Below are 448,696 nucleotides of genomic sequence, written 5' to 3' on the forward strand. Positions count from 1 at the left end.
GCGCCGCGGCACAAGGCGACGACACGCTGGAAGATTTGTTCGCCGAGGCCGAAGCGGCGGAGGAGGGCGGCGACCACGAAGGTGCTGCCGCACTTTACCAGCGCTGCCTCGCCATCGACCCCAGCGACGCCATCGCCGCCTTCAACCGCGCCAACTGCCTGCGCGCCGGCGGCCACGCGGCGGATGCCGCGCATGACTATGCCAGGGCGATAAAGCTCGATCCGGCCTTTGTCGAGGCCTGGTTCAACCTCGCCGGGCTGATGAGCGAGCAAGGCCGCGATGCTTCCGCGCGACGGCATTTGCAGAGGGCGATCGCGCTCGACAGGAGCTATGCCGATCCGGTGTTCAACCTGGCCAGGCTGGAATTCGACGCCGGCAATCTGCCCGAGGCGCGGCGGCTGTGGGTGCGGTATCTGGAGCTCGACGCGGAGTCCGAATGGGCCGGGGTGGCTGCCAAAGGCGTGCAGTTCGTGGATATGCAGCTGGCACGGACGGCGGGGTGAGGGGGATCAATGGTCGCGCTTGAACACCCCCTTCTGTCCTGCCGGACATCTCCCCCGCAAGGGGGGAGATTGCGCGCTCACCCGCTTTCGCCAATCTCCAGCGCTGCAAAGGTGGGCCGGGCGTGCGAGTTGCCGATCTCCCCCCTCGCGGGGGAGATGGCCGGCAGGCCAGAGGGGGGGTGTGACGGAACGCGGCCTTTCCGGGAAGACCGCCCCATGACCAGCTTCCTCTTCGATGGCTTCGACACCGCTCCCGTCACCATCCTGCTCGCCCATGGCGCCGGCGCTTCGATGGATTCCCCCTCGGTGACCGCCACCGCCAAGGCGCTGGCCGTCGCCGGCTTCCAGGTCGCGCGCTTCGAATTCCACTATATGGCTGCGCGCCGCTACGGCCAGCGCAAGCCGCCGCCGCGTGCCGAGACGGTCAACCCGGAATATATCAAGGCGATCGCTGATCTCAGGGCCAAGGGCGTGACCGGGAAGCTTATCATCGGCGGCAAGTCGATGGGCGGGCGCGTCGCTTCGATGGTCGCGGACGAGATGTTTGCCAAGGGCGAGATTTCAGGGCTGGTCTGTCTCGGATATCCCTTCCATCCGCCCGGAAAACCCGACCAGCTGCGCACCAAGCATTTGACCGGGCTGAAGACGCCGACGCTGATTTTTCAGGGCACGCGCGACGAGTTCGGCACGCGCGACGAGGTGGCGGGTTATGGGCTGTCCGATGCGATCGAGGTGATCTGGCTCGAGGATGGCGACCATGATCTCAAGCCGCGCAAGAGTGTGTCGGGATTCTCGACGTCCGATCATCTGAAGACCATGGCGGAGACGGTGAAGGCTTGGGCAGGCCGGATCGCCTCCTGATCCAACCATGAAACTCGCCACCTTCAACATCAACAACATCAACAGCCGGCTGGAAAACCTGCTGGCATGGCTGGCGGTGGCGAAGCCCGATGTCGTCTGCCTGCAGGAACTCAAGGCGCGCGACATGCAGTTTCCGCGCACCGCGCTTGCCGATGCCGGTTTTGGCGCGGTGTGGAAGGGTGAGCCGACATGGAACGGCGTCGCCATCCTGGCGCGTGGCGCCGAGCCGGTGCTGACCCGCGATGCCTTGCCCGGCGACGATGCCGACCGGCAGAGCCGCTATATCGAGGCGGCGGTCGACGGCATCGTCATTGCCTGCCTCTATGCGCCGAACGGCAATCCGCAGCCGGGGCCGAAATTCCAGTACAAGCTTGCCTGGCACAAGCGGCTGGAGGCGCATGCGGCGCAACTCCTCGACACCGGCCTGCCGGTCGTGCTGGCCGGCGACTACAACATCGTGCCGGAGCCGCGCGACATCTATGCCACGCGCTCCTATGACGACAACGCGCTGGTGCAGCCGGAAAGCCGCGCCGCATTCGCCGCCCTCATCGAGCAGGGCTGGGTCGACGCGTTGCGCAAGGTCTATCCGAAGGAGACGCTCTACACCTTCTGGGATTACCGCAGGAACCGCTGGCCGCGCGATGCGGGCTTAAGGCTGGACCACATCTTGCTGTCGAAGACGCTCGCCCGCCGACTGAAGGGGGCGGGTATCGACCGCGACGTGCGCGGCGAGGATGGCGCCAGCGATCATGCGCCTGTCTGGGTGGAGTTGAAGTAGCTCGCCTTGGTCATCTCCCGGCAAGCGGCGACGCCCCGGAGTATTCGCGCTTCAGCAGGCTCATGATTTGGGCGTCGACAGGCTCGTTACCGTCCTGCCGGCCAGCACCGGTTTGGTCGCCTGTGTCATGGACGCTCCCTTGATTGGCCCAGCCTTGTTTCGAACGAAGCACGGAATGTCCAGCCATTTCCGTGCGTTCGCGCCCACGCGGCATTCGCTCCGGCGGCCACTCGACTCCGCCGCGGCCTTGCGTAAGATCGGTCGCGGCGAGGGAATTCGATGCGACCACAGCCTGCCAATATCGAGGCCGATGCCGTCATTGGCGGCATCATGAGCCTTGCGCCATGACCAGGGGTGCCGACAGGTTGATGGCGGTGCTGCTGATGGCGCTGGCCGCGGCTTGCCTTGTCCATCTCTATCTCTTGCCGGGCGGCAAGGGTTTCGGCCTGACGGTCATGCATGAGCCTTGGGCGACGCAGCTGGTGGCCTTCTCGCTGCTGGCGTTCGCCTGCCTCGTCGGCGCGGTGCTGTTCTGGGCCGGGCTATTGCCGGGGCGGCCGACGCATCTGGCCGGGACACCGCTGTTCGGCCGCGCGGCCGAGGCGAAGGAGACCGGCAGGCCCGGCCTGCGCAAGATCTTTCTCGCGTTGCCGTTGATCGTGCTCGCAGCACTGGCCGTCGACCGCTTCGGCCCGTGGGGCGGCGGCGAGGTGGCCAGCCTGCCGAACGAACCGCCGAATGAACCGAAGACGGCCGAACCCAAGCCCAGTGAACCCAAGCCCAGTGAACCCAAGCCCGATGAACCCAAACTTGCCGAGCCCAAACCCGCCGAGCCGAAGGGCCAGGATGTCGCCAGCGCACCACCGGCACCTGAGCCTGCCCCTGCGCCAGCCCCGCAACCAGCTCCGCCACCGATAGCCGCCAACCCGCCGCCGGCATCCGCGCCGCAGGCGCCGGCCGCTCCGCCGGAGGTCGCGGTCGTTCCGCCGCCCACCGTGGCGCCGTTGCCGCCACCACCGCCGGCGGCGCCGACGCAGCCGGACGGCCATCGCGACGCGGTCGTCTGGCTTTCGGTAGCGCCGGACGGCCGATCGATCATGAGCGCCAGCACCGATCGTGTGATCAAGCTGTGGGACATTGGCGGCAAGCACCTCATCCGCAACCTCGGCGTCCACAAGGACATGGCGCGCACCGCGCTCTATATGCCCGACGGCGTCAGCGCGCTGACGGGCGGCGACGATGGCGAGATCGTGCTGCGCAAACTTGCCGACGGCACTGTGCTGCATGTCTTCCAGGCCGGCCAGAATGGCGGCGTCAACAAGCTGGCGATCAGCCCGGACGGCAAGCGTGCCGTCAGCGGGCATGACACCGGCAATGTCATCGTCTGGGATCTCGTCAACAATTCCGTGCTGCATGTGCTGACCGGACACGACTGGTCGATCAGCGCGGTCGCCGTCTCGCCCGACGGCAAGCAGGCGCTCAGCGGCAGCATCGACGGCACGCTGAAACTCTGGGACATCGAGAGCGGCAAGCAATTGCGCAGCTGGCACGGCCACGAGCAAGGCACCTATGGCGCGGTGTTCACCGCCGACGGGCACCATCTGATCACCGGCAGCGGCGACCTGACGATCAAGGTCTGGGATCTCGACAACGGCCGCGAGGTGAAGCGCTTCGAAGGCCATGAAGGCACGGTCTACACGCTGGCGCTGTCGGCCGACGGCAAGCGCCTGCTGTCGGGCTCGCTCGACGGCACGGCACGGCTGTGGGACATGGAGACCGGCAACCAGATCGCCCTGTTCGACAGCCAGACCGGGCCGATCTACGCCGTGGCCTTCGCCCCCGACGGCACGGTGCTGACCGGCGGCTACGACCGAACCATCAGGGATTGGCCAGCGGCTGGAGGGGATGGTGTGGTGCTGTTTGCCGGCGCCCCGGGTTGAGGGTCTGGTGAGGCTGGTTCTTCTTGTTGGGCAAGTTCTTGATCGCCTTCCCCGCCATGCTATGTAAAAATCATGTCAGCACCCAGCCTCATGGCCAAAGCGCCACTCGTCGTGATCGATCTTCAGACCGGCATGTTCGACGGCCGGCACGAGCCGCCGATACACGACGCACCTGCCATTGCCGAGCGCGCCCGGGCGGTGATCGACTGGGCAAGGCGCGGTGGACGCAAGGTCGCTTTCGTCAGGCATGATGGACCCGAAGGCGATCCGCTGGCGCCGGGCGAACCGGGTTGGCCGGTGTGGCCAGCCCTTGGCCAGGCCGACGATGAGCCGACCTTCGCCAAATCCGTGCGCGATGCTTTCAGCAATCCGGCCTTTGGCGACTGGGTCGCCGGGCAGGGAGACGGGGGCGTCGTGATCCTCGGCGCACAGAGCGATTTTTGCGTCGCGGCAACCGTCAGGGGCGCGATCGCCAGGGGGCTCGGTGTCACCGTGGTTTCCGATGCCCACAGCACGCTGGACAGCGCCAGCGAGAGCGCTGAGCAGATCATCGCCCGGCACAATGACGAATTCGCCGAGGCCGGCGTCAATCTGGTGACGACGAAGGTGCTGGTTGGCGGCTGAAGCGGCAGTCATAGCAGGCCTGCCCGCCGGACGGATCACAGTGCCAAGCCATGGCCGACGCGGGCGGGGGGGCGCATTGTTGGGATGGCTGGGCGCCCGCGTCAACCAGGGCGGCTCGTACCGCCGCGATAACACAATGGCACATTGCCGGGCCGCCGAAACTTCCGCGAAAGCGGAATAGGCAAGAGCCGCGGTGCGGATTCGCGCTCTGCCTCGCCGGAACATTCGCCAAGGGCAATTTCGTGAAACAGTTTTTCGCCGCCGCCGCATTGACCCGCGGCGGGCGGGCGGCGAGGACTGGCGCTTTCAGGAGAGAGGCGCCCATGAGCGAGCGGACGATTTTGAGCGAACAGACGATTTTCCGCAACGCGAAGCTGGCCGATGGGTCGCTGGCGGATTTCTTCATCACCGGCGGCCGCTTTAGCGCCATCGCGCCAGCCGGCAAGGCGCCGCCGGCTGATTTCGCCGCCGTTGCCCCCGGCACCGTCGACCCCGCCATCATCGACCTTGATGGCCAGCTTGTCGTGCCGGCCTTCGTCGAGGGCCACATCCATCTCGACACCTCGTTTTATGGCGATGCCTGGCGCCCGCACATTCCCTGCACCAACGGGTTCGACGTGCGCGAGCGTGTCGCCTTCCAGGCGCGAAACCTTGCCGGCGCCGCGCCGATGGCGGAGCGCGCGAAGAACCAGCTCGAGCTCTGCGTCGGCAATGGCAGCCTGGTCATGCGCAGCCATGTCATGGTCGACGCCTCGGTCGGGCTCAGCCATGTCGAAACCATCCTGGCCGTGCGCGAAAAATACCGCGACCTCATCGACATCCAGCTCGTTGCCTTCCCGCAAAGCGGCATCCTGTCCTCGCCTGGCACGGCGGAACTGCTCGACGAGGCGCTGAAGCTCGGCTGCGACCTTGTCGGCGGGCTCGACCCCGCCAGCTTCGACCGCGACGTGAACGGCCATCTCGATGTGGTGTTCACCCTGGCGCAGAAGCATGGCGCCGGCGTCGACATCCACCTGCATGATGGCGGCGCGCTCGGCCTGTTCCAGGTCGAGGAGATCGCCGCGCGGACAAAGGCGCTCGGCATGGCGGGCCATGTCGCCGTCAGCCATGCCTATGGCCTTGGCGACATCCCCGCCGACGCCGTGGCGAAGGCCGGCGCGATGCTGGCGGCCGCCGGCGTGGCGATCATGACCAACGCGCCCGGCAACCATGCCTTCCCGCCGGTGGCGGCCCTGCGGCAGGCTGGCGTCACCGTGTTCAGCGGTTCCGACAACATCCGCGATTCCTGGTGGCCCTACGGCGATGGCGACATGCTGAACCGGGCCAACATGATCGGCTATCGCTCCGGCTTCTACGAGGACCGCGAGCTCGAGGCGGCGTTCGATGTGGTGACCCGTGCCGGCGCCAGCGCGTTGGGGCTGGGGGACTATGGCATCGTTGTCGGCGCCAGCGCCGACTTCGTCGCCATGGCGGCCCAGCACGTTCCCGAGGCGGTGGTCGCCGTGCCAAAGGACCGCACGGTCTATCGCCGGGGCAGGGCGGTAGCGAAGGATGGCAAGATGGGGTGAGGGTGTTGGCCAGCAGCCTCCCCCCGACAGGGGAAACAAGCGTTGATTACGGGGAGCCGCCGCCGACCTTGTTTCTCTTGCCAGAATTTATGTTCCACTTCGAAATCTTTGAGCCGTAGGCGTTCGACTGAATGTTCCATCCGCTTGAGCTTGCACCAAGAGAATTTGCGACCCTTAGATACTGGTAAACGTTTCCAGTTATGTTTCCAAAATTTGCCGCGCTGTCGACAATGACGCCAGAGCCACTGCTTTTACCGAATGGATTGAAGATGTTGTTCTCTGCAATTACGAATTGATCGCCACCGCCATTAATATGGATCCCGCTTCCGGATTTTGGTATCTCAATCGTATTGTGTGTTACATATAGACCGACAATCGGGGAAAAAGTGGCAATAGTATCGCCCTTAACGTCAAATGAACTATCAGAGATGTTGATCTGATCAACCTCCGATTCGGCCGCTGGAACGACAATTCCAGCTTCACCATTGAGGAAATTGCTCTGAGTCACAAAAAGTCCCTGAAACAATGTTCCAAGCGAAATACCATTCGCAGTATTAATAAAATTGCTCTTCGAGACCATCATGTTAAAAGCGTAGCAGTGACTGGTCGCGTTGCCCGTAGCAAAAATTCCCTGCATGCTGGAGCCGTTCTCTCCAAAGAAGTCGACGCTATCAACATCAACAAACGATAGATTGTTAAGGGTTAACCCTCGACCCCAGTGATTTCTAAAGGGAAAACTTCCCGTGCCTTCAATCGTCAGATTGCTGAAACGCGACGATTGTTTTGACCCTCCGCAATCAGAGCTGGTGACAGCGATCGCATCATGATCGTTCGCCGTCGCCGATAGAACAGCCATATTGTCCATTTGGATGGCTTCCTCGTTCGACAACGTGAAATTGAATCCTGCCGTCGTTCCAGTGAAGACGATCTTGGTCACGTTGGGGCCAGCGCCATGGACCGCAATGCTCGAACCCACGCCAGGTTTCGCCGTGGCCGGACCGCTGAATCTGTAGGTCCCAAGCCCGAACGATATGCAGATCGGCCGATTGCCAAAATGGCTTATGGCGGAATTCCAAGCCGCAAGATTGTCGGTCGAGCCGTTGCCGTTGCCACCGTATGCCTCAATCGCGACGCAGCCTGATATCACGTCGTCTGGCTTCGGGGGGATGGGCTGTGCAAAAGCCAACGATTGGAGCGACAACCAGGCGACCATCAATGAAAGGCAGCGAAACATGGAAACCTTTCTCCCTATATCGGGACATAGTTCGGTGCTGCCGATGGGCATGCTAATTGTGGCTTGACGGTGGAGGAGTCAGTTACATTTCAGTAAGATTCCCCCTATGAGGCCGTCATTTCGGAGGGCGGCCGCGCGGCATGCAAGCTGATCAGTTTGCCGCACTGCGATCGGTAGCCTGAAACGATCGGGCGGGTGGGGAAGACAGCGCGCGTTGATCCGACGGCTCATCCTTGAGGTAGAGCAAGCCGCCCAGGACGAGGAATACAATTCCCACCGCCACAAGTCGGACCATCAACACGGCGACCGCTGTAGCCGGGCCGTGGCCTGTTCTGGTGATGATGGACCGATGGTGCATCGCTCTTCCTCGAAATTGGATCCGGTCCGCAAACTTGGCGGTTAACGATGGCAAAGGCGGGATGTTCCCGATGACGGGCCGTATCGGTCTTTTGCGTTTCCTTTTGGGACCAAGGTCTTAGGTGCCTGAAGCAAAGGTCCGGCGGGTCCTGTTCGGTTCCGGCAATGTCCATTGGATGTTCCGCTGTTTTAGCCAATTCATATATAATGCCTTTACCCTACCGGAGGCAAAAGCGGGCGTCGGACAGGGCAGAATATCGGCCGACCGCCATGTGACGATAGTGTGCTACCTTCCACATCTATCGGACAAAAGGCCTTCCTCCAGGCAGATCAAGTGGAACCTCGTTCAGCCGGGACGGCGAGGCAAACAGGCTCCTGCCGATGTTCAGGAATTCGAACTTGCAGACCTCGCGCCGGCTTTGCGGCGCTGCCATGTCGCGGTTGCGCACCGGCATGGTGAAGCCGAATTCGCCGCCTTGCCGGCCGCCGCCGATCGATCCAGTACCGGGGCGGGGTTAGCCCTGAGGATTACGCCGACATTGGGAAGCGTGCGTTGTGTCCCTGAAGCTAGCCCAGCCACCACCACAGCGCCGCAAACACCACCAGCGCGGCCGCTACCGCCAGACCCAGCATGATGTAGGAGCCCTTGATGATGTCGCGGATGATCTTCTTGATTGTCTCGCGGTCGTTGAGGTTGGGGAAGGCTCGTTGGGCAGCGCAACGCCGAGGAAATCGCAGAGCGGGCCCCAGCCTTCGGTCACTTTGTAGACCAGCAGCCTGTGCGGCGGCACCGCAGCCTTCACCTCGTCGATATAGGTGTTGTAGCGGGCAACCGCCTTGGCGCGGTCGTTCATCACGCCGTCCAGCGTGCGGCCCCATATCAGCTTGCGCGACATGTCGCCGAATTTCCAGGCGAAGGGCGTCAGCCATTCCAGGATCTTGAACTGCCAGACATTCTCGGTGAAGTAGATTGTGTCGGCGCCGCGCGGATGCAGGGTCAAAAGCACCTTAGCGTCGGGGTAGGCGGCCAGCAATTCTTTCCACACGCAGCAGCCGGGATTGTCGACTGTCGCCGTACAGTTGGCGAAGACGCGGTTCCAGTCGTGCTGGCTGCCGGGTGGGCTGTTGGCCACCTTGCGCCAGAAATCGAGATGGCCCTTGTTGGCCTTGTTCATGATCACTTCCTGCATGTGATAGCAGGGCAAGCCGAGCCTGTTCAGCGCGGCAAAAGTCGACCACGTGCCGGTGCGGCCGAAACCGGCTCCAATCAGTTCGAGCGTCATTTCCCCATCCCCCGGACTTATTTTCTGCGCTACCCGCAGTCCTTGAGCATCGAATTGCTCCCGACCAGGTCAACGCGCAACAAATTTCGAGGGTGGGCTAAGGTCGGACGATCACATAGTTGCGTAGTTGCTAAAATAATGGAACTTTGTCCGCGGGCATTGGGAATTCGGGCAGGGAGTCGTGCGAAACCGCGTGGTTTCGGCGATGTGGGATCGATGTATTTTGGGCAGTTTCTCGTGGGGATGTCAGCCACGACCATTGTCGTCGCGGGCTGGGCTTACATGGCCACCGGGTCGTTCTGGAAGGCGCTGGGCTGGACGATAGCCGTGCTGGTCCTCCTCCAGGTCGGCTATTTCGTGCTCGTCATGCGGCTGATCTACAGGCGCGCCCGCAAGGCGGCAGATCAGGGCGAGGTCGACGCCGTTCCGCCGCTGCATCGCGACGGTGTCTCGCTGTGAGGCAGACGCTTGTGAAGCCGGACAGTTGTGAGGCCGGATACTGGGGATAGCAGTGGATGACCCGCTACCAGCCCATCCATTCGCGCGTGCGCCAGGCAAGGCCGACAAAAGGAGCCATCAGCGCTATAAAGACAAGCATCAGCGTGAAGGGATGCTTGGTCACGGAGGGACGGGGAGCCATGGCGCGATCATCCTTGCTGGAGATTAATGCGTCGAACAACGTCATGACGGTCACATGGTTGCATCTGAATGGGCCACGTTATCCGCGCTGGAACCGGATGCGGGCGCTGGCGTTTTCCCGATGTGACCGGTGAGGCTGCCACCTCCGCCGGCACGGTTTGAGGCTCGCCTTGCTCCCGGCCGGGCGAGCCTTTTTCATGTCTTCGACAACAGTATCTGGAACGACATCGTGCGCTCTACGTTAGCTGTCGCTAAGGCAACAGGCGGATCGCATTCTTTCGAAAGGGCACCTCGGATGCATCTTCCGAGGAAAGTGTATTTCACGAGATATCCCTAAAAAATATAATAATCACGGATTTTTGAAGCCTTGATTATGTGTTTTCGCCTGTTTCCGAAAATAATCAAAATAGGCATTTGTTGGGCGTGCCGCATTTATTCCACAAATTGCGATGGAACCTCGTGGCAGTGGTCGAGTTTTCCTACAGGGCGGGAAGCCCGGGCAATTGATATGGAGGTTGTTATGAAACATTATCTTTCGAGTGTGGCAGCCGCGATCGTCCTGATGGGCGGCATCGGTGCGGCTGTGGCGGACACAATCGTCGTTCAGCCGGAGCAGGAGACGGTGGTTCGCGAATACGTCAAGAAGCAGCCGCTGGCGTCGGTCAATCTGTTGGGCCTCGAGCTCAAGCTCGGCTCGCCGGTGCCTGACAAGGTCGAACTGCGCGAAGTGCCCAATGTCAAGTATCGCGTTGCCGTTATCAACGACCAGACAGTTCTGGTCGACCCCGACACACGTCAGATCGTCGAGGTGCTGCACTGATCCATGGCTCGGCCATGACAGTGGGTGCGACGCCAGCATAGCTTGGGAAAAGCCCGCCACGGTTCGTGGCGGGCTTTCTTGTGAAGTTGGCTTTGCGGCCGCCTATTCGGCGGCCAGCTTGTCCTGCGTGTTGGTGTCGAAATCGCCGGCGTCGTGGCGCTCATGCAGCTGCATAGCCGGTTCGCCGAAGGCGCGGTTGACCATGCGGCCGCGCTTGACAGCCGGGCGAGCGTCGATGGCCTTCGCCCAGCGCTGGACGTGCTTGTATTCCTGCACGGACAGGAACTCGCCGGAATCATTGTACATGCGCCCGAGCGCCAGCCCGCCATACCAGGGCCACACCGCCATGTCGGCGATCGTGTAATCCTTGCCGCCGAGATATTCCGTTTCGGCCAGCCGGCGGTCGAGCACATCGAGCTGCCGCTTGGTTTCCATGGCGAAGCGGTCGATGGCGTATTCGAATTTCTGCGGCGCGTAGGCATAGAAATGGCCGAAGCCGCCGCCCAGATACGGCGCCGAACCCATCTGCCAGAACAGCCAGGACAGAACTTCCGCGCGCGCCGGCTGCTCGGTGGGCAGGAATTCGCCGAACTTTTCGGCGAGATAGACCAGGATCGACCCGGATTCGAAGACGCGCACCGGCGTGGCGCCGCTGCGGTCCATCATGGCCGGGATCTTGGAGTTGGGGTTGATCTCGACGAAGCCGCTGCCGAACTGGTCGCCATCGTTGATCCTGATGAGCCAGGCGTCGTATTCGGCGCCCTTGTGGCCGCGCGCCAGAAGCTCCTCCAGCATCACGGTGACCTTGACGCCATTCGGCGTCGCCAGTGAATAGAGCTGCAGCGGATGCTTGCCGACGGGCAATTCCTTGTCATGCGTCGGCCCGGCGATCGGCCGGTTGATGCTGGCAAAGGCGCCGCCATTTGCCTTGTTCCAGGTCCATACCTTCGGCGGAGTGTAGTCTGTCATGTCGGGCCTCGTGGGGAAGGGAAGGACGGGAATGGGCGGATCGATCTACAGCTAGGGCTGCGGGGGCGAAAGTTCAACTTGCGTTGAACTATTGTTTATGTGGGAAAAGCGCTTCTTCCTTCTCCCCTTGTGGGAGAAGGCAAGAACTATCGATGCGCACCTTGCACCATCCCCTCCGAGGCATACCTATAAGAGAAGCCGCCAAGCATTTGCATCGCAGGACAAAATCATGGCCATCAATCCCAATCCGCGTTCCGTCGTTGCCGTGCGCGCGACCGTTCCCGAAGATGCCTTCACGGCCGGCGCGCTGGGCACGCTCAGGGAAGGCAGCGGCGTCATCATCCGCAATGACGGGCTGGTGCTGACCATCGGCTATCTCATCACCGAGGCCGAGGAGGTCTGGCTGACCGCGCATGATGGCCGTGTCATCCCGGCGCATGCGCTGGCCTATGATCAGGAATCCGGCTTCGGCCTGGTCCAGGCACTGGCGCCAACCGGTCTGCCGGCGGTGGCGCTGGGCGATGCCGGCAAGGCCAGGATCGGCGACGCGGTGGTGCTTGCCGACGGCATCGGCCGGGCGGTCGAGGCCAAGATCGTCACCAAGCAGGAATTCGCCGGCTATTGGGAGTATCTGCTCGACGAGGCGATCTTCATCGCGCCGGCGCATCCATCCTGGGGCGGGGCGCCGCTGTTCGGCGCCGATGGCGCGCTGCTCGGCATCGGTTCGCTGCGCCTGCAGATGAGCCGCGCCGGCGAGGTCGCCGATATCAACATGGTGGTGCCGATCGACCTGTTGCCGCCGATCCTCGATGATCTGCTGACGCGCGGCCAGGTGGCCAAGCCGCCGCGTCCGTGGCTCGGCGCCCTGTCGGCCGAAAGCGACGGCAAGGTGGTGGTGATGAGCGTGACGGAGGGCGGCCCGGCGGCCAAGGCCGGACTGCGCCAGGGCGACGTTATCTCCGAGGTGCGCGACGGCGCGGTCGACGGTCTCGCCGATTTCTATCGCAAGCTGTGGGACAGCGGCTCGGCCGGCGCCGAGATCCCGATGCGCGTGGTGCGCGACGGCCGCGAAACCTGGCTGCGCGTCAAATCCGCCGACCGCGGCAGTTTCTTGAAGAAGCCGCAGCTGCAATAGGCCTGATGTCGGCCGGGCGATGCATCCCAGACTGCTCAAGACCTTTCTCGCTGTGGCGCGCAGCCGCAACATCACGCGCGCCGCCGAGGCGGTTCACCTCGCGCAATCGAGCGTCAGCGACCAGATCCAGTCTCTCGAGGCCGAACTGGGCGCTGCCCTGTTCACACGCTCGAAGTCCGGCTTGGAGCTGACGCCGGCGGGGCTGGCGCTGAAGCCTATCGCCGAAGAGCTGCTGCGGCTCGACGGCGATGCGCGCGCGGCGGTGCTGGCGGCCGCTGGGCGCACCAGCGGGGCACTGACCATCGGTGCGCTGGAGACGATCGCCTCGGCCCGTCTGGCGCCCTGGCTGCCAGGATTCCAGGCGGGCCATCCCGATATCACCGTGCGGATGAAGGTGGCCGACAGCGGCACGCTGCGACATTTGCTGGAGGACGGCGACATCGACGTCGCTTTCTGCTTCGAGCGTCAGGACGGTGCGAAGGGCGCGGCCGACGGACGCCTGGCCAGGCGCGCGATAGGGGCCGAACCGCTGGTTCTGGTCGCGGCTCAGGGACAAGGCACCGCGCCGCGCGACCTGGCAGACCTTGCCGCGCTGCGCTTCGTGGCGACGGAGCCCGGATGCGTCTACCGGCATATGTTCGACACCGCCTTTGCCGAGGCGGATATGGCGCCGCCCAAACCAGCGGCCGAAGTCGGCAGCATCGGCGCCATTGCCCGGCTGGTGGCGAGGGGTGCCGGGCTCGGCCTCATTCCCCGTCTCGCCGTCAGCGATGCGCTGGCGCGCGGCGATCTCAGGGAATTGCCATGGCCCGGCCGAATGCAGGCGGCACCGCTGACGATGATCTGGCGACGCCGGCGCGTCCAGCCGCCGGCGCTCAGGCAATTGCTCGCCGCCGCGCGGGACACGCTGGCGCCGGAACGCCTCGAGACGGGTTCAGAACTTGAATCGGCTGATAGCTCCAAAGCACTGTTTCCAAACAACTCCCTGGCGAAGACTGCCGCCAGCTAAACCAGCCGGTGCCCGCCTTCGACATGCAACGTCGTGCCGGTGGTAAATCCGTTGCCGATGAGGAAGAAAATGGCGTCGGCGATGTCTTCGGGCTGGCCGACCCTGCCGACCGGCAGCCGCTCGGCCATCGCCGCCAGCATCTCGGCCTTGCGGTCGCCGGCGACCAGAGCCCAGATCGTGGTGTCGATCCAGCCGGGCGAAACGGCGTTGACGCGGATCGGCGCGAGTTCGACGGCAAGCGCCCGCACCAGCCCTTCGAGCGCGGCGTTGACGGCGGCGACGACCGAGCCGCGCGCGGCCGGCCGATACGCGGCGATGCCGGAGATGAAGCTCATAGAGCCGTTCGCGGCAAGCCGTGGCGCGCCGTGATTGGCAAGCAGCAGCGGGCCGAAGAGCTTGCTGTCGACCATGCGTTGCGCCGCCTTCAGGTCAAGCTCCGGCAGCAGCCTGTAGGCGCCCTCGATGTCGGCCGCCGTGCTGACGATGTGGTCGAGCCCACCGATCTCGGCGAACAACGCCGCGACCTGGTCTTCCCGGGCGATGTCGACGACGGCTACCTCCAGGCCGGAGGGATTGCCAAACGCCTCGCGTGCCTGTCGCAGCCTTGCTTCGCTGCGCCCGGCGATGATGACTGTGGCACCAGCCTCGACGCAACGCCTGGCAAGCGCCAGGCCCATGCCGGAGCCGCCGCCGACGATCAGGATTTTCTGGTTTGAAAGGTTCATTTCGCTCTGCCTTTGCTTTGACGGGACAAGGGCAGGGAATTGGCAGGTCGGTGTGCCGAGAAGGAAACGGAAGAAACCGATAGCGCCATCGGAAATGCCGATGATGCCGCACATGAATGCGGTTCCGGTCAGCGCACCAGTGGGCTGTCCCAGACGGCGAACAGCAGCGCTTTGAGCTGGTCGAAGCGCTCCGGCCCAAGCTCGGTGCGCCACTCCTCCTCGATGTCGCGCAATATGTCGACCATCTTCCAGAAGGCGGCGTGGCCGCGTTCGGTGGCGTGAACCACGCGCGCGCTGCCTTCGCCGTCGGAGCGGACAATATAGCCGTAGCCTTCGAGGCTGCTGAGTAGCTGGTTGATCGCCTGTTTGCTCATGCCGGCACGTTCGGCGATGGTGCCGGGGCGCGCGCCGTCCGGGCCGGGAAACTGCAGCACGGCCATGTGCGGCAGACGCAATTCGTCGAAACCGGCAGCGTTGAGCTCCTTGATCAGCCGGCGCTGGATGGCCTGCGCCGGCACGCGCAGCAGGGCGCCGATCAAAAGGTCAGTGGTCTTGGTCTGCAGGACTTCGGCTGAGGTGGCCATTGACGATCCGGTAAATTGAGTTTACAGATAACTAGTAAATGTAATTTACCGGAGGGGTTTGCGCAATGTCAGCCATCGATCTTCAGGTGAACCCAGCCAACGAGACCATCGGCACCAAGGGGTTGTCGGTCCGTTTCCTGGTGTCGGGCGAAAATTCGAACGGCAGCGTCGCCACCTTCGAACTGATGGTGCCGGGCGCGCAGCGCCTGCCCGCGCCGGCGCACAGCCACGATCATTACGAGGAAACGATCTACGGCATTGACGGAGTTTTGACCTGGACCGTGAACGGCAAGCCAATCGAAGTTGGGCCGGGGGAGGCGCTGTGCATCCCACGCGGCGCCGTCCATCGCTTCGACAATAATGGCACAAGGGATGCCAAGGCGCTGTGCGTCATTACGCCGGCGGCAATTGGTCCCGACTATTTCCGCGAGGCATTCGGCTTGCTCAACGCCGCTGCCGGCGGGCCGCCTGACAAGGCTGGGATGATGGAGATCATGCGCCGCCACGGGCTGACACCGGCAATGCCGCCACCGGCCTGAAGCCGGCCGAGGGACAGGGCGCGCCCCTTATTCCTGGCAAGCGGCGAAAGCGTCGCCCGCGTTCCAGTCCCGGAATGCGACGGTCCGGCCTTCAGTCGACACGGTCTCGTGCTTGGTGCTGCCGTCCGGCTGCTGCTTCGAGCTGGTGCCCTTGCCGGTCAGCACATTGTAGTCGCAGGCGCTGGCGGCATTCTCCTGCAGGTAATCATCGGAATCATAGGCGAAGCCGGCAACGATGAAGGCGCCGTCGCGGTAGGCGATGGTCAGCGTCTGGTTGGTGCGCTCGCTGCCGATCTCCGGCGCCGGCAGATAGAATTTGATCGAGCCGTTGGGCAGCATCGTCAGCTCCGGCTCGGTGTCGGAGTTCTCATAGCCCGGCTGGTCGTAACCGTTCCACTCGCCACCGATCTGTTCGCGCACGATTTCGACGGGCTTGAGGTAATTGTGCTCCTTGTCCCCGAGGAAGAAATGGATGTCCATCGGGTCGGTCGGCCCGGTCTCGACCACCATGGCAAGGTCGGGAGCGCCGTCGCCGTTGAAGTCGCCGGTCAGCGCGGTGATGATCTTGCGGGTTTCGACCGGTTCGGCCAGCGCCACGCCCGGCAGCAGCAAGGCAAGGCCGAAGAGCAGAGATTTCATTGTGGCATGTCCCCCAAGCCTGGCATTTGTGGTCCTATAGCACGGTGGCGACGTGTCGCGCTCCTCCATCGGGTCGGTTGCGCTCCAGCCGCAACACGGCGATGTATAGTGCGTTCCCTATTTCGCGGCACCGTGCCTCACTGCTGACGGGAATTGACGGTGGGCGATGCCATGATGCCGGGAATCGCAGGATGACGGAGGCAAGATGACAGGGACGCCAGCGACAATGACTCTGAACCGGCAGGCCCGCTGATGGCGCCGGTCAAGGTCGATCCGGACAAGGTCCGGGAATTCCCCGACGCGGCAAGTTTTTATGCCTGGCTCGGCCAGCACCACGCCTCCGAAAGCGAAGTGTGGATCAAGGTGCACAAGGTCGGGTCGGGACTGAAGTCGATCGCGCCGAAGGAGGCCATCGACGTCGTGCTGTGCTTCGGCTGGATCGACGCGGTGCGCAAGGGGCTGGACGAGAACAGTTTTCTCCAGCGCTACACGCCGCGCGGCAAGAAGAGCATCTGGAGCAAGATCAACATCGACAATGTCGCGCGGCTGGTCGAGGAGGGCCGCATGACCGGGCATGGGCTGAAACAGGTCGAAGCCGCCAAGGCCGACGGGCGCTGGGCGCGCGCTTATGGCGGCAGCAAGGAGATGAAAATCCCCGACGATTTGCAGGCGGCCATCGATGCCGAACCGGCGGCGAAGGCGATGCTGGAAAAACTCAGCGCGCAGAACCGCTTCTCGCTCGCCTTCCGCACCCACAACATGAAGACCGAGGCCGGCCGCAAGAAGAAGATCGAGACCTTCGTGGCGATGCTGAAGCGTGGCGAGACGATCTATCCGCAGGGCAAAAAGTAGTTCTCAACCGCCCGAATGCGGGTCGATGCTGTAGGGATGGATCGGATAGCCTTGGCCGACGGCGTCGCGCACGCGGCCGGTCCAGGCGAGGAATGCCGGGTAGTCCGCCGGCGAGAAGCCGCAATCGCCGGCACGATGGCTGTAGGCATAGATGGCGATGTCGGCGATGGTGAGGTCGTTTCCGGTGAGGAACGGCGTCTCGCCAAGGCTGCGATCCAGGGCGGCCAGCGTGCGGGCGCCGGCCTCGCGCTTGCCGGCAACCATGGCGTGGTTGCGTTCGAGCCGTCCGGTCAAGGTCCAGAAGCGCAGTGAGCCGATGACGGGCTCGACATTGTACTGTTCGAAGAACAGCCACTGCATCACCTTGGTGCGCCGGAAGCGGTCCGCCGGCAGCAGAGGCGTGCCTTCGGCGAGATAGGTGAGGATCGCATTGGACTCGGCGATGGCGCTGCCATTTTCGAGCTGGAGCACAGGAACCGCGCCGGCCGGGTTGAGGGCAAGGAAGGCATCGGTGTGGCTCTCGCCCTCGAAAATCGAGACGAGGCGGGTCTCGCAAGGGATCTTCAGCAGGCCGAGCAGGACCCGGACTTTCCAGCCATTTTGCGATGGCAGATAATCGTGAAGCGTGAGCATGGCCGATCCTCGTGATGGGTGGACGATCGCATGGCGAGACGTCTGGCGACACCCGATTCCCGCTCGGGCATGAGGTTTGGGAAGGGCAAATTGCGGAAACCTCGGCGCTTGAACACCCCCCTCTGTCCTGCCGGACATCTCCCCCGCAAGGGGGGAGATCGGCAGCTTCAATCGCGCTGCTCTATCCTGCAACGTCGATGATTGGCGAAGGCGGAGCCAACATCCAATCTCCCCCCTTGCGGGGGGAGATGTCCGGCAGGACAGAGGGGGGCGTGACGGAACGCGACGTCGGACAGCTCGATCATTCATGCGCTTGATCGCACAATGACTGCGATCTCCGCTGCCTAACAAACCAATTCGGCCTGTGCCATCTTTCCCCGACACGACAAACAGAGGCATCCGAGAATGACCACGCATCCCAAAAAACTTGCCCTCATCACCGGCGCCAATCGCGGCATCGGGTTGGAGACCGGCCGCCAGTTGGCGAAACTTGGCTTCACCGTGCTGCTCGGCGTGCGCGATCTGGCCAAGGGCGAGGCCGCGGCGAAAGGGCTCGACGGCCACGTCGAGGCCATCGCGCTCGATGTCGCGGCACCCGACGCGGCTGCAAGGGCAGCCGATGAGGTCGAGCGCCGGTTCGGACGGCTCGATGTGCTGATCAACAATGCCGCCATCCACTACGACACCGGCTCGCGCGCCTTGCGGCCGGACTGGACGGTCATCCGCGAGGCGTTCGAGACCAATGTCTTCGGCGCCTGGCGGGTGGCGGCCGCCTTCGCGCCGCTGCTCAAGGCCGGCGGCCACGGCAGGCTGGTCAATGTGTCGTCCGAAGGCGGTTCGCTGGCCTCGATGGGGGCTGGCGCGCCGGCCTATTCGACATCGAAGGCGACGCTCAATGCGCTGACCCGTGTGCTGGCGGCAGAACTGCGCGGCTCCGGCGTGCTGGTCAATGCCATCTGCCCCGGTTGGGTCGCCACCGACATGGGCGGGCCGGGCGGACGCCCGGTGGCGCAAGGGGCGGCCGGCATCATCTGGGCCGCGACCTTGCCGGACGACGGCCCGACCGGCGGCTTCTTCCGCGACGGCAAAGGACTGCCGTGGTGAGCGAACAGGAGGCGAAGATGAGAATCGGAGTTCTGGGCGCCGGCATGATCGGCGGCACGGTAGGGCGGCTGTGGGCGCAGGCTGGACATGAGGTGAGCTTTGGCGTGCGGCATCCCGAGCGGCTGCGCTCGATGCTTTCCGGCCTTGGCGGCAAGGCCACGGCCGGCTCGGCGCTCGATGCCGTTGCCGGCGCGGATGTCGTGCTGGCCGCCATCCCGTTTCGGGCCTGGCCCGGTGTCGCGGCCGAAATCGGTGCAGCTCTCGGCGACAAAGTGCTGCTCGACGCCACGGTGCCCGACCCGCCGCGCGACGGCGCTTTCGGCGACGCCGCACTTGCCCGCAAGGACGGCGTGGCTTTCGCCGTCGCGCTGCTGCTGCCGCGCGCGAAGCTGGTTCGCGCCTTCAGCACGGTCATGTGGACAACGCTGCAATCGCAGGCGCACCGCGCCGGCGACAGGATCGGCATTCCGCTCGCCGGCGATGACGAACAGGCCGTTGCCCTTGCCGTGCGGCTGGCGAGCGACGCCGGTTTCGACCCGGTCGTGGTCGGACCGCTGTCGCAAGCCCGGCGCTTCGATCCCGGCACGGCCGTCTTCGATAGCGGCATGAGCGGACCGCAGGTTCGGGCCGCACTCGGGGTGGCTTGAGGCGGTTCACGATCTGAATCGTGGAATTGCCGTAAGCGCCTGTTTAGACGCACTTTCAGCGGATCTGACTGCCTTGTTGCGCACAAGAAAAAGCCGCCCTCGCTTTTCAGCGAATGGCGGCCTTTTCCCGGGAGGAAGTCAGAAAGAAAGCTGGCGATCAAGCCGCCTTGGCGTGGCCGTGCTTCTTGTGGGTACGCCTGTGGGTGTGCTTCTTGGCGACGTGCTTGTGGCCGTGCTTCCTCACATGCCGGTGGTGCTTCTTGCCGTGCCTGACATGCTTCTTGACGTGCTTGTGCGCGGCAGCCTGGGCCGGCTTGGCCGTGGCAGCGGGAGCCGTAGTCGACGCAGCGGCGGCGGGAGCCGTGGTCGACGTGGCGGGAGCCGGAGCCGTGGTCGGCGCAGCGGCGGTGGTGGCGGCCGCGTTGGCCGTGCTGGTGCCGACAACCGGCATGGCCAGGCCGAGCGCGATGGCGAGACCCAGGGCGGAGAGGAGGGGCTTGTTCATGATAGGCTTTCCTTCGGATTGATGGTTGCTGTCACTGGTCGAGGTTGACCGGTGTCACTCCAAGAAGTTTCAGGGCGTTGGCGTAGGTCCGGATGCCTTGCGCCTCCTTACGCTCGGCACAAAACCGGTTGGCCTTGTCCTGGAGTGCCTCTGCCGTGGCGATCTGGCTGGCGCTGGCACCGGGTTCGGCTTTGGTCCGGATGGCTCCGTCGAGTTGAGAACCGAGCCGGCTGCAATATTCGCTCCGGGTAACCGCCGCCTGCGCACCCGATTGCGCGACCGCAAGCATGGCGAGCGAAATGCCTGCGAGGGCACCCATCCATCCGGTCGAACGTCGTTGCATTGTCGGGACCATCCCTTTGCGTTGTGTGGCGACCGCTGTCCGGTGGCTACGAGGGTGGTTATCGCAGACGATGTTTTCTTCAGTTTTTCCCGCATGTTGAATCTTGTTTCTGAAGTGTGTCTGGCTCTCACCCTCCCCCTCGTTGGGAGGGTCGCTCCGCGCAGCGGAGCGGGGTGGGGGTCTTTTTAAGTCGGCGCCGCACCCCCACCCCGTCCCACCGACCTTGCTTCGCAATGCCGGTGTGCCGACCCTCCCCACAAGGGGGAGGGTGAAGCGCTGCGGCGCTTGCGCCTCTTCCTTTGCCGCCGTCCTTCGCGTAAGGCGCCGGGCAAATCCTTTCAGCGCAGGCATAGTCCGGAAACCGCATGATCAGACTTGAAAGCATCAGCAAGCAGAACGGCCGTCAGCTTGTCTTCATCGAGGCGTCGGCTTCCCTGCAGAAGGGCGAGAAAATTGGCCTTGTCGGGCCGAATGGCGCCGGCAAGACGACCCTGTTCCGCATGATCACCGGCCAGGAGCAGCCCGACGAGGGCCAGGTGCAGGTCGATCGCGGCGTCACGATCGGCTATTTCAGCCAGGATGTCGGCGACATGGAAGGCCACAGCGCAGTCGCCGAAGTGATGAACGGCGCCGGGCCGGTGAGCGACGTGGCGGCCGAGATGGCGGAACTGGAAGCGGCGATGGCCGATCCCGACCAGGCCGACCGGATGGACGAGATCATCGAGAAATATGGCGAGGCGCAGCATCGCTTCGAGGAGCTCGACGGCTATGCGCTGGACGGCCGCGCCCGTGAGGTGCTCGACGGTCTGGGCTTTTCGCAGGAGATGATGGACGGCGATGTCGGCAAGCTGTCGGGCGGCTGGAAGATGCGCGTGGCGCTGGCGCGCATCCTTCTGATGCGGCCCGATGTCATGCTGCTCGACGAACCGTCCAACCATCTGGACCTGGAAAGCCTGATCTGGCTGGAGCAATTCCTGAAGGGCTATGACGGCGCGCTGCTGATGACATCGCACGACCGCGAGTTCATGAACCGCATCGTCAACAAGATCGTCGAGATCGATGCCGGCTCGCTAACCGCCTACTCTGGCAATTACGAATTCTACCAGCAGCAGCGGGCGATCGCCGACAAGCAGCAGCAGGCGCAGTTCGAGCGCCAGCAGGCGATGCTGGCCAAGGAGATCGCTTTCATCGAGCGCTTCAAGGCGCGCGCGTCGCATGCCGCGCAGGTGCAGAGCCGGGTGAAGAAGCTCGACAAGATCGACCGCGTCGAGCCGCCCAAGCGCCGCCAGATCGTCAATTTCGAATTCCAGCCGGCACCGCGCTGCGGCGAGGATGTCGTCACCTTGAAGAACGTCCACAAGGCCTATGGCAGCCGCAGCATCTATGAGGGGCTCGACTTCCAGGTCCGCCGCCGCGAGCGCTGGTGCATCATGGGCGTCAACGGCGCCGGCAAGTCGACGCTGCTCAAGCTGGTGGCAGGCGCTTCCGACCCCGACACCGGCACGGTGGCGCGCGGGCCGAGCGTGAAAATGGGCTATTTCGCCCAGCACGCGATGGAGCTGCTCGAAGGCGAGCGCACCGTGTTCCAGACGCTGGAAGACAATTTCCCGCAGGCCGGCCAGGCGCCGCTTCGCGCGCTCGCCGGCTGCTTCGGCTTTTCCGGCGACGAGATCGAGAAGAAATGCCGCGTGCTGTCAGGCGGCGAGAAGGCGCGGCTGGTGATGGCGCTGATGCTGTTCGACCCGCCCAATCTGCTGGTGCTGGACGAGCCGACCAACCACCTCGACATCGCCACCAAGCAGATGCTGATCGAGGCGCTATCGCAATATGAGGGCACCATGCTGTTTGTCTCGCACGACCGGCATTTTCTGGCAGCACTTTCGAACCGCGTGCTGGAACTGACGCCCGAAGGCGTCCACACCTATGGTGGCGGCTATACCGAATATGTCGAGCGCACGGGGCAGGAAGCGCCAGGATTGAGAAGTTGAGGGCGAGCCCAGATCACTGGGTGCCATGCCGCTTCGATCTGTGTTGATCGCTCAGCCGGTCAGTCTAATCCGGCGATGCGCAGCCCCTCGATATAGCGCGCGCGATCCTTTTCGTGGACGATCGGGTGGTACCTCTCGACCCAGTCCACGGACACGGATGGATGCAGGCGCCGCGTCTGCGCCAGCGCATGGGCGGCGGCGGCGCGATCGCCCGCCATGCCTGCCGAGGCGGCGTATGTGCGCCAGGCCGTTCCAAAATTCTGCCTGAGATCGACCGCACGCCGTTCGAACTCGGCAGCCTCGGCATAACGCCCGGCCATGAAATGACAGAGGCCAATGACGGAAAGGCTGCCCGCCTGCGTGAAGTCGCGCGGGCTCAGCCGGTCGGCCAGCGCGACATGGTGCAGGCCGTCGTCGGGCATGCCCGCATAGGCATAGGTCGACCCAAGGATCATATGCGCATAGGCCAGGCTTGGATTGAGAGTAATCGCCTCGGACAAAGCTCTCACGGCTGGATCGAAACGGCGCGAGGCCATGTGCACGAAGCCCGTTGCGAAGTGCGTCCAGGGGTCCTCCGGGTCGCTGCGGATCGCCCGTTGCGCCATGTCGTGTGCGGTCGGCAAGGCCGCTTCCGCATCGGCCAGTCCAAGCATCGCCTTTGCCGCTAGGCCCCAGGCGATCAGGCAATTGGCGCGCGGATAATCGGGATCGATGTCGATGGCTTTCTTGAGCAGCCGCTCTGCGATCTCGAAATCCGGCAGCGAGGCCCATGTCCAGACATAGGGCATTGCCTTCATCACGAAGCCCCATGCGTCGAGACTGCCCGGCGACCGGCTCTGGAAACGCTCCTGCTCGGCCACGTAGAGCCTGGGCTCGATGGCGCCGATGACGCTCTCGGCTATCTCGTCCTGAAGCGCGAAGAAATCGGCGATTTGGGCATCATAGCGTTCCGCCCAGATCTGGCGACCGGTGTCGGCGTCGCTGACTCTGGCGTTGATCCGCAAACGCTGTCCGGAGCGGCGCACGCTCCCGTCGAGCACATAGCGCACGCCAAGCTCGCGCCCGATCTGCTTCACGTCGACCGCCTTGCCGCCATAGGTGAAAGACGAGTTGCGGGCCGAGACAAAGAGCCAGCGCAGCCGCGCCAGGCGGGTGATGATGTCTTCCGCGAGGCCATCGCCGAAATATTGCTGCTCGGCGTCGTCGCTGAGGTTGGCAAAGGGCAGCACGGCGATCGAGGGTCCGGCCTCGGCGCTATCGGCAACGGCCGCGGCCGCGTCGAGGCAATCCACCGTACCACCGAAGCGATAGCCGATCCGGGGGATGGTCGCGATCCATTCGGCGTCGTCAGGCCCCGGCCCAAGCAGTTTGCGGAGCAAGGCGATCTGGACGGACAGGTTGCTTTCCTCGACCGCCGCGCGCGGCCATGCCGCGTCCATCAGCGTCGCCTTGGACAGGACTTCGCCCGGCCGTTCCACCAGTGCCGCCAAGAGCAGCACGCCGCGATATCCGACCGGAACGGGAACGCCCTGCCGGAGCAGTGTTCCCGCCTCCGGATTAAGCTCGAACGGACCGAATGCGAACCGTTTCCCCACCATAGCGCAAAAATAGCATCTTTTCGGAGCTTTTCGGAACTATTCGGTCGTGTGACCCGGACGAAATCCGCCCGCAGGGGTCATCCTGTCACCATGTTTCGTGACAGGAGAGCCGAAAATGACCGCACTTGTTTTTGACCGTATCGGGTTTGAGACCGAGGCCAGCCAAACGATTCCAACGAGCAGCAAGTGTCCGCGCGAGGAAGAATTCCGCGCCGCTCTCGACCGCTATATGGCGGACTACATCGCCTGCCAGAAGCGCCGCGAATGCCAAGGCGCCCGGACCGACCTGACTAGTTCAGCACCCGCTCGTCGACTTCGTCGATGCTTGTCGTGCCTGTCAGCGCCATGGTGACGGACAATTCCTTGCGAAGGATGTCGATGGCGGTCGCCACGCCGGCCTCTCCGCCGGCACCGAGGCCGTAAATATAGGCTCGACCGACCAGGCAGCCCCTGGCGCCAAGAGCGAGCGCGCGCATGACATCCTGGCCTGACCGCACGCCGCCATCGAACAGCACCTCGGTTTGTGATCCCACCGCTTCAACAATCTTCGGCAGCCTGGAGATCGTCGATGGCGCGCCATCCAGCTGCCGGCCGCCATGATTGGAAACGACGATGGCGGTTGCACCGGCCTTGCTGGCGATGCGCGCATCCTCCACGTCGAGAATACCCTTGATGATCAGCTTGCCCGGCCAGATGCTCCTGACCCACTCGATGTCATTCCAGTTCAGCGCGGGATCGAACTGATGCGACACCCAGTCCGCGACTTCCCTGACGCCTTGCTGGCCTTTTACATGGCCGGCGAGATTACCGAACGTCCAGCGTTTGGCAGCCAGCATTCGCCGGGTCCAGCCGGGCTTGGTCGCCATGTCGAGTAGATTTCGCAGTTTCAGCGCCGGCGGAACCGAAAGCCCATTTTTGACGTCGACGTGCCGCTGTCCCAGCACCTGCAGGTCGACGGTGAGCACCAGCGCGCTGCAACGGGCAGCGAGCGCCCGCTCGACGAGCGAGCGCACGAAGCCACGGTCTTTCATCACATAGAGCTGGAACCAGAACGGCTTCTCGACCGCCTCGGCAACGTCCTCGATCGAGCAGATCGCCATCGTTGCCAGCGTATAGGGGACGCCGGCCGCCTGCGCGGCGCGACAGGCATGGATCTCGCCGTTGGCCCATTGCATCCCGCCAAGGCCGATCGGCGCCAGCGCTATTGGCAATGAAACCTTCTCGCCAAGGATCGTTGTTGCGGTATCCCGTTGCGAAACGTCGACCAGCACGCGCTGGCGAAAAGTGAGGCGCTCCAGGTCGGCTCTGTTGGCGCGCAAGGTTTGTTCCGAGTAGGCGCCTGCCTCGACGTAGTCGAAAAAGGCCCGGGGAACGCGGCGGCGGGCAGCCTGCCGCAGATCCTCTATGCAGGTCATGGTCTTCAGCGGCAAGGCGGCCGGTCGCGCCTTGGACCGGTCGCGAAGCGCTGCAGCTTCACTGATTTGTCCAAGATCAGGGACTGCCGTGATCAGCCTGTCCATCGTCGCCTCCCATTGAATATTAGGTATATCTGATGCATTGAATGCCGGGTGCACGCGGATGTAAACTCACTAGCGAGTATACATTCGTCGGCTTCAGCCCCGTGCCCAGATCGTCCGACCAAACCCGACCAGACATATTGCAGGCGGCTTACAAGCTCTTTCGCCGCCGGGGATTCTTTCGCGTCGGCATGGACGAGATCGCGCGCACCGCTGGCGTCACCAAGCGCACGCTCTACTATCATTTCGACAGCAAGGACGCGTTGCTGACCGCGGTGCTTGCATCACAGCACGAGCGGGCGTTCGGCGCGTTCCAGACCTACGGCATCGACCTGTCGGGCGGTCCGGAGCAACTGATCGACAAGCTGTTCGGCGGACTGGCGAGGTGGTCGGCCAAACCGCGCTGGGCGGGATCGGGATTTACCCGGCTGGCAATCGAACTTGCCGATCTCTCGGGGCATCCCGCACGCTCGATGGCACACCAGCACAAGGCCTTGATGGAACAGCAACTGGCAACCCTTCTCGCCAAAGCGAACGTGGCAGCGCCGCGCGAGCGGGCGCGTGAGCTGGTCCTGCTGGTAGAGGGTGCGATGGTCATGCTGCTGATCCATGGCGACCGAGACTATTGCACCGCCGCGGTCGAGGCAGCCAAACGGCTGGTCGTGGATAGACCGGCTGTTTGAAGCGGATGTTCGGTCTTCGTCGGCCAAGTGCCGCCCTCTGCTCTAGCCAAGCAGTTCAGGCTGCTGCCTGAGGATGCGGTCGTGCAGCGGTTGGCATTGAAACCAGCCGGCATGGGGCGTGCCGTTCACCGCCCGGGCGGCTTTGGCGTTTTCCGGGTCGACCTGCAGGGGTATCCCCACACTTTCGGCGAGGAATTGTGCCTGGCAACACCGTTCCATCGAGATGAACCACCAGACGGCCTCGTCGACGGTCTGGCCAACCGCCAGCAAGCCATGGTTGCGCAGGATTGCCGCCTTGTGTCCGCCGAGGCACTCGGCAATCCGCGCCGCCTCGCTCGCCTCGGTGACCAGCACCCGCGTGTCGTCGAAGAAGACGTGATTAGAAGGCGCAGGCGTCCTGCGTAATGGGATCGAGCAACCGGCCGACCGCCGACCAGGCCTTGCCATAGATGGAATGGGCGTGCGCTGCCGCCACCACATCCGGCCGTGCCGCGTGGATCTGGTGATGAATGGCGAATGCGGCGACATTGACCGGCATCGTGCCCTCGACCACGGCGCCGGCGCCGTCGACCCGAATAAGATCCGAGACGGTAATGTGCGCAAAATGCATGCCGAACGGATTGACCCAGAATGTATCGGTAAATTCCGGGTCGCGGGCCGTGATATGCCCGGCAACGCCTTCACTGAAGCCCAATGCCGCGAATATACGGAAGCCGGCGGCAAGCCTTTCCTTTCGGTGCTGCCGCTCCTGTTCGAGGTTCTCGAAGCTGGGTGGCCCGCGCAGCTTGAAAAGCGGCCCATAGGCTGCCCGCTTGCTTGCGGCCAGATCGCTTTCGGTGTCTGGAATTGATGTGACGATGTCCATGACGCTCTCCCTGGGGCTGCACCGTCGGCATGACGGCTGGCCTCAGATTGGCGAAGCTGGGGATCGGCGTATCAAGGTCTCCGTAAATTGTTCCGAATTCTTCCGAATAGGCGCAAACTATTCGTTGTCGTGGCAATGATCGGCCCAACCTGTTGGTGCTGGGCGAGCGGACCAACCACTTCGACATCGCCAGGACGTTTTGTGACGCCCGCCGGCATTGGTCGCTCTTGGCCATTGTCGTCTTGGTGCGCTCAGCCGAGTTCCTGGGCGAGGCCGATGAGAAGGTCTCCGGGTCCGCGAATGTAGCAGAGCCGGTACACGTCCTTGTACTGAACGACCTCGCCTGCGAGCCGCGCACCGTGCTTGCGAAGCCTTTCAAGCGTATCGTCGATGTCGTCCACGGTGAACATGACGCGCAGGTAGCCCAGAGCGTTGACCGGGGCGTTGCGGTGATCCGCGACGACGGGCGGCGTGAGGAAACGGGACAGTTCGAGCCGGCTGTGGCCGTCCGGCGTGCGCATCATGGCAATCTCGACGTGCTGATCGCCCAGTCCGGTGACTCGTCCGGCCCATTCGCCTTCGATCGTGGCCCGCCCTTCGAGCTCGAGGCCGAGCTCGCGAAAGAAATCAATCGTCTCTTCGAGGTCATCGACGACGATTCCGACATTGTCCATCCGTTTGAGCGCCATTACGTCCAACCTCGTGTCTGGATCAAAAGCGTGTCCGTCTCAGGGAAAAGGCGGCTGTCGGGCCGACGCCGCCTTCTGGATTTTCCGTCCGACCTCTTAGCGTCGAAGGAATGGGTCCCTTACCTCAACGAGATAGCCAAGCCGCTGAGATCGGCGTTGACCTGCAGCCCGACCTGCTTGCCGGAGAGTTCGAGCTGGGCACCCCTGTCATTGGTCATGACGATCACCTGGGCGCCTTTGCCGAGCGTGCCGCCGCCGCCCGCCGCACCGTAGACCCCCGTCACATCGCGGACGCGCCTGATGTGCCGCACGGTGCCGCGGAAATAGGTCTTTGAAACGCCGAAGGCCAGGCCGCCCGAGACGCCGCCGATCGAGATGGGATAGGTTTTGCCGTGGAAGGTGAACGTGCCTTCGCCGCCGGAGCCGCCGACGAAGAAGGCCGCCTTGTAGACGGCAAAGCGGATCGTGCCGCTATCGGCATGCGCGGAGCTGGCAAAGCCGATGCCCGCGGTGGCGATGGCGGCAACCGCGATTCTACGAAATCCGGACGAAATGTTCATGATGAAAGCTCCTCAAAGTCGCCGCTTGCCCAACCGGCCGGGCGCGCCAGCGCTGTGTTAAAGTTACAACGGAACAGTCTCGCCCGTCATTTGGTTCCAGGCACGCGGCCTGAATCTGGCCGCGGGAAGATCGACATGAAGCGAGGCCTATGGCAAGCGCTGCGGCGAGACATCGCGTACACGTGATTGGCGCGGACGCGACGCCTGCGAGTTCTGCGGAAAGCGAGAAAGGCTTCGGGATGAGAATTGCGATGCGAATTGCAGTGTCCGTCGCACTGGCCGCGACGGTGGCCGGATGTGCGACCTCTCCGGTCGACTATGGCGCGTCGCTTTCGCCGCAGGATCCGAAATGGGCCTCGCCGGATTGCCAGCAGGCGCGGGCGGCGGCTGCGGCCTACGAGGTTCGCGAAAAACAGCACCCGGGCTGGGAATTCGCGGCCCTTGGCCCGTACGGCTTAGGCATCATCGCGGCCACAAAGGAGGCCGAGCAGAAGCAACGGAAGCTTCACGCCCGCGACGTGCACCTGCAATGCTCGAGCCTGCCCTTGCCGAAGGAGTTGCAGGGCGATCTAGGCCCGGGCGCAAAGGCGAAATATCCGTAGCCGTCGTGAGTCCTCGAAGCGCTTAACTCGAGCTTTATGTCACCAGCCTTTGGAACGTAAATTCATTCGCCAAGTTCTTAGCGTCAGGACAAGCGAAGGGACATCGACACATGCTGACCGCCGTTCGAGCCATGATTGGCCAAGCCCGCTTCACCACCGCGAAGAGCGAACCCGAAGCGCAGAGCACCCGGCACACGCCGATCTCGAAGGAACTCGAGACCCTGGCCGCGATCCGCTTGACTGACATGGCCGGCCTGGGAGCCTGGTCTCCGGACCGCTGATTGGTTTCGACACGGGTCGGACCGCATCGCGACGGTTTGCTGTGGTCGAACGCTCGGTGATATTCCGACTTCCAGCCTGCTGCCGGCTGAGGCTTTATGATACGGCGTTGATCGCAAGTTGCGCAGCGAAGGCCCTGGCATAAGCGGGCCGGGCTTCCCCGCGCGCCACATAGGCAGCCAGGTTTTGATATTCGTCCAGAATGCCTGACATGCGTAGCCGAAGCAGCACCGACACCATCAGCAGATCGCCAGCGCTGAACGCACTATCGAGCCACTCGGCGGCGCCCAGATAGACCGAGAGCTGGTCCAGCCGCGCACGAACACGGTCCTTGACCAGCGGCAGGCGCTCCTCGCTCCAGGACCTGTCGGCTTCGAATATTCTTGCCGTCACCAATTCGAGGATGGGCAGCTCGACGGTGTTGAGGGCGGCAAACATCCAGGTGATCGCACGGGCGCGGGCATCGCGATCCCTGGGCAGCAGGCCCGCATGCCGTTCGGCAAGATGAAAGACGATCGAGCCGGTCTCGAACAGACGCAGAGATCCTTCCTCATAGGTCGGGATCTGGCCGAACGGATGGATGGCCAGATGGTCCGGCGCCTTCATCCCGGCGAAGGAAACGAGACGAACCTCATAGGGCTGCCCCACTTCTTCGAGCGCCCAGCGCACGCGCGTATCGCGCGCCAGTCCCTTGCCGCCATCGGGCGATCGTTCAAAGGCGGTGATGGTGGGGATCATGAGAGGCTCCGAAGGGTTAGTGTCCAGGTCTTGCGCTTGCACACAGAGGACGAACGACCGGGGCTGTTCCCGACAAGCTGCCTCGTTTTTAGCGCAGCAGGCCTTCCGCCTCGAATGTGTCCCAGCCCTCGAGCTTTGGCGGTGGAGCGTCGTCCTTTCCCAAACTCCTGGCGCTGCGAGCCTTGGGCTCCCGCTTTCCCGCGCGCGTCAGTGCGGCCTTGCCGGCGCCGCGCCGCCTGTTCTCGGTGACTTCCCGCGCATCTTCCTCCCGCCAGGCGCTCGCCAAGTCGCGATCGAGAATGTCCTCGATGTGGCGTGGATCGAAGACGTGGAAGGTGACGGCCTTGGACCGCCCGCGCATCTTGACGGTGCGGGTGCCGATGCTCTTCAGGCGGCCGTCCTTCAGCCACTTGTGACGCTCGCGGGCCGAGATGGCGAGAATGTCTTCTGCCTCGCGCGGAAGCACGGGCAGGGCTTCGATCCCCTCCAGTGTCCTGGAGATGGTTGCCGAGGCCGCCTGGAACGCATCCGCGTCGGTTTTCAACATGCGCAAGACGATGCGGCCCGTCTCGGCCTTGGCAAACTTCCTCACCACCCATGGCAGGCGGGCTCGAACTTCACGTTCGATTCCCTTGAGGCGCATGGAGGAGCCAAGCGTTGCCGATGGCGGCAGCGGCCATTCGGCGACCACTGACTCTTTAGGGGTGTCGCGCTCGGATGTGCGATCAGAAGCGGTGGCAATTGCGGCAACGATGCCGCTCACGATCTTTCGCAGGGAACCACGCTTCTTGTCTGTCATGTTTCATGTTCGCTCATCAGCTGCCTTCGTGGAACGGCAGTTCGTACAGCAGACAACCGAAATCAGGCTCAAACAGTTCCTTTAGGATACGCAGCCACCTGTCCGGGTTCGCCGAACCATCGCGACGCGGCCTGAGCGGCGCACTCCAGATCAGGCTCACCATCAGCGGCCCAGGCGACAAAGCCACCGGGCGCGCGAGCACGGCGCTCAGGCCCAGGCGCTCCGTGGCATCCCCGGCGACATAGGCGATCCGCCTGCTCCATCTAGCCCGCGGCCAGCCATTTGCGCGACTGGGCGAAGGCCTTGAAGGCCTTGGCCTCCATCGGGCGGCCAAAAAGGTAGCCCTGCAGGATGTCGCAGCCTAGTTCCTTGAGGATGCGCGCATGCTCCATCGTCTCGACGCCCTCGGCGACCACTTCGATGCCGAGCGATTTGCCGATCTCAATGATCGACGCCACAAGGTGCCGTTGCGCCACTGAGCCGGTGATGGGTGTGATCAGTTGGCGGTCGATCTTGAGGCGGCGCGGACGCAATTTGAGCAGCGAGACGATCGAGGCGTGGCCGGTGCCGAAATCGTCGATCTCGATGTCTATGCCGAGCTCCTTGATGTGGTCGATATTCCACGTGACCAGGTCGTCGTTTTCATCGAGGAAAATGGACTCCACCAGTTCGAACGACACCGTTCCCGCCTTGATGGCGAGCTTGCGCAGACCTTCGATCAGGTCCCTGTCCTCCAGCCGCCTGGCCGAGACGTTGACCGACACGCGCGGGATGTTGAGATGGCTGCGCGACCAACGCTCGAAATTCTCCAGCGCGTGTTTGAGGACTATGCGGTCGATCAGCGCCACGACATTGAGTTCTTCGGCCACCTTGAGATAGGCGTCGGGGGCCAGGATGCCGCGTCGCGGGTGCTTCCATCGCGACAACGCCTCGACGCCGACGATCTCGAGCGTGCTGGCGTCGAACTGCGGCTGATAGTAGGCGACGAATTCGTTCCGCTCCAACCCGCCCAGGATCTCGTCGGCGATCTGCTTGGTCCGCACGATCTCGCTCTGCAGCTCCTCGTTGAAGAACTCGTAACGGTTGCGGCCACGGCTTTTGGCCCGATAGAGCGCGAGATCGGCGTTGACCAGCAACTGTTTCACGTCGACGCCGTCGTTGGCGGCAATGCCGATGCTGACCCCGAAACGGCACGGATGACCGCGATAATCGACAGGCTGGCGCATGTCCTCGATGATGCGGTGGGCAAGTGCCGACAGTCCGTCATCGTCAAGCCCATGGCTCACCACGACGAACTCGTCGCCGCCGATGCGCGCAACGAAATCGTCACCGCCCGCATTGGCCTGGATGACCTTGGAGGCATGCACCAGCATGGCATCGCCGGCTGCGTGGCCGAGTGTGTCGTTGATCTGCTTGAAGCGGTCGAGGTCGAGATGCAGCAGTGCCGTGCGCCGGTCCGGTTCGCCGATCTCGGCCAGAAGTTCATCGAGATAGCGGCGGTTGGGAAGGCCGGTCAGCGAATCGTGCAGCGCCGCATACTCGATATGTGCCTTGGCGAGATTGAGCTCGGCGTTCTTCGATTCCGTCAACTGGCGTTCGCGAATGAGGTTTTCGTTGAGCAGCACGTCGCTGGTCACGTCCCATTCGGCGCCGATCAGCTTGGGCGTTCCGCCGATGTCCTGGAAGTAGGTCGCGCGCGTGCGCACATGGCGGACGGTGCCGTCGGGGCGCAGCAGCCGGTATTGTGAGGAATAGGGGCCTTGTTTGGCCGCGGCGAGATCGAAGTCCTGTCTCGCCCGCGCGAGATCTTCAGGATGGATCGCCTGCGCCCAGTCATCATAGCCGCGCGGCTTGCCGTCGGCTGACTTGCCGTAGATCTCGTTGACGCGGTCATCCCACACCATTTCGTTGGTGGTGAGATCGTGTTCCCAAACGCCGATACCAGAGGCTTCCAGCGCCAGCTCCAGGCGCCCGGACAGGCGCCTCAACTCGGCGTAGTTTTTCTGCCTTTCGCCGAACAGCCGACCGGCCACCATGATCGGCAGCACCACCAGCGCTCCGGCGAGCAACATGAGCGACCGCAAGGCCCACTCGTTTTTCGGAGCCGCCGGCCAGCCGGCCTTGGGTATGGCGGAAATCTGCCAGGAGCCCGACGGCAGCTGCACATCGGCCGATACGGGATTTCCGGCTATGACATTGCCGCCGCCGAAAAAGCGTTCGCCGCCACCGCCCAGCGCATCCTTGCCGGTGAGCGCGACATCGATGTCGAGATCAGGGTCGGTCAACCCACTCGCCGCGTAGAGTCGGTCGACATCGACGACCGCCGAGACGATGCCCCAGAAACGGTCGCCGCCGCCCGCCGTCGGCACGAACACCGGAATGCGGCCGATGAAGCCGCGCCCGCCCTGGGCGAGGTCGACCGGACCGGCAAACACCAGGACCCGCTGGTCGCGCGCCCGCAGCGCCGCCATGCGCTGCGCCTCGTTCTTGCGGTAATCGAGCCCGATCGCCTTCTCGTTGCCTTCCATGGGGTACATCAGCGAGATGACCAGGCCGGGCGCGCCGGCAATGTTGCGCAATTGCGATTTCTGCTGGAACAGATTTCCGGCAAGCGAGGCAAATCGCTGCTGGCCCATATAAGGTTCGGTATCGATGGCCGAGACCAATCCCTGAACAAGCTGAAGATTGCCGTTAATGTTGCCTTCGAGCTTGGCGCGGATGATGTTGACCTTGGCCAGCACATCGGCGCGCGCCAGTTGGTCGGAGACCCTCCTGTTCTGCTGGTCGGCAACGATGGAGCAGACCAGAAGGACGACAAAAGCTATCGCCGCCGGCAAGTTGGCGGAAGAAAAAACGGCCCGTCTCACGCGGCCGAGGCTGAATCCAGTGATGGCCAATTCGACCCGGATACCTTTCCTGAACTGTAGCTCATCGAACGACTGTAGTAGAAAACGCTTAAATTTGCCCTTCCAGGCTGGTGGTAAGTTGCGGCATCGGCTAAGGCGGGCGAACGAGTTGCGGAAGTATAATGGCAAGGCGGTTTGCGTTTCTCCTGGTGCGCGACTTCACGCTGTCGCCGCTGTCGCTGTTCATCGACACGCTGCGGCTGGCGGGTGACGAGGGCGACCGCAGCCGCAGGATCGAGTTCGACTGGGAGATCGTCGGCGAACGCGGCCTGCCGATCCGGGCAAGCTGCGGTGTCGAATTGCTGCCGACCAAGGGGATCGGCAATCCTGAGGATTTCGACAATATCGTGGTGGTCGGCGGCCTGCTCGACACCAACCGCACCCTGAGTTCCGACAAGGAGGCCTTCCTGTTGCGCGCCGCCGAAAAGGGGGTGCCGCTGACGGCGCTTTGCACCGGAAGCTTCGTGCTGGCGCGTTACGGCCTGCTCGATGGCTACGCCGCCGCTGTCAGCTGGTTCCACATCAAGGATTTCCGCAACCAGTTCCCTGACGTGAACGCGCATGCCGACAGCCTGTTTTCCGTCGACCGTGGCCGCTCGACTTGCGCCGGCGGCACGGGTGCGGCCGACCTTGCCGGCTATTTCGTGTCCCAGTTCATCGGCCAGAAGGCGGCGGAAAAGGCCGCCAAGATCCTGGTGCTCGACCGCATCAGGAGCAGCCGCGACGTGCAGCCCGTCGGTGACCTGTTTCCGGCAGCGTCGAGCCGCGCTGTCAAGCGGGCTTTGCTGTTGATGGAGAGCAACCTGCAGGAGACGCTGTCGATCGGCGAGATCGCAACCCGCCTGAATTGCTCACGGCGCCAGCTTGAACGACTTTTCGGGACGGAACTGGGCATCGGTCCGATGGCGGCTTATCTGGCACTCAGGGTGCATCATGCGAAGTCGCTGCTGGAAGGCAGCGACCTGCAGATCGGCGACATCGCCTATCGCTGCGGCTTCACCAATGCCGGTCATTTCAGCCGGGTGTTCCGCCAGCAGACAGGCATCACGCCGACCCATCTGAGGCATCCCAACCGCCTGGCGGGCGTCGCGGCGGGGCAATGAGCCGGCCGCATGGCGCCACCTCAGCTGCGCCTGAACCACTCTCGCTTTCGCGCATGCCAAGGCAAGCCGCTTCAAAGGCGAGCTGGGGTGCACCAAGACAAAGGCCAGGCCTTTCGAGACCGAGACGACTTGGCTTACAAAGCCCAGGATCGGAAGCGGAACCGCAGGTTTAGTCTAGGCTTACACAAACACGATCGGGTTACGCTCCTGCCGCGCCGCGCCGATCAGTGCGCGCAATGCACCGACAAATCCCCTGAGGTGTTCGTCGGGACTGATTTCAAGGAGATCCAGTTCCTCCTCGATCTCGCCGAATCCCGTTTCCTCAATTACGTCTCCGGCATGGCTGCCAGAGTAGAGAACAAGCCGCTCAAGCGCCGATGCCTTGCCGAGATGTCGAGCAATCCTGCCCCGAAGGACGCCGATATGAGAGATGTTGCCGAGGAGTCGCTCACACGCTTTGGCGGCATCCCAGGAGACGCGCGCGCCATCTGGATAAACGACCTCGCATTCTCCCGAGATCGGCTCACGCTCAAAGCGATATCCGGGAAACTCCTGTTCCAGGGCCAACATAGCTTTGTAAACGACCGCTGAAAGGCTCATCTCAATCAATTTGCAAGTCAGAAGTGTTCAAGGCCTTCCTGCCAACTATCCGCATCACGAAATGCGCTGACCGTCCTCGTCGAGCAGAACGCAGCCTTCGGGATCGAAGCCGAGGTCGATCGCCTCGCCTTCGCTAAGGACGCGGCCGGTGATCGGCGCGTTGGCGCGGATGCTGGTCTTGCCGCCGATGTCGATCTCGTAGATGGCGCTGCCGCCGAGATACGAGGCCGAGACGACACGGCCGGACAGCCTGTTGGCGCTTGCCGCCGCGCCGACCGACAGTTTCTGCGGCCGCAGCACGACAGTGACCTTGCTGCCCTGCGCAAGCGGCCTTGGACAGGCCACCTCGACCGTCTGGCCGGTGGCAAGCACCACCGCCATTGCCTGGCCGGCCCGGCTCACGGTCCCGGCCAGCATGTTGGCCTTGCCGAGGAAGTCGGCGACGAAGGCCGTGGCGGGCGTTTCATAGACCTCCTGCGGGGTTCCGATCTGCTCCACCGCGCCGGCGTTCATCACCACGATGCTATCCGACATGGAGAGCGCTTCCTCCTGGTCGTGGGTGACGAAGATGGCGGTGATGCCGGTTTCCTTCTGGATCTTCTTGATCTCGACGCGCATCTCCTCGCGCATGTTCGCGTCCAGCGCCGACAGCGGCTCGTCGAGCAGCAGCACCTGCGGCTCGAAGACGATGGCGCGGGCGAGCGCGATGCGCTGCTGCTGCCCGCCCGACAGCTGCGACGGCAGCTTCTTCTCGCTGCCCGGCAGCCGCACCATTTCGAGCGCCTGGCCGACCTTGCGGGCGATCTCCGGCTTCGGCACGTTGCGGTACTTCAGGCCGAAGGCGACATTGTCGAAGACGTTCTTGTGCGGGAACAGCGCATAGCTCTGGAAGACCAGACCGATATTGCGCTTGTAGATCGGCACGTCGTCGACCCGGCGCCCGTCGATCATGATCTGGCCGCCCGAAATGTCGACCAGGCCGGCGATGGAGCGCAGGATCGTGGTCTTGCCGCAGCCCGAAGGCCCGAGCAAGGTGACGAAGCTGCCCTTGGCGATCGACAGCGAGAAATCGCGTACGGCGACGAACTTGCCATAGGCAATGTCGATGTCGCGGAACTCGACCGCCGCCTGGCCGGCCCTGGCGCTGCCGCCCGGAGCGGGTGCGCCCGCGCCGGGCCTTGCCACCCCGGCCGCTTCCGGCCGGGGCACTTCTGAAAGGTGGTTTCTGTCAGGCACCTTTCGAGATCCTGTTCCACTGCTTGGTCCAGGCGTCCTCGTTGGTCGCCCAGTAGACCGGGTCGGCGAAGGTCAGCGACTTCATCGTGCCGGTCTTGTCGAAGGCCGGCAGCTTCTCGATCTTCTCGGTGAGCTTGACCTTCGTCGGATCGAGCGACGGCGGATAGCTCTGGCCTTCGGCCACCGCGATGGCGGTCGCCGGGTCGAGCATGAAGTTGACCAACTCCTCGCATTCGGCCATCGGCGAGCCTTTCAGGATCAGCATGTCCTCCATCCAGGCATAGGAACCGGCCGGGTCGAGATAGCCGATCGGATGGCCCTGGTCCTGCAAGGCGGCGACGCGGCCCGACCAGGCGTCGGTCACCACGATCTCGCCCTTGGAAAGCAGGTCCATCAGCTCCGCGCCGGAACTCCAGAACTTCTTGGCGAGGTCGCGTGTCTCGCGCACCTTGGCCCAGATCGCGTCCATGTCCTTGAGGTTGTTGGGATCCTGTCCGGTGGCGAGCGCGGCGTACCAGACGCGCGTGGTCATGTCGGAGTAGCCGCCGACCTTGCCGGCATATTTCTTGTCGAGCAAAAGGGCGGCGCCCTTTTCCTTGGCTTCATCGGGCGAGATCACCTTGGTGTTGTACGCGATGCCGGTCGTGCCGTAGTCGTAAGGCACGGCCGAGAGTTTCGGCGTCAGCTTGCGGAACGGATCGATCATCGGCTGCAACACATTGGCCATGTTGGGAATGTTGGCCTCGTTGATCTCCGAGGTCAGGCCGCCGTTCACATATTTGATGTAGTAGTTGACGCCGGAGGAATGGATGACCTGGTAGTCTCCGGGCTTGGCGGTCTTGATCTTGGTGATGATCTCGTCCTCGTCGCCGAACGTGCCCTGGACCACCTTGATCTTGGTCTTGGCCGTGTAGGGCTTGAAGGCATATTTGTCGATCGCGTCCTGCACCGTGCCGCCCCAGCCGTCGAAGCGAACTTCCTCGACCGCGGCGAGCGCCTGCCGCATCCAGGGCATGTCGAGACCGACCGCGGCCGCTGCGGCGGCGGTCAGCGTCAGGAAAGTGCGGCGGCTGAGATCGCCGTTTTGATACCTATCGTGCAGCCGTTCAAGCCGCTTGCCGTTGGACAATTTCATCGTGCTTCCTCCTTTGGTTCGTCGCGTCGTTTCAATCTGGTCAGGCTTTGCAGGATCAGGCCGCCGAGCAGCGGGATGCCGACGGTCACCAGGATCATCACGGTGCCGAGCGCATTGATTTCCGGGCTGATCGAGATCTTGAGCATCGACAGGATCTGGGTGGGCATGGTCTCGACGCCCGCCGGCCGCCAGAACAGGCTGGCCGAGGTGTTGTCGAACGAGATGGTGAAGGCGAGCAGCGCGCCGCCGACGACGGCAGGGATAAGCAGCGGCAGCGTGATCTCGCGGAAGGACGAGAAGCGCGAGGCGCCGAGCGAGAGCGCCGCCTCCTCATAGACGCGGCGGATGCCGACCATGCGCGCCTGGGTGATCAGCACCACATAGGGCACGGCGAGCAGGATGTGGCCGAGCACCAGCAGAAGCATGGTCCGCGGCTGGTCGACCGCCTTGATCAGCACCAGGAGGCCGACGCCCAGAATGGTCTCCGGCACCAGCGCCGGCAGGATCACCAGCGTGCTCAGCGCCTGCTTGCCGCGGAATTCGAAGCGCACCAGCGCAAACGACGTGACGACGCCGATGGCCGTGGTGACGGCTGATGTGACCAGCGCGATCCACAGCGAGGTGCGGAAGGCGGCCAGCACCGGCTCGTTGGCCATCAGCTTGCCGTACCATTGCAGGCTGAAGCCGGTCATCGGGAAGCCGCCGAACATCGAGGCGTTGAACGACAGGATCACCGTCGCCACGATCGGCGCGAACATGAAGATGTAGACGCAGACCGTGACGAGGCCGGTCAACCGCCAGGCCCATCTGCCTTCCTCTTTGCGCCGCGCCTTCATCCGCCCAACCCTTTGACGATCTGCGACATGCCCATGAAGCGCGTGTAGATGGCGGCGAAGAAGCCGAGCACGAGGAACAGCACGATCGAAAGCGTGGCGCCCATCGGCCAGTTCAGCTCGCTCATGATGGTGTCGTAGATCAGATTGCCGAACAGTGCGTCGCGGCCGGAGCCGAGCAGCTGTGGCGTGACATAGCTGCCGGCGGCGAGCACGAAGCAGAGCAGCAGGCCCGCCGCGAGGCCCGGCAGCGAAAGCGGAAGCGTGACCTCGCGGAACGCCTGCGCGCTGGTGCAGCCCATCGAGCGGGCCGCCGAAATCAGGGTGCGGTCGATACCCTCGAGGCTGACATAGACGTTGAGGATCATGTAGGGCAGCAGGAAGTGCAGCATGCCGAGGATGACCGCGCCCTCATTGTAGAGCATCGGCAGCGGCTCGCTGATGATGCCCAGCTTCAGCAGCGCGACATTGATGACGCCCTGTTCGCCCAGGATGTTGATCCAGGAAAAGGTGCGGATGGTGAAGCTGATCCAGAACGGCACGATGAGCAAAAGCAGCAACAGCCACTTGTGCTTGAAGGTCGTCGCCCAGATGAAATAGGCCGGGAAATAACCCAGCACCCCGCAGAGCAGCGCCGTGATGGCGCCGACCCGCAGCGTCTTCAAGAGGAAGCCGGCATAATAGCTGTCGGTCAGGAATTCGTGCCAGTTCGCCGTCGTCAGTGCGCTGGTTTCCACGCCGGCGGTGACGAAAGTGAAGAAGGTGTAGGCCGCCATCACTGCGATCGGCAGCACCAGGAAGAAGATCAGCAGCAGCAGCACCGGCGCGACCAGAAGCCATGCCAGCCGTGGATCATACAATGTCCATCGTCGTTTCATGAGCACCCGGTGCGCTTTCTTTGAAGCGCCTGTCTTGTTCCCGGGCCAAGATTGGGTGATTGATCGCCCGATGTCTACACCAGGCGATTGAGCCAGCGGACATCGGGCGCGTCGCCGGCTGCGATCGCCGCCGGAAACACTGTCGGCGGACGGCATCGCAGCGGCTTCGGTAGGCGAAGCTCAGCCCTTCGCGATGCCGCGTGCGATCAGCCGTGCCAGGCGCTCGGAGAATGCCCTGGCGTCGGCCGGCTTGTCGCCGTCGAGCACGCGCGCCTCGTCGTAGAGAAGATGGGCCGCGTCGTCCTTGAAGGCCTGGTCCTCGTCGCCGAGGCCGGCCAGCGCCAGCACGCGCTCATGGCGTGGATTGATCTCCAGGATGGGCTTGGCCGCCTTGTCGAGGCGGCCGGCGGCGTTCATCAGCCGCTCGAACTGCCGGTCGGGACCATGCTCCGGAGCGACCAGGCAGACGGCGCTCTCGGTCAGGCGGTCGGAGGCCTTCACATCCGAGACGGCATCGCCAAGCGCCGATTTGACGAAGGCGAGGAAGCCGTCGACCTCGGGCGCTGCCGTCACATCCGGCTTCTTGGCGTCGTCGAGCAGCGGGATGTCGGACAGTTCGGCGACGCCTTGCGTCACCGACTTGAACGGCTTGCCGTCGAAGTCCGGCGCCATCGTCACCCAGAAACTGTCGACGGGGTCGGTCAAGAGCAGCACCTCGATGCCGCGTGCCTTGAAGCCTTCGAGCTGCGGCGAGGCTTCGAGCCGGGCGCGGTCGTCGCCGGCCATGAAGAAGATCGCCTTCTGGCCTTCCTTCATCGCCGCGACATAGTCGGCAAGGCCGCGCCAGCCTTCGCCCGAGGCGGTCGAATGGAAGCGGGCGAGCTTCAGCAATTGCTCGCGCCGCTCGTAATCCTCGTAGAGCCCTTCCTTCAGGACGACGCCGAAATTCTCCCAAATCTTGGCATAGGCCTCGGCCTCGTTCTCGGCCAGCTTGGCGAGGTCGCCGAGCACGCGGTTGGTCAGGCCCTTGCGGATGGAGGCCAGCAGCGGGCTTTCCTGGATCATCTCGCGCGAGACGTTGAGCGGCAGGTCGGCGGAATCGACCAGCCCACGCACGAAGCGCAGATAGCGCGGCAGAAGGTCGGCATCGTCGGTGATGAAGACGCGGCGCACATAGAGCTTCATGCGGCCCTTGCGGTCCTGGTCGAACAGATCGAACGGCCGCGAGCCCGGCACGAAGGCGAGCACCGAGTATTCCTGCCGGCCCTCGGCGCGGAAATGGATGGTGGCGGCCGGCTCGTCATACTGGCCGGCGACGCTGCGGTAGAAATCGGTGTATTCCTCTGGCTTGATCTCGCTCTTCGGCCGCACCCAGAGAGCCGTGCCATCGGCGATGTCGCGCGCCTCGGCGCCGGGCTTTTCGACGAGCGTGATCGGCACCGGCACATGGCCCGATTGCGACTTGGCCAGCTGCTCCAGCCGGTAGGAGCCGGTGTAGGATACGGCGTCGTCCATCAGATGCAGCACGACGCGGGTGCCTCGCTTCGGTGCGGCTTCAAGAGGGGCCGGCGCGATCTCATACGAACCCTTGCCGTCGGACGACCAGCGCCAGGCTTCCTCGCTTCCGGCGAGGCGGCTGATGACATCGACGCGGTCGGCCACCATGAAGGCGGAATAGAAGCCGACGCCGAACTGGCCGATGAGTTGCGTGTCCTCCGTGCCTGAGCCGACGCGCTCGATGAAGGCGCGCGTGCCCGAGCGGGCGATCGTGCCCAGCGCCTCGGCCATGTCGTCGCGGCTCATGCCGATGCCATTGTCCTCGACGGTGATCTCTTTGTTGTCCGGATCGGCCGAAATCGAAATGCGCGGCTTGGGATCGTCGCCCAGCAATTCGGGGTGGCTGACGGCCTCGAAACGCAGCTTCTCGCAAGCGTCGGCGGCGTTGGAGATCAGCTCGCGCAGGAATACGTCCTTGTCGGAATAGACCGAGTGCACCATCATGTGCAGCAGCCGCGAAACATCCGCCTCGAATGCCCTGGTTTCCGTCGCTTTCGTGTCCGTCGTCATTCAGATTTTCCCACGCTGTTCATCCGCCCGCCGCGCCGGGCGCGTTCGGGACTTTCCTTTCAACCATTTTTTGCGGTGCTGGCAACTGCGTTCAGTGTGCCAGCGCGCCGACGATATGGTGGTGGGATGCGAAGGCGACAAGAGGGCGCCTGCGGGCGAGACTATCGATCTCCCCCCTCGCGGGGGAGATGGCCGGCAGGCCAGAGGGGGGCGTGAAGGAACTCGGCCTTGCCTATTTGCTGGGCTCAGCGGTGACCGCATCTTCCAAAGGGTACAGCAATCCAACGCTATGAGACGTCGGCGGGTCAGCGCCCCCCTCTGCCCCGCCGGGCATCTCCCCCACGAGGGGGGAGATCGGCAGCGTCAGCGTCGCGCCTACTTCCCCGCCATGTGATCCGCCAGCGCCTGCGCCTGCGCAAGTAGCGCCGGGTAGGCCGGGGTATCCGGCAGGCTCTTGCCCATGCAGGCGCGGAAGTCGTTGTCGCCTTTCGTCCAGGCGGCGTTGGCGGCGTCGGATGTGTTTTCGTCGCTGTCGTCGGTGGCCTGCTTGGCGAGTTTCTGGGCGGCGGCGTCGGCGGCGGTCCACGCCGCGTCGCAGGCCGCGATCTTCGGGACGGGCGGTGTCGCGGGCGCTTCGGCGATCAGGACGCTGTTGCCCTTGACGACTGTGACGACGACCTCCTGGTCGGAGTTCGGTCCGATATCCTGTGCCCAACCGCCGAGGCGGGCGATCGCCATGTCGGCGCCGTCAGGCTTCTTGAGCGCGAAGTCGAGCGTGCCGGTGAAGGCGGCGTCGCTGCCGATGGCCTGGGTGTAGAAGGCATCGAGCTTCAGCGCCGCGTCGAAGCTGGTGGGCAGTTTGAGATCGGCGTCCGTCTCGGCGGCGCGCGACTTAAGCCAGTGCTCGACCAGCCCGCGCGTCGAGGCTACGATGCTGGGACCATCCTCGGTGCCGTGGCGCAGCCCGTCCAGCATGCCGAAGCCGACATCGGAGGAACTGAGGCTTTCGATGTTGATCTTGCCGGCGGCCGGAAAATCCTTGACCGTGAAAGGCCCGAGCAGGGCGGAAAGCCGCTTTTCGAGATCGGCGCGGGCCTTTTCATTGGCCGCATCGAGCGTCTCCACCGGTGCGTTCGTGCTCTCCATCGCCGCGATGTCGGCAATCGCCTTGTCGCGCGCGGCTATATAATCGTCCTCGGGCGAGGCGGCGAAGGCAGCACTGCTCGCAAGGGCACACATGACCGTCCAGACCAACCGCATGACAGAACCTTTCTTCGTGGCGGATCAACAGGCCAGGCAGCCATCGGGCAGCTTTGCGGCTATTGCGCGGCAGAAAACGCCGAGGCGAAACATCCTGAACGGGGAGGCATGGCAAGCGCTGCCATTAACCATCGATTAACTATCCGGTCGCCTTTGAATCAAATTTGTTGGATACTGTTTTTAGGCCAAACGAGGCTGCTCAAGAGGCCGGGGAAGACAGTAATTGCAAGCTTGGCGCGCCACTTTCGGTCGCGCGGCAGGCTGAAATCAAAGAAGAAGCGACGGACCACCGTCGCCTTGCGGGGAGGCGTCAGCATCATTCTTGATGAGGATCGCCAGAATGAAGATCGAAGACGCAGTGACCGCTGTAACAGCCGAGGCCAACGCGCTCATGTCCTGCCTCGGCCAGCCCGTGGTCGCCTATCACGTGACGGAAATCATGCGAGAGGCCAATCTGGAACACGCCAGGCGGATGCAACTCGCCCTGATGCAGCGAAGCATCGAGGCGCTGGTCGATGACGGGCTGGAGGATGTCGCCGCGGAGCGGTATGTTTCGCAGTTCCACGGTCATCTAGGCTCGACGTGGAGGCTGCTGCACGCTTCGGATGGCGTGGCGCATTGAAGGAATGGCTTACGGACCAGATCGTAGGGATACGGCTTGGCTCACGCCTTCTGCCTGGTCAGCCGCTCCAGCGCATCCACGATCAGGTCGCAAAACTTCGCGTGGTCCAGCTTCATCGCCACGGTGTGGCGGAAGTCGGTCTGCTCGCTCGCCGTGCCGCCGAAATGGCGCATGCCGCCCATTTTCTCGAAATTGCAGACCGTCATGCCCTTGGTCCAGCGGCCGGCGATTTCGACGCGGATGTCGGCCCTCTCGGTGATGAAGATGGTCGGGTCGATCATGGCCGCGACGCAGCAGGCGTCATGGATGGCGGGATACTCGATCTGCAGCAGGCCGCCATGCGTGGTCGCTATGAACGCCCAGATATCGAGGATGAACCTTGCCATCGGGCCGCCTATGGCGCGCACGCGGTCCTGCAGGTCCGGTGTGGCCAGTGCCTGGTGCGTGAGGTCGAGCCCGACCATGGTGACGTCCCAATCGGCGCGGAACACCACGTCGGCGGCCTCCGGGTCGGCATAGACGTTGAACTCCGCCGCGGGCGTGATGTTGCCCCGCGTAAAACTGCCGCCCATCGCGACGACCCGCTTCACCCGTTCGACGATGCGCGGGTCCTTGCGCACGGCGAGCGCGATGTTGGTGTAGGGACCGACCGGCACCAGCGTCACCGTCTTCGGCTCATGCGCCATGACCGTGTCGATGATGAAGTCGACGGCATGCCGCTTGTCGAGCTCGAACGAGGCGGGCGGCAGCACCGGGCCGTCGAGCCCGGTATCTCCGTGGATCTCGACGGCCAGCACCTGATCGATGATGAGCGGGCCGGGAGAGCCCTTCGCCACAGGCACCTTGATGCCATAGGCGGTGCACACGGAAAGCGCGTTACGCGTGGTGTTGTCGACATTGTGGTTGCCCGAAACGGTGGTGATGCCGAGGAGATCGATCTTGGGGTTTCCGGCCGCGAGCAGGATGGCGATCGCGTCATCATGCCCGGGGTCGCAGTCCAGGATGATCTTTTCCATGGTGGGCACCTCCCTTGTCGGCCGAACCTGTGGGCACAAGAGGCTGGCGCGCGCGCGCAGTCAAGGTTTTGCGCTCGACCACTCCAGAGTTCGTTTGCTCCCCGCGCGGGTCCGGACGGCCAAGCCTCTTTTGGAGACCGCCCGCCGGTGCATCGCCGTTGCTGATTCAGACAGAGCCGTCTTTGCCGCATGGAGCAGGGGAAAGCTTCATTCGTTCGTTCGAATGACAACAAGCAGGGAAATAGGAGGTAGCGTCCAGGTGACGCGGCATCCCAGCGCCGTGGCTCGAACTAAGTGGAGAATACGATCGCGGTGAGGGTCGCGCCAGGTGGAGTCAAGTGATGAATCATTTGCAGGGTACCAGGTCCAAATGTCTGCGCTTTGACTTCACCTTTACCGAACGACCGCCTTCGATTTTGCTTCACGGGATATGTGGCAGCGGGCGTAACGCCGTGCTGCCCCTCGTTTCGTCACTCCTCATTTTGCTGTTTGCGTCTCCGGCAAACAGCCAGCTGGCGCCCGATGCGTCCGCAACTGCCGCGGCCAATGGCCGTTCGCCGGTCGCGGTTTCGAACCGCACCGATATCGCGAAAGACGAGGGTGAGCAGGCCTTGCGCCGCGAACTGGCCGCGGCTCGGGCCGAGTTGGCCAGGCAAGCGCAGGCCCTGAAAGCGCAACAGCAGACGGACGCAGCGCTCACGCTCAATCTGGAGACGGCGCAGCGTGCCATCGAAGATTTCAGGGCGGAAGCCAGCCTCTGGGACAGCAAGAAAGCCTCTATGCCTGAAGCGCCTCCCTCCGGGGATGGCTCCCAGGCTGCCACGAAGCAGGCGCTTGATGAGCAAAGCCATAAGGTCGGGCTGCTGGAACAGGAACTCGCCACGGCTCGTCAGACGATCGATGCTCTCAAGACAGCGGCAAATCTGTCTGTGGCGCAGCAGGCCGAGGCCGTGAAAGACCGGCAACAGGCCGACGCCGCCGCGAAGCAGGCGCTGGATGAGGAGCGCCATAAGGTCGGGCTTATGGAACAGGAACTCGCCACGGCCCGTCAGACGATCGATGCGCTCAAGGCAGGCGCAAATCTGGCCGTTGTGGACCAGGCCAAGGCCGTGAAGGACCGACAACAGGCCGATGCCTCTTCAAACCAGGCTCGCAAAGCGCTCGAACTGGAACGTCAGCGAGCAGATTCAGCCATGCGTGACCTCGACATCGCCCGCAAGGAACGCGACACCCTGAAGCAGAGCTCGATGGATTTGAGCGCGGCGCTCGAACAGGAGCGCGAAAGAGCCAACGGCCTGGCACGCAGTCTCAGCGCCGCGCGCGAGGAAATCGACAGCGCCAAGATCGACAGTATGAAGGAAAAACGTCGGACCGCGGCCGCGGTGCGTGCGCCTAAAGCAGGTGCCTCCAAGACCGCGCTCGCAAGTTCACCGTCGCGCCCGGTTGCAGCCCGTAAGCCGGGCGTGCTGAAAAAACGCAAGGTGAAGGGTCCAAAGCCGCCGCAGCCTGTCATGATGGCAACCTTCGCTCTTCCCCCCGCATTGCTGCCAACCCGACCACTTTCGCAGTGAAAGACAGGTGAGCGAAATGCACGGCGCAGGGAGGATGACATTGAAAAAATACTTCGTGGCCGCGTTGACGATCGGCATCGCGATCGGGCCTGCCTCGGCTCTCGATGCGGGTTTAGGCGGTAAAGTCGGCGGCGTCGGGATAGGCGCCGGAGTGAGCGCCGGTTCGCAAGGCGCATCCGTAGGGGTGGGCGCGAGCGTAGGCGGTGTCGGCGGAGCAAATGTCGGCGCTTCGGTCGGCGCAGGCAACGTAGGCGTCAGTGCCAGCGGTAACGTTGGCTCCGCAAGCGTCAGTGCCGGCGGTAACGTTGGCTCCACAGGCGGAGGCCTTTCGACAGGTGTCGGCCTGGGCGCCGATCCATCCGCCGAAAACGGATCGGCGGCCGCTGCCAGCGGTTCGGCCGCCACGGCAGCCAGTTGTTCTGCCGCGACGGGCACGGGTTCTGCCGCGACGGGCACTGGATCTGCCGCGACGGCCACTGCCACGACCGCCACTGCCAGGACCTCCAGGCCATCGATCGCCCTGCCGCCCGTCCTCAGGCCTTCCAGAGCCGGCCAGGGCGACCTCACCAGGGGATATCCCTTTGCACCCCTGGAAGCACTGAAAGCGAAACCCGGCACGCCAGTCGCGGTCGTGCAAGCCTGTCGCGCGGCGATCCTGTCCGCCGCCAAGCCGCTTGGCGCCGTCCGTGTCCGCGCGGTCAGCGCAGGTGCCTTGCGTCGACGTGGGGGGGCGCTGACGGCGCCGATCCAAGTGCGAATAGACTATGCGGGACGCGGTGGCATCGAAATCCGGCAAGCGCAAGTCGGCTGTCGCCTCGATGCGGCGGGCAGGGTGATAGCGGTAAAATAGACCCGATCTGCAACAGGGCACGCGGCGCTCCGCCGGCGTCGCCCGAGTTGGGCCGGCATATGCGGCCCCGCTACCCCTTCCGCTTCTCCACCTCAGCCTTCCGCAGCAGGAACCGCTGGATCTTGCCGCTCGGCGTCTTCGGCAATTCCGCGACGAAATCGATTTCGCGCGGATAGGCGTGGGCCGAAAGCCGCTTGCGGACATGTTGCGCCAGTTCCTCGGCCAGTTCCGGGCTACCCTGATAGGCGGGCGCTAGGATGACGAAGGCCTTGACGATCTCGGTGCGCTGCGGGTCGGGCACGCCGACCACCGCCGCCTCGTTGACCGCGGGATGTTCGATGAGCGCGCTTTCGACGTCGAAGGGGCCGATGCGATAGCCCGACGAGGTGATGACATCATCGGCGCGGCCGATGAAGGAGATCGAGCCGTCCGGCTCATATTCCACCGTGTCGCCGGTGCGGTAATAGCCGCCTGCGATCGCCGGCGTCTCGGCCTGGTGGTAGCCGTCGAACCAGCGCAGCGGCGAGTTGGCGATGTCGACGGCGAGGATGCCGGGCTGGTTGGGGCCGAGCTCGTTGCCTTCATCGTCCAGCACCACCATGCGATAGCCAGGCATGGCAAAGCCGGCAGAGCCCGCGCGCACGGAATGCGAAAGCCCATGGTGGTTGTTGACCATCATGCCGTTTTCGGTCTGGCCGTAATGGTCGTGGATAGGGGCGGCGAGATGGGCGTCGAACCAGCGGATCACTTCCGGGTTGAGCGGCTCGCCGGCGCTGCTCACCACCCGCAGCCGTCCCTTGATGGGGGCGGCAGCTACAGGCCCTTCGGCGAGCAGCAGGCGGAAGGCGGTGGGCGAGCCGGCAAGGCTGGTGACGCCGAGCCGCTCGATGATTTCATAGGTGCTTCCGGCGGCGAAGGCGCCTTCATTGAAGGTGGTGGCGATGCCGAGCAGCAGCGGGCCTGTAATGGCGTAGTAAAGGCCATAGGCCCAGCCGGGATCGGCGATGTTCCAGAAGACGTCGTCGGGGCGCAGTCCGATCGCATCGCGCATGTAGGCGCCGAAGGCCAGCAGCGCGCTGAGCGGCACCGGCACGCCCTTGGGCAGGCCCGTCGTGCCTGATGTCGACATCATCATGAACAGGTCGTCCCCCTTGCGCATGACGGGTTTGCAATCGGGGGAGGCAGAGGCAAGCGCGGCGCGGAAGTCGATGTCGCCCTGGGGCAAGGCATCGCCAGCACCAAGAATGGTGGCGATCGGCGGGCAGTTCTCGATCTCGTCGAGCTTGCCGCGATTGGCCGGATTGGTCACCACCAGCTTGGCGCCGCTGTAGCCGAGGCGGTGCTCGATCGCCTTCGGGCCGAAGGCGGTGAACAAGGGCTGGTAGACGGCGCCGATGCGCCAGGTGCCGAGGATGAGCGCGACGAGTTCGGGAATGCGCGGCAGCATGCCGGCGACGACATCGCCGGGACCCACGCCTGCATCCTTGAGCAGGTTGGCGACGCGGCCCGACATATCGGCGAGGTCGTCGAAGCTGAACAGCCGGAGTTCGCCACCGGCCGAGATCGCGCGCAGCGCCAGCCGGTTCTCACCGGTATGGCGGCCGCAGCATTCGACATAGGCGTTGATGCCGGTCGCCGGGTCGCCGTCAAGCCTGGCGATCTCATCCTCGATGCGAAAGCGCGCGACGGCGTCCTCGTAGCGTGGCAAGCCGGTCATGTCAGTCCTCCCTGGCGGCGCTCCATCTCCCCATGGCGCGCCTTCATCAGTCAGATTGCCTGAAATCGTGGTGATGGTCGATTGCGACGAAGGTGGACCGTGAGGCGGCAGGCATTGGCCTCGGTTGCACCGGCCTGTATCATAGCCAGGTGAATGCAGGAGAGGAGGCTCGGACGTGCGGCTGGAACGGAACCTCTGCCACTGGCGAATCTGGCTCTGCATCGCCGTGCTGGCGCTTTGGCCGCGTGCTGCGTCGGCCGACGCCATTACGCCGGAGCGCATCGCTGTCGCCTTGTCGAAGCTCGAAGCGCTCGCCCAAGGCGCTGTCGCGGGCGGCGGGGTGCCCGGTCTCGCCATCGCGGTGGTGCACGACGATGACGTGATCCTCCTGAAGGGTTTCGGCCATCGCCAGGCCGGCAAGCCGGAGGCGGTCGACGCCGACACGGTGTTCCAGATCGCCTCGCTTTCCAAGCCGGTCTCAGCCACCGTCGTGGCGGCGCTGGTCAGCGACGGGATCGTGTCCTGGGATTCGAAGATCGCTGACCTCGATCCGGCCTTCCGGCTGGCCGATCCCTATCCGACCAGCCAACTCACCGTCCGCGACCTGTTTTCGCACCGCAGCGGACTGCCCGGAACCGCCGGAGACGACCTCGAGGACATAGGCTACGACCGCGCCGAAATCCTGCATCGCCTGCGGTTCGTGCCGCCATCGTCGAGCTTCCGTGCCGGCTACTCCTACAGCAATTTCGGATTGACCGAGGGCGCCGTCGCGGCCGCCATGCCGACAGGCAAGTCCTGGGAGGAGGTCGCCGAGGAGAAGCTCTACCGACCGCTTGGCATGGCCTCGACCAGTTCCCGTCATTCGGACTTCGTCAAGCACGCCGATCGTGCCGCGCTGCACATCAAGGTCGATGGCGCCTGGGCCGCCAAGATAGAGCGCAATCCGGATGCGCAGGCGCCCGCGGGCGGCGTCAGCTCGACCGCGCGCGATCTTTCGCAATGGGTGCGCCTCATCCTCGGCAACGGGGTCTATGCCGGCAAGACGCTGATAGCGGCCGATGCGCTTGATCAGACGCATGTGCCGCTGATGACGCGCGGCAAGAACCCTGTCTCCGGTGGCGCGTCCTTCTACGGCCTCGGCTGGAATGTCGAATTCGGCCGGCATGGCTTGAGCTGGGGCCATGCGGGTGCCTTCAGCGTCGGCGCACGCACGCTGGTGACGATCTTCCCGCAGGAGAAGCTTGGCATCGTCATCGTCGCCAACGCCTTCCCGACAGGCGTGCCGGAAGGGCTGTCCGACAGTTTTGCGGACCTGGTCTTCGAGGGTTCGGTCCAGAAGGACTGGGTCAAGGCATGGGACGATATCTATGCCGGAATGTTCGGCCCGGCGGTCGCGGCGGCCAAGGCCACCTATGCCGCGCCGCCATCTCCGGCAAGGCCAGCCAGGCCGGCAAGTGCCTATGCCGGCCGCTACGCCAACGACTTCTTCGGCAATGCTGTCGTGGCGAGTGCCGGAGACGGCCTTGTGCTCAAGGTCGGCCCGGCCGGCGCCCGGTCCTATTCCCTGGCGCATTACGACGGTGATCTTTTTCTGACCTTCCCCGATGCCGAGACACCGGACAGGCCAACCAGCGTGAGCTTCGTCCTCGGCCCCGACGGCAAGGCGTCGGCCATCACTATAGGCTTCCTCGACGACAATCATCTGGGCACGCTGCGGCGTGTGGGTGACTAGGGGCTGACAGGGGCAACGAGCGGCGCCCGGTCGCAGATCTTGTGCCGCAGCTCATCGTTCCAGATATACTTGCGCGATGTCGGATCGTCGCAAAGATTGATGCGATGGTTCACCGCACCGTACTGCCACAACACGATCGCGATGGACGATAGTGCCAGCGCTGGAAGCAGTCCCCACCTGACAAGCGATCGGATTTTTCTCACGGCGCATTACTGAGGTAGACTTTACGAAAACGAAAACGACGTCCACTTTGCGCCTGCATTGCGGACGCTACGCGGAGCTCGATTGCATTCCCATCTGCAGACATTGGGGCCTTGGGTGCCGGTCCGAATAGGTTTGAAATGTCCGCTACCGGTCTACAATCGTATCACGCGGAGCGGCACATCATGGACCACTTGAATCTGCTGCAAAAATCGCTGCGTGTGGCAGGCTAATTGGCTGGGGCAACAGCGATCTAACCGAGACTCTCGGCTCTGCACTGCGCCGGGTTGCTCCAGAAGGCTCCGGCATAGCGACCCATCGCGCCAAGTTGCGCGGCGAGCATGTGATATCCTTGGTGAACGGTGGCTCCTTGGTCTTTAGCGATCTGCAGGAGTTCTGTTTCGGCCGGGTTCATCATTGCTTCATTGTCGCCTCTGACAGGCATTGTCTAATTTTGCTTGATGCCATGCGGACGACTGCTTTTGCCATTCAATAGCAGACCGACCGCTTCCAGCCCATTTCAGACATTCGGTCTCAAGCGCACAGCTCCAACGGCCGACGGATTCCAACTGCCGGTGGCGCTATAGTTTGGCTAATTGGTCATGCCGCAGGCAAATCTTGCCGCGGATGGTCAATCATCCGGGTTCTTCGACATACGGTTGGTTCATCTCGGTCAGATGATGCGGAAGAAGGAGCCGTCATGCCGACATGAGCGATTCAATCTACCTGTCGCTACACCGAAATGTGGCTCGACCTTCGGCCCACTCACCTGGAATCAGTTCGGCATCCCGATTATAGCGCGCACAATGGGTTTGCGCCTTTCCGGCGACGGCCTGCATCCCGTCTGCCGTGACGTTCAGATAAGTGATGCTACGCGGAGTGGCTGCCAACTCCTTTGTTTGGCAACCACTAAGGCAAAGCCAACAACAACGAACCATGCCAATTGTTGGGTGCGAGCGCCTGTCTCCGTTTCGGTTTCAAGGATGTGCATTGGATCGTTTCTGCTGTTGTAAGCGTCGACCACGCGCTCAGCGCTGCGCTCACAGTGTGAGCGGCGGCAGCGCTCCATGGGCAAACTCGCAATCGAGGTTCCAAATCCCGGCGTTCTGGCGTACGCGCAAAAATGTCGCGCCGTCGCCAGCGGGTGGCGGTATCGCGTTGACGACGCACTTGTAGGTGGATGCGCCGTCCACGATATCGAACGTCTCGCTCATGACGATGTCCGCGTCGATACTGTTTGCAAACGGAAAGGGAGCGTATAGCGCGGCGGTGTGTACGGAATGCACGCGGGTGATTGAGTTGCCGGAGGCATCAAGCAGGTCCACGGTGGCGACATAGCCCCGATGTTCGTCGCCCGACAGAAACACTACGTGATCAATTTTGTTGACGGCGATATGAGCGAGCACCTCGCGCAGCGTGTTCGGATATCCGTCCCAGCCGTCGGAATGTATCGCACTCAGATTTGAGGGGTCGAGGCGTTCATCACGTTGCACCGCGCGCCGATGACGCGGGAGCAGCATGGCCGACGACACGACGAACTTCGGCAGGAAATGGGACCCAGACTTTCGCAGCAGCCAACGTTTGAGTTCGCGCATGGTCCCCGGTGCAAACAACTCGGCACTCGCCAGACTCCCGACCCTGCGATGGGACCGTTCCGTACGTGTGTCGAGCATGAAGAAGTCAAAGCCATCGAATTTGAAGGTCCTTCTCCTGAACATTCCACGCTGGTATTTCCAATACGCCTTTAGGCCTAATGTTTTCTTCTCTTTGTTCTCGTTGTCGTCGGGGATCGCCTCCCAGTTGTCGTCGATCTCGTGGTCGTCGAGCAACATGAACGACGGAATCCGGCGCAATGCGTTGCGCACGTTCCGGTTTCGCAACCACGCCTCATAAGGCAGACGATATCGATCATCATGCGAACGCGGATCGTAGAGCCCAGCGGTCGGGTCGACATACACCTGGTCGCCTGCGAATACGGCAAACCGCGGCTTGATCCCCCCGCTCGCCTCGAGCCGCGCGACTATCTCGCCATAGGAACGGTATGCCACAGGCTCATCGATGAACCCAGCGGGATACTGGCACGATGCGAGCAAGAAACTTGTCCCGCCCGGTACGGGGGTTGGAGGCGGATACTGCGGCGGATCGTATGGGATAACGCCGTCCATGAGGTCGCGATCCTGCTCTATCAAGCGTGGGAGTGCGGCCACCCCGGTCGGCGTCTTCACCTCGAACCGCAGTGACGTCATAGTCCCGGGCGTGACCCCCGGCTGCAACGTAACGTCACGAGTGCCGTTGTTCTTGGAGTAGCCTTTCGACCGTGCGCTGAGTGGCTCGAGCAGCCGCGATGCGGCGTCCGCGATTATCTTGAATTGCGCGAACGTCTCCTTGCCTCCGACTATCCCGTCCTCAACAAATTTCTTCGGATCGAGCCGAAGGACAGTTTCGTCCACCGCGATGGCTCGGAAGTAACCGTCTGGTAACCCAACCTCGAGGGGCGGCAATACCTTGGGGTCGGGATAGGCGAGCAGCACGAGAAGCGCGTTGCCGGGATGAGCCGCGTCGTAGTTCGGCATCAGGGTCGGCAACGGAACTTCGAACGCGGCCCATCTATTAGCCGCTAGCTTCGGCGACTTGTAGACCACTATATGGTTGACGATGTAATTCTGTTCCCAGGGTGCGACCGGGTTATCTGGCCGCAGAATTTGGCCGCCGACAAGTTGGATGCGCAGCATCAGTGCAGCCTCGGGTGCTCGAAGCGACGGCATCGCCCCGACCCGCACCACGAGCGCCGGCGTTTGCGGCCGCTCCTCGGTGATGATTGGCCCTATCCACGGGGGATATGCCGTCATCTCCGTGTCAGGTTGGACCTGGCGAGCGGGGCTAGGGTCGTCCAGGAATTGCTCGATCTCCCGGAACGTGGCGTGCCTTGTCGTGCCGACCAGCGCATCCTGATGCCCGGCCCCCGGATTGATCCACGACCGGCGGTAGTCGCGCCCGGCGTCATCGAGGATCTGCGACATGCGGTCCAACGTCGATACGTGCGACAACCCGTTCTCCGCACCGTGCACGCTAAATGTCGGAAAATTCCAGTGCTCAACAAATGTCTCGCGTGAGACGAGCTGGTTCTGGCCTCTGAAATTCGTCATCATCGAGTAGCGCGCGAAATGCAGTGCCGTCGACACGGTCCTCAAGCTTAGCGCGCCGAAATGCTCATCGATGTAGCGCAGCATCTCTGGTTCCATGTTGGCTACGTTGAAGTCCCGGCCGTAAAGCGCGTCCATGCGATGCCGCGTCCGAGTCCAAGGTGTACGTTTCCACGGCCAGAGTGGATTCTCGATTTCGAACTCCCCGACGGGATAGGGCATCGTTGAGAGCACCCGATCCAAGAGGTCATCGGCAAGCGTCGGATTCTTGGGATTGAATTCATAAGTGTCAGGAAGGAAATCGATCAGATACCGTACCACATAGGCGCGGAAGACGTTTGCCGGTGAGAAGACGACGAGCGGCCCGACCTGCGTGAACGCTGCTCGATGAACCAGATTATCGATCTTGCCTCCGAGCACAGCGATGCTGAACACGATGGTCCCCATGCAGTGCGCGACGACGTCGACCTTGTGGTCGAAAGACTCGCCGGCTGCCTTCACTATCACTTTCCGTACGTCTTGGTTGCCTATCTGGTCGAAGCTCCACGCGTCCTTTGCGGTGCGATGGACAGGGCTGGTCCTGAGATCGGCGACCCATACGTCGCGTCCACTTTTCCAAAGATGGCTCGCAAAATTCGGGTTCACCGCGTGATGAGCAAATGTGGTGCCCCCGGCGCTGTAGCCATGCAGCATCACGACCGGCCTTTTTTTGGTGCCGGGATGCGGATAACGCGTGACCAGCACTTTGCCCCGAGTAGGCTTGCCACCGATGTCCGGCTTCCTTGACCCGATCGGTATATCGATGATCTGCGCCTGGACTGAGCCAACCCCCGGGAGTTGCAGATTGGTGGGCGGCCGGAAATCGACGACGTCGTTTGCTGGGTCGACGTCCTTGTCGGGCGATCGAAAGCTCCAGATATGCTGGCCAAGCAGCAATCGCACGAAGTAACCTAGGAAAGCGGCAAGCTCGCCGATTGTGGCGACGCCGTCGCGCTGTCGCGTTACCCGAAACAGCGGCACGCCGATGCGGGCGAGATAACCCACGTCGAGTTTCAGCACGCAGTCGGCGGTGCTGCTCAGCCCAGGGAAACGTTCCAGCGAGACCTCCATGAGCTGGCGCCACGGATTGCAGCACCTCTCATAGGTGAAGGTTTTGGTGCCGACGATACGGTCGCCGGACAGTAGCAATTTGGCGTGCGCATCTGGTGGGCCGATCCTGAGATCGTACACGAGTGCTCGGATCTCGCCGGAACGGCTGGCGATCGCAAGGCCCGACTTAACGCGACTGAATAATCCTGGGCGGGATCCTGGGCCGACGTCATCGCCGACAATTGCCTGGTAGATATCGCGCAGGCCTCGATTCAGAACCCATGCCTTGCCCGCGCGCCACATGCGACCCAACACCCAGGTCTTCTGGCGCTCAAGCACCTTCAGGGTGCCCGTGAGTGGCGCGCTGAATTCAGCGATAGCTTCGAGTTTCTGTTCCCTTAGGCCTGCCGGATCCCAGCTCTTCTCGAGCAGATCCCAATCGGTTTGCGGGAACATGCGTATCATGCTGCGGGACAACAGCTCCGACTGGTCCGTGGCAACGTTCAACGTGGGGTCACCGCCATTGCTCGGCGTCAGATCGGCGAGCGCCGTGGGCCCAAAGCGCAGCGTCAATTCGACTACATACTCACGGTTTTCCCCATTTTTCAGCTTCACGCGCAAAGGGCCAACAAGCCGCTCGACGATTTCGACTTCCGTCCGGGGTGGTAGCGCCGGAGCATCGGTCGAGCGAAACACCGGTCGGGTCAGCGGAGCGCCGGCTACGGCGCGTCGTCCCAAGTCGTAGCCCCAGTCTTTGGCGAGCTTCTCAGCGGCGCGCAACGCAATCGCTGAGATGGTAAGTGCGGGATTCGTTCCGAGCGCGGTAGGGACGATCGAACCGTCAAGCACCACCAGACCGTCGTGGACGGCGCTTGTATTGTTCGTCGAGAACACCCGGCCGAGATGATCTACGACGCCCATCGCCCCAGTGTCGGCCATGGTGCAGCCGCCGAGCGGATGAACGGTTGTCAACGGCCCTCGTTTTTCCTGGAGAAGCCAAGTATGTTTTGACGGCAGTAGCTTCCAGAGAGGGTTCGCTATGACGCGTCCGCCCGAGTTCTTGGTGAGACCGGCGATCACCTCGATCTGCTTGTCGAAGACGGGCAGGTTCGGCAGCGTGCTCCAACGCATTCGCGCGATGCCGTCGCGGTCGCGGTCGGCAGGCGCCGCACCGTCCCTGTCGGCAATCCGAGCAGGCTCGAGTTCGATCGTACCAGCCGCTCCGTCGTCGGACATCACGGCGTAGAGCGCGGAACGCTCGATGCGTTGGTCCGACACGACATAGGCATCGTCTTTTGGGAAGCCTTGCTGGTGGGTTGACCAGTCGATCTCGTCGAGGGTGTGCAAGGTATTGACCGTCGCAAAAATTTCCGCGAATGCGATGCGAAGGGACGCCGGGACTGACATCTCCTCGATGAGAACGCCCGCTTCCTCGCGCAGGTCGATGATGCCCGTGATCGTCGGGCCGATCGCACGTCTGGATGGCTGGGTGGCATCGTTGGCTACGGTGTTGACGGATGCCCTGGTGCCATAGTCGGCGATCAGCATGTCACCGTTGGTCGAGCATCGCTTGCCGAGTTGTGCGCTCGAGAGCGGCAGGCCGATGATCTGCGATCGAAGCATTATCTCGGTGGATCCCAGCGTGCCTGCCGCCAACACCACCTTACCTGCCCGAACCCGCAATACGTCGCCGTCACGAGCACGAAGCGCGGCGTTGGTATGGACGCTGTTGACGATCCAGCCGGTCGTGCCGTCCTTCTCGATGCTTAGCACCGTCGCGCCGCTAAATATTTCTGCGCCTCTCTGCTGGGCACGCACGAGCAGATTGACATCGAGCGAGTTCTTTGCGCCGAAATTGCAGCCCGTTGCACAATCACCGCAACGCAGGCATTGGCTGAGTTTGACGTTGCCCGAGCTTTTAGTGTTGTTAGCCATCGCGACGGTGATCGCCGCTGGTCGGAAATTGTTGCGCGGCGCAATATCTCTGATTGATGTAAATTTTTGCGGCGCACCATCGACGTGGCTCTCGATTGTGTTCCGTGCACCATTTATGCTCCCGCCAAGCATGTCCGCCGCGCGCTTGAAGAATGACTTCCAGTCGGGCAAGCTCGCAAGTTGGCTCGGCCACCCCGTCTGGAATACCTTCTGCAAGGGGATTTCCATCACACCGGCATTGATCAGCGAGCCGCCGCCGATTCCACTGGCAACGACCGTTGTCACCTCAGGTCCAAGCCTGACGTCGAAGAGACCTTCCTTGTTTTTCTCGTGCCGAATGTGGCCTGGCAGTTCACCCAGACCGGTGGGGAACGAACCCGGCAAGTATTCCTTGCCGCGCTCCAGCACGCCCACGGTAACTGGTACTCCGTTCTTACGGCGGCCTGCAAATGTGGCCGCAGCGATCGCACCGCCGTAACCGCTGCCAATGATCAGGACGTCGAAGTGCTGGACCGCAGGGGTCTTTCGGACGCGATCGATGAGATGCTCAAAACCCTGAGAGATCCAAGCCGTTCGCGAGTTCGTGTCGAGCCCCGCGTCCCTCATCACAATCTCCCGGCGGCTATGTGCGAGCCATCACGAAGCGGTGAGAGGTTGAAGAAGCCTGCGTCCCCTATCTGCGGGAGGTCATCCGCCAATAAGTCGAAGTGGCACGAAACCCAGACCATTGCACACCCGACGGGTGCGAGAAAGTCGATCGGCATGGACGTTTGCCCCCTCAACGACCGCCAAATCATATATGAAAATTGGTGTATTGGCAGGAGGTAAAGTGGCGTATCGTAAATACGAGTTGGTTTGCTATTTGCGTCGAGGTATTCGGCGTCCGTGTCAAATTTGTCTGTACAACTATAGGTAGGAGGTCATGGGGGGTAGTTGTGAGCTACTTGGGAGTTTGCTGCCATTAAAGCTCCTTGCTAGAATTCACGGCACGTCTGGAGATCGCCCTGCCGCCATTGAATTTCCAGCTGTCGTGATGTTTGTTGATGTATCCCGATATACGGCCTTTGGTCGAACAGCTGGCACGGCGCGGACAAGAAGGACTTGAAAAAATCCCGAGGCTGCTGAGCCTATCCTATGCCCGATGCGCTGAGCAAATCCTCGATCGTGGCGGTGAAGTGCTTTACTTTGCGGGGGACTCTCTCCTGGCATATTGGGCGGCTGACTCCGACAACCTTGGAGCTGCCGCCCAGGCCGCAGCCGCCTGCGCCGAAGCAATCTGCCGTGATCGCAACGACCGGCCAGACATCTCGACGAGCCAAATTGCTCCGGCCCTACACGTTGGCGTGGGCGCCGGCACACTCTGGGCTGCTTCGTTGGGTGGCCAGCCGGTCTGGAATCTGGTCGCCGGCGGTGATGCCGTCGCTCTGGCTGCAAAATCACAAGCGCTTGCGGGCCGCTGGGAATACGTGCTCTCTGAAAGCGCAATGAAAGCGATCGTTGACGGGGTTGCGGGTCACCAGCAAGTCGGCTTGAAAGCGTCATCGGACCTGCTACGTCCCCAATGGTTGGCGGAGTTCCTGCCTCCACAATTGCAAGATGTGTTGCTTGTTCACGAGCAAAGCGCGAGAATCGCGCTTAACGTTTCTGCGATAGAGATCGATGAAGATCGCCGTTTGGACGCCCGTTTGGATGCACTGGCAGAGATCAGACCCGTTTCCGTACTTTTCGCCCGCATAGTAGGGCTAGATCATCACGATCCGCTTGCGTTGTCCCGTCATCAGACGCTGTGTGTATCACTCCAAGAGATCCTGAGAGGGCGAGGCGGACCGCCTGGTGAGTTGCTTTTCGACGACAAAGGCCTGGTATTCATGGCCGCATTCGGTGCGCGGGGTGCGTTTCACCGTGACGACCCACAGCGTGCCGTCGATGCCGCCCGCGCCATAAGCGTCACCGTTTCGCGATTGGGACTCTCCGTCTCGGTCGGCGTGGCGACAGGCGATGCGTTGTTTCGCGTCGTGGGCAGCTTGCGAAGGCGGCAACTTATGGTCTTCGGCCCGCCGGTCAATCGCGCGGCGCGACTGATGACGGCGGTCTTTGGGGATGTCCTCTGCGACGCACCGACCGAACGGGCGAGCAGGGCGACATTCTCTTTCGAGAAGCGTGGTGCGTTTCAGTTGGAGGGACTTGGGGATATGGCGCCCGTGTTCCGTCCATTGGAGCCCCATTTGCCGGCGCTACTTCCTACGACGCTCATTGGCCGCCACAGTGAACTGGAATTTCTTAGGAGTGCGTTCGAAGAAGCACGCGCCGGCACGACCCGTCTGGTGGCGGTGGTTGGTGAGCCAGGCATCGGGAAAAGCGCACTGGTGAGTGCGTGGTCCGATGAATTGCGTTCGACCGGCACTATGGTTTCGGTGGCACGCGCCGAGCGGGATGATCGACGTACCTCTCTGCTGACGTGGCGGCGTGTACTGGAATCCGTTCTTGGCTTGCCTGCCGACAGCAGTGGCGTCGATGTGCTTGAGAGCCTCATCGCAAGTGTCCAAGGTAATTCGTCAATTCTTGGGCGAGTGCCCTTGCTCGGGGACATGTTGGCCGTCGAGATCGCCCAGAATGAAGGAACTCGGCACCTAGAGGGCGCTCATCGTGCTGATGCTACGATGCGCCTCTTGGGCGATATCATAGGCGAATTGGCGCCACGCCCCTTGGCATTGGTGCTTGAGGATAGTCAGTGGCTCGATTCTGCGTCGTGGCGACTCGTTGAGTGGGTTCTCGGATCACTATCTTCATTGCTTATTATCCTATGCCTGCGCGCCGAGGAGGTTCCGGAGGAGTTCAAAAATCTGCACCGACGGACCCAGGCGGCGCGGAAGAGCGCAACTAGATCGGGAGCCGACGATCCCTCACTCTTCTGTCGCATTCTGGAACTTGAGGAACTCAGTGAAGGATCGATCTCCCAGTTGGCTGCTCGTACATTGGGGGCCGTGCCCCCAGACGAGGAGCTGGCGCGACGGGTCTCGGCGCTGGCCAGCGGCAACCCTTTTTTCGCTGAGGAAATCGCGCTGACATTGAAGAGCGAGGGACTGATCGCCATGCGCGATGGTTTCTGGCGTCCGATCCGTCCACTCGACGGCCTTCGATATTTCGAGGGTGTCGAACGGGTCATACGAGAGCGCGTCGATCGCTTGGATACTGTTGGCCAGGACGTAATCAAGGCCGCAGCGGTAGTAGGGCGTTCGTTCACCAGCGAGGCACTCGAGGTATTGCTTAAGGATGTCTTGCGTCCCGACGCCGTGGGTGCTGCCGTTGAATCTCTTGTGGCCGCGCATTTGGTGCGCCGGGGGAATGTGGAAGGGAACTACGAATTTCGGCACGATCAGACCAGAGACGTCGTCTATGGTTCGATCCCAGGCGATCTGCGGCACAAGCTGCACGGAGCCTTGGCTAGCTGGATCGAATCAAGTCCGGGAGATTCCCTAGGAGCGGACACTGCAGTTCTCGTTCAACACTTTGAGGCCGCCGGCAATGACGAGAAGGCAGTCAAATATGCCGATTTGGCAGCAACGAAGGCGTTACAGACTGGTGCGTTTCGAGAGGTGGCCGCATTTCTTGACATCTGCTTGGCACACGAACCAAAGCAGCCGACTTGGAGCGTTGAACAGAAACTACAGGCGGTACGTTGGCGTAGGCAACTCGCCGAGGCGCATTATAGCCGTGGCGACATTCACGCTCAGGGGATTGCTGTAAGGCGCGCGCTCCGAGTGGCAGGTGAGCCGGTTCTTCGGTCACCTACAACGATTTTGATCCGTCTGCTCTGGCGTGGCTTGCGGCTCGCCTTCCAACAAGCCTACCCCCCATCGCCAAGATGGGTCCAGCGGGATGATCTGCGCTTTTGGGAGCGAGAACTGGCTCGATGCTTGAACCAAGCGGCGATGGTCGACTATTTCGAGCTTCGCTTTTCGCTGGGGATGTACAATCTCGTTGGGGCTGTAACACACGCGGAGCGCACCGGGTTCTCCGTAGAGATGGCAGTCGCGTCCGCGCAACTAGCGTGTGGGCTCGGCATTTTGGGTTGGCGGAACGCGTGCGAACACTTCATGGAAAGGGCAGAACGGGTCGCGCTCGCGCTCGCCGATCCAGCAGTCCATGCCCATGTTTGCAACCTCGACGCGCTCTGGCACCTTGGGCGCTGTGAATGGTCGGTGGTCGATCGCCGCCTCGATCAGTCGCAAGAGTTGTGTCTAAGGGCCGGAGATCAACTGAGTTGGTGCAACGCACAAGGAATGCGCTTCTGGTCATTGTATTATCGCGGCGATCGGAGTGCATTGGAGCATACCTCCCTTGCGCTACTATCGCGCGCGCAGAACGCCGGAAACATCCAGCAAGAAATCTGGGCGCTCCGATGCAAGGCGCTGTGCGTGCTCCATATGGATAACCCTCGTGAAGCGATCGACATCCTTCGACTAATAACGTCCGCGATGCTCGGCTCGGTCGATCTCGCCGCGCAGATCTCGACCAAAGGAGCACTTGCACTTGCCCTCGCGCGTGCCGGTCTGCATGCCGAAAGTATCCAGGCCGCGGTCGAAACACTGCGCTTGTTGCGCGTGATGCGTCGACCGTCTTCCCACAGCACATTGGTCGGCATTTCAGGAGTTTCCGAACTGCTTTTACGTGGCCGTGAAGCTGGGCTCTCGCGCGAGTACGACCAATGGAGCGAATGGGAATGCCAAGCGCTGCATGAGCTCAAACGCTACAGTCGTGTATTTCCAGTCGGCGTTCCACAATACGGTCTTTGGACCGGCGTCGCGCAGTGGTTGGATGGCCGCCACGCCCTCGCCGTCTCTACTTGGAAACAAGCACTGGCAGCGGCTGGGCGGTTGTCCCTACGACAAGACGAATCGATGATTGCCGCAGAGTTGAGACGCCGGCAATAGTGAGGCGAGCTCAAAGGCACACATCCATCATTGTGGCAAATTCTCGCGGACTTGCTCCTGACCAGAAAGGGCGTAGCGGGTCTCTTGAGCCCCCAGCGTGGTTGGATTGCCCGGAGTGCGAGCAAACGGCGCTCCGACATTCAGTCAGCGTATCCTTTGCCCATTGGTTGGCAGCTTTAATGTGAAGGCGGACATCGCTGGCGCCGACCCCATGCGCGGCATCGCGGCATAACGATATTGCAGATTACATTTGTCAGGGTGGAGAGTTGGTCAGTGTCACAGCGGTCCTGTAGGTCAGCAAGCGCTTTCGGATCCAGAGAGCCGTTTGCGATTACCAGTCGTGTCGGCGGTCGCAGTCAGTGGCCTTGATCCGACAGTCGGGGGCAGCAACAGCAATGCTGACGCCGAAACGTTTCCGAAAACTTCCGAAAAGTCTAGTATGCCCAAATGCAGGGGACTCGCATCGCTTTCGGTCCGTTCGTACTCGATCCCGACATCGGTACGCTTCTTAGAGAAGAAACCCCGATAGCTGTTGGGCATCGTGGGCTGACCCTGCTTGCTGCGCTTACGGCACGGCCCGGAGAGATACTGACCAAGGCCGAACTGATGGATGCTGCCTGGCCAGGCACCGCCGTTGAGGAAGGCAACCTTACCGTTCAAATCGCGACACTCAGAAAGGCCCTCGGTCCGGCTGATAACGGCGGCGAGTGGATCGCCACGGTGCCTCGCGTCGGCTACCGCTTCACCGGGACCGTCGAGCCGGTGGCGAGCTCATTCCGCAGGCCTACACCACCGTCCGGCAAGCCGTCGATTGCGGTGCTGCCTTTTGCCAACTTGAGTGGCGATCAGGACCAGCAGTATCTCAGCGACGGCATAACCGAGGACATAATTACGGAGCTGGCCAGGTTCCGGTCCCTACTCGTCATCGCGCGCAATTCATCCTTTCAGTTTCGCCATCCGACATTGGACGTTGCCGAAGTCCATCGCAAACTAGGCGTTCGTTACCTCGTCGAAGGCAGCATACGAAAGCTCGGTGATCGCATTCGGATCACCACACAGTTGATTGATGCCGCCGCCGGCACTCACCTGTGGGCTCAACGGTACGATCGGGCCCTCGACGACATCTTCGCATTGCAAGACGAGCTTGCGGCTCTCATCGCCTCGATGGTCGAAGGCCAAGCGGAGGCCGATTCTGCGAGCCGGACGAGACGCAAGCCTCCGGCCGATTGGGATGCGTACGACTACTACCTGCAGGGGCGCGCACACTTCTACCGATATGAATTGGATAAGTCCGAGCCTCTCTTCGTCCGGTGCATCGAGCTAGATTCGACGTTCGCTCAAGGCCATGCCTTCCTCGCGCAAGCCCTCGTCGGCAGATTTTGGTACGACAACGATCCCCGGACGCTACAGAAGGCCTGGGACTCGGCACAAACGGCGCTCGCTCTCGACAGGAGCGATGGCGTCTGTCACCAGAGCATGGGGCTGGTGCTTATACACATGCGCCAACATGGCGATGCGGGAGTGCATTTCGAGCGCGCGCGCTCGTTGAATCCGTTAGACGTGAACATAGCAGGGGACTACGCAAGCTGGCTCAACTACGGCGGACAGGCCGAGACGGCGCTGAGCGTGCTCGAAGCTGCGCTCCTGCGCGACCCGTTACCTCCGATATGGTTCTGGGAGGTGAAGGGCAGCTCCCTGTTCCTGCTAGGACGGTATTCGGAAGCCGTCGGTTCGTATCAGAAGGCCGGTGACCAATTCTTCATTCACGCCTTCCTCGCGGCGTCGTACGCACATTTGGGCGAGATGGAGAAGGCGCGCGCTGAAGTCGAGAGCGCACTAACGAGGAAATACGACCTGACTGTCCGGCTGATGTCAGGTCTCCCGTTCGCCGACCAAGTCGCCCTCGAGCTGTTCATGTCAGGCTTCAGAAAAGCTGGTCTTCCCGGGTGAAGGCACCAGCTAGCCGAGGCGACGGATTTGACCACAAATGGCCTACTTCACTGGTGGGGCCGTGATCGGCGATGCGCCTCATCCTTGCCGTTCCCGGGCGCCGGCCGAAGGTGTTCGTCTTTCTATTCCAGATACGGGGTCAGCACATCTTCGATCCATTTCATGAATGCGCGGACTCGACGTGACAGGTTGCTGCGATGTGCCACGACGAGGGACACGGCGAGCGCCCGGCGGCGAAAATCGGGTATGATCTCCACCAGCGCTCCACTCTCCACTTATTGGCCAACCCCCAAGAGTGGAGCCTGAATCGGGCCAAGGCCGGCGAGGGCGGCGGCTTCGTAGGTCTGAGCGCTGTTGACGTGTAGCGCACCTGGCAACTGAAGCGTCGCGTAGCTGTCGCCGTCCGGATACTCCCATCCATGGGGTCTTGCGCCCAGCATCGTCGAAAAATGAATTGTCCGATGTTCCTGACGCTGGAGATCCTCCAGCGATCGAGGGACGCCATAGCGCGCCAGATAGGCGGGACTGGCAGCGTTGACCATGCGCAACAGGCCCAGTGGGCGGGCAATCAGCGTCTCGTCCCGTATAGGGCCGGAAGCGTTCGAGCAATTCGGCATCCCGAAGGGCCGCTCCGGACCTGCCGAAGAAATGTTTGGGGCCGTGAATGCAGGTTGGATGGACCTCGGCATTGCGGGTACGGAGCACGTAGCGGGGACGACCTCTGCGCGCGATGTATTCGAGGCTGCACGGAACGCCGCGAAGGCGTAAGCCCGGGATGGATCAGGCATGACACGGAGACTTCCCGCGCCTGCGTCGGACGCGTCGCGGGAAGCGCTCAACAGTCAAGCTAGCGCGAGGCGGCTCCCATTCCCGCCTGCCTCCCACAATGCGCCGCATTTCGCGGCCCTCAAGAATGCCTAGCGATCGGGGTCTCTCTCGTCCGCTTCGCACAATCGATGTAGTCAGGATGCCTAAACGTCCACTTCTGACTATTCCCAGCGTAAAGCTGCCAGACCGCATCCGGTCCAAACAGAACGCTCTGTTTCTTCTACATCCGGCTTGAGATTTTTCCCCTAGGTATCGACGGCGCACGGGGCTAGCATAGGGATCACTGGGGGTGTGCGATGACAGCTGTCTCGATACGCCGGGCGGACTTCATGATGGTCCTGGCTTATGCCTCGGACCTCGCCACTGGCCATTCTCGCGACTTCGCGCTGAAATCCTGCGTGCTTGCAATGCGGATCGCCGACCTCGCGGGTGTTTCCAATGAGGTTCGGCGCAACGCCTACCATCAGTCGATGCTGCGCTATGTCGGCTGCAATGCCGACACGGACCTTCTGTCGGCCACGTTCGGCGACGAGATCGCCCTGCGCCAGGATCTTGTCGGTCTCGACATGGGCAATCGTGCGGAACTGGGCAGGGTCTTCGTGCAGGCCTTCAAGCGGTTCTACTACGATCTCGAGCCTGACGCGCAGGGCAGGGCGATCGAGGCCGCGATGTCGCAGGCGCTCGCGGTGGCGCGCCCGGTGCTCACCGCGCATTGCGAGGTCGCGCAACGGATCGGCGAGCGGCTCGGCCTGTCCGACGAGATCCGGCGCAATCTCGGGCAGATCTACGAACGCTGGGACGGCAAGGGCCTGCCGCGCGGGCTGAGTGGCGAGGATGTCCTGCCCGCCGTGCGCCTGATCACATTGGCGCAGGATGCGATTGCGCTCAGCGATGCCGTCGGCATCGACGGGATGGCCGAAACCGTCGCCAGCCGCGGCGATGGTCCATACGAAGCGGATCTGGCCCGGCTCGTCTCGGCCAACGCGGCGGTCCTGATGGAGGGCATCGGCGCGACGGTCGACCGCGAAACCATCCTGGCGCTCGAGCCGGATCCGCCGGTGACGCTGGACGAGGGGGCTTGCGATGAGGCGTTCCTGGCCATAGCCGACATGATCGACATGCGCATGCCGTTTACGCAGGGCCATTCGAGGATGGTGTCGGAACTGGCCATGGGTGCGGGCAAACGGATCGGGCTGCCCGACCTTGACGTTCGCGCGCTGCGCTGGTCGGGCTGCATCCACGACATTGGCGAACTGGTGGTGCCGGTGGCGACCTGGATGCGCAACGGTCCGCTGTCGGTGCGCGAACGCGACGCCGCACAACTGCACGCCTATTACGGCGAGCGGGCCCTGGCCTCGTTCGGTCGCGAGGGCGAGGCGATGGCCGCGCTCGTGCTTCGCCATCACGAGCGCCTGGATGGCTCCGGCTATCACCGCAAGGTCGGCGGCTCGGACCTGTCCCCGGCGGCAAGGATCCTGGCCGCTGCCGAAGCCTTCCAGACGTCGCGAGAAGAACGTCCGCACCGCAAGGCGCTGTCCAGCGAGGCGGCCGCCGCCCAGCTGCGCGCCGCCGTGCGTGACGGCTGTATCTGCCCCGACGCCGCCGAGGCCGTATTGTCCTTCGCCGGGCAGCCATCGCGGCGAGCCGTGCCGCAAGCGCTGGCCGGCATGACGCCGCGCGAGATCGAGGTGCTGCGCCTGATCGCCGCCGGGCTCACGGCGAAGGAAGTGGCCAAAAAGTTGGATATCTCGCCCAAGACCGCGGACCACCATATTCAAAGCGTCTATTCCAAGATCGGCGTGACCACCCGTGCCGCGGCCGCGCTCTACGCGGTCGAGCACGGCCTTGTCCGACCAGGCGAAACGCAAGCATAGGGAATCCACCCCATGTGCGCCCGCTCCGGGGCGCGCATCGTAGTCCTGTCGACGGTTCAATGGTGACCGCGACCGACAGGAGGAAATCAGATGCTTCTCGCAACCACCAAAGTGGCTGATATCGACCACTTCATCCGTATCTTTTCGACCAAGGGCGCAGACAAGCGCCGGCTGCACGGCTCGAACGGCGCGACCGTCTTCCGCGACCCCAGCGAGCCCGACCGCGTCTGGGCGATCTTCGACTGGGACGCCGAGGGCTGGAAGAATTTCGTGTCCGATCCGGAGGTGCCAGCGATCCTGCAGGAAGCCGGCCATGTCGGCAAGCCGCAGGCGGCGCTGCTGCTCGGCCACTACGAGGCCTGAAGCCCCGCATTGAGCGCCGCCTGCCGCTCGGCGGCGGCGCGTGCCCGACGAACCCCAGATTTGGAGAAATCAAATGGATCCGAAACCCATCAAGATCGGTCTTATCGCCGAACTCACCGGCCCATTGTCTTTCATGGGCGTTGCAAATGCGAACCTCACCACCATGCTTGTCGACGACATCAACGCCAAAGGCGGCCTCCTCGGCCGGCCAGTGGAACTCGTCATCGAGGATGGCGAGACCACAGACAGCGTTGCCAAGGCAAAGGCCGCGAAACTCGTCGACGTCGACAAGGTCGACGTGGTCGTCGGCGGCATCTACAGTTCGACCCGCCTGGCCATCAAGAGCGAGGCGGTCACCCGGGGCAGGACGCTCTACATCTACACCGAGCAGTATGAGGGACAGGAAAACGATCCCCTGATCTTCTGCACCGGGCCTGTGCCCGCCCAGCAGGTCGAGCCGCTGATACCATGGCTCATGAACAGCACCGGCGCGAAACGGTTCTATTTGCCGTCGGCCGATTACATCTGGCCCCATTTGCTGAACAAGGCGGCGAGCCGGGCGGTGCGCGCCAATGGCGGCGAGATCGTCAGCGAGGAGTATTTTCCGCTGGACACCGTCGATTTCCGGCGGACGGTGCGGCAGATCATGGCGAGCGGCACCGACGTGGTCTTCAACACCATCGTCCCGCCGGGCCTGACGCCGTTCCTCGAAGAACTGCACAAGGCCGGTTTCGGCAAACGCGGCGGCAAGATCGTCTGCACCTACTTCGACGAGAACTTCTTCAATCTGGTGCCGTCCGATCAGATCGAAGGCCTCTACAGCTGCCTCGACTACTACCAGGAACTCGACGAACCGTTCGGTCGCGCGCTGTTGCGCCGCTACGGTGAGCGGTTCCCTGGTGGGGCTACCCTGACCGCGGGCAGCGGATGCACCGGGCACTACCGGGCGATCAAGATGTGGGAAGCGGCGGTGAAGGAAGCGGGCAGTGCCGAGCGGGACGCGGTCATCCGGGCTCTCGATCACGCCCGCATCAGCCAGGGACCGGGTGGTCCGGCCGAAATGGTCCCCGGCCAGCATCATGTTCGCATGAACATGTACATAGCGCAGGCGCAGGGCGGTCGATTCCGGGTTGTGAAGAATTTGGGTTCGATCGATCCCAACGAGCGCGCGCTTAGCGACGAACTAAGCAACGCGGGGTAACCGGCGGCGTCGGAAACGGACAGTCCGCTTCCGGCGCTAACCCGGTGTTTGAAGGTGTTTGGCGCTGTCACCAGAGCAGCGGACCTTGCCCGCTGGTTCACACCTCACGACCCCTGGCCGTAGCGGAGCAGTTTGAAGCAGTCGCCGCTGCCCGACTTCGACTGTGATAGCACCGATCTTGAGCGGTCGAGCCATTCCTGGTGCGACCTGGCATCGGCCTCGATCGCATTGACGGGGGCCGCGCCGACGAAGCCGCGCCCTTGGCTGAACAGCCAGCACGCGCGGGCCAGATGCTGCCTGGAGCGCTGGCGCAGCAGATCGGCATCGTAGAAGATGTCGAGCACCTCCTGCTTGACCCGGCGCTCCTTTTCCGGGTCGGCGACCGCTGCCTCCGCCGGATCGCCGCCGATCGTGTCCCGCAGGTCCTTGTAGTCGAGGGCGAGCTGGGTGGTGGCGTATTTGATCTCGCTCTCGTCGCGCACGATGTCGAACCACAGCCTGGAATCGAGCTCGTTGACGACAAAAGAGGATTCGAAATCGCGCGACAGGTTCAGCACCTCGAAGTCCGCGAGATCGACGTCGCGCTCGACCAGCAGGATCCTGGCCGCCTGTTTGCCGAGCTCTGTCCCGTGAAGACTGACCGCGGTGTTCTTGCCGCCGAGTTGAGGGCTGAGATAAGGCCCGCCTTCATCCAGCAACTCGTCGAATTCCTCCAGCGACTGCATGACCGGCGCGCCGCGGGCAATGCGCGCGGCGAGTTTGGCGAGAACCTGCTGCAGTTCCGTCTCGCGTCGGCGCTGGTCCTGATAGTTCTGCTGGAAGAAGAAGATGAACAGCGACACGCCGATACCGATCAGGATCACGCCCAGCTGCGAAAAGATGTTGCGATAATATTCGAGCAGCTTTTCGCGATGGCGCACGTCGTGGCGCACGCTGTGGGCGACGCGAAGATTGACGATCAGCGACAGGATGAGCAGCCCGGCGCCGACCAGGATGAGGCCGCCGATGAGGAGGTAGCCATGGCCCGTGCTGAAATCCATCCCTTTGCCCCAAGACCCCAGACTGCGCAGAATACTGCCATTTTGCTTCAATACCTACGGTTTCGTCGCGATGGGGTCGATGGCGGCGAGATTCCTACAGGTTCGCCTCGGCGAAGATGCGCGCGGCCCAGTCGAGGAAGACGCGCAGGCGCGGCGAGAGCTGGCGGTTCTGCGGGTAGAGCGCCGACAGCGGTGTCGGCGAGGGCGGGTAGTCGGCCAGCACTTCGACCAGCATGCCCTGAGCAAGATCCTTCTCGAAGCGATAGCGCGGCGCCTGGATGAGGCCGAGGCCGAGCCGCGCCAGGTCGGCGGCGGTGTCGGAATTGTTGGCGGCGACGCGGCCCGGCAGCCTGATCTCGCGGGTCTTGCCGCCGACGGTGAATTCGAAGGGCAGCACCTCGCCGGTGCGCGACGAGACGAAGCCCACCGCCTGATGGCTGTCGAGCGCGTCGGGGGAGGCCGGTGTGCCGTGGCGAGAGAGATAGGCGGGACTGGCGCAGGTCATCTCGCGGATCATCCCCAGCCGGCGCATGATCATGCCGCTGTCGGGCGGCTCGCCCACACGGATGACGCAATCGACGCCTTCGCGCACGAGGTCGACCAGCCGGTCGCTCTGGCCGATCTGCAGGTCGATGCGGGGGTAGCGTGCAAGAAACTCCGGCAGGCGCGGCAACAGGAAGGTGCGGGTGAGCAGCGTGCTGGCGTCGATGCGCAGCAGGCCGAAGGGTTCGGCCTTGCGGAAGGCGGCTTCCGCATCCTCGATCTCGGCCAGGATCGACAGGCAGCGCCGGTAATAGGCCCCGCCGTCCTGCGTGGCGTTCACCTGCCGCGTCGTCCGCTCCAATAGCCGCGCGCCGAGATGTTCTTCGAGCCGGCGGATCGCTTCCGTCGCGGTTGAGCGCGGCAGGCCGAGATCGGCGGCGGCAGCGGTGAAACTGCGCCGCTCAAGCACGCGAACGAAGAGCCGCATCGTGTCCAGGCGATCCATGCTCTTTGTTCGCAATTTCCGAATAGTGATGTCAAGAGACGGCTGATTATCCGGCAAATGGCTGTGTCTATATCCGTGTCACCAGCAATACGGAGAGACGTCCATGACAAACCAGCAGACAAGTGCGGGCCAGCAGACAGGTACGGGCCAGCAGACAAGTACGGGCCAGCAGACAAGTTCGGGCAACCCAATCAGAACCGCGATCGTGACCGGCGCTTCCAAGGGCATTGGCGCGGCGATCGGGCGGCGGCTTGCCCGCGACGGCTTCGCCGTCGTCGTCAATTATGCACGGGGCCGCGCCGAGGCCGAAGCGGTCGTCGGCGCGATCGAAGCCGAAGGCGGCAAGGCGATCGCCGTGCAGGCCGACATCGCCGATCCCACGGGCATCGCCACCCTTTTCGATGCCGGCGAGAAGGTGTTCGGCGGCGTCGATATCCTTGTCAACAATGCCGGCATCATGAAGCTGTCGCCGATCGCGCAGACCGACGATGCGTCCTTCGACGCGCAGATCACGGTCAATCTCGGCGGAGTGTTCCGGGGCATGCGCGAGGGCGCGAAACGCCTGCGCGAGGGCGGCCGCATCGTTAATTTCTCGAGCAGCGTCGTCGGCCTCTACCAGCCGGGCTACAGCGTCTATGCCGCCACCAAGGCGGCGGTCGAAGCGATGACGCATGTCCTGGCCAAGGAGCTCGGCGCGCGGCGCGTCACCGTCAACGCCGTGGCGCCCGGCCCTGTCGAGACCGCGCTGTTCATGGACGGCAAGAGCGCGGCGCAGGTCGAGGCTACGGCCAAGATGATCCCGCTCGGCCGGCTCGGCCAGCCCGACGACATTGCCGGCGTCGTGTCGTTCCTGGCCGGGCCGGACAGTGGCTGGGTCAACGGACAAATCATACGTGCCAATGGCGGCGCGATCTGAGGGGCAGTCGCCGGTGTCTTCAGCGACCCGCTCCACCCCAAAGCCTGAAACCCAATCCGCACCAGAAAAGGAAACGATGATGCCATTCGCTAACATCAAGATCCCGCAGGCCGCGCTCTCCAGAGCGCAGAAGAAAGACCTCATCCACCGGACCACCGCCATGTTCGTCGACTTTTTCGGCGAAGGCGTGCGGCCCACCACGATGGTGCTGGTCGAGGAGGTCGCCGACGGCGGCTATGGCCGGGCCGACGAGGTGTTCGTCATACCGGAAGCCTATCGCGCCAAGGAGTAGGGGCGGCCCTGGTCGGCAGGCCTCATATGACGACTGGTTGCCGCTGATACCAACGTCCGCTCTGTGCGCGGGGGCCTTCAATGCATGTCGGTTCCCTGAAAATCGATGCCCCCCTTTCGGGCGGCATGCATCAGGCCCGAGACAGGTGGACAGTCCCGAGCTGTCCACCTGTCCTGGGCCCCTGCCTCTCCTGATTTTTCAAGATACCAGGCTCAGCGACCGCGCTTCGGCGTCACCCGACCGTTCGGCTTTCCCCGCGGTTCGATACCGCTTGGGCGCGGTGCCGGTGGCGCGCTTGAAGGCATTGCTGAAGGCGCTTTCCGAGGTGTAGCCAAGGGAGCGGGCAAGCACCGCCACCGGGGTATCTTCCTCGCGCAAGGCGCGCTCGGCCAAATGCATGCGCCATTGCGTCAGGTAGGTCAGCGGCGCGACACCGGCGGTCTGCTTGAAATGGAAGGCAAAACTGGTGCGCGACATGGCGGCGGCCCTGGCGAGTTCCTCCAGATGCCAGTCGCGACCGGGGTCGCCATGCATCAGCCGCAGCGCCGGCGCCAGGCGCGGATCGGCGAGTGCGCGCAGCCAGCCGGCGGGCATCAGGCTCGACGTCTGCAGATGCGCCCGCAGCACCTGGATGAACAGAAGTTGCGCCAGCTGCGCCGAGGCAAGGCTGGCGCCCGGCTGGCCATCCGCCTGCTCGCGCACCAGCTGGTCAAGGATCCAGCGCAGGATTGTCGCTTGCGGCGACGAGGCGTGGATGTGGATCCACGGCGGCAAGACGTCGGCCAGCAGCCGCCCGCTCGCCTGGTCGAGCAGCACATGGCCGCCAATATGCGTAAAATCCTTGCCGTCGCCGAGTTGGGCGATCTTGCAACCGGAGAACACCGCCATCGCGTCGAGCGGCGGCACGGACAGGTCGCTGGCGAGGATGAAGGAGCGCCGCGATGCCAAAAGCAGCACGTCTCCTGTTTGTGCATGCACCGGCTCGTCCTCGCCCTCGAGGCGGATCCAGCAACTGCCCTTCACCACGGCGAAGAATTTGATTTTTTCGGGCGCCGGAAAGCGCAGCGCCCATGCTCCGCCGGCAGTGAAGCCGCCTGTCACCATGGTTTGCGCGCTGGTGAATTTGAGGATGTCGGAGAAGGGGTCACCGGTCATTTTCGTACTTTCGCGCAATTTATGCGGATTTTCAAGCATTCACAATCCGATCCGGTGCGCCTAGCTGATGGCCAATGAACATCAGGAGACTGACATGAACGACGAACTGGTGCTGGTGACCGGGGGCTCTGGCTTCATTGCATCGCACTGCATGCTGAAGCTGCTCGACGCCGGTTATCGCGTGCGCACGACGGTGCGTTCGCTCGAGCGCGAAGCCGAGGTGCGCGCGATGCTCAGGGAAGGCGGCGCCGAGCCCGGCGATCGGCTGTCCTTCGTCGCCGCCGACCTGACCGGGGACGCTGGCTGGGCGGAGGCCGTCGCCGGCTGCGCCTATGTCATGCATGGCGCATCGCCGACGCCCTCCGGCAGCCAGACGCGCGAGGAGGATTGGGTGAGGCCCGCCGTCGACGGCGTGCTGCGGGTGCTCAAGGCCGCGCGCGATGCCGGCATAAAACGCGTGGTGCTGACCTCGGCCATCGGTGCTGTCGCCATGGGCCATGCGCCGCAGACACGGCCGTTCAACGAGACCGACTGGTCCGACCTCAGCGGCGCCGTCGCGCCCTACCAGAGATCGAAGACGCTGTCGGAGCGCGCCGCCTGGGATTTCATCGCTCGCGAGGGCGGCGGCCTCGAACTCTCCGTCGTCAATCCGGTCGCTGTGCTCGGCCCGGTGCTCGCCGCCGATTTCTCGCATTCGATCGGGCTGATCAAGCGGCTGATGGACGGCATGCCCGGTTGTCCTCGGGTCAACTCAGGCTATGTCGACGTGCGCGACCTGGCCGATCTGCATCTGCTGGCGATGACCAGTCCTGCGGCCAAGGGCGAGCGCTTCATCGGTATTTCGGGCCACAGCCTGTGGATGGCGGATGTTGCGAAAGTGCTGCGGCGCAGGATGGGCGCGGCAGCAGCCAAGGTGCCGACCAGGGAGATTCCCAATTGGATGATCCGCCTGCTGGCGCTGCGTGGCGATCCCACGACGAAGATGCTGGCCAGGCATCTCGGGGTGATGATGGACGCCACCAGCGAAAAGGCGACGCGCCTGCTTGGCTGGACGCCGCGCCCGGCCGAGGAGGCGATCGTCGCCACGGCCGAGAGTTTGTTGCGGCTGGGGTTGGTGGGTGGGTCAAAAGCGTAGGCGGGTCTTTCGCCTCAATCCCTCCGAGACATCCCGACCCAGTCAGCCGCCACCTCGGCGAACAGCCAGTCGCGGAACGCCTTGATCTTCTTCTGCCGCAGCGCGCCGTCGGGATAGACAAGGTAGTAGCTGGCCGCCGATTTCAGCGCGAGGTCGAAGGGCCGCACCAGTCGCCCTGCCGCGAGGTCGGCCGAGACCAGCGCGCTGCGGCCGAGCAGCACGCCTTCGCCATGCACGGCAGCCTCGACGGCGAAGGTGGCGGAATCGAAGCGCACGCCGCGCTTGGGGTCGATGCCATCGACTCCGGCCTGCTGCAGCCATGTCGCCCAGTCGATGCGAAAGGCGTCATGGATCAATTTGTGGTGCCTGAGGTCCTCGGGCCGGCGCAGCGGATGTTCGCCTTGCAGCAATTCCGGGCTGCAGACCGGGAAGACCTCTTCGTCAGCGAGAAATTCCGCCGTCACGCCGGTGTAGCCGCCCTTGCCGTAGCGGATGGCGACGTCGATGCCGTCGCTGACGAAATCGGCCAGCACGCCCGAGGTCGCCAGCCGCACGTCGATATCGGCATTGGCGCGGTGGAAGCGATGCAGCCTCGGCACCAGCCAGCGGCCGGCGAAGCCGTCCGACGTCGAGACGTTCAGGATGCGCGTCGAGCGGTCGGGCGTGGCGGCGATGGTGGCGGCGGCGATCTGGTCGAGCGCCTTGCCGACCTCGACCGCATAGGCCGCACCGACGGCGGTCAGGCGCACGGATCGCGTTCCCCGATCGAAAAGCTGGATGCCGAGCCTGTCCTCGATGTTGCGGATGGCGCGGCTGACCGCGCCATGGGTGAGGTTGAGCTCTTCCGCCGCCCTGGAGAAGCTCAGATGCCTTGCCGCGGCGTCGAAAGCGGGCAGGGCGGTGAGGGGCGGCAATCTGCGCGGCATGGCCTCGACCTGTGAGTGTTGCTCACAAATCCTGCACAAAGAGTCGTTTGTCGTCCAGCCCGAAAATGCACAATATCGCTGCGTACCGCGCATCGATATCGACCTCTCCGGTTCTCCGATGCGTTGAAAGACCAACGAAATATGTGAGCGATCGTCATGCTCGCCCGATGGGCGGCACGAGCACGCTTGCGCCCTGACGAACGTAGGAGACAGACAATGACCTTGACCCTTGGATCCATTGGCGCCGCGATGAGCGGCCTCGCCATGCGCAGCACGGCAGCCTTCGAGCGCCGCCGCGTGCGACGCCGGATTTCCCGGTTTTCCGACCGCCGCTTGCGCGACATTGGCCTGGAGCGCGACTGGGACGGTTCCATCCTGCGCAATGGGAGGGGGATATGACCAGCACCCTGATCATCGGCGCGACGGGGCTCCTGGGCAGCGAAATGGCCAAGGCCAGCGCGCGCAATGGCGACAGCCTGCATGTCCTGGTTCGGCCAGCAACCTCAGCCAATGAAGAGCGGATGCGGCTGCTCAAGGCGTTGGGCGCCACGGTGCATGTCGGCGATCTCGACGATTATGGCAGCCTCGTGCGCGCCGTCGGCAAGGTCGACCGCGTCATCAGCTCGGTGCATGTGGGTTCGGCCAGCGAGATGACGCTGGTGCGCGCAGTGAAAGATGTCGGGGTCTCCCGCTTCGTGCCCTCCGCCGGCTTCGGCCTCGACTTTGCCGCCGCCGCCCCCGGCACGATCGCACCGCTCGACATCAAGAGGGCCGTGTTCGACGCGGTCAGGGAAGCTGATCTGCCCTATACGATCATCTATACCAACGGCTTCTTCTCGACCTGGGTGGCGACGCTGGGCGATTTGACGCGCTTCGGTTCGGCCGTGCTGCCGCCGGATGAGGTGACGCTCTATGGCGACGGCACCGTTCCGGCGACCTTCGTCAGCGAGAAGGATATCGCCGCCGTCACCATGCGGGCGCTGGAGGATCCCGCCGCAGTCCGCACGGAAATCCGCATCGCGCGGAACAGGATCACGCAGGGCCAGATGATCGACCTCTGGCGCCGCGTCAGCGGCCGCTCGCCGCGCGTCGTGAATATGAGCGCTGAGGAGTTGGAGGCGTTGATCGCCGCTGTGCCCGGCCTTGGTCTGTTGCGGGCGTTCTGGATCCGCGGCGAGACTGCGCTGGAGACGGATACTGTGGAGGCGGGTGTGCTTTATCCGGAGCTGAGGTTTGAGAGCATTGAGAGTGCATTTGTAGCGATGGCCGAGAGGGGTGGAAGGACTGGGTGAAGGGGGCGCTGAGCGGCAAGGGCCGGCGTTCTGTCGCGCCCCCTCTGTCCTGCCGGACAGAGGGGGCGCCGTAGAGTGTGACGGGCATGGTTGGCGTTGCGACAGTGGTTGACCGAACCGTCCATCCGGCCGATAGGTCCGCGCGACCACTCCGAGACCTGCTATGACCGACCTCAAAGATGTAACCCGCCCCCCCGACTGGCAGGACGATGTCCGCCAGGGCGTGCGCCACGTGCGCGACCTTGCCGCCCTGCCGCTGTCGCCGGCCGAGCGCGCCGCCGCGCAGGAGGCCGCCAGCCGCCACAAGGTGCGTGCGCCGAAAGCCTATCTCGACCTGATCGACTGGAACGACCCGGCCGATCCGATCCGCGCGCAAGTTATCCCGTCACTGGGCGAACTGGAGGAGACGGAGGGCGAGCTTGGCGATCCGATCGCCGACCATGAGTTCAGCCCGGTGCCGCGACTGACGCACCGCCATGCCGACCGGGTGCTGCTGTTCCCGACCTATCAATGCGCGGTCTATTGCCGGTTCTGCTTCCGCAAGGAATCGCTGACCTCGATCGGCCGCGGCTATACGCGCGAGGCGCTGGAGCCGGCGCTGGCCTATATCGCGGATCATTCCGAAATCCGCGAAGTGATCCTGACCGGCGGCGATCCGCTGTCGCTGCCCGACAAGGCCCTGGCCGAAATCTTCGCGCGCATCGAGGCGATCCCGCATGTGCGGCTGCTGCGCATCCACACGCGCGTGCCGGTGGCGCTGCCATCGCGCATTACATCAGGGCTGGTCGCTGCGCTGCAGGGCCGGCTGATGATCACCGTCGTCACGCATTTCAACCACGCGCGCGAGATCACGCCCGCGACCGAAATGGCATGCCGCACGATGCGGCAGGCCGGCTTCGTGCTGCTCAACCAGAGCGTTCTTCTCAAAGGCGTCAACGATACGGTCGAGGCGCTGGAGGAGCTCTGCCGCGAACTGATGTACCGGCTGGGGGTAAAACCCTATTACCTGCACCATGGCGACCTGGCGCGCGGCATGGCGCACCGACGCACCACGATCGCGCAGGGCCAGGCGCTGGTGGAAGCGCTGCGGGCGCGCCTGTCGGGCATCTGCAATCCCGTCTATGTGCTCGACCTGCCGGAAGGCGGCGGCAAGGTGCCGCTCGGGCCATGTCCTATCGAGGGCCGCGACGGGGAGAGCTGGCGGATACGCGGCCAGGACGGCGCGGTGAGGGATTATCGGGAGATCGTGGGCGAATAGGGCGGCGCTATTCCCCGACAAACGCCAACACGACCACGCGTGGGGCGATGCAGTAGGCGAGGCTGACCTTGCGGCCGGTCTTCGTCGTCGCGCGGCCGGCATCGAGGTCCACGGCGATATCCTCGTAGCCCAGCACCTCGCGATCGAGCGGAAAGGCCGCCTTGTAGACCGCTTCCTTAGCGCAAAACAGGATGCGGCCGGCAAGGCGCGCGTCCGCCGCGCCTATGCGATCCGCGCCGGTTGCAACGATCGCGAAAATGTCGTCCGGCAAGGGTTCGGCGGGCTCGACGTCAATGCCGAGCGAGACGATACCGCCGACAGGTGCGACCGCCGCCACGGCCATGTCGTCGTCGTGGGCGAGCGAGCCAATTATTCCGTCCGGCCAGACCGGGGCACCGGATGGCGCGCGCATGATGGCGACATCCGTGATGCCGATATCGGCCAGCAGCCGGTGCGCGATCCAGCGGGCGGCACCGCTGGCGAGCCGCATGGCCGGCTGGCGCGCGGGGATGGAACGCGCTTCCTCGGGCAGCAAGTGGGCCTCATCCGCGTCGCCTATCACCCGGCATCCGGTCCGGACATTTCGGGGCGCGATTGCCGCCATCGCCTCGGCCAACGCGGCTTCAGGGGAGTGTGGCCGCGTCAAAGGGTCATCCCCTCGGCAGGACGAGATCGGCGATCATTTCTCCATCCTCGTCGAGCCCTTCTTCCACGAAACCGGCGGTGCGATAGAGCTGGCGTGCCGCTTCATTCTCGGGTTCGTAACAGATCGAGACGTGCCTGACGTGACCGAGCCCGCCGATCTCGTGCAGCACCGCGCGCAACGCGGCCTTGCCGTAGCCTCTGCCCTGGCTGGCGCGGTCGATCATGAAGCGGTAGATGCGCGCCTCGTCGTCATCTTCCGGCGCGTCGTACATCAGGAAACCGACGATGCGATCCCCGGCCATGATTGCGCGGGGTCGCGCGTCCTCGTCGGTTTCGGCCTCTTCCAGCGACGCCGCGTTGCCAGCGACAAGATCCATCTGCTCCGGCGCCAGTTCCAGCGACGCGACCAAGGCCCGATTGGCCTTGGTCACCGGAGCGAGGCGGATGTCTCCGGCCTTCAAGCCGACGCCTTGGCGCCGTCGTTCGTGACCGGGATCACGAAGCGATGCAGCTTGGCCGGGTTGCCGCGCCAGATCGAGTAGGGCTCAAGCTCCTCGCCCTTCATCACGAAGGAATCGGTGTCGGCCACCGATCCTTCGCCCATCACGACGCCGTAATGGACAAAGGCGGACGGTCCGAGCGTGCAGCCCTTGCCGATGCGGATGTAGTCGGACTTGAACGCGCCTTCCTCCAGCGAGTGAGCCTGGATGACGCAGCCTTCGTTGAGTGTGGCGTCATCGCCGATCTCGACCAGGGAACGTTCGGTGAGGTTGGCTCCGCCATCATAGACGCGGCTGCCGACCTTGACGCCCAGCAGGCGCAGGATCACCGGCCGGAAGGGCGTGCCGGCGAACAGGCGCACGATCGGAGAATCGGCAAGCTTCCAGTGGCGTTCGTGGCGCCAGAAGGCGACGTCGTAGATCGTCGTCATCTGCGGCTTCAACCGGCCGAAGCCAAGGCTTGCCCGCTCGACAAAGATGTAGAACGGAATGGTGATCGCCGAGGTCAGGAGAACGGCGACGAAGAGAGCGACCTCCGCCCATTCCGTGTAGTAGTTCAGCGCCCGGTCCCAGATCGCCAGCGTGGCGAACAGCATGACCCATTGCGTGGCCATGAACAGGAGGATCGTCACCGCATTGTGCAGGTTCTTGTGCGGAATACGCTGGCGTCGGTCCGCCTCGTCGACGCCGGCGATGAGTTCCTTGTCGCGATTGACCATGCGCGGGATTTCAAAGGCAGGCGAACCGAGGAGCCCGACATTCTCGCGCACCGGCCCATCGATGGGGATCATCACCTTGGTGCCGAGCAGGACGTTGTCGCCCGTGCGTCCATCCGGCGGGTAATAGATGTTGTTGCCGAGATAGTTGCGTTCGCCGATGCGCGTCCGCTCGAGCCGGAACGCCGAGGCGGATTTGTGCATGTTGATCATGAACAGGCCGTCCGACACCATGGTCTCGGTGCCGATCTCGCACAGAAGCGGGTTTTCGTGCTGCTGGTTGGAGCCGAAATTGGAGCCGGTCTGCACCACCTTGTTGAGGTTCCAGCCGATGGCGCGCATGTAATAGACGATCGCCGAACTGTCGCCGAACAGCAGCCCCAGCACACGGGAATTGCTGGTGAACTCGGTGGCGGTCTGCAGCCAGTAGCGGAAGCCGTAAAGCGTGTAGGTGCGGCCGGGTTTCAGGATCACGCTGAGCAGGCGCGGCAGCACCGTCGCGGCGAGAAAAGCCGCGGCGATATAGCCGAAAAGCGTGACCGTGGTGCCGACGGCGACCACGCCGATCGTCTCCTGATAGTCGTCGCCGACATTTTCCCAATAGCTGTGGAACAGCAGCGGCAGCGGGATGACAATGGCAAACAGCCCGATCAGTTGGACCGCTTCGAAGAGGAAGCGCCGGATGTCGGAAGGGTTCTCGTTGCGCACCTTGCAATAGTCCGCCGCGGTCGGCACGGCCGGCGAGCCATGCCAGTGTTCGCCATCCGGGATGCTTTGCCCGCGCTGCAGCGAGGACGAATGGCCGAGCTGGGCGCCGTCGCCGATCGAGGTGTCGATGTCGAGCGTCGAACCCACGCCGACGAAGGCATCGCGGCCGATGGTCAGCGGTCCCATGTGGATGTAGCCGGACTGCGCCCGAAAGCCGAGGATCAGCGATTCCTTGCGCAGGATGCTGTTGGCGCCGATCGAAATCAGGTCCGTACAGACCGGCACGGATTTGGATTCGATGACCGCGTTCTTGCCGATCCTGGTTCCCAGCATCTGCAGATAGAAGCTGTAGAGCGGGCTGCCGCGGAACAGCACGACTGGGGCGGTGCGGATCAAGGTCTTGACCACCCAGAAGCGGTAGTAGCGCAGGCCCCAGATTGGGAAGGCTTCCGCCTTCCAGCGGCCGACGAGTACCCATTTCGCCAGGACGGCAAAGCCCGTCATGCCGAAGAACACGCCGGCCGAGAGCGCGACGCACCTGATATAGAGCTGCAGCGGATCGTCGAGCGTGTCATACATCCAGTTGAGGCCGATGTTGAGCGCCCACAGGCCCGCATAGCTGTAGACCCCGTAAAACAGCAACTGCGCCATTCCGCAGGTCCAGTAGGCAAAATTCGATGCCTGGCGGGTGAGAACAGGCTCGTTGGTGGCGGTCGTCACCTCTTCCGAGACGCTCAGGTGCTTGGCCAGGCGCGCCACCGTCGGATGGAGATAAATGTCGCGCATGGACGTCGTCGCCCATTCCTTGCGGGTGCGCACACGGGCGCAGAAATGCGCCATCAGCAGCGAGTTGGCGCCGAGATCGTCGAAGAAATTGTCCTCGACCGAGACCTCGTCGAATTTAAGCACCGCGGCCAGCGCCTCGGCCAGGAAGCGTTCGTCGTCATTGCCGGGCGCAACCATCTCGCGGTCGGCGGAAAGCCGCACGCTGGTCGGCTTCGGCAGCTGGCGAAGGTCCACCTTGTTGGAGACCGTCATCGGGATCGCCGGCAGCTCCTCGAGATAGGAAGGCACCATGTAGTCCGGCAGGCGACGCTTCATCGTCTGGGCGAGATCGGCGCGCGAGAGCGCCGGCTGGCCGGCCTTGGGCGCGTAATAGGCGACGAGTTCGACGCGGCCGGGCTCGATCTCCCAGGTGGTGACGGCAGCCTGCGCGATCTCGGGCTGGTCCAGCAGTACCGCCTCGATCTCGCCGAGCTCGATGCGATAGCCGCGGATCTTCACCTGGGTGTCGATGCGCCCGGCATATTCGATCTCGCCGTCGCCGTTGATCCGGCCAAGGTCGCCCGTGCGGTAGATGCGCTGCGAGGGGTTGTTCGGCAGGCCGATGAAATCGGCGATGAACTTCTGTTCCGTCAGGTCTTGCCTGTTGAGGTAGCCGACCGCGAGCCCGATGCCGGCAATGCCGATCTCGCCCAGTTCGCTGGGCTCGGCCAGTTCCGGCAGCGACGGGTCGAGGATGACGATGGAATAGGTGGGCAGCGGCGCGCCGATGGTGACGGGCTTGTCCGGCGTCAGCGCACCCATCGTTGCGGTGACGGTCGCTTCCGTCGGGCCATAGGTGTTGAGGATCTGCCGCCCCGACTTCGACCAGCGCACAACCAGATTGTGCGGGCAGGCCTCGCCGCCGACCAGGAGCGTGCGCAGGCTGGGCACATCCGATGTCATCGACGACAGCAGTGTCGGGCTGCAGGCCATGCAGGTGATTTCATGATGGCGCAGGAAATCCGCCAGTTCCTCGCCGACGAGCGGCATCTGGCCGGGCGCTGGTACCACGGTCGCGCCGGCGACGAACGGCACCCAGATCTCCTCGGAGGAAAAGTCGAAGGCAATCGTCATGCCCTGGTAGACGCGATCGCCCGGCCTGTAGCCGTAGGATGCGGCGGCGACGCGGATGAAGTTGACGAAGCTCTGATGCCGGATGGCCACGCCCTTCGGCCTGCCGGTCGTGCCCGACGTGTACAGGATGTAGCAGATGTCTTCCGCCGGCGCCTCTTGCGGCTTCAGCGGCGCGCTGGACTGTTTGGCGATCTCGGCGGCGGCGCCGTCGATCAGCACGTGGGGAACCGGCAGTTGGTCGGCCCGCGACGCATAGGTGGCGATGGTGACGATCAGGCTGACGCTGGCGTCTTCGATGATGAGCGCCATGCGCTCCTGTGGAAAGGCGGTGGCCAGCGGCACGAAGGCAGCGCCTGCCTTCACCACGGCGAGCAAGGCGACATAGGTCTCCGCCGAGCGGTCGAGAATGAGCCCGACCCGGTGGCCCGGCCGCACACCGCGCTTGATCAGCACACGGGCGAACTGGTTGGCGCGGCTGTCCAGCTCCTGATAGGTCCAGGCACGTCCGTCGGAGATCACTGCCGGCAAGGTGGCGAACGTTGCGGCGAGCTCTTCGAAGACCGTGTCGAGCCGCTCGCCGGGTTGGCCCGCCCGCGCGAAATCGGCGCCGGTCAGAATCTGGCCATGCGCGGCCAGGGTCCGCTGAGCGCCCCTTACAAGGGTATCGACGCCTGCCAGCCCATTCTGGGCCAGCCCAGTTTCGGGCTGCGCGCCTGGTCTTGCCGTGTCCCTGTCCAGGGCAGCAATGTCGATACCGTAATCCATTTCCATACTTTCTCGTCCTGGCCGCGTATCGCCCGGCTGTTCATGCCGCTGTTCGAGCAGGCATTTTCGGCTGTGCCGCTGCTGCAATTTGACCCTTGTCGATGGCGGACCGAAGCTTCCGAAAAGGAAATCCGCGCAGTCCCCCGCGGGATGGTTATGCCATGCGATCTTTTCGCCAGTTTTTCCGAATTGTTGAAACTTGTTTCTGAATTGTGTCTGGGCGCTCCTCCTGCCTTGCCCCTGATGGTCTTTTCCGGAGGTGATGCCGCCGCCTTTCACCCAGGCTCTGCCAGGCCGCGATCCCTCAAATCCGCCCCTTCCAAAAAATCTCACTGCCCTCGGGAATAAAGCACCGCCTTGCCGGGTCTTCCCTTCAGCGGGGCCAATCCGGCCCGCGACGCGAAGAAACGAAACAAGGATTTACCTGAAATGACCAAGCTCGCTCTCAGCGTGGCTGCGATGTTGCTTGCCTCGAGTGCTGCCTTTGCCGGCAGCGACCATGGTGCCAACAACTCCAACCAGCCTGTCGCTTCCGTCGACACCAATGCCACCGCCTCGATCCCTTACACGGCCTATGTCGATGCCAAGACGACCGGACCGAGCCGGCCGGCGACCAAAACTGATGCGGACGAACCCGGCCAGGGCATCTGGGGCCGCTGAGTTCAGGGGCGGGACAGCCTCGAGGTCCCGACCCGATCCGCGATCAGGACGGGGGGCCATGTGGCGTGGCCCTCCGTCGCTCCTACCGCGATCTTTTGCCGCCACCGCAACCCACAGGAGACCACAATGTTCAGCATGACACGCCGCACAGTGCTTCAATCCGCCGCCGCCGCTGCCGCTTTCGGCCTTGCCGGCAAGCTTGAATTCACCCGCCCCGCTTTCGCCGAGACGCCCATGGAGCCGACCGTCGGCTTCTACAAATACACGGTCGGCGACATCGAGGTCACCGCCATCTATGACGGCATCTGGAAGAAGCCGCATGACCCTGCCTTCATCAAGAATGTTTCCGTCGACGACACCAAGGCGGCGCTTGCCAAGGCAGGGCTGACCACCGACTTCATGCCCATCCCGCTCACCGTCGTCGTGCTCAAGATGGGCGGCAAGCTGATCATGATGGATGCGGGCTCCGGCGTCGGCCAGTGGCAGGCCAACGCCACGCATCTGCCGGCCAACATGGCCGCCGCCGGCATCGACTACAAGGCGATCGACACCATCATGATCTCGCATTTCCACCCCGACCATGTCTGGGGCTTGATGGAGAAGGGCACCAACACGCCGGTGTTCCCCAATTCCGAGCTGATCGTCAACGCCACGGAATACAATTGGTGGACCGATCCGAGCCGGCTGGCCAAGCTGCCCGAAGGTCGCAAGCCGGCGGGCAAGCGCATCGCCGAGAACTTCCCGAAATGGAAGAACTGGAAGCTGGTCGAGGACGGCGCGGAAGTGGCGCCCGGCATCCAGATCATCGCCGCCCCCGGCCACACGCCGGGACATTCGGTGTACCTCGCCAATTCCGGCAAGGAGCAGCTGATGATCTCGGCCGACACCATGTATGTGCCGGCCCTTCTGGCGCCGCATCCGGAATGGCAGGGCAGCTACGACCAGGATGGGCCGACCGCGATCACCACGCGCCACAAGATCATCGACCGGGTGATCGCGGACAATATCCGCATTTCCGGTTCGCACTTCCCGTTCCCCGGTACCGGCGTCTTCGTCAAGGACGGCAGTGCCTATGGCTTCACGCCCGTTCAGATATGAGACCGTTTGGAAACTCTACTCTGGCGGCCATCTGAAGGCGTTTTCCGCGCTTCCCCGCTCTACTGCGTCGACGCAGTAGAGCTGAGCTCACGGACCCGAACGTCCGCTGCGCTCCGGTTCTCGAAACCACCATCCTATGACTCGCCAGAGCGAATTTCGAAACGGTCTCTCAACGCTAGCGCACAAACCAAGCGAGAAAGACAATGAAACAGCTTCTTTTGGGCAGAAACGCCCTGTTCGGTCTGCTCGGCGCCATCGCCGTGCTGACCGTCGTTCCCGTCGCAACGATCATGCCCGCCTATGCGGTGGATGATATCGAGGGCGCCGACGCACCCGATCTCACCGCCGTCCAGGCCAAGATCGCCGCCAAGGATTACAAGGGCGCGCTGGCCGATCTGCGCGACCTCGCGCAGGACAACCAGCAGGCAGATGTCTACAATCTGCTCGGCTTCACGCTGCGCAAGACCGGCGACGTCACCACCGCGCTGACCTATTACAACAAGGCGCTGGAGCTGAAGCCCGACCACAAGGCCGCCCGCGAATATCTGGGCGAGCTCTATGTCGAGACCGGCGACATGAACAAGGCCAAGGAGCAGCTGGCCTCGCTGCAGAAACTCTGCCCCGCCGGCTGCGAGGAGCTTTCCGACCTGCAAAAGGCCATCGACACCAAGGTGACGCAGTAAGCGGTGACCCGTTCCAACTCCCCCACGGACGTGGCTACGGCTTGAGCTTGGCCGTGCATTGGGGGAACCACGGGGGAGAGGAGGCCGCCAAGCGGCCCGAGTTGGGGACTGGCACTGACCGATCCAGTCCCCACCACAGTTTGGGCGCTCGTGGCTGGCGCCCATTGCCGGAGCCGGCGCCTCTCCCTCGAGCCGGCTCCGGCCTTTTCGAACATCACATCCGGCAGGCGCCGTTTTCGCGCGTCGCACGGCGCGCGGCGCTTGCCTGTGCTCAAAGATTGGAGGCTGACCATGACACCGAACGAATTCGCCGCGAAGCTCACCGGCCTCGCCACGAAATACCACATCAGGGACGTGACCCTGCTTGCCGGCCGCCTGCTCATGTCCTTCATCTTCCTGCATGAGGGCGTGACGCTGGCCACCCATTTCGACGGCGCCGCCAAGGCGATGGCCGCGCAAGGTGTCGGGCTGCCGTTGTTCGTCGCCACCATCGCGCTGCAACTGGGGGCAGGGCTATCGGTGGCTTCAGGGCTGCTGACGCGGCTGGGCGGCATCGGGCTCGGCCTGTTCTGCCTGGCCACGGCCTTGCTGTTCCACGTCAACTTCGCCAGCCAGAACGAGCTGCTCCATTTCGAAAAGGACCTGGCCATATCAGGCGGCATGTTCGTGCTGGCCGCCGTCGGCGCCGGCCGGATCTCGCTGGACTGGCTGCTGGCCCGCCACCTGCAAAAGCGCCAGCGCGACAGGGAAATGGTCAAGGCATTGCTGGCCGTGGAGAGCGAGTTCTCCATGGACGTGCGGCTGCCGGTTTGAGGCAGCAAGGGCTGCCGCCTTGCGCCTCGCCAGCCGCTTCAGTGCCGACCCCTGCAACACGCTCGCCCGCTGGAACCAGTCCCGGTGCTCCGCATTCTATTAGCGGGGACGCAAGGAGTGTGTGATGAAAGCGGTTTTGGCACTGGTCGCAGGCTTCGTCCTCACCCTTGCGGTCTTCGCCAGCGGGCTGGCTTTCGCCGCCTGGCTGATTCTGGCCAAGCCCGTGCATCAGGCTCGGCCCACCGACAGTGTCTCGCAACTGTGGACCAAGGACGCACAGCCCGTGGACAAGGCCGCGCCGGGCCTGGAGCGCGTGGCCGCCGCGCAGCCTCCCGCACCCGACGCCGCCGCCAGGGTGCAGTCGGTCGACCCGACCAAGACAGCCGCGGTGGCGCCCGGGGCAGGAGAGCAGCAGGCCAGGCTGCCGGCTGCCCATGTCAGCTGGTGCGCGGACCGCTACCGCTCCTACAACCCCGACGACAACAGCTACATGTCCTACAGCGGACAGCAGCGCCCCTGCGTCTCGCCCTATCTCGACACCAGTGCCGACGCCGGCCAGCCCGCGCAGCAGCCCGACGAAGTCAGCTATGACGAGGGCGGCGCGGCGCCGCTGGTCGCGACAGCGGACCTTTCGGACGACCACGTCCAATCCTGCTTCAGCCGCTACCGCTCGTATCGTCCCGAGGACAACAGCTACCAGCCCTATTCCGGTGGTCCGAGGCGCCAGTGCGAATAGGCGACGCGCGCCGCTTGCCATGGAAAGTGCGGGCAGAACTTCGCTTCACGGTTAGGCGGAGGCTCCCGATTTAGGGCGCGCAGCGCTTTGCGGCCGCATTCCACGCAAAATTCCACTCTTTGAGCGGTTCTTACCACGCCCTTTCCCACGCCCGCACAAACACCACACCCCTACAAGACGCCCCAACAGCGCAACAATGAACCGAGTGCGCTGAAACCTGCAGCCGCAGGGATCCTGTGGGGGTCGCGGTTGGCCGGTTTCGCCCGAGACCATGAACACACAGCCTCACGAACGCGATGCGGGCGGCGCGTCGAGGCCGATGTCAACTTGTAGAGATGGAGACTTGAAATGAAGAAGATCATTCTGACTGCTGCTGCGTTCCTGTTCGCCTCCGGCATGGCTTTCGCCGGCTCCGACCATTTCGGCTCGGACTTCGTCCCGGCCGCCGGCAGCTACCCGACCACCCATTCGATGATGTCCTCCAAGGCGGTCGACCCGAGCGTCACCAAGAGCATCACCGGCAGCGCGGCGGGACAGTCGATCCTCGACATGCCGGCCGAATACGGCCAGGGCATCTGGGGCCACTGATATCAAGGCTGCCCAGTACGGCCTGTATCCAGGTGGCGGGCTTGCCCCGCCGCCTGGATCATTTTGCGTCCTGTCCGGCGCCTCGCGCCCTCCCACCGATCCGGCAGTTCCACCCGGACCGGCGATCACGCAGATTTTTTGGATCAATCCCATCACCGCGGCGTTCATCCCTGACACGAAGGAGGAACGACAATGGGCGACGAAAGGCACGAGAAGATCCAGAAGCGCGCATACCAGATCTGGGAGCGTGAAGGCGGCGGCGATCCCGAGCATCATTGGCACCGCGCCGAGGCCGAGATCGACAGGGAAGCGGCTCTGCCGCTGACGGCCGACGACGCCTTGCCGCAGACCCGTGAGATAGCCAGCACCGACGTTCTGGAGGTCGAGGAACTGGCCATGCGCACCGGCATATCCGGCGACGAGGCGCAGGCGCTGCTCGACCGCCTCGGCACCGACCGCGCCGCAATCGAGCAGGCGGCGCGCGGGCTGAAGGCCAGGAAGGGCGCCAAATCCTGATCGGGGAGGCTGAGATGATCCGCAAACTCAAGGATGGCAAATACCGGCTCTATTCACGCAAGAAGGACGAGAAGACCGGCAAGCGGCGGAACTTGGGGACATTCGAGACGCGCCAGGCGGCGCAGAAGCATGAAAAGGAGGTGCAGTATTTCAAGCGGCATTGAGGGGGCGCTGGCCTCTGCAGCGCCGGGTGTCCACCTCATCCCTTGGCCGGCTCTTCGTAGATGCCAATGATGAGGAGCCATGCGCCTGAAATCAGGAAGGCGAACAGGACGATGGTTCCAAGGGCCGCGATGTAAAGGCCCACGCCGCGCCCGAGAATGAGGAAAATCGCGCCTGCAACCTCGGCCAGGTAACACATCGTGCCGCCCGCCAACCGCGGCCCGGTCAACCCGATGGTGCTCATCCCCGCCTTGATCGCCACGACATATCCCCTGACGAAGATGAATGTCGCTATGCCCCAGAGCAAAAGCCATTCGAGGCCGAGTGCCGGAAGATATTGACCACCCAGAAGCGCAAGGCTGCATGCCATGAAAATCGCGCTGAAGCCCGACAGCATGTTGATTGCCCGGTTCTTGTGCGTCGTGTTGCGGACAATGCGTTCGGGATTGATCGAGATCGCAACGAAGATCAACCCGGCAAGCCCCGCCGCGCCGCCGCCCACCATGACGAAGAAATCAGTCCATTGATCCAACATGACTTGCCCCCCGAGCTTCAGCTGGCTCGATGGAGGCTAGCATGGCTGCGTTCTCGAACTCCACGGGGCGGGATAACTGATCGCGGGGTTTGTCGTTCCCACGTTCGGACCGGCGCGGCGTTCATCCCGACGGAGCAGGCAGCGCTCGGGCTGAAGGCCAGGACGGGCGCCAAATCCTGATCAGGGAGAGCGAGATGATCCGCCAACTCAAGGACGGCAAATGCCGGCTTTATTCACGCAAGACGGATGAGAAGACCGGCAAGCGGCGGAACCTGGGGGCGTTTGAGACGTGTGAGGCGGCGGAGAAGCATGAGCGGGAGGTGCAGTATTCAAGCGGCATTGAGGGAGGGCTGTTCGGTGCGTACCTCTGGCGACCGCGATGGCGACACGTTGCAAGCTTGCGTGACCGATTTACTCTTAATTCCGCTAAGCACACGGCAGCTTTGCGCCTCATGTCGTCATTCGGGCCGACTTGGCGCTTGTCTGGACATAGGGATCGATGTGAAAGCGAGACGGGCGCATGCATGTATCGCGTCGAGCGCTGCCATCGGATTGGGCATGCCAATCATTGAACTGGCCGCGGACGAAGCGGAATCGCTCCGCCCGTCACGCCAGATTACGTCAGCTCATAGTAGAAATCACAAATCAGGTCCGCGACCTTGACGGCCTCGAAATCCGTCATGTGTGCGGCGGTCTCAACAGCGACCGTTTCCATATCGTCTTGATCGATAGCAAGCAGATCCAGTATTTTCGCAAACTTGAACTTGAGTTCCGGGTCACCATCGAACTCATCGATCGTAACGTCCAGAATGTTCGTATTTGCGTCGATCAGGCGCGTTTGAACACTGTCGGAAGAGGCTGCTAGCGTCCTGATCGCCGCAAAAAAGTGCTCGCGCGCGTTGGCATATTTGTCGTCCATTTTTGATACCTTTATGGGTGAAGCGCTGCGCCTTGGACGTGAGACGCGCACCGCGACTTACGCTTTTGGCATGGCCTGAGTCAACGACACAGACGCGGCCCGTCGCGCGCCGATATCCGTGAGCGGCCGGACTGCAGGCGACCATTCAGACAACGCTTCACCGCATGTTCGAGCTTCAAAGGACGGCAAGCGCCTCGACCAAAACTGGATTGCAAAGACTGGGGACAGTGCTGATGGAGATGCCGGACGATGATGAAGACACACGGCCGTGCATTGCAGCCGGAACGCTGGGCACTTCAGGAAATAGGCGGCGTTTGCAGGGCCATCTTCAAAAGCAGGGCGGAAGGCCTGCGTTTGCGAACCCGCTGCGAACCGCGCAGCGGGTTGCTATGTGCCTTTTCGCTAACGAGCGCTCAGTCAGGCATAGGCCGGCTCGCGATTGGCCATCACATACGCGCCACTTTGCCCGCCACCTGGCACGCGCGGCGCGACGGCGGCGGGGCAAGGCGGCGGATCATCATCATCGTCCCTGCCGGTAAAGCGCCGTCTGCGCGGCGATCCATTGATGCGCCGGTCATGGCGATCGAACGCCACGGTCCACGGCATTGCCCGACGCGAAAGAACCTTGCCGGCGGGGCCGACTTGATTCAGCGCCTTCAGGCATCGCAAGATATCGTCGACGGGGACGATCTTGCCATTGTCCAGTTTGCGTAGGGTGGGGCGATTTTCGACGGCATGCGCATCCGATGCCCATGATGCGAGCAAGGCGCGCTTTTCGTCCAAGGTCATGCGTGGATGCTTGAGCACATCGCCCGGGCTGTCGAGAAGGCAAAAAAGACCCTCGAAACGCCCGGTGCGCCGGGTTGGGGCGCGGAATGTTTCAGTCTGCTGATTCATCTCCAATCTCCGCAATCGAGGCCTCCCGACCGAAGCTGGGAGGCGACCGCAGTGTTCGTGTTGAAATATCGGCGTCAGGCAACCTTACGCGGTTTCTCGACGTCCTGGCTGATCTGCTTGTTGACCGCCATAGCGTCGCCAGAGCCGATGTTGATGCGGCGAGGTTTCAGTTCCTCGGGGATTTCCCGCACGATCTCGACGCTGAGCAGGCCATTCTCCAGGGTCGCAGCGACGACCTTCATGTGGTCGGCCAGCTTGAACACGTGTCTGAAGTTGCGCAAGGCAAGGCCCTGGTGCAGCACCTGACGCCCCTCCGTGTCGGTGGATTTCTGGCCGACAACCACAAGTTCCGGGCCATTCTGCGTCAACTCCACCTCTTCGGAACTGAAGCCGGCAATAGCCATGGCGATACGGTAGGCGTTTTCACCGGTCTTCTCGATATTGTAAGGCGGCCAGTCGGTCCTGGCGTTGTTTTCGAGCATGTCGAAAAGACGATCGAATCCGACGGTGGTTCGATAAAGCGAGTCAAAGGTTCTCATAGCCACATTCTCCTTGAAGCAACATGGGTACAAGGTGCGCCGCCCAACGGCGCCGCCCGTCGTCGAGCCATACAGCCTCGACGGCGAACGATTTGGGAAGCGCCGAAAAACGCTTCAAGGCCCCTGCGCAAAAAAATTTGAGCCTCTAGATGGTACGAAAAACCGCTGCCGGGAGGAGAGCGGCGAGACGACCTCGCCAGCTTGACCATATGCCTTCTTCAGCAGCATCGCACGACCTCACATCCACGCGAGGGTACTGCCTCATGTGGTCCGGAGAATCGCTCAAACCAGCGATTCAAATCTTGCAGCGTCGACCGGTCGACCGAACAGAAATCCCTGCCCGAAATCACAGTCCATGTCGCGCAACAGCGTGCGTTCCACCTCTGTCTCTATTCCCTCGGCGACGACATGAAAGCCGAGTTCCCTGGAAATCCTGATGATGGACTCGATGATGACCCGCTTGGAACGGCTTTGCGCTAGTCCTTTGACAAAACCGCGATCGATCTTGATCTCCGTAAGGGGGAAATCTTCGAGGTAGCGCAGATTGGCGTAGCCGGTTCCGAAGTCGTCGATGGACAGGCCGACGCCCAGTTCGCGCAGATGTCTCATGATCAACAGCATTTCCGCGGAACTTTCGACCATCAAGCTCTCGGTGAGCTCTAGCTTGATCCATGCAGCATCGGCGCCGCTGGCGGTGAGCACATCGGAGACAAATTTCGGCATGTCGCGAAGCTTGAACTCGAGCGGCGAGACATTGAACGAGAAGACTATCGGCACTTGTCGGCCCCGGTTCACGCGCGCGGCAAAGTCCGCGACGGTGCGAAGTCCTCGGGCGCCGATATCGAGTATAAGACCCGTATCTTCGGCATGGCCGATGAACTTGTCCGGCGACTGCATCCCAAACAGCCCATGGTGCCATCGCAACAGGGCTTCAGCACCGACAACCGTTCCCGTGGCGAGGTCGACCTGCGGCTGGTAGTGAAAATCGAACTCGTCATGTTCCAAGGCCTGCTGCATTTCGCTGGTCATGCGCAGTCGGTTTCGCGCACGCTTATCGTCCTCGGAACTGAATGCGCAGATATCGAGGAACGCCGACGACTTCGACCGATGCAAAGCGGCACCGGCACGACGAACCAGCGTTATGGCGTCCGTCGTCTGGTTGCCAACGACATAGCCCATCGCGAAACGGATCCCTATCGTTGCGCCCGCAACGAGATAGCGCGGCGCCAGGGACTGCCGGATCATTTCGATTGCCGCTTGGGCCTCGTCGGCATGGCCAAGCGGCTGAGCGAGCGCAAACTCATTGGATCCCGTGCGGCAGATCAGTGCAGCGCCTGTGTTGGTCAGGCGTCGCGCAATCTGCATCAGCACCTGGTCGCCAACGTCATATCCGTACCCTTCGTTGATGTCATGGAAACGAGCCATGTCGATCTTGACAAGCAAGATCCGCCGTTCCCCTTGACGCAGCAGGATGTCGACGTCCTCGACGAAGGCGTATCTGTTGAGAACACCGGTGAGCATGTCGGCGCGGGTGCTCTGGGCAATTTGCGCGGCGGCGACCCTGCTCGCCGTCACGTCCCGCATCAGTCCGATATAGTGCGTCGGCTCGCCACCAGCGATGCTCATAGGTGCGAGGCGAAGTTCGTTCCAGAACCAGCTACCGTCCTTGCGGTAGTTCTTCAGCGTGACGGCAACATCCTCACGCCGGGCGATGGCTTCACGAATGGACTGGATTTCGGGTTGAAGGCGATCACTGCCTTGCAGGAAGCGGCAGTTTCTCCCGATCAGTTCGTCGCTGGAATAGCCGGTGATGTCCTGGAACGCGCGGTTCACGTAGACCAGCGCCATACCCTTTTCACGCAGATCGCTGATGGCCAAACCATCCCTCGATAGATCGGGCAGCCGGGCCGCGATCTCTTGCGGCACGCCATAGCGGCGCGGGTTCGCGACCGCAGTACTGCGGATCAGATTGCCGAACCCGGCCTTGAAAATCTCTGTCATGTTGGGGCGACGGCTGATAGTGTCCGGAGATGCATGCCCCCATAGATGGCCAGCTATCGCGCGTATTCTACTGGCACGATCAACAGGTTCCGTAGCGGAATGGCCGACGTGGCGTGGGCCGCCGTCGGCTGCGACTGATTTAGCGGCTCAGTGACGTACTCGTGCACCGGAAAGCGGCATCGACATGAACGATGAGCCTGCCCACGCGCTCCGCAAGTCCGGCATCCGCGTCATGGGCGAGATGTGCTGGGGCACACACATCTGCGTCTTCTACGAAGCGGAACAGGACCTGCTTGCTACAAACGCTTCCTATTTCGCGGCCGGGCTGGAGAACAACGAGTTCTGCATCTGGGCGGTCTCCGATCCGATCGACGCAGAGACGGCGAAGGATGCGCTACGGCAATCCATCCCCGACATCGATGCGCGCCTGATGGCCGGCCAGATGGAAATCATTGCTGCTACGGACTGGTACCTACCTGGCGGCGAGTTCGACATACAGCGCATCACCGGCGGCTGGAACGAGAAGCTGCGCGCAGCGTTGGAACGGGGGTATGCCGGGATCAGAATCAGCGGCAACGCATTCTGGATCGGGACCAGCCACTGGCAGGAGTTTTGCCAATACGAGCATGAACTCGACCACTCGCTGGCGGGTCAGAAGATGCTCGTTTTGTGCACTTATTCCCTGTCGGAAAGCAGGGCCGTGGACCTGCTCGATGTCGCACGAGCACATCAATTCACCATCACCCGGCGAAACGGAGAATGGGAATTTCTCGAGACGCCGGAGCTCCAGGCTGCTAAGCAGGAAATCAGGAAGCTGAATGGCGCATTGAATATCCTGGCGGACACCAGCCGCGCCACTTTCACGGCTCGCGAGCGTATCGTGCTCGCCCAAATCGTCAGGGGCTATTCGAGCAAGGAGATTGCTCGCACCTTGAAAATTGCCCCACGAACGGTCGAGTTCCATAGAGCCAACCTTCTCAAGAAAACCAACGCGCGGAGCACGGTCCAACTCTTGCACATGGTTCTTGGCGAGTAGCACAAGTCCGGGGTTGCTTCTGCGATGGAAGCTGGACCGGAGCCTGCGCTCCAACGCGGCCTGCGAGTGCTGTTTTGCCCGGTGATGAAAACTGCGATATGCGATGCGTTTCCGGGCAGGCTCTGCGGGTCTAACGTCCGCTGTCACTTCTCGGCAGCCACAAGTCGCCAGCCGCTTCCGGCCCCTATCAAGACATTCAGGGTGTTGGGGGTAGCGGCCGCAACTGGCGTTTAGCCCGACCTTCCAATTTCTCGAAGACTGCCAAGTCGCACCCCCTCGTTAACCATTCGTTAACCATTCCCTCGCTAGCGTTTACCTCTCAGTAAGGATTCGCCAGCCGTGACCTTTGCCGCTCCCCTCGAGGCCAAATCCATTCGCTTTCGTGCCCGTTCTTTCGTCGCTTTCACATTGACCCCGGAAGCGCCCATGGTGGAGTGGCTGCAGGGGCTGGATCACTGGATCGGCAACTCGCCGGGCTATTTTGCCGGGCGGCCGGTGCTGCTCGATCTGAACAGTTTGAAGCCCGCGCCGAGCGAGATCGCGGCACTTGTGGCGGAGCTGGGGACGCGCGGCATCCGCATCTATGCCATCGAATTGGAAGGGGCCGCGCTCGGGCCCGACCTGCCGCCTCTGCTGGTCGGCGCCAAGGAGGCGACGACGGAGGGGCTGCTGCCTGGCCGCAAGGGCGGGCAAGAGGCTTCCGGCAAGGAAGGCAAGGCCGCCGAGGGCAGGGCGCCGGACCACGGCGTCGATGCTGGCGGCGTTGCCAAGGGAAAGGCTGGCGCAAGCAAGACTGAGGAAAGCGTGCCGCAGGTTTCGCATTACGATTCGGGCACGCTGATGATCAAGACGCCGATCCGTTCTGGCCAGGCGATCATGCATGCGCATGGCGATGTCATCGTGCTGGGCTCGGTCGCGTCCGGTTCGGAGATCGTCGCCGCCGGCTCGATCCATGTCTACGGCACGCTGCGCGGGCGCGCTTCGGCGGGCGCGTTGGGCAACACCGCCGCGCGCATCTTCTGCCGCCGCAACGAGGCCGAGCTTCTGTCGGTCGACGGCTGGTACATCACCGCCGAGGAGATGGAAGGGGTGTCGCGCGGCAAGCCGGTGCAGGCCTTCCTCGACGGCGACGGTCTGCGCGTCGAGACACTGAGCTGAGAACGGTCGTCAGGGCGGCTGGGATAAAACGAACAACAACGGAGGCTTTTTTCATGGGCAAGGTAGTGGTGGTCACATCGGGCAAGGGGGGCGTCGGCAAGACCACCTCGACGGCGGCGCTCGGTGCCGCCGTGGCCAAGACCGGCAAGAAGGTGGCGCTCGTCGATTTCGACGTCGGCCTGCGCAATCTCGACCTGATCATGGGCGCCGAACGCCGCGTGGTGTTCGACCTCGTCAACGTCATCCAGGGCACGGCCAAGCTGTCGCAGGCGCTGATCCGCGACAAGCGGGTCGACACGCTGTTCCTGCTGCCGGCTTCGCAGACGCGCGACAAGGACGCGCTGACGGAAGAGGGCGTCGGCGAGGTTATCGACAAGCTGCGCTCGGTGTTCGACTATGTCTTCTGCGACAGCCCGGCCGGCATCGAGCGCGGCGCGCAGCTCGCCATGCGCTTTGCCGACGAGGCGGTCATCGTCACCAATCCGGAAGTGTCGTCGGTGCGCGATTCCGACCGTATCATCGGCCTGCTCGACGCCCGCACCATGCGCGCCGAACAGGGCGAGCAGATCGCCAAGCACGTGCTGGTCACCCGCTATGACGCGGGGCGGGCCGCACGGGGTGAAATGCTCAGCATCGACGATGTGCTGGAAATCCTGTCGGTGCCGCTGCTCGGCATCATCCCGGAGAGCCAGGACGTGCTGCGCGCCTCCAACCTCGGTGCGCCGGTGACGCTGTCGGAGCCGCTCAACACCGCGGCCAAGGCCTATATCGACGCCGCAAGGCGGCTGGAAGGCGAGGATCTGCCGGTCGTCGTCCCCTTCGAGCGCAAAGGTTTCCTCGACCGTCTGTTGGGAAGGAGGGCGGCATGATGAACGTGTTCGACCTTTTCAAGCGGCGCTCCAGCGCGCCGGTGGCGCGCGAGCGGCTGCAAGTGCTGCTCGCCTATGAGCGCCGCAACCGCAGCCAACCCGACCTGGTCTCCATCCTGCGCGAGGAGATCATGGCGGTGATCGCCAAGCACGTGCAGATCGACCAGGACTACCTGCAGGTCTCGATGGACCGCGGCGAGACCATGTCGACGCTGGAGATCGACATCCAGATCCCCAACAAGAGCGCCGTGCCGATGGCGATCGCGGGATAGCGCCGACGCCATTTCCTCGCCCCCGCAAAGCGGGGGGTCCGAAGGACGGGCGAGACCCGTGGCTCGCCCCGGCAAGGTGGCCGCGAAGCGGTCGGAGAGGGGGCAGCGCGGCGCTCGCCGGTGCCCCCTGAATTCATTGAGGCCGAGCCATTCCCCCGCTCCGTCTCGGGCTTCGCCCGAGCCACCTCTCCCCCACATTCGTGGGGGCGAGGAACCCAGATTCTGCGAGGCCAGCGCAGCCCCGCACCCTCACGCCGCCGTCTGCGCGAGGCAGCGGATGACCAGAGCGAGGGGAGGCCGGCGCCGCATCTGGAGAGTAAGCGATGGGCACCGGCCCGGGCGGATCGACAGGTCCGCCGCGAAGGAACGGTAGCGAGTCCGGGCACCGCATGGCATTGGTGCGATCGCGCAGGGTGCCAGCGGCACGTCATGGGCCCTTGATTCGGATGGCCGAGCGGCGCACCAGGAATCGCGGTCCCGGCCCTTGTCAGTCCTGCGGTTCATGCTGGTAGAGCTCGTCCATCGAGAGTGATGCCAGGGCGCCGAAGGGGGCCTGCTTCTTCACCCGGCCGCCGCTCAGGATCACCACGTCGTCGCAGAACGAGATGGTGCTGTAATGGTGGCTGATGACGATGGTCGTGCGCCGTCCCGCTCTCGACTTCAGCGTCTCGACGATGGCCGCTTCCGACAGTCCGTCGACCGCATTGGTGGCTTCGTCGAGGATGAGCAGATCGGGGTCGCGCACCAGCGCCCTGGCCAGTGCGATCCGCTGCCTCTGTCCCGCCGACAGATTGACGCCCCTGTAGCCGACGAGCGTCTCGTAGCCCTGAGGCAGCCGTTCGATGAACTCATGCGCCTCGGCCAGCCTCGCGGCGCGCTCGGCGTCTGCGAGTGTCGCCGCGTCCTGCCCGTAGCTTATGTTCTCGAAAATGGTGCCGTCGACCAGCTCCAGCTCCTGGCTGGCCAGCGCGATGTGGCGCCGCCACTGGTTGGCGTCGATGCGGTCCAGTGGCGATCCATCGACGAGGATCCTGCCCGTGTCCGGTTCCACGAAGCGGCACAGAAGATTGACGATCGTCGTCTTGCCGGCGCCGGAGCGGCCGATCAGCGCCGTCGAGCGGCCGCTGTTGATTTCGAACGTCGCGGCATGCAGCACCACTTCACGCTGGTCCGTGCCGGAATAGGTGAACGTCACGTCATCGAACTTGATGCCCCTGCGCAAACCGTGGAACGGCCCATCGCCTTGCGGCGGCTTGGGCTTGCCCGTGGGATCCAGCATCCATGTCACCTCTTCCAGCGATCCGCTCAGGCCCTGCAGCTGGCTCCACGATCCCTGCAGGGCCCGCATATGCGGCTGCAGCCTGTAGAGCAGGATGACGAAGGCGATGATCAGCGGGAAACTCACCTGCGCCAGCCAGGCGCCGATCACCACCGCCAGGAACAGCATGGCGTGGAGAACCTCCGTCAGCGGCGGCAATGCGCCCTGGCGGACCTGCAGGACGAAGGAGGCGCGGCGAACCGCATCGGACGCGGTGTCGAAGATCGCCTTCTCCCGGCCCTCCTGGCCGAAGATGCGGATCAGCCGACCGGCATGCACCAGATGCAGCATCTGCGAGGCGAGGTGGCTGTTGCGCGAAGCGACGCTGCGGCTGGGCTCCTTCAGATTGGCCGAGAGGATGGCGTGCGCGATCTGGACGAGCGCCAGGCCGAGCGTGACCAGCAGCGTCATGCGCCAGGACAAGAGCAGCAGGAAGGCCAGCAGGATGATGGCGGCCGATGCGCTGACGACCGACGACAGCATGATCTGGATGGCGTCCGATGCCCGCCAGGATTCGTTCGAGATGATGTTGAGCAGCCGTCCGGGGCTCTGCCGCAGGAAGAAGGGATAGCCGACCCGCAGCAGCTGCTCCGACAGTGCGCTGCGGATCGAATGGCTGGCCTTGCCGGAGATGAAGGTCGTCAGCAGCGTGTTGGCGAAGCCGAAGATGTTCTTCAGGACGATCGAGCCGAGGATGGCGGCCGAAATGACGACGAGCCGGTCGCGATCGCTGAAGCCCGATCCGACTTGCTGGAGAACAGCGGAGAAGCCCGCCATTCCCGTCGCATCGCCATGTCCCATGATGATGCCCAGCAGGGGGATGATCAGGCCGATGCCGAACCCTTCGAGGGCAGCGCCGACCAGGCCGAGGACGACCACGGCCGGAACCAGGCGCAGTTGCCGCGTCCCGAAGGCGCGGAACAGCATCGGCAGGCTAGGCGGGAGCAATGGCATCAGGCCTCGGCATTGGCTTGTTGGTCCTGCCGCACCGGCTCGGCCTGCGGTCGTCTCGCCAGCAGTGCGTATCTGGCCGCGCCGAGCACATTCATGCCGACGATCGGCCAATGCGACAGATCGAGTTCGCGATCGAAGGCAGGCCCGCCCGCCAATTCCCGCAGGGCGCCTCTCACGGCCCAGTAGAAATGGCGAAGCAGCCAGGGCGCATGGCGGGCATGTTTCAGGCAGAGCCCGCCATTGCCCAGGCTGTAGTCGCGGTGGAGCTTTTCGATGGCTTTGCGATCGCGCCGGCCATGGTGGTGGAATATCGTCATGTCGGGCACATACTCGACCGGGATGCCGAGCAGCACCGCCCGCACGAGGTAGTCGGTATCCTCCGCCGACCGCAACGGCCCGCCCGCGCCGAAGCGCTCGTCGAAATCGCCGATGCGGGCCGCGACGTCGCGGTGCATGGTCATGTTGCAGCCCAACACGAAGCCGCCGGGATGAATATCGGGCGTCAGCCGCTCGCGCACCCGCGATCGCTTGATCGTGAAAGGCAGGTCCCTGGGATCGCCAAGCTCGACACGGCCTCCCCGGATGAGCCCCTGTTCCCCGGAAGAATAATGTCGCTCCAGATCGCGCAGATAGTCGCAATGCACGGCGCAATCATCATCGACGAAGACCAGCACGCGCCCCCTGGCGCGCCTCAACCCGGCGTTACGGGCCGCCGCCAGCCCGGGGCGTGGCTCGTTAACGGGCGTGAATGGAATGTCCGACTTGGCGGCGATGCTGGCCAGCCGTTCCGCCGTGCGGTCGCTCGAGCCATTGTCGACGACCACGAGCTCGGCCGCGAAGCCGGCATGCGCACGGCACGCGGCCTGCACCGACTTGATGCAAGCCTCGAGCACCGCGACGCGGTTGCGCGTACAGATGATGAAGCTGACTTCCGGCGCCGATCGGTCCGGGCGCGGTCCGGCCGGGGCGCCGCCAAGCGCCGTCGATCGCTCGCGCCGCAGAGGCTGGTGGGCTTTGATCGTCATTCCTCTAGCCCACCTGATGAGATGCCAGAACCGCCGCGGCGGGCGCGGATTTGAAGAAATATTCCACGGCGTCCGCTTGCTTGCCGGCCGACAGCGAGGCGAGGCTCAGCCAGGGTGCCAAGGCGCCCGGCCGCAGCGCATATTTCTCGCGCCGCCGGATGGCGTTCCACTTCGCGGTCCGCGTCAGCAATTCATGCGTCAGGGGCGGCTGCCTTTCGTCGGTCACGAGCTGGTAGAGGAAATAGAACAGGTTGAGCGCGCCGGCCTCGAAGCTCGGCCGCGTCTCGGCCGGCAGGGAGCGGATCTGCTGCTCCAGCGCGACTATGAAGTCGGCCGCGCGGGTGACCGTGTCGAAGCTGACCGCTTCGCCGATGTCGCGCAGGTCCCACGTGGCTTCCGCGAGGCCCTCACGCTCGAGGTTCTCGGCCACGATGCGCAAATGCGTCCTGCGCATCTCCTTGCTGTGCCGGCTGGTCACGCTTGCCTGATGGACGCGGTAGACGAGCAGGTTCTCGGGCATCATGGCCGCCGGGTAGCGAGCGGCCAGCCGCCTGAAGAGATCGAAATCCTCGGCGTGCCTGTAGGTCGGGTCGTAGTGGAGAGCGGCGTCTTCGATGACCTTCCTGTTGTAGACGACCGTCGGGTGCATGAAGATGGTGAAGAACATCGCCAATATGGGCATGCGGCCGAACCGGAACACCGGATCGGGCTTGCCCCTGGCGATGCGGCCGCGGATCAGCATGTCGACGCCGGCGCCGCAGAAGCCGAGCTCGGGCCGCTGCTCGAAAAGCGCCACCTGGCGCGCCAGGCGCCAGGGATAGGCGACGTCGTCGGCGTCCATCCGCGCGACCAGCTCGCCGCTGGCGACCGCCAGCCCTTCGTTGAGCGTCGCGACGAGGCCGCGGTTTTCGCGCGAGATGATCGAGACGCGGCTGTCGGCCTGCCGGTATCGCTCGAGGATCTCGAGCGAATTGTCGCTCGAGCCGTCGTCGATCGCGACGACCTCCAGGCGGCGGTAGTCTTGCCGCAGGATGCTTCCAAGTGCTGCGGCAAGGTAGGGGCCGGCATTGTAGACCGGCAGCAGGACGGAAACGAGCGGCGCGGCGGTCATGGTCTTGCATCCGTCCGCGGGAGGTCGAGAGATGGCGCGCGGCCGTCGGGCGATCCGCCGGGATAGGCCTCCACCGGCCTCGCAAACCAGCCGGCACGGCCTGCCTGGGCTCGCCGGACATAGGGGAAGTGGGGCTTGAGGCTGTTGAGCGGCCTTTCGAAAACCAGCCAGGAAATCGCGGCCACGACAATCGTGGCAATGCTTGCAACCAGGAACCGTCCTGACCCTTGCTCCGAGACATTAAGTGGAATCCAGGGCTGCGACTTGACGGCGAGCGACAGCAATATCGGATGATAGAGATAGACGCCGTAGCTGATACGGCCGAGGGCGAGCAGCGGCGGCAGCTCCGCAAACCTGCCGGGGATGCCGCCAAGGCTGCGCGAACAGGCGGCGACGATGGCCATCAGCGGCACCAGGGGCAGGACTTGCAGCAGCAGCCAGCGGGCCCACTCCAGCGTTGGATCGGGAGGTGCCGGGACAAACCACTCGATCATCAGGAACGCGGCCGCGAAGGCAGGCCAGCCCAGCCGCATCCATTGCGGCAAGCCGGCGCCCCTCGACCGCCAGCAGGCAAGCAGCGCGCCCGACGCCAGCGCGTCCATGGATGCCGGCGGCAGCAGGTCGCGCGCCAGCGCCGGAGTGGCGGTGACCGGCCAGTAGAAGCGATAGGCCAAGGATAGCGCGATGACGCCGATGCAGATCTGTTCGAAGCGCCGGTATGGGGCCAGCAGGACCACAAGCGGCCAGGCAATATAGAACTGCTCCTCGATGCTCAGGCTCCAGAAATGGCAGAGAACCCAGGGGTTCCAGTCATTGCGCAGCGCATACCACAAATTCGACAGGTAAAGCGCATGCCAGACCAGCGATCCCCTGGACTGCTCCAGATCGAACAGCCAGACGAAACCCAGCACGGCAAAATAGGGAGGGAATATCCGCAGCGCCCGCCTGATGTAGAAGGACCGCAGCGCGGGGCCGGCTTCAAACGCGGCGGCCGAACGCGCTTCCAGGAGCAGGCGGGTGATCAGGAAGCCGCTCAGAACGAAGAAAAGCCGCACGCCGATATGGCCCCAGAACGAAGATCCTCCCGCCGCGTAGAAATGGGAATACATCACCATCGTCACGGCGATGGCCCTGAGCGCGTCCAGCTGGATGTCGCGGGCGTTTGCCATCAGCGGGGGGCCCGATGTCCGCGATGAGGCTGGCAGAGTGCCGTTTCGAGCGGCAGACCAATGCACGCGAAATTCGCCGGGGCGCCATCAAACCCGCGCTGTGCGAGCCTGCCTGGGTCGATCTCGCAATCGACGGACGGACGGCTCAAGTCGGTCAACCCGGCGGAATCCTTCACGGCGTATGTCCAGTCGCAAAACGAGTCCCCCAGCGGATGGTTCGGTCACCGCATTGTGCAGCGCAACACAAAAAATTTAGCGACCTGAAATACTTATGTGAGCAAGGCCAAAAATTGGCAAAAATCCGCAATTTTTTCGGATTCTGGAAATTCCCCATAGCTTTTCAACTTTTTGGTTGGAGTTGTATTGGCTTGCTCGCCCTAGTTGATCAGAAACATTTCTGCTCGAGCAGATAGGAAGCATCGGAATTTTCGTTAAAAAAACCTCGAGATTTAAGAATCTACATTTTACCTATTTTGGTTCATTCGGAATCATCCGGCGAATGAACTGGAATCGTTAGCTTTTTGCGATGCAGCATAGTAGCCTTCTTTCGTTGGCTTACCACGCGGCTTGCTTCCCTCAAAAGCAGGCATCCGGCCAAGCTGCAGGTTGCTGGAAAGGCCTTTCATACGGCAAAACCATGGCTCGCCAGCGCCTCACAGCGCCGCGAGTTGACCTCCAACTTGCGATATATGTTTTTGATACGGCGCACGGCGTCGTGAACAAAATGTGTAACCAAAATCGGGGGCCGTCCGTTTATGATGCGACGGAGGCCATGCGATGTCGCGCACCTACGATCTTGCATCCGATGTTATCCGGCGTGTCTATGAAAGGCGCATAGACGCGCCGGCGATCCTCGATACCGCCAGCGAATTTCCCAACGCGGCGAAGTTCACCGGCGCCTGGCGCGACATCCGTGATGAAGCGCTTGGCGTGCGTGTGGGCAAGATCCCGCGCTTCCACGACATCATGCCGGAGCAGGCCGATATCTCGGCCAATGACGGTCTCGACTGGCGCATGTTCGTGCTCAAGGCCTATGACATGGGGGTGCCGGAGAATCTGGCGCGGATGCCGGTTCTCAGCCGCTTGCTTGCCGAATGCCCGGAAGTCAAATCGGCGGCTATCTCGTTCCTGGCGCCGCGCAAGCACATACCCAGCCATCGCGGGCCGTTCCGCGGCATCATGCGGTTTCACCTAGGCCTGGTCATGCCGCGCCAGGCCGATGGCCGCCCGGCAACCATCATGATGATCGACCATCAGGAAAAACGGATCACCGACGGCGAAGGCATGCTGTGGGACGACACCTATCCGCACGAGGTGATCAACAACGCCGATGAAGCGCGCATCGCCCTGCTGCTGGATGTCTGGCGCCCGGGCATGCCCTGGGACATGGAAATGCTGTCCCGGATGATCGTGCGCGGCGTGCAGGCGGGCATGCGCCGCCGGGGCGTGTCGTTCAGTGGCTGAATCGGCGAGGGCGCCAGCGCGCCTCGACATCCTGTCTTGACCCTATCGAGCTGTCAGCGCTGCCTCACGACAGGCAAGCCGGTTCGGCCTATCCCGTGCTGCCGCGTCTGCATATCGCGGCAGGGAAGGACAAAACCAAAGTGACATCGATGCCGGTTGCCAGTCGCGAAGCGGCGCCCTTGCCTGTCGCGGCGCTGATGGGGGCCATGGTGTCGATCCAGATCGGCGCCACCTTCGCCAAAACCCTGTTCCCGCAGATCGGCGCGCAAGGCACGACGACGCTGCGGCTGGTCATCGGCGCGCTGATGCTGATCGCGGTGCTGCGGCCCTGGCAGATGCGGCCGACGCGCGCCACCTTGCCGTGGCTGGTCGCCTATGGCGTGACGCTCTGCGCGCTCAACCTGCTGTTCTATGCAGCCCTTGCCAGGATCCCGCTCGGCGTCGCCGTGGCGCTGGAATTTTCCGGGCCGCTGCTGGTGGCGACGCTGACCTCGCGGCGCGCCAGCGACTTCGCCTGGATCGCGCTTGCCCTGGCCGGCATCATCCTGTTGTCGCCCTTCATCCACTCCTTGCAGCCGCTCGATCCGACCGGGGTGATGCTGGCGCTGGCGGCCGGCGGCTTCTGGGCGCTCTATATCGTGCTGGCGCAGAAAGCGGGTGCGGAGCTTGGCACCCGCACCACCGCCTATGGGATGGCGATCGCCGCCGTGCTGGTGCTGCCCTTCGGCGTGGCGCAGGCGGGAATGGGGCTGCTGGCGCCGTCAATCCTGGTCAGCGCGCTGCTCGTCGGCCTGTTTTCCAGCGCGCTGCCATTCTTCCTGGAGATGGTGGCGCTGACCCGCATGCCGGCCCGCATCTACGGCACGCTGACGTGCCTGGAGCCGGGACTCGGCGCGCTGGCCGGCTTCCTGTTCCTGCACGAAAGCCTGACCCCGCCGCAACTGGCCGGCATCGCCGCCGTCATTGTCGCTGCCGCCGGGACGGCGCTGACCTCGAAGCCGCCGGTGCCGTCGCCGGAATAAAGGTGGACGCTAGGACCGCCCGGCGACGTCAATTTTGGCGCGAGCCGGCGCCCTGTTGTCGTCAGAACTTGACGCTGCGGTTGGAGCCCGGTCGCACAGTCGTCGCAAAATCGCCGCTCTTGCCGGGAATCGTACGGCTGGCAGCTGCGTGGCACGCGGGGGAGAAGCCATGATGAGACTACCGATCATGGCGGGCCTCGTTCTGGCAGGTTCTCCGGCGTGGGCAGGCGACATACCCTATGCGCCCTCGGCCAATGTCCCCGACTATGTCGCGACGATGACGGTGCAACCATCGGGAAATTCGGCCGGATCCCATACGAGGATCGTCACACATCATGACGGCTGGGTCCGTGTGGACGAACTCGGAACTGTCATCTACGGAAATCCGGCAAAGCAAATAACGGTCTCGTTCCTTAGGGATTCAAACTATTCCTCTGTTTCGGTAAACCGTCGGACGTCGACGTCCTACGAACGAATTCGCGCAGTAACGGAAACCGGCCAGACCGAGACGCATGCCGGCGAGCGATGCGACGTGCGGGACGTCGTGCGGCGCGATCCAGACAAGCAGGTTCCTAAACTGCAATGGCTGAGTTGCCTGACGGCTGATGGTATCGAGATCGCCACGAGGGTGTTTGTGAACGGCTCGCTGTTTCAATCGACGGCGATTGTCAGACTTGATCGGCGCCCCGTGTCCGCCGAGAAGGTCGAGCTGCCTGCCAATTTGCTGGAGGTTGCCCAATGGCTGCACTTCGACCATCCGCCACCCCAAGCTGCAACCGCTGTCAAGCGCCCACCGGATTTTGCCATGCACATGCAATGGCAAGGTGCGGTCAGGGCATTGCGGCGGCACGATCCATGGACCTACGATGAAACATCGTATCCCGATGGACGGCGAACCCTAAATATCCGCAACGACCAAACGGGGCAGGCACTATCCTTCGGGGCCGCCAAGGGCGGTGCGTTTGAGCGTCTCTCCATATGCGAGAAATGTCAGTTGGCAGATTCGCCGGCTATTCACCTCGGCCGCAATGTCATCCCGGAGAGCATGGGCCGCATGGACAGTGTTCTCGGCGAGGCGTGCGACTGGTTCGACATGGCTCCGGGTACGTTTGACATAAACCTTTCGCAATGTCTGACGCAGGACAAAATCCCGCTAAAAATCGGCAGTGGTGGAGCGTGGGGGCCACGTGAGGAATTTGTCGCCGATGAGGTTCAGCGCCGAGAACTCAAGCCCGAAGAGATTCTTCCACCCAGCGATGTCCTGAACCGGTCGAACTGGGATTTTCCAGGATAGGCGGGGAGATAAACCGGATGACGGCACTTCATTGCCGCCAGGGCGGCACCGGCGCGAAGCGCTTGCTGATCCAGTCGGCGAAGGCGCGGGTCTTGGCGGCCTGTCCCTTGGCTGAGGGCACGACGACATAGACCGCGCCTTCGTCGGCCAGCGTCCACTCCTCCAGGACAGGTACAAGGCGTCCGTCGCCGAGCTCGCGGCCGATCAGCCAGTCGGTGCTCATCATCAGGCCGAGGCCCTGCACGGCGGCCTCCACCAGCACCTCGGCATCGTCGCTGACCAACGGTCCGGAAACCTCGACGCGTGCGCGCCGGCCCTCGCGGTCGGTCATCTCCCAGGCCGGAAAGGTCTGGAAGCCGCTGAAGCCCAGGCAGGAATGCTCGAGCAGCGCCTGCGGCGTCCGCGGCCTGCCTCTTCGGGCGAGATAGGCGGGGGCGGCGCAAAGCAGCCGGCGCCGCGTCGCCACCTTGCGCGCCACCAGGCGCGAATCCTCCAGCGCGCCGAGCCGCACGGCGACGTCAAAATTCTCGGCGACCAGATCGGCGAAGCGGTTGGAGAATTCGGCCTCGATGCGGATATCGGGATATTCGGCAAGGAATTGCGGCAGCAGCGGTCCGATCCACATGCGCCCGAACGTGCCGGGCAGCGCCAGCCTGAGCAGGCCGCGCGGGCTGCCGTCGGCATGGGCCGACGCGGCGGCCTCTGCCTCGTCGACGGAGGCGAGGATGGCGCGCACGCGTACCAGGAATTCGGCACCGGCTTCGGTCAGCGACACGCTGCGTGTCGTGCGGGAGAGCAGCCTGACCCCCAGCCGCTCCTCCAGCGATTGCAGGCGCCGCGACAGGATGGTCGCGTCGCGCCCGACACGCACTGCTGCCCTGGTGAAGGAGCGCGCCTCGGCGATGGCAGCGAAGGCCGCCATTTCGGCAAGGGCCGCCGGTTCGTGAGATTGCTGCATTTTCCGCATTACTCAAATGCAAAATGAAACGATTATATAGGAATAGCGCAGCAGATAGGTTCACTCAACCGTCAATCGTCCCACCGGAGTGAAAACCATGAAAGCCATCGAACTGAGCCAACCCCGGCTCGACGCCTTCCGCGCCGCCACCGTCGCCACCCCCGAACCGCAGCGCGGCGAGGTGCTGATCCGCCAGCGTGCGGCAAGCCTCAATTTCGTCGATGTCGCGGTGGCGAGCGGCAATTATCCCGGACCGAGCTTTCCGCTCATCCCGGTCGCCGACGGCGCCGGCGAGATCGTGGCGCTGGGCGAGGGCGTTACGAGTTTCAGCACGGGCGATCGCGTCGTCGCCCATGCCAAGCCGCGCTGGATCGGCGGAAGGCCGCGGCCCTACGAAATGACGCAGATGCGCGGCATCTCGTTGCCGGGGTCGCTGGCCGAATATGTCGCGCTGCCGGCCAATTCGCTTGTGCCGGTCCCGGCGCATCTCTCCTTCGAGGCGGCGTCGACGTTGCCGATCGCCGGCACCACGGCATGGAACGCGCTGCGCACCGCCAATGTCGGGCCGGGTTCGGTCGTCGTGCTGCTCGGCACCGGCGGCGTCTCGATCTTCACCCTGCAGCTTGCCAAGGCGGCCGGCGCCACCGTCATCATCACCTCGTCGTCGGACGAGAAGCTGGAGCGGGCGAAGGCGCTGGGCGCCGATCACCTCATCAACTACCGTGCGACGCCGGACTGGGACGGCAAGGTGCTGGAACTGACCGGCGGCCTTGGCGCCGACCTCGTCGTCGAGACCGGCGGCACCGCCACCTTCGCCCGCGCCATCAACGCCACGGCGCCCGGCGGCACGCTGTTCACCATCGGTTTCGTCACCGGCGCCGAGGCCACGATCAACCTGCTGCCGGTCATCATCAAGGCCTTGAAAGTGATCGGCAACAACACCGGGTCGGTGTCCGACCTTCGCGACGCCGCCCGCGCCATCGGCGCCGCCGGGATCAAGCCGGTCGTCGACAAGGTGTTTTCACCTGGTGACGCGGCCGAAGCCTACGCCCACATGGCTGCCGGCGGCCTGCATTTCGGCAAGCTGGCGTTCGGGTTGGAGTGGTAGGGGCGAAAGCGGACGGGCGCGTAATCTCCAGCGCAAAGGGAGATTACGCGCTCCACCCTCAGATCAGCTTCTCCAGCGTGATCGGCAAATCCCGCACCCTCTTTCCCGTCGCGTGGAACACTGCATTGGCGATCGCGGGCGCGACACCGACGATGCCAAGTTCTCCGACGCCCTTGCCGCCGAGCGCCGAGGAGTGCGGGTCGGGTATGCCGACCGAGATCACCTCGATATCCGGGATGTCGGCATTGGTCGGCACCAGGTAGTCGGCGAGGTTGTTGTTGACGATGCGGCCATGGCGACGATCCATGATGCCTTCTTCCAGCAGCGCCTGGCCGATGCCCATGATGATGCCGCCCTTCCATTGGCTTTCGGCGAGCTTGGGGTTGTAGAGCCGGCCGGAATCCAGCGCGGACACCACGCGCGACACGCGCACCGTGCCGAAATCCTCGTCGACGCGCACCTCGATGAAATGCGCGCACCAGGAGTAGCGCGAATAATCGCCCTCGGTGTGCGGCAGCGCCATGGCGATGGTGGTGTAGTTCTTGTAGCGGTCTTCCGCCGTCGAGTTGGCCGGCATGGTGTCGCCGGTCGCCTCGATGCGGTCGCGGCCGACGCTCTTGAGCAGTTCGGCGATCGAGACATCGGGGCCGTCGCCGCGCGGCGAGCCGATGCGGCCATTGGCGACGACCAGAGTGTTGGCCTGCAGCGCGTGGAAGGGCGAGCGCGGATCGCTGATCGCCAGGCCCACCAGTTGATCGAGCGCCGAGGTCGCGGCCTTGTGGACCGCCCCCGTCATCACGCCAGCCAGCCGCGAGCCGCCGCTGACGCCGGCGCGGGCAAAGCGGGAGTCGCCGAGCTTCACCACAACATCGTCGGCCGGCACGCCGACCGTCTCGGCGGCGGTCTGCGCCAGGATGGTGTAGGTGCCCTGGCCCATGTCGATCGAGGAGCTTTCGACCTCGACCGAGCCGTCGGCCAGGATGCGCACGAGAGCCTCGCCGTAGGCGCGCCGCACCGGATAGGTGCCGGCGGCGACGCCCCAGCCGATCAGCTGGTTGCCGTCGCGCATCGAGCGCGGTTTCGACGAGCGCCTGGACCAGCCGAAGCGCTCGGCGCCCGCGGCAAAAGCCTCTCGCAACTGCCTGGTCGACCAGGCTTTTCTGGCGTGCGGATCCTGCTCGGCATAGTTTCTGAGCCGAATCTCCAGTGGGTCGATGCCGACCTCATAGGCGAGCTCGTCGATGGCGCTTTCGATGCCGAAGGCCGACGGATTTTCGCCCGGCGCCCGCATGGCGCCCGGCACCACGGAATTGACCCGCACGACATTCTGCTTCGAGGAGAAATTCGGCGTCGCGTACATGATCGAGGTGACCGAGCCCAGCGGCTCGACCCACATGCCGTCGATGGAGGTTTCGTTGACGCCGCGATGCACGATCGACTGGATCATGCCGTCGTGGTTGGCGCCGATCGTCACCGTCTGGCGCGTCGCGGCGCGGCCGCCATAGCCGGTAAAGGTCTGCAGCCGCGTCATCACCAGCTTCACCGGCCGTCCCAGCATTTTGGCGGCACTTGCCGCCACCGCGCCATGGCTCAGCGCCAGCGCCTTGGAGCCGAAGCCACCGCCAATATAGGGCGAGACCAGCCGCACATTCTCGAACGGCACTTCGAACCATTCGGCGTAGGTGCGGGCCATGCCGTCCAACCACTGGCTCGGCTCCCAGACGGTCAGATGATCGCCCTCCCAGCGCGCGATCAGGCCATGCGGCTCCATCGGCGCCTGGTATTCGCGCGGCGTGTTGTAGGCGGCGCAGATGCGCACCGGCGCGGCGGCGAAGGCTGCGGGCGCATCGCCCCATTCCTTGGTCATGGCGTCGATCGGTATGCCGTCGCCGGCCTTGCCGTCGCTGAGATCGACGATGGAAGGCGTCTCGTCATAGCTGACCTTGACCAGGGCTGCCGCGGCGACCGCCTGTTCGAAGGTTTCGGCGACAACTGCCGCGATATGCTGGCCGGAGAAGGTAATGTCGCGCGCCAGCGGGCAATAGGGCTTGTCCGGCGGCGGCGTGCCGAACCAGTCGGATGCGGTCCTCAGGCTGATGATGGAGTCCGGCGTCAGCACCTGCAGTACACCGGGCGAGGCTTCAGCGGTTGCCGTGTCGATCGTGCGCACCTTGCCCGAGGCAATCGTGCTTTCGACCAGCACGGCATAGGCGAGGTGCTCGAGCTGCTGCTCGACGGCGTATTTGGCGGCACCGGTGATCTTGGCCGGGCCGTCGACGCGCGACAGCCGGCCGCCGACGGCTTCCGCCAGTGCGCCGTCGGAGGCGTCGCCCCGTCTCGATTCACCAACTCTGATGTTGTGAACGGTCATGCCGTCTCTCCCAATTTGAGGATGGCGCGCGCGACAACGCGCGGCGCGAGTTCGATCTTGTAATGGTTGGCGCCTTGGTCGACGGCGCCTTCGACGGCGAGCAGGCTGGCGGCGCGGACGGTTTCCGGCTCCAGCACCTTGCCCTTCAGGGCGTCTTCCACGGCACGGACACGCCACGGCTTGGTCGCGACGCCGCCGAGCGCGACGCGCAGGTCGCGGATAGTGCGGCCATCGGCTTCGAATTCGATGCCGACCGCCGCACTTGCGGCGGCGAATTCATAGGACTGCCGGTCGCGGATCTTCAGATAGGTCGAGCGCCGGGCGGCGGCGGAGCCGGGAATTTCGATGGCGGTGATCATCTCGCCCGGCTCGATCGCATGTTCCCTGTCGGGCGTGGCGCCGGGCAGCAGGAAGAAGTCATCCACCAGAAGCTTGCGCTCGCCGAGATGAACTGTTGCGTCGAAGGCGACCAAAGCGGTGGCGAGGTCGCCGGGATACATGGCGATACAGGCCTCGCTGGTGCCGAGCACGGCATGTCCGCGGGTGACGCCGCCGATCGCCGAACAGCCGCTGCCGGGATCACGCTTGTTGCAGGCGGAAAAGTTGGAGGGGTCGCGGAAATAGGGGCAGCGCGTGCGCTGCATCAAATTGCCGCCGATGGTCGCCATGTTGCGGATCTGCGCCGACGCCGCCTGCCACAGTGCTTCGGAGATGGCGGGGAAGCGGCTCTTGACGTCGGCGTGGTCGGCGACATGGCCCATTTTGGCGAGCGCGCCGATGGTGGCGCCGCGTTCGTTCACGTCGATCCGGTCCAGCCCCTTGAGGTGGGTGATGTCGACCAGCATGTCGGGCTCGGCGACGCCGCATTTGGCGAGGTCGATCAGCGTGGTGCCGCCGGCGAGCAGCATGGCGCCGGGCAGGGCAGCCGCCTGGCGGGCGGCGTCAGCCGAACTGGCGCGCAGGTAGGAAAAATCCCTCATGATGCGAACTCCTGTGCTGCCTGGCGGACGGCGGCGACGATGTGCGGATAGGCGCCGCAGCGGCAGAGATTGCCGGCCATGTATTCGCGGATTTCTTCGTCCGAGCCGGCATGGCCCTCGCGGATGCAGGCCACCGCCGACATGATCTGGCCCGGCGTGCAATAGCCGCACTGGAAGGCGTCCTGTTCGAGGAAGGCAGCCTGCACGGGATGCAATTCGCCCTCCCGTGCAAGCCCCTCAATGGTGGTGATGGCGCGGCCTTCGGCTTGCGCGGCCAGCGTCAGGCAAGCCAGCACGCGCTCGCCGTCTATGTGCATGGTGCAGGCGCCGCACTGGCCATGGTCGCAGCCCTTCTTGGTGCCGGTCAGGCCGAGCCGCTCGCGCAAGGCATCGAGCAGCGTGACGCGCGGTTCGAGCTGCAACTCGTGGTGCTGGCCGTTGATATCGAGATGGACGGGGATTTTCGTCATGGGCGTCTGGCTCCAGTTGCTTGACGCTGAGGGGAAGGAATTGGTGTCGAGGCGGGCAAGGGCAAGGGGGGCGGACGGCTAGGTGTTGGCGGAAGCGCTGGTGACAGCCAATCTCCGCCCGCGAGGGGAGATCGGCAGCCTGGCCGCCTTCGCCAATCTCCAGCGGGCAAAGACGGCTTTACCTTGCAGGTTCGAATTGCGTGACATACGGGGTTCCCTGCCTATATGATGAAAGCACTCCACTTAAAGCGGAGGTGCCTCCGTTTGTTACGTGGGGGCTGGCCCGGCTGGGTTCAAGTCCCGATATTTTGTCCGTGGAGAAAAAATTGGCCGAAGCCGTCATCGCTGAAGACACCGCCGCGGAAACCAAGCCGCTGCGCGCCGATGCCCAGCGCAACCGCGACCGGCTGGTCGAGGTGGCGGCTTCGGTATTTGCCGAGCGCGGCATCGATGCCTCGCTGGAGGAGATCGCGCGCCGTGCCGGCGTCGGCATCGGCACGCTCTACCGGCATTTCCCGACGCGCGAGCATCTGGTCGAGGTGGTCTACCGCCGCGAGGTCGAGGCGCTGTGCGCCGCCGCCGGCGAGCTTGCGGCAAGGCATCCGTCCGATGTCGCGCTGGAGGAGTGGATGCGGCGCTTCGTCGATTACATCGCCACCAAGCGCGGCCTGGCGACCAGCCTGCGCATCCTGCTCACCACCAATTCGACGCTGTTTTCCGACACGTCGGGGCGGGTCTCGCAGGCCTTGCGGCAACTGGTCGAGGCGGCGGTGGCCGACGGCACCATCCGCGGCGATGTCGATGCCTCCGATGTGCTGCACGCCCTGTCGGGCATCTATTCCGCGCCCGATACGCCGGAGTGGCGTGACCGTTCGCGGCGGCTGGTCAAGCTGTTGATGGATGGCTTGCGGTTCGGGGCGGGGAACCCCGCCAAGGCCTGACGGTCTCCAAGACCGGTCTCAGCGAAGCAAAAACCTCGTAAACAAGCGCCTCCGTTAGCCATGGCAGGCCAAGCCCGTGCGCCGCACTTGCATATGAATGCGAGCGGTTGTTAAAATCCTCACATTCAGGTGACCAACAGGCCCACGCATGACAGCTCGCAAGGCGCAAAGGACGGCACGGTTGATAGATCTGCTGTCGCAGCGGCGGGTCATCCATCTCAGCGAAGCGGCGGCGCTGCTTGGCGTCTCCGAGATGACGGTGCGGCGCGACATCGCCACCAACCAGGGGCAGATCGCCTATCTCGGCGGACACATATTGGCGGCGGCCGAGATCGAGGCCGATATCCCCTATGAACTGGCGACCGCGGCCGACAGCCATGCGGTGGCCAAGCGCGAAGCCTGCGCGCATGCGGTGCGCAAGATACGGCCCGACGAGACGATCTTCATCGACTGCGGCACGACGCTGATCCATCTGATCGATCTCATTCCCGAAAATTATCAAATAACGGCAATATGTTACGCCATGAATGTCGCGGAGCGGCTGAGCCGCAGGCCCAATGTCACCATCATCATGCTGGGCGGCGTCTATCATCCAGCGTCGGCGTCATTCTCGGGCACGCATGATTTCGACATTTTGAACAGCGTCGGCATCAACGCGGCCTTCCTGTCGGCCGCCGGCGTCGATGCCAAGCGCGGTGCCACCTGCGAGCATTTCCACGAGGCGGTGGTGAAGCAGAAGGTGATGAGCCTGGCGCGCGAAAATTACCTGGTCATCGACTCGAGCAAGATCGGCAAGCTCAAGCGCGCCTTCTTCTCAGCCATGGACGGCTTCGACGCCATCATTACCGAGCACGGCGAGGTCGGGCCGGATTCATTCCTGCCGCAGGCCTGACTCCGTTTGACATTTCACTGGTCTGATGGAAAAGTCACAAAAAAAGTAAGAGAAGTCCCAAAAGGGCTCGACAAGGGTAGGGGACGCGTCAACGGGAGGAAGTGCGGGCGTCATGATCGAACAGGGTTCGATTGCGCCATTTTCCGGGACGCCCTTGCTGCGCGTCGAGGGCGTCAGGAAGCGGTTCGGCGGCGTCAATGCGCTGCGCGGCGTCAGTCTCGAAATCCGCGCCGGTGAAGTGCACGCACTGCTCGGTGAAAACGGCGCCGGCAAGTCGACGCTGATCAAGATCCTGAGCGGCGTGCATGTGCATGATGGCGGCTCGATCGAAATCGACGGCAAGCCTGTCTCGTTTTCTTCGCCGGCCCAGTCGCGCGATGCCGGCGTGGCCGTCGTCTATCAGGATCTGAGCCTGGTCGAGTCGCTGTCGGTCGCCGACAATCTGCTTCTGGGGCGAGAGCCGAAGACGCGGCTCGGCTTCCTGAAAAAACGCCAGCTGGTGGCGCAGGCCGAGGCTTTCCTCAAATCGCAGAACATCCCGCTCGATGCCCGTGCCATGGTCGGCTCGCTGCCCTTCGCCTATCGCCAGATGACCGAGATCGCCAAGGCGCTGATGGGCGATGTCCGCCTGCTCATTTTGGACGAGCCGACCTCGGCGCTGACCGATGATGAGGAGAAGATCCTGTTCGAGGCGATCCGGGCGGTCGCGGCGCGGGGCGTCGGGGTGATCTATGTCACGCATCGCCTCAACGAAGTGTTCCGCATTTCCAACCGGGTGACCGTCTTCCGCGACGGGCAGAACGCCGGCACCTTCTTCACGGCGCAAACCAATATGCGGCAATTGGTCGGCGCGATCGTCGGGCCGGATCACGCTGTGCTGAAAGCAGATGGCGATGCACCTGGGCAAGACACGGCGTCATCGGCCGGTTCATCTGAAAAGCCCGTGCTCGAATTGAAAGGTGTCAGCAATGACCGGCTCGACGGGGCCAGTCTCGAATTGCGCGCCGGCGAAATCCATGGCCTTGCAGGGCTGATCGGCAGCGGACGCACCGAAATCCTGCAGACCATCTTCGGCCTGCGATCCGTTCAATCGGGCGAGGCCAGCCTGGACGGTGTCTCGCTGAAGGGCACAGACCCGGCAGCGGCGATCGGGCTGGGCATCGCGCTTGTGCCGGAGGACCGGCACGTCCAGGGCCTGGTCCTCGAACATTCGATCGAGCGCAATCTGACCTTGCCCCGCCTGCCTTATTTCTCGCGCCTTGGCTGGCTGCAGCGGCGGCCGGCGAGCGAACATGCCAATGCGGCGATGCGCCGGCTGGCCGTGAAGGCGCCGAGCGCGTCGACCATGGTGAAGAACCTGTCGGGCGGCAACCAGCAGAAAGTGGTGTTCGGCAAATGGAACGAACCACGGCCGCGCGTGCTGCTGCTCGACGAGCCGACGGTCGGGGTCGATGTCGGCGCGCGCGAGGAGATTTACGGCGTCATTCGCGCCGCGGCAGCGGCCGGCAGCGGCGTGCTGCTGGTGTCTTCGGACCTCTCCGAACTGCTGCAGCTTTGCGACCGCATCTCCATCGTCGTCGATGGCCGGATCACCAGGACGATCGCGCGGCCGGACTTCGGCAGCGCCGAGGATCTTCATCACCTCATTCAACTTTCGCAGCCATCGGAAGAGCACGCGGCATGACCGACATCCAAAGCCCAGCGAAAGCCGCAGCCAGCCAGCCAGGTGGTCGCTCGGCCTTGCAGCATCTGCTCCAGGGCGACCGGCCCTACATGCTCTACGTGGCCTTCGCCATCATGCTGATCGTGTTCAGCCTGGCGTCGCCCTGGTTCCTGTCGATCGACAATTTTCTCAACATCGGTCGCCAGACGACACTGGTCTCGATCATCGCGGTGGGCATGACATTCGTCATCATCTCCAGGCAGATCGACCTGTCCGTCGCCTCGACGCTGGCACTTTCGGGCATGAGCGCATCGCTGGCCATGGCCTTTGTCGCCAACAGCTGGGTCGTCGGCGCCGTGGCGGGGCTGGGCACCGGGGCGCTGATCGGGCTGCTCAACGGTGTCTTGACCACGCGCCTGGAAATCCCGTCCTTCCTGGTGACGCTGGGCACGCTGAGCGGCGCGCGCGGCCTGGCGCTGATGGTCACCAACACCAAGCCGGTCATCATCACCAACGAGTATTATTTCGCGATCTTCGGCGAAGGCTCGGTGCTCGGCATACCGGCGCCGATCCTGTGGACGCTCGGCGTCACCATCGCCGGCATCTTGCTGCTGCACTACAGCGTCTATGGGCGGCGGGTTTACGCGGCGGGCGGCAACCCGACGGCCGCGCTCTATTCCGGCGTCCATATCAAGCAGGTCACGACGCTCGCCTTCGTGCTGACCGGCACGCTCGCCGGGCTGGCGTCGCTCATCCTGTCGGCGCGCTCGCACGCGGCGCGGCCCGATGTGGTGCAAGGCATGGAGCTCGACGTCATCGCCTCGGTCATCCTTGGCGGCTGCAGCCTGTTCGGCGGCCGCGGCTTCGTGCTCGGCACGCTGCTCGGCAGCCTGATCATCGGCACGCTCAACAACGGACTGGTGCTGCTCGGCGTCAGCTCGTCACTGCAACTTGTCATCAAGGGAGCAATCATCGTCGCCGCGGTCGCGTTCACGAGGAGGTAAGGCGCACGCGGAAATCAGCAGAAGCCGCCGACTCCAAACGGCAAAACAAATATCAACAATCAACGGAGGAAGTCATGAAATCGGTTCACTCGCTTTTCTGCACATTGAGCCTCGCCGCCAGCGCCTTCGCGCTGTCGACGTCCCTGAGCGTGGCGCAGACGCCGGACACTTGCGTTACCGGCGTCGACATGGCGACACTCGGTCCCAAGGGCATTGTCGGCCAAGGCCCGCATGGCGAGAAGGCAGCCTCGCCCGACGAGCTGAAATTGACCGACGAAGAGGCCGCCAAGGTCAAGGCCGGCAAGTTCAAGGTCGGCATTTCCATGCAGACGGTGAACCTCGACTGGTCGCAATTGCAGGTGCAAGGCATCAGCGAAACGCTGGCAAAATATGGCGTCACCGTCACCGGCGTGGCGTCGGCCGAGTATCAGGTCGACAAGCAGATCGCCGATATCGAGAACACCATCCAGCAGCATCCGGACGGCATCATCTCCATTCCCGTCGATTTCACCGCGACGGCGCCGACCTACAAGAAGGTGGGCGAGGCCGGCATCAAGCTGGTGTTCATGGACAGCATCCCCGTTGGCCTCTCATCTCCCAAGGATTTTGCCTCGATGATCTCGGCCGACAGCCAGGGCAACGGCCAGATCGCGGCGCAGATCCTGGCGTCCTGCATGCCCAAGGGCGGCACGATCGGCCTGGTCAATTTCGGCGTCGACTATTTCAGCACCAATGAGCGCACCAAGGGCGTCGGTGAGTGGATGAAAAAGAACCGTCCCGACATCGTCATGAAGCAGGTCGACTTCACCGATCCCTCGAAGGTCTCGCAGATCTCCGGCGACTTCCTCACCGGCAATCCCGATGTGAAGGGGCTGTTCGCGGTATGGGACCAGCCGGCGCTGGACACGCTGTCCTCGATGCGCGCGCAAGGCATTGACATTCCGATCACCACCGTCGATCTCGGTCTGCAGTCGGCGATCGAGATCGCCAAGGGCGGACCGCTCAAGGCAACCGGCTCGCAGCGCCCCTATGACCAGGGCGTCGCCGAGGCGCTGGCGATGATGAAGGCGCTGATCGGGCAACCCACGCCCGCTTGGGTCGGCGTGCAGTCGCTGCCGGTGGTGCAGTCCAACGTGCTGGAATCCTTCAAGACTGTCTTCCATAAGGATCCGCCGGCCGAACTCGTCGACGCCTGCAACAGCGCCAAGCCGAAGTGCAATTGAGATAGCGGCATGGGCGCGGGAGAGATCCCGCGCCCACAATAGCCGGAACGGCCATTCATCCCGGGCGTGGGGCATGCTAGGCGTCAATAGCTTGATTTGCCTGTTATCCACGTTTTCGAGGGCATGCGATGTATGTAGGCCGTTCCTACAAACTGATCGATTTCGCGCTGTGGTCGCGGCGCAGCGTCATCTACATGGTGGTGGTGAGCGGACTGGCCGTCGCGGCCTACCGTCTTCCGGGCATTGCCGGGTTCTCGGTGCCATGGTCTGTCGTGCTCGTGCTCGGCACCACCGTGTCTCTCGTCGCCGGCTTCAAGAATTCGCAGGTGCTGACCCGCAGCGGCGAGGCGCTGCAGGCCTTCACGCAAATCATCGCCAGCAGCCGGATGTGGTCCAATTTCTGCCGGGACTTCCTCGACGCGCCGACGGCGAGGCAGCTCATCTACCGTCATATCGCCTGGATGACGGCACTGCGCTTTTCGCTGCGGCGGCCGATGCCCTGGGAATCGATGGGGAAGGCGGCCAATATCGAGTATATGCGGCGCTACCGCATCAGCGAGGACAAGGGCTCGCTCGCCGAGGAATTGCCGCCGCTGCTGGCCGAACAGGCCGACAAGGTGCTGAGATCGCCGCAGCCGGCGCTGGCCCTGCTCGAAATGCAATCGGTCCAGGTCAACGCGCTGTTCAAGGACGCCAAGCTCCCCCCGCAGATATACGTCGAACTGACGAAGCTGATCCGCGACTTCCACGATCAGCAGGCGCGCTGCGACCGCATCAAGAACAATCCCTATCCGCGCCAATACGCCATCGTCAGTTCCATGTTCGTGATGATCTTCTGCACGCTGCTGCCGTTCGGCGTCGTTCCGGTCTTCGCGGAGATGGGCAAGCTGGGCGGTGCGCTCGGCACATTCGGCATCTGGCTGACGATCCCGTTCAGCACGCTGCTGGGCTGGGCCTACATGTCTCTCGACCAGGTCGGCGAAAGCAGCGCCAACCCGTTCGAGGGCAATGCCAACGACGTTCCGATCTCGCAGATCTGCCGCGACATCGAGATCGAGCTGCGCGCGGGCCTTGGCGAGGCTGACCTGCCGAAGCCCTTGCTGCCCGTCAACGATATCGCGACCTGAAGTGCCTGATCTGGCGCGGCTACGCTTTCGCTTCGACGAGGATCACCAGCGATTCCGGCACCACGCCATCATGCGCCATGGCGTCGGCGGCCGCCTTGCTCTGCATTAGCGCGGCCATCTTATCCATATCCGGCACGTCCATCATCACGGTCACCCGTTTCGGGTTCTGCGGATCGACGAAGGTGCGGATGTTGGTGATCCCCAGCGAGCCGAAAAGCTCCTTGCGCTTGGGTGAACTGAGCCAGTGCTTGCTGTCTTTCGAGATGTTGTGATGGCCGATTACGGTTGGCATGGCATCCTCCCCAGGGTGACGCCGGCGGTCGATATCGCCCGCCTGATGCTGCGATCCACCTGTACGGGCCAGTGAGCGCCGTTTCCCGTAGACTGTCAATTAGCTGTTGCTGATGGAGCTGTCGCGACGTGGAGTCACCGACAGATCAGGGCTGCGAACGATGTGGCGTGCGTTCCACCCGTGCCTGGAGTTATGAATTGTAAGCCATTGCTGCCGGTTGAGGATATCGAAACCTAGGCGGGACTGACGCCTATTCCGAGATTGCTCGATTGCCGATCGCGACGCCACCCCAGTCCTCAGGCGCGACGTCGGCGATCGACTGAGAGAACGTCCAGTGGTGGCCGGCGAAGTCGCGACAGGAATATTGCCGCTCGCCATAGGGGAAGCTGACCGGCGGGCTCAGGATCACGGCACCGTGGCGCACAGCTCGCTTGTGATGGGCATCGACATCCATGACACGCACCATCACCGCTAACGGCGCGCCGGCCTGCTCCGGTATCGGTTCGCCCTTCTTCGATCCGGCGACAATCAACGCTCCCTCACCGAAGTCGAGTTGGTGGCGGTGGTTGCCGATGATTAGCCTCTGTTCGAACCCGAAGACGTGGCAGAGCCAGCGGCTGGCCGTCTCGACATCGGGATAGGCGAGCACTGGTATAATCGTGCTCGCGGGCATCGACCGATTGGTGATCATGTCATCTCCCGTCGCGTTTGGTGCAAGGGCATGAAGGCTGTGCGCGAAGCGCCCAGCGCCTCAACTATAGGGCGACCAGCACTGCTGGCGGGGTCCGCTATAAGGCTGATAGCTGTTGTCCCAGGCGCGGTAGGAAACGTAGCGCTCATGGCACCAGCGTACGTGCGCCGCTTCCAGACGCACCGCGGGACGCGGCAATGGCGCGACAGTCGCCGCCGCGACACCGGCGGCAAAGGCGGCGGCGGGGAACCAGTAGCCGTTGTAGTAGCGGTAGCCCGGCCGCACGCGGACATAGCCGCGATAGCCGTTATAGTAGTAGCCGCCGCCGACGACGTAGAAGCCGCGCCGGAACCACACCGGCGTCGGCGCTGTGGTGGCCGATGCCGGGGCAGAGGCCGGCACGACCGGCAGGGCCTGAGCCGGCGAGGCCAGCACCGAGGCGCCAATCATCAAACCGCAAAATGCCGCAAGCGTCCGTTTCATCATGTCTCTCCTGTGGGATGGGTTGTCTAGGGGATCACTGGCGCCGGAGCGCCCGCAGTTCGGAGATGGAAAGCGCACCGTCGCCATTCGTGTCCGCCCGCAGCAACCGGTCGGGAATGAAGGCGGCAAACTCGTCGCGCGAAATCTTGCCATCGCCATTGCGGTCGATGCGGCTGGCCTGTGCTCGGAAGTCGGCGAATTGCGCGGCCTGGAAGTCTCGCTTCGACTTCACCTGCTCGACGGCAGTGCGCACTTCGCCCGCGTCGAGCAGACCATTGTGGTTGGCATCCATCCGGTCGAACATCCGCGCCCGCGCGGCCTGGATTTCGCTGAACTCCAGCTTTCGGTCGCCGTTGGTGTCGATACGCCGGAAGAGTTCCCTGGCGCCGCTGCCGTCCGCCGCACAGGCGCTGCCAGCGCCAAGCAGCAGGCCGGCAAGGGCTACGACGATCTTGTTCATGCTGGTCTCCGCATTGGGTCGGATGGTCCGCCGCGGACCGTCCTTGCAGAGCCTTCTACGCAGGCCCTTTTGTGCTCCTACGCGCGATCGGGAGATTTTTCTCGAGATGCTGCGGGCGCAACTGCCGAGCGATGCCGCGACGCAGATTGGCGCGTTCGAAAAGAATCTCCCGTGTCGAGCGTAGGGTCCGGCCCGGTGCTGCGTATCGGTCAGCAGTCGCCCCCCGCGACCCGACCACGAAAGGATCATCATCATGAAACGTTCAGCACTCATTGCGGCCTTGCTTGTCGGACTTGTGCCGCTCCGTGCGGCGCAGGCACAAGACATGCCGGGCCAGCGCATCCTGCAACGCATCGATACCAATGGCGACGGCGCCATCTCCAAGGACGAGATGACGGCCGCCCGCGAGCGGCTGTTCAGGCGGCTCGACCGCAATGGCGACGGCGTCATCGACGAGAAGGAGATCGACAGCGCCCGCCAGGCGATCGAGGATCGCGCCGAGGTGGCGCAGGCGCGGCTCGGCAATCGCTGGCGCCGCCTCGACACGAATGGCGACGGCAAGGTGTCGCAACAGGAATTTGCCAGCAGCATGCCGTTGTTCGACCTCATTGATCGCAACGGTGACGGCAGGCTTTCCGCGGACGAGATCGCAACCATCCGCAAGCTGATAGCCGAGCGTGCCAACTAATCGGCAGCGATCATTCCCTTTACAAAACAAGGAGTACGACATGTTGTTTTCAGTAAAGATTCCGGCGCTCTGTATCGGCGCGGTGCTTGCCTGGTCGGCCGCTTCGCCGGCCTCGGCCGAGGAGTGGCGGCGTCCGACCGCGCATGGCGGCGAGATCAGCCGCAGCGTGACCCGGGACGGCAATGTCTATACCGGCTCGACCACCCGCACCGGGGCCAATGGCGGTGCCTACACATCGAGCTCCAAATGCATTGGTGGCGTTGTTGATCGCTGCGCCAGAAGCTATTCTGGCACCGGCCCGAATGGGCAGACCTTCTCCGGCAAGCGTGTATCGGCGGCGGGGCCGTTTCGAGGCCGTTCGGCAGGTAGCTTCACCGGTCCTAACGGCAAGACCGTCTACGGCATTCGCCGCTGGCGCCGCTGACATCTGGTGATGGATTTGAGCCCGAAATTCGTTTCTGCGCCGATCCGGATCGATGCGAGGTTCGGACTCGCCATCGAAGTCTTGCCAACCGGTGGCCGCCACCGTGCAGCATGACGAGCCCAGAGGCGACGACGAGCTTCTGGCCCGCATCGCCGGGGGCAACCAAAGCGCGCTGTCCGAGCTCATCGCTCGCCATGGCCCCGGGTTGCGAATGTTCGCGGCGCGTTATCTCGGCAATGCCGGCGACGCCGAGGATGTGGTGCAGGAGGTGTTCGTGACCGTCTGGAAACAGGCCGCGCGGTTTGATCCGGCCAAGGGGCGGGCTTCGACCTGGCTCTACCGGATCACCGCCAACCGATGCATTGACCAGCGTCGACGCAGGGCGCTACGCAGCTTCATCGGGCTGGACGACATAAGGGATGAGGTCGCCGCGCCGGAGGCGGACGCCGAGGCGACGACCGCGGCGCGGCAGGAACTGGCGATCGTCCGCGACGGGCTCTCGCGCCTGCCGGAACGGCAGCGCATGGCGGTACTGCTGAGAGCCGTCGGCGACCTCGACATCGCGGCGATCGCCGAGGTGATGGGCGGCAGCATCGGCTCGGCCGAGCAATTGCTGGTGCGCGGACGGCGTGCGCTCAGGGATCATTTGGCAATGGCGGCCGTGAGCCGCGAAAGGGAGTCCTCATGACACGGGACGAATTCGAACGACACAGCCTGCGCTTTGGCGCTGCGGTCGAGACATGGCCGGCGCCTTTCCGCCAGCAGGCGCTGGCGCTGCTGGCGGCCGAGCGCAAGGACGACCCGGATGCCGCGCTCGATCGTCTCGTGCTCGAAGCGGCGCTGACCGATGGCGACGACCAGGCACTGGCGCGCAAGGTGCTGGCCCGTATCGAAGCCGGCTCGGCACGCCCGTCTCTCTTGCCGCGCCTGCTCTTCAGTCCGGCCGGGTTCGCGGCCTGCGTCGCTGCCGTGCTGGTGGCGGCAACGTTGGCAGGCTACCAGGTGGCGCGGCTACAGGATGATCCGTCCGATACGGAGCTTCTGGCGCTGGCGTCCGGTTCGTCGCTGGCCGATGGCGGTATCGCGGCCGACGCGGAAGGGGAGGGCTCGCTTTGAAGCGTCCCTGGATATGGACGGCGACGCTGGTGCTGCTCGCCCTTTCGCTCGCCGTCAACTTCTTCCTGGTCGGTTATGCCATGCACGGGTTGCGCCAGGGCGCGGCGGCGCGCGTACTGTTGTCGGAAATTGCCAGCAGCTATCCGCCCGAGGTGAGGAAGGAGTTCCGCGGCATTCTGCGCGACAACCGCTCGCGCACCTTCCAGGCGTTGCGCGACTTGCGCAGTGCTCGCGCCAATCTGGCGGCGGCACAAACCGCCAAACCCTTTGATGAAGCGGCGGTGAAGGACGCGATGGCGGCGGTGCGCAGCGCAACGACCAACCTTCAGGCGACCATGCAGGATTATCTCCTGACCGCGCTGAAGAACGTTAACGCCAAGCCCGCCGCGGGAGGCTAAGCCGCGACGGCCCTACTGGCGGCACAATCGTCGCCGACCTATGTCGATGTCCAACCGGCTTGCGATCGCAAAGATGGAACAATGCGGCACGACAGGCTTGTCCTGACCCTGATTTGGCGCGAGCTCTCGGCTGGCCTGCGCTCGATGCGCCGACGCGATCTCGTTTGGATCGTCGCTGGCGGTGGGGCGTTGCTCGCCTACGCCATTGCCGACATCGTCGTCGCCTTGCATGCGGTATCCGCCACCCTGCGTCAGGCGCAGGCGCTGTGGGCGGTCGGCTTGCCGGGGGTGCTTCTTTGCCTTGGCGGCTTCGCCGGCAGCGCGATCGCAAGACTTTGCCTGTCGCGCGCCTTCGCGCCGTTCCTGAAAGCATTGCCTCTTTCACTCATGGAGCGCCGGCGCGTGGCGGCCGTGGCGGCATGTGCGCTGGGCGTTCCCCTTGCCTTCATCGCGGCGGCGGCCGTGGGCCTTGGGTGTTTCGTCATCGCAAAACCACTGGCGCCGGCCTGGGGTCTCGGTGCCGTGATGCTGTTTGGCGCCGGCTTTGGCGCGGCGGCGGTGCTGCGCCTGCGGAGCGCTCGCGACCTGGTCCTCAGCGATAGTGCCGATCCGGTGAGCGATCCGGGCGGGCGCAAGCCTTGGCTCGGCGCCTTCGATCGTTCGACGCCGGCCTGGCTCTCGAGCTGGGCCTGGGGCCTGCCCGCCGGGCGCGTAAGGCTTTCATGGCGGCTGGCGGGGGCAGCCATCCTGTTTGGCCTGGCGGCGATCGTTGCCGGCTCCATCAGCCTTGCCCGCCATGATGCCGTGCCGGCGGCGATGGCCGGGCTGACCGGCGGCCTTCTGGTGTTCATGTTGAGCGCGCGGTTCCATCCACTCGGCTCGCCAGTGCTGCGCACGGCTCCGCTCGGCTTCGTCAGGGCCTGGCTGCGCCTGGCGCGGCTGCCGCTGCAATTGTCGCTCGCCTTCTTCCTCCTGCCGGCGGGAGTCGCCCTGGCGGCGGAACCGTCGGCCTGGGCGATGCCGCTCGCCAGCGGCTTCTGGCTGCTGGCGCTGAACGGCGCCTATGCGGTGTTTGCCGCCTATTTCATGACCGCGCCGTTCGTCGCGGCGCTGAGCTTCCTCAGCGCCATCGCCTACGCCAGCTACGAGACGCTCGAATATGGGCGCACGGTGCTGATCGGTTTTGCCGCCCTTGTGCTGTTTCTGTGGCACCAGGCGCAACGGAGATATCGCCATGGATAGCAGCATCGATCCTGCCGAAATCCTCGCGGTTCGCGGGCTCAGCGCCGGCTATGCTGGCCGCGCGGTCGTCAGCGGCATCGACCTGTCGCTCGACAGGGGCGACATCCTCGGCCTGCTCGGCGCCAACGGTTCGGGCAAGTCCACCTTGCTCAGGGCCATGACCGGCCAGATCCGGCCGCTCGGGGGGACCGTGGCGATCGATGGCGCCGACCTTGCGAGGGCACCGGAACGCGCCAAGTCAGGCTTCGGCCTTGCCGTGGATCCATTCGACCTGCCGGCGGCGCTGAGCGGGCGGCAATATCTCCAACTCGTCGCCTCGATCCGCGGCTGCGCCGAAGACGACTGGCCTGGCGTCGATGTCACTGATCGGCTTGGGCTCAATCGCTGGATCGAACGGCCGATAGCCGAATATTCGCTCGGCACGCGGGCCAAGATCGCCATTGCCGCGGCCCTGCTCGGCGCGCCACCGCTGCTGATCCTCGATGAGTCCCTGAACGGCCTCGATCCGCTTGCCGCCTTCGAGGTGAAGCGCATCATCCTGGCCCTGGCTTCCAATGGCCGCCATGCCGTCATCATCTCCACCCATGTCGTGGAAGCAGTGCCGGGCCTGTGCAACCGCGCCATCCTCCTGGCCGATGGCCGCATGGCACGCGCGTGGCACGCAAGCCAACTGGCCGAGGCCGGCCAGATGCCCGGCGCCTTCGAAGCCGAAGTCATGCAGGCGCTGACGGTCCAGGCGGCCGATGGGTGATGGCACGTCGCGCCTGGACGGCTGAAACCCAGCCGTTTCGCAACGGCTGCGGTCACGCAGGGCTCAAACCTCCAGGCAGACCTTGCCGAAATGCTTCCGCGCTGCGTAGTGCGTGAAGGCGGCGGCTATCTCGCGCAGCGGGAAGCGACGGTCGATGACGGGCTTGATGCGATTGACGTCTATGGCGCGGATCATGTCCTCCTGGTCCGCCCGGCTGCCGATGGAAATGCCGCTGATGCGGATCTGGTTCGAGAATACGGCCGGGATCGAGACATCGGCCGCAAAGCCGGTCAACACGCCGATCAGGGCGATGTGGCCGCCTGTGCGGCAGGCGGCTATGGACTGCGCCAGCGTGGCGGGGCCGCCGACTTCGATCACGTGATCGACGCCGCGGCCATCCGTCAGCTCCCGAACCTTGCGGCTCCAGTCCTGCACGGCCTTGTAGTTGATGACGGCGTCGGCGCCGAGGCGGCTCAGCCGCTCCAGCTTTTCCTCGTCGGAGGAGGTGGCGATGACCCGGGCGCCGGCGGCCTTGGCGAATTGCAGCGCAAACAACGACACGCTGCCGGTGCCCAGAACCAGCACCGTGTCGCCGGGCCTGACCTTGCCGGATACGACCAGGCCTCGCCAGGCGGTGACGCCGGTACAGGTCAGCGCCGCGGCTTCCGCGTGCGTATAGCCCGCGGGAGCTTTGGTGAAGGCCTGCGCGGGCATGCAGACATATTCGCTGGCGAAGCCGTCGAAACTCTCTCCTGGAATGTCGCGCCTGGTGGCGGGCGTCATGTCGCCGTCCAGCCACCAAGGATAGAAGACACTGACGACGCTGTCGCCGGGCTTGAGCACGTCGACATTGCCGCCGACAGCGATCACTTCACCGGCACCGTCGGACAGCGGCACGCGGCGGTCGGCCAGCTTTGTCTTGCCTTGCACCGCGAAATCGTCGCGCATATTCAACGAGCAGGCGCGGATCCTGACCATCACGTCACCAGGGCTCGGCTGCGGCGGATCTTCCTCGACCAGGTCGAGCCTGTCCAAGCCACCCGGCGCTCTCAGCCTGACCAGCCTCATTGTCTTCTCCGAAATGTGGGATGTTTGATGCAGGCGCGCCGGCGCTATCGGATGTGACGGCCGGAAATCACCCGCAGCCAGGGTGCGAGATGAAAGGCGCTCATCAAGAGATACATGGCCGGCATCCCGGTTAAAGACGGGCCGGTGAGCGGGGAGGCGCCCATGCACAGCATGGCCGCGTCGCCGCCTTGAAGGCAGGAAAGCAGGGCCATCAGGGCAAAGGTGGGCGCCGCGCCGAGGCAGAGCCAGTCGGCGACACCAAGGGTGGTGGTGCTTTCACGGGTCGCGCTGGCGGTATTTATGTGGGTATCGCTCATGATCTTAATTCCTTGATGGTCGCGGTCCTTCAGGATTTGGTCTCCTCTCCCTCGCCAAGAGCGAGGGAGAGGAGCGCTTTCCTGTCCAGTCCCTGCTTACTCACCCTTATCCCTGAAGGCGGCTTCGCCGGCGGCGGCCACTTCGGCCCATTTCTTGTCCGCCCCGGCTTCGTAATTGTCGTGCCAGTTCCACCAGCTGTAGAGCGGGGTCTGGGGATAGCCTTCGGGCGAATCCTCCCAGATCTCCTGGCGGCCGAGCGGGGTAGCGTCGAGATAGCTCCAGACCGTGCCCATCTGCTCGTCGCCGCGGCTGTTGATGAGATAGGTGCGGAAGACGCGGTCGCCGTCGTGGATGAAGACGTTGTGGCCGTGCCATTCGTCGACGCCGAAATCCTTGTCGAAGCTGTCGGTGATCGTGTACCAGGGCATCTCCCAGCCCATCCGCGCCTTCAGCCTGACAATGTCGGCCTGCGGCGCGCGCGAGGCGTAGGCCAGCGTGGTGTTGCGGGCGTTGAGATGGGCGAGGTGGCCGACCTGGTCGGCGCCGAGCGAGCAGCCGCGGCAGGCATGATCGGGCCAGCCATAGACGCCCGGCTCGAAAAAGGCGCGGTAGATGATCAGCTGGCGGCGGCCTTCGAACAGGTCGAGCAGGCTTGCCTTGCCATTGGGGCCTTCGAACACATAGGCCTTGTCCACCTCCATCCACGGCATGCGCCGGCGTTCGGCGGCGAGCGCGTCCTTGGCGCGCAGCGTCGCCTTCTCCTTCACCAGCATCTTTTCGCGGGCGGCGTCCCATTCCTGCCGCGAAACGATCGGTGGGGTCTTCATCGTCATGTGCTTGGTCATTGGTCTTCTCCTTTGTCAGTCATGGTGCCGTCGCGGGTCGTGATCGCCTTGGGATCCAGGCTAGAGCGATGAGGCTGGGTGAGGTGAGTTACATCTGCGACGGGATTTGAATCATCCGGCCCGGCGCAGCAGGGGTGGCGGGGCCGTGCGGTGTGTTCGAGATTGTCGGTTGCAGGCATTTTCAACTATCCCTAATGAGATGCTTACTATGAATACCTGAGATGCTCAGGCTAACGAGTGCCGGAATTGGCGTCAACGGTGCCGATGGCGGCCTCAGCCACATGGCTAGGTCTCCATCGGGCCAACGCCGCTTGCTGACCGGCGGTGGTGATTTAAGTTAGGGCGCAAACGTGCCGGGGTGGGAGTTACAAGTGTGACGGGATTTGAATGGACTCGCTGATCACCGCGGCGGCGCTGGCGCTGGCGGCGGGCGATCCGCTCGGCGCGCTCGACCGCGTCGCCTTGCGCGAGGACGCGCCGGCGCTGGCGCTGCGTGGCATCGCCATGGCGCAGCTCGGCGATTTCGATCGCGCCAAGCTTCTGTTGCGGCGGGCGGCGCGCGCCTTCAGCCCGAAAGAGGCTGTCGCGCGCGCCAGATGCGTCGTCGCCGAGGCCGAGATCGCGCTGGTCTCGCGTGATCTGGGCTGGCCGGCCAAGGCGCTCGACGCGGCGCGCACGACGCTGGAAAAGCATGGCGACCGGCTGAACGCGGCGCATGCCGGCCACCTCAAGGTGCGGCGCCTGCTGCTGATCGGCCGGCTCGACGAGGCCGAGCACGTGCTGGCCGGGCTCGACCCGACGCCGCTGCCACCGGCCGCGCGGGCCGCGCATGAGCTCGCCGTCGCCGGCATCGCCATGCGGCGGCTCAGAACCCGGCCGGCGCGCGCGGCGCTGGAATGGGCGCGCAACGCCGCCCGCCAGGCGGGGATTCCAGGCCTCATAGCCGAGGTCGCCACCGCATCGCTCGCGCTGGAAACACCGGCGGCGCGGCTGATCACGCAAGGCACGGAGCGGCCGCTGCTGCTCGAAGAGGTCGAGGCGCTGCAGGCATCGCCGGCGCTGGTCGTCGATGCCTTTCGCTACACCGTGCACGCCGGGGACAGGACGGTTTCGCTGGCGAGCCGCCCGGTGCTGTTCGCGCTGGCGCGCGCACTCGCTGAAGCCTGGCCCGGGGATGTGTCGCGAGAGGAGCTCGTGGCGCGGGCCTTTGGCGGCAAGCATGCCGATGAATCGCACCGCGCCCGGCTGCGTGTCGAGATCGGCCGGCTGCGCGCCGAGCTTGCGGCACTTGCCGACATCAGCGCCACCAAGCGCGGTTTCACGTTGGCGCCGCGCCTGGCGCGCGCGGTGATGGTGCTGGCGCGGCCGATCGAGGAACGCCACGCCGCCGTGCTGGCCTTGCTCGCCGACGGCGAAGCCTGGTCGAGCTCGGCGCTGGCGATGGCGCTCGGAACCGGCCAGCGCAGCGTGCAGCGGGCGCTCGAGCCGCTCGCCGAGGCCGGCAAGGTGCAGTCTTTCGGCCATGGCCGGGCGCGCCGCTGGATGACGCCGCCGGTGGCCGGATTCACGACCACCTTGTTACTCCCGGCGCCGCTGCCAAACGGCTAAGGTGTTGCGATATTCAGGTGAGGCCGGTCTGCAAACGGCGGCTTCCTGCGCTTCCGGTGCTCACGTACGAAAAGTACGCTCCGCTCCGGTTCTCGGAAGCCACCATTTTCGACTCGGCCTGACCTGAATCTCGACACACCTAAATCCCGTAACGTAGATCAGCGGATGACGACCACGAGGATCAAGACATGAAGCATTCACCGGCCGAAATCCTGCGCGAATACGGACCCTTTCCCGGCGTGGAGCGGATACATGGGGTGAGCTTCGACGGCGAGAACGTCTGGTTTGCCTCGGGCGACAGGCTGAACGCCTTCGATCCGCAAAGCGGGCAGACGCTGCGTTCGATCGATGTCGCCGCACACGCCGGCACCGCCTTTGACGGCCGGCATTTCTTCCAGCTCGCCAATGATCGCATCCAGAAGATCGATCCCGATACGGGCGCGGTGCTCGCCACGATCCCGGCGCCCGGCGGCGGCCGTGACTCCGGGCTGACCTGGGCCGAAGGCACGCTGTGGGTGGGGCAGTACCGCGAGCGCAAGATCCACCAGATCGACCCCGAGACCGGAAAAATCCTGCGCAGCATCGAATCCAGCCGCTTCGTCACCGGTGTGACCTGGGTGGATGGCGAATTGTGGCACGCCACCTGGGAGGGCGACGAGAGCGATCTGCGCCGCGTCGACCCGAGAACCGGCAAGCTTCTGGAGAGGCTCGACATGCCGGCCGGCATGAGCGTCTCGGGGCTGGAATCCGACGGCGCCGACCGCCTGTTCTGCGGCAGCACATCCACTCCGGTGGTGCGGGCGGTGCGCCGGCCGAAATGAGCCGGTTCCCCTGACGAAGACATCAAGTCTGTGAAGTCGCCGGCGAATTTGTCCGCCGGCGACTGGTCGTCGTCCCGGCACGTGCCTAGATAGGCTGGGTCGGGCGACCGCCCGGACATTTCTTCGCAAAGGATCCGACCATGCCAGAACAGATGACGTTGAACGACGGCACCGCCATTCCCCAGCTAGGCCTTGGCGTGTGGCAGGTCGATCACGGCATCACCGCCGATGTGGTGGGCTGGGCGATCAAGGCCGGCTACCGGCTGATCGACACCGCGCAGGGCTACCGGAACGAGGAAGGCGTCGGCGAGGCGATCCGCGCCGCCGATGTGCCGAGAAGCGAGCTGTACATCACCTCGAAGCTGCGCAACGGCGCGCATGAGCGCGACGCGGCGCTGCGCGCTTTCGACGACACGATGGAAAAACTCGGCATCGAGCAGCTTGACCTGTTCCTGATCCACTGGCCGGTGCCCAGCCGCGACAAATATGTCGAGGCCTGGAAGACCCTGATCGAGCTGAAGCAGGCCGGCCGCATCAAGTCGATCGGCGTTTCGAATTTCAACAGGGATCATCTGGAACGCATCATCGGCGAGACCGGCGTTGTGCCGGTGGCCAACCAGATCGAGCTGCATCCGCGCTTCCAGCAGCGCGCGCTCAGGGAATTTCATGCCGGGCATGACATCCAAACGGAGAGCTGGAGCCCGCTCGGCAGCGGCCGGCTGCTCGGCGACCCGACGATCGCGGGCATTGCAGCGAAGCATGGCAAGTCCGCCGCGCAGACGATCATCCGCTGGCATCTCCAGCAAGGGCTGATCGTCATCCCCAAATCGATCCGCCAGGACCGCATCGCGGCCAATTTCGACGTCTTCGACTTCGAACTGGACGCGCAGGACCTGAAGACGATCGCGGGCATGGATTCGGCCGACGGACGGGATGGACCGAACCCGGCGACGGCGGCGTTTTTGTTTTGAGGTCAGGCTCTTGCCAAAGCAGCAGTGCTAATAAGGGCGCGCCGACGGCAAAACTGCCGATCTCCCCCTTGTGGGGGAGATGCCCGGCAGGGCAGAGGGGGGGGGCGCTGGCCCGCCGGCCTCTCAGGATCTGGTTCCTCGCCCCCGCGAAGCGGGGGAGAGGTGGTCGCGAAGCGGTCGGAGAGGGGGCCTTCGTAAGGCGCTGGCACTCCTGCCGGAGCATTCCAGCACAGGTCAGCGCCATTCCCCTCTCCGTCTCGGCTTCGCCGAGCCACCTCTCCCCACTTCGTGGGGCGAGGAACCCAAGCTGGACTTCTGTCCTGCCGGACGTTCGTCGTTCAGAAAGCCAAGCGATTGGCTTTCTGTCCGCTACGCGGACCACTCCTCAACCCCCACGAGGGGGAGATCGGCGGCTTCACCGTCCGCGCTCGCTAAATTCCGACCCATCCTAGGGCCGCTTACGCCTTTGCGCTAAATCCCAGACCCGTCCAGTTGTTGCGCGTCGTCGCCTTCCCAGGGGGCGGGCATCGAGCCGCCGCGGCTGAGGTTGGCCGAGGGCATGGGCATCCAGCATTTCAGCTCGGGTTCGGCATATTCGACGACGCGGCCGGGCGAGGAATCCGATGCGCGCCAGCCTTCACCGGCGAACTGGTCGCCGCGCGACCAGTAGGCGAGGTCGACTTCCGCCGGCCCCTGTTCGGAGGGTCGGACCGTGACCAGGATCCGGCTGCCGTCCTTGGGTGCCGTCGACATGTGGCGCCACCGTTCGGGCTCGTCCATCGCAATTCCTCCTGCCTTGGTGCGAGATGAAGTGTCGCCTTGCCATCGATGGTGGTCAACCCACACTTTGTCGGATTGCACCTGCCGGGCGCGTCCTTGGTCTGGCATGTTCGCCAGGACCAGGAGTGACACTCATGAATGACAAGGTCGAGCCGAAGCCGGGCGGAATGAAACTCTATTTCAGCCGCAACCCCAATCCGCGCCTGGCGGTCGCGGTGGCGCGTCATCTCAAGGCGCAGGTGACTTTCGAATTCGCCTCACCCTTTGCGCCGGGGCAAGCGGAGCGATTCAGGCCGCTCAATCCCAATCTCTCCATTCCCATCCTGGCATGGCCTGGCGGCAGCCTGTGGGAGGCCGACGCCATCGCCTGCCGGCTGTCGCGCGCGGCGCGTTCCGATTTCTGGCGCACCGGCGAGGACGAGCCCGAGATGATTCGCTGGCTGAGCTGGGGCAAGGAGAATTTCATGCGGGCCTGCGACACCGTGCATTTCGAGCGCGGCACCAAGCAGCGCTATGGCATCGGGCCGATCGATGAAGGCAAGGTCAAAGAGGGGCTGCGTGACTTCCACCAGGGAGCCGCGATCCTGGAGGCGGAACTGGCCGACCGGCAATGGCTGGTCGGAACGTCGCTTTCCTATGCCGATTTCCGCATGGCGGCCTTCCTGCCCTTCAACGATGTCGCCGGCCTGCCGCTCGGCGACTATCCCGCGCTCATCAGCTGGTATCGCCGGCTCGAAGCCATCGAGGCCTGGCGCGACCCGTTCAAGGGGCTGGATGCACCGCCCCTGGCACCGGTGCCGAGGCAAGCTGCGGCCCTGTAACGGGTAGGCTGACGACCGGCGCATACAGAAACGAAACTTGAAGACGCCGGCCGCCATTTGGGGCGTTGGGGTGCATCTCGTTGGGGCGCGATGCAAGGTCAGGCTAAACGGATGGCCGGCCTCCGCAACCGCAACGCCGGCCCATGGTGAACAGCTGGTTACTATCCACAGGGGCGGCTGATGGCGGCCGTTCCTGCCGACCCTTCCCTCACATCTGTGCGCAACACCGGGCTGCCGGCCATCGGTGCTCGACGGGCCGCGCCTGGGTTGCTAAGCCCCATGCCGCGCAGGAGACCTTTTTGAGTCGAGACATGACCGTTGCGATCGAGATGGGACACACCACGGCGGGCGCCCCAGCGAACCTCGATCTCGAGGAACTGCTGGCGACCCGCCTTCTGGTGCAGGGCAATTCGGGCTCCGGCAAGTCGCATCTGTTGCGCCGCCTGCTCGAGCAGAGCGCGCCCTGGGTGCAGCAGACCATCGTCGATCCCGAAGGCGACTTCGTCTCGCTCGGCGAGCGCTACGGCCATCTGGTGATCGATGCCGAGGAGCACACCGAGCGCGGCCTGCAGGCGGCCGGCGAGCGGGCGCGCATCCACCGTGTCTCCACCGTGCTCAACCTCGAAGGGCTCGACGCCGAAAACCAGATGCGGCGCGCCGCCGCCTTCCTCGGCGGGCTGTTCGAGGTTGCCCGCGACCACTGGTACCCGATGCTGGTGGTGGTCGACGAGGCGCAGCTGTTCGCGCCGGCGGTGGCCGGCGAGGTTTCCGACGAGGCGCGCAAGCTCTCGCTCGGCGCCATGACCAACCTGATGTGCCGCGGCCGCAAACGCGGGCTCGCCGGCATCATCGCCACGCAGCGTCTGGCCAAGCTCGCCAAGAATGTCGCGGCCGAAGCCTCCAATTTCCTCATGGGCCGCACCTTCCTCGACATCGACATGGCGCGTGCCGCCGACCTCTTGGGCATGGAGCGGCGCCAGGCGGAAGCCTTCCGCGATCTGGAGCGCGGGCAGTTCATGGCGCTGGGGCCGGCGCTGTCGCGGCGGCCGCTCGGCCTGCGCATCGGCCCGACCGACACCAGCCCGCGCAACGGCACGCCGCGGCTGATGGCGATGCCGGAGGCGGCGCTCGAGGATGCCCGCGCGATCATCCTGGCGGCGCCGCCGCCCGAGACGGTGCGCACGCCGCGCCGGGTGGCGTCACCCGACCTGCTCGACCAGCTGATGGCGGCAAAGTCGGCGGCGCTGGAAATCCGCCCCGAACCGGCGGAACCGCAAATCAGCGCCGAGGACCTGGCGGAGCGGCGCGAGCGGGTCGACCGCGTGCTGCGCGCCATCCTGGCGCAGCCCGATGCGGGTTTTCGCGTCATTGGCGTGCTCTACCAGGAATTCGTGGTGCGCTGCCGCATCGAGGGCCTTGCCTCGGTGGTGCCGGACCTCGCCGAATTCCGCCGCATGCTGACGCGCGCCCGCGCCGGGCTCGGTTCCGAGACGACGCAGGACGATGCGTGGCGGGACGTTTCCGTGCGCGCCTCGCTGCTGCCCGACGACATGCAGGGCGTGTTCATGATGATCGCGCGCGCGGCCAAGGAGGGCTGGCCGTGCCCGAGCGACGCCGCGATCGCGCGCGCCTATGGTTCGCACTCGCTGCGCCGCGCCCGCCGCCTGCTGACCTATATCGAGGAGCAGGGCCTGATCGTCTGCCAGCTCGACGGCACGGGAAGGCGCACCGTGACGCTGGTCGAACTCGCCTGGGCCACGGCCCCCGGCGACCCCAATGCCGAGGAGGCGCAGCAGGGGAGCCTGGCGCTGTGAGGGCGGCTGTGGCGCGTGCGACTCCCGGCGCGACATCGATGCACGGGGCAAGACAAGGCTGACCGGTCAGCCCGCCGCCGCAATGCCGGCGTGGTGGCTGCCCAGCTGCCATAGGGGCAGGGGGAAGCGGCCGTGCTGCACTTCGAGCAGGCGGAATCCGGCCCCGCCGATCAGGCGCAGCGGATCGCGGTTGAGGTGGCAGCCGCCGGCGATCGATCCCCACAGCCGGTTCAGCCGCTGCTGCCAGCGGCGGCAGCGCGGTCCCTCGGCCTGGCCGTGCTCGATGAAGATCAGCCGGCCCGTCGGCTTCAGGACGCGGCGGATTTCGCTCAGCGCCGCCTGAGGGTCCGGAATGGTGCAGAAGGCATAGGTGACGACCACCGTGTCGGCGATGCCGTCGGCCAAAGGCAGGCTTTCGCCTCCGGCGCGGATGCATTCGACGGCGAAGGGCATGGCGCGGCTCTTGGGTGCTGCGAGGCCAAGCATGGTGCCGTCGGGGTCGACGCCGACCAGCCGCTCCACCTTGGCGGCGTCGTAATAGGGCAGGTTGAGGCCCGAGCCGAAGCCGACCTCGACGACGACACCTTCGGCCCTCGGTATGACGCGCCTGCGCATTTGCGTGAATGCGCCGGCCGAACAGCCGATATGGACGAAATAGGGCGCGACGCAGCGCGCGTACCAGGAGAGGCAGGTCTGGCACATGGCTCAGCCTCCATGTCTGGTGTTGGCGCCTAAGGTAAGCCGTTCTGGCGTGTGATGGCTTGATGTATTGACCGGTGACATTTCTCGCTCCAAGGGAGTTGATCGGGCCGGATCGGCGCGATTTCGCGGGGATGGATAGAAGGCCGGCGTCCCCTCAACGTCCTCTCCTTGCGCGGCCGCGTGCGGATCGATGGAGCTGATACAACTCAGGCTTCTGGGTTTTCCGGAGTTCCGGCTGGACGGGCGGCGGATAGAGCTCGCCTTGCGCAAGGCGGCCGCGCTCGTCATCTACCTGGCCGAGGCCGGCGGACCGGTGGCGCGCGACGTCGCCGCCACGCTGCTGTGGCCCGAGGCCGACGCGGAAGCCGCACGCGCGCGCCTGCGGCGCACGCTCTACAAGATCCGCGTCGCCTTCGGCGAGGAGATCATATCAGCCAGCGCGGCATCACTCAGCCTGCGCCCGGCAGTCGAGGCCGACGCCATCGCCTTCGACCATGCCTGCGACGCCGGGCGTCTCGACGAGGCCGCCGGCCTCTACAGCGGCGACTACCTCGCCGGCTTTTCGCTGCCGGATTGTCCCGAATTCGAGGAATGGGTGTTTTTTCGCCGCGAGGCCTTGCGGAGCCGGCTGGTGCAGGCGCTGGAGCGGCTGGTGGAAGCCAGGATCGCCGGCGGCGCTGCGCGGACTGCCGTGCTGCACGCGACGCGCCTCGCCGCCCTCGACCCTTTGAGCGAAAGCGCGCACCGCCATTTGATCCGCGCCCATCTGGCCGCCGGCGACCGGGCGGCGGCCGAGCGCCAGGGCGAGGCCTGCGTGCGGCTGCTGCGCGACGAACTCGGCGTGGCGCCGGACCCGGCCACGCTGGCTCTGCTGCACGCCAGCGATGCCGAACCGAAGATGCCCAGAACCCGCTATGTCGCCGTGGACGGCATCCATATCGCCTACCAGACCATAGGCAGCGGCCCTGCCGATATCGTGCTGGTTCCCGGCTTCATCTCGCATGTCGAGCGCATTTGGGAAGACAGGAGCTGCCGCGCCTGGCTCAGCGCCGTGTCACGGCTCGGCCGGCTGATCCTGTTCGACCGGCGCGGCATGGGCCTGTCCGACCGCGTCGGCGCCCGCCCGACCGTCGAGGCGACCGCGCGCGACATATTGGCTGTCATGGATGCGGCCGGCAGCCGCAAAGCCGTGCTGGTCGGCGCCTCGGAGGGCGGGCCGGGCTGCATCCGCTTTGCCGTCGACCACCCCGACCGCCTGACCGGCCTGGTCCTGTGGGGCTCGCTCGCCAAGGGCAGCCGCGCGCCCGACTACCCCTTCGCGCTCACCTCGGCGCAGTACGACCTCTGGCAACAGCGCCTGCTTGCCGGCTGGGGCGGCCCGGCGGAAATCGAAACCTTCGCGCCGAGCGTCGCCCAAGACCGCCAGGCGCGCGCCTGGTGGGCCGGCCTGCTCCGGGCCGCCTCCAGCCCCGGCGCCGTCGCCGGCCTGCTGCAGGCGCTGCGCGACGCCGACGTGCGCCCGCTGTTGTCAAAAGTCAGGGCGCCGACGCTGGTGCTGCACCGCAGGGGTGACCGGGCGGTGCGGGTCGAGGCCGGGCGGTACCTAGCGGGAAGGATTGCGGGGGCACGATTTGTCGAGGTGGAGGGGGAGGATCACTGGTTCTGGGTGGGGGAGCAGGGGGTGTTGCTGGAGAGGATTGGGGGGATGGTAAGGGGTGGGTGAGGGGGCGACGAGGCGATGTAAAAGTGCACTGTCACCGTAATTCGCCAATGATGGGTGTTGCCGGCGATGACGCCCGCCGCCGAGGGCAGCACCAGGGGTTCGGCGAGTGACAGGGACGGGCCTTGATCAGGCCGATAGGAGCAGTCCGCCGTCGAGCAGGCTCGAGGTGACGTGGAGCGCCGTGACGGCCTGCCAGTATTTCACGCCGGACGGCGGGTCTCGTGCTCAACGCCGGGGAAGCCGCCGACGCGCGGCGTTCAGAATGCCTTGAACGTATCCCTGGAGGTCAACATCACTTGGCCGTTGAATGAGATCGAGAAATCACCAAGCTGGTACTGGCCCTGGCCGTTCTTGACCAGAATGGCGCCATCGACCTTGTTGGAGCCGCTCTCGACGCTTCTGACGATCCTGTCGACGTAGCGAAGGCTGCTCCTGGCGGAAAGCATGTCGTTCTTGGCCACCTGTTGCGCCAGACGTTGCAGCTTCGGGTCGTCGCCGACACTTTGCATGCGCTCCTCAACTGCCTTGGGGGTCAGACGCGCGAGCGTGTCGTTCAGAGCCGGCAACGCCTTTTGCAGGCTAAACAAGGCATCGGATGCCATCCTGGTGGCGTCGCCATAGTTCAGGCCCTGGTTGGCAATCGTCTTGTTGCCCTGCGCCTGCGGGCTGCGGTCGGCGGCGGCCTCCATCTCGTCCTGGACGGCCCACATATAGGCATGTTCGTCCATGGCCATCACCGTCTCCCGCGTCTCGCCGGCAGGGATGAAGTGGCGCTCGACGGTGGAGTCCTTATGCTGGCGGTCCGCCTCGACCATCGAGGCGATGAAGCGCGTATACTCGGCATAGAGCTCGCCATAATTGGCCTTGCCGGCATGCATGTAGGGGTCGTCCGCCGTGGTGGTGGAGGCAGACGAAGCCGCCGGCACATCGGGGGCCTGGCCGAAGCTGCCGAACAGATCGTATTCGGTGCCATCCTCGTCGCCGGTCGCGCCCGGATGAATGACCGGGGCCTCGGTCCGCAACGCCGTGCCCGCTTTGGCGAATGTCTGCTGGCTGGTGCCAACAAGGCCGCTCCTGGCCGACAGCAGCTTCTGTATCGTAACGGTGAGGTCGGAACTGATCTGCATCGAGCAATCCTTGAATGCCTTGCCTGCGATTCGCAGAATGAAGCATGGCCGTTAAGCAAGGGTTGAAAGTGAGTGCCCGAAGGAAATAGTTATTCTGACACCAGTAGCGCTCGCCAAATATAATTCAACGACAACTAATATAATTGGCAAATCCGCTGAAGCGACGATTTTCTGGAAGCTGATTGTATTGCGACGAGATCTGGACGCGCGCAGGCGATAAATTCATGGCCTGCCGCTCAAAGTTCCTGTCACCGCTCCTCCACGATCCGCAGATACGCCGCCGTCACGAACAGCACGATCAGCCCGAACAGGATGCGCCTTGCCCCCTCCGGCATCTGCAGGATCGTCAGCAGCGTCGTCAGCACGGTCAGGATCAGGGCGCCGACGATGGTGCCGGTGTAGCCGCCGCGGCCGCCGAAGATGGAGGTGCCGCCGATGACGGCGGCGGCGACCGAGGGCAGGACGAGCGGTTCGGCGAGTGAGAGGGACGGGGCCTTGATCAGGCCGATATAGAGCAAGCCGGTTATGCCGGCGAGCAGGCTGGAAGTGACGTAGAGCGCCGTGATGACCTGCCAGTATTGCACACCCGAGAGGCGCGTCGCGTGCTCATTGTCGCCGACGGCGTAGAGCAGGCGGCCGAAGCCGGTGCGGGCCAGCGTGAAGACGATCAGCGCCGCCAGCGGCACGAACAGCAGCAGGGCGTTGGGAAAGCCTGATGTGACGCCGGTACCGAGCCAGGCGAGGAAGTCGGGGATTTTCGCGCCCGACGCGATCACCGTGCGCTGGTAGACCTGCAGGCAGCCTGTGCCGATCAGGCTGGTGCCCAGCGTCATGATCAGCGGGTGGACGCGGAAGACGCCGACGCCGATGCCGTTGACCAGGCCGATCAGCACCGCCGGCATCATCGCCAGCAGGAAGGCGACAGCCGGGTCCTGGTTGACGATTTGCGTGGCCATGATGAAGGCGCTCATCGTCGCCACCGTGCCGACCGACAGGTCGATGCCGCCGGTCAGCATGGTCATGGTCTGGCAGCCGGCGAGGATCGCCAGCGGAATGGCGAATTTGATGGTGTTGGCGATCCAGCGCTCGTTGACGATGCCGGGGCGCAGGATCTGCAGGATCACCACCAGGATGACGAGCAGGATGATCAGCGGGACGAGCGGCCGGTCGGCCAAGAAGCGTTTTATGCGGCGGCCGAGGGGGACGGGGGGAGGCGTAATCGCGGTGGTGCTCATGGGGTGGGTCCGGTTCGCGATGGGGTGATGTTCTGCGAGGCTAGCGCCCTACGGCGCCCCCCTCTGGCATGCCGGCCATCTCCCCCACGGGTGGGGAGATCGGCTGTTGTCGCGGCTTTCGCCAATCTCCAACGTTGCTGAGAAGAGTGGGGCGCCAAAGCTGCTGATCTCCCCCCTCGTGGGGGAGATGTCCGGCAGGACAGAGGGGTGCGTCGTAGGGCGCAGCGCTTCATTTCATACCCACTCCTCATTGCCGCCCCCGCATCGTAATAAACGCCCCGAACATCACCACGGCCACCATGATGGCGCCTTCGATGATGGCGGTGACGTTGGGGTCGATGGCGAGCAGGGTGAGGTCGGTGCGCACCAGGCGCAGCACGAAGACGGCGACGATGGGGCCGAGCAGGCCGCCCTTGCCGCCGCCGAGCGCCACGCCGCCCAGCACCACGGCGGCAACGCTGGCCAGGAGATAGGGGCCGGGGATGGGCGCGCCGATGCCGGTGCTCATGGTCAGCGCCAGGCCGCCAAAGGCGGCGAACAGGCCCGACAGCGCATAGGCGATGATGCGGGTGCGCTTGACCGGCACGCCTGAGCGGAACGCCGCCAGCTCGCTCGAGCCGATGGCATAGATGGACAGGCCAAGGCGCGAGCGCCTGAGCGGTATCCATATCACGCAGAGGCAGACGATCAGCACCAGCAGCGCCTTCGGGACCCAGGCGTCGATGGCGTCGGGCAGGCCCGGGATCGGCACGGTGCCCGAGATCAGCGCCTTCAGCCATTCGGCGGCGCCGCCGCCCGGCGCGTCGAGCACCAGCAGGGCGGCGCCCTGCAGCACGAACAGCATGGCGAGCGTGACGACGATGTCGGGCACGCGGGTGACGACGATCAAGAGGCCGTTGAGCGCGCCGAGGACGAGACCCATGGCGAGCACGAAGGGCACCACGAACAGCGCGTATTCCTCGCCAGCGCCCGCCATCATCGAGGCGGCGGTGACGCTGGTCAGCGCCATCATGGCGGCGACCGACAGGTCGATGCCGCCGGCGATGACCACCACCGTCTGCGCCGCGACGGCGAAGGCATAGGGCAGCACGGCCCGCGCCAGCGAGCCGAAATCGCCGCTGCCATAGCCGGGCTGGATGATCCTGGTGGCGATGAACAGCACGATGAGCAGGGCGAACAGGCCGATGACCCAGCCCTGGCGGCGTAGGAAATGGCTCATGGCGCCGTCCCCGAAGACGGGGACTGGGGATCGGCCAATATACCGATATCGGCCTTGGCGCCGCGCGGCAGGCCGTAGGCGGCGCGCATCAGTGCCGGCTCGTCGGCCTCCTCCACGGCGAAAATGTCGACGAGACGGCCGCCGAAGATGACGATGACGCGGTCGCAGACGCGCTGCACCTCTTCCAGTTCCGAGGTGTAGAACAGCACCGACTTGCCGTGGCCGGCGAGCTCGCGCAGCAGCTTGTAGATCTCCTGCTTGGTGCCGACATCGATGCCGCGCGTCGGGTCGAAGCACAGGATGGTGCGGGCGTCCGCCGCGATCCAGCGGGCGATGGTCACCTTCTGCTGGTTGCCGCCCGACAGGCGCTGCACCTCGCCCTGGGCGCGGGTGTCGATCTGCAGCCGCTCGATGGCGCTGAGCACCTTTGCGCGCTCGCGGCGCATGGGGATAGGTCCCCAGTTGCGCAGCGCCGCACTGAAGGGCAGCGCGATGTTTTCACGCACCGAGCGCTGCATGGCGAGCGCCTCGGACCGGTCGCCCGGCACATAGGCGATGCCCGAGCGGATGGCGTCGATCGGGTGCGAAAACTTCACTGGGCTGCCATCGACCTCGATCGTGCCGCCCGAGGGGCGGATCGAGCCGGCAAGGGCTGCGAACAATTCGTCCTGGCCCTGGCCTTCCAGCGCCACGACGCCGGCGACTTCGCCATCCCTGAGATCGAAGGAGACGTCGTTGAGCTTGGCGCCGACGCGCAGATTGTGCACGGAGAGCCGCGGCCGGGCAGGGGTGGGTGCCGCCTTCTCGGCGGCGCTGCGCGCGGCGACATGGGTTTTCACGATGCGGGTGCCGAGCATCAGCTCGACGATCTTTTCCTCCACGCCCGGCACGATGTCGACGACGCCGACGGTCTCGCCGTCGCGCAGCACGGTGGCGCGGTCGCACAGCGCCGAGATCTCGACGAAGCGGTGCGAGATGAAGATGACGGCGCGACCGGCATCGCCCTGGCGGCGCACCACTTCCAGCACTTTTTCGGCAAGGTTGGCGGGCAGCGCGGCCGTCATCTCGTCGAGCAGCAGCACATCGGGCTCGACGGCCAGGGCGCGCGCGAGGTCGAGCACGCGCAGCACGGCCAGCGGGATGTCGCGCGCGGTGTCGCGCAGGTCGAGGTCCGCAATGCCGAGTTCGCGCACCCAGGCGCGGAACGGCTCGACCGGCGTGCCGGTCAGCCGCAGATTGGACAGGACGTCGAGATCGGGGATCAGCGACGGCTCCTGGTAGACGGGCAGCAGGCCCGCGCGGCGGGCGGCGGCGGGCGAGCGTATGTCGCGCGCCTCGCCCCGGATCAGGATGCGTCCGGCATTGGCCGATATCGCGCCGGTCAGGATCTTCACCAGCGTCGACTTGCCGGCGCCATTGGCGCCCATCAGCGCATGCACTTCGCCCGGCAGGACGGAGAGCGACGCGTTGCGAAGGGCGGCAACCGCGCCGTAGTTCTTGGCGACGCCAGTGGCGTCGAGGAGGGGGCTTTGCGGCAACGGGTTTGTTGTCAAAATGTGTTGTTCTCGATCTCTGCGGCGGTGCGGCAAGTCGGCCGAAGGCGGCGACTTTCCTTCCCCCCTTGTGGGGGAAGGTGGATCGGCGCGTAGCGCCGAGACGGATGAGGGGTGTTCCAGCGGAGTGAGACGTCGGCATTGCCTGGAGCACCCGTCATCCGACCTCGCTTCGCGAGGCCACCTTCTCCCACAAGGGGAGAAGGAAGAAGCGCGTCCTTACTCGCCCGGCCCCTTGCAGGCGACGATCTGGTCCTTCGTATACGTCGTCCAGTCCGGGATCGAGATCGAGACCGGCCATTCGGGGCTGAGCGACGGGTCGGCGGCGGCTTTCAGCTTGGCCTTGCCTTCCTCGGTGGCGTTTTCCCAGAGCTGCGGCTGCACCAGAACGGTCTGCTGTGCCGGCTTCTTGCCGTCGAGGATCTGCAGCGCCAGCGTCACGCCCGCGCCGCCGATCGAGCCGGGGTTGGTGACGGCAGCGCCGACGAGGCCCTTTACCGAGCTCAGCTGGCCGACGAAGCCGGCATTGTCGGCACCGACGATCGGCACCAGCGGCGCCTGCGATTCCACCAGCGCGTCGACGATGACGTTGTCGATGCCGGAGGTCCAGATGCCGTTGATCGGCGTTCCCGTCGACAGGAAGGAGAGGATCTGCTGCTTGGCCTGGTCTTGCTGCCAGCCGGTGAAGACTTCCTGCGCCACCTTCACGTCGGGGAATTCGGCCAGCGCCTTCTTGAAGCCTTTGTCGCGGTCGGAGTCAGCCGAAGCGCCGGCGGCGCCGCGCATGTAAAACACCTCGCCCTTGCCGCCCATCTGCTGGAACAGCCATTTGGCGCCGAGATAGGCATATTCCTCCTGGTTGTTGGAGATGATGTAGGCCGACGGCTCGGTGACCGCCTGGTCGACGGCAACGACGACGATGCCGGCCTTGGTGGCTTCCTCCAGGCCCGCCTTGATGCCGGCCGGATCGGCCGGGTTGACGACGATGGCGTCGACCTTGGCGCTGATCAGGTTGCGGATGTCTTCCAACTGGCCGGCGGCATCGGTGTTGCGGTGGGCGATGTTGAGTTTCGCCACTTCGCCGGAAGCCAGCGCCTGCGCCTTCATGGCGCACACCATCTCCTCGCGCCAGCCATTGCCCTGCACAGTGTTGGAAATGCCGATCGTGTATTTGCCGGCGGCCGACGAGACGCCCATTGAGGCCAGCAAGGCAGCGCCCGCAAGGAGCGGGACCATGGTCAGGATTTTCTTCATTTCAGACTTCCTCCACATTGTTTTTCAGTTTCAGTTCCAAGTCGTTGAGGCATGCCGTTCAGAAAGAGAGTCAGGCGGCTCAACTCGTTGTTCTCCGCATGTCGTTACCGGCATGCTTTTCACTTGACGTAGGGCCGCAGAACGTCGCGGGCGAGCAGAAAACCCCGCTTCACCTGCTCGTCGCTGCCTTCAAACCGCCTGTCCTCATGTTCGATGATGACCGATCCGTCATAGCCGGCGCGGTAGAGGCCGGAGAAGAAGCCGCTCCAGTCGACATCGCCCAGCCCCGGCATGCGCGGCACCTGCCAGCCTATCCCGGCCGAGAGGATTCCGCGCTCGTACAAACCATCATGATCAATCATCAAATCCTTGGCGTGGACATGCAGCATGTAGGGGCCGAATTCCCTGATGAAGCGGGCCTGGTCGATCATCTGCCAGACCAGGTGCGAGGGGTCGAAATTCATGCCGATATCGCCGCCCCAGGTCTCCAGGATGCGGCGCCAGACCTGCGGCGAATAGGCGATGTTGTGCCCGCCCGGCCATTCGTCATAGCTGAAGATCATCGGGCAGTTCTCGAGGGCAAGCTTGATGCCATGGCCGCGCGCAAAAGCGACGATTTCGGGCCAGACTTTCAGCGCGTCCTGCCAGTTGTCGTCGACGGTCTTGGACGCATCGCCGCCGCAGAAGGTGTTGACCACGGGCACGCCCATATTGGCGGCCAGCACGATCACCTTCTTCAGATGGCCGATCACCGCCTCGCGATGCGCGGCATCCGGATGCAGCGGGTTGGGATAATAGCCGAGGCCGGAGATGGTCAGGTGCTTTTCCGCCAGCGAGGCGGTAATTTCTTTCGCCTTTGCGGGCGAGGTGGAGGCCGCGTCGATATGGCTGGTACCGGCATAGCGCCGCGTCGCACCGGAGGTTTTCGGCCAGCAGGCGATTTCCAGCGCCTCGAAGCCGGCAGAGCTGGCCCAGGCGGCGACATCGGCAAGCGGCGTCTCCGCGAAGGGTGCGGTGAGCAGTCCAAGTTTCATAGTGCCTCCCCTGGCCGTGTCTTCACGGTCGATGTTTATAATGCCTATTGTTTGGATCGTTTCAACCTTGCGGCCTCATCATGTTCGAGACTGTGCCGGACAGCCGCCGTCGGATCGTCCGAAAGCAGCTCGCCCAGCGCCGAAGTCACGGCCGCGCGAAACGCAGCGTTCGCGGCAAGGCCAGGGTCGAAGATCGTGTCGATGGCAAGGATGGCCGAAGCCAGAGCCGGTGCATCGCGGCCAGTGGCGTCGGCGATCTTGGCGACTTTGCCGGCATAGGGATCCGACACCGGCCAGCGTTTGCCGAAGCGGTCCGAGGCCTGGATCAGATAGGCCATCCAGCCGGCGACCGGCACCGACAGCAAGCCGATGGAGGCGCCCTGGCGCAGCCGGTCGCGGATCGGGTTGAGCAGGCGTTGCACGATCTTCTGCGAGCCATCGGTGGCGATCTGGTGGTTGCGGTGGCGGATCGCCGTGTTCTTCAGCCGGCCGAGGCTCTGCTCGACATAGGCCGGTGGATTCATGCCGGGCACCGGCATCAGCGTCGGCAGCGTCTGCTCGACCAGCATGCGCCTGATGAAGGCCGACAGCAGCGGGTCGGCGATGGCATCCGATGTATGCTCCAGCCCGGCCAGCACGCCGAGCGTGGCGAGCGTCGTCTGGGCGCCGTTCAGCACCCGCATCTTGAGATGCTCGAACGGCGTGACGTCGTCGACGAAGGTCGCGCCGACCAGGTCCCAGCGCGGCACGCGGCCGGCGAATTTCTGCTCGATCACCCATTGCCGGAACGGCTCGCCGACGGCGACGGCGGCGTCGCGGTAGCCGAACCATTGCTCGACACTGTCGAGATCATCCTGCGTCACCGCCGGCGCGATGCGGTCGACCATGGCCGACGGGAAGGCGGCATTGGCCGCGATCCAGTCGGCAAGGCCATTGCCGCGCCGTTCGGCAAAGCTCCGCACGACGGTTTCCAGGATGACGCCGTTGGCCGGGATGTTGTCGCAGGAGAGCAGCGTCAGGGGCCGGCCATGCGTGGCCCGCCGCAGCTCCAGCGCCCGCGCGAGGATGCCGGGCACGCTGCGCGGCGCATGAGGGTTGGCGAGATCATGGACGATGTCGGGATGATCGAGATCGAGCGCGCCGCTCGACGGGATGTGGCAATAGCCTTTCTCCGTCACGGTCATCGTCACCAGTTCGATATCGCGCGAGGACAGCACCGTGAGTGCCGGTGCGGCACTTGCCTGGCTGTCCACCACCTTCACGATGCTGCCGATGACGCGAGCCTCGATATGGCTGTTTTCGCGAATCAGCCTTGTGTAGAGCCCGCTCTGCCGGCCGAGCGTGTCGGCAAGGGTGGGCGGACGGATATTGATGCCGACAACGCCCCAGCGGTCGAACTGGCGCGCCAGCAAATCATCGGTGTATTCGGCCTGGTGGCAGCGGTGGAACGCGCCGACGCCGAGATGCGCCATGCCAGGCGCAAGAGTTGCCCGGTCATATCCAGGCGTCCGGACAGCGGCCGGAAGCTGATCCAGCAAGGCCGGCCCGAGCGTTTCCGGCGCTGTCGAAGTGGCGTTCACCGGTTCGCCCCGATCACCGACTGCTCCTGGTCGATCACGGCGCCGGTCATCGGCCCGGCCGCGTCGGAAAGCAGGAAGACGGCAAGGTTGGCGATATCGTCCGGCTTGAGCAGCCTGCCGAAAGGCTGCGCGGCATTGGCGGCGTCGAGCCAGCCCGGACCGTGGCCCAGCGTCTCGGACTGCATCACGCGTTCGGCCGGCGTGTCGGTCCAGCCGACATTGATGCCGTTGACGCGGATGCGGTCGAAACGGTGGGCGTTGGCGGCGTTCTTGGTCAGCGTCGCAAGCGCACCCTTGGTGGCGGAATAGACGGCGAGTTCGGGGGAGCCGCAATGGGCGTTGATCGACAGGATGTTGACGATGGCGCCGGGCTCCCCGCGCTTCCTCATGTCGGCAATCGCCGCCTGCATCAGGAAGAACGGCGCGCGCGCATTGACGGCGAACAGCGAAGCCCAGTCGTCGAGGCTGGCATCGAGGAAGGAAGCGCGGTCGGTCAGGCCGGCGGCGTTGACGAGGCCATCGATGCGGCCGAAGCGGTCGATGCAGGCCTGCGCCAGCAGGACAGGGGCCTGCGGGTCTCCAAGGTCGGCGGCGACGAAGACGGTCGGCGTCCCGATGGCCGACAGTTCTGCCGCCACGGCGTCGCCGCGCTTGCCGTCGCGTCCGGTGATCAGCAGCCCGCCGGCGCCGGCGTGCGCCAGCGCCTCGGCGATGGCGCGGCCGATGCCTTGCGTCGCGCCGGTGACCAGCACGACCTTACCTTGGAGATGAAGCTCCATTCCTCCTCCCGGAACAAAGTTTCTATTTTTTAAAATATGGAACGGCAATTCCCGATAGTCAATTGTGCCAGCAGCGCCTCATGCGCCGCGTTTTGCCGCGACGCCTTGGACCAGCGCCATGCCGACCGCCAGAGACGCCGCCAGCGAGCGGAAGCCGGCGAAGTCGGATTCCACGACTTCCAGCCAACTGTCCGACAAAGCGATCAGCGGGCTGAAGGTGCTGTCGGTGATGGTGACGATGCGGGCCTTGCGTTCATGCGCCACCGCGACAAGGTCGGGCGTGATCGAATTGTAGGGGCTGAAGGAAACGGCCAGCACGGCATCTCGGCCGCCGATGCAGCCGACCTGGTCGAGCGCGGAGGAGCCGACATTGTCGACCAGCACATTGCGCACGCCTTGCTGCGACAAGGTCAGCGACAGATAGGCGGTGACCGGGAAGGCGCGCTTGGAGCCGATGACATAGATCAGCTCGGCCGCCGCCAGCAGCGTCACCATCTTCTCGAAGCTCTCGACGTCGAAGCCGGTCTCGATGCGGCCGAGCGAGGCCTGCGAGGCGCCGACCATGCCGCGCAGGAAATGCATGGCGGCGTTGGGTTCGACCTCGGCGCGCGGCTCGCCGCGCGCTTCCGGCCAGGAGCCCTTTACGTGTTCCTTGAACAGGCCCTGGAAATCGGAAAAGCCGGAATAGCCGAAGATCTGGGCAAAGCGCACCAGCGTCGAGGGCTGCACGCCCGCCTGTGCCGCCACCTGGGCGATGGTGCCGAGTGCGACATCGCTCGGATGCTGCCACATGAAGATCGCCACCTGGCGCAGCCGCTTGGGAAAATGCACGGTGCCGGAGGAGAGCACGGCGCGCAGTTCCTCATAGGTCTGCGGCTTGATGTAGCCCAACGCCGCCAGCGAGCGCCCGCGCTTGCGCGTCGCCGCCTCGTCGGCATGAGATCGTCCCGAAGATTTGCCCGCCCCACTCATGATCGCAGGCTAGCGTGGCACAATCGTATTACAATACGGAAATTGGAAATTGTGTTCGAAAGTGTTAGGCCTCACCGTCGTCATCCTAGGGCGAAGCAGGAGCGAAGCTCCGTCGCGGAGACCCTAGGATCCATGCCGTTACGGAAGGGAAAATTCCGCACCGTCGCAACGCCTTGAAGTCACGGCATGGATCCTGGGGTCTGCGCCGCGTCGCTGCGCTCCTTGCTCCGCCCCAGGATGACGAAGTGATAGGTGGAGGAGAAAACATGGTCTACGCAACATCGGATGGGTCGGCGGGCAAGCGCCTGAGGGTCGGCATGGTCGGCGGCGGCCGCAATGCCTTCATCGGCGCCGTGCATCGGCTGGCCATGCGCCTCGACGACCAGATCGTGCTGGTGGCCGGTGCGCTGTCCTCCGACCCGGAGAACGCCGCCGCCTCGGCCGCCGAGATCGGCATCGCGCCGGAGCGCAGCTATGCCGATTATCACGCCATGGCGCTGGCGGAAGCCGGGCGCCCTGATGGCATTGAGGCGGTCGTCATCGTCACGCCCAACCATCTGCACGCACCGATTGCCACCGCCTTCCTCGAGGCGGGCATCGATGTGATCTGCGACAAGCCGCTGTCGACGACGCTCAGCGACGCCGAGGCGCTGGTGACGCTGGCGCGCGCCAAAAAACGCCGCTTCGTCGTGACGCTGAACAACACCGGCTACGCCATGGTCCGGCAGGCGCGCGAAATGGTGATGGCGGGCGAACTCGGGCGGATCGTGTCGGTGCATGGCGCCTACATCCAGGACTGGCTGACCAAGCCGATCGACGCCGAGGGCCAGAAGCAGGCGGAATGGCGCACCGATCCGGCGCGAGCAGGGCAGTCGGCGGTGCTGGCCGATATCGGCGTGCATGCCTTCAATCTGGCGAGCTATATTTCGGGTCGTGAGGCCGAGGCGGTGTCGGCGGACCTGTTCACCGCGGTGCCCGGACGCCGGCTCGACGACAATGCGCATGTCATGGTGCGCTGGGCTGATGGAGCACGCGGCACGATCCTGGCCAGCCAGACATCGCCCGGCCACTACAATGATCTGTCCGTGCGCATCTATGGCGACAAAGCCGGGCTCGAATGGTGGGGCGGGCGGCCGGAGGAACTGCGCTTCTCGCGCTATGGCGAGGAAACCCGCACGCTGGTGCGCGGCGGCCATGGTTCGACCGAAGAAAGCCGGCGCGTCTCGCGCATGCCGGCGGCGCATCCGGAAGGCTATATCGAGGCCTTCGCCAATTTCTACCGCGACGCCGCCGACATCATCCGCGCGCATCGCTCCGGTGGCGTGCTCGATGCCGCGCGTGCGGCGCGGGTGCCGGACGTTGTCGATGGCGCGCGTGGCGTGAAGTTCGTCGCGGCGGCGGTGGAGTCGAATGCGACGGGTGGCGCGTGGACTGCGGCGCGGTTTGCGGGGTGACAGCCGATCTCCCCTACGAAGGGAGATTGGCAGCTTTGCCGCCGGCAATCACCCGATCCCCAGCCGCTTCGCCAGATCCGACAGCATCGGGCGCTGGCCCTGCAGAAGTTTTACCTCCGCCTCCGGCAGGCTGAACCAGCCGGCCCTGTCGACCTCCGGAAATTCTTTCATCGACCCAGATCGCGGCGGCCATTCCATGGTGAAGCTGTTGCTCTTGATCGTGGCGACATCGATCTCGGTGCTAGCCTCGACCGACCAGGCAATGACGATCTTGCCGCCCGGTTGCTTGTAGTCGCCGAGGCGCGCGAAGGGGCCGTCGATTGTGATGCCGAGCTCTTCCCCGGTCTCGCGTTGCGCTGCCGCCAGTTCGTCCTCGTCCTCGTCGACGAGGCCTTTCGGGATCGACCAGGCGCCGTCGTCCTTCTTTGCCCAGAACGGGCCGCCCGGGTGAACCAGAAGCACCTGGATATCCCCATCGTTTCGACGATAAATCAGCAGGCCCGCACTGCGTTTTGCCATTTTTGCATGTCCGTTTGCGGCGCCGGTGCGAGGCCCGCCGATTCTTGAGTCGATCATGCGTGCTGAACTTGCACCGGGAAATTGCGACGCTATGTCAGATGCATCTGCATTGCACCTCATCCGCGAGTTCGGCAATCTGATAGCATCGATTCTGGGGCGGCGTCGAAATCAGTTGGGGCGTCCGGAATGCAACTCGGTCTGATCGGCTACTACAGCGATTTCGTGGTCTATCCGCTGGTGATCGCCCTTCTGGGCGTGGCCGGGCTGATCGAGGCCGGGGAGGAGAGTGCGCCGGACTGGATCGGCACGGTGGTGATCTGTCTCGGCCTTTGGACGTTGATCGAATACGTCCTGCACCGCTTCGTCCTGCATCATGTTCCCTACATCAGGGATCTGCACGACCGTCATCACGTCGAAGAGCGCAGTCCGGTGGGCACGCCGACCTGGCTCAGCCTGGGCGTGCATGCGTTGATCGCGCTGCCCATCTGGTTGCTCTCGGATTTCGCGACCGCCAGCGCGGTCGGCTGCGGGCTGATGCTGGGCTATCTCTGGTACATCAGCGTCCACCACATGATCCACCACTGGCATCCCGCCCATCCCAGCTATCTCTACACGCTCAAGCGCCGCCACGCGGTGCATCACCATATCGACGACAACGCCAATTTCGGCGTGACGTCGCTTTTCTGGGATCGGGTTTTCGGCACGGCCCGGCTTTGAGGGCAGTAGGGCAGCCGTTCAACGTCGCTTGCCGCGGCCGGCGGGTGACTTGGCGCCGCGAGGTCCCGTCTGAACCGGCGTGTTGTTCTGGTTTTCGTCGGACAGTTTGCGCCAGCGGGCCAGGCGCTCCGGATCGAGCGTGCCGGCCTTCGACGCTGCCTGCACCGCGCAGCCCGGCTCGTGCATATGCGTGCAGTCGCGGAACTTGCACAGCGGCGCCAACTCGGTGATTTCGGCGAACAGCGTGTCGATGCCGTAGGCGACGTCGCTGACCTGCAGCGTGCGCATGCCCGGCGTGTCGATCACCCAGCCGCCACCGGCAATGGCATGCAGCGACCGCGCCGTGGTGGTGTGGCGTCCCTTGGCGTCGTGTTCGCGAATGGCGCCGGTCTGCTGCGGTGATTGCTGCGCGGATCCGGCCAACGTGTTGACCAGTGTCGATTTGCCGACGCCGGAGGAACCGATCAGCGCCACCGTCTGCCCCGCGCCGCACCAGGCCGCGAGTGCGCCCGCGGCGTCCGCGATGCGCGGGTTCAGCGTCACCACGGCCAATCCGCGCTGCAGCGCGGCGGCCTGGCTTTGGTACGCCTCGGCGTCCTCGGCCGTATCGGCCTTGGTCAACAGGATCACGGGTGTCGTTCCGGCCTCGTTGGCCAGCGCCAGATAGCGTTCGAGCCGGGCGATGTTGAAGTCGGCATTGCAGGACGTGACGATGAACAGCGTGTCGACATTGGCCGCTGCCAGCTGTGGCCCCCTGCCGCCCTGGACGCGGCGCTCCAGAACCGTCTTGCGGGTCAGGCGACGCCGCAGAAGGTGACTGTGCGGCTCGACCAGCACCCAGTCGCCGACGGCGTAGTCGCCGGTGGTGGCCTGCGGCGCCAGGGACAGGTCGGTTTGTCCCGTCTGCGACAGGCCGCTCAGCCGGTCTCGATGGACCATGGCAATGCGGGTCGGAATGAGGTCTGCATCGCCCGGTTCAAGCTGGTCGCCGAAAAATTCCGACCATCCAAGGCCGGCAAGGGAGGGGGAAGAGGCCGTCACGGCTTCGACCAAGGGCACGGCGTCGCTGACATCGGACAGTGTTCCCGGCAGGATGGGAGAGGCGCGGACCTCTCGGGATGGGCGATCCGCCCGTCCCGCTGTATGGGCGGCACGGCGGGGTTTGGCAAGCGTTGCCGGTTGTCGCAACAGCCCGGTGAAGATAGATTTGTGTCGGGGTCTGAAGCAGGGGCGCGCCGGGAATGCTTCTGCCATTCTTGCATTGGCCTGCAACTCGTCGCCACGGCAGGCTGAAATATCTGGCTCTTTTCGCGCCGTTCATCCTCTTGTCCGGCTACATCGCCTATGGCTTTGTCGGCATCCAGATTGACTCGCCGCTCGCCGCCTTAAGGCACTTTGCCGCGCTCCCCAACTGTGCGGCCGCCCGCGCCGTCGGGCTTGCCCCCGCGCGCAGGGGACAGCCGGGCTATTGGCCGACGCATGATTCCGACAAGGACGGGATCGCCTGTGAGCCTTGGCATGGGGGAAGCGGCAGCGGCGTCGGCGTGCATCGCTATTGGCGGACCGGCGGATAGCTCACAGTTCCTTTTCCGCCAGTTCCCTGAATTCGTCAGGCACGGAGCGCGCCGCTTCCAGCGCCACCGTGCCGTAGCCGACGGCCTGCTTGCCGAAGCGTTCGCGGATCTTGTCGATGGCGCGGTCGGCGCCGAAGCGGGCGAGGCCTTTTTTGCTGCCGGGCCGGCGCTTCTCGTCGGCGAGGCCAAGCGGCAGGTCGAGCTGCAGTTCCGCGCTTTCCTCCAGATGCGAGACCGAGATCGCCAGCAGCGAGATGGTCTTTTCGTGTGAATGGTCGGCGAGCACGCCGCGCACAAGGTCGCCGGCGATCTCGGCCAGCATGGTGGTCGCCGAGATAGGCTGATCCAGCGTGATCGAACGCGTGACGGCGCTGAGATCGGCAAAGCGCACGCGCACCGTCACCGTGCGGCCCGGCCGCGCCTTGGCGCGCAGCCGGCTGGCGACGCGGTCGGCCAGATGCAGCAGCGTCGGCACGATCACCTGCGCCACGGCAGGCTTTTGCCCAAGCGCCGATTGCGCGCCGGCCGAGTGTGCCCGGCGCCCGGTCTCCAGTTTCCGCGGATCGCGGTTCCATGCGAGAGCGGCGAGCTTTTCGCCGGCGGCGGGACCGAGCAGCCGCGTCAGCGCGCCGCTATGCGTCCTGGCCAGCTCGCCGATGGTCTCGATGCCGATTTCGGCCAGCCGCGCCTTGGTCGCCGGACCGACGCCCCACATCAACGAGACCGGCAAATCGTGCAGGAAGGCCAGTTCGTTGCCGGGGTCGACCACCACCAGCCCGTCGGGCTTGGCGACCTGCGAGGCGATCTTGGCCAGATGCTTGGTGCGGGCGACGCCGATCGAGATCGGCAGGCCGAGTTCGGCCCGCACGCGGCGGCGGATCGCCGTGGCGATCTCTTGCGGCTGCCCGAACAGATGCGTGCAGCCGGCGACATCGGCGAAGGCCTCGTCGATGGAAATGCGCTCGACCACCGGCGTGAAATCGTCGAGCACCTTGATCGCCGCGTCGCCCAGCCGCTGGTAGTGGCTGAAATTGCCGCCAACGAAGATCAGTTGCGGGCAAAGCTCGCGCGCCTTGCGCCCCGGCATGCCGCCGCGCACGCCGAAGGCGCGCGCTTCATAGGAGGCGGCGAGCACCACGCCGCCGCCGACCGCGATCGGCTTGCCGCGTAGCGACGGGTCGAGCAGCTGCTCGACCGAGGCATAGAAGGCATCGAGATCGGCATGCAGGATGGTGGCTGTCGTTTCCATCCGGCTGCATATCCGCGGTTGCTGATGGATCGGAACGAATAGAGAACATAACATGTACATCTGTCAAGCGGCATGTCCGCGTCCGGCTGTATCGCCTGCTCTCTTCCCGCGAAAATTGCGCGGCCCATGTCGGATCGCGGTTTTCAACAACGTCTTCAAGACGGGCAACGAGGCTGTCAGCATGCCTGAATGCGGAAGGAGCACGACATGACCGACCACATCATCGCGCCTTACTCGGACTGGTTTGAGGCGCACAAATCGCATCTCGCAAAGGAGAAGGCGTTGACCCGACAGCGTCAACAACTCGCGGCGGAGCGGCGCGCGCTGCCGTGGCTGCGCATCGACAAGCTCTACGAGTTCGATACGACCCAGGGCAGGAAATCGCTGGCCGATCTCTTCGGGGGTCGCAGCCAGTTGATCATTTATCACTTCATGTTTCCGCCCAATGCGGACTATCGCTGCACCGGCTGTTCATTCCTTTGCGACCACATCGACGCCGCCAACCAGCATCTCAGGCATCACGACGTCTCCCTGGTCGTCTGCGCGCGCGCTCCCCTGGCCGAGCTCATGGATTTCAAGGCGCGGATGAATTGGCAGTTCGATTGGGTTTCGTCATTCGGCAGCGATTTCAATTTCGACTTCCAGGTGTCGTTCACCGAGGACCAGATCAAGTCGGGCAAGGTGCTGTTCAATTTCGAAGAGGTCGCGATGAAAGGCAGGGATCGCGGCGGCGCGACCGTTTTCTACAGGGATGACGATGGCACGATCTACTGCACTTTCCAGGTGCGGAGCCGGGGCGGCGAGAACCTGATCGGGACCTATAGCTATCTCGACCTCACTCCCATCGGCCGCAATGAAAACGGGCCATCGCATACGCTGGGCGATTGGGTTCGCCTTCACGACGAGTATGATGGCTGACGATCCGTCATCGCCGCGCGGTTGGGGCGCCTCGGCCTCGCGGCATCCTTCAAGAGTTTCGGCGATCATGTGTTCGCCAGATGTTCGGCCCGCAGCGCCGCCTTCATCCGTTCCAGCGCCGGCTCGCCGCCGGCCGCCAGTTCGTCGGCGGTGCGGGCGAGCTGATCGTCGGCCTTGCGGTGCTTGCTGCCCCAGGCGCCGAGCGTGGCCAGCACCGGCAACAGGTCGATGCCGGCTTCCGTCAGCCGGTAGATCGCCTTCAGCCCGTGGCTCGGATCGTCGCTGCGGGTGAGGATGCCTTCGTCCTGCAGGGTCTGCAGCCGCTCGGCCAGCGTGCGCGAGGAGATGCCTTCATCCGATTGCAGGAATTCGCGAAAATGCGTTTTCCCGGCGAAGACCAGATCGCGGATGATGAGCAGCGTCCAACGGTCGCCGAGCAGTTCCAGCGACAGGCTGATCGGGCAGCCGGACCTTTCGCGCGTCGACATGTCTATGGTTCCATTTTTAAATCACTTTACTCTTGACACCATTTTTGCCTTGCGTCAACGGTTCCAAAAGTAAAGCAATTTTCTTTGAGCCGGACAGACGAGGAGACGACGATGAAGAAGCTTATCTTGCAGATGCAGATGTCGGTCGACGGTTTTGTCGGCGCCAATGACGACCATCGCTGGCAGCTCTGGGAATGGGGCGACGACATCGGCTGGGACGAGGAGCTGAAGCAGGATTTCAACACAGTCTTCGCCGGCATCGACACCATCCTGCTCAGCCGCAAGATGGCCGAGGAGGGCTATCTCGGCCATTGGGGCAATGCGGCGAAGAAGTTTCCACGCGATCCGTTCTACGCCTTCGCCCGGCGCGTCGTGGAGGTCCGGAAGGTGGTGCCGAGCGACAGGTTGAAAACTTCGCGCTGGGAGCACACGGCGGTGGTGAGCGGCGACCTGCCGCGCCAAGTCGAGGCGCTGAAGGGAGGCGAGGGCGGCGACATCATCGTCTTCGGCGGCGCCGGCTTTGCCTCGTCGCTGATCGCGGCCGGACTGGTCGACGAGTTCCAGCTGTTCATCAATCCGGCCGTGCTGGGTGCCGGCCGCCGCATCTTCGACCAGGGCGGTTTTCGTAACCTCCGGCTGCTCGGCTCGAAAGCCTATGCCTGCGGCATGGTGGTCAACCGCTACGCCCCGGCGCGGTGAGGGGGCACGGCGAAGGTTCCCGTCAAAAAACTGTGTGGGCAGAATCCTTTGCCCTCGTCTCTTCGTCTTCAAGGCGCGGTCGCCGGTGGGGCGGCCGCCTCACTGCAGACGGAGAGATGACGATGATCCTGGTGACGGGTGCCACGGGGCTGAACGGCAAGGCGATCGTGCACGAGTTCGCGCGGCAGGGGCATGAGGTGAGGGCGCTGGTGCGCGATGCGGACCGGGCGTCAGTGGCGGGGCTCGGCGGCCTTGTCGGCGTCGAACTGGTCGAGGGCGACATGCGCCTGGCGGACACACTTGGCGCGGCACTCGACGGCATCGACCGCGTGCTGATGATTTCGACCGCCGCCGACGACATGACGGAAACGCAGTGCCGTTTCATCGATGCCTGCGGCCGGGCCGGCGTCGCGCATGTGGTGAAGTTCTCCGGCGCCGAATCCAACATCGGCTACGATGCGAAGAGGTTCCGCTTCACCCGCATGCATGAGTAGGTCGAACGCTATCTGGAGGGGGCCGGCATGGCATGGACGCATCTGCGCCCCAGCCAGTTCATGCAGGTGTACCTGCGCGATGCACCGACCATTGCCGCCGAGGGCGCCTTCTATCTCGCGCTCGGCGAGACCGAACTGTCGCCGGTCGATGTCGAGGATATCGCCAAGGTGGCCTTCCGGCTGCTGCGCGATGGCGGCCATGAAGGCGAGAGTCTCGATATGACCGGGCCGCAGGCGCTGACGATGAGCGATATCGCCGCACTGATATCGCAGGCGATCGGCAAGCCGGTTCGCTATATCGATGTCAGCCCCGCAGAGCGGCGGCGCAACCTGCTGGCCAGCGGCGTCCCGGCCGGCTTTGCCGATGCGCTGGACGAACAACTGGCCGAGCGGCTGCGACGGCCGAAATCGCGGGTGCATCTGGTGACGCACGACATGTTCGGTGTGCGGCCGACGCCGTTCGTCGAATTCGCCCAACGCCACGCCGCGATGTTTCGGGGTGAGGGCTAGCCGGGGCGGAAAATCGTCCGCGGCGACGTATCCTTTTTGTCGGCCCATCCGTCTCTGCTGCTCGAAAGGTCGCGCGGTCCGCGATCCGTAACCCAGGAGAGCATCATGGCGAGCATCGAGAGCGAAGCAAACAGGAACCACTACGCGGCGATCGGCGCCAATGCCGGCAAAATGAGCCCGCAGGCGTTCGTCGAGTTCAACGATGCCAGTTGGACGGCGCTGACCGGCGAACCCGGCGGCGTCGACTATGTCGAGGTGGATGCCGGCGGCGTGCCTGCGCTATGGGTCGTGCCGAAGGGCGCGGACGAGCGGCGGGTGCTGTTTTATGCGCATGGCGGCGGCTTCGTCGGCGGCTCGATCTACACCCATCGCAAGCTGGTCGGCCATCTGGCCAAGGCCGTCGGCTGCCGGGCCTTGCTCTATGGCTATCCGCTGGCCGACCAGGCCAAGTATCCGGCCCAGCTCGAGGCGGCGATGACAGCCTGGGACTGGCTCATCGACCAGGACTTCGACACCAGGCGGATCGCGCTTGCCGCGGATTCCTGCGGCGCGGTGCTGACCTATGGCGTCCTGCAGCGGCTGCGCGCGCGGGAGCGGCCGCTGCCGGCCGCCACGCTGATCATCTCCGGCTGGTTCGACATGGCGCTGACCGCCACCAGTTACGAAACCAACCGTGAAAAGGATCCCTTCTTCGCCAAGGGAGGCGTCGACTGGCTGGTGACCAACTTCATCGGCGACTACGATCGGCTCGATCCGGAGGTCAGCCCGCTCTATGCCGATTTGAGTGGCTTTCCGCCGGTCTTCCTGCAGGCCGGCGCCGACGAGACGCTGGTCGACGAAAGCCGCATGTTCGCCGAGCGCGCGCGGCAGGCTGGCGTCGAGACGCGCCTCGACGTCTTCGACGACATGCTGCACTCCTTCCAGATGATGGCCGGCCGGGCGCCGGAGGCCGACGACGCGATCGGCCGCCTCGCCGCCTGGGTGCGGCCGAGGCTCGGGCTGCCGGATGCCGGTGACAATGCCGTCAGCGGCAAGGTCGCCGGCGGCAAGGCGGCGTAGGCATGAGAGGGCCGATCGGGTCGCACTTCGGGCTTGTGGATGCGCAGCGCTTGCGCAATGCTGCGGTGACGCTGAGCGACGTGCCGCGATGAACCAGCAGATCCGCAATTCCCCTGAGACGAGGCAAGGCATCGAGCCGCGCCTCGACCCCGAAGGCCTGTTCGACCTGCGCTACAGGGCGTTCCTGGAGACGGTCTCGCATTTGCGCGTCCGTCTGCACCGCTATTGCGCGCGCATGACCGGCTCGGCCCTCGATGGCGAGGACATCATGCAGGAGGCGCTGTTCGAGGCCTATCGCAAGATCGGGCTGCTCGACGACACACAGGCGCTGCGGCCGTGGCTGTTCCGCATCGCACATAACAAGTGCATCGACTTCATCCGCACCCGCCGCACGCGGCTCAAGGCCGAAGCTGGCTATGCCAGCGATGAGATCGTGCTGCCGGTCGAACCCGCCGGTGCGGGCGCCGGCCGCGCCATCGAAAGGCTGGTGGTGCACCTGCCGCCGAAGGAGCGCGCCTGCGTGCTGCTCAAGGATGTCTTCGACCATTCGCTGGAGGAGATTGCCGGCTTGGTCGGTTCGACATCGGGGGGCGTCAAGTCGGCACTCAATCGCGGCCGGGCCAAGCTCGCCGCCTTGCCGGCGCAACCGGTCGCGGCGCCGGCGCACGATCCCGAACTGGAGCGGCTGCTTGGCCGCTATGTCGAGCTCTTCAATGCCAGGGACTGGGACGGGGTGCGGGCGCTGACCAGCGCCGACGCCCAGTTGCGGGTTTCGGACTGCTACAACGGCCTGCTCTCCGACTCGCCCTATTTCGTCGAGTATGAGCGCGGCGAGCCCTGGCGCATGCGGCCAGACACGATCGAAGGGGAGGCCGTGCTGGTCGTCGACAGGCTGCATGGCGAGGTCTGGCGGCCAGCCTATTTCGTGCGCGTCCACGCCGACGGCGGCGTCATCGACCGCATTGCCGACTATTATGCCTGTCCGTGGATCCTGGAGATGGTCTTCGGCGACGCGGAACGAGGCGGCGCTTTCCCTTCTCCACAAGGGGGGAAGGTAAGAAACGCTCACTTCGCATCGTGAAAAATGATGCCGACCGTGTGGCGCATGCCTGAGCGCAGGCGGCTGACGCCGTGGCGCAGGTTGACGCGGTAGTTGCCCTTCGTTCCCTGCACCGGCCGGTTGTGGACGGCGAAGGCCACGGCGTCACCCTGGCGCAAGGGCACCACCTCGACCCGGCTCTGCATGCGCGGCCGCTGTTCGGTCAGCACGAATTCGCCGCCGGTGAAATCCTTGCCCGGCTCGGAGAGCAGGATCGCCACCTGCAGGGGAAAGGCGAGGTCGCCATAGAGATCCTGGTGCAGGCAGTTGAAGTCGCCGGGGACATATTGCAGCAAAAGCGGCGTCGGCCTGACCTGGCCCGCGGCGTGGCACTGGTCGAGAAATTCGGCATGCGTGGCGGGGTAGCGCAGGGGGATCGCCATGCGCTCGTTCCAGCGGTTGGCGACCTCGGCCAGCCTGGGATAGAGCGCGCTGCGCAGGCCGCCGACGAGGTCGGGCAAGGGATAGCGGAAGTAGCGGTATTCGCCCTTGCCGAAACCGTGCCTGGCCATGTGGATGTGGCTGCGGAAATGCTCTTCCTTGATGTAGAGGCCGGCGATCTGCCGGCACTCCTCAGGCGAGAGCAGTTTTTGCATCACCGCGCAGCCGAAGCCGTCGAGCTCGGCGGCCAGCGCTGGCCAGTCGTAAATGGCGACGCGTGTTTCGGCGGCTTCCACCGCCGCTGTGGCAACCTTGGCATGGGCGTTCATATCGCGGCCTCCTTGTCGAGCAGAGCGCGCTTGCGTTCGATGCCCCAGCGGTAGCCCGACAGCGTGCCGTCGGCGCGGACCACGCGGTGGCAGGGAATGCCGAGCGCGATGGCGTTGGCGGCGCAGGCGGTCGCCACGGCGCGCGCGCCGTACGGCTGGCCAAGGCGCCGGGCAAGCGCGGTGTAGGTGATGGTGGCGCCGCAAGGGATGGCGCGCAGCACCTCCCACACCCTTTGCTGGAATGGCGTGCCGTGGCCTATGTCGAACGGCAGGTCGAGGCCGGCGCCCGGCGTTTCGATGAAGCGGGCAATCGCGGCGAGATCATCGTGGAGGGCACCCTTGTCTTCGACCAGCACCTTGCCGGGAAAGCGGTCGGCGAGGTCCTGCTCCAGCGCGTCGGCGTCCGAGCCGATCAGGATGGCGCAGACGCCGATCGCGCTGCGCGCCGCGAGGATCTTGCCGATCGCGGATTGGCCGACGGCGTAGGCGATGGCGTCGAGGGTGGCAGCGTTGCTGGTTGTCGCGGGCATGTGGGTTTGCATCGGGTTCATTGTCTTCACTCCTGTGTCTGTGGCTGAACCCTAGCTGTGTGCCTTGCGTCCCTCACTCCGATGCTTGCTTTCAAATTCAAATCTCGGGTTTTAGCCAGAATGGTGCAGAGGTAAGCACCCTACGGCGCCCCCCCTCTGTCCTGCCGGACATCTCCCCCACGGGTGGGGAGATTGGCAGCTTTGGCGCCACGCTCCTTGCTGCAACGTTGAAAATTGGCGAAGCCGTGATCACAGCCGATCTCCCCCCTCGTGGGGTAGATGTCCGGCAGGACAGAGGGGGGGGCGCCGTAGAGCGCTGATTTGGACTATTTCGCATTTCGCCGAGAATGTCAGGCAACGCGCGTGACGGACACCTCACCCAGCAGGAACACCTCCCCACTCAACAACCGCAGCTCAACCTCGCCACTCGCAGTGCGGCTCCATACTGCCTTACCATCATCGACCAGTTCGCCGATGGCGGCCAAGACCTGTGTCTTCGCGTCTATGGCAGCACCGTTGGCGATCTCGATGTTCGCACCGGCGGCGGAAGGCCTTGCCATCGTGCGCATCGCCGGTCGTCACGCCCGCGAAGACCGGTAGGCCCTGTCGGCGGCCTTCGCCGACCCGTGGGCCTCGCGGTCGAGCAGCGCGCGCTTGCGCTCGGCGCCCCAGGCGTAGCCGGACAGCGCGCCGTCCTTGCGGATCACGCGGTGGCAGGGAATCGCGACCGCATGGGCGTTGGCGGCGCAGGCGGCGGCGATGGCGCGGGTTGCCTTGGGAGCGCCGATGCGCTCGGCGATCTCTGCATAGGAAACCGTGTTGCCGACCGGTATGTCCTGCAAGGCCTGCCAGACGCGCTGCTGGAAGGCGGTGCCGCGCACGTCGAGCGGCAGGTCGAGGCCGAGCTGTGGGGCCTCGACGAAGCCGACGACGCGGGCGACCAGCGCCTCGTAGTCTTGGTCGCCGCCGATCAGCCGCGCCTTGGGGAAACGGTCCTGCAGGTCGCGCACCAGCGTGTCCGGATCGTCGCCGAGCAGGATCGAGGCGACGCCCTTGCGGCTCGACGCGACCAGTATGGCGCCGAGCGAGGTCTCGCCGACGGCAAAGCGTATGTCCTCATTGGCGCCGCCCGCACGATAGCGCGTCGGCGTCATGCCGAGCATGCCGGTGGATTTCTCGTAGAAGCGCCCGCTCGAATTGAAGCCGGCATCGTAGATCGCCACTGTGACGCTGGCGCCGTCTTCCAGGCCCTGGCGGACCCGGGCGGCACGGTGTGCGGCGGCATAGTCCTTCGGCGTCAGCCCGGTGATTGCCTTGAATACGCGGTGGAAATAGCCGGCGCTGCGGCCGGCGGCATCAGCCAGTTCAACGAGCGAGGGCTCTTCCTCGCTCTGTTCGATCCTGCGGCAGGCATCGGCGACCATCGCGGCATTGCCGGCCTCCAGCGAAGGGCCATCCGGGTTGCAGCGCCGGCAGGCGCGAAAGCCGGTCGCCTTCGCCTGAGCCAGCGTGTCGTGCAGTTGCACGTTGGCAGGGTTGGCGCGCCGCGACGGGCAGGAGGGCCGGCAGTAGACGCCGGTCGTCGCCACCGAATACCAGAATTGTCCGTCCGCCGATTTGTCGCGCGCCACGATGCGCGCCCAGCGCGGGTCGTCGGTGACCGGCAGCGGCGTGGATTTCAGGTCTTTGGCGAGAGTGATGAACATGCCGCATTGGAGCCGCTGGAAGCCGGCCCCGCCACCCGTTTCCTGCCAACAAAGAATATGACAAGATCGACCCGGAGGAGGTGCGATGGAAAACATTCGATCCCTTAAGACCGAAGCCGATTACGATTGGGCGATCGTCGAAATCACAAGATATTTCGATAACGAGCCGGAGGTCGGCTCGCTCGATGGTGACCGCTTCGATGTTCTCGCGACCCTGATCGAGACATATGAGAACAAGCGCTACCTGATTGAGGCATCCGATCCCGATGACGGGTCGCGTCCAGCCGGATTCAAAGACTCGCTGTAAGCCTTTGTTTTCGCGGCATGGACCGGTTCTCCTACGCTGCCCGCTTGGGCTCCACCGCGAACGGGCTGAGCCCGAGCCAGGTCTGCATTTTCTTGCCGATAGCCTGGTCGCCGGTCAGGGAAACCTTCGCGCCGGCCTTCTCGACGGTCAGCAACCCCATCCAGATTGCCGTCATCGTGTGCAGGTCCGTCGCGACGTAAAGGTCGACATCAAAGCCCGGATCGTACCAGCACAAATCGACCTCGCCGTGCTTTTCGACGATCAGCCACCATGAGCGTTTGGACGCCGGCAGATCCTGATACAGAAATTGTATCACCGTGCGTCCTTCAGGGAGCGGCGAGGGGTTCAGATTGCGCCGCATGTCCCACATCAGCAGCGACGGATCGAGGTTCTTGAGCGACAGCCGGGACTCGACCCATTTCTGCCCCCAGAACCCCATTGCTTCGACGACGGGGCGCAAATCGCGGCCCGCCTCGGTCAGCCGGTAGTCGAAGATGCCTTTCTCGCCCGGCACCTCCTTGCGCTCGACGATCCCCGCCAACTCGAGCTCCTTCAACCGTTGCGACAGAAGGGTCGGCGACATTTTGGGGACACCGCGGCGCAAATCGTTGAAGCGGGTCGAACCCGCCACCAATTCGCGCATCAGCACCATCGTCCAGCGGGTGCACAGCACCTCGGCGGCCATCGATAGCGGGCAGAACTGCTTGTATCCGTGCTGGGTCATGATCAGTGCTCCTCCCTCGAAGCTGGGCCGAACATTAGGCCCTCATGAATGAAGCGGCCAGTACGGAAACTGTACCACCCCAGTACAGATCGCGGACTGGTTGACGACTGCCATGCCATGCGAGCCCTTTGACCGGTTGCACGGGATACCCCTGTGCGCCGCAACCAGGAGACGACCATGACTGCCTACGTTATCGCGGACATCAAGATGAACGATCCGAAATGGGTGCCGGCCTACGCGGCCTCGGTGCACGACATCGTCCATAAGCATGGCGGCAAATATCTGTCGCGCAGCGGCAATGTGAAGACGCTTGAAGGCAAGCCGCTCGAGACCACGCTGATCGCCCTGATGGCGTTCCCGTCGGAAGCGGCGGCGCGCGCCTTCACCAACGATCCGGCCTATGCGCCTTTCGTTTCGGCGCGCCGGGGCGGCAGCGACAGCCGCTTCCAGCTGATCGACGATACCGATCTGGCCGGAACGATCCCGTATCTGCCGAAGGGATGATCCTCCCCGGCATTCCTCTCAGCGATTTCGGGATCTCCAAGCAACAACAGCCACAGCGCTTGCCTGCCGGGCCTCCGTATTTCCGGCGGCCGGCCAGCTGTGCTTTTTCAAGAAGAATGGAATGGACATGATGTCAAATCTTCGCAACAGGCTCGTCATGGCGGGGGCCATGCTGGCAGTCTGCGCCACCTTCGCACAGGCGCATCAGGAAGCGGCCAGCACCGAGACGGGTTCGAATCCGCTGGCCGAGAAGGTACGGGCGGCCAACAGCCGGTTCCTCGACGTCAAGGCGGCGACGGCCGAGGGCTACGCGCCCATTCCCTGCGCCAGCGGCATCAGCGGCGGCGCCATGGGCATCCACTACGTCAACGGCAAGTATCTGAAGGACGACAAGATCGACATCGCCCGTCCCGAGGCCGTGATGTACGAGCCGATGGCCGATGGTACGCTGACGCTGGTGGCGGTCGAATACATCACCTCGAAGGGGCCGGCGTCACTGGAAGGCCAGCTGTTCAACTTCAACAGCGCCCCCAATCGCTATGGCCTGGGTGAATTCTACGAGCTGCATGTCTGGGCCTGGAAGGGCAACCCGACCGGCACGTTCGCCGACATGAACCCGAAAGTGTCGTGCGAACACACGATGGCGCCGAGCCAGTAGCCGGCAAGGTCAGGCGGCGCCAATGCCGTCTGGCCTTCCGAAAGGCGGTGGGGTTGTTCGCCCGGCCTCAGCCAGGCCCGGTCATTGCGGCGCCGGTTCGGGCAGAGGCAGGCGCATCCCGATGGTGTCGCGGCTCGTCCGCGGCAGAACGAAACGGCCGGTCAGGTACCAGATCACGGACACGACAAGGATCGAAAGGTAGCCGTCCACGGCATAATGCCAGCCTGTGTAGACCGAGCCGAACAGGATGAGCGCCGCGAAAGACCAGCCGGCGACGGCCCAGCGGCGGCCGAAACCGCTCAGGAAGAACGCGTTGAGCGTGACGAAGGCGACATGCATGCTTGGCATGGCGGAGATGCCGCCGCCCAGATCGGGGCGGCCGCTTGTGTAGGCTGTGAGCAGATAGCTGGCATACATACGGACCGGCGCGGCGTAGCCGTTCCGCGCCAGGGCGGTCCGCAATCCGGCGAACCGGTCGCCGCCGTAGAACTGGTCGTGAAATATCGGGCCGGCGGAAGACAGCGCCATGGCCAGAACGGTGCCGCACAGGATCGTGGTCAGCGCGAGCGCCCAGAGATAACGCAGACGCGCTGCCGGGCTGTTCCAGAAGGCGACGAACAGCAAGGTGCCGAACCATTGCACGTGCCAGCCATATCCGTAGCCGATGAAGATGACAGCCGAAATGGATTCGGGAACGACGCGATGCGCCCATGTCCAGGGATCGGCGCCATGCAGCCCAACATCGAGCTCCACCAGCATGCGGTCGGCATAGAATGGCACGATGTCGGGGATGGCGATCTTGAAGGCGGTAAAGGCGGTTATGCCGAGAAAGGACAGGAGGATCACCGGTGCGGCGCCAAGCCAGCGCTGCCTGAGCATGTCGAGCATGAACCGTGTCGGGCTATGCCTGGCAAATGTCAGCGCCATGACGCCGAGGCCGGCGGCAAGAAGCGTCGGCAGGAAGAAGACGAATGGCTCCGCGTAGGATTGCGCCAGGTGCATATAGCGGCCCGGCTGCAGGCAAAGCGCGGCCAGGGAATAGGCCAGGCACAATGCGGTCAGCAGCCAGCCGCTCCTGGTCGCGGCGATGTCCAGGTCAAAAACGCCAAGCGGGCGGCGTTCGCCGTTCCGCTGCGCGGTGTGCGCACTCATTGAGGAAACCCGCCAACTGCCCAAGCATTAACAGGGGTATTTCGTCGATGAAGTATTACTATTCGATTACACTTTGGGGTGGATAAAAAATACAAATATTGAATGCCTATATTTCTTCCCTTTCCGTCAAGGATTCGTTGACGAAGATGTCATCGTTGAATGCAGAAGTAGTGTCTGCGCCGGAGCGGTTTCCAAACCCGAAAGGTTGTCGGGCTTCGGCCGCAGTCGAAGCGGGCCATCGCCTGGTCGGCGATGGCCCTGCGGATCAGGCGGCCCTGATCAGGCCGAGCTGGGTCAGCGCCGCGACGCCGTCGTCGAGGCCGATCTCCTCTACGATCCTGCCGTCGATCACCTTCAGCACCGTGGTGCCGGTGAAGCGCATGGCGCGGCCGGTGGCGGCGGGCAGCGAACCGGCGAGGAAATCGCCGAAAGCCGGGCCGGTATGCGTGCCGCCGCCCTCCCACTGGCCGACGACAAAATCGCCCTCGGCGATGAGATCGGCGGTGGCCCAGAAGTTGAGATCCGGGAAGGCGGCGCGGAAATCGGTCATGAAGGCCTTGATGTCGTCGCGGCCCCGGCGCGGCTCATGCAGCGAATATTTGAGCAGCATGTCGGGCGCGGCGATGTCGTCGACGACGGACAGATCGCAGGTTTCACCCCAGAAGTCGGTGAACCATCTGACGACGACGGCCTTGTTGTCTTCCTGTTTGGTCATTGGGAGCGTCCTTTCGTGTTTTGCTGGGGTCATCCGCGTACCAGTGTCGCTGATGACCTGAGCCATCCCTAGGACCATCGGGGGAGCGCAAAACTCCGGTTCTTGCCGGCCAATCGAAAGACGAGGCGCCACGAAATATTGCAAACGGGAAGGCATGCCTGCCGCGTCCCGGTAACTGTTTCTTCTCTGGTTTTGTCGCAGATTGCCCGCGGGTGGAGCAGGCGAAAACAGACGATGGCGCGTCAGGGCAAGAAAAGTCGCAATGGAGCGTTCTGGGCCAAGGCCCTGGAGCGGGCCCATCTTGGCGTCTGGGATTGGGATCTTCGCACCGGCGACTGCTTCTATTCGCTGACCTGGGCGCGAATGCTGGGCTACGAGGAAGATGAACTCGCCAACACCAGCGATCTGTGGCTGCAGCTCACCCATCCCGACGACCGCGAGCGGGCGCTGGCCAGCGGCGACCGCCACATTGCCGGGCTGACCGATGCCATCGAGACCGAACTTCGGCTGAAGCACAAGCAGGGCCACTGGGTGTCGGTGCTCGACCGCGGCGGCATCGTCGAACGCGGCGCCGATGGGCGGCCGCTGCGGCTGATGGGCGTGCAGACCGATATTTCGAAGCAGAAGGCGGCCGAGGCCGCGCTCGAACAGGTCACCATGCGCTTCCGCCTGGCACTCGCCGCCAGCGGCACCGGAATCTGGCACCACGACATCGCCACCCACAAGAGCTATTGGGATGCCCGCACCAGGGACATATTCGGGCTCGTTGCCGACACCGACGAGGTGACGGCCGACCTTTGGCACAGCTTTCTGCACCCCGACGACAAGGAAGCCACCGAGCAGGCGCATTTGCCGCCTCCGGGCTCGGACGCGGTCACCGCCTGGCAATACCGCATCATCAAGCGTGACGGTGAGATCCGCCATGTCGAATCGCTGGTGCGCTTCGTCGCAGCCGCGGGTGCCGCCGGCCAGGTCCTCGGCACGGTGCGCGACATCACCGAGGACAAGCTGCGCGAACAGGAGCTTGCGTTTGCCGCCCGCCACGATGCGCTGACCGGCCTGTGGAACCGCGCCGCCTTCGACAGGCTGCTGGCCGACCACATCGCCGCGGGCGTGCCGCTGGCGGTGTTCTACGTCGATCTCGACTACTTCAAGGCGCTCAACGACTTCGCCGGCCACGCCGCAGGCGATCTGGCGCTGAAGAGCGTGTCGGCGGGGATCAGCCGCTGCCTGCCGCCATCGGCGCATGCGGCGCGGCTCGGCGGCGACGAGTTCGCCCTGCTGGTGCCCCATTGCGACGCGGCGCAGGCCGAGCAACTGGCGGGGGCCATACTGGCGGCGGTCCGCGGCGCCGATCTCGGCCTTGCCGCGACCGCGCGGCGGCTCGCGGCAAGCATCGGCATCGCCATCGTCAACGACCGGGCGACGACGGTCGCCGACGCGCTGGCCTGCGCCGACGATGCCTGCTACGCGGCCAAGGCCGCCGGGCGCGATCGCTTCGCGGTGTTTTCGGCCGAGGCCGCCACCGGCGGCCTCAACGCGGCGCGGCTCGCCGCCGACACGGTCGACGCCATGGAGGACGGCCGGCTGAAACTGTTCGGCCAGGAGATCCACCGGCTGGGCCGGCCTTGGCAGGAGACCCGCCATGTCGAGGTGCTGGCGCGGCTCGCCGGACGCGGCGGCAAACTCATCCCGCCCAGCGAATTTATCCCGGCGGCGGAGCGCTTCGGCATCGCCGCCAGGCTCGATCGCTGGATCATCCGCACCGCGCTGTCGCGGCATGGCGCGGCGATGAAGTCCGGCGCGATCACGCTCGGCTTCAACCTGTCGGCGCAGACGCTGAGCGATCCCGGACTGTGGGATTTCGTCGACAGCATCATCGAGGAGACCGGGGCGCCGCATTCCGGCATCGGCTTCGAGATCACCGAAACCGCCGCCGTCACCAATTTCGACGCTGCCGAGACGTTCGTGCGCAAGGCGCGCGAGCGGCGCTGCAAGGTCAGCCTCGACGATTTCGGCGCCGGCATGAGCTCGTTCGAATATCTCAGGCGCTTTCCGGTCGATGCCATCAAGATCGACGGTTCCTTCATCGAGCACATCGCCGAGAGCCGCTTCGACCGCGAGATCGTCTCGGCCATATCAGGCATTGCCCGCAGCGTCGGCTGCGCCGTCGTGGCCGAGAAGATCGAGCAAGCCGAGACGCTCGACATCCTGCAGGCGATGGGCGTCGATTTCGGCCAGGGTTTCCTGCTGCACCGGCCCGAGCCGCTGGAGCAGATCGTCGCGCGCGCCACCGGGCCGGCAAGCGCGGCGCCGGCCCGCAAGGCGTCCTAGTCAGATTTGCCGCACCATCGCTTGCGGAAATTCCAGCACGCCGGTCTCGGGCCGCCTATGCTGGGCTTCCGCCACCGTCTCGATCAGGAGGTCGAGGGCCTCGCATGCCGAGCGGCTCGTCTCATCATTGCCGCGCAGATAATGATAAGCGCGTTCGAGATGGATGCGGGCGGCTGAAAAATCGCTGGTCAATGGTTCCCTCCATGATCCCGCCCTAATTTATCTTGGCCGCCCCGGCGGAATGTGGGGTAAATATCCACAGGCGGGTTTTATTCAAATACCGAGGAATCATGGCCGCGCTGTCAGGAGAGACAGCGCGCAACGCTTTGCCCTGCCTTGTCGTGCGTCTAGACTGCGGCCTCCCTTGTCCGAAGTGACATTGATGATCGTCCAGGCCTGCATCAACGGCGCGCGTCCGCGCGACTTTCACCCGAAGCTGCCGCTGACGGCGCAGGCCATGGCCAGCGATGCCGCTGCCTGCGTCGCGGCCGGTGCCGCCGAGCTGCACATCCATCCGCGCGGCGCCGATGGGCGTGAAAGCCTGACCGCCGTCGATGCGACGGTGCTGGCCGTGCGCCGGGCCTGCCCGGGCACGCTGGTCGGCGTGTCGACCGGCGCCTGGATCGAGAACGATGTCGCGCGCACCCGCGCGGCGGTCGCCGGCTGGCGCGAGTTGCCCGACTACGCCTCGGTCAATCTCTCCGAGGCCGACGCGCCCGCCGTGATGGATCTGCTGCGCCAGCGCGGCGTCGGCATCGAGGCCGGGCTCGCCACGATGGAAGACGCCGAGCGGTTCGTGGCGCTCACCGACCACGACCGGGTGCTGCGCATCCTGATCGAGATCGACATGCCGGACCTCGCCGCAGCACTTGACGAGGCAAGCGGCATCGCCGCCGTGCTCGAACGCGCCGAAATGCGGCGGCCGATCCTGCTGCATGGCGTCGACGCCACCGTCTGGCCGTTCGTCGAACTGGCGCGCCAAAAGCGCTGGTCGACGAGGGTCGGGCTGGAAGACGGCAAGACGCTGGCCGATGGAACCGTGGCCAAGGACAATGCGGAAATCGTCGCGGCTGCGGTGGCGGTTTGCCGCTCCGCGTCCGCCGGCTGAACCGCGGTCTGCCTCAGCTCTGCCGGTGGACCGGTGCTGTCCACGCGCGCAAGATGTGCTTCTGGATCTTGCCGGATGCGGTGCGCGGCAGCGTATCGGTGAGCAGGAACTCTTTCGGCACCTTGAAGCGGGCGATACGGGCGCCGCAATGGTTTGCCAGATCGGCCGGGTCGACCACGCATCCGGGTTTCACCACGATGAAGGCGCGCCCGACTTCGCCCCAGCGCGCGTCGGCGATGCCGATCACGGCGGCTTCGGCGATGCCGGGATGGTCGAGCAAGACGGTTTCGATTTCGACGGGATAGACGTTCTCGCCGCCCGAAATGAACATGTCCTTGCGGCGGTCGACGAGGGTGACGAAGCCTTCCTCGTCACGCCGCGCGATGTCGCCGGTGCGGAACCAGCCATCGGCGGCGAAGGCGCGCTCCGTCTCTTCCGGGCGGTTCCAGTAGCCGGGCGTGATCGAGGGGCCGGACAGCCATATCTCGCCGGGCTCGCCGGCCGCGACGTCGCGGCCATCGTCGTCGACGAGGCGCAGGCCGATCGTCGGCGCCGGCAGGCCGGCCGAGCCTGCCTTGCCGGCGATGCGGTCGGCCTCGACCGGCATGCCAAGCACCGTGCCTGCCTCGGTCATGCCGAAGCCGTCGGCCATGCGCACACCCTGGGCCAGCCACCAGCGGATGTCCGTGGCCGGATTTGGCGCGCCGCCGGTGAAAATGGCGGTGAGCGAGGTCCAGCGCGCCGGCGTGAAGTCGGGGTGTTCACGCAGCATCCTGGCCATCTGCGGCACGCAGAAATAATGGGTGACGCCAAGGGTGGGATCGGCGAGGCGGCGATTGGTGGCGCCGGCATCGAAGCCGGGCGAGATCAGCACGGCGCCACCCTGAAGCAGCGTCGGACGCAGGCTGGTGAGGAGGCCGATGACATGGAACATCGGCGCGTCGCAGAGGAAGATGCTGGCATTGCCGACCCGGCCCAGCACGCCGAAATTGACCGCCGTGGCAAAGGCATTGCGCTCGGTGACGATGACGCCCTTTGGCCGGCCCGACGTGCCCGATGTGTAGAGGATGATCGAGGGCGCATCGTCGGCGGGCAGGGGACGGCGCGGCGCCGGCGCCGCTGCCTCGACCGCCACCGCGAAGGCGGCGACATCGACAGGGATGCAGCGCCCGGGCAATGCCGCCTGCGGGACGGCGTCATGCAACAGCAGCGCCGGATCGCAATCGGCAAGGATCGCCTGCTGTTCGGCACTTGCAAGGCGCCAGTTGACCGGCACGAAGATGGCGCCGAGCCGCATTGAGGCCTGCTGCAGGATCAGGAGGTCGGCGCTGTTGCGGGCCAGCGTGGCGATCCGTTGCCCGGGCTTGACGCCGTAGCCGGTTTCGAGAACGCGCACAGTGCGCTGGATGGCCTCGTCAAGCGCGGCATAGGTCCAGCGCCGGCCGGAGGCCAGGTCGACGCAGCCAACACGGTTTGGCTGCGCGCCGGCATGCAGGGCCACCGGGTCTGAAGTCGTCAAGGCCGGCATGCGCATCTCCTCCCAGATTGCGTCGATGGCTCGCGTCGTTGGCTTGTCGCGTCATCTGGCCTTGTCGTAAGTGCCGAGGCCCGGCTTGTAGCTCTTCTCGTCGATGAACTGGCGGATGCCTTCCTTGCGGCCCTCATTGTCGTGCGAGTTGGCCGCCTCCTGGGCGCGGACCAGATAGTCCTCGGCATTGTCATAGGTCATTTCACCGACGCGGCGGATGGCGTCCTTGGTGGCCTTCAGCGCGATCGGGTTCTTCTTCAGAAGGATGTTGGCGACCTCGGTGACCCGCGCCTTCAACCGCGCCAGCGGCAGGCTTTCATTGACCAGCTTCCAGGCGGCGGCCTTCCTGCCATCGATGAGTTCGCCGGTCAGCGCGTGGTACATGGCATCGCGCATCGACAGCAGGTCGACCACCACCTTGGTGGCGCCGCCGCCGGGCAGGATGCCCCAGTTGATCTCGGACAGAGCGAACTGCGCCTGGTCGGCGGCAAAGGCGAGGTCGCAGGCGAAGAGCGGGCCATAGCCGCCGCCAAAACACCAGCCATTGACCATGGCGATGGTCGGCTTGCCGTACCAGCGCAGGCGCCGCCACCAGCCATAGGCTTCGGATTGCGCCTTGCGGATGGCGCCGAGCCCCTTGGCTTCGGTCTCGCGGAAATACTCCTTGAGGTCCATGCCCGCCGACCAGGCGCTGCCTTCGCCCGACAGCACGAGCACACCGACATCGGCGCGATACTCGAGTTCGTCGAGAACCTCCATCATGCGTCGGTTGAGCGCCGGGTTCATGCAATTGCGCTTGTCCGGTCGGTTGAAGCGCACCCAGGCGATGCCGTTCTCGACGTCAAAGGCCACGGTTTCGTCGGTCATGGTCGGTCTCCTCCCGCTCCATCACAGTCATGGGCAATTGCTATAGTCATGGAAATTGCTATGGAGCATAGCGATCTCAATTGCTATGTCGCATAGTCTTTTTCGCTTGACAAGAGCCGACGTCGCGGCGATCGGTTGGCATGGACGAAACCCAGCCTCACACCGGGCCAGAAATGATGCCCGACGACGCGCTCGATGCGCAGATCGGCTACAATCTCAAGCGGGCCTCTGCTTTCGCGCTCAATGATTTCGCGGTCGAACTGACCGAAGCGGGCCTGCGCCCGGTCACCTACGGCATGCTGGCGCTGATCGACGAGCGGCCTGGCATCCGCGCCGCGGAACTGTGCCGTCTTCTCGGCATGAAGAGTGCCAACATGGCGCCGCTGCTTGCCGAACTGGAAGAGCGCGGGCTGGTCGAGCGCGACGACCATGCCGAGGACAGGCGCGTGCGGATGCTGACCCTGACGCCGGCGGCCAGACAGGCCATGCCTGGCTGGCGGCGACAGGTTCGCCGGCACGAGGACAGGTTCCTGCAAAGGCTGACGAAGAAGGAGCGGGCGACGCTGCTGCGCCTGCTGCGCCTGATCTGGACGGAGGAAGGGTGAGGGCTAGTTGGCTTCCTCGTCCGGCGCGGAAAGCCGCAGCATCAGGGCGAGCAGTGCGATCACCGGCGGAACGATAAAACACCATACATTGGCGTAGGCATAGCCGAGGGCGGCGGCCGCGCAGCCGGCGGCGAAGACGGCGACCGCCGCCGCCATGCGCCGCAGGCGGGCAATGAGCGCCGGGCGAGCCTCCGGGGCCGTGCCGCCGACGAGGTCGGCGAGATCGATCATGATCTGGGTGGTGGTGCCGGTCATCAGCGTCGAGGGCGGGGCGGCCGCCAGGTGGACCCGGTGCACCGCGTTCTGGATCGCCATGGCGGCGACCAGCACCATGCCGGTTACGATGGCGGCCGCGCTGTCGCCGCTGGCAAAGGGGCCAAAGCGGATCGCCAACGCGGCGCCGATGACAAGCAGCGCCAGTTTGGTTCCTAACAGGACCCCGAGCGCCTGATGTCCGCGCCGGCGCAAATGCTCGCCGGCCAGCCGGGTCAGGATGACGACGATGCAGAACACCGGCAGCGCCAGCAGCTTTGCCAGAACGCCCGAAATGCCGAGCACAAGGGAAGCGCCGAGGGTGACGAAATTCCCCGTCACATGCGCGGTGAACAGGCCCTGCAGCGCCAGGAAGCCGGCCGTGTCGACATAGCCGCCATTGAGGCTCAGCAGCAGCGGCAGTGTGGGCTTCATGGCGCCGTCGCCGGAACCAGGAAGCGGTCGGGCGCCAGCGCCGCGGCGGTGACGCCGAGTGCCGTGACATCCTCCGGCAGGGGCTGGCCGCGCATCAGAGCCGCGCTCAGCCTGGCCAGGGTCAGCGACACCTGGAAACCATAGCCGCCCTGGCCGCCGAGCCAGAAGAAGCCGGGCAGGCGCGGGTCGAAGCCGGCGACCGGCGTGCGGTCCGGCGCGAAGGTGCGCAGGCCCGCCCATGGCGTCGACGGACGGCCGATGCGCATCGTCGTCGCCTGCTCGATGCGGTCGACGGCGATGGCGACATCGATATCTTCCGGCCAGGCGTCGCAAGGCTCGGAATCGGTCTCGTCGGCGAGCGAGCCGATCAGCCTGCCGGCGTCGGGCTTGAAGTAGAATTGTTCGTGCAAGTCGACCACCAGCGGCCAACTGGCGATGTCGGTGCCGGCGGGCGGATCGAACAGGAAGGCGGTGCGTCGCTTGGGCTGGAAGCCGAGGCCGGAAAGCCCCGCCAGGCCAGCGACGACATCGACCCAGGCGCCGGCGGCGTTGACGACGATGTCGGCTGGATAGACACCGGCGCTCGTTTCCACGCGCAGGCCGCCGCCGTCTTGCGAAATGGCGCGCACCTCCTCGCTGGTGCGGATTGTGCCGCCGCCGGCCTTCAGCGCCGAGGCGCAGGCCGCCAGCATCTTGCCGGTGTCGATATCCACGGCGTCCGGCTCATAGGCGCCGCCGCAAGTGGCTTCGGCGGCAATGGCGGGAACCAGCGCGTGGAGTTCGGCCGACGACAGGCGGCGCACGCTGGGCACCAGTGCCTGCAATTCATCGGCCAGCTTGTCGATCGCGGCGCCGTCGCCTTTCCAGCCGACATGCAGCGCGCCGCGCCGATGGGCGATGAAGCCGCCTTCGACGATTGCCTGCCGGCTGGCCAGCGTCAGCGCGCGCACCAGCCGGTTGCCGTAGGTCTCGGTGAACAAAGCGGCGGAGCGGCCGCTGGCGTGATAGCCAAGATGCGGCTCGCGCTCGAGGACGGTGACTTCAGCCCAATCCCGCAAGGCCGCCGCAAGCGACAGGCCGGCAATGCCACCACCGATGACGACGATTTTTTGGGGAGGATTCGACTGCATCCAGCAGTCGTAAAAATGATTTCGTATCCAGTCAAACGGCGCGACCTTCCCTCGGTCGTTTGCGCAGCCATTTCTTCCCGTTCCAAGGGGAGAATGGCCGGCAGGGCAGTGAGGGCAGCGCTGGCTCCGCTGATCGGCAACGTCCTCTACAAGGCCACAGCCCGCCCCAATCCTCGACGAACCGCCTCGCGATAAGCAAGGTCGGCCGCCACCAGGTCCTCCATGGCAACACCCATGGCCTTGTAGACGGTGATCTGGTCGGCGCTGGTCCTTCCCGGCCGCAGCCCAAGCAGCATCTCGCCAAGCTCGGTTCCGGTTTGCGGATCGATGCCATCGAGTTCGCAAGAGCCGACCGGGGTAGGGGCGAAGGCGTCCCTGGTCTCGACGAACAGGCTGGCCCGGCCGACAAGCTCGACCGGCAGTTCGCCCCCGGGCGGGGCGACGCCCACCGACGAGACATGCGTGCCGGGCCGCAGCCATTCGGTGGCGATCACCGGCTGGTAGGAATGCGTGGCCAGGCACACGACATCCGACGAGCGCACCGCGGCCTCCAGATCGCTGACGGCGACGACGCCCGGATGCAGCGCTGCCAGTGCCTGCGCGTCCGCGAACTCCTTCGAGGCGACGCGGATTTCGGCAAAATCCCGCACCAGCGGCAGAAGGTGCAAATGCTGACGGGCCTGCACGCCGGCGCCGACCACCGTCGCCACCCTGGCGTCGCGGCGGGCCAGTTCCCGCACCGAGAGCACGGCCGAGCCGGAGGTGCGCACGGCGGTGATATAGGTGCCGTCCATGACGCAGACCGGCATGCCCGTTTGCGGGTCGAACAGGTGGATGGTGGCGAGATGGCTGGGGATCGCGCGGGCGATGTTGCCTTCGAAGACGTTGACGATCTTCACCGTCAGATGCATGCCCGCCATCCAGGCCGGCATCGCCAGCGAATAGCCGGCTTGCGGAATGTCGAGCTGTGGCCGCGCCGGATTGACGATCTCGCCGCGGGACAATGCCTTGAAGCCCTCCGCCAACGCATCGAGAAGCCGGCGCAGGTCGATGCATGTTTTCACCTCGCCTTCGCTCAGGATGAGCACAGCTGTGTCGTCCTTGGTCTGAGCACTGCGGGTGGTCGGTGTGGCTGATATCATGGGATTTGCCTTTGGTCGGGTTGCGTTGCCCGCCAATGGTATTGCCACTCGACAGCGTGATGAAATATGCTGTTTTCGCGATTTTTGCGTGATAATCGCGCTATCCGTGGCCGGAAAGTGTGAATTCAAAAAATGGACGATCTCGACCGTATCGACCGCTCGCTGTTGCGCTTGCTGCAGGAGGATGGCCGTCGCACGACGCTCGATCTGGCCCGCCGCGTCGGCCTGTCGCCGACCGGGGCGGCGCAACGCATCAAGCGGCTGTTCGCCGAAGGCTTCATCCGGGCGGTGCGGGCCGTTCTCGACCCGGCCCGGATCGGGCAGGCACAACTCGTCTTCATCGAGGTGCGGCTCGATCACACGGCGCCGCATGTCTTCGACCGCTTCGCCGAGGCGGTTGTGCGGGCGCCCGAGATCATCGAATGCCACATGGTGGTCGGCGGCTTCGACTATCTGGTCAAGGCGCGCATCGCCGATATGGCGATGTTCCAGGATTTCCTGCAGCGGGTGATCCTGCCGCTGCCCGGCGTCAGGGAGACGCATACCTACGCCTCGATCGCCAATGTGAAGCCGGACGCGCTGCTTCCGATCTAGGACGCGGACTCGCTAGCGCCGAGCCGTAGCCTGGACGCTAGACGCCCGAAAGCAGACGTACCGAATTTGGTCCAGCCGGCGGCGCGCGACCTCACAGCTCAGATGGCCAGCCCGATCGCTCGGCTCGACGCAAAGACGATTTTACGATCAGGCGATGGAAAGGCGCAATTCCCGCGATATAGGCCCGCCCTCCCAAATGATTGAAGGTCACGACCGTTGTTGCGACAAGTCGACGGCGCAAAGCGGACTCTTCAACCAAAACGGACAAACGGAAGTCGAGATGGCGATCGTCCTCGCCAAGAATAATCTCGTGACGCCGCCGATCGTAGACCCGAAAGAAATCGATCCTGTCGGTCGCAACGTCATCGCGCAACGCAGACGATGTCTTGAGACCAAACCCCGCAACCAAAGTGTCCCTTAGAGCTATTAGCCAGCCAACCCACCGCGCCTGACCCATAAGCATGTGGGCGGCGAGGCGCTCGGCGTCGCCGGTCGCATTGCTTGGCAGATCGATCGCGAATGCGTCAGCGAAGCCTGCCTCGGCGTAGAGCGGCCTAAGCGCGGAATGTTGCGGCAAATCGACTCGAGCAACGCGCGTCAAAGATGTTCCGCCCCGGACTGAATGGAAGCGAAGAGGTGGTGCGTTCCAATAGCACGAAAGGGCTCTCCATCAAACGTGTCGAGGAACTTCTGCTGATGACCCTTCCGCGACCTCGGGCAACGTCCGCTCTTCCGCAGCTTGGGGGTGAGCGGACATAAGTCGGCAAGCCGCTTGATGAGTACACGCCCTAGACCAGCGGCCGTTCCCCCGCATCCAGCAGCCATTGCCGCACGGCCTGTGTCGGTTCGGGATGGCGCTGCTTTCTCGGCATGACGACATAAAAATCCTGCGTGCCGCGCATATCGCCGCTGACCGGCTGGACCAGGCGGCCGGCGGCGAGATCGGCTGCGACGAGGAAGCGGCTGGCCAGCGCTATGCCCTGGCCGGCGATGGCCGCGTCGATGGCGAGGCTGGTCTGGTTGAAGCGCATGCGCTTGAGCTCGGCCGTCATCTTCAGGCCGACCGCCTTTTCCATGAATTCCGGCCACAGATTGTGCGCGTCGTGCAGCAGCACGTGATGCTGGATTTCGGCCGCCGGGATTTCGGCGGTCCCGATAGGCAGCAGAGCCGGGCTGCAGATTGCGATGATCTGCTGGGGAAACAACAGGTCGACGATCAGGCCGGCGCCGAAGGGCGGGCGGCCTTGCCGCACCGCGACGTCGACGCCGTCGGCCTGGAAGCTCGACAGGCTCTCGCTGGCCAGCACGCGCAGGTCGACCAGCGGATTGTCGGCCATGAAATCCTGCAGCCTGGGGATCAGCCATTTGGTGGCGAAACTCGGCGTCACGCTGATCGTCAGACGTGCCGGTTCGGGGCGCAACAGCTGGGTTGCCTCCGAGATCAGGTCGAAGGCGCGGCGGATGTTGGGCACATAGGCGCGGCCCTGATCGGTCAGCGCCAGGCCGCGCGGCAGCCGCTCGAACAGTTTCGTGCCGAGATGGGTCTCCAGGCCGCGAATGTGCTGGGCTACCGCACCTTGCGTGACGTTCAACTCCTCGGCGGCGATGCGGAAGTTGAGATGGCGCGCCGAGGCCTCGAAGGCGCGCAGCGCATTCAGCGGCGGCAGGCTGAGGAAGGCTTCGGGCATGCAGGAGTTTTTCTACTGGTTGATTTCAGGCATTCTGGTTCGAACCGGGTGACAAAACCAGTTATATCACCGTCCAAATACCGAAAACACCGGTTGCGGTGCCTGCCAACCCTGAGAGGAAAATCCGATGAGTGTAGAAAAAGTGGCTGTTGTCGTGGCCGGCGGCAGCGGCATGGGGGCTGCGGCGGCCAAGCGCCTGGCGGCGGATGGGTTCAAGATCGCCATTCTCTCCTCCTCGGGCAAGGGCGAGGCCCTGGCCAAGGAGTTGGGCGGGCTCGGCGTCACCGGCTCCAACCAGTCGAATGACGATCTGCAGCGCCTCGCCGACCTGACGCTGGAGCGCTTTGGCCGCATCGACGTGCTGGTCAACAGCGGCGGCCATGGGCCGCGCGCGCCGATCCTGGAGATCACGGACGAGCAGTGGCGCACCGGCATGGATGTCTATCTGATGAACGTCATCCGGCCGGTGCGCATCATGGCGCCGCACATGATCAAGCAGAAGGGCGGCGCCATCATCAACATCTCGACGGCCTGGGTGGCCGAGCCGAACGCGATGTTCCCGACGTCCGCCGTTTTCCGCGCCGGAGTGACCGCCTACACCAAGATCTTCGCCAACACTTACGCACCGGACAATGTGCGCATGAACAATGTGCTGCCGGGCTGGATCGACAGCCTGCCGGCCACCGAAGAACGCCGCGACAACGTGCCGATGCAGCGCTACGGCACATCAGAGGAGGTCGCCGCGACGATTGCGTTCCTGGCTTCGGAGGGGGCGGGCTATATCACCGGCCAGAACATCCGCGTGGATGGGGGTGTTATCCGGGCGCTGTGAAGCTTCGGAGCTCGCCACTCTCGCGGCCCATGCGCAATTCTTTCAATCATTTCTTGAAATCGGTACCAGCCATTTCATGGTTTGATGCTTCCTGCCAAGAGGGGAGACGTCATTGACCGACTTCATCGGATTGCCGAAAGCCGAAGTGCACATCCACATCGAGGGCTGCTTCGAGGCCGACGATGTGATCGCGAACTGCCAGCAAGCCGGCATTCCGCTACGCGCGCCGCGCGACAGGCTGTTCGAAGCCCATGACCTCAAGAGCTTCCTCGAAATGCTCGACTGGTTGTGCGGGACTTTTCGTACCCGCGAGCAGCTCGCCACCACGGCCTACAAGTTCGCGCAGCGCATGGGCCGGAGCGGCGTGCGCTACGCCGACGTCATCGTCAACCCGACGCACTGGCCGCACTGGCATAAGGACATTGCGGGGATGATCGACGCGTTCGATGCGGGTTTCGCGGCCGCCGAACAGGATGGTCACCCGCCGGTCGGGCTTTGCGTCAGCCTGCTGCGCACCCAGTCGGCGGCGGAATCACTCGAGCTGGTGGCGTTGCTGAGCAGGATCAGGCACAGGCGCGTCGTCGCCCTGTCGATCGACGGCAACGAAGCGGCCGCCGGCCGCACCGGCCCGCGCTTCGCCGAGGCGTTTCGCCGTGCCGGCGCGGCGGGTTTGCGGCGCACCGTTCATGCCGGCGAGTCGAGCGGCCCGGAAGGGGTTCGCGACGCCATCGAATTGCTGGGCGCCGACCGCATCGACCATGGGGTGCGGGCGATCGAGGACCCGGAACTCGTCGACTTGCTGGCGCGCAAACAGATCCCCCTGGGCATCTGTCCGGTCTCCAATCTGGCGCTCGGCGTCTACCCCTCGCTTGCACAACATCCGATCGATGCCTTACGCAAGGCCGGCGTCCCGGTTTCGATCAACACCGACGACCCGTCGCTGCTCGACACCACGCTCGAAGCCTCCTACGCCGCCTGCGCCGAGACCTTCGGCTGGGACGACGAAACGATCCGCCATCTCGCCGCGACATCGGTGCAGGCGAGCTACGCCGATCCGGCGCTGAAGGCGCGGATCCTGACCGATCTGGCGGCCTGGCGGAGGTAGCGGCCGCTGCCGATTTTCGCCATCATGCCGTCTGGCTGATTACGCGGTCAGGGCTTCCGGCTGGTCGAATAGCGCATGAAGCTCGGACACCGGCATAGGGCGGCCAAAATACCAGCCCTGGACATCCGTGCAGCCATTCTCCTTGACCAGCCTGTACTGGTCCTCTGTCTCGACGCCTTCGGCGGTCGTCGTCATGCCAAGCGTGGTGCCGAGTTCGGCGACGGCCTTGACGATCGCCCGGCTTTCGCTGCTCTCGCACATCAGGCTGACGAAGCTGCGGTCGATCTTGATGCGGTTGAACGGGAACGACCTGAGATAGCTCAGCGAGGAGTAGCCGGTGCCGAAATCGTCCATGGCTATGGAGATGCCGAGGTCGCGCAGACTGTACAGCGTGTTCAGCGTGTTTTCGTTGTTCGCCAACAGCACCGACTCGGTGATCTCCAGTTCGAGCCGTGACGGCAGCAGGCCTGAAGCCGCGAGCGCCGCGGCAACCTGAAGCGACAGCCCCTGCTGCTTGAACTGGGCCGGCGAAAGATTGACCGCGACCTTGACGGGCAGGGGCCATTTCACGGCGTCGGCGCAGGCACGCCGCATGATCCACTCGCCAAGCGCGTCGATGGCGCCTGTCTCCTCGGCCAATTGGATGAACTCCGACGGCGGCAGCAGGCCGAGGCGCGGATGGTTCCATCTTACCAGCGCTTCGAAGCCGGTGAGCTGCGAGGTCTTTGCGTCGTGCAGCGGTTGATAATGCAGGACGAACTGTTCTTTCTTCACGCCGAGCGCCAGTTCGGACTCGAGTTGGCGCCGCTCCTGCAGCCTTGCGTCCATTCCCGGCTCGAACGACCTGCAGGTCCCGCGCCCCTCCATCTTGGCCTTGTACAAGGCAAGGTCGGCATTGCGGATAAGGGTTTCCGAACTTTGCCCGTCGTCGGGGAAGACGGCGATGCCGATGCTGCCGCCGATGTTGATCTTGTGGCCCTGGATGGAGAATTCGTCGGACAAGGCATGAATGACACGGCTTGCCAGCACGCCGGCCTCGTCGTCGCCGTCGAGCAGGAGCTGAAGGATGACGAACTCGTCCCCGCCAATTCTGGCGACCATGGCGGTTTCGCCGGCATGGTGTTTCAACCGCTTCGCCACCGCGCCGAGAAGCTCATCGCCGACCGGATGGCCGAGCGTGTCGTTGACCGGCTTGAAACGGTCGAGATCGACGCAATGGACGGCCAGCTTCTCGTCGTCCCTGAGGCTTCGCAATGCCTCGTCCATCGTGTCGGCCAGGAGGCCTCGGTTGGGCAGGCCGGTGAGAATGTCATGCGTGGCCAGGTGCTGGATCTGGGCGGTGCGCTGCTCGACCCGACGCTCAAGGGTCTCGGCGGCCTCGACCTGCATCGTCATCGTGCGCCCGATAGCGTACCAGCATGCCAGCGCCAGCAGCGTGACCAACGCGACGGCCGCATAACCGGCCAGTTCGAATTCCCGTACGGACTGGACGTCCATGTTGTTGTCGAACCGGCTGTTGGGGAAACCGGCCCAAAGACGCCACGCGCTCCTGGGATCGTTGAGCGAGAGCGGGATGACTTCGGAATAGATCAGATTGGGGTCGGCCGCCGTGAAGGCCCGTGAATCCGCCGCCAGGGCCGTCGACATCTTGTGCTGGTCGGATTCAAAACCGTAGCCTGAATTGACGATGACGTAGTCGCTGCCAGGCAACAGTTTCCGCAGCGCCGAGGTGAGCATGATCGCCGAGACGGAGCCGCGCAGGCTGCCATCCTGGCCGAAGACCGGGACCGAAAGGATGAAGCCTGAGCGATCGGCGTCATTGCCGGTATGGATGAAATCGGTGTTGTCGCAGGTGATGAGCTCCTTCGTGCCGATGATCGGCACGTTCAACCCGTCGATGGCGCTCGAATTCGGATAGTTCGTCTTTAGCCAGGCGAGCTGTTTGGCCAGCTCATGGTATTCGTAGGTCTCGATCTCCTCCGGCGGGCGGGTCAGTGCATTCTCGTTCAGCTTCGCCTGTTTGTCGCTGCCGGCGGCATCGGATCTCGCCTTGGCGTTCACGATCAACTGGTCGAACTGGAGGATCGGCTCCTCGAGCTTGCCGGTCGCGGCATCGAAGCGGTCCGGGCTGAAATCCACCGGCAGGAAGTAAACCTCGGAAATGGAGACGTTGTTGGCGAGGTTGTTGTAGATCTGCTGGATCGTCGCGCGGCCCTCATCGCCAAGGTTCGTGCCATGCCGGTCGAGGTTGCGCACGCTCGGCAGATAGCTCAAGGTGCGCACATTCTCGTAGACGGCCCGCAAGGCGTCTTCGACGGTCTTGGCCGTCGCTCTGGAAGCTGCCTGGGAGTTCTCGACATAGCGCTCCTTGGCCAGCGCGAAGTTTCGCTGGGCATCGATATGCAACGCCGCCAGCGTCGCCGCCCCGGTCAACAGGATCACAACAAATCCGGCCGCTCGCCTGAATGCGTTCATCTGCGTCCCACCATCGAGTGACGAGGAATACCGCAAGGCGGTTTAGGAAGCGCTAATGGGATGTGTCTTTCTTTACCGGTCCCAGGCGTTGCGGCGCATCGGATCCGGTAGATCGAGGCACCTTCTTTTCACCGGCGAACAGGCCAAACCGGTTAGGGCGGTTCAGTTCGCTGGCCCCGCCTGCTGGTCGGCGTCGGTAAGCGTGCCCAGGAAGGCGACGATGTCGTCGATTTCGGCGTCGTTGAGCGCCGGTTTGTCGCCGGGCTTTTTGCCGTTGAAGGGTGGATCCTGATTCAAGTTTCCCCAGTAAGCCTTTGGCAGGTCGTCATATTTCCTGACCGTGCCGTCGGCATTCCTGGGATACCAATGGCCCGGATCGGTGTCGCGGCTGGCATAGAAGGCGACCGCGTCGCGCAGCGTGTGCAAGGCGCCATTGTGGAAGAAGCTCTTGCGCAGCGCGACGTTGCGCAGGGTCGGCGTCTTGAACAGGCCGCAATACTCAGTCCGTCCCTTGAAATCGGTGCGCAGCGGGCCGCACAGGCCGAGATCGGCATAGGCGGGGTCGGCATTGGCGGGAAGCGCCGCGTTGCGCGGCACGGCGATAGCGATCAGGCCGAAATCGGTGAATTGCGGCGGCTCGCCGTCATTGGCCGGTTCGCTCAAGTGGCAACTGGCGCAATTGCCCTTGGTCTCGTCCTCGAACAGCGCGCGGCCGCGCAATTCCTGCGCCGTCAGCTCAGCCTTGCCGGCGAGGAAGGCGTCGTAGCGGCTGGAATAGGGGTAGAAGTCAGCAGCGCTCTGCTCGAACGTGCCGAGCGCCTCGGCGGCGGCGTCGAAGGCATCGCTCGCGTGGTCGAACACGTCGTCGCCGAAGGCCGCCTTGAACTCATCGGCATAGGCGGCCTTGCGCAAGGCGGCGGCGACGGCGGCCTCATCCTTGTTAGCCATCTCGAAGGGCGAGAGCAGGGGGATTTTCGCCTGGTCCTTGCCATGGTCGGCGCGGCCGTCCCAGGTCAGGCCGCCGGTCGGACCATTGTCGACGCTCTCGTCGCCCTCGTCCTCGGAATCGTAGAAATGCTCGGTGAAAGAGGGCGCCGCCTGGAGATAGCGCAGCGACGGCACGGCGCGCACGCCCGGTCGGTCGAGGTTTAGACCGCCCATCTCGACCGGATCTGCCGACGCCGGACCGAAGGCGTGGCGCGGGTCATGACAGGACGAGCAGGCCTGCTTGCCCGAAGCCGAGAGAGCGGGATCGAAGAACATTTTGCGGCCAAGGGCGGTCAGCGCTTGCGCCCGGGCAAAAGCGTCGGCGCGCGATAGGGGGCCGGGTTGGACGCTGCCGGTTCCGGCGCGAACAAGAGTTGCCGGCAAAGCGATGGCAAAGCCGAACAACGATGCGGCAGCGGCCGCGATCATCAGGCGTTTGCCTCGTCCTGTCGTCATGCGTTCCAGGTCCATTTCGCTCAGCAGTTAGGTTCGCACTGCGACGGATTGATGACTGGTTCGGCGCTTACGAAACCGTGTTCGCGCGGATCAGTTCGCGGCCGATCGGCTTCGGCGTCTCGCTGCGCAGCACCAGTGCCGTGGTGACCGCGCCATGGCGCGCGACGGCGTCGACGATGGTTTCAAGGTGGGCGGGCGAGGGCACGACCACTTTCAGGATGAAGCAATCCTCGCCGGTCAGCCGGTGCACCTCGGTAATCTCGGGCATTTCGGCGAACTGCTTCAGGCAAGGGCGGATGTGCTCATGCGTGGTGCGCACGCGGATGATGGCCATCATGCCGAGGCCAAGGGCGGCCGGGTCGATCACCGCGGTGTAGCCGGCAATGACGCCGCGCTCCTCCAGCCGCTTGACCCGCTCGGAGGTGGCCGGCTGCGACAGGCCGACCCGCCGGCCGAGTTCCGATATGCCGATGCGGCCATTCTCCTGCATGGCCTCGATGATGGCGATGTCGGTCGGGTCGAGCGGCGCGCGCTCATCGCTGGTCCTCATGGTGTCACTTTGAATCCATCGGTAAGGACATGATTTTTCCGATGATTTCCCATTCCCGGTGCCAGCGCAAGAGGTCACCATGCACCGATGATCGATAGGAGCAAGGCGACATGCCGCATTTCATCATCCTGCCGGGGAGCGGCGGTTCCGGCCCGGCGCATTGGCAATCGCGGTGGGAAGACGCCAATCCGGCGATGCGGCGCTTCCGGCCCTCAAGCTGGGCCCTGCCCGATTTCACCGACTGGCTGGCGGCTCTGGAGGCCGCGGTGATCGCCGCGCCCGAGCCGCCGGTGCTGGTCGCGCACAGCCTGTCCTGCCTGCTTATCGCGCACTGGCAGAAGATTTCGCAAAGGCCCGTGAAGGCGGCCTTGCTGGTCGGCGTTCCCGATCCGGCGTCGGCGGTCTTTCCCGAATACGGTATGGCTTTCGCCAAACTTCCCGAGGGCAAGCTGCGCTTTGCCTCGCTTGTGGTGACCAGCACCAACGACCCCTATGGTTCGGCGGAGTATGCCGAGGCGCGGGCGACGCAATGGGGCAGCCGCCTGGCCGTGATCGGGCCGTTCGGCCACATCAATGCCGAAAGCGGCCTGGGCGACTGGCCGGAAGGTTTTGCGCTTCTCGACGGGCTGGTGTCCTAGGCTTGAAGGTGGTGGCTCAGCCGCCATTCACCAAAGCGAGGATAAGCTTCTGCAGATTGCCGCCCGGGCCGAGTTCGACGCGGTCGAAATCGCGGCTGGCCTGGCGCTGCGCCTGCGAGAGTGCGGACAGGCGCTTGGTCATCTCGCTCCGGATCTTGCTGCATTTGGGGTCGTCGGCAACCGTCAGGCCGACGGTCGCCGCCTCGATCTTGCGCACCATGTCGACAATGGTGGCGCCATGCACCTTTTCATGGGCACTGACGCCGGCGAGAAAAACCTCCCAGTTCTTCTGGATGGCCGGCGGCAGCGGCGCGGAGGGGCTGGGCAAGGTGTAGGTGATGATCAATTTCGGCTTCGCCGACACCAGCACGCAGGCGCCGGCCCGTGCCTGATAGTCCCTGGTCCAGGTCAGCTTGAAATTGGTGTGGGCGATGGCGCGGGCGACGCCGACATTCGGCCCGTTCTCGCCGATCGAGCGATAGAGTTCCGGCCCGGACTGACCCGAAATGGCGTAGGTTTCGACCTTCTCGACCGGCTTCCATTGTGCGTGGGCGGTGACAGGCAAGGCCACCAGGGCGGCCAGCAGAAGACACAGACGAACTCTCGACACAACGCTCTCCAAACCCGGACCACACGACCTTGCCGCAACGGGCAATGTCACGGGATCGCTTTTCCTATATGCTGGTTGCGGGTGCCGCAATTGTCAGGGGGAAGTCATGAAAGCTGGATATCTTGTCGTCGCCGGTGCCGTGGCCGCATTGCAGGCCGCGCAGCCGGCGTTTGCCGCGTCGTGCAGCGGCTGGAGCGCGAAGATGGAGGAAGACGAGGGCGGCAGCGTGCTGACCGCTTCGGTCTGCGGCGGCCCGAAGGGCGACGCGTATCTGATGCTGGCCTGTTTCGACAAGCCGGTGCTGAGCTACGACCTCGGTACCAGCGGCCAGCAGATGGAGCCCGGCCTCAGCGGCGCGTTCGATTTCAAGGCTGACGGCAAGACGGTGACCAAGACCCTGCAACTGGAGGCAATGTACAATTACTTCGTGGTGGACCTGGAGAAAGCCGATCCGCTGCTCGATCTGTTGCGTGGGAAGGGCGATGTGTCTGTCGGTTCGGCCAAGTATGGTTCGAACAGTTTTGCGCTAAAGGGTTCGAAGGGGGCCATCGGCAAGGTGCTGGCGCAGTGCGGGAAGGCGAAGCCTGCCGCTGATGCGGATTGAGCGGCTACCGCATCACCCCGCCCAACCTTACCGCCGCCGCCCTCAATTCCTCATCCGAAAACCCGGAAAAGCCCAGCACCAGCCCGTGCTTCGGCGCGCCGTCGATGAACATCGCGGACAATGCCCGTGCGCCAACGCCCACCGCCTTTGCTGCTTCGACAATGGCCGTGTCCGGCCCGTTGCCCCTTAACATCGCCATCAGATGCAGCCCTTGCTCGGGCGCCGTCACATCGAGCCTGTCGCCGCAATGCGCCTGCAGGCCCGCGGCCAGCACGTCGCGCGCGGCTTGCACGCGGCGGCGCACGCGCCTGAGATGGGCGGCGAAGTGGCCTTCGTTCAACAGGTCGGTCAGCGCGCCCTCGGCCAGCGTCGAGGGGTAACGGTCGGAGCGCGCCCTGATCGCCATGACCGCATCGAGCAACGGCTCCGGCACCACGACATAGCCGATGCGCAGGCCGGGGAAGAGCACTTTGGAGAAGGTCCCGAGATAGGCGACGCGGTTCGCGCCATCCATGCCTTGCAGCGAGGTCAGCGGCGGGCCGGCATAGCGGAACTCGCTGTCGTAATCGTCCTCGATGATCCAGGCCTCGTTGCGCCGCGCCCAGTCGAGCAAGGCAAGCCGCCGGCGCATCGTCATCGTCACGCCGAGCGGATATTGATGCGAGGGCGTGACATAGGCCGCGCGCGCCTTTGGGCAGAGACGTTCGCCGATCTCGGGATCGAGCCCTTCGCTATCGACCGGCACGGCGACAATCCTGGCGCCGCTGCCGGCCAGCACTGCGTGCGCCATGGGATAGCAGGGATTTTCCAGCCACACGGCGTCGCCGGGGCGAAGTGCCGCGCGCGCCAGGAGGTCGAGCCCCTGTTGCGTGCCCGAGGTCAGCAGGATCTGGCCGGCGTCGCAGCGCACGCCGCGCGCGGTTCGTAGATACGTGGCAATCGCGGTTCGCAGCGGCAGGCCGCCGCGCGGATCGCCGTAGCGGAAATGCTCGGGGCCGGGGCGGGCGAGGTGGCGCGACAGCAGGATGCGGAACACATCAAGCGTGCGCGGGTCGGACACCGCCACGCCAAGGCCGCAAGGCAGCGAGATGGCGGCGTCGATCTCCGGCGGGCGCGCCTTGACCAGCGTTGTCGGCAAATACGGCACGTCGGGAGCGACGAAGGTGCCGGCGCCGACCTTGGCCACGGCAAAGCCTTCCGAGATCAGCATCTCGAAACAGGCGACCGCCGCCGAACGCGACAGGCCGAAGCGCTTTGCAAGGTCGCGGGTGGTCGGCAGCTTTGCGCCGGCAGCCAGCGCGCCGGTCTCGATCAGCCGCCTGAGCGCGGCGTAAAGCTCGCGGCTGCGCGGTCCGTCCCCGGGCAGAACCGGGATCAGCGCCGACCAATCCGGCGGATTGGTCTGATTTTTGTTGCTGTGATTGGTTCTTTTCTCGACCAATTCCATGGCGCATGGTTGGCAGACAACAGCCGAGGATGCAAGCCGTGAACGACGTTGCCGCCAGCTTTCCGACCACCAGCCGCAACCGGGTCAAGCGCCTGCATGAGCGCGGCAGCTACGACCATGCGGCCGTCTTCGCGGTGCTGGATGCCGGGCTGCTGTGCCACGTCGCGTACACCTTCGACGGCCAGCCCTATTGCACGCCGACCATCCACTGGCGCGAGGGTGACATGCTCTATTGGCACGGCTCGTCGGTCAGCCGCATGCTGCGCCAATTGCGCGGCGGTACGCCGGCCTGTCTCACCGTGTCGCATCTCGACGGGCTGGTGCTGGCGCGCACCGGCTTCAACCATTCGGCCAACTACCGCTCGGCGATGTGCTTCGGCACCGCGCGGATTGTTGATGAGCCGGAAGAGAAGATGAAGGCGCTGGCCGGCGTTGTCGACCGCTTCTACCCCGGCCGCAGCGAAACCTTGCGGCCCATCTCGGCGCAGGAAGCCAAGGCGACCATGGTCATCGGCATGCGCATCGAGGAGGCATCGGCCAAAGTGCGCGCCAAGGGCGTCGCCGACGACGAGGAGGATTATGGTCACCCGGTGTGGGCCGGGGTCATCCCGGTGCGGACCGTGATCGGCGCGGCCGAGCCGTGTCCGAGGCTGCTGCCCGGCATCGAGCGGCCGGGGAATCTGGCTGGGTATGCAGAAGGGGAAGGGCTGGACGCGGCGTTGATGCAGGCGCAGGCGGTGTATGAGGGCGAGGTTAGTTAGCACCTCTCCCTTCTCCCCTTGTGGGGGAAGGTGGATCGGCGCGCAGCGCCGAGACGGATGAGGGGTGTTCCAGCGGAGTGAGGCGTCGGCGTTCCCTGGAGCACCCCTCATCCGACCTCGCTTCGCTCGGCCACCTTCTCCCACAAGGGGAGAAGGGAGAGCTCACTTGCCGCCGCCACCGCCTCGCGCTATCCCGGCGCCATGATCACCTTCCGCAAGGCGCAAGCTTCCGACCTGCCGGCAATCGTCGCGATGCTCGCCGACGATCCACTGGGCGCTGCTCGCGAGGATGCCTCCTTGCCGCTGGCCCAGGGCTATCTCAATGCTTTTGCCGCGATCGATGCCGACCCCAACCAACTGCTGGCGGTGGCAGTGGACGGGGCCGAGGTGATCGGTACGTTGCAGATCACCTTTCTTGCCGGGCTGTCGCGCAAGGGCGCCTGGCGCGGGCAGATCGAGGCGGTTCGTGTCGCCAGCCATCGGCGCTCGGGCGGCATCGGCCGGCTGATGCTCGAATGGGCGATCGATCAGTGTCGGTCGCGCGGCTGCAGCCTTGTGCAGCTCACAACCGACAAGGGGCGGGCGGACGCGCACCGTTTCTATGAAAACCTTGGCTTCACCGCCAGCCATATTGGTTACAAGAAGAGCCTCTAGATGCAACTCCGTTCCGCCCCGGCGGCGACTGGCGTATAGCGGCAGGCTTTCAGGCACTATTCAAATTGCCTGACAAAGCGGATATAGGTCAGCTACATTGACCTATATGAAAATCGTCTGGGGAGGCGTGACTTGACCCTTTTGAACCTGTTGGCTTCGCGCTCGTCGCGCATGAAGGCCTCCGAAATCCGCGAGCTGCTGAAGCTGCTCGACCAGCCCGACATCATCTCCTTCGCCGGCGGCATTCCCGATCCGGCGCTGTTTCCGGCCGATGCCATCCGCGATGCCTATGCCGAGGTGCTGGGCGGCGCGGAGGCAGGGGCGGCGCTGCAATACCAGGTGTCGGAAGGTTATTTGCCGCTGCGGCGCTGGATCGCCGGGCAGATGGGCAAGCTCGGCGTCGCCTGCGACGAGGCCAACATCTTCATCACCTCCGGCTCGCAGCAGGCGCTGGATTATCTGGGCAAGCTGTTCCTGTCGCCGGGCGACACCGCGCTGGTGACATGGCCGACCTATCTCGGCGCGCTGCAGGCCTTCAACGCCTATGAGCCGCGCTATGACCGTCTGCGGCCGGAAGGCGGCAACATGACGCCGGACGCCTATCGCGCGGCGGCCGCCGCCCCCACCGGTTCTTCAAGAGGGGGCGGCAAAGTCAAGTTCGCCTATCTGGTGCCCGACTTCGCCAACCCGACCGGCAATACACTCGATCGAAAGCAGCGCGAGGCGGTGCTCGACCTCGCTGGCGAACTCGACATCGCCATGATCGAGGACGCCGCCTATCGCGCGCTGCGCTATGATGGCGAGGGCGTGCCGCCGATCCTGGCGCTCGATTGCGCGCGCTCTGGCTCTATCGACAAGGCGCGCACGCTCTATTGCGGCTCGTTCTCGAAGATCCTGTCGCCGGGCATGCGCGTCGGCTGGGTGTGCGCGCCGCGTCATGTGGTGGAAAAGCTGGTGCTGATGAAGCAGGCTTCCGACCTGCACAGCCCGTCGATCAACCAGCTGGTCATGCACCGCGTCGCCGAATCCGTGTTCGACGGCCAGGTCGACAAACTCATCGGCGCCTATCGCCAGCGCCGCGACGGCCTGCTCGGCGCGCTCGAAGCCAACATGCCGAAGGGCGTGACCTGGAGCCGGCCGGAAGGCGGCATGTTCGTCTGGGCGACGCTGCCGGAAGGGTCGGACGCCACCGAGCTTTTGGCTCGGTCGGTGAAGGAGGCGCGCGTCGCCTTCGTGCCCGGCAACGCTTTTTACGCCGACGGCACCGGACGCAACACGCTGCGGCTGTCCTTCACGCTGGCCGACCAGCGCGCCGTGGCCGAGGGCATTCCAAGGCTGGCGGCGCTGCTGAAGGGGTAGGCCGGTCAGAGAAGGCGGCATTTCTATGCCGTCACGGTGACCAGATGCTTGAGTATCGCAAGCCTGGTGCGCGCCAGTCTGCGGAGCGGTTTTTCAAAGCGTTCCTCGCCGGCCTCGACGACGAAGATCAATGTCATGAAGTCGAGCATGAACTCGTCTATTGCCGTGTCGACCGCCTGCGACTTGCCCTTGAAGCGTCGCAGCAAGGCGTTTGCTTCCTCGACGTCGCCAACCCCAGCGCTGTCGATAAGCGCTTCCAGTCTCTGAAAACAGTCCAATCGATGTCCCTCCCGCCGCGCCACGAAACTCCGGTTTGATCGGAAAGTTCCCGTCAGGAGAATTTCTCCTGAAAAGAGGTCTGCGTGGAACCTCTTTAGCCGACAGGTGTTCCTAGGTGTCTGACCCCCCGCAGACATCCGAAGGCCTTGTCAACGAGGCTTTCCAAAGCCCGCCGGTTTCCCCCTCTCCGGCGGGCTTTTCATTTGCAAAGGACCGAAGGGCGGGATTTTCGGCGACGACGCCGGAAGGCAGCGCCTGTCAGTAGCCTGCGCCCGCCCGCATTGACGGCGCCCCAAGCGAATTTAGATTTGGAACATTGCGAGGAGGAATTTTCGTGGAAACCCAGGAACTGCATCGCGGCCGGCTCATCGACCACATCCAGCTGGTGGTGAGGGATCTCGCCGCCAGCCGGCGTTTCTACGAGGCGGTCTTGCAGGTGCTCGGCGTGCCGATCGGCGGGACCGGCGAGGATTATTTCTGGTCCGATGAGCTGTTCATCTCCAGCGCCGACAGCCGGGCAGCACTGGGAAAGCTCACCGGCCGTCACCATCTGGCCTTCCAGGCCAGGGACCACGCGATGGTCGATGCCTTCTACAAGGCCGGGCTGGCGGCCGGCGGCACGGACAATGGCGCGCCGGGCGAGCGGCCCTATCATCCCGGCTATTACGCCGCCTTCCTGCTCGACCCCGACGGCAATAACATCGAGGCCGTCCATCACGGTGCGCACGCGCGCAGTGCCGCTTCGGTGAAGATCACCTTCTAGAGACGGTGCACGAACGGCGCGGCTCGCGAAGCATCGTCATTCCCGCAGGGCACGCATTTCCGTTTCAATCCGTCGAGCCGCACGGCGGTTCAGGATGATGACCAAAACAAGGAAGGCAAAGGTCGACCCGCCTCCGACCAGCGCGAAGATCGGGCGCGCGGGATTTGTCGCCCATGATCCGAGATAGATCATGACGAACCCCGGCACTATTGGCCCGACATACCAAAGCCAGGCGGATCTCAGCAGGTCGCGCTCATGAGCCAAGCGCTGTTGCAGATGGCCCATTCCACTTGTCGCAAGATCGAATCCGGCACGTGTGCTCTTGCGGAAGATATTCAAGCCCACCAACAGGAGGCCGAGCACCAGCGTTGCAAATCCTGACGCCATGATCCATTCCGCCGACGAGTCGGCTGCCAAGAATGTCACTGCACTGGTGACGAGCAGAAAGGCGGCGGCCATGCCTGCGGAGACATATTCCAAAGTGTTGCGGCGCTTGGTGGTTCGGCTCAAAGCGGCATGTCGCGCCTTGATGTCTTCGAGATTTATGGCCGAGGTCATAACAGGTTGTTCCTTCCAGGAAGATTGTGACCGGTTAATCATCGTACTGCCTCCAGAACGACCTGGCCGGCCAGAACGCGCTTGATGCGGCTGATACGCGTCGCCACCGCGCCGGCCGAGAGACCGGAAACCTCCGCGATGGTCGCGGCATCCTCCTCCTCCAGGTAGAGGATCATCACCTGCCGATCGATCGGCTGCAGGCGGTGGAGCATTGCGTGGATCCGGGCCAGCGCAAGCCGGTCGGATACCTCCGTCTCCGGGGAGGGATTCGGGTCAGCGGCGATCTCCGCCGCCGGGTGATCGAGGCCGATCATTCCTTTCAGGCGTCGGGCTCGCCCGATATGATCGGCAGCGACATTGTGTGCCACACGGTAGACCCAGGTGCGCAGCGAGCAGCGCTCATCGAAAGACGTCAGGCTGCGCCAGACCTGCAGATGGATATCCTGCAACAGGTCCTGCCGCTCGATAGGGTTTGCTTCGTATCCAACTGCCAGACGAGCCAACGCGGGACCTAGCTGATCCACCGCCTGGATGTAGAGCCGGTCGACATCCGGTGGCGCGGCCGCTTCGGCACCGCCCCTCTCGTTTTGGTAAAGCATGGTCATGTCAAGGTAGTCGTACCCAAACGAAATTTCTTACAGACCAACCGAAGACTGCGCCGAACCTTCGACGCACTGGCGCACCAGCACCAATTCGAAGCACTGACCAGGTGGCCTTCCTTTTGTCCGACATCCTCGATACGAGATGGAAACCCAGCCGCGGAGTTCCATGGATACATCGCCCGAAACCGTGCCGTTTTTCAGCCAGTGGGAAACGCCTGACATGACGCTGGCCGTGCTCGCCGATGGCGCTGATGTGGCGCTGCGGCGCGATCCGCTGTGGCGGGGGTCGGGAGCGGAAACACCAGACGAATATGCGGTCTGGGCCGCCAACATCTGCGGCATGGCGTGCCTGAAAATGATCCTGGCCACGCGCGGCGAGATCGTGCCGACGATCGACTTGGCGAGACGCTGCACCCGATATGGCGGCTATGTCGTCAACGAAGGCTCGATCAGGGGCCTGATCTACGCGCCCTTCGTCACTTTCGTGAAGGCGGAGTTCGGCCTGGAGGCGCAGGTGATGACCAATGTCGCGACGTCGGACATTCCGGCGATCCTCGCCCGCTCACGCTTCTTCATCGCCTCGGTCAGCAGTTCGATCCGCTGGCCCGAGCGCGAGCCGCCGTCGAAGGGCGGCCATCTGGTGCTGGTGACGGCGGCGTCGGATGATGGTTTTCGCTTCCACAACCCATCCGGCCATACCAGCGCCACACAGGCCAACGCAGTGTTATCGCCAGCCGATTTCGATCGTTTCTTTGCCAATCGCGGCATTGCCGTCACCATTTGATTTCTAAGGGGTTTCAATGACTAAAAAGACCAGGGTCGCCATCCTCTATGGCGGGCGCTCGGCCGAGCATGACGTGTCGCGGCTGTCGGCGGCCAATGTGCTGAAGGCGATCGACCGGACGCGCTACCAGGTGGTGCCGATCGCCATTTCCAGGGATGGCAGATGGCGGCTGCAGCCTTCGTCCGAGGCCGGCGCCGACGGGGCAGGGGCTCCGGTGTCTGAGGATGGCGTGGAGGTAGCCCTGCTGCCAGGCGGCAAGGGCCGGCTGGTGGCTCTCACCGAGAGCGGCGAACAGCCTGACCCTGTCGATGTCGTCTTTCCCGTGCTGCATGGGCCGTTCGGCGAGGACGGTTCGGTGCAAGGCTATGCCGAGGTTGCCGATGTCGCCTATGTCGGCTGCGGCGTCCTGGCTTCCGCCGCCGCCATGGACAAGGATGTCGCCAAGCGGCTGCTACGCGAGGCAGGGCTTGCCGTTGCCCGCTCGGTCACCGTGCTGAGAGGCGAGGTCGGTCCGTTCCAGGAGATTGCCGGGGCGCTTGGGCTGCCCTTCTTCGCCAAGCCGGCGCGCCAGGGCTCGTCCTTCGGGGTGAGCAAGGTGCATGACAGGGATGGCTTCGAACAGGCCGTCGAAACGGCTTTGCGCTATGACAGCAAGGCGCTGATCGAGGAGTTCGTCGACGGCCGCGAGCTCGAGTGTTCGGTGCTGGAGCGGGCCGACGGTTCGCTGACGGTTTCGCCGCCCGGCGAGATCATTCCGGCCGACAAGCATGGGTTCTACACCTATGAAGCGAAGTATTTCGACGCCGACGGCGCGCTGGTCAAGGTGCCCGCCGATGTCCCGGCGGATGTCGTTGCCAGGACGAGCGAGATGGCCGCGCGGGCTTTTCGGGCGCTCGGCTGCGAGGCCATGGCGCGCGTCGACTTCTTCCTGCGCGCCGACGGTTCGCTGCTGGTCAACGAGGTTAACACGCTGCCCGGCTTCACCGACATCTCGATGTACGCCAAGGCGCTGGCGGCGATCGGCATCGGCTACAGCCAGGTGATCGACGTGCTGATCGAGCACGCGCTGGCCAGGCATGCGGCGCGCTGATCGGCTCTGTTCAGCGTCACGCCACGCTTGCCGCCGGCCTTGGCCCGAGCATCCCGATGGGCGGATAAAGGCACTTCTCTCCATTGTCTCGGCCGTAGGGAACATACTGACCCGCCCGGAATTGAAGGGTAACCAGCGGTCTGCCGGCAAATGTTGCACGCCGGCTCAATATGTCAGACCATGGCCGCTGGCAGGGGGAGAGACATCAAGTGGCGGCCAATCGTCGAAACGGGACGGCGTCCGAGGCGCATGGGCTGGACGATATTCTTGCGGCTGCCGCGCCCCATCCGCGAACCGCGTTGCCCAATGTGGCCACCACCGTCACAACGGTGGCGGCGCTGTATTTCGGCCGCGAGGTGTTTCTGCCGATCGCGATCGCCCTGCTTTTGACGTTCGCGCTGGCGCCGTTTGTCTCGGCGCTCAAACGGGTCGGCATTCCCCGCATCGCCGCCGTCATCGCCAGCGTGCTCAGCGCCTTCGCGGCACTTGCCTTGTTCAGCTTCGTCGTCGCCACGCAGGTCAGCGAACTGGCGCAGAACATTCCGGTCTACCAGACCAACATCCTGGCCAAGATCCGCTCGCTCAAGGAAACCGGCGTCGGCGGCGGTATCATCGCCAGATTGAGCAGCGTGGTCGAGCGTGTCGGCCAGGAGATCGACCGGCAGGACGCCACATTGCCGGCCGCCACCGCGGACAAGCCGCCGCGCGAGCCGGTGCCGGTCGAGATCGTGGCGCGCGAAAGGCCGCTCGAAGTCCTGCAGAACATCGTCGGCCCGCTGATCAGTCCGCTCGGATCGGCGGGTCTGATCATCGTCGTCGTCATCTTCATGCTGCTCGAACGGGAGGATTTGCGCGACCGCTTCATCAGGCTTGTCGGCTATGGTGACCTTCACCGCACCACCGAGGCGCTTCAGGATGCAGCCAAGCGGGTGGGCCGCTACCTGCTCATGCAACTGGTCGTCAACATCGTCTACGCCATACCGATTGCGATCGGGCTGTGGATCCTCGGCATTCCCAATGCGCTGTTGTGGGGGATGCTGGCGCTGGCATTGCGGTTCGTTCCCTATATCGGTCCGGCCATCGGCATGCTTTTGCCGCTGTTCCTGGCGCTGGCCGTGGCGCCCGGCTGGTCGCTGGTGTTGTGGACTGCTGCCCTGTTCGTGGTGATGGAACTGGTCACCGGCAATGTAGTCGAGCCCTGGCTGTACGGCTCGCGAACCGGACTGTCGCCGTTGGCGATCATCGTTGCTGCCATCTTCTGGACGTGGCTGTGGGGGCCGCTCGGCCTCGTTCTGTCGACGCCGCTCACCGTCTGCCTCGTGGTGCTGGGCAGGCACGTGCCGCAGTTTGAATTCCTCGACGTGCTGTTCGGCAACGAGCCGGTGCTGGAACCGCATGCTCGGCTCTACCAGCGGCTGCTGGCCGGCGACCCGGACGAAGCCACCGATCATGCCGAGGAAATGCTCGAGGAGAAATATCTGGTCGAATTCTACGACAAGGTGGCCATTCCGGCCCTGCTGCTGGGTGAGCGCGACCGAGTGCGCGGCGTCATGGGCGACCTGCAGCGACGGCAGGTGGCGGCCAGTGCGCTCGCGCTGGTGGCCAATCTCGAAGACGATGCCAAGGAGGAAGCGGCCGAGGACGAAAGCCCGGAAGCGGGCGAGCCCGGCGATGCCGCCGACGAGGACGAGGCCGAACTGCCCGACGGCACCGGCATGTCGCTGCTTTGCGCCGGCGGGCGCGGCGAGCTCGACGATGCCGCCGCGGCGATGCTGGCGCAGGTGCTGGAGGTCCAGGGGGCGACCGCGTCGAAGGCGGGATTTGCCGACATGGAACCTGCCAGCATTCGCCGCCTCGAGCTCGAAACCATCGACACAGTGGTGGTCGGCTTCCTCAACCGCGATTCCGTCAAGCACGCCCGCTTCCTGGTCCGCCGGCTGAAGCGCGCGAAGGCGGCACTACGGGTGGGCATCGTGTTCTGGTCGGAGACCGGCAACGGAGACAAGGAAGCCGCCGACAAGCTCGCCCAGGACATCAACGCGGATTTCGTCGCCCACGGCATGGTCGACGCGGTGACCGGCGCGCTGTCGAACGAGCCGCCGGTGGCGCTGAAGCTCGTCGCCAAACGGCGCATGCGCCGGCCGCGCGCCGCGCCAAGGAAGGTGCCGGCCGCGGCGGCAAGCTAGGGGTGAAAACCGATAGTTGCGAGCGCGCTGGTTCGGCCCAGGCGGACCCTGCCGGCAAAGACGCTCACGACGGCTTTGCGCGGCATCCCGTCGCCCAGCGGATCATATTCCGGCGATCGGCAGCTCGACCGTGACATTCGGCCGGCGCAACGACCTTTCGCAGCCGCGTATCGGGATGCCTTTCACCGAAAACGTACGCCGCAAGGTCCCGTCCGACTTCAGAAGCCGATATTCCGATCTCAGTTGCGCATCGCGGCTGAAGCCAAGCGGACTGCTCGGGTCCGGCTTGACGATACTGCGAGTTTCATCCTGGTAGTCGGCGATCCCTTCAAGGAGCGCCTTGATTGTCGCGGCAATCTCCGTGCGATCCTCGGGGCGCTCGATCACGGCATCCAGCAGTTCGCCAAGCTTGCGCAACGGCACCTGACGGTCCTGGTTCGCATCGCCATTGCGATAGGCAATCTCGACATCGACCAGGCTGAGAACGGAAACGAACTCTTCCTTGAGCAGGAAAATTCCGACATTCACAGGCTGCGCCGTCGGGTTATGCGCCGTCTTTTCCCTGACGCTCTCGGTTTGCTCGTCAGTCTGGGTGTCCTCTCTCCCGGTTTCTATGCTCTGCTTGCGGGAACGGTTCGTCTCGGACACTTGGGAATCGATGGCGGATGTGGTCGATTCCGCAAAATCCTGTCGAACCTCATTGGTCGATCCGCGCGCATGAACCCGGGCGTCCGCGCTGCCTCCGCCGATTTCGACCGAAGCCTCCCCATGGAAACTCCCTTCGAATCCATAATCATAGTTGTTCGTGCCGGACCTTTTGTCGGCGGTATCCTTGAGCTGCTTGTTGAAATTATCTTTCGCTTCCCGGTCCTGACTGTCCAACACGGTGGAGGTCAGCTCGTTGCTCGTCGATGTTCTCTTCTTGATGATCACCTTGTAGGTCATCGAGCCGCCGGGCGACAGGCTGATGGAGTCGACCAGATCATCCCGTGCCAGGTCTCCGCGAAAGCTAGCAAGCTGATATTGCTCGACCAGGAAGAGCTGTGGCCGAAGGTCCTCCGGCGCGGGTATGCCGCCCTGCGTAAACGGAACACGCGCCTCCCTGAGCTTCGCCTGAAGCGGAGCCAGCGACATTTGAAAGAAATTGGCCTGGAGAGCCATGTAATTCTGAATCATGCCCGGCTTGATCACTGGAGGTTGTTGGCCAATGACAGCCGGAGGCATGGGGACATTGAGGCCGGGCAGGTCGACGGTTTCTCTGAACGCGGCTGAAGCGCGGAAGATTGCTGGCATCGAAAACCCGAATGGGGTTGTGTCCGGGCCCGGTTCGAATCCGAGCAGCAGGAAGGCCTTCAGCAGTCCGTTCTCGGTCTTCAGGTCTACCGGCGGGATGCCCATCGGATCGGGATTCGGTGCCGCGTTACCGCCCGAGAATCCCACGAAAACATCTCGTTTCAGGCCGAGCGAGATGAACACCGGCTCCGGCCGGAAAGGTACGGAATCCTCGGGGTTGACTTGCACCGATACACTCGGGCCGAGTTGCGTTTCGGCTGCGCCTGGGTCAATTGTCGTTTGCTCGTTTGGCATGGTCCGTCGCCCCTCCTGTTAACGGGATTCACAAAGCTGCAAAGTTAAATAAACTCGAACATATCTTGTGGGCATATCGATGCGCCTCTGAGACAATATGCCGTGGACTCTTTATACTATATCAGCTGCATTCTTGTCGCCTGTTTCCTCCGAGTGACCTGCTGGCGATGATAGAAGGGCGATTGGAATCTGATCGACACCTGCTTCAACCTTGACGTCAGCTACTGTAGGTCGGTGCTTTTGCCCTTGATGCCGAGCTCGGCAGGATGAGAACTCATGATGCATGACGATCAGGTGGATATCGACATCGATATCGCCCGCCAGATGATCCGCGATCAGTTTCCCCAGTATCGTCATGACGACGTCACCTCGGTCGGATCGTCGGGAACCGTCAACGCCATCTTCCGCATTGGCTCAAAGAGCGCTGCGCGGTTCCCGCTGCGGGCGATGAAGCCGACCGAATGCGCCGATATGCTTCGATCGGAGGCCGCCGCCATGGTCGAGATTGGACAGCATTGCCTGTTTCCTACGCCGCAACCGATTGGGCTCGGCCAGCCCGGTCCTCGATATCCAATGCCATGGGCAGTGCAAACGTGGATCGAAGGCGAGGTTGCCACGCCGAACGGGCTCAGTGGATCGGCGATTTTCGCCCTCGACCTTGCAAGCCTCGTGGCGTCGTTGCGCCAGGCGGACACACGGGGCCGACGCTTCGACGGGCAAGGGCGTGGCGGACATCTCCCCGATCATGACGATTGGATGGCTGTCTGCTTTGAAAACAGCGAGGGCCTTCTCGATGTGGCTCGACTGCGCGATCTGTGGGCCCGGTTGCGGGAGTTGCCCGCCGCTGAGCCCGTCGTGATGAGCCACAAGGACCTTATCCCGCCAAACCTTGTCGTGCAGGGCGAGCGTCTTGTCGGCGTGCTTGATGGTGGCAGTTTCGGGCCGACCGATCCGTCGCTGGATCTGGCGGTCGCGTGGCATCTTCTCGACCGCGAGCGAAGGGCGACCTTTCGGAGCGGCCTTCAAGTCGAGGACCTCTTATGGAAGCGCGGTGCTGCCTGGGCGTTCCAGCAGGCCATGGGCCTCGTCTGGTATTACCGTCGCACCAACCCCGCCATGAGTGCGCTGGGGCGCAGCACGCTGTCTCGCATTCTCGACGATCCTGACATCTGAACTCTGGCTGCCGGCGCGCGCCGGGCACGCCGCGGCGATGCTGGCGCAGTCGCTGGAGGTCCAGGGGGCGACCGCGTCGAAGGCTGGCTTGGTTTCAAGAGTGCCGTTCCTCGGTGCAGCCCTACATCAGCTGTCCTTGGTGATGTCCCAGTCAGTTCGGACCATCCTGGCATGGTCTTCGATATAGTTCGCGATGACGTCAGCGCCGTTGGTCCAGGGGACCGCCTCGCAGCGCGCCGCCATTCCTTCGCGCTCGGTGGGATCGAGCAGCTGTTCGATGAAGCGGTCGACATGAGGAAGGTCATGGTCGCGGCGCATCAGCAGGCCAAAACCGCCAAGCTCTGCCCAGCGGGCGCGGTTGAGCTGCAGGTCCATCTCGTCGCTCTCGTTGGGCACGAACAAGGTCGGCACCGCGCCAAGGATGTTCTCATGGAACGTGTTGTAGCCAGGCGCGACGACCGCGGCGTCGAATGCGCGGCTGTAGTTGAAACTCGGGAACAGCTCGACGATGCGATGCCTCGGCCCGACCGGCTCGTCCGACTCGAAATCGGCGCGGATCGGCGAGCGGATGTCCAGCACCAGCGTATCGGGACGGTCAAGCACGGCCTTGAGAACGCCGTTGCGGACGCCGCGCATGTCGAAATTGCTGCCGGAGCCGAGTTGCAGGGCGACGACGGTCATGCCATCGGATATTTCGAGGAAGTTGCGCGCGGCGGCCCTGTCCAGGCGCTGATTTGGCTCCAGCAACAACACTGGCGGAACCAACAGAACCTTATCGCGCACTTCCGACGTGGGGCCGTGATCGAATTCATCGGCCAGTTCGCCGGGCTCTATAACAGCGTCGAAAGCGTCCGCCATCTCAAGGAACGGGCGGTGCGATTCCCGCCACATCGGTCGACGGACCCAGATCGAGAACAGGTTGGGGTCCATGGCCAGGGCTGCGACGACACCGTCGAAGACAGCTGTGGCGTCATAGGCAAATACCGCTGGACGCAGATGACTGATCAGGTCGAACAGTTCTTCGGCAAGCACGTCGTTCCAGTCCACGGGCGCGGCATCGATGCCGCGGTGATGGGTCAGGAAGTGAGCGTGATAACCCTCCTCGGCTGCAATTTTCATGGCGTAGGACATTGTCGCAAAAACGGGCTTCAGCCCTCGCGACAGTCGCTGCGCGACAGCCAGCTGCTGCGCGAGATGCCCCATTCCGATGCCGTTGGACGATGCAAACAGCACCTGACGTATCGGCAAAGGCTGGATCGTCGACGCCCGCACGGCCGCCGCATCCCGCGGTTTGGAAATGTTGAACAGCCTCTCAAGGCGTTGCGGGAAGAGCTCGGCGGAATGGTGCCGGGCAACGAACTCCCTGGCCAACGCCGATTGCCGCGCGTAGGCATCCGCGTCGGTGATGAATTTGCCGATGACGCCCTCGACATCTCTCGGCGCCGCATAGACTGCCGCGTCACCGAACAATGGCTGGAAGTGCGCGGGGAGAATCGTGACGAGACCTACCGCGAGCGCTTCGAGGATCGTGCGGCCAAAAGCCTCCGACCAGGAATCGCTGTGGTAGTAGACATAGAAATCGAGCCCTTGGAGAAACCCGGCAATGCCGGTCCATGCAAAGGGCAGTATTTCCCAGTTTGCCGGCAGCGGACCATAGAGTTCCCTAAGGAAGGGACCGCCGCCCAGGATCCTGATGCTGTAGCGGGCTGCGTCGGCAGGATAGATACGCAGCGCGTCGGCGGGTCTGCTCGGCCATTTCAATTTGTCCGGGCGGGCATGGCGGCCGATGATGACCGGATTGTGCGGCGGGCCGTCCGGCCTGCGAGGCCAGTCGTCGAGATCGATCAGATTGGTCCAGTTTTCAGGCAGGAGTTCCGCGCCCGCAGGCAAATGACGGGGCAAGGCATCGCGAACGACGGCGCTGACGGTGGCGAGCCAAACCTTGACGCCAAACGCCCAACGGCAATTGCTTACGATGCGCGCGAGGTCGTACTGCAGCTTGCCCCGCCGGTCGACCATGGGATGATGGAGAACCATGACCATGCGTTCGGTCCGGATGCCGGTCCGCCTGGTGAAGCGGTTGGACATTATCGCCGGATGGTGCACCAGGACGAGGTCGGCGTCGACCTTCGTGTCCGGGTCGATCCGTTCTGTCGCGCCGCCATCAATCAGTGCCCGCAAGTCGGGATGCATAGGGTAGGGGTTACGCAGCAATGGTCCCTTCACGGCCAGCAAGCCTGTCTTGAAACCCGCGCGGGCGGCCGCTCGGATTTCCACGGCGAGCGCGGTGGAGGTGCCGCCTTCGAAGCGGACATCAGCGACAAACAGAATGTCCAGCCTCATGATCTGGGCATGTCCGGGGCGTTGCGGACGGATGCCGTCGGTGCCGCCGCCAGGAAACTATCGATAGTCGTGCCGTAAGCCAGGACACGGCGAGGCCGCCATTTTGCAAGAAGGAGCCCCCAGTGCTCCCGCAAATAAGCCTGCCAGGGCATGTCGGCTGCGTGCAGCCGTTGCTCAACCAATGGAGGCAGATACTCGAAAATCACACCGTGACGGCGGAATATCGTGAAGTCCGAATTGTCGGTCAGATAGATGAGCCGGTCGCTCTTTCCTGAGAGCTTGCGCTTGGTCGTAACAATGATTTCTTCGAGAAGGTCAGGATCGACACCTAAAGTCGTAACGATAATTGCCGAAATTTCCTCTTTGGATTTGTATACATAAATATTCCCCGGACCTTCATCTCCCGGATCCTGCTTATCCTTTCGAAGGAAGAGTTCCTTGAGCTTTCTCATCTGGATGGCGCTCACATGAGGGATGCAGGAATCTACCAATGGCGATTTGTACGTGTCAAACGTTCAGGTCGATGCGCCGCGCCGTGTGATGCCGACGCATTGTCGTTGAGCTGCAACCTGCACGGCCATGGCGAGAAAGCCCCGCAACGGCGGCACACTCCGGTTACATGCCGTCGTCAAACTCGGTGGGCAGTCCGTCAGTAAGCAGGACTGGCACACTCGCCTGCGTTCCCCTTGACTATAGGGCAGTAGGCGTATTTTCTTGTTACGGCGTGACGTTGAAAGTCCTGATGCGATGCCGCGGCCGTTTTGGTCGAGGCTGGAGCGACGCAAATGGCAAGATTGCTGCTGGCAAAGATGGCTTCGGCCGCCGCCTTGGTTTCGACCTCAGTCATGCTGAGCGGATGCTGGACGATTGCAGGAAGGCCCATCCTCTGCGATTTCGGTTTTTCGCTGAAGGATGGACGGTGCGCCAAGGTCACCAAGGTCACCAAGGTCACCAAGGTCACCAAGGTAAGTACGCCTCAACCCGACAAATCGAGTTCGAAGCGTGGCGATTCCCACTATTGATCCGCCGCCTTGTTCGCCACCAACTCTTTGGTTTCTGATAGCGCAATCATCTCGAATATCGCGCAATGTTGATCACGCGTTACGGACCATTCTGTTTGATATATAGTTCAACTTCTCCGTCTATTTCCTTTCGCGTTGCGGGGTCTATTTTCTTGGCTATCTCCGCCTTCGCCTGTTCTCCCTGATCGGCCCGAAGCCTCGCGGCGAGGGAGGCGTCGAAGTAGGCTCGTCGCAGGTCAGGCTTGCCGGTGAATAGCCCGTCGCGATGCCCCCAGGCGAGACGGACGTAGGCGTACTCATTTCCCCGGTTTGCGGAAAGCTCAAGGAGGGTCAAGGCGCGGCGAGGATCGGCAGCCAGCTTGCGGTCGCCTTTCAGATACAGCTGCGCCATAAAATACGGTGCGTACCTGTTGCCCATGTCGTTTGCGCGCTGCAACAGTTCGAGTCCTCGTGGCACGTCCTTTTTCACGCCTTCGCCCGCGAGATACGCCTGTCCCAGATTTGCCATCGCATCGATCTGGCCGGTATCGGCCGCTGCTGAATACAAGGAGGCCGCCTGGACATAGTCTTGCTTCACACCAGTGCCGAGGCGGTAAGCGTCGCCGAGCGCCGTGATCGCATTCGCCCAGCCACTTGACGCGGCCAGGCGATACCAAAGAACGCCTTCCTGCGGCAGCTTTGGTACGCCTTGGCCAGCAATATAGGCGGAGCCGATGTCGGTCCTGGCTCTGAGATTGCCAAGCGCAGCGGCCCGAACGTAAAAGTCGAACGCGCGGCCGTAGTCGATCTCGCGCCCCATGCCGACGCGCGCCATGTAGCCCATGTTGATCAACGCGGCGCTGTATTGCTGATTGCCGGCCAATTCGTAGAAATGCTCGGCCCAGCTATAGCGCCTGGCAATTTCCAGAACACGGCCGAACTGGAACTGCAGGCGCGGGTTGTTGATGTCGGCCGCCAGTGCAAAAGCGCAAGCGCGCAACGCGTCCCGAACATTGACGAGCCCGTTGGTGACACCAGGCACGGCGCGCTGTGGATCGTTGGGATCGGCGGCGTAGAGATCGCAATCCGTCACCATCGTCCGCATGCCGCGCTGCGTGTCGGGCAGGTTGCTCGGCCAAATACGAAAGGTCTCGCTGACGGCGCGCTCGCCGGCCTGCTGGAACACGAACTCCTCGCTCAACGCCTTGTCACTCGCCTCGACCGGCGCCACCGCCGCGATCGAGCTGGAGACCAGATTGCCGTTGACGTAGAGTCCGCGCTTGGTCAACGCAGCCACCTTGAAGCGGCTCTTCTCCGTCGCCTCGGCCGCGTAGCGGCTATTGGGAAAGACCTTCACAAAGCGCTCGAAGTCCTCCGGATTCTGGCTGTCGCTGATGAAGGACCATAACACCTCATCGATGGTCAGGCCGCCATTCGCTTCGGCGGCGTGCTCGGCTTGCGCAACCTGCTTGCCGGCGTCGCCCTGCCGGAAGACGAATTTCGTTTCGATCGAGCCGGTGATCCAGGGAATTTGTGAGCCGGCTGTCGCCTGGCGAACGTCGCCCCGCACCGTGCGGAACGTGTCGTACACATCGAGATTGGGCATGAGCAGGGCGTTGGCGAGCGCCGACGAATAGGGGCTGTTGATGCCCGTCCCGTCATAGGCGACCTCGCCGGCGCCGGTGGCAAAGGCGAGCAGCACCTGGCCGCTTCCGGCCTCCGTGTAGGCGAGGCCTTGCTGCAACCCCTTCTCCTTGGCCACCGGATTGTTGCGGCAAGCGTCGAGGATGAAGACTTTCACGCCGACCGGATCGTTCTTTACGATGTCGATCAGGTCGTTGAGCTTCATGGCGTCGGCCGCGACGTCCTTGGCCGACGAGATCCGGGTATCGACGGGGAGCAGCAGGTTCTGGCCGTTATACTGCAAGGCATGGCCGGCGTAATAGAAGACCGCCATGTCGGCGCCTATGAGATGCGCGCGTATCGCGTCGTTCAGGTCTTTCTCCGCCGATTTCTTGACATCATAAAAGAGCAGGACGTCGAATTTGAGCTCGGTCAAGGTATTGGCGATGAGCTTGGCGTCGTTGCGGGGATTGGTCAGCGGGGCAAACGGATATTCGCTGTTGCCGACGACAATGGCCGCACGCCGCTCGGCGTGGGCCTGGGCGAGCCAGAGCGTGCTGAACGTGGCCAGGAACGCGAGCAGGAGGCCCTGCCTCAAATAGCTGGAAAAGCTCTTTCGCAACATGCCTTCACCGCCATTTCCAGAGGGAAGCATCCGGCTGATCATAACCCAAGCAACGGAAAAATTCCAACGGCCACAGGCGCTGCGCATCGTCGGCGTCAGAACCTCATGTACAGCGAGGGCTTCAGATCAGGCGGGAAAAACCCATCGGCGCTGATGTCGGCGAGGCGCGCCGGGCCGAAAATGTTCCGATATTCGGAAGTGAGTTTGACGATCGACGGCAAGCGCTCGCCCATGACATCAGCGCGGATTTTGTCGCGCATGGCATGGTGGACGCCGTGACGGGCGCACGCCGAACGAGCCGTCGTTGGCGCTGAAGTTCGTCGCCAACGGCGCCGGACGCAGCGGTGGGGCAGGGTTAATTCGTGCCCGCCGGAACACAATGTTCAGCCAACGCGTTTCACGATCCAGGAAGGGACATTCTTATTGGAGGCTGAACATGCGCAGCTTCGAACTGGTCGATCTGCTTTACGTGGTCGAGGCCTGCAAGCACGATCGCGTGGTCGGAAATTTTGTCTCGATGGCTGAAGGGGTGGAAGAGTTGCGGGTTCTGACCGGCGATTTCGTGTCGCCGGACGACGTGGTGGCAAACGCCCTTTCCACTGTAGCGCTTGCACGAGGCTGCTCAGTCGTGTTCGATGAACAGGCAGGGGCTGAAATCCAGCTTTGATGTCCTGACGGCCAAATCCTGGCGGCATTGCCCAGCTCTGCTTGCATGACGCTGAAACCCATTCTGCAGTCGTTCGGCCACGGTCGATTCATCGGCAGGTTTCATAGAACGCCCGCCACCTGGATGTGGCGGGCGTTTCAGAGCGAGCGCCCAAGTCAGGTCAGGATAAGGACGATCTTCAACGTATCCGGATCGACGATGACGATCCGACCGTCGGCCAATACGAAATACTCGTAGCTTTCGTAGGCTGGTACGATCTTGACGATGCGCGCCGGCAGACGATGCAGCCGGATCTTGTGCCGGGGAACCTCGACGCCGACAGTAATGTCGAAATCGATATTGGAGACCGGCTCGACCCGGGTCTCCTTGATGACCTGGGTGATCTGGGTTTTCTGTTCGACAGTCACATTGCTGATGGAAGCAGTCGACCCCTGATCAGTCTGTGTCGAGGCCTTGCCCTGGGCCTGCTGATCGGTGGTAGCATTTGCCTTGCCTTCGGCCTGCTGATCCGTCTGGACCTTGGCCTTGCCCTGGGCCTGCTGATCGGTGGTCGCGTTTGCCTTGCCCTGGGCCTGCTGGTCCGTCTGGACCTTTGCTTTGCCCTGAGCCTGCTGATCGGTGGTCGCGTTTGCCTTGCCCTGGGCCTGCTGGTCCGTCTGGACCTTGGCTTTGCCCTGGGCCTGCTGATCGGTGGTCGTGTTTGCCTTGCCCTCGGCCTGCTGGTCCGTCTGGACCTTGGCTTTGCCTTGAGCCTGCTCGTCGGTCTTGAGCTTGGGCTTGCCCTGGGCCTGCTGGTCAGTCTGGACCTTGGCCTTGCCCTGGGCCTGCTCGCCCATCTTCATCTTCGAGCCTTTTTGACAGTTGGCCGCAGCGGCCGCGCAATTGGCGTCACCGCCCGACTGGGTTTCAGCCGGCTGTGTCTGAGCAATCGCGGCACCGCATCCGATGCCGAGCGCGAGCATGCTGGTGATCAGAATTTGCTTCATGGGAGATCTCCTCGAAAGCATCAGTCCCTTCGCGGGGTAAACCTCAACGAAAAAACTTCGTTCCCGGCGAATTGGCAAAATCGACAGGCGGAAATCTCGGGAGACAGGCGGGGACAATCACATTCAGGGATGCTGTCGATGAGATCCTTTTCGCGGAACTGCTTACGGAGCGGCCGTGCATGGACGGCTGGCAATCGTCCGCATCGGCCGATCCGGTAATGATTGCCGCCGGGCCTTCGCCGCGCGATCGAGACGAGCTATCGATCGACCATCGCCATGCCGCGCTCGCCGTAGCGCGGGCCGGAGATTTTTCCTGGCGCCAGCGCCTCGTCCAGCGCGGCCATTTCGGCGGCGTCGAGTTTCAGCGAGGTGGCGGCGACGTTCTCCTCCAGATATTTTCTGCGCTTGGTGCCGGGGATCGGCACGATATCGACAGCGAAATCGCTGCCTTTGCCGAGCAGCCAGGCCAGCGCGATCTGTCCTGGCTTGACGCCCCGGGCGGCCGCGATGTCGCGCACCGTGCCGGCCGCCTCGACATTGGCGTCGTAGTTCTCGCCCTGGTAGCGCGGGTCGTTGCGGCGATAGTCGCCTTCCGGATAATCCTCGGCGCGCCTGACATCACCGGTGAGGAAGCCGCGGCCGAGCGGCGAGAAGGGTACCAGGCCAATGCCGAGTTCCTTGAGCAGCGGGATGATCTCCGGCTCCAGATTGCGCTCCCACAGCGAATATTCACTCTGCAGCGCCGAGACGGGAAAGACGGCATGCGCCCGGCGGATGTTGGCGCTACCGGCCTCCGACAGGCCGAAAAAGCGCACCTTGCCCTCGGCCACAAGCTTGCCGACTGCGCCGGCGACATCCTCCATCGGCACATCAGGGTCGACGCGGTGCTGGTAGAGCAGGTCGATATGGTCGGTGGCGAGCCGGCCGAGCGAGGCTTCCACAACCTCGCGGATATGCTCGGGCCGGCTGTCGACGCCGCTGAGCTGCTTGCCGTTTTCGATGCGGAAGCCGAATTTGGTGGCGATCGTCACCTGGTCGCGCTTGCCCTTCAGCGCCCGGCCGAGCAATGCCTCGTTGGTGTGCGGGCCATAGACCTCGGCGGTATCCAGGAAGGTGCAGCCAAGTTCGATGGCGCGGTGCAGCGTGGCGATGGACTCGGCCTCGTCGGCCGGGCCGTAGGACTGGCTCATGCCCATGCAGCCGAGGCCGATGGCCGAGACCTTCAATCCCTGGCTGCCGAGTTTTCGTGTCGCGAGGATCATGGCTGCGCTGCTCCGTTTGGGGTTTGCAGCACCATATAGAGCGTGTGCTCAGTTGCCATAGGTGTCCAGCGCCACCTCAACCGACTGTGATCAAGGGTGCCAGGCACCGTGCAGGCTCGGACCGGAGCCATCCGTTCACATGTTGGAAGCGACGCCACGACCGGAGGGCGCCGCGTCGGAGCGGCATCACTGGATCGAGGCTGGCTGCGAAAGGATGAGGGGGCTGATCACTGGTTCATCACCCTCGACGCCGTTTCCAGACAGCACCAACCCGCTGCCCAACGTGTCGAATTCGATTGCCGCTCCAAGCATTTGGGCAGCCTGCAAAACCAGGTATTCAACATCCTCGAGCGCGACATTCTCGGCCAGATTCATGACCCTGACCTGCTCGGCCGTCACCGTAATGTTGACGATGCCGGCCGTCTTGAACGCCTTCTCGACCGCTGAATTGACGTCATCGCGCAGGCGCATGGAGTAATCGTACCGCATCGAAACCTCCCAAAGGGAACGGTTTTCTGTTCAGATTGGAGCATGCGCCCGGGGTGTCGGCCTGGCAAGTAAAATCTGTGAAATATACAAATAAAATCAGTTAGTTAGTGAAATTACAGGAATGCGTATCAGACGTTCGATGAGCATCATGCGTTTGATGTGCGGAGGGCTCACTGGCCGGCCTTGACGCGTAATGGGTGTTACCATAATTAGAAGCTGAATGAGTTAGATACTAACTCACCGTATTTTTAGTCCTGAGCGAGGAGCGCGCACATGGCTGAACTGGAACGCCCGGAACGGCTGCAGATCATGCTCACCACGGACGAACTGGCGGCGCTGGAAAACTGGCGCTTCGAAAAGCGCATGCCGAGCCGCTCGGCAGCGGTCCGGGAGCTGCTGCGGCGCGGTCTTTCCTCGGACGGGTTCCTGACGGCCGAGCAGGGCGTCAAGTCGCAGGAATTCGGCGTGCTGCCCGAAGGCGACGGCAAGACAAGCGATCGGCCTTCGGAGTGAAGCTTGCTTCATCCGTGGCGCGCCGCCTATGTGAATTGCGTCCGGGGAGATTGTCTTGATCCGCTTGCGCGCTACCTCATGCCAATGAGCGAAATCGTGGCGGCGACGGCAACAAACAACGAAAAACAGAGCGCGACCGCCGACGCACGCCTCGCGGCCATCGTCGATTCCTCTTTCGATGCCATCATCAGCAAGGATTTGACCAGCATCATCACGAGCTGGAACCTGGCGGCTGAACGCATGTTCGGCTACACCGCCGAGGAAGCCGTCGGTCAGTCGATCCTGATGCTCATTCCCGATCACCTCAAGAGCGAGGAGACCGAGATCATCAGCAGGGTTCGCGGTGGCCACCGCGTGGCGAGTTATGAGACGACGCGAAGGCGCAAGGACGGCGCGCTTATCTCCGTCTCGCTCACGGTTTCGCCGATCAAGAACGCCAATGGCGAGATCGTCGGCGCCTCCAAGATCGCCCGCGACATTTCCGCCGCAAAGGAGAGCGAGCGCCGCATCAGGCTTTTGATGCGGGAGGTCAACCATCGCGTCAAGAACCAGTTCGCGGTCATCCTGTCGATGGTCAGGGAGACGAGCAAGCGCTCGAGCGACCCGCGGGAGTTCGAGGAACTGATCCGCGCCCGCATCATGGCGCTGTCGCGTTCGCATGATCTGCTCGTCACCTCGGAGTGGGCCGGCGCCAGCCTGTTCGACCTGATCCAGGAACATCTGAAGCCTTTCGGCCGCGAGGAGCAGATCCTGCTCTCCGGCCCGGTCCTGACGCTGCAGTCGAATGCGGTACAGAATCTCGGCATGGCTTTCCACGAGCTTGGCACGAATTCCTCCAAATATGGCGCGCTGGGCAGTGAAGACGGCCAGGTCGAGATCACCTGGACAATAGGCTCAAGCGCCCAAGGCTCCGGCACCCAGGACTTGGGTGCCAAGGACTTAGGTGCCAAGGACTTGGGCAGGAGTGTCGGCGCATCGGGCGGACGCGACTTCCAGCTGCTCTGGACCGAGACTTCCACGCCTCGCCCGGACGACAAGGGGGACGAGAGTGCGCGCAAGGGGTTCGGCACCGTCGTCCTGCAGCGGGTGGCGCCGCAGTCGCTGGGCGGTTCGGCTCAACTGGAGCGCTCGCCCGGCCGTCTCAGCTGGCGCCTCAGTGCACCGCTGGCATCGATCATCGTGCCGCAAGCCGGCATCGAAGGCGACGACGGCGCCGCGCTGGGCTTCGGCATCTGAACGTCCCGTATGCCCCGTAAAAAGAGATTGGCGTCGTTTCTCCGTCCGGCAACGGTTGGATTTTGATTGCCACTGCAATCGCGGCACTGTTCAAGACCAGCGATAATCAGGCGATGGACACAGCCAGCCAAGGGCGTCGTGTCCAACCGGGGCGGCAGGTTTTCCGCCGCCCCGGCTTGCCGGTCACCGGTGATGCGGGAGATGCCTTTCGGCGTCGACTTCCCCAACGGTGAAGCTCTGGAAGCCCGGCATGAGCTGCCATATGGCTGCAAGGCCTATGATCAGATAGGCCAGGCGGGCCAGCATGGCGCCCCCAAGGACCGTGCCGATTACGTCATAGCCGGTCACACCCATGGACAGCCAGTTGAGACCGCCGAGGATGATGAGGGCGAGCGTGACGAGGTTCATGATGCGCATAAACGCCTCCTGATGTTGCCTGACAAAAAGACGCCTGCAAAAAAACGCCTGCCGTTTCAAACGGTTCCCTCGATCACGAAACTGTGAACGAGGGTTGCGATCCGTGAATGGGGCGCGGGCTACTCGACCAGTATATGCGCCTCGCGCGCGGCCTCGATCAGAGCCTCCCTGGCGATATCGGGAGGCACGTCGCCGCTTGTCGCTTGGCGGCAGGCGCGCAGCGCGGACTGATGTTTCAGGCTGCCGGCGTCGCGCCAATGTGTCGTCAGCAATTCAATGGCCTGCTGTGTATTGGACAGGTGGCGGGTGGCGCCGGCCACGCCGACCGAAACCACCACCGGCTTGGAGAACCATGCAGGTTGCATTGGAACCTCGACAAGGTTGCCGGCGAAAAACGCGCATGTCGGCGCAAGGTTTCACCGGTTCCAATCACTGTCGCGTGAGGCTGGGCACTGCTGTGGCGACATCTTCGAATGTTGGCTCGGGGATACGCACGAGGCGCGAGACCTGAAGGTCCTGCGGGCTTTCTCGATCGAAGCGGAACGCGTTCCCCGATCCGTTGGCACTGCCTGGAAAATGGCGTCGTTAGCGCACTGGAAAGCACGCGTGGTAACTGTTGATTCAACCATTGCTGGTATTTTATATGGGTGTGGTGGCGGCTCCGGCAGTGCAACGGGGGCCGGGTTGCCGGAGCCGCCTACGCGGTCCGGTTGGGGTTTGACCGCGCTGTTCCAAAATAGGACAGCGCGGTCAACGATTCGTTAAAATCCAAAATAGCTAATTAAGTCCCTGCTAATTGAGTGGCGATTTTGCCGCGACGGGAAACCGGCATTCGATCGAAGATGAATGACGGGCTGATGGAACATTAGTCGTTTCTAATTGTTTGTGTTTGTCGGCAGGGCGGGGGCATCTCTGCCGAAGATCGGGCTTCCGATCGGCCCGCGCGCCTCTGGCCGAGAGCGCGGGCTTTCATCCTTAGGGCGGCCCGGTACACCTCTGGTTGGGGAAAGCAGCGCACCGGGCCTAACCGGCTTGGGGCGGCTGCCGGCTGGCCATATATGCGGCACGTCCAATTCAACTGAAGCATTCAAATGAAGGAGATGTATATCGCGATTGGATAAAGTAACGGAACGTCCAATGGACGATACCGGAACCAAAGCGGTTACATCAGACCTTTGCGCGAGAGCCATTGGTCCCCATGGGAAAAGCCCGCCACGGGAGCGACCCGCAGCGGGCTTTCGCAGTGGCTACATCCCGAAGGAATCGACCGCTTGTGATTGCACTGTGAACCACGTGGCCGCGTTAGCCTATGGTGTGATCGCGGAAGGTAGGCTTGGGGCTCGGTTGCAAACACGGTGGGATGTGCCCGCTCGATTGCCGCCGAGACACCGGGGAAGGCGGCTTTGCGTTCTTGTCCGGGGCCATGTCCTGAACATCCCTCATGCGGTGGATGTTCGACAGAAGGAAGGTCCAGAAGCCAGCGATCTGATTGTGGCTGGTTCCCGCTCATGGGCTCGAACCACGATTCACGCCTTCAAAGGGCGCTGTCCTACCATTAGACGAAGCGGGAGAAGCTCGGATGCTTATGCCGTCAGGACGGCGAGGCGTCAATTCGGGAAGTTGTCGACCGGCTCTTCGCAGCGATAGACCGGGCAGTGCCCGTCGCGCGCCGGGATATAGGCCGACATCGGCACTTCCGGCCAATCGCATTCATTGCCGAACTGCCTGACATAGCGGTCATAGGTGTTCGGTCCCGTGGTCAGCACCACGGCGCGACGGCTCTGGATCATGGCCCGGATCTCGGCACAACTCATGCCTCGGCTGTCGGGGCGGGCCTCGGCTGCAGCGGTCGCCGCGAGCACGGCGCCCAAGGACATCAACAGGACAGGAAGGCGAGCGGGCATGACGGCTTCTCTTTGGTTCAGGATGCTGCATTGTCCCATAAAACCCGGGATGTGTCCGCCGGTTCCGCGACGGGCCGCGCATTGCGCGGGCAAGACGCGGTGGCCGCCCACGCAACCAAATCGGGCATCGCGCATTGCTGGTCATGGATGGCAGGAAGCCTTACGAAACGCCGCAATGGTGGCCCGGAAACGAGGGCCGCGAAGCCATGTGCTGTTCCTTCTGCGGCGGCCGAGACCACCGCTTCGAGGAGTGCCCGCAAAGGGCCGATCCGCCTGGCACGCAGCATCAGGACGATAGCGGCCACTCTCGGCCTTCCCGACGCGGCTAGAACTTTTCCGTCAGTCAAACCTACCGCACGATGCAATGCAGGCCGCACCGCGGGCGCGACCTGCGCTGTCGGAGCTACATTCTGACCTTGCCGCTATCGCCAATCTCCGGACGGCTGTCGCTGACTGCCGCCGCCAGCATCTTCACATAACTGACCACTGTGCCGGGACTGTCCCAGTACTGAGCATCCTTTGGGGTGATCTTGAGCACGCGGATCGCCGGATCGTCAGCGCTGTCCCACCAGGCCTTGGCCGGTGTCGACCACAATTCCTTGATCTTGGCGCGGTCATTGGAGACTTCCGCCTGTCCGCTGACGGAGACGTATTTCTGTCCACCGGAATCGGCAAAGGCCAAGGCGACATTAGGCTCCGCCTCGATCTCATCATCCTTGTGGCTATCGACGTCGGTGAGGAAGTAAACGGCGTTCTCACCCCGCACGACATGCGCCGCCATCGGTCGCGAGCGGATGTCGTCGCCTTCGCGGGTGGCCAACATGCAGAAGCCTATCTTATCCATCAGCTTCCAGACACGGTCGAGGTCGTTTTTCTCAATGGCCATCAGTTTCCTCCTGGTTCAAAGGTCGAGAACGCAACTCCGTCCGCTTGGCAAGGTTCCCTGTCGCGCATCGGAGACGGCAGGTTCCACCCGCTCGCCTCGTGGACGGAACTCCCGCACGTCGTCCACGTTGTGCACTCCAGATATTCAGAGGGAATCATGGAACAACTCGTCGAGGAATTCGGCCATCCGAGCTACACCTCGTTCCCGGTCATTGCCGCGCGTTTGCTGCTCGCGGCGCTTTACGGCGCGGTGATCGGCTTCGAGCGCGAATGGCGCAACCGTCCCGCCGGGCTGCGCACCCACATCCTGATCTGCGTGGCCGCTGCCACCTTCGGCATCCTCACCATCGAGATTGTCCATGCGCCAATGTTCGCGCAGGACTCCGTCAAGGTCGATCCGATCCGCGTGGTCGAGGCGGTGACTGCCGGCGTTGCCTTTCTCGCCGCCGGGTCAATCCTGTTTTCGCGTGGAGAGGTGCACGGGCTGACTACAGGCGCCGGGATGTGGCTCGCCGGCGCGATCGGCGTCGCATGCGGTCTCGGCCTGTGGCAAGTGGCCGGTCTTGCCACGCTGATCGTGCTGGTCGTCGCGGGGCTGGTCTATCGGCTCGGTCCCCACCCGCAAGACATAAAAGGGGATCGCGGTGCGCCGTCTCCTCGCTCGGGCGATAGTGCAGGCAAGGTCGACCACTAGGCGCGATCTGGTTCGCCGAAGAAATTCGCCAATGCCCGGGCGGTTTTTTGCCACGCCTCCTCGGGGAAGAAATGGCCGCCGGGCATGGCTTGGCCGCGGACATCATCGGCCCAGCCTCGCCAAAGAGCCAGCGGCCCGCCTTCGCCCGCGTACCAGTCGGCAAGCGCGCCTTGCCCGCTCCACAGCGCCAGCACCGGACAGCGGATACGCCGGCCGGCGGCCTTGTCGGCATGGTCGTGCTCGCGGTCGAGCGTCGCCGCCGCGCGGTATTCCTCGCAGATGGCGTGGATGTGGGCGGGATCGCGCAAGGCATCGACATAGGCCTGGCGCACCTCGGGCGGAAATGCCGACGGCGACGATCCCCAGCCGCCGAGCGCGTTGTCGACGACCGCCTCGGCGGCTCCCGCCAGCATCAATTCCGGCAAGGGCTCGGGCTGCGCCAGCAGCGACCAGGGCCAGTAGCCCTGCGCCAATCTGGCGTCGGCCCGATCCCAGGCGTCGGCCGTTGCGACGATGTCCAGCACCGCGAGCTTTTCAACGCGGCCGGGATGATCGAGTGCCATGCGGTAGGCGACCCGCCCACCGCGATCATGGCCGGCGACCATGAAGCTGCCGAAGCCGAGTTTGGCCATCAGGGCAGCCATGTCGGCGGCCATGGCCCGTTTGGCGTAAGGGGCATGAGCGCTGTCGGACGAAGGGCACGCGCTGGCGCCGTAGCCGCGCAGGTCGGCGCAGATGACGGTAAACCGCTCGGCCAATTCAGGCGCCACGTCGCGCCACATCAGATGGGTCTGCGGAAAACCGTGCAGGAGCAGCAGCGCCGGACCGTTGCCCGCACGGCGGATAAATATGCCGGCTTCGCCGGTATCGATTTCCATCGACTGAAACTTACCGAACATGGTGGTGCCTCCTTGCCGGCAACGGCCGGAGGCCGGATTTGGTTGCGGGCGGTCGCTCGGTGTCCACCTTTGTTCGCCAACCTTTCGCGCGGTTGGGCGTTGTCCCTGCGAGGAAGGCTGCCGCGGGCGGCCGTCAAAGTAAGAAAAAGCAAAAGGAGGCTCGGATGAAACCTCTGGTTATCGCGTCGCTGATGCTGGCCCTGGCCGCGCCGGCGGCTGCACAGACGGATCAGCAGCAGGGCACCGACAACCCGGCCCCACAGGCCGACAAATGCCGGGTCCAGCCCGATCAAGGCAAGCAGCAGCCAGGTGGCGGAAATCTGAGCGAAAAGCTCAATGATTGCGGCGGGGTGCTGAAGCCGCCGGCCACCGGCGACCAGGGCATGGCCACGCCGGCGCCCGACGTAGGCAAGACACCGGTGATCAAGCCGGGCGAAGTGCCGGCCCAGCCGCCCGCCAAGTAGAAAGCTTGGCTGGTGGCGTTATCTCCGCAAGACGGAACCTCGTATCCGACGAAACGTTTCTTTCAGGAATTCAATTTGAAAGGACGGGGCATTGAGAGATATTGCCAGCACAGCCACGTTTATTGCCTCTATCGCCATCGTCATCGTCCTGATGCTGATGGCGCCGAAGAGTTTTGGGTTCGAGACCTCTCATCCGATCGTGGATGGCGATCTGCCCACGCAAAAATAGGGATCGGCATCAACAGAGAAGCAGGCGAGGGGCATCGCCTGCTTTCTTGGGTTAGCGGACCAGCACGCCGGCATGATCGCACAGCGCCGTGAAGGCTTCCTGCGCCTGTGCCGCGCCGTCCTTGTCTTCCAGGGCCGCCTCGATCTTTTCGCGCGCGGCCTGGTAGAAAGGACCGCGGCTGGCATGCGGCCAGTCGATCAGGATTTCACTGGCGTCCTGCAGGGTCGCCACCTCACGGATCGTGTCCGAGCCGTGCGGCTTGATCCGCACCGGTGTCGACAGCATCATTTCGGCCATTGTTTTCCCACCTCCGGTTTTCCCGCTATTATTGGAGGATGCGGGCTTCGCGCGCGGCGTCGATCATCGCCCGCATCGCCTTTTCCGGCGGCGTCCAGCCGTCCAGCGCGTCGCGGCAGGAGCGCAGCGCCGCCCGGTATCGCCGGCCCTGGCCGGCCGGCCAGTCACCGAGGCATTCCAGGCCCTCCCAGGCGCTACGCACGACGCGTTCACGCTCGGGGGAGAATTTCAGGCGGATTGGTCGGGGGAACATCTTGTCGTTCAACTGAAGTCTCCGTGCATGTCGCCCGACAGTGACCGCGGATGTGGGACAACGGTACTTTGAGGGGCGCCGGATAACGCCGTCGACAAGGGAGGGTTCCAGGCCCGAAAGATCAATTTTCAGTCGTGCGCGACGGCGTCGGACAAAGGTCGCGGTGGCGGCGGAGCGGCGTCTTCCGGCGCTGGCCCATCAAGGGGCCGGTCGTGCTCGAACTGTTCGGTGCCGGGCAAGGCATGCAGCCAGGTCTCGCGGCGGCTGATCCACAATTCATATTGCGGCTCCAGGTCGGTCGGCGCGACGTCGAGGCTGCCGAGCATCACCTCGACTTCATCGTCGCCGATCCAGGCGACGCGGCCCCCGCAGGTCGGGCAGAAGCTGCGCGTGCCGTAAGAGGCGACTTCGCCCGATGTCTCGAAGGCGTCGCGCGGCCAGATGGCGAAGGCCGAATAGGCCGAGCCGCTGGCCTTGCGGCAGTCCTTGCAGTGGCAAAGGCCGACGCGTGTTGGCTGGCCGGTGACGACGAAATGCACGCCGCCGCACAGGCAACTGCCGGTTCTGCGTGTGGTGTCGGACATGATCGCGGCCCTCCCTCGGTCTGGCTTTCGTCAGTCTGGCACGCCGGGGGCCGGGCAGAACAGATGCTCGCCATTTCGTTGGTCAGAAACCGGGAAAAAATCCGGTTCATCGTACCGCCGAACAGGTTGGTGCTACCAACCCGTTCGATGTGGCCCGCAGCATCCTTCAACGCAATGCCGGCGAAATGGTTGCGGCTCGCTGCCTAGCCGCGCGCGGCCATGTGGTTGTCGAGCTTCTTGCGCGACGGGCCGTAGCGCTTGATGATGGTCTGGGCTTCGCTCTGCGGGATGCCGTATTTGCGCGCGAAGGCGGCGACCTCATAGGTCTCCTCGCTCGAAACCAGCTTGCGGTCCTGCTTGATCTTCGTTTTGTCGTCGGGCATTGCGTGCCTCGCTTTCTGTCAGCCGCACGGTCGCGGAACACCAGTATATAGGATGCCGCGATCAGACATAACAGCGATCGGCGCTGCTGGTTCCATGGCAGACGGCGGACAGAAGCCTGCCGGACGCGGATCGCAGGCTGTCAGGCCGGGGCGGGGCCAGCGGCGTGGGGATCCCCTCGCCGCATTCGGCGCAAGGCGCGCTGGCGCCGGGACAGCCGCGCTGATGCGTGCCGGCGGGACAGCAAAGCCCGTTGGAGCTTGTCCAGCGTGGGCATTGGAAAACCTGCCCGGTGCCGCCACAGCCGCTACACTCGAGGACCGGTGACCGGACCAGATAGGACCCCGTCCTGAACCTGACGCTCGCGCCCAAAACTTACCCCCCAAATGGATGCACCGGACATGCCTGTACATTAGCCATGTCTACAATATCACTTTGCCGGTTACGGACAAGTTTCAGGATCGCAAATTGTTGTTGAACGTTGGCGCCAAGGGCCTGGCGCGTCGGCCTCGGTCAGCGTTCAGTCTGGCGGCGAGACGCGGCCTTGCCGCGATCCCAGCCGGCGGCCTCGACCTTGTCGAGCAGCGGGTCGACATGGGGACGAGCATCTCCCGCCAATCCTGGCAGCAACCATCGCCGGATGCCGCCGCGCGGCGATAGTCATCGCTTTTGGCCATGGTCGATTCCCCCCTGGCCGGGGAGGATGATGCTATCAGCTGGCAACCGAAAATAATCCGATTTTACTGGCGCGGACGGCCGCGGCACTCCACATCTCAGCAATCTTGCCGGCATGATTCCGTGCAATCCTGGGATCGGGCAATGACAACGGGGGTTGCCAATGACTGACACGCAAGGGAATTCGAACCGTGCCCAACTGCACGGTGCCGTCGGGTCGCGCTCGATCGGCAGCGGCATTGTCGCACTGGCCATCGTGTTGGCGCTGGTCGGTGCCGTCATGGGGTCCTGGTACACGATCGACCAGGGCGACCGCGGCGTGCTGTTGACCAATGGCGCATTGAGTTCGGTCGTCGATCCCGGCCTGCATTTCAAACTGCCCTGGCTACAGCGGGTCGAGAAGATCAGCCTGCGCCAGCAGGTGTTGAAATGGGGCTGCGAGAACCAGAGCGATTGCGGCAATTTGCCGGCCATGCAGGCTTATTCGCGTGACCAGCAGCCGGCCGACATGCGCGTCACCGTCAATTTCCACGTGCCGGAGGCGGAGGTCTCCAACGTCTACACCAATTACGGGTCGATCGAAGCGCTGGCCGACCGGGTCATCGCCCGCAAGGCACCGCAGGAGATCAAGACGGTGTTCGGCCAGTACGACGCCGTGTCGGTGATCCAGAACCGCGCCAAGTTCAACAAGGATGTCGCCGACGCCATCTCGTCTGTGACCGACGGCCCGGTGATGATCGACAGCGTCCAGGTCGAAAACATCGACTTTTCAGACGCCTATGAGCAGGCGGTCGAGGCAAGGATGACGGCGCAGGTGGAAGTGCAGAAGCAGGAACAGAACCTGCAGCAGGAAAAGATCAAGGCCGACATCGCGGTCACCCAGGCCAAGGGCCGTGCCGACAGCGTGAAGGCGGAAGCCGAGGCCAGCGCCTACAAGACAAAGATCGAAGGCGAGGCGACCGCCGAAGCGATCAAGGCGCGCGCCGCCGCCCTCGCCAACAATCCACTGCTGGTCGAATTGACCAAGGCCGAGAAGTGGGACGGGCAGTTACCGAAGTCGATGATCCCCGGATCGACGGTGCCGTTCCTCGAACTCAGCACGCCGGCGCCGGTGGCGAACTAGGTCCAGGCGAGGCAACGAAGGGCCAAATGATCATCCCGCGGGCTTCGGGAGGGAATCATGCCCTTGGTTCAAAAAGCTCGACCACGTTGCCGGACGGGTCCTCGCAAAGGATCTGGCGGCCGCCGGGGCCGTCGACGATCTCGTTGCGGAACGGCACGCCGGCATCGCGCATCCGGGCGGAGAGCGCCGGCAGGTCCTGCACCTCGATCACGATGCGGTTCCAGCCGCCCGGCTGCGGCGTACGGCCATCGGGCATCGGTCTTGCCGCCGACGCCATCGGGCCGGCGAGCCAGAACGTCAGGTCGTCGCGCTTGAGGATGGCCATCGCCGGACCGAACTGCTGCCGCAGCGCGAACCCCAGATGGCTGGTGTAGAATTCTATCGCCAACTCGACATCGCTGACGAGATACCGGACCGTCGCCATTGCTGGCTCTCCTCGCAAACTGATCAAGCCCCCCTGTTGAGGGTAGCTTTCGAGGCAGACCGCGGCAAGGTTGCAGCCCGGCGACGGCGTCCTGTCGGCAAGCGCCGGACCGGTGCCGACGTCCGTCGCGGCAGCGTTTGCGAACAAAAAATTCCGGGCCGGTGTCGGAACTGCACGGTGTCGCTCGTCCTTGGGTCGATATCCATTGCAACCCTGGAGAGACAGCATGTCGGACTTCACCCAATCGCCGTGGCAGACCGCGGCCCTTCTCATTGCCCGCCTGATCTTCGCCGCCGTCTTCCTGATGGCGGTGACCTTCAAATTCATGGGCATGGGTGCCACCGCAGGCTTCATCGCAGCCGCCGGCTTTCCGTTTCCGCTGTTCCTGGCGTGGTGCGCGGCGATCCTCGAGGTGGCGCTGGTGCTGTGCTTCCTGAGCGGCGCCTTCTTTACACAGGCAGCGCTGATAGCCGCCGCCTATGTGCTGTTCCTCGGCTTCGCCTTCCACGGGCCCAGCCACTGGGCCGGCAACCAGGCCGAGTTCGGCTTCTTCGTCGACCATTTTTCGTTCATGGCCGGACTGCTGTTTGCCGCCGTGCATGGCCCGGGCAGGGTACTGGCGCTGAACCTGGGCTGGCCAGGCAGGGCATGAGCAGGCCTGGCCTCACAGCTTGTCGTTGTTTGTCAGGTTCGAAAGGACAGCAAGGACTTATCCGCCATCCGGCGTGCAGCCGGTTGTGCCCTGAGGTACGAGCGTGACAAAACGACTGATGTCATCACGATTTGATAGGCGCCGATCATGGCGCCTATGACAGGCAGGATAAAAGACGCGGGGCTTGAATCCTTTGGATCGATGCCCAGCAGAGAGGCCAGCAACATCAATATCGCTACGAACAATACCGTAAGCAAGCCGAACGAGATCAGCAGACGCGGGAACGCATAGCCGAACACTTTGGAGCCGCGTTGGCCGGCAACTGCAAGCGTTTGGTCATCATCGGCAATGACCGCAGGCAACATGGTGCCCCATTTCGCGAACGCGGCGATGCCGGAAAGAACCCAGACCAGGAGCGCTGCCAGCATGGCGACGGATGGACGGATGCCGCCGATGACCATGACGATCCCAAACGCAAGTGGACCTATCGCGCCGAGGAAGCCGAGCAACAGGCAACGCTTCACGAAAGTGAAGAATGCCTTGGGCCGTTCCTTCAGCCAATCGGATACCTGGTCGGGATCAAGCTGTGTCAGAACGGCGATGTGAGCAGGAATCGCCAAGAAGCTCGAAACCATTACACCGACGAAGATTGAAGCTCCGGAGTTGATGTGTATGAACCTGTTGAGCAACGCTAGTCCACCGGCCAAGAAGACGTATCCGACAACCCATTTCCAGTTGCGGATATAAACTTCGAGCGAAGCCGCCCAAATATTGTCCTCGACCAACACCCCGTCTCCCATCTTCGCCCGACTTGCAATCAGTATCGCTGCCGCGTTGCGGTTTTCTTAATTGCATAGGGCCAATTTTCATCTTATCGACGTCGAGATCGCCAAAGAATTCGGCACTAAAATTGGGGAGAGTCAAAGCGTGCCGCAGGCGCGCAACGAATATGATCGGCGCTCTAAAATAGTGTGTGAAACAGCGGGAGCACAATTCTTGCAACGCAAATAGCGTAACTATTTCAATCGCCCCTGCGTGATGTCATCACATCTGATCGTTGTAGGGTTCCTTCATCTGGCCGACCATGCGGGCCAGTTTCGAGAAGGACGGCATGTCGGCTTCCGGCTGGCACTGGTTGGCGAGTTCCAGCAGCCGGATCGGAAAATTGACGGCGTCGCGGCTCGACGCCGACATGCCGTTGGACCGCTCCTCGCCGGTTTCGCTGGCCTCGGCCTTGCGCAGCGCGATATCGATCTCCTCCGAAGTCAGCACCCCCTTGCGAACCAGGACGTGGTTGATCGAGGCGACGGCCATCAGCAGGCCTTCGAGTTGCAGATTGGCGACGTTCATGGTGTTCCCTCCATTGACCAAAGAGGAAACGCGCCAGCGGCGTTTCCGATCCGAAGCCAGGCGCGGAGCCCGTTTCAACCGGGATGCCGGCAGGCGCTGGCTCGTGCTACCGGCCTATTCCTGCGTCAGGCGCTCGCCATATTCGCGCCACACCGCCTTGACCTCGAGGCTGCCGAGGCGCGGGATCGACGGATCGCCGCAGGTGATGGCGACGGCGCTGATGTCGTAGTTGGGGTAGGCGTTGGCGACGAAGCGGATCGCGTCGCCAAGCGAGTTCACGCGGATCATCGGATCAGCCTGGCCCTGACCGGTGCTGCGCACACCGGAAACCGTGGCTGGAGCATGCCGCATCCTGAAGACGGATGCCATGGCTGGCCTGTCCATCGTCCTCTCCTACAAGGCCGTACGACGCGAATCATTCCATGAGCTTCTTCTGATGGTCCCACAGCTGCCGGCTGATGAAAAGCCGGCTAGCCAATGCGGGCATCAGTGGCGCAGAGCTTGACCGAGAAGGAGGGTTTTTGATGATATAGGAATTTTTTCCTTGACCGGGTGAGGGCAGCCATGCTACATATTTGTCCATGGTGCTGATTTGCGCCAACGACCCGCCCGCCGAGGCGGGTTTTGTGTTTCTGCCCCCCTTTCTGTGACGGCGCTGTGGCTGCCTATTTGAACGCTGGCGGGCCGTAGAGCGCGACCTTTGCGAGCAATCCAATGACCCAACGCTACGCCACGATCATCACCGACGATGACGGCCGCGAAATCGTCAGCGCCATCGGCGCGTTTGAGGGTGCGGCGCCACGCCCGCGTCTGGGCCGGATCGAGCCGGTGGCATCCGGCGTGCTGATCGGCATGGTGCGGGATGCTGGCGGCGGCTTTTCTTTCGAGCTACCGGGCGCCGGCGCCAACGCGGTGTCGCTTGCCATGGCGCGGCTCAAAGCCCGGGCCGCCGCGCCAAAACCTTCCGCGATCGCAAAATCCAAGCGGACAAAGCGGATGAAGAAGAAAGCCGTCCGATCGAGGAATCCGGCCGGATCAATGCCGAAGACAAGCAAGGCGGCCAACAATGCCGCTGCGAAGGCGATGGGTCAGGCCGATGGCTGACGAAGCCGATGCCAGGCCGGTGCGCCGCATGACAAAGCCGGCAAGGCGCAAGCCCAGCCGCGCGGCGGTTGCGCAAAAACCCCGCGCGAAGCGGACGAAAAAGACGCTGGGCGGTGATTTTCTCGCCGCCGTGCGGGCCGATTTCCGCGCGCATGGCGCCGGCGTCATCGCCGAGGTGCGGGCCGACAAGCCTGACCAGTATCTGAAGATCGTGCTGTCGGTGTTGCCCAGGGATTTCGATGCCGCCGTCAACCATCTGGACGCTTTGAGCGATGAAGAGATCCGCAGCCGTATCCGCAGCCTCGAAACCGTCCTCAGGCCGTTCCTCGCAGAACCCGCCGATATCAGCGAAGACCGAGTATCTGGCGCTGCTGGCGGAGCTTGACCGCCGCAGACGCGGCAATCAGCTGGCGGCGTACAAGCCGTATCGGCGCCAGGCCGAATTTCACGCGGCAGGGGCGCTGAACCGCGAAAGGCTGTTCATGGCCGGCAACCAGCTCGGCAAGACGAGGGCTGGTGGCGCCGAATGGGCGATGCACCTGACCGGCCGTTATCCCGCGTGGTGGCAAGGCAAGGTTTTCGACACGCCCGTGCGGCTGTGGGCCGCCGGCGTGACCGGCGAAGGCACGCGCGACAACCCGCAGCGCGTGCTGGTCGGCCCGCCGCAGCAGCAGGCGGCCTGGGGCACCGGCATGATCCCGGCGGACGCTATTCGTCAGACCGTCATGGGCCGCGGCGCGCCGGGCGCGCTCGACAGCGTCGTGGTGCGCCATGGCGGCGGCGGCGATGTCCAGGCCGGTGAGAGCGTGCTGTCGTTCAAGAGTTTCGAGAAAGGCCGCGAGAAATGGCAGGGCGAGACGCTGCACGGCGTCTGGTTCGACGAGGAGCCGCCGCTCGACATCTATTCCGAAGGCCTGACCCGCACCAACGCGACCAGCGGGATCACCATCGTCACCTTCACGCCGCTGCTTGGCATGAGCGACGTGGTGTTGTTGTTCCTGTCGGCGGGGGAGGTGGAGAGGATGGGGAAGGGGTGAGAAGCGGTCCGCGCAGGCCTTCCCTTCTCCCACAAGGGGAGAAGGAACGAGCCGCCGCGTGTCGCCCGAAAATCTCGCCTTAACAAAGTGATACGATTGACATCTCGCCGATTGATTCAGGCCGCCTCATGTCCCGTCACGTCACCTTCATGACCATCGACGATGCCTCCCATTATTCGCCCGACGAGCGCGCGGCGATCGTTGCCGCCTTTCGGATATCCTGTTCGAGGTGTTCATGCGGAAGTTCAAGCCGGCGACGGAAGACTGAAAGGCGGCAGAAGCGGGCTTTCGTATTTGCGATGATTGCTTCGTTATCTTCCCGGCCGGCTACACGGCGCGAACAAGCTGATGGCCGTGGCGGCCTCAGGCCCCGATATATGTGCTTCTCAATGGAATCTGGTTTTGAAGACGCGAAAGACTTCACACCAGAGGCGGAAATCGGCCAGTCGCCCGGCGAAGTGTGCTTCCATGGCGCAGTAGGCCGCTGCGGTCTGCGCTTCAGGCCCATAGAGCTCGATTGCGGCAATGACTGCATCGTTAGGATCGGCAAAATCTGAAAGCCTGAGCGCCGCGCCATTGTCTGTCCGGAGCATCGAGCAACACCTTCTGTTCAGCGCCTTCAAGCCGCATATGTGGCGCAAATCATGCCTGCGGCCCAGCGGCTTGGTTGCTAGTGGGACTGGCAGCGGAAGGCCACTGGGCCTGACCGGCAGGGCCTTAAGGATGGCAGCGCCGACTGGCAAAGATGTATGCACCCCCGCCCATATCAGCGAAACATGCGAACGAAGGAAGGGCAGGGCGCGCTGGCTCCGGCCGGCGGGCTTTTCGACAGCTGCTCGATCCTTGAAAACAGCGATTCAATCAGCCTCCGCTGAAATTGCTCCCAAAACGCCTTTGTTGGGCGGAATGGAGCACCAATCGAATGATGCGCTGGCCTCCCGTATCGTTGCAAAATACATGGCCGGCATCGTTGGGGAAGCCGAACTGAATTCGCTCCCATGCGGCCACGTTAAGCCAATCGCTCGTGGATCGCATGTCGCCGGTATTCGGAACGGAAACAGGCTTCGCAGCTTCTATCTGAGCGAAGCTTGTTGAGGCAGGGCCTAATGTTCAGTGACAGGGAAACCCGATTATTAGAAGCAGGGCTGTTCATGGCGGTGCCGCTCTCGATCCTGATCGCGGTCTTGGTGGTTAGCCTTACGTTTGGCTGGTTTGGGTGACAGATTGCACGCGGCGGGGCGCGGTCCAGGAATAGCTCCAGGCCTTGCCCTGCGTCCGAGAATTCGCGCCTGACGGCTCGATCGAGCCAATGCCCGCCTCGGCTCACGCCGGGGCGGGCTTTTTTGCGTTTGTGGCGCCCGCCCGGCCACTGCTATATCGCGGTGCAAGGTTGCCGGACGCGCGGCGGCGTTGATCCAGCCCGGGGTTACGGATGCAGATTGAACGATATGACGGGAACCGCGAAATATTGCTGCCGCTGTTTGCCCTTGCCGACGATTCCCCCATGCAGGTTTCCAGCTATATCGATGAGGGCGAAGTGCTGGTCGCGCGGGAGGGCAACAGGATCATCGGCCACGTGCAACTCATCGAGACAGGCGAGGGCGGTGTCTTCGAGATCAAGAGCCTGGCCGTTCGTCCGGCAAGGCAGAGCGAGGGCTTGGGGCGCGCCCTTGTCGCGGCGGCAGTCACCCGCTGCCGCGAGCGCCACGGCCGGCGCCTGATCGTGGCGACCGCGGCGGCCGATATCGGCAATTTGCGGTTTTACCAGAGACAGGGCTTTCGAATGTCTCGCATCGTGCAGGATGCGTTCGGGCCATCGACCGGTTACCCCGAAGGCTCGGCTGTGAACGGCATTCCGCTGCGCGACCAGGTGGTCTTCGAACGCGACCTCGGCGCGGATTGAGGTGAGGATCGTCCACCCCGCGCTCCAGCTTCGGGACCGTCGCAAACCATCCAATAGCCCGCTCCGGTTCGCCGGGCGGGCTATTTTGCGTTTCTGGGCTTAGGCGAGGATGTTGACGGCGCGGGCGGCGACCAGTGCGATCGTCAGCAGCGATATCATCGACTCGGCCATCATCAAAAGCTTGGCCCGCTGCGACAGCGGCAAGGTGTCGGTCGGCGAAAACGCCGTCGCATTGGTGAAGGCGAGGAAGAAATAGTCGACGAAGCCAGGCAGCCAGTCGCGGATCTCGCGGTCGTTCAAGGTCATTTGCGGGAACAGGAAGTCGGAATGGGCGCGATTGACGAGGCCGCAGGTCGGCGGCCCGCCGCGGTCCGTGCTCCAGAACCACAAGGCAAAGACGATGACATTGGTGACCCAGATGTTGAGCGCGTCGATCAGCAGCGTCTGGCCGGTGGAGCCGGCATGGCCCGCCAGCAAGGCGCGCACCAGGAAGACCAGCGAACCGCAATTCATGATGCTGACGACGCCGGTCATCACCAGCGCGGTCCTGCGGATGATGACGCGAAACCGGCCGACCAGATACCAGTGCTCCTCCTCGACCGCTTTCTGGCTGGCGACCTGTGTCCAGGCGGTGGCGACGGACAGGGGCACGAGCAGGGCGGCCTCCAGCGCCGGCGCCAGCCAGCGCGGGCCGAACGAAAGATCGTTGATCACTAGGAGCTGCAAACAAATGATGACGAGGACCGCCGCGCGTGCCAGCCAGAAGTCGAGCGCGCGATGGTGGATGACGGCATGCTGGTGACGCATCGAATATCCGGGATGTTCAGACAGGATCAAATGGGCGGCTGTTCTGCCGGGGGAGGGCAACGTAGCGCCGAAATTCCTGCCCAATCTTGGTCTTGCAATGGCCTGCAAGTATACTTTTTCGTAAGCTTTGACGTTGGGGCTGTTCGGCAAACCAGACGATGTGGTTTAAGCGCCGCATGGTGGGAATAGACGACTCCATGGATGGTTGGGAGCCGGCGGGGCTGACTGCCGCCGGCCTTGACTCGTCATCTGTATGGCCCGGCCTGCTCCGCCATCCCTGGTATTTGTTGGCGCTTTTGTGCCTGGTGCAGATCCTGTGCTGGACGGTGGTGCCGGCACTGATCGATCCCGCCCCGCCCGGCGATGTGGTGGAAGGTTTCATGTGGGGCCGCGAATGGGTGCTGTTGACCTACAAGCACCCGCAGCTTCCAGGCTGGCTGCTAGAAACCAGCCATCTTCTGACCGGATCGTTCCGCTGGCCACAATATATGCTTGCCCAGCTGACGATCTCGTCGACCTTCATCCTGGTCTATCTGCTGGCCCGCGACATGCTCGGGCAAAGCCGTGCGCTGGCCGCCGTGCTTTTGATGCCGTCGGTCTATTTCTTCGGCTGGCCGACCCCGCAATTCAATCATGACTACGCGCAGATGCCGTTCTGGGCGGCCATTTGCTGGTTGCTCTGGCGCGCCGGCCGTGGCGGCGGGCCGGGCTGGTGGCTGGCGCTCGGACTGGTGTCGGGCGTCGGGCTCTATGCCAAGTTCTCCACCGGCCTGCTGCTTGCCTTCGGCGCGCTCTGGCTGTTGTATGACGCACGCGCGCGCAGCCGGCTGGCGACGCCCTGGCCATGGCTCGGCCTTGCCGTCTTTCTCGCCGTTGCCGCGCCGCTGGCCATCGCGCTCTACCGCATCGATTTCCTGCCGCTGACCTATTTCGCAGCCCGCGACCAATGGGTGACCGAAAACCGGGCGCGTCTCTACTACATCGGCGTCCAGATGGCCGGGCTCTCCGGCTTTCTTCTGGTGCTGACGATATCCGGGTTGTTGCGGCGCTCGCCGGCCCCAGAAGCGCCGGTCGAGCGCGGCATTCTGGTCTATCTCGTGTGGATGGGGCTCGGCCCGGCGACCCTGATCATGGTGGCCTCGTTGTTCACCGGCACCGGCGAGTCCTGGGGCGCGCCGATGTACAATCTTGTCGGCGTCACGGTGCTCGCCTTTCTCGGCCACCGGCTCGGCGCCATCGAGATGCGAAGGCTGGCGATCTGCGCGTTCCTCTGCATCCTCACCATGTCGGGTGCCTATGCGGCGCTGCGCTGGACGGGCTGCAATGTGCGGGGTCGCCTGGACGCCGTCTGCTGGCCGGCACAGCCGATCGCGGACGAGGCCGAGGCGGTCTGGCACGCGGCGGCGCCCGGCCGGCTCGACATTGTCGGCGGCGATACCCAGGTGGCTATGCTGGCGGGCCTCAATGCCTATGACAAGCCGTCGATCTTCACCGATCTCGATACGCGGTTCGCGCCCTGGATCACCAGGCAGCGCTTGCACGACCACGGCATGCTGATGGTTTGGCCAGGGCATGACGTTCCGCCGCAGTTGCAGACATGGCTGGGCAACCTCCCGGTCAAGACGGTTCTTTTCAATTGGTCGCGCACGGCGCCGCCGGTGGCAATCAGCTTTGCCGCCATTCCGCCCGGCACGCTGTATCCGCCGCTTGCCGTCGACAGCCGGACCCTGCATCCGGGCAACTGAAACGGTTCGATCCCCGACCGCGTCGTGATATCGTTCGCTCATGGCCGCGTTGTTTCCACGCGACTGGACGAAGCGGACGACAATGCCCATCTATTGGGAAATCCAATTTTGTCCGCGCAATTCCGGGCGGGAAACCGCTACATGAGCTGGAATTGCCTTTTGAGGAGACGTGACATGGCGACTTCGACCGAACGCGCAGTGCTTGCCGGTGGCTGTTTCTGGGGCATGCAGGATCTGATACGGCGCTATCCCGGCGTCATCTCCACGCGTGTCGGCTATAGCGGCGGGGATGTAGCCAACGCCACCTATCGCAACCACGGCACCCATGCCGAAGCCATCGAGATCAATTTCGATCCGGCCGTGATCAGCTATCGCACGCTACTGGAGCGCTTTTTCCAGATCCACGATCCGACGACGCGCAACCGCCAGGGCAACGATGTCGGGATGAGCTACCGTTCGGCGATCTACTATACGAGCGACGAGCAGAAACGCGTCGCCGAAGACACCATCGCCGATGTCGATGCTTCCGGCCTGTGGCCTGGCAAGGTCGTCACGGAAGTCGCGCCGGCCGGCGCCTTCTGGGAAGCCGAGCCCGAGCACCAGGATTATCTGGAGAAATATCCAAACGGCTACACCTGCCACTTCGTCAGGCCGGGCTGGAAACTGCCGGTTCGCGAAAAGGCCGCATCCTAACGGTTGGCACAAAGCATCGTTGGAAGTGATATCGAAAAGCCGCCGGATGTCCGGCGGCTTTTTTGTTTTTGGACAATCACTTACTTGCCACAGTTGTTGTCGTTCACGGTGGGCGCCGTCAAATTGCCGTTGGCATCGGACTGCGCACCTTGTGGGTTGGTCGGGCAATTCCGATCCGCATTGGAGTTCATGTCGCCCGGCGCGATGGTGGTGCTGTTGGTAATTGCCGGATCGACCGTATTGGGCGAAGCCGGCGTGCTCGGGTCTACAGTCACTGAGTGGCCGCTGCCGCCTGACCCATCCATGCCGTTTGCGGTGTTGCTTTGCGCCATCGCGGAAGTGGCAAGCGCAACGGTGAACGCCGAAGCTGCGAGGATTTTCATGAACATGGTTTTGCCTCCATTTCTGTGAACTCGCCGCGTTGCGACTGGTGGGACAACCTCTCGGCTTGGCGAAGGTTCCCCATAAAATTCCGACTGCGCGGCGTCGCCAGCGTCCACGCAACGGCCAGAGTTGGTGCAACGCTTTTGGCCCGGTGCGCTGAAAAAACGGCTTCCCCTTCCGTTCGAATGGTGCTTTAACGCGTCCATCCACAGGGGTGCTCCGTACGGTCGGGGCTGAGACGGGGGCGGCAAGCCCACAGACCCTAGAAGCTGATCTGGGTAATACCAGCGGAGCGAGGCGGGCTATGTTTTCAGGCGCACAGATTTCCCTATATCCCATGGCCGACGATTTCGTCGGCGTCATCCTGGGCGCGCTCGGCGCGCTCGATCCCTACCGGGACAGGCTCCGGATCGAAACCGACGACATCTCGACCTTGCTGGTCGGGCCGCCCGAAGTGTTGTTCCCGGCGCTGCGCGACCTGTTCGTGGCGGCGGCGCAGAGCGGCAAGCATTGCGTGCTGTCGGCCGCCATTTCGCGCGGCTGTCCTGGCGAGCCGGACGATCCGATCTGCCGCTCCGACGCGTTTGGCGGGCCTGTCGGGCCGCTCGGGCCGCGCAAGGAAGCCGCCATCGCCGCCGTGCGCAGTGCTGCTGCCACCGGCCAGCCGGCGGCGGCGCAGTTCTCGCTCTATGTGATGGGCACCGGCGACCACATGGATGAGATCTATGGCTGCATCGATTTCCTGAAACAGTCCGGCGTCTACGATCGCTCCAAGAATTTTTGCACCAAACTGCGCGGCGATACCGGCGCGATCTTTTCGGCGCTGAACGAAGCCTTCTGCCGCTTCGGACCGGGCGCGGGCCACGTAACCCTTCACGTCACGGTTTCCGCCAACAGCCCCACCGCTGTCTGAGTCTGAAACACCCGCTTGCTCTACGCGCGGTCAAGGTTGTCCTCTCGTGGTCTCATTGTCGTCAAGCCGCCCGCGGCAGCTCGCGGGTCTCTTCGCCAGGGCGGCACCGGCCGTGATGTCGGTCGGGTTGCTGCTCGTGGCCTGGGAACTCTACGCAAATTATTCCGGCATCAAGCCGACGATCCTGCCGGCGCCGTCGCGCGTCTTCGAACAGGCGATGCTCAATCGCGAGGCGCTGATCGACAACGCCGTTCCCACCATCCGCGCCACGCTGATCGGCTTTGCCTGCTCGCTCGGCGCCGCTTTCGCGCTGTCGATGCTGGTCGACTTCTTCCAGCCGCTGCGGCGCGCGCTGTTTCCTGTCTTCATCGTCAGCCAGACCTTGCCGCTGGTGGCCATCGCGCCGCTGGTGGTGCTGTGGTTCGGCTTCGGTCTGACGCCAAAGATCATGCTGGTGGCGCTGGTCACCTTTTTCCCGATGCTGGTGGCTCTGGTGCAGGGCTACGAGGCGACCGAGGTGGAGATCGGCCAGATGCTGCGCGCCATGGGGGCAGGGCGCTGGCGTGTCTTCGTTCTGGCGCGGCTGCCTTCGGCACTGCCCTATTTCTTCGCCGGCCTGCGGATCTCCATCACCTATGCCGTGGTCGGCGCCATCTTCGCCGAATATGCCGGTGCGGCCAAGGGACTGGGCATCTACATGCTCAACGCCAAGAACAATTTCCGCCCCGATCTGGTGCTGGCCGCGGTCGGCGTGAGTGCCGCGCTCACGCTGATCCTGTTCGGGCTGACGGCGCTCTTGCAGCGCCTCGCCATGCCCTGGGAACGGATCGGCCGTCAGCCGGCAGGGAAGGGGCCGGGGCGATGAGCCGGCTCGAATTGCGGCATGTGCGCAAGGCGTTTGGCGGGCTCGACGTGCTCGCCGACATTTCGCTCAGCGTCGGTGCCGGCGAATTCGTCTCGATCCTTGGGCCTTCGGGCGCCGGCAAGTCGACGCTGTTCCAGCTTCTGACGGGTGCCGAGCATGGCGAAGGCGAGATGTTGTTCGACGGCATGCCGCTCGACGACCATGGCCGGCATTTCGCATTCATGCCGCAGCGCGACGCCCTGATGCCGTGGCGGCGCATCCTCGACAACACGACACTCGGGCTTGAAGTGCAAGGCGTCAGACGCCAGGTGGCGCGGGCGCGGGTCGTGCCGCTGCTTGCAGAGTTCGGCCTTGCCGGCTTCGAGCGGCATTTTCCGGCACAGCTTTCCGGCGGCATGCGCCAGCGCGCGGCGCTTTTGCGCACGGTGGTGCAGGAGCGCGACATGCTTTTGCTCGACGAACCGTTCGGCGCGCTCGACGCATTGACCCGTGCGGCCATGCAGCGCTGGCTTGAGCAGATGTGGCGTCACCATCGCTGGACGGCGCTGCTGATCACCCACGATGTGCGCGAGGCGGTGTTCCTGTCCGACCGCATCTATGTGCTGTCGGCGCGTCCGGCCCGTGTGTTGCGTGAGATCACGGTGCCCTTGCCGCGTCCGCGAGATCCGACTGGCGCCGCCGCGCAGCAGGCCGGCGCACTCGAGGCCGAGATCCTCGACATCTTGCTCAACCCTCAACCATCCAAAGGACATGACCATGACTGATATGACACGCCGGCAGGCCCTGCTGCTCACCCTTGCCAGCGGTCTTCCGCTGATCGCTGGAGCGAGCCGCGTCTTCGCCGCGACGCAAAAAGTCACCGTCGCGCTGGACTGGACTGTCAACACCAACCACATCGGGCTGTTCGTCGCCCGCGACAAGGGATTTTACCGCGAGGCCGGCCTCGAGGTCGACATTTTACCCTATAGTGACACCGGCGCCGGCACGCTGGTCGCCAACCGCGTTGCAGACTTCGGCATCAACGGCACCATCAGCCTGTTCAGCCAGAAGACCGGCGGGGCCGACTTGAAGGCCGTCTACGCCGTGGTGCAGTCCGAAACCGGCCGCGTGGTCTTCAATGCGGCGCGCAGCGAGATCAAAAGTCCCAGGGATCTTGACGGCCTGACCTATGGCGGTTTCGGCAGCGCCTGGGAAAACGCACTGATCTCGACCATCATCCGCCACGACGGCGGCAAGGGCAATTTCGAAACGGTGACGCTTGGCACTTCCGCCTATGAAGCGCTGGCCAATGGCTCAGTCGACTTCACGCTCGAGGTCTCGACCTGGGAGGGCGTCGAGGCCGAACTCAAGGGCGTCAAGCAGCGGAGCTTCGTCTATGCCGACTACGGCGTGCCGGACGAGCACACGACGCTGATCTCGTCGAGCGAAGCCTATCTCAAGGCAAACCCGGCATTAGCGTCGGCCTTTATCCAGGCAACGCGGCGCGGCTATCAGTTCACCGTCGATCATCCGGCCGAAGCCGCCGCGCTGCTGATCGCCGGCAACAAGGACGCCTTGACCAATCCGGCATTGATCGAAGCATCGCTCAAGGCGTTGATCGACGGACACTATCTGCGCGCGGAGAACGGCGCCATCGGTACGATGGATCCGGCCAAGATGGACGCCATCGGCGACTATCTCTTCAAAGCGGGCATTTTGCGCGACGCGGATGGTAAGGTTCTGACGCAGCGCCCTGATTTTGCAGGGTATTTCAGCAATTCAGCTCTGGGGTAAGGTGCGTCGGTCTGCCTTTCGCGCCTCGAGGGAATGGCTGGCTAGCCAAAGGCGCTCGGTTGGCGTGAAAGCTTCCCATCGTTCAAAGCTTTTCAACGCGTCATCTGGCAGCGTTCTCGAACCTTACTTCGCGCCAAGGCTCAGCGCCTTCTTGCGGTCGGCCTCGGCGCGCTTGTGGTTGCCCTTGGCTTCCCACGCCTGGCTTCGCGCGTTGTAGGCGGTGGCGAAATCCGGTTGGAGCTTTATCGCGTGGCTCAAATCGGCGATGGCGCCGTCATAGTCCGCCCTGCTGGTCCGGATCACGCCTCGGCCCAAATAAGCAAAGGGGTTTCCGTGATCGAGGCTGAGTGCCTTTTCGAAATCGCGCAACGCAGCGACGTCCTCATGCCTGCCCATCCATATGAGTCCCCGATTGGCATAGACCCTTGCGTCCGAGGTGTTGAGACTGATGGCCATGTTGTAGTCCGCGAGCGCCCCGTCGTAATCGCCTTGGAAACCGAGGTTCTGGCCGCGGTCGTAATAGGTCTCGGCAAGATTCGGATTGAGCGTAATCGCCTGGCTGTAATCGGCGACCGCATGCGCGTAATCGCTCTTGGCCTCCCAGGCCACTGCTCGGGCTAGATAGGCGTCGTGGAATGCAGGAAAGAATGAAATCGCCTTGCCATACAGGGCTATGGCGCCGTCATAGTCGTCCTTGCCATACAGCGCTTGACCCTTGTTGAAGGTCTGTGCGGCCAGCGAAGTCCAACTCGGCCTGGTCGCTTGCTCGCCAGCCCGGCCAACGGCTTGGCCCGGCATGTTCGATGCGTTGGCTTCGTCCCTTGCAAGCATCGCCAATTCGCGACCCTTGCGGGCGAGGGCCATCTTTGGATCGAGCTTCAGCGCTTGGTCCAGGTCGGCAATCGCCGGGTCGTAGTCGCCCTTGGTGAACCAGACAGTGCCACGTGCAAAATAAGCCGGCGCATATTGCGGGTTGAGTTCGATCACGCGGCTGTAGTCGGCGATGGCACGATCCAGTTCGTTCTTGTTTGTCCACGCGACGGCGCGGCCGATGTAGGCGTCTGAATGGCCGGGATAGAGTTTGATCACCTCGCCGAAGTCGGTGATGGCTGCGTCGTACATGCCCTTCTCGACAAACGACAGACCGCGGCCGACATAGGCCGAGGCCTTTCTTGGATCGAGCGCAATCGCCTCGCTGTATTCGGCGATGGCGCGATCGAATTTGCCTTTGTCGTAGAAGGCGTCGCCGCGGTCGATGAAAGCCTTGAGGTCCTTTGGGGCCGGGCCTACGGCGTCCGGCGCGGCGCCACCCTCTGCCAGCGCAGCCACCGTCGCTTTGCGCGCAACCGTATAGTCTGGATTGCTAGGGCTGAGCTTTATGGCTTGATCGAAGTCGTCAATCGCCTTCGAATAGTCCTTGCCGTCGGCCCACGCCATGCCGCGCCCGTAATAGCTGGCATCATCCTTCGGATCGATCCCGATCGCCACCGAATAAGCAGCGATTGCGCTTCCTGCGTCGCCCTTGGCATGCTGAGCCATGCCTTTGCAGTAAAATGCGTCGCGCGCCTTTGGATCGAGCGCGGCGGCTCGGTCGCAATCGGCGAGAGCACCATCGATGTCCCCAAGGGTGATCTTAGCGAGGCCTCGGCGAAAATGCGCCGCGGCAAAATTGGGGGCGCGTTCGATGGCCTGGCCGTAGTCGGCGATCGCCTGCTGGTAGGCGCGTTTGGCAGCCCAGGCCTTGCCGCGGCCGAAATAGGCGAACCGGTTGTCCGGGTCGAGCGCGATCGCGTGGTTGTAGGCGCCGATGGCCTGATCGTACTTGCCCATGTCCAGGAAGGCATCGCCGCCAAGGATCGCTTCCAGGGCCCGCGGGTCGTTCGCCTCCAGGGCCTTCGCGGCCAGCGTGTCCTGCGTGGCCGTTACATCGGCAACGACGGCTCGCGGCGTCGGCTGTCGGGTGTCCGGCAATGGTGGCGGTTCGCTGTGGTTACCCGCAACCTGTTCACTGCAGCCTCCCGTCCATTTTGGATCGAGTTCGGCGGCGCGACGGCAATCCGCCGCTGCACCGACCATATCGCCCTTCAGTGTCCTGGCACCGGCCCGGCTGAAATACGCTTCGGCGCTCTCGGGATCCAGGTTGATCGCCTTGTCGAGATCGAGAAGTGCGCCTTCGATGCCATATTTTGCAAGCCGCGCCTCGGCGCGCTCGAGCAGGATTTTTGCGGCTGCCGGGTCCTTCCCTGTGGCAACCGACGGAGCTGTTTCGCCTGGGGCGTGTTCGCTGCAAGAGCCTGCGCGCTTCGGGTCGAGTTCGATGGCGCGCCGGCAGTCCGTGGCGGCAATGGCGTAATTTCCCTGGGATGCCTCGGCAAGCGCCCGGTCGTAAAAGGCCTCGGCGTTGTAAGGATCCAGCTGGATCGCAAAGCTGAATGAGTCTACCGCGCCTCCGACGTCGCCTTGCACCTGCTGCTCCAGCCCCCGTTTGAGATTCCAGGCAACGAGTTCGGAATGATCCTCTTTGGGGTATAGTTGCAGCGGCTCGTAAACCGGGGACGCGGCAGGCTTGGGTGTCTGTGGCACAGCCGGCGCCTTCGCGCCCACCGGCCCTGTGTCGCAGCCACCTGCCTTTTTCGGATCGAGCTCGATGGCCTTTCGGCAATCGGCGGCACCGCCGGTGGCGTCGCCGCTGCGGGTGCGCACCAGGGAGCGACCGAAATAGGCCCTGGCATAGTCTGCATCAAGAGCGATCGCTCTGTCGAAATCGGCTATGGCGCGATCGTTGTTGCCCTTGCTTGCCCACGCGACGGCTCGGTAATAGTAACCGTCGATACCAGCGGCATCGAGTTCGACTGCCTTGCTGGTGTCGGAAATCGCGCGAATCCAATCGTTCTTGCCAAGCCAGGCGGCACCGCGGTTGGCATAGGCGTCGGCGTTCTCGGGATCGAGGCCCAGCGCCACGTCATAATCGGCGATGGCGGGATCGAATTCACCCTTGGCGGCGCGGGCAATGCCGCGGTTGATGTAGACGATCGCGTCCTGCGGATCGATGCGGATCGCCTCGTCATATTCGGCGACGGCGCGCACCAGGTCATTCTTCCTGTCCCAGGCGATCCCGAGGCCGGCATGCGCCTTGCCGTTGCTGGGATCGGCCTCGATCGCCTGCTGAAAATCGAGAATGGCCGCGTCGGTCTTGCCTTTGCGCAGGAAGGCAGCGCCGCGGCTGGAATAAGCATCGCTGGACGACGGCTCCAGGCTGATGGCGGCGTTGAAATCCGCGATAGCCCGGTCGTTGTCTCCCTTGTCGTACCAATCGGCTCCGCGGTTGAAGTATGGCGAGGCCTGTTTTGGATCGAGCGCAATCGCCTCACTGTAGTCCGCGATCGCCCGATCTTGATCCTGCCTGTCGTCCCAGGCGATGCCTCGATAGAAGTAGGCCACGACGCGGATGCGCGTCACCTCCGTGGTGTCCTTGGCAATCGGGGTGCAGGCGGCGATGCGCTTGTCCGGCTCGATGTCCTTGCCGATGCAGGTAGCATAATCCTTCTCTGCCGCGAGCGCCGATACGTTCAGCGCAAGAACGACAGCAAGCCCAGCCAATAGCCGGCTGGGCGAAAGCTTCATCGGCACACGCAATCCGATCGCGGCTGCGGACAATCCCACACCTTTCCAGCTCGTCATATTGCTGGTCCTCCCCCGAAAAACCTTGGTCCGCCTCAACGGTTAATCCATGTATTGTTCCTTATTTGTTCCAAAAATGCAAGCATAAATTGTAGGCCCGCGCCGACACTGCCTGAACCTGATCTCGCGCCTGACGCGAACCCGATTTGATGCCGATCCGATCTTCCCGGTTAACCGCCCGGCAATGGTTGCGTGCAATGGTCCCTTCGAGGGATCATTGGGGTGTTTGCGTTGCTCACGTCAAAAAGTGAAGCGTTTTCGCATAGTAATGAGGGCGGATTTTTCTCCGCCGCGCGAAGGCGTGACATACTGGTCGACCTGCGCGAAGGCTTCTTTCGCCTCTGTGCCCTGGCCTGCGCGGGGCTGTTCGTCTATCGCGGCGTGTCCCAGCTCGTGGAGGACCCGACCCGGCTCAACGCCGCGCTGGTGGCGATTTCCGAGATACTCACGTTCACCTGGCTGCTTCTGTCGCGGCGTCCGGTGACGCGTGATTGGAATCCGCTTACGGTCATCGTCTCCGTGACCGCCAGTTTCGGGGTTGCGCTGATCAGCCTCCAGCCCGGCATAGCGCTTGTTCCGGTCTATTTCGCCGCGCCGCTGCAGTTCGTTGCGCTGTTGTTTGTCATCTGGGGCAAGATATCGCTTGGCCGTTCCTTTGCCATCCTGCCTGCCAATCGCGGCGTGATGACGGGCGGTGCCTACCGGATTGTGCGGCACCCGATCTATGCCGGCTACCTTGCCGGCCATGTGCTCTATCTGCTGTCGGCCTTTTCCTTCCACAACCTCGCGGTCTATGCGGTCATCACCTACATGCAGCTGTATCGTATCCTGCGCGAGGAGGCTCTGCTGGCCGCCGAGCCGGAGTATCGCGCTTACATGGAACGTGTGCGCTACAGGCTGTTCTACCGCCTATTCTGAGGGCAGACTGTCGAAAGGCCGAGTGGCGTTTGGCTTGTGGCCTGCCGCGTATGTTAATAGCTGTTCGCCGTTTCTCAGAAACGCCAACCTGCCCATCTCGTGTTTTTGGCAAGTTCCCAAGGGAAGCGCTACGCGCCTTTCCCGCGAAAACCGGTTCCTGGAACTGCCTCAAGCCTGTTGACGGCCTGGTTTTCCAACACCGCCCGCTGGGTTCTGCGAGCACAGCCATCGTGGCCGATGTCCAATCGTCACGATATGCGCTAGGCGTCAGCAATATGAATCGATTTTCTTTCCGCGCGATAAAGGTATATCGACGATTATCGTTCTCGATTTGGAATATTTTTTACATATGTATTATAGTTTTATCACTCTTATAATATATGCATTTCATCAATAAATACCATCATCTGCGTAAGTATGCGCCGAATGAAACTGAATCTCACCTGCGGCGTAGCTGAATGTGCAGTCGGCTGTGCGCCGGCTGTCATAGGGCAACGACAACAGGAGAGTGTTATGGCTTTCACCATCAAGACAGTCGCCAGTGTGTTGGCGGGTAGTGCAATGGTCCTCGTCCTTTCCATGCCCGCAAGCGCGGCTGGGCTCGGCGTCGGCGCCTCGGTGGGCGGCAGTGGCGGTATCAATGCCGGCGTCGGCGCCTCGGTCGGTGGTAGCGGTGGCGTCAACGCCGGCGTCGGCGCTTCTGTCGGTGGCGGCGGTGGCATCAATGCCGGAGCCGGTGCCAATGTCGGCGGCTCTAACGGCGCCAGTGCCGGGCTCGGTGCTTCCGTCGGGGGCAGCAACGGCATCAATGCCGGAGCGGGTGCCAATGTTGGCGGCACGGGCGGCGTCACCGCCGGGCTGGGCACTAATGTCGGTGGCGCTGGCGGCGTCACCGCCGGCCTCGGCGCCAATGTCGGTGGCACCAGCGGCGTCGGCGTCGGCTTGGGTATTGGTGGCGGAACCAATCCCAGCAATCCCTCGAACCCCAGCAATCCCAGCAATCCCAGCCATCCGAGCCTGCCGGGTGTCGTGGCGCAGATGTCCAGCAGCCAGGTTGCGCGCATGAAGAAGCGCTGTGTCGACGTGCTCGGCAGCGAAGGCACCTATGATCGCGACCTGCGTCAGCTTTGCCTGTTGATCGCCCGTCGCTGAAGCCAATGCTGCCAGGGATGGAGCCGTGAGGCTTGGCGCCCTGGCCTCCGGCCGGTCGGAAGCCCGCCATTCAGGCGGGCTTCCTGCGTATCGGGCCTTTCAATTCCGACCCTGTATCTATCGGGACAATCGGGTCCTTTCGTTCGCCGGTGGACATTGGGGGCGGAACGGTAAGGCGGCTCGAGCGTTCTCGTCTTCGAAACACCGTATCAGGCGGTGCTCAAACCGGCGCATCAGCGCCCAAGGGAGCGGGAAAAATGAGCTTAGGCACGATACTCATCATCATTCTTGTCATTGCGCTGCTTGGCGGCTTCAGCGGGCTTGGCGGCGGGCCGTTCTATGGAACGGGCTACTACGGCGGCGGCGGGCTCGGGCTTGTCTTGCTTATCATCATCATCCTTGTCGTGCTGGGGCGCATCTAGCTGCCTGCAAGCAGGATGATCGCAATCTCGTGACCGCGCCGAGGCCGAGGCGCACCGGATTGTGATGCAAGCAAGCCGGCTTGTGATCCGAAATTCCGCGGGACTCGCGTATGGTGATTTCGGTCCACACCCCCCGTGGAAACAAGAGGAGAGGGTCCCACCCCTTCATCCTCCTCCAAGGCCCGCCCCGGTATCCCGGAGCGGGCTTTTGCGTTGAACCCGTGGGAACCGGCTGGCGTCGAGACAGTTGAGTTTGCGTTAGGCCCGCAACGCTCAGAACGACACTCTGCGAAACTCGCGATGATCTTCACGTCCTGTGGCGGCTCGCGGCCATATCGAGACCTCCACAGCATAGACGCGCTGATCGGCATCGCGAAAGCAGAGGCTATCAAGGTGATACGCCACATCGATCGCGCGGCCTGAACAGGAAGAAGGATTGGATGAACATCAAGGAGATGACGCGACAGGATTGCGTCGCCCTTTTGAAGGCGCAACGCCTTGGTCGCCTAGCCTGCGTGCGTGACCATAAACCCTATGTGGTGCCGGTCCATTTCGCCTTCGGCGAGAATTCCATTTTTAGTTTCTCGCTTCCCGGCCGGAAAGTCGACTGGATGCGGGCCAACCCCCATGTCTGCCTTCAGGTCGACGATGTCGGGGGTGTCGATGGCTGGAGGAGCGTCGTGGTGGAAGGCGTGTTCGAGGAATTGCCCAAAGCGCCTGATCCGGATGCCGGCTTGACGAGCGCCGAAAGGATGACCGCTCCCGTCGATGGCGACCGCCAGCTTGCCTGGTCGCTTCTTGCCACGCATGCGAATTGGTGGGAGCCGGGAGCACTGAAGCCCGGCGATGCCCTGGCGCCCTCGGGCAGCCATCTCTTTTATCAGATCAGGATCGAGGTGCTGTCGGGAAGGCAGGCCTCGTGGTAACGGTTCTTACGCCGCGCGCGGCACCCGTGAGGTGAACGTTGCCCGGGTGACCGAGACGCTGGTGCCGTCGTTGTCGCCGATGACTTCCACCTTGGCCTCGAGCTGTTTCACCAGCGCCTCCACGATGGCTGTTCCAAGGCCGGTGGCCGGCACGTCGTTGGCGATCTTGCCGACGCCATTGTCCGAAACCGTCAGTTTCCAGTCACTGCCGGCGGTCTCGTAGCTCACCTGGATCCGAGCGCCGTCCTTTTCCTTGGGGAAGGCATATTTGATGGCGTTAAGCACCAGTTCGGTGACGATCAGTCCGAGGCTGACTGCCTTTTGCGAGTCCATCCTGCCGCCTTCGGTCGTTACGGTGACTTCGATCGGCTGGGCCTCGCCAACCATCGAAGTGGCGAGGCTTCCGCACAGCTTCGAAAGGTAGGAGCCGACATCGATCTCGTCGACGCCGACCGAGGTGTGGAGATGGCGCTGCACCTCGGCCACGGACAGCACGCGCTGATGGGCGTCCTTGAGGTGTTGGCGTGTCTCCTCCGACGTGACAGAGCGCGCCTTCAGCAACAGGATGCTGGCGATGATCTGCAGGCTGTTGGCAACCCGGTGCTCCATTTCGCGCAGCAGCACGTCCTTCTGCCGGAGCAGATCCTCGGTGCGGCGCAGCAGCTCTTCCTTTTCGCGCTCGATGACACGGCGGGCGGTGATGTCATTGAAGGCAAGAAGGATAGTGACGGCCGGACTGTGGTCGTAAAGCACCTTGCGGGCGTTAAGCAGCATGGTGCGGCGGCCGATCCGCGGGAAATCATGCTCGACCTCGAAACCGTCCATGGCGGTCTTCTCGGGAATGATCGTCTCCAGAAGCAGGCGAAGCGCGGGAATGTCCCACTGACCGTCGCCAAGGGCGTAGAGCAGCGTACCTTGCGTCTGTGCGGGGTCGACCTCGAATGTCTTGTAGAAAGAGCGGCTGGCGGCCAGCACACGAAACCGCTCGTCAAGCACCAGGAATGGCTCGGTGATCGTGTTGACAATCGCCTGCGCCAGCGTTTGCGCATCCTCGATATTCGCAATGGGTTGAAACATGGGCAAAAGCCAAGCGAGCGGCGTCCTGCCGCTCCAAGGATTGAAGCTATACCTTTGCAGGACCGTTGTCGCGAATTGAATCCGCCAGCGGCTGCGTCGCGGGCGTATCGCCGAAAGGAAAAGACGGGCACTGGGCCCGCCTTATCCAAATGGTCAATCGGGCCTGCGCCCAATCGCGGTGCGTCAGTTCGCGCCGCCGAGCTGCTTGGTCATCTTGCAGAAATTGTCGTGCGACTTGCCGATGACACTGTCGCCGCAATCCTTCGTCATCGAGGTGCGGTCTTCGTCCTTCATAGCCATCCAGGCTGCCTTGAACTCCTTCTCGGACTTCATGGTTTTCATGCCGGAGTCTGTGTAGAAGGGCGCCATCTTTGCCGGATCGTCCAGCGCGGAGGTGTGGGTGGCGGCGAGCGCCGAGCCGGTCATCATTGCAAGCGCCATCGCGCCCATGGTCAGCATCTTGAAGTTCATCTGGAAATTCCTCTCTATCGAGGTCATTGGAATAAACGACCTGCAGATAAACGGTGTCGAGAGAAAACGGTTCCTCTATATCGGTAAATATTAAAACCAGATTTTATTTTTACCGAGTCTACAGCGGGGCGTCGCCGCTACTCCATGTCGGGCACGTCGCCGCTAACAAACAGCGTGGTCGGCGGGCCGTAGTCGCCAAGTGTCGGGTCGGCATCGCGGCTCCAGGCGATGACGCCGACATGTTTTGCCGCCAGACCTCGGGCGGTGCGTATGGCGCGGTCTTCGCTCTGCTGGTCGGCGGGGCCGAAGGCGGGAAACAATTCACCGTCCTCGCCGCGGTCGAACGCGACCACGACGATCAGTTTGGGATTCTTATGCTCTGTTGATTGGGACATGTTGCTCCTTCGACCTGGAACCTACCACACTACCGGGAACAAGGGCGGTCCGTTTGACCTGTCTCGGCATCGCATTGACAGGAGGTTTACAGCCATGTATTGAACAGGACTATACAGGTTCACTGAACAGGTATGCATATGAAGCGGCGCGCGGTTCAACTGTCTCCCGGCACGGGCAAGCCCGAGCAGATCGCGACCGTTCTGGAGCATGAAATCCGCTCCGGCGTGCTCGGCTTCGGCGACCGCCTGCAAAGCGAAAACGAACTCGTCCAGCGCTTCTCCGTCAGCCGCAACACGGTCCGCAAGGGTCTCGAGGAACTGTCCAGCCGCGGGCTGATCACCACCAAGGTCGGCATCGGTTCCTTCGTCACCTTTGATGGCAAGCCGGTCGACGACGCCATCGGCTGGTCGCGGGCGCTCGCCAATGCCGGCGCCAATGCCGAGACGAGGACGTTGCGGCTGGAGGTCATCGAGGACGCCGATCTCGCCGCCTTGCTGGAAATCGAAAGCCCCTTCTTCATCGCCGTCGACCGGGTGCGCACCAATGCCAGCGACGGCCACGCGATCTCCATCGAGCGCAGCCGCCTGCCGCTGTCGCCGGAGCTTGAGGATGTGCCGCTGCGCGGCCTGCGCGAAGGCTCGCTGCACCAGACGCTGCGCGATGCCGGCCTCATCCCCGACCATGGCGAGGAATGGGTCGGCATCGAGATGCTCAATGCTGAGGATGCGGCGATCCTCGGTTGCCCGCAAGGCACGCCCTTCCTGCGCGGCCGCCGGCTGACACGCGCGGCCGATGACCGGCCGATCGAATATGTCACCAGCCTGCTCAACCCGGCGCATTTCGCGCTGCATATGAGGTTCTGAGCGATGGCGGATAACATTATTCTCGATCGTGCCATGGGCGCGCTTGTCGGCGGGGCGCTGGGAGACGCGCTCGGCATGCCGACGCAGCTCTTGTCGCCGGCGCGTATTGCCGAACTCTACGGCCATGTCGACGATTTCGTCGCGCCCTTCGCCGATCATCCGGTGTCGAAGGGATTGTTGGCCGGCACCATCACCGACGATACGGAACAGGCGCTGCTGCTCGGTCGCATTCTCGTCGAGTCAGGCGACCGTTTCGATCATACACGCTGGGTCAACGCGCTGCTCGACTGGGAGCGCGAGGTCAAGGCGCGTGGCAGCTACGATCTTTTGGGTCCGTCGACCAAGCGCGCCATCGATGCCATCAACAATGGCGTGCCGGCCGAGGAAGCGGGGCGCAGTGGCGACACCAATGGGGCGGCCATGCGCATCGCGCCGGTCGGCATCATGATGCCGCTGGAGCCGCTCGACGCATTCGTCGCTAAGGTGGCCGAGACCTGCCGCGCCACGCACAACACCTCGATCGCCGTTGCCTCTGCCGCAGCGGTCGCGGCCGCCGTCAGCCGCGGCGTTTCCGGCGGTGACTGGCGCGCCGCCTCCGATAGTGCCGTCGCGGCGGCGCGGCGAGGGGTGACGCTTGGCCATTGGGTGACCGGCGGCGACATCGCCGCGCGTATCGTCTGGGCGCAGGATCTGGTGCGTGGCAAGGTGACGGGGGATGCAATCCGGCTGATCACCGACCTGGTCGGCACCAGCGTCGCCAGCCAGGAATCTGTTCCGGCCGCCTTCGCCGTGCTGGAGGTCGCCGGCGGCGATCCCTGGCAAGCGGCTGTGATCAGCGCCAATCTTGGCGGCGACACCGACACGATTGGCGCCATCGCGGCCGGCATGGCCGGCGCCTGCACCGGCCTTTCGCGGTTGCCGCAGCAGCATATTGCCCGGCTTGTCGGCATCGACATGTCAGAGGTGCGCGCGCTTGCCGCCGATCTCGTGGCGGCAAGGGTGGCGAAGACCGGCAAGGATGCGGCGGCATGAGCGGGCGCCTCGTCCATATCGGCAGCGCGGTGGTCGACTATGTCTACCGCATCGACGCCTTGCCGGCGCCGGGCACGGAGAAGACGGCATCGAGCTTCGCCCGGGTCGCCGGCGGCGGCTTCAACATGATGGTCGCGGCCAGCCGCACCGGCATGACGGTGGTGTTCGGTGGGCAACTCGGCAGCGGGCCGAACGGCGATTTCCTGCGCTCCGCCTTCGCCGCCGAAGGCATCGAGACGCTGACGCCGCCATCGCCGGATATGGACAGCGGCAATTGCGTTGCCATGATCTCGAGCGATGCCGAGCGCACCTTCGTCTCCTGGCCTGGTGCGGAGAGCATTCTCACCCTCGACATGATGGCGCCGGTATCGGTGGCGCCCGGTGATTGGGCGTTCACCTCGGGCTATACGCTGAGTTATCCCGGCAGCCGCGACGCGCTCACCGGTTGGATCGAGGCGCTGCCTGCGCAAACGCCGTTCGTCTTCGACCCGACGCCGGTCATTTCAGACATTCCGCGTCCCATCCTGTCGCGCGTGCTTTCCCGCACCACATGGCTGAGCTGCAACGCGACGGAGGCGGCCGAGATTGCCGGCCCAGGTGATGTCGAGAGCCTGGCGGCGCGGCTGCTTGCCGACCATTGCCCCCGGGCCGCCGGTGTCGTCATCCGTTCGGCCGCCAAGGGCTGCCATGTCAGGCTGGCCGACGGCACGGCGCAGACCATTGCCGGCTTCAAGGTCACGGCGGTCGACACCAACGGCGCCGGCGACAGCCATATCGGCGCTTTCGTCAGTGCGCTGGCGCGTGGTGTGCCGCCCTTCGAGGCGGCGCGCTACGCCAATGCGGCAGCCGCCATTTCGGTCACCCGCCATGGCGGGTCATCGGCGCCGACCGACACGGAAATCCAGACTTTCCTGAGCCAGGCCGCCGCGACCGGCGCGCCGGGCCAGAACCAGAAGGCCCATCAGACAGCCTGACAAGCCCCGCCAAGCGGGCAAACAAAGAGAGGAACCAACATGCGCATGCCAAGACTGACTGCTCTCTTGACGGCGACCGCCGTCTTCACCACCGCACTCACGCTGGCCGCCAGTGCCGCCGAAGTGCATGTGCTCAACTGGAAAGGCTACGGCGCCGACGAACCCTGGGCGGTCGCCGCCTTCGAGAAGGCGACCGGCAACAAGGTCGTCAACGACTTCTTCAATTCCGAACAGGAAATGCTGACCAAGATCCGGACCAATCCGGGGCTTTACGACGTGGTCATGATCAACGCCGCCTTCAACGACCAGGCGATGGCGGAAAAACTCATCCAGCCGATCGATACCTCGAAGCTGCCGAACTATGCCGACATCAGCAAGGACAAAGCCGGTTCGCCGATGCTCGACCATGACGGCAAGGTCTATGGCGTGCCATGGGTGTGGGGCCTGACGGCGCTCGCCATCAATGAAAAATCCTTCGACAAGCCGCCGACGTCGATCGCCGAAATGTGGGATCCCAAGCACAAGGGTCGCGTCGTCATTCGCGACGACGCCGTCGAGGCGGTGCAGTTCGGCGCTATCGCCACCCGCCAGAACATCAACGACATCAAGGATATGGATGCGGTCAGGACGAAGCTCACCTCGCTGATGCCGCAGATCAAGACCTTCTGGAGCTCGGAGAACGACTGGAACCAGATGGTCGCCTCCAACCAGATCGACATCGGCACCTATTGGAGCGGCTCGGCCGACCGTGCCAAGACGCATTTCAAGCTGCCGGTTTCGCTGGTCATTCCGCAGGAAGGCGCCGTCGCCTGGCTGGATGCCTTCTCCATTCCGGTCGGCTCCAAGAATGTCGAAGGCGCGCAGGCCTTCATCAACTGGATGATCGACCCGAAATTCTACGTCGAATGGGTCACCAAGGTCGGCGCGCCTGTCTCGGCAAACACCAAGGCGGTGGAGGCGCTGCCGCAGGATGCCTTCAACCGCAAGGTGATGGGCGATCCAGAGGTAGCCAAGCGCATCCAGTTCCAGGCGCCGATCACCGATGCCCAGCGCGAGGCCTATCTGGCGCTCTGGCAGCAGCTCAAGGTCGACGTGAAATAAAACCCACGTCCGGGCCAGCCGGCGGTTCGCGCCGGCTGGTTCTTCCAATCCTGGGGAGGAGGGTCTTATGGCAGTACAGGGAGCGGTCGCGTCGCGCAGCGGGTTGAGATCGGCTCTGCCGTTGCTGGCGCCGGCCTATCTCTGGCTGACGGTGGCGATCTTCCTGCCGCTGTCGGCCATGGTTTTCTTCTCTTTCATGACCGACCTGCCGCTGTCGGGAAAGCCCTGGGCCTTCACGCTTGGCAATTATGCCGCCTTCTTCTCGCAGAGCCTTTATCTCACGCTGCTGCTCGCCTCGCTGCGCCTCGGCCTCGAAGTGACCCTGTGGTGCATCGTGATCGGCTATCCCGCCGCTTACGTGCTGGCCAAGGTGCTGAAGGGCCGCAGCCGCGAAGCGATCTTCCTGCTGGTCATCCTGCCGTTCTGGTCGAACGGGCTGGTGCGCATCTTCTCCTGGGCGATGGTTCTGCGCGAAGGCGGCATACTCGATACGGCGCTGAACGCCGTGCTGCCGTTCAAGATCAACATCGATCTGATGTATTCCTATCCGGCCGTCATCATCGGGCTGGTGCACTCCTACGTGCCCTACATGGTGCTGACCTGTTATCTCACCTTGCAGGCGATCGACGACTCGCTGATCGAGGCCGGGCGCTCGCTCGGCGCTTCGCGGCTGCAGGTGCTGAAGCGGGTGATCATCCCGCTGTCGATGCCGGGTCTTGTGGCGGGGGCGGCGCTGATCTTCGTGCCGGTTGTCGGCTCGTTCATGGAGCCGCGCATCCTCGGCGGCCGCACCGGCACCTTCTACGGCACGGTGATCGAGGACCAGTTCGTCGCCGTGTTCAACTGGCCGCTGGGAGCGGCATTGTCCTTCATCCTGCTCGCCGTCGTGCTGGTCATTCTGGCGATCGCCTCGCCGGTGCTGCGGAGGGCTGCGTGATGGCGACCACCCGAATCCTCGAAGGACTTGGCCGCCTCTACATCTTCCTGCTGCTCGCCTTCCTGTATCTGCCCATCATCATCATGGCGCTGATGTCGTTCAACGTCTCACCCTTCTACCAATTGCCGTTCGAGTGGACGACCGAATGGTACGCCTCGCTGTGGCAGAACGACCAGCTGATCGCGGCCACCTGGAACAGCCTCGAGATCGCAATCATCACCACGCTGATCAGCGTGGTGCTCGGCTCGGCGGCGTCGCTGGCGCTCTACCGCTACGAATTTCGCGGCAAGAAGGTGCTGCAGGCGCTGCTGTTTCCGCCGATCGCCATTCCGTGGCTGATCACCGGCACGGCGATGCTGATCTTCTTCTTCGGCGTCGGCATCGGGCGCGGCCTGTTTGCCATCCTGCTCGGCCATGTCGCCTTGGCGCTGCCCTATGTCATCGTCGTCGTCTCGGCGCGGCTGCAGACCTTCGCGCCGGAGCTGGAAGAGGCGGCGCGCTCGCTCGGCGCCAACCAGTGGCAGGTCACAATGCGCGTGACGCTGCCGTGGATCATGCCGGGCGTCATTGCCGGCGGGCTGTTTGCCTTCGCCGTGTCGTTCGACCAGTTCGTCGTCTCCTACTTCCTGTCGACGCCCGGCCAGACGACGCTGCCGGTCGAGATCTACGCCGCGATCCGCAAGGGTTTCACGCCCGAGATCAATGCGGTCTCGACCATCATCATTGTCGTGTCGATGGCGCTGATGCTGCTGACGGCACGCTTCTTCAAATTCGGCGGAGAGAAATAATGGCCGGCGTGCAGGTATCGAGTGTCTCGCGCAGCTTTGGCGCACACAAGGCGCTGGACGATGTCTCCATCGATTTCGCCGATGGCGGCTTCTATGCGCTGCTCGGACCGTCGGGCAGCGGCAAGACCACGCTGCTGCGCCAGATCGCCGGCTTCGATTTTCCCGATACCGGCCGCATTTCCATCGGCGGCGAAAGCGTCGAGCGTGTGCCGGTCGAGAAAAGGCGCATCGGCATGGTGTTCCAGAACTATGCGCTGTTTCCCAATATGAGCGTCGCCGACAATGTCGCCTTCGGCCTTTCGGTGCGCGGCGAGGCCAAGGCGGTGATTGCCACGGAAGTGCAGCGCGCGCTCGATCTCGTCCAGCTCGGCAAGCTCGGTGGTCGGCGTCCGCACCAGCTCTCCGGCGGCCAGCGGCAGCGCGTGGCGCTGGCGCGCGCCATCGTCACCAAGCCGCGCGTGCTCCTGCTCGACGAGCCGCTCGGCGCGCTCGACAAGGCGCTGCGCGTCGACATGCAGATCGAGTTGAAGCGCATCCAGCGCGAGATCGGCATCACCACCATTTTCGTCACCCATGATCAGGAAGAAGCGCTGACGATGAGCGACCGCGTCGGCATCCTGCGTGACGGCAGGCTGGTGCAGGAAGGGCCGCCGGAGGAGATCTATGACCGGCCGAAAAGCGAATTCGCCGCCACCTTCCTCGGCGACGCCAATATCTTTCGCGGCGATACGACCGGCAACGGCATCCGCCTGCCGGACGGCACGGCGATTACGGCGGGAGTAGGGGCAACTCTTGCCACCGGCGCCAAGGCCAGCTGCGCCGTGCGGCCCGAGCGCATTCGGATCGGCACCGATGCAGGGGCTTTGGATGGCGATGCCAACATGCTGAAGGGGCAGGTTTCCAAACGCATCTTCGCCGGCAACAACAGCACCTATTTCGTCGAGCGTGACGGCCAGACGCTGAAGGTCATCGTGCAGAACACCGGCGCCGACCGGCTGGCGGAGGGGCAGGACGTGGTGCTGCGCTGGTCGCCGGAGAGCACGGTGTTGATTGCGTCCAATTAGGCCTAAATGGGGGAGGCTGGCGCCCGTCACCCCCCTCTGCCCTGCCGGCCATCTCCCCCGCAAGGGGGGAGATCGGCAGCTTTGGCGCTGCTGCTCTTCCGGCAAAGCTGAAAATTTGCGAAAGCAGAGATGACGGCCAATCTCCCCCCTTGCGGGGGAGATGCCCGGCAGGGCAGAGGGGGGTGCTTCCCACCATCCTGTCAGGCATAAGCCCGGAGCATTCCGATGACGCTAGAACTGACCGCACAGGACCAATCCATGCTCGACGGCGAGCAAGGCCCGTCGGCCGCCGCCGCCATGAAAATCCTGGTCGCCTTCTCCAACGCGATCGGCGCGCGCGGCCTGCTCGACATCAGCGGCGCCCATATCGATGGCTGCCTCTATCACGGCAAGGCCGGGCTCGATTTCGTCGAACGGCTGGTCGAGGGCGGCGGGCGGGTGCAGGTGCCGACGACGCTCAATGTCGGCTCGTTCGACCTCATCCATCCCGGCATGGTGAAGATGCCGGCGGCGGAAGAGGTGCCGGCGCGGCGGCTGATGAAGGCGCATCTGGAGCTTGGCTGCCAGGCGACCTTTACTTGCGCGCCTTACCAGACGCGGTTCCGGCCTGAATTCGGCCAGCAGGTCGCCTGGGGCGAATCCAACGCCATCGTCTTTGCCAATTCGGTGATCGGCGCGCGCACCAACCGCTATGGCGACTTCATCGATTTGTGCTGCGCCATGACCGGGCGCGCGCCGGCCTGGGGCCTGCATCTGAGCGAAAACCGGCGTGGCCGCATCCTGTTCGAACTGGACATCGCCGAGGCCGAACCAAGCGACAGCCTGTTCGTCGGCGTCGGGCTGATCATCGGACAAGCCAGTGGCGACCGCATTCCGGTCATATCAGGCCTGCCGCAGCCGCGCGACGAGGATCAGCTGAAGGCGCTTGGCGCGGCGGCCGCGACGACCGGTGCCGTGGCACTGTTCCATGCGGTCGGCATCACACCGGAGGCCAACACACCAGACGAAGCGTTTCATGGCCACGCGCCGGATGAGACGATCCGCATCACCCCAGCAGACATCGATCATGCGCTGTCCAGATTGTCCGGCGTGGCCGATGGGGCGCCGCTCGCCGCCGTATCGCTGGGCACGCCGCATTTCTCGCACGAGGAATGGACGCGCCTGTTGCCGATGCTGCGCGAGGCAGCGCCGGGCAGGGGCATCCCGATCTATGTCAACACCGGTCGCGCGACGCTGACGCGGCTGCAGGAGGAGGGCGCGCTGACCGGCATGGAGGCGTTCGGCCTGATCCCGGTCGCCGACACCTGCACCTATGTCACCTCCATCCTCGAGCGGCTCGACGGCGTGGTGATGACCAATTCCGGCAAATGGGCGCATTACGCACCGGGCAATATCGGCGTGACCGTCGCTTTCGCCGAGATGGCGGATTGCATCCGCTCCGCCGCTGCCGGACATGTCGTGCGAGGTGCCTCATGACGCAACCCGTTGCAAAGGACGCCGTCGATCGGCTGGGCACTTTTCAACTCGCCGGTGAGGCCGATGGCCCGGCTTTGGTGTTCTCGCAGCCGCTCAGTTTCTGGGGCGGCATCGATGCCGAGACGGGGGACATCATCGACCATTCGCATCCTGGGCTGGGCAAGAACGTTGCCGGCAGGATCCTGGTCATGCCAAGCGGGCGAGGCTCATCCTCCTCGTCCTCTGTCCTGGCCGAAGCGATCCGCCGGGGCACCGCGCCGGCCGGCATTCTTCTGGAGCGGCCTGACCCGATCCTGGCGGTGGGAGCGATCGTCGCCGAGTTTCTCTACGACGTCCATATGCCGCTGGTGGTCTGCGACATTGCGGGGATCGTTTCGGGCGACCGGATCGCGGTGCGTGTCGGTGAGCAGGGCGGGGCGGTCATCCGTAAAGCCCAATAAACGCTGCCCCCGGTGATTGGTGTCGCTGATGGGAAATGATGGTGCCGGCCTTGGCTGACCGGCAAGCCCTGGCGCTATATGCTGTCCTCTAGGGAGGAATGGATGGCAGGCACGGATTTCGAACCGGATGTGAAGGTTCGCACCAGGGAATACCGGATCGGCTGCGTCGGTGCGGGCATGATCATGGCCGAATGCCATCTGGCCGCCTATGCGCAAGCCGGCTTCCCGGTGGTTGCGATCGCCTCGCGGACGAAGGCCAGCGCCGAAAAGGTGGCGAAGCGCTGGGATATTCCGATCGTTCACGCCACGCCCTTCCTGCTGCCGCTTTTGTTCCAGCTCGGCTTCGGCCTCTCGCCCGTCGATGCCGGCTTGATGATCCTGGCCTATTTCCTTGGCAATCTCGGCATGAAGACGGTGACGACGCCAACGCTGCGGCGTTTCGGTTTCCGTTCTGTGATGGTGGTCAACGGCATCATCGCCTCGGCCTCGATCATGGCTTGCGGGGTGATCTCGCCGCAGACGCCGCAGGCACTGGTGGTGGCGCTGATGCTGATCGCCGGCCTGTCGCGCTCGATGCAGTTCACCGCGCTCAACACGCTGGCCTTCGCCGATATCGAAGCCGCGCAGCGCAGCTCGGCGGCGACGTTGTCCTCGATGCTGCAGCAGGTGGCGATGCTGTTCGGCGTCGCCGTGGCGGCGGCGATTCTCAATTTGTCGCAGATTGCCAGGGCGCAGCCGGCGCTCGACCTCGTCGATTTTCGAATAGCCTTTTTCGTGATCGGCGCCATCGGGCTGGTCGCGGCGCTGCGTTTTGTCGTCCTGCCGCCCGGCGCTGGCGCCGAGGTTTCCGGCCACGCGCCGAGGAATTGAGAATCGGATTTTCTCGCCTGAAGCGGAGATAAATTCCGCCTCATCCTTTCGCCTTGATGCCGCACTTTCGCGAATGGCTGCGATGGCGCAATCGATTGCCAAAAATGCAGGATTTTCCGGGCATTGCACCAGTTTTGGCAATCGATGCGTCCACTCGGCGAATATCGGCATATGGCCACGTTCTGAACTCGGATTCATTTGACGAACCGGCGCAGAGCCGATTAGCTTTTGCTTTCGGGATGGCAGCGCTGCCATCGGGGCAAATGCAGACATGAATGCGATCGGCTGGCTAAATCTCAGGAGCCTGAATCAGGAAGGCATTGTCTTTGCCATCGCGGTGGTGCTGTTCGTTGCCGCTGCCATCGGCCTGCCAGGCTTCATCGACCCCAACAACCTCGTCGCTATCGTCAGATCCGTGTCGGTGCTGGGCATTCTGGCGCTCGGTATGCGCCATGCACACGCCGTTGGTGTAGCGGTAGCCGTCGAGGAGCGTCTTGGTCGAGCCGTCCCTGGGGTCATAGACCAGCAGCCGGCCGGTGGCGCGGTTTTCGATCGAATCCAGCGCCCAGTCATGCGCGTCGTAGCGCTTGGTCGAGTCGGTGAAATAGATGCGGCCGTCCGGCGCGATGTCGCAATCGTTGGGATCGCGCAGCCGGGCATCATCGACGATCGAGGTCCAGGAGCGCGCGGTCTCGGCCGTCAGGCGTTTTACCTCCCGCTGCGGCGAGACGGAATAGAGCCCCATGGCGCCGACGCAGCTGATCAGATTGCCTGTCTTGTCAAAGGCCAGGCCCAGCGGGAAGCCGCCAATATGGGCAAACACTTCCGACTTCACATAGTCGGGCGCGAAGAAGCGGACGATCTCGCCATGGCGGGTGCCGCAATAGAGATGGTCGTCGCAGTCGAGGATGACGTCCTCCGCAGCCGGAGCCGAGCCCAAGGTGATCGACACCTTTCCGTCGCCCATCACGGCGCTGGCGCTGTCGCCATCGGGCGACCTGACGGTAGCGCTCGAAAGCGGCAAGCTGCTGATATCAGGCATGGACGTTTTGCTGCCGGCGGATCTCAGCTGCATAACCGCGCTCGCTTATGCCGAGGACGGCACGTTGTGGCTGGCCAATGGTTCGGCCGCGCATGCGCCGTCGCAATGGGCGGCCGATCTGATGAAGAAGGGGGCGTCCGGTTCGCTTTGGAAGCGGGACGCCACGGGCGGCGCGTTCCGCAAGGTGGCCGGCGATCTCGCTTTCCCCTATGGGCTCCATCCAATCGGCGGGGACGTGCTGGTCAGCGAGAGCTGGCGCCATCAGCTCATCCGCTTCGATGGCGCCACCGGCAACCGTTCGACGGTGCTGACGCATCTGCCCGGCTATCCCGCGCGGCTTGCGCCGGCCGGCGATGGCGGCGCCTGGCTGGCGCTGTTTGCGCCGCGCAACCGGCTGATCGAATTCGTTCTGCAGGAAACGCATTATCGTCAGGACATGATCGGCCAGGTGCCGCCGGCCTACTGGATCGCGCCGGCGCTGGCCTCCAACCGCAGCTTCCTCGAGCCGCTGCAATGCGGCGGCATCCGCACCATGGGCATCCACAAGCCGTGGTCGCCGAGCCGTTCCTACGGGCTGGTGGTCCGGCTCGACGCGAAGATGCAGCCGCAGTTCAGCCTGCACAGCCGCGCCAACGGCACACGCCATGGCATCTGCAGCGTGGCGGAAAAGGACGGACGGCTGTTTATCGCCTGCAAGGGCGGCGATTGCGTGCTGGCCGTCGACCTCGTTTCGGGAGGTTTTTGATGGAACCGATCGTCCGCCTCGAAAACGTCACCAAAAACTATCGTGGCGTGCCCGCCGTCAAGAATGTCAGCTTCGACTTGCGCAAGGGCGAGATCCACGCCCTGCTCGGCGAGAACGGCGCCGGCAAGTCGACGCTGACCAAGATCATAGCCGGCGTGGTCGACGCCACGTCGGGCAAGATGTTTCACAAGGGCCGTGAGATCGCCTACGCCTCGCCGCATGCCGCCCTCGAGGCCGGCATTGCCATGGTGTTCCAGGAAACCAGCCTGGTGCCGTCGATGACGGTGGCGCAGAACCTCTATCTCGGCACTGAAAAATTCCTCAACCGGCTGCGCGGCACGTATATTTCAGCACAGCAATTCCTGCAGTCGCTGAATTTCCCGGTCGATCCGAACGCCATGGTGGCGACGCTGGGCGCCGCCAAGCGGCAGATGGTTGAGATCGCGCGCGCCGTGCACCACAATGCCGAGATCATCATCTTCGACGAGCCGACGGCGACGCTGACGCCGGAAGAAAAGCGCCACTTCTTCGCGCTGATCCGCCGGCTGAAGGCGAGCGGCGTCTCCATCGTCTTCATCAGCCACGCGCTGGAAGAGGCGCTGATGATTGCCGACCGCATCACCATCCTGCGCGACGGCGAACTGGTCATCACCGACGACACGTCGGCCTTCGACCGCGACAAGATCGTCGCCGCCATGGTCGGGCGCACACTGTCAGGCCAGATCTACCGCCAGCGCGACGAGGCCAAGCTGCGCAAGGCCGGCAAGAAAGTGCTGTCGGTGCAGGACATTTCGATGAGCAATGTCGTGCGCAACAATTCCTTCTCGATCTTCGAGGGCCAGATCACCGGCGTGTTCGGGCTGATCGGCTCCGGGCGAACCGAGACCTTCAAGATCGTCTCGGGCATCTACAAGCGCGATTTTCTGCGCGGCGGCGCGATCGAGCTCGACGACAGGCCCGTGCGCTATCTCGTGCCGAGCGAGGCTGTGGCCGACGGCATCGTCTACGTCACCGAGGACCGCAAGAGCGAAGGCATTTTCGAGACGATGGGCATTGCCGAAAACCTGTTCGGCGGGCTGCTCGCTGCGGGCCGCGAAAAGGCCTGGGTGATCAACCAGCAGGAGATGCGGCAGCTTTCCGCCGAATGGACGAAGACGCTCAACATCAAGGCGATCAACGACAATGCCCGCGTCGTCGAACTGTCCGGCGGCAACCAGCAGAAGGTGGTGATCGGCAAGGGGCTGGTGCAGCAGCCGCGCATCGTCATCTTCGACGAACCGACGCGCGGCGTCGACGTCGGCGCCATCGCCGAGATCCACCAGATCATCAACCGGCTGGCGGATGAGGGTCTGGCCGTCGTGGTGATCTCGTCCTATTTGCCGGAGATCATGAACCTGTCGGACCGGATACTGGTCTGCCGACAGGGGCGTATCGTCGAGGAGTTTTCGCCGGCTGAGGCCACGGAGGAGAAGATCATGTACGCGGCCGTGCATTAGATTCAGGTGAGGCCGGCCTGCAAATGGCGGCTTCCTGCGCTTCCGGTGCTCACGTACTTCAGTACGCTCCGCTCCGGTTCTCGAAAGCCACCATTTTCGACTCGGCCTGACCTGAATCTCGACGCCGGCGCTGGGAAAGTGAATTGAGCCAATCGATTGGGCGGATCTGCTCAGAATCTGATTCAAAACGAAGGGAACCCCTCCATGGCCACGACAAAACTCCTCAACGATGCCGAGGTCGAAAACATCCCGGCGGTGAAGGCCGTGTTCGATGACATCAGGGCGACGCGCAAATCGGACTTCGTCAACAATTTCTGGCGCGGGCTGGCCAATGATCCGGTGTCGCTGAAGCGGGTGTGGGAGCAGCTCAAGGCGGTGATGGTGGCGGACAGCGCCATCGATCCGTTGACCAAGGAGATGATCTACATTGCCGTCTCGACCGCCAATGGGTGCTCCTACTGCGTCCATTCGCATACGGCCGCGGCGCGGGCCAAGGGCATGACCGAGGCGCAGCATGGCGAGCTGGTGTCGATCATCGGGCTCGCCGGCCAGACCAACCATCTGGTGACGGCAATGCAGATCCCGGTCGATCCGCAATTCGAGGTGAAGTAAGGGCTGCGCCAGAATCGGAATTTTCATGGACAAGACGACCAGATTTCCAATTTCGCTCTCCGGCTACGAGATTGAAGGGCTGGTCGGAAACGATGCTCCACGGTTGGCGCCGCTATACCAGGCCTGCTCGGACTATGTTGAGCTGGAGCGCGGCGAGCCGCCCAATGCCAACAGCGCGAGGGAGGAATTCGAAAGCTTTCCGCCCAACCGCACGGATGCCGACAAGTTCGTATTTGGATTGAAAGCCATCGATGGCGAATTTGTCGGCTTGCTGGCCTGCGACCGCGATTATCCGCAAGCTGGGTGTTGGTGGATTGCATTGCTCATGGTCGATCAAGCCCTTCGCGGACAAGGGGTGGGACGAGCCCTGTGCGACGACTTTTTCAGGTGGCTGAAATCGCAGCGGGTCACTCGCGTCGAGCTCGGCGTACTCACGGAAAATGAGCAGGCGCTTCGCTTTTGGCAGGGGCAAGGTTTTGGCCCGGTACGGATGGCGGGACCCGTCAGCATCGGCTCCAAGCGGCATATGGTCGAGGTTTTAGGCCGACCGTTGTGAACAAATCGGTTGCGCGTCCCGGAGGACGCGACCCATCCAGCACGCTTGCGTGTCTGGAATAATGCATATTGGCGGCCGCCGCTGAGGCTCCCACCGGCGCTAGTCCACAGTTTGCCCAGCCGCTGTTAAGGAAGTGACATGGAACGGCACTAAGGAAGCCCCCATGCGATGCCGCTTGCCTGGGGGCGCGGCTCGCATGGTGGAGCCGGCATGAAAATCGTTCAGATCACAGACACACATTTCAGTCCGACCAAGCCGCACTTCAACGGCAATTGGGCGCCGCTCGCCGCCTGGATCGAGCAGAGCTGCGCCGATCTTGTCATCCACACCGGCGACCTCAGCGTCGACGGTGCCGACAAGGATGACGACATCGCCTTCTGCATGGATCTGATGCGGGAAGTCTCCGCGCCGATGCTACTGGTGCCCGGCAATCACGATGTCGGTCATCTGCCGGGCTCGCTGCAGCCGGTCAATGCCGGACGCCTCGAGCGCTGGCGCCGGCTGGTCGGCCCCGATTACTGGATGGAGGACGCCGGGAGCTGGCGTCTCATCGGGCTCGACAGCCTGCTGATGGGCTTTGACGATGCCGAGGACGAGGCGCAGTTCGAATGGCTGCGCAGCGCGCTGGAAAGCCGCGGCGGCCGGCGCGTTGCGCTGTTCGCCCACAAGCCGCTGTTCGTCGATGCGCCCGGCGAGGGCGATACCGGCTACTGGAGCGTCAGGCCGGCGGAGCGCCAGCGCCTCTACGACCTGATCGCCGCGCACGATGTCGCGCTGTTCGCAAGCGGCCACCTGCACCGGGCATGGCAAGGCCGGTATGAAAACACGTCGCTGGTCTGGGGTCCGTCGGCGGCCTTCGTCGTCGGCCACATGGAGCGCGACATGCCGGGCGAGCGGCTGCTTGGCGCCGTCATCCATCAGTTCGGGCACCAATTCGGCGATACGGTCGCCAGCGAGATCGTCGCCATCCCCGGCATGACGGCTTTTGTCCTCGATGATGTGGTGGCCGAGGTCTATCCGCACGAGGCGCACAAGGTTCGAAAGCGGGTCGCGTCATGAGCGCGCTATCGCTTCGCGGCCTGAAGAAATCCTTCGGCGGCAATGCCATTCTGAATGGCGTGAGCCTCGATGTCGAAGCCGGCGAATTCATCGCGCTGGTCGGCCCCTCGGGATGCGGCAAGAGCACCTTGCTGCGCATCCTGGCCGGGCTCGACCATGCCGACAGCGGCGAGATCTTCGTCAGCGGCAGGGACATGTCGCCGGTTGCCGCGGCCGACCGCAACATCGCCATGGTGTTCCAATCCTACGCGCTCTATCCGCATCTGACGGCGGGACAAAACATTGCCGTTCCGCTGGCCATGAAGCGGCTGAGCCGGTCGCAGCGCCTGCCGCTGGTCGGCTCCCTGCTGCCCGGCCAGAAGGAGATCCGCACCGGCATTGCGCACGATGTCCGCGAGATGGCGGGTCTGCTCAAGATCGACCATTTGCTCGACCGCAAGCCGGGGCAGATGTCGGGTGGCCAGCGGCAGCGCGTGGCGCTGGCGCGCGCCATGGTGCGCCACCCCAGCATCTTCCTGATGGACGAGCCGCTGTCCAACCTCGATGCCAATCTGCGCGTCCATGCCCGCGGCGAGATCGTCGAACTGCACCGCCGCGCTGGCGTGCCGACGCTCTATGTGACGCACGACCAGGCCGAGGCGCTTTCGATGGCCGACCGGGTGGCGGTGATGATCGGCGGCAATCTGCTGCAGCTCGCCGCGCCCGATGTGATCTACAACGATCCCGCCCATATCGAGGTCGCGCGCTTCGTCGGCCAGCCGAGGATCAACATTATCCCGGCGCTTGCCGAAAACGGCCGTGTCGGCTTCGAAGGCATCCGGCCGGCTTTGCTGGAGAAGGTGGCAAACGGCCCGGTCAGCCTCGGCATCCGGCCGGAATTCGTCAAACTGTCCCCAAGCGGGCGCAGCGGCCTTGCCGGGCGGATCGAGCGTCTCGAATTCCTCGGCTCGGAAGTCATTGCCCATTGCCGCCTCGATGCCTCGGGCGACAGCGTCGTCGCCAAGCTGGCGCCTCAGGAGGCGAGGGACTTGATCGCCGGAATGAAGGTGGGTGTCGTCCTGGCCCCTGAACAGGCGATGGTCTTCGGGCCGGAGGGAAAGCGGCTGCGCATCGCGGCGGGTGCGCGGCAGGAGCCGGCCTATGTCTAGCGTCGCGCTGGCGGGCAATGTCGCGAGCGCCGCGGCACTGCGCGCGCGCAGCGAGGACCGGACCGCCTGGCTGCTGGCGGCGCCGGCCATCGTGCTGTTGCTGCTGTTCGTGCTGTTGCCGGTGGCTGCCGTCATCTTCCTCGGCTTCACCGATTTCGAGCTCGGCTACGGCAAATTTCGCTTCGTCGGCTTCGAGAATTATGCGCATCTCCTGAACGACCGCACCTTCCGCCGGTCGCTGTGGAACACCTCGGTCTATACGGCGATCGTCGCGCCGGTCTCGATCATGCTTGGCCTGGGGGTTGCGCTGCTGATCGAAGGCGAGGGACGGGCGCGCGGCTTTTTCCGCACCGTCTATTTTCTGCCCGTCGCCTCGCTGATCGTCGCCATGGCGACGGTCTGGCAATACATCTTCCACCCGACGATCGGGCCGCTCAACGCTTTACTCTCGCTCGCCGGCATTCCCGGCCCGAACTGGCTCGGCGCGTCGAGCACCGTGCTCTACAGCCTGTCGATCATCGGCATCTGGCAGTCGGTCGGCTTCAACATGGTGCTGTTCCTGGCGGGGCTGACGGCGATCCCGCGCGAGCTCTATGCCGCCGCCCATGTCGACGGCGCGAAATCGGCGCTCGATCGGTTTTTCCTCATCACCTGGCCGATGCTCGGGCCGACGACGCTGTTCGTCGTCACCATCAGCATCACCAATGCGGTGAAGGTCTTCGAGACGGTGAAGATGCTGACCGACGGTGGGCCCAACAAGGCCTCCGAAGTACTGCTTTTCACCATCTACCACGAGGGCTTCGTCTATCTGCGTGTCGGCTACGCCTCGGCGATGACGGTCGTCTTCCTGGCGATCCTGGTCGTGCTGATGCTTCTGCAATACCGCGTGCTCGACCGGCGGGTGCATTACACATGAACAGCATCCCGGCCGGCCGCATCATCCGCTTCGCGCTGCTTTCGCTCGGTGCGCTGATGATCCTTGCGCCCTACATCTTCATGATCTCGACGGCGGGCAAGACGCAGAGCGACATTTTCACCTCGTCGCTGTCGCTGATCCCGCAGCGTTTCTACTTCGCCGAGAATCTCGCCAAGGCGTTTGCCAAGGTGCCGATGGCGACGCTGCTGTGGAACGGCGTCGTCGTGTGCGGCCTGATCTTCTTCTTCCAGGTCGTGGTGGCGATCCCTTGTGCCTACGCGATGGCCAAGCTGAAGTTCCGCGCCGCACGGCTGATGATGGTGCTGGTCATGCTCGGCCTGCTGGTGCCGATCCACGCGACGGCGCTGCCGCTCTACGTCGCCTTCGACCGGATGTCGCTGCTCAACAGCTACACCTCGCTGGTCGCGCCCTTTACCATATCGGTGTTCGCGATCTTCATGTTCCTGCAGTTCTTCCGCGCCATGCCCGACGACTTGCTGCACGCGGCACGGCTCGACGGCATGTCCGAACTCGGCATCGTCGCGCGCGTCATCGTGCCCAATGCCTGGCCGGCTGTGACCGCCTTCGCGATCTTTTCCGTCGTCGCGCACTGGAACGATCTCTACTGGCCGCTGATCGTCGTCAGCAAACAGGCCTACGCCACGCCACCGCTCGGCCTGATGTATTTCCGCGCCGCCGAGGCCGGCGACGACTACGGCGCGCTGATGGCCGCCACGCTGATCATCACCCTTCCTCTCGTCGCCGCCTTCCTGCTTGCGCAGAAGCGCTTCGTCGAGGGCATCACCATGACCGGTCTCAAAGGCTGACCGGGCCAACAAGGAGCACGAACGATGAAGCATATTTCCAGGATCTTCGCCGCCGCGGCGGTGTCGCTGGCGGCGGCCCTTCCGGCCTATGCCGAGACGACGCTGACGGTTCACTACCCGATGCCCGGCTTCTTCAAGAACGTGATGGACACGATCTCGAAGAAGTTCATGGAGGAAAATCCCGACATCAAGATCCAGTTCGCCAGCCCGTCGGCGACCTACGAAGAAGGCATCCAGACCATTCTTCGCCAGGCCGGCACCGACGAGATGCCCGACATCACCTTCATCGGCCTCAACCGCCTGCGCATGCTCAATGAGCGTAACGTTGCCGTCGATCTCGGCCCGCTGGTCAAGAAGGAAGGCAATATGGCGGAGCTCGGCTTTTCCGACACGATCCTGAAGCTGGCGCAGGTCAACGGCAAGCAGGTTGGCCTCGCCTTCGCCACCTCCAACCCGATCATGTATTACAATGCCGACCTGGTGAAGGCGGCCGGCGGCGATCCGGACAATCCGCCCAAGACCTGGGATGAGGTCATCGCGCTCGGCGGCAAGATCAAGGCTCTCGGCAATGGCGTCAACGGCATCGACTTCCGCTGGCAGGGCGACGACTGGATGTTCTCGGCGCTGCTGTTCGGCGCCGGCGGCAAGATGCTGAACGAGGACGAAAGCAAGGTCGCCTTCAACGGGCCGGAAGGCGAGAAGGCGGTGGAGATCCTCGAGCGGATGGTGAAGGAGGGCGGCATGCCGGTCTTCACCAAGCCGGCGGGCGAGCAGGCGTTCGCGGCCGGCAAGGTCGGGTTCGAATTCCAGACCACCGGTGCGCTGGTCAACACGATCAAGAATGTCGGCGACAAGTTCACGTTGCGCACCGCCAAGATCCCGCTGATCGATCCGGTCAACGGTCATCTGCCGACCGGCGGCAATGCCGTGGTCATCCTGACCAAGGACGCAGCCAAGCAGGAGGCGGCCTGGAAGTTCGCGAAATTCGCCGCCGGCCCCTATGGCGCTTCCGTCGTCGTGCCGGGCACCGGCTATGTCCCCAACAACGAGCTGGCTGCGAAGTCTCCCGAGTATCTCGGCGATTTCTACAAGAAGAACCCGCTGTTCCAGGCCGGGCTCAGCCAGATGCCGCGGATGGTTCCGTGGTATGCCTTCCCGGGCACCAATGGGGTCAAGGTGACGCAGACGATCGTCGACAACCTGTCGCGCATCGTCGACCAGTCGGCGACACCGAAGGAAGCGCTCGACGACGCGGCCGGTGACGTCGAAGGCATGCTGCCGACGCAGTAAGGTGTCTCACTGTCAGTCTTCCCTTCTCCCCTTGCGGGAGAAGGTGGCCTCGCGAAGCGAGGTCGGATGAGGGGTGTTCCAGGGAACGCCAACGCCTCACTCCGCTGGAACCATCCGTCTCGGCGCTGCGCGCCGATCCACCTTCCCCCACAAGGGGGAAGGAAGAAACTGTGCTATACCGGCCGATACACGCGCTCCGCCGTGTTCCAGAAGATATCGGCCTCGGCTTCTGCGCCGTGCCCCGCCACCGCATCGCGGTGCACCTTGATCAGTTCGGCGTGGCTGGTCCAGAGCTTCTCGATCGGGAAGTTCGAGCCGAACATCAGATGATCCGCGCCCAGGATGTCGATGGCGTTGTCGACGATGTAGGTGATGACAGCCGGGTCGTTGCGGTGGACGAAGGTGCCGAGACCGGACAGCTTGGCATAGAGATTGGGTGCGGCCGACAGCGTGCGCAGGCCAGCCTTCCAGGCCTCGGTGGTTTCCTCACCCATGCCGGTCAGCATGCCGGCATGGGTGAGGATGAAGTTGGTCTCAGGGTTCTCGCCGACCAGCGTCAGCCCGTCCTTCATCTGGGCGGGGAAGAGCTGCAGGTCGAAGGACAGGCCGTAATCCTTCAGCCGCGCGACATTAGCCCGCACCTTGGGGTCGATGACCTGATCGGCCGAAGCGGCGAAGCGGAAGGCCGGCGTCTCGTGCCAGTGCAATTGCATGCGCACCCCGCGCAGCAGCCTGTATTTCATCAGCCGGTCAATCTGCGGCCGGACATCATCGACCGTCATGTCGGCATAGCCGACAATAGCGTGCGGCCAGCCGGTCTCGTCAGCGGTCTTCTGCAGGAAGGCGACTTCCTTCTCGAAATCCTGCTTCGCCCAGTTGGTCTGGACATAGACGGCTTTCTCGACGCCTGACCCCTCCTGGTCCTCGAGGAATTCGCCGATCGGATAGTCGCGGCGGATCGGCTCGTAGGGGCCGAAGATGCGCGGCACCATCGGCCCGACCAGCCAGGGCTGGTCCTTCTGGCGCCAGATGTGGAAATGCGCGTCGATGGCTTTCTGCATCACGATACCCTTTTCCAGATTGTCGATGCGGCAGGGGCAGGGCGGGCGAGCGACAGGATGAATTCGGCGAGGCTGGTCAGCGACGAGCCGTCGATGAGATCGTCGAGGTCAGGCAGGATGGCGCGCAGCGCCGCCGTTGCCGGGTGGAAGCGCGGGTCGCCGGCCAAAGGCGTGGCCAGCGACAGCCGGAAGGCGCGGGCGCTCAGCCTTCGCATCGCGGTCTCCAGCTCGGCATGATCGCCGCGCTCCAGCGCGTCGGACAGGATGAGCACCGCCGCACCGCGCGCGAAGGACGAGAAGCGCGGCACGGAGAGAAAGGCGAGCAGCGTCGGCCCCATGCGGGTGCCGCCGTCCCAGTCGTCGACCTGCGCCACCGCACGCGCCAGCGCCTGGTCGCGGTCGCGGATGCGCAGCGCCGAGGTGATGCGGGTCAGCCGCGTGCCGAAGGTGAAGATCTCGGCGCGGTCCGCACCTTGCACGGCGGCATGCGCCAGCTTGAGATAGTCCGCCGTGTGCAGCTTCATCGAGCCGGAGACGTCGATCAAGAGCAGCAGCTTGCGCGGCACGGTCTGGCGGCGGCGCAGCAGCGGCGAGGGCACGTCGCCGTCGGCGCTGACGATTTCCCTGAGCGAGCGGCGCAGATCAAGCTTGCCGCGCGAAGCGGTGCGAACGGTGCGGAAGGAGCGGCGGGCGGGCAAAGCGGAGGAGAGCTTGCGGCGGAAGGCGGTCAGGCTGTCGTCGTCGCGCTGGAAATCGCGCGTGCTCAACTGCTCGAGTGCCGAAGATAGCTCGCCGCCTTCCTGGCTGCGCTCGGCCTCGATCCGCTCGTTATCGGCGCCGCCATCATCCTTGATGCGGGTTTCCTCCTCCGCTTCGCCTTCGACCACGGCTGAAGTGTTCCCATAGAAATGGCTCTGGAAATGGGCTTCGAATTCGTCGCGGCGATCGGGTGGGGGTGCCAGCGTGGCGAGGGCCGCCTCGCGAATGTCGGCCATTGAGCGCGGGCCAAGTAATGTCACCGCTTGCATGAAGCCGGAGATTTGCTCCGGTGCGACGGCGAAGCCGTAGCGGCGCAACAGCCGGCCGAAGCTGAGGAAGGGTTGGGCGGCGGGAGGTAGGCTCTCCTCCCCCCGTTTACGGGGGTCCGCAGGACGGGTCGAGACAGGCGGCTCGACCCCCGATGCCGGCAGGCAGGTGAGGGGCAGCGCCATCTTCTGCCCATGATGGCGCTGCCCCTCATCCGCCCCTTCGGGGCACCTTCTCCCCGTAAACGGGGAGAAGGGATTGTTGAGGTCGCGGCTCACCCCAGTGCCTCCTCAACAATCCGGCCAAGCTCAGGCGCGATGTAGGAGAGGTCCTCCTCGTCCTTGATCAATACGCCGATGGCGCGGCGGAAGGCTTCCGGCCAGGGGCTGCCGCCTTTTTCGAGGATGGTCGCGGCATTGGCCCATTCCACGGCCTCGGCGATACCGGGCGGCTTGGCCAGCGGCCGGGCACGGATAGTCTGCACGGCTGCCGCCACGGCGCGCGCGGTTGCCTCGGCGACGTCGCCGGCGCGCAGCATGATAATGGCGGCCTCGCGCCCGGCATCGGGATAGCCGATCCAGTGGTAGACGCAGCGGCGGCGCAACGCCTCGGCGAGCTCGCGGGTGCGGTTCGAGGTCAGGATGACAATCGGCTGGGCTGCGGCGCGGACGGTGCCGCGCTCGGGAATGCTGATCTGGAAATCGGAGAGGAATTCCAGCAGCAGCGCCTCGAATTCATGGTCGGAACGGTCGATCTCGTCGACCAGCAGCACGCGCTGCTCCGGCGCCTTCAGCACCTGCAGCAGCGGGCGGGCGATCAAAAAACGGTCGTCATAGATGTCGATCTCATGCTCGCCGGCATGGCGGATGGCGAGCAGCTGGCGCTGGTAATTCCATTCGTAAAGCGCATGCGCGGCATCGATGCCTTCATAGCATTGCAACCGCACCAGATCGCGGCCGAGCAGCTCGGCGATCGCTTTGGCCGCTTCCGTCTTGCCGACGCCTGGCGCGCCTTCGAGCAGCAGCGGCTTGCCCAGGCGTATCGCCAGGAAGATGGCCGTGGCCAGGCTGTCGTCGGCCAGATAGCGCGAGGCGGCAAGGTGCTGCGTCACCGCCTCCGGCGAGGTCGCGACGGACTCGGCTTTCACCTTGGGCATGTCAGTTCGCCGCTTGCGCCTTGAGCGCGCGCAAAATGCGCTCCGGCGTGATCGGCAGCGTGTCGATGCGCACGCCGACGGCGTCGAAGACGGCATTGGCGACCGCCGGTATCTGCGGATTGGCGCACATTTCGCCCGGTCCCTTGGCACCGTAAGGACCATCCGCCGAAGGCCGCTCCAGGACGATGATCTCGGTTTGCGCGAGGTCGCCAGGACCGGGCATCAGATATTGGTTGAAGTCGGTGCCGCCATGGTCGCGGTTGGGATAATAGGGCTCGGTGGTTTCGTAGAGCGCGTGGCTGATGCCCATCCAGGAGCCGCCGACCAGCTGCTGCTCGACCATTTTCGGGTTCAGCGCACGGCCGATCTCGAAGACGTTCTTGACCGTTAGAACCGTGACCTCGCCGGTCTCGTCGTCAACCTCGACTTCGGCCACGGTGCAGGCGTGGGCGTAGCAGGTCGACGGCTTCATCGCGCCGGTTTCCTTCTCCGGATAGGAGCGCGGGATCAGGAACATGCCGCGGCCCGATATGGACCGGCCGCGCTTGAAATGCGCCGACAGCGCGACATCGAAGATCGAGATCGATTTCTGCGGCGCGCCCTTGACCAGTATGTTGCCCTGGCCGTCGGTCTCAAGATCGGAAGCATTCACTTCCAATTCCTCGGCCGCCACTTCCAGCATCACCTGGCGGGCTTCCCTGGCCGCCTGGATGACGGCATTGCCGGCGCGGTGCGTGCCGCGCGAGGCGAAGGTGCCCATGCAGTGCGGACCGGTGTCGGTGTCGGCGGTGTCGACGACGACGCGGTCGGTGGGCACGCCGATCGTCTCGGCGCAGATCTGCGCCATGATCTGCTTCATGCCTTGGCCGAGATCGACGGAGGACAGCGTCACCATGAAATTGCCGGTCGGTGTCGAATGCACCAGCGCCTGGGTCGGGTCGCCGCCGAGGTTCATGCCGGTGGGATAGTTGATCGCGGCGACGCCGCGTCCACGCCGGATCGCCATGTCAGGCTCCCTTCCTGTAGGAGGACATCGCCATATATTTCTCCGCCACCGGCCAGTTGGCGGCGCGCGAGGCTTCCTGCATACACTCGATGAGTGCTGCCCCTTCCGTCGGCTGGCGGTGTGCCTTCATGTCGCCGTCGCGATAGGCGTTGATGAAGCGGAATTCGAGCGGGTCCATGCCGATCAGCCGCGCCAGCTTGTCCATCTGGACCTCCAGCGCGAAATCGCCGATGGTGACGCCGAAGCCGCGCATGGCCGAGGACGGCGTGCGGTTGGTGTAGACGCAATAGGTGTCGATCCAGACATTGGGGATGGTGTAGGGGCCGGGATAGTGCCCGGCACCTTTCTGCGCGCCATAGGGCGAGTGGCGTGAATAGGCGCCGGCATCGGTGTAGCCTGTGACCTTGCGCGCGACGATGCGGCCATCCTTCATCACGCCATCCTTGATGACCACCTTTTCGGCGGCGCGGGGCGAGGAGATCTGCATCTCCTCCTCACGGCTGTAGACAAAGGAGACCGGCCGGCCCGTGAGCTTGGCGCCGAGGATGGCGATAGGCTCGACGATGACGTCGACCTTGCCGCCAAAGCCGCCGCCGACGGTGCCGCCGACGAAATGCAGCTTCGAGCCCGGCATCTGCAGGATGATCGAGGTGTTGTCGAGGGTGAAGAACATCGCCTGCGTGTTGGTGTAGCAGGTGAAGCGGTCATTGCCTTCGGGCGCCACCACGCAACCGGTGGTCTCGGTCGGCGCATGCTCGATCGGCGAGGATTGGTAGCTCTGCTCCAGGATGTGGTCGGCGCTGGCGAACCCCGCCTCGACATCGCCGAAGCGGACCTTGCGGCACTCGCCGCTGTCATAGAGATAATAGTTCTGGCCGTGATATTCGTTGACCAGCGGCGCGCCGGGCTTCAGCGCTTCCTCCATGTCGAAGACGGCCGGCAGCACTTCGTAGTCGATCTTGACCTTGGCGGCGGCCTCCTGCGCGGCGCGCTCGGTCTCGGCCAGCACCGCCACCACGGCCTCGCCCTTCCAGCGCACCTTGCCGTCGGCCAGCACCGTCTCGTCCTCAGGGCCGATCTGGATGAGGATCAGGATGGTGTAGACATTGTGCGGCACATCCCTGGCGGTGAGGATTTTCACCACGCCGGGATGCTTCTCGGCCTCCGAGGTATCGATGCTGCGGATGCGGGCATGGTGGTGCGGGCTGCGCACCATCTTCAGGTGCAGCATGCCGGGAAAGCTGCGGTCGGCGAAAAAGGCAGTCTTGCCGGTGACATGGCCGGGTGAATCCGAACGGGGCCGGGGCTGGCCGATTTCGTGCAGATCGTCCTTGCGGACATCGGCGAAGTAGTTCTTGCGCAGTTCCATCTTTGCTTCCCCTCAGAGCATGATGCCGAAAAGTGTGAAGCGGTTTTCGGACGACATCATGCTCTATCTCTTTGATTTAGAGCCGGATTCGGATTTCAGGTCGAACAGACCTGAAATCATCCGGCTCTAGGCCGCGTTCTGCGAATTGGCGCGGGCCGCGGTGAGCACCGCCTGGATGATCGGCTCGTAGCCCGTGCAGCGGCAGATATTGCCCGACAGCGCCTCGACAACCTCGTCGCGGCTGGGGTTGGGCGTGTGGTCGAGCAACACCTTGGCGGCCATGATCATTCCCGGCGTGCAGAAGCCGCATTGCGTGGCGAAGGTGTCGAGGAAGGCGCGCTGCAGTGGATGCAGCACGCCGCCTTCGGCAAGGCCGGATGTCGTGGTGATGGCAGCGCCATTGCAGGTTTCGGCTAATGTCAGGCAGGACAGCCTGAGTTCGCCGTCGATGATGACCGAGCAGGCGCCGCATGTGCCCTGGTGGCAGCCGCCTTTCGGCGAAGTGTCGCCGATCTTGTCGCGCAAAGCGTTGAGTAGCGTCGTGCCGCTGTCGATGAATTCGGCTTTCTCGGAGCCGTTGAGCGTGAATTGAACCGGGACCTTCGCCATGTTTCCTCCTTGCGCGCCTGCCCGACGGATCGGACAGACGCGCGCCCCCCAACGGTGATTTCAGGCCAGCAGCAGCCGGCCGAGATGGACCGGCAGGACTTCAGCGCGGTACCAGGCGCTGGCGATCGGATCTGTGATCGGCGCAATGCCCTCGGTGGCGGCGGCCAGTGCTGCCGCGATGCCGTTCTGGTCGAGTTTCTTTCCCTTGAGCGCCTTTTCCGCCGCCTTAGCCCGCATTGGCCGGTCGGCCATGCAGCCAAGCGCGATCCGCGCCGAGGACACGGTGCCGTCGGCAGCCTGTTCCAGAACGGCCGCGATGCTGAGCACCGAAACGCCTTTGGGCTTGACCCGCGACACTTTCAGAAAGCGAAAGCCGTCGGCCTTCGGCAGCGTGAAGCTCACTGACGTGACGATGGAGCGGCTGCCGTCCCGCCTGACTAGAAAAGTCTCGATCGGCAATTCGCCATCCTCGGTGCCGACCGCGGCGTCGAGCGCCAGCAAGGCCACGGCGAAATCGCCATAGGGCGCCGGCGCGAACAGATTGCCGCCGACGGTCGCCATGTTGCGGATCGCCGGACCCCCGACGGCGCGTGCGGCCTTTGCGAGCGGGCCAAGGTCGGGATGACGAGCGATCGCCGCCATGATCACCGAAGCGCCGATGCGGACCTTGCCGCCGGCGGCCGCGATGGCCGACAGGGCCGGGTCGGTCGACATGACAAGGCCGGAGACCGAAACATCGCCTTCACTGGCCGCGCGGACCACGAGGGTACCGCCGCCGAGGTAGCGGGTGCCGGCCGTCTTCAGCGCCGCATTGGCGTCCTTAACGGTCGGGAAAGTCTGGAGGGCAAGCGCCATGGAACGCTCCTGTTATCAGTCCTGGCCGGCAAAATGGCTCTTCAGGGCGTTGAAACCGCCCTGGAAGACGTTGGCGCCCATGCCGGCGGCGATCTTGTCGGCTTCTTCGGGCGCTGCGTCGAAGCTGGCGGTCCATTCGGCATAGGTCCGGTCGCCATCGGTGACGCGCCTGAGTTGCAACGTCGCCTTGTGGTTGGTCAGCGGCTGCGGCGTTTCCAGGATGGAATAGCTGACGAGGTAGTTCTCATCGGAAAAGTCGAGCAGTTTTTCGCGCAGTCGCGCGCCGGTGATCAGCTCGAAATTGCGCACGCAGCCGATCGTCGAGGCGTTCTTGCCGTCCTCGATATGGCTTTCGACCATGCGCGGATGCCAGCCCGGCAGTCCGTTGAAATCGCGTATGCGCGCCCAGACCTTTTCGACCGGCGCGTCGATGACACTGGAGATGGTGACTTTTGCCATAGGACGTTCCCTTGCGAATGCGACAGTCGGGCAAGGGTAGGGCGCCTTTCACGGCGGCACTTATCAAAGCGTCTTGCGCGCGTATCAAGGAGTCTGAAAAAGCAGGCTCAGGCGGTTGCCCGCGCGGCCTCGCGGTAGAGCGTCGGCGGCACGCCGACATGGTCGCGGAAGAAGCGCGAGAAATTGCCCTGCGTGGTGAAGCCGAGATTGCAGGCAACCGAGATCAGCGGCTCTTGCGACCACTGCAACTGCCGCACCGCTTCCTCCATGCGCAGCGTGTTCCAGTAGACATTGGGCGTCAGATTGGTCTGTTCCTTGAACAGGGCGAAGAAATGCGGCCGCGACAGGCCGACGCTTCGCGCCACATCGTCGAAGGAAATGCGCTCGCAGACATTGGCTTTCATCAGCTGGATGGCCTTGCGGACGCGGAAATCCTGCATGGTGTTGATGCGGGTGCGCGCCTCCTGCGGCGCAGACGCATCGGCGGCATCGAGCACCGAATCGATGAAGCGCTCGATCTCGTAATTGGCGACGTCGTCGACGCTCTCATTGTCGGTCAGATGGTCGAGCAGGCTGGCGGCGGCCTGGTGCAGCCATGGCTCGAGCGTGATCTTCGCCTGGGCAAACAGCGGCGCGGAGGAGGGCAGGTCGCGGCGGCGGCGCGCCCAGTCGGGATCGATGTAGAAGGCGAGAAACAGACCTGGCATCCCGTTTTGCGACAGGACGTGGCTGTGCGGCTGGAAGGAATTGATGCCGGCGGCGGTGCGGGGGCCGAGCCGCACCGTCTCGCGGCCGATGGTCATCTCGCCGGCGGTGCCTTCGAGCCAGATGATCAGATGTGCCTCGACATGGGCATGGGTGACGAAGTCGCTCGCGACATTCAGGACAGAAACATGTCCGAACCGGCCCCAGTAGAGCCTGATCGCTTCCGTCATGGGTATATCCTCCCGCAGACGACTGGCCTCCCTTCGTCTGCATCGAGGATTGTGCGGCCGGTTTCCAGCTTCCGTCAAGGCATCGGCCGTTGGCCGATAGGCAGGGCGAGCCGCTTCAGGCGATTTTCAGACTGAGCGATAGGAGGTGAAACGAATAACGCCCGGCACTTTCCTTCTCCCACCAGGGAGAAGGAAAGGCGCTTGAATCAGTCGCTGCGCCTGAAATTGCGGATGCGGTCGAACAGCACCGCCAGCAGGATGGCGCCGCCGATGAAGGTGCCTTGCCAGAAAGCATTGATGCCGAGCAGGCCAAGGCTATTGCGGATGACCTCGATGAGGGCGGCGCCGACAATGGCGCCGAAGGCGGTGCCGACGCCGCCGGCCAGGTTGGCGCCGCCGATGACCGTGGCGGCGATCACCTGCAGCTCCATGCCGGTACCGAGATTGGTGGTGACGGCGCCGAGCCATCCGGTCTGGATGATGCCGGCAATGCCCGCCGACAGTGCCGAGATCATGTAGACGGCGACCTTGATCTGCTTCACCGGGACGCCGGTCAGCGTCGCCGCGTGCTCGTTGCCGCCAATGGCGAAGATGTGCCGGCCGAACTTGGTCCAGCGCAGGATGAAGCCGGTGATCAGCGCCAAAAGGATCATGTAGAGCACCGGATTGGCGATGCCGAACACCCAGGCGCCGCCGCCGAGCGCCAGCAGCTTGTCGTGGTCCGGCCCGAACTGGAAGACGACGGTGTTGTTGGAGGCGACCATCGCCAGGCTGCGGGCAATCGACAGCATGCCGAGCGTCACCACGAAAGGTGGAAAGCCGAGATAGGCGGTCAGGATGCCGTTGAAGGCACCGATGGCGAGCGCGGTGGCGATCGAGGCAAGGATGCCGATCTCGATTGAATAGCCGGCATGCATGGTGACGGCCAGCACCATCGACGACAGGCACAGAACCGAGCCGACCGAAAGGTCGATGCCGCCGGTGATGATGACGAAGGTCATGCCGAGCGCGACGATGGCGACGAAGGTGATGTTGCGGGTGATGTTGTAGAGGTTCTTCGACGTTGCGAAGGCGTCGGTGGCGAACGACAGGAAGATGCAGGCGAGGATGACGGCGATCACCACCCAGAAGGTCTGGGTGGAGAACAGCCGCGACAGGAAAGTGTGCTGCTTCTGCGCGATCGTCTGATCAAGGGTGACTGCCATTATCGACCTTTCCTGCCGGCGGCGATGCACGCCAGCCTGGTGAAATCCGGATTAGCCGCGCTCACGAGACCTGCTCGATGGCGCCAGTGATGAGCCCGGTGACCTCCTCGGGCGAGCTCGACGCGATTGCCTTGTCGGCGACCTTGCGTCCGCGCCGCATGACGATGACGCGGTCGGCGACGTCGAACACGTCGGGCATGCGGTGGCTGATCAGCACCACCGCTATGCCCTGGTCGCGCAGATGGCGGATCAGGTTGAGCACTTCGGCGACTTGCCTGACCGAGATCGCCGCCGTCGGTTCGTCCATCAGCACGATTTTGGCCTGCGACAGCATGGTGCGGGCGATCGCCACCGCCTGGCGCTGGCCGCCCGACATCTGCTTGACGAGATCGCGCGGGCGGGTCTCGGACTTCAGCTCGGCGAAGAGCTGGCCGGCGCGCTTGTACATCGCGGCATAGTCGAGGATGCGGAATGGACCGACGCCGCGCCGCAGCTCGCGGCCGAGATAAACATTGGCGGCGGCCGTCAGATTGTTGCAGAGTGCAAGATCCTGATGGACAATCTCGATGCCGTGCTGGCGGGCCTCCGCCGGCTTGTTCAGGATCAATTCCTTGTCGTCCATGCGCATGGTGCCATGGCTCGGATGGAAATTGCCGGCGATCATCTTGACCAGCGTCGATTTGCCGGCGCCATTGTCGCCCATCAGGCCGACGACCTGGCCGGGTTCGATCGACAGCGACACGTCGTTGACAGCCTGGATGGCGCCAAAATGCTTCGAGATGTTGGTGAGTTCGAGAACCGCCACCAGCCTGTTGCCTCCCATGTCTTGCTGCATGCCTTTTCCAGGTCGCAGCTCCGATATCGTGCTCCCCATTCCTCCCGGAAGCAACGATCTTCGGCATTTACGCGAATGCCTACTCGGGCGTCAATTGTCGAAATTGGCTATTTGTCAGACGAATAGTGACATGTGCTTCTGAAAAATCCGTTTTGTAGGACAAATAGCAATTGACGTTGGCGCCGCGCCGTTATTAGTTGATGGTCGGAGAAAGTTTTCCGGTCCCAGGCCTTTGTCGCGACGGGACCGGTGGGAGGTTATCGGCCGGTCCGGCACGTTGCCGGTCCGGTCGCATCTGAAAATGCTTATCGGCCTTGCCCGGCGGCACGAGCGTTGGCTCTGCCATCTCGCATCAAGTCGATTTGTATGGCGGGCACGCCGTGTCCGTCTGTTTCCAAGGGAGGACTGACATGAGGAAAACAGTATTGCTCGCCGCCGTCGCCGCCATGGCGCTGGGCGCCGGGCCGGCTTTGGCCAAGAAGCAGCTCGTCATCGTGGTGAAAGGTCTCGACAACCCGTTCTTCGAAGCCATCCATCAGGGCTGCGAGAAATGGAACAAGGAGAATGCCAGCTCGGAATATGAGTGCTTCTACACCGGTCCGGCGTCGACTTCCGACGAGGCCGGCGAGGCACAGATCGTCCAGGATATGCTGAGCAAGCCCGACACCGTGGCGATGGCGATTTCGCCGTCCAACGCGCCGCTGATCGCGCAGACGATCAAGAGCGCCAATCCGTCGATCCCGATCATGACCGTCGACGCCGACCTTGCCAAGGAAGACGCAGCCCTTCGCAAGACCTATCTCGGCACCGACAACTACCTGATGGGCAAGAAGATCGGCGAGTACATCAAGAAGGCCAAGCCGAAGGGCGGCACGATCTGCACGATCGAAGGCAATCCGGCTGCCGACAACATCCTGCGCCGCGCACAAGGCATGCGCGACGCTCTGACGGGCAAGGAAGGTCTCGCGACACTTGCCGGTGAAGGCGGATGGACGGAAGTCGCCGGCTGCCCGGTGTTCACCAATGACGACGGCGCCAAGGGCGTTCAGGCGATGACCGACATCCTCGCCGCCAACCCCAAGCTCGACGCCTTCGGCATCATGGGCGGCTGGCCGCTGTTCGGCGCGCCGCAGCCTTATCGTGACCTGGTTGGACCGCTGAAGGACCGGCTGGCCAAGAACGACTTCGTCATCGGCGCCGCCGACACGATCGGCGACGAAGTGGCGATCGCCAAGGATGGTTTGGTCACCGCGCTGGTCGGCCAGCGGCCTTTTGAAATGGGCTACAAGGCGCCGTCGGTGATGATCGACCTGATCGAGGGCAAGAAGGTCGACGATCCGGTCTTCACCGGCCTCGACGAATGCACCAAGGATACGGTCGACACCTGCATCCAGAAATAGGTCTTTCGATCCGGGGGCGCTCGGCAACGGGCGCCCCGTCAATTCCTGAGCGAGACGCCGTGACAAGGGGCAACAGGCTCCGGCCTTGACGCGTCCGTGGTTTGGATTTTTCGGTGACGGGATCGGCGCGCCAAAGGGTTCGGAGTATCTCCGGGCGACAGGCGGCCGACCTATTGGAACGTGGATGCCCCAGGACAAGGCAAAGAGACAAGCCAGCCGGGCCAAGGCGCAAGCCAGCCGCGATCCGGCGGTCGTGCGCAGGGCGGATGCGGCGCACTTTCCCGGGTCCAGTGTTCATGCCTCGCTCGCCAGCGAGATTGGGCTGCGGATCGTGCGCGGCGACTATCCGCCCGGCAGCATCCTGCCCAACGAGGCCAAATGGGCGGAGACGTTCAATGTCAGCCGCTCGGCGGTGCGCGAGGCGATCAAGATGCTGATGGCCAAGAGCCTTCTGGCATCACGTCCCAAGATCGGCAGCTGGGTCGAACCGAAGGAGCGCTGGAACCTGCTCGACCGCGACGTGCTTGCCTGGTACGCGACCGCACCCGACCGTGAAACCTTCCTGCGCACCGTGCAGGAGTTCCGCCATATCATCGAGCCGCAAGCATCCGCCTTCGCCGCCATGCGGCGCAGCGACGAGCAGATGGCCGAGATCAGCCTGGCCTGCCGCGAGATGGGGGAGGCTGCGAACCTGCCGGAACGCATCCGTGCCGACACGCGCTTCCACCTCGCCATCCTGCGGGCCTCGGGCAACGACCTGCTGGTGCCGCTCGGCGTGCTGATCGAGTCCGCACTAGACCATCTCTTCGTTTTCACGACACGCCAGGTCAGCGACCAGAACCGGGCGCAGAAACTGCACGAGGCGATCGAGAAGAACATCCGCCTGCAACGGCCGGCGGCGGCGCGCAATGCCGTGCACAAGCTGCTCGCCGACACCGATGAGGGGATCGGCAGCCGGCGGCGGTAGCCGTCCGGCCGTTAGAGCAATTCCCGGGAAAGCGCGTAGCGCTCTCCCTAGGGAGTTGCGTCAAAACAAAGAGTTAGAGCCTTAAATCGTCTGCTTCTTACCATCCTTGGTCGGCATCAGGTCGACGCCGTTGACCTTGCCGATATGCGTCGCCAGCATCGGCACGAACTGCTCGGCCGGGCCGGTGGCATGGGCGCCGGCGAAGGAGTTCTTGGTGGCGTTGCCGAGCGGGTTGGCGATGCCGGCGGCACCCGCCATCGATTCCAGATAGGTCAGGTCCTTGAAGGCGTTGGCGATGGTGAATTTGTGGGCGTCGCGGTCGCCTTCCAACGTCCAGCGCATGAAGGTCTGGTAGAAGCCGCAATCCATGCGCCCGTTGCGGATGACGCTGTCGAAACGCGGCGGCGAGATGCCGACCTTTTCGGCCAGGGCCAGCGCCTCGGAATAGATGGCGGCGTAGCCCAGCGAAATGAAATTGTTGAGCAGCTTCATGCGGTGGCCATCGCCGGTGTCGCCAATGTGGACGATGCGGCCGGCCCAGGTCTCGATCACCGGCTTGACCCTGGCAAAGACGGCGTCGGGTGCGCCGACCATGGCGTCGAGCGTGCCTTCCCAGGCTTCCTTCGGCGTGCGGCTCAGCGGCGCGTCGACATAGTCGATATCAAGCGCCTTGAGTTCGGCCGCAAGCGCCATGGTCGAGACCGGGTCCGAGGTCGAACAATCGACGACGACCGAGCCTTTCTTCAAGCCTTCCTTGAGGCCGCCGGGGCCGCGGATGATGGCTTCCACTTCGCGCGAACCGGTGACGCAGATGAAGACGATATCGGACGCTGCCGCGACATCGCGCGAGGTCGACGCCTCCTTGGCGCCGCGGCCGAGGAGGTCCTCCGCGGGTTTGCGGTTCTTGCGGCCAAGGAATGTCAGGGGATAGCCCTTGTCGACGATATTCTTGGCAATGCCGTGCCCCATCAGTCCAAGGCCGATGAAGCCGATCTTTTCGCGCGCGGTGGTGGTGTTCATGTCGTCGTCCTATCCCAGATTATCGATAATTGCGCCGCTGTTTTAGCCATATGCGGTTGCAGAAAGCAATATTGTCTGACAATAGACGGTAATTCCAGAGCCTGTCATGGAGACCAGAATGACGAAGCGGATCATGTTCACCGGCGGCAGCGGCAAGGCTGGGCGCCATGTCGTGCAATATCTTGTCGAACAGGGCTGCCAGGTGCTCAACATCGACACCAAGCCGCTCGACAATCCCAAGGTGCGCACGCTGATCACCGACATCACCGATGGCGGGCAGGTGTTCAACGCGCTGTCGAGTTATATGGGCCTGCACGAATTCGACCCCTCGCTGCGCCCGCAGCCGGTGGATGCGGTGGTGCATTTCGCTGCCATCCCGCGCATCATGATCACGCCGGACAATGAAGTGTTCCGCATCAATGCGATGGGCACCTACAATGTCATCGAGGCCGCGGTTAAGCTCGGCATCCGCAAGGTGATCGTCGCCTCCTCGGAGACGACCTACGGCCTGGTTTTCGCCAACGAGCCGCGCGACCCCAAATATTTCCCGCTCGACGAGGAGTATGACGTCGACCCGATGGACAGTTATGCGCTGTCCAAGATCGTCAACGAAAAGACCGCGCGTGCCTTCGCGCAGCGCAACGGCACCGACATCTATGCCTTGCGCATCGGCAATGTCATCGAGCCGCATGAATATTCGCTGTTCCCGAAATGGTTCGCCGATCCCGGTTTCCGCAAGCGCATCGCCTGGAGCTATGTCGACGCGCGCGATCTCGGCCAGATCACGCTGCGCGCCATCGAAAAGGACGGGCTCGGCTACCAGGTGTTCAACGCCGCCAATGACGACACCTCGTCCGACCTGCCGACGGCCGAACTCCTGAAGCGATTCTATCCCAACGTGCCGGTCAAGGCCGAACTCGGTGAGTACGAGACGCTGCTGTCGAACCGCAAGGCGCGCGATATGCTGGGCTTCCGTCCGGAGCATAGCTGGCGCAAATACGTCAAAACCGCCTGAGCAAGCAGGCAAAACGGGGTTGGGCTGTGCATAGCGGCGCGCTTTGCGCCCCAACCGCCCGGTGGTGCTTGACAGCTTCCGCAAACCGGCCTTTCTGAAGTCCATGCGGGACGCAAAGCCGAACAAGGAAAAATCGCCGAAAAAGCCGGCATCCGCCGAACGCCCCTCCGGTGTTCGCCGGCCCGACGCGGCACGCATTCCCGGCGCCAGCGTGCACACGTCGCTGGCCAGCGAAATTGGCCTGCGGATCGTGCGCGGCGATTATCCGCCCGGTACCATCCTGCCCAATGAGGCGAAATGGTCGGAAACCTTCAGCGTCAGTCGCTCGGCGGTGCGCGAGGCGATCAAGATGCTGATGGCCAAGAGCTTGCTTGCTTCACGCCCCAAGATCGGCAGCTGGGTCGAGCCCAGGGAACGCTGGAACCTGCTCGACCGTGACGTGCTCGCCTGGTACGCGACCTCGCCCGACCGCGAGGTGTTTCTGAAGACGGTGCAGGAATTCCGCCACATCATCGAGCCGGAAGCCACCGCCTTCGCCGCCATGCGGCGGACCGACGAGCAGATGGCCGAGATCAGCCAGGCCTGCCGCGAGATGGGTGAGGCGGCCAGCCTGCAGGAACGCACGCGCGCCGACACACGCTTCCACCTGGCCATCCTGCGCGCATCCGGCAATGATCTTCTGGTGCCGCTCGGAGTACTGATCGAATCCGCGTTCGACCATCTCTTCACCTTTACGACACGGGCGGTCGACGATCTCAATCACGTGCAGAAGCTGCATGAGGCGATCGAGAAGAACATCCGGCTGCAACGCCCGGACGCAGCGCGCGCCGCGGTGCGCAAGTTGCTCGCCAACACCGATCACGTGATCAAGTCGCGCTAGGGTGTGTTGATATTCAGGTGATGCCGGCCTGCGAACGGCAGTTTTCTGCGCTTCCGGTGCTCACGTACCCAAACGTACGCTGCGCGCCGGTTCTCGAAAACCACCATTCTCGGCTCGGCCTGACCTGAATCTCAATACACCCGAGGCTGGAGCTAACCTTCCTTCGCGCGGCCGAACGCTACGCGCAATTCGTCCTTGGCGTGCTCGAGCACTCGCCTGCGCGTGGCGGGCAGGTTCTTGCCGGCGCGGTTGATATAGAAATTCAGCATCGACATGGCGGATTGAAAAGGTTCGGCCTTGCGGCGGTGGCTGTGTTCGGCCGACCGTTTGAGCGAGGCGGCGATCTTCCTGGCATCGTCGGACTCGAAGATGTGATCCTCGAGATCCATGGCGTCGCTCTGCTCGGTCACCTCGGCCGACCATTTCTGCCTGGCAGCGGTCATGGCTGGGACTCCTTTGCGGTTTGATGGTCGGAAAACTCCAGACATTGGCGTCGGTTCCCGCCTTCTGTCCGCTCTGGAGCCACGGATTTGCCTGCTGTGGCGCTGCTGCACGCAGAGAATGCGCCGATAGTGGTGCAAACGGCGGCCGGTTTTCGAGACCGCCGACAGGAAACGCCTTTGACCCGAACCGACTTGAACCGGCCCAGTCCCGGCATAGACAGTTCCTACGCTTGGGTGCGCCTGGCCATATCGATGGTGCTGGCGACGATCGGTGGGGTCGGCATGTGGGCTGTCGTCGTGGTGCTGCCCGCGGTGCAGGCGGAGTTCGGCGTCGACCGCGCCGCGGCATCCATGCCCTACACCGCGACCATGGTGGGCTTCGCCGCCGGCAATGTGTTGGTCGGCCGCGCCATCGATCGCATGGGGTATTGGATCCCGGCGCTGATTTCCTCCGTGGCACTCTCGGCCGGCCTGCTGCTTGCCGCACTTTCGACCTCGATCCTGCAATTCACCCTTGCGCAAGGGTTGCTTATCGGTGTCGGCACGTCGGTGATCTTCGGGCCGCTCATCGCCGACATCTCGCACTGGTTCAACCGCCGGCGTGGCGTCGCCGTCACGGCGGCGGCGGCCGGTAATTACCTCGCCGGAACGCTCTGGCCGACCATCATGCCGACGCTGATCAAGGCGGAAGGCTGGCGCTTCACCTATGCCGCGATCGGCATCTTCTGCCTGGTCACCATGGTGCCGTTGGTGCTGATGCTGCGGCGCGGCGCTCCTGAGGCTACCGCCGCCGGCTCACCGGGAAGCCGGTCTGTGCAGCCGATTCCCATGTCGCCGGCGGCGCTGCAGGCGCTGCTGGTTGTCGCCGGCCTTGGCTGCTGCGTGGCGATGTCGATGCCGCAGGTGCATATCGTCGCCTATTGCATGGATCTTGGCTACGGCATTGCGCATGGCGCCGACATGCTGTCGATCATGATGGCGGCGGGCGTCGTCAGCCGGCTCGCTTCGGGCTTCATCGCCGATCGCATCGGCGGTGCGAAGACCCTGGTCATCGGCTCGGTGCTGCAATGCCTGTCGCTGCTGTTTTACATTCCGTTCGACGGGCTCGCCTCGCTCTACGTCGTGTCGTTGGTGTTCGGCCTGTCGCAAGGCGGCATCGTGCCCTGCTATGCGATCATCGTGCGCGAATACCTGCCGGCCAAGGAGGCCGGCCAGCGTATCGGCATCGTCATGATGGCGACGATCTTCGGCATGGCGATCGGCGGTTGGATGTCGGGCTGGATCTACGACCTGACCGGATCCTACGCCGTAGCCTTCCTCAATGGCATCGCCTGGAATTTGCTGAACATAGTGGCGATCGGGCTGTTCATGTGGAAGGCAAGGCAAAGGGCCGTCATGGCAGCCTGAGGCGCGCCTCGGCTTGACAATAGGCAGGCACTGCGCGACCCCAGACATCAAGGGTTGCGGCGATAGGCCGGTGAGATGGCGGCAGCTGAGATGATCGTACTGCGGATGTGTGCAAGCGGACCTCGGCCTTGATCAAGCCGCGCTCGCGCCGCGGCGGCGGCCGCCCGACCATAGCGGATGTCGCGCGCAAGGCCGGCGTCGGCGCCATCACCGTGTCGCGGGCGCTGCGCGAGCCGGAGCGCGTCTCGGAAGAATTGCGCCGTCAGATCCAGGCCGCCGTCGACGAGCTCGGCTATGTGCCGGACCCCAATGCGCGCGCGCTGGCCTCGGCGCGCGCCGAGGTGTTCGGCGTGCTGGTGCCATCGCTCACCAACAACGTCTTCGCCGAGGTGGTGCGCGGCATCTATGACAGCCTGTCGGACAGCCCGTTCCGCATCCAGCTTGGCAACACGCACTATTCCGGGCTCGAGGAGGAGCGGCTCTTGCAGCTGTTCGGCTCGCAGCGGCCGGCAGCGCTGATCGTCGCCGGCATCGACCAGACGCCTACCTCGCGAAAACTGCTCGAAAATGCCGGCTGCCCCGTGGTGCAGGTGATGGAGACCGGGCCCGATCCCGTCGACATGATGGTCGGCTTCTCGCATTTCGACGGCGGCAGGACGGCGACCGAGCACCTGATCGAGGCAGGGTATCGCCGCATCGGCTTCATCGGCGCGCGCATGGACCCGCGTTCGCAGCGGCGCCTCGCCGGCTACCGCGCGGCGATGGAGAAGGCCGGGCTGTTTGATCCGCGCCTGGTCACCACCACGCCGGTGCTGTCTAGCGTGCCGCTTGGGCGAGAACTGTTCCGCGATGCCCTGGCCAAGATGCCGACGCTCGACGGCGTGTTCTGCAACAATGACGACATCGCGCTCGGTGTGCTGTTCGAATGCCACCGCGCCGCGATCGATGTGCCCAAGACCATCGGCATCGTCGGTTTCAACGATCTCGACATGATGCAGGTGGCGTTTCCCTCGATCACCAGCATCCGCACCTACCGCTACGAAATCGGCAGGCGTGCCGTGGCCATGGCACTGGCGGCGATCGCCGGTGACCGGCCGCAGGAGCGGGTCGTCGATCTCGGCTTCGAGCTCAAGCGCCGCGAGAGTACAGCCCGCTGAACCCGCTTTCTAGAAGACGCTCAAATGGTGCTTTACACAACGTTATGGTAGCGCTACCATTTTTCTGAACGAGCCTCGCCTCTGAAGTGCTGGGTTTGTTTATTATACATAAGCAACAGCTCATGCTTGTTTATTATGTATAATATGATAGTTTTTCTTCGATCGACGGGGACGGCAAAGGGGAGGTGGCGCAAAGGTCGTTGGCACCTGGGTAGGCGTGACTGGGCAAGGCGGGAGGGCCTGCCGGAAACGCGAGAATTGCATGAAACTGAAGCAACAAATCAGAACTGCAATCGGGAGGATTATCGATGATCAAGTCAATCGTCGGTGGCATCGTTGCCGCCACTGCATTCGTTATGTTGAGCTCGTCGGCGATTGCCGCGGGTCCCGAAATCGTCAAAGGTCCGGCTGCCGAGCCTGACTGTTTCGCGCCCTGGGCCGCTGACACCCAATTCTTCAAGTTCCCCAAGAAGGCTGGGCCGTACCGCATCGCGCTCGCCAATGGCTATATCGCCAATACGTGGCGCATCCAGATGGTGCAGACCGCGAAGGCCTATGCGGCGCAGAAGGACGTCGCCGCGAAGCTGAAGGAATTCAAGGTCGTCTCGACCGGCGAAGATGTGCCGGCGCAGATTTCGGCGATCAACAACTTCATCGATTCCGGTTATGACGCGATCGTCGTCAACGCGCAGAACCCGACCGCATTCGGGCCAGTGATCAAGCGCGCCAAGGAAGCCGGCGTCGTGCTGGTTGCCTTCGACAACATTCTCGACACCAAGGACGCCATCAACGTCAATGTCGACCAGAAGGGTCTTGGCGAGCTGTGGGGCAAATGGTTGGTCTCCCATGTGCCGAATGGCGGCAAGGTGCTCGAGGTGCGCGGCGTTGCCGGCACGTCGGTCGACACTGACCGCCACACTGGCATCCACGAGGTTCTCGATGCCTCCGGCAAGAAATGGGCCGTCACCGAGGTCGTCGGCAAGTGGGACGACGGCGTTGCGCAAAAGGCTTCGGCCGATGCGATCGCCACCAACGGCCCCTTCGACGGCGTCACCGGGCAGGGCGGCGACACCGGCATCGTGCAGGCGATGATCGATGCCAAGCATCCCTTCGTGCCGTTCGGCGGCGAGACCGAGAACGGCTTCCGCAAATTCTGCGCGGCCCATGCGGCCGACGGGTTGAAGTGCTCGTCGGCCGGTACTGGCCCGGCGCAGGTGGCGGTTGCCATCAAGACGGCGATCGCGGCGCTTGAAGGCAATGTCGTCCCGCAATCGGTCAAGCTGCCGCTGGCGATCGTCGAGGATCCAAACTTCAAGGCTGGTCAGGATTTCTTCCCCGACCAGTCCGACAATTTCTTCGTCGGCAATTCCTTCCCGACCTGCGGCATCAATTTCACCGCACAGGAAATCATGGGGCAGACCAAGGCGGACCAGTAGGCTGCACTCCCGGCGCCGTGGGATCTCCCGCGGCGCCGGTCAATTGATACGCTCAAAGCGCCCCGGGGAGGGCCGATGGACAGTGCGGTTCCGCTCTTTCAGATGGAAGGCATATCCAAGCGCTATGGTGGCGTGCGAGCTCTGGAAAAGGCGGAGCTTGTCGTCACATCCGGCAGCATCCACGCTATCCTTGGCGAAAACGGCGCCGGCAAGTCGACGCTGATCAAGGTCATGGCCGGTGTCGTGGCGCCCGATGAGGGCCGCATGACGCTGGATGGCCGTGAGGTGACCTTCCTGTCGCCAGCCGCCGCCAACCAGGCAGGCATCGTCTGCATCTTCCAGGAGCTGTCGCTGGTTCCAGATCTCAGCGTCGCCGACAACATCGTCATTTCCGATCCGCCCAAACGCTTCGGCATGATCGACCGCAAGGCGCAACGTCGCGTCGCAGAGGAAGCCCTTGCGCGCGCTGGCGCGGCCGACATCCATCCGCTGGCGCTGGTCAAGGACCTTCCCCTTTCAAGAAGGCAGATGGTCGAGATCGCCAAGGCGCTGGCCAGAAAGCCACGCATTCTCATCCTCGACGAGGCGACATCGGCGCTCACGGCGGCGGATGTCTCGAAGATTTTTGGCGTCCTGAAACGGCTGCGCTCGGAAGGGCTGGCGTTGCTATATATCTCGCACCGCATGAACGAGATCGCCGAACTTGCCGATCAGTGCACGGTGTTCCGCAATGGCCGCAATGTCGCCAGCTACAAGGCCGGCTCGAAGAGCGACAATGAGGTGGTCGAATTGATGATCGGCCGCGAATACAGTCACATCTTCCCGCCCAAACCGGCGACCGTGCCAGCTACAGCCGCACCCAGGCTTGAAGCCCGCAAGCTTTCCTGGGCAGACCGGCTGCACGACATCTCGCTGACCGTCAGGGCAGGCGAGGTGGTCGGCCTCGGCGGTCTCGACGGCCAGGGCCAGCGCGAATTGCTGCTTGCCTTCTTCGGCGTGCTGCGCGGCCTTTCCGGCGAGGTGCTGATCGACGGCAAGCCGGTGGCGATCAGCAGTCCCGCGGCGGCCCGCGAGGACGGCATCGGCATGGCGCTGATCCCCGAGGACCGCAAGACCGAAGGCTTGATGCTGCCGATGACGGTGCGCGAGAATCTGTCCTTCGCCGCGCTCGATCGCTTGTCCAAGGGCGGCATCATCGACCGCGCCGCCGAACAGCGGCTGATCGACGATATGGTCGGCCTGCTCGCGATCAAGACGGCGGGCCTCGATATTCCGGTCGGCGCGCTGTCGGGCGGCAACCAGCAGAAGGTGGTCATCGCCAAATGGCTGATGCGCCAGCCGCGCATCATCCTGCTCAACGACCCGACGCGGGGCATCGATGTCGGCACCAAGCAGGAGCTCTATCAGCTGATGCGCAAGCTGGCGGACGCCGGGGCCGCGATCCTGTTCTATTCGACCGACTATGACGAGCTGATCGGCTGCTGCGACCGCGTGCTGGTGCTCTACGACGGCGCGGTCAAGCGCGAACTGGTCGGCGCCGAGATCACCGAGCGGGCGCTGATAGCGAGCGCGCTCAACATCCATGGCGAGGAGAGCCCGGTGGGCCTGGGAGCAAGTGCGTGAAAGATTGGCGCTACTGGCTGGCAGAGCAGCGCGGAACGCTGCTGGCGCTCGGCATCTTCATCGTCATGTTCATCATCTACACCTCGAACCACCCGGCCGGCTTCACCGCCAATGTGGTGCAGACGGCGGCGAACAAGGGCGTGCTGCTCGCCTTCGTCGCCATGGCGCAGACGCTGGTGGTGATCACCGCCGGCATCGACCTGTCCGTCGGCATGATCTTTCTGCTTACCAACTGCCTGGCCTCCTGGCTGGTGGTGGGCACGCCCATGCAGACGACGCTCGGCGTCATCGCCGTGCTGGCGGTCGGTCTTCTGTGCGGCGCCATCAACGGCGCCATCGTCATCTACGGCCGGCTGCAGCCGATCGTCGCCACCATCGCCACCGGCGCCGTCTTTTACGGCATCGGCCTTCTGCTGCGGCCCTTTCCAGGCGGCTCGGTCAATGAGGACCTGGCCGATGCGATGACCGGACGCGTCTTCGATGTGGTGCCGGCGAGCCTCGTCGTGCTGTTCGCCATCGTGTTGTTGATCTGGGTGCCGTTCAGCCGCTCGGTGCTTGGCCGTGCTGCCTATGCGGCGGGATCGTCGGAGACGGCGGCCTATATGTCGGGCGTTCCGATCAGGCGCGGCAAGTTCGCCGCCTACACGCTGGCCGGGCTGCTGGCCGCGATCGGCGGGCTGTTCCTGACCTTCTTCACCTATACGGGCGACGCTGCCTATGCCAGCGGCAACGCCTACACGCTGTTCTCGATCGCCGCCGTGGTGCTGGGCGGTGTCTCGCTGTTCGGCGGCAAGGGCAGCGCCATCGGCGCCATCTTCGGCGCGCTGGCCTTCCGCACCATCGGCGATCTGTTGTTCGTGTTCGATTTCGATCCGCTCTGGCAGCCGCTGTTCCAGGGGGTTATCCTGCTGATCGCGGTCAGCCTCGGCGCCTTCGCCCTGTTTCGGGTCCGCAACCGGCTGGAGTGGTTCCTGTGAGCGAAACGACATTGGGCGGCATTGCCGGCCGCATGCCGAAATTCATCCGCCGCGCCGATCCGGCTGTGCTGACGGCATTCGCCTGCATCGTGCTGTTGCTGTTCCTCGGCAGCCTTTATTCCAGAAGCTTCCTGTCACCTGAATATCTGCTGCAGCAGTTGAAGGTGGCCTCGTTCCTCGGCGTCATCGCCACCGGCATGATGCTGGTCATCCTGCTCGGCCAGATCGACCTGTCGGTGCCGTGGTCGGTGGCCGCGGGCGCCATGATGGCCTGCGCGGCGGCCGCCTACGGCCCGGTCGGCGTGGTGCTGGCCATTCCGTTCGGCATCTTCTGCGGCGTGCTGATCGGCGTCGTCAACGGCATCGGCGTCGCCTATCTGCGCATTCCCTCGATGATCATCACGCTTGCCACCAATGCCGTCGCGCAAGGGCTGATGGTGGTCTATACCGGCGGTTTCTCGCCCCAGGATTCGGCCACGGGCGCGATGCGCTACCTCGCCACCGGCTTTGCCGTTCCAGGCGTGCCCAATGCGGTCATCATCTGGGCGCTGATCGGGGCGGCGATGGTCTTCGTGCTGACTCGCACCGGCTTTGGCCGCACCGTCTACGGCATCGGCAACCGCGAGCGCGCTGCCTATCTATCCGGCATCGACACAAGGCGCGTGGTGATGATTGCCTTCGCCGTCTCCGGGGGACTCTCGGCCTTTGGCGGCGTGTTGCTGGCCGGTTATGCCTCGAAGGCGGCGCAGTCGATGGGCGATGCGTATTTGCTGCCGTCGATCGCCGCAGTGGTGCTCGGCGGCACCTCGATCCTCGGTGGGCGCGGGTCCTATCTCGGCACCGTCGCCGGCGTCATCCTGATCACGCTTCTGCAATCCATCCTGTCGGTCATGCAGATGCCGGAGGCGGGGCGGCAGATCATCTATGGCGTCGTCATTGTCGCCATGCTGCTGCTCTACGGCCGCGCGCCGGCAAGCCGCTAGAGCCGGATGATTTCAGGCCGGATCGACCTGAAATCTGAATCCGCCTCTAAATCAAGGAGATAGAGCATGATGTCGTCCGAAAACCGCTTCACACTTTTCGGCATCATGTTCTAGCCGTGGACGAAGAAGCAGCGCAGGCGCGGGCGGGCGCTCCCGGTTCGGTGCCTCCGGCGATTGTGGTGATGGGCGTCGCCGGATGCGGCAAGTCGGCTGTCGGCATTGCGCTGGCGGCCGCGCTGGGGGCCGTCTTCATCGAAGGCGACAGGCTGCATCCGCCGGAGAATGTGGCGCGCATGGCAAGCGGCGAGCCACTTACCGACCAGTTGCGTGAGGGCTGGCTCGACGCCATCGGCGAGCGCATCGCGGCGTCGGTCGGCGAAGGGCAGGGCGTGGTCGCGGCCTGCTCGGCGCTGAAGCGCGGCTATCGCGAGCGCCTGCGCGGTTTTTGCCCCGACATCGTCTTCCTCTATCTGGAGATCGATCCGGCGACGGCAAGGCAGCGGGTCGCCAGCCGCAAGGGCCATTTCATGCCGGCAAGCCTGGTCGACAGCCAGTTCGCCATTCTCGAGCCGCCGGGGAGCGATGAGCGGGCGCTGACAATCGACGCGACGCGTCCCGTCGCCGATGCCGTTGCGGACGCGATGCGTCTGCTGGCCAATTCGTAAGCCGGTACCGTCGCCTGTCATGGCATCGCCATGGGCGATCATGGAACCTTGCTATGACAAACGCCGCCCCCAGCCGTCGATCTAGACTAAATCTGCGAGGACAGCTCGACCGGGAAATCGTCGTTATCGGCATCGCGCATGGCGGCGAGGCTTCTGTTATCGAGCACCTCGGCAATTGCCTGGCGCACCTCCAGCATCATGTGCCGGACCTGGCAGGTCGCCTCGTCGCAATCCTCGCAGCGCTGGTACTGCGTGCGGCTGGCGCAGGGTATCGGCGCCAGCGGGCCGTCCAACACACGCACGACATGGCCGATCTTGATCTCGGAAGCCGGGCGAGCGAGGCGATAGCCACCTTCCTTGCCCTTGCGGCTCTGGACAAAGCCGGCATTGCGCAATTCGCCCAGAATGGCATCGAGGAATTTCTTCGGGATGTTGTTGGCGACAGCAATGTCGTTGACGAAGGCCAGTTGGCCCGCCGGCAGGCCAGACAGATGCACGAGGGCCTTTAGGCCGTATTTGCCTTTTTTTGTCAGCATGCCCGAGTCAACCCGTTGAAGCCCCAACCACCCCGCATCTGGCGGCTGTTTGTGTGCAAATAATGACGGTTTCGCTGTGCGATGATATTTCGCGAAAACAAGACGCCGAATAGCACGTTAGGCACAAACGCGTTGATTCTTTGTAACGTTTTGCCGGGATGATGCCGTATTCGTCCTGGCTGATGGCAAAAACGAAGAAAGCCGGCTCATTGCCGGCTTTCCTCATCTGTTCAATCCATGCCGCAACCGTCAGCGGCTGCCATAGGCCTGGTCGAGCAGGCCGCCGGCGGCAAAGTGCTCTTTCTGGATCTTGTCCCAGCCGCCGAAGACGTCTTCCACCGTCAGCAGGCGCACGTCCGGGAAATCGGCCTTGTATTTGGCGGCGACGGCTGCATCACGCACCCGGTTGCCGTTCTGGGCGAGGATGTCCTGGCCCTCGGGCGTGTAGAGGAAATCGAGATAGGTCTTGGCCAGTTCGCGCGTGCCGTGCTGGTCGGCGACCTTGTCGACGATCGCCACCGGGAATTCGGCGAGCAGGCTGACCGAAGGCGCGACCTGCTCGAACTTGTCGTCGCCATACTCCTTGCGAATGCCGCGCGTCTCGGATTCGAAGGTGATCAGCACGTCGCCGATCTCACGCTGCACGAAGGTGGTGGTCGCGGCGCGGCCACCCGTGTCGAAGATCGGCACATTGTTGAACAGCTTGGTGATGAACTCCTTCACCTTGGCATCGTCGCCCTTGAAGGCTTCCTTGGCGTAGGCGGTGGCCGCCAGATAGGTGTAGCGCGCATTGCCCGATGTCTTCGGGTTGGGGAAGATCACCTGCACGTCGTCGCGCACCAGATCGTTCCAGTCCTTGATGTGCTTGGGATTGCCGGCACGCACAAGGAATGAAGGCAGCGAATAGAAGGGCGAGGCGTTGTTGGGGAAGTCCTTCTGCCAGTCGGCGGAGACGAGCCCTTTCTTGACCAGGAAATCGACATCGGTGACCTGGTTGAAGGTGACGACATCGGCGCCAAGCCCTTCGGCAATGGCGCGGGCCTGCGCCGAGGTGCCGGCATGCGACTGGTCGACTGTCACGCCCGGATGCCCGGCGACGAAGGCCTTGTTGACCTGGACGAACAGTTCGCGGCCGACGTCATAGGAGGCGTTGAGCAGCTTGTCGGCCGACCAAGCTTGGGAGGATGCGAGGAACAGGCCGGCAACGGTGGCAACGCCAAGGAAAAATCGCTTCATGAAAAGGCTCCGGATGCAATGCGTTATGGCTTGACCATAGCCGTGGCGCAGGGGGCGGGGCGAGGCATGGGTAATGGCTCCGCGACCTTGCCGCGAGAAAAGATATGACCAGCACAATGGTTCCTTAGAATTCTGTTTCAGACGACACACGCTTCGGCCTGCGTCTTTCTGTTGCTTGCCTAGGACTGCTTTTTGGCATATACATATGGCATATACAAATGGAGGCGACCATGCCCCAGCATCGCAGCACAACAACGCCGCCACCGAAGGAGGCGAAACTGTTCCGCAACAACCGCAGCCAGGCGGTGCGCATTCCTGTCGAATTCGAGCTTCCCGGCGACAAGGTTCTGATCAGCCGCGAAGGCGACCGCCTTGTCATTGAGCCGCTTCGCAAACCTGGGCTTACCGCGCTGCTCGCCCAATGGGCGAAAGAGGCGCCGCTTGGTCCTGAGGACGACTTTCCGGAGATCAACGATGCGCCTGTCGAAGCCGAAGACATTTTTTGATGCGGTTCATGCTGGATACCAACATCATCAGTGACATGATCCGGAACCCGGCCGGCAAGGCCGCCAATGCAATGGTGCGCGAGGGAGACGCCGCCGTGTGCACCAGCATCGTCGTTGCCTCTGAATTGCGATATGGCTGCTTCAGGAAGGGATCGACCAAGCTGCTCAAGAAGGTCGAGGACCTGCTGGCTGAGATCCCCGTCCTGCCGCTCGACGTGCCGGTGGATGTCGAGTACGGCGCACTTCGCGCCGAGCTGGAGGCTGTTGGCCAACCCATTGGCCACAATGACCTTTTTATTGTCGCTCACGCCTGCGTGTTGGGCACCACGCTGGTGACGGCCAACATCGGGGAGTTCACCCGGATACGGAAGCTGAAGGTCGAGAACTGGCTGGAGTAGCGCTGGCCTGGAGATCAGGCCGCGGGAAACAGCTTCCAACGCCCCGGACGGAACGCCACCCGGCTCTTCTGCGCCGCGGGATGTCCGACGGGCAGTTCGATCTCGACCCGCTGGCGTTCGCCGCCGATCTCGAGTTCGACGCGCCGGGTGCCGGCGACGCGGCGGCTGGCGGCGACCGTGCCGGCGATGCAGCCGCTGCAGCCATCGAGCAGTTCGACGTCGTGCGGGCGGAAATAGAGCGTCGCCTCGCCCTCGGGCGCGTGCGGCGCCGACAGCCCGATCGGGCGATCAGCGAGCCAGATCTCGCCATTCTCGACCTTGACGGGAAGCGAGCTCGATTCGCCGATAAAGCCGTAGACGAAGGGTGAGTTCGGCGTGTCATAGATATCGTCGGCGGTGCCGACCTGCTCGATGCGGCCCTGGCTCATCACCACGACGCGGTCGGCAAGTTCCAGCGCCTCTTCCTGGTCGTGGGTGACGAAGACGGTGGTGTGGCCGGTGCGGTCATGGATCTCGCGCAACCAACGGCGCAACTCGCGGCGCACCTGCGCATCGAGCGCGCCGAACGGCTCGTCGAGCAAAAGCACCTTGGGTTCGATCGCCATGGCACGCGCCAGCGCGACACGCTGGCGCTGGCCGCCGGAGAGCTGTGCCGGATAGCGCTTCTCCAGCCCTGAAAGCTGGACGAGGTCGAGAAGCTCGGAAGCGCGACGGCGGATTTCTGCTGCCGGCGGCCGCGAGGCCCTGTGCCGGACCTTCAGGCCGAAGCCGATATTGTCGGCCACCGTCATGTGCCGGAACAGCGCATAGTGCTGGAAGACGAAGCCGACATTGCGCTCTTGGATCGACTTCTGCGAAGCATCCTCGTCGCCGAAGAAGATCTTGCCGCGCGTCGGCCGTTCCAGCCCGGCGATCAGCCTGAGCAGCGTCGTCTTGCCGGAGCCTGACGGCCCCAGCAAAGCGATCAGTTCGCCCGACTTGATGTCGAGCGACACGTCATGGAGCGCTGGAAACCGCTCGAACTCCTTGCGCACGTTGGCAACGCGAACTTCCATTTACAAAACCTTTTTTGGTGGATGCATGTCGTTGTCCCAAAACCGGTAGCCACTTTTGGGCGACATGCATCAATGTCCGCGCGTCGCGGCGAGTTCGGCGCCGTAGCGCATCTCGAGCAGTGTTTTCAAGACCAGCGTGACGAGCGCCAGCCCGGCAAGCAGTGAAGCGACGGCAAAGGCACCGACGGCATTGTACTCGTTGTAGAGGATTTCGACATGCAGCGGCATGGTGTTGGTCAGGCCGCGTATATGGCCCGACACCACCGACACCGCGCCGAATTCGCCCATGGCGCGCGCGTTGCACAGCAGCACGCCGTAGAGCAGGCCCCATTTGACGTTGGGCAGCGTCACATACCAGAAGGTCTGCCAGCCATTGGCGCCAAGCGAAAGGGCGGCTTCCTCATCGCCATTGCCCTGTTCCTGCATCAGCGGGATCAGTTCGCGGGCGACGAAGGGGAAGGTGACGAAGACGGTGGCCAGCACAATGCCGGGCACGGCGAACAGGATTTGGATACCGTGTGCCTTCAGCCACTCGCCGAGCAGCCCCTGCGCCCCGAACAGCAGCACATAGACCAGGCCCGAGATGACCGGCGAGACCGAGAAGGGCAGGTCGATCAGCGTGGTGAGAAACGCCTTGCCCTTGAACTCGAACTTGGCGATCGCCCAGGCGGCGGAGATGCCGAAAACGACATTGAGCGGCACCGAGATAGCGGCGACAAGCAGTGTCAGATGGATGGCCGAGCGTGCGTCCGGCTCGCCCAATGCCTGCGTATAGGCGCCGACGCCTTTTGCCAGCGCCTCGTGGAAGACGATGATCAGCGGCAAAAGCAGGAAGACGCCGAGGAAGATAAAAGCGATCGCCATCAGCACGGCCTGTGCCGGACGGCTCTCGGTCACCGCCGCCGAGCGGCTCTCATGGTAGGGTTCGTAGGATTTGATTTCGGGATCAGCCATAGCGCTTGCGGCTCCATGTCTGCACGAGATTGACGACCAGAAGCATGACGAACGACAGGGCCAGCATGATCGCAGCGATCGCGGTCGCCGCCGGGTAATTATATTCCTCCAGCCGGATGACGATCAGCAGCGGTGCGATCTCGGATTTGTAGGGCAGGTTGCCGGCGATGAAGATGACCGAGCCGTATTCGCCGACGCCGCGCGCGAAGGCCAGCGAGAAGCCGGTGATGATGGCCGGCGCCAGGCCCGGAAATAGCACGCGGGTGATGATCTGGAAGCGGCTGGCGCCAAGCGTGGCGGCGGCTTCCTCCACCTCCTTATCGATCTCTTCCATGATCGGCTGCACGGTGCGCACGACGAAGGGCAGGCCGATGAAGACCAGTGCCACGACGATGCCGAGCGGCGTATAGGCGACCTTGATGCCGAGCGGCATCAGCAATTTGCCGATCCAGCCGTTCGGCGCATAGAGCGTGGTGAGCGCAATGCCGGCCACCGCGGTCGGCAGGGCGAAGGGCAGGTCGACCATGGCGTCGACAATGCGGCGGCCGGGAAAGCGGTAGCGCACCAGTACCCAGGCAACGAGCGTGCCGAAGACGACATTGACAGCCGCCGCGAGGAAGGCGGTGCCGAAGCTGATTTCCAGCGCGTTGATGGTGCGGCGGTCGCTGGCGATCGCCCAGAATTCAGCCCAGCCGAGCGAGGCCGAGCGCCAGATCAGCCCGGACAGCGGAATGAGGATGATGAGGGTGAGGTAGGCAAGCGAGAAGCCGAGCGTCAATCCGAAACCCGGAATGACACTCGGCTGCCTGAATCGCCACCCCGCCTGCGCGGGTGCTGTGGTCATGGAGTTCTGGATCGTCCCTTCTTACTCAACCAGATTTTCGCTGAAAGAAGCCCATTCGCGGGCTTCTTCGGGCACTGCCCAACCTCACTGGGCCGGCTTGTAGATCTGGTCGAATATACCACCATCGCCGAAATGATAAGGCTGCGCCTTCTTCCAGCCGCCGAAAAGCGGATCGTCGATGGAGATCAGCTTGATGTCGGGGGTCTTGGGCAGATCCGCCGGCGCCACCAGTTCGGGCTTGGCCGGACGATAGTGGTTCTTGGCGATGATCGTCTGGCCTTCCTTGGAATAGAGCCAGCCGAGATAGGCTTCCGCCACCTTGCGCGTGCCCTTGGCATCGACATTGGCATCGACGATCGCCACCGGCGGCTCGGCCAGGATCGATGTCGGCGGATAGACGATCTCGAAATTGTCGGCACCGAATTCGTCGAGCGCCAGATAGGCGTCGTTTTCCCAGCCGATCAGCACGTCGCCGATGCCCTTTTGCGCGAAGGTGACGGTCGAGCCGCGCGCGCCGGTGTCGAGAACCGGGGCATTGGCGTAAAGCTTGCCGACGAATTCCCTGGTCTTGGCTTCGTCGCCGCCATCATGGGCGTTGGCGTAGGCCCAGGCGGCGAGATAGTTCCAGCGGGCGCCACCCGAGGTCTTCGGATTGGGGGTGATCACCTGGGTGCCATCCTTGACCAAGTCGCTCCAGTCGTGGATGCCCTTGGGATTGCCCTTGCGGACCAGGAAGATGATGGTCGAGGTGTAAGGCGCTGAATTGTTTTCGAATTTCTTGCGCCAGTCGGGATTGATCTTCTTCGATTTGGAGACGATGGCGTTGATGTCGCCTTCGAGCGCCAGCGTCACTACGTCGGCGTCGAGGCCGTCGATCACGGCGCGCGCCTGGGCGCCCGATCCGCCATGCGACTGCTGGATGGTTACCGTCTCGCCGGTCTCGGCTTTCCAGTGGGCGGCGAAGGCCTCGTCATAGGCCTTGTAGAGCTCACGCGTCGGATCATAGGACACGTTCAGGATGGTGGTGTCGGCGAACGCGAAACCGAGCGTGCCGAACTGGACAGATGTGGCGACCAGTGCGCCGAGCAGTTTCCGGAAATGAGGTTTGGTCATTTCTGCCTCCGTTGAACCCGCGCCAAATCTAGCGAATTGATAGAAATTAGATGCATCGAATGTTGCCTTTTTTGTCCTCCTGAAGAAAATCTTCGACGATCTTCGGTCGCATGGGGAAATATTTTCCTCGCCGGCGCTCGGCGCGGATTCGAGGTTCTATCTAGGGATGCGCGGTGCCGAGGCAAGGCGCGCTGGTCCGGCAAATCACTCGGCGCTCACCGGGAAATCGAAGCGCTGGGTGGGAAAGGGCTCATGCCGGAGCGTATAGTGCCACCATTCGCGCGCGTAGTTCTTGAAGCTGCCGGCACGCATGGCCTCGACGAGCAGCCTGCGGTTTGCTGTCGCTTCATTGCCGAGCGGGCGATGCGCCGTCTCGCTCATCGGGTCGAAACAGTCGAAACCGCTGCCGAAATCGAGCGTATCGGCATCGATGGCGCCGCAAGCGGATTTGGCGACGGATGGGCCGTCGGCCCGCGCGATCGCGACATCGACGGTCGAACCGCGCGAATGGGTCGACAGTTCGCCGACATAACCTTTGGCGATGAGGTCGCCACGCCGAACCCCGGGATACCATCGCGGATCGGGCGGCCCGCCTTGTCGCGTCCAGTCGCCCATGTCGGCGACGGCACGGGCAGGGCGGTAGCAGTCGAAGACCACCAGCGTCAGGCCTTTCGCGGCGATGGCCTGCTGGACGCCGGCAAGAGCTTGCGCCGCCTGCAAGGTGAGAATGCAGACAGGTGCATCGTAGCCGATCACCTTGCGGTGCAGGAAATTGTCCGATCCGGCGTAGCGGATGTCCTGATGGATCGACGGGGCGATATCGGCGAGGCGGACGAAGCCGGCGGGCAGGGGGTCGGCAAGTGCCGGCAGAACGGGAGCGACAATCGTCAGCGCGTAAAAGCCAACGCGCAGAATCGCCTGGCGCACTCTATTCAACGAACACTTTCACGCTGGCCGCTCGCCCGGCCGCGTCGATCACGGTCAGCGTCGAATAGCCGGCGCCGTCCGGTTGCCAGGTCGCGGTACGGCGGCGGTCGAGGCCAACCAGCGGTTTGCCGTTCGCAAGCCAGCGGAACGGCGCACGGCCGCCTTGCAGTTTGAGCACCAGCGGCGTGGCGTCGGCGGAATTCGTGGCGAGGTCGACGCGGGCGCCGTCCGGCGGGAAGATGATTGTCGGCGCGGGCTCGGTCGGCGTCGCCTGCACCAGGCCATCGGCGCCGGCGCCGAAGCGGGCAAGCGTCACCGGCAGGTCCTCGCGCTTGGGGGTGAAGGCGCCGGGCGGCTTGCTCGGCAGCGGCACGGTGGCAAGGCCCGAGCGGACAAAGCCCTCGAACAGGATGGGGGCGGCCGAGACGTAGCCGGAAAGGCCCGGCACGGCGCTGGCATCGGGACGCCCGACCCAGACACCTAGTACATAGCGACCGTCGAAGCCGACCGACCAGGCGTCGCGGTAGCCGTAGGAGGTGCCGGTCTTGTAGGCGATGCCGCGCTGCAAGGCGCCTTCGGGTGGCTTGACCCCCGACAAGATGTCGATGATCTGCCAGTTCGCCTGATCGTTGAGGATGGTGGCGGTGGTGCGCTCGGCATTGGCCGGCTCGGTGCCGTCATGCAGCGTGTGCGTCTTGCCGCCATTGGCGAGTCCCGTATAGAGCTGGACCAGGTCGCGCAGCGTGACGCCGACGCCGCCGAGGCCGATGGCCAGGCCCGGCGCCTCGTTGATCGGCAGGATCGGGTTGACGCCGGCTTGGCGGAAGCGCGCGGTCAGCCGCGCCGGACCGACCGCGTCGAGCACGCGGATCGCCGGCACGTTGAGCGACAATTGCAGCGCCTGGCGGACGCTGACATCGCCCTGATAACCCATGTCGAAATTCTTGGGCCGGTAGCCGCCGAAATCGACCGGGCTGTCCTCGATCAGCGTTTCCTGCGCCACCAGTCCCTGTTCGAAGGCGAGGCCATAGATGAACGGCTTCAGCGTCGAGCCGGGCGAGCGCACGATCTTGGTCATGTCGATCCAGCCGGAACGGCTGGCATCGAAGAAATTGGCCGAGCCGACTTCGCCGAGAATCTCGCCGGTGCGTGAATCGGCCAGCACCATGGCGACGGACAGACGCGGTCCAAGCTTGGTGGCGGCGTCGCGCGCCACCTGTTCCAGTCCTTCCTGGACGCTTTTGCGGATCGTGAGTTTGAGCGGCTGGCCGGGGACGGCCCTGGGCAGCATCGCATAGGCGGCGTGCGGGGCAAGCGCCGGCAAGGTGCGGCGCAGGCCCGACACGTCGTCAAGCGCGGCGCGCGCGGCCTCGCGTTCGCCGATCAGGCCCGAGGAGACCATGCGGGTTAGCACACGGTCACGGGCGGCGTGGGCGATTGCCAAGTTGCGGTCGGGCCGGCGCTTCTCCGGCAATTGGGGCAAGGCGACGAGCAGGGCGGCTTCGGAGACGGTGAGCCGCTTCGGCTCCTTGCCGAAATAGGCAAGCGAAGCGGCGCGCACGCCTTCGAGGTTGCCGCCATAGGGCGCCAGCGTCAGATAGCGTTCGAGGATCTCGCGCTTGGACAGCCGCCGCTCGATCTGGATGGCGCGCAGCATCTGCTTGATCTTGGAGCCGAGGCTGCGGCTTTCGCGCGGCTCGATCAGGCGGGCGAGCTGCATCGAAAGCGTCGATCCGCCGGAGACGATGTGGCCGCTGGTGATGAGCTGGCCGGCGGCGCGGCCAAGCGCCAGAACGTCGACGCCCTGATGGTCCCAGAAGCGCTTGTCCTCATAGGTGACCAGCATGTCGACGAACTGCTTGTCGACCTGGTCGAGCCGGGTTTCGAGCCGCCAGTAGCCGTCCGGCGTGGCGAAGGCGCGCAACAGCTGGCCATCGCGGTCCTGGACTTCGGTGGAGACCGTGAGTTCCGCCGGCAAGGGTGGCGGGAAGGCGCGGTCGAGTTCCCACAGGGTGGCGACCGATAGCGCGAGGATGCCGGCGCAGGAAGCTGCCGTTATGGCGGCGCGGCGGAGGAACTTTCTTGAAAGCATGGAGCCGCCCCTCATCCGGCTGCTGCCACCTTCTCCCCGTATAGTGACGGGGAGAAGGAAGCTGTGATGATCGCCGTCGCCATTTGCATGATCGCCACCACAGGCGCCTTACGGTGCCTTGATCTCCATCATGCCGGTGGCGGTGCGGGCCGAATATTGCGGCCGGTACATGTCTTCCACCGTCGCCGCCGGATGGGCGTAGGTGCCCGGCGTTACGGCGCGCACGACATAGGCGAGCGTCAGATTGTGGTCGTGATCGCCGTCGGCCGGGTTGAACGCCGCGACGAAACGGTCGTCGCGGAATTCGAGATGAGCGGCGTCGGTCTGCGCCAGCCAGGAGAAGTTCGTCAACTGGGCGCTGGAGACCAGGCCGGGATTGTCGATCTCGAAGCCGGCCGGCAACAGGTCGGTGACCAGCAGGCGCGACGGCCAGCTGTTCTGCTCGGTGACCTTGAGCACGACGACATAGCGTTCGTTCTGGGTTGCCTCCGTCACATTGGCTTCGGTGCCGTCGAGCTTGTAGTAGGTGCGGCTGATGGTGAAGCCGTCACCGCCGGCCGGCAGGGGCTGGATCGGCGACGCCACGGTGGTGACGACGGCCTGCAGCGGGGTCTTGCCGGTGTTGGCGATTTCGAGCGGGCTGTCGACCAGTTCGGAGCCGTTGACCTGGTTGGAATAGCCGCCCGAATGCGGCGCGCCATTGACGGAGAGCGCAATCGAGTCATTGCCTTCTTTCAGCGCGCGGGCCGCCAGCAGCATCCAGGAATCGTCCTGGGTGCTGGTCCAGCGCGCTTCGGCGCGTTGCCGTGTCACCAGCTTAATCAGCTCCGGCACGACCGACGACACCGGCTTCGATTCCGCCGCCAGCGACAGCATCGCCGCGCCGTCACGCAGCGCCGAACCGTAGTCGGAGCGGTACCAGTCGTAGTCGGTGCTCGATTTGGCGAGCTGTAGCGCGGTCTTGAACGTCGCCTCCGAGCGCTGGGTGTCGCCGTAGAGCGCAAGGCTCGCCGCAAGCTGGGCAACGGCCATCGGGCTCGAGAAGGCTTCGAGTTGGGTGTCGGCATAGTAGCGCAGGTCGCCGATCGAGGCCTTCTTGTTGCGGGCCAGGACGTAGAGGGCGTAGGCGATCTCGCTGCCGCGGTCCTGTACGCTCTGGTCGTAGCCGAGCGAGTTCTGCAGATTGCTCAGCGCCTGGTTCATGGCCTGCGCCGGAACGTCGTATTTCTGCTCGCGTGCCCGGGTCAGGAACTCGCTGACATAGGCGTCGAGCCACAGATCGCCGGAGCCCGGACCCCACAGGCCGAAGCTGCCGCTCGAGGACTGGTAGCTCAGAACCTTGTAGATGGCATCCTGGATACGGCCATGCAGGTCGGGGTCGCTTTCCATGCCGATGCCGGAGGCCATCTCGTTGACATAGAGGAGCGGCATGGCGCGGCTGGTGGTCTGCTCGGCGCAACCATAGGGGTAGCGATCGAGCGTCATCAGCAGCGAGGGCACGTCGAAGGCAGCCGCCTGCGAAACGCCGACGCTGACGGAAGCACCCTCAAGCAGGCTTGCCGCCAGCAGTTCCTTGTCGACGCGCAGCGCGCCGCCATTGCCCTTGAGGTCGACCACAAGGCGCGTGGTGACCGGCAATTGCGCCGGGCGCACGGGCACGTAGAGCGTCTGCTCGACCTTGGTCCCGTCGGCGTGCGCCAGCTTGATGGTGAGCGAGGCATTGCCCGGCGTCTTGGCGATCAGCGGCACGGTCAGCGTCTGGCGCTTGCCCTGGGCGAGCGTCAGCTTCTGGGGCAGGGGCTTGTCGCCCGTCGACAGGTCGCCTGTCGTGTCGATCGAGAAGGCATAGTCGCCGGCCGGGCCGTCGGTGTCGGCCACGTCAAGCCGCATGACGGCATTGTCGCCGGGCGCCAGGAAGCGCGGCAGGCCGGCGGTGATGACCACCGGGTCGCGCACGATGACATCCGACTGGGCATGGCCGACCGCTTCCTTGGTCCAGGCGACAGCCATGACGCGCACGGTGCCGTTGAACTGCGGGATGTCGAAGTCGATCCGTGCCTTGCCGTCGGCGTCGAGCTGGACCGGGCCGGAGAAGAAGGCGACCAGCTTTTCGGTGGGCGGGCTGCCTTGCGCCTGCATGTTGGCGCCGTCACCGCCGGTCCTGAGCTTGCCGGTGGTGCCGAGCGAACCGTCGATCAGGCGGCCATAAATGTCACGGATCTCCATGCCCAGCATGCGCTGACCGAAGAACCAGTTCTCCGGGTCCGGCGCCTTGTAGTTGGTCAGGTTGAGGATGCCGACATCGACGGCGGCGACCATGACATAGGCGTTGGTCCCTGGCTGCACGCCGGCCACGGAAACCGGGATCGACAGCTGCTGGCGCGGCATGGTCTTGTCCGGCGGCGTCAGCGTGACCGCGAGCTTCTTGGCGCCCGGATCGACCGTCAGCCATTTCACGCCGATGGCGCGGGCCGGCATGCGCGTCTCCTGCGCATCGCCCGGCCGGAACAGGGTTGCCGTGACATAGGCGCCGGCGCCCCAGTCGTCACCGACGGGAATGTCGACGGTGCTGCCGCCGGCTGGCACGGTGGCCGTGATGGTCTTCAACAGCTTGTCGGATCCGATATTGATCAGAAGTTCGCCGGCAAAATGCGGCGAGACCTTCAGCTTGGCCACTTCGCCCGCGGCATAATTGTCCTTGTCGAGAGCGATTTCGAGGCCGTCAGGCGTTTCGGTGGTGGTCGAGGCGACATACCAGCCGGCGTCGAACTCATAACTGGTCGCGGGACCCTCGGGGTCCGAGGTCTCGACCTCGAGCCGGTACTGGCCCCAATCGACCGGCACGGAGACGGTGGCGTCGCCATCGGCGCCGAGGTCGATCTGGCCATTGGCGATCGATTTGGTGAAGGTCACCGGTTCGTAGCTCCACGAATTGTTGGAGCGGTACCATTGGTAATTGCGTTCGACCTTGACCAGCGTCCACTGCGCGCCTTTCAGCGCCTCGCGCTTGCCGGCCGGATCGACCGCGATCAGGCTGAACTTGGCCGTGCCGCCCTGCGGCACCTCATCATCGGCGAAGTCCGGACGGATGCCGATCATATGGCCTTGCGGGCGGATACCAATGTTGAGCGAGCGCTCGATGGCGCGGCCGCCGGTTTCGCGCATGCGCACCGTCACCTTGCCGTCGACCAGCTTGGTGGTCGAGGGCAACTGGTCGACGGTAACAGGGAAGGTCGCCTTGCCGTCATCGCCAACCACCGGCAGGTTGGTCAGCGGCGTGACCGTGGGCTCAGCCGACTGCTCATCGGCGAGGCCGAAGGAGAAGTTGGGGAAGCGGTCCCAGTCGCGCGCCGTCGACAGCGTCAGCTCGCCTTCCAGCGCCAGGCCCGCCGCCGGCGCGCCATAGAGGAAGCGGCCGTCAATGTTGATGTTGGCGGTTTCGCCGCGCTCGATCTCCTGCTTGTCGGCCTTCATGTCGAATTCGATGCGATCCGGCACGAAATCCTCGACCAGGAACATCTGGCTGGCGACCGCCGGCTGCTTCGGGTCGGTGTAGATCGACACCGACCAGGTGCCGCGCATGGCATTGGGTTCTAGCGGCAGGTCGACGGCATGGCCGCCGGCCGAAGCGCCGTCGCTGACGATGCGGCGGTCCTCGACGCCGTCGGGACGCGAGAAGATGAAGGTCAGCGGCAGGTTCTCGACCGCCTTGGCGGCGCCATCGCGGGCAAGGGCCGCGACATGGACATCCTCGCCGGCGCGGTAGATGCCACGCTCGGTCCAGGCATAGACGTCGAGCGCGCCGGGCGCCGCGCGCCCGGTGACGCCGCGGTCCGACAGATCGAAGCCGGCCTTGGACATGTCGAGGAAGACGAAATCACTGTCGCCCTGCTTGGCCATCAGCACGGCCGGCACCATGCCGCCGTCGCCGCGCGTCAGGCCGGGATTGAAGACGGCATGGCCGTCGGCATCCGATGTCGCGGTGCCGAGAACCTCGTTGTTCCTGGCAACCAGCGTCAGTTCGGCGCCGGCGATCGGCTTGGCCGAGCCCAGCGAACGGGCAAAGACATTGAGCCCGTCCTGGCCGGTATAGGTCGACAGGCCGATGTCGGAGACGACGAACCACTGCGTGGCCAACGAATTGTAGTCGTCGCCTTTGCCGTCGACGGCCTGTGCGGTCAGCACATAGACGCCGGGCTTGCGCTGCGGCAGCGCTTCGTCGACCGGGAAGGAGGTGGTGACCTCCTTGTTGAGGTCGTTGACGATGTCGAGCTTGCCCTGCCAGACCGGGGCGCCCATCTGCTCGGAAATGTTGGAAATGTCATAGCCGTCGAGCTGGTGCAGGAACTGGTAGCCCGACAGAAGCTGCGCCAGCGAACGATCGCCGATGCGGTAGAGCTTCATCTCGGCGGCGTTCATGTTGACGGTGACGACCGGAATGCCGCGGCGCGCGCCGGACGGCAGCACGAAACTGTCACCGGTGAAGCGGGCGGAAGGGGCGCGGTCCTGCACATAGATCGACAGCACCACGGGAGCGGCGGTCACTTCGCCGATGGCCGCCGGCAGGCCGGCGCGGAAGGTGACATCATAATGCTGCCCGTGTTCGAGGCCTTCGACGCAGATCTGCTTGTCCTTGGCCTCGACGCCCTTCGGCGGCGCATTGTCGACGGTGACGAACTGCGCGTAGTCGACGCCGGTCTTGACCAGTTCCTCGGAGAATTGCGCGCAGATGCGGGGCGCGCTGGTGTCGGCATCGACGCTGTGGTCGACGACACGGAAACCCTTGCGGGCCTTGAGATCGGCATAGTCGGCCTGCACGGCCGGCGACGTCACGAGCGCAAGGCTCGCCTCATAGGCCTGCAGGGCCGGGCGGTAGAGATCGCGCTTGTCGAGGCCGGCGCCAAGCAGCGCCAGCACGTCCGCGCGGGTCTTGGTGGTGCGCAAGAGCTTATAGGCGTTGAAGGAGGCCGAAGTGGCGTTCATCGGCAAGGTCGAGGCTTCGGAGGTGTTGGCGGCGGGCTGCACGGCCAGCGTTTCACGCGCCAGATTGAGCCAGAGCTGGCCATCATCGGGCATCACCGAGACCGCAGCCTCGTATTTCTGCATGGCGGAGCGATGGTCGCCGGTCAGCATGGCCTGTTCGGCCGAGTTGATCAGGGCGGCCATGCCTTCGGTCGGTTTGTCGAAGGCCGGGCCAAGCAGCCTGTTGCGGTATTGCTGGGCCTGGTCCGCCATCCAGTTGGGGAAGAAGGTCAGTTCCGGCGGCGCGCCGATATCGGGATCGCCGTCAATGTTGACGACCTTGCCGGCGACCGCGCCGTTGAACGGTTTGAGTTGGTTGTAGTCGGATTTGAGAAAGCACCATTTGGCCTTGGTGTTGTAGGTGAAGGCGCGGCAGGCCCGATCGCCAAGGCATGTCGTCTTGCACTGGTCGAGGGTGACATTCTGGTCGGATCTGAGATCAAAGCCGAAATAGTCGGAATTGTCCGTCGTTGCGATTCGCCGGGCCTCGGCCGCTTGCGCGACACCATTCCAGGCCAAGACATTGGCCCAGGCGAAGAAGAGAAGGATCAGGATCGACAGACCACGAGCCGCGCGCATTGCCATAACACCCTCCAGACAATTGCAGACGTCCAGGCATGTTCAAGCTTCAGTCAAGCTTGTCAACGCAGGACGCGGCAGGGTTCCGCCTGCCAACGGTTTCCTTTCCGGCCGATGACCGGTAGTACCTCCATAGGACAGGGGATCACGCATTCTTGCGGCGACGCAAAAGGTGTGAATTCCAAGCCCGTCCTATTTCAGACAATTGGATTGTGGCCCCTTTACGAGCGCTTCAGAACTTCATTCCAATTTTAGTTTTGTAACCTAGGTTGTCTTAATGCCGGCGCATGAAGAGCAGATGTCAGGAGGGACCGCGCCAGGGCGCGTGCTTCCGCGCGCCCTGCTTTTGGCCATGATGTGCGTGAGCGTGCTGGCCGCCGAATCAAGTCCTGCGGCCGCGTTCGAGCTTTTCGGCATCAAGCTGTGGGGATCGTCCAAAGACCAGGACGCCGATATCGTCGATCCGCTGCGCTACGCCGTGACCATCACCGCGCCCGATGCCGACAAGGATCTGGTCAAGAAGCTCGAAAACGCCTCGGCGCTGAAGGGCGACGAGGATCGGCCGGTTTCCGGTTCGCTCGGGCTGATGGCCAAGGCGCGCAGCGACCGTGAACAACTGGTTGCCGCCCTTTACGCCGATGCCCGCTACGAAGGCGTGGTCACCATCACCATCGACGGCAAGCCGCTCGACGAACTGCCGCCGGATGCAGAATTCAAGGGGCCGCAGCCCATTCCGGTGGCGATCAATATCGCCGCCGGCCCGAAATTCACGCTTGGCGATATCAGGCTGGAGGGCGACGCGGCGGGGTTGATGAGCGCCGATTACGGCTTGATATCCGGCGGTGACGCCGGATCCGGCGCCGTGCTCAAGGCCGAGGCGCTGATCGTGCGGACGCTGAAGGAGCAGGGCAGGCCGCTGGCCAAGGTGACCGACCGGCAGATTGTCGCCGACCATGCCACCTCGACGCTGGACGTGACACTGACGGTCGCGGCCGGGCCGGTCGCCGGCTATGGCGCGACCACGGTGGAGGGTACCGAGAAGGTCGATCGCGACTTCACCGAATACATGACCGGGCTGAAGCGTGGCAAACAGTACTCGCCGCAGGAGATCAGCGACGCGCGCGACCGGCTGCTGGCGCTGGAGGTCTTCAACAGCGTCACCTTCAAGGAAGCCGACAAGCTCGACGCCGACGGCAACATTCCGATCGGCGTCCAGGTCAGCGAGCGCAAGCCGCGCTATTTCGGCCTGGGCGGCACCTTCTCGAACACGGAAGGGCTGGGCCTGGAAGGCTATTGGGGACACCGCAACCTGTTTGGTCACGCCGAAAAGCTGCGCATTGATGGCGCCATCAGCGGCATCGGCAGCAACAATCTGTCCGATCTGAACTACAATGCCGGTATCATGTTCGAGAAACCCGGCGTGATCGGGCCGGCGTCGAAGTTCTTTGCCAGCTTCAAGACGGTGCTCGAGCATCCGGATGCGTATGACCATTTCTCGGTCAAGGGCAGCACCGGCCTGTCCTACGAACTCGACAAGAAGCAGACGGTCTCGGCGGAAGTGGCGCTCGACTATTCCAGGATCACGGATGCGTTCGGCAAGCACACCTACCTTATCGCCAGCGTTCCCCTGCAATATGTCTACGACAACAGGGATAGCAGGCTGAACCCGACCAGGGGCTTCCGGGTGCTGGCCTATGCCGAGCCGAGCTACGACATATTGAGCGGTGCCGCCTTCCTCAAGCTGAAGGGCGAGGGATCGGCCTATCAGTCACTGGATACGGCGTCGAAATTCGTGCTGGCCGAGCGTGTCGCCATCGGTTCGATCGTCGGAACCGGGCTGCAGAACGTTCCGGCCGACCGGCGCTTCTACTCCGGCGGTGGCGGTTCGGTGCGCGGCTATGCCTATCAGGGCATCGGCCCGAAAGACTTCACCGGCCAGCCGATCGGCGGCCTGTCCTTCTTCGAGACCTCGGTCGAAATGCGCATCGCGGTCACCGACACGATCGGTATCGTGCCGTTCGTCGATGCCGGCACGGTGTCGACCAAGTCGGTGCCCAACTTCTCCGACGTCAAGGTCGGCGCCGGTGTCGGCCTGCGCTACGTCACGCCGTTCGGCCCGCTGCGCATCGATGCGGCCGTGCCGCTCAACCGCGATCCCAGCGATCCGCATTTCGGCATCTACGCAGGCATCGGGCAGGCGTTCTGACATGAAGACGGTGTGGCGCATCCTTCGCATTGTCCTCTATACGCTGCTGATCGTGGTCGCGGGCGCCATCGGCGCGCTCGTTGTCCTGACCAAGACAGAGCGCGGACGCGACAATCTTGCCGGCATCATTTCGCGGCTGGCTTCGAACGACGACCGCAAGATCACGGTCAGCGGCATTGACGGCATCTGGTCTGGCGCGCTCAGCGTCGACCATGTGGTGCTGGAAGACCGCCAGGGCGCCTGGCTGGTGGCGCGCAAGGTTGCCGTCGACTGGTCACCGCTGGCGCTTTTGTCGAAAAGCTTCAGCGCCGACCGCATAGCCGCCGAGCGCATCGAACTGGCACGGCTGCCGGTGGCGGGCACACAGCCGCCGGAGCAGGGCGGCACGACGACGCTGCCGGTTTCCATCGACATCAGGCAGATCGACCTGCCGGAAATCGCGCTTGGCCAGCAACTGGCCGGCAGCGGCATCGCCGAACTCGCCGCCAAGGGGATGCTCAAGGCCGACGCGGCGCCGCTGGCGGTCGAGACGGTGCTCAACGTCACCCGCCACGACGGCAAGCAAGGCAATGTCGACGCCAAGATCCACTTTGCACCGGCAGACAACAGGCTCGACCTCGACCTCAAGGCCTCGGAGCCGGCCGGCGGCATCATCGCCAATCTGCTCAAGCTGACCGATACGCCGCCGGTCGAAATAGCCGTCACGGGCACGGGACCGCTTGCCAACTGGAATGGCATCGCCACATTCATGGTCGACGGTAAGATCGTCACGCAACTGACGGGCCGTCATCAGATCACCGACAAGGGCAACCACGTCGAGGCCAAGGGCGACGGCGAGTTCGCGCCCTTCCTGCCGGAAAATCTGAGGCCGCTGTTTACGGGCAAGACCAGCTTCGATGTCGCAGGCACCGCCACATCGGCCGGCGGCATTAGCGTCGATCGGGCTAGTATCGAAAGCGACGCCATCCATGGCTCCGCGACCGGCATCGCCGATCCGGCCGGCGCCAGCGATCTGTCGGTCGAAATCGCGGCCAAAAGCGCGCCGGTGCAGATCGTTGTTGGAAGTGCGGCGCAACCGATCACCATTGCGATCAGGAACGCCACCGCCCGCGCCTTCGGCGACGGCAAGGCGCCGATCGTCGACATCGGTGCCTCGTTGGCTTCAGTGGTGGCGGGCGGCACCCAGCTCAACGATATTTCGGCGCAGATCCACTCCGACGGCTTCGACATCCCGAACCGCGCCGGCCCGGTCGCCGTCAAGCTGACGGCGGGCGGGCTGAAGACCGACGTGGCGACGCTGGCGCCGCTGGTCACCGGCAAGGTCGATGTCGACCTGGCGGGATCGCTGAGCAAGGACGCCATCGCCATCGACCAGGGCACGCTGCGCTCCGATGCGCTCAACGCCTCGCTGACCATGACGGTGGCGCTTGCGGATCTGTCGATGCAGCTCAAGATGAATGCCGATGCGGTGTCGACCGCCTTGCCGCCGCAGATCAGTTCCGTGCTCGGCGAGCGGGTGAAGTTCTCGGCCGCCGCGACGCGCGATCCGCAAGGGGCCTTTGCCGCCAATTCGATCTCGTTGACCTCCGGCTCGCTCAGCGCCAGCGGCACCGCCAGCGCGCAAGGCACCGACATCCAGGCCGACATCAAGGGCACGCTAGGCGATGTTTCGGTGCTGTCGCCGATGGTCGGCGTGCCGGTGGCCGGCGGCGTCAATTTCGCCCTTTCGGCAAGCGGCGCCAGGACGGCGCCGGATTTCACCATCTCCGCCGACAGCGACAGCCTGACGGCCTCGGGCCGCACGGTGAAGGCGATCAAGCTGACGGCAAGCGGCAAGGCCGACATAACAAGCCCCTCGGCCGATGTTTCGCTGACCGGGTCGGTCAATGACCAGCCGCTCGATATCAAGGCGGCGCTGGTGACCAGCGAGGGCAAGCGCTCGATCAACGGTTTCCTGGTCTCGCTCGGCGACAACAAGGTTTCCGGCGACCTGGCGCTCGATGACAAGCTCATGCCGCTCGGCACGCTGACGCTCGCCGCACCGGCAATCGATCAGCTGGCGGCACTCGCCGGCCAGGCCGTGACCGGCGACATCAACGGCACCATCCTCTTTGCCAAGGACGGCGACGCGCCCTCCGTCACCATCGATGCGAAAAGCACGTCGGTCGCACGTGGCGAAGTGACGGCCAAGGCGATCGCCATCAACGCGCTCATCGCCAACTATCTCAAGGCGCCGGCGATCTCGGGCACCATCAAGGCCGACAGCGTCACCTCAGGCGCCACCGAAATCAGCGGCATCGGCGTCGACCTGAAGCGTGACGGCGAGTGGACCAATTTCACCGGCGGCGCCACGATCGCGGGCATTCCGGCGACCGCCGCCGGCCGAGTCAAGATCGCTGAGGGCACCACCAGCGTCGAGATCGCCTCGGGCGAAGCCACGGTTCGCGGCATCAAGGCGGCAATCGCTGCACCCTCGACGCTGAGCATCGCCAACGGCACGACCAGCATCGAGAAGCTGGCGCTCGATGTCGGCGGCGGTTCGGTGACGCTGTCGGGCAGCGCCGGCCAGACGCTCGATCTCGCGGCACAGTTCTCCGCGCTGCCGGCGGCCCTGGCCAATGACTTTGCCCCCGAGCTCGATGCGGCGGGCACGCTCGGCGGCGCCGCGCAAGTGACCGGGTCGCCATCCGCTCCCGAAGTTCGGTTCAACGCGCAGCTTGAGGCCGCCGAAACCAGCCAGACCCGCCAGGCCGGGCTCGGGCCGCTTGCGGTCGATGCGGCCGGTGTCTACACCCTGGCCGGCGGCGTCGTCCTCGACCATGCGACGCTGTCCGGCGACAAGATTTCCGGCGAGGCCTCCGGCACCATCAATCCGAATGGCGCCAGCGATTTTGCCCTCGACCTTACATCGTCGGGACCGAGCCTGCCGCTGACGGTCGGAAGCGCCGAGAGCCCGGTGAAGCTCGAGATCCGGTCCTTGTCGGCGAAGGTGGCGGGTGAGAGCACGCAGGCCCGCCTTGACGTCTCCGCGATCCTGCCGTCAGTCACCACCAGCCCGGCGAAGGTGGACGGGCTTGTCCTGGCACTGCACTCGGATGCGTTCGATCTCAAGAACCGCGCTGGACCGGTTTCCGGCACGGTGTCGGTGGACAAGGTCGGTCTCGACAATGCCGCCATAGCGCCGCTCATCGCCGGCAAGGTGACGGCCGCGCTGAACGCCCGGCTGACGTCGGACGGCGTCGCCATCGACAGCGGCTCGCTCAAGAGCGATGCGCTGAACAGCCAGGTCGCCGGTCAGGTGTCGTTGCGCGATGGCACCATCGACCTCAAGCTCAGTGCGGATGCCCCATCATCGGCCTTGCCGGCGGCGGCGCGTGGCATGCTTGGCCAGCGCGCGCAGATCAGCGCCACGCTGAAGCGCGACCCCAATGGCGGTATCAATGTCGATGGGCTGAAGCTGGTCTCGGGCGGACTGACCGCGCAGGGGCAGGCGAGCCTTGCCGACAACAAGCTGGCCGCCGATATCACCGGCGCCCTTGCCGATGTCTCGCCGCTGTCGAAGGACGCCAAGGGCGCCATTGCCTTTGCGCTGAACGCACAGGGACCGGCCATCGCGCCCGATCTGTCGCTGACGGTCAACAGTGATCGGCTGCTGGTGGCGGAGCGCGAGATCACCGGGCTGAAGCTCACCGCCACCGGCAAGGCGGATGCCGCCAACCCGGCGGCGAACGTGCAACTGACCGGCACTGTCGCGGGACAGGCCTTGCAAGGCAGCGCGGTGCTGGCGACGGCGGACGGCAAAAGCGCGATCAATGGCCTGCTCCTGTCGCTGGGCAAGAACCGGATTTCCGGCGATCTGGCGCTGGACGACAAGTTCGTGCCGGAAGGCACCATCTCGCTCGACCTGCCCGATATCGGCCCGCTCGCCGCGCTGGCTCTGGAAAAGGCGGAGGGCGACGTGCGCGGCACGATCGCCTTCACGAAGAACGGCGCGGCACCTCAGGTCGCCATCAAGGCGGCCACCGCCTCGATCACGCGCGGCGATCTCCAGGCGAAGGCGGTTTCCATCGATGCGCTGATCGCCAATTATCTCGCCGCACCGGTGATTTCGGGCAATATCCGCGCCGACACCGTCACATCGGGCGGCATCGTGATCAGCGGCATCGATGTCGACCTGAAGCGCGACGGCGACTGGACCGGCTTTTCCGGTGGCGCCACGGTCAAGGGCATTCCGGCCAAGGCCGCCGGCCGCGTGAAGGTGGCCAATGGCACGACCACCATCGAACTCGCTTCCGGCCAGGCGACCGTCCAGGGCATCAGGGCGGCCATCGCCCAGGCTTCGACGGTCAGCATCGCCAACGGCACGACGACGCTGGACCGGCTGGTGCTCAACCTTGGCGGCGGCACGGCGACGGTGACCGGCAAGGTCGGGCAGGCGCTCGACATCAATGCGGCGCTGGCCAAGGTGCCGATGTCGCTCGCCAACGGTTTCTCGCCGGGGCTCGATGCCGCCGGTTCGATTTCCGGCACGGTGAAGGTGACGGGCGCGCCGGCGAGCCCTTCCGTAGCCTTCAATATAGACGCGGCCGGCGTGCAGACGTCGCAGACCCGAGGCGCCGGTGTCGGCGCGGTGAGCGTGTCCTCCTCCGGTACCTTTGCCGGCAACAAGCTGACCTTCAACGCCAATGTCGGCGATGGCGCCGGCCTTGGCCTCAAGGGCGGCGGCACGGTGACGACGGCGGGCACGCCGGCGCTGGTGCTCGACTTCAATGGCGCCGTGCCGTTCGGCATGCTCAGCCAGAAGCTTGCCGCGCAGGGCTTGTCGCTGTCGGGAACGGCCACCGTCAATGTCCAGGTGCGTGGCCCGGCGACGTCGCCTGTCCTCGGCGGCAGCGTCAGCACATCGGGCGCGCGGCTGGTCGATGCCCGCTCGGGCCTGGCCGTCAACGATCTCGCCGCCGACGTCTCGATCGGCGGCGGCGTCGCCAGGATCAACCGGCTGACCGGAACATTGTCGACGCGCGGCAGCCTTTCGGCCAGCGGCACGGTCGGCATCAACCCGGCGCAAGGGTTTCCGGCCGACCTGTCGATCAAGCTCACCGACGGGCGCTATACGGACGGACGCGTGGTGACCGCCAATCTCGGCGGCGACCTGACGATCAAGGGACCGCTGGTATCGGCACCGGTGATTGCCGGCACCGTCAATCTCGCCAAGACCGTCATCACGGTTCCGGACAAATTGCCGGGCTCGCTCTCGGCGCTCGACGTCAAGCACAAGAACGCGCCCGCCGCCGTCAGGGCGCAGGACAAGGCGCTGCGGCCGCCAACGACGTCGGGCAAGAGCGGCGGTAGCGGGCTTGCGCTCGACGTCACCGTCAATGCGCCGAACCAGATCTTCATCCAGGGCAGGGGCGTCGATGCCGAATTCGGCGGCTCGCTCAAGCTGACCGGGCCGGCCTCGTCGCCACAGGCGGTCGGCACCTTCACCTTGCAGCGCGGCCGGCTGTCAATCCTGGGCAAGCGGCTGACCTTCACCGAGGGAACGGTGGGTTTCTCCGGCTCGCTGGTGCCCTATCTCAACCTGACGGCGACCACGACGACCGCCAGCGCCACCGTCACCATCGTGGTGTCGGGCGAGGCGACCAATCCTAAGTTCACCTTCTCCTCGGTGCCGGCGCTGCCCGAGGACGAGGTGCTGGCGCAATTGATCCTCGGCCGGTCCATGTCGAACCTGTCGCCGCTGCAGATCGCGCAACTGGCCGAAGCGGCCGGGCAACTGGCCGGTGTCGGCGGCTCGACGTCGCTGCTTGAGAATCTGCGTAGCGCCATCGGCGTCGACGATCTCGACGTCACCACCGACGACAAGGGCGGCACGGCGGTCTCGGCCGGCAAGTACCTGAACGACCGCACCTACGTGACCATCCAGAAGGGCGACAAGCCCGGTTCGGGCAAGGCCACCATCGACCTCAACGTCGGGCGTGGCGTCAAGTTGCGCGGCGAGGCGACGGACGCCGGCGAGGCCAAGGGCGGCATCTTCTACGAAAAGGAATATTGAGGGCCTGGCCCTCACCATGGCCGGGACTGGCGCTGTCGTAACCCGTGCCAATGTCTCAGTTTAATCGCCTTGAGTAGATTTTGGCGAAATCTGGGCGCACTAGCAATTTTGCGTCAAGACTGTCGCTATCGCGCGTACCGCTCCCTTTTCAAAGTTGCACATTCGTCAACATGTTCCCAATCCAAGCCGTCTTTGACATCATGGCCTGGATGCGGAATGTTAATCGGCGGAAAGCCAACAATGGGAGTTAGTCATGACAATCTACAAGAGTAATGGCGATCGCGTTCCGGATCACATCCTGGCCATGGCCGAAGAAGCCAAAGCAGGTAAGGTCGATCGCCGCGAATTCCTGGCCATGGCAAGCGTCTTCGGCGCCTCGACGGCGATGGCTTATGGCCTTCTCGGTCTCGCCGATCCGACGCCTGCAAGGGCAGAAGAGGTAAAAGGCAAGAAAGGCGGCACGCTGAAGGTCGCGCAGTGGATCAAGGATCCCAAGGATCCTCGCAAGGCCGACTGGTCGGAAATTGCCAATGCCGAGCGCCAGGCGCTGGAGCCGCTGGTCAAGTACACGAGCGAATATACGTTCCGCCCTTATCTGCTGGAAAGCTGGGACGTGAACGACGACGCCACCCAGTACACGCTGCATGTACGCAAGGGCGTAACCTGGTCGAACGGCGACCCCTTCATAGCCTCTGACGTCGTCTTCAACCTGAAGCGCTGGGCCGACAAGAAGGCCGAAGGCAATTCGATGCCCGGCCGTCTCGGCTCGCTGGTCAAGGATGACAAGCTCGACGAAAGCGCCGTAACGATGCCGGACGACCACACGGTCGTGCTCAAGCTCAGCAAGCCTGACATCGCGCTTATCCCCAACATGTGCGACTATCCCGGCCTGATCGTCCACAAGACTTTCGACGAGAAGGGCGGCGACTTCAAGGCCTGCCCGATCGGCACCGGCCCATTCGAGCTCGTCTCCTACGACGTCGGCCAGAAAGTCGTCTACAAGCGCCGCGAAGACAACAAGTGGTGGGACGGCGAAGTGTTCCTCGACGGCATCGAATTCATCGACTACGGCACCGATCCGGCCGCCATGGTCAGCGCTTTCGAGGCTGGCGAAGTGCACACCAACTTCGAAACGTCGGCCGACTATGTGTCGATCCTCGACAAGATGGACTTGGTCAAGTCGGAGATCGTCACGGCCTCGACCATCGTCTGCCGCACCAACGTCAACAACAAGCCCTATGGCGACCAGAAGGTGCGCAACGCGCTGCAGCTCGCGGTCGACAACAATGTCGTCCTCCAGCTCGGCTATGGCAATGCCGGCTCGGTCGCCGAGAACCACCATGTCTGCTCGATCCATCCGGAATATTACGAGCTCCCGAAAGTTGCCCGTGATCCGGCCAAGGCCAAGGCGCTGATGGCGGAAGCCGGCCAAGCCGACTTCGAACACGAGCTGATCACGGTTGACGAGGACTGGCACAAGAACACCGGCGACGCGATCGCCGCACAGCTGCGCGACGCCGGGATCAAGGTGAAGCGCACGGTGCTGCCGGGCTCGACGTTCTGGAACGACTGGACGAAGTATCCGCTGTCAATGACCAACTGGAACATGCGTCCGCTCGGCGTCCAGGTTCTGGCCATCGCCTATCGCACCGGCGAGGCCTGGAACGAGGCTGGCTGGTCGAACCCCGACTGGGATGCCAAGCTCAATGCGGCACTCGCCGTCGCCGACGCTGCCAAGCGCAAGGACATGATGAAGGACATCGAGCAGATCCTGCAGGCTTCCGGCATCATCATCCAGCCCTACTGGCGCAAGCTCTACAGCCACTCGGTCAAGGCGGTGCAAAACTACAAGATGCATCCGACCTTCGAGCGCGACTACGGCAAGGTCTGGCTCGATCAGGCCTGATCGATCGGACCTGGGAAAGGGGCATTGCCCCTTTCCCTCCCTCTTTGCGTCGCCATTGCAGGTTCGTCCGCAAAAAATACGGACTCACCCGGGAAGGCCGTGCAATAAAAACAGGGTTGATCGCATTCGAGGGCCTGTTTGACGGCCAGTCCGCCGGTGACGGCAGGCGAGGCTTTGAAGCCGGCTCAAAACCCAACCCCATCGGCAGGGGGCCGTCATGCTTTCCTTCATTATCAGGCGTCTTGGCACCATGGCATTGACGATGCTGTGCCTGACGATGATCGTCTTCTTCCTGATCAACCTCGAACCCAACCTGAAGAAGCTGGCGATCAGCCAGACGGAAATGCACACTTCGGCCGAACAGCTGGAGGACTGGCTGGTCAACCATGGCTACCGGCAGAATTTCTTCGTCCGCTACGGACAGTGGCTGGGCCTGCTGCCCAAGCAGCCGGTGACCGACCCGGCGACCGGCAAGCCGACGCAGCGTTTCACTTTCTGCAACGACCCGGTCGTACCAACCTTCTCCGGCGTTCTCGAAGGGGATTTCGGTTGCTCGACCAAGTTCAAGACAACGGTTGCCTCTAAGCTGTTCCCGGCACTTGGCGCCACCGGGATCCTGATGTTCTGTGTGTTGGCGGTGATGGTGCCGGTATCGCTCTTGATCGGCATCCTGGCCGGCATGCGCGAGGGATCGCGAACCGACCGGGTGCTTTCGGTGGCCTCGATCGCCTCGACGGCGACGCCCGAATATGTGTCGGGCGTCATCTTCACCGTCATCTTCGCCTCATGGCTCGGCTGGTTGAACGGTTCGGCAGCGTCCGCAAGCCAGGGCATCACCTTCTACAATTTCACCCTGCCGGTGATGACGCTGGCGATCTACGGCATCGGCTACATCGCCCGCATGACCCGCGCCTCGATGGTCGAGGTGATGACGCAGCAATATATCCGCACCGCCCGGTTGAAGGGGCTCTCCTTCGGCGGGGTGGTGGTGAAACACGCGCTGCGCAACGCGCTGATCGCACCGTTCACCGTCATCATGCTGCAATTTCCCTGGCTGCTCACCGGCGTCGTCATCGTCGAGGTGATGTTCCGCTACCAGGGCTTCGGCTACACGCTGGTCGAGGCCGCTGGCAACAACGACATCGACCTTTTGCTTGGCTGCTCGCTGGTCTCGGTGTTCATCGTCTTGATCACGCAACTCATTTCCGATGTCGGCTACGCGTTTCTCAATCCGCGTATCAGAGTTCAGTAGGGGGCGAAGCGGATGCAGGTCCAATATATCAGTGCCTTCAGCGTCGTTCTCGAAGTGCTCTCGCGCTTCTGGCCGGTCTGGGTTGCGCTCATCATCGTCATGGGTGCGAGCTTCGCCTACAAGAAAAGGCTGGCGCTCTACGGACAGCTGTTCGACAGCGGCGTCGGCATCGTCGGGGTCGGCATCTGCCTGTTCTGGCTGTTTACGGCGATCTTCGCATCGACCATCTCGCCTTTCGATCCGCTGGCACAGGTCCCGGTGATGAAGGACATGCTGCCCGGCGCCATCGAGCCGCAATCGGGGCTTGTCTATCTGTTCGGCGGCGACAAGCTGGCGCGCGACGTGTTTTCGCGCATGGTCTATGGCAGCCAGATCGTGCTGATCATCGCGCCGGCGGCGACCGGCTTCGCGCTGATGGTCGGCATCACCCTTGGCCTGCCCGCCGGCTATTACGGCGGCAAGATCGATACGGTGCTGTCGTTTCTGGCCAACCTCGTGCTGGCCTTCCCGGTGATCCTGCTGTTCTACCTCTTGGTGACGCCGGGCATCATGGACACGCCGATCCCCTATGCCATGGCCGGCGTGTTCTTCCTGTTTCCGATCATCTTCTTCAGCGTGCTGTTCTGGACGCGTTACAAGAACCGCCCAGACCGGCTGTACATCCTGCTCGGCCTGACGCTGATCATAGGCGGCTGGATCTATCTCGGCCTCGTGTTCGACAAGGACCCGCTGCACATCGTCCACATCGATCCCAATCAGCTCAATATTTTCGTGGCGGTGGTGTTTGCCTCTAGTCCGGGCGTGTTCCGCATCGTGCGCGGCCTGGTGATGGACATCAAGACGCGCGACTATGTGGCGGCGGCGCAGACGCGCGGTGAATCGCCCTGGTACATCATGCTTTGGGAAATCCTGCCCAATGCACGCGGACCGCTGATCGTCGATGCCTGCCTGCGCATCGGCTACACCACCATCCTGCTCGGCACGCTGGGCTATTTCGGCCTCGGCCTGGCACCGGAAAGCCCTGACTGGGGCACCGCGATCAAGGATGCCAGCCGGCTGCTGCGCTCCTTCATCCATCCGGCGCTGCCGCCGACGATCGCGCTGATGTCGTTCGTGCTGGGGCTCAACCTGTTGGCCGACTCGCTGCGTGAACAATCGATGAAGGACTGATTGACGGGCTCCGGCCCGCATCTGGTAGAATTTGGATTGGAGCGACCCATGAACGAGGCAGTTCGAAATCCCGCAGAGCCGATCATAGAGATCGAAAACCTGTCGATCTCCTTCTTCACCCGCAAGGGCGAAATACCTGCGGTCATGGATTTTTCCTGCACGGTCATGCCCGGCGAGGCGATGGGCATCGTCGGTGAATCCGGCTGCGGCAAGTCGACCGTGTCGCTCGGCATCATGCGCGACCTCTCCAACATCGGAAAGATCGTCGGCGGCAGGATCAAGTTCCAGGGCAAGGACATGGGCGAGCTCTCCGAGGAGGAGCTGCGCGCCATTCGCGGCAACAAGATCGCCATGATCTACCAGGAGCCGATGGCCAGCCTCAATCCGGCGATGAAGGTCGGCCAGCAGTTGATGGAAGTGCCGCTGATCCACGACAAGGTGTCGAAGGAAGAGGCCTACAAGCGCTCCCTCGAAATGGTGCGCGCGGTCAAGCTGCCCGATCCCGAGCGCATGATGCGCTCCTATCCGCATCAGCTCTCCGGCGGCCAGCAGCAGCGCATCGTCATTGCCATGGCGCTGCTGTCGAAGCCGGCGCTGCTTCTGCTCGACGAGCCGACGACGGCGCTCGACGTGACGGTGGAGGCGGGTATCGTCGAACTGGTCAAAGGGCTGGGCGAGAAGTTCGGCACGTCGATGATCTTCGTGTCGCACAATCTCGGCCTCATCCTCGAGACCTGCGACCGCATCACCGTGATGTATTCGGGCGAGGCGGTGGAGACCGGCAAGATCAAGGACGTGTTCGACCGGATGCGCCACCCCTATACGCAAGGGCTGTTCCGTTCGATCCCGCTGCCGGGCGCCGACAAGAATTCGCGGCCGCTGATCTCCATCCCCGGCCAGTTGCCGCTGCCGCATGAGCGGCCGAAGGGCTGCAATTTCGGTCCGCGCTGCCACCATTTCGTCGAGGGCGTCTGCAACGCCGCCGAAATTCCGATGGTCGAGGTCGCCGGCCACGAAGGCCATTTCTCACGCTGCGTGCGCTTCAACGAGATCGACTGGGAGGCGCTGCCGCCCGGCGCCAAGAAGGTCAATGAGCGTGTCGTGCCCGGCGCGCCGGTGCTCAAGATCGAGGATCTGCGGAAATACTACAAGGTCGGCGGCAGCGAGGTGTTCGGCTCGAGCGAAGGCCGCGTCGTCAAGGCCAACGAGACGATCTCGTTCATGGCGCGCGAATCCGAGACCGTCGCCATCGTCGGCGAATCCGGCTGCGGAAAGTCGACATTGGCCAAGGTGCTGCTCGGGCTGGAGACGGCGAGTGCCGGCACGGTGACGCTGGGCAACAAGGAAATCCAGTCGACGGGCATCGAGAGCCGCAGCGTCGAAACCGTGTCGTCGATCCAGATGGTGTTCCAGAACCCGTTCGACACGCTGAACCCCAGCCATTCGGTCGGCTCGCAGATCATCCGCACGCTGGAGAAATTCAATGTCGGCAAGACGGTCGCCGACCGGCGCAAGCGCATGCTGGAACTGCTCGACCTGGTGAAGCTGCCGCGCGCCTTTGAGACGCGCAAGCCGCGCCAGCTGTCCGGTGGCCAGAAGCAGCGCATCGGCGTGGCGCGCGCCTTTGCCGGCGATGCCAAGGTGGTGGTGGCCGACGAGCCGGTCTCGGCACTCGACGTGTCGGTGCAGGCGGCGGTGACCGAACTGTTGATGGACATCCAGCGCAAGAACAAGACGACGATGCTGTTCATCAGCCACGATCTGTCGGTCGTGCGCTACATCGCCGACCGCGTCGTCGTCATGTATCTTGGCTACATCGTCGAGCAAGGCACGACCGACCAGATCTTCGCGCCGCCCTATCACCCCTATACCGAGGCGCTGCTTTCGGCGATCCCGATCGCCGACACAAGCGTGGTGAAGAAGCACATCGTGCTGGAAGGCGACATTCCCTCGGCGATGAACCCGCCGTCCGGCTGTCCGTTCCAGACACGCTGCGGCTACAAGAAGCTGGTGCCGGACAATCTGTGCGAAACCAAGGTGCCGCCGGTCAAGCATCTCGGCGACGGCCATATGAGCCTGTGCTGGCTGTCCGACGATGTGCTGGCGACGATGGAGCCGGTGATCAAGTTCGACAAGGAACACGCGGCGCATGAAGGTGTTCCGGACGATGCGCACGGCACCGGGCCGGGTCCGACCGGAACGGCGCCCAACCGGCCGCGTGGCAAAACGGGCAGCGCGGAAGCCGACCAGATCGGGGACGCCGTGGAGCAAAGCGAGGCTGGCATGCGAGCCCGTCGCCACGAAGTGCGCGACGAGACTTCCGAAACCGGTGTCTCCAAGCCGAAAGATACGACAAGGCGGCACTAGCCAGGGCTGAGTGTCAGCTTCCGCACTGGCGTAGCTGCGATTCATAATCCCGCGCCATCTTGTCGGTCGCCCGGGCGTAACCCTGCACGCCGGCGTCGCCACGATTGCCGCGGCCATAGGCGGTCCAGCCGAGATAGTAGGCGAGGTAGAGATTGTAGGTGTCGTTGCGCGCGACGCCGTAAGTGTCTGCCGTCTTGGAATGGTACCAGCCGACGAAATCGACGGCGTCGGCGAATTTGGTGCGCCGCGCCGCCCAGTTGCCGGTTTCGCGCTGATATTGCGACCAGGTGCCGTCCAGCGCCTGCGAGAAGCCGGTGGCCGACGAGACATGCTTCCAGGGAATGAAGCCGAGGAGCTTGGTGCGCGGCGGCCGGGCATTGCTCTTGAAGCCGGATTCCTTGCGCACCGTCGCCATCAGCACGGGGACCGGCACGCCATATTTCTGCTCAGTGCGTTCGGCTGCCGACTGCCAATTGTCGAACCAGCCGTCATTCTGGTCGAAGACGGCGCAGACATTGTTGATGTGGCTGGGCGCTGTCGCGCAGGCCGAAAGTGCCAGCAACACGCCAACTGCTACAATTTTACTAAAACTCGATCTACGCATTGGATGAGCAATAGGCCGAAATCATAAAGGGAATCTTGCCGCCGCCGTTAACGCCTCGCAGTCACGAGCGCTCGGGAAAAGGCCCTGTATATATTCCGACGCCTTCTGTCGCTTTTGATAAAATGGCGCTGCATAAATGCCGCCTTGGCTAAAATCGCGCCTGTAAACGGCGTATTTCTGACAGCTTGCCTGGTTTGCCAAGGCTTTGATGCCTGGCATGAACGAACCAAGACGCAAGCGTGGCGCCGAGCGCACCAGCAACCGGGGGCCGGCGCCCATCCCGCAGCTGCCGCAGAGGCGGGTGACCAATCCCTATCCGCCGATGGCGTTGCTGTCTCCAGACCAGATCGAGGCGATCCATCAAGCGTCGATGCATATATTGGAGAATTTCGGCATCGAGGTGATGAGCCCGCGGGCGCTGTCGCTGTTCGAGCAGGCGGGTGCCAGGGTCGACCACGCCTCGGCCAATGTCCGCCTCGATCGCGGCATGGTCGACGAGGCGCTGAAGACGACGCGCTCCAATTATACACTGACGCCGCGCAATCCGGCCAACACCATCCATCTTGGCGGCAACACCATCAATTTCACGCTGGTCGCCGGCCCACCCAATGTGCACGACATGGAGCGCGGCCGCCGCGCCGGCAATCTCAAGGATTATGCGGACCTGACCCGGCTGGCGCAGCATTTCAACTGCATCCACATGCTCGGCAACCAGGTCTGCGCGCCGGTCGAACTGCCGGCCAATGCGCGCCATCTCGACACCTACTTCACCAACCTGACGCTGACCGACAAGAGTTTTCATGTCTCGGCGATCGGCCGGGGCAGGGCGCTGGACGGCATCGAGATGATGGCGATCGCGCGCGGGCTGACATTGGATCAGCTGCGCGACGATCCCGGCATCGCCACCATCATCTCGGTCAACTCGCCGCGCCGCTTCGACGAGATGATGGCCGAGGGCCTGATGACCATGGCCGAGTTCGGCCAGTCGGTGGCGGTGACGCCGTTCACGCTGATGGGGGCGATGAGCCCGGTGACGCTGGCGGGTGCCTTGGCGCAGCAGAATGCCGAAGCGCTGTTCGGCGTGGTGCTGACGCAGCTGGTGCGGCCGGGGGCGCCGGTGATGTATGGCGCCTTCACCTCCAATGTCGACATGAAGTCCGGGGCGCCGGCCTTCGGCACGCCTGAAAACACCAAGGCCAACATTGCGTCCGGGCAATTGGCGCGGCGCTACGGGCTGCCCTACCGGACGACGCCCGGTTCGGCCTCCAATGCGGCCGACGCGCAAGGCGCCTATGAGACGCTGATGGCGCTGTGGGGCGCCGTGCTCGGCCATGGCAATCTCGTCTATCACGCCGCCGGCTGGCAGGAGGGCGGGCTGACGGCATCGTTCGAAAAATTCATCATCGATGTCGAGATGATCCAGCACATGATGGAGTTCCTGAGGCCGATCGTGGTCGACGAGGCCGAGCTTGCCGTTGAGGCGCTGGGCGCGGTGCCGACCGGCGGCCATTTTTTCGGCGAGCCGCACACGCTGGAGCGCTACGCCACCGCTTTCTACCAGCCGATGCTGTCCAACTGGCAGAATTTCGAAGCCTGGGAGGAGGCCGGCAGCCTCGATGCAACGGCGCGCGCGACCCGGCTGTGGAAGAAGGCATTGGAGGATTATGTCGAGCCGGTGATGGATATCGCTGTGCGCGAGGCGCTGGAGGCTTACATGGCCAGGCGCAAGGAAGCGATCGGGCAGGGTGAGCCGTGATACCTCCCATATCGATTCATCTCACCCATACAACTCACTGATATCAGAGAAAAATCCATGAAATCGCATGCAAAGGTCGTGGTCATTGGCGGCGGCGTCGTCGGGTGTTCCGTGCTGTTTCATCTCGCTCGCCATGGCTGGACCGACGTGGTGCTTCTGGAGCGCGACGAGCTGACATCAGGCTCGACCTGGCACGCGGCGGGCGGCATGCACACGATCAATGGCGACCCCAACGTCGCCAAGCTGCAGAAATACACGATCAGCCTCTACAAGGAGATCGAGGAACTGTCAGGCCAGGCGACCGGCGTGCACCTGACCGGCGGTGTGCTGCTCGCCGCGACCGAGGCACGGCTGGACTGGCTGCGCGGTGTCGTCGCCAAGGGCCGCTATCTCGGCATCGACCTGGAAGTGATCTCGGCGAAAGAGGCCGCCGAGCTGATGCCGCTGCTCGACCCCAAGCAGTTCGTTGGCGCCGTCCGCAACAAGGAGGATGGGCATCTCGATCCCTCCGGCGTCACCCATGCCTATGCCAAGGCCGCGCGGAAGCTTGGGGCGGAAGTAGAACGCTTCACCAAGGTCGAGGACATTGTGCGGCGGCCCGACGACCTATGGCGCGTCATCACCAACAAGGGCGAGGTGGTGGCCCAGCATGTCGTCAATGCCGGCGGCCTGTGGGCGCGCGAGGTCGGCCGCATGGTCGGGCTCGAATTGCCGGTGCTGGCCATGGAGCACATGTATCTGATCACCGAGGACATGCCGGAAGTCGCCGCCTGGAACGCCAAGACCGGCACCGAGATCATCCATGCGGTCGATTTCGATGGCGAGCTCTATCTGCGCCAGGAGCGCGGCGGCATGCTGATGGGCACCTACGAGAAAGCCAACAAGCCGTGGTCGGAATACCAGACGCCTTGGAATTTCGGCCATGAATTGCTGGCGCCCGACATCGACCGCATCGCGCCGTCGCTGGAGGTCGGGTTCCGGCATTTCCCGGCCTTCCAGAACACCGGCATCAAGCAGATCATCAACGGGCCCTTCACCTTCGCGCCCGACGGCAACCCGCTGGTCGGGCCGGTGCGCGGCCTACCGGGCTTCTGGGTCGCCTGCGGTGTCATGGCCGGCTTCAGCCAAGGCGGCGGCGTCGGGCTGGCGCTGTCCAACTGGATGATCGAAGGCGACCCTGGCGCCGATATCTGGGCCATGGATGTGGCGCGCTATGGCGACTGGGCGACGATGGCCTACACCAACGCCAAGGTGCGCGAAAACTATTCCCGGCGCTTTTCGATCCGGTTCCCCAATGAGGAGCTGCCCGCCGGACGGCCGCTCAAGACGACGCCGGTCTACGATCTGCTGTCGGCCACGGGCGCACAGTTTGGCGTCGCCTATGGGCTGGAAGTCCCGCTCTGGTACGCGCCGGAAGGCGTCAAGGACGAGTTCTCCTGGCGCCGTTCCAGCGATTTTTCCCATGTCGCCAGGGAAGTCGCGACGGTGCGCGACGGCGTCGGCCTCTCGGAGATTTCGAGCTTTGCCAAATATAAGGTTACGGGCGAGGGGGCGTCGGCCTGGCTCGACCGCCTGCTCGCCTGCAAATTGCCGAAACCCGGCCGCATGACGCTGGCGCCGATGCTGAAGGATGACGGCAGGCTGATCGGCGATTTCACGCTGGCCAATCTGGGCAGCGATGGCTGGTTCCTCGCCGGCTCCGGCATTGCCGAGCAGTACCATATGCGCTGGTTCGAGGCGCATCTGCCTGGCGACGGTTCGGTTCATATCGAGGCGCTGGGCGCGAAACTCACCGGCCTTGCCATTGCCGGCCCCAAGGCGCGGGAAGTGCTGGCCAAGGTCAGCCGCGCCGATGTCTCCAATGCGGCGTTTCCGTTCATGGCGGTGGCCAGGATGGATATCGGCATGGCGCCGTGCCTGGTCGGCCGCGTCAGTTACACCGGCGATCTCGGCTACGAGATCTGGGTGGCGCCGGAATATCAGCGCGCGGCTTATCATGCGCTGACGGCAGCGGGCGCGGAATTCGGTATCGGCCTGTTCGGCTCGCGCGCGCTAAATGCGCTGCGGCTGGAGAAGAACTATGGCTCATGGGGACGCGAATACCGTCCGATCTACGGGCCGCTCGAAGCCGGGCTCGACCGCTTCGTCGCCTATGGCAAGGAGGCTGATTTCATCGGCAAGGCGGCAGCGCTGGCCGAGCGCAAGCAAGGCGGCAAATTGCGGCTGCGCAGCTTCATTGTCGACGCCGACGATGCCGATGTCATCGGCGACGAACCGATCTGGTTCGGCGGCGCGGTGCGCGGCTGGGTGACGTCGGGCGGCTACGCCCATCATTCAAAGAAGTCGGTCGCCGTCGGCTATGTGCCGAAGGAGATCGCCGACGAGTGCGACGGCTTCGAGATCGAGTTGCTGGGCAAGCGCCATGCGGCGCGTATTCAGGCAGCCCCGCTGTTCGACGCGAATTTTGAGCGCATGCGGGGGTGAAGGTTCATCCCCAGCGGGGACATCAGGCCTCGCTGCGATTGTCCAGCGCAAAGGCGCCGGCGCCGGCGAAGACCAGATAGAGGAAGATGAAGCAGAAGGAGATTGCCGCGTCGCCGCTGTTGTTGACCGGGAAGAAGTCACGCGGCATGTGCGCCATGAAATAGGCGATCGCCATTTCGCCGGCCAGAAGGAACGCCACCGGGCGTGTGAACAGGCCGAGCGCCAGCAGGATGCCGCCGGCGAATTCGAGGATGCCGGCGGCTGTCGTCAACCCGGTGAGGGCGTGAGGCTGGGCGCTGACGGGGAAGTTGAACAGTTTCTGGCTGCCATGTTCGATGAACTGCAGCGCGGTCATGATGCGCAGCACGCCGAGTGCCTGCGGCAGGTATCTGGAGAGGCCTTCAAAAAGCTTCATCTGAACTCCTTTTCGCCCTCCCGGCCCGGCCATAGATCATGGTCCGACGATGGACCATTCACTTCCCATGGCGCGCCATCAACAATCGGTGATTGGAAATGTTCTCCGGTATGCCCTTTGATATCGTTCTCGTCAGGGTTGCATTTGTATCGCTATGGTTGTATTGATGTGGGCACTCTAAACCTGTGGGTTCTCTTGCCATGAAAAAACTCGTCGTCAGCCTATTCGCACTCCTTGCAGGCACCAGCTTGGCCATGGCCGAGGACGCCGGTTGCGAGGCCTTCAAATGGCCGGTGACGCGGGAACAGGCGCTGTTTGCCGCGGCGCCCGCAACGCCGGCTGGAGCGGAGCTGGCGGTGGGTGCCGCCGCGGATCTGGCATTGGTTCCGGCGGACAAAGCCGGTTTTACGCTGCCGCCCGAGCGCGCGCCGGCGGGGGGCACGTTCGGTGCCGTCGCCAGCGTGGAGGTGCCGGCCAGCGGAGCCATTCAGATCAGCCTGTCGGGCGAAGCCTGGATCGACGTCATCCAGGACGGCAAAGCCATCAAGTCGGCCGGCTACAGCGGTGTGAAAACCTGCCCCGGCATCCGCAAGAGCGTGCGCTTCAAGCTCGCGGCCGGACCGGCCATCGTTCAGTTCAGCGGGGCGAAAAAGGCCGAGCTGAAGGTTGCGGTGCTGACGCCGGAATAGAGCGGCAAATAGAGCAATACGGCCTTTCATCGGTGGTGAGATGAAAGGCCGCCGCTTCGTGCCGTCGAAGCTGCCGTCAGCGCACCGGCGCCATCAGCGCGAAATGCGCGCCCTGCAGATCCTGGCACTGCACGATCCAGCTGCCGCCGGGCACCTCCATCGGGCCCATCAAGATCTTGCCGCCATTGTCGGTGACGCGTCTTGCGGACGCGTCGATGCCGGTGACGTTGAAATAGAACTGCCAGACCGGGACGGGGATTTGCGCAGGCTTGTTCATGATGCCGCCGCCGGACTCGGGGCCGGCCGTAAACGTCTGGTAGATGCCCATCGGGCCCATGTCGAAATCACCGGCATTGGTCCAGCCGAACTGGCCGGAATAGAAGTCGAACGCGGCCTTCCAGTCGCTGGTGTAGAGCTCGTGCCAGCCGATATGGCCGGGTGTGCTGGCCGGCACGACGGGCTGGTCGGGGCCGTTGGGCTGCAGGAACATGAAGGTCGCGCCTTGCGGGTCGGCGACCACGGCGAAGCGGCCGACGCCCGGAATGTCGCTGGGTTCGCAGTGAACGCCGCCGCCGGCGGCTTTCAAGGATTTGGTCGAGGCGTCCACGTCGTTGGTATGGATGTAGCCCAGCCAGGCCGGCGGCGCTCCCATCTTCCTGACATCCTCGGGCATCGTCATCAGCCCGGCGACGCCACGCTCGCCGACATTCATGACGATGTAGCGCGGCATGCCGGGCGCTTTGTCGAAGGGCTGCGCCGTCCAGCCGACAACCTTGGTGTAAAAGGCCTCGGCGGCGTCGAGGTCGGAAGTCATCAGCTCGTACCAGAAGAAGGGCATTTGGGATTTCGGCATGGTCGGTCTCCTCACGGTTCAGCATCGATCGTTGTCCGATCCACCGCAGGACGATCCAGGATACGGGATTCCGACAACCGCCCGGACAATAATGCCTGCCCATGACATGCGTTCCCGGTTGCGTGCCCCGCGATTTTCGATTTCTCTACGGCAAAGGGGGTGTTCATGCGCCAGATGTCGCTCACGCCGGAGCTTGTCGCACTGTGCCACAGGGAAGAGGCCGATCCTGGCCCAGACTTGAGTTGGACGGAGCTGAAGGACGGGGATTTCCAGACCCTTGCATCGCGGCTGTCCGGCGAAGCGGATGAGGGGCCGCTGTGGGTGTTTGCCTACGGCTCGCTGATCTGGAAGCCGGAATTCGAATCGGTCGAGCAACGGCTCGCCACGGCCTTCGGCTGGCATCGCTCCTTCTGCCTCGACATGGTCCGCTGGCGCGGCAGTGCTGCGCAGCCGGGGCTGATGATGGCGCTCGAACGCGGCGGTCGCTGCAACGGCGTGATCTACCGATTACCGGAGGGTGAAAAGCCGGCGCAGATCGAAAGGCTGCTGCGCCGCGAGATCAGCGACCATGAGAGCGTCAGCTCGGTCAGGTGGCTGCCGGTGCATACGGCGCAAGGCGCGCTGCGGGCGCTGGGTTTCTGGGTCGGCGTGAAGGGCAGGGGAACGTCGCTCAGCCAGCCGCTGGACAGAGTGGCGAGCATATTGGCCAGGGCCTGCGGCCATATCGGTTCCGGCGCCGAATATCTCTACAACACGGTCAGCCATCTCGAAGCGTTCGGCATCCATGACCGAAATCTGTGGCGACTGCAGGAACTGGTGGCGGACGAGGTCCGGGCACTCCATGGCCGGCCGGTCGACGAGGGTAGCGCACCCAGGCAAGAGCAGCCGTCCACTGCATAACATGAGTAAAAAAATCATGTTTTTATCGAGCCTTTTCAGCAGCTTGTGCCAAAAATTGACCAATTGATAAAAAAATAAAACGTGCTAGCCTTCCCCAAAACGAAAACATGGGGAACTGACAATGCCAGAAGGCCAGTTCAAGGAAGGTATCGTCGGCGGCCGGCTTCCAGCCGAGCAGTATGCGGACAATTTTTCCGACCTGCATCCGCCGCTCGATCATCACGAGGCGTTGGTCGAATCCGACCGCTGCTATTTCTGCTACGACGCGCCGTGCATGAACGCGTGTCCGACCTCGATCGACATCCCGCTGTTCATCCGCCAGATCTCGACCGGCAATCCGATCGGTTCGGCCAAGACGATCTTCGACCAGAACATTTTGGGCGGCATGTGCGCCCGCGTCTGCCCGACCGAGACGCTTTGCGAAGAGGTCTGCGTGCGCGAGGTGGCCGAAGGCAAGCCGGTGCAGATCGGCCGCCTGCAACGCTACGCCACCGATGTCGCCATGGCCGAGAACAAGCAGTTCTATCCTCGCCCGGAGCCGACCGGAAAGACGGTTGCCGTGGTCGGCGCCGGCCCGGCCGGCCTTGCCGCCGCGCACCGGCTCGCCCGCCATGGCCATGACGTGACCATATTGGAGGCGCGGCCGAAGGCCGGCGGCCTCAACGAATACGGCATCGCCGCCTATAAGAGCGTCGACAATTTCGCCCAGGCCGAGGTCGATTATGTCACGGCGATCGGCGGCATTGACATCCAGAACGGCAAGGCGCTCGGCCGCGACTACCAGCTCTCCGACCTGATCCGCAATTATGACGCGGTGTTCCTCGGCATGGGGCTTGGCGGCGTCAACGCGCTGCGCGCCGATGGCGAGGATGCCGCCGGCGTCACCAATGCGGTAGAGTTTATCGCCGAGCTGCGCCAGGCCGGCGATCTCGCCAGCCTGCCTGTCGGCCGCCGCGTCGTCGTCATCGGCGGCGGCATGACGGCGATCGACGCCGCCGTGCAGTCGAAGCTGCTCGGCGCCGAGGAGGTGACGATCTGCTACCGTCGCGGCCAGGAGCATATGAACGCCTCCGGGTTCGAGCAGGACCTGGCCGCCGCCAACGGCGTCACCATACGCCATTGGCTGCAGCCGAAGCGGGTGATCGCTGACGCCGGCCAAGTGTCGGGCATCGAACTCGAATACACGGCATTGAAGGGCGACAAGCTTGCCGGTACCGGCGAGACGCTGACGCTCGTCGCCGACCAGGTGTTCAAGGCGATCGGCCAGAGCTTTGTCCCGGCCGCGCTCAACGGCAGCGAGGCCTCGATCGAGCTCGAAGCCGGGCGTATAAAGGTCGATGGGGAAGGGCGCACCTCGCTGGCGAAAGTCTGGGCCGGCGGCGACTGCATCTTTGGCGGTGACGACCTGACCGTTTCGGCCGTGGCGCAAGGGCGCGATGCGGCGGAAAGCATACACAGGAGTCTGACGCAGGGATAAGCATCATGGCCACGGTGGAACCGGGCATCGCCCGTCACTACGACATAGCGGGTCTCGAGCAGCGCATCCTTGCCGCGCTCGCCGATACGGGCGTGGACGTTGCCCATCTGCGTGCCGGCGATCTCGAAGCGGTCGACGAATTCCACATTGGCGGTATCGCCGCCACAAGGGAACTCATCGGGCAGATGGGGCTGAAACCAGGAGCCATGCTGCTCGATATTGGTTCCGGCGTGGGCGGTCCCGCCCGTTTTGCCGCCAACGAAGCCGGGGCCGATGTCACCGGCATCGATCTCACGCAAAGTTATGTCGATATCGCGACCAGCCTGTCGAAGCGCACTGAAATGGCCGACAGGACGCACTTCGTGCAAGGCAGCGCGCTGGACATGCCGTTCGCCGATGCCGACTTCGACGCGGCCATGATCCTGCATGTCGGCATGAACCTTCCCGACAAGAAAAAGCTGATGGGCGAGGCCGCGCGTGTGCTAAAGCCGGGCGGCGTCTTCGCCGTCTACGACGTGATGCGGCTCAAGGACGGCGCGCTGACCTATCCGCTGCCATGGGCTTCGGACGAGAGCATGTCCTTCGTTGCCACGCCCGACGACTATCGCTCGGCTGCCACGGCTTCCGGCTTCTCCGTCGTCGCCGAGCGGCGGCGCGGTGCTTTCGCCGTCGAATTCTTCGCCGCGACGCGTGCCCGGATGGCCGCCGCGCAAGCGGAAGGCAAGAAGCCGCCGCCCGGCGTCGGCCTCGTCATGGGCGAAGACGCCCATACCAAGATCGCCAATGTCACCGCCGCGCTTGAAGGCGGTATTCTCGCACCCGTTGAACTGCTTCTTCGTCTCGGCTGAAAGGGACCTGTCATGGCAGACCTCCGCAACAATTTCGTCGGCATCAAATCGCCAAATCCGTTCTGGCTGGCCTCGGCGCCGCCGACCGACAAGGCCTACAATGTCATCCGCGCCTTCAAGGCAGGCTGGGGCGGCGTGGTGTGGAAGACGCTGGGCGAGGAAGGCCCGCCGGTCGTCAACGTCAACGGCCCGCGATATGGCGCGATATGGGGCGCCGACCGGCGCCTGCTCGGCCTCAACAACATCGAGCTGATCACTGATCGTGACCTTCAGACCAATCTGCGCGAGATGAAGCAGGTCAAGATGGACTGGCCCGATCGGGCGCTGATCGCTTCGATCATGGTGCCTTGCGAAGAGGCAAGCTGGAAAGCCATCCTGCCGCTGGTCGAGGAGACCGGCGCCGACGGCATCGAGCTCAATTTCGGCTGCCCGCACGGCATGTCGGAACGCGGCATGGGTGCCGCCGTCGGCCAGGTGCCGGAATATATCGAAATGGTGGTGCGCTGGTGCAAGCAGTATACGCGCATGCCCGTCATCACCAAGCTGACGCCCAACATCACCGATATCCGCAAGCCCGCGCGTGCGGCGCATGCCGGCGGCACCGACGCGGTGTCGCTGATCAACACCATCAATTCGATCACCGGTGTCGACCTCGACAGCTTCGCGCCGATGCCGACCATCGACGGCAAAGGCTCGCATGGCGGCTATTGCGGCCCAGCGGTGAAGCCGATCGCCATGAACATGGTGGCCGAAATCGCGCGTGATCCGGAGACACACGGCCTGCCGATCTCGGGCATTGGCGGCATCACCACCTGGCGCGACGCGGCCGAATTCCTGGCGCTCGGCGCAGGCAATGTGCAGGTGTGCACGGCGGCGATGACCTACGGCTTCAAGATCGTGCAGGAGATGATCGCGGGTCTCGAAAACTGGATGGACGAGAAGGGCCACCGCTCGCTCGACGACATTATCGGCCGCGCCACGCCCAACGTCACCGACTGGCAGTATCTCAACCTCAACTATGTCGCCAAGGCGCATATCGACCAGGACGCCTGCATCAAATGCGGCCGCTGCCACATCGCCTGCGAGGACACTTCGCACCAGGCGATCACCAGCATGGTCGATGGCGTGAGGCATTTCGAGGTGATCGAGGCCGAATGCGTCGGCTGCAATCTGTGCGTCAATGTCTGCCCGGTCGAGAACTGCATCACCATGGAGCCGCTGGCCGCCGGCGTCATGGACCAGCGCACCGGCAAGCCGGTGTCGCCGATCTACGCCAACTGGACGACGCATCCGAACAACCCGATGGCCAAGGTGGCCGCGGAGTAGGGGGCGGCATTCAACAAAAAAGCGGCGCCTTCGGGCGCCGTTTTTCACTTTCCTATTGCAGATAAGAAATATCCACGATAAAAGATGTCCACGAAAGGGAGATCGGCATCATGAAGCTGGGCGAGGGCGTTGAGGCGGCCATCCACTGCACCGCCACGCTGGCGAGCGTCGAGGGCAACAGCACCATGCCGGGCGCTGCTCTCGCTGAGTGTTTCGGCCTGTCGGCGAGCTATCTGCTAAAGCATCTCAACATGCTGACCGCCGCGAGCATCCTGGAATCGGTGCCGGGGCCGGCGGGTGGCTATCGGCTGGCGCGGGCGGCCGAACGCATCACTCTGCTCGATATCGTGCTGGCCATAGAAGGGCGCGAACCGGCATTCCGCTGCGGTGAGATCCGCCGCAACGGTCCGGTCAAGATCGATGCCTCGGCCTATGTCAAACCCTGCGGCATCAATGCCGCGATGCTCAAGGCCGAGCGCGCCTATCGGGCAGCGCTTGCTGAAGTGAAGCTGTCCGACATCGTGGCGGATTACGCGGCAGAAGGCGATCCGCGATCCTTTGCCGCCAGCTGCGCTTTCGTGGCGCGCCACCAGCGGCCGCAGAAATCCAGTTCAACCCCTCAAAAGCAAATGTGAAAGGACATTAGATGAAACAGAGGATGCAATTCTTCGCCAAGGCGCCGGAGATCATGAAAGCGGTGTCGGCGCTGAACAAGGCGGTCGACGAATGCGGGCTGGAGGTCAGCCTGTTGCATCTGATCAAGCTCAGGGCCTCGCAGATCAACGGCTGTTCCTTCTGCGTCGAAATGCACAGCCGCGAGGCGCGGCGCGACGGCGAAACCGAGCAGCGGCTCTATCTCGTCGCGGCCTGGAAGGAATCGCCGCTGTTTTCCGAACGCGAGCGCGCCGCTTTCGCCTGGACCGAGGCGGTGACCCTGATCGCCAACAATGGTGTGTCGGATGAGCTCTATGCCCGCACGCTTGAGCATTTCTCGGAAGAGGAGTTGGTCAAGCTGTCGGTGGCGCTCGGCATGATCAACACCTGGAATCGGCTCTGCGTCCCGTTCCAGGCCATTCATCCGATGCCGGCCGCCAAGGCCGCCTGATCTTATCGCTATTGGAGCGCCGTCGAGGAGACGGCGCTCCCCATTGTTTTCAAAGGGAGTGTTTTATGCCTGCCGATTTGCCATCGACCTTGTTGTTTCTGGGCCGCCTGCTGCTTGGCGGCGCCTTCGTCTTCGCCGGCCTGCGCAACATCCAGAACGCGGTCTTCCTGTCCGGGCTGATGGCGGCGCGCGGCGTGCCGCAAGCGCGATTGGCGCTGTGGGCCGGCATTGTGCTCCAGATCATCGCCGGTCTCCTGGTGATGGCCGGCCTGTGGACGGCAACCGCCTGCGCGGTGCTGGTGCTGTTCCTGATTGCCGCCACGCCGATGTTCCACAATTTCTGGGACCACCAAGGCCCGGACCGCGCGGCGCGCATCAACGGCTTCGTCGGCAATGTCGCGCTGGGCGGCGGTTTCCTGGCGTTGATCGCTCAGTCGCTTTAGGGGCAGGAGTCAGGCCGCGAACCGCAACCCACCATCGCAGGTCAGCACCTGGCCGGTCATGAAGCCGTTGGAGACGAGGAAGGCTATCGCCGAGGCGACATCCTCGGCGCGGCCGATGCGGCCGACCGGCGTCTTGCCGGCATATTCAGCAAAGACCGCCTGCCGCTGGTCGTCGGGCAGAAAATCCCACCACGGCGTGTCGATGACGCCGGGCGCCACGACGTTGACGCGCAGGGGCTTCAGCTCGACCGCCAGGATCGGCGCCACGGTCAAGAGCATGCCGTTTATCGCGCCGATACCCGCGATGCCGGGCATTGTGGCCTGAGCCGACACCGCAGATATGAAGGTCACCGATCCAGATCTGTTAAGCGTCGGCAATGCCGCCTGCAGGCAGGACAGTTGCGGCCGCACCTTCTCTTCGACGCCGCTGCCGATATCGGCAAGGTCAAGCGTCTCGAACGGGCCAAGGCCCTTGCCGCCGCTGGCCGCCAGGACGAGGTGGTCGAACGGGCCGAGGCGCTCGAAGAACTGGTGGACCTCATGCGGTTTCGACGCATCGAACGCAGCCTTGTCGGCGGCGCCGCCGAGGCTCTTCCAGGCGCTGATAAGCTTGTCCTGGTTGCGCCCTGTGATGGTCACCTTCATGCCCGGGCCGAGCAGTTTTCGCGCGGTCGCCAGGCCGATGCCGGACGAGCCGCCGATAATGACTGTGTGTTCCGTTCTGTCGCTCATGAATTCAGGTCCTTCGATTTTGATGAGGCCGGGCCGATAAGGTCGAGGCTCAGCTTTCGCAATTGTTGCCGTGCCCTGGCGTCGTAAGCCTGGGCATCGGCGCGGGTTTCGCGCAGTCCGTCGAAATAGAGGCCGCTGCGGCCTGCGAGCGCGGGTGAGGCGGCAAGGTTGACGATGGCTTCGGCGCCGGTCTCGACCGAACTCCATGGCGTCACGCCGGCCTGCCGGACCATGGTGGTGTTCATGTAGCTCGCCGGATGCAGCGCGTTGACGGTGACGCCGGTGCCTTTCAGCTGTTCCGCCAGATCGACGGTGAACAGGATTTGCGCCAGCTTGCTCTGGCAATAGGCGCGTACGCCGCTATAGCCGTGGGTGAGCATCACGTCGCCGAAATCGATCGCCTGCTGGCCGGCCGAGGCGACGTTGACGATGCGCGCCGGAGCGCTGGCCTTCAGCAGCGGCAGAAGCTCCGAGGTCAACAGGAAGCCGGCAAGATAGTTGACGGCGAAACGCAATTCGTAGCCATCGGCGCTGACCTGCCGCTTGGCGCCTGCCGTGCCGATGCCGGCATTGTTGATGAGGATATCGAGGCGGTTCGTTCGGGCACGTACCGCCTCGGCGAGGTGGCGAATTTCGGCCAGCGAAGCAAGGTCGGCGGCGAGGAACTCGGCCTTGCCGCCGGCCGATTCGATCTCGGCGACCGCTGCCTTGCCGCGCGCCGCAACGCGGCCATGCACCAGCACCCGGGCGCCGTCGGCACCCAGCCTTTGCGCGACGACGCGGCCGACGCCGTCGGTCGAGCCGGTGATGAGGATTGTCTTGTCTTTCAGGTCCATGTCCAGAGCCTCCTGTCTGCTGCTCTGAAGGCAAGATGGGACGTCTGGCCGATCTCAAACAGTTCAAACTTTATCCTGGTATCAATACTGCTATAGTACGCGTCATGGATGCTCCGTCTCATTCCGCTGAAGACAGCCGCCGGCGCGAGCTTGGGGCTTTCCTGCGCTCGCGCCGCGAAAGGCTGACACCCTCGGCGACCGGCATCTCGACTGGTCTCAGGCGCCGCACGCCAGGCTTGCGCCGCGAAGAGGTGGCGATGATCGCCGGTGTCGGCACCACCTGGTACACTTGGCTGGAACAGGGCAGGGACGTGCGGCCTTCGGTGGAGGTGCTGACGGCGCTTAGCGGTGCGCTGCGCCTCGATGCCGTCGAGAAGCGGCACCTGTTCATCCTTGCCGGGCGTCAGCAGCCGGAGCGCCGCGTCGCCGCGCCGGAGAAGGCCGATGGTCCCTTGCTGCACATGTTGCAAAGCCTCGTCCTGCAACCCGCCTACGTCGTTGGTCGGCGCTGGGACGTACTCGCCTGGAACAGGGCGGCCGTCGCGGTGTTCGGCGACTACGGCCTGCTGGAGGGTGACGCTCGCAATATCGTCCACATGGTGTTCACCAGCCCGCACCACCGCCGTCTGCTGGTCGACTGGGAAGAACTCGCCCGCGTGGTGCTCGCGTCGTTTCGCGCGGAAAGCGCCAAATATGTCGGTGATCCCGATTTCGACCGGCTGATCGCGCTGATGATGCGCTCGAGCCCCGAGTTCCGTGACTGGTGGCCTCTGCGGGACGTGGCGCGAAGACTGACGGGTGTGAAGCATGTGCGGCACCCCATTGCGGGTGCGATGACATTCGAGCACATGAGCCTGTCGATCGACGATGGTTCTGACATGAGGCTGATCGTCTACACGCCGCTCGCCGAGCAGAACTCGATCGTCAAGCTGCAGTCCTTGCTGGACGCGCTCCCCGCCGAGCGGCGTAGCGCCTGAGCCGTCGTGGCGGAGTCAGCCCTTCGGCTTCAGCCCCTCAAGAAACAACTGCTCCAGGAACCTTGCCGCGTCCTCGAAGCGGCCGTCGCCGCCACGGTTCGGCCCGAGCACAGCGCGCACCTGGACGTCGAAATCGGCGTAGTGCTGCGTCGTTGCCCAGATCGAGAAGATCAGGTGCCAGGGATCGGTCTTCGCGATCTTGCCGGCGCGCATCCAACCCTTGATGACGGCGGCTTTCTCATCGACCAGCGTTTTCAATTCGCCCGCCAGCAGCGGCATGATGCGCGGCGCGCCTTGCAGGATTTCGTTGGCGAACAGCCGGCTCTCGCGCGGGAAATCGCGCGCCATTTCGAGCTTGCGCCTTATGTAGCTCCTGAGTTCGGTCATCGGATCGCCGATGTCGTCGAGCTCGCGCAGCGGCGCCAGCCAGGTATCCAGCAGGCGCTGCATCAGCGTCTCGTGAATGTCCTCCTTGCGACGGAAGTAATAGAGCAGGTTGGGCTTCGACATGCCCGCCGCCTCGGCGATCTGGTCGATGGTCGACCCGCGGAAGCCATGGGTGGAGAACACTTCGAGCGCGGCCTCCAGGATGAGTTCGCGCTTTTCCTGCTGGATGCGCGTGCGGCGAGGGGCTTCCGTGCCGGTGTTCACCGTTGCGAACCCTCATGTTGCCAAATCTCGCATTCAAGGTCATCTGGACCAATTCTCTGGACCAGTTTTTCCCTAGGCTGTGGAACGCACTTCAGGAGCCGCATTTCCGCTAGTAATCCCTTGACCGCCGACAGGGCGGTGCTAACGTTTGTCCAATCGGTCAAAAATTTGCGTAGCATGAAAATGGCGCAAGGACCAAGCGTTGGACGCACCGAAACAGGTTACAAGGGGAAGTCTTGGTCATGTCCAACCGGCTGAAAGTCACGCCGAACGATCTCAGTGCATTCTGGATGCCGTTCACGGCAAACCGGCAGTTCAAGCAGGCGCCACGCATGTTCGTGTCCGCCAAGGACATGCATTACACGACCAGCGATGGCCGCAAGGTGCTCGACGGCACCGCCGGTCTGTGGTGCGTCAATGCTGGCCACTGCCGGCCGAAGATCACCGAGGCGATCCAGCACCAGGCCGCCGAACTCGATTACGCGCCAGCCTTCCAGATGGGTCATCCGATCGTGTTCGAGCTGGCCAACCGCCTGGTCGACATCGCGCCCAAGGGCATGGACCATGTCTTCTTCACCAATTCCGGTTCGGAATCGGTCGAAACGGCGCTGAAGATGGCGATTGCCTATCACCGCATGAAGGGCGAGGGCGCGCGTACCCGTCTCATCGGCCGCGAGCGCGGCTATCACGGCGTCAATTTCGGCGGCATCTCGGTCGGCGGGATCGTCTCCAACCGCAAGATGTTCGGCACGCTGCTCGGCGGCGTCGACCACATGCCGCACACGCATCTGCCGGAAAAGAACGCCTTCTCGAAGGGCGTGCCGGAATATGGCGCGGAGCTCGCCAACGAACTGGAGCGCATCGTTGCCCTGCATGACGCCTCGACCATCGCCGCCGTCATCGTCGAGCCGGTCGCCGGCTCCACCGGCGTCATCCTGCCGCCCAAGGGCTATCTGCAGAAGCTGCGCGAAATCTGCACCAAGCACGGCATCCTTTTGATCTTCGACGAGGTCATCACCGGTTTCGGCCGTCTCGGCGCGCCGTTCGCGGCCGACTATTTCGGCGTCACGCCCGACATCATGACCACCGCCAAGGGCGTCTCCAACGGCGTCATCCCGATGGGCGCGGTGTTCGTGAAGAAGGAAATCCACGACGCCTTCATGACCGGCCCCGAGCACATGATCGAGTTCTTCCACGGCTACACCTATTCGGGCAATCCGATTGCCTGCGCCGCGGCCCTGGGTACGCTCGACACCTACAAGGAAGAGGGCCTGCTCACCCGTGGTGAAGAACTGGCGCCCTATTGGGAAGACGCGCTGCACTCGCTGAAGGGCGAGCCGCATGTCATCGACATCAGGAACATCGGCCTGATCGGCGCGATCGAGCTGGCGCCGATCGCCGGCAGCCCGACCAAGCGTGCCTTCTCGGCCTTCGTCAAGGCGTTCGAGCGCGGCGCGCTGATCCGCACCACCGGCGACATCATCGCGCTGTCGCCGCCGCTGATCATCACCAAGGGCCAGATCAACGAACTGATCGACCATGTGCGTGAAGTGCTGAGGTCGATCGACTAAACTTGCTTTTACCTGGGCGGGTGGCGATGGGAACCGCCACCCGCCCAGATCTTGAAATGGAAGGACTTTGAATGGCCGCACCCGGCGAGAATCTGCGAATCAATTCAGACCGTTTGTGGGATTCGATAATGGAGATGGCGAAGATCGGCCCCGGCATTGCCGGCGGCAACAATCGCCAGACCGTGACCGACGAGGACGGCGAGGGCCGGCATCTGTTCAAGCGCTGGTGCGATGCCGCCGGGCTCGAAATGGGTGTCGACGAGATGGGCACGATGTTTGCCCGCCGCGAAGGCACCGACCCCAGCCTGCCGCCGGTTTACGTCGGCAGCCATCTCGATACGCAGCCGACCGGCGGCAAATATGATGGCGTGCTCGGCGTGCTTGGCGGCCTGGAGATCGTGCGCTCGCTCAACGATCTCGGCATCAAGACCAAACATCCGATCGTCGTCACCAACTGGACCAACGAGGAAGGCGCGCGCTTCGCACCGGCGATGATGGCGTCGGGCGTGTTCGCCGGTGTGCTCGACCAGGCCGACGTCTATGGGCACACGGACAAGAACGGCAAGAAATTCGGCGAGGAGCTGGAGCGCATCGGCTGGAAGGGCACCGAGAAGGTCGGCGATCGCAAGATCCACGCCTTCTTCGAACTGCATATCGAGCAGGGGCCGATCCTCGAGGACGAGGACATCGACATCGGCGTCGTCACCCATGGCCAGGGCCTGAAATGGCTGCAGGTGACGCTGACCGGCAAGGAAGCCCATACCGGCTCGACGCCGATGCCCAAGCGCCGCAATGCCGGGCTCGGCATGGCCCGCGTGATCGAGCTGGTGCACGAGATCGCCATGGACTACCAGCCCGACGCCGTCGGGGCGGTTGGCCATATGGAAGCCTATCCCAATTCGCGCAACATCATCGCTGGCCGCACCGTCTTCACCATAGACATCCGCTCGCCCGAGAAGGAAGTGCTCGACGCCATGGATGCGCGCGTCCGCGAAGGCATCGACACGATCTGTGAGGCGCTCGACATCCAGTACAAGGTTGAGCAAGTCGGCCATTTCGATCCCGTCACCTTTGATGCCGGCTGCGTCAAGGCCATCCGCGATGCCGCCGACCGGCTTGGCTATACGCACCGCAACATCGTCTCGGGCGCCGGCCACGACGCCTGCTGGATCAACCGCGTCGCGCCGACCGCAATGGTTATGTGTCCTTGTGTCGATGGGTTGAGCCACAACGAAGCCGAGGAGATCACCAAGGAATGGGCCGGCGCCGGCGCCGACGTGCTGTTCCACGCGGTGGTGGAGACCGCCGTCATCGTGGAGTGAAGTTAGCCATCTAGATTCCAAACGACGCTCGCAAAGAAGCGCGAAGAGAACAAGGGAACAAGACAATGACCAAAGTCATCAAGAACGGCACCGTCGTCACCGCCGACCGCAGCTGGAAGGCCGACGTGCTGTTCAGCCACGGCAAGATCGTCGCCATCGGTTCGGACCTGCATGGCGACCATGAGTATGACGCCACCGGTTGCTATGTCATGCCGGGCGGCATCGACCCGCACACGCATCTCGAAATGCCGTTCATGGGCACCTATTCGGCCGACGATTTCGAATCCGGCACGCGGGCCGCCCTTGCCGGCGGCACGACGATGGTGGTCGATTTCTGCCTGCCGGCGCCGCAGCAGTCGCTGCTGGAGGCCCTGCAGATGTGGGACAACAAGACCTCCAAGGCTGCCTGCGACTATTCCTTCCACATGGCCATCACCTGGTGGGGCAAGCAGGTGTTCGACGAGATGGCGACCGTCGTCGACAAAGGCATCACCTCGTTCAAGCACTTCATGGCCTACAAGGGCGCGCTGATGGTGGATGACGACGAGATGTATGCGTCGTTCCAGCGCTGCGCCGAACTTGGCGCGCTGCCGCTGGTGCATGCCGAGAATGGCGACGTGGTCGCGGCCCTGTCGCAGAAGCTGCTGGCCGCGGGCAACAACGGTCCGGAAGGTCACGCCTATTCGCGACCGCCCGAAGTGGAGGGCGAGGCGACCAATCGCGCCATCATGATTGCTGACATGGCCGGCGTGCCGCTCTATGTCGTGCATGTCTCGTGCGAGCAGGCGCATGAGGCCATTCGGCGGGCGCGGCAGAAAGGCATGCGGGTGTTCGGCGAACCGCTGGTCCAGCATCTGACGCTGGACGAGACGGAGTATTTCAACAAGGACTGGGACCATGCGGCGCGCCGGGTGATGAGCCCGCCCTTCCGCAACAAATTGCACCAGGATTCGCTGTGGGCCGGCCTGCAGGCTGGGTCGCTGCAGGTGGTGGCGACCGACCATTGCGCCTTCACCACCAAGCAGAAGCGCTTCGGCGTCGGCGATTTCACCAAGATCCCCAACGGCACAGGCGGCCTCGAGGACCGTCTGCCCGTGCTGTGGACCAAGGGCGTCAACACCGGGCGGCTGACGATGAACGAGTTCGTCGCGGTGACCTCGACCAACATCGCCAAGATCCTCAACATGTATCCGAAGAAGGGCGCTATCGTCGAAGGCGCCGACGCCGACATCATCGTCTGGGATCCGAAGCGCAAGAAAACCATCACCTCGAAGAAGCAGCAGTCGGTGATCGACTACAACGTCTTCGAAGGCGTCGAGGTGACCGGCCTGCCGCGCTTCGTGTTCTCGCGCGGCGAATTGTCGATCGAGGAGGCCGAGGTGAAGGCAAAGCTCGGCCACGGCCAGTTCGTCGGCCGCGAGCCGAACGCCGCGGTCAACCGGGCGCTGTCGACGTGGAAAGAGATCACCGCCCCGCGCAAGGTGGAGCGCACAGGCATCCCGGCGACGGGAGTTTAGGCTTGGCGCGTTCGGCCGCGCTCATCTCGATGGTCTTGGCGGCAGCTGCCGGTGGCCCGGCGACCGCGGTTGGCGTGCTGGCAGGCTCCTGGGGCAATGATGTCGGCTGTGCCGGCATCAAGGCCGGTTATCAGAACAGTGATGCCTACATCCTGCTGACCGCGGAAGGCATCGAGACCTATGGCAGCGGTTGCCGGTTCGAGCAGCAATTGACCCCAATGCCGGGTCCGCAATCGCTGCGTTCTACGTGTTCCGCCGAAGGCGAGGCGGGAACGACGATCGAAACAATTGTGGTCACCAACAAGGGTGCGGATGGCTTCTTCGTCACCATTCCCGGCCTTGAGGAACTGGGGCCGCTGCAATCATGTTCGTGATGTTGTGAGCATTGGGAGTTGGGGGATGAGCATGCGCGGTTTCGGTTTGTCTGTTGCGATGACGCTTGTGCTGGCGGCGGGACAGGCTTCCGCGGCAAGCATTGATCTGTCGAAACCCTATGGCGACAAATATGGCTGCATCAACCGCAACGGCCAGGAAGTCGCCGCCGATCAGATGCTGCTTTTGACCGACAAGGAATTGATTACCGCCGCCAGCGCCTGCACGTTCACGAAGACGCAAGCGCAGGCTGACGGATCGCTGGTGGTGACAGCGACATGCGAGGCGGAAGGCGAAGAGGGACAGGCGCCGACCAATTTCACCATCAAGCGCAGTGCCAAGAACGCCAAGAAGCTGACGATCGCCGATGCGGACGGCAATGTGATGGGGGAAGTCTCGCGGTGCAAATGACGGCGATCCCGTCGACCTCAGGCGACCAGCGCATCCAGTTCCGGCAGCAGGACGACGCTTTCCTGTTCGTTGGGGTCGGTGCGCGCAATGACGGCCGAGGACGGAGCGTTGCTCAGATTGGCCGGCAGATGCGGCACGCCGGCCGGAATGTAGAAGAGGTCGCCGGCCTTGACGACGATGTGGTGCTCGAGCCGGTCGCCATACCAGGTATGGACCTCGCCGGAGAGCACGTAGATCGCCGTTTCATGGTTCTCGTGCAGATGCGCCTTGGCGCGGGCGCCGGGCGGCATGGTGAGCACATGCATGCAGATGCCGGAGGAGCCGACCGACTCCGTGGCGATGCCGGCGAAATAGGTCAATCCCTGCTTGCCTTCATAAGTGCTTTCAGGGCGGATAAGATGACAAGTGGGTTTGGGCGACATCGGGGAACTCCGGGCGTCGATTTGCATGGAACAGGGCCAATGGGACAGGGCGAGTGGAAAACAACATCGCGATAAAAGCAATCGGATTCCTGCCGGCGCCCCTTTGGCGGGAACAGGCAGGCAGCAGCCGATGACAGGGATTTCGCCAGCCGTCGTCGCGGCAAGCAAACTTGGCCTCACCTTCCAGACCAATGACGGCCCCGTCCAGGCACTGTCCAATGTCGATCTGACCATCGGCAAGGGGGAGTTCGTCTCCTTCATCGGACCGTCCGGCTGCGGCAAGACCACGCTGCTGCGCGTCATCGCCGATCTGGAGAAGCCGACCTCGGGCACGATCTCGGTCAACGGCATGACCGCGGAGCAGGCACGCGAGAAACGCGCCTATGGCTATGTCTTCCAGGCCGCCGCGCTGTTTCCGTGGCGCACCATCGAGCGCAATGTCGCCCTGCCGCTGGAGATCATGGGCCTGTCGAAGGCCGAGCAGGCGGAGCGCATCAAGCGCACGCTCGACCTCGTCAACCTCGCGGGCTTCGAGAAGAAATACCCCTGGCAGCTTTCCGGCGGCATGCAGCAGCGCGCCTCGATCGCCCGAGCGCTGGCCTTCGACGCCGATCTGCTGTTGATGGACGAACCGTTCGGCGCGCTGGACGAGATCGTTCGCGACCACCTCAACGAGCAATTGCTGCAGTTGTGGGCGCGCACCAACAAGACCATCTGCTTCGTCACCCACTCGATTCCGGAAGCCGTGTATCTGTCGACGCGCATCGTCGTCATGTCGCCGCGCCCTGGCCGGGTCAGCGACATCATTGAATCGACGCTGCCCAAGGAGCGGCCGCTCGATATCCGCGAGACGCCCGAGTTCCTGGCGATCGCCGCGCGCGTGCGCGATGGTTTGAGGGCAGGGCACAGCTATGATGATTGAGGCGAAGCGCTAGATGGATAGCTTCCGCGACAAGCTCGTCCCCGTGACCTCGATCCTCGCCGGCGTGGTCGTGCTCTGGTACGTCTTCGCCGTCATCCTCAACGCGCCGTTCCAGCGCGATCTCGACACCCGGGCCAACGAAACGCCCGGCACCGTCGAGTTCATCGGCAAGACACTGGCGCAGCCGAAGCCGACGCTGCCGGCGCCGCATCAGGTGGCGGTGAACTTCTTCGAGAACACATTTCTGCGGCCCGTCACCTCTAGCCGCAGCCTCGTCTACAATGCGTGGGTGACGCTGTCGTCGACGCTGCTCGGCTTTGCCTTCGGCACGGCGCTCGGCATCATCATCGCCGTCGGCATCGTGCATGTGGCGACGCTCGACCGCAGCCTGATGCCGTGGATCATCGCCTCGCAGACGATTCCGATCCTGGCGGTGGCGCCGATGATCATTGTGGTGTTGGCGGCGATCGGCGTCACCGGGCTGATCCCGAAGGCGATGATCTCGACCTATCTGTCGTTCTTCCCGGTGACGGTTGGCATGGTGAAGGGGCTGCGCTCGCCCGAAATCATGCATCTCGACCTGATGCATACCTACAATGCCAGCCGCGCGCAGACCTTCTGGAAGCTGCGCGTGCCGGCCTCGGTACCGTTCCTGTTCACCTCTATGAAGGTGGCGGTGGCCGCGAGCCTGGTCGGCGCCATCGTCGGCGAACTGCCGACAGGTGCGGTCGCCGGCATCGGTGCCAAGCTGCTCGCCGGCGCCTATTACAGCCAGTCCATCGACATTTGGTCGGCTCTGGTCGCGGGTTCCATCGTGGCGGCACTGCTGGTCATGGTGGTCGGTATTGCCGGGCGCATCGTCGATCGCGCTATGGGCGGGAGGCCGGCATGAACTGGCTGAAACCCTCCTGGCAAGCCGTGCTGGCGATCGTGCTGTGCGTGATCGCAACCGCGCTCGGCGCGATGTCGAAGCCGGAAGCGGCAGCGCTCGCGGACCCGACCGCCAGCATCAACTATCCCTATCTCGGAACCAAGGGCTTGATGCTCGGCCTGGTGATCGTGGCGGCACTGGTCTCGATGGTCAGGATTCCATCGCTTGCGGAGGCCGTCGTGCTGTTCGTCGGCGCCCATTTCGTTGCCTGGCTGCTGATCTCGGGCATTGCGGGGTTCGAAGGCACGGCATTGGCACCGTACTTCCTGCTGCTCACGGCCGCCTGGCTGCTTGGCTGGCGCTGCGTGGCGGTGCTGTCGGGGCTTCGCCCGATGGCGGGCTCGGCCCGCAACGCGCTGCGCCTGATCATCCCCGCCATCTTCGGAGCCTGGATCCTGATCATCTGGGAAGCGGTGACGCGCGGCGCCGGCATTCCCTTCATCCTGTTGCCGCCGCCAAGCGCCATCGGCGCGCGCATTGCCGGTTCGCTGCCGGTGCTCGGCGCCGATGTGCGGCAGACCATCTTCAAGGCGGTGATCTTCGGCTATGTCGTCGGCAGCGGCGCCGGCTTCATCACCGCCATCCTCGCCGACCGCGTGCCTTTCCTGCGGCGTGGGCTTTTGCCGATCGGCAACATGGTCTCGGCGCTGCCGATCATCGGCGTGGCGCCCATCATGGTCATGTGGTTCGGCTTCGACTGGCAGTCCAAGGCGGCGGTCGTCATCATCATGACGTTCTTCCCGATGCTGGTGAACACCGTCGCCGGGCTCGCCGCATCAGGTCATATGGAGCGCGACCTGATGCGCACCTATGCATCGGGCTACTGGCCGACACTGATCAAGCTCAGGCTGCCGGCAGCCGCCCCCTTCATCTTCAACGCGCTGAAGATCAACTCGACGCTGGCGCTGATCGGCGCCATCGTCGCCGAGTTCTTCGGCACGCCCGTCGTCGGCATGGGCTTCCGCATCTCGACCGAGGTCGGGCGGATGAACATCGACATGGTCTGGGCCGAAATCGCAGTTGCAGCACTTGCGGGTTCGGTCTTTTATGGCGTGGTCGCTCTTGTCGAAAGAGCCGTCACGTTTTGGCATCCCTCTGTCCGTGGTGGATAGGGGCGGTGGGTTTAAGGGTGCTAACTTCAGAGGGTAAAAACATGAAAAGACTTGTCATTCCAGTTCTGGCCGGCGCGATGTCGCTCGCCGCCTTCCAGGCAATGGCCGCCGACAAGGTGACGTTGCAGCTGAAATGGGTCACGCAGGCCCAGTTTGCCGGCTACTATGTCGCCAAGGCCAAGGGTTTCTATGAAGCAGAAGGCCTCGACGTCGACATCAAGCCCGGCGGTCCCGACATCGCCCCCGAGCAGGTGATCGCCGGTGGCGGCGCCGATGTCATCGTCGACTGGATGGGCGGCGCGCTCGCCGCGCGCGAAAAGGGCGTGCCGCTGGTCAACATCGCCCAGCCGTTCAAGAAGGCCGGCATGGAACTGGTCTGCCCGAAGGACGGCCCGATCAAGACCGAAGCCGATTTCAAGGGGCATACGCTGGGCGTCTGGTTCTTCGGCAACGAATATCCGTTCTACGCCTGGATGAACAAGCTTGGCCTCAAGACCGATGGCGGCAAGGACGGTGTCACCGTGCTCAAGCAGAGCTTTGACGTGCAGCCGCTGATCCAGAAGCAGGCCGATTGCATCTCGGTCATGACCTACAACGAGTACTGGCAGCTGATCGACGCCGGCTACAAGCCGGAACAGCTCACCGTGTTCAACTACTCGGCGATGGGCAACGACCTGCTCGAGGACGGGCTCTATGCGTCGGAAGACAAGCTCAAGGATCCGGCCTTCGCCGACAAGATGGTGCGTTTCGTGCGCGCCTCGATGAAGGGCTGGAAATACGCCGTCGACAACAATGACGAAGCGGCAGGCATCGTCATGGATGGCGGCGGCCAGGACGAGAACCACCAGAAACGCATGATGAGCGAAGTCGCCAAGCTGATCGACAATGCCGACGGCAAGCTCGATCCGGCGACCTATGAGCGCACCGCCAAGGCGCTGCTCGACCAGAAGATCATCACCAAGGAGCCGAAAGGCGCCTACACCACCGCGATCACCGACAAGGCGATCAAGTAACCCTACCGGAGCGTGATCCCGAAAAGATCATGCTCAAACGACAAGATGGAGCGGCGCCCCTGGCCAGATGTCAGAGGCGCCGTTCCTTTATGGTGTTCATGACGAAGCTGGTCTCGATCGAGGCGACGCATTTCAGTCGTGCGATCTTCTCCTTGATGAAGCGCTCGTATTGTTCGAGGCTTCCGGTCACCACTTTCAGCACATAGTCGCGCGAACCGGTGACGAGGTGGCACTCCAGCACCTCTTCCCAGCCGCGGATCGCGTCCTCGAACATGACGATCTCGTCCTCGTTCTGCCGGCTGAGCCGGATTGTGGCGATGGCGACCATGCTCCAGCCGAAGGCGGCGGGATCGACCAGCGTGGTGTAACCCTTGATCACACCCGTCTCCTCCAGCCGCCGCACGCGCCTGAGACAAGGTGACGGCGACAGGCCGATGCGCTCGGCGAGCTCGTTGTTGGTGATGCGGGCGTCATCACGCAGTTCGCGCAGAATCCTGAGGTCAAAATCGTCGGCTATCTTCTGCTGCATTTTTTATCACTCGGGGCAATTTCTTGCCGGCAAGCAGCCATGTACGGCCGAAAATAGCAAGGACTGGCCGATCTAGATCGCATAAATTGCGGCGGGATATCTCTCAAAAAAGCAGGAAAAGCCATGACCGCGCCACGCCCGTCGAAAACCCATATCGGCAACCACAAGCTCCATCCGGAGACGCTGATGCTGAGCTATGGCTTCGATCCGCAGCTTTCGGAAGGCGCGGTCAAGCCGCCAGTGTTCCTGACCTCGACCTTCGTGTTCAAATCGGCGGAAGAGGGGCGCGACTTCTTCGACTACACGTCCGGCCGCAAGGAACCGCCGAGCGGCACGGCATCGGGTCTCGTCTATTCGCGCTTCAACCATCCCAACAGCGAGATCGTCGAGGACCGGCTGGCGATCTATGAGGGCACGGACGCCTGCATCCTGTTTTCGTCCGGCATGTCGGCGATCGCAACGACACTCCTGGCCTATGCCCGTCCGGGCGACGTCATCCTGCATTCGCAGCCGCTCTATGGCGGCACCGAGACGCTGCTGACGCGCACGCTGTCCGGCTTCGGCATCGGCGCTGTCGGCTTCGCCGACGGTGTCGACGAGAAGGCGGTTCGGGCAGCCGCCGATGCCGCGGTGGCGAAGGGGCGCGTTTCCGTCATCCTGATCGAGACGCCGTCGAACCCGACCAACAGCCTGGTCGATATCGCGCTGATGCGGACGATCGCTGATGAGATTGGTGCGGGCCAAGGGTCAACACCGATCATCGTCTGCGACAACACGCTGCTCGGCCCGGTGTTCCAGCGGCCGATCGAGCACGGCGCCGATGTCTCCGTCTATTCGCTGACCAAATATGTCGGGGGCCATTCCGACCTCATCGCGGGCGCGGCCATGGGCAGCAAGGCCGTCACCAAGCCGATCAAGGCGCTGCGCGGCGCGATCGGCACGCAGCTCGACCCGCATTCCTGCTGGATGCTCGGCCGTTCGCTGGAGACGCTGTCGATCCGCATGGAGCGGGCCAACGACAATGCGCGCCTGGTCGCCGAATTCCTGCGCGATCATGCCAAGGTCGAGAAGGTGCATTATCTGCCGTTCCTGGGCGAGGATACGCCGGCGGGGCGCGCCTATGTGAGGCAATGCAGCGGCGCCGGCTCGACATTCTCCTTCGACATCAAAGGCGGAGAGAAGGCGGCTTTCGCATTTCTCAACGCGCTGCAGATCTTCAAGCTGGCGGTAAGTCTCGGCGGCACAGAGTCGCTCGCCAGCCATCCGGCGGCCATGACCCATTCCGGCATTCCATTCGACGTGCGCCAGCGCATCGGGGTGCTGGAGACCACGGTCAGGCTGTCGATCGGTGTCGAGCATCCGGACGATCTGATCGCGGACCTGACGCAGGCGCTGGCGTCGGCCTGAAGCTTGCTCTTTGGAAACTACAAAGGGGCGAGCGATCGTCCCCTTTGCTTTTCCTGGTAACAAAAACGTGTGCGGGGAAACATTGCGCGCTCCAGCCGTTGCGTTGAAGCATGCGCGCGTCGGGGGACGTGACCCATGCGACAGCCAATCGGAGGTTTTTCATGCGCACATATTCTTTCCTGCCGGTGCTTTCGGCTCTTGCCGTTTCGACCGCCTTCCTGCTCGCTTCGCCAGCAATGGCCGAGGTGGTGAAGTACAAGGCAACGCTCGATGGCGGCCAGCAGAACCCGCCCGTCACCACCAAGGGCAAAGGCACCGCCACGCTCACCTTCGACACCACCAAGAAGAAACTCAGCTGGAACGTCAAATATTCCGGCCTCAGCGGACCGGCGACGGCAGCGCATATTCACGGCCCGGCGGCGATGGGTGCGAATGCCGCTCCGGTCATCCCGTTCAAAGGCAAGCTCAAGAGCCCGATCAAGGGGTCGGCAACGCTGACGGATGCGCAGGCCGCCGACCTGGCGGCCGGCAATTATTATGTCAATGTCCATACCGCCGCCAACAAGGACGGCGAGATCCGCGGCCAGATCGAGGCGGCGAAATAACGGAAACCGCTTAAAAAAGGGGCGGGCGACCGCCCCTTTTTGTTTGGATCACGCCTTGTCGCGGATCTGCGTCATCGTGCGGGTTGGCGTGATCGCTTCGGGGTCGAGCCTGATTTCGACGATGGCCGGCTTGCCGCTGGCCCGCGCTCGCTCGAAGGCCGGCGCGAAGTCTGCCGTCTTCTCGACCGTCTCGCCATGGCCGCCATAGGCGCGTGCCAGCGACGCGAAGTCGGGATTCCTGAGATCGGTGGCGACGACGCGGCCGGGATATTCGCGTTCCTGGTGCATGCGGATGGTGCCGTAAATGCCGTTGTTGACGACGATGACGATGATCGGCAGGTCATATTGCACGGCGGTGGCGAACTCCTGGCCATTCATCAGGAAGCAGCCGTCGCCGGCAAAGGCGATCACGGTGCGATCCGGATAAAGGGCCTTGGCGGCGACCGCCGCCGGGGTGCCGTAGCCCATCGAGCCGGAGGTCGGCGCCGCCTGCGTGCCGAAACGGCGGAAGCGGTGGAAGCGGTGCACCCAGGTGGCGTAGTTGCCGGCGCCGTTGGCGAAGATGGCGTCGTGCGGCAACTCCTGTTCCAGATAGTTCATGATCGGGCCCATCTGCACGTCGCCCGGACCCGTCTGCGGCGGCGTCGACCATTCGAGATAGGCGCTATGCGCTTTCGCCGTCTCGGCCGTCCAGGATGGTGTGCCGGCCGGCTTGCGCTTGGCAAAGGCCTCGACGAAGGCGGCGGGCGAGGCGTTGATCGCCAGCGTCGGCCGGTAGACGCGGCCGAGCTCGCCGGCGTCGGCGTGGACATGCACCAGCGCCTGGTCGGGGTAGGGGCTTTTCAGCAGCGTGTAGTCGGAAGAGGGCATCTCCCCCATGCGCCCGCCGATCAACAGCACGACATCGGCCGCCTTGACCTGCGCCGCCAGCTTGGGGTTGATGCCGATGCCAACGTCGCCGGCGTAGTTCGCGTGAAGATGGTCGAAGAGCATCTGGCGGCGGAAAGAGCAGCCGACGGGAAGCGACCATGTCTCCGATATGGTGCGCATGCGCGCGACGGCTTCCTCATTCCAGCGTGTGCCGCCGAGGATGACGAATGGTCGCTTGGCGCCGTTGAGCAGCATTTCCAGCGCATCGAGTTCGGCCCCGCCGGGATAGGTCTCGACCGGCGTGTGGGGAAGCGCTTCCGGAGCCTTGACCTCGCTGGTCAGCATGTCTTCGGGCAGCGAGATGACGACCGGGCCAGGCCGTCCCGATGTCGCGACCGCGAAGGCGCGGGTGACGAATTCGGGGATGCGCGAGGCGTCGTCGATCTCGACCACCCATTTGGCGATGTCGCCGAAGAACCTCTTGTAATCCACCTCCTGGAACGCCTCGCGTTCCTTGGCATGGCTGGCGACCTGGCCGATAAACAGGATGAGCGGCACCGAATCCTGCATGGCGATGTGGATGCCGGCGGAGGCGTTGGTGGCGCCGGGGCCGCGGGTGACGAAGCAGATGCCGGGCTTGCCGGTCAGCCGGCCCTGGCAGTCGGCCATCATCGCGGCACCCCCCTCCTGGCGGCAGACGATGGTGCGGATCGATGAATCGTGCAGCGCGTCGAGCACCGCCAGATAGGATTCGCCGGGCACGCAGAAGATGCGGTCGGTGCCGTTCGCTTCCAGCGCCTCGACGATCAGTTGTCCACCGGTCTTCATTTCGCTGATCTCTCCAGTTCGGCAAGGATTTCGTCGGTGTGTTCGCCCAGGCGCGGCGAGGGGCGCTCATAGACCAGCGGCGTGCCCGACATCACCATCGGCGCGCGCACCGAGGGCAGAAGATTGCCATGGCCGTCGTCGAGGTCGAGCCGCATGCCGCGCGCGATCGTCTGCGGATCAGCAAACATCTGGCCGATCGTGTTGATCGGGCTGGCCGGCACGCTTGCCGCTTCCAGCTTTGCCAGCAGCGGGGCGCGATCGAGCGTGCTCAGCGCCTCGACGATGCGTTCGCGCAGCTTCACCCGGTTGGCGACCCGGGCCGGATTTGTGGCGAAGTCGGGATTGGTCGACAATTCATCCAGCCCGACGGCGGCACAGAATTTGGCGAACTGGCCGTCATTGCCGACCGCCAGGATGATGTGGCCGTCCCGGACCGGCACCACCTCGTAAGGCGCGATGTTCATATGCGCATTGCCCATCTGCACCGGCGACTTGCCGGAGACGAGATAGTTGAGGTTCTGGTTGCCGAGCGCCGAGATCTGCGTGTCGAACAGCGCCATGTCGATATGCTGGCCCTCGCCGGTTTGTTCGGCATGCCGCAACGCGGCCTGTATGGCGATGACGGAATAGAGCCCGGTGAAGATGTCCGAGATGGCGACGCCGGCCTTTTGCGGCTCGCGGCCGACCTCGCCGGTGATCGACATCATGCCGGCCATGGCCTGGATGATGAAGTCGTAGCCGGCGCGCGGCGCATAGGGCCCGTCCTGGCCGAAGCCGGTGATCGAGCAATAGACGAGGCGCGGGTTGATCTTGCGCAGGCTGTCGTAATCAAGCCCGTATTTCTTCAGGCCGCCGAGCTTGAAATTCTCGATCAGCACGTCCGACGTGGCGACCAGCCGGCGCACGGTCTCGGCGCCCTCCGGCGTCGAGAAATCGATAGCGATGGAACGCTTGCCGCGGTTGCAGGAATGGTAATAGGCGGCCGACAGGTTCTCGCCGTCATGGCTCATGACGAAGGGCGGGCCCCATTTGCGGGTGTCGTCGCCGCCATCGGGACTTTCGACCTTGATGACGTCGGCGCCGAGATCGGCAAGCAATTGCCCGGCCCATGGCCCGGCGAGGATGCGGGCGAGTTCGACGACGCGGACGCCTTTCAGGGGTGGTTCGGCCATAAATCACCGTGATTGCCGCAATCACCATGATTGCCGCGAAAGCAGAGCCTCTATCAAGCCCGGCATCGGCTGTCACGGCCCTTGCAATAGGCCAACGGGCCGGTTCGAAAAGGATTCAGGTCGCTATTTCAGCACGCTGTCGGCCCAGGTGGCGAAATCGTTCATGATGATATCGCGGTTCACCTCGTTCAGGCCTTCGTGGCGGGTGTCGGCGTAAACCTTTGAAACGAGATTCGAAAAGCCCATCCCGCGCATGCGATTGGCAAGGTGGGTGATGCCCTTGCCATAGTCCGAGGCGGGGTCTTTCTCGCCGCCGATGATGGCGACGGGAAGGTCGCGCCGGACGCCGGCAAAGCCGGCATCCTTGCCGCCGTTGAGCGCCATCGAGACCACGTCGCGCCACATCGACACGGAGGCATCCCAGCCGCACAGCGGATCGGCGATGTATTTCGCCACCTCGGCCTCGTCGCGCGACAGCCAGTCGAACGGCGTGCGGTGATCGGGCACCGCCTTGCCCCAGGCCTGAAAGGTGAGTTTCGGCAGCAGGCGGGACGGGACATCGGAGCCCAGCCGCATCCGTTCCCAGGCCAGGATGCCGAGCGCCACCTGCCCAAGCCGCCCTTGCGAAAAATTGCCGTTCCAGATCGCGGCGGCATGGATGCGCGGCGAGTGGCCCAAAAGGTAGTTCAGCGCCACCGACGCGCCCATCGAATGACCGAAGAGGATGACCGGGATGCCCGGGCATTCGCTGGCGATGAGATCATGGATGGCGTCGACATCGGCGATCACCTTGGCCGGTCCATCCTCGTCGGCGAATTTGCCGAGCGGTGCGTCAGGCGCCTTGGTCGCGCCGTGACCGCGATGGTCATGGACATAGAGGTGGAAGCCGCGCGCGGAGAGGAAATCGGCAAAGCGGGCATAGCGCGCGGCGTGCTCGGCCAAGCCGTGGTTGATCTGGACGACCGCACGCGGTTTGTCTTCAGCCTGCCTGACGAAGAGATTGAGATCGGCGCCGGTCGGTGAGTGGACCATGCGTTGCTGATTGAAAGGCATGGCCGCCCGCTCTCCCCCTCGTTTTATCGTTGTTGGCTTTTCTTGCGCCGGCGCCGGTTACGCGTCAATCCACAGCAAATGCTTTTGCGCGACGATGTTTCTTGCGTTCGACCAGCAAAATATCGCAATTCTGACATGGAGACAGCTTCAGTCTGTCGCCCACTTCTCAGCCGGGGATCTCTCATGCGCATTGGTGTCGTTTTCGGATTGGCCATGCTGGCGGTATCGCTGGCCAATGCTGCGCATGCCGAAGTCAAGATGAGCGGCACCTTCGTTGCCGATGCGGCCTGTCCGGCAACGCAAGCCATCAAGAACGGCAAGAACCCCGGCAACGTCTCGACCGATGCCGGAAAGAGCTACCAGCTGCTGGCCGGCAACAAGGACGCGCCGACGCATTATCTGATCCTGGTGCCGGGCGCCGATCCGGAGCGCCGCTGGGTGAAGGTCACTTGCGGCCATGTCTCGGGCAGCAGTGCCTCGACGGTGCCTGCGGCACCTGGCGGACAAGGCAAGCCCGCCCCATCGGGGAAACCCGAATATGTCTTCGCGCTGAGCTGGCAGCCGGCTTTCTGCGAGACCAAGTCGAGTAAAACCGAATGCAGGGCGCAGAACCCGAATGAGTTCGACGCCACCAACTTCACCTTGCATGGGCTGTGGCCGCAGCCGAACGGCAATTCCTATTGCCAGGTGGCGGCCAGCGACAAGGCCAACGACAATCCCGCTCACTGGAAGGATCTGCCGCCGGTCAATCTGGACGCCGGCACCCGCAAGGAGCTCGATCAGGTGATGCCGGGCACGGCCTCCCAGCTGGAACGGCATGAATGGATCAAGCACGGCACCTGCTACGGCAAGAGCCAGCAGGAATACTTCTCCGACGCGCTCGGCCTGATGCGACAAGTAAACGCCTCGCCGGTGCGCGAGCTCTTCGCCAAGACCATTGGCGGCAAGCTGACGGCGGACCAGATCCGTGGCGCCTTCGACCAGGCCTTCGGTGCCGGGGCAGGGGATCGCGTGCGGGTGTCCTGCGTCATCGATCCCTCAAATGGCCGGCGGCTGATTGGCGAATTGACGCTCGGCCTTGCCGGCCCGATCAGCCCGAACGCTTCGCTTAAGGACCTGCTGCTGGCTTCCGTGCCGACCAACAAGGCCGGTTGCCCGATAGGCACCGTCGACGCGATCGGGTTCCAGTAAGGACACACCTGGCTCTAGATTTAGAACTGCGCCGACCTGGTCCAGGCGATGGCGGCGTCCGGCTCATGGCCGCCCGGCTCGCCGACGACGCGGTCGCGTCCGGTGGACTTCGCCTTGTAGAGGCGCTGGTCGGCAAGCGCGAACAGATCTGCAAGACAGCGCGTCGTTTCGCTGACGGTTGAAACGCCGGCGCTGACGGTCAGCTCGAAACGGCTGGCCACGGGCGATGCCTTGACGGCGTAGCGGATGCTTTCGCCAAACAGCCTGGCGACCGGATGCGGGCGCGAACTGAGGATGGCGAACTCCTCGCCGCCGATGCGAAACACCTGGTCTTCGGCGCTCGCCACTTCGCGGAGCAGGCTTGCTACCGCTTTCAGCACCTTGTCGCCTTCGGCATGGCCGAAACGGTCGTTGATCGACTTGAAATGGTCGACATCGACGATCAGCAGGCTGAGGGGCCTCGCCGTGCGCAGGCTGACCTCGACGGCGGCTTCACCGTCGGCGTCGAAGCGGCCGCGATGCAGCAGGCCGGTCAGGCCGTCGCGGCCGACATGCTCGACCAGCGCTTCATAGCGCTCGCGATAGGTCAGCGTTTCGAAAATGTCGGTCAGCCCGCGCGGCAGCCCAATGTCGCGGGCCTCGAACCATCTGAGGTAGGCCACGAGCATGCCGCTGAAGGCAAGCGCCGCCGCCATCTTGGCGAACCAGCCGCCGAAGAAGACGGCAATCGGCGCGCCGGCGACGAAATGCAGCGCGGTGAAGAAGCCCGCCTGGTCGAAGGTCAGCACGCAGGCGACGCAGATCAGGATGCGCGCGAACTGCGCCTTGCGCAGGGTGCGTCCAAGTCTTTCATAGAGCAGGATGATCAGGATAGCGTCGATGAACAGGAGCGTCGTGCCCCACACCATCAGCCAGCCCATCTCGTCGATGAAGCCGATATCGGGCAGCTTGCCGTCGGGGAGCGGCGCGATGGCATGCAGGCGCAGGAGCAGCACCAGCCCGATCATCAACGCATTGCCGAGCAGCAGGCCATAGATGGGCTGGCGCACGGTGGCGGCGTCCTCCTTGATGTAGAGCAGGAGCAGCATCACCAGCTTGCCCGAAAACAGCACTGCCGAGCCTGGCGAGACCAGGCCGAACGGCAGCGCGACATAAAAGACGCTGGCGAGATAGGTTTCCAGGAAATGCATGACGCCGAGCGCGCAGACGAAGACGCCGAGGCCAATGCGCTTCCTGAAGCGAAAAAGCGTCACCATGACGCTGAAGTAGACGACCGCTTCGGCAAGGAGCAGGAAACTGTTCAGCACTGCCGTCGATCCGCTTTCTCTACAGGAATCGCGGCCAGCCAGCGATTCCACCCCGATCCTGTTGTGACGCGGAAGGGTTAACCGGAGATTTCTGCGCGCCTCGTGATCGGCTTGATCTGGCAAAAGCGATTGCCGTTCGCCGCCGCATCGCCTACATAGCGGCCAACCTCCATTCAATTCGACAATTCAGTCAGTTTTTCAGGGAAAGCGCGCGTGGCACGCCAGTTCATCTATCACATGTCCGGCCTGTCGAAGGCCTACGGCACCAAGAAGGTGCTCGATAACGTTCATCTGTCCTTCTATCCGGACGCCAAGATCGGCATTCTCGGGCCTAACGGCTCGGGTAAGTCTACCATCCTGCGCATCATGGCCGGGCTCGACAAGGAGTTTCAGGGCGAGGCGTGGCTGGCCGAGGGTGCCACCGTCGGCTACCTGGCGCAGGAGCCGCATCTCGACAACTCAAAGACCGTGCGTGAAAACGTCATGGACGGCGTCGGCAGGAAGACCGCCATCATCGAGCGCTACAACGAACTGATGATGAACTATTCCGACGAGACGGCCGACGAGTCCGCCAAGTTGCAGGACGAGATGGACCGGCTCAACCTGTGGGATCTCGACCAGCAGGTCGAGATGGCGATGGACGCGCTGCAGTGCCCGCCGGCCGATTCCGAAGTGACCAACCTGTCGGGCGGCGAGCGTCGCCGCGTGGCGCTCTGCCGGTTGCTTCTGGAACAGCCCGACCTGTTGCTGCTCGACGAACCGACCAACCATCTCGACGCAGAGACCACGGCGTGGCTGGAAAAGCACCTGCGCGACTATCCCGGCTCGGTGCTGATCATCACCCACGACCGTTACTTCCTCGACAATGTCACCGGCTGGATCCTCGAGCTCGACCGTGGCCGCGGCATTCCCTATGAGGGCAACTACACCAGATATCTCGACGCCAAGGCCAAGCGCCTGATCCAGGAAGGCCGCGAGGACGACGCTCGTCAGAAGTCGATCTGGCGCGAGCGTGAATGGATCCAGTCCTCGCCGAAGGCGCGCCAGACCAAGTCCAAGGCGCGTATCAAGGCCTATGAGGAACTGGTCGAGCAGTCGCAGAACCGCAAGCCGACCGACACACAGATCGTTATTCCCTCGAGCGAGCGCCTCGGCAACGTCGTCATCGAGGTCGAAGGCCTCAACAAGGGTTTTGGCGACGAGCTTCTGATCGAGAACCTGTCGTTCCGGCTGCCGCCGGGCGGCATCGTCGGCGTTATCGGCCCCAACGGCGCCGGCAAGACGACGCTGTTCAAGACCTTCACCGGCCAGGAAAAGCCGGATGCGGGCACCGTGCGCATCGGCGAGACGGTCAAGCTCGGCTATGTCGACCAGAGCCGCGACGCACTGGATGGGAACAAGACCGTGTGGGAAGAAATCTCCGGCGGCGCCGAAATCATCAAGCTCGGCAAGCACGAGATCAACAGCCGCGCCTATTGCTCGTCCTTCAACTTCCGGGGCGGCGACCAGCAGCAGAAAGTCGGCAACCTCTCCGGCGGCCAGCGCAACCGCGTGCACCTGGCCAAGATGCTGAAGAACGGCGGCAATGTCCTGCTGCTCGACGAACCGACCAACGACCTCGACACCGAAACGCTGGGAGCGCTGGAAGACGCGCTCGAAGCCTATGCCGGCTGCGCCGTCATCATCAGCCACGACCGCATGTTCCTCGACCGTATGGCGACGCACATGCTGGCCTTCGAAGGCGACGCGCATGTCGAGTGGTTCGAAGGCAATTTCGAGGAATATGAGAAGGACAAGCTGCGGCGCCTGGGCGCCGAGGCGGCGGCCCCGCACCGCATGACGCACAAGCGGCTGACGCGGTAGGGGATTGTTAGGGCGGTGAATTCTCAAAGCCACATGAGGAGTTCAAATGGCTGACTGGTCCGCCGCCCAATATCTGAAATTCGAGGATGAGCGCACGCGGCCGGCCCGTGACCTTGTCGCGCAAGTGCCGGTCGACTTCCCGCGCCGGGTCGTCGACATAGGCTGCGGGCCTGGCAATTCGACCGAGCTTCTGGTCGAGCGCTGGCCGGATGCGCAGGTGATAGGCTTCGACACCTCGCCCGACATGATCGAGAAGGCGAGGGCGCGCCTGCCCAATGTCAGCTTCGACCTGGCGGACGCGGCGACATGGCAGCCGGCCGAACCGGTCAATGTGATCTTCGCCAACGCGGTGTTCCAGTGGCTGCCCACGCATCCGGCGGTGTTCCAGCGGCTGATGGGCTTTCTGGCGCCTGGTGGCGCGCTGGCCGTCCAGATGCCGGACAACCTGCTTGAGCCCTCGCATCAGATGATGCGGGAAACCGCCGCCGAAATGCCCTTCGCCGATAAGCTGAAGGGTGCGGCGCGCGGACCGTTGCCGCCTGTGTCGTTCTATTATGACCTGCTGTCGCCGCTCTCCGATCGACTGGATATCTGGCATACGGCCTACAACCATCCTCTGGCCGACGCCGAGGCGATCGTCGAATGGGTGAAGTCGACCGGGCTGAAGCCCTTCCTCGATCCGCTGGACGCCGACGAGCGCAAGATGTTCCTGGACAATTACACGGCCAAGGTCAAAAAGGCCTATCCCAGAATGGCGAATGGCAAGGTGCTGCTGCGCTTCCCGCGTATCTTCATTGTCGCCAAGCGGGACGGCTAGGAAAGAATTATCCACTTCGCCTGCAGCCGATTGCCGTGGCTTGACCCGGTTTCGCCGTCATGCCCAATTTATCGCGTGGGGCCATGATGGCCGCGTGGCAGGGGGAAATGATGAGTTTGAAAAGGTTGCTCTATGGCGGCGGCGTTTGCGCGGCGGCACTTCTGGCGTTCTCGGTTTCGGCGCAAGCCAAGCGGGCGCGCTGCTTCACGTCGGATGATGGGTATTTCCCGTGCAGCTACCGCGCGATCGATGATGCCGGCAGTTTCCGGATAGCGGCGCCGGGTTACCCGACCTATGTGCTGGAGATCGACGGGCCGGGCTTTGCCTATGGCTATGTCAATCTCGGTCGCCGCAACGTGCCGCTGGCGGGGCAGTTCGTGCGCAGCCGTGACGACGGCGCCTGCTGGAACAACCCGCAGACAAACACCAAGCTGTGCGCCTGGTGAAATCCTGGTTCAAGCCGGCCCGAATCCTTCGTTTAAGCCGGCGTAAACCGGCCGGATGAGAAAAGTGTTGCGCCGAAGCGTTTCGGCGCCCACATGAAGCCGCAACGCCTGCGGATGGGACGGACTGAAACATGCATCGCGTCATCATCAGCGGCATTGGCGCTGAAATTCCTGAAGCTGTCATCACGAATGAAGAACTGGTCGAGAGCTTCAACAGCTGGGTCGACACGGAGAATGTGCGCCGCCAGGGTACTGGCGAGCCTATACTGCAGAAATCCGACAGCGACTTCATCGTCCATGCCTCGGGCGTGAAATCCCGTCATGTCATCGAGCGCGAAGGCATTCTCGACCCGACCCGCATGACGCCGCGCATTCCCGCGCGGCCCGACGATGCGCTGTCGCTGGAGGCCGAGTTCGGCATTGCCTCGGCCAGGAAGGCGCTCGACCATGCCGGCGTTGAACCGTCCCAGATCGACCTGATCATCTGCTCGGCCTCGCACCACCAGCGCCCCTATCCGGCGATCGCCATCGAAATGCAGGAGGCGCTCGGCACCACCGGCGCCGGTTTCGACATGGGGCTCGGCTGTTCGTCCGCGGCGGCCGCCCTGCACATGGCGGTCAATCTCGTGCGCTCTGGCGCGCACAAGCGCATCCTGGTGACCACGCCGGAAATCATCACCGGCCATCTCAATTTCCGCGACCGGCAGACGCATTTCATCTTCGGCGACGCTTCGGTGTCGATGGTGGTTGAGGGGCTTGCCCAGGGCGACAAGCGGCCGGGGCGTTTCGAGGTGCTGGATACGCGGCTGTGGACGCAGATGTCGAACAACATCCGCACCAATCTCGGCTACCACACCCGCACTGCCCAGGATGATCCCTACATGATCAATCTGGAAGGCAACCTGATCAAACAGGTCGGCAACAAGGTGTTCAAGGAAGTCACCGTCGCCGGCCAGAAATTCATCGTCGAGTTCCTGGCCGAGCATGGGCTGACGCCGCAGGCGATCCGGCGCTTCTGGCTGCATCAGGCCAATGCGCGCATGAATGCGATGATCCTGAAGCTGTCGTTCGGCCACGATGTCGATCACGATCGCGCGCCGATGGTGCTGGAGCGGCTGGGCAACACGGCGGGCGCCGGCGCTATCGTCGCGCTGTCGGAGAACCATGCCGACATGAAGCCCGGTGATTTCGGCTTGATCTGCGCCTTTGGCGCGGGGTATTCGATAGGCGGCGCGCTCATCCGGATGCTCTAAGCAATGTCGCGGTGACGCTGGCCCGAAAGGGCCATTCGGACTTTCGTCCTCAGCCGGGCCGCTTCGCGCCCGTCCTCCATTCCCGTTCAGCCTGGACCGACCCTCGACACGCCCGTGTCGGGGGCGGCTTGAATCAACGCGATCCCGTTTCAGAAAGGAGAGTTCCAATGGTCGATGCCCGGTGTAGCTGCGGTGCCCTTACGCTGATGCTGACAGGACCATCAAAACTGGTTGTCGCCTGCCACTGTCTCGATTGCCAGCGCCGAACCGGCGCGCCCTTCGGCGTCGGCGCCTTTTATCCGGCTGACGCTGTCGCCATCTCTGGAACCGCGAAAGAATTCACGCGCGATACCACGAGCGGCGGCAAGGTGCACAACCACTTCTGTCCCGCCTGCGGCTCGACGGTCTATTGGAAAGTCGACAGGCTGCCATCGCTGATCGGTGTCGCGGTTGGTGCGCTTGCCAACCCGAACTATCCGCCGCCCGTCCGGTCGATCTTCGAACAGTCGAAGCATGATTGGGTTCAAATCGACGGTGCCGTCGACCATTTTCGGCAAGGCAGCGGGGCGGGGAAATCGAGCTGAGCGGGCGTTCGCCGCACCTTGGCGTGTCAGGCCGGCGTAAAGGGAACCAGCATCGGCACCCGCCGCGCGTAGTCGTCATAGGCGGGGCCAAGTTCGCCGCGCAAGAAGCGCTCCTCGAGTTTTGCCTTCATGACGATGCCGATGGTGAGCAGTGCGACACCTGCAATGCCCCACACAGTGCCTTTCGCGAGCATGGTGGCGAGGAGCGCCAGCAGCAATCCTGTGTAGATCGGGTGGCGGACGAGGCCGTATGGACCGGTATCGACCACGCGGTGGTCTGCCTTGGCAGTGACCGAGGCCGACCACAGCCTGCCCAGATGAATACGCGCCCACCACGAGAAGATGAGGCCGATGGCGATCAGGGCAATGCAAGCCCAGGCCTCGGCGAGGCTTGGTGTCCACAATCTCAACCTGCCCTCATAGCCGTGCGCCGGGACGAACAGCAGGACGGTGCCGGCCAGCCAGAACACTCGATAACGGACCTCCGCGCCGATGGTGGCGCGTTTTTTAGCCGGATCAGCCCACATGGCGGCCGCAATCCAGGTGACCACCCAGACGAGCCAAAGCAGCGCGATTGCCGTCGCCGGTCGCATGAGAACCTCCGCAGTGTCTCGCCAACATGAAAGCGATCCGACGCGGCGGCAATGCGGCACCAATTCCATTTCCGGTAAGAAGATCGTGATCCTTCGCCTTCATTGACCCGAGCAACTGAACATCCACTGCACGTCATAGGCGTCGACCAGCATGCCGAAGCTGGTTCCCCAATATTGCCGCGCCAGCGGCACGGTGATGCGGCCGCCGGCGGCCATGTGGGCAAAAAGCGCGCGCATGGCCACCAGCTCGTCGAATTCCAGCATCATGGCGGAGCCTTTCATCGGCTCCGCATCGTCATTGTCGGAGGCATAAAACAGCACGCCAGGACCTTCGAAGCGCGCATGCAGGATTTTTCCGCGCATGGTTTCGGTCCGCACCGGCATGCCGTTATCGCCCCAGCGCAGCAGGATCGTTCCCCGGCCAAGGCCGCACTGTTCGTAGAAAGCCAGTGCCGGCTCGCAATTGGTGGTGAAGAAGAGCGAAGGGGAGAGCCGCATCACATCTTCCCTATCAGATCAATGCGCAGCGGCGGTGGCGGCGGCGATGAGCGCGTCGCCGGTAAATTGCCTGTCGCCGATGCCCCAGCCGCCGTCAGGCGCGTTGACGATGTTGATCCAGGTATTTTCCGGCTTGTGCCCGGGCACGCAGAGTTCGGCGACAATTCCGGCGGCCGTGGTGATGAAGGCGTTGCGGGTCTCGATCGAGCCAAGGCCGATATTGGGCAATTTCAACTCCACCATCACGACGGGCCTATTGGCGCCGCCGGCATAGATATGGCGCAACGGCAGGATGTGGACCGTGCCGCCGACGATCGCGGTGAAGAAGGCATTGCCGGTGGCGCCGGAAGCTTCGATGAGGGCGGCGCTGAGGCGCGGCAGGATCTCTCGCTCTCCGGCCTCTGTCAGGACGCCTTCCGGCGCGGTCACGGTGATGGGCATTGGTCTCTCCTTGTCCTCGGGCTGCACGGCCTTGCCGGAAGATCGTCTTCCGGCTTGCCATGTTTCGTATCAATTGTTACGTTATGTGAAACGAGCGAGTCAATAGGTTTCGTATCGATCACTATGGATAACTTGGAAAAGGCTAGGGGTGGTCGTCCCCGCACGTTCGACCCCGACCGGGCGCTGGATGCGGCGATGCATCTGTTTTGGGAGCATGGCTATGAGGCGACGTCGCTGGCCATGCTGCGCGAGGCGATGGGGCTGACGCCGCCGCAGATCTACAACGCCTTCACCGACAAGGAGACCTTGTTCCGCAAGGCGCTGACGCGCTACCACGAGACGGAGATCGGCTTTGCGCTGGATGCGCTGAGCGCGCCGGTACCGACGCGCGAGGCGATCCGGCGGTTGCTGCAGGGCGCGGCGGAGGCCTATTCCAGGCCCGGCAAGCCGGGCGGATGCCTTTTTGTCAGCGGTGCCCTGGCGGCCTCGCCGCAGGCGCGAGCCATCGCGGATGAACTCAAGGCCTATCGCAAGGCGAGCGAAGCGGCGATCGCGGAGCGTCTGGCCAAAGGCCAAGCGGCGAGCGATCTGCCGGAAGGCTTCTCCGTCGAGAGCTTCGCCAAATATATCGCCGGCGTCATGAACGGCATGTCGATCCAGGCGCGGGACGGCGCGTCGGCCGAAGAGTTGCGCATTATGGCCCAAACCGCCCTTGCGGCCTTGCCGCCCGAAGAGCAAAAACGGGGAGCATGATTCAAGGACGGAACGCCATCATGGATCTCTTCCCCGAAGCCGAGAAGCCGGTCGAAATCATTCCGGCGAAGAAGCTTTCCGCTCGCGCCGCAGCGCTCTTTGTCGCGCCGGCGGATCATTTCCAGACGCGACCGGTGGAGGAATTGCGGCTCGGCTTCGACGGCATTTCGGGCGATTTCCATGCCGGATCGACGCGGCGCTCGGGCGGGCGCGAACCCTGGTATCCGCGCGGCACCGAAATGCGCAACGAGCGGCAGCTGTCGATCGTGGCCGCGGACGAACTGGCCATCGTCGCCGGGCGGATGGGCCTTCCCGAGATCAAGCCGGAATGGATCGGCGCCAATCTGGTGATCGAAGGCGTGCCGCATCTGTCGATGCTGCCGGCCGGCACGCTGCTGTTCTTCAAGGATGGCGTGACCCTCAAGATCGATGCCCAGAACGGACCATGCCGCATCGCCGGGCGATCGATCGCCGAAAATGCTGATATGGCCGACATCGAGGCCGGCGCGCTGCTCTTTCCCAAGGTGGCCAAGCGGCTGCGTGGCGTGGTCGCCTGGGTCGAGAAGCCCGGAACGATCAGGGTCGGCGAAGAGATTTCGGCGCGGGTGCCGGAGCAGTGGATTTATCAGGCATAGCCGCCCGTTCTCATCGTGACCGAAGGGCTACGCCGCTGATGAGCGGCGTAGCAAAATGCTGGAGCCTCAGCCCTTGCGGTTCTTGTTGGCGCCTTGCGCCATGACGGACACGTGGTCCCATTTGTCCCAGGTGGCGAGGCGGTTGGCGTATTCCTGGCGGATCATCGGCAGGCCGCCATCGCCGAAGAACACGCGGAGCGGCGGCTCGGCAGCATCGACGATGGCCAGCATCGCCGGGCCGGTCGCCTCGGGATCGCCGGCGACCGAATTGGCGCGGCGCTCGGCCATCTTGGCGCGGGCGGGCGCATAGGCTTCGATCGGCTTGGAGACCTTGGCTGAGGCGCCGGACCAGTCGGTGGAGAAGCCGCCCGGCTCGACCAGCGTGACATGGATGCCGAATTCCGCGACCTCGATGCTGAGCGACTGGCTGAAGGCTTCCAGCGCCCATTTCGAGGCATGGTAGAGGCCGAGCGAGGCAAAGGCGTTGACGCCGCCGATCGACGAGATCTGGATGATGTGGCCGGACCGCTGCGCCCGCATGATCGGCAGCACGGCCTGCGTGACCCACAGAGCGCCGAACACATTGGTTTCGATCTGGTCGCGGGCTTCTTGCTCGCTGACCTCTTCGATGGCGCCGAAATGGCCGTAGCCGGCATTGTTGATGACGACGTCGAGCCGGCCAAAGCGCTTGTGCGCCTCGGCGACAGCGGCATCGACGGCTTTCTTGTCGGTGACGTCGAGCTTGATCGCGGCAATGTTGTCGCCATATTTCTCGACCAGATCGGCGAGCGTGCCGGCGTCACGGGCGGTCGCGGCAACGCGGTCGCCGCGCGCCAATGCGGCCTCGGCCCAGACGCGGCCAAAACCCTTCGACGATCCGGTGATGAACCAAACCTTATTTGTCATGATGTGGAATCCTTGCCCCTGCGGGCGCAATCTTGGATGAAAGCGGAGGCTTCTCCGCTTTCGGGCATATACGGCCTATCCCGTGATTTTCCAGAGGCGAGGGGGATCTTTTTTGAACAAGACGCCCCTTGATCAGGGATAACTCACCTGAGACGACCAGGCCGGATCGTCGTGCTTTTGCCAGTAGAGCACCATCAGCCGGCCGGTAACAGGCCCGACCTTGCCGTCGGCGATCGCAGCGCCATCGATCTCAGTCACCGGCATGATGCCGCCCGCGGTCGAGGTGATGAAGACCTCGTCGGCCGCCTTCAGCGCTGCAACGCTGACATCGGCGGCGGCGGCGACAAGACCGTCTTCGGCGCAGAGATCGAAGACGGTGCGGCGGGTGATGCCAGGCAGCACGCCGATGGCCGGCGTCGACAGTTTGCCATCCTTGACGCAGAAGACGTTGAAGCCCGGACCTTCGGCGACATTGCCGTTGAAGTCGAGGATGAGCGCGGTCTCCGCACCGCGGTCATAGGCGTCGTAGAGGCCGCGCACCAGATCGAGCCAGTGGTAGTTCTTGATCGACGGATCGACCGAAGTCGGCGGGATGCGCACCTTGTCGCTGATGGCGACGCGCAGGCCGCGCTGCAACTGCTCGGCATTCGCGACCGAGCCGAACGGCACGGCGAAGGCCATGAAGCGGTTGATTGCCTGGCGCGGATCGCGGCTGAAGGTCGGCGAGGCGCCGCGCGTGCACAGCATTTCGACATAGGCGGCGCGATGGCCCGAAAGGGCGACGCAATTGTGCAGGATCTCGGCCACGCCATCCCTGTCGAAGGGAATGGTCATGCGCAGCTTTTCGAGCCCGCCGAAGAAGCGGTCGAGATGCAGGTCGAGGCGGAAGAAGCGGCCGTTCCAGACATGCACCGTGTCGTAGGTGGCATCGGAATGCAGGAACCCCCAATCCAGCACCGACACCTTGGCCTGCGACATCGGCAGGTACTGGCCGTCGAGGAAGGCGACGCCATCGGGATAGGAATGCGGGTCGACGTGGCGGTCGCCGACCGTGAGCAGCGGCCTTGAAGCCTTTGTTGCCGTCGTCTGGTCCATCGGGACCTCCTCGTGTGTGGGGCGGGCCATCAGCCTACCGGCCCGGGAGAGGAGGCATAGTGCCAGCCGTCCGGGCGCTGTTCGTCCTCCATAACGGTCCAGCCGATACACCGGATTGGAATTGCCGTATGATAGGTGGCTTGGAGTGGGAGGGGATATGGGCAGGCTTGGGACGGTCATCGCAACCATGATGATTTTCGCCGGCGCGGGCGAGGTCAGCGCGCAGTGCGTGAAACAAGGCGACGAACTCTGCCAAAACGGCCAGACCTATCGCTGCGAGAAGACCGGCAGCGAACTGACGCCGATCTTCCAGAATGTTCCTTGCGCGGTGAATGCGCCGGCGCAGACGCTGACCGGCACCTGGGTCGGCAGTGGCCACCAGAGCCCGGCGGGGGACGCCGGCGCCGACTGGTCGATCGCCATGACGATCAGGGATGACGGCGCGTCGATCGATTATCCGTCACTCGGCTGCGGCGGATCGCTGTCGCAGACGTCGAGGGACGAGACATCGGCGGAATTCCATGAGAGCATCACCTACGGCCAGGACAAGTGCATCGACGGTGGCGACATCACCGTCCGGTTTTTCAAGGGAAACCTGTCCTGGACCTGGGTCGGCCAGGCCGACGGCCAGCCCTACAATGCGATCGCCGTGCTGACCAGACAATAGCCGCCTCACTCCTCTTCGTCGTCGGCGTCGAGCAGGCGTGTCGCGCGCCAGCGGGTGAGCACGATGTTGGTCTGCTCGATGACGAAGAAGCGGGCGGAGTCGCGGTCATAACCCTCGGCCAGCAGCTTTTCGTAGTCGGTGTGCATGTGGCGGATGTGGGCGATCGTCGCCAGCCACACGGCAATGCCCGGCGGCAAGGTCTTCATATGCACTGCGCCGGCGTCGGCGCGGATCTTCTCCATGTCGGAATAGGGCGCGAGCGGCAGAAGGGCGGTCAGCGCCTTGGCGATGGCGCGGCGGCGGCCGGTCGGTGCTGTCATCGTTCATCGCGTCCTTCGACGATCGCCTCTGGCATGGCGTCGGTCGAGGCGAAGTAGGGCTTCATGTCGATGACCGGCGTGCCGTCGAGCACGTCGATGGCGTCGAGATCGAGGCGCCCAGTGGCGATGTCCAATCCGATGAGCCTTGCCACATGCAGGCCGACCGGGTTCGGCCGGGCAGGGGAGCGCAGGCCGAATACGCCTTTCGCTTCAGCCGCATGGCGAGGTTTTTGCACAATCAGATTCCGCGGCGCGTGATGCAGCCAGGACAGGATGATGACATGGCTGGCACGCTCCAGCCCGCGCAGGCCTTCACGATAGGGCGCGTCGATGGTCAGCATCGCCGGCTGCCCGGTCTCGCGCGCCGTGCGCATGTTTTTCGGGCAGCTTTCCCGCGTTACCCAAGGCGAGGCGATGCGGCCGATGAAGACGATTCCGGCATCCGCCGGCATCGTTGCCGGATCCTGTTCCAGCCTCTGCTCGCCTTCGCGTGCCTCGAACATTTCGCGCGGCCCGGTCATTTTGCCCATCTCCGTGCTGCTGGCTGCCATTGTCAGAAGACCGCTACACATTTTTGGGCGGCGCCCACCGGAAAATCACGCATGCGGCATTTTCTTGTCCGGAAGCGACATAGCGCTTGCAAGGTTTTGAAAATCGACATAAACATATGTTTATATCTTTTTCAAAGTGAATGCGCTGAAAAGAGAATACGCTGATGCATGTTTCGCTCGACACCATGGTGGATACGCTGAAGGCGGCGGCCGAATCCAGCCGCCTGCGCATATTGGCACTGTTGTCGCGCGGCGACCTCACCGTTTCCGATCTTACCGAAATTCTCGGCCAGTCGCAGCCGCGCGTCTCGCGGCATTTGAAGCTGCTTCTCGAGGCCGGGCTGATCGACCGCTACCAGGAAGGGTCATGGGCGTTCTTCCGCCTGTCGGATGCCGATTCCGCGCGTGACTTCGTCATGGGCCTGGTTTCCAGCATTCGCGGCGCCGATCCGCAGGTCGAGCGCGATCTCGAGCGGCTGGCCTCGGTCAAGCGCAAGCGGCAGGACCGGGCGGCGGAGTATTTTTCGGTGAATGCCGCAAGCTGGGACCATATCCGCTCGCTGCATGTGCCGGACCGCGCGGTCGAGGCGGCGATGCTGAAGCTGGTCGGCAAGCGGCCGTTCCAGTCGATGCTGGATCTCGGCACCGGCACCGGGCGGCTGCTCGAAATCTTCTCGCCGCTCTACCGGCGCGGTGTCGGCATCGACATGTCGCGCGAGATGCTGACCGTGGCGCGCGCCAATCTCGACAAGGCCGGCGTTTCCAATGCGCAGGTGCGGCAGGGCGATATCTTCTCGCCGCCGGTCGAGCGCGATGCCTTCGATCTCGTCACCATCCACCAGGTGCTGCACTATCTCGACGATCCGGCCCGCGCCATCCACGAGGCGGCGCGGCTTTTGCGCCCGTCGGGCCGGCTGGTCATCGTCGACTTCGCGCCGCACACGCTGGAATTCCTGCGCGAAGAGCACGCACATATGCGCCTCGGCTTTTCGGACCGGCAGATCGGCGAATGGTTTGCCGAGGCCGGCCTCGATCTCGAGGATGCCCAGGAATTCGAGCCGCGCGGCGGCAGCGAGCCCAGGCTCACCGTCAAACTCTGGCTTGGCCGCGATAGGCGCCTGCTGATCGCCGACCCTGCCTACGACAGCCAGCAGACCAAAGTGAATTCGATAGGGGAAATCGCCTGATGAACCAGTTCCGCTTTTCCCGCCGCCCCGACATTGGCGACAAGGTCAAGGTTTCCTTCGAATTCTTCCCGCCCAAGAATGACGAGATGGAGGCGCGGCTGTGGGACACGGTCACAAGGCTGGAGCCGCTGAAGCCGAAATTCGTCTCGGTGACCTATGGCGCCGGCGGCTCGACGCGTGAGCGCACGGCGCGCACCGTCTGCCGCATCCTGAACGAGACCAGCCTGACGCCGGCCGCGCACATGACCTGCGTCGATGCCGCCCGCCATCAGGTCGACGCGGTGATCCAGGAATTCGCCGATATGGGCGTCAAGCGCTTCGTCGCCCTGCGCGGCGATCCGGCCGCGGGCGTTGGAACCGCTTACCGTCCGCACCCGGACGGCTATGCCAATGGTGCCGAGCTGGTCGGAGCTCTGAAGGACGCTGGCGATTTCGACATTTCGGTTTCGGCCTATCCGGAGAAGCATCCGGAAAGCCCCGACTTCGCCACCGATATCGACATGCTGAAGCGCAAGGTCGACAATGGCGCGACGCGGGCGATCACCCAGTTCTTCTTCGACAACGATCTCTACGAGCGCTATGTCGAGCGCGCGCGCCGGGCCGGCATCTACATCCCGATCGTTCCCGGCATCCTGCCGGTGCATAATTTCACCCAGGTCGCCAATTTCTCGGCGCGCTGCGGCGCGCTGGTGCCGGCATGGCTGGCTGAGCGCTTCGACGGCCTGCAGAACGACCCGCAGACCCATGCGCTGGTGGCATCCGCCGTCGCCGCGGAACAGGTTCTCGACCTGGTCGAACGCGGGGTGGGCGACTTCCACTTCTACACAATGAACCGCGCCGACCTCGTCTTCGCCATCTGCCACATGATCGGCATCCGCTCGCATGAGGCGGAGGTGGCGGGCTCGGCTGCTGCATGAGGCCGCGCTGAACAGCAAAAGGCCGGGTAAAAACCCGGCCTTTCGAATTGCTTAGACTATCTGGTGCTGGTCTTCCCTGTTTTGGCGGGTTCAGGGAAGGACGCCCATAATGAGGGCGCCGATGAAAGCAAACGCAGCACAAATCATCAATGCGTTGATTGGCCTCGTAAGTCCCATGACATAGCCTCCTCTTAAAGAGCTATGCCTAAGAGTCTAGGTCCATTTGTGCCACAGGCAAGCGGAAAATGTGCTGCATTGCGACGTGATTGTGAAATTTGCGACTCCGATTTTGCCGTTAGCCGTTGAAACTTCTCGGCAAAAACCCGCTTTAGACCTGTGAATAAATTGTGGCGGCGACGTGTCGATGCTGTGTCATGGCAGCGCTACCGCCGCGAAAATCGACTTCGATTTTCGCGCCTAACGCCTTCCAAGGACACGTCCGTCGATTGTGAGAAGACCGAGGCCGATCAGCACCACGCCGCCGGTCTCGAACAGTTCCAGCCGCTCGCCCAGGAAAAGGAAACCGAGCAGCATGGCGCTGGCCGGCACGATCAACGTGACCAGCGAGGCGTTGGTGGCGCCGGCCGAGGCGACGAGGTTGAAATAGAGGACGTAGGCGAAGGCGGTGGACAACAGCGCCAGTGCCAGCACCGCCGCCCAGACTGGCGGCGAGGCCGAGAACAGGCCGGCCGGGCCGTGCGCCAGCAGCACGACCGGTATCATGATGATGGTCGAGGCGGTCAACTGCCCGGTGGCGATGACCGGCGAGGGCACGCCCTTGAAGCGGCTGGCGACCATCAGCGCGACGCCATAGGACAAAGACGCGCCGATCAGCGCGAATTTGGCCCATACCGGGCCGCCAAGCCCGGCAAGCACGCCGGGACCGATCATGACAGCGGTGCCGACGACGCCGAGCCCGATGCCGGCGAGCTTGTTCCAGGAGAGCTTCTCGTCCGATGTCAGCGCGTTGGCAAGGATCAGCGTCCAGAACGGCGTCGTCGCGTTGAGCACCGAGGCGACGCCGGCGCCAAGCTCGGTCTGGCCGGCGAAGATCAGCGAGAAGGGGACGACATTGTTGGTGAAGGCCAGCAGGAAGAACAGGCCGGCATGCGGAAAGGCAAGGCGGAAGGACGGGCCGCGCAGGCCGAGATAGATCTGCAGCGCGATTGCCGCGATGGCGACGCGAAACAGCACCAGCACCAGAGGGTGAAGCTCCGCCACCGCGATGCGGGCGAAGAAGAACGAACCGCCCCAGATGGCGCCAAGCAGCAGCAACTGCCCCCAGTCGGTAAGCGTCATCGGTCCGCGCGACGCTGATGTAGCGGCAATTGCCATGTGGATCGTCCTCCCCCCGACATGCCGGCTCGAATGTCAGCCGGCCAGACACGGGCATATCGGGTCTGGCGACAAGCGCCACCCGAAACCTGGTCGATGGATGTCGCCGAAGATTAGCGCCGCGGCGTCAGGTGCGCGAGACACAGAATTGTTTTCATTGGCCGCTAGCTTGGATTAATTGTGCGCAGCCGAGATCGAGGATTCGTCAATGCAGCGATTCGAGAATGCCCGCGAGGCGGCACTGGCGCTTCGTCCTGACGATCCGGTCTATTGCTTCCGCCCGCAGGTGCTGAAGGCCGATGCCAGGCAGTTCATGAGCATGTTCCCCGGCAAGACCGCCTATGCGGTCAAGACCAATGGCGAGCAGATCGTGCTGAAGACCTTGGTCGAGGCCGGCGTCAACGCCTTCGACGTCGCTTCGCCCGGCGAATTCGCTGCCGTGCGCGCCGTCTCTGCCGATGCCGAGATGCTCTACATGCACCCGGTCAAGGCGCAGTCGGACATCAAGCTGGCGCTGGAGAAATACGGCATCCGCGTCATTTCGCTCGACCATGAGGACGAGATCACCAAGCTGACGCGGGTGGTGCGGGCGCTCGACATCGACCCCGGCTCGATCAGCGTATTCGTGCGCATCCAGACGAAAGGGTCGGCGGCCTACGAACTGTCGAAGAAATTCGGGGCCGGGCCGGCCTATGCGGTAGAACTCGCCGAGCGGCTGAACCGCACGGGCTACAAGGTCGGCCTGTGTTTCCATGTCGGCAGCCAGATCGAGGATCCCGACACCTATGAGCGGGCGCTGGCTTCGGCCGACTGGGTGCGCAACCGGTTGACCTTCGACATCGCCGGCCTCGATGTCGGCGGCGGCTTTCCGGCCGAATACGGCCATGATCCCAACCGCAAGCAGATCGAGATGCCGTCGCTCGGCCAGATCATGTCGCGGCTCTCCGGCGACTTGAAGGAATATCAGTTCGACCAGATCCCGCTGGTGGCCGAGCCGGGCAGGGTGATCGTGGCGCGTTGCCTGTCGCTGATCGTGCGCGTGCTGTTGCGCAAGGGCAAGCGGCTCTACATCAATGACGGCATCTGGGCGTCGCTATCGGATTCATGGACCGGCAAGATCACGCTGCCGGCGCGCTTCATTCCTGATCCGGCGATCAGGACCCGCAATGGCGCTGAAAAGAACATCGTGCCGTTCAAGGTCTGCGGCGCGACCTGCGATTCCGTCGACATCCTGTCCAGGCCTTTCTGGCTGCCGGAAACCGTCGACACCGGCGACTGGATCGAAATTGGCCATATCGGCGCCTATTCGCTGTCGCTACGCACACGCTTCAACGGGTTCTATCCCGATACGTTCGTCGAGGTGACGACGCCGTTCGACGAAGGCGATGCGCCGCAAGGCTTTGCGAGTTTGGAGACGATGGCAGACTAGGGGGTAGGGAATAGGAAGTAGGGATCGTTTGTTATACTGGCGCTTTCAATGTCACCTTTGGTATTTGCCCACTGCCCACTGCCTACTGCCTACTGCCTACTGCCTACTGCCTATCCCTACGCCACTCCACCGCCAGCCTGGATGTTCTCGCCGGTCAGCCAGCGGGCCTCGTCGCTGGCCAGGAAGACCGCGATATCGGCAACGTCGCGCGGCGCGCCTATCCTGCCGAAGGGCGACATGCCGCCAGCCTTGCGGGCGTTCATCGATTTCGTGCGGGCGAGGAGAGCAGGCGCTAGCCGGTAGCGAGGGCCTCAAGAATGGCGGCCCCTCACAGCTTCGCCAAAAGCTCCGGTGTCGGCCAGCCGTCCACCGGCAGGCCAAGCCGCATCTGCTCCTTGCGGATCGCTTCGCGGGTGTTGGTGCCCAGAATGCCGTCGACCGTGCCGACGTCGTATCCCCGGGCCTCGAGCTTGGTCTGCAGCGCCTTCATCTGCTCGTTGTTGAGGCCTTGGTCCGGGGTGCGCGGATCAAGCGGCGGCGCGCCTGCGAGCCGCGCGGCCAGATTGGCCGCGGTCAGCGCATAGGTGAAGGACTGGTTCCATTCGAGATAGACATCGAAATTGTCATAGGTGAGGAAGGCCGGGCCCTTGCGGCCCATGGGCAGCGCCAGGCCGGCCTTCAGCCCCTTGTCGACGAGCGGCGAGCCGTCGGGATTGGTGACGCCCCACTGCGCCCACTGCGTCAGCGGCAATTTGTTGGTGCGCCCGGTCTGATCCCAGGGCATCTCGTCGGGCACCCGCACTTCCTGTATCCAGGGTTCGTCGCGCTTCCAGCCGCGCGACAGCACCTTGTTGGCCGTGGTCATGATCACGTCGGGCACGCTGTTGCGCAGGTCGATCTTGCCATCGCCGTCGCCGTCGACGCCCCGGGCCAGATAGTCCGAAGGCAGGATCTGCGTCTGGCCGATCTCGCCGGCCCAGGCGCCCTTGACGTCGGCCGGCAGCACGCCGCGATCGATCAGCTCCAGAAGCGGCACCAGCTGCTGGCGGAACAGCTGCGGGCGGCGGCAATCATGCGAAAGCGTCACCAGCGCGCTCAGCGTGTGGAAATCGCCCTGCACGGCGCCGAAATCGGTTTCCAGCGCCCAGAAGGCGGTGATGACCGGCGCCTGCACGCCGAACTGCTGATCGGCGCGGGCGAAGACATCGGCGTATTTCTTCATGTTCGCCGCACCTTGCTTCAGCCGATAGGCCGAAATCATGCGGTTGGAGAACTCGATGAAGGTCTGGGTGAAGACGCCCTGCGCGCGGTCGCGCGCCAGCGCCCGCTCGTCAAAGGTGGCATCTTCCAGCGCATCGAGACCCATGGCGCCGACACCGGCCGCCTTGGCTTCCGCCGCCACGCCCTGTTTCCAGGTTTCGAAGTCGCCGCCGCATTCCTGCGCCATCGCCGGCAAGGCCGTGGCGCACAGGAATAGCGCCGCGAGGGCTTGGGAACGCAGTCGCATCAGCTTCCTTTCGAAACGAAGAGGGCATTGTCGCGCTTGGCTGGAAACCCAATGCCCCGGATTACCGGCGGTTGCACTCTTTACCGCTGGCTGTGTCGAAAAGCAGGCGGCAGGCCCGGTGTCAACGGGTGTTCTGCCGCAACCACTTATTCCATGCGGCTTCCGAGCCGTTGAAGGCGTTGATGTCTGATTTGCCGGTCATGCCGGGAACGATGCCGGTTCCGGTGTATTGCCAGAAGGTGAAGGGGTGGCTGCCGTATTTTTCGCGCGGGTGGCCGGCGACCGAGCGCAGCCAGTAGGGGTAGCCGCGGAAGCTCGACAGCTCGTTGTCGTCGAAGAAGTCGACAGAGGTGTAGATGATCGGCTTCTTGCCGTAATGGCGCTCGACGATCTGGAGGAAGGTGGTCATCTCCGCGCGCACCGTGGCGGCGTCGGGACGCAGCCGGCAGGTCGGCGATTTCGGGTTCCATTCCATGTCGAGAACCGGCGGCATGGCGGAGCGGTCGACGGGAACGTTCTGGATGAACCAGCGCGCCTGCTGGGCAGCCGGAGTGCAGAAATAGAAGAAATGATAGGCCGCGCGCGGAACGCCGGCGGCTTTCGTGCGCGCCCAGTGCTCGTTGAAATACTCGTCGAAGCGGTCGCCGCCTTCGGTGGCCTTGATGAAGGCGAAGGAAATGCCGCTCGCCTTGGCGGTCGGCCAGTCAACCGAGGTCTGGTATTTGGAGACATCGGTGCCGTGAACGGCATAGTTCCACGGCGCGCCGCTGTCCCATTCATGCGGCTTGGAATCCTCGAAGCGCGGCGCGCGTACGGCGACCGTCGGGCTGCTGGACCCGGAGGGCGACAGCGGCGACAGATCGTCCACGGTCGAGCAGGCGCCAAGCAGCGTCAGCATGAAAAGGGCCGCGAGACGGCGCATCACAACTTCCAAGCCGGAAACAGCCGGTCGCTGATGGGTCTGTGAACCGATGGCCGACGATTGGTCGAGCCCCTCCGGGCGATCGCCCCACAGCATCGCCCAGTCTATCCCTTTTTGTTCATGTCGTGGTCCCAAAACCGCAGCGCACTTTTGGGCGACATGCCTCCTGTGATCGCCGATCATGGTTGAGAATCCGTTGACGGCGCTCGACAAGTGCCCTGATTTTGCGGAAGCAATGGCGGCAATTCGATGACATAAGGGTCCGGCGAAAGTCCGGGAGGAAGCGGAATGCGGTTCGTCGTCAAGATCGTCAGATGGCTGCTTGGCCTGATCGTTATGGCGGTCGCCGGGCTGTTTGCCTGGCTCTACATCGCGCCGCCAGAACTGATCCGCGTCGGTTCCGGCTATTCGGCCAAGATCGTCTGCTCCAACGTCTTTATTGCCGGGCGCGATGCCAACGAAGTGCTTGCCGTCGACGTGCAGGCGCCCGGCCACCCGCTGCTGCGGCTGATGCGGGTCTCGGTCGACAAGAACCGGGGCACCGTTTCGGCGGGCCTGCTGGGCTTCCTCGGCAAGAGCGAGGCGGTGTCCCGCGATGGGCTGGGCTGCGCCTCGATCCCCGACGGCGATGTCGGCAAGGCGCGGCGCACGACGGTCCATGTCGAGCCTTCGCCAACCAGCCAGGATACGCTGTGGCCCGAAGGCGAGCGGGTCGAGGCATCGCAGGATCCGGTGATTGCCAAGCTGCTCGACGATGCGGCGCTGACCGGTTCGGGCATGCGCGCGGTGGTCGTGGTCAAGAACGGCCGCGTCGTCGCCGAGCGCTATGGCGACGGCTTTTCGGCCAAGACACCGCTGCTCGGCTGGTCGATGACCAAGACGGTGAATGCCGCCATCGTCGGCACGCTGGTCAAGGACGGCAAGATGGCCGTCGACAACAAGGGCCTGTTCGCGCCGTGGAAGGCGGACGGCCGCGCGGCGATCAGCCTTGCCGACATGATGGCGATGTCGAGCGGTCTGGAGTTCAACGAGGACTATGGCGACGTCGCCGACGTAACGCGCATGCTCTATCTCGAGCCCGACATGGCGGGCTTTGCCGAATCAAAGCCGCTGGCAGGCGAGGTCGGCAAGGTGTTCTCCTATTCGAGCGGCACGGCGGTGATGCTGTCGCGGCTCTGGCAGGACGCGATCGGCGACAAGGCGAAGGCGCTGACATGGCCGCGCATGGCGCTGTTCGGGCCGCTCGGCATGCACAGCGCCGTGCTTGAAACCGACGAGCAGGGCACCTTCGTCGGTTCGTCCTATCTCTACGCCACGGCGCATGACTGGGCGCGCTTCGGCCAGTTCCTGCTGCAGGGCGGCGTGTGGAACGGCAACCAGGTCCTGCCGACGGGCTTCGTCGACTGGATGCGCGAGCCGGCGCCTGCCTCGAAAGTCTACGGCAAGGGCCAGTTGTGGATCGAAGCGCCGGGCGATGAGGAAAATCCCGGGGCCGGCGTCGCGGCAGGCCTGCCCAAGGACACCTATTGGATGGAGGGGCATGACGGCCAGACCGTAGCGATCATTCCGTCGGAGCAGCTGGTGATCGTGCGGCTGGGGCTGACACCGGCCAAGGTCGGTTATCGCCCACAGACGATGGTGGGGGCGCTGGTGAAGGCGCTGCATTAGCTAGTTGCGCGGTCCAATCACGCCAAACCAGGCATAACCGCGATAAAGCGTGCAAAAACGGAAGGTTGCGCCGGTTCGCCGAGATTCCGATTCCAGAACTTCGCGCAGCGATTCACGCGGCGTGACGTGGAATTTTCTGAGCCAACCGCGCAGCAAGGTCCGGAACCAGCCCGGCAGGCCTTCCTGCTGGCCGAAATCGACGATGTGCAGCGAGCCGTCGGGGGATAGCGCGGCGAGTGCCGCCGACACCGTCTTTTCCCAGCCTGGGATCATCGACAGCGAATAGGAGACGAAGACCCGGTCGAAGCGCTCGATGCCGTAAAGGGAGCCCGCATCGAAATCGGTGGCGTCGCCTCTTGCCAGCGTGACGCGGCCGGACAGGCCTTCGCGGTCGATCGCCTTGCCGGCCGTCTCCAGCATCTCGGCCGAGATATCGAGGCCGAAGAAGCGGGCATCAGGATAGCGACGGGCGGCCAGGATGATGTTGCGACCGGTGCCGCAGCCGAGTTCCAGCACGGTGCCGCCTTGTGGCACCTCAAGCCCATCGATCAGCCGGTCGCGGCCGAGCAGATAGTATTTGCGGGTCAGGTCGTAGATGTGGCGCTGCCAGTGGTAGACCCCGTCCATCAGCTCGGCATGATTGGCCTTGAATGCCGGGCTGACCGGCAGCTCGGTCGTGCTCATGCGGCGCGCTTCACGTAGAGGTGGAAGCCGCCATAAATGGCGGAGCGGTCGCGGGTCGAGAATTCGCGTGAGGCCTCGTCCTGATAGTCCCACTGGTCGAGCAGCGAGGTCGAGACGCGGCCCGGCAGCAGGCTGGGCTCGGCGGCGGTGCGGAAGATGACGCGAGCGCCTGCGGAGGCGGTGCGGCTGATTTCCGACCACAGCGCGTTGAGCTGGTCATCGGTCATCCAGTCCTGCGCATCGAGCAGGATGAAGCGGTCGACGGTGCCCGCGTCCTTGCCGGCGAGGAACTCGATCAGATTGGCATGGTGGATGGCGACGCGGTCGATATTGCCGCGAATGGTGTCGTAGTTCTGCTTTTCCAGATAGGCGGGCAGGGCGGCCTCACCGGGATTTGGATAGCGGCGGGCAAAGGCCTGCCAGGCGAAATAATTATTTTCCAGGGGAAAATCGCAGGCGAGCTTTTCCAACCGGGCCTTCAGAACGCTGGCCATCGTGCCGTCGCCCGATGTGATCAGCGAATCGTACTGCGCCGGCGGAATGCCGAGGCCAAACAGCGAAGCCTTGCGCGAGGTCGCCCATTTCAAGAGCTTCTTGTCGAAGACCGGGGCCAGTTCCTCGTTGAAGAAGCGGCGCTGCTCGGCGATATTCCCAGCTTCCATCATGCGGGCCGGATTGACGCCGAAGAACTTCGCCGTGCGGTGGCCCATGGCGATGAACAGGCCGAGCAGGCCGGTCTGGTAGAAATTGCGGTCGAAAACACCGATGCGGCGGCGACCACGCCAGTTGCAGCGTTCCCAATAGTGGCGGCTGACCGGATCGAGATGCGGCGCGATGAAACGGTCATAGGCTTGCGAATTGTGGCTGGTGTCGGCGGCGCCGAAGAAGCGGAACAGGTCGCCCTGCGATGGCAGACGGCGCACCGCCTCCAGCTTCATACGGTTCAGCGCGATATGGGCGGCGTTGAGGTCGACGGCGTCGATCCGTGCCGGCGATCGGGTGAGGTAGGCCAGGATGTTGCAGCCGCCGGAAGCGATGGTGACGATGCGATGGCCCTCACCAAGCTGCATGGCCTCCATGTCGACATCGGGGTCTTCCCAGATCTGCGGATAGACGAGGCCGGAGAACAGGAAGGCGAACAGCCGCTCGGAGATGCCGGCTTTGGAAAGCGCGCGGTTCTGGTAGACGGCCTTTCCAACTTCCTTGCCGCGGCGAAAAACCAGATCCGAGGAGACGTCCGTCATGGCAAAGTGATTCCCCATTTGCTTTGCCGCAAGCGGGTAGCGCAGCGTCATGACAGGCCGGTGACAGCCTGTTGACGTGTTCTTTACAGCTTGCCAAAGCCCCCCGGCGTCGGCGTCATCAGGATCACTGCATCGCCGGCCTCGAGCACGGTCTGATCGCAGGCCTTCAGCATCTCGATCGCCCCGTCCTTGCGGCGGATCTTGGTCGAGCCGACCTCGCCGTCGCCGCCGCCGTCCAGCCCCTGCGGTGGGCGGTTGCGGTGCGAGGACAGGATCGCGCATTCCATCTTCTCGAGAAAGCGGATGCTGCGTTTGGTGCCATCGCCGGCGCTCCATTTACCCTTGCCGCCGGATCCCTTACGGATGTGGAAATCCTCCAGCACCACGGGAAAGCGCAGTTCCAGCACTTCGGGATCGGTGAGGCGAGAATTGGTCATGTGGGTGTGCACGCCGGAGGTGCCGGCAAAGCCGCGGCCGGAGTTCATATGGCCGGCCGGTGAGCCGGAGCAGATCGTCTCGTAATACTGGTACTTCTTGTTGCCGAAGGTCAGGTTGTTCATCGTCCCCTGCGCATTGGCCATCGCGCCCATGGCGCCGAACAGCGCGTTGGTGACGTGCTGCGAGGTCTCGACATTGCCGGCAACGACGGCGGCGGGATAGGCGGGCTTCAGCATGCAACCGTCGGGAATGACGATGTTGATGGGCCGCAGACACCCGGCATTCATCGGGATCATGTCCTCGACCATGACACGGAAGGCATAGAGGACCGCGGCGCGGGCCACCGGCTCCGGCGCGTTGAAATTGTTCTTCATGACAGGCGATGTGCCAGTGAAGTCGACCGTCGCTTCGCGCTTTTGCCGGTCGACCGATATCTTCACCTTGATCACCTGGCCGGTGTCCGTGGGATATTCATAGGCCGATGTGTCGGGCAACCGTTCGATCACCCGCCGCACGCTCTCGGCCGCATTGTCCTGGACGTGGCCCATATAGGCCTCGACGACATTGAGGCCGAAATGCGCGACCATCTTGCGCAGTTCGGCGACGCCTTTCTCATTGGCGGCGATCTGCGCCTTGAGGTCGGCAATGTTCTGGTGCGGGTTGCGGGCCGGGTAACGATGGTCGGTGAGCAGCGCATGCAGCTCTTTTTCGCGGAATTTGCCGCGGTCGACGATGCGGAAATTGTCGAACAGCACGCCTTCCTCGTCGACCGTGGTGGCGAGCGGCGTCATCGAGCCGGGGGCGGTGCCGCCTATATCGGCGTGGTGGCCGCGCGAGGCCGCCCAGAACAGGATCTCTTTCTGCGCGTCGTCGAACACCGGCGTCACCACGGTAATGTCGGGCAGATGCGTGCCGCCATTGTACGGTGCGTTCAAGGCAAAGACGTCGCCCGGGTGGATGTCGCCGGAGTTCAGCCGGATGATGGTTTCGACCGAGCGGTCCATCGAGCCCAGATGCACCGGCATGTGCGGCGCGTTGGCGACCAGCGCCCCTGTATGGTCGAAGACGGCGCAGGAGAAATCCAGCCTTTCCTTGATGTTGACGGAATAGGCGGTGTTCTGCAGCGTGACACCCATCTGCTCGGCGATCGACATGAACAGGTTGTTGAAGACTTCGAGCATGACCGGATCGGCTGATGTGCCGAGGGCGGCGGCGCGCGCCTTCTTTTCCGTGCGGCGGATCACGACATGGTTGAGGTTGGTGATTTCGGCCTGCCAGCCCGGTTCGACGACAATGGTCTGGTTCGGTTCGATGATAAGGGCGGGGCCGGCCACCAGATTCGATGGGCGCAGGTTCTCACGACGATGGATGCCGGCTTCATGCCACCGGCCCTCGGTGTAGATGCGCCGCGTTCCGGAAGCGCCGGCTTCAATCCGTGCGGGTCCGGCGGGCGCATAGGCCTCGGCGCTGCTGTCGCCGATTTCGCTGCCTTCGACGCCAACCGTCTCGACGATCATCGGCTTGTCGTCAAAGACGAAGCCGAATTGCGCCTTGTGGGCGATTTCGAAGTCGCGCTTTGCCTGGAAAATCGAGTCGCTTTCGAAATTCACCGGCAGTGTCGTGTCGGTGCCGTCATAGCGGATGTGCAGGACGGGCTTGGCGGCAACCGTGTCCTCGGCGATGCCTTGCGCGGCCAATTCGGCGATCACGGCCTTTTTCAAGGTGGCGATGAGGCCGGCGATCTCTGTTCGGGACTCCTCGGCAAGCGGTTTGAGCAATGCCTGCTGGCGCGAGGCAAAGACCGATGCCAGGCCGATGCCATAGGCCGAAAGCAGGCCGGAGAAGGGGTGGATCAGCACCGCTTCCATGCCGAGCGCATCGGCGACCAGGCATGCGTGCTGGCCGCCGGCCCCGCCGAAGCAGTTGAGCAGATACTCGGTGACGTCGTAGCCGCGCTGCACGGAAATCTTCTTGATGGCGTTGGCCATGTTCTCGACGGCGATGGTAACGAAGCCTTCGGCAACCGCTTCCGGCGAGCGGCCGTCACTGATCTGGTCGGCCAGGGCCGCGAATCTTGAGCGCACGGTTTCGACATCGAGCTGCTGGTCCTGGCCGCGGCCGAAGATCGCCGGAAAGAAATCGGGCTGCAATTTGCCGAGCATCACATTGGCGTCGGTGACGGCGAGCGGACCGCCGCGCCGGTAGGCGGCGGGGCCGGGATTGGCGCCCGCTGAATCGGGCCCTGCGCGAAAACGGCCAGCCTCGTAATGCAGCACCGAGCCGCCGCCGGCGGCGACGGTGTGGATGCGCATCATCGGCGCGCGGACGCGCACGCCGGCGACTTCGGTATCGAAAGCGCGCCCGTACTCGCCATCATAGTGGGCAACGTCGGTGGAGGTGCCGCCCATGTCGAAGCCGATGACCTTGCCGAAGCCCGCGAGCTTGGCCGTCTCGACCATGCCGACGACGCCGCCGGCCGGACCCGACAACAGTGCGTCCTTGCCCTGGAACATGTCGGCGGCGGTGAGGCCACCCGACGACATCATGAACATCAGGCGAGGGGACTGGTCGCCGTCTCTCGCCGCGCCCAGTTCTCCCGCCACCCTTTGCACATAGCGTGACAGGATGGGCGAGAGATAGGCGTCGACCACGGTGGTGTCGCCGCGGCCGACCAGCTTGATCAGCGGCGAGACCTCATGGCTGACCGAGACTTGGGCGAAGCCGATCTTGCGGCAGACCTTTGCCACCGCCTTCTCATGATCGGGGTATTTCCAGGCATGCATGAAGACAATGGCGACGGCATCGATGCCGTCGGCCTTCGCCTGCTCGATCGCCGGCCGGCAAGCGGCGATGTCGAGCAGTTGTTCGACGCAGCCGTCGGCGAGCACGCGCTCGTCGATCTCGATGACGCGTTCATAGAGCTGCTCGGGAAGGATGATCTCCTTGGCGAAGATGTCGGGCCGCGCCTGGTAGGCGATCCTCAGCGCATCGCGAAACCCCTTGGTGATGAGCAGGAGCACGCGGTCGCCCTTGCGCTCCAGGAGCGCGTTGGTGGCGACCGTGGTGCCCATCTTGATGTCGCCGATCAGCCCGGACGGGATCGCGGCGCCAGGATCAACGCCGAGCAGGTCGCGGATGCCCTGGATGGCCGCATCGGCATAGGCTTCGGGATTCTCTGATAGAAGCTTGCGCGGATGCAGCCCCCCTTGCGGATCACGGCCGATGACATCCGTGAAGGTGCCGCCCCTGTCGATCCAGAAATCCCATTTCGCGGCCATGGCGGCTGTCTCCGGCATTTTTCGTTTTCAGCTTTCGTTGTTAATGTGCCAATGCGCCGGCAGCAACGCATCCCGTTGATGTTACACGCGGAAACGCAACGTTACGAAACTCATGGCCGTGTCGCGCATTTCCTCTTCGACCGTTCACCGCAACGTGAGCGTGTGTTGAAGGAGAGATATTATGAAAAAGCTCATTCTGGCTTCCGTGTCCGCCCTTGCCCTGCTGGGCGTCGCGGCTTGCAGCGACAGCGGCAAGGGCACTGACACCACCACAACGCAGAGCACCAATCCGCCGGCTGCTGAGCAGCCGATGAAGCCTGCGGCTCCGGCCGACAATTCGACCAAGCCTGCCGAGCCGGCTCCGGCAACGCCTGCTCCTGCGCCCGCGCAGTAGTTTGTAAAGCAGTAAGAGTGTCTTGGGAGGAAGGGCCGGCGTCTCGCCGGCCTTTTCTTGCAAAGGCAACCACCTGGACCGACCAAGGAGCCCCTGGTTCACGGACCCGGCAGCGGCCGTTATTGGCTTGATAGCGGGGACCGGTTGGTTCTATGAAGCGGGCCATGTCGATTTGGGACCGCCTCGGCGAGTTTATCACACGGGTATCGTCTTCAGCCTCGTCGGGCGTTGCCGATGTCGTGGAGGCCGTGCGCACGGTTTTTTCCGGCGATGCGGACCTGCGCCGCCGCGTCGCCTTTTCCGTGGCGATGATCGCGCTCTCGGCCAAGATGGCCAAGGCAGACGGCATCGTCACCCAGGATGAGGTGCGCGCCTTCCAGGAAATATTCGAAGTGCCGCCGAAGGAGACGCGCAACGTTGCGCGGCTGTTCGATCTCGCCCAGCGGGACGTGGCTGGTTTCGAAACCTATGCCGAGCGCATGGCGCAGTTGTGCGGTTCCGGGCATTCCAATTGCGTGATGCTGGAAGACATACTCGACGGCCTGTTCCACATCGCCAAGGCCGATGGGCTGGTGCATGAACGCGAAGGCATCTTCCTGCACCGTATCGCCGAGATCTTCCGCATCGACGAGGCCCATTACGAGTCGATCCTGGCCCGGCACGTCAATCTTGGCGCCGGCGACCCCTATGTCGTGCTCGGCATCGAGCGCGGCAAGCCGTTCGAGGAGGTCAGGAAGCGTTACCGCAAGCTGGTCTCCGACAACCATCCCGACCGGCTGATCGCGCGTGGCCTGCCGCAGGAATTCATCAAGATCGCCACGACCAGGGTCGCGGCGATCAACGCCGCCTATGAGATGATCGAGCGGGGCCTGCGGCACGTATGAGCGGCTTCCTGCCCGACGAGCCGAGCGCCGAGGTCAGGGTGTCGCCGAATTTCGGGCCACGGCGCGATACGCTGAAACCCGACATGATCGTGCTGCACTATACTGGCATGCCCACGGGGGCCGGAGCGGAAGCCTGGCTGTGCGATCCGGCGAGCGAGGTTTCATCGCACTATCTCGTCCACGCGAGTGGCCACATCGTGCAGATGGTGCGGGAAAGCGACCGCGCCTGGCACGCCGGCAAGAGTTCCTGGTTCGGACGCACCGATATCAATTCCTGCTCGGTGGGCATCGAGATCGTCAATCCTGGCCATTCGCTGGGCTATCCCGGGTTCCCTCGGCGCCAGATCGAGGCGGTGATCGGCCTGTGCAATGGAATTACGGCGCGGCATGCGATCCCCGCCATGCGGGTGCTGGCGCATTCCGACGTGGCACCCGGCCGCAAGATCGATCCGGGCGAGAAGTTTCCTTGGGCCGCCCTGTTTGCGGCCGGTGTCGGCCATCTTGTGCCTGCTGCACCCATCAGGCGCGGGACCGCGCTGAAGCCCGGCGACAGCGGTGCCGATGTCGAGGCGTTGCAGTCTATGCTGACGCTCTATGGCTATGGTGTCGAGATATCGGGTGTTTTCGACCATCAGACGCGGATTGTCGTCGAGGCCTTCCAACGGCATTTCCGGCCCCGTCTGGTCGACGGGCTGGCCGATGGCTCGACCATGCGCACGCTGCAGAAGTTGCTTGCCTCGGTGAGCGGCTAACCCAGGGCAGGGCGCCGCCCAAGTAATCTTTTTCCCCTGTCAGGTTACAAACTGTTCACTCAAAGTGACTTGCCCCGCCTTCATTGGCGCCAATTCGGGCCTCAAAGGGCAATTCGTACAGTTTGTCGGACCTCTAGCCCCCCGGATGTTCCGCTATTAATCAAGCAGCGCCACGCGAACATCTTCGCGTGGTCCAGCAGAACAGGATCACATGCAGAAATTGACCGTTGTAACGGCAGCTCTTGCTGCCGGCGTAGTGACTTTTGCCTTCAGCGCGGCCGATGCCGCGACATGGAGCCCCCGGGCCGATCAGGGCCTCGTCGCGGTGACCAAGGGCAAGGCCATTTCAGCCAAAAGCAGCAGGAGCCTGAAGGCAACGGCGAAGCACGCTTCCGCCAAGGTGGAAAAAGCCAGCTGGACCAAGGCGAAGAAATCCTCCGCCAAAAGGCAGACGAAGCGTGGCCGCAAGACCGTCGACATGACGACAACGGCATCGATCGGTCTCAGGAATGTCGCTGCGTCGACGGCAGCGGTGGCCAGCAGCGGCCAGTATTCCGCTATCGTTGCCCGCTACGCGGCAAGCTACGGCGTTCCGGTATCGCTGGCCAATGCCGTCATCACGATCGAGAGCAACTATCGGCCGAACATGGTCGGCAGCGCCGGCGAGATCGGCCTGATGCAGATCAAGCCGGCGACGGCGCGGATGATGGGCTACAACGGTTCGGCCAAGGGCCTGTTCGATCCCGACACCAACATCAAATACGGCATGAAGTATCTCGCTTTGGCGCAGAACCTTGGCGGTGGCACGACTTGTGGCACGATCCTGAAATACAATGCCGGCCATGCCGCGACGCGGATGAACCCAGTTTCGGCCGCCTATTGCAGCAAGGTCAAGGTTCAGATGGCCGCGCTTTGATAGCAAGTTGCGAGAGCCGGCGGACAAGCCGGCTTTTTCATTTGCGTTTTCCCGGCTGAACCCCTTTATACGCCTTGCCAGCTGGCTGGGCGGCCGCACTCGCAAACGCCGAAAGGCCGCGAGTGAGGAAAGTCCGGGCTCCATGGAGACACGGTGCCGGTTAATGACCGGCGGGGGCGACCCCAGGGAAAGTGCCACAGAAAGCAAACCGCCACGACTTTGTCGGGGTAAGGGTGAAAGGGTGGGGTAAGAGCCCACCGCGCGACTGGCAACAGGAGCGGCACGGTAAACCCCACCGGGAGCAAAACCGAATAGGGGCGGTGCGAGGGGAAACCCTCGAGGGCTGTTTCCGGCTCACCGTCCGGGTAGGTTGCGTGAGGCGTATGGCAACATGCGCCCAAGATGAATGGCCGCCACGTTCTCGTCCCGCAAGGGGCGAGGGCCATACAGAACCCGGCTTACAGGCCAGCTGGCAGTTTCGTCCTCGAAGAGAAATCCTTTTGAGATCAGCAGGTTGCGCCCTCGGGCGCGCCTGTCGATTCAAGTCTTTTCAGCTATTTGCAAGCAAGTCGGCAATCGGCCAATGGCATCGGGAGCCTATCCATGGGGCAAGTCGACAAACGCAGCATCACGCTGTCGCCGGAACTGGCGCAAGCGGTGGACGATGTCGTTGCCGCCGGCGAATATGCTTCGGCGAGCGAGGTGATCCGCGAGGCGCTGCGGCAGTGGAAGGACCGTCGCGATCTCTTCGGCTATACGGTTGAGGAACTGCGCAGGTTGGTGCAGGAAGGGATCGACAGCGGGCCGGGACGATTTGCATCGATGGATGAAATCAAGGCCGAGGCACGGAGACGCTTGCGATCTGACGACGCGGCATGAATTTTCTGCCTATCGTTCGGAACGCACGTGCTGAAGATGATCTGACCGCGATCTGGCTTCATAATGTGCGCGACAACTAGGCCGCAGCCGATCGGCTGCTCGACCGCTTCGAGGCGCGGTGGCACGGCCATCGCAACATCGAGGCCGACGACCTAGGTTCGTGACCAGTCCGTCAGGCGCCGATCCCGTCCAGCGACGTCTCAATGGCCTTCCAGAGCTCTTCCACCGGTTCGCAGCCGACTGACAGGCGTACAAAGCCGGGCGGTACCGCATCGCCTCGCTTCGAGCGTCGTTCGGCCGAAGTGTGGACGCCGCCGAAGGAGGTCGCAGCCTCTATCAATGGGCAATTGTTGATGAAATCCTCGGCTTTGTCCTCCGAGGCGAGTTCGAAGGAGATGAGGAAGCCGAAGCGCTCCATCTGGGCGCGGGCAAGGTTGTGCGACGGGTCGCCGTTCAGGCCGGGAAAACGCAGGCCGCGCACCGCGCGATGTTCCTTCAACCGCTGCGCGATCGTTTCGGCGGACGAGCACATGCGGTCGAAGCGCACCTCCAGTGTTTCGAGGCCGCGATGCACCAGCCAGGCCTCGAACGGCCCGGGAATGCCGCCGGCCATTGCGCGCCAGTCCGTCACCTTGGATATGATGTCGGCGTCGCGGCTGGCGACGTGGCCGAACAGCACATCCGAATGGCCGTTGACCGCCTTGGTGTCGGCGGAGACGACGATGTCGGCGCCGAAGTCGAGCGGACGCTGGCCGAATGGCGTCATCGTCGTGTTGTCGACGACAAGGATCCCGCCTTGTTCGTGGACAGCCTTGGCGATCGTCGCGATGTCGCAGATATCCAGCCGTGGATTGGACGGGGTTTCCACGAAGACCAGCGAATAGCCTTTGAAACCGCCGTCAAGGAAGGTCGGCGTCGGCCTGGTATCGCAGGTGATGCCGAGCGGCTTCAGGAAGCGTTCGGCCATCGCGCGCGTCGCGTGATAGCCGTCCGCCGGCAGGAGCACGCGATCGCCCGATTTCAGGAGCGCGAAAAACACCGAGGAAATCGCGCCCATTCCAGAGGGAAAACTCACGCATTGCGCGTCTTCCAAATGGCCGAGCACATGTTCCACGGCGCGCCAGGTTGGATTGTCGTAGCGGCCATATTGATCGACCCCGGTCTCTACGCCCGGCGTGTGAAAGATCGAAGCCATGGTCAACGGCAAGGGGACGGGATCGCCACTGGCGAAATCGCGGCTGCGCAAATGGGACAGTTCGGCGGCGCGTGACTTTGCCGTCTCGGACATGAGCTCGATCCTTGCTTTTTGGGCGGAAGACGTCGCTCGACGCTATGCGCGCGGGTGATCGGCGGCAAGCCGGGTCTTTTGGGCCAGCGGGCTCTAAACGCTTCGTTAGGCTTAATGGATCATAAAGACGAGACGTGCCGTAACGGCTGCTCGGATTGGTCGCGATGCGCGTGTTTGTGAAGCCTATTCCCGTTGACGCCCATAGTACCCCATGATATCCCATCGAGACATCAAAGCCTTCGTTCCGCGTCAGGGTAAAGCGTACGCCAGTCGGGCAGCCGCGGCGGCTGCGCGTTTGCCGGCTTTTGGCCGTGCCGGCGAGGCTGATACGGGGCAGGGAACGCGCTGCGGCGGCGCGTACGAGACGATGAAGAGGGGGGCGGCGGCGCAAGCGGCTGTAGGGTTTAATGGACCGGTTTCTGTCGAACACGGTGAGCAGGATCGATGCGAAGGGGCGGGTGTCCGTTCCTGCGCATTTCCGCGCCGTCGTGCAGAAGCGCGGCTATTCGGAACTCTATGCACTGCGCTGCCTGGACCTGCCGGCGATGGATGTCGGCGGGCTGGATCTGCTCGACCGCTACGAGCAGCGCATCGCGCAGGAAGATCCCTTCCTGCAGACGGCGGACGACATGTCGTTCTTCTGCCATGGCGACGGAGCGTTCCTGAAACTCGACCAGGACGGCCGCATCACGATGAGCGATTTCATTCGCGAGCATACCGGCATCTCGGCGGAGGTGGCCTTTGTCGGGCGCGGCAATTTCTTTCAGATCTGGGAGCCGGGACGGCTTGCGGCCTATGGGGCGCAGGCGCGGGCCAGGCTTTTGCAGCTTCGGCAGGGGACGAAGCCTGGGGAGCGACCGGAATGACGGTGGGCCACGGCGATGACATCCACGCCGTTGGCGGATCGGTCCGCCACATTCCGGTTCTCCTTGGCGAAGTGCTCGAGGCACTGGAGCCGGCGAAGGGCGACATCATCATCGACGGCACGTTCGGCGCCGGCGGCTACACCAAAGCCATTCTGGCGACCGGCGCTTCGGTCGTCGCCATCGACCGCGATCCCGACGCGATCGCTGCCGGGCGCGATCTCGAGGCACAATCGGGCGGCAGGCTGAGACTGGTGCAGGCGCCGTTCTCGACGCTGGACGAACATGTCGAAAGCGCCGACGGCATCGTGCTCGACATTGGTGTGTCCTCCATGCAGCTCGACCAGGCCGAGCGCGGCTTTTCCTTCCGCTCCGACGGGCCGCTCGACATGCGCATGGCGCAAGCGGGCCTGAGTGCGGCCGATGTCGTCAATAGTTTCAAGCCGGGCGACCTTGCCCGCATCTTCGGCTTCCTCGGCGAGGAGCGCCACGCCGGCCGCATCGCCCGCATGATCGAGGCGCGCCGCGAAAAGAAGCCATTCGAGCGCACGCTGGAACTGGCCGACGCCATCGAGACGCATATTGGCCGCGCGCCGAAGGACAAGATTCATCCAGCGACCCGCGTCTTCCAGGCGCTGCGCATCTACGTCAATGACGAACTCGGCGAACTGGCCAAGGCGTTGTTCGCGGCCGAACGCGCATTGAAGCCCGGCGGGCGTCTGGTTGTGGTGACGTTCCATTCGCTGGAAGACCGCATCGTCAAGCGCTTCATCGCCGACCGCGCCGACGTCGCCACCGGCTCACGTCATTTGCCCGAGGCGCATGCGCGCACAGCGACCTTTCGCAAGGCCGGCGGTGGCGTGACGGCGGGCGATGCCGAGGTCGCTGCCAATCCGCGCGCCCGCTCGGCCAGGCTGCGCGCGGCGATCCGCACCGAAGCGCCGGCGCGCGCCGGCGATTTTTCGATTTTCGGCCTTCCAAAGCTTCCCGGCATCGATCGGCCGGGGGAGAGGTAGCACGTGTTCCGTACCAGCGACATTGTCCTGATCGCCGTCATGGTTTCGGCGGCGGCCCTGACTTACAAGACCAAGCGCGAGGCCGAGGATCAGTTGGCGGCGGTGCAGAAGATCCACAACCAGATACGCTATGAGGAGGAGACGATCGACCTGCTCAAGGCCGACTGGAGCCTGCTCACCCAGCCTTCGCGGCTGCAGAAGCTCGCTGAGCTCTACAAGTCGCAGCTCGCGCTCGAGCCGGTCAGCGCCCGCCAGATCGTCGGCCTGAGCGATCTGCCGGCCAAGGCCCTGGATATCCAGGATATTCTGAACGGACGCCAGGGCGGCATGGCCGACAATTCCGACAAGGCGCCTGCGGACGGCAAGGATCCCGTCGTGACCGGAGGCATCGCCCAATGATCGGCAAACTGCTGAAGCGTCGCCCCAGGACGGGTGAAGATGGATCGATTGTCGTCGAGGGCGCCCGCAAGGCGACCGGCGGCAAGGGCAAGGCGCGCATCGTGATGACGATGGCGGTGTTCTTCGGCATCTTCTCGACCATTTCTGGGCGGCTGGTCTACCTCGGCTTCCAGACCCCCGATTTGTCGGGCGGCCCGCAGAGCCGGATCACCGCCTCGCGGCCCGATATCGTCGACCGCAATGGCGAAGTGCTGGCGACCGACATCAAGACGGCGTCGCTCTTCGCCGAGCCGCGCCGCATCGTCGATGCCGACGAGGCGATCGAGAAGCTGTCGACGGTGCTGCCCGAGATCGACTACGAGCAGACCTACCACAAGCTCAAGAGCGGCGCCGGCTTCGTCTGGCTGCAGCGGCAGCTGACGCCCAAGCAGCAGGCCGACATCATGCAGCTCGGCATTCCCGGCTTCGGCTTCCGTACGGAGAAGCGCCGTTTCTATCCGAGCGGCGAAACCTCATCCTACATTGTCGGCCTGACCAACATCGACAACCAGGGCATCTCCGGCATGGAGAAATATATCGACGAGCAGGGCCTGAGCGACCTGCAGGCGTCGGGCCTGGCGGTGGCCAAGGATCTCAAGCCGGTGAAGCTGTCGATCGATCTGCGCGTCCAGCATGTGGTGCGCGACGAAATCGCCGCCGGCCTGGAGCGCTACCGCGCGATCGGCGCCGGCGCCGTCGTGCTCAACGTCAAGACCGGCGAAGTGATCGCCATGGCCTCGGTGCCGGATTTCGATCCGAACAATCCCTACAATGCACAGGAAAAAGATCGGCTGAACCGGATGTCGGCGGGCCTCTATGAGATGGGCTCGACCTTCAAGAGCTTCACCTCGGCGATGGCGCTCGATTCCGGCAAGGCGACGATGAACAGTCGTTTCGACGCGTCGCATCCAATCCGGGTAGGCCATCAGGCCATTCACGATTTCCACGGCAAGAACCGTGTGCTGTCGCTGCCGGAGGTGTTCCTCTATTCGTCCAACATCGGGTCGGCCAGGGAAGCCGAGCTGGTGGGCATCGAGGGGCACCGGGAATTCCTGCATCGCCTTGGCATCCTGGAAAGGATGCAGACCGAACTGCCGGAAGTCGCCCGCCCGACCGAACCGAAGGTCTGGAAACAGGTCAATTCGTTCACCATCGCATTCGGCCATGGCGTATCGACGACGCCGTTGCAGGCGGCTGTCGGCTGCGCGGCACTGATGAATGGCGGCTATTTGATGAATCCGACCTTCCTGGTGCGCACGCAGCAGGAAGCGATGGCGATTGCCAAAAAAGTCGTCAACGAAAAGACGGTCGAGGGCATGCGCTACCTCTATTCGCTCAATGCCGAGAAGGGCTCGGCCAGAAACGCCAGAGTCCCCGGCTACCGTGTTGGCGGCAAGACCGGAACGGCCGAAAAGGTCATCAACGGCCGCTACTCTAAAGACCTGAATTTCAATACCTTTGTCGCTGCCTTCCCGATGGACGATCCGCAATATCTGGTGTTCACGATTGCCGATGCGCCGCACCCGGAAAAGCCCGGGATGACCGACGTCGCGGCCGCGAATGCGGGCGTCATAGCGGGTAATATCATCAGGCGGTCGGCGGCCATGCTTGGCGTGAAACCAGATTTCAGCCATGAAAATGGTGCAACGTTGGTTTCCTACGAGTGATTCTTAGGGCGCGCCGGCGACTGCGCGCTATTTTATTGCGGTGAACGGAACTCGATGAAGCTCAGAGATCTAGCCGGTGTCCTGCCAGTCGAAGGAACAGCTTCCGCCGATCTGGAGGTTACCGGGATTTCGTCCGATTCCCGCCAGGTAAAACCGGGCGTCGTCTTTTTTGCGCTCGCCGGTACCAAGGCGGACGGCGCGGCTTACGCTGCCGACGCGGCCAGGCGCGGCGCCCTAGTGATCGTGTCAGGCAAAAGCAGTTCCATCGCCGGACTGCCGGTTCCGGTGCTGGCGGTCGACGATCCGCGCCTGGCGCTGGCGCTGAGTGCCGCCCGCTATTTCGGCAAGCAGCCGCAGACCATGGTGGCGGTGACCGGCACCAGCGGCAAGACCTCGGTCGCCGCCTTCACCAGGCAGATCTGGGAGCAGGTGGGGTACGCCGCGGCTTCGATCGGCACCACCGGCGTGGTGGCGCCCGGCCGCAACGACTATGGCTCGCTGACCACGCCCGATCCGGTTGCCCTGCATCAGCTGCTGCGGGAATTGGCCGATGCCGGTGTCACCCACGCTTCGATGGAAGCCTCCAGCCATGGGCTCGACCAGCGCCGTCTCGACGGGGTGAAGCTCGCCGCCGGCGGCTTCACCAACCTTGGCCGCGACCATATGGACTACCATCCGACGGTCGAGGATTATCACCGCGCCAAACTGCGCCTGTTCGACCCGCTGCTGCCCAAAGGCGCGCCCGCGGTCATCTTCGCCGACGATCCGTGGTCGGCGCCGACGATCCAGGCGGCCCAGGCTGCCGGGCTCAAGGTGCTGACGGTTGGCCGGCATGGCGATTTCCTCACGCTGAAGCGGGTCGAGCACGAACGCCATCGCCAGCGCGCCGAGGTCGAGGCCGAGGGCGTGCTTTACGAAATCGACCTGCCGCTGGCCGGCGATTTCCAGATTTCGAACGCGCTGGTTTCGGCAGGGCTCGCCATTTCCACGGGAACACCTGTCGCCAAGGCATTGGCCGCATTGGAAAAATTGAAGGGAGCGCCGGGTCGGCTCGACCTCGTTGGCACCACGGTCAGTGGTGCGCCGGTCTATGTCGACTACGCCCACAAGCCCGATGCGCTGGAAAACGTGCTGGCTTCGGTCCGCCCGTTTACCACTGGTCGCGTCATGGTCGTGTTCGGCTGCGGTGGTGACCGCGATCGGGGCAAGAGGCCGATCATGGGCGAAATCGCCACCCGGCTTGCCGATGTCGTCATCGTCACCGATGACAATCCGCGCTCCGAAGTGCCCGAAACGATCCGCGCCGCCATTCTGGCCGCCGCACCCGGCGCCATCGAGATCGGCGACCGGCGCAAGGCGATCCACGAGGCTGTCGCCATGCTTCATGCCGGCGACACGCTGATCGTGGCCGGCAAGGGGCACGAGGAAGGCCAGACGATCGGCTCCGAAACCCTGCATTTCTCCGACCACGAGGAAGTCCGCGCCGCGCTGCGGGAGCGTGCCGCATGAGTATGCTGTGGACCTCCGAGGCGCTGGTCGCCGCCATGGACGGGCGGCCGCTCGGGCCCATGCCCGAGGGCATATCGGGCATTTCGATCGACAGCCGCAGCCTGCAGCCGGGTGACGCCTTCTTCGCCATCAAGGGCGAGGCGATGGATGGTCACGACTTCGCCACCGCGGCCATCAAGGCCGGCGCCGGCGTGCTGGTGGTGGCGGAAGGCAAGCTGCCGTCGCTCGGCCGGCTGACGGCGCCGATTATCGTCGTCGAGGACGTGCTGGTTGCATTGGAAAAGCTTGGTGTCGCGGCGCGCGCCCGCTCCCAGGCAAAGATCATCGCGGTGACCGGGTCGGCCGGCAAGACCACCACCAAGGAAGCGCTGCGCCATGTGCTGTCGGCGGTCGGCAAGGTGCATGCCTCGGCGCAGTCCTTCAACAACCATTGGGGTGTGCCGCTGACGCTGGCGCGCATGCCCGATGATTGCGACTATGCCGTCTTCGAGATCGGCATGAACCATCCCGACGAGATCCGGCCGCTGGTGAAGATGGTGCGGCCGCATGTCGCCATCGTCACCATCATCGCGGCGGCGCATCTCGGCTTCTTCCGCAATCTCGACGAGATCGCCAAGGCCAAGGCCGAGATTTTCGAAGGGTTGGAGCCAGAGGGTGCGGCCGTCCTCAACCGCGACGATGCGCGCTTCAAGCTGCTCGACAAGATGGCGCATGCCGCCGGCGTCGAGCATGTCTACGGCTTCGGCGAGAACGCGCGCTCGACCTTCAAGCTTACCAGATGCGAATTGCATGCCGACCACTCCGACATCGCCGCCCGGATCGGCGGTCATGACATGATCGCCCGCATCGGCGCGCCCGGCCGGCACATGGTGCAGAACGTGCTGGCGGTGCTGGGCGCGGCGCAACTGGTCGGCGCCGATCTCGACAAGGTGGCACTGGCACTGGCCGATCTGTCAGCCGAGCGCGGCCGCGGCAAGCGCCATGTGTTGCGCCACCCCGGTGGGCCGATCACGCTGATCGACGAGAGCTACAACGCCAATCCGGCCTCGATGGCGGCGGCGATGGCGCTGCTCAACGCGACGCCGGTGACGGGTGAGGGGCGCCGCATCGCCGTGCTCGGCGACATGCTGGAACTTGGCGAGCATTCGGCCAAGCTGCATGCCGCCCTTGCCGATCTCATCGTCGGCACCGGCACGCAGACCGTGTTCCTTGGCGGCCCCGAAATGCGGGCACTGGCGGAAGCGCTGCCTGAGGACATCAAGACGGAATACCGCGCCGGCGTCGAGGAATTGAAGCCGGTGCTGCTTGCCGCGCTGAAGCCGGGCGACGTGGTGATGATCAAATCGTCGAAGGGCATCGGTTTTGCAAAACTGGTCGATGCGCTGCTGGGCAAATACCCGGCTGAAACGACAACCAGCAAACTGACCTAGGTCGAGTCGGGGGACGAAAGCGCATGTTTACACTGCTGGTCGATTTCGCGGACAAGATCTCGGTCTTCAATGTCTTCCGTTACATCACGTTCCGCACCGGCGGGGCGCTGATCACCTCGGCGCTGATCGTCTTCATCTTCGGACCGACCATCATCAATTCGCTGCGGCTGCGCCAGGGCAAGGGGCAGCCGATCCGTGCCGACGGCCCGCAGACGCATTTCAAGAAGGCGGGCACGCCGACCATGGGCGGGCTGATGATCCTGTCCGGCATCATCGGCTCGTCGCTTCTATGGGCGAACCTGTCGAGCATCTATGTCTGGGTCGTGCTGCTGGTGACGCTGGGCTTCGGCTCGATCGGTTTTTATGACGACTATCTGAAGGTGACCAAGCAGTCGCATCTCGGCTTCTCCGGCAAGGCACGGCTGGGGCTCGAATTCATCATCGCCGGCATCGCCGCCTGGGTGATCATGCACAACGGCCAGGCGCCATTCTCCTCGTCGCTGACGTTTCCCTTCGCCAAGGAATTCATCGTCAACCTCGGCTGGTTCTTCATCCCGTTCTCCTGCTTCGTCATTGTCGGTGCCGGCAATGCGGTCAATTTGACAGACGGCCTCGACGGACTGGCGATCGTGCCGATCATGATCGCGGCGGCATCCTTCGGCGTCATCGCCTATCTCTCGGGCAATGCGGTGTTCGCCGAATATCTGCAGATCCACTTTGTGCCCGGCACCGGTGAACTCGCGGTCGTGCTGGGCGCCGTCATCGGCGCCGGCCTCGGCTTCCTCTGGTTCAACGCACCGCCGGCGGCGATCTTCATGGGCGACACCGGTTCGCTGGCCATGGGCGGCCTGATCGGCACGGTGGCGGTGGCCACCAAGCATGAGATCGTGCTCGTCATCGTCGGCGGATTGTTTGTCGTGGAAATCCTGTCGGTCATCATCCAGGTCGGCTACTTCAAGATGACCGGCAAGCGCGTGTTCCTGATGGCGCCGATCCACCATCATTTCGAAAAGCTCGGCTGGACCGAGAGCCAGGTGGTGATCCGCTTCTGGATCATCGCCGTCATCCTGGCGCTGGTCGGCCTCTCCACCCTGAAGCTCAGATAGGAAGCCTCCCTTGATCCCCGCTGCATCCTTCGCAGGCAAACAGGTTTCGCTCTTCGGCCTCGGCGGCTCGGGGATCGCGACCGCGCGGGCATTGATCGAGGGTGGGGCGCAGGTGCTTGCCTGGGACGACAATCCCGACAGCGTCGCCAAGGCAGCCGCCACCGGCATCGCGACCGCCGATCTGCGCGGCGCCGACTGGGCAAAATTCTCGGCTTTCGTGCTGTCGCCGGGCGTGCCGCTGACGCATCCCAAGCCGCATTGGACGGTGGAATTGGCGAAGGGCGCCGGCGTCGAGATCATCGGCGACATCGAGCTTTTCTGCCGCGAGCGGACGCTCAGCGCGCCAACGGCGCCTTTCATCGCCATCACCGGCACCAACGGCAAGTCGACCACCACCGCGCTGACGGCGCACATCCTCAAATCGGCGGGCCGCGATACCCAGATGGGCGGCAATATCGGCCGCGCGGTGATGACGCTCGACCCGCCGAAGCCCGACCGCCACTGTGTCGTCGAGTGCTCGTCCTACCAGATCGACCTCGCGCCCTCGATCAATCCGACCGCCGGCATCCTGCTCAACCTGACGCCGGACCATCTCGACCGCCACGGCACCATGCAGCACTACGCCTCGATCAAGGAGCGGCTGGTGGCGGGCAGCGAGACGGCGATCATCGGCATCGACGATTCCTGGTGCGCGCAGATCGCCGAGCGGCTGGAGCGGGCCGGGCGGCAGGTCATCCGCATTTCCAAGCGGCTGCCGCTGACCGACGGCTATTTCGCCGACGGCACCAATCTGATGGAGGCCGTGCACGGCCGCTACAGCAAGGTCGCCTTCCTCGAAGGCATCGGTTCGTTGCGCGGCCAGCACAATGCGCAGAACGCGCTTGCCGCGGTCGCCGCTTGCCTGAAGGTCGGGCTCGACCTTGGCGAAATCCAGTCGGGGCTCGAAAGTTTTCCGGGTCTCGCGCACCGCATGGAGCAGGTCGGCCGCAAGGGCCATGTCCTGTTCGTCAACGATTCCAAGGCGACCAACGCCGATGCGGCCGCCCCCGCACTGTCGAGCTTTCCGCGCATCTACTGGATCGCCGGCGGCCTGCCCAAGGAGGGCGGCATCGAGCCGCTGCGCGGCTTCTTCCCGCGCATCGCCAAGGCCTATCTGATCGGCGAGGCCGCACCTGCCTTTTCGGCGACGCTTGGCGAGGCGGTGCCCTACGAGATCTCGGGCACCCTGGCCAAGGCGGTAGAACACGCCGCGCATGATGCGGCCAAGGACGACAGCGGCGAGGTGGTGGTGCTGTTGTCGCCGGCCTGCGCCAGTTTCGACCAGTTCAAGAATTTCGAAGTTCGCGGCGAAGCCTTCAGGCAAGCTGCGAGCGCTATAGATGGCGTCAAACCCATCGGAGGGGCACGATAATGCAGAGCCGTCTCGATAAAAGTCCTGTCGCAACCTGGTGGTGGACGATCGATCGCTGGTTCCTGGCCGCGTTCCTGTCGCTGATGGGGCTGGGCATCGTCTTGTCCTTCGCCGCCAGCCCAGCGGTGGCCGAGCGCATCGGCCTCGACAGTTTCCATTTCGCCACCAGGCAGATCATCTTCACCGTGCCGGCCCTCGGAGTGATGCTGGCGGTCTCCTTCCTCGATTCCCGGCAGATTCGGCGCATGTCGCTGATCATGCTGTGCCTGATGCTGGTGCTGATGGTGGCGGTGCTCTATATCGGCGTCGAGGTGAAGGGCGCACGGCGCTGGGTGTCGCTTGCCGGCCTTTCGATCCAGCCGTCCGAGTTCCTGAAGCCGGCCTTCGTCATCATGTGCGCCTGGCTGTTCGCCGAGCACAAGCGCCAGCCCGACATTCCCGGCAATTTGTTCGCCATGCTGCTCCTGGTGCTGGTCGTGTCGCTGCTGGTGGCGCAGCCGGACCTCGGCCAGACCATGCTGACGACCGGCACGTGGGGTATCATGTTCTTCATGGCCGGGCTGCCCTGGCTGTGGATCATCGTGCTGGGTGCTGCCGGCGTCGGCGGCGTCTTCGCCGCCTATACGGTGTTTCCGCACGTTGCCTTGCGCATAGACAAGTTCCTCACCGGCGAGGGCGACACATTCCAGGTCGACATGGGACGCGATGCGCTGATCAATGGCGGCTGGTTCGGCGTCGGCCCGGGCGAGGGCACGGTCAAGCGGGTCATCCCCGACAGCCACGCCGACTTCGTCTTCTCGGTCGCTGGCGAGGAATTCGGGTTGATCATGTGCTTCTTCATCATGTCGATCTTCGCCTTCATCGTGCTGCGCGGCCTCAACACGGCGCTCAAGGAACATGACGATTTCACCCGCTATGCGGTCGGCGGTCTCGTCACCGTGTTCGGCCTGCAAGCCGTCATCAACATGTGCGTCAACCTGCAGCTGGTGCCCGCCAAGGGCATGACGCTGCCCTTCATCTCCTATGGCGGCTCCTCGCAGATCGCTATCGCCATTTCGATGGGCATGGTGCTGGCGCTGACCCGCAAGCGGCCGGAGAAGCGCAAGCAAATGGGGTTTGCGCTGCCGCAGCGCGCTTTACCGGCGGAGTGACATGGCGAGGGGTGTCATCCTTCTGGCGGCGGGCGGAACCGGCGGACATCTGTTCCCGGCCGAGGCGCTGGCGCATGAGCTGAAGGAGCGCGGCTGGACGGTGCATCTGGCGACCGACGACCGCGCCGAGCGGTTTGCCGGCCACTTCCCGGCCGCTGCCGTCCATCCGATCCAGTCGGCGACGATGGGCTCGAAAAATCCCATCGCCGTGCTTGGCGCGTTCTGGAAAATCTGGCGCGGCGTGCGCCAGGCCTCCGCCATTATCGGCCGGATCAAGCCGGATGCGGTGGTCGGCTTTGGTGGCTATCCGACCCTGCCGCCGCTCTACGCGGCTACGCGGCGCAAGGTGCCGACGCTGATCCACGAGCAGAACGCGGTGATGGGGCGCGCCAACCGGGCGCTGGCCGGCCGTGTCGATGCCATCGCCGGCGGCTTCCTGCCGCAGGATACGAGTGCCACCGGCGAAAAGACGGTGACGACGGGCAATCCCGTCCGGCCGGCGGTGTTGGAGGCGGCCAAGACGCCTTATGCGGCATCGACGGGGGAAGAGCCTTTCCGCCTGCTGGTGTTCGGCGGCAGCCAGGGCGCGCAGTTCTTTTCCGATGCCATGCCGGGAGCCATCGCGCTGCTTTCGGATGCACAGCGCAAACGTCTGGTGATCACGCAGCAGGCCCGCGCGGATGACGTAGCGCGGGTGAAGACGGCCTATGCCGCGCTTGGCGTCACCGTCGAGGTCTCGCCCTTCTTCACCGACATGGCGGCGCGCATGGCCGCTGCCCATCTGGTGATTTCGCGGTCCGGCGCCTCGACCGTCTCGGAGATCGCCGTCATCGGCCGGCCGGCGCTGCTGGTGCCCTATCCCTATGCGCTCGACCACGATCAGGCGGCGAACGCGGCAGCCCTTGCCGCTGCCGGCGGCGGCGAGGTGCACCCGCAATCGACGCTGTCGCCCGAGCGCATCGCGGCCCTTGTTGGCGGGCTGATGGACAATCCCGAGCAGCTGGCGGCGATGGCCGCGGGCGCGAAATCGGCCGGCAGGCCGGACGCGGCACGGTTGCTCGCCGATCTCACAGAGGCTATTGCGTCCCAAAAAACCGTTTCGGATTTCAGGAAAGGGACGCAAGCATGAAGATGCCGCAGACCATCGGCCTTGTGCATTTCATCGGCATTGGCGGCATCGGCATGAGCGGCATCGCCGAGGTGCTTCACAATCTCGGCTACAAGGTGCAAGGGTCCGACCAGGCCGACAGCGCCAATGTGCAGCGGCTGCGCGACAAGGGCATCGAATGCTTCGTCGGCCACAAGGCCGAGAATCTTGGCGATGCCGAGGTGGTGGTCGTCTCGACGGCGATCAAGAAGACCAATCCGGAGCTGAAGGCCGCGCGCGAAAAGCTGCTGCCGATCGTGCGCCGCGCCGAGATGCTGGCCGAACTGATGCGCTTCCGTCAGGCGGTGGCGATCGGCGGCACGCATGGCAAGACGACGACGACCTCGATGGTGGCGACCCTGCTCGAAGCCGGCGGGCTCGATCCGACCGTCATCAATGGCGGCATCATCAATGCCTATGGCACCAATGCCCGCATGGGCGACGGCGAGTGGATGGTGGTCGAGGCCGACGAGAGCGACGGCACCTTCCTCAAGCTGCCGGCCGACATTGCCGTCGTCACCAACATCGATCCCGAGCATCTCGACCACTACGGCAGCTTCGACAAGGTGCGCGAGGCGTTCCGCCAGTTCGTCGAGAATGTGCCGTTCTACGGCTTCGGCGTGATGTGCACCGACCATCCGGAAGTGCAGGCGCTGGTCGGCCGCATCGAGGACCGCCGGGTCATCACCTATGGCGAGAACGCGCAAGCCGATGTGCGCTTCACCAACCACCGCATGGCGGGGGCCACCTCCGAGTTCGACGTGGTGATCCGCGACCGCAAGACCGGCAGCCAGAGCACGATTTCAGGCCTGCGCCTGCCGATGCCCGGCCGCCACAATGTCTCCAACGCCACCGCGGCCATCGCCGTCGCGCATGAGCTCGGCCTGTCCGGCGAGGCGATCAAGAAGGGCCTGTCGTCCTTCGCCGGCGTCAAGCGCCGCTTCACCCATACCGGGTCCTGGAACGGCGTCGATGTCTTCGACGACTACGGTCACCATCCGGTCGAGATATCGGCGGTGCTGAAGGCGGCGCGCAGCGCCACCAACGGCCGCGTCATCGCCATTGCCCAGCCGCACCGCTTCACCCGGCTGCACGATCTGTTCAACGAGTTCTCCGCCTGCTTCAACGACGCCGACACGGTGATGGTGGCGCCGGTCTATGCTGCCGGCGAAGACCCGATCGACGGCGTCAGCTCGGACGAGCTGGTGTCGCGCATCCGCGCCGGCGGTCATCGCGATGCGCGCTACATAGAGGGTCCGGCAGCGATCGCGCCCATCATTCGCGACCTGGCCAAGCCCGGCGACTTCGTCGTCTTCCTCGGCGCCGGCAACATCACCCAATGGGCCTATGCTCTGCCAAAGGAGCTTGCCGCCTCATGATGCACGGCCAGGCCCTGATCGACAGACTTGGCGACCGGCTTGCCGGCCTGCGCGGCCGTCTCACGCCGAATGCCGAGATGGACAAGATCACCTGGTTCCGCGCCGGTGGCCTGGCCGAGGTGCTGTTCCAGCCGGCCGACGAAGAAGACCTTGCCGCGTTCCTGCGTGCGGTTCCCGAAGAAATACCTCTTACCGTCGTTGGTGTCGGCTCGAACCTTCTGGTCAGGGACGGCGGCATTCCGGGTTTTGTCATCCGGCTCTCGGCCAAGGGCTTTGGCGAGGCCGAGATCGTTTCGCCGATCAGGATTAAGGCGGGTGCCGCCACGCCCGACAAGCGTGTCGCGGCCCTGGCGCTGGAAGCCGGCATTGGCGGCTTCCATTTCTATCACGGCATTCCAGGCGCCATCGGTGGGGCGCTGAGGATGAACGCCGGCGCCAACGGCGTCGAGACGCGCGAGCGCGTGGTCGAGGTGCGCGCGCTCGACCGTAAGGGCAATGTCCAGACACTGAGCAATGCCGAGATGGGCTATGCCTATCGCCATTCGGCGGCTCCTTCCGGGCTGATCTTTACCTCGGCCGTGTTCGAAGGCTTTGCAGAGGACAAGGCCACGATCAAGGCGGCGATGGACGCGGTGCAGAACCACCGCGAGACGGTGCAGCCGATCCGCGAGAAGACCGGCGGCTCGACCTTCAAGAATCCGGAAGGAACGTCGGCCTGGAAGGAGATCGACAAGGCGGGCTGCCGTGGCCTGATGATCGGCGGCGCGCAGATGTCGCCCATGCACTGCAATTTCATGATCAACACCGGCACGGCGACCGGCTACGACCTCGAATATCTCGGCGAGACGGTGCGCGCCCGCGTGCTCGAGCACTCTGGCCTCCGGCTGCAGTGGGAGATCAAGCGCATCGGCAATTTCCGGCCCGGACATGCCGTCCAGGAGTTTCTGGGTCAGCTTCTCTAGGTACGCTGATATTCAGGTGATGCCGGCCTGCAAACGACGGCCTTCTCCGCTTCCGGTGCTCACGGACCCGAATGTCCGCTCCGCTCCGGTTCTCGAAGGCCATCGTTTTCGACTCGGCCTGACCTGAACCTCAACGTACCTTCGCTGTTCATGAAGTTCATGTGATGCATGAACTTCAATGCGCTCGCAAAACGCTTAAAACCGTTGCTCCAGGGACTCAGCGACACGGTTTTCGTAGCCATTTTCTCAGAAAGTGAATCTCTCGGAATCATAAGCACTTGCCAGTGAATCAACTCTCTGATTCTCTGCTGGAAAGCGTTTCCTGATTTGAGTCGTTCGACGCGTTACCCGCGTTTTCCGTCTGGGGGGCAACCTGCCGGGAGACTCGGACTCAATGTTGCGGAAATCTTGGTTTTTGGTCCGCCGTGAGAGGGGATGACGGGGAATGAAAAGCAAGCATGTGGCCGTCCTGCTGGGAGGTTTTTCGTCCGAGCGGCCCGTGTCCCTGTCCTCCGGAAAGGCCTGTGCCGATGCGCTGGAGAATGAGGGTTATCAAATCACCCGCGTCGATGTCGGGCGCGATGTCGGCTCGGTGCTTGCCGATCTCAAACCTGACGTCGCCTTCAATGCGCTGCACGGTCCGTTCGGCGAGGACGGCACCATCCAGGGCATCCTCGAATATCTCGGCATTCCCTACACGCATTCCGGCGTGCTCGCCTCGGCGCTCGCCATGAACAAGGAGCAAGCGAAGAAGATCGTCAAATCGGTCGGCGTTCCCGTCGCCGAATCGAAGGTCGCCAATCGCTTCGCCATCCAGAACAAGCATCCGATGAAGCCGCCCTATGTGATCAAGCCGGTCAATGAAGGGTCGAGCTTTGGCGTCGTCATCGTGTCGGAGGGGCAGTCGCATCCGCCGCAGGTCGTCGGCTCGTCCGAGTGGAAATATGGCGATACCGTCATGGTCGAGCGCTACATCCACGGGCGCGAGCTGACCTGCGCCGTCATGGGTGATGTGGCGCTTGGCGTCTGTGAGATCATCCCGACCGGCCATTCCTTCTATGATTACGATTCAAAATATGTCGCGGGCGGATCAAAACACGAATGCCCCGCAAAAGTTTCACCGAATATTTACCAAAAAATACAGACACTGGCGCTCAAGGCTCACCAAGCTGTCGGCTGTCGGGGCGTTTCCCGGTCGGACTTCCGTTATGACGATCGTCACTCCGAAAATGGCGAAGTTGTATGGCTCGAGGTCAACACTCAGCCGGGCATGACGCCGACGTCTCTGGTGCCTGAAATCGCGGCCCATGCCGGGCATTCGTTTGGTGAGTTGTTGAGTTGGATGGTGGAGGACGCTTCGTGTCTGCGTTGAAATGGGGACAGGGCAAGGGGAAGGGCGCGGCTGGGCCGTCGCTGTTCGGCTTGTCGTTGTCATCGGGCCATTTCGTCCTGCCGCGCGTGCTTCGCCGCCCGGTGCGCATCCTGGCGCGCCTGGGCGGTGGCGAATTCGAGGTGCCGCGCTTCTCCGCGGCGATGATGTCGGCGGTGCTGCTCGCTTCGAGCGGCGCCTATGGCGCCTATCTCGGCGGCCATGCCGATGGCATCATCCAGAGCATCACCGCCCGCACGGGCTTTGCCGTCGATCAGGTCAAGGTGGTCGGCAACCGCCAGACCTCCGAGATCGACATTCTCGACAGGCTCGAGCTCGACGGCTGGACCTCGCTGATCGGCTTCGACGCCGAGGCCGCGCGCGAGCGCATCTCCGGCCTGCCGTGGATCGAGGTGGCGGCGGTGCGCAAGGTCTATCCGCATACGCTGGAAGTGCGCGTCGAGGAGCGTGAGGCTTTCGCGCTCTGGCAGCAGGGCAATGATCTCTCGGTCATCGAGAGGGATGGCGCGGTCATTGCGCCGTTCTCCGGCGGCAAGCAGGTGCTGCTGCCGTTGCTGATCGGCGAGGGCGCGCCGGCCAAGGCGCCCGACTTCCTGGCCAAGGTCGAAAAATACCCCGACCTCGCGAGCCGCGTAAAAGGCTATATCCGCGTTGGCGATCGCCGCTGGGACCTGAAGCTCGACAACGGCATCACCGTCAAGCTGCCCGAGGACGGGGAAAACCAGGCGCTCGCCGAACTGGTCAAGATGGATAAGGACAAGGGGCTCTTGTCGCGCGACATCGCTGCGGTCGACATGCGCCTGACAGACCGGCTGGTCGTGGAGCTGACGCCCGAAGCGGCGACGCAGCGCGAGGCCGCGCTCAACGAGAAGCCGAAGACCCTCAAGCGCAAGTCGGAGACGAAGATATGAGCTGGCTTGGCGGTTCAGGCGATGCCTCGTCGCGCCGATCCGGCACTCTGACAGTGCTGGATGTCGGCTCGAACAAGGTCTGCTGCATGGTGGCCAAGCTCAAGCCGAACGATGACGGCAAGCTGTTGCGCGGCCGCTCGCACCGGATCCAGGTGATCGGCATCGGTCATCAGAAGTCGCAAGGCGTGAAGTCGGGCGTGGTCGTTGATCTCGACCGGGCCGAGCATGCCATCCGCCTGTCCGTCGACGCCGCCGAGCGCATGGCGGGGCTGACGGTCGATTCGCTCATCGTCAACATGACCGCCGGCCGGCTGAAGAGCGAAGCCTTCTCGGCGACCATCAACCTTGGCGGCCACGAGGCCGACGAGGCCGACATCAAGCGCGTGCTCGGCGCCGGCGCCAAGCAGGCGCTCAAGGCCGAGCGCGAGGTGATCCATTCGCTGCCCGTCGGCTTCTCGCTCGATGCCGAGCGCGGCGTGCGCGATCCGCGCGGCATGGTCGGCGACGCGCTTGGCGTCGACATGCATGTGCTGACGGGTGACGCGGCGCCGATGCGCAACCTCGAACTCTCCATCAACCGCTCGCATCTGTCGGTCGAGCGCATGGTGGCGACGCCCTATGCCAGCGGGCTGGCGGCTCTGGTCGACGACGAGCTGGAACTGGGTGCGGCCTGCATCGACATGGGCGGCGGCACGACGACGATCTCGGTGTTTTCGGAAGGCAAGTTCGTCCATGGCGACGCCATCGCCATCGGCGGCAATCACGTCACGCTCGACATGGCCAAAGGGCTTTCGACCTCGCTCGATGCCGCCGAAAGGCTGAAGGTCATGCATGGTTCGGCGCTGCCGGGCAGCGCAGATGACCGCGACCTGGTCTCGATCCAGCCGATCGGCGACGATGGCGATGTGCCGCTGCAGATTCCGCGTTCGGTGATGACGCGCATCGTGCGCGCCCGCATCGACGAGACGCTCGAACTGCTGCGCGATCGGCTGAACAAGTCCGGCTACGGCAACGCGGTCGGCAAGCGCGTCGTGCTCACCGGCGGCGCCAGCCAGCTGGCCGGCCTGCCGGAAGCGGCGCGCCGCATCCTGGGGCGCAATGTGCGCATCGGCCGTCCGCTCGGCGTGGCGGGCCTGCCCGAAGCAGCGAAGGGGCCGGCCTTCTCGGCCGCCGTCGGGCTTCTGATCTATCCGCAGATGGCGAGTTTCGAGAGCCATCCTGCAAAAGGCATTTCCGGTCTCAGGATGACCGGAACGGGTGGAAAACTGCATCGCATGAGTCAGTGGTTGAGAGACAGTTTCTAATTGACGGGGACAGCCCCATAGGCGGCCGCGGCGGCGAAGCGGCGTGAAAGGCAAAGGACGGAGACAATGACCATCAATCTGCAGAAGCCGGACATCACCGAGCTTAAGCCGCGCATCACCGTGTTCGGTGTCGGCGGCGGCGGCGGCAATGCCGTGAACAACATGATCACCGCGGGCTTGCGCGGTGTCGAGTTCGTCGTGGCCAACACCGACGCGCAGGCGCTGACCATGTCGAAGGCCGACCGGCTGATCCAGCTCGGCGCGCATGTCACCGAAGGCCTCGGCGCCGGCTCGCAGCCGGAAGTCGGCCGCGCGGCGGCGGAAGAGTGCATCGACGAGATCATCGACCACCTATCCAACACCCATATGTGCTTCGTCACCGCCGGCATGGGCGGCGGCACCGGCACCGGTGCTGCTCCCGTCGTTGCCCGCGCCGCGCGCGAGAAGGGCATCCTCACCGTCGGCGTCGTCACCAAGCCGTTCCACTTCGAAGGCCAGCGCCGCATGAAGACGGCCGATTTGGGCATCGAGGAACTGCAGAAATGCGTCGACACCCTCATCGTCATCCCCAACCAGAACCTGTTCCGGCTGGCCAATGACAAGACCACCTTCGCCGACGCCTTCGCCATGGCCGACCAGGTGCTCTATTCCGGTGTCGCCTGCATCACCGACCTGATGGTCAAGGAAGGCCTGATCAACCTCGACTTCGCCGACGTGCGTTCGGTGATGCGCGAGATGGGCAAGGCGATGATGGGCACCGGCGAAGCTTCGGGCGAGGGCCGCGCGATGGCCGCCGCCGAGGCTGCGATCGCCAACCCGCTGCTTGACGAGACCTCTATGAAGGGCGCCAAGGGCCTGCTGATCTCGATCACCGGCGGCCGCGACCTGACGCTGTTCGAAGTCGACGAAGCTGCGACCCGTATACGCGAGGAAGTCGACCAGGACGCCAACATCATCCTCGGCGCTACTTTCGACGAGGAACTCGAAGGCGTCATCCGCGTCTCGGTGGTCGCCACCGGCATCGACAAGTCGGCGGCTGAAATCGCCGCGGCGCCGATCTCGATCCGTACGGCACCGCAGAAGCCGGCCGCCCGTCCGGCCGTTGCCGCCGTGGAGAGCCGCCCGGCGCCGGTCCAGCAGCCTGTCTATGAGCCGCGCGCCGCGGACCCGGTCGCCGAGGCCATCCAGCTCGCCGAGTCGAACGCTGCCGCCATGGCGCAGGCCCGCCCGGCTCCTGTCGCCCATGCGGACGATTTCCGCCCGCAGAGCAAGATCTTCCAGGCGCCGCCGCAGCAGCCAATGCCGCAGCCGGTTGTCCAGCAGATGCAGCCGGCCCCGCAGCCGCGCGAAATGCTGCGCGAGGTCCAGCAGCCGGTGGCGATGGCACCTCAGCGCATGCCGCGCGTCGAGGACTTTCCGCCGGTGGTGAAGGCCGAGGTCGACGCCAAGAGCCGCCCGGTGGACCACGAGAACAACAGCGGCCCGATGGGTCTGTTGAAGCGCCTGACCAACGGCCTGACCCGCCGCGAGGAGGAACCCGCAAGGCTGCAGCCGGCGCAACCGCGCGAGCCGAAGCTGCGCCAGGCAGCGCCTGAAGTGCGCCGTCTCGCCAGCCAGGACGCCCAGCTCTATGCGCCGCGCCGCGGCCAGCTGGACGACCAGGGCCGCCTGACGCCGCAGACCAGGGCGACTCAGGACGACGATCAGCTGGAGATTCCGGCGTTCCTGCGCCGCCAGGCCAACTGAGCGGTTAACGGACCGTAACAATTGTTAACAGGCAAGCAAGGAATTGCTTGCCTGTTAACGTTTTAAGTGCTGTAGAATCAAATAGTTACGATGTGGAGCTTACTCTGGTTCGCGGTTACAGAGGGTAAGAAACCGTGATTTGGAGTCTCCTTGGCGGGACATTATCTTCGCTGCCTACCATAGTCGGTCTGCCGGGATTTCGGGGAAGTGGCCCTGCCTGCCGATTTAACAAGAGCCGCGCCCTCGGGCTGGAGAAGCGGACTTAGGCATATCGGGCTTATGGGGATTGTCTTGCACGACTACCAGACGACAGTGAAAACGCGCGCGTCGCTTACGGGCACCGGCGTTCACAGTGGCAAAGAAGTTTCCATCAGTTTCCTGCCGGCGGATGCCGACACCGGCATCGTGTTCCAGCTCATCAATAGCGACGGGCTGGGCCGCGAGTTCCGCGCCCTGTTTTCCGAGATCGGCGCCACCGATCTGTGCACCATGCTTGGCGATCCCTCGGGCGAGCATATCGCCACGGTCGAGCACATCATGGCCGCGCTGTTCGGGCTCGGCATCGACAATGTTCTCATCGAGATCGACGGCCACGAGGTTCCCATCCTCGACGGCAGCGCCATGGCCTTCGTGGAAGCCATCGACCAGGCGGGCATCGAGACGCTGCCGGTCAAGCGGCGCTATATCAGGGTCGTCAAGCCGGTTCGCATCGAAAACGGTGCTTCCTGGGCGGAGTTCAGGCCCTATGACGGCACCCGCTTCGAGGTCGAGATCGATTTCGAAAGCCCGGCCATCGGCCGTCAGCTCTTTGCGTCGGACATCAATGCCGACATTTTCCGCCGCGACGTTGCGCGCGCCCGAACCTTCGGCTTCATGAAGGATGTCGAGCGGTTGTGGGCGGCCGGCTATGCGCTGGGATCTTCGCTCGAGAACTCGCTCGTGATCGGTGACGACAACCGCGTCATCAATATGGGCGGCCTGCGTTATCCCAACGAATTCGTGCGCCACAAGACGCTCGACGCCATGGGCGACCTGGCTCTGGCCGGCGCCCGCTTCATCGGCTGTTTCCGCTCCTATCGCGGCGGTCACAGGCTGAACGCTGCGGCGCTGCGGCGCCTGCTGTCGGACCGCACGGCCTTCGAGATCGTCGAGACGACACGCCGCGAGCGGGGCCGCGCGGCGGAGATGAGCGCCGTCAATGCGCCGCTCTACGCGCCCTGGATGATCTAAGCTCCGCACCGTTTTCGCACCCTGTGGCGGAATGCCGGGTGTTGCAGGAATGCATCATCGGTCGGCGAAAATATAGGGATGCGTCGGCGCCGTCGCGCCGCCACAAAAATGCGCCATTGCCCGGAGATAGCGTTGCCGGGCAAGGCGGTTATGGTTTATGGCTGCTGCCGTCGATTAGTGCATGTCGCTCAAAAGTGGGGACCAGTTTTGGGACAACAGCATGCAAGAGGCATTAAAATAACGCCGAAAGGGCGCAATCCAATCATGTTCTTCAAGCGAGTCGGTCAATCGAAAGCGCCAAAGCGGTCTGTTCTCCTGGCGCTTTCGCTGGTTGTTCCATCGCTCTTTCTGTCGGCCTGCATGTCGTCGGAGAAAGACATCGACCTGTCGAAATATGTCGACCAGACCGAGCCGGCCGACGTTCTCTACAACCAGGGTCTCGCCAATTTGAATGCCGGCCGCCTGGACGAGGCGAGCAAGAAGTTCGACGCCGTCGACCGCCAGCATCCCTATTCGGAATGGGCTCGCAAATCGATGGTGATGGGCGCTTTCACCGACTACCGAAAGGGCAGCTACGACGAGGCGATCTCGTCGGCCAAGCGCTATCTGGCGCTTTATCCGTCCACCGATGACGCGCCCTATGCACAGTACATCATCGGCCTGAGCTACTATCGCCAGATCAAGGATGTGACGCAGGATCAGAAGGAAGCGCGCCAGACGCTGCAGACGATGCAGGATCTGGTCACGCGCTGGCCGACGTCGGAATATGTCGACGACGCCAAGGAGAAGATCCGCTTCGCCAACGACCAGCTCGCCGGCAAGGAAATGCAGATCGGCCGCTATTATCTAGAGCGCCGCGAATACATCGCCGCCGTCAAACGCTTCCGCACCGTGGTGGAGAACTATTCCAACACCCGCCACGTCGAGGAAGCGTTGGCCCGCCTCACCGAAAGCTACTACGCGATGGGGCTGACCTCGGAGGCCCAGACGGCCGCAGCGGTGCTCGGCACCAACTATCCCGACAGCCCGTGGTACAAGGACTCCTACAAGCTCCTGCAGAGCAATGGGCTTTCGCCGCGCGAGAATGCCGGATCGTGGATTTCCAAGGCCGGCAAGCTGATCACCGGCGCCTGATCTGTCAGGCGCAAGCGTGCGCAGCGCGCTTTTCGGATTGATCCGATGCTGAAACAAAAAGATAGTGCGGCGCTGCGACTCCGATTGGTCGCGTGCCGCTCCACGGCGGTTCAGTGGTTTGATTGAAGCGCTGAGCCGTCCCAACTTTTTGTTCTACGCAATTCCCATGGGAAAAACGCTCCGCACTTTTCCTGGAATTGCCTGAGGTCCGGGTTCTGATGCTTTCCAGACTGTCGATCCGCGATATCGTCCTGATCGAGAAGCTGGATATCGACTTCCAGCCGGGCCTTTCCGTGCTGACCGGAGAAACCGGCGCCGGCAAATCCATCCTGCTCGATGCCCTGTCGCTGGCGCTCGGCGCGCGCGGTGACGCTTCTCTGGTGCGCCATGGCGCGGCACAAGGCCAGGTCATTGCCGTGTTCGATGTGCCGCGCAACCATCCGGTGCGGGCGCTGCTCGTCGAAAACGCCATCGAGGACGATGGCGACATCATCCTGCGCCGCGTGCAGACGGCGGACGGCCGCACCCGCGTTTTCGTCAACGACCAGCCATCCAGCGTAACCCTGATGCGCGATGTCGGGCGCGCTTTGGTCGAGATCCACGGCCAGCACGACGAGCGCGCCTTGGTCGATCCCGGCGCCCACCGCGACGTGCTCGACGCCTTCGGCGGCCATCTCGGCGCGGTTCGCTCGACCGGCGAGGCCTGGCGGCACTGGCGCGCCTGCGAGCAGGAGCTTACGCGCCACCGCGCCAAGGTGGCGGCGGCGGCGCGCGAGGCCGATTACCTGCGCGCCGCTGTGGCGGAACTGACCAAGCTCGATCCGCAGCCCGGCGAGGAAACGGAACTTGCCGAATTGCGCGCCCATATGATGCGCGCCGAAAAGATCGCTTCCGAAATCCACGACGCCCAGGATGTACTGTCCGGCCCGTCCTCGCCCTTGCCGCAGCTAGCCAGCCTGCTGAGACGGCTGCAGCGCAAGGCGACCGAGGCGCCCGGCCTGCTCGAGGATGTGGTCAAGTCGCTGGACGAAGCCATGCTGTCGCTCGACGCCGCGCAATCCGGCGTCGAGGCGGCACTTCGCGCCACGGAGTATGACCCGCAGCGGCTCGAGAAGGCGGAGGAGCGGCTGTTTTCGCTGCGGGCGGCGTCTCGCAAGCACAGTGTGGCCGTCGACGATCTGGCGCAGCTGCGCGACACGATGGTTGCCGATCTCGCTGATCTCGACGCCGGCGAGGAACGCCTGCACGGGCTGGAAAAGCAGGCCGCCGCGGCGCGCGAGGCCTATGACATCGCTGCCGCACAGCTTTCCTCGCTTCGCCACGCGGCGGCCGTCGGCCTGACCAAGGCTGTCATGGCCGAATTGCCGGCGCTGAAGCTCGAACGCGCCGCCTTCATCGTCGAGATGAAGAGCGAGGCCGAGACCCGCATGGAAGAGGGCATCGACCAGATCGAGTTTTGGGTGCGCACCAATCCCGGCACGCGGCCCGGGCCGATGATGAAGGTGGCGTCCGGCGGCGAGCTGTCGCGCTTCCTTTTGGCGCTGAAGGTGGCGCTGGCCGACCGTGGCTCGGCGCCGACGCTTGTCTTCGACGAAATCGACACCGGCGTGGGTGGCGCCGTTGCGGACGCCATCGGCCAAAGGTTGGCGCGTCTGTCGAAGCGCGTGCAGGTGCTGTCGGTCACCCATGCGCCGCAAGTGGCGGCGCGCGCGGCGACGCATTTCCTGATCTCAAAATCGGGCAGCACCGACCGTGTGGCGACCGGCATTGCCGAGATGGACAGGCCGGCGCGGCAGGAAGAGATCGCCCGCATGCTGGCCGGCGCCACGATCACCGACGAGGCACGCGCCGCCGCCGAAAGGCTGCTGCGCGAGAACACAAACGCGGCATAAGGCCATCCAGCGTCATTGACGGGGCAGGATATGGCGGCGAGTCAGGATATGGCTCCATCCTGCTGTTCAGGAATGATCTTTTCCGAAAACCGGTTCCCACTTTTCGGGATCATGCTCTATTGTGGCGCGCCACCGTTCGGGGAAGAAAAGCATGGCCGAAAAACCTGTCGATTCGCTCAGCGAAAGCGAGGCTGAAGCCGAGCTGAAGCGCCTGGCGGAGGAGATCGCCGAGCACGATCGGCGCTACCATACCGAGGACGCGCCGACAATCTCGGACGCCGCCTATGATGCGCTGACGCGGCGCAACCTTGCCATCGAGCAGCGTTTTCCCGACCTGGTGCGCGAGGATTCGCCATCACGCAGGGTGGGCGCGCCGCCGGCCGAGGGTTTCGCCAAGGTGCGCCATGCCGTGCCGATGCTCAGCCTCGCCAAGGCCTATACAGACGAGGATGTCGCCGATTTCATCGAGCGCGGCCGGCGCTTCTTCGACCGCGACAAGGACCTCGACATAGCCTTCACCGCCGAACCGAAGATCGACGGCCTGTCGGCCTCGTTGCGCTATGAGAATGGCGTGTTCGTGCAGGGCGCGACGCGCGGCGACGGAACCGTGGGTGAGGACATCACCGCCAATCTCAGGACCATCGTCGATATTCCCGCGAAGCTGAAAGGCTCGGGCTGGCCTGATGTCATCGAGATACGGGGCGAGGTCTACATGACTTATGCGGAATTCGAAGCGCTGAAGGCGCGCTCGGCCGCGGCCGGCGGCCAGGATTACGTCAATCCGCGCAACACGGCTGCCGGATCGCTGCGCCAGAAGGATGCCTCTGTCACCGCCAGCCGCAATCTCAAGTTTTTCGCCTATGCCTGGGGCTTCACGACCGCGGATCCGGCGCCGACCCAGTATGAATCGGTGCGAAAATTCGCCGACTGGGGGTTCAAGATCAGCCCTTTGATGGTGCGGGCGAAGTCGGTCGAGGAACTGGTCGCGCATTACCATCTGATCGAGGAGCAGCGCTCCTCGCTCGGCTATGACATTGATGGTGTCGTCTACAAGGTCGACCAGCTGGAGCTGCAGCGCCGCTGGGGTTTCGTCACCGGCGAGCCGCGCTGGGCGGTTGCCCACAAGTTCCCGGCCGAGCAGGCGATGACGACCGTGCAGAGGATCGACATCCAGGTCGGCCGCACCGGCACGCTGGCGCCGGTCGCAAGGCTTGCGCCCGTCACCGTCGGCGGCGTCGTGGTCGAAAACGTCACGCTGCACAATGAGGATTACATCAAGGGTTTCGACAGCAACGGCCTGCCGATCCGCGACGGCATCGACGTGCGCATCGGCGACACGGTGGTGATCCAGCGGGCGGGCGACGTCATTCCGCAGATCGTCAGCGTCGTCATCGACAAGCGCCCGGCCGATGCCGTGCCTTACGAATTCCCGCATACCTGTCCAGTCTGCGGCTCGCCGGCGACGCGCGAGATCAACGAGAAGACCGGCAAGGAAGATTCCCGCCGGCGCTGCACCGGCGAGCTGATCTGCGCCGCGCAAGCCGTGGAAAGATTACGCCATTTCGTCTCGCGCGGGGCGCTCGATATAGAGGGGCTGGGCGCCGAAAACATCGACACCTTCTTCAATGCCGGGCTGATCAAGACCGCCGCCGATATTTTTACGCTCAGGGACCGCCGTCCCGCCGTCACCAGGGCGCTGGCCGAGCGGCGCGAGGAGCAGGCCAGGCAGCGCGAGGCGGCGTCCGGCAAGACGCGCAAGAATGTGCGCAGCGTCGAGGACCGCAACTATGAAGGCCTCGACAAGCTGTTCGCGGCCATCGATTCGCGCCGCGAACCGGAACTCGATCGCTTTATCTTCGCGCTCGGCATCCGCCATATCGGCGAGACGACGGCGGCCGTGCTCGCCAAGACCTTTTCCACCATCGAGGAACTGATCCGCGTCGGCAAGGAAACGGCGGCAGCGGAGGACCCGCACACCGTATTCCCATCGGTCAACGGCATCGGTGACACGGTGATCGATGCGCTGCGCGATTTCTTCGGCAATGAACGCAATGACGACGTGCTCGACAAGCTGCTCGAACAGGTCAGGCCCAAGCCCTATATCGTCACCGTCTCGGCCGACAGCGAGGTCGCGGGCAAGACCATCGTCTTCACCGGCACGCTGGAGAAGATGACCCGCTCGGAAGCCAAGGCGATGGCCGAGCGGCTCGGCGCCAAGGTCGCCGGCTCGGTTTCGGCCAAGACCGATCTGCTGGTGGCCGGACCCGGGGCCGGCTCCAAGCTCAAGCTTGCCAGCGAACTCGGCGTCGAGGTGATCGACGAGGACACCTGGCTGCAACGGGTCGGCAAGGCGTGACCGCGTTCAAAGGCTTCGGCCCAAAGGCCATACCATTCCTGAAGGCGCTGGATTTCCACCAGAGCCGGGAGTGGTTTTTGGAGACCCGCGACCTGTTCGAACAGGAATTGCGCGATCCCCTTGGCGATCTGGTCGACACGCTGACACAGCGCTTCGCAGAGGCAGGGCTCGGTTTGCGCGGCGATCGCAAGAAGTCGCTGTTCCGCATCAATCGCGACGTGCGCTTCGCCAAGGACAAGCGGCCGTACAACCGGCATGTCTCGGCGATCCTGTCGCCTGACGGCAGCAAGGCCGTGCAGGGCGTGTTCTACATTCATATCGGGCTTGAGGGCTGCTTTGCCGGCGTCGCCTGGTGGCAGCCGGAGGCCGCGTTGCTGCTGGCGATGCGGCGCGCCATCGAGACGTGGCCGGACAGGTTTCGCGCCATGGTGAAGGCGTTGAAGAAGAACGGCCTCGAGCTTAGCGCCGAAGACGCCATGAAACGCACGCCGCGGGGCTTCGAGCACGTCACGGATGAGGATCTTGTCGCTGCGATCCGCAATCGGCATTTTGCCGTCCGCCACGTCATCGATCCGGCAGGCATCCACGGGCCGGATCTGGTCGAGGAACTCGTCGATTTTACCATGCGCGCCAAGCCGCTGCTCGACTGGGGCAGGGCGATCGAGGGCAAAATCGCGAAGGACTAAGTTCCATCTCGACCCAAGGCGACGATCATTTCCGCTGATCGTTTGGCTCAAGCGAATTCGTGTGACAAGGCGGGCTGCACTACCTACATCGGCGGTTTCGACCCTGGGAGCGATCGATGGCGACGGACGTGATTTCCGAGAGCGGCGGCAGAAGCGACTTCTGGCAAGGCGTGCGACTCTCCATGCCTGTCGTCGTGGCGTCGGCGCCGTTCGCGGTGCTGTTCGGAGCGCTTGCCGTCGACAATGGTTTTTCGGTCCTCGAAGCCTTTCTGATGAGCGCGCTGGTCTATGGCGGCGCCAGCCAGATGGTCGGCATCCAGCTGTTCGGCCAGCATGTCGCGCCGTGGCTGATCGTGCTGTCGATCTTCGCCGTCAATTTCCGCCATGTGCTCTACTCCGCCGGCATCGGCCGGCGCATCGCGCACTGGCCTGTCATCCAACAGGCGCTCGGCTATTTCATCCTCACCGATCCGCAGTTCGCCGTGGCCGAGGCGAGGGCGGCGTCCGGCCAGACGGTCGGCTTTGCCTGGTATCTGGGGCTTGGCCTGCCGGTCTATCTGTTCTGGGTGATCGAAAGCGCGCTGGGTGCCGTGTTTGGCAAGCTCATCCCCGACACGCATGCGCTGGGCATCGATTTCCTGCTGCCGATCTATTTCCTCGGCCTGGTGATGGGCTTCCGCAAGCGGCCGCTGTGGCTGCCGGTGGTTATCGCCAGTGCGTGCGCCTCGATCATCGCCTACAAGACGGTCGGCTCGCCCTGGCACGTCTCGATCGGCGCCATTGCCGGCGTGCTGCTCGCCGTCATCCTGCCACCGCACCATAGCGGCGTGGAGACAAGGCCATGAGCACGACTTTCTGGATCATCATCGCCGGCGCGGTCGCCACCTATCTCACGCGAATCGGCGGGCATCTGGTCATCTCCCGCTTCGACAACATCCATCCACGCGTCGAGGCCGGCCTCAACGCCGTGCCGGCGGCGGTGCTGACGACGCTGGTGGCGCCGGAGCTGCTGAATGCCGGACCGGCCGAATGGGCGGCATTGGTCGTCACCGCCGTGGTCTCGCTGCGCGGCGGCCTGATGGCGATGTTTCTGGCGGGCGCGGCAGTGTTGATCGTGGCTCGGCAGTTCGTGGGATAGAATTCTGCGAGTGCCATCGATTTAAATCGCTGACTTACCAAGCTAGATTCAAATCTTCGCATCATGCGGCAGCGGTGCCGTCGCCTTCTCAAGCCAGGCCAGCGTCTCGCCGTCGAGCATCGGTCCGATCTCGGCCAGCACGCGGGCATGGTAGGCGTCTAGCCAATGCAGCTCCTCGCGCGTCAGCAGCTCTGACCGCACCAGCCTGATGTCGATCGGCGCCAGCGTCAGCGTCTCGAAGCCGTGCATGGCGATGTCGCCGCCCTCGATCTGTTCGGCCGGCGTCACGAGGATCAGGTTTTCGATGCGGATGCCGTAAGCGCCTTCCTTGTAATAGCCGGGTTCGTTGGACAGCATCATGCCTTCGAGCAGCTTTTCGGTGCCGGTGCGGGCAATGCGCTGCGGGCCTTCATGCACGGCGAGGTACGAGCCGACGCCATGGCCGGTGCCGTGAGCGAAATCGCAACCATGCTTCCACAGCGCCATGCGGGCAATGGCGTCGATCTCCGAGCCGCGCGTGCCGGCGGGGAAGCGCAGCGTGGAAATACCGATCATGCCTTTCAGCACCAGCGTGAAGCGTTCGCGCATTTCCTCGGTCGGCTGGCCGATCGGCACGGTGCGGGTGATGTCGGTGGTGCCGTCCTGATATTGCGCGCCGGAATCGAGCAGGAACAACTCGCCCGCCTGCAGCTTGCGGCTGGTGGCGCGCGACACGCGGTAGTGCATGATGGCGCCGTTCGGGCCAGCGCCGGAAATGGTGTCGAAGGACACGTCGCGCAGCGGCATCTGCGTTTCCTCGCCGGTCTGCCTGCGGCTCTCCTCCAGCCTGGTGACGACCGCGATCTCGTCGAGCGAGCCGGGTTTTTGCCGCTCCAGCCAGCACAGAAGCTTGGCCACCGCCGCGCCGTCACGACGGTGCGCGGCGCGCGAGCCGTTGATCTCGGCCTGGTTCTTGGTGGCACGCGGAATGCGGGCAGGATCGGGCGCGGCAACCACCGTGCCGCCATTGTCCTCGACCAGTATGCGCAGCCGGTCGGCCGCCAGGACCGGGTCGAGTGCGATCTTGGCGCCGCCCTTGGCAAGCGCCACGATCGCCGCTTCGAATTCGCCGGGCTCGTGCGGATCGGCGAGCTGGGTGAGATAGGCCGCGACCTGGCGCGAGAATTTGCGGCTGTCCATGAACAGCTGGTGCGACCCATCCGCTGCGAGGATGGCGAAGCCGAGCGCCAGCGGCGTGTGCGGCACGTCGCCGCCTCGGATGTTGAAGGCCCAGGCGATGGAGGAGGGGTCGGTCAGCACCGCATGGGTGGCGCCGTCCTTGCCGATCGCTGTCGCCAGCCGCGCCAGCTTGTCCTTGGCGAGTTCGCCGGCAAAGCCGATCGGGTGCAGCTCGACCGGCGTCACCGGCGCCGCCGGCTGGTCCTTCCAGATGATGTCTATCGGGTTTTTCTCGAGCGGCACCAGCACCGCGCCGGTCTTGTCGGCCGAGGTCTGCAGCGCCTTGACCTCGCTGATCGTGTGCAGCCATGGATCGAAGCCCAGCCGCGCGCCCTTGCCTATATTGTCCTTGAGCCAGACGGCGGGCGGGTTGTCGACCAGGCTTTCGACCGAAAAAATGTCGAGATCGACCTCGCTGCGCACCTGCAGCGTATAGCGCCCGTCGACGAAGATGAAGGCGCGGTCGCGCAGCACGATGGCGACGCCGGCCGAGCCGCTGAAGCCGGTCAGCCATTTCAGCCGTGCCGAACGATCGGCGACATATTCGCCCTGATGTTCGTCGGCGCGCGGGACGATAAAACCGTCTAGGCCATTGGCGGCAAGCCATTGGCGCAGCAGCGCCACGCGCGGCTTGCCAACCGAAGGCTCGCCCGCGGAATCGAAGGTCTGGAACATGATGGGCCTCCTGATGTCGGCGTGACCGTAGCCTATGGGTCCGGAAATCGGAATCGATTTCCAGTTGGCGCAACCTGCTACAGCGCCGGCTGGCTGACAACCAGATGGGGCTGGTCCAGCCGCGGCACGATCAGCTTTCCGGCGAAATCCATGCCACGGCGCATCAAGTTCTAGGTGTTGGGACTGTCGAGGATCGGCAGTTGCCTTGCCGGTCTCAGCGCTTGAGGTGGATCGTCACCCAGCCTTCGCGGTGCAAGGTGCGCACGTGCCGGAAATTCTGGCCGACATAGGCCGAGATGACGGCGTCGCGCTGGCGCTCGAGAATGCCTGACAGGACGATCGAGCCGCCAAGTGCGATGTGCACGGCCATTTGCGGCGCCAGCCGCATCAGCGGCCGCGCCAATATGTTGGCGACGATCAGATCGAAGGGGGTACGCTTGCCGAAGATCGGATGGTGGAAGCCCGGTGCGGTGACCGTTTCGATGAGCGCCTTGACGTGATTGAGCCGCGCATTGGCGGCGGCGACCCTCACCGCCACCGGGTCGATGTCGGTGGCGAGCACCGGAATATGCGCCAGCTTGGCGACGGCGATCGCCAGCACGGCACTGCCGGTGCCGAGGTCGAGCGCATTGCGCGGGTGCTCGCGCCGCACCACTTTCTCCAGCATTTCCAGGCAGCCTGATGTGGTGCCGTGATGGCCGGTGCCGAAGGCAAGGCCGGCCTCGATCTCGATGGCGAGTTCGCCGCTGTGGCGCTTCCTGCGGTCATGCGCGCCGTGGACGAAGAAACGGCCGGCGCGCACCGGCTTCAGGCCCTCCAGCGAGCGCGCCACCCAGTCGATGTCGGGCAGCCCTTCGCGCTCGACCGGCTTCGACAGAGCAAGCCCGGCGAGAATGTCCTTCACCCGCGCTTCAATCGCATCGACGTCGCCATCGGCATAGAGCGAAACTTCGTGGATGTCCTGGTCTTCGTCGACCTCGAGCACGGCGATCGGCAGGCCCTCATCCTCGAAAGCCAGTTCGAGCGCCGCGAAGATGCGCTCAGCCTCGATCTTGCCGGTGGTGAAATGCAGCCGCGTCTGGGTCATATGGATACTTATCAACCCTTGGCCGCGAGGCGCTTCAGCTTCTCCACGGCGGTGCCGGCGCTTTCGCCATAGGCGATCGTGCCGGCAAAGTCGCCCTTGGAGTTGAGCAGCAGCACCGAGGCGGTGTGGTCCATCGTGTAGTCGCCGTCGCCCGTGTCGACCTTCTTCCAGTAGATGCCGAACGACTTGGCCATGGCATGGACCTTGTCCGGGTCGCCGGTGATGCCGGTGATGCGGTCGGAGAAATTGCTGACATAGGCGTTCATCACCGCCGGCGTGTCACGCTCCGGGTCGACCGAGACGAAATAGGCATGCAAGGTCTTGCCGTCGTCGCCGAGCGTCTTCAGCCAGCCGGAGAGTTCGAACAGCGTCGTCGGGCAGACTTCGGGGCAGTGGGTGAAGCCGAAGAAGACGACGCTGGGCTGCCCCCGGAAGGCGGCTTCGGTGATCGGCGCGCCTTTCTGGTCGACGAGGGTGAAGGGCGCTCCGAACGGTTCGCCGCCATAATGGCCGCGGTACCAGTCGAAGGTCAGCCAGCCGATGCCGGCTGTCATCAGGACGAGAATGCCGACCAGGATAGAACGCATCATCACAAAAGTCCGTCCGCAGAAATCATCGCGCCGGCTCGATGCCGCGCCGGTGCGACAGTCTTGGAGCCCTGTTTGGAAATTCTACTCTGGCGGCCATCTGATGGCGTTTTCTGCGCTTCTCAGTTCTTACTGCATGCAGTAGAACTGAGCTCACGGACCATATGTCCACTGCGCTACGGTGTCGAAACCACCACCATATGACTCGCCAGAGCGAATTTCGAAACAGTCTCTTAGCGGTTTGGCCCTGCGCAGGCAAAGTGCCGCGATGCCGCAACCGTGGTGGTGTTGACGCATCCGCTTGCAAAGCCGCACGCCGCGTCCCACCTGATACCGGCAACTCGAACCGCAGGAGGCTCCTTTGCTCGAACTGGTTGGGCGCGAACGGATTGGGCGAAAACTGATCGGCGGCGCCTTGGCCGCGTGCGTCGTTCTTGGCGCAGGCAGCGCGGTCGCCGAGGAAGTCGGCAAGGTCGGCGTCGACTGGGTCGGCAATGACATCATCGTCGAAGCGATCAAGGATCCCAAGGTGGATGGCGTGACCTGCCATGTCTCCTATTTCGACCGCAGCATCATCGACCGCCTGCACAAGGGCAACTGGTTTGAGGATCCCTCCGATTCGTCGATCTCCTGCCGTCAGACCGGCCCGATCACCATCGGCGACATCGACATGAGCGAGGGCGGCGAGGAGGTGTTCAAGCAGGGCCTCAGCCTGATCTGGAAGAAGCAGGTGGTGAACCGCATCTACGACAAGACCAACGAGACGCTGATCTATCTCTCGCATTCGCGTCAGGTGCAGAACGGCTCGGCCAAGATGTCGGTCACCACAGTGCCGCTCTATGGCCAGAACGTGGTGTGGAGCAAGGGCAAGCCGAAATAGGCGGATGGGCGTCTTTTTGTGCTGATTGGCACCGCGAGCAATTGCTCCTGCCTTGCGGGAGCAATTGCCCTGAAGTAAAGCGCCGCATGGACCGCACCGAAAACCTCGTCCTGAAAGATCCCGAGCCGCGCATCCATCCGACCGCGGAGCTGAAGGCGTGCAAGCTCGGCCGCTACGCCTCGATCGGTGAACGGGTGGTGCTGCGCGAGGTGAGCGTCGGGGACTTCTCCTATTTCGAGCGCCATGCCGAGGCGATCTATACGAGTATCGGCAAATTCTGCTCGATTGCCGCCAACAGCCGCATCAACGCGCTGGAGCATCCGATCGAGCGACTGACCCAGCACAAGGTCAGCTACCGGCCGAACGAATATTTCCGCTGGCTGGGCGTCGATGCGGCGTTCCGCGCGCGGCGGCAAGCGAAGGCCGTGACCATCGGCCACGACGTCTGGATCGGCCACGGCGCGGTGATCATGCCCGGCATCGCGATCGGCAATGGCGCGGTCGTTGGCGCCAATGCGGTGGTGACGCAGGATGTGCCGCCCTACATGATCGTCGCCGGCGTGCCGGCAAAGCCGCTCCGCTCGCGCTTTGCTCCCGACATAGCGGCGCGGATCGAAGCCCTCGCCTGGTGGGACTGGCCGGTCGAGAAACTCGCCAGGGCGGTTCCCGACATCCAGTCCATGCCGATCGAGGCCTTCCTCGATCGTTGGGAAAACGACGTCGTCTAGGGCGCGCAGGCCATCAGCAGACCGAGAGCGGCGCTGGTGGGCGAGCTGCCGGAAATGGGGCGTCCGCCTGTCCGTGTACCGGTCGCCGCTTTCGGTACTGAAGCCCCTTCCGCCATGCGGGGGTGGCGCGGCGGAAGGGGCCGGAGGTAAACCGCTGTGGAGCGGAACGAACAGGCGCTTTTGCCTGCATCGTTACTATGACATTGAACCGATAAGATGCGTTTTCCGTCGAGTGCCCGCTTTGCGTGTGCCCAATTGCATCCGATGTATTTGCTGCCGGCGGGAACCCAAGACGGCTACCGGTTGTTTCTCATCGGCGCAGCCATTGAGGGTTCTCGACAGATGGAAAAGCTCTTCACCAGGATCGCCAACTGGGTCGCCCATATAACCGGCCTGCCGCTGACCTTTGCGGGCTGCTGTGTGATTGTCGTCGTCTGGGCGGTGAGCGGGCCGTTCTTCGGCTTCTCGGACACCTGGCAATTGGTGATCAACACCGGCACGACCATCATCACTTTCCTGATGGTGTTCCTGATCCAGAATACCCAGAACCGCGATGGCGCGGCGATCCAGGCCAAGCTCGATGAGTTGATCCGGGTCAGCGAGGGCCATAACAATTTCATCGGCATCGAGCACCTCACGGAATCCGAAGTCGAGGAAATCCGTGACAAGTGTGAGCGGGCGGCACGGCGGCATGACGAAAAAATCGCCGCCATGGCCGCCAAGAAGGCTGTGGCGCAAAAGCGAGCTCCGAAAAAGCACGCGGCTTGAGGGCTTTCGGATCAGCCTTTGATGAAGTCCGCGAACGCATCCTTGTGATCGGGGTGCCAGCGCGACAGGGCCGGGCGGTTTTCGATGATGTCGCCGATCGCCCAGGCCATGCGCTTCTCGTCCAGCGGCCGCGCTACGTCATTGTCCGGGCACAGGATGTAGAAGTCGCCCCTGACCAGGGATTCCAGCATGAAATCAATGACCTGTTCGCCGGTCCAGGCGCCGGCCGGCTTTTCCGTCGCCCCTTCGGTGAGGCCGGTATAAGTGAAGCCGGGGATGAGCAGATGCGCCGACATTCGGTCGCCCGGTTCGTTGCGCAGCGCATGCGCCAGGCCTTCGGTGAACGTCTTCACGCCGGCCTTGGAGACATTGTAGGCGAGGTTGCCGGGCGGCGTGGTGATGCCTTGCTTGGAACCGGTGTTGATGATCAGGCCCGGCTTGGCCGACGCCAGCATGCGCGGCGCGAAGGCTTCGACGCCATGCACGACACCCCAGAAATTAATGTCGAGCAGCCGTTTCCAGCCATCGCGGTTTTCCCAGGGTTTTCCCGGATTGTCGCCGACGCCGGCATTGTTCATCAGCAGCGAGACCTCGCCGAAGGCGCCGAATGCGCGGTCGGCGAGACGATCGACCTCATCGGCCTTCGAAACATCTGCGGCGACGGCAAGCACGGCATCGTCGCCGGCAATGGCAGAGACGGCGCGGGAGGCATCGTCAAGGCGCGCGCCACCGATGTCTGCGAGCACGATCTTCATGCCCATAAGCGCAAGCCGCTTTGCGGCTGCCAGACCGATGCCGCTGGCGGCGCCGGTGATGACGGCGGTATTGCCGGGGCCAAGCGCGGGCAGGGCGCTCTGGATTTCAGCGTCGGTGATCATGAGCAACAGCATCCTTTTTTCGATGGCGCCGAACTTAGCGCCGGAACGCGCTTGCGCAAGCCTTCGTCAGCACGTGTTCGGGTTGACCAGTCGGGCCGCGACCGCGCATGCTGCCCCACAAATGGAGATTTTCGATTGACGGACTGGATCGCAATTCTGAAAGAGCAGACCGCCACCGGCGACCAGATGGGGCGCGAGGTGCCGCAGATGCTCGCCAACCCCGATATCAGCGAAGCCCAGGTGAAGACACTGTTTGCCGCGCTGGAAAAACAGGCCGAGTTCGTCGAGAAGCTGCGCATGGCGTTGGAGAAATTCGGCCATGATTTCTCGATCATCAAGGCAGCCGAAAGGCTGGAGGAGCGCTATGCCGACCTTGCGGCGTCGGTGGCGGAAAAGCTGAAGGCGATGCGTAAATAGAGCAATTCCAGGAAAGGTGTGAAGCGGTTTTCCCGGGGAAAGCGCGTAGCATTTTCCCCCGGGGAATCGAGTCAGGCAAACAGCGCTACTTTTCGATCACCCGCGCGAAGCGCGTATCCGGCACGAGCCAGATCGTCGCGACCAGCACATAAAGCGCGACGCCGATCCACTGATTGACGAAGGTCAGCAGGACGGCCGCGATGTAGACGGCCAGCGAGAGCTTGCCCTTGCGGTCGTTGCCCAGCGCCTTGGCGAAGGCGGTGTCGTTGCCGTGCAGGCGATGCAGCGCGGATGCCAGAATAGTGTAAGCGATCGCGCATAGAGCGAGATCGGCGCCATAGACAGCGACCGGAACCGTGGCGAAATGATTCTCGCCCATGAAGGCGGTCGTTACCGGCATCAGCGACAGCCAGAACAACAGATGGAGGTTTGCCCAAAGCACCCGGCCGTCGACGCGTTGTACGGTGTGAAACATGTTGTGCAGATTGTTCCAGTAGATGCCGACATTGATGAAGGACAGCACGTAGCTGAAGAAGACCGGCCACAACGGCCACAAGGCGGAAACATCCTCGCCATGCGGCACTTTCAGTTCGAGGACCATGATGGTGATGATGATGGCCACGACGCCGTCGGTGAATGCCTCGACCCTGCCTTTGCCCATGATCCCCGCCTACAAGCGAATTTGTCGAAAGACAGTAAACTGTTAGCGCAAGTTCCCGGGCCAATAAACGGCGCTCGGGAAATTCCTCAACTATGTCTGGGAAAACCAGCGCGCCGGTGGCTGCTTTGTCGGCAATGCCTTACCCGTCCGCGGCGTCGGCATCGTCTCGACCTACGTCAGGGCTGTCGCGGCAAGCCTGGCATTTGCCGGCATGATCATCGTCTTTGCGCTGGTGGCGCTGGGCTTTGAGCTAAAACACAGACATTGAGACAAAGCGGGCTCGCCTCAGCCGTTCGGCGTCTCGGGCGCCATGTTGGCGCGCCCTCGTGGCACACCGAGCCCGGTGTCGGGCGGCTCGCCGGCGGCCGGCCTGTTCTCGATCATGTGCAATGTGCGCCAGCCGCCGAAACGGTAGTAGGCCGCGGCCAGCACCAGCGAGGTGATCGAGCCTGCCGGGAAACTCCACCACAGCGCTTCCTCGCCGATCACGCCGCGCATGAAATAGGCAAAGCCGGTGCGCACGATGAGCACCGAAATCACCAGGATGATCAGCGGCGGCATCACCGCTCCGGTGGCGCGCACGGTGGCGAACAGCACGATGGTGATGCCGAACAGGATGAACGACCAGGATGCGGCAGAATTGATGTGCGCGGCGATGTCGATCGCCGCGCTGTCGCTGCTCAGGAACAGGCCGAGGATCGGGCGGTCGAAGAGCCACAGCAGCGCGACCAGGGCGCCGGTCAGGACGAGGTTGAAGCCGACGCCGGAGGCGGCGACGCGGCCGATCCGGTCCCAGCGGCCGGCGCCGACATTCTGCGCAGCCATGGAGGAGACCGCGGCTCCGATGGCCAGCGCCGGCATCTGGATGTAGGTCCACAGCTGCGCCGCGATGCCGTAGGCGGCGGCGACCTGCGACCCGTAGGAGTTGACGATGCCCATCACCGTCAGGGCCGCCGCCGAAATGACGATCATCTGCAGGCCCATCGGCACGCCCTTGAAGACGACGACGCGCAGCAAGCCAGGGTCGGGCCACAGCAGGGCGAGATTGGCGCCGGCCAGCCGCAGCGGGTGCTTGCGGGCATAGAGCACGACAAGGATGGCAATCACGCCCACCGTCTGGCCGATCAGCGTCGCGGTGGCGGAACCGGCGATGCCAAGTTCGGGGAAGGGGCCGATGCCGCGGATCAGCAGCGGGTTGAGCACGATGTCGAGGACGACCGCCAGCGCCATGAAGATGAAGGGCGTGCGTGAATCGCCCGCGCCACGCAGTACGGTCATGACGAAGGACAGAAGGTTCATCATCGGCACGGCGACGAAGATGATGCGCAGATAGGAACGCGCCAGCGGCAAGGCGTCCGCAGGTGTGCCGAGCATGCCCAGGATAGCATTTACCCAGATCCAGCCGCAGACGGCGAAGACCACCGAAATGAAGAAGAAGAAGGTGGCGCTGGTGCCGACGATGCGGCGCGCCTCGGGCAGGTCGCGGGCGCCGACCGACTGCGCCACCAGGATGGTGGCGGCCATGCCGATGCCGAACACGGTGCCCAGGATCAGGAACAGGACGAGGTTGGCGTTGGATGTGGCGGTCAGCGCCGATTCGCCCAGAAAGCGGCCGACCCAGACGGCATTGATCGACCCGTTGAGCGACTGCAGCACGTTGGAACCCAGCACCGGCAAGGCAAACAGCAGCAGCGTGCGCGGGATCGGGCCGCTGGTCAGGTCGCCGGTGCGCCGGCGCGGGGGCATTTTTTCGTCCATGGCTGGCAACTCGGCAAAGGTGATCTGGCCCCACCATCATTGCCGATTCAACGGGGCAGGTCGATGCGGTGTCGGAAAGGTCTGCTGGCGCCCCTTGATCTAATCATGTTCTCAAAACCCCCGGAATGGGCTATTGATCCCCTGGGGCGTGGGGCCCGCATTCCTGTATCTTGTGAATAGCCGGGGGGATCATGTCCGATAGTCCGCTGTTTTCCGAGCGCCTGAACCGGCGCGCGTTTCTCGGTGCGTCCGCCTTGGGCGCGGCCTCGATGGCTCTTTCGGCATGTACGACGACCGAGGTGGTGACGCCGCCGCCGCCGGTGGCCGCGGCGCCACCCGACACGGCGTTCGGCGACACCGCGACCATGTACGCGGCGCGCACCGACGAGGGCTATCAACTGCCGGCGATCCCGTTGGCCAAGCTCGATCCGAAGTTCGTGCGCCAGATCGTGGTCGACCCGACCGGCGAAAAGCCCGGCACCATCGTCGTCGATGTCTCCGAGCACTTCCTCTATCTGGTGCGCGACGGCGGCAAGGCCATCCGCTACGGCGTCAGCTTAGGGAAGGCCGGTTTCGGCTGGACCGGCAGCGCCGTGGTTCAGGCACGGAAGAAATGGCCGGTGTGGACGCCGCCGCCGGAAATGATCCAGCGCCGGCCGGAACTGGCGAAATTCAAGGACGGCATGCCGCCAGGCCCGCAGAGCCCGCTCGGCGCACGCGCGCTCTACCTGTTCCGCGACGGCAAGGACACGATGTACCGGCTGCACGGCACACCGGAGTGGGACTCCATCGGCAAGAACGCATCGTCGGGCTGTGTGCGCTTCATGAACCAGGACATCATCGACCTCTACAGCCGCGTCAACGGTCCCGCGCAGGTCTTCGTGCGGCCCAACCTGTCGGCTGCCGGCAAGATCATGGCCGTGTCGAGCAGGACGGCCGAGCCGATCGACGCCGGCGTGCCGAAGGATGCCGAGTTCTTGAAGTAAGTACCTCCACGATCGACGGTTCGATCGGAATAACTCAGGCGGACGCGCCAAGCGCGTCCGCCTGGATCGCGCTGATTACTTCTTGGCCAGACCCGGCAGCGTGACCTGATAGACCAGGAACATGGTGTCGACATTGGTGCCGTCATCGGCCTTGTAGGGCGCGCCGACCTGGAAGCCGTCCTGGGCAAGGAAGTCGTTGTCATTGGCGACGAACAGGAAATAGTCGTCAGGCAGCTTCGGATCGAGCACGCTGGCCAGCGACATCGCTTCCCATTTCTCGGACAGGTTGTTGTGGTCGTTCGGTGCGCCATTGTGCAGGCCGAAGCGATTGAGCTGCGCATTGTCGTTGATGTCGATGAACGGCGTCAGTCTGGCCGGCGTCACCGACGGATCGAGCACGCCCTTGGGTGCGACCGGCCTGTCGGCGGCGTCGAAAGGGCCGCCTGTGATGTCGGTCGCGGCCGAAACGTCGACGACGAAGATCTGGCGCAGAAGCGAGGTGTCGCCCTTGACGCCCTGGCCGTTGCCGCTGTCACGCGCAAGCATCAGGAACGCCGTGTCCGACAGCGCCACGATCTCGCTTTGCGCGGCGACCTTGGTCTTGCCCTTGGCGTCCTTGAACACCGGCAGCGGCACGACATATTCGTGCGCCAGCTTCAGACGGGCGAGGTCGGAGGCGTCATAGACCAGCGCCCTGGTGTTTTGCCGGGTCGAACCTGAATCGCCGCCATCCTGCCGCGTCGCCGACTGCAGCACGGCGATCAGGAACTTGCCGTCCGGCGTCATCGCCATGCCTTCCAGGCCCTGGTTGTTCTGGCGGCCGGTCTCGGGATCCTTCGGGTCGGGCTCGGCGGCACCGGGGCCAGGATTGTCCGAGGAGAAGTTCGGCGCGCCCTTGCGCATCGGCACCAGCGCCGCCGGCGGCTGTGTCGCCGACAGCAGACGGCCCTGCGCCGAGAAGCGGTAGATGTTGGGGCCATATTCGTCGGAGATGAACATCGAGCCGTTGGGCAGCCGCACGATCGCCTCGTTGTCGAGGGCGAGCTTGCCATTGGTGGCGGCGGGCAGCATCGGCATGTCGCCGGTGGCGGCGCGCACATCCGACAGCGGGTCGAGCCCGGTGGCATTGGCGCCCTTGTCGTCGGTGAGCAGCATGGTGTCGGTGAGCGTCGCCTTGACTTCGTTCTGTTCCTGGCCAGCGGAGCCTGCTGCTGCCGGCGTGAACTCGATGCCGATCGTGTTGAGGCGCGGCCGGTAGTCGGTGGTGCCGGCGACATTGTAGCCGCGATCCGGCAGCAGCCAGAGCGACCCCTTGTAGGTGCCCGCATCATGCGTCCAGCTCGATGTGTCGATCGCCATGCCGGAACCCGAGCCGAACGTCTCGCCGAATTTGTCGCGCTGTGCGGCAGGGATGCGGCCGACGCCGACCAGGCCCTTGTTGACGAGGCCGCCTGCTGTCGTGGTGCTGTCGGCGAGCGCCGGCGTGAGAGCGGTGAACAAGGCCAGCGCGATCCCGAGCGAGGCGGTTCGGTGCAGGTGTTTCATGGATGATCCTCTTTGTGAAAGATGTGCCGGGGCGGCCGAAAAGCTGAAAGAGGCGGTACATCGATGATGCCGCGCGCCGCCCCCCGAAAGCGGTCTACGGCGCGAACATGATGCTTGCGTGACAGTGCGGCATGCCTGCCCGCCGGCGTGTTCGCCGGCCGAAAAAACACCCGCTCGGATGCGCAAGTGCAGTACTGGACACTTATGTCTAGTGCGTATATGTTGCTGCCTCGGACGCATTGGGAGGGAAGCCTTGAAGTCGCACTACCGTGCAGTCGTCATCGGGGGCGGGGTGGTCGGCGCCTCGGTGCTCTACCACCTGACGCGGTTCGGCTGGTCCGATGTGGCGCTGATCGAACGTGCGGAACTGACGGCCGGCTCGACCTGGCATGCGGCTGCCGGGTTTCATGCGCTCAACGCTGATCCCAACGTCGCGGCGCTGCAGGATTACACCATCAAGCTCTATCGCGAGATCGAGGCCGAATCCGGCCGGGATATCGGCTTGCACATGACCGGCGGCGTCAACATGGCCAGCGATCCCCAGCGCTGGGAATGGCTGAAATCGGCATGGGCGGTGTTCCAGTCGGTCGGCATCGAAACCGCCCGGCTGGTGACGCCCGACGAAATCAAGGAAATCTGTCCGATTGTCGACGTCACTGGCGTGCTCGGTGGTCTCTACGATGCCAATGAGGGTCATCTCGACCCCTATGGCACGACGCATGCCTATGCGGGTGCCGCCAAGAAGCGCGGCGCCGACGTGATCCTGCGCAACCGTGTCGCCGAGTTGAAGTCTCGCGCGGACGGCCATTGGGACGTCGTCACGGAGCAGGGCACCATCATCGCCGAGCATGTCGTCAACGCCGGCGGGCTGTGGGCAAAGCAGCTCGGCCGCATGGCCGGCGTCGACCTGCCGGTGACGCCGATGGAGCACCATTATTTCGTCACCGAGGACATTCCCGAGATCGCCGCTCTCGACCGGGAGCTTGGCCTTGCGGTCGATCTCGACGGCTTTTCCTACCTGCGCCAGGAGCGCAAAGGCGTGCTGCTCGGCGTCTACGAGCAGAACCCCAAGCATTGGAACATGGACGGCGCGCCATGGGACTACGGCATCGAGCTGATCCCGGAGGACATAGACCGCATCAGCCCCGAACTCGCCAAGGCGCATGAGCGCTTTCCCTGCCTGGCGAGCGCCGGCGTCCGCAAATGGGTCAACGGCGCTTTCACCTTTACCCCCGACGGCAATCCGATCGTCGGACCGGTGCGCGGCCTGAAAAACTACTGGGTCGCCTGCGGCGTCATGGCCGGCTTCAGCCAAGGCGGCGGTGTCGGCAAATCGCTGGCCGAATGGATGATCCACGGCGAGCCGCAGGCCGACATTTTCGGCATGGACATTGCCCGCTACGGCGCCTTCGCCGCCAACCGCGAATATCTCAGACAAACGACGCGGCAATTCTATGCGCGCCGTTTCGTCATGACTTTCCCCAATGAGCGGCTGCCGGCGGGCCGGCCCTTGAAACGCCCCGGCGCCTATGACGGGATGAGTGCGGCGGGCTGCGAATGGACGGCGTCGTGGGGGCTGGAAATCCCGGCCTATTTCGCACCGATGGGCTTTCGCGAGAACACCACGCTCAAGCGCTCCAACGCCTTCGACATCGTCGGCGATGAAGCGCTGCAGGTCCGGCGCACCGCCGGTCTCGTCGATATCTCGGCCTATGCGCGCTATTCCGTGTCGGGGCCAAGTGCACAGGCATGGCTCGACCGGCTGCTGGCCTGCAGGCTGCCGAAGGCGGGACAGGCGCGGCTGGCGCCGATGCTCGGGCCGGACGGGCGGCTGAAGGGCGACCTCACCGTGATCAACTGGCCCGACGGCGACTATTGGCTGATGGGCTCCTACTATCTCAGGGAATTCCACATGCGCTGGTTCGAGAGACAGGCAGGAGAGGGCGTCACGGTCACCGACATCTCGGACGCGACGGGCGGCTTCCTGCTGACCGGGCCAAATGCGCGCAAAATCCTGGAACGCACCACGCATCAGGATGTGTGCGGCGCGGCACTGCCCTTCATGGCCTGCGGCGCGTTCGACATCGGCATGGTGCAGGCGCGGGTTGCCCGCCTCTCCATCGCGGGCGAGCTGGGCTTCGAGATCAACTGCCCGGTAACCACGCATGCGACGTTGCGTGAGACACTGCTCGCCGCCGGCGAGGATCTCGGCCTGGCCGAGATCGGCTACTACGCGCTGAATGCGCTGCGACTGGAGAAAAGCTTCGGCATCTGGTCGCGCGAATTCACGCAGGGCTACATGCCAGGCCAGACCGGCCTCGACCGGTTCATTGCCTTCGACAAGGGCGAGTTCGTCGGCCGCGAGGCGGCGCTGAAGGAGCGCAACGTTGGGGTGGCGCAACGGATCGTGACGCTGGAGGTCGACGCCGTCGATGCCGACGCCAGCGGCTTCGAGCCGGTCTGGCGCGACGGCCGGCGCGTCGGCTTCGTCACTTCGGGTGGCTTTGGCTACACGATCGGCAAGAGCGTCGCGCTGGCGTTGGTCGACGGCGATTTCGCCGAGGAGGGGACGGCGCTTTCGGTGCACATTGTCGGCGTCGAACGGCCGGCTCGCGTCATCGCGGCGTCGCCCTACGATGCCTCGGGCAGGGCGATGCGGCAATGAGGAGGATTTTCGATGGTCGATGACGCGGCACGAGACATGAGGCGCGAGCGCCGGCGTGGACGCACGGGCGAGGCCGGCAGCGAAAGCAGCCGCCGACCCAACTACCGGTCGTTGAAGAACCCGTTCCTGCCGCAGCCGATCTTTTCGGATGACCAGGTGGCTTCCATCCACGACACGGCGCTGCGCGTGCTGGAGGAACTCGGCATCAAGGTGCTCTTGCCGCAGGCGCGGGAGATTTTCGCCCGCGCCGGTGCGTTTGTGGACCCGGACACCGACATGGTGCGCATCGGCCGCGACATCGTGGCCGCGGCACTGGCCTCGGCGCCGAAATCAATTCCAGCGCTGGCGGGCGACCGCAGCCGCGATCTTTTGCTCGAGCTCGGCTCGATGACGTTCCTCGCCGGCGCTGGCGCGCCCAACGTCACCGATCTCGAACGCGGCCGCCGGCCGGGAACGCTCGGGGCCTTCGAGGAATTGACCAAGCTCATCCAGCATTTCGACGTACTGCACATGCTTTGCCCCTGCATCGAGCCGCAGGATGTCGACAACCGTTTACGCCACTATGCCGTCAACCGCGCGCAGCTGACGCTGTCCGACAAGTTCCCCTTTGTCTTCGCTCGCGGCACGCCGCAGGTCGAGGATGGGTTCGAGATGATCCGGCTGGCGCGCGGGCTGTCAGAGGATGAATTCCGCGCTGGCGCCCATTGCTACACCATCATCAACACCAATTCACCGCGCCAGCTCGACATTCCGATGGCGCAAGGCATCATCGACTTCGCTCGCGCCGGGCAGGTCCTGGTCATCACGCCGTTCTGCCTGGCCGGCGCGATGGCGCCGATCACGGTCGCCGGCGCGCTGACGCTGCAGCATGCCGAGGCGCTGGCCGGTCTGGCACTGGCGCAGATCGTGCGCCCGGGCGCACCCGTGCTCTATGGTTCGTTCTCTTCCAATGTCGACATGAAGTCGGGCGCTCCGGCGTTCGGCACGCCCGAGCACGTCAAGGCGACACTGGGGGCCGGCCAATTGGCGCGCTTCATCGGCCTTCCCTGGCGTTCGGGCGCCGGCAGTGCCGCAAACATTTCCGATGCGCAGGCAGCCCATGAGTCGCAGTTCGCCCTTTGGGGCTCGGTGCTTGCCGGCGCCACCGTCTGTATTCACGCCGCGGGCTGGCTGGAGGGTGGCCTGAGTGTCTCTTTCGAGAAGCTGATCACCGACATCGAGGCGGTGCAGTCGATTGCCGAGCTTTGCGCGGCAACGCCTGGCGACGACGACGCGATCGGTTTCGAGGCCATCGCCGAAGTGCAGCCGGGCGGGCATTTCTTCTCGGCCGGCCACACCATGGCGCGCTACCGCACCGCATTCTATGAGCCACTGGTGGCCGACTGGTCGAATTTCGGCAACTGGACGCAAAGCGGATCAAAGACCGCCAGCGAGCGCGCCACCGGCATCTGGAAACGCATCCTTGCCGATTTCGAGCCGCCCGCTTCGGCTGCCGCCACCGCCGGAGTGCTCGACGAATTCATCGCGCGGCGCACCGAAGAGGGCGGCGCGCCACCGGTGTCGTGAGGAGCGAGCTTTCGCGAGACACCCGGTCCTTGCCGCGACTTTCGCGGCGTGACCGGTGCCGGGGTCATTGGCAAGCGGTGCACGCCGTGCAGAAATGCGCTTCATGCGCGAAGCCCTGATCGCCTTGGTGATTTTCCTGTGCCTGGCGGCGGCGCCGCTGGCCAGCATGGCGATATGGCCGAGGCTGCCGGCCAGGCATCGCGACGACGACACGAACAATGTCGTGCGGCTCGCCGCCAATCTGTTCGGCGTCATGACCTCGCTGGTGCTCGGCCTGATGATCAATTCGGCCAAGAACACCTTCGAATCGATTGATCACAATGTGCACGCCTATGCGACGGAGCTCATCCTGCTCGACAGGACATTGCGCCAGTACGGGCCGGAAGCCGATGCGGTGCGCCAGCCGCTGGTCGCTTATGTGCAGCGGGTGGTGGCCACCTCGTCGCAAAACAGTGAAACGACTCTCGTCGCCAACCAGCTGTCCGAACATCTTTTGACGGAGATCGGCACGCGGCTGAACGCGCTGACGCTGTCCGATGCGACGCATGGCCCGCTGTTGCAGGATGCGCGTCAGCGCCTGCAGAAGGTGCTGGAAATGCGCTGGGTGCTGATCGAACAGTCGGAGGGCGCTATCCCCTGGCCGCTGATTGCCATGCTGGTTGCGTGGCTGGCGCTGATCTTCGCTAGTTTCGGGTTCAGGGCGCCGAAGAATGTGATCACGCTTGCAACCTATGTCGTCTCGGCCGCGCTGATTGCCGGGGCGATCTACTTGATCCTCGACATGGACGTGCCGTTCTCCGGCCCGATCCAGATTTCGCCGGCACCGCTGGAGCGGGCATTGGCGGAATTGCAGCGGTGATGCGGAACCGGCGGCATTCCCGAGCATTCATGGGAATGAACCACGGAGGACGACATGGGTTTCGACCAGTATCACGAACCGCCTGAAGACCTGTCGCAGAAGGTGCGGACCTTTGCCCGCATGATCACCTCACTGATCGAGGAGGCGGAAGCGATTGGCTGGTACGAACAGCGCATCTCGGTGGAGAAGGATCCGCAAGCGCGGGCCATCATGCAGAACGCGCAAGGCGAGGAGTTCAAGCATTTCGGGATGGACCTTGAATTCCTGCTGCGCCAGAAGAAGGATTGGCGGGCGGAATTGAAGGAAATCCTGTTCACCACGGGCGACATCGTCAAGGCCGGCGAGCGGGGCGAGAAGAAGGTGGATTGATAGCCTGCGCCATCAATCGCTGTCGCGCGCGACCAGCTCCAGCGGCCAGACTTCGTGGATGATACGCGGGCCTTCCGGGCCGGCGAAGGCGGGAAGCGAGGCCAGCAGCATTTCGGCCAGGCGCCGGCCCATCGGCTCCAGCGCCGGACGGAAGGCGGTCAGCGCCGGGGAAAAATAGCGGCAGAGCGGCGTGTCGACGATGACGGTCACCGCGATGTCGTGGCCCGGCCGGATGCCCATCTCGGCCAGCGCCTTGCAGCCGCCGAGGGCCATGGCGTCGTTGTTGAAGATGATGGCTGTCGGCCGGTCCTTTGCCAACATCACGCGCGGCGTCACCTGGTAGCCGCCGGCCTCGTTGATGAAGCCGTCGGCGATAAGCGCGGGGTCGACCTCGATGCCGTGCCGCTTCAGGGCTTTGCGGTAGCCGTCGAGGAACAGATGGCTGAAATTGAGATTGAGGGAAGGGCGGATGGCGGCAATGCGGCGGTGGCCGCGCGCCACCAGGCGGTCGACTGCGTCGCTGCCTGCCTGCTCGAAATCGAGGTCGAGCGAGGGATAGGTCTTGCCGCCGCTGCGGCTGCGGCCGAGCGTGGCGAAGGGGAAGCCGACCTGTGTGAGATAATCGATGCGCTCGTCCTGGCGCCGCGTCCAGGCCAGCAGCACGGCATCGGCGCGGCGGGTCTCGACGACGCGGCGCAGGCGCTCCTGCTGATAGTCGCCCGGCGCGCCCATCACCACGGTCAGGTCGAGCCCGCTTTCGGCAAGGCGGCCCTGGACCCCGATCAGGAAGGGAATGAAGAACGGTTCGCCATATTGCTGGTCGCCGGGATGCGGCTGCAGCATGAAGGCGATCGAATGGGTCGCGCCTTGCCTGAGACTGCGGCCGGACTGGTTGGGTGAATAGTTCAGCTTCTTGGCGGCGTCGAGCACGCGCTGGCGCGTGTCGGCATTGACGTCGGCGCGGCCGTTCAGCGCCCGCGATACGGTGCCGATCGAAATGTTCAGGTGACGCGCTAGGTCGTGGATGCTGGACGCCAAAGACTTTCTCCCCCGAGCTTCGCTAGCATTGGCCGGTGCCGAGGCCAAGGCGAAAGACGATTTTCGCGAGCGGCCAATTGACATTCTACGCTATCGGGTGTGTTGTCGTAAACGTTTACGGAAAAACGTTTACGGTGATGCCGTGGATGCCGTGACGATCGGTCTGGAGGGACCGAGCGGAGGAGGAACGCCGGATGATGAATGTCGTCCTCGTCGGCTGCGGCGCGATGAGCAGGCAATGGCTCGATGCCGCGAGGCAGATCGATGGGCTTGCCATTGTCGGCCTTGTCGACCTCGACGCCGAGCGGGCGAAGGCGAGGGCGCACGAATACGACCTCACCGGCATCGTCATCGGCACCAGCCTTGACGCGGTGCTCTCCCAGACCAGGCCCGACGCGGTGTTCGATGTCGTCGTTCCCGCTGCCCGGCGCGAGGTCGCGCTTTCGGCCTTCGCCCACAATTGCCATCTCTTGACCGAAAAGCCGCTGGCCGACAGTCCTGAAAACGCGCGCGCCATCGTCGATGCGGCTCGCCAGGCCGGGCGCATCCATGCCGTCGTGCAGAATCGCCGCTACGTCGCCAATGTCAGGCGCATCCGCCGCTTCCTGGACTCCGGCGCCATTGGCGCGGCGACCAGCATCCATGCCGATTTCTTCGTCGCGCCGCATTTCGGCGGCTTTCGAGAGGAGATGGCGCATGTGCTGCTGCTCGACATGGCCATCCACACTTTCGACGCCGCCCGCTACATGGCCGGCGGCGAGCCGGCTGGTGTCTATTGCCAGGAATGGGAGCCGGCCAATTCCTGGTACCGGCAGGGCTCGTCGGCAAGCGCGGTCTTCGATCTCGGCGGCGGCAAGGTCTTCACCTATGCCGGTTCCTGGTGCGCCGACGGCTTCCGCACCAGCTGGGAAGGCAGCTGGCGCATCGTCGCCGAGCGCGGCAGCCTCATCTGGGACGGCCATGACCTCTTGAAGGCGGAGGTGGTGGCGACGGGCCGCGATGGGCTGTTCGCCAAGACCCAGCCGATCGACGTGCCGCCGCTCGATCCAGCCGACCGCGTCGGCGGTCATCTCGGCATCATAGGGGATTTCATCCACGCCATCGAGACCGGGACCGAGCCGGAGACGCGCGGCACCGACAACATCAAAAGCCTGGCCATGGTTTTCGGCGCGATCGAGAGCGCCGAAACCGGACGCCGCGTGGCGATTTCATAGGAACACGATGATGCCAAACCCGCTTCTCGACATCAGGATCGGCACCATGGTGCGGGCTAACCTCGACGACCCGCCGGCGTATATCAAGCAGATCCTGCCGCTCGGCTTCGAGAGCATCCAGCCCTTCTTCTGGCAGACGCTGGGCGGCAAGGATCTTCCACGCCTTGCCGGCGAAATCCGCGACGCGATCGGCGATGCCGATGTCACGGTCTCGTCCATCGGCGTCTTTGGCAATCCACTGGAGAGCGGCGAGGTCGATCGCGGCGTGCTCGCGGCCTGGGAAACGGTCATCGACAATGCGCATCTGTTCGGCACTTCCATGGTCAGTGGCTTCACCGGGCGCCTGCGCGGCAAGAAGCTGACCGACAGCCTGCCGCGCTTTCGCGAAGTGTGGGGGCCGCTGGCCAGGCGCGCCGCCGACAAGGGCGTGCGCATCGCCTTCGAGAATTGCGCCATGGACGGCAATTGGGCGGCCGGCGACTGGAACATCGCCCACAATCCGGACGCCTGGGAGCTAATGTTCAACGAAGTGCCGGACGAGGCTCTCGGGCTCGAATGGGAACCCTGCCACCAGCTCGTCTATCTGATCGATCCGATCCCGCAGATCCGCAAATGGGCGCCGCGCATCTTCCATGTCCATGGCAAGGACGCCACCGTGCGCTGGGATGTCATCCGCGAGCACGGCGTGTTCGGCCGTCTGCCTTTCGTACAGATGCGCACGCCCGGCTTCGGCGACAGCGACTGGACGCGGGTGATCAGCGAATTGCGGCTGGCCGGCTACAAGGGCGCCATCGACATAGAGGGTTGGCACGACCCGGTCTATCGAGACGCTCTCGAGATCAGCGGCCAGGTCCGGGCGCTGGAGTATCTCAAGCAATGCCGGGGAGGCGCCAGCTACCTGCAAAATCCGACGTGAGGACAAATTTGGTGAGAGGATTGGCCGGCGGAGGAGCCGGTTCGTAAGTGGCGAAGCAATCGTCAAGAGCCCCTCGGCTGACGAGGGAAACAATGGGAGGACAAGTGCATGAGCATCGCGATCAGAACGACACTTCTGCGCACGACCGTCGTGGCCGCCGCCACGGCGCTTTGCGCCGCAATCTCGACCTTGCCGGCACGGGCGCTCGACGCCCAGTGGTGCAAAGATGTCCATATCCGCTTCTTCGTAGGCGGCGCCGAGGGCGACGCTTTCGGCACCATCGTCTACAATGGCGCCAAGCAGGCGGCGGCCGACCTCGGCCCGAAAGTCGACTACATCTTCTCCGGCTGGGACGTCGAAAAGATGGTGCAGCAATTGCGCGAGGCGGTCGCGGTCAAGCCCAACGGCATCGCCATGATGGGCCATCCAGGCGAAGACGCGATCATGCCGCTGGCGGAGCAGGCGCATAAGGACGGCATCAAGATGATGTACCAGAACGTGCCGGTGCCGAAGGTGACGGCGGCGTTCGGCGGCGGCTATGTCGGCGCGCAGCAGGAGCAGCAGGGCCGCGCGCTCGGCGCCGAGGCGTTCAAGCTGGCCGGGCTGAAATCCGGTGACAAGGCGATCATGATCGGGCCATTCGACAATGAGAGCCGGGGCGCACGCGAGCGTGGGACGGTCGCCGCCCTGAAAGAGGCCGGCGTCGATGTCGTGCAAATCAATTCCGCAACCGAGTGGGCCGCCGATCCGAACCTCGCCATCCCGGTGATCACCGCGGCGTTGCTCAACAATCCGGGCGTCAAGGCGGTCGGCTATCCCGGCGGCCAGATGCTCGGCAATGTGCCGACCTACATGCAGGCCGCGGGTCGGAAGCCCGGCGACATCTTCAATTTCGGCTTCGACACCAGCCCGCAGATCGTCGAGGGCTTCAAGGGTGGCTGGGTGCAGCTGACAGCCGACCAGCAGCCATTCATGCAGGGCTATCTGCCGATCCTCAGCCTCTGCCAGCAAGTGGTGCTGGGTCTGGCGCCGATGAATGTCGACACCGGTGCCGGCTTCGTCACGCCGCAGAACTATGAGATCGTCTCAGAGCTCGCCAAGCAGGCGTTGCGCTGACCTCCCAAGGCTGCCGGTCGGGTTGGACCCGGCCGGCAGGACCGCCGGCAAAGGGCCGGCATGTTACAATGAAAGCGAGGATCCGATGGCCGAACGCATCATCGAACTGCGCGATATCACGAAATCCTACGGTCAGGTCTATGCGCTGGGCGGCGTCAATCTCAGCGTTGACCGTGGCGAGGTGGTCGGCCTCATCGGCGACAATGGCGCCGGCAAGTCGACGCTGATCAAGATCCTGTCCGGCGTGGTCAGGCCGACCAGCGGCGACATCCTCGTGCGCGACAAGCCGGCGAACGGCTGGAGCGCGGCACGCTCGCGCGACGCCGGCATCGAGACGGTATTCCAGGACCGGGCGCTGGCCGTGCAGCAGACCATCGTGCGCAACATCTTCATGGGCCGCGAACTGACCGGCTTCATGGGCTGGCTGAAAGTCAACAAGGAGATCGAGGAGGCGAGCCGGCTGATGCGCGAGATCGGCTTCACCTCGAAAGTGTTCACGCCGCACTCGATCGTCGGCCAGCTGTCGGGCGGCGAACGCCAGGGCGTGGCGATCGCGCGAGCCATCTACAAGCAGGCCGAGCTGATCATCCTCGACGAGCCAACGACGGCGCTGTCGCTGACCGAGACCGCCAAGGTGTTCCACTTCGTGCGCCAGGTGCGGGCGAGCGGACGCTCGATCCTGTTCATCGGCCACAACATCCACCATGTCTTCGACATCGCCGACCGCTTCGTGGTGCTCGATCGCGGCAAGGTGGCGCTGACCGCCGACCGCAGCGCGGTCAAATCGGCGGAAGAGTTGATCAATTTCATGGAGGACGTCGCACATCCCGGCGGATTGCCCGGATTGCGCGAGGCCGGCGAAGCGGAGCAGCAAGCGCGATGAGCAAGACCATGGAACCCGATCTCGAAAGCCCTCTGCGCGCTCATGCCGGGTCCGCCCGCCAAGAGTGGAAACATCCGTCCGATCACTGGCTGCGCGGCTTCGTCCTCGACAACCGCGCCTCGCTCGGCACGCTCGCCGTGTTCATCGTCATGATGGCGGTGTTCATGGTCGCCAACCCGACCGTGTTCACCACCTGGTATCTCTACAGCTCGGTGCTGACGACGCTGCCCGTGGCGCTGTTCGTGGTGGTGCCGCTGGTTTTCGTCGTCACCTGCGGCGAGATCGACCTGTCGTTTCCGGCGACGATGGGCTTTGCCTCCTGGGTCTTCGCCCTGGTGGTGCAGGCCGGCTACGATCCGTTCCTCGGCATTGCGGCGGCACTCGTCACCGGCATGCTGCTCGGCTTCCTCGTCGGCTCGCTGGTCGTCTATGGCGGGCTGTCGTCGCTAATCGCCACGCTCGGCATGAATTTCCTGCTGCGCGGCCTGATCCAGATCATCAACGAGGGCAAATCGATGTCGCTGACCAGCCTCAGCGGCAGCTGGGCCTACAGGATCTTCTCCAGCCAGATCCTGGGCGTTCCGGTGCAGATCTTCTGGGCGATCGCCTTCGTCGTGCTGTCGGCGATGCTCTACAACAGGCATCGCTTCGGCGCACAGGTGAGGGTGGTCGGCGACAATCCCGACAGCGCCCAGCAGATGGGCATCGACGTCAAGCGCGTGCGGGTGAAAGTGTTCGTCTTCGTCGGCATCGGCGCCGCGATCGCCGGCACGTTCTCGGTGATGATCAACTTCACCTGGTGGCCGACCGCCGGCGACGGCTATCTCCTGCCGGTACTGGCCTCGGTGTTCGTCGGCGGCACCCCGACCTGGGGCGGCATTGGCACGGTCGTCGGCGGCGCCATCGGCGCGGTCACCGTGTCGTTCATCCAGACCGGCGTCGTGGCGGCGGGATTGAGCGGCTTCTACGTGCAGTTCTTCAACGGGCTGATCATCATCCTGTCGCTGCTCGGGCACAAGTGGAACCAGGCACGGTATCGGTGAGGAAACCGTTTTTGGAACGGCGCCGAGAGCTGCTCGGGAGGGCAGCTCACACCGCCGCGACAAACCCGTCCAACACGCGTTTCTGGCCGGCCTTGTCGAAGTCGATGGTCAGCTTGTTGCCTTCGATGGCCGAGATGTTGCCGTTGCCGAATTTCTGGTGGAAGACGCGGTCGCCGACGCTGAAGGGCGACGGCTTGTCGGCGACGGATTTGGCGACCAGTTCGCCGTCGATGGTGCGGCCCTTTACGCTGGTGCGGCCGGCGCCGTAGCCCGAGTCGGTCTCGCCATAGCCGATGCGCTCGACCTGGTGGCCGGAGCGCGTGCCCCAGTTGCGGTCGGTGGCTTCGGTGCGGTTGGCCTGCGCGCGCTGCCAGCCGGGCGTCGAATAGGTGTTGGAGAAGGCGCCGGATTTTTCGGTGTTGGCGCCGACACTGTCGAAACGCGAGGCGCCGTACGGATTCTGGCGGCCACCACGGCCGGAGGCGAAAGAGCCGCCGCCATAGGGGTTGCCGTAGCCGCCATAGGAATTGCCGCTTTCGGCGATCTCGACATGGGATTCAGGCAGTTCCTCGAGGAAGCGCGACGGGATCGTCGATTGCCAGAGCCCATGGATCAGGCGGTTGGAGACGAACCAGATATGCAGGTTCTTCTTGGCCCGGGTGAGGCCGACATAGGCCAGCCGGCGCTCTTCCTCCAGCCCGGAGCGGCCGCCCTCATCGAGCGCGCGCTGGTGCGGGAATAGGCCTTCCTCCCAGCCGGGTAGGAAGACCGTCTCGAATTCGAGGCCTTTGGCAGAATGCAGCGTCATGATCGAGACGGCGTCCTGCCCGGCATTCTGCTCGGCATCCATGACCAGCGCGACATGCTCGAGGAAGGAGCGCAGCGACTCGTACTCCTCCATCGAGCGGATCAGTTCCTTGAGGTTCTCCAGCCGGCCCGGCGCTTCGGCCGAGCGGTCGTTCTTCCACATGTCGGTGTAGCCGCTCTCCTCGAGAATGGTCTCGGCGAGCTCGGTGTGCGGCTTGGTTTCCAGCGCCTTCTGCCAGCGCTCGAAATTGGCGGCCACTTCACGCAACGCGGCGCGTGGTTTCGGCTTCAGCTCGTCGCTTTCCGCGAGATTGCCGGCGGCCTCCAGCATCGGGATGCGCAGCGCGCGCGCCGTATCGTGGATCTGGCGGATGGTGGCTTCGCCGAGGCCGCGCTTCGGCACGTTGACGATGCGCTCGAAGGCGAGGTCGTCGCCGCTGTTGGCAACGACGCGGAAGAAGGCCAGCGCGTCGCGGATTTCCATGCGCTCGTAGAAGCGCGGGCCGCCGATGACGCGGTAGTTGAGGCCGAGCGTGATGAAGCGGTCCTCGAAGGCGCGCATCTGGAAGGACGCGCGCACCAGGATCGCCATGTCGTTGAGATTGTGCTTCTGCCGCTGATAGGCCTCGATGGTCTCGCCGATGGCGCGGGCCTCCTCCTCGGAATCCCATGCGGCGTGGACATTGACCTTGCCGTCCTCGGGGTCGTTGCGGTCGGTGAAAAGCGTCTTGCCGAAGCGGCCCTCATTGTGGGCGATGAGGTGGGAGGCAGCGCCAAGGATGTGCGCGGTCGAGCGGTAGTTGCGCTCCAGCCTGATGATGGTGGCGCCCGGGAAATCCTTGTCGAAGCGCAGGATGTTGTCGACCTCGGCGCCGCGCCAGCCATAGATGGACTGGTCGTCGTCGCCGACGCAGCAGATATTGACTTTGTTTTCGCTCACGGCCGCACGCGAGCTTCGCTCGCTGGCCTCCGCGGGGGCGACCTGGCCGGCCGACGCCCGGTCGGGCTTGCGGCCTTCGGACGATCGCAAATCCGTCGACGTTGCCGCACGCCCGGCGTCCGGCCGCTGCGCCAGTAGGCGCAGCCACATGTACTGGGCGGTGTTGGTGTCCTGGTACTCGTCGACGAGGATGTATTTGAAGCGCCAGTGATAGTCCTTCAGCACGTCCGGATTGGCGCGGAAGATGCGGATGGGGTGGCAGAGCAGGTCGCCGAAGTCGCAGGCGTTCAGCGTCTGCAACCGCTCCTGATAGGCCTTGTAGAGTTCGCGGCCCTTGCCGTTGGCGAAGCTGCGCGCGTCGCCCTCTGCGATATCGGCCGGACCTTGCCCCTTGTTCTTCCAGCCATCGATCATCTGGGCGAACTGCTTGGCCGGCCAGCGCTTGTCGTCGAGGCCCTCGGCCTGGATCAGCTGCTTGATCAGCCGCACGACGTCGTCGGTGTCGAGGATGGTGAAGTCGGAACGCAAGCCGGCAAGCTCGGCATGACGGCGCAACAGCTTCACGCCGATCGAATGGAAGGTGCCGAGCCAGGGCATGCCCTCGACATTGCCTTCGCCGATCAGGATGCCGATGCGCTGCTTCATCTCGCGCGCGGCCTTGTTGGTGAAGGTCACGGCGAGGATCTGCGAGGGGAAGGCCTTGCCGGTGGCAAGGATGTGGGCGATGCGGGTGGTGAGCACACGCGTCTTGCCGGTGCCGGCGCCGGCCAGCACCAGAACCGGGCCTTCGGTGGTCTCCACCGCCAGCCTTTGTTCCGGATTCAGCCCCTTGAGATAATCAGGCGCGCTGTTCTGGCCGCCGCGGGCAGCCATGGCGCGCGCGGCAATGCCCGACGGGGCCGTCGGCCGCGCATTGGGTTCGTCGAAAAAGGGCATGTCTTCGGAAAAGCCGGACATCTTCCCCCCGAATGTAGTGATTCGGCAGGGAAAGACCAGAACTGTCTACGTTTTGTTCCGGGTAAAATGCCGGATATCGCGGTTCACGCCTTGCGGTAACCGAGGGCGACGAAAAATCGATGGCCGAAGGAGCGTGCCTCGTCCGTCATCACCGCGCCCAGCGCGACCTGCATCTGGTCGTAATAGCGGCTGCCGGCGGGTGAGGCCAGGAAGGCCTCATAGAGCTTCAGATCGGCCATGGACATATCCCGATAGATATAGGCTGCGGCTTCCATGGCATCGTTGTCGATGTCACGGCGAAGCCCATCGGTTTGCTTGCGCAGCAGGGCCATGACCTGGTCGTCGGGCAGGGGCTTTCCGGCCGCGCCCAGCATTTCGGAAAGCATCGCATAGCCCATGTTCAAGCCGACGGCTTCGCCGGTGTCGACGGCGCTGATATCGTCCATCATCTTCCTGTACAATGCGAACCTGGCCGGATCCCTGGACGGAAGCTCGCCGAGGATTTTGGCGCCCTCGATCTTCTTGGCCTCCCTTGCTTGCGGCGACGAAGCCTGGATCTCGAGCGCGGTGACCTGTTTGCCCAGGGGTGACGCATAAAACGAGGCCAGTTCGGACAAGTCCCTGGCGCTGAGCTTGTCCGCCATCCGGGCTTCGATGGCCGCTTCCATCTTCTCGGGGTCAAAGGCACCTTCCATAGCGGCGGCAAGGGCGTCCTGGACCTTTCGTGGCGGCGTTCCCGGCGCCGATTTCACGGCCGCGGTGAAACCCGGGCCAATGCCCATCAGCATCTCATGAAAGCCGTTCGCCTTGTTGATCTCGCTGATTGTCTGCGCCTGCGCGGCCGCAGTGCCAGCGAAGAGCGGGACGAGGCAGTAGAGCACAAGCGCCATGCGCGTCAGTGGCGAAACGAGTGACGGCATGTTGCTTGCTCCACGGGAAAGATGATCCATGGAGACTGCGGGAAAACCCTGACGTAGGCAAGATGGATTGCCACCTTGGCGTGTGGGCAGCTTGACAGGCGGGGCAGGCGGGAGAAAGCTGTGCGCAGGGTAGGAGCGGTGCACCGGGTTGCCCGTGGCCGCGCGAGCGCGCAACAGTCGAAGGAGTATCATCTTGGCTGTCACCATCACCTCTCTCGTTCTCTTTCTCCTCGGTCTGGCGCTTGGTGGCGGTGGCATCTGGCTGGCTTCGCTAGGGGGCAGTTGGTACTACATCGTCGTCGGTCTCGCCTTCCTGATTGCCGCCTGGCTGCTCTACCGGCGCCGGTCCACGGCACTTTGGCTCTATGCGGCGATCGTGATCGGCACGCTGGCCTGGGCGGTCTGGGAAATCGGCTTCGACTGGTGGGAACTCGGCCCGCGCGGCGGCATCATCGTGCTGGTGGCGCTGTGGCTGCTGACGCCTTGGGCAAGGCGAGGCCTTGCCGGGCCTGACGGGCGCGCGCCGCTGATCCTGGCCGTGCTGGCATCGCTGGCTGTGGCCGGCTATTCGATGACGACGGACCCCAAAGATATTGCCGGTGCGCTCGATACCGACAAGGTGATTCCCAACGCCAATCTTGGCAATGAAGTGCCGGCGGGCGAATGGCACTTCTATGGGCGCACGCAGTTCGGCCAGCGCTATTCGCCGCTCGACCAGATCACGCCGGACAATGTCGCCAATCTGCAGCCGGCCTGGACCTACCGCACCGGCGACGTGAAGGGGCCCGACGACATCGGCGAGACCACCTATCAGGTGACGCCACTCAAGATCGGCGACACGCTCTACATCTGCACGCCGCACAATTTCGCCATCGCGGTGGACGCCGCGACCGGCAAGGAAAAATGGCGCTACGATCCCAAGATCAAGCTCGACAAGGACCGCCAGCACCAGACCTGCCGCGGCGTGTCCTACTATGCCGATGCCACCGGCGCCGCCGGCCAGCCTTGTGCTGCCCGCGTCTACCTGCCGACCTCGGATGCGCGGCTGATCGCGCTCGATGCCGCCAGCGGGCAGGTCTGTCCTGCCTTCGCCGAGGGCGGCACGCTCAACCTGCTGACCGGCATGCCATACCCGAAGTCGGGCTATTACTACTCGACCTCGGCGCCGCTGATATCAGGCGGCAAGATCATCGTCGGCGGCGCGGTCAACGACAATTATTCGACGCAGGAGCCGTCCGGCGTCATCCGCGCCTATGATGCGGGCACCGGCAAACTGATCTGGAACTGGGATTCCGGCAATCCGGACCAGACGACGCCGCTGCCGGCCGGCCAGACCTACACCGCCAACTCGCCCAACATGTGGTCGACGCCGAGCGCCGACGAAAAGCTCGGCCTGCTCTACGTGCCGCTCGGCAACCAGACGCCGGACCAGCTTGGCGCCGGACGCAGCGCCAATGTCGAGAAATTCTCCTCCTCGATCACCGCGCTCGACCTCAACACCGGGCAGTTGAAATGGGTGCGGCAGACTGTGCACCACGATCTCTGGGACATGGACGTTCCGGCGCAGCCGAGCCTGATCGACATCACCAAGGCCGACGGTTCCGTCGTGCCGGCGCTGGTCGGGCCGACCAAGCAGGGCGACCTCTATGTGCTCGACCGGCGCACCGGCGAACCGGTGATCGCGGTCAAGGAAGTGCCGGCGCCCGGCGGCGCCATCGAGGGGGACCACACGTCGCCGACGCAGCCTTCCTCCGATCTCTCCTTCAACCCGAAGCCGCTGACCGATGCCGATATGTGGGGCATCACCATGTTCGACCAACTGGCCTGCCGCATCGCCTTCCACAAATTGCGCTATGAAGGCCGCTACACGCCGCCCTCGCTGCAGGGATCGCTGGTCTATCCCGGCAATTTCGGCGTCTTCAACTGGGGCGGGGTGGCGGTCGATCCGGTGCGGCAGGTGATGTTCGGCATGCCGACCTACCTGGCGTTTACGTCGAGACTCATTGCCCGCGCCGACGTGCCGCCGCCGGGTGACAGCACCAAGGGCAGCGAACAGGGGCTGAACCGCAATGAGGGCGCGCCCTATGCGGTGGTGATGGGGCCGTTCCTGTCGCCGCTGGGCATCCCTTGCCAGGCGCCGCCGTGGGGCTATGTCGCAGGGGTCGACCTCAGGACGGGCACGATCAACTACAAGCACCGCAACGGCACCGTCTACGACATGACGCCGCTGCCGTTGCCGCTGAAGGTCGGCGTGCCCGGCATTGGCGGGCCGATGATCACCGCCGGCGGCGTCGCCTTCCTGGGCGCGGCGGTCGACGACTATCTGCGCGCCTATGACCTGACGTCAGGCAAGCAGCTCTGGCGGGCCCGATTGCCGGCAGGCGGGCAATCGACGCCAATGACCTACACGGTCGCCGACGGGCGCCAGTTCGTGGTCATCGTTGCCGGCGGCCACGGCTCGGTCGGCACCAAGCCGGGGGATTATGTGATGGCGTACGCGCTGCCGAAATAGCTGTGTCGCGCTAACCAAAAGCGGTCTTGGCGCTAGCCGAGCCCGAGATGGCTCTTGAGGCCAGGCACCGAGCCGAGCACCTGGTTGGTCAGATCGGGGCCGGCCGCGGCTTCGGCCTGCTGGACCAGCGTGGCGCCGGCCTTCTGGATCTGCGCTATGTCGAGCCCGGATGCCTTCAGCGCGGCGAGGCCGTTGACCAGCGCGCCTGCCTTTTCGCCGAGAACGCCGCCAAGCGCGCCTTGCAGCGAGGACAGGAAGCCGCCACCGGCGCCGGCCGGAGCGGCGGCCATGACGTCATATTTCTGCGCCAATGCATCGGCGCCTGGAATCTTGGCGAAGAAGGATGAGGCGCTGGTGCCTTCGGCCTCGTGCTCGAGCACCGAGAAAATGGTGCCGACGACTTTTTCGGTCGTTGCCTGGTCAAGGCCGGCCTTCTGCGAGACGGTGTTCACGATATCCTGTACGTCCATGACTTCACCTCAACCCTGGGTTTTCGTGTTTGCCGGATGGCGCTGGCGGCTGCGGACCTTGACCATGGACTTGCGGTTCGCCGCCACAATGGTTGCGCGCATCGCCAGAATGGCGGCTGTGGCAAGCATGAAGGCGGTTGCCAGGATCGGCGAAGGCACGGTCATCGGCATTTCCTTTCAGATCGGACCCTTCGGGGCCGTGACCGCGCCATGGGGCGGCCGGATAGTCAGTTTCCCCCACCATTGTGGCAGTGCCATCAAGATTCGTCGCCGATGACAAAATTGTGATGATGGTTGCCGCAGCTTGCCAGGGAACGGAAGCGTCACCGAGCCGTGACTGGACGATGTGAGGCTCGCCCCTATCTTGCGAACGCAAGGACATCAAAGTCGAGGAGCGCCCCCGTGACCAGATCCACCATCGCTGACAAACCTGACATCACCCAGGCGATGATCGATGCCTATGACGAATACACGCATCTGACGCTCGATCGCCGCCGCTTCATGGAACAGCTGACCAGGCTTGCCGGATCGGGTGCCGCGGCGGCGGCGATCGCGCCGATGCTGGCGGCGAATTCCGCCCAGGCGGCGATCGTCGCCGAAAACGATGCCCGCGTGAAAGGCGAGGACATCACCTATCCCGGCAGCGGCGGCGAGATGAAGGGCTATCTGGTCAAGCCGGCGAACCAGACGGGTAAGCTCGGCACCGTCATCGTCATCCACGAAAACCGGGGGCTCAACCCGCATATACGCGACGTCGCCCGGCGCGTGGCGCTGGAGGGGTTCGTGGCGCTGGCGCCGGATTTCCTGTCGCCGCTTGGCGGCACGCCTGATGACGAGGACAAGGCGCGCGACATGTTCACCAAACTCGATCCGGCGCAGACCGTCGCCAACGCCGTGGCGACAGTCGCCTTCCTCAAGGCCGACAAGGATGGCAACGGCAAGGTCGGCGCCATCGGCTTCTGCTGGGGCGGCGGCACGGCCAACATGCTGGCCGTCAACGCGCCCGACCTCGCCGCCAGCGTCGCCTATTACGGCATGCAGCCGAATGCCGCCGACGCGTCGAAGATCAAGGCCGCGTTGCTGCTGCACTATGCCGGCCTGGACGATCGCACCAATGCCGGCATCGATGCCTTCAAGAAGGCGCTCGATGCCGCGCATGTCGAATACACGGTCTATGTCTATGAAGGCGCCAACCATGCCTTCAACAATGATACGTCGGCGGCGCGCTACGACAAGAAGGCGGCCGACCTAGCCTGGGGTAGGACGATCGCCTTCCTGAAGGAGAAACTGGCTTAGGCGGCGGGCGCCCAGACCGCTTCGAAGGCCGGCGACAGGGTGAAGCCGGCCGGCCGCGTGGAGACCGGCGGCGGGCGGCGCACGCCTTCCTGCAAGTACCGCAATGCCGACGTCAGACCGTTCATCGTATAGGGCTTGGCGATGACGCCGATCGCACCGGCGAAATGATCGGGGATGCGTTTCGGATTGGCGGTCATGAACACCACCATCGAACGTTTCTTCTCGCCGATATAGTGGGCCACGTCGACGCCGGTCGGGCCGTCGGTGAGGTGAATGTCGACAAAGGCGATGTCGGCATCCGTGGACTCGACCATGCTTCTTGCTTCCGCCGAAGACGTCGCCCAGCCGACGACGCTATGGCCAGCCTCCTCGACGAGGCTTTCCAGTTCCATCGCCAACAGCGCTTCATCCTCGACGATCAGGACCTTGAGCGGTTCAGTCATGAGAGAGTCCTTTTTGCTGCGGTTCGTTTGGCATCGAGATCACGACCTTGGTGCCGGGGCCGGCGTCACGCCATTCGATGTCGGCGTGCAATTGGCGGGCGAGCGATTTGATCAGGCGCATGCCGAACGAGGCGTCGCCATTGGCCTCGGCCATGCCGACGCCGTCGTCGGACACCTCGATGTTGAAGTGGCCGTCGGGCTGGCTCATCTTGATGCCGATGCGCCCCGCCGTGGTCCCGTCCGATCCCTCCTTGAAAGCGTGCTTCAAGGCATTGGTGACGAGTTCATTGACCATCAGGGCGACAGGCGTCGCCTTCTCGGCTGAAATCACGATTGGGTCGAGCTCGAGTTTCGGCTTGATCCCTGAGCGCCCCGAGGCCGTCAGCAGATCCGTCACCAGGTCCTTGGCGAAATCCGAGACGTCGAACCGGCTGACATCCTTCGACTGGTAGAGCCGGCGATGCACGGTGCTGAGTGCTTCGATGCGCTCCAGCATTGTGGTCAGCGAATGCCTGGTCGCCTCATCCTTTATGGTGCGGCGCTGCATGATAATCAGGGAAGAGATCATCTGCAGATTGTTTTTCACCCGATGATCGACCTCGTGCAGCAAGGTGGTCTGCGCCTCCAGTGCTGCTTCCAGTTCCGCGGTGCGTTCCTTCACCGCTTTCTCGAAGCGGTCCTTGTCGGCGGTGATGCGATGCTCCGAGCGCTTGCGGTCCGAGACATCGAGTTGCGAGGCGAAAAAGAACTGCACCTCGCCTTTGTCGTTAGAGACAGGGCTGATGTAGAGCGCGTTCCAAAAGGTTGAACCGTCCTTGCGATAGTTCAGTATGTCGACGCTGACATCGGCTTTGTCCTCGATTGCGGTGCGGATCTGTCCGACAGCTTCCTTGTCGGTCTTCGGCCCCTGCAGGAAGCGGCAGTTCTTGCCCAGCACCTCGTGGCGTTCATAGCCGGTCAGCCGCAAGAACGCGTCATTGGCAAAGACGATCGGGTTGTCGGGCCGCCGGGGATCGGTGATGATCATCGACATGCGGGTGGCGCGGATGGCCGCCGCGAACGGGTCGCCCTTGCCATGCTCGACATGAAGGTCGTCCGTCATGTGCCAAGCGTCGGCAGGCTCCCTGGTCCGTTTCCAGTCCATTGTGTCACTCCAAGCCGTTTTCGTGGGGGTCAACGGCTCGAAGGCGGATTTGGTTCAATTCCAGACGTCTTGTCGCAGTCAGATGAGATCGGGAACCGACTCGGCACTTGTGCAAGCAATTGACGATAAACGGTTTTCCCGGTGTCTAGTCGCTGGATGGAGGCTTGTGGAAGGCAACGCCGGCGACGACTAGTGCGATCCCCAGGCAATCGCCGAGGCTTGGAATCTGGCGCAGCACGATGACGCCGATCAGCGTCGCGGTGACCGGCAGCAGCGACAGCATCAGCGCGAAACTCGAGCGCGGCAATCGCGACATGGCAAGCTGGTCGCAGATGTAAGGAATGACCGAGGAGCAGATGCCGACGCCTATTGCAGCAATGAGCAGTGGCGGCGAGAAGAAAGCCGGCAGCGCGTCGCTGAAGCCGATCGGCAGCACGACGATGAAGGCCACCGCCATGGCGGCACCGAGGCCCGCAATGCCGTCGACGGCGCCGGAACGGGCGACACGGTGGCCGAGCACGATGTAGCCAACGAAGAGCGCGCCGTTGAGGAAAGCCCAGAACAGGCCGACGGGATCGCTGTACCATTTGACGTCGATCAACAGCAAGGTGCCGGTGACGGCCACCGCAAGGGCAACCAGGTTGCGGGCGCTCCTGAGGCCGATCAGCGCGACGCCGATGGTGCCGACGAATTCGATTGCCGCAACCAGCGAGATCGGCAAGCGGGCGAGGGCCAGGTAGAACGAGCAGTTCATCACCGCCAGGCAAGCGCCGAAGGCCAGCAACAGCAGGCGTGTCGGCGGATCGGCGCGGGCGAAGCTTCGCCAGGGGCGCGTCAGCGGCGCGAAGATCAGCGCCGCGGTGGCGATGCGCAGCCAAGCCATGCCGAGCACGCCGACATGCGAGAAAAGCAGCACGGCGAAGGCCGGGCCGAGATAGTGGAAGACGGCGCTGACGCCGAACCAGACATGCGGCGGCAGCCTTGTCGCCAGGCCGTCGAAGGCGGGAGCAGGGCGGGAAACGGGGGCTTGCGTCTGATCGTCCATCGGATCAGTATCGCAGGCAGTTCTTCCACTTTATATGGCGAATGGCCGACTACTCTCGCAATATTATTTCGAAAGGCAAGGACTTATCCGTGAAACGCCTTCGAACTGAAAATATCGATCTCGACGCGGCCGACATGAAGATCCTGCGCCTGCTGGAAAAGGATGCGCGCGCCAGTACGGCGGAGCTGGCGCGTTCGGTCGGCCTGTCGGCGCCGAGTGTCGCCGAGCGCATCAAGCGGCTGCAGGAAAACGGCGTGATCGAGGCCTATTGCGTCAAGATCAACCCCGCCGCGCTGGGCCTGAAGCTGTCGGCATGGCTGCGTATCCGGCCGGTGCCGGGGCAATTGTCCGTGGTGGCCGAGATCATCCGCGAAACGCCGGAGATCGCGCAATGCGACCGCGTGACCGGCGAGGATTGCTTCATCGCGCTCGCGCATGTCGGCTCGGTGGCCGAACTCGAACGGGTGATCGACCGGATCATTCCCTATGCGATGACGAACACGGCCATCATCCAGTCGTCACCGGTGGTGGCGCGCTCGCCGCTGGCGGCGGTGAAGCGGTCGCCGTGAACTGCGTGATTTGATGTTTTCGCGAGCCGTTTCGCCAGGCTATGCGTGACCGCGCTTCAGGCGGGCGCGCTTCAAAATGCTGCGCCAGCGGATCATGTCGAACGGGATCGGCTCGTTGTTGTTGGCGATGTGGAATATCTCGTTGTCGACGTTCTTGAGCGAACGCCAGAAATCATAGTCGGTGATGCGCGGATCGGCGGCCAGCCTGTCCACCTCGACCTTGATGTCGGTTTTCATGCACGTCCCTCGAACCGGCTTCGCCCCGCCGTCCGTAAAACAACCCAGTGCGGACGTTTTCGACCGCTCTGCTGAGTCGTTCAACGGCTCAATTGGCTTGTTCCCGTTAAAACCTCGGTAAGGTTAATGCGGGTGCCGGGTGGCTTCAAGCACGGGGTGCCAGCCGATTTGAGGGTTCGGTGATTTGGCTCGCCGGTGTGGCTTTGATGTCCCGTCACTCTGTTCGGACAGGTGTCGCCCTCGCCCTATTTGCGTTTGATGCCGATCGAACGGCCTGCACGCTCGGGCATCGGCAGCACCGAATGGGCGGCGCGCATGGCTTCGACCTTGGCCATCACATCGGCGGGGAAGGGCGCGACCTTCGGCCCCGACATGTCGACATGCAGCGACAGTGTCTCGGAGGTGGCGGCGAGCCAGCCGTCGACATGGCGGATTTCCTGGTAGGCCCGCAGCCGCTTCTCGTCATGGTCGATGAGCTGGAAGGACACCTGGACCTTGTGGTCCAGATGCAGTTCCTGGACGTAGCAGACATGGACTTCGGCGGTGTAGATGGTGAGGCGGCGCCCCTTCACGTAGTCCAGCCCCATGCCCATCGCCTCGAAGGCTTCGTCCGAGCAGCGGTCGAACAGCACGTTGTAATAGGCCATGTTGAGATGGCCGTTGTAGTCGATCCAGTCCTTCTCGATGTCCATGGGCTTGGAGACGAACGGGGCGGGGATGGACATTGAAACTTCCTTGTTCTGGTGCTGGACACGGCGTGGCCGCTGAGACTACGCATCCATAATCGCATAACAAGCATGGACGCTGGTCCATTCGCGGAGGAATTTATGGCTCTGAGCGACCTCAATCCGGTCGAACGCAACGAGGAAGGCATCGCCGCGGTGCTTGGCATCCTCAAGCAACAGCTGGGCGAGCGCTTTCAGACCGGCCAGGCTATCCGCTCCCAGCATGCGCATACGACCACCTACATTCCGACACAGGCGCCCGATGGCGTGGCTTTCCCGGAGACGACGGCAGAAGTGCAGGAGATCGTCCGCGCCTGCGCCGCGCACCGCGTGCCGGTAATCGCCTTCGGCGTCGGCTCTTCTTTGGAAGGCCACACCAATGCGCCCGGCGGTGGCATCTCAGTCGACACCTCGCGCATGAACCGCATTCTTTCCGTCAATCCGCAGGATCTCGATTGCACGGTCGAGCCCGGTGTGACGCGCGAGGATCTGAACCGGCATCTGCGCGACACCGGCCTGTTCTTTCCGATCGATCCCGGCGCCAATGCTTCGCTCGGCGGCATGGCGGCGACGCGGGCGTCCGGCACCAATGCGGTGCGCTACGGCACGATGCGCGAGAACGTGCTGTCGCTGACGGCCGTCATGGCCGATGGCGAGACGGTGACGACCGGCAAGCGGGCGAAAAAGAGCTCGGCCGGCTACGATCTGACGCGGCTGCTGGTCGGCTCGGAAGGTACGCTCGGCATCATCACCTCGCTGACATTGAAGCTGCAAGGCATTCCGCAGGCGATCTCCGGCGGCGTCTGTCCGTTTCCGAGTGTCGAGGCGGCCTGCAACGCCGTCATCGCCACGATCCAGATGGGCATCCCGGTGGCGCGCATCGAGCTGGTCAACGCGCTGCAGATGCGGGCGATGAAGAATTATTCCAAGCTCGATTATCCCGAGAGCCCGTGCCTGTTCGTCGAGTTCCACGGCAGCGATGCCGGCGTGGCCGAACAGGCCGAAACCTTCGGCATGATCGCCGAGGAAAATGGCGGCGGGCCGTTCCTGTGGACCAGCGTCGCCGAGGAACGCACCAAACTGTGGAAGGCCCGGCATGACGCCTACTGGGCCTCGCTGACACTGCGGCCTGGCGCCAAGGGCCTGTCGACCGATGTCTGCGTGCCGATCTCGCGCTTTGCCGAATGCGTCACCGAGACCGAGGCCGACATCGCCGAAATGGGCTTGATCGCGCCGATCGTCGGCCATGCCGGCGACGGCAATTTCCACGTGCTGGTGCTGATGGATGTGAACGACCCCAATGACGTCGCGCTGTCGGAGAAATTCGTCGCGCGGCTCAACCTGCGGGCGATCGCCATGGACGGCACCTGCACCGGCGAGCACGGCATCGGCCAGGGCAAGATCGGCTTCCTGCGCAGCGAACTCGGCCACGGTGTCGATATCATGCGTTCCATCAAGCAGGCGCTCGACCCGCAAAACATCATGAATCCCGGCAAGATATTGCCGGCTGTGGGGTGGATCGGTCGAGGTTAGAAAATTGGCAGGTGCGCAAGCCAACTACCCGCATTTACGGTCTGTCCGCCAGTAGCTCGCTCAAACTGATTTCGACAAACTCCGCACCCATCAGTCCATCTTCAGCGAGGCCTGTTGGGATCACAGGTCTCCGTTCTCTGGTTCCCAGGACGATATCGTCGTCTGAATATCGGACGATCGTGTCTGGCAAGATGTGTAGCGCGTCGTGATGGATGAATTCTGGGATAGGCCAATCGGCCCGGTTCCAGCCGCCCATCTCTCCAAAGATCTCCCACTTGCCGTCTATGAGATGTAGATCGCCAAATCGCCCGACGAGAACAGCTTCACTCGGCAGAAGATCGCTCGCGGCTATATCCGCCGAAAACATTTTCGGCCCGAAAAAGTAGCCCAGAAGTATTCGTCCTCGCGGGGCCATTCTCGCCACCACTCCGCTCGCAAAGCTTCCATCGGGCAGGGGAATCCGAAAGACCGAGCCCTCGCGATATGGCAGCCGTTTCGCCAATTTCGACCTCCCAGTCATTTGATCGCTACGGAGTTAGTCCACTGTCGTGGATCGCCAGCAGACAATTTTTCGGCTGAGGCCGCAACCAATAGCTCGTCTTGACCGCGCCACCATTCGGGTCGAGGCTCCTTCCGCGGCAAGCCTGACAAGTCAGGCGTTGCCAGCGGAGGAGAACTGTCATGGCCATTTCACGCAAGGAAGAAGCCCGCGCGCTGAGCGCCGACGAAAAGGAACTGGTGGAGAAATCACACCATCCGGCGGTGCAGGAGCTTTCCGATGCCGACCTTTCCGGCTTGGTCAAGCTGCTGCGCGAGCGGCGCGACAAGGCGCAGACCGAAGCACACCGCCGCCGGCGTGAAATACGCGGCAAGGGCGCGCCGAAACGGGCTGCCGCCTCAAAGGCCGATAGTGGTTCGCAGGTGAAACTGGCGGTGCTGGCCATGGCGATGCGGCGGCTGAATGGCGAGGCCGAACGGCGACGCCAGCTGGCGGCTCGCATTTCGCTGGTCGGGAATGCACGCAAGGCGCTGGCCATGAAGCAAAGTGCGCCGGCGGACGGTCCCGCACACAATTCACGCACGGCTCACAAGGGCATGCGGGCCGTGACCAACGAGCGGGCGCCGAAGCTGGTCCGGCCGGCCGAACTCGGCCGGCAGCGCAAGGCCGGCAAGGTGGCGCAAGCCAAGCGCGACGCACGCTGATCCCAGCGACAAGGGCTGTCCGCAGCCGCTCTACCGTGCTGCGGGAAGCTGCTGCTGCGCGCCCTCGACAAGGGCCTGCAGCATTGGGCGGGTTGGCGCGAAGAATATAGTGCCGGTCTGCGGTGTCGAGACATCGAGCAGGCGGTCGTAGGCGCCCGGCGGGTCGCCGACATACATGCGCTGCAGCATCTTTTCGGTGACCCAGAGATACCTGGAATAGCCGATGAAATAGGTGCCGAACTCATTCTGCCCGGGCCGGCCGAACGGCATGTTGTCGCGCAATATGTCGTATTCGTTGCCGTCGGCATCCTCGATGGTGGCCAGCGACTTGTGCGATTTGCGCGGCGCGTCGTCATCGTCGATTTCGATGTTGTCGATCTTGGTGCGGCCGATGATAGCCTCCTGCTCGGGCGTTGGAATGCGCGCCCAGGCCTGCATGTCGTGCAGATATTTCTGGACGACGACATAGGAGCCGCCGGCAAAGTCGCCATCCTCGTCGCCGACCAGCGCCGAGGCCGGCAGGTCGAGGCCGGTCGGGTTAGCGGTGCCGTCGATGAAGCCGAGCAGGTCGCGGGCGTCGAAATAGCGAAAGCCCGTCACTTCGTCGACGACGGTCACATCAGGGCCAAGCCGGTCGAGCAGGATACGCTCGAACTCGAAGCACATGTCTGATCGTTCGGCCCGGATGTGGAAGAGAAGGTCGCCCGGCGTCGATGGCGCCGAATGGACCGCGCCTTTGATCGGCGCGAACGGTTTCAGTTCCTGCGGCCGCCGGTTTGGGCTGAGGCGGTCCCAGAGATCGCGGCCGATGCCGGCAATGCACGACAGGCGGCCGCCGAGATCGCGAAAGCCGACAGTCTTGACCAGATCGTCAAGCTCGCCGAGCACGGAACAAACCTTGGCAAGGGCCATCTGTTCGCCGGCGACGGTGACGATAAGAAAAATCGCCGATTGCGAAAGCGGCGCATCGACGCTCTGCGCGTCGATCGGCACGCGGTCCCAGTTCTTGCCTGACATCTGAAAAATCTCCGCTTTTGCCGGATTTGTTTCAGATCGGCCGGGATGACGCAATACTGGATGAATTGCCTCTTTATCGACACGCGGATGCGGGTAGAGTGCGGCTGAATTTCAATCAACCTGTTCGGAGCTGATGCTCGCACGCCTGTTCGTGATCTTCGGTGGCCTGTTCGTGCTGGTGCTGTGCGCGGCGCTGGTGGTTCCGTACTTTGTCGACTGGACCGGCTACCGCGCCCAGTTCGAGCGCGAGGCAAGCGCCATTCTTGGCCGCAAGGTGACCGTGCAGGGCGACGCCACGGCAAGGCTGTTGCCGTTCCCGTCGGTGACCTTCTCCAACGTTGCCGTTGCCGGTGGCCCCAATGGCCAGCCGGCCATGACCGTCGAGACGTTTTCGATGGATGCGGAACTGGCGCCCTTCCTGCGCGGCGAGGTGCTGATCTTCGACATGCGGCTGGTGCATCCGAAGGCGACCATCGACATTGCCAATGACGGCACCGTCGACTGGGCGATGAGGCCGTCCTCGCCCTTCGACCTCAACCAGATCTCGATCGAGAAGCTGACGGTGACGGAAGGGCGGATCGAACTGCGCCATGCCGCCGGCGGACGCAGCCATATCTTCTCCGAGATCAATTCGACCATTTCGGCCAAGTCTCTGGCCGGCCCGTGGCGCATGGACGGCACATTGCGGCTGGACGGATTGCGCACCACGGTCGCGGCATCGACCGGCAAGGCCGAGGGCAACGGCCAGATGCGGCTGCGGCTGAAGGCCGATCCCGACGCCTATCCGCTGGTCATCGAAACCGACGGCAATGCCGGCATCGTCAAGGGTGCCGCTGTCTATTCCGGCCAGTTCAAGATCTCCGGCGCCGATAAGAATTCAGCCCAATTGCGCGGCACCGATGGCGAGACGGTGAAGGTCAGCGCCGGCAAGCCCGATCCGGGCTTTCGGTTGAACGGCAAGTTCTCGCTCGACCACCAGAAGCTCGGCGTCGACGAGTTCCGTTTCGAGACGGGACCGCTGGACAATCCCTACACGGCCGACGGCAAGGCTTCTGTCGATCTCGGCCAGAAGCCGAATTTCGCCATCGAGGCCAATGGCGCGCAGGTGCAGTTCGACGAGGCCGTGGGCGCAGAGGCCGGCGCCGGCCTGACGCTCGACCAGCGCATTGCCGGGCTCGAGCAGGCGCTGATCGCTCTGCCGAAGCCGACCATCCCCGGCACCGTCGAGGTCAAGCTGCCGGCCGTGGTGGCCGGCGACACCACGGTGCGCGACGTGCATCTGTCCGCCGAGCCGGCCGAGGGCGGCTGGTCGTTGAAATCGCTGGCCGCGACCTTGCCTGGACGCACCACGCTGGAAGCCGATGGCATGCTCAGCGTCGAGGGCCATTTCGGCTTCACCGGCTCGCTGCTGCTGGCCGTGGCGCAACCATCCGGTTTTGCCGCCTGGCTGTCGAAAGATGTCGATGAGGCAATCCGCCGTCTGCCCGCCGCCGGCTTCAAGGCCAAGGTCGACCTGACGGAAAAGCGCCAGGCTTTCAGCGATCTCGAACTGATCCTGGGCAAAGCGAAATTCTCCGGCCGTATCGATTCCAGCCAGCCTGACGAAGCCAGGCCATCGGTGCTGATGCGGCTCGAAGGCGGTGAACTCGATGTCGATGGGCTGGCGGCCTTCGCCTCGATCTTCGTGAGCGACAAGGGCGCCAACCGCTTTGCCGACCGCGATCTCGATTTCCAAATCAAGGCCGGGCCGGTCAGCGCCGGCGGGTTGACCGCCGACACGGTCGATACCGCGCTCAGGCTGCGTGACGGCTTGCTTGAAGTCGATCGGCTGTCGGTCGGCGGACTGGCCGGCGCCTCGATCAGCGCCACGGGCCGGATCAAGGATTTCCCGGCGAGCCCGACCGGCAAGCTCGACGCATCGGTTGTCGCTGTGGACCTCAAGCCGCTGATCGACGTCGCCGCGCAGCATTAT

433 protein-coding genes, 1 tRNA gene, 1 other RNA gene, 4 pseudogenes and 1 riboswitch (2 of these 440 cut by a window edge) are annotated in these 448,696 nt (G+C 64.0%); of the genes and pseudogenes, 244 read left to right on the forward strand and 195 right to left on the reverse strand.

All coding sequences use genetic code 11. The features are described from left to right. From JG747_RS15290 to JG747_RS15315, 6 genes are all read left to right on the forward strand, one after another. Positions 1–503, forward strand: the 3' end of a protein-coding gene (locus JG747_RS15290) for a tetratricopeptide repeat protein (protein WP_202362127.1). It extends 622 nt beyond the left edge of the window; only the last 503 of its 1,125 coding nucleotides appear in the window; its start codon lies beyond the left edge, outside the window; the stop codon is at positions 501–503. Between the two features lie 216 nt (positions 504–719). Beyond that, positions 720–1,364: an alpha/beta hydrolase family protein gene (locus JG747_RS15295; protein ID WP_202362128.1), complete on the forward strand. Its 645-nt coding sequence runs from the start codon at positions 720–722 to the stop codon at positions 1,362–1,364. Between the two features lie 7 nt (positions 1,365–1,371). Beyond that, positions 1,372–2,142: an exodeoxyribonuclease III gene (xth, locus tag JG747_RS15300; protein ID WP_202362129.1), complete on the forward strand. Its 771-nt coding sequence runs from the start codon at positions 1,372–1,374 to the stop codon at positions 2,140–2,142. A gap of 344 nt (positions 2,143–2,486) precedes the next feature. Continuing rightward, positions 2,487–4,082, forward strand: coding sequence for a WD40 repeat domain-containing protein (locus JG747_RS15305; protein ID WP_202362130.1), 1,596 nt, complete (start codon positions 2,487–2,489; stop codon positions 4,080–4,082). A gap of 90 nt (positions 4,083–4,172) precedes the next feature. Beyond that, a complete protein-coding gene (locus JG747_RS15310) occupies positions 4,173–4,706 on the forward strand; it encodes an isochorismatase family protein (protein WP_240564473.1) in 534 nt (177 codons plus the stop codon). 323 nt (positions 4,707–5,029) lie between these two features. Continuing rightward, positions 5,030–6,274 (forward strand): amidohydrolase family protein, encoded by a 1,245-nt coding sequence (locus JG747_RS15315; protein ID WP_202362131.1) that lies wholly within the window; start codon positions 5,030–5,032, stop codon positions 6,272–6,274. Positions 6,275–6,320: 46 nt separating this feature from the next. On the opposite strand, the gene JG747_RS15320 is transcribed toward JG747_RS15315, so the two are convergent. Together JG747_RS15320 and JG747_RS15325 are read right to left on the reverse strand one after the other, a co-directional pair. Continuing rightward, on the reverse strand, positions 6,321–7,508 hold the full coding sequence (locus tag JG747_RS15320) for a hypothetical protein (protein ID WP_202362132.1): 1,188 nt from the start codon (positions 7,506–7,508) through the stop codon (positions 6,321–6,323). 971 nt (positions 7,509–8,479) lie between these two features. Further along, a complete protein-coding gene (locus JG747_RS15325; protein ID WP_244748402.1) occupies positions 8,480–9,148 on the reverse strand; it encodes a sulfotransferase family protein in 669 nt (222 codons plus the stop codon). A 243-nt stretch (positions 9,149–9,391) separates the two neighbouring features. Between JG747_RS15325 and JG747_RS15330 the strand changes: the two genes are divergently transcribed. Next, a complete protein-coding gene (locus tag JG747_RS15330) occupies positions 9,392–9,607 on the forward strand; it encodes an exopolysaccharide production repressor protein (protein WP_317452359.1) in 216 nt (71 codons plus the stop codon). A gap of 64 nt (positions 9,608–9,671) precedes the next feature. On the opposite strand, the gene JG747_RS15335 is transcribed toward JG747_RS15330, so the two are convergent. Beyond that, positions 9,672–9,833, reverse strand: coding sequence for a hypothetical protein (locus JG747_RS15335; RefSeq protein ID WP_202362133.1), 162 nt, complete (start codon positions 9,831–9,833; stop codon positions 9,672–9,674). A gap of 474 nt (positions 9,834–10,307) precedes the next feature. On the opposite strand from JG747_RS15335, the gene JG747_RS15340 reads away from it, so the two are divergent. Next, positions 10,308–10,607, forward strand: a complete 300-nt coding sequence (locus JG747_RS15340; protein WP_019859507.1) for a DUF1236 domain-containing protein — start codon at positions 10,308–10,310, stop codon at positions 10,605–10,607. A gap of 102 nt (positions 10,608–10,709) precedes the next feature. Here the strand turns inward: JG747_RS15340 and yghU are convergent, their stop codons facing one another. Beyond that, positions 10,710–11,576, reverse strand: coding sequence for a glutathione-dependent disulfide-bond oxidoreductase (gene yghU / locus JG747_RS15345; RefSeq protein WP_202362134.1), 867 nt, complete (start codon positions 11,574–11,576; stop codon positions 10,710–10,712). 229 nt (positions 11,577–11,805) lie between these two features. Between yghU and JG747_RS15350 the strand changes: the two genes are divergently transcribed. Both JG747_RS15350 and JG747_RS15355 read left to right on the forward strand, forming a co-directional pair. Next, on the forward strand, positions 11,806–12,711 hold the full coding sequence (locus tag JG747_RS15350; RefSeq protein WP_202362135.1) for a S1C family serine protease: 906 nt from the start codon (positions 11,806–11,808) through the stop codon (positions 12,709–12,711). Between the two features lie 19 nt (positions 12,712–12,730). Beyond that, complete coding sequence (locus JG747_RS15355) at positions 12,731–13,720, forward strand: LysR family transcriptional regulator (protein ID WP_202362136.1); 990 nt, start codon at positions 12,731–12,733, stop codon at positions 13,718–13,720. On the opposite strand, the gene JG747_RS15360 is transcribed toward JG747_RS15355, so the two are convergent. Together JG747_RS15360 and JG747_RS15365 are read right to left on the reverse strand one after the other, a co-directional pair. Further along, the gene (locus JG747_RS15360) at positions 13,717–14,445 is read right to left on the reverse strand and encodes an SDR family oxidoreductase (protein ID WP_202362137.1); all 729 of its coding nucleotides are present in this window, start codon (positions 14,443–14,445) and stop codon (positions 13,717–13,719) included. The genes JG747_RS15355 and JG747_RS15360 overlap by 4 nt on opposite strands. Positions 14,446–14,573: 128 nt before the next feature. Then, a complete protein-coding gene (locus tag JG747_RS15365) occupies positions 14,574–15,029 on the reverse strand; it encodes a MarR family winged helix-turn-helix transcriptional regulator (protein ID WP_019859502.1) in 456 nt (151 codons plus the stop codon). Positions 15,030–15,094: 65 nt separating this feature from the next. Between JG747_RS15365 and JG747_RS15370 the strand changes: the two genes are divergently transcribed. Then, positions 15,095–15,568, forward strand: coding sequence for a cupin domain-containing protein (locus tag JG747_RS15370; protein ID WP_069092656.1), 474 nt, complete (start codon positions 15,095–15,097; stop codon positions 15,566–15,568). Between the two features lie 27 nt (positions 15,569–15,595). On the opposite strand, the gene JG747_RS15375 is transcribed toward JG747_RS15370, so the two are convergent. Further along, positions 15,596–16,207 (reverse strand): hypothetical protein, encoded by a 612-nt coding sequence (locus JG747_RS15375; protein WP_069092655.1) that lies wholly within the window; start codon positions 16,205–16,207, stop codon positions 15,596–15,598. Positions 16,208–16,459: 252 nt separating this feature from the next. Between JG747_RS15375 and JG747_RS15380 the strand changes: the two genes are divergently transcribed. Then, positions 16,460–17,059, forward strand: coding sequence for a YdeI/OmpD-associated family protein (locus JG747_RS15380; RefSeq protein ID WP_202362138.1), 600 nt, complete (start codon positions 16,460–16,462; stop codon positions 17,057–17,059). A 3-nt stretch (positions 17,060–17,062) separates the two neighbouring features. On the opposite strand, the gene JG747_RS15385 is transcribed toward JG747_RS15380, so the two are convergent. Next, a complete protein-coding gene (locus tag JG747_RS15385) occupies positions 17,063–17,692 on the reverse strand; it encodes a glutathione S-transferase family protein (RefSeq protein ID WP_202362139.1) in 630 nt (209 codons plus the stop codon). Positions 17,693–18,097: 405 nt separating this feature from the next. On the opposite strand from JG747_RS15385, the gene JG747_RS15390 reads away from it, so the two are divergent. Together JG747_RS15390 and JG747_RS15395 are read left to right on the forward strand one after the other, a co-directional pair. After that, positions 18,098–18,796 (forward strand): SDR family NAD(P)-dependent oxidoreductase, encoded by a 699-nt coding sequence (locus tag JG747_RS15390; protein WP_202362140.1) that lies wholly within the window; start codon positions 18,098–18,100, stop codon positions 18,794–18,796. 17 nt (positions 18,797–18,813) lie between these two features. Beyond that, a complete protein-coding gene (locus JG747_RS15395; protein WP_202362141.1) occupies positions 18,814–19,443 on the forward strand; it encodes an NADPH-dependent F420 reductase in 630 nt (209 codons plus the stop codon). A gap of 157 nt (positions 19,444–19,600) precedes the next feature. Here JG747_RS15395 and JG747_RS15400 read toward each other — a convergent pair whose 3' ends face one another. Both JG747_RS15400 and JG747_RS15405 read right to left on the reverse strand, forming a co-directional pair. Next, positions 19,601–19,948, reverse strand: a complete 348-nt coding sequence (locus JG747_RS15400; RefSeq protein ID WP_202362142.1) for a hypothetical protein — start codon at positions 19,946–19,948, stop codon at positions 19,601–19,603. A gap of 31 nt (positions 19,949–19,979) precedes the next feature. Next, positions 19,980–20,291 (reverse strand): hypothetical protein, encoded by a 312-nt coding sequence (locus JG747_RS15405; RefSeq protein ID WP_027047092.1) that lies wholly within the window; start codon positions 20,289–20,291, stop codon positions 19,980–19,982. A 365-nt stretch (positions 20,292–20,656) separates the two neighbouring features. Here JG747_RS15405 and JG747_RS15410 point away from each other — a divergent pair, with 365 nt between their 5' ends. Next, positions 20,657–22,279 (forward strand): ABC-F family ATP-binding cassette domain-containing protein, encoded by a 1,623-nt coding sequence (locus JG747_RS15410; protein ID WP_019859494.1) that lies wholly within the window; start codon positions 20,657–20,659, stop codon positions 22,277–22,279. A 59-nt stretch (positions 22,280–22,338) separates the two neighbouring features. Here the strand turns inward: JG747_RS15410 and JG747_RS15415 are convergent, their stop codons facing one another. Both JG747_RS15415 and JG747_RS15420 read right to left on the reverse strand, forming a co-directional pair. After that, positions 22,339–23,778 carry a winged helix-turn-helix domain-containing tetratricopeptide repeat protein gene (locus tag JG747_RS15415; RefSeq protein WP_202362143.1) on the reverse strand — a complete coding sequence of 480 codons (1,440 nt, stop codon included), beginning with the start codon at positions 23,776–23,778 and terminating at the stop codon, positions 22,339–22,341. A 389-nt stretch (positions 23,779–24,167) separates the two neighbouring features. Further along, complete coding sequence (locus tag JG747_RS15420) at positions 24,168–25,301, reverse strand: alpha-hydroxy acid oxidase (RefSeq protein ID WP_064981986.1); 1,134 nt, start codon at positions 25,299–25,301, stop codon at positions 24,168–24,170. A gap of 284 nt (positions 25,302–25,585) precedes the next feature. On the opposite strand from JG747_RS15420, the gene JG747_RS15425 reads away from it, so the two are divergent. Continuing rightward, entirely contained in the window at positions 25,586–26,077 is a 492-nt protein-coding gene (locus tag JG747_RS15425) for a TetR/AcrR family transcriptional regulator (RefSeq protein WP_051112833.1), read from the forward strand. A gap of 42 nt (positions 26,078–26,119) precedes the next feature. On the opposite strand, the gene JG747_RS37530 is transcribed toward JG747_RS15425, so the two are convergent. From JG747_RS37530 to JG747_RS15440, 4 genes are all read right to left on the reverse strand, one after another. Then, complete coding sequence (locus JG747_RS37530) at positions 26,120–26,431, reverse strand: class II aldolase/adducin family protein (protein WP_274609711.1); 312 nt, start codon at positions 26,429–26,431, stop codon at positions 26,120–26,122. 25 nt (positions 26,432–26,456) lie between these two features. After that, the gene (locus JG747_RS37535; protein ID WP_274609712.1) at positions 26,457–26,942 is read right to left on the reverse strand and encodes a class II aldolase/adducin family protein; all 486 of its coding nucleotides are present in this window, start codon (positions 26,940–26,942) and stop codon (positions 26,457–26,459) included. A gap of 251 nt (positions 26,943–27,193) precedes the next feature. Further along, positions 27,194–27,631, reverse strand: coding sequence for a VOC family protein (locus tag JG747_RS15435; protein ID WP_064981945.1), 438 nt, complete (start codon positions 27,629–27,631; stop codon positions 27,194–27,196). 119 nt (positions 27,632–27,750) lie between these two features. Further along, positions 27,751–28,191 (reverse strand): hypothetical protein, encoded by a 441-nt coding sequence (locus JG747_RS15440; RefSeq protein WP_019859488.1) that lies wholly within the window; start codon positions 28,189–28,191, stop codon positions 27,751–27,753. 251 nt (positions 28,192–28,442) lie between these two features. Here JG747_RS15440 and JG747_RS15445 point away from each other — a divergent pair, with 251 nt between their 5' ends. After that, positions 28,443–28,793 (forward strand): hypothetical protein, encoded by a 351-nt coding sequence (locus JG747_RS15445; protein WP_027047087.1) that lies wholly within the window; start codon positions 28,443–28,445, stop codon positions 28,791–28,793. A 110-nt stretch (positions 28,794–28,903) separates the two neighbouring features. Then, positions 28,904–29,074, forward strand: coding sequence for a hypothetical protein (locus JG747_RS15450; RefSeq protein WP_019859486.1), 171 nt, complete (start codon positions 28,904–28,906; stop codon positions 29,072–29,074). 94 nt (positions 29,075–29,168) lie between these two features. Here JG747_RS15450 and JG747_RS15455 read toward each other — a convergent pair whose 3' ends face one another. The 4 genes and pseudogenes from JG747_RS15455 to JG747_RS15465 form a co-directional block, all read right to left on the reverse strand. Next, a complete protein-coding gene (locus tag JG747_RS15455; RefSeq protein WP_202362145.1) occupies positions 29,169–29,810 on the reverse strand; it encodes a glutathione S-transferase family protein in 642 nt (213 codons plus the stop codon). Positions 29,811–29,898: 88 nt separating this feature from the next. Further along, a complete protein-coding gene (locus JG747_RS15460) occupies positions 29,899–30,609 on the reverse strand; it encodes a hypothetical protein (RefSeq protein ID WP_084791612.1) in 711 nt (236 codons plus the stop codon). A gap of 68 nt (positions 30,610–30,677) precedes the next feature. Further along, positions 30,678–30,877: pseudogene (locus JG747_RS36990) on the reverse strand (aromatic-ring hydroxylase C-terminal domain-containing protein); the annotation flags it as partial. Then, positions 30,873–33,476 (reverse strand): bifunctional diguanylate cyclase/phosphodiesterase, encoded by a 2,604-nt coding sequence (locus tag JG747_RS15465; protein ID WP_202362146.1) that lies wholly within the window; start codon positions 33,474–33,476, stop codon positions 30,873–30,875. The pseudogene JG747_RS36990 and the gene JG747_RS15465, both read right to left, overlap by 5 nt. A gap of 161 nt (positions 33,477–33,637) precedes the next feature. Between JG747_RS15465 and JG747_RS15470 the strand changes: the two genes are divergently transcribed. Then, on the forward strand, positions 33,638–34,618 hold the full coding sequence (locus JG747_RS15470; protein ID WP_202362147.1) for a GlxA family transcriptional regulator: 981 nt from the start codon (positions 33,638–33,640) through the stop codon (positions 34,616–34,618). Between the two features lie 180 nt (positions 34,619–34,798). On the opposite strand, the gene JG747_RS15475 is transcribed toward JG747_RS15470, so the two are convergent. The 7 genes from JG747_RS15475 to JG747_RS15505 all read right to left on the reverse strand — a co-directional run bounded on the left by JG747_RS15475 (position 34,799) and on the right by JG747_RS15505 (position 42,606). Next, positions 34,799–35,227, reverse strand: a complete 429-nt coding sequence (locus JG747_RS15475) for a hypothetical protein (protein ID WP_148307406.1) — start codon at positions 35,225–35,227, stop codon at positions 34,799–34,801. Between the two features lie 45 nt (positions 35,228–35,272). Further along, a complete protein-coding gene (locus tag JG747_RS15480) occupies positions 35,273–36,454 on the reverse strand; it encodes an ABC transporter ATP-binding protein (protein ID WP_244748403.1) in 1,182 nt (393 codons plus the stop codon). Beyond that, entirely contained in the window at positions 36,447–37,589 is a 1,143-nt protein-coding gene (locus tag JG747_RS15485; RefSeq protein WP_202362148.1) for an ABC transporter substrate-binding protein, read from the reverse strand. Before JG747_RS15485 ends, JG747_RS15480 begins: the two co-directional genes overlap by 8 nt. Beyond that, positions 37,586–38,425, reverse strand: a complete 840-nt coding sequence (locus JG747_RS15490; RefSeq protein ID WP_064981935.1) for an ABC transporter permease — start codon at positions 38,423–38,425, stop codon at positions 37,586–37,588. The genes JG747_RS15485 and JG747_RS15490 overlap by 4 nt, the downstream gene beginning before the upstream one ends. Beyond that, positions 38,422–39,300, reverse strand: coding sequence for an ABC transporter permease (locus JG747_RS15495; protein ID WP_064981933.1), 879 nt, complete (start codon positions 39,298–39,300; stop codon positions 38,422–38,424). Before JG747_RS15495 ends, JG747_RS15490 begins: the two co-directional genes overlap by 4 nt. A 180-nt stretch (positions 39,301–39,480) precedes the next feature. Continuing rightward, the gene (htpG, locus tag JG747_RS15500) at positions 39,481–41,367 is read right to left on the reverse strand and encodes a molecular chaperone HtpG (protein WP_019859476.1); all 1,887 of its coding nucleotides are present in this window, start codon (positions 41,365–41,367) and stop codon (positions 39,481–39,483) included. 375 nt (positions 41,368–41,742) lie between these two features. Further along, positions 41,743–42,606, reverse strand: a complete 864-nt coding sequence (locus JG747_RS15505; RefSeq protein ID WP_244748404.1) for a hypothetical protein — start codon at positions 42,604–42,606, stop codon at positions 41,743–41,745. On the opposite strand from JG747_RS15505, the gene JG747_RS15510 reads away from it, so the two are divergent. Further along, positions 42,605–42,766: a hypothetical protein gene (locus JG747_RS15510; RefSeq protein ID WP_167626427.1), complete on the forward strand. Its 162-nt coding sequence runs from the start codon at positions 42,605–42,607 to the stop codon at positions 42,764–42,766. The genes JG747_RS15505 and JG747_RS15510 overlap by 2 nt on opposite strands. Before the next feature lie 19 nt (positions 42,767–42,785). On the opposite strand, the gene JG747_RS15515 is transcribed toward JG747_RS15510, so the two are convergent. Then, positions 42,786–42,947: a hypothetical protein gene (locus JG747_RS15515; protein ID WP_019859474.1), complete on the reverse strand. Its 162-nt coding sequence runs from the start codon at positions 42,945–42,947 to the stop codon at positions 42,786–42,788. A gap of 20 nt (positions 42,948–42,967) precedes the next feature. On the opposite strand from JG747_RS15515, the gene JG747_RS15520 reads away from it, so the two are divergent. Next, entirely contained in the window at positions 42,968–43,249 is a 282-nt protein-coding gene (locus JG747_RS15520; protein ID WP_236952355.1) for a hypothetical protein, read from the forward strand. Between the two features lie 41 nt (positions 43,250–43,290). Here JG747_RS15520 and JG747_RS15525 read toward each other — a convergent pair whose 3' ends face one another. Then, the gene (locus JG747_RS15525) at positions 43,291–44,265 is read right to left on the reverse strand and encodes a nucleoside hydrolase (protein ID WP_069092645.1); all 975 of its coding nucleotides are present in this window, start codon (positions 44,263–44,265) and stop codon (positions 43,291–43,293) included. Between the two features lie 341 nt (positions 44,266–44,606). Here JG747_RS15525 and JG747_RS15530 point away from each other — a divergent pair, with 341 nt between their 5' ends. Both JG747_RS15530 and JG747_RS15535 read left to right on the forward strand, forming a co-directional pair. Then, complete coding sequence (locus tag JG747_RS15530) at positions 44,607–45,836, forward strand: hypothetical protein (protein ID WP_141700958.1); 1,230 nt, start codon at positions 44,607–44,609, stop codon at positions 45,834–45,836. A gap of 40 nt (positions 45,837–45,876) precedes the next feature. Then, complete coding sequence (locus tag JG747_RS15535) at positions 45,877–46,686, forward strand: hypothetical protein (protein WP_244748405.1); 810 nt, start codon at positions 45,877–45,879, stop codon at positions 46,684–46,686. 70 nt (positions 46,687–46,756) lie between these two features. On the opposite strand, the gene JG747_RS15540 is transcribed toward JG747_RS15535, so the two are convergent. Beyond that, entirely contained in the window at positions 46,757–48,403 is a 1,647-nt protein-coding gene (locus JG747_RS15540; RefSeq protein ID WP_202362150.1) for an acyl-CoA synthetase, read from the reverse strand. Positions 48,404–48,578: 175 nt separating this feature from the next. On the opposite strand from JG747_RS15540, the gene JG747_RS15545 reads away from it, so the two are divergent. Further along, on the forward strand, positions 48,579–50,135 hold the full coding sequence (locus JG747_RS15545) for a serine hydrolase (RefSeq protein ID WP_202362151.1): 1,557 nt from the start codon (positions 48,579–48,581) through the stop codon (positions 50,133–50,135). A gap of 1,241 nt (positions 50,136–51,376) precedes the next feature. Here the strand turns inward: JG747_RS15545 and JG747_RS15550 are convergent. Next, positions 51,377–57,109 carry an alkaline phosphatase D family protein gene (locus JG747_RS15550; protein ID WP_202362152.1) on the reverse strand — a complete coding sequence of 1,911 codons (5,733 nt, stop codon included), beginning with the start codon at positions 57,107–57,109 and terminating at the stop codon, positions 51,377–51,379. Between the two features lie 458 nt (positions 57,110–57,567). On the opposite strand from JG747_RS15550, the gene JG747_RS15555 reads away from it, so the two are divergent. Continuing rightward, positions 57,568–61,437 carry an ATP-binding protein gene (locus JG747_RS15555; RefSeq protein ID WP_167626437.1) on the forward strand — a complete coding sequence of 1,290 codons (3,870 nt, stop codon included), beginning with the start codon at positions 57,568–57,570 and terminating at the stop codon, positions 61,435–61,437. A 447-nt stretch (positions 61,438–61,884) separates the two neighbouring features. Further along, a complete protein-coding gene (locus JG747_RS15560) occupies positions 61,885–63,387 on the forward strand; it encodes a winged helix-turn-helix domain-containing tetratricopeptide repeat protein (protein ID WP_019859462.1) in 1,503 nt (500 codons plus the stop codon). Positions 63,388–63,509: 122 nt separating this feature from the next. On the opposite strand, the gene JG747_RS37540 is transcribed toward JG747_RS15560, so the two are convergent. Both JG747_RS37540 and JG747_RS36995 read right to left on the reverse strand, forming a co-directional pair. Beyond that, positions 63,510–63,644: a hypothetical protein gene (locus JG747_RS37540; protein ID WP_274609713.1), complete on the reverse strand. Its 135-nt coding sequence runs from the start codon at positions 63,642–63,644 to the stop codon at positions 63,510–63,512. A gap of 18 nt (positions 63,645–63,662) precedes the next feature. Then, positions 63,663–63,929, reverse strand: a complete 267-nt coding sequence (locus JG747_RS36995; RefSeq protein WP_244748406.1) for a hypothetical protein — start codon at positions 63,927–63,929, stop codon at positions 63,663–63,665. A 582-nt stretch (positions 63,930–64,511) separates the two neighbouring features. On the opposite strand from JG747_RS36995, the gene JG747_RS15570 reads away from it, so the two are divergent. From JG747_RS15570 to JG747_RS15580, 3 genes are all read left to right on the forward strand, one after another. Beyond that, positions 64,512–66,089, forward strand: a complete 1,578-nt coding sequence (locus JG747_RS15570) for an HD domain-containing phosphohydrolase (protein WP_202362153.1) — start codon at positions 64,512–64,514, stop codon at positions 66,087–66,089. Positions 66,090–66,179: 90 nt separating this feature from the next. Then, on the forward strand, positions 66,180–66,452 hold the full coding sequence (locus JG747_RS15575; protein WP_010910579.1) for a hypothetical protein: 273 nt from the start codon (positions 66,180–66,182) through the stop codon (positions 66,450–66,452). A gap of 73 nt (positions 66,453–66,525) precedes the next feature. Beyond that, entirely contained in the window at positions 66,526–67,653 is a 1,128-nt protein-coding gene (locus tag JG747_RS15580) for a substrate-binding protein (RefSeq protein ID WP_202362154.1), read from the forward strand. 104 nt (positions 67,654–67,757) lie between these two features. Here JG747_RS15580 and JG747_RS15585 read toward each other — a convergent pair whose 3' ends face one another. Both JG747_RS15585 and JG747_RS15590 read right to left on the reverse strand, forming a co-directional pair. After that, positions 67,758–68,693 (reverse strand): hypothetical protein, encoded by a 936-nt coding sequence (locus tag JG747_RS15585; RefSeq protein WP_202362155.1) that lies wholly within the window; start codon positions 68,691–68,693, stop codon positions 67,758–67,760. A 94-nt stretch (positions 68,694–68,787) separates the two neighbouring features. Then, the gene (locus JG747_RS15590) at positions 68,788–69,681 is read right to left on the reverse strand and encodes a LysR family transcriptional regulator (RefSeq protein WP_202362156.1); all 894 of its coding nucleotides are present in this window, start codon (positions 69,679–69,681) and stop codon (positions 68,788–68,790) included. Positions 69,682–69,784: 103 nt separating this feature from the next. On the opposite strand from JG747_RS15590, the gene JG747_RS15595 reads away from it, so the two are divergent. Both JG747_RS15595 and JG747_RS15600 read left to right on the forward strand, forming a co-directional pair. Further along, positions 69,785–70,597 (forward strand): SDR family oxidoreductase, encoded by an 813-nt coding sequence (locus JG747_RS15595; protein ID WP_244748407.1) that lies wholly within the window; start codon positions 69,785–69,787, stop codon positions 70,595–70,597. A gap of 79 nt (positions 70,598–70,676) precedes the next feature. Beyond that, entirely contained in the window at positions 70,677–70,889 is a 213-nt protein-coding gene (locus tag JG747_RS15600) for a tautomerase family protein (protein WP_064981914.1), read from the forward strand. Between the two features lie 198 nt (positions 70,890–71,087). Here JG747_RS15600 and JG747_RS15605 read toward each other — a convergent pair whose 3' ends face one another. Continuing rightward, the gene (locus tag JG747_RS15605; RefSeq protein WP_244748408.1) at positions 71,088–72,083 is read right to left on the reverse strand and encodes an AraC family transcriptional regulator; all 996 of its coding nucleotides are present in this window, start codon (positions 72,081–72,083) and stop codon (positions 71,088–71,090) included. A gap of 55 nt (positions 72,084–72,138) precedes the next feature. Between JG747_RS15605 and JG747_RS15610 the strand changes: the two genes are divergently transcribed. Continuing rightward, positions 72,139–73,179, forward strand: a complete 1,041-nt coding sequence (locus JG747_RS15610; protein WP_027047079.1) for an SDR family oxidoreductase — start codon at positions 72,139–72,141, stop codon at positions 73,177–73,179. A 14-nt stretch (positions 73,180–73,193) separates the two neighbouring features. On the opposite strand, the gene gcvA (JG747_RS15615) is transcribed toward JG747_RS15610, so the two are convergent. Further along, positions 73,194–74,105 carry a transcriptional regulator GcvA gene (gene gcvA / locus JG747_RS15615; RefSeq protein ID WP_019859451.1) on the reverse strand — a complete coding sequence of 304 codons (912 nt, stop codon included), beginning with the start codon at positions 74,103–74,105 and terminating at the stop codon, positions 73,194–73,196. A 216-nt stretch (positions 74,106–74,321) separates the two neighbouring features. Here gcvA (JG747_RS15615) and JG747_RS15620 point away from each other — a divergent pair, with 216 nt between their 5' ends. The 3 genes from JG747_RS15620 (at position 74,322) to JG747_RS15630 (ending at position 76,655) form a co-directional block, all read left to right on the forward strand. Further along, positions 74,322–74,504, forward strand: a complete 183-nt coding sequence (locus JG747_RS15620; protein WP_019859450.1) for a DUF1127 domain-containing protein — start codon at positions 74,322–74,324, stop codon at positions 74,502–74,504. Continuing rightward, the gene (locus tag JG747_RS15625) at positions 74,501–75,397 is read left to right on the forward strand and encodes an NmrA family NAD(P)-binding protein (protein ID WP_202362158.1); all 897 of its coding nucleotides are present in this window, start codon (positions 74,501–74,503) and stop codon (positions 75,395–75,397) included. The genes JG747_RS15620 and JG747_RS15625 overlap by 4 nt, the downstream gene beginning before the upstream one ends. Positions 75,398–75,560: 163 nt before the next feature. Continuing rightward, positions 75,561–76,655 (forward strand): KamA family radical SAM protein, encoded by a 1,095-nt coding sequence (locus tag JG747_RS15630; RefSeq protein ID WP_202362159.1) that lies wholly within the window; start codon positions 75,561–75,563, stop codon positions 76,653–76,655. Between the two features lie 7 nt (positions 76,656–76,662). Here JG747_RS15630 and JG747_RS15635 read toward each other — a convergent pair whose 3' ends face one another. The 3 genes from JG747_RS15635 to JG747_RS15645 are packed head-to-tail and all read right to left on the reverse strand — an operon-like array spanning position 76,663 to position 81,888. Next, positions 76,663–77,259, reverse strand: coding sequence for a 4'-phosphopantetheinyl transferase family protein (locus tag JG747_RS15635; RefSeq protein WP_202362295.1), 597 nt, complete (start codon positions 77,257–77,259; stop codon positions 76,663–76,665). A gap of 46 nt (positions 77,260–77,305) precedes the next feature. Continuing rightward, on the reverse strand, positions 77,306–77,761 hold the full coding sequence (locus tag JG747_RS15640; protein ID WP_019859446.1) for a GNAT family N-acetyltransferase: 456 nt from the start codon (positions 77,759–77,761) through the stop codon (positions 77,306–77,308). After that, a complete protein-coding gene (locus JG747_RS15645; protein ID WP_244748409.1) occupies positions 77,758–81,888 on the reverse strand; it encodes a Pls/PosA family non-ribosomal peptide synthetase in 4,131 nt (1,376 codons plus the stop codon). The genes JG747_RS15640 and JG747_RS15645 overlap by 4 nt, the downstream gene beginning before the upstream one ends. A gap of 429 nt (positions 81,889–82,317) precedes the next feature. Here JG747_RS15645 and JG747_RS15650 point away from each other — a divergent pair, with 429 nt between their 5' ends. The 8 genes from JG747_RS15650 (at position 82,318) to JG747_RS15685 (ending at position 87,146) form a co-directional block, all read left to right on the forward strand. Next, positions 82,318–82,548 carry a DUF680 domain-containing protein gene (locus JG747_RS15650; protein WP_019859444.1) on the forward strand — a complete coding sequence of 77 codons (231 nt, stop codon included), beginning with the start codon at positions 82,318–82,320 and terminating at the stop codon, positions 82,546–82,548. 126 nt (positions 82,549–82,674) lie between these two features. Continuing rightward, complete coding sequence (locus tag JG747_RS15655) at positions 82,675–83,646, forward strand: MBL fold metallo-hydrolase (RefSeq protein WP_019859443.1); 972 nt, start codon at positions 82,675–82,677, stop codon at positions 83,644–83,646. A 203-nt stretch (positions 83,647–83,849) separates the two neighbouring features. After that, positions 83,850–84,329, forward strand: coding sequence for a tetratricopeptide repeat protein (locus JG747_RS15660; RefSeq protein WP_020628939.1), 480 nt, complete (start codon positions 83,850–83,852; stop codon positions 84,327–84,329). A gap of 291 nt (positions 84,330–84,620) precedes the next feature. Next, positions 84,621–85,142: a DoxX family protein gene (locus JG747_RS15665; RefSeq protein WP_019859441.1), complete on the forward strand. Its 522-nt coding sequence runs from the start codon at positions 84,621–84,623 to the stop codon at positions 85,140–85,142. Between the two features lie 124 nt (positions 85,143–85,266). Then, positions 85,267–85,878, forward strand: coding sequence for a BA14K family protein (locus tag JG747_RS15670; RefSeq protein ID WP_027047077.1), 612 nt, complete (start codon positions 85,267–85,269; stop codon positions 85,876–85,878). Positions 85,879–86,226: 348 nt separating this feature from the next. After that, positions 86,227–86,466 carry a DUF680 domain-containing protein gene (locus JG747_RS15675; protein ID WP_019859439.1) on the forward strand — a complete coding sequence of 80 codons (240 nt, stop codon included), beginning with the start codon at positions 86,227–86,229 and terminating at the stop codon, positions 86,464–86,466. Between the two features lie 192 nt (positions 86,467–86,658). Further along, the gene (locus JG747_RS15680) at positions 86,659–86,982 is read left to right on the forward strand and encodes a DUF2934 domain-containing protein (RefSeq protein WP_038648089.1); all 324 of its coding nucleotides are present in this window, start codon (positions 86,659–86,661) and stop codon (positions 86,980–86,982) included. Positions 86,983–86,996: 14 nt separating this feature from the next. Next, positions 86,997–87,146, forward strand: a complete 150-nt coding sequence (locus JG747_RS15685; protein ID WP_019859437.1) for a hypothetical protein — start codon at positions 86,997–86,999, stop codon at positions 87,144–87,146. A gap of 35 nt (positions 87,147–87,181) precedes the next feature. On the opposite strand, the gene JG747_RS15690 is transcribed toward JG747_RS15685, so the two are convergent. From JG747_RS15690 to JG747_RS15710, 5 genes are all read right to left on the reverse strand, one after another. Further along, positions 87,182–87,679: a hypothetical protein gene (locus JG747_RS15690; protein ID WP_019859436.1), complete on the reverse strand. Its 498-nt coding sequence runs from the start codon at positions 87,677–87,679 to the stop codon at positions 87,182–87,184. Between the two features lie 616 nt (positions 87,680–88,295). Further along, entirely contained in the window at positions 88,296–88,598 is a 303-nt protein-coding gene (locus tag JG747_RS15695) for a hypothetical protein (RefSeq protein WP_019859434.1), read from the reverse strand. 417 nt (positions 88,599–89,015) lie between these two features. Beyond that, entirely contained in the window at positions 89,016–89,495 is a 480-nt protein-coding gene (locus tag JG747_RS15700) for a hypothetical protein (protein WP_019859433.1), read from the reverse strand. Between the two features lie 74 nt (positions 89,496–89,569). Next, positions 89,570–90,034, reverse strand: coding sequence for an Hsp20 family protein (locus JG747_RS15705; protein WP_019859432.1), 465 nt, complete (start codon positions 90,032–90,034; stop codon positions 89,570–89,572). 282 nt (positions 90,035–90,316) lie between these two features. Then, on the reverse strand, positions 90,317–92,035 hold the full coding sequence (locus tag JG747_RS15710) for a putative bifunctional diguanylate cyclase/phosphodiesterase (RefSeq protein ID WP_019859431.1): 1,719 nt from the start codon (positions 92,033–92,035) through the stop codon (positions 90,317–90,319). Between the two features lie 184 nt (positions 92,036–92,219). Here JG747_RS15710 and JG747_RS15715 point away from each other — a divergent pair, with 184 nt between their 5' ends. From JG747_RS15715 to minE, 4 genes are all read left to right on the forward strand, one after another. Further along, a complete protein-coding gene (locus tag JG747_RS15715; protein WP_019859430.1) occupies positions 92,220–93,071 on the forward strand; it encodes an MEDS domain-containing protein in 852 nt (283 codons plus the stop codon). 339 nt (positions 93,072–93,410) lie between these two features. After that, positions 93,411–94,229 carry a septum site-determining protein MinC gene (gene minC / locus JG747_RS15720; RefSeq protein WP_202362161.1) on the forward strand — a complete coding sequence of 273 codons (819 nt, stop codon included), beginning with the start codon at positions 93,411–93,413 and terminating at the stop codon, positions 94,227–94,229. 53 nt (positions 94,230–94,282) lie between these two features. Next, positions 94,283–95,098, forward strand: coding sequence for a septum site-determining protein MinD (minD, locus tag JG747_RS15725; protein WP_010910549.1), 816 nt, complete (start codon positions 94,283–94,285; stop codon positions 95,096–95,098). Then, a complete protein-coding gene (minE, locus tag JG747_RS15730; protein WP_010910548.1) occupies positions 95,095–95,370 on the forward strand; it encodes a cell division topological specificity factor MinE in 276 nt (91 codons plus the stop codon). Before minD ends, minE begins: the two co-directional genes overlap by 4 nt. A 487-nt stretch (positions 95,371–95,857) precedes the next feature. Here the strand turns inward: minE and JG747_RS15735 are convergent, their stop codons facing one another. From JG747_RS15735 to JG747_RS15750, 4 genes are read right to left on the reverse strand one after another with little or no spacing between them, the layout of a single operon-like run. Continuing rightward, positions 95,858–97,642, reverse strand: a complete 1,785-nt coding sequence (locus tag JG747_RS15735; protein WP_202362162.1) for an ABC transporter ATP-binding protein — start codon at positions 97,640–97,642, stop codon at positions 95,858–95,860. Beyond that, the gene (locus JG747_RS15740) at positions 97,642–98,667 is read right to left on the reverse strand and encodes a glycosyltransferase family 2 protein (protein WP_202362163.1); all 1,026 of its coding nucleotides are present in this window, start codon (positions 98,665–98,667) and stop codon (positions 97,642–97,644) included. The genes JG747_RS15735 and JG747_RS15740 overlap by 1 nt, the downstream gene beginning before the upstream one ends. 4 nt (positions 98,668–98,671) lie before the next feature. Beyond that, the gene (locus tag JG747_RS15745; protein WP_202362164.1) at positions 98,672–99,778 is read right to left on the reverse strand and encodes a glycosyltransferase family 2 protein; all 1,107 of its coding nucleotides are present in this window, start codon (positions 99,776–99,778) and stop codon (positions 98,672–98,674) included. Further along, a complete protein-coding gene (locus JG747_RS15750) occupies positions 99,775–100,947 on the reverse strand; it encodes an acyltransferase family protein (protein WP_202362165.1) in 1,173 nt (390 codons plus the stop codon). Before JG747_RS15750 ends, JG747_RS15745 begins: the two co-directional genes overlap by 4 nt. Before the next feature lie 777 nt (positions 100,948–101,724). Here JG747_RS15750 and JG747_RS15755 point away from each other — a divergent pair. The 3 genes from JG747_RS15755 to JG747_RS15765 all read left to right on the forward strand — a co-directional run bounded on the left by JG747_RS15755 (position 101,725) and on the right by JG747_RS15765 (position 104,727). Continuing rightward, positions 101,725–102,411 carry an aspartyl/asparaginyl beta-hydroxylase domain-containing protein gene (locus tag JG747_RS15755; RefSeq protein ID WP_202362166.1) on the forward strand — a complete coding sequence of 229 codons (687 nt, stop codon included), beginning with the start codon at positions 101,725–101,727 and terminating at the stop codon, positions 102,409–102,411. A gap of 140 nt (positions 102,412–102,551) precedes the next feature. Then, a complete protein-coding gene (locus JG747_RS15760) occupies positions 102,552–103,433 on the forward strand; it encodes an EamA family transporter (protein ID WP_038648065.1) in 882 nt (293 codons plus the stop codon). A gap of 172 nt (positions 103,434–103,605) precedes the next feature. Further along, positions 103,606–104,727 (forward strand): hypothetical protein, encoded by a 1,122-nt coding sequence (locus JG747_RS15765; RefSeq protein ID WP_223217907.1) that lies wholly within the window; start codon positions 103,606–103,608, stop codon positions 104,725–104,727. Between the two features lie 28 nt (positions 104,728–104,755). Here the strand turns inward: JG747_RS15765 and JG747_RS15770 are convergent, their stop codons facing one another. Beyond that, positions 104,756–105,685, reverse strand: a complete 930-nt coding sequence (locus tag JG747_RS15770) for a LysR family transcriptional regulator (protein ID WP_019859421.1) — start codon at positions 105,683–105,685, stop codon at positions 104,756–104,758. A 97-nt stretch (positions 105,686–105,782) separates the two neighbouring features. On the opposite strand from JG747_RS15770, the gene JG747_RS15775 reads away from it, so the two are divergent. Then, positions 105,783–106,793 (forward strand): zinc-dependent alcohol dehydrogenase family protein, encoded by a 1,011-nt coding sequence (locus JG747_RS15775; protein WP_069092624.1) that lies wholly within the window; start codon positions 105,783–105,785, stop codon positions 106,791–106,793. A gap of 58 nt (positions 106,794–106,851) precedes the next feature. Here JG747_RS15775 and JG747_RS15780 read toward each other — a convergent pair whose 3' ends face one another. Genes JG747_RS15780 through JG747_RS15790 form a run of 3 tightly spaced genes read right to left on the reverse strand, consistent with a single transcriptional unit; the run spans position 106,852 to position 110,614 of the window. Then, positions 106,852–109,164 carry a xanthine dehydrogenase family protein molybdopterin-binding subunit gene (locus tag JG747_RS15780; RefSeq protein WP_202362167.1) on the reverse strand — a complete coding sequence of 771 codons (2,313 nt, stop codon included), beginning with the start codon at positions 109,162–109,164 and terminating at the stop codon, positions 106,852–106,854. Further along, on the reverse strand, positions 109,161–110,144 hold the full coding sequence (locus JG747_RS15785) for an FAD binding domain-containing protein (protein ID WP_202362168.1): 984 nt from the start codon (positions 110,142–110,144) through the stop codon (positions 109,161–109,163). Before JG747_RS15785 ends, JG747_RS15780 begins: the two co-directional genes overlap by 4 nt. Continuing rightward, the gene (locus JG747_RS15790) at positions 110,141–110,614 is read right to left on the reverse strand and encodes a (2Fe-2S)-binding protein (protein ID WP_202362169.1); all 474 of its coding nucleotides are present in this window, start codon (positions 110,612–110,614) and stop codon (positions 110,141–110,143) included. The genes JG747_RS15785 and JG747_RS15790 overlap by 4 nt, the downstream gene beginning before the upstream one ends. Positions 110,615–110,928: 314 nt before the next feature. Between JG747_RS15790 and JG747_RS15795 the strand changes: the two genes are divergently transcribed. The 6 genes from JG747_RS15795 (at position 110,929) to JG747_RS15820 (ending at position 117,464) form a co-directional block, all read left to right on the forward strand. Next, complete coding sequence (locus tag JG747_RS15795; protein ID WP_202362170.1) at positions 110,929–111,555, forward strand: TetR/AcrR family transcriptional regulator; 627 nt, start codon at positions 110,929–110,931, stop codon at positions 111,553–111,555. Positions 111,556–111,703: 148 nt separating this feature from the next. Continuing rightward, positions 111,704–112,447: a DeoR/GlpR family DNA-binding transcription regulator gene (locus tag JG747_RS15800; RefSeq protein WP_019859415.1), complete on the forward strand. Its 744-nt coding sequence runs from the start codon at positions 111,704–111,706 to the stop codon at positions 112,445–112,447. 112 nt (positions 112,448–112,559) lie between these two features. Continuing rightward, a complete protein-coding gene (locus tag JG747_RS15805; RefSeq protein ID WP_202362171.1) occupies positions 112,560–114,131 on the forward strand; it encodes a sugar ABC transporter ATP-binding protein in 1,572 nt (523 codons plus the stop codon). After that, a complete protein-coding gene (locus tag JG747_RS15810; protein WP_038648052.1) occupies positions 114,128–115,114 on the forward strand; it encodes an ABC transporter permease in 987 nt (328 codons plus the stop codon). The genes JG747_RS15805 and JG747_RS15810 overlap by 4 nt, the downstream gene beginning before the upstream one ends. 74 nt (positions 115,115–115,188) lie before the next feature. Then, positions 115,189–116,337, forward strand: a complete 1,149-nt coding sequence (locus JG747_RS15815; RefSeq protein ID WP_038648049.1) for a substrate-binding domain-containing protein — start codon at positions 115,189–115,191, stop codon at positions 116,335–116,337. 128 nt (positions 116,338–116,465) lie between these two features. Continuing rightward, positions 116,466–117,464 (forward strand): bestrophin family protein, encoded by a 999-nt coding sequence (locus tag JG747_RS15820; protein WP_019859411.1) that lies wholly within the window; start codon positions 116,466–116,468, stop codon positions 117,462–117,464. A 19-nt stretch (positions 117,465–117,483) separates the two neighbouring features. Here JG747_RS15820 and JG747_RS15825 read toward each other — a convergent pair whose 3' ends face one another. From JG747_RS15825 to JG747_RS15840, 4 genes are all read right to left on the reverse strand, one after another. Continuing rightward, positions 117,484–117,756: a hypothetical protein gene (locus tag JG747_RS15825; RefSeq protein ID WP_202362172.1), complete on the reverse strand. Its 273-nt coding sequence runs from the start codon at positions 117,754–117,756 to the stop codon at positions 117,484–117,486. Positions 117,757–118,006: 250 nt separating this feature from the next. Further along, complete coding sequence (locus JG747_RS15830; RefSeq protein ID WP_019859409.1) at positions 118,007–118,447, reverse strand: VOC family protein; 441 nt, start codon at positions 118,445–118,447, stop codon at positions 118,007–118,009. A gap of 60 nt (positions 118,448–118,507) precedes the next feature. Continuing rightward, positions 118,508–118,933, reverse strand: coding sequence for a BA14K family protein (locus JG747_RS15835; RefSeq protein ID WP_064981870.1), 426 nt, complete (start codon positions 118,931–118,933; stop codon positions 118,508–118,510). 31 nt (positions 118,934–118,964) lie between these two features. Beyond that, on the reverse strand, positions 118,965–119,390 hold the full coding sequence (locus JG747_RS15840; RefSeq protein ID WP_202362173.1) for an EF-hand domain-containing protein: 426 nt from the start codon (positions 119,388–119,390) through the stop codon (positions 118,965–118,967). Between the two features lie 253 nt (positions 119,391–119,643). Between JG747_RS15840 and JG747_RS15845 the strand changes: the two genes are divergently transcribed. From JG747_RS15845 to JG747_RS15875, 7 genes are all read left to right on the forward strand, one after another. Further along, on the forward strand, positions 119,644–120,078 hold the full coding sequence (locus tag JG747_RS15845) for an EF-hand domain-containing protein (protein ID WP_019859406.1): 435 nt from the start codon (positions 119,644–119,646) through the stop codon (positions 120,076–120,078). Positions 120,079–120,118: 40 nt separating this feature from the next. Further along, positions 120,119–120,502: a hypothetical protein gene (locus JG747_RS15850; RefSeq protein WP_038648036.1), complete on the forward strand. Its 384-nt coding sequence runs from the start codon at positions 120,119–120,121 to the stop codon at positions 120,500–120,502. A gap of 91 nt (positions 120,503–120,593) precedes the next feature. Continuing rightward, entirely contained in the window at positions 120,594–121,190 is a 597-nt protein-coding gene (locus JG747_RS15855) for an RNA polymerase sigma factor (RefSeq protein ID WP_202362174.1), read from the forward strand. After that, positions 121,187–121,618, forward strand: coding sequence for a hypothetical protein (locus tag JG747_RS15860; RefSeq protein WP_038648032.1), 432 nt, complete (start codon positions 121,187–121,189; stop codon positions 121,616–121,618). Before JG747_RS15855 ends, JG747_RS15860 begins: the two co-directional genes overlap by 4 nt. Positions 121,619–121,647: 29 nt before the next feature. After that, positions 121,648–122,016, forward strand: coding sequence for a periplasmic heavy metal sensor (locus JG747_RS15865; RefSeq protein WP_236951998.1), 369 nt, complete (start codon positions 121,648–121,650; stop codon positions 122,014–122,016). Positions 122,017–122,097: 81 nt separating this feature from the next. Then, positions 122,098–123,258, forward strand: coding sequence for a hypothetical protein (locus tag JG747_RS15870; RefSeq protein WP_202362175.1), 1,161 nt, complete (start codon positions 122,098–122,100; stop codon positions 123,256–123,258). Beyond that, on the forward strand, positions 123,251–124,009 hold the full coding sequence (locus tag JG747_RS15875) for an ATP-binding cassette domain-containing protein (protein ID WP_202362176.1): 759 nt from the start codon (positions 123,251–123,253) through the stop codon (positions 124,007–124,009). The genes JG747_RS15870 and JG747_RS15875 overlap by 8 nt, the downstream gene beginning before the upstream one ends. Positions 124,010–124,072: 63 nt before the next feature. Here the strand turns inward: JG747_RS15875 and JG747_RS15880 are convergent, their stop codons facing one another. The 3 genes from JG747_RS15880 to JG747_RS15890 all read right to left on the reverse strand — a co-directional run bounded on the left by JG747_RS15880 (position 124,073) and on the right by JG747_RS15890 (position 126,240). Next, positions 124,073–125,077: a zinc-dependent alcohol dehydrogenase family protein gene (locus JG747_RS15880; protein WP_202362177.1), complete on the reverse strand. Its 1,005-nt coding sequence runs from the start codon at positions 125,075–125,077 to the stop codon at positions 124,073–124,075. Between the two features lie 44 nt (positions 125,078–125,121). Continuing rightward, a complete protein-coding gene (locus JG747_RS15885; protein WP_202362178.1) occupies positions 125,122–125,394 on the reverse strand; it encodes a hypothetical protein in 273 nt (90 codons plus the stop codon). A 96-nt stretch (positions 125,395–125,490) separates the two neighbouring features. Beyond that, complete coding sequence (locus tag JG747_RS15890) at positions 125,491–126,240, reverse strand: DUF899 domain-containing protein (protein WP_202362179.1); 750 nt, start codon at positions 126,238–126,240, stop codon at positions 125,491–125,493. Positions 126,241–126,627: 387 nt separating this feature from the next. Here JG747_RS15890 and JG747_RS15895 point away from each other — a divergent pair, with 387 nt between their 5' ends. From JG747_RS15895 to JG747_RS15905, 3 genes are all read left to right on the forward strand, one after another. Continuing rightward, positions 126,628–127,848 (forward strand): helix-turn-helix domain-containing protein, encoded by a 1,221-nt coding sequence (locus tag JG747_RS15895; protein WP_202362180.1) that lies wholly within the window; start codon positions 126,628–126,630, stop codon positions 127,846–127,848. Between the two features lie 188 nt (positions 127,849–128,036). Further along, positions 128,037–128,669 carry a Vgb family protein gene (locus JG747_RS15900; RefSeq protein ID WP_019859397.1) on the forward strand — a complete coding sequence of 211 codons (633 nt, stop codon included), beginning with the start codon at positions 128,037–128,039 and terminating at the stop codon, positions 128,667–128,669. A 140-nt stretch (positions 128,670–128,809) separates the two neighbouring features. Next, a complete protein-coding gene (locus JG747_RS15905; protein ID WP_202362181.1) occupies positions 128,810–129,640 on the forward strand; it encodes an aldo/keto reductase in 831 nt (276 codons plus the stop codon). A 471-nt stretch (positions 129,641–130,111) separates the two neighbouring features. Here JG747_RS15905 and JG747_RS15910 read toward each other — a convergent pair whose 3' ends face one another. Continuing rightward, positions 130,112–130,420 carry a hypothetical protein gene (locus tag JG747_RS15910; protein WP_019859393.1) on the reverse strand — a complete coding sequence of 103 codons (309 nt, stop codon included), beginning with the start codon at positions 130,418–130,420 and terminating at the stop codon, positions 130,112–130,114. 167 nt (positions 130,421–130,587) lie between these two features. On the opposite strand from JG747_RS15910, the gene JG747_RS15915 reads away from it, so the two are divergent. Together JG747_RS15915 and JG747_RS15920 are read left to right on the forward strand one after the other, a co-directional pair. Then, positions 130,588–131,241, forward strand: coding sequence for a glutathione S-transferase family protein (locus JG747_RS15915; RefSeq protein WP_202362296.1), 654 nt, complete (start codon positions 130,588–130,590; stop codon positions 131,239–131,241). A 311-nt stretch (positions 131,242–131,552) separates the two neighbouring features. Further along, positions 131,553–133,055, forward strand: coding sequence for an ATP-binding protein (locus tag JG747_RS15920; RefSeq protein ID WP_064981858.1), 1,503 nt, complete (start codon positions 131,553–131,555; stop codon positions 133,053–133,055). A gap of 66 nt (positions 133,056–133,121) precedes the next feature. Here JG747_RS15920 and JG747_RS15925 read toward each other — a convergent pair whose 3' ends face one another. After that, the gene (locus JG747_RS15925; protein WP_202362182.1) at positions 133,122–133,757 is read right to left on the reverse strand and encodes a class I SAM-dependent methyltransferase; all 636 of its coding nucleotides are present in this window, start codon (positions 133,755–133,757) and stop codon (positions 133,122–133,124) included. Between the two features lie 190 nt (positions 133,758–133,947). On the opposite strand from JG747_RS15925, the gene JG747_RS15930 reads away from it, so the two are divergent. Next, positions 133,948–135,480: an alpha/beta hydrolase gene (locus tag JG747_RS15930; protein ID WP_202362183.1), complete on the forward strand. Its 1,533-nt coding sequence runs from the start codon at positions 133,948–133,950 to the stop codon at positions 135,478–135,480. A 257-nt stretch (positions 135,481–135,737) separates the two neighbouring features. Here JG747_RS15930 and JG747_RS15935 read toward each other — a convergent pair whose 3' ends face one another. The 9 genes from JG747_RS15935 to JG747_RS15975 form a co-directional block, all read right to left on the reverse strand. Continuing rightward, complete coding sequence (locus tag JG747_RS15935) at positions 135,738–136,607, reverse strand: hypothetical protein (RefSeq protein ID WP_202362184.1); 870 nt, start codon at positions 136,605–136,607, stop codon at positions 135,738–135,740. 248 nt (positions 136,608–136,855) lie between these two features. Then, positions 136,856–137,842, reverse strand: a complete 987-nt coding sequence (locus tag JG747_RS15940; protein WP_202362185.1) for an ABC transporter permease — start codon at positions 137,840–137,842, stop codon at positions 136,856–136,858. A gap of 247 nt (positions 137,843–138,089) precedes the next feature. Beyond that, on the reverse strand, positions 138,090–139,061 hold the full coding sequence (locus tag JG747_RS15945) for an ABC transporter permease (protein WP_202362186.1): 972 nt from the start codon (positions 139,059–139,061) through the stop codon (positions 138,090–138,092). Further along, positions 139,058–140,599, reverse strand: coding sequence for a sugar ABC transporter ATP-binding protein (locus JG747_RS15950; protein ID WP_038648003.1), 1,542 nt, complete (start codon positions 140,597–140,599; stop codon positions 139,058–139,060). Before JG747_RS15950 ends, JG747_RS15945 begins: the two co-directional genes overlap by 4 nt. Before the next feature lie 234 nt (positions 140,600–140,833). After that, the gene (locus JG747_RS15955) at positions 140,834–141,868 is read right to left on the reverse strand and encodes an ABC transporter substrate-binding protein (protein WP_027047068.1); all 1,035 of its coding nucleotides are present in this window, start codon (positions 141,866–141,868) and stop codon (positions 140,834–140,836) included. A gap of 119 nt (positions 141,869–141,987) precedes the next feature. Beyond that, complete coding sequence (locus tag JG747_RS15960; RefSeq protein WP_202362187.1) at positions 141,988–142,902, reverse strand: sugar phosphate isomerase/epimerase family protein; 915 nt, start codon at positions 142,900–142,902, stop codon at positions 141,988–141,990. Positions 142,903–142,946: 44 nt separating this feature from the next. Next, entirely contained in the window at positions 142,947–144,482 is a 1,536-nt protein-coding gene (locus tag JG747_RS15965; protein WP_202362188.1) for a mannitol dehydrogenase family protein, read from the reverse strand. Beyond that, positions 144,479–145,261 (reverse strand): SDR family oxidoreductase, encoded by a 783-nt coding sequence (locus tag JG747_RS15970; RefSeq protein WP_064981841.1) that lies wholly within the window; start codon positions 145,259–145,261, stop codon positions 144,479–144,481. Before JG747_RS15970 ends, JG747_RS15965 begins: the two co-directional genes overlap by 4 nt. 78 nt (positions 145,262–145,339) lie before the next feature. Next, positions 145,340–146,233 (reverse strand): MurR/RpiR family transcriptional regulator, encoded by an 894-nt coding sequence (locus JG747_RS15975; protein WP_064981839.1) that lies wholly within the window; start codon positions 146,231–146,233, stop codon positions 145,340–145,342. Between the two features lie 266 nt (positions 146,234–146,499). Here JG747_RS15975 and JG747_RS15980 point away from each other — a divergent pair, with 266 nt between their 5' ends. Beyond that, positions 146,500–147,687, forward strand: a complete 1,188-nt coding sequence (locus JG747_RS15980) for a Gfo/Idh/MocA family protein (protein ID WP_019859379.1) — start codon at positions 146,500–146,502, stop codon at positions 147,685–147,687. Positions 147,688–147,735: 48 nt separating this feature from the next. On the opposite strand, the gene JG747_RS15985 is transcribed toward JG747_RS15980, so the two are convergent. Next, positions 147,736–148,206: an NUDIX domain-containing protein gene (locus JG747_RS15985; protein WP_027047067.1), complete on the reverse strand. Its 471-nt coding sequence runs from the start codon at positions 148,204–148,206 to the stop codon at positions 147,736–147,738. Between the two features lie 186 nt (positions 148,207–148,392). Here JG747_RS15985 and JG747_RS15990 point away from each other — a divergent pair, with 186 nt between their 5' ends. Then, positions 148,393–148,923 (forward strand): sterol desaturase family protein, encoded by a 531-nt coding sequence (locus JG747_RS15990; protein WP_019859376.1) that lies wholly within the window; start codon positions 148,393–148,395, stop codon positions 148,921–148,923. 18 nt (positions 148,924–148,941) lie between these two features. Here the strand turns inward: JG747_RS15990 and rsgA are convergent, their stop codons facing one another. Beyond that, on the reverse strand, positions 148,942–149,982 hold the full coding sequence (gene rsgA / locus JG747_RS15995; protein ID WP_019859375.1) for a ribosome small subunit-dependent GTPase A: 1,041 nt from the start codon (positions 149,980–149,982) through the stop codon (positions 148,942–148,944). Positions 149,983–150,164: 182 nt separating this feature from the next. On the opposite strand from rsgA, the gene JG747_RS16000 reads away from it, so the two are divergent. Continuing rightward, positions 150,165–150,497, forward strand: coding sequence for an excalibur calcium-binding domain-containing protein (locus JG747_RS16000; protein WP_019859374.1), 333 nt, complete (start codon positions 150,165–150,167; stop codon positions 150,495–150,497). A gap of 1 nt (position 150,498) precedes the next feature. Here the strand turns inward: JG747_RS16000 and dinB are convergent, their stop codons facing one another. After that, a complete protein-coding gene (gene dinB, locus JG747_RS16005) occupies positions 150,499–151,746 on the reverse strand; it encodes a DNA polymerase IV (RefSeq protein ID WP_019859373.1) in 1,248 nt (415 codons plus the stop codon). A 207-nt stretch (positions 151,747–151,953) separates the two neighbouring features. Here dinB and JG747_RS16010 point away from each other — a divergent pair, with 207 nt between their 5' ends. After that, a complete protein-coding gene (locus JG747_RS16010) occupies positions 151,954–152,664 on the forward strand; it encodes a DUF899 domain-containing protein (RefSeq protein WP_027047066.1) in 711 nt (236 codons plus the stop codon). A gap of 65 nt (positions 152,665–152,729) precedes the next feature. Here JG747_RS16010 and JG747_RS16015 read toward each other — a convergent pair whose 3' ends face one another. Then, positions 152,730–153,152, reverse strand: a complete 423-nt coding sequence (locus JG747_RS16015; protein ID WP_064981832.1) for a winged helix-turn-helix transcriptional regulator — start codon at positions 153,150–153,152, stop codon at positions 152,730–152,732. 111 nt (positions 153,153–153,263) lie between these two features. Here JG747_RS16015 and JG747_RS16020 point away from each other — a divergent pair, with 111 nt between their 5' ends. The 5 genes from JG747_RS16020 (at position 153,264) to JG747_RS16035 (ending at position 156,995) form a co-directional block, all read left to right on the forward strand. Continuing rightward, positions 153,264–153,851 carry a dihydrofolate reductase family protein gene (locus JG747_RS16020; RefSeq protein ID WP_019859370.1) on the forward strand — a complete coding sequence of 196 codons (588 nt, stop codon included), beginning with the start codon at positions 153,264–153,266 and terminating at the stop codon, positions 153,849–153,851. 116 nt (positions 153,852–153,967) lie between these two features. Continuing rightward, on the forward strand, positions 153,968–154,345 hold the full coding sequence (locus tag JG747_RS37820; protein WP_020628934.1) for an NmrA family NAD(P)-binding protein: 378 nt from the start codon (positions 153,968–153,970) through the stop codon (positions 154,343–154,345). Between the two features lie 27 nt (positions 154,346–154,372). Further along, positions 154,373–154,855 (forward strand): hypothetical protein, encoded by a 483-nt coding sequence (locus JG747_RS37825; RefSeq protein WP_019859367.1) that lies wholly within the window; start codon positions 154,373–154,375, stop codon positions 154,853–154,855. Positions 154,856–154,960: 105 nt separating this feature from the next. Next, positions 154,961–155,914, forward strand: a complete 954-nt coding sequence (locus JG747_RS16030; protein WP_019859366.1) for an alpha/beta hydrolase — start codon at positions 154,961–154,963, stop codon at positions 155,912–155,914. 88 nt (positions 155,915–156,002) lie between these two features. Then, positions 156,003–156,995, forward strand: a complete 993-nt coding sequence (locus tag JG747_RS16035; protein WP_019859365.1) for a sigma-70 family RNA polymerase sigma factor — start codon at positions 156,003–156,005, stop codon at positions 156,993–156,995. Here JG747_RS16035 and JG747_RS16040 read toward each other — a convergent pair. The 4 genes from JG747_RS16040 to ada all read right to left on the reverse strand — a co-directional run bounded on the left by JG747_RS16040 (position 156,980) and on the right by ada (position 159,959). Further along, a complete protein-coding gene (locus JG747_RS16040; RefSeq protein ID WP_019859364.1) occupies positions 156,980–157,723 on the reverse strand; it encodes a 2OG-Fe(II) oxygenase in 744 nt (247 codons plus the stop codon). The two genes, JG747_RS16035 and JG747_RS16040, sit on opposite strands and share 16 nt — an antisense overlap. Next, on the reverse strand, positions 157,720–158,274 hold the full coding sequence (locus JG747_RS16045; protein WP_019859363.1) for a methylated-DNA--[protein]-cysteine S-methyltransferase: 555 nt from the start codon (positions 158,272–158,274) through the stop codon (positions 157,720–157,722). Before JG747_RS16045 ends, JG747_RS16040 begins: the two co-directional genes overlap by 4 nt. A 329-nt stretch (positions 158,275–158,603) precedes the next feature. Next, positions 158,604–158,822 carry a hypothetical protein gene (locus JG747_RS16050; protein ID WP_019859362.1) on the reverse strand — a complete coding sequence of 73 codons (219 nt, stop codon included), beginning with the start codon at positions 158,820–158,822 and terminating at the stop codon, positions 158,604–158,606. 9 nt (positions 158,823–158,831) lie between these two features. Beyond that, complete coding sequence (ada, locus tag JG747_RS16055; RefSeq protein WP_019859361.1) at positions 158,832–159,959, reverse strand: bifunctional DNA-binding transcriptional regulator/O6-methylguanine-DNA methyltransferase Ada; 1,128 nt, start codon at positions 159,957–159,959, stop codon at positions 158,832–158,834. 85 nt (positions 159,960–160,044) lie between these two features. Here ada and JG747_RS16060 point away from each other — a divergent pair, with 85 nt between their 5' ends. Next, a complete protein-coding gene (locus tag JG747_RS16060) occupies positions 160,045–160,266 on the forward strand; it encodes an XRE family transcriptional regulator (protein WP_019859360.1) in 222 nt (73 codons plus the stop codon). A gap of 31 nt (positions 160,267–160,297) precedes the next feature. On the opposite strand, the gene JG747_RS16065 is transcribed toward JG747_RS16060, so the two are convergent. After that, the gene (locus JG747_RS16065) at positions 160,298–160,990 is read right to left on the reverse strand and encodes a winged helix-turn-helix transcriptional regulator (RefSeq protein WP_019859358.1); all 693 of its coding nucleotides are present in this window, start codon (positions 160,988–160,990) and stop codon (positions 160,298–160,300) included. A gap of 177 nt (positions 160,991–161,167) precedes the next feature. Between JG747_RS16065 and JG747_RS16070 the strand changes: the two genes are divergently transcribed. Continuing rightward, positions 161,168–161,494, forward strand: a complete 327-nt coding sequence (locus tag JG747_RS16070) for a DUF1330 domain-containing protein (protein WP_027047064.1) — start codon at positions 161,168–161,170, stop codon at positions 161,492–161,494. Positions 161,495–161,615: 121 nt separating this feature from the next. Then, on the forward strand, positions 161,616–162,152 hold the full coding sequence (locus tag JG747_RS16075) for a hypothetical protein (RefSeq protein ID WP_202362189.1): 537 nt from the start codon (positions 161,616–161,618) through the stop codon (positions 162,150–162,152). 81 nt (positions 162,153–162,233) lie between these two features. On the opposite strand, the gene JG747_RS16080 is transcribed toward JG747_RS16075, so the two are convergent. Both JG747_RS16080 and JG747_RS16085 read right to left on the reverse strand, forming a co-directional pair. Continuing rightward, on the reverse strand, positions 162,234–163,304 hold the full coding sequence (locus JG747_RS16080) for a phosphatase PAP2 family protein (protein WP_019859356.1): 1,071 nt from the start codon (positions 163,302–163,304) through the stop codon (positions 162,234–162,236). 265 nt (positions 163,305–163,569) lie between these two features. After that, entirely contained in the window at positions 163,570–164,019 is a 450-nt protein-coding gene (locus JG747_RS16085; RefSeq protein ID WP_027047062.1) for an ester cyclase, read from the reverse strand. A 234-nt stretch (positions 164,020–164,253) separates the two neighbouring features. On the opposite strand from JG747_RS16085, the gene JG747_RS16090 reads away from it, so the two are divergent. Further along, positions 164,254–166,353 (forward strand): EAL domain-containing protein, encoded by a 2,100-nt coding sequence (locus JG747_RS16090; RefSeq protein WP_202362190.1) that lies wholly within the window; start codon positions 164,254–164,256, stop codon positions 166,351–166,353. On the opposite strand, the gene JG747_RS16095 is transcribed toward JG747_RS16090, so the two are convergent. Further along, complete coding sequence (locus JG747_RS16095) at positions 166,354–166,545, reverse strand: hypothetical protein (RefSeq protein WP_019859353.1); 192 nt, start codon at positions 166,543–166,545, stop codon at positions 166,354–166,356. 190 nt (positions 166,546–166,735) lie between these two features. On the opposite strand from JG747_RS16095, the gene JG747_RS16100 reads away from it, so the two are divergent. Then, the gene (locus JG747_RS16100; RefSeq protein ID WP_202362297.1) at positions 166,736–167,461 is read left to right on the forward strand and encodes a 3-keto-5-aminohexanoate cleavage protein; all 726 of its coding nucleotides are present in this window, start codon (positions 166,736–166,738) and stop codon (positions 167,459–167,461) included. Positions 167,462–167,474: 13 nt separating this feature from the next. Here the strand turns inward: JG747_RS16100 and JG747_RS16105 are convergent, their stop codons facing one another. Together JG747_RS16105 and JG747_RS16110 are read right to left on the reverse strand one after the other, a co-directional pair. After that, positions 167,475–168,989: an AMP-binding protein gene (locus JG747_RS16105; protein ID WP_244748410.1), complete on the reverse strand. Its 1,515-nt coding sequence runs from the start codon at positions 168,987–168,989 to the stop codon at positions 167,475–167,477. Positions 168,990–169,040: 51 nt separating this feature from the next. Next, on the reverse strand, positions 169,041–169,856 hold the full coding sequence (locus JG747_RS16110; RefSeq protein WP_202362192.1) for a p-hydroxycinnamoyl CoA hydratase/lyase: 816 nt from the start codon (positions 169,854–169,856) through the stop codon (positions 169,041–169,043). A 140-nt stretch (positions 169,857–169,996) separates the two neighbouring features. Here JG747_RS16110 and JG747_RS16115 point away from each other — a divergent pair, with 140 nt between their 5' ends. Beyond that, entirely contained in the window at positions 169,997–170,461 is a 465-nt protein-coding gene (locus tag JG747_RS16115; RefSeq protein ID WP_202362193.1) for a MarR family winged helix-turn-helix transcriptional regulator, read from the forward strand. Between the two features lie 3 nt (positions 170,462–170,464). On the opposite strand, the gene JG747_RS16120 is transcribed toward JG747_RS16115, so the two are convergent. From JG747_RS16120 to JG747_RS16130, 3 genes are all read right to left on the reverse strand, one after another. Beyond that, a complete protein-coding gene (locus JG747_RS16120; RefSeq protein ID WP_069092588.1) occupies positions 170,465–171,148 on the reverse strand; it encodes a YoaK family protein in 684 nt (227 codons plus the stop codon). Then, positions 171,145–172,278: an NAD(P)/FAD-dependent oxidoreductase gene (locus JG747_RS16125; RefSeq protein ID WP_202362194.1), complete on the reverse strand. Its 1,134-nt coding sequence runs from the start codon at positions 172,276–172,278 to the stop codon at positions 171,145–171,147. Before JG747_RS16125 ends, JG747_RS16120 begins: the two co-directional genes overlap by 4 nt. Before the next feature lie 146 nt (positions 172,279–172,424). Further along, the gene (locus tag JG747_RS16130; protein WP_202362195.1) at positions 172,425–173,420 is read right to left on the reverse strand and encodes an ornithine cyclodeaminase family protein; all 996 of its coding nucleotides are present in this window, start codon (positions 173,418–173,420) and stop codon (positions 172,425–172,427) included. A gap of 132 nt (positions 173,421–173,552) precedes the next feature. Between JG747_RS16130 and JG747_RS16135 the strand changes: the two genes are divergently transcribed. After that, positions 173,553–174,014, forward strand: a complete 462-nt coding sequence (locus JG747_RS16135; protein ID WP_019859344.1) for an Lrp/AsnC ligand binding domain-containing protein — start codon at positions 173,553–173,555, stop codon at positions 174,012–174,014. Between the two features lie 91 nt (positions 174,015–174,105). Here JG747_RS16135 and JG747_RS16140 read toward each other — a convergent pair whose 3' ends face one another. Together JG747_RS16140 and gcvA (JG747_RS16145) are read right to left on the reverse strand one after the other, a co-directional pair. Further along, positions 174,106–174,615: a DUF2867 domain-containing protein gene (locus JG747_RS16140; RefSeq protein WP_064981809.1), complete on the reverse strand. Its 510-nt coding sequence runs from the start codon at positions 174,613–174,615 to the stop codon at positions 174,106–174,108. A gap of 187 nt (positions 174,616–174,802) precedes the next feature. Continuing rightward, positions 174,803–175,702: a transcriptional regulator GcvA gene (gene gcvA / locus JG747_RS16145; RefSeq protein WP_202362196.1), complete on the reverse strand. Its 900-nt coding sequence runs from the start codon at positions 175,700–175,702 to the stop codon at positions 174,803–174,805. Positions 175,703–175,829: 127 nt separating this feature from the next. Between gcvA (JG747_RS16145) and JG747_RS16150 the strand changes: the two genes are divergently transcribed. Both JG747_RS16150 and add read left to right on the forward strand, forming a co-directional pair. Next, a complete protein-coding gene (locus JG747_RS16150) occupies positions 175,830–176,534 on the forward strand; it encodes an SDR family oxidoreductase (RefSeq protein WP_202362197.1) in 705 nt (234 codons plus the stop codon). Positions 176,535–176,646: 112 nt separating this feature from the next. Further along, a complete protein-coding gene (gene add / locus JG747_RS16155) occupies positions 176,647–177,639 on the forward strand; it encodes an adenosine deaminase (protein WP_019859340.1) in 993 nt (330 codons plus the stop codon). 39 nt (positions 177,640–177,678) lie between these two features. Here the strand turns inward: add and JG747_RS16160 are convergent, their stop codons facing one another. The 3 genes from JG747_RS16160 to JG747_RS16170 all read right to left on the reverse strand — a co-directional run bounded on the left by JG747_RS16160 (position 177,679) and on the right by JG747_RS16170 (position 182,107). Next, positions 177,679–180,114 carry a putative bifunctional diguanylate cyclase/phosphodiesterase gene (locus JG747_RS16160; RefSeq protein WP_202362198.1) on the reverse strand — a complete coding sequence of 812 codons (2,436 nt, stop codon included), beginning with the start codon at positions 180,112–180,114 and terminating at the stop codon, positions 177,679–177,681. Positions 180,115–180,276: 162 nt separating this feature from the next. Further along, positions 180,277–181,557: a cytochrome-c peroxidase gene (locus JG747_RS16165; RefSeq protein WP_202362199.1), complete on the reverse strand. Its 1,281-nt coding sequence runs from the start codon at positions 181,555–181,557 to the stop codon at positions 180,277–180,279. A gap of 67 nt (positions 181,558–181,624) precedes the next feature. After that, a complete protein-coding gene (locus JG747_RS16170; RefSeq protein ID WP_019859338.1) occupies positions 181,625–182,107 on the reverse strand; it encodes an Lrp/AsnC family transcriptional regulator in 483 nt (160 codons plus the stop codon). 110 nt (positions 182,108–182,217) lie between these two features. Here JG747_RS16170 and JG747_RS16175 point away from each other — a divergent pair, with 110 nt between their 5' ends. Further along, on the forward strand, positions 182,218–182,745 hold the full coding sequence (locus tag JG747_RS16175) for an RBBP9/YdeN family alpha/beta hydrolase (RefSeq protein WP_202362200.1): 528 nt from the start codon (positions 182,218–182,220) through the stop codon (positions 182,743–182,745). A gap of 16 nt (positions 182,746–182,761) precedes the next feature. Here the strand turns inward: JG747_RS16175 and JG747_RS16180 are convergent, their stop codons facing one another. After that, positions 182,762–183,355 carry a DUF922 domain-containing Zn-dependent protease gene (locus JG747_RS16180; RefSeq protein ID WP_244748411.1) on the reverse strand — a complete coding sequence of 198 codons (594 nt, stop codon included), beginning with the start codon at positions 183,353–183,355 and terminating at the stop codon, positions 182,762–182,764. Positions 183,356–183,494: 139 nt separating this feature from the next. Between JG747_RS16180 and JG747_RS16185 the strand changes: the two genes are divergently transcribed. Next, positions 183,495–183,959, forward strand: a complete 465-nt coding sequence (locus JG747_RS16185) for a hypothetical protein (protein WP_244748412.1) — start codon at positions 183,495–183,497, stop codon at positions 183,957–183,959. A gap of 4 nt (positions 183,960–183,963) precedes the next feature. Here JG747_RS16185 and pdxR read toward each other — a convergent pair whose 3' ends face one another. Next, positions 183,964–185,406 (reverse strand): MocR-like pyridoxine biosynthesis transcription factor PdxR, encoded by a 1,443-nt coding sequence (gene pdxR, locus JG747_RS16190; RefSeq protein WP_202362201.1) that lies wholly within the window; start codon positions 185,404–185,406, stop codon positions 183,964–183,966. 5 nt (positions 185,407–185,411) lie between these two features. Between pdxR and JG747_RS16195 the strand changes: the two genes are divergently transcribed. The 3 genes from JG747_RS16195 (at position 185,412) to JG747_RS16205 (ending at position 188,180) form a co-directional block, all read left to right on the forward strand. After that, positions 185,412–186,167, forward strand: coding sequence for a pyridoxamine 5'-phosphate oxidase family protein (locus JG747_RS16195; protein ID WP_202362202.1), 756 nt, complete (start codon positions 185,412–185,414; stop codon positions 186,165–186,167). Between the two features lie 201 nt (positions 186,168–186,368). After that, complete coding sequence (locus JG747_RS16200; protein ID WP_202362203.1) at positions 186,369–186,821, forward strand: GNAT family N-acetyltransferase; 453 nt, start codon at positions 186,369–186,371, stop codon at positions 186,819–186,821. A gap of 171 nt (positions 186,822–186,992) precedes the next feature. Then, entirely contained in the window at positions 186,993–188,180 is a 1,188-nt protein-coding gene (locus JG747_RS16205) for an aminotransferase-like domain-containing protein (protein ID WP_202362300.1), read from the forward strand. Between the two features lie 23 nt (positions 188,181–188,203). On the opposite strand, the gene JG747_RS16210 is transcribed toward JG747_RS16205, so the two are convergent. After that, positions 188,204–188,458 carry a hypothetical protein gene (locus tag JG747_RS16210; RefSeq protein ID WP_223217710.1) on the reverse strand — a complete coding sequence of 85 codons (255 nt, stop codon included), beginning with the start codon at positions 188,456–188,458 and terminating at the stop codon, positions 188,204–188,206. A gap of 335 nt (positions 188,459–188,793) precedes the next feature. On the opposite strand from JG747_RS16210, the gene JG747_RS16215 reads away from it, so the two are divergent. Next, on the forward strand, positions 188,794–189,222 hold the full coding sequence (locus JG747_RS16215; RefSeq protein WP_019859327.1) for a VOC family protein: 429 nt from the start codon (positions 188,794–188,796) through the stop codon (positions 189,220–189,222). A 36-nt stretch (positions 189,223–189,258) separates the two neighbouring features. On the opposite strand, the gene JG747_RS16220 is transcribed toward JG747_RS16215, so the two are convergent. Further along, the gene (locus tag JG747_RS16220) at positions 189,259–189,780 is read right to left on the reverse strand and encodes a hypothetical protein (RefSeq protein WP_202362204.1); all 522 of its coding nucleotides are present in this window, start codon (positions 189,778–189,780) and stop codon (positions 189,259–189,261) included. 38 nt (positions 189,781–189,818) lie between these two features. Then, positions 189,819–190,385, reverse strand: a complete 567-nt coding sequence (locus JG747_RS16225; RefSeq protein ID WP_064981794.1) for an RNA polymerase sigma factor — start codon at positions 190,383–190,385, stop codon at positions 189,819–189,821. Positions 190,386–190,548: 163 nt separating this feature from the next. On the opposite strand from JG747_RS16225, the gene JG747_RS16230 reads away from it, so the two are divergent. The 3 genes from JG747_RS16230 to JG747_RS16240 all read left to right on the forward strand — a co-directional run bounded on the left by JG747_RS16230 (position 190,549) and on the right by JG747_RS16240 (position 194,442). Next, positions 190,549–191,166, forward strand: a complete 618-nt coding sequence (locus JG747_RS16230; RefSeq protein ID WP_064981792.1) for a C39 family peptidase — start codon at positions 190,549–190,551, stop codon at positions 191,164–191,166. 16 nt (positions 191,167–191,182) lie between these two features. Continuing rightward, positions 191,183–192,256 carry a D-alanine--D-alanine ligase family protein gene (locus JG747_RS16235; protein WP_202362205.1) on the forward strand — a complete coding sequence of 358 codons (1,074 nt, stop codon included), beginning with the start codon at positions 191,183–191,185 and terminating at the stop codon, positions 192,254–192,256. A gap of 209 nt (positions 192,257–192,465) precedes the next feature. Next, positions 192,466–194,442 (forward strand): AI-2E family transporter, encoded by a 1,977-nt coding sequence (locus JG747_RS16240; protein ID WP_064981787.1) that lies wholly within the window; start codon positions 192,466–192,468, stop codon positions 194,440–194,442. Positions 194,443–194,544: 102 nt separating this feature from the next. Here JG747_RS16240 and JG747_RS16245 read toward each other — a convergent pair whose 3' ends face one another. Next, complete coding sequence (locus JG747_RS16245) at positions 194,545–196,029, reverse strand: hypothetical protein (protein ID WP_141700955.1); 1,485 nt, start codon at positions 196,027–196,029, stop codon at positions 194,545–194,547. 276 nt (positions 196,030–196,305) lie between these two features. On the opposite strand from JG747_RS16245, the gene JG747_RS16250 reads away from it, so the two are divergent. Continuing rightward, complete coding sequence (locus JG747_RS16250; protein WP_202362206.1) at positions 196,306–197,202, forward strand: aminoglycoside phosphotransferase family protein; 897 nt, start codon at positions 196,306–196,308, stop codon at positions 197,200–197,202. Between the two features lie 126 nt (positions 197,203–197,328). On the opposite strand, the gene JG747_RS16255 is transcribed toward JG747_RS16250, so the two are convergent. Together JG747_RS16255 and JG747_RS16260 are read right to left on the reverse strand one after the other, a co-directional pair. Then, positions 197,329–199,545: a glycosyltransferase gene (locus tag JG747_RS16255; RefSeq protein WP_202362207.1), complete on the reverse strand. Its 2,217-nt coding sequence runs from the start codon at positions 199,543–199,545 to the stop codon at positions 197,329–197,331. Next, complete coding sequence (locus tag JG747_RS16260) at positions 199,542–199,997, reverse strand: hypothetical protein (RefSeq protein WP_069092571.1); 456 nt, start codon at positions 199,995–199,997, stop codon at positions 199,542–199,544. Before JG747_RS16260 ends, JG747_RS16255 begins: the two co-directional genes overlap by 4 nt. Positions 199,998–200,330: 333 nt before the next feature. Here JG747_RS16260 and JG747_RS16265 point away from each other — a divergent pair, with 333 nt between their 5' ends. Then, entirely contained in the window at positions 200,331–200,567 is a 237-nt protein-coding gene (locus JG747_RS16265) for a hypothetical protein (protein ID WP_202362208.1), read from the forward strand. Between the two features lie 79 nt (positions 200,568–200,646). Here JG747_RS16265 and JG747_RS16270 read toward each other — a convergent pair whose 3' ends face one another. Both JG747_RS16270 and JG747_RS16275 read right to left on the reverse strand, forming a co-directional pair. Further along, positions 200,647–202,794, reverse strand: a complete 2,148-nt coding sequence (locus tag JG747_RS16270) for a caspase family protein (protein WP_446720616.1) — start codon at positions 202,792–202,794, stop codon at positions 200,647–200,649. A gap of 95 nt (positions 202,795–202,889) precedes the next feature. Beyond that, on the reverse strand, positions 202,890–203,054 hold the full coding sequence (locus JG747_RS16275) for a hypothetical protein (RefSeq protein WP_019859315.1): 165 nt from the start codon (positions 203,052–203,054) through the stop codon (positions 202,890–202,892). A 176-nt stretch (positions 203,055–203,230) separates the two neighbouring features. Here JG747_RS16275 and JG747_RS16280 point away from each other — a divergent pair, with 176 nt between their 5' ends. Beyond that, the gene (locus JG747_RS16280; RefSeq protein WP_064981777.1) at positions 203,231–203,461 is read left to right on the forward strand and encodes a hypothetical protein; all 231 of its coding nucleotides are present in this window, start codon (positions 203,231–203,233) and stop codon (positions 203,459–203,461) included. A 155-nt stretch (positions 203,462–203,616) separates the two neighbouring features. On the opposite strand, the gene JG747_RS16285 is transcribed toward JG747_RS16280, so the two are convergent. The 3 genes from JG747_RS16285 to JG747_RS16295 form a co-directional block, all read right to left on the reverse strand. Continuing rightward, complete coding sequence (locus JG747_RS16285) at positions 203,617–204,447, reverse strand: DUF1236 domain-containing protein (protein WP_202362302.1); 831 nt, start codon at positions 204,445–204,447, stop codon at positions 203,617–203,619. A 257-nt stretch (positions 204,448–204,704) separates the two neighbouring features. Further along, positions 204,705–205,709, reverse strand: coding sequence for an aldo/keto reductase (locus JG747_RS16290; protein WP_202362209.1), 1,005 nt, complete (start codon positions 205,707–205,709; stop codon positions 204,705–204,707). 186 nt (positions 205,710–205,895) lie between these two features. Next, complete coding sequence (locus JG747_RS16295; RefSeq protein WP_223217711.1) at positions 205,896–206,180, reverse strand: hypothetical protein; 285 nt, start codon at positions 206,178–206,180, stop codon at positions 205,896–205,898. 291 nt (positions 206,181–206,471) lie between these two features. On the opposite strand from JG747_RS16295, the gene JG747_RS16300 reads away from it, so the two are divergent. Continuing rightward, complete coding sequence (locus tag JG747_RS16300; protein ID WP_064981770.1) at positions 206,472–206,711, forward strand: hypothetical protein; 240 nt, start codon at positions 206,472–206,474, stop codon at positions 206,709–206,711. Positions 206,712–206,789: 78 nt separating this feature from the next. Beyond that, the gene (locus JG747_RS16305) at positions 206,790–207,947 is read left to right on the forward strand and encodes a sensor histidine kinase (protein WP_202359602.1); all 1,158 of its coding nucleotides are present in this window, start codon (positions 206,790–206,792) and stop codon (positions 207,945–207,947) included. 183 nt (positions 207,948–208,130) lie between these two features. On the opposite strand, the gene JG747_RS16310 is transcribed toward JG747_RS16305, so the two are convergent. The 5 genes from JG747_RS16310 to JG747_RS16330 form a co-directional block, all read right to left on the reverse strand. Continuing rightward, positions 208,131–208,364, reverse strand: coding sequence for a DUF378 domain-containing protein (locus tag JG747_RS16310; protein WP_019859308.1), 234 nt, complete (start codon positions 208,362–208,364; stop codon positions 208,131–208,133). Between the two features lie 119 nt (positions 208,365–208,483). Beyond that, a complete protein-coding gene (locus JG747_RS16315) occupies positions 208,484–208,729 on the reverse strand; it encodes a DUF982 domain-containing protein (protein WP_019859307.1) in 246 nt (81 codons plus the stop codon). 1,131 nt (positions 208,730–209,860) lie between these two features. Then, a tRNA-Gln gene (locus JG747_RS16320) sits at positions 209,861–209,934 on the reverse strand. A 37-nt stretch (positions 209,935–209,971) separates the two neighbouring features. Next, complete coding sequence (locus JG747_RS16325) at positions 209,972–210,268, reverse strand: hypothetical protein (RefSeq protein WP_202359603.1); 297 nt, start codon at positions 210,266–210,268, stop codon at positions 209,972–209,974. Positions 210,269–210,671: 403 nt separating this feature from the next. Beyond that, positions 210,672–211,154 (reverse strand): pyridoxamine 5'-phosphate oxidase family protein, encoded by a 483-nt coding sequence (locus JG747_RS16330; protein ID WP_019859304.1) that lies wholly within the window; start codon positions 211,152–211,154, stop codon positions 210,672–210,674. Between the two features lie 156 nt (positions 211,155–211,310). On the opposite strand from JG747_RS16330, the gene JG747_RS16335 reads away from it, so the two are divergent. Beyond that, complete coding sequence (locus JG747_RS16335; protein ID WP_038647920.1) at positions 211,311–211,847, forward strand: MgtC/SapB family protein; 537 nt, start codon at positions 211,311–211,313, stop codon at positions 211,845–211,847. Here the strand turns inward: JG747_RS16335 and JG747_RS16340 are convergent. Continuing rightward, positions 211,844–212,746 (reverse strand): alpha/beta fold hydrolase, encoded by a 903-nt coding sequence (locus JG747_RS16340; protein ID WP_202359604.1) that lies wholly within the window; start codon positions 212,744–212,746, stop codon positions 211,844–211,846. The genes JG747_RS16335 and JG747_RS16340 overlap by 4 nt on opposite strands. A gap of 164 nt (positions 212,747–212,910) precedes the next feature. Here JG747_RS16340 and JG747_RS16345 point away from each other — a divergent pair, with 164 nt between their 5' ends. Together JG747_RS16345 and JG747_RS16350 are read left to right on the forward strand one after the other, a co-directional pair. Then, complete coding sequence (locus tag JG747_RS16345; RefSeq protein WP_202359605.1) at positions 212,911–213,210, forward strand: hypothetical protein; 300 nt, start codon at positions 212,911–212,913, stop codon at positions 213,208–213,210. A gap of 91 nt (positions 213,211–213,301) precedes the next feature. Continuing rightward, complete coding sequence (locus JG747_RS16350) at positions 213,302–213,439, forward strand: hypothetical protein (protein WP_019859300.1); 138 nt, start codon at positions 213,302–213,304, stop codon at positions 213,437–213,439. 51 nt (positions 213,440–213,490) lie between these two features. Here the strand turns inward: JG747_RS16350 and JG747_RS16355 are convergent, their stop codons facing one another. The 4 genes from JG747_RS16355 to JG747_RS16370 form a co-directional block, all read right to left on the reverse strand. Then, positions 213,491–213,736, reverse strand: coding sequence for a DUF982 domain-containing protein (locus JG747_RS16355; protein WP_019859298.1), 246 nt, complete (start codon positions 213,734–213,736; stop codon positions 213,491–213,493). Positions 213,737–213,764: 28 nt separating this feature from the next. Beyond that, positions 213,765–214,001, reverse strand: a complete 237-nt coding sequence (locus JG747_RS16360; protein ID WP_019859297.1) for a DUF982 domain-containing protein — start codon at positions 213,999–214,001, stop codon at positions 213,765–213,767. A 116-nt stretch (positions 214,002–214,117) separates the two neighbouring features. Next, entirely contained in the window at positions 214,118–214,573 is a 456-nt protein-coding gene (locus JG747_RS16365; RefSeq protein WP_019859296.1) for a GFA family protein, read from the reverse strand. 203 nt (positions 214,574–214,776) lie between these two features. Next, positions 214,777–214,956: a DUF3606 domain-containing protein gene (locus JG747_RS16370; RefSeq protein WP_010910426.1), complete on the reverse strand. Its 180-nt coding sequence runs from the start codon at positions 214,954–214,956 to the stop codon at positions 214,777–214,779. 836 nt (positions 214,957–215,792) lie between these two features. Here JG747_RS16370 and JG747_RS16375 point away from each other — a divergent pair. After that, entirely contained in the window at positions 215,793–216,752 is a 960-nt protein-coding gene (locus JG747_RS16375) for a prohibitin family protein (RefSeq protein ID WP_081295932.1), read from the forward strand. 55 nt (positions 216,753–216,807) lie between these two features. Here the strand turns inward: JG747_RS16375 and JG747_RS16380 are convergent, their stop codons facing one another. Then, on the reverse strand, positions 216,808–217,176 hold the full coding sequence (locus tag JG747_RS16380) for a VOC family protein (RefSeq protein WP_202359606.1): 369 nt from the start codon (positions 217,174–217,176) through the stop codon (positions 216,808–216,810). Between the two features lie 226 nt (positions 217,177–217,402). On the opposite strand from JG747_RS16380, the gene JG747_RS16385 reads away from it, so the two are divergent. Then, positions 217,403–217,828, forward strand: a complete 426-nt coding sequence (locus JG747_RS16385; protein WP_010910424.1) for a DoxX family protein — start codon at positions 217,403–217,405, stop codon at positions 217,826–217,828. Between the two features lie 32 nt (positions 217,829–217,860). On the opposite strand, the gene JG747_RS16390 is transcribed toward JG747_RS16385, so the two are convergent. The 3 genes from JG747_RS16390 to JG747_RS16400 form a co-directional block, all read right to left on the reverse strand. Further along, positions 217,861–218,613 carry a hypothetical protein gene (locus JG747_RS16390; protein ID WP_202359607.1) on the reverse strand — a complete coding sequence of 251 codons (753 nt, stop codon included), beginning with the start codon at positions 218,611–218,613 and terminating at the stop codon, positions 217,861–217,863. 259 nt (positions 218,614–218,872) lie between these two features. Then, complete coding sequence (locus JG747_RS16395) at positions 218,873–219,178, reverse strand: hypothetical protein (RefSeq protein WP_019859293.1); 306 nt, start codon at positions 219,176–219,178, stop codon at positions 218,873–218,875. A gap of 114 nt (positions 219,179–219,292) precedes the next feature. Continuing rightward, complete coding sequence (locus JG747_RS16400) at positions 219,293–219,562, reverse strand: hypothetical protein (RefSeq protein ID WP_019859292.1); 270 nt, start codon at positions 219,560–219,562, stop codon at positions 219,293–219,295. Positions 219,563–219,892: 330 nt separating this feature from the next. Between JG747_RS16400 and JG747_RS16405 the strand changes: the two genes are divergently transcribed. From JG747_RS16405 to JG747_RS16425, 5 genes are all read left to right on the forward strand, one after another. Then, positions 219,893–220,282 carry a hypothetical protein gene (locus tag JG747_RS16405; protein ID WP_202359608.1) on the forward strand — a complete coding sequence of 130 codons (390 nt, stop codon included), beginning with the start codon at positions 219,893–219,895 and terminating at the stop codon, positions 220,280–220,282. Continuing rightward, the gene (locus JG747_RS16410) at positions 220,275–220,667 is read left to right on the forward strand and encodes a hypothetical protein (protein WP_202359609.1); all 393 of its coding nucleotides are present in this window, start codon (positions 220,275–220,277) and stop codon (positions 220,665–220,667) included. The genes JG747_RS16405 and JG747_RS16410 overlap by 8 nt, the downstream gene beginning before the upstream one ends. Beyond that, positions 220,555–221,319 carry a terminase large subunit domain-containing protein gene (locus tag JG747_RS16415; protein ID WP_202359610.1) on the forward strand — a complete coding sequence of 255 codons (765 nt, stop codon included), beginning with the start codon at positions 220,555–220,557 and terminating at the stop codon, positions 221,317–221,319. The genes JG747_RS16410 and JG747_RS16415 overlap by 113 nt, the downstream gene beginning before the upstream one ends. A 149-nt stretch (positions 221,320–221,468) precedes the next feature. Continuing rightward, positions 221,469–221,876 (forward strand): hypothetical protein, encoded by a 408-nt coding sequence (locus JG747_RS37000; protein WP_244748117.1) that lies wholly within the window; start codon positions 221,469–221,471, stop codon positions 221,874–221,876. 875 nt (positions 221,877–222,751) lie between these two features. Next, a complete protein-coding gene (locus tag JG747_RS16425; protein WP_027047051.1) occupies positions 222,752–223,222 on the forward strand; it encodes a GNAT family N-acetyltransferase in 471 nt (156 codons plus the stop codon). A 99-nt stretch (positions 223,223–223,321) separates the two neighbouring features. Here the strand turns inward: JG747_RS16425 and JG747_RS16430 are convergent, their stop codons facing one another. Further along, positions 223,322–224,029 (reverse strand): hypothetical protein, encoded by a 708-nt coding sequence (locus tag JG747_RS16430; RefSeq protein WP_019859283.1) that lies wholly within the window; start codon positions 224,027–224,029, stop codon positions 223,322–223,324. A 197-nt stretch (positions 224,030–224,226) separates the two neighbouring features. On the opposite strand from JG747_RS16430, the gene JG747_RS16435 reads away from it, so the two are divergent. Together JG747_RS16435 and msrA are read left to right on the forward strand one after the other, a co-directional pair. Next, a complete protein-coding gene (locus tag JG747_RS16435; RefSeq protein ID WP_080643771.1) occupies positions 224,227–225,774 on the forward strand; it encodes a glycosyltransferase family 39 protein in 1,548 nt (515 codons plus the stop codon). A 174-nt stretch (positions 225,775–225,948) separates the two neighbouring features. Then, positions 225,949–226,467 (forward strand): peptide-methionine (S)-S-oxide reductase MsrA, encoded by a 519-nt coding sequence (msrA, locus tag JG747_RS16440; protein ID WP_019859281.1) that lies wholly within the window; start codon positions 225,949–225,951, stop codon positions 226,465–226,467. Positions 226,468–226,547: 80 nt separating this feature from the next. On the opposite strand, the gene JG747_RS16445 is transcribed toward msrA, so the two are convergent. After that, positions 226,548–226,856 (reverse strand): hypothetical protein, encoded by a 309-nt coding sequence (locus tag JG747_RS16445; protein ID WP_019859280.1) that lies wholly within the window; start codon positions 226,854–226,856, stop codon positions 226,548–226,550. A gap of 195 nt (positions 226,857–227,051) precedes the next feature. Then, positions 227,052–227,165, forward strand: a riboswitch (TPP riboswitch). Here JG747_RS16445 and JG747_RS16450 point away from each other — a divergent pair. From JG747_RS16450 to JG747_RS16465, 4 genes are all read left to right on the forward strand, one after another. Continuing rightward, on the forward strand, positions 227,156–227,764 hold the full coding sequence (locus tag JG747_RS16450; RefSeq protein WP_202359611.1) for a Ykof family thiamine-binding protein: 609 nt from the start codon (positions 227,156–227,158) through the stop codon (positions 227,762–227,764). Its footprint overlaps the riboswitch before it by 10 nt. Positions 227,765–227,879: 115 nt before the next feature. Continuing rightward, the gene (locus tag JG747_RS16455; protein ID WP_236952006.1) at positions 227,880–228,629 is read left to right on the forward strand and encodes an ABC transporter permease; all 750 of its coding nucleotides are present in this window, start codon (positions 227,880–227,882) and stop codon (positions 228,627–228,629) included. Next, positions 228,626–229,393, forward strand: a complete 768-nt coding sequence (locus JG747_RS16460; RefSeq protein ID WP_019859277.1) for an ABC transporter ATP-binding protein — start codon at positions 228,626–228,628, stop codon at positions 229,391–229,393. The genes JG747_RS16455 and JG747_RS16460 overlap by 4 nt, the downstream gene beginning before the upstream one ends. After that, positions 229,386–230,402: an ABC transporter substrate-binding protein gene (locus JG747_RS16465; protein WP_202359612.1), complete on the forward strand. Its 1,017-nt coding sequence runs from the start codon at positions 229,386–229,388 to the stop codon at positions 230,400–230,402. Before JG747_RS16460 ends, JG747_RS16465 begins: the two co-directional genes overlap by 8 nt. Positions 230,403–230,525: 123 nt before the next feature. On the opposite strand, the gene JG747_RS16470 is transcribed toward JG747_RS16465, so the two are convergent. Then, the gene (locus JG747_RS16470) at positions 230,526–234,083 is read right to left on the reverse strand and encodes a tetratricopeptide repeat protein (protein ID WP_244748118.1); all 3,558 of its coding nucleotides are present in this window, start codon (positions 234,081–234,083) and stop codon (positions 230,526–230,528) included. Positions 234,084–234,305: 222 nt separating this feature from the next. Here JG747_RS16470 and JG747_RS16475 point away from each other — a divergent pair, with 222 nt between their 5' ends. The 4 genes from JG747_RS16475 (at position 234,306) to JG747_RS16490 (ending at position 237,501) form a co-directional block, all read left to right on the forward strand. After that, positions 234,306–235,001, forward strand: a complete 696-nt coding sequence (locus JG747_RS16475; RefSeq protein ID WP_019859273.1) for a methyltransferase family protein — start codon at positions 234,306–234,308, stop codon at positions 234,999–235,001. 513 nt (positions 235,002–235,514) lie between these two features. Continuing rightward, a complete protein-coding gene (locus tag JG747_RS16480; protein ID WP_083246800.1) occupies positions 235,515–236,153 on the forward strand; it encodes a hypothetical protein in 639 nt (212 codons plus the stop codon). A 257-nt stretch (positions 236,154–236,410) separates the two neighbouring features. Beyond that, positions 236,411–236,575, forward strand: coding sequence for a DUF3309 family protein (locus tag JG747_RS16485; protein WP_064983672.1), 165 nt, complete (start codon positions 236,411–236,413; stop codon positions 236,573–236,575). Between the two features lie 440 nt (positions 236,576–237,015). Then, positions 237,016–237,501, forward strand: a complete 486-nt coding sequence (locus JG747_RS16490) for a pyridoxamine 5'-phosphate oxidase family protein (protein WP_202359613.1) — start codon at positions 237,016–237,018, stop codon at positions 237,499–237,501. 6 nt (positions 237,502–237,507) lie between these two features. Here JG747_RS16490 and JG747_RS16495 read toward each other — a convergent pair whose 3' ends face one another. The 3 genes from JG747_RS16495 to JG747_RS16505 form a co-directional block, all read right to left on the reverse strand. After that, positions 237,508–238,578: a sensor histidine kinase gene (locus tag JG747_RS16495; RefSeq protein ID WP_202359614.1), complete on the reverse strand. Its 1,071-nt coding sequence runs from the start codon at positions 238,576–238,578 to the stop codon at positions 237,508–237,510. 183 nt (positions 238,579–238,761) lie between these two features. After that, the gene (locus JG747_RS16500) at positions 238,762–239,049 is read right to left on the reverse strand and encodes a hypothetical protein (RefSeq protein ID WP_038647891.1); all 288 of its coding nucleotides are present in this window, start codon (positions 239,047–239,049) and stop codon (positions 238,762–238,764) included. A gap of 137 nt (positions 239,050–239,186) precedes the next feature. Further along, complete coding sequence (locus tag JG747_RS16505) at positions 239,187–239,444, reverse strand: hypothetical protein (RefSeq protein ID WP_202359615.1); 258 nt, start codon at positions 239,442–239,444, stop codon at positions 239,187–239,189. 138 nt (positions 239,445–239,582) lie between these two features. Here JG747_RS16505 and JG747_RS16510 point away from each other — a divergent pair, with 138 nt between their 5' ends. From JG747_RS16510 to JG747_RS16555, 10 genes and pseudogenes are all read left to right on the forward strand, one after another. Further along, entirely contained in the window at positions 239,583–240,308 is a 726-nt protein-coding gene (locus JG747_RS16510; RefSeq protein WP_038647889.1) for a GntR family transcriptional regulator, read from the forward strand. A gap of 3 nt (positions 240,309–240,311) precedes the next feature. Next, positions 240,312–241,340 (forward strand): ADP-ribosylglycohydrolase family protein, encoded by a 1,029-nt coding sequence (locus tag JG747_RS16515; RefSeq protein ID WP_202359616.1) that lies wholly within the window; start codon positions 240,312–240,314, stop codon positions 241,338–241,340. Then, positions 241,337–242,314, forward strand: coding sequence for a PfkB family carbohydrate kinase (locus tag JG747_RS16520; protein ID WP_202359617.1), 978 nt, complete (start codon positions 241,337–241,339; stop codon positions 242,312–242,314). The genes JG747_RS16515 and JG747_RS16520 overlap by 4 nt, the downstream gene beginning before the upstream one ends. Before the next feature lie 39 nt (positions 242,315–242,353). Then, a complete protein-coding gene (locus tag JG747_RS16525; RefSeq protein ID WP_202359618.1) occupies positions 242,354–243,415 on the forward strand; it encodes an ABC transporter substrate-binding protein in 1,062 nt (353 codons plus the stop codon). Positions 243,416–243,482: 67 nt separating this feature from the next. Beyond that, the gene (locus JG747_RS16530) at positions 243,483–244,352 is read left to right on the forward strand and encodes an ABC transporter permease (protein WP_202359619.1); all 870 of its coding nucleotides are present in this window, start codon (positions 243,483–243,485) and stop codon (positions 244,350–244,352) included. Then, entirely contained in the window at positions 244,352–245,140 is a 789-nt protein-coding gene (locus JG747_RS16535; RefSeq protein WP_019859259.1) for an ABC transporter permease, read from the forward strand. The genes JG747_RS16530 and JG747_RS16535 overlap by 1 nt, the downstream gene beginning before the upstream one ends. After that, a complete protein-coding gene (locus JG747_RS16540) occupies positions 245,140–246,204 on the forward strand; it encodes an ABC transporter ATP-binding protein (RefSeq protein WP_202359620.1) in 1,065 nt (354 codons plus the stop codon). The genes JG747_RS16535 and JG747_RS16540 overlap by 1 nt, the downstream gene beginning before the upstream one ends. Before the next feature lie 225 nt (positions 246,205–246,429). Further along, entirely contained in the window at positions 246,430–247,680 is a 1,251-nt protein-coding gene (locus JG747_RS16545; RefSeq protein WP_202359621.1) for an aconitase X, read from the forward strand. Beyond that, on the forward strand, positions 247,677–248,120 hold the full coding sequence (locus JG747_RS16550; protein WP_019859254.1) for an aconitase X swivel domain-containing protein: 444 nt from the start codon (positions 247,677–247,679) through the stop codon (positions 248,118–248,120). The genes JG747_RS16545 and JG747_RS16550 overlap by 4 nt, the downstream gene beginning before the upstream one ends. Before the next feature lie 300 nt (positions 248,121–248,420). Next, positions 248,421–248,990 (forward strand): annotated as a pseudogene (locus JG747_RS16555) (MFS transporter); the annotation flags it as partial. A gap of 289 nt (positions 248,991–249,279) precedes the next feature. Here JG747_RS16555 and JG747_RS16560 read toward each other — a convergent pair. Beyond that, positions 249,280–249,957: an SMP-30/gluconolactonase/LRE family protein gene (locus tag JG747_RS16560; RefSeq protein WP_446720592.1), complete on the reverse strand. Its 678-nt coding sequence runs from the start codon at positions 249,955–249,957 to the stop codon at positions 249,280–249,282. Between JG747_RS16560 and JG747_RS16565 the strand changes: the two are divergent. The 9 genes and pseudogenes from JG747_RS16565 to JG747_RS16605 form a co-directional block, all read left to right on the forward strand. Beyond that, positions 249,905–250,777, forward strand: a pseudogene (locus JG747_RS16565) (hypothetical protein); the annotation flags it as partial. The gene JG747_RS16560 and the pseudogene JG747_RS16565 overlap by 53 nt on opposite strands. Next, entirely contained in the window at positions 250,777–252,273 is a 1,497-nt protein-coding gene (locus JG747_RS16570) for a sugar ABC transporter ATP-binding protein (protein WP_202359622.1), read from the forward strand. The pseudogene JG747_RS16565 and the gene JG747_RS16570, both read left to right, overlap by 1 nt. A gap of 204 nt (positions 252,274–252,477) precedes the next feature. Next, entirely contained in the window at positions 252,478–252,885 is a 408-nt protein-coding gene (locus JG747_RS16575) for a carboxymuconolactone decarboxylase family protein (RefSeq protein WP_202359623.1), read from the forward strand. 25 nt (positions 252,886–252,910) lie between these two features. Next, positions 252,911–253,441 (forward strand): GNAT family N-acetyltransferase, encoded by a 531-nt coding sequence (locus JG747_RS16580; protein WP_202359624.1) that lies wholly within the window; start codon positions 252,911–252,913, stop codon positions 253,439–253,441. Positions 253,442–253,651: 210 nt separating this feature from the next. Then, positions 253,652–254,500, forward strand: a complete 849-nt coding sequence (locus tag JG747_RS16585) for a metallophosphoesterase family protein (protein WP_202359625.1) — start codon at positions 253,652–253,654, stop codon at positions 254,498–254,500. Further along, the gene (locus JG747_RS16590; RefSeq protein ID WP_019859235.1) at positions 254,497–255,648 is read left to right on the forward strand and encodes an ABC transporter ATP-binding protein; all 1,152 of its coding nucleotides are present in this window, start codon (positions 254,497–254,499) and stop codon (positions 255,646–255,648) included. Before JG747_RS16585 ends, JG747_RS16590 begins: the two co-directional genes overlap by 4 nt. After that, a complete protein-coding gene (locus JG747_RS16595) occupies positions 255,641–256,564 on the forward strand; it encodes a carbohydrate ABC transporter permease (protein ID WP_202359626.1) in 924 nt (307 codons plus the stop codon). The genes JG747_RS16590 and JG747_RS16595 overlap by 8 nt, the downstream gene beginning before the upstream one ends. Beyond that, complete coding sequence (locus JG747_RS16600) at positions 256,561–257,391, forward strand: carbohydrate ABC transporter permease (protein ID WP_019859232.1); 831 nt, start codon at positions 256,561–256,563, stop codon at positions 257,389–257,391. The genes JG747_RS16595 and JG747_RS16600 overlap by 4 nt, the downstream gene beginning before the upstream one ends. Before the next feature lie 24 nt (positions 257,392–257,415). After that, positions 257,416–258,681, forward strand: a complete 1,266-nt coding sequence (locus JG747_RS16605; RefSeq protein WP_202359627.1) for an ABC transporter substrate-binding protein — start codon at positions 257,416–257,418, stop codon at positions 258,679–258,681. Between the two features lie 173 nt (positions 258,682–258,854). Here JG747_RS16605 and JG747_RS16610 read toward each other — a convergent pair whose 3' ends face one another. The 11 genes from JG747_RS16610 to JG747_RS16660 form a co-directional block, all read right to left on the reverse strand. After that, positions 258,855–259,742 carry an amidohydrolase family protein gene (locus JG747_RS16610; protein ID WP_202359628.1) on the reverse strand — a complete coding sequence of 296 codons (888 nt, stop codon included), beginning with the start codon at positions 259,740–259,742 and terminating at the stop codon, positions 258,855–258,857. Then, positions 259,742–261,046 (reverse strand): vWA domain-containing protein, encoded by a 1,305-nt coding sequence (locus JG747_RS16615; RefSeq protein WP_244748122.1) that lies wholly within the window; start codon positions 261,044–261,046, stop codon positions 259,742–259,744. The genes JG747_RS16610 and JG747_RS16615 overlap by 1 nt, the downstream gene beginning before the upstream one ends. Continuing rightward, entirely contained in the window at positions 261,043–261,924 is an 882-nt protein-coding gene (locus tag JG747_RS16620; RefSeq protein ID WP_019859227.1) for an AAA family ATPase, read from the reverse strand. Before JG747_RS16620 ends, JG747_RS16615 begins: the two co-directional genes overlap by 4 nt. 1 nt (position 261,925) lies before the next feature. Beyond that, a complete protein-coding gene (locus tag JG747_RS37545; protein ID WP_010910368.1) occupies positions 261,926–262,930 on the reverse strand; it encodes a xanthine dehydrogenase family protein molybdopterin-binding subunit in 1,005 nt (334 codons plus the stop codon). Position 262,931: 1 nt separating this feature from the next. After that, positions 262,932–264,299, reverse strand: a complete 1,368-nt coding sequence (locus JG747_RS37550) for a xanthine dehydrogenase family protein molybdopterin-binding subunit (protein WP_069092526.1) — start codon at positions 264,297–264,299, stop codon at positions 262,932–262,934. Between the two features lie 126 nt (positions 264,300–264,425). Further along, positions 264,426–264,908, reverse strand: coding sequence for a (2Fe-2S)-binding protein (locus JG747_RS16635; protein WP_038647841.1), 483 nt, complete (start codon positions 264,906–264,908; stop codon positions 264,426–264,428). Between the two features lie 60 nt (positions 264,909–264,968). Beyond that, a complete protein-coding gene (locus JG747_RS16640) occupies positions 264,969–265,763 on the reverse strand; it encodes an FAD binding domain-containing protein (protein ID WP_202359629.1) in 795 nt (264 codons plus the stop codon). A 15-nt stretch (positions 265,764–265,778) separates the two neighbouring features. Next, the gene (locus tag JG747_RS16645; RefSeq protein ID WP_019859222.1) at positions 265,779–266,222 is read right to left on the reverse strand and encodes an SRPBCC family protein; all 444 of its coding nucleotides are present in this window, start codon (positions 266,220–266,222) and stop codon (positions 265,779–265,781) included. Between the two features lie 107 nt (positions 266,223–266,329). Further along, positions 266,330–267,157, reverse strand: coding sequence for an AraC family transcriptional regulator (locus JG747_RS16650; protein ID WP_019859220.1), 828 nt, complete (start codon positions 267,155–267,157; stop codon positions 266,330–266,332). Between the two features lie 206 nt (positions 267,158–267,363). Beyond that, positions 267,364–268,362 carry an ABC transporter permease gene (locus JG747_RS16655; RefSeq protein WP_019859219.1) on the reverse strand — a complete coding sequence of 333 codons (999 nt, stop codon included), beginning with the start codon at positions 268,360–268,362 and terminating at the stop codon, positions 267,364–267,366. A gap of 61 nt (positions 268,363–268,423) precedes the next feature. Continuing rightward, positions 268,424–269,167, reverse strand: coding sequence for an ATP-binding cassette domain-containing protein (locus JG747_RS16660; RefSeq protein ID WP_027047043.1), 744 nt, complete (start codon positions 269,165–269,167; stop codon positions 268,424–268,426). Positions 269,168–269,607: 440 nt separating this feature from the next. Here JG747_RS16660 and JG747_RS16665 point away from each other — a divergent pair, with 440 nt between their 5' ends. Together JG747_RS16665 and JG747_RS16670 are read left to right on the forward strand one after the other, a co-directional pair. Then, positions 269,608–270,597 carry a sugar-binding protein gene (locus tag JG747_RS16665; protein ID WP_019859217.1) on the forward strand — a complete coding sequence of 330 codons (990 nt, stop codon included), beginning with the start codon at positions 269,608–269,610 and terminating at the stop codon, positions 270,595–270,597. A gap of 184 nt (positions 270,598–270,781) precedes the next feature. Next, a complete protein-coding gene (locus JG747_RS16670) occupies positions 270,782–271,564 on the forward strand; it encodes a FadR/GntR family transcriptional regulator (protein ID WP_019859216.1) in 783 nt (260 codons plus the stop codon). An 81-nt stretch (positions 271,565–271,645) separates the two neighbouring features. Here JG747_RS16670 and JG747_RS16675 read toward each other — a convergent pair whose 3' ends face one another. After that, the gene (locus tag JG747_RS16675; RefSeq protein ID WP_019859215.1) at positions 271,646–272,584 is read right to left on the reverse strand and encodes an NAD(P)-dependent oxidoreductase; all 939 of its coding nucleotides are present in this window, start codon (positions 272,582–272,584) and stop codon (positions 271,646–271,648) included. A gap of 118 nt (positions 272,585–272,702) precedes the next feature. On the opposite strand from JG747_RS16675, the gene JG747_RS16680 reads away from it, so the two are divergent. Continuing rightward, positions 272,703–273,599, forward strand: coding sequence for an NAD-dependent epimerase/dehydratase family protein (locus JG747_RS16680; protein WP_202359630.1), 897 nt, complete (start codon positions 272,703–272,705; stop codon positions 273,597–273,599). Between the two features lie 103 nt (positions 273,600–273,702). After that, entirely contained in the window at positions 273,703–274,479 is a 777-nt protein-coding gene (locus tag JG747_RS16685) for a FadR/GntR family transcriptional regulator (RefSeq protein ID WP_027047041.1), read from the forward strand. A 152-nt stretch (positions 274,480–274,631) separates the two neighbouring features. Here the strand turns inward: JG747_RS16685 and JG747_RS16690 are convergent, their stop codons facing one another. Then, positions 274,632–274,922: a DUF3175 domain-containing protein gene (locus JG747_RS16690; RefSeq protein ID WP_202359631.1), complete on the reverse strand. Its 291-nt coding sequence runs from the start codon at positions 274,920–274,922 to the stop codon at positions 274,632–274,634. 177 nt (positions 274,923–275,099) lie between these two features. On the opposite strand from JG747_RS16690, the gene JG747_RS16695 reads away from it, so the two are divergent. From JG747_RS16695 to JG747_RS16725, 7 genes are all read left to right on the forward strand, one after another. After that, complete coding sequence (locus JG747_RS16695; protein WP_027047040.1) at positions 275,100–276,329, forward strand: MFS transporter; 1,230 nt, start codon at positions 275,100–275,102, stop codon at positions 276,327–276,329. Positions 276,330–276,457: 128 nt separating this feature from the next. After that, positions 276,458–277,486 (forward strand): LacI family DNA-binding transcriptional regulator, encoded by a 1,029-nt coding sequence (locus JG747_RS16700; RefSeq protein WP_027047039.1) that lies wholly within the window; start codon positions 276,458–276,460, stop codon positions 277,484–277,486. Between the two features lie 308 nt (positions 277,487–277,794). Continuing rightward, on the forward strand, positions 277,795–278,922 hold the full coding sequence (locus JG747_RS16705) for a sugar ABC transporter substrate-binding protein (RefSeq protein ID WP_202359632.1): 1,128 nt from the start codon (positions 277,795–277,797) through the stop codon (positions 278,920–278,922). A 75-nt stretch (positions 278,923–278,997) separates the two neighbouring features. Further along, complete coding sequence (locus JG747_RS16710) at positions 278,998–280,545, forward strand: sugar ABC transporter ATP-binding protein (protein WP_019859207.1); 1,548 nt, start codon at positions 278,998–279,000, stop codon at positions 280,543–280,545. After that, on the forward strand, positions 280,542–281,522 hold the full coding sequence (locus tag JG747_RS16715) for an ABC transporter permease (RefSeq protein WP_019859206.1): 981 nt from the start codon (positions 280,542–280,544) through the stop codon (positions 281,520–281,522). Before JG747_RS16710 ends, JG747_RS16715 begins: the two co-directional genes overlap by 4 nt. Next, positions 281,519–282,505: an ABC transporter permease gene (locus JG747_RS16720; RefSeq protein WP_019859204.1), complete on the forward strand. Its 987-nt coding sequence runs from the start codon at positions 281,519–281,521 to the stop codon at positions 282,503–282,505. Before JG747_RS16715 ends, JG747_RS16720 begins: the two co-directional genes overlap by 4 nt. 116 nt (positions 282,506–282,621) lie before the next feature. Next, positions 282,622–283,170, forward strand: coding sequence for a gluconokinase (locus JG747_RS16725; protein ID WP_202359633.1), 549 nt, complete (start codon positions 282,622–282,624; stop codon positions 283,168–283,170). A gap of 86 nt (positions 283,171–283,256) precedes the next feature. Here the strand turns inward: JG747_RS16725 and JG747_RS16730 are convergent, their stop codons facing one another. Further along, on the reverse strand, positions 283,257–283,706 hold the full coding sequence (locus tag JG747_RS16730) for an RrF2 family transcriptional regulator (protein WP_019859201.1): 450 nt from the start codon (positions 283,704–283,706) through the stop codon (positions 283,257–283,259). A gap of 249 nt (positions 283,707–283,955) precedes the next feature. Then, the gene (locus JG747_RS16735; RefSeq protein WP_202359634.1) at positions 283,956–284,942 is read right to left on the reverse strand and encodes a sulfate ABC transporter substrate-binding protein; all 987 of its coding nucleotides are present in this window, start codon (positions 284,940–284,942) and stop codon (positions 283,956–283,958) included. 230 nt (positions 284,943–285,172) lie between these two features. Here JG747_RS16735 and JG747_RS16740 point away from each other — a divergent pair, with 230 nt between their 5' ends. Both JG747_RS16740 and JG747_RS16745 read left to right on the forward strand, forming a co-directional pair. Continuing rightward, positions 285,173–285,448: an AbrB/MazE/SpoVT family DNA-binding domain-containing protein gene (locus JG747_RS16740; RefSeq protein WP_027047038.1), complete on the forward strand. Its 276-nt coding sequence runs from the start codon at positions 285,173–285,175 to the stop codon at positions 285,446–285,448. Further along, positions 285,448–285,846: a type II toxin-antitoxin system VapC family toxin gene (locus JG747_RS16745; RefSeq protein ID WP_038647828.1), complete on the forward strand. Its 399-nt coding sequence runs from the start codon at positions 285,448–285,450 to the stop codon at positions 285,844–285,846. The genes JG747_RS16740 and JG747_RS16745 overlap by 1 nt, the downstream gene beginning before the upstream one ends. Before the next feature lie 14 nt (positions 285,847–285,860). Here the strand turns inward: JG747_RS16745 and JG747_RS16750 are convergent, their stop codons facing one another. The 7 genes from JG747_RS16750 to JG747_RS16780 all read right to left on the reverse strand — a co-directional run bounded on the left by JG747_RS16750 (position 285,861) and on the right by JG747_RS16780 (position 298,438). Beyond that, positions 285,861–286,901, reverse strand: coding sequence for a sulfate/molybdate ABC transporter ATP-binding protein (locus JG747_RS16750; protein WP_038647826.1), 1,041 nt, complete (start codon positions 286,899–286,901; stop codon positions 285,861–285,863). Between the two features lie 69 nt (positions 286,902–286,970). Beyond that, a complete protein-coding gene (gene cysW, locus JG747_RS16755) occupies positions 286,971–287,855 on the reverse strand; it encodes a sulfate ABC transporter permease subunit CysW (protein WP_038647824.1) in 885 nt (294 codons plus the stop codon). Then, the gene (gene cysT, locus JG747_RS16760; protein WP_019859195.1) at positions 287,848–288,699 is read right to left on the reverse strand and encodes a sulfate ABC transporter permease subunit CysT; all 852 of its coding nucleotides are present in this window, start codon (positions 288,697–288,699) and stop codon (positions 287,848–287,850) included. The genes cysW and cysT overlap by 8 nt, the downstream gene beginning before the upstream one ends. Before the next feature lie 84 nt (positions 288,700–288,783). After that, the gene (locus tag JG747_RS16765) at positions 288,784–289,812 is read right to left on the reverse strand and encodes a sulfate ABC transporter substrate-binding protein (protein ID WP_019859193.1); all 1,029 of its coding nucleotides are present in this window, start codon (positions 289,810–289,812) and stop codon (positions 288,784–288,786) included. 204 nt (positions 289,813–290,016) lie between these two features. Next, positions 290,017–290,748: a M15 family metallopeptidase gene (locus JG747_RS16770; protein WP_202359635.1), complete on the reverse strand. Its 732-nt coding sequence runs from the start codon at positions 290,746–290,748 to the stop codon at positions 290,017–290,019. Then, entirely contained in the window at positions 290,741–292,831 is a 2,091-nt protein-coding gene (gene pbpC, locus JG747_RS16775) for a penicillin-binding protein 1C (RefSeq protein WP_019859190.1), read from the reverse strand. The genes JG747_RS16770 and pbpC overlap by 8 nt, the downstream gene beginning before the upstream one ends. 108 nt (positions 292,832–292,939) lie before the next feature. Next, the gene (locus JG747_RS16780) at positions 292,940–298,438 is read right to left on the reverse strand and encodes an alpha-2-macroglobulin family protein (RefSeq protein WP_202359637.1); all 5,499 of its coding nucleotides are present in this window, start codon (positions 298,436–298,438) and stop codon (positions 292,940–292,942) included. A gap of 271 nt (positions 298,439–298,709) precedes the next feature. Here JG747_RS16780 and JG747_RS16785 point away from each other — a divergent pair, with 271 nt between their 5' ends. From JG747_RS16785 to JG747_RS16810, 6 genes are all read left to right on the forward strand, one after another. Then, positions 298,710–300,638, forward strand: coding sequence for an autotransporter assembly complex protein TamA (locus JG747_RS16785; protein ID WP_202359638.1), 1,929 nt, complete (start codon positions 298,710–298,712; stop codon positions 300,636–300,638). A gap of 1 nt (position 300,639) precedes the next feature. Beyond that, positions 300,640–306,693: a translocation/assembly module TamB domain-containing protein gene (locus tag JG747_RS16790; protein ID WP_202359639.1), complete on the forward strand. Its 6,054-nt coding sequence runs from the start codon at positions 300,640–300,642 to the stop codon at positions 306,691–306,693. Between the two features lie 253 nt (positions 306,694–306,946). Next, positions 306,947–308,599 (forward strand): ABC transporter substrate-binding protein, encoded by a 1,653-nt coding sequence (locus JG747_RS16795; RefSeq protein WP_038647814.1) that lies wholly within the window; start codon positions 306,947–306,949, stop codon positions 308,597–308,599. A gap of 217 nt (positions 308,600–308,816) precedes the next feature. Continuing rightward, a complete protein-coding gene (locus JG747_RS16800; RefSeq protein ID WP_019859185.1) occupies positions 308,817–309,851 on the forward strand; it encodes an ABC transporter permease in 1,035 nt (344 codons plus the stop codon). Between the two features lie 12 nt (positions 309,852–309,863). Beyond that, positions 309,864–311,021, forward strand: a complete 1,158-nt coding sequence (locus JG747_RS16805) for an ABC transporter permease (protein ID WP_019859184.1) — start codon at positions 309,864–309,866, stop codon at positions 311,019–311,021. A gap of 48 nt (positions 311,022–311,069) precedes the next feature. Beyond that, positions 311,070–313,388, forward strand: coding sequence for a dipeptide ABC transporter ATP-binding protein (locus JG747_RS16810; protein WP_038647812.1), 2,319 nt, complete (start codon positions 311,070–311,072; stop codon positions 313,386–313,388). A gap of 13 nt (positions 313,389–313,401) precedes the next feature. Here JG747_RS16810 and JG747_RS16815 read toward each other — a convergent pair whose 3' ends face one another. Continuing rightward, positions 313,402–313,992: a transglycosylase SLT domain-containing protein gene (locus tag JG747_RS16815; protein ID WP_019859181.1), complete on the reverse strand. Its 591-nt coding sequence runs from the start codon at positions 313,990–313,992 to the stop codon at positions 313,402–313,404. A 217-nt stretch (positions 313,993–314,209) separates the two neighbouring features. On the opposite strand from JG747_RS16815, the gene JG747_RS16820 reads away from it, so the two are divergent. Both JG747_RS16820 and JG747_RS16825 read left to right on the forward strand, forming a co-directional pair. Beyond that, positions 314,210–315,748: a trimethylamine methyltransferase family protein gene (locus tag JG747_RS16820; RefSeq protein WP_069093457.1), complete on the forward strand. Its 1,539-nt coding sequence runs from the start codon at positions 314,210–314,212 to the stop codon at positions 315,746–315,748. 57 nt (positions 315,749–315,805) lie between these two features. After that, positions 315,806–318,232 (forward strand): GcvT family protein, encoded by a 2,427-nt coding sequence (locus JG747_RS16825; protein WP_202359640.1) that lies wholly within the window; start codon positions 315,806–315,808, stop codon positions 318,230–318,232. 22 nt (positions 318,233–318,254) lie between these two features. On the opposite strand, the gene JG747_RS16830 is transcribed toward JG747_RS16825, so the two are convergent. Beyond that, positions 318,255–318,647: a DoxX family protein gene (locus tag JG747_RS16830; RefSeq protein WP_019859178.1), complete on the reverse strand. Its 393-nt coding sequence runs from the start codon at positions 318,645–318,647 to the stop codon at positions 318,255–318,257. A gap of 200 nt (positions 318,648–318,847) precedes the next feature. On the opposite strand from JG747_RS16830, the gene JG747_RS16835 reads away from it, so the two are divergent. After that, positions 318,848–319,336 (forward strand): hypothetical protein, encoded by a 489-nt coding sequence (locus JG747_RS16835; RefSeq protein WP_080643765.1) that lies wholly within the window; start codon positions 318,848–318,850, stop codon positions 319,334–319,336. A 76-nt stretch (positions 319,337–319,412) separates the two neighbouring features. Here the strand turns inward: JG747_RS16835 and JG747_RS16840 are convergent, their stop codons facing one another. Further along, positions 319,413–320,189: a VOC family protein gene (locus JG747_RS16840; RefSeq protein WP_202359641.1), complete on the reverse strand. Its 777-nt coding sequence runs from the start codon at positions 320,187–320,189 to the stop codon at positions 319,413–319,415. 165 nt (positions 320,190–320,354) lie between these two features. On the opposite strand from JG747_RS16840, the gene JG747_RS16845 reads away from it, so the two are divergent. From JG747_RS16845 to JG747_RS16875, 7 genes are all read left to right on the forward strand, one after another. Then, a complete protein-coding gene (locus JG747_RS16845; protein WP_027047034.1) occupies positions 320,355–321,089 on the forward strand; it encodes a gamma-glutamylcyclotransferase in 735 nt (244 codons plus the stop codon). Positions 321,090–321,210: 121 nt separating this feature from the next. Beyond that, entirely contained in the window at positions 321,211–322,566 is a 1,356-nt protein-coding gene (locus tag JG747_RS16850) for an NAD(P)-dependent oxidoreductase (RefSeq protein ID WP_019859174.1), read from the forward strand. A 5-nt stretch (positions 322,567–322,571) separates the two neighbouring features. Then, positions 322,572–323,414 carry a class I SAM-dependent methyltransferase gene (locus tag JG747_RS16855; RefSeq protein ID WP_202359642.1) on the forward strand — a complete coding sequence of 281 codons (843 nt, stop codon included), beginning with the start codon at positions 322,572–322,574 and terminating at the stop codon, positions 323,412–323,414. A gap of 12 nt (positions 323,415–323,426) precedes the next feature. After that, a complete protein-coding gene (gene preA, locus JG747_RS16860; protein ID WP_019859171.1) occupies positions 323,427–324,740 on the forward strand; it encodes an NAD-dependent dihydropyrimidine dehydrogenase subunit PreA in 1,314 nt (437 codons plus the stop codon). 110 nt (positions 324,741–324,850) lie between these two features. Further along, positions 324,851–325,375, forward strand: a complete 525-nt coding sequence (locus JG747_RS16865; RefSeq protein ID WP_010910321.1) for an RrF2 family transcriptional regulator — start codon at positions 324,851–324,853, stop codon at positions 325,373–325,375. Between the two features lie 11 nt (positions 325,376–325,386). Then, positions 325,387–325,845 (forward strand): carboxymuconolactone decarboxylase family protein, encoded by a 459-nt coding sequence (locus JG747_RS16870; protein WP_019859170.1) that lies wholly within the window; start codon positions 325,387–325,389, stop codon positions 325,843–325,845. Between the two features lie 65 nt (positions 325,846–325,910). Then, positions 325,911–326,288 carry a DoxX family protein gene (locus JG747_RS16875; protein WP_202359643.1) on the forward strand — a complete coding sequence of 126 codons (378 nt, stop codon included), beginning with the start codon at positions 325,911–325,913 and terminating at the stop codon, positions 326,286–326,288. Positions 326,289–326,297: 9 nt separating this feature from the next. Here the strand turns inward: JG747_RS16875 and JG747_RS16880 are convergent, their stop codons facing one another. Further along, positions 326,298–327,020: an SDR family oxidoreductase gene (locus JG747_RS16880; protein WP_069092509.1), complete on the reverse strand. Its 723-nt coding sequence runs from the start codon at positions 327,018–327,020 to the stop codon at positions 326,298–326,300. Beyond that, positions 327,017–327,856, reverse strand: a complete 840-nt coding sequence (locus JG747_RS16885; RefSeq protein WP_202359644.1) for an SDR family oxidoreductase — start codon at positions 327,854–327,856, stop codon at positions 327,017–327,019. Before JG747_RS16885 ends, JG747_RS16880 begins: the two co-directional genes overlap by 4 nt. 104 nt (positions 327,857–327,960) lie before the next feature. Here JG747_RS16885 and JG747_RS16890 point away from each other — a divergent pair, with 104 nt between their 5' ends. After that, the gene (locus tag JG747_RS16890; RefSeq protein ID WP_019859164.1) at positions 327,961–328,833 is read left to right on the forward strand and encodes a helix-turn-helix transcriptional regulator; all 873 of its coding nucleotides are present in this window, start codon (positions 327,961–327,963) and stop codon (positions 328,831–328,833) included. A 15-nt stretch (positions 328,834–328,848) separates the two neighbouring features. On the opposite strand, the gene JG747_RS16895 is transcribed toward JG747_RS16890, so the two are convergent. Next, positions 328,849–329,484: a TetR family transcriptional regulator C-terminal domain-containing protein gene (locus JG747_RS16895; protein ID WP_019859163.1), complete on the reverse strand. Its 636-nt coding sequence runs from the start codon at positions 329,482–329,484 to the stop codon at positions 328,849–328,851. A gap of 242 nt (positions 329,485–329,726) precedes the next feature. On the opposite strand from JG747_RS16895, the gene JG747_RS16900 reads away from it, so the two are divergent. From JG747_RS16900 to JG747_RS16920, 5 genes are all read left to right on the forward strand, one after another. Then, positions 329,727–331,055, forward strand: coding sequence for an aspartate aminotransferase family protein (locus JG747_RS16900; protein ID WP_020628924.1), 1,329 nt, complete (start codon positions 329,727–329,729; stop codon positions 331,053–331,055). Positions 331,056–331,126: 71 nt separating this feature from the next. Further along, positions 331,127–332,377, forward strand: coding sequence for a Zn-dependent hydrolase (locus JG747_RS16905; RefSeq protein ID WP_019859161.1), 1,251 nt, complete (start codon positions 331,127–331,129; stop codon positions 332,375–332,377). 65 nt (positions 332,378–332,442) lie between these two features. Further along, positions 332,443–333,894: a dihydropyrimidinase gene (gene hydA, locus JG747_RS16910; RefSeq protein ID WP_202359645.1), complete on the forward strand. Its 1,452-nt coding sequence runs from the start codon at positions 332,443–332,445 to the stop codon at positions 333,892–333,894. Positions 333,895–333,896: 2 nt separating this feature from the next. Then, the gene (locus JG747_RS16915; RefSeq protein ID WP_202359646.1) at positions 333,897–334,268 is read left to right on the forward strand and encodes a hypothetical protein; all 372 of its coding nucleotides are present in this window, start codon (positions 333,897–333,899) and stop codon (positions 334,266–334,268) included. 25 nt (positions 334,269–334,293) lie between these two features. Further along, positions 334,294–334,677 (forward strand): hypothetical protein, encoded by a 384-nt coding sequence (locus JG747_RS16920; RefSeq protein WP_244420735.1) that lies wholly within the window; start codon positions 334,294–334,296, stop codon positions 334,675–334,677. A gap of 17 nt (positions 334,678–334,694) precedes the next feature. Here the strand turns inward: JG747_RS16920 and JG747_RS16925 are convergent, their stop codons facing one another. Then, positions 334,695–335,099: a cupin domain-containing protein gene (locus JG747_RS16925; RefSeq protein WP_015317160.1), complete on the reverse strand. Its 405-nt coding sequence runs from the start codon at positions 335,097–335,099 to the stop codon at positions 334,695–334,697. Positions 335,100–335,229: 130 nt separating this feature from the next. Here JG747_RS16925 and JG747_RS16930 point away from each other — a divergent pair, with 130 nt between their 5' ends. From JG747_RS16930 to JG747_RS16945, 4 genes are read left to right on the forward strand one after another with little or no spacing between them, the layout of a single operon-like run. Continuing rightward, on the forward strand, positions 335,230–336,021 hold the full coding sequence (locus JG747_RS16930; protein WP_069092505.1) for an ABC transporter ATP-binding protein: 792 nt from the start codon (positions 335,230–335,232) through the stop codon (positions 336,019–336,021). Between the two features lie 13 nt (positions 336,022–336,034). Then, positions 336,035–336,913 (forward strand): ABC transporter permease, encoded by an 879-nt coding sequence (locus JG747_RS16935; protein WP_202359647.1) that lies wholly within the window; start codon positions 336,035–336,037, stop codon positions 336,911–336,913. Further along, positions 336,910–338,064 (forward strand): ABC transporter permease, encoded by a 1,155-nt coding sequence (locus tag JG747_RS16940; protein WP_202359648.1) that lies wholly within the window; start codon positions 336,910–336,912, stop codon positions 338,062–338,064. Before JG747_RS16935 ends, JG747_RS16940 begins: the two co-directional genes overlap by 4 nt. A gap of 41 nt (positions 338,065–338,105) precedes the next feature. Further along, positions 338,106–339,077: an ABC transporter substrate-binding protein gene (locus JG747_RS16945; RefSeq protein WP_019859152.1), complete on the forward strand. Its 972-nt coding sequence runs from the start codon at positions 338,106–338,108 to the stop codon at positions 339,075–339,077. A gap of 70 nt (positions 339,078–339,147) precedes the next feature. On the opposite strand, the gene JG747_RS16950 is transcribed toward JG747_RS16945, so the two are convergent. Further along, entirely contained in the window at positions 339,148–339,606 is a 459-nt protein-coding gene (locus tag JG747_RS16950; RefSeq protein WP_019859151.1) for an Lrp/AsnC family transcriptional regulator, read from the reverse strand. A 123-nt stretch (positions 339,607–339,729) separates the two neighbouring features. Between JG747_RS16950 and JG747_RS16955 the strand changes: the two genes are divergently transcribed. Both JG747_RS16955 and JG747_RS16960 read left to right on the forward strand, forming a co-directional pair. Then, positions 339,730–341,013 (forward strand): cystathionine gamma-synthase family protein, encoded by a 1,284-nt coding sequence (locus JG747_RS16955; protein ID WP_019859150.1) that lies wholly within the window; start codon positions 339,730–339,732, stop codon positions 341,011–341,013. A gap of 161 nt (positions 341,014–341,174) precedes the next feature. After that, positions 341,175–341,618, forward strand: a complete 444-nt coding sequence (locus JG747_RS16960) for a CHRD domain-containing protein (protein WP_019859149.1) — start codon at positions 341,175–341,177, stop codon at positions 341,616–341,618. A 48-nt stretch (positions 341,619–341,666) separates the two neighbouring features. Here the strand turns inward: JG747_RS16960 and JG747_RS16965 are convergent, their stop codons facing one another. From JG747_RS16965 to JG747_RS16975, 3 genes are all read right to left on the reverse strand, one after another. After that, positions 341,667–343,316 carry a thiamine pyrophosphate-binding protein gene (locus JG747_RS16965; protein ID WP_202359649.1) on the reverse strand — a complete coding sequence of 550 codons (1,650 nt, stop codon included), beginning with the start codon at positions 343,314–343,316 and terminating at the stop codon, positions 341,667–341,669. Continuing rightward, the gene (locus JG747_RS16970) at positions 343,313–344,488 is read right to left on the reverse strand and encodes a CaiB/BaiF CoA transferase family protein (RefSeq protein ID WP_019859146.1); all 1,176 of its coding nucleotides are present in this window, start codon (positions 344,486–344,488) and stop codon (positions 343,313–343,315) included. The genes JG747_RS16965 and JG747_RS16970 overlap by 4 nt, the downstream gene beginning before the upstream one ends. 123 nt (positions 344,489–344,611) lie before the next feature. Beyond that, positions 344,612–345,541 (reverse strand): alpha/beta fold hydrolase, encoded by a 930-nt coding sequence (locus tag JG747_RS16975; protein ID WP_202359650.1) that lies wholly within the window; start codon positions 345,539–345,541, stop codon positions 344,612–344,614. 183 nt (positions 345,542–345,724) lie between these two features. On the opposite strand from JG747_RS16975, the gene JG747_RS16980 reads away from it, so the two are divergent. Further along, positions 345,725–346,732, forward strand: a complete 1,008-nt coding sequence (locus JG747_RS16980; RefSeq protein ID WP_202359651.1) for a ribonuclease T2 family protein — start codon at positions 345,725–345,727, stop codon at positions 346,730–346,732. A gap of 20 nt (positions 346,733–346,752) precedes the next feature. On the opposite strand, the gene JG747_RS16985 is transcribed toward JG747_RS16980, so the two are convergent. Next, a complete protein-coding gene (locus tag JG747_RS16985; protein WP_081296101.1) occupies positions 346,753–348,039 on the reverse strand; it encodes a GGDEF domain-containing protein in 1,287 nt (428 codons plus the stop codon). Between the two features lie 213 nt (positions 348,040–348,252). Here JG747_RS16985 and ettA point away from each other — a divergent pair, with 213 nt between their 5' ends. From ettA to JG747_RS17010, 5 genes are all read left to right on the forward strand, one after another. Then, a complete protein-coding gene (ettA, locus tag JG747_RS16990; RefSeq protein ID WP_019859140.1) occupies positions 348,253–349,902 on the forward strand; it encodes an energy-dependent translational throttle protein EttA in 1,650 nt (549 codons plus the stop codon). 46 nt (positions 349,903–349,948) lie between these two features. Next, a complete protein-coding gene (gene tam, locus JG747_RS16995; RefSeq protein WP_038647773.1) occupies positions 349,949–350,719 on the forward strand; it encodes a trans-aconitate 2-methyltransferase in 771 nt (256 codons plus the stop codon). Between the two features lie 110 nt (positions 350,720–350,829). Continuing rightward, the gene (locus JG747_RS17000; RefSeq protein ID WP_244748123.1) at positions 350,830–351,165 is read left to right on the forward strand and encodes a hypothetical protein; all 336 of its coding nucleotides are present in this window, start codon (positions 350,830–350,832) and stop codon (positions 351,163–351,165) included. A 131-nt stretch (positions 351,166–351,296) separates the two neighbouring features. Then, the gene (locus JG747_RS17005; RefSeq protein ID WP_202359653.1) at positions 351,297–352,418 is read left to right on the forward strand and encodes a beta-ketoacyl-ACP synthase III; all 1,122 of its coding nucleotides are present in this window, start codon (positions 351,297–351,299) and stop codon (positions 352,416–352,418) included. Between the two features lie 167 nt (positions 352,419–352,585). Next, positions 352,586–353,002, forward strand: coding sequence for a GFA family protein (locus tag JG747_RS17010; RefSeq protein WP_202362305.1), 417 nt, complete (start codon positions 352,586–352,588; stop codon positions 353,000–353,002). Between the two features lie 26 nt (positions 353,003–353,028). Here the strand turns inward: JG747_RS17010 and JG747_RS17015 are convergent, their stop codons facing one another. The 3 genes from JG747_RS17015 to JG747_RS17025 form a co-directional block, all read right to left on the reverse strand. Next, entirely contained in the window at positions 353,029–353,595 is a 567-nt protein-coding gene (locus JG747_RS17015; RefSeq protein WP_038647767.1) for a methyltransferase family protein, read from the reverse strand. 99 nt (positions 353,596–353,694) lie between these two features. Beyond that, positions 353,695–354,093, reverse strand: a complete 399-nt coding sequence (locus tag JG747_RS17020; RefSeq protein WP_202359654.1) for a VOC family protein — start codon at positions 354,091–354,093, stop codon at positions 353,695–353,697. Positions 354,094–354,111: 18 nt separating this feature from the next. Beyond that, positions 354,112–354,534, reverse strand: a complete 423-nt coding sequence (locus tag JG747_RS17025) for a hypothetical protein (protein ID WP_020628922.1) — start codon at positions 354,532–354,534, stop codon at positions 354,112–354,114. 240 nt (positions 354,535–354,774) lie between these two features. Here JG747_RS17025 and JG747_RS17030 point away from each other — a divergent pair, with 240 nt between their 5' ends. Beyond that, positions 354,775–355,287 (forward strand): TetR/AcrR family transcriptional regulator, encoded by a 513-nt coding sequence (locus JG747_RS17030; RefSeq protein WP_244748124.1) that lies wholly within the window; start codon positions 354,775–354,777, stop codon positions 355,285–355,287. Beyond that, a complete protein-coding gene (locus tag JG747_RS17035; protein WP_202359656.1) occupies positions 355,284–355,922 on the forward strand; it encodes an MOSC domain-containing protein in 639 nt (212 codons plus the stop codon). Before JG747_RS17030 ends, JG747_RS17035 begins: the two co-directional genes overlap by 4 nt. Positions 355,923–355,988: 66 nt before the next feature. Here the strand turns inward: JG747_RS17035 and JG747_RS17040 are convergent, their stop codons facing one another. Beyond that, positions 355,989–356,828, reverse strand: coding sequence for an SDR family oxidoreductase (locus JG747_RS17040; RefSeq protein ID WP_038647761.1), 840 nt, complete (start codon positions 356,826–356,828; stop codon positions 355,989–355,991). 132 nt (positions 356,829–356,960) lie between these two features. After that, entirely contained in the window at positions 356,961–357,923 is a 963-nt protein-coding gene (locus tag JG747_RS17045) for a D-amino acid aminotransferase (protein WP_202359657.1), read from the reverse strand. A 157-nt stretch (positions 357,924–358,080) separates the two neighbouring features. Between JG747_RS17045 and JG747_RS17050 the strand changes: the two genes are divergently transcribed. Continuing rightward, the gene (locus tag JG747_RS17050) at positions 358,081–358,590 is read left to right on the forward strand and encodes a hypothetical protein (protein WP_202359658.1); all 510 of its coding nucleotides are present in this window, start codon (positions 358,081–358,083) and stop codon (positions 358,588–358,590) included. Positions 358,591–358,595: 5 nt separating this feature from the next. Here the strand turns inward: JG747_RS17050 and JG747_RS17055 are convergent, their stop codons facing one another. Together JG747_RS17055 and tsaA are read right to left on the reverse strand one after the other, a co-directional pair. Next, positions 358,596–358,910: a DUF2293 domain-containing protein gene (locus JG747_RS17055; protein WP_019859122.1), complete on the reverse strand. Its 315-nt coding sequence runs from the start codon at positions 358,908–358,910 to the stop codon at positions 358,596–358,598. Then, a complete protein-coding gene (gene tsaA / locus JG747_RS17060; protein WP_244748125.1) occupies positions 358,907–359,431 on the reverse strand; it encodes a tRNA (N6-threonylcarbamoyladenosine(37)-N6)-methyltransferase TrmO in 525 nt (174 codons plus the stop codon). The genes JG747_RS17055 and tsaA overlap by 4 nt, the downstream gene beginning before the upstream one ends. Before the next feature lie 194 nt (positions 359,432–359,625). Here tsaA and JG747_RS17065 point away from each other — a divergent pair, with 194 nt between their 5' ends. Further along, positions 359,626–360,648 carry an ArsR/SmtB family transcription factor gene (locus JG747_RS17065; protein WP_202359659.1) on the forward strand — a complete coding sequence of 341 codons (1,023 nt, stop codon included), beginning with the start codon at positions 359,626–359,628 and terminating at the stop codon, positions 360,646–360,648. Further along, positions 360,648–361,565, forward strand: coding sequence for a methylenetetrahydrofolate reductase [NAD(P)H] (gene metF / locus JG747_RS17070; protein ID WP_019859120.1), 918 nt, complete (start codon positions 360,648–360,650; stop codon positions 361,563–361,565). Before JG747_RS17065 ends, metF begins: the two co-directional genes overlap by 1 nt. Before the next feature lie 417 nt (positions 361,566–361,982). Here the strand turns inward: metF and JG747_RS17075 are convergent, their stop codons facing one another. Beyond that, positions 361,983–362,900 carry a DMT family transporter gene (locus JG747_RS17075; RefSeq protein ID WP_202359660.1) on the reverse strand — a complete coding sequence of 306 codons (918 nt, stop codon included), beginning with the start codon at positions 362,898–362,900 and terminating at the stop codon, positions 361,983–361,985. A 208-nt stretch (positions 362,901–363,108) separates the two neighbouring features. Here JG747_RS17075 and JG747_RS17080 point away from each other — a divergent pair, with 208 nt between their 5' ends. Then, positions 363,109–364,329: an alanine racemase gene (locus tag JG747_RS17080; protein ID WP_202359661.1), complete on the forward strand. Its 1,221-nt coding sequence runs from the start codon at positions 363,109–363,111 to the stop codon at positions 364,327–364,329. Between the two features lie 116 nt (positions 364,330–364,445). Here the strand turns inward: JG747_RS17080 and JG747_RS17085 are convergent. The 3 genes and pseudogenes from JG747_RS17085 to JG747_RS17095 form a co-directional block, all read right to left on the reverse strand. Then, positions 364,446–364,565 (reverse strand): annotated as a pseudogene (locus JG747_RS17085) (SDR family oxidoreductase); the annotation flags it as partial. A gap of 92 nt (positions 364,566–364,657) precedes the next feature. Further along, positions 364,658–365,836, reverse strand: coding sequence for a lytic murein transglycosylase (locus JG747_RS17090; protein ID WP_202359662.1), 1,179 nt, complete (start codon positions 365,834–365,836; stop codon positions 364,658–364,660). A 121-nt stretch (positions 365,837–365,957) separates the two neighbouring features. Next, entirely contained in the window at positions 365,958–366,758 is an 801-nt protein-coding gene (locus tag JG747_RS17095) for a glycoside hydrolase family 25 protein (protein WP_202359663.1), read from the reverse strand. 288 nt (positions 366,759–367,046) lie between these two features. On the opposite strand from JG747_RS17095, the gene JG747_RS17100 reads away from it, so the two are divergent. After that, the gene (locus tag JG747_RS17100; protein ID WP_202359664.1) at positions 367,047–368,426 is read left to right on the forward strand and encodes a serine hydrolase domain-containing protein; all 1,380 of its coding nucleotides are present in this window, start codon (positions 367,047–367,049) and stop codon (positions 368,424–368,426) included. On the opposite strand, the gene JG747_RS17105 is transcribed toward JG747_RS17100, so the two are convergent. From JG747_RS17105 to JG747_RS17115, 3 genes are read right to left on the reverse strand one after another with little or no spacing between them, the layout of a single operon-like run. Further along, a complete protein-coding gene (locus JG747_RS17105; protein WP_202359665.1) occupies positions 368,427–369,110 on the reverse strand; it encodes a class I SAM-dependent methyltransferase in 684 nt (227 codons plus the stop codon). Continuing rightward, positions 369,107–370,405, reverse strand: a complete 1,299-nt coding sequence (locus JG747_RS17110; RefSeq protein WP_064983792.1) for a DUF3419 family protein — start codon at positions 370,403–370,405, stop codon at positions 369,107–369,109. Before JG747_RS17110 ends, JG747_RS17105 begins: the two co-directional genes overlap by 4 nt. A gap of 32 nt (positions 370,406–370,437) precedes the next feature. Then, a complete protein-coding gene (locus JG747_RS17115) occupies positions 370,438–374,070 on the reverse strand; it encodes a hydantoinase B/oxoprolinase family protein (protein ID WP_202362307.1) in 3,633 nt (1,210 codons plus the stop codon). A gap of 181 nt (positions 374,071–374,251) precedes the next feature. On the opposite strand from JG747_RS17115, the gene JG747_RS17120 reads away from it, so the two are divergent. The 6 genes from JG747_RS17120 to JG747_RS17145 all read left to right on the forward strand — a co-directional run bounded on the left by JG747_RS17120 (position 374,252) and on the right by JG747_RS17145 (position 377,895). After that, entirely contained in the window at positions 374,252–374,464 is a 213-nt protein-coding gene (locus JG747_RS17120) for a hypothetical protein (protein WP_019859105.1), read from the forward strand. Positions 374,465–374,628: 164 nt separating this feature from the next. Next, positions 374,629–375,348 carry a J domain-containing protein gene (locus JG747_RS17125; protein WP_027047025.1) on the forward strand — a complete coding sequence of 240 codons (720 nt, stop codon included), beginning with the start codon at positions 374,629–374,631 and terminating at the stop codon, positions 375,346–375,348. After that, complete coding sequence (locus JG747_RS17130; protein ID WP_019859103.1) at positions 375,345–376,100, forward strand: peptidoglycan recognition protein family protein; 756 nt, start codon at positions 375,345–375,347, stop codon at positions 376,098–376,100. The genes JG747_RS17125 and JG747_RS17130 overlap by 4 nt, the downstream gene beginning before the upstream one ends. 211 nt (positions 376,101–376,311) lie before the next feature. Continuing rightward, the gene (locus JG747_RS17135) at positions 376,312–377,016 is read left to right on the forward strand and encodes a lytic transglycosylase domain-containing protein (RefSeq protein ID WP_027047024.1); all 705 of its coding nucleotides are present in this window, start codon (positions 376,312–376,314) and stop codon (positions 377,014–377,016) included. Positions 377,017–377,093: 77 nt separating this feature from the next. After that, positions 377,094–377,493, forward strand: an RNA gene (gene rnpB / locus JG747_RS17140) — RNase P RNA component class A. A 126-nt stretch (positions 377,494–377,619) separates the two neighbouring features. Next, positions 377,620–377,895 (forward strand): type II toxin-antitoxin system ParD family antitoxin, encoded by a 276-nt coding sequence (locus tag JG747_RS17145; protein WP_064983797.1) that lies wholly within the window; start codon positions 377,620–377,622, stop codon positions 377,893–377,895. Between the two features lie 172 nt (positions 377,896–378,067). Here JG747_RS17145 and JG747_RS17150 read toward each other — a convergent pair whose 3' ends face one another. Continuing rightward, positions 378,068–379,183 (reverse strand): cystathionine gamma-lyase, encoded by a 1,116-nt coding sequence (locus JG747_RS17150; RefSeq protein WP_202359666.1) that lies wholly within the window; start codon positions 379,181–379,183, stop codon positions 378,068–378,070. A gap of 407 nt (positions 379,184–379,590) precedes the next feature. On the opposite strand from JG747_RS17150, the gene mraZ reads away from it, so the two are divergent. The 23 genes from mraZ (at position 379,591) to JG747_RS17265 (ending at position 407,049) form a co-directional block, all read left to right on the forward strand. Beyond that, complete coding sequence (gene mraZ, locus JG747_RS17155) at positions 379,591–380,049, forward strand: division/cell wall cluster transcriptional repressor MraZ (protein ID WP_019859099.1); 459 nt, start codon at positions 379,591–379,593, stop codon at positions 380,047–380,049. Further along, entirely contained in the window at positions 380,046–381,062 is a 1,017-nt protein-coding gene (rsmH, locus tag JG747_RS17160) for a 16S rRNA (cytosine(1402)-N(4))-methyltransferase RsmH (protein WP_019859098.1), read from the forward strand. The genes mraZ and rsmH overlap by 4 nt, the downstream gene beginning before the upstream one ends. 3 nt (positions 381,063–381,065) lie before the next feature. Beyond that, entirely contained in the window at positions 381,066–381,461 is a 396-nt protein-coding gene (gene ftsL / locus JG747_RS17165) for a cell division protein FtsL (protein ID WP_010910261.1), read from the forward strand. Beyond that, positions 381,458–383,167 (forward strand): peptidoglycan D,D-transpeptidase FtsI family protein, encoded by a 1,710-nt coding sequence (locus JG747_RS17170; RefSeq protein ID WP_038647732.1) that lies wholly within the window; start codon positions 381,458–381,460, stop codon positions 383,165–383,167. Before ftsL ends, JG747_RS17170 begins: the two co-directional genes overlap by 4 nt. Before the next feature lie 54 nt (positions 383,168–383,221). After that, positions 383,222–384,676, forward strand: coding sequence for a UDP-N-acetylmuramoyl-L-alanyl-D-glutamate--2,6-diaminopimelate ligase (locus tag JG747_RS17175; RefSeq protein WP_202359667.1), 1,455 nt, complete (start codon positions 383,222–383,224; stop codon positions 384,674–384,676). Then, positions 384,673–386,106, forward strand: coding sequence for a UDP-N-acetylmuramoylalanyl-D-glutamyl-2,6-diaminopimelate--D-alanyl-D-alanine ligase (locus JG747_RS17180; RefSeq protein ID WP_038647729.1), 1,434 nt, complete (start codon positions 384,673–384,675; stop codon positions 386,104–386,106). Before JG747_RS17175 ends, JG747_RS17180 begins: the two co-directional genes overlap by 4 nt. 23 nt (positions 386,107–386,129) lie before the next feature. After that, positions 386,130–387,212, forward strand: coding sequence for a phospho-N-acetylmuramoyl-pentapeptide-transferase (mraY, locus tag JG747_RS17185; RefSeq protein WP_096447448.1), 1,083 nt, complete (start codon positions 386,130–386,132; stop codon positions 387,210–387,212). A gap of 10 nt (positions 387,213–387,222) precedes the next feature. After that, positions 387,223–388,623, forward strand: a complete 1,401-nt coding sequence (gene murD / locus JG747_RS17190) for a UDP-N-acetylmuramoyl-L-alanine--D-glutamate ligase (RefSeq protein WP_202359668.1) — start codon at positions 387,223–387,225, stop codon at positions 388,621–388,623. Further along, entirely contained in the window at positions 388,623–389,774 is a 1,152-nt protein-coding gene (ftsW, locus tag JG747_RS17195) for a putative lipid II flippase FtsW (protein WP_019859093.1), read from the forward strand. The genes murD and ftsW overlap by 1 nt, the downstream gene beginning before the upstream one ends. Before the next feature lies 1 nt (position 389,775). Then, complete coding sequence (gene murG / locus JG747_RS17200) at positions 389,776–390,903, forward strand: undecaprenyldiphospho-muramoylpentapeptide beta-N-acetylglucosaminyltransferase (RefSeq protein ID WP_019859092.1); 1,128 nt, start codon at positions 389,776–389,778, stop codon at positions 390,901–390,903. Beyond that, on the forward strand, positions 390,900–392,300 hold the full coding sequence (gene murC, locus JG747_RS17205) for a UDP-N-acetylmuramate--L-alanine ligase (RefSeq protein ID WP_019859090.1): 1,401 nt from the start codon (positions 390,900–390,902) through the stop codon (positions 392,298–392,300). Before murG ends, murC begins: the two co-directional genes overlap by 4 nt. Then, entirely contained in the window at positions 392,297–393,262 is a 966-nt protein-coding gene (gene murB / locus JG747_RS17210) for a UDP-N-acetylmuramate dehydrogenase (RefSeq protein ID WP_064983808.1), read from the forward strand. Before murC ends, murB begins: the two co-directional genes overlap by 4 nt. Before the next feature lie 445 nt (positions 393,263–393,707). Continuing rightward, complete coding sequence (locus JG747_RS17215; RefSeq protein WP_019859086.1) at positions 393,708–394,634, forward strand: D-alanine--D-alanine ligase; 927 nt, start codon at positions 393,708–393,710, stop codon at positions 394,632–394,634. Continuing rightward, positions 394,622–395,563: a cell division protein FtsQ/DivIB gene (locus tag JG747_RS17220; protein ID WP_019859085.1), complete on the forward strand. Its 942-nt coding sequence runs from the start codon at positions 394,622–394,624 to the stop codon at positions 395,561–395,563. The genes JG747_RS17215 and JG747_RS17220 overlap by 13 nt, the downstream gene beginning before the upstream one ends. Further along, positions 395,560–396,867 carry a cell division protein FtsA gene (gene ftsA, locus JG747_RS17225; protein ID WP_010910249.1) on the forward strand — a complete coding sequence of 436 codons (1,308 nt, stop codon included), beginning with the start codon at positions 395,560–395,562 and terminating at the stop codon, positions 396,865–396,867. Before JG747_RS17220 ends, ftsA begins: the two co-directional genes overlap by 4 nt. 66 nt (positions 396,868–396,933) lie before the next feature. After that, positions 396,934–398,613: a cell division protein FtsZ gene (ftsZ, locus tag JG747_RS17230; protein ID WP_038647720.1), complete on the forward strand. Its 1,680-nt coding sequence runs from the start codon at positions 396,934–396,936 to the stop codon at positions 398,611–398,613. Between the two features lie 279 nt (positions 398,614–398,892). Continuing rightward, entirely contained in the window at positions 398,893–399,843 is a 951-nt protein-coding gene (lpxC, locus tag JG747_RS17235; RefSeq protein WP_019859083.1) for a UDP-3-O-acyl-N-acetylglucosamine deacetylase, read from the forward strand. 264 nt (positions 399,844–400,107) lie between these two features. Then, the gene (locus tag JG747_RS17240) at positions 400,108–400,977 is read left to right on the forward strand and encodes an outer membrane protein assembly factor BamD (protein ID WP_019859082.1); all 870 of its coding nucleotides are present in this window, start codon (positions 400,108–400,110) and stop codon (positions 400,975–400,977) included. 218 nt (positions 400,978–401,195) lie between these two features. After that, on the forward strand, positions 401,196–402,869 hold the full coding sequence (gene recN, locus JG747_RS17245) for a DNA repair protein RecN (protein ID WP_202359669.1): 1,674 nt from the start codon (positions 401,196–401,198) through the stop codon (positions 402,867–402,869). Positions 402,870–403,020: 151 nt separating this feature from the next. Then, positions 403,021–405,225: an NAD-dependent DNA ligase LigA gene (gene ligA, locus JG747_RS17250; protein ID WP_202359670.1), complete on the forward strand. Its 2,205-nt coding sequence runs from the start codon at positions 403,021–403,023 to the stop codon at positions 405,223–405,225. Further along, a complete protein-coding gene (locus JG747_RS17255) occupies positions 405,222–405,911 on the forward strand; it encodes a DUF2461 domain-containing protein (RefSeq protein WP_202359671.1) in 690 nt (229 codons plus the stop codon). Before ligA ends, JG747_RS17255 begins: the two co-directional genes overlap by 4 nt. 116 nt (positions 405,912–406,027) lie before the next feature. Further along, complete coding sequence (locus tag JG747_RS17260) at positions 406,028–406,756, forward strand: AzlC family ABC transporter permease (RefSeq protein ID WP_019859077.1); 729 nt, start codon at positions 406,028–406,030, stop codon at positions 406,754–406,756. Beyond that, positions 406,753–407,049 (forward strand): AzlD family protein, encoded by a 297-nt coding sequence (locus tag JG747_RS17265; RefSeq protein ID WP_019859076.1) that lies wholly within the window; start codon positions 406,753–406,755, stop codon positions 407,047–407,049. The genes JG747_RS17260 and JG747_RS17265 overlap by 4 nt, the downstream gene beginning before the upstream one ends. 48 nt (positions 407,050–407,097) lie before the next feature. Here JG747_RS17265 and JG747_RS17270 read toward each other — a convergent pair whose 3' ends face one another. The 3 genes from JG747_RS17270 to JG747_RS17280 all read right to left on the reverse strand — a co-directional run bounded on the left by JG747_RS17270 (position 407,098) and on the right by JG747_RS17280 (position 410,619). Next, positions 407,098–408,942, reverse strand: a complete 1,845-nt coding sequence (locus tag JG747_RS17270; RefSeq protein ID WP_202359672.1) for an aminopeptidase P family protein — start codon at positions 408,940–408,942, stop codon at positions 407,098–407,100. A gap of 214 nt (positions 408,943–409,156) precedes the next feature. Further along, positions 409,157–410,029 carry a 50S ribosomal protein L11 methyltransferase gene (locus JG747_RS17275; RefSeq protein WP_202359673.1) on the reverse strand — a complete coding sequence of 291 codons (873 nt, stop codon included), beginning with the start codon at positions 410,027–410,029 and terminating at the stop codon, positions 409,157–409,159. Between the two features lie 11 nt (positions 410,030–410,040). Next, positions 410,041–410,619: an SCO family protein gene (locus JG747_RS17280; RefSeq protein ID WP_202359674.1), complete on the reverse strand. Its 579-nt coding sequence runs from the start codon at positions 410,617–410,619 to the stop codon at positions 410,041–410,043. A gap of 358 nt (positions 410,620–410,977) precedes the next feature. Here JG747_RS17280 and JG747_RS17285 point away from each other — a divergent pair, with 358 nt between their 5' ends. The 3 genes from JG747_RS17285 to JG747_RS17295 all read left to right on the forward strand — a co-directional run bounded on the left by JG747_RS17285 (position 410,978) and on the right by JG747_RS17295 (position 412,992). Then, positions 410,978–411,496: a CreA family protein gene (locus JG747_RS17285; RefSeq protein WP_019859072.1), complete on the forward strand. Its 519-nt coding sequence runs from the start codon at positions 410,978–410,980 to the stop codon at positions 411,494–411,496. Positions 411,497–411,582: 86 nt separating this feature from the next. Next, the gene (locus JG747_RS17290; protein ID WP_038647706.1) at positions 411,583–412,224 is read left to right on the forward strand and encodes a transferase hexapeptide repeat family protein; all 642 of its coding nucleotides are present in this window, start codon (positions 411,583–411,585) and stop codon (positions 412,222–412,224) included. A gap of 342 nt (positions 412,225–412,566) precedes the next feature. Then, a complete protein-coding gene (locus JG747_RS17295) occupies positions 412,567–412,992 on the forward strand; it encodes a low affinity iron permease family protein (protein ID WP_027047021.1) in 426 nt (141 codons plus the stop codon). Between the two features lie 11 nt (positions 412,993–413,003). Here the strand turns inward: JG747_RS17295 and JG747_RS17300 are convergent, their stop codons facing one another. Next, on the reverse strand, positions 413,004–413,870 hold the full coding sequence (locus tag JG747_RS17300; protein WP_027047020.1) for an SDR family NAD(P)-dependent oxidoreductase: 867 nt from the start codon (positions 413,868–413,870) through the stop codon (positions 413,004–413,006). A 135-nt stretch (positions 413,871–414,005) separates the two neighbouring features. Here JG747_RS17300 and JG747_RS17305 point away from each other — a divergent pair, with 135 nt between their 5' ends. Next, complete coding sequence (locus JG747_RS17305) at positions 414,006–414,287, forward strand: hypothetical protein (protein WP_019859068.1); 282 nt, start codon at positions 414,006–414,008, stop codon at positions 414,285–414,287. 85 nt (positions 414,288–414,372) lie between these two features. On the opposite strand, the gene JG747_RS17310 is transcribed toward JG747_RS17305, so the two are convergent. Together JG747_RS17310 and JG747_RS17315 are read right to left on the reverse strand one after the other, a co-directional pair. Further along, positions 414,373–414,948: a TMEM175 family protein gene (locus tag JG747_RS17310; RefSeq protein WP_202359675.1), complete on the reverse strand. Its 576-nt coding sequence runs from the start codon at positions 414,946–414,948 to the stop codon at positions 414,373–414,375. A gap of 285 nt (positions 414,949–415,233) precedes the next feature. Then, positions 415,234–416,706 carry an MATE family efflux transporter gene (locus JG747_RS17315; protein ID WP_019859066.1) on the reverse strand — a complete coding sequence of 491 codons (1,473 nt, stop codon included), beginning with the start codon at positions 416,704–416,706 and terminating at the stop codon, positions 415,234–415,236. Positions 416,707–416,897: 191 nt separating this feature from the next. Between JG747_RS17315 and JG747_RS17320 the strand changes: the two genes are divergently transcribed. Further along, complete coding sequence (locus JG747_RS17320; protein WP_069092477.1) at positions 416,898–417,692, forward strand: L,D-transpeptidase; 795 nt, start codon at positions 416,898–416,900, stop codon at positions 417,690–417,692. Between the two features lie 75 nt (positions 417,693–417,767). On the opposite strand, the gene JG747_RS17325 is transcribed toward JG747_RS17320, so the two are convergent. Beyond that, positions 417,768–419,237, reverse strand: coding sequence for an esterase-like activity of phytase family protein (locus tag JG747_RS17325; RefSeq protein ID WP_202359676.1), 1,470 nt, complete (start codon positions 419,235–419,237; stop codon positions 417,768–417,770). A 253-nt stretch (positions 419,238–419,490) separates the two neighbouring features. On the opposite strand from JG747_RS17325, the gene JG747_RS17330 reads away from it, so the two are divergent. From JG747_RS17330 to JG747_RS17345, 4 genes are all read left to right on the forward strand, one after another. Beyond that, positions 419,491–421,902, forward strand: a complete 2,412-nt coding sequence (locus JG747_RS17330) for a GcvT family protein (protein WP_038647700.1) — start codon at positions 419,491–419,493, stop codon at positions 421,900–421,902. 12 nt (positions 421,903–421,914) lie between these two features. After that, on the forward strand, positions 421,915–423,468 hold the full coding sequence (locus JG747_RS17335; protein ID WP_019859062.1) for a trimethylamine methyltransferase family protein: 1,554 nt from the start codon (positions 421,915–421,917) through the stop codon (positions 423,466–423,468). A 103-nt stretch (positions 423,469–423,571) separates the two neighbouring features. Continuing rightward, positions 423,572–424,327 carry a bestrophin-like domain gene (locus JG747_RS17340; protein ID WP_027047018.1) on the forward strand — a complete coding sequence of 252 codons (756 nt, stop codon included), beginning with the start codon at positions 423,572–423,574 and terminating at the stop codon, positions 424,325–424,327. Positions 424,328–424,381: 54 nt separating this feature from the next. Further along, entirely contained in the window at positions 424,382–424,696 is a 315-nt protein-coding gene (locus tag JG747_RS17345; protein ID WP_019859060.1) for a ferritin family protein, read from the forward strand. 12 nt (positions 424,697–424,708) lie between these two features. Here JG747_RS17345 and JG747_RS17350 read toward each other — a convergent pair whose 3' ends face one another. Then, positions 424,709–425,734: a LacI family DNA-binding transcriptional regulator gene (locus tag JG747_RS17350; protein WP_027047017.1), complete on the reverse strand. Its 1,026-nt coding sequence runs from the start codon at positions 425,732–425,734 to the stop codon at positions 424,709–424,711. 194 nt (positions 425,735–425,928) lie between these two features. On the opposite strand from JG747_RS17350, the gene JG747_RS17355 reads away from it, so the two are divergent. The 5 genes from JG747_RS17355 (at position 425,929) to JG747_RS17375 (ending at position 430,906) form a co-directional block, all read left to right on the forward strand. Continuing rightward, positions 425,929–426,948, forward strand: coding sequence for a Gfo/Idh/MocA family protein (locus JG747_RS17355; RefSeq protein ID WP_202359677.1), 1,020 nt, complete (start codon positions 425,929–425,931; stop codon positions 426,946–426,948). Between the two features lie 7 nt (positions 426,949–426,955). Next, positions 426,956–427,864, forward strand: a complete 909-nt coding sequence (locus tag JG747_RS17360; RefSeq protein ID WP_202359678.1) for a sugar phosphate isomerase/epimerase family protein — start codon at positions 426,956–426,958, stop codon at positions 427,862–427,864. Between the two features lie 108 nt (positions 427,865–427,972). Then, complete coding sequence (locus JG747_RS17365) at positions 427,973–428,980, forward strand: substrate-binding domain-containing protein (RefSeq protein ID WP_019859056.1); 1,008 nt, start codon at positions 427,973–427,975, stop codon at positions 428,978–428,980. An 85-nt stretch (positions 428,981–429,065) separates the two neighbouring features. Then, positions 429,066–429,863, forward strand: a complete 798-nt coding sequence (locus JG747_RS17370; protein ID WP_202359679.1) for an ATP-binding cassette domain-containing protein — start codon at positions 429,066–429,068, stop codon at positions 429,861–429,863. Next, positions 429,860–430,906, forward strand: a complete 1,047-nt coding sequence (locus JG747_RS17375; RefSeq protein ID WP_019859054.1) for an ABC transporter permease — start codon at positions 429,860–429,862, stop codon at positions 430,904–430,906. Before JG747_RS17370 ends, JG747_RS17375 begins: the two co-directional genes overlap by 4 nt. A 46-nt stretch (positions 430,907–430,952) precedes the next feature. On the opposite strand, the gene JG747_RS17380 is transcribed toward JG747_RS17375, so the two are convergent. Together JG747_RS17380 and JG747_RS17385 are read right to left on the reverse strand one after the other, a co-directional pair. After that, positions 430,953–433,610 (reverse strand): ATP-dependent helicase, encoded by a 2,658-nt coding sequence (locus tag JG747_RS17380; RefSeq protein WP_202359680.1) that lies wholly within the window; start codon positions 433,608–433,610, stop codon positions 430,953–430,955. Positions 433,611–433,693: 83 nt separating this feature from the next. Next, positions 433,694–434,737, reverse strand: coding sequence for a DUF2059 domain-containing protein (locus tag JG747_RS17385; RefSeq protein ID WP_244748126.1), 1,044 nt, complete (start codon positions 434,735–434,737; stop codon positions 433,694–433,696). Here JG747_RS17385 and JG747_RS17390 point away from each other — a divergent pair. Further along, positions 434,724–437,042, forward strand: a complete 2,319-nt coding sequence (locus JG747_RS17390) for a glucose/quinate/shikimate family membrane-bound PQQ-dependent dehydrogenase (RefSeq protein ID WP_202359681.1) — start codon at positions 434,724–434,726, stop codon at positions 437,040–437,042. The genes JG747_RS17385 and JG747_RS17390 overlap by 14 nt on opposite strands. Positions 437,043–437,074: 32 nt before the next feature. Here the strand turns inward: JG747_RS17390 and JG747_RS17395 are convergent, their stop codons facing one another. Continuing rightward, entirely contained in the window at positions 437,075–437,512 is a 438-nt protein-coding gene (locus tag JG747_RS17395) for a hypothetical protein (RefSeq protein ID WP_064983840.1), read from the reverse strand. Positions 437,513–437,521: 9 nt separating this feature from the next. Further along, the gene (locus tag JG747_RS17400) at positions 437,522–437,677 is read right to left on the reverse strand and encodes a hypothetical protein (protein ID WP_019859049.1); all 156 of its coding nucleotides are present in this window, start codon (positions 437,675–437,677) and stop codon (positions 437,522–437,524) included. Positions 437,678–437,959: 282 nt separating this feature from the next. Here JG747_RS17400 and JG747_RS17405 point away from each other — a divergent pair, with 282 nt between their 5' ends. Then, positions 437,960–438,808 carry a dienelactone hydrolase family protein gene (locus JG747_RS17405; protein WP_051726923.1) on the forward strand — a complete coding sequence of 283 codons (849 nt, stop codon included), beginning with the start codon at positions 437,960–437,962 and terminating at the stop codon, positions 438,806–438,808. On the opposite strand, the gene JG747_RS17410 is transcribed toward JG747_RS17405, so the two are convergent. The 3 genes from JG747_RS17410 to JG747_RS17420 all read right to left on the reverse strand — a co-directional run bounded on the left by JG747_RS17410 (position 438,805) and on the right by JG747_RS17420 (position 441,440). After that, the gene (locus JG747_RS17410) at positions 438,805–439,251 is read right to left on the reverse strand and encodes a response regulator (RefSeq protein WP_019859047.1); all 447 of its coding nucleotides are present in this window, start codon (positions 439,249–439,251) and stop codon (positions 438,805–438,807) included. The genes JG747_RS17405 and JG747_RS17410 overlap by 4 nt on opposite strands. Then, complete coding sequence (locus tag JG747_RS17415) at positions 439,244–440,395, reverse strand: histidine kinase dimerization/phosphoacceptor domain -containing protein (protein ID WP_064983844.1); 1,152 nt, start codon at positions 440,393–440,395, stop codon at positions 439,244–439,246. The genes JG747_RS17410 and JG747_RS17415 overlap by 8 nt, the downstream gene beginning before the upstream one ends. Positions 440,396–440,540: 145 nt before the next feature. Beyond that, a complete protein-coding gene (locus JG747_RS17420) occupies positions 440,541–441,440 on the reverse strand; it encodes an EamA family transporter (protein ID WP_064983846.1) in 900 nt (299 codons plus the stop codon). 89 nt (positions 441,441–441,529) lie between these two features. On the opposite strand from JG747_RS17420, the gene JG747_RS17425 reads away from it, so the two are divergent. Further along, positions 441,530–442,009, forward strand: a complete 480-nt coding sequence (locus JG747_RS17425; RefSeq protein ID WP_069092469.1) for an Lrp/AsnC family transcriptional regulator — start codon at positions 441,530–441,532, stop codon at positions 442,007–442,009. A gap of 39 nt (positions 442,010–442,048) precedes the next feature. Here JG747_RS17425 and JG747_RS17430 read toward each other — a convergent pair whose 3' ends face one another. Further along, a complete protein-coding gene (locus JG747_RS17430) occupies positions 442,049–442,246 on the reverse strand; it encodes a hypothetical protein (RefSeq protein ID WP_013894716.1) in 198 nt (65 codons plus the stop codon). Between the two features lie 245 nt (positions 442,247–442,491). Next, on the reverse strand, positions 442,492–442,971 hold the full coding sequence (locus tag JG747_RS17435; RefSeq protein ID WP_064983849.1) for a thioesterase family protein: 480 nt from the start codon (positions 442,969–442,971) through the stop codon (positions 442,492–442,494). Between the two features lie 102 nt (positions 442,972–443,073). Here JG747_RS17435 and JG747_RS17440 point away from each other — a divergent pair, with 102 nt between their 5' ends. Further along, on the forward strand, positions 443,074–444,504 hold the full coding sequence (locus JG747_RS17440) for an FAD-binding oxidoreductase (protein ID WP_202359682.1): 1,431 nt from the start codon (positions 443,074–443,076) through the stop codon (positions 444,502–444,504). Positions 444,505–444,538: 34 nt separating this feature from the next. On the opposite strand, the gene JG747_RS17445 is transcribed toward JG747_RS17440, so the two are convergent. Next, a complete protein-coding gene (locus tag JG747_RS17445) occupies positions 444,539–445,006 on the reverse strand; it encodes an Imm26 family immunity protein (protein ID WP_167470414.1) in 468 nt (155 codons plus the stop codon). A gap of 179 nt (positions 445,007–445,185) precedes the next feature. On the opposite strand from JG747_RS17445, the gene JG747_RS17450 reads away from it, so the two are divergent. Next, positions 445,186–445,707: a hypothetical protein gene (locus JG747_RS17450; RefSeq protein WP_019859041.1), complete on the forward strand. Its 522-nt coding sequence runs from the start codon at positions 445,186–445,188 to the stop codon at positions 445,705–445,707. Positions 445,708–445,737: 30 nt separating this feature from the next. On the opposite strand, the gene JG747_RS17455 is transcribed toward JG747_RS17450, so the two are convergent. Then, positions 445,738–446,724, reverse strand: coding sequence for a Dyp-type peroxidase (locus tag JG747_RS17455; RefSeq protein WP_064983850.1), 987 nt, complete (start codon positions 446,722–446,724; stop codon positions 445,738–445,740). A 133-nt stretch (positions 446,725–446,857) separates the two neighbouring features. On the opposite strand from JG747_RS17455, the gene JG747_RS17460 reads away from it, so the two are divergent. Next, positions 446,858–448,696: the 5' end (the start) of an AsmA family protein gene (locus JG747_RS17460; protein ID WP_202359683.1), read on the forward strand. It continues 2,154 nt past the right edge of the window; 1,839 of the gene's 3,993 nt are visible here — the first part of the coding sequence; its start codon is at positions 446,858–446,860; the stop codon falls past the right edge of the window.

The organism is Mesorhizobium sp. 131-3-5, assembly GCF_016756575.1.
In the GTDB taxonomy this organism is placed as follows: domain Bacteria; phylum Pseudomonadota; class Alphaproteobacteria; order Rhizobiales; family Rhizobiaceae; genus Mesorhizobium; species Mesorhizobium jarvisii.

What these genes read in the sequence shown, in the direction of transcription:
- JG747_RS15295 (WP_202362128.1), top strand. Translation starts at nt 720, where the DNA reads ATGACCAGCTTCCTCTTCGATGGCTTCGACACCGCTCCCGTCACCATC.
- xth (WP_202362129.1), top strand. Translation starts at nt 1,372, where the DNA reads ATGAAACTCGCCACCTTCAACATCAACAACATCAACAGCCGGCTGGAA.
- JG747_RS15305 (WP_202362130.1), top strand. Translation starts at nt 2,487, where the DNA reads ATGACCAGGGGTGCCGACAGGTTGATGGCGGTGCTGCTGATGGCGCTG.
- JG747_RS15310 (WP_240564473.1), top strand. Translation starts at nt 4,173, where the DNA reads ATGGCCAAAGCGCCACTCGTCGTGATCGATCTTCAGACCGGCATGTTC.
- JG747_RS15315 (WP_202362131.1), top strand. Translation starts at nt 5,030, where the DNA reads ATGAGCGAGCGGACGATTTTGAGCGAACAGACGATTTTCCGCAACGCG.
- JG747_RS15320 (WP_202362132.1), bottom strand. Translation starts at nt 7,508, where the DNA reads ATGTTTCGCTGCCTTTCATTGATGGTCGCCTGGTTGTCGCTCCAATCG.
- JG747_RS15325 (WP_244748402.1), bottom strand. Translation starts at nt 9,148, where the DNA reads ATGACGCTCGAACTGATTGGAGCCGGTTTCGGCCGCACCGGCACGTGG.
- JG747_RS15330 (WP_317452359.1), top strand. Translation starts at nt 9,392, where the DNA reads ATGTCAGCCACGACCATTGTCGTCGCGGGCTGGGCTTACATGGCCACC.
- JG747_RS15335 (WP_202362133.1), bottom strand. Translation starts at nt 9,833, where the DNA reads ATGACGTTGTTCGACGCATTAATCTCCAGCAAGGATGATCGCGCCATG.
- JG747_RS15340 (WP_019859507.1), top strand. Translation starts at nt 10,308, where the DNA reads ATGAAACATTATCTTTCGAGTGTGGCAGCCGCGATCGTCCTGATGGGC.
- yghU (WP_202362134.1), bottom strand. Translation starts at nt 11,576, where the DNA reads ATGACAGACTACACTCCGCCGAAGGTATGGACCTGGAACAAGGCAAAT.
- JG747_RS15350 (WP_202362135.1), top strand. Translation starts at nt 11,806, where the DNA reads ATGGCCATCAATCCCAATCCGCGTTCCGTCGTTGCCGTGCGCGCGACC.
- JG747_RS15355 (WP_202362136.1), top strand. Translation starts at nt 12,731, where the DNA reads ATGCATCCCAGACTGCTCAAGACCTTTCTCGCTGTGGCGCGCAGCCGC.
- JG747_RS15360 (WP_202362137.1), bottom strand. Translation starts at nt 14,445, where the DNA reads ATGAACCTTTCAAACCAGAAAATCCTGATCGTCGGCGGCGGCTCCGGC.
- JG747_RS15365 (WP_019859502.1), bottom strand. Translation starts at nt 15,029, where the DNA reads ATGGCCACCTCAGCCGAAGTCCTGCAGACCAAGACCACTGACCTTTTG.
- JG747_RS15370 (WP_069092656.1), top strand. Translation starts at nt 15,095, where the DNA reads ATGTCAGCCATCGATCTTCAGGTGAACCCAGCCAACGAGACCATCGGC.
- JG747_RS15375 (WP_069092655.1), bottom strand. Translation starts at nt 16,207, where the DNA reads ATGAAATCTCTGCTCTTCGGCCTTGCCTTGCTGCTGCCGGGCGTGGCG.
- JG747_RS15380 (WP_202362138.1), top strand. Translation starts at nt 16,460, where the DNA reads ATGGCGCCGGTCAAGGTCGATCCGGACAAGGTCCGGGAATTCCCCGAC.
- JG747_RS15385 (WP_202362139.1), bottom strand. Translation starts at nt 17,692, where the DNA reads ATGCTCACGCTTCACGATTATCTGCCATCGCAAAATGGCTGGAAAGTC.
- JG747_RS15390 (WP_202362140.1), top strand. Translation starts at nt 18,098, where the DNA reads ATGACCACGCATCCCAAAAAACTTGCCCTCATCACCGGCGCCAATCGC.
- JG747_RS15395 (WP_202362141.1), top strand. Translation starts at nt 18,814, where the DNA reads ATGAGAATCGGAGTTCTGGGCGCCGGCATGATCGGCGGCACGGTAGGG.
- JG747_RS15400 (WP_202362142.1), bottom strand. Translation starts at nt 19,948, where the DNA reads ATGAACAAGCCCCTCCTCTCCGCCCTGGGTCTCGCCATCGCGCTCGGC.
- JG747_RS15405 (WP_027047092.1), bottom strand. Translation starts at nt 20,291, where the DNA reads ATGCAACGACGTTCGACCGGATGGATGGGTGCCCTCGCAGGCATTTCG.
- JG747_RS15410 (WP_019859494.1), top strand. Translation starts at nt 20,657, where the DNA reads ATGATCAGACTTGAAAGCATCAGCAAGCAGAACGGCCGTCAGCTTGTC.
- JG747_RS15425 (WP_051112833.1), top strand. Translation starts at nt 25,586, where the DNA reads ATGGACGAGATCGCGCGCACCGCTGGCGTCACCAAGCGCACGCTCTAC.
- JG747_RS37535 (WP_274609712.1), bottom strand. Translation starts at nt 26,942, where the DNA reads ATGGACATCGTCACATCAATTCCAGACACCGAAAGCGATCTGGCCGCA.
- JG747_RS15435 (WP_064981945.1), bottom strand. Translation starts at nt 27,631, where the DNA reads ATGGCGCTCAAACGGATGGACAATGTCGGAATCGTCGTCGATGACCTC.
- JG747_RS15440 (WP_019859488.1), bottom strand. Translation starts at nt 28,191, where the DNA reads ATGAACATTTCGTCCGGATTTCGTAGAATCGCGGTTGCCGCCATCGCC.
- JG747_RS15445 (WP_027047087.1), top strand. Translation starts at nt 28,443, where the DNA reads ATGCGAATTGCAGTGTCCGTCGCACTGGCCGCGACGGTGGCCGGATGT.
- JG747_RS15450 (WP_019859486.1), top strand. Translation starts at nt 28,904, where the DNA reads ATGCTGACCGCCGTTCGAGCCATGATTGGCCAAGCCCGCTTCACCACC.
- JG747_RS15455 (WP_202362145.1), bottom strand. Translation starts at nt 29,810, where the DNA reads ATGATCCCCACCATCACCGCCTTTGAACGATCGCCCGATGGCGGCAAG.
- JG747_RS15460 (WP_084791612.1), bottom strand. Translation starts at nt 30,609, where the DNA reads ATGACAGACAAGAAGCGTGGTTCCCTGCGAAAGATCGTGAGCGGCATC.
- JG747_RS15470 (WP_202362147.1), top strand. Translation starts at nt 33,638, where the DNA reads ATGGCAAGGCGGTTTGCGTTTCTCCTGGTGCGCGACTTCACGCTGTCG.
- JG747_RS15485 (WP_202362148.1), bottom strand. Translation starts at nt 37,589, where the DNA reads ATGAAATTGTCCAACGGCAAGCGGCTTGAACGGCTGCACGATAGGTAT.
- JG747_RS15490 (WP_064981935.1), bottom strand. Translation starts at nt 38,425, where the DNA reads ATGAAGGCGCGGCGCAAAGAGGAAGGCAGATGGGCCTGGCGGTTGACC.
- JG747_RS15495 (WP_064981933.1), bottom strand. Translation starts at nt 39,300, where the DNA reads ATGAAACGACGATGGACATTGTATGATCCACGGCTGGCATGGCTTCTG.
- htpG (WP_019859476.1), bottom strand. Translation starts at nt 41,367, where the DNA reads ATGACGACGGACACGAAAGCGACGGAAACCAGGGCATTCGAGGCGGAT.
- JG747_RS15510 (WP_167626427.1), top strand. Translation starts at nt 42,605, where the DNA reads ATGACCGTCCAGACCAACCGCATGACAGAACCTTTCTTCGTGGCGGAT.
- JG747_RS15505 (WP_244748404.1), bottom strand. Translation starts at nt 42,606, where the DNA reads ATGTGTGCCCTTGCGAGCAGTGCTGCCTTCGCCGCCTCGCCCGAGGAC.
- JG747_RS15515 (WP_019859474.1), bottom strand. Translation starts at nt 42,947, where the DNA reads ATGATGCTGACGCCTCCCCGCAAGGCGACGGTGGTCCGTCGCTTCTTC.
- JG747_RS15520 (WP_236952355.1), top strand. Translation starts at nt 42,968, where the DNA reads ATGAAGATCGAAGACGCAGTGACCGCTGTAACAGCCGAGGCCAACGCG.
- JG747_RS15525 (WP_069092645.1), bottom strand. Translation starts at nt 44,265, where the DNA reads ATGGAAAAGATCATCCTGGACTGCGACCCCGGGCATGATGACGCGATC.
- JG747_RS15530 (WP_141700958.1), top strand. Translation starts at nt 44,607, where the DNA reads ATGAATCATTTGCAGGGTACCAGGTCCAAATGTCTGCGCTTTGACTTC.
- JG747_RS15540 (WP_202362150.1), bottom strand. Translation starts at nt 48,403, where the DNA reads ATGACCGGCTTGCCACGCTACGAGGACGCCGTCGCGCGCTTTCGCATC.
- JG747_RS15550 (WP_202362152.1), bottom strand. Translation starts at nt 57,109, where the DNA reads ATGAGGGACGCGGGGCTCGACACGAACTCGCGAACGGCTTGGATCTCT.
- JG747_RS15560 (WP_019859462.1), top strand. Translation starts at nt 61,885, where the DNA reads ATGCAGGGGACTCGCATCGCTTTCGGTCCGTTCGTACTCGATCCCGAC.
- JG747_RS36995 (WP_244748406.1), bottom strand. Translation starts at nt 63,929, where the DNA reads ATGGTCAACGCTGCCAGTCCCGCCTATCTGGCGCGCTATGGCGTCCCT.
- JG747_RS15570 (WP_202362153.1), top strand. Translation starts at nt 64,512, where the DNA reads ATGACAGCTGTCTCGATACGCCGGGCGGACTTCATGATGGTCCTGGCT.
- JG747_RS15575 (WP_010910579.1), top strand. Translation starts at nt 66,180, where the DNA reads ATGCTTCTCGCAACCACCAAAGTGGCTGATATCGACCACTTCATCCGT.
- JG747_RS15580 (WP_202362154.1), top strand. Translation starts at nt 66,526, where the DNA reads ATGGATCCGAAACCCATCAAGATCGGTCTTATCGCCGAACTCACCGGC.
- JG747_RS15585 (WP_202362155.1), bottom strand. Translation starts at nt 68,693, where the DNA reads ATGGATTTCAGCACGGGCCATGGCTACCTCCTCATCGGCGGCCTCATC.
- JG747_RS15590 (WP_202362156.1), bottom strand. Translation starts at nt 69,681, where the DNA reads ATGGATCGCCTGGACACGATGCGGCTCTTCGTTCGCGTGCTTGAGCGG.
- JG747_RS15595 (WP_244748407.1), top strand. Translation starts at nt 69,785, where the DNA reads ATGACAAACCAGCAGACAAGTGCGGGCCAGCAGACAGGTACGGGCCAG.
- JG747_RS15600 (WP_064981914.1), top strand. Translation starts at nt 70,677, where the DNA reads ATGCCATTCGCTAACATCAAGATCCCGCAGGCCGCGCTCTCCAGAGCG.
- JG747_RS15605 (WP_244748408.1), bottom strand. Translation starts at nt 72,083, where the DNA reads ATGCTTGAAAATCCGCATAAATTGCGCGAAAGTACGAAAATGACCGGT.
- JG747_RS15610 (WP_027047079.1), top strand. Translation starts at nt 72,139, where the DNA reads ATGAACGACGAACTGGTGCTGGTGACCGGGGGCTCTGGCTTCATTGCA.
- gcvA (WP_019859451.1), bottom strand. Translation starts at nt 74,105, where the DNA reads ATGCCGCGCAGATTGCCGCCCCTCACCGCCCTGCCCGCTTTCGACGCC.
- JG747_RS15620 (WP_019859450.1), top strand. Translation starts at nt 74,322, where the DNA reads ATGACCTTGACCCTTGGATCCATTGGCGCCGCGATGAGCGGCCTCGCC.
- JG747_RS15625 (WP_202362158.1), top strand. Translation starts at nt 74,501, where the DNA reads ATGACCAGCACCCTGATCATCGGCGCGACGGGGCTCCTGGGCAGCGAA.
- JG747_RS15630 (WP_202362159.1), top strand. Translation starts at nt 75,561, where the DNA reads ATGACCGACCTCAAAGATGTAACCCGCCCCCCCGACTGGCAGGACGAT.
- JG747_RS15635 (WP_202362295.1), bottom strand. Translation starts at nt 77,259, where the DNA reads ATGGCGGCAATCGCGCCCCGAAATGTCCGGACCGGATGCCGGGTGATA.
- JG747_RS15645 (WP_244748409.1), bottom strand. Translation starts at nt 81,888, where the DNA reads ATGGATTACGGTATCGACATTGCTGCCCTGGACAGGGACACGGCAAGA.
- JG747_RS15650 (WP_019859444.1), top strand. Translation starts at nt 82,318, where the DNA reads ATGACCAAGCTCGCTCTCAGCGTGGCTGCGATGTTGCTTGCCTCGAGT.
- JG747_RS15655 (WP_019859443.1), top strand. Translation starts at nt 82,675, where the DNA reads ATGTTCAGCATGACACGCCGCACAGTGCTTCAATCCGCCGCCGCCGCT.
- JG747_RS15660 (WP_020628939.1), top strand. Translation starts at nt 83,850, where the DNA reads ATGAAACAGCTTCTTTTGGGCAGAAACGCCCTGTTCGGTCTGCTCGGC.
- JG747_RS15665 (WP_019859441.1), top strand. Translation starts at nt 84,621, where the DNA reads ATGACACCGAACGAATTCGCCGCGAAGCTCACCGGCCTCGCCACGAAA.
- JG747_RS15670 (WP_027047077.1), top strand. Translation starts at nt 85,267, where the DNA reads ATGAAAGCGGTTTTGGCACTGGTCGCAGGCTTCGTCCTCACCCTTGCG.
- JG747_RS15675 (WP_019859439.1), top strand. Translation starts at nt 86,227, where the DNA reads ATGAAGAAGATCATTCTGACTGCTGCTGCGTTCCTGTTCGCCTCCGGC.
- JG747_RS15680 (WP_038648089.1), top strand. Translation starts at nt 86,659, where the DNA reads ATGGGCGACGAAAGGCACGAGAAGATCCAGAAGCGCGCATACCAGATC.
- JG747_RS15685 (WP_019859437.1), top strand. Translation starts at nt 86,997, where the DNA reads ATGATCCGCAAACTCAAGGATGGCAAATACCGGCTCTATTCACGCAAG.
- JG747_RS15690 (WP_019859436.1), bottom strand. Translation starts at nt 87,679, where the DNA reads ATGTTGGATCAATGGACTGATTTCTTCGTCATGGTGGGCGGCGGCGCG.
- JG747_RS15695 (WP_019859434.1), bottom strand. Translation starts at nt 88,598, where the DNA reads ATGGACGACAAATATGCCAACGCGCGCGAGCACTTTTTTGCGGCGATC.
- JG747_RS15700 (WP_019859433.1), bottom strand. Translation starts at nt 89,495, where the DNA reads ATGAATCAGCAGACTGAAACATTCCGCGCCCCAACCCGGCGCACCGGG.
- JG747_RS15705 (WP_019859432.1), bottom strand. Translation starts at nt 90,034, where the DNA reads ATGAGAACCTTTGACTCGCTTTATCGAACCACCGTCGGATTCGATCGT.
- JG747_RS15710 (WP_019859431.1), bottom strand. Translation starts at nt 92,035, where the DNA reads ATGACAGAGATTTTCAAGGCCGGGTTCGGCAATCTGATCCGCAGTACT.
- JG747_RS15715 (WP_019859430.1), top strand. Translation starts at nt 92,220, where the DNA reads ATGAACGATGAGCCTGCCCACGCGCTCCGCAAGTCCGGCATCCGCGTC.
- minD (WP_010910549.1), top strand. Translation starts at nt 94,283, where the DNA reads ATGGGCAAGGTAGTGGTGGTCACATCGGGCAAGGGGGGCGTCGGCAAG.
- minE (WP_010910548.1), top strand. Translation starts at nt 95,095, where the DNA reads ATGATGAACGTGTTCGACCTTTTCAAGCGGCGCTCCAGCGCGCCGGTG.
- JG747_RS15735 (WP_202362162.1), bottom strand. Translation starts at nt 97,642, where the DNA reads ATGCCATTGCTCCCGCCTAGCCTGCCGATGCTGTTCCGCGCCTTCGGG.
- JG747_RS15740 (WP_202362163.1), bottom strand. Translation starts at nt 98,667, where the DNA reads ATGACGATCAAAGCCCACCAGCCTCTGCGGCGCGAGCGATCGACGGCG.
- JG747_RS15745 (WP_202362164.1), bottom strand. Translation starts at nt 99,778, where the DNA reads ATGACCGCCGCGCCGCTCGTTTCCGTCCTGCTGCCGGTCTACAATGCC.
- JG747_RS15750 (WP_202362165.1), bottom strand. Translation starts at nt 100,947, where the DNA reads ATGGCAAACGCCCGCGACATCCAGCTGGACGCGCTCAGGGCCATCGCC.
- JG747_RS15755 (WP_202362166.1), top strand. Translation starts at nt 101,725, where the DNA reads ATGTCGCGCACCTACGATCTTGCATCCGATGTTATCCGGCGTGTCTAT.
- JG747_RS15765 (WP_223217907.1), top strand. Translation starts at nt 103,606, where the DNA reads ATGAGACTACCGATCATGGCGGGCCTCGTTCTGGCAGGTTCTCCGGCG.
- JG747_RS15770 (WP_019859421.1), bottom strand. Translation starts at nt 105,685, where the DNA reads ATGCAGCAATCTCACGAACCGGCGGCCCTTGCCGAAATGGCGGCCTTC.
- JG747_RS15775 (WP_069092624.1), top strand. Translation starts at nt 105,783, where the DNA reads ATGAAAGCCATCGAACTGAGCCAACCCCGGCTCGACGCCTTCCGCGCC.
- JG747_RS15780 (WP_202362167.1), bottom strand. Translation starts at nt 109,164, where the DNA reads ATGACCGTTCACAACATCAGAGTTGGTGAATCGAGACGGGGCGACGCC.
- JG747_RS15785 (WP_202362168.1), bottom strand. Translation starts at nt 110,144, where the DNA reads ATGAGGGATTTTTCCTACCTGCGCGCCAGTTCGGCTGACGCCGCCCGC.
- JG747_RS15790 (WP_202362169.1), bottom strand. Translation starts at nt 110,614, where the DNA reads ATGACGAAAATCCCCGTCCATCTCGATATCAACGGCCAGCACCACGAG.
- JG747_RS15800 (WP_019859415.1), top strand. Translation starts at nt 111,704, where the DNA reads ATGACAGCTCGCAAGGCGCAAAGGACGGCACGGTTGATAGATCTGCTG.
- JG747_RS15805 (WP_202362171.1), top strand. Translation starts at nt 112,560, where the DNA reads ATGATCGAACAGGGTTCGATTGCGCCATTTTCCGGGACGCCCTTGCTG.
- JG747_RS15810 (WP_038648052.1), top strand. Translation starts at nt 114,128, where the DNA reads ATGACCGACATCCAAAGCCCAGCGAAAGCCGCAGCCAGCCAGCCAGGT.
- JG747_RS15815 (WP_038648049.1), top strand. Translation starts at nt 115,189, where the DNA reads ATGAAATCGGTTCACTCGCTTTTCTGCACATTGAGCCTCGCCGCCAGC.
- JG747_RS15820 (WP_019859411.1), top strand. Translation starts at nt 116,466, where the DNA reads ATGTATGTAGGCCGTTCCTACAAACTGATCGATTTCGCGCTGTGGTCG.
- JG747_RS15825 (WP_202362172.1), bottom strand. Translation starts at nt 117,756, where the DNA reads ATGCCAACCGTAATCGGCCATCACAACATCTCGAAAGACAGCAAGCAC.
- JG747_RS15830 (WP_019859409.1), bottom strand. Translation starts at nt 118,447, where the DNA reads ATGATCACCAATCGGTCGATGCCCGCGAGCACGATTATACCAGTGCTC.
- JG747_RS15835 (WP_064981870.1), bottom strand. Translation starts at nt 118,933, where the DNA reads ATGATGAAACGGACGCTTGCGGCATTTTGCGGTTTGATGATTGGCGCC.
- JG747_RS15840 (WP_202362173.1), bottom strand. Translation starts at nt 119,390, where the DNA reads ATGAACAAGATCGTCGTAGCCCTTGCCGGCCTGCTGCTTGGCGCTGGC.
- JG747_RS15845 (WP_019859406.1), top strand. Translation starts at nt 119,644, where the DNA reads ATGAAACGTTCAGCACTCATTGCGGCCTTGCTTGTCGGACTTGTGCCG.
- JG747_RS15850 (WP_038648036.1), top strand. Translation starts at nt 120,119, where the DNA reads ATGTTGTTTTCAGTAAAGATTCCGGCGCTCTGTATCGGCGCGGTGCTT.
- JG747_RS15860 (WP_038648032.1), top strand. Translation starts at nt 121,187, where the DNA reads ATGACACGGGACGAATTCGAACGACACAGCCTGCGCTTTGGCGCTGCG.
- JG747_RS15870 (WP_202362175.1), top strand. Translation starts at nt 122,098, where the DNA reads ATGCGGCACGACAGGCTTGTCCTGACCCTGATTTGGCGCGAGCTCTCG.
- JG747_RS15875 (WP_202362176.1), top strand. Translation starts at nt 123,251, where the DNA reads ATGGATAGCAGCATCGATCCTGCCGAAATCCTCGCGGTTCGCGGGCTC.
- JG747_RS15880 (WP_202362177.1), bottom strand. Translation starts at nt 125,077, where the DNA reads ATGAGGCTGGTCAGGCTGAGAGCGCCGGGTGGCTTGGACAGGCTCGAC.
- JG747_RS15885 (WP_202362178.1), bottom strand. Translation starts at nt 125,394, where the DNA reads ATGAGCGATACCCACATAAATACCGCCAGCGCGACCCGTGAAAGCACC.
- JG747_RS15890 (WP_202362179.1), bottom strand. Translation starts at nt 126,240, where the DNA reads ATGACCAAGCACATGACGATGAAGACCCCACCGATCGTTTCGCGGCAG.
- JG747_RS15895 (WP_202362180.1), top strand. Translation starts at nt 126,628, where the DNA reads ATGGACTCGCTGATCACCGCGGCGGCGCTGGCGCTGGCGGCGGGCGAT.
- JG747_RS15900 (WP_019859397.1), top strand. Translation starts at nt 128,037, where the DNA reads ATGAAGCATTCACCGGCCGAAATCCTGCGCGAATACGGACCCTTTCCC.
- JG747_RS15905 (WP_202362181.1), top strand. Translation starts at nt 128,810, where the DNA reads ATGCCAGAACAGATGACGTTGAACGACGGCACCGCCATTCCCCAGCTA.
- JG747_RS15910 (WP_019859393.1), bottom strand. Translation starts at nt 130,420, where the DNA reads ATGGACGAGCCCGAACGGTGGCGCCACATGTCGACGGCACCCAAGGAC.
- JG747_RS15915 (WP_202362296.1), top strand. Translation starts at nt 130,588, where the DNA reads ATGAAACTCTATTTCAGCCGCAACCCCAATCCGCGCCTGGCGGTCGCG.
- JG747_RS15920 (WP_064981858.1), top strand. Translation starts at nt 131,553, where the DNA reads ATGACCGTTGCGATCGAGATGGGACACACCACGGCGGGCGCCCCAGCG.
- JG747_RS15925 (WP_202362182.1), bottom strand. Translation starts at nt 133,757, where the DNA reads ATGTGCCAGACCTGCCTCTCCTGGTACGCGCGCTGCGTCGCGCCCTAT.
- JG747_RS15930 (WP_202362183.1), top strand. Translation starts at nt 133,948, where the DNA reads ATGGAGCTGATACAACTCAGGCTTCTGGGTTTTCCGGAGTTCCGGCTG.
- JG747_RS15935 (WP_202362184.1), bottom strand. Translation starts at nt 136,607, where the DNA reads ATGCAGATCAGTTCCGACCTCACCGTTACGATACAGAAGCTGCTGTCG.
- JG747_RS15940 (WP_202362185.1), bottom strand. Translation starts at nt 137,842, where the DNA reads ATGAGCACCACCGCGATTACGCCTCCCCCCGTCCCCCTCGGCCGCCGC.
- JG747_RS15945 (WP_202362186.1), bottom strand. Translation starts at nt 139,061, where the DNA reads ATGAGCCATTTCCTACGCCGCCAGGGCTGGGTCATCGGCCTGTTCGCC.
- JG747_RS15955 (WP_027047068.1), bottom strand. Translation starts at nt 141,868, where the DNA reads ATGAAGAAAATCCTGACCATGGTCCCGCTCCTTGCGGGCGCTGCCTTG.
- JG747_RS15960 (WP_202362187.1), bottom strand. Translation starts at nt 142,902, where the DNA reads ATGAAACTTGGACTGCTCACCGCACCCTTCGCGGAGACGCCGCTTGCC.
- JG747_RS15970 (WP_064981841.1), bottom strand. Translation starts at nt 145,261, where the DNA reads ATGGAGCTTCATCTCCAAGGTAAGGTCGTGCTGGTCACCGGCGCGACG.
- JG747_RS15975 (WP_064981839.1), bottom strand. Translation starts at nt 146,233, where the DNA reads ATGAGTGGGGCGGGCAAATCTTCGGGACGATCTCATGCCGACGAGGCG.
- JG747_RS15980 (WP_019859379.1), top strand. Translation starts at nt 146,500, where the DNA reads ATGGTCTACGCAACATCGGATGGGTCGGCGGGCAAGCGCCTGAGGGTC.
- JG747_RS15985 (WP_027047067.1), bottom strand. Translation starts at nt 148,206, where the DNA reads ATGGCAAAACGCAGTGCGGGCCTGCTGATTTATCGTCGAAACGATGGG.
- JG747_RS15990 (WP_019859376.1), top strand. Translation starts at nt 148,393, where the DNA reads ATGCAACTCGGTCTGATCGGCTACTACAGCGATTTCGTGGTCTATCCG.
- JG747_RS16000 (WP_019859374.1), top strand. Translation starts at nt 150,165, where the DNA reads ATGCTTCTGCCATTCTTGCATTGGCCTGCAACTCGTCGCCACGGCAGG.
- dinB (WP_019859373.1), bottom strand. Translation starts at nt 151,746, where the DNA reads ATGGAAACGACAGCCACCATCCTGCATGCCGATCTCGATGCCTTCTAT.
- JG747_RS16010 (WP_027047066.1), top strand. Translation starts at nt 151,954, where the DNA reads ATGACCGACCACATCATCGCGCCTTACTCGGACTGGTTTGAGGCGCAC.
- JG747_RS16015 (WP_064981832.1), bottom strand. Translation starts at nt 153,152, where the DNA reads ATGTCGACGCGCGAAAGGTCCGGCTGCCCGATCAGCCTGTCGCTGGAA.
- JG747_RS16020 (WP_019859370.1), top strand. Translation starts at nt 153,264, where the DNA reads ATGAAGAAGCTTATCTTGCAGATGCAGATGTCGGTCGACGGTTTTGTC.
- JG747_RS37820 (WP_020628934.1), top strand. Translation starts at nt 153,968, where the DNA reads ATGACGATGATCCTGGTGACGGGTGCCACGGGGCTGAACGGCAAGGCG.
- JG747_RS37825 (WP_019859367.1), top strand. Translation starts at nt 154,373, where the DNA reads ATGGCATGGACGCATCTGCGCCCCAGCCAGTTCATGCAGGTGTACCTG.
- JG747_RS16030 (WP_019859366.1), top strand. Translation starts at nt 154,961, where the DNA reads ATGGCGAGCATCGAGAGCGAAGCAAACAGGAACCACTACGCGGCGATC.
- JG747_RS16035 (WP_019859365.1), top strand. Translation starts at nt 156,003, where the DNA reads ATGAACCAGCAGATCCGCAATTCCCCTGAGACGAGGCAAGGCATCGAG.
- JG747_RS16040 (WP_019859364.1), bottom strand. Translation starts at nt 157,723, where the DNA reads ATGAACGCCCATGCCAAGGTTGCCACAGCGGCGGTGGAAGCCGCCGAA.
- JG747_RS16045 (WP_019859363.1), bottom strand. Translation starts at nt 158,274, where the DNA reads ATGAACCCGATGCAAACCCACATGCCCGCGACAACCAGCAACGCTGCC.
- JG747_RS16050 (WP_019859362.1), bottom strand. Translation starts at nt 158,822, where the DNA reads ATGCGCACGATGGCAAGGCCTTCCGCCGCCGGTGCGAACATCGAGATC.
- ada (WP_019859361.1), bottom strand. Translation starts at nt 159,959, where the DNA reads ATGTTCATCACTCTCGCCAAAGACCTGAAATCCACGCCGCTGCCGGTC.
- JG747_RS16060 (WP_019859360.1), top strand. Translation starts at nt 160,045, where the DNA reads ATGGAAAACATTCGATCCCTTAAGACCGAAGCCGATTACGATTGGGCG.
- JG747_RS16065 (WP_019859358.1), bottom strand. Translation starts at nt 160,990, where the DNA reads ATGACCCAGCACGGATACAAGCAGTTCTGCCCGCTATCGATGGCCGCC.
- JG747_RS16070 (WP_027047064.1), top strand. Translation starts at nt 161,168, where the DNA reads ATGACTGCCTACGTTATCGCGGACATCAAGATGAACGATCCGAAATGG.
- JG747_RS16075 (WP_202362189.1), top strand. Translation starts at nt 161,616, where the DNA reads ATGGACATGATGTCAAATCTTCGCAACAGGCTCGTCATGGCGGGGGCC.
- JG747_RS16080 (WP_019859356.1), bottom strand. Translation starts at nt 163,304, where the DNA reads ATGAGTGCGCACACCGCGCAGCGGAACGGCGAACGCCGCCCGCTTGGC.
- JG747_RS16085 (WP_027047062.1), bottom strand. Translation starts at nt 164,019, where the DNA reads ATGACCAAACAGGAAGACAACAAGGCCGTCGTCGTCAGATGGTTCACC.
- JG747_RS16090 (WP_202362190.1), top strand. Translation starts at nt 164,254, where the DNA reads ATGGCGCGTCAGGGCAAGAAAAGTCGCAATGGAGCGTTCTGGGCCAAG.
- JG747_RS16100 (WP_202362297.1), top strand. Translation starts at nt 166,736, where the DNA reads ATGATCGTCCAGGCCTGCATCAACGGCGCGCGTCCGCGCGACTTTCAC.
- JG747_RS16105 (WP_244748410.1), bottom strand. Translation starts at nt 168,989, where the DNA reads ATGCCGGCCTTGACGACTTCAGACCCGGTGGCCCTGCATGCCGGCGCG.
- JG747_RS16110 (WP_202362192.1), bottom strand. Translation starts at nt 169,856, where the DNA reads ATGACCGACGAAACCGTGGCCTTTGACGTCGAGAACGGCATCGCCTGG.
- JG747_RS16115 (WP_202362193.1), top strand. Translation starts at nt 169,997, where the DNA reads ATGGACGAAACCCAGCCTCACACCGGGCCAGAAATGATGCCCGACGAC.
- JG747_RS16120 (WP_069092588.1), bottom strand. Translation starts at nt 171,148, where the DNA reads ATGAAGCCCACACTGCCGCTGCTGCTGAGCCTCAATGGCGGCTATGTC.
- JG747_RS16125 (WP_202362194.1), bottom strand. Translation starts at nt 172,278, where the DNA reads ATGCAGTCGAATCCTCCCCAAAAAATCGTCGTCATCGGTGGTGGCATT.
- JG747_RS16130 (WP_202362195.1), bottom strand. Translation starts at nt 173,420, where the DNA reads ATGATATCAGCCACACCGACCACCCGCAGTGCTCAGACCAAGGACGAC.
- JG747_RS16135 (WP_019859344.1), top strand. Translation starts at nt 173,553, where the DNA reads ATGGACGATCTCGACCGTATCGACCGCTCGCTGTTGCGCTTGCTGCAG.
- gcvA (WP_202362196.1), bottom strand. Translation starts at nt 175,702, where the DNA reads ATGCCCGAAGCCTTCCTCAGCCTGCCGCCGCTGAATGCGCTGCGCGCC.
- JG747_RS16150 (WP_202362197.1), top strand. Translation starts at nt 175,830, where the DNA reads ATGAGTGTAGAAAAAGTGGCTGTTGTCGTGGCCGGCGGCAGCGGCATG.
- JG747_RS16160 (WP_202362198.1), bottom strand. Translation starts at nt 180,114, where the DNA reads ATGAACGCATTCAGGCGAGCGGCCGGATTTGTTGTGATCCTGTTGACC.
- JG747_RS16165 (WP_202362199.1), bottom strand. Translation starts at nt 181,557, where the DNA reads ATGACGACAGGACGAGGCAAACGCCTGATGATCGCGGCCGCTGCCGCA.
- JG747_RS16170 (WP_019859338.1), bottom strand. Translation starts at nt 182,107, where the DNA reads ATGAGGACCAGCGATGAGCGCGCGCCGCTCGACCCGACCGACATCGCC.
- JG747_RS16175 (WP_202362200.1), top strand. Translation starts at nt 182,218, where the DNA reads ATGCCGCATTTCATCATCCTGCCGGGGAGCGGCGGTTCCGGCCCGGCG.
- pdxR (WP_202362201.1), bottom strand. Translation starts at nt 185,406, where the DNA reads ATGGAATTGGTCGAGAAAAGAACCAATCACAGCAACAAAAATCAGACC.
- JG747_RS16195 (WP_202362202.1), top strand. Translation starts at nt 185,412, where the DNA reads ATGGTTGGCAGACAACAGCCGAGGATGCAAGCCGTGAACGACGTTGCC.
- JG747_RS16200 (WP_202362203.1), top strand. Translation starts at nt 186,369, where the DNA reads ATGATCACCTTCCGCAAGGCGCAAGCTTCCGACCTGCCGGCAATCGTC.
- JG747_RS16205 (WP_202362300.1), top strand. Translation starts at nt 186,993, where the DNA reads ATGAAGGCCTCCGAAATCCGCGAGCTGCTGAAGCTGCTCGACCAGCCC.
- JG747_RS16220 (WP_202362204.1), bottom strand. Translation starts at nt 189,780, where the DNA reads ATGACCTCGGCCATAAATCTCGAAGACATCAAGGCGCGACATGCCGCT.
- JG747_RS16225 (WP_064981794.1), bottom strand. Translation starts at nt 190,385, where the DNA reads ATGACCATGCTTTACCAAAACGAGAGGGGCGGTGCCGAAGCGGCCGCG.
- JG747_RS16230 (WP_064981792.1), top strand. Translation starts at nt 190,549, where the DNA reads ATGGATACATCGCCCGAAACCGTGCCGTTTTTCAGCCAGTGGGAAACG.
- JG747_RS16235 (WP_202362205.1), top strand. Translation starts at nt 191,183, where the DNA reads ATGACTAAAAAGACCAGGGTCGCCATCCTCTATGGCGGGCGCTCGGCC.
- JG747_RS16245 (WP_141700955.1), bottom strand. Translation starts at nt 196,029, where the DNA reads ATGCCAAACGAGCAAACGACAATTGACCCAGGCGCAGCCGAAACGCAA.
- JG747_RS16250 (WP_202362206.1), top strand. Translation starts at nt 196,306, where the DNA reads ATGATGCATGACGATCAGGTGGATATCGACATCGATATCGCCCGCCAG.
- JG747_RS16255 (WP_202362207.1), bottom strand. Translation starts at nt 199,545, where the DNA reads ATGAGGCTGGACATTCTGTTTGTCGCTGATGTCCGCTTCGAAGGCGGC.
- JG747_RS16260 (WP_069092571.1), bottom strand. Translation starts at nt 199,997, where the DNA reads ATGAGAAAGCTCAAGGAACTCTTCCTTCGAAAGGATAAGCAGGATCCG.
- JG747_RS16265 (WP_202362208.1), top strand. Translation starts at nt 200,331, where the DNA reads ATGGCAAGATTGCTGCTGGCAAAGATGGCTTCGGCCGCCGCCTTGGTT.
- JG747_RS16270 (WP_446720616.1), bottom strand. Translation starts at nt 202,794, where the DNA reads ATGTTGCGAAAGAGCTTTTCCAGCTATTTGAGGCAGGGCCTCCTGCTC.
- JG747_RS16275 (WP_019859315.1), bottom strand. Translation starts at nt 203,054, where the DNA reads ATGCGCGACAAAATCCGCGCTGATGTCATGGGCGAGCGCTTGCCGTCG.
- JG747_RS16280 (WP_064981777.1), top strand. Translation starts at nt 203,231, where the DNA reads ATGCGCAGCTTCGAACTGGTCGATCTGCTTTACGTGGTCGAGGCCTGC.
- JG747_RS16285 (WP_202362302.1), bottom strand. Translation starts at nt 204,447, where the DNA reads ATGAAGCAAATTCTGATCACCAGCATGCTCGCGCTCGGCATCGGATGC.
- JG747_RS16290 (WP_202362209.1), bottom strand. Translation starts at nt 205,709, where the DNA reads ATGATCCTCGCGACACGAAAACTCGGCAGCCAGGGATTGAAGGTCTCG.
- JG747_RS16295 (WP_223217711.1), bottom strand. Translation starts at nt 206,180, where the DNA reads ATGCGCCTGCGCGATGACGTCAATTCAGCGGTCGAGAAGGCGTTCAAG.
- JG747_RS16300 (WP_064981770.1), top strand. Translation starts at nt 206,472, where the DNA reads ATGGCTGAACTGGAACGCCCGGAACGGCTGCAGATCATGCTCACCACG.
- JG747_RS16305 (WP_202359602.1), top strand. Translation starts at nt 206,790, where the DNA reads ATGCCAATGAGCGAAATCGTGGCGGCGACGGCAACAAACAACGAAAAA.
- JG747_RS16310 (WP_019859308.1), bottom strand. Translation starts at nt 208,364, where the DNA reads ATGCGCATCATGAACCTCGTCACGCTCGCCCTCATCATCCTCGGCGGT.
- JG747_RS16315 (WP_019859307.1), bottom strand. Translation starts at nt 208,729, where the DNA reads ATGCAACCTGCATGGTTCTCCAAGCCGGTGGTGGTTTCGGTCGGCGTG.
- JG747_RS16325 (WP_202359603.1), bottom strand. Translation starts at nt 210,268, where the DNA reads ATGCCCGCTCGCCTTCCTGTCCTGTTGATGTCCTTGGGCGCCGTGCTC.
- JG747_RS16330 (WP_019859304.1), bottom strand. Translation starts at nt 211,154, where the DNA reads ATGGCCATTGAGAAAAACGACCTCGACCGTGTCTGGAAGCTGATGGAT.
- JG747_RS16335 (WP_038647920.1), top strand. Translation starts at nt 211,311, where the DNA reads ATGGAACAACTCGTCGAGGAATTCGGCCATCCGAGCTACACCTCGTTC.
- JG747_RS16340 (WP_202359604.1), bottom strand. Translation starts at nt 212,746, where the DNA reads ATGTTCGGTAAGTTTCAGTCGATGGAAATCGATACCGGCGAAGCCGGC.
- JG747_RS16345 (WP_202359605.1), top strand. Translation starts at nt 212,911, where the DNA reads ATGAAACCTCTGGTTATCGCGTCGCTGATGCTGGCCCTGGCCGCGCCG.
- JG747_RS16355 (WP_019859298.1), bottom strand. Translation starts at nt 213,736, where the DNA reads ATGGCCGAAATGATGCTGTCGACACCGGTGCGGATCAAGCCGCACGGC.
- JG747_RS16365 (WP_019859296.1), bottom strand. Translation starts at nt 214,573, where the DNA reads ATGTCCGACACCACACGCAGAACCGGCAGTTGCCTGTGCGGCGGCGTG.
- JG747_RS16370 (WP_010910426.1), bottom strand. Translation starts at nt 214,956, where the DNA reads ATGCCCGACGACAAAACGAAGATCAAGCAGGACCGCAAGCTGGTTTCG.
- JG747_RS16375 (WP_081295932.1), top strand. Translation starts at nt 215,793, where the DNA reads ATGACTGACACGCAAGGGAATTCGAACCGTGCCCAACTGCACGGTGCC.
- JG747_RS16380 (WP_202359606.1), bottom strand. Translation starts at nt 217,176, where the DNA reads ATGGCGACGGTCCGGTATCTCGTCAGCGATGTCGAGTTGGCGATAGAA.
- JG747_RS16385 (WP_010910424.1), top strand. Translation starts at nt 217,403, where the DNA reads ATGTCGGACTTCACCCAATCGCCGTGGCAGACCGCGGCCCTTCTCATT.
- JG747_RS16395 (WP_019859293.1), bottom strand. Translation starts at nt 219,178, where the DNA reads ATGAACGTCGCCAATCTGCAACTCGAAGGCCTGCTGATGGCCGTCGCC.
- JG747_RS16400 (WP_019859292.1), bottom strand. Translation starts at nt 219,562, where the DNA reads ATGGACAGGCCAGCCATGGCATCCGTCTTCAGGATGCGGCATGCTCCA.
- JG747_RS16405 (WP_202359608.1), top strand. Translation starts at nt 219,893, where the DNA reads ATGACCCAACGCTACGCCACGATCATCACCGACGATGACGGCCGCGAA.
- JG747_RS16410 (WP_202359609.1), top strand. Translation starts at nt 220,275, where the DNA reads ATGGCTGACGAAGCCGATGCCAGGCCGGTGCGCCGCATGACAAAGCCG.
- JG747_RS16415 (WP_202359610.1), top strand. Translation starts at nt 220,555, where the DNA reads ATGAAGAGATCCGCAGCCGTATCCGCAGCCTCGAAACCGTCCTCAGGC.
- JG747_RS37000 (WP_244748117.1), top strand. Translation starts at nt 221,469, where the DNA reads ATGACCATCGACGATGCCTCCCATTATTCGCCCGACGAGCGCGCGGCG.
- JG747_RS16425 (WP_027047051.1), top strand. Translation starts at nt 222,752, where the DNA reads ATGCAGATTGAACGATATGACGGGAACCGCGAAATATTGCTGCCGCTG.
- JG747_RS16430 (WP_019859283.1), bottom strand. Translation starts at nt 224,029, where the DNA reads ATGCGTCACCAGCATGCCGTCATCCACCATCGCGCGCTCGACTTCTGG.
- JG747_RS16435 (WP_080643771.1), top strand. Translation starts at nt 224,227, where the DNA reads ATGGATGGTTGGGAGCCGGCGGGGCTGACTGCCGCCGGCCTTGACTCG.
- msrA (WP_019859281.1), top strand. Translation starts at nt 225,949, where the DNA reads ATGGCGACTTCGACCGAACGCGCAGTGCTTGCCGGTGGCTGTTTCTGG.
- JG747_RS16445 (WP_019859280.1), bottom strand. Translation starts at nt 226,856, where the DNA reads ATGTTCATGAAAATCCTCGCAGCTTCGGCGTTCACCGTTGCGCTTGCC.
- JG747_RS16450 (WP_202359611.1), top strand. Translation starts at nt 227,156, where the DNA reads ATGTTTTCAGGCGCACAGATTTCCCTATATCCCATGGCCGACGATTTC.
- JG747_RS16455 (WP_236952006.1), top strand. Translation starts at nt 227,880, where the DNA reads ATGTCGGTCGGGTTGCTGCTCGTGGCCTGGGAACTCTACGCAAATTAT.
- JG747_RS16460 (WP_019859277.1), top strand. Translation starts at nt 228,626, where the DNA reads ATGAGCCGGCTCGAATTGCGGCATGTGCGCAAGGCGTTTGGCGGGCTC.
- JG747_RS16465 (WP_202359612.1), top strand. Translation starts at nt 229,386, where the DNA reads ATGACTGATATGACACGCCGGCAGGCCCTGCTGCTCACCCTTGCCAGC.
- JG747_RS16470 (WP_244748118.1), bottom strand. Translation starts at nt 234,083, where the DNA reads ATGACGAGCTGGAAAGGTGTGGGATTGTCCGCAGCCGCGATCGGATTG.
- JG747_RS16480 (WP_083246800.1), top strand. Translation starts at nt 235,515, where the DNA reads ATGGCTTTCACCATCAAGACAGTCGCCAGTGTGTTGGCGGGTAGTGCA.
- JG747_RS16485 (WP_064983672.1), top strand. Translation starts at nt 236,411, where the DNA reads ATGAGCTTAGGCACGATACTCATCATCATTCTTGTCATTGCGCTGCTT.
- JG747_RS16490 (WP_202359613.1), top strand. Translation starts at nt 237,016, where the DNA reads ATGAACATCAAGGAGATGACGCGACAGGATTGCGTCGCCCTTTTGAAG.
- JG747_RS16495 (WP_202359614.1), bottom strand. Translation starts at nt 238,578, where the DNA reads ATGTTTCAACCCATTGCGAATATCGAGGATGCGCAAACGCTGGCGCAG.
- JG747_RS16500 (WP_038647891.1), bottom strand. Translation starts at nt 239,049, where the DNA reads ATGAACTTCAAGATGCTGACCATGGGCGCGATGGCGCTTGCAATGATG.
- JG747_RS16505 (WP_202359615.1), bottom strand. Translation starts at nt 239,444, where the DNA reads ATGTCCCAATCAACAGAGCATAAGAATCCCAAACTGATCGTCGTGGTC.
- JG747_RS16510 (WP_038647889.1), top strand. Translation starts at nt 239,583, where the DNA reads ATGAAGCGGCGCGCGGTTCAACTGTCTCCCGGCACGGGCAAGCCCGAG.
- JG747_RS16515 (WP_202359616.1), top strand. Translation starts at nt 240,312, where the DNA reads ATGGCGGATAACATTATTCTCGATCGTGCCATGGGCGCGCTTGTCGGC.
- JG747_RS16520 (WP_202359617.1), top strand. Translation starts at nt 241,337, where the DNA reads ATGAGCGGGCGCCTCGTCCATATCGGCAGCGCGGTGGTCGACTATGTC.
- JG747_RS16525 (WP_202359618.1), top strand. Translation starts at nt 242,354, where the DNA reads ATGCGCATGCCAAGACTGACTGCTCTCTTGACGGCGACCGCCGTCTTC.
- JG747_RS16530 (WP_202359619.1), top strand. Translation starts at nt 243,483, where the DNA reads ATGGCAGTACAGGGAGCGGTCGCGTCGCGCAGCGGGTTGAGATCGGCT.
- JG747_RS16535 (WP_019859259.1), top strand. Translation starts at nt 244,352, where the DNA reads ATGGCGACCACCCGAATCCTCGAAGGACTTGGCCGCCTCTACATCTTC.
- JG747_RS16540 (WP_202359620.1), top strand. Translation starts at nt 245,140, where the DNA reads ATGGCCGGCGTGCAGGTATCGAGTGTCTCGCGCAGCTTTGGCGCACAC.
- JG747_RS16545 (WP_202359621.1), top strand. Translation starts at nt 246,430, where the DNA reads ATGACGCTAGAACTGACCGCACAGGACCAATCCATGCTCGACGGCGAG.
- JG747_RS16550 (WP_019859254.1), top strand. Translation starts at nt 247,677, where the DNA reads ATGACGCAACCCGTTGCAAAGGACGCCGTCGATCGGCTGGGCACTTTT.
- JG747_RS16560 (WP_446720592.1), bottom strand. Translation starts at nt 249,957, where the DNA reads ATGGGCGACGGAAAGGTGTCGATCACCTTGGGCTCGGCTCCGGCTGCG.
- JG747_RS16570 (WP_202359622.1), top strand. Translation starts at nt 250,777, where the DNA reads ATGGAACCGATCGTCCGCCTCGAAAACGTCACCAAAAACTATCGTGGC.
- JG747_RS16575 (WP_202359623.1), top strand. Translation starts at nt 252,478, where the DNA reads ATGGCCACGACAAAACTCCTCAACGATGCCGAGGTCGAAAACATCCCG.
- JG747_RS16580 (WP_202359624.1), top strand. Translation starts at nt 252,911, where the DNA reads ATGGACAAGACGACCAGATTTCCAATTTCGCTCTCCGGCTACGAGATT.
- JG747_RS16585 (WP_202359625.1), top strand. Translation starts at nt 253,652, where the DNA reads ATGAAAATCGTTCAGATCACAGACACACATTTCAGTCCGACCAAGCCG.
- JG747_RS16590 (WP_019859235.1), top strand. Translation starts at nt 254,497, where the DNA reads ATGAGCGCGCTATCGCTTCGCGGCCTGAAGAAATCCTTCGGCGGCAAT.
- JG747_RS16595 (WP_202359626.1), top strand. Translation starts at nt 255,641, where the DNA reads ATGTCTAGCGTCGCGCTGGCGGGCAATGTCGCGAGCGCCGCGGCACTG.
- JG747_RS16600 (WP_019859232.1), top strand. Translation starts at nt 256,561, where the DNA reads ATGAACAGCATCCCGGCCGGCCGCATCATCCGCTTCGCGCTGCTTTCG.
- JG747_RS16605 (WP_202359627.1), top strand. Translation starts at nt 257,416, where the DNA reads ATGAAGCATATTTCCAGGATCTTCGCCGCCGCGGCGGTGTCGCTGGCG.
- JG747_RS16610 (WP_202359628.1), bottom strand. Translation starts at nt 259,742, where the DNA reads ATGCAGAAAGCCATCGACGCGCATTTCCACATCTGGCGCCAGAAGGAC.
- JG747_RS16620 (WP_019859227.1), bottom strand. Translation starts at nt 261,924, where the DNA reads ATGCCCAAGGTGAAAGCCGAGTCCGTCGCGACCTCGCCGGAGGCGGTG.
- JG747_RS37545 (WP_010910368.1), bottom strand. Translation starts at nt 262,930, where the DNA reads ATGGCGATCCGGCGTGGACGCGGCGTCGCCGCGATCAACTATCCCACC.
- JG747_RS37550 (WP_069092526.1), bottom strand. Translation starts at nt 264,299, where the DNA reads ATGGAACTGCGCAAGAACTACTTCGCCGATGTCCGCAAGGACGATCTG.
- JG747_RS16635 (WP_038647841.1), bottom strand. Translation starts at nt 264,908, where the DNA reads ATGGCGAAGGTCCCGGTTCAATTCACGCTCAACGGCTCCGAGAAAGCC.
- JG747_RS16640 (WP_202359629.1), bottom strand. Translation starts at nt 265,763, where the DNA reads ATGGCGCTTGCCCTCCAGACTTTCCCGACCGTTAAGGACGCCAATGCG.
- JG747_RS16645 (WP_019859222.1), bottom strand. Translation starts at nt 266,222, where the DNA reads ATGGCAAAAGTCACCATCTCCAGTGTCATCGACGCGCCGGTCGAAAAG.
- JG747_RS16650 (WP_019859220.1), bottom strand. Translation starts at nt 267,157, where the DNA reads ATGACGGAAGCGATCAGGCTCTACTGGGGCCGGTTCGGACATGTTTCT.
- JG747_RS16655 (WP_019859219.1), bottom strand. Translation starts at nt 268,362, where the DNA reads ATGGCAGTCACCCTTGATCAGACGATCGCGCAGAAGCAGCACACTTTC.
- JG747_RS16665 (WP_019859217.1), top strand. Translation starts at nt 269,608, where the DNA reads ATGAGGAAAACAGTATTGCTCGCCGCCGTCGCCGCCATGGCGCTGGGC.
- JG747_RS16670 (WP_019859216.1), top strand. Translation starts at nt 270,782, where the DNA reads ATGCCCCAGGACAAGGCAAAGAGACAAGCCAGCCGGGCCAAGGCGCAA.
- JG747_RS16675 (WP_019859215.1), bottom strand. Translation starts at nt 272,584, where the DNA reads ATGAACACCACCACCGCGCGCGAAAAGATCGGCTTCATCGGCCTTGGA.
- JG747_RS16680 (WP_202359630.1), top strand. Translation starts at nt 272,703, where the DNA reads ATGACGAAGCGGATCATGTTCACCGGCGGCAGCGGCAAGGCTGGGCGC.
- JG747_RS16685 (WP_027047041.1), top strand. Translation starts at nt 273,703, where the DNA reads ATGCGGGACGCAAAGCCGAACAAGGAAAAATCGCCGAAAAAGCCGGCA.
- JG747_RS16690 (WP_202359631.1), bottom strand. Translation starts at nt 274,922, where the DNA reads ATGACCGCTGCCAGGCAGAAATGGTCGGCCGAGGTGACCGAGCAGAGC.
- JG747_RS16705 (WP_202359632.1), top strand. Translation starts at nt 277,795, where the DNA reads ATGATCAAGTCAATCGTCGGTGGCATCGTTGCCGCCACTGCATTCGTT.
- JG747_RS16710 (WP_019859207.1), top strand. Translation starts at nt 278,998, where the DNA reads ATGGACAGTGCGGTTCCGCTCTTTCAGATGGAAGGCATATCCAAGCGC.
- JG747_RS16730 (WP_019859201.1), bottom strand. Translation starts at nt 283,706, where the DNA reads ATGCTGACAAAAAAAGGCAAATACGGCCTAAAGGCCCTCGTGCATCTG.
- JG747_RS16735 (WP_202359634.1), bottom strand. Translation starts at nt 284,942, where the DNA reads ATGAAGCGATTTTTCCTTGGCGTTGCCACCGTTGCCGGCCTGTTCCTC.
- JG747_RS16740 (WP_027047038.1), top strand. Translation starts at nt 285,173, where the DNA reads ATGCCCCAGCATCGCAGCACAACAACGCCGCCACCGAAGGAGGCGAAA.
- JG747_RS16745 (WP_038647828.1), top strand. Translation starts at nt 285,448, where the DNA reads ATGCGGTTCATGCTGGATACCAACATCATCAGTGACATGATCCGGAAC.
- JG747_RS16750 (WP_038647826.1), bottom strand. Translation starts at nt 286,901, where the DNA reads ATGGAAGTTCGCGTTGCCAACGTGCGCAAGGAGTTCGAGCGGTTTCCA.
- cysW (WP_038647824.1), bottom strand. Translation starts at nt 287,855, where the DNA reads ATGGCTGATCCCGAAATCAAATCCTACGAACCCTACCATGAGAGCCGC.
- cysT (WP_019859195.1), bottom strand. Translation starts at nt 288,699, where the DNA reads ATGACCACAGCACCCGCGCAGGCGGGGTGGCGATTCAGGCAGCCGAGT.
- JG747_RS16765 (WP_019859193.1), bottom strand. Translation starts at nt 289,812, where the DNA reads ATGACCAAACCTCATTTCCGGAAACTGCTCGGCGCACTGGTCGCCACA.
- pbpC (WP_019859190.1), bottom strand. Translation starts at nt 292,831, where the DNA reads ATGCTTTCAAGAAAGTTCCTCCGCCGCGCCGCCATAACGGCAGCTTCC.
- JG747_RS16780 (WP_202359637.1), bottom strand. Translation starts at nt 298,438, where the DNA reads ATGGCAATGCGCGCGGCTCGTGGTCTGTCGATCCTGATCCTTCTCTTC.
- JG747_RS16785 (WP_202359638.1), top strand. Translation starts at nt 298,710, where the DNA reads ATGCCGGCGCATGAAGAGCAGATGTCAGGAGGGACCGCGCCAGGGCGC.
- JG747_RS16790 (WP_202359639.1), top strand. Translation starts at nt 300,640, where the DNA reads ATGAAGACGGTGTGGCGCATCCTTCGCATTGTCCTCTATACGCTGCTG.
- JG747_RS16795 (WP_038647814.1), top strand. Translation starts at nt 306,947, where the DNA reads ATGACAATCTACAAGAGTAATGGCGATCGCGTTCCGGATCACATCCTG.
- JG747_RS16800 (WP_019859185.1), top strand. Translation starts at nt 308,817, where the DNA reads ATGCTTTCCTTCATTATCAGGCGTCTTGGCACCATGGCATTGACGATG.
- JG747_RS16805 (WP_019859184.1), top strand. Translation starts at nt 309,864, where the DNA reads ATGCAGGTCCAATATATCAGTGCCTTCAGCGTCGTTCTCGAAGTGCTC.
- JG747_RS16810 (WP_038647812.1), top strand. Translation starts at nt 311,070, where the DNA reads ATGAACGAGGCAGTTCGAAATCCCGCAGAGCCGATCATAGAGATCGAA.
- JG747_RS16815 (WP_019859181.1), bottom strand. Translation starts at nt 313,992, where the DNA reads ATGCGTAGATCGAGTTTTAGTAAAATTGTAGCAGTTGGCGTGTTGCTG.
- JG747_RS16820 (WP_069093457.1), top strand. Translation starts at nt 314,210, where the DNA reads ATGAACGAACCAAGACGCAAGCGTGGCGCCGAGCGCACCAGCAACCGG.
- JG747_RS16825 (WP_202359640.1), top strand. Translation starts at nt 315,806, where the DNA reads ATGAAATCGCATGCAAAGGTCGTGGTCATTGGCGGCGGCGTCGTCGGG.
- JG747_RS16830 (WP_019859178.1), bottom strand. Translation starts at nt 318,647, where the DNA reads ATGAAGCTTTTTGAAGGCCTCTCCAGATACCTGCCGCAGGCACTCGGC.
- JG747_RS16835 (WP_080643765.1), top strand. Translation starts at nt 318,848, where the DNA reads ATGAAAAAACTCGTCGTCAGCCTATTCGCACTCCTTGCAGGCACCAGC.
- JG747_RS16840 (WP_202359641.1), bottom strand. Translation starts at nt 320,189, where the DNA reads ATGCCGAAATCCCAAATGCCCTTCTTCTGGTACGAGCTGATGACTTCC.
- JG747_RS16845 (WP_027047034.1), top strand. Translation starts at nt 320,355, where the DNA reads ATGCGCCAGATGTCGCTCACGCCGGAGCTTGTCGCACTGTGCCACAGG.
- JG747_RS16850 (WP_019859174.1), top strand. Translation starts at nt 321,211, where the DNA reads ATGCCAGAAGGCCAGTTCAAGGAAGGTATCGTCGGCGGCCGGCTTCCA.
- JG747_RS16855 (WP_202359642.1), top strand. Translation starts at nt 322,572, where the DNA reads ATGGCCACGGTGGAACCGGGCATCGCCCGTCACTACGACATAGCGGGT.
- preA (WP_019859171.1), top strand. Translation starts at nt 323,427, where the DNA reads ATGGCAGACCTCCGCAACAATTTCGTCGGCATCAAATCGCCAAATCCG.
- JG747_RS16865 (WP_010910321.1), top strand. Translation starts at nt 324,851, where the DNA reads ATGAAGCTGGGCGAGGGCGTTGAGGCGGCCATCCACTGCACCGCCACG.
- JG747_RS16870 (WP_019859170.1), top strand. Translation starts at nt 325,387, where the DNA reads ATGAAACAGAGGATGCAATTCTTCGCCAAGGCGCCGGAGATCATGAAA.
- JG747_RS16875 (WP_202359643.1), top strand. Translation starts at nt 325,911, where the DNA reads ATGCCTGCCGATTTGCCATCGACCTTGTTGTTTCTGGGCCGCCTGCTG.
- JG747_RS16880 (WP_069092509.1), bottom strand. Translation starts at nt 327,020, where the DNA reads ATGAGCGACAGAACGGAACACACAGTCATTATCGGCGGCTCGTCCGGC.
- JG747_RS16885 (WP_202359644.1), bottom strand. Translation starts at nt 327,856, where the DNA reads ATGGACCTGAAAGACAAGACAATCCTCATCACCGGCTCGACCGACGGC.
- JG747_RS16890 (WP_019859164.1), top strand. Translation starts at nt 327,961, where the DNA reads ATGGATGCTCCGTCTCATTCCGCTGAAGACAGCCGCCGGCGCGAGCTT.
- JG747_RS16900 (WP_020628924.1), top strand. Translation starts at nt 329,727, where the DNA reads ATGTCCAACCGGCTGAAAGTCACGCCGAACGATCTCAGTGCATTCTGG.
- JG747_RS16905 (WP_019859161.1), top strand. Translation starts at nt 331,127, where the DNA reads ATGGCCGCACCCGGCGAGAATCTGCGAATCAATTCAGACCGTTTGTGG.
- hydA (WP_202359645.1), top strand. Translation starts at nt 332,443, where the DNA reads ATGACCAAAGTCATCAAGAACGGCACCGTCGTCACCGCCGACCGCAGC.
- JG747_RS16920 (WP_244420735.1), top strand. Translation starts at nt 334,294, where the DNA reads ATGAGCATGCGCGGTTTCGGTTTGTCTGTTGCGATGACGCTTGTGCTG.
- JG747_RS16925 (WP_015317160.1), bottom strand. Translation starts at nt 335,099, where the DNA reads ATGTCGCCCAAACCCACTTGTCATCTTATCCGCCCTGAAAGCACTTAT.
- JG747_RS16930 (WP_069092505.1), top strand. Translation starts at nt 335,230, where the DNA reads ATGACAGGGATTTCGCCAGCCGTCGTCGCGGCAAGCAAACTTGGCCTC.
- JG747_RS16935 (WP_202359647.1), top strand. Translation starts at nt 336,035, where the DNA reads ATGGATAGCTTCCGCGACAAGCTCGTCCCCGTGACCTCGATCCTCGCC.
- JG747_RS16940 (WP_202359648.1), top strand. Translation starts at nt 336,910, where the DNA reads ATGAACTGGCTGAAACCCTCCTGGCAAGCCGTGCTGGCGATCGTGCTG.
- JG747_RS16945 (WP_019859152.1), top strand. Translation starts at nt 338,106, where the DNA reads ATGAAAAGACTTGTCATTCCAGTTCTGGCCGGCGCGATGTCGCTCGCC.
- JG747_RS16950 (WP_019859151.1), bottom strand. Translation starts at nt 339,606, where the DNA reads ATGCAGCAGAAGATAGCCGACGATTTTGACCTCAGGATTCTGCGCGAA.
- JG747_RS16955 (WP_019859150.1), top strand. Translation starts at nt 339,730, where the DNA reads ATGACCGCGCCACGCCCGTCGAAAACCCATATCGGCAACCACAAGCTC.
- JG747_RS16960 (WP_019859149.1), top strand. Translation starts at nt 341,175, where the DNA reads ATGCGCACATATTCTTTCCTGCCGGTGCTTTCGGCTCTTGCCGTTTCG.
- JG747_RS16965 (WP_202359649.1), bottom strand. Translation starts at nt 343,316, where the DNA reads ATGAAGACCGGTGGACAACTGATCGTCGAGGCGCTGGAAGCGAACGGC.
- JG747_RS16970 (WP_019859146.1), bottom strand. Translation starts at nt 344,488, where the DNA reads ATGGCCGAACCACCCCTGAAAGGCGTCCGCGTCGTCGAACTCGCCCGC.
- JG747_RS16975 (WP_202359650.1), bottom strand. Translation starts at nt 345,541, where the DNA reads ATGCCTTTCAATCAGCAACGCATGGTCCACTCACCGACCGGCGCCGAT.
- JG747_RS16980 (WP_202359651.1), top strand. Translation starts at nt 345,725, where the DNA reads ATGCGCATTGGTGTCGTTTTCGGATTGGCCATGCTGGCGGTATCGCTG.
- tam (WP_038647773.1), top strand. Translation starts at nt 349,949, where the DNA reads ATGGCTGACTGGTCCGCCGCCCAATATCTGAAATTCGAGGATGAGCGC.
- JG747_RS17000 (WP_244748123.1), top strand. Translation starts at nt 350,830, where the DNA reads ATGAGTTTGAAAAGGTTGCTCTATGGCGGCGGCGTTTGCGCGGCGGCA.
- JG747_RS17005 (WP_202359653.1), top strand. Translation starts at nt 351,297, where the DNA reads ATGCATCGCGTCATCATCAGCGGCATTGGCGCTGAAATTCCTGAAGCT.
- JG747_RS17010 (WP_202362305.1), top strand. Translation starts at nt 352,586, where the DNA reads ATGGTCGATGCCCGGTGTAGCTGCGGTGCCCTTACGCTGATGCTGACA.
- JG747_RS17015 (WP_038647767.1), bottom strand. Translation starts at nt 353,595, where the DNA reads ATGCGACCGGCGACGGCAATCGCGCTGCTTTGGCTCGTCTGGGTGGTC.
- JG747_RS17020 (WP_202359654.1), bottom strand. Translation starts at nt 354,093, where the DNA reads ATGCGGCTCTCCCCTTCGCTCTTCTTCACCACCAATTGCGAGCCGGCA.
- JG747_RS17025 (WP_020628922.1), bottom strand. Translation starts at nt 354,534, where the DNA reads ATGCCCATCACCGTGACCGCGCCGGAAGGCGTCCTGACAGAGGCCGGA.
- JG747_RS17030 (WP_244748124.1), top strand. Translation starts at nt 354,775, where the DNA reads ATGCTGCGCGAGGCGATGGGGCTGACGCCGCCGCAGATCTACAACGCC.
- JG747_RS17035 (WP_202359656.1), top strand. Translation starts at nt 355,284, where the DNA reads ATGATTCAAGGACGGAACGCCATCATGGATCTCTTCCCCGAAGCCGAG.
- JG747_RS17040 (WP_038647761.1), bottom strand. Translation starts at nt 356,828, where the DNA reads ATGACAAATAAGGTTTGGTTCATCACCGGATCGTCGAAGGGTTTTGGC.
- JG747_RS17045 (WP_202359657.1), bottom strand. Translation starts at nt 357,923, where the DNA reads ATGGACCAGACGACGGCAACAAAGGCTTCAAGGCCGCTGCTCACGGTC.
- JG747_RS17050 (WP_202359658.1), top strand. Translation starts at nt 358,081, where the DNA reads ATGGGCAGGCTTGGGACGGTCATCGCAACCATGATGATTTTCGCCGGC.
- JG747_RS17055 (WP_019859122.1), bottom strand. Translation starts at nt 358,910, where the DNA reads ATGACAGCACCGACCGGCCGCCGCCGCGCCATCGCCAAGGCGCTGACC.
- tsaA (WP_244748125.1), bottom strand. Translation starts at nt 359,431, where the DNA reads ATGACCGGGCCGCGCGAAATGTTCGAGGCACGCGAAGGCGAGCAGAGG.
- JG747_RS17065 (WP_202359659.1), top strand. Translation starts at nt 359,626, where the DNA reads ATGCATGTTTCGCTCGACACCATGGTGGATACGCTGAAGGCGGCGGCC.
- metF (WP_019859120.1), top strand. Translation starts at nt 360,648, where the DNA reads ATGAACCAGTTCCGCTTTTCCCGCCGCCCCGACATTGGCGACAAGGTC.
- JG747_RS17075 (WP_202359660.1), bottom strand. Translation starts at nt 362,900, where the DNA reads ATGGCAATTGCCGCTACATCAGCGTCGCGCGGACCGATGACGCTTACC.
- JG747_RS17080 (WP_202359661.1), top strand. Translation starts at nt 363,109, where the DNA reads ATGCAGCGATTCGAGAATGCCCGCGAGGCGGCACTGGCGCTTCGTCCT.
- JG747_RS17090 (WP_202359662.1), bottom strand. Translation starts at nt 365,836, where the DNA reads ATGCGACTGCGTTCCCAAGCCCTCGCGGCGCTATTCCTGTGCGCCACG.
- JG747_RS17095 (WP_202359663.1), bottom strand. Translation starts at nt 366,758, where the DNA reads ATGCGCCGTCTCGCGGCCCTTTTCATGCTGACGCTGCTTGGCGCCTGC.
- JG747_RS17100 (WP_202359664.1), top strand. Translation starts at nt 367,047, where the DNA reads ATGCGGTTCGTCGTCAAGATCGTCAGATGGCTGCTTGGCCTGATCGTT.
- JG747_RS17105 (WP_202359665.1), bottom strand. Translation starts at nt 369,110, where the DNA reads ATGAGCACGACCGAGCTGCCGGTCAGCCCGGCATTCAAGGCCAATCAT.
- JG747_RS17110 (WP_064983792.1), bottom strand. Translation starts at nt 370,405, where the DNA reads ATGACGCTGCGCTACCCGCTTGCGGCAAAGCAAATGGGGAATCACTTT.
- JG747_RS17115 (WP_202362307.1), bottom strand. Translation starts at nt 374,070, where the DNA reads ATGGCCGCGAAATGGGATTTCTGGATCGACAGGGGCGGCACCTTCACG.
- JG747_RS17120 (WP_019859105.1), top strand. Translation starts at nt 374,252, where the DNA reads ATGAAAAAGCTCATTCTGGCTTCCGTGTCCGCCCTTGCCCTGCTGGGC.
- JG747_RS17125 (WP_027047025.1), top strand. Translation starts at nt 374,629, where the DNA reads ATGTCGATTTGGGACCGCCTCGGCGAGTTTATCACACGGGTATCGTCT.
- JG747_RS17130 (WP_019859103.1), top strand. Translation starts at nt 375,345, where the DNA reads ATGAGCGGCTTCCTGCCCGACGAGCCGAGCGCCGAGGTCAGGGTGTCG.
- JG747_RS17135 (WP_027047024.1), top strand. Translation starts at nt 376,312, where the DNA reads ATGCAGAAATTGACCGTTGTAACGGCAGCTCTTGCTGCCGGCGTAGTG.
- JG747_RS17145 (WP_064983797.1), top strand. Translation starts at nt 377,620, where the DNA reads ATGGGGCAAGTCGACAAACGCAGCATCACGCTGTCGCCGGAACTGGCG.
- JG747_RS17150 (WP_202359666.1), bottom strand. Translation starts at nt 379,183, where the DNA reads ATGTCCGAGACGGCAAAGTCACGCGCCGCCGAACTGTCCCATTTGCGC.
- mraZ (WP_019859099.1), top strand. Translation starts at nt 379,591, where the DNA reads ATGGACCGGTTTCTGTCGAACACGGTGAGCAGGATCGATGCGAAGGGG.
- rsmH (WP_019859098.1), top strand. Translation starts at nt 380,046, where the DNA reads ATGACGGTGGGCCACGGCGATGACATCCACGCCGTTGGCGGATCGGTC.
- JG747_RS17170 (WP_038647732.1), top strand. Translation starts at nt 381,458, where the DNA reads ATGATCGGCAAACTGCTGAAGCGTCGCCCCAGGACGGGTGAAGATGGA.
- JG747_RS17175 (WP_202359667.1), top strand. Translation starts at nt 383,222, where the DNA reads ATGAAGCTCAGAGATCTAGCCGGTGTCCTGCCAGTCGAAGGAACAGCT.
- JG747_RS17180 (WP_038647729.1), top strand. Translation starts at nt 384,673, where the DNA reads ATGAGTATGCTGTGGACCTCCGAGGCGCTGGTCGCCGCCATGGACGGG.
- mraY (WP_096447448.1), top strand. Translation starts at nt 386,130, where the DNA reads ATGTTTACACTGCTGGTCGATTTCGCGGACAAGATCTCGGTCTTCAAT.
- ftsW (WP_019859093.1), top strand. Translation starts at nt 388,623, where the DNA reads ATGCAGAGCCGTCTCGATAAAAGTCCTGTCGCAACCTGGTGGTGGACG.
- murG (WP_019859092.1), top strand. Translation starts at nt 389,776, where the DNA reads ATGGCGAGGGGTGTCATCCTTCTGGCGGCGGGCGGAACCGGCGGACAT.
- murC (WP_019859090.1), top strand. Translation starts at nt 390,900, where the DNA reads ATGAAGATGCCGCAGACCATCGGCCTTGTGCATTTCATCGGCATTGGC.
- murB (WP_064983808.1), top strand. Translation starts at nt 392,297, where the DNA reads ATGATGCACGGCCAGGCCCTGATCGACAGACTTGGCGACCGGCTTGCC.
- JG747_RS17215 (WP_019859086.1), top strand. Translation starts at nt 393,708, where the DNA reads ATGAAAAGCAAGCATGTGGCCGTCCTGCTGGGAGGTTTTTCGTCCGAG.
- ftsA (WP_010910249.1), top strand. Translation starts at nt 395,560, where the DNA reads ATGAGCTGGCTTGGCGGTTCAGGCGATGCCTCGTCGCGCCGATCCGGC.
- ftsZ (WP_038647720.1), top strand. Translation starts at nt 396,934, where the DNA reads ATGACCATCAATCTGCAGAAGCCGGACATCACCGAGCTTAAGCCGCGC.
- lpxC (WP_019859083.1), top strand. Translation starts at nt 398,893, where the DNA reads ATGGGGATTGTCTTGCACGACTACCAGACGACAGTGAAAACGCGCGCG.
- JG747_RS17240 (WP_019859082.1), top strand. Translation starts at nt 400,108, where the DNA reads ATGTTCTTCAAGCGAGTCGGTCAATCGAAAGCGCCAAAGCGGTCTGTT.
- recN (WP_202359669.1), top strand. Translation starts at nt 401,196, where the DNA reads ATGCTTTCCAGACTGTCGATCCGCGATATCGTCCTGATCGAGAAGCTG.
- ligA (WP_202359670.1), top strand. Translation starts at nt 403,021, where the DNA reads ATGGCCGAAAAACCTGTCGATTCGCTCAGCGAAAGCGAGGCTGAAGCC.
- JG747_RS17260 (WP_019859077.1), top strand. Translation starts at nt 406,028, where the DNA reads ATGGCGACGGACGTGATTTCCGAGAGCGGCGGCAGAAGCGACTTCTGG.
- JG747_RS17265 (WP_019859076.1), top strand. Translation starts at nt 406,753, where the DNA reads ATGAGCACGACTTTCTGGATCATCATCGCCGGCGCGGTCGCCACCTAT.
- JG747_RS17270 (WP_202359672.1), bottom strand. Translation starts at nt 408,942, where the DNA reads ATGTTCCAGACCTTCGATTCCGCGGGCGAGCCTTCGGTTGGCAAGCCG.
- JG747_RS17275 (WP_202359673.1), bottom strand. Translation starts at nt 410,029, where the DNA reads ATGACCCAGACGCGGCTGCATTTCACCACCGGCAAGATCGAGGCTGAG.
- JG747_RS17280 (WP_202359674.1), bottom strand. Translation starts at nt 410,619, where the DNA reads ATGATGCGTTCTATCCTGGTCGGCATTCTCGTCCTGATGACAGCCGGC.
- JG747_RS17290 (WP_038647706.1), top strand. Translation starts at nt 411,583, where the DNA reads ATGGACCGCACCGAAAACCTCGTCCTGAAAGATCCCGAGCCGCGCATC.
- JG747_RS17295 (WP_027047021.1), top strand. Translation starts at nt 412,567, where the DNA reads ATGGAAAAGCTCTTCACCAGGATCGCCAACTGGGTCGCCCATATAACC.
- JG747_RS17300 (WP_027047020.1), bottom strand. Translation starts at nt 413,870, where the DNA reads ATGATCACCGACGCTGAAATCCAGAGCGCCCTGCCCGCGCTTGGCCCC.
- JG747_RS17310 (WP_202359675.1), bottom strand. Translation starts at nt 414,948, where the DNA reads ATGGGCAAAGGCAGGGTCGAGGCATTCACCGACGGCGTCGTGGCCATC.
- JG747_RS17315 (WP_019859066.1), bottom strand. Translation starts at nt 416,706, where the DNA reads ATGGACGAAAAAATGCCCCCGCGCCGGCGCACCGGCGACCTGACCAGC.
- JG747_RS17320 (WP_069092477.1), top strand. Translation starts at nt 416,898, where the DNA reads ATGTCCGATAGTCCGCTGTTTTCCGAGCGCCTGAACCGGCGCGCGTTT.
- JG747_RS17325 (WP_202359676.1), bottom strand. Translation starts at nt 419,237, where the DNA reads ATGAAACACCTGCACCGAACCGCCTCGCTCGGGATCGCGCTGGCCTTG.
- JG747_RS17335 (WP_019859062.1), top strand. Translation starts at nt 421,915, where the DNA reads ATGGTCGATGACGCGGCACGAGACATGAGGCGCGAGCGCCGGCGTGGA.
- JG747_RS17340 (WP_027047018.1), top strand. Translation starts at nt 423,572, where the DNA reads ATGCGCGAAGCCCTGATCGCCTTGGTGATTTTCCTGTGCCTGGCGGCG.
- JG747_RS17345 (WP_019859060.1), top strand. Translation starts at nt 424,382, where the DNA reads ATGGGTTTCGACCAGTATCACGAACCGCCTGAAGACCTGTCGCAGAAG.
- JG747_RS17355 (WP_202359677.1), top strand. Translation starts at nt 425,929, where the DNA reads ATGATGAATGTCGTCCTCGTCGGCTGCGGCGCGATGAGCAGGCAATGG.
- JG747_RS17360 (WP_202359678.1), top strand. Translation starts at nt 426,956, where the DNA reads ATGATGCCAAACCCGCTTCTCGACATCAGGATCGGCACCATGGTGCGG.
- JG747_RS17365 (WP_019859056.1), top strand. Translation starts at nt 427,973, where the DNA reads ATGAGCATCGCGATCAGAACGACACTTCTGCGCACGACCGTCGTGGCC.
- JG747_RS17370 (WP_202359679.1), top strand. Translation starts at nt 429,066, where the DNA reads ATGGCCGAACGCATCATCGAACTGCGCGATATCACGAAATCCTACGGT.
- JG747_RS17375 (WP_019859054.1), top strand. Translation starts at nt 429,860, where the DNA reads ATGAGCAAGACCATGGAACCCGATCTCGAAAGCCCTCTGCGCGCTCAT.
- JG747_RS17380 (WP_202359680.1), bottom strand. Translation starts at nt 433,610, where the DNA reads ATGTCCGGCTTTTCCGAAGACATGCCCTTTTTCGACGAACCCAATGCG.
- JG747_RS17385 (WP_244748126.1), bottom strand. Translation starts at nt 434,737, where the DNA reads ATGGTGACAGCCAAGATGATACTCCTTCGACTGTTGCGCGCTCGCGCG.
- JG747_RS17395 (WP_064983840.1), bottom strand. Translation starts at nt 437,512, where the DNA reads ATGGACGTACAGGATATCGTGAACACCGTCTCGCAGAAGGCCGGCCTT.
- JG747_RS17400 (WP_019859049.1), bottom strand. Translation starts at nt 437,677, where the DNA reads ATGACCGTGCCTTCGCCGATCCTGGCAACCGCCTTCATGCTTGCCACA.
- JG747_RS17405 (WP_051726923.1), top strand. Translation starts at nt 437,960, where the DNA reads ATGATCGATGCCTATGACGAATACACGCATCTGACGCTCGATCGCCGC.
- JG747_RS17410 (WP_019859047.1), bottom strand. Translation starts at nt 439,251, where the DNA reads ATGACTGAACCGCTCAAGGTCCTGATCGTCGAGGATGAAGCGCTGTTG.
- JG747_RS17415 (WP_064983844.1), bottom strand. Translation starts at nt 440,395, where the DNA reads ATGGACTGGAAACGGACCAGGGAGCCTGCCGACGCTTGGCACATGACG.
- JG747_RS17420 (WP_064983846.1), bottom strand. Translation starts at nt 441,440, where the DNA reads ATGGACGATCAGACGCAAGCCCCCGTTTCCCGCCCTGCTCCCGCCTTC.
- JG747_RS17430 (WP_013894716.1), bottom strand. Translation starts at nt 442,246, where the DNA reads ATGAAAACCGACATCAAGGTCGAGGTGGACAGGCTGGCCGCCGATCCG.
- JG747_RS17435 (WP_064983849.1), bottom strand. Translation starts at nt 442,971, where the DNA reads ATGTCCATCCCCGCCCCGTTCGTCTCCAAGCCCATGGACATCGAGAAG.
- JG747_RS17440 (WP_202359682.1), top strand. Translation starts at nt 443,074, where the DNA reads ATGGCTCTGAGCGACCTCAATCCGGTCGAACGCAACGAGGAAGGCATC.
- JG747_RS17450 (WP_019859041.1), top strand. Translation starts at nt 445,186, where the DNA reads ATGGCCATTTCACGCAAGGAAGAAGCCCGCGCGCTGAGCGCCGACGAA.
- JG747_RS17455 (WP_064983850.1), bottom strand. Translation starts at nt 446,724, where the DNA reads ATGTCAGGCAAGAACTGGGACCGCGTGCCGATCGACGCGCAGAGCGTC.